Source organism: Acidithiobacillus sp. AC3, from assembly GCF_050261095.1.
Classification (GTDB): Bacteria; Pseudomonadota; Gammaproteobacteria; order Acidithiobacillales; family Acidithiobacillaceae; genus Igneacidithiobacillus; species Igneacidithiobacillus copahuensis.
Genome location: NZ_CP189838.1, coordinates 396,388 through 841,835, shown reverse-complemented (window position 1 = coordinate 841,835; position 445,448 = coordinate 396,388). Strand labels below are relative to the sequence as shown.

Sequence of the window (445,448 nt, the reverse complement as noted above, 5' to 3'; positions counted from 1 at the left end):
TGATGGCCCCCGAGGGCGACATGGGTATCGAGAAGGAGGTTCAAGATCGACCGCCCAGGAATAGGCGCTCGATTTCTTCATTATGGGCATCGATACTGTCGGGCACCTCGAACTTACCCTTGGCGACACCGATGCGCTTACCCGCCTGGACGGAATCCACGGGCACCAACTTGGCAGCCGGGCGGCCATTGCGGGCAATGATGATCTCGCGCTCCTTGCCCTGTTCGATAGCTTCCACGAGGCGGGATAGCGATGACTTGGCCTGCAACATGTTGAAAGATTGCATCATGTCCTCCGAATCACACAAAGTTAGTCTAGCCTGGCCAGCATCGGCAGTCCAGTTCGTGCAGGCGAATCACTCCCACTCGATGGTGGCTGGCGGCTTGGAGCTAACATCGTAGGTGACGCGGTTGATGCCGCGCACCTCATTGATGATGCGCGAGGACACCTTCTTGAGCAGAGCGTAGGGTAGTTCGGCCCAGTCGGCGGTCATGAAGTCGCTGGTCTGCACGGCGCGCAGGGCTACCACGTAGTCGTAGGTGCGACCATCGCCCATCACACCAACGCTTTTTACCGGCAGGAAGACAGCAAAGGCCTGACTGGTGAGGTCATACCAACTTTCGCCGCTTTCGGGGTCAATGCTGGCCCGTAGTTCTTCGATGAAGATGGCGTCCGCGCGACGCAGCAGGTCAGCGTATTCTTTTTTCACTTCACCAAGGATACGTACTCCCAGGCCGGGGCCCGGAAAGGGATGGCGATAGACCATTTCCCGCGGCAGGCCAAGGACCACGCCCAGCTCCCGGACCTCATCCTTGAATAGCTCGCGCAGGGGTTCGAGCAGTTGCAACCCGAGTTGCTCCGGCAAACCGCCAACATTATGGTGGCTCTTGATGGTGACGGCCTTCTTGCTCTTGGCGCCCCCCGATTCGATGACATCGGGGTAGATCGTCCCCTGCGCCAGAAAGCGGACGCCACGATGGCCGGGACGGGCGGCCTTGAGTTTCTCGGCCTCGGCCTTGAAGACATCGACAAAGAGACGGCCAATGATCTTGCGCTTCTGTTCCGGGTCGATAACGCCTGCGAGTTCGCGCAAAAAAAGCTCGCTGGCATCCACCCGTAATACCTTGGCGTGCAGCTTGCCCGCGAACATTTCCATGACCATGTCCGCTTCGTTTAGACGCAGCAGCCCGTGATCGACGAAAACGCAGGTAAGCTGGTCGCCGATGGCGCGGTGGATCAGGGCGGCGGCCACGCTGGAATCGACACCACCAGACAGGCCGAGGATGACCTCTTCCGCGCCGACCTGCTCGCGGATCCGTGTCACGGCCTCGGCCACATAGTCGCCCATCACCCAATCACCGGAGCAACCGCAAATTTCGTGCACAAAGCGGCGCAGCAGCGCCCTTCCCTGCAGCGTATGGGTGACTTCGGGGTGAAACTGTACCCCATAATAGCCGCGCTCCTCATCCGCCATTCCGGCAATGGGGCAACTGGCAGTGCTGGCCATCAGCTTGAATCCCGGCGGCAGCGCCGTGACTTGATCACCGTGACTCATCCAGACCTTGAGCATGCCGTAGCCTTCCGGCGTCTGAAAGTCTTCGATGCCTTGCAAAAGTCGGGTATGGCCGCGGGCGCGGACCTCCGCATAGCCGAACTCCTGATGGTCCGACCAGCTCACCGTGCCACCCAATTGCGCCGCCATGGTCTGCATGCCATAGCAGATACCCAGCACCGGCACCCCGATCTCCCAGACTGCCTGCGGGGCCCGCAATTCATGGTCTTCGTAGGTGCTGCCATGACTTCCGGAGAGGATGATGCCCTTGGGCGCAAAGTCACGCACAAAGTCGTCACTGACATCGCAGGGATGGATTTCGCAATAGACATGCACCTCGCGCACGCGCCGGGCGATGAGCTGGGTGACCTGGGAACCAAAATCCAGGATCAGGATACGTTCTTCACTCATGGAGGCGATCACTCCACCCGGTAGTTGGGAGCTTCTTTGGTGATGTGCACGTCGTGGACATGGCTTTCGCGCACGCCGGCCTGGGTGATCTTGATGAATTTCGCGTCGCGCGCGAGCTGTGCCAGATCGGCGGCACCGAGATAGCCCATGCTGGAGCGCAATCCCCCCAGAAGCTGGTGGATGACCTGGGCCGCGGGCCCCTTGTAAGGCACCCGTCCCTCGACGCCCTCGGGCACCAGCTTGGGGGCCTCGGGACTGCTGGTATCCTGAAAATAGCGATCGGCCGAGCCCTGCTGCATCGCACCCAGGGAGCCCATACCACGATACGCCTTGAAGCTGCGCCCCTGATAGAGCTCGATCTCGCCCGGGGCCTCATCGGTACCGGCCAGCAGGCCGCCGACCATGACCGTGTGCGCACCCGCCGCCAAGGCCTTGGCGAAATCGCCAGAAAAGCGCACGCCACCATCGGCCACCAAGGGTACGTCGGTGCCTGCCAGGGCTTCCGCGACATTACTGATGGCGGTGACCTGCGGCACGCCCACCCCGGCCACCATGCGCGTGGTGCAGATGGAACCCGGCCCGATGCCGACCTTGACACCGTCCGCGCCGGCATCGACCAGGGCCTTCGCCGCCTCCGCCGTGGCGATGTTGCCGCCAATCACCTCGACCGAGGGGAAATGTTTTTTTACCCAGGTGACCCGGTCGAGTACGCCCTGGCTATGGCCATGGGCAGTATCGACAATGATCAGATCCACCCCGGCCTCGACCAGACGCTCGACGCGCTCGTCGGTGCCCGCGCCGACCCCGACCGCCGCTCCCACCAGCAGGCGCCCCAGACTGTCGCGACAGGCATTGGGATGGGCGGTGGCTTTGCTGATATCCTTGACGGTGATCAGCCCGCGCAGCTCAAAGCGGTCATTGATCACGAGGATTTTTTCGATGCGGTGTTTGTGCAGAAGATCCTTGGTGGTGTCGAGACTGCTGCCCTCGGCTACCGTCACCAGGCGCTCGCGCGGGGTCATGACACTGCTGACCGGCGCTTCCATGCGCGTCTCAAAGCGCAGATCGCGGTTGGTGACGATTCCTTCCAAACGGCCGTCCTCGCCAACCACCGGAACTCCAGAGATGCCGTGTCCGGCCATCAACAGCAAAACCTCGCGGATTGTGGCACCGGGACCGGTAACGATGGGGTCTTTGATGACACCTGCCTCGAACTTCTTCACCCGCCGGACCTGCGCCGCCTGCGCCTCGGGGCTCATGTTTTTGTGAATGATGCCAATGCCACCCTCCTGAGCCATGCAGATGGCCATCGCCGCCTCGGTGACAGTATCCATGGCGGCAGACAGCAGAGGGATGTTGATCTGCAGATTGCGACTCAGGCGGGTGCGAGTCTGAACATCGCGTGGCAGCACGGTCGAATGGGCGGGGACGAGCAAAACATCGTCAAAAGTCAGGGCTTCGCCAATCAGTTGCATCGGAGCTCCTCAAAATGAAAAGGGCCGGGCATCGCTGCACACCCAGCCCCGTCAGGCATACGCAATCATAGCTGCGGGGCGAAAAAAATGCCAATTTGCGCGGCCTGCTTCCCGCCGCTGGCGGGTGTGGTATTGCCCTGTTAGATTTGACGGCTTTCCACCCGCATGGGAGCCACGCAGATGCACTCTCGCAATAACAAAATCCGGACGGCTCTGCGCTGGGGCATCCTGCTGATTGCCAGTCTGGCGCTATCCTGGCTGTTCCAGGCCCTCGGCATCCCTGCTGCACCTCTTTTTGCCGCCATGCTCGCCGGGATCCTGCTGAGCAGTTGGGCGAGTGTTCCCTATGCCCGGGCCTTTCCCCACCTAGGGCAAGTTTTGCTCGGATCGGAGATTGGTTTGCTGTTCAGCAAGCCGGCGATGGCAATCATCCTGCAGCATTGGGCGCCAATCCTGCTCATCAGCGCAGCCACCCTGCTTCTTAGCCTCGCGATCGGCGTCCTCTTCAGTCGCTGGCAAGAAGTGGACAGCAGCACTGGATTATTGGGGATGACCGCGGGCGGCGCAGCCGGCATCACTGCCATTGCCCACGAGCTCGGCGCAGAGACCGGCTTGGTGGCTATCCTGCAGTATCTGCGCGTGGCGCTCGTGATGCTCAGTCTGCCCGTGGTCGTGTTATTGATCTTTTCCCATCCCGTCCAGGAGGCCACTCGTTTGCACGCCGCTCCCGCGAGCTGGTCCGGCACCGTGCTCCTGCTGGTTGGTGCCGCCGCCGCCGTGTGGATTGCCAGACGCATCCATCTCACCACGCCATATCTGCTGGGGCCGCTCTTCGTCAGTCTGACGCTGACGGCAAGCCAGAACAGTCCTACCCCGGCATTGCCCCACAGTCTGTTGCTCCTTGCCTACCTGCTGATTGGCTGGCAGGCGGGGTTACAACTATCGCTTGCGCGCATCCGCACCTATTTGCGGCTTCTGCCGCACGCCCTGGCGCTGATCGTTGTCCTGAACCTGCTCTGCGCCCTGCTAGGAGTCCTTCTTGCCCAACTGGTGGGAGTGAGCGATCTCGATGGCTATCTGGCCACCGCACCGGGGGCGCTCTATGCCGCCGTTGCCGTCAGTATGGCAGCCCACGGCAATGTGCTCTTTGTGCTCGGCGCCCATCTCGCGCGCTTGCTCATGATGCTGATTATCATGCCGCCGTTGGCACAACGCCTGCGACGCGAGCGGACGGTCAAGTAAACTCGGGCGGCGCCCGCTGCTCATCATTTCGAATATTGCCGATTTTTCGTATACACTGTTCGCGCTATTCGCCGGAGGGCTGGAATCATACTTTGGTCTCCCTGAAAAACTTCATTGCGGCACAGTTAGCCGAAGACGCCGTGCCGCCGCCCGCTTCCGTCGCGCAGACGCCATCCTTGCCTGCCGGGGCGCAGGTCATTGCGCGAGAGAAACACAACATCTCCCGCCGCCAGATTAGTGATGCCGCCCTGCAGGTTTTGAATGGCCTGCATCGCGCTGGCTATCAGGCCTATCTGGTGGGTGGCAGCGTGCGCGACCTGCTGCTTGGCCGCGAGCCCAAGGATTTCGATGTCTGTACCGACGCCCGGCCAGAGGAAGTGCGCAAGCTCTTTCGCCGCAATGCCCGCCTCATCGGTCGGCGCTTCATCCTGGCACACGTACAATTCGGCCGGGAGATCATCGAGGTAGCCACCTTCCGCGGTGGTGACAGCGACGGGCAAACCGTGAGCGCCAGTGGACGGATTCTCGCCGACAATGTCTACGGTACTCTGGAAGAAGACGCACAGCGCCGCGACTTCACCGCTAACGCCCTGTATTACAATATCGCTGACCGCAGCATCATCGATTTCTGGGGCGCCTGGGCCGATATCGAGGCACAGCGCCTGCGCATGATCGGCGAAGCAGCACAGCGCTTCCACGAAGATCCGGTGCGCATGCTCCGGGCGGCGCGATTTGCCGCCAAACTTGGGTTTCAACTCGATCCCGCCATTGAGTCCGCCATACCCGCCTGCCGCGAGCTGCTGCGCGAGGTGCCCCCAGCCCGCCTGTACGAAGAAACTGGCAAGCTGTTTCTTGCCGGCTTTGCCCAACAAAGCCTGGCTGCCTTGCAGCGCTATGGGCTCTTCGCAGCCCTCTTTCCGCAACTCGCGGAACTGCTGGAGCGCGCCGAGGAAGGGATTGCCCGCGAACTGATCCAACTCTCTCTGCGCAACACCGATGCACGGGTGGCTGCCGGCAAATCCGTGCATCCCGCCTTTCTCTTTGCCGCGATGCTCTGGCCAGTGCTGGTGGCGGAACAAGAGCGACTGATGCAGGAGGACAAGCCTGAGGTAGTAGCCATGCAGCAGGCGGCCAGTGCGGTGCTGGAAGAAAATCGTGGACAGATTGCCATACCGCGCCGCTTTACCTTGACGATCCGAGAAATCTGGGACCTGCAGGCACGGTTTCATCGTCGCGGCGGGCGGCGGCCTTATGCCCTGCTCGCCCATGCGCGTTTCCGCGCGGCCTTCGACTTTTTGCAGCTTCGTTGCGAGGCCGGTGCCGATCTTGGCGCCCTGGCGCAATGGTGGCAGCAATTTCAGGATGCCGATAGCGAGGGCCGCAAAGAGCTCATCGAAGCGGCTCGCCAGGAGGACCGGGACAGCGAATCTCCGCTCGGTCCCCTGCCCGCCGGCGAGGCCAAGCGCGGCAAACGGCGGCGACGGCGGCGACGAAATCCCAAACAGGCATCGGAACCCGTAGCCGCGCCAGAAGGCGAATAGGTTCCGCGCAGTGGTCCTCGACAGCGACCACGGAGAACTTCTGCAACGCCTTCAGAATTTCTGGCCGGCTACGCGCTTGCAGCAGCTTCGCTTTCTGGGCGCACAGGCCCATACCCTCGGTTCCCGGCTTTATCTGGTGGGCGGCGTCGTCCGTGATCTTTTCCTGGGCCGCGCGAGCCAGGACTGGGATCTTGCCATAGACGGACCTCTCGAACCGCTGCTTGCGGTATTGCAGGATCTGGGTTTCCAGTTGGACAAGCGTTCGCGGTTCGCTACTGCCAGCCTCACAAGCCCCGAGGGACTGCGCTGGGATCTGGCTCGTTGTCGCGGAGAGCGTTACCCCCAGCCCGCTGCCTTGCCCGAGGTTTTTCCCGCCGACATCTATACCGATCTGCAGCGCCGCGATTTTCGTTGCAATGCCATCGCCCTGCAGCTCGCCCCGGACACTTTTGCCGAGATCCTCGACCCGTTTCACGGATGCGCGGATCTCCGCAGCAGCACCCTCGAGGTACTGCATTCCCGATCCTTTCAGGACGATCCCACACGGATCCTGCGCGGACTGCGTTTTGCTCGACGCTTCGGCTTTTCTCTGGGTCCGCAAGCCCGTCAGCAACTGCACGAGGTGCTGGCAGCCAATGGCTTTGCCCATCTGAGTGGTACCCGACTGTTCCGCGAACTATCCCTGCTGCTCCAGCTTCCTGATCTGCCCGGTAACCTGCGCACATTTTGCGACTGGGGACTTGGCCCACTCTTACCGCCATTGGCATCCGCACCGGCCGCGATCTGGTTAGCCTTGCAGCGGCTCGAACAGTCTCTCGCTGCATACCAACGGCAATTTCAAGACAACATCGACCGGCCGGCAACGGCCCTCCTTCTGCTTGCCTACTTCACTGCTACGGAATTGCGAACAAGGCATTGGCAATATTGGCAGTGGACTCCGGATAGGGCGTGGCTGCACGACCTTGCCGCCTTGCCCGCGCGCCTACCGGGGCCTACGCCGGCAATGCAGGCGCGCTACTGGCAGAGCTGGACGCCGGCAGGTATCCTGTGCGCTTTGGCCCTGCGGGAGGACCCGGAGCTGAGCCGCTCGGCCTGGCACTATCTGCAGGTACAGCGCTGGCAAAAGGTGCCGGTAGATGGTCGGGACCTCCAGAAATGGGGCATCCCCGCCGGCCCACAACTCGGCGATCTGCTTGCGCGTTTGCAGGATGCGACCTGGAACGGAGCCTTTGAAGACAAGGATGGAGCCCTGCGTTGGCTGAAACAAGAAAAGCTGCTGCCGTGATCGCCTGGGTAGGGATTGGCAGCAACCTGCAAGACCCCCTTGTGCAGGTGGCGCGGGCACGGGCGGCCTTGGCGGCGCTACCGCAATCGCGTTTGGACTGGGTTTCGCAAGACTACCTTTCGGAGCCCATCGGCGGAGTTGCGCAACCTCCCTTCGTCAATGCCGTGGCACGCCTGGAAACCTTTTTGTCGCCAAAAGACCTGCTCCAGGCCCTGCACAGCATCGAAGAGCAGGCCGGACGACAACGCACGCTGGAACTGGTCTGGGGCCCGCGGGTGCTGGATCTCGATCTCCTTGTCTATGGTGATCTGCGCAGCGAGGAGCCTGGTCTGCGCCTACCGCATCCGCAAATTGCTCACCGTGCCTTCGTACTGCAGCCCATGGCGGATTACGATCCCGGCCTGATGATCCCTGGCCTTGGCACCATCGCGCAACTGCTACCGGCGGTTGCCGACCAGCGCTTGGCGCCGGTGCTCTCGCCGACGGAGCCGGGCAGCGCGGAAGTCCGACGCTCATGCTGATTGTTGTCGAAGGCCCCATGGGGGCCGGAAAAACCAGTCTTACGCAGCTATTGGCCAGACATTTTGACGCGGAAACATGTCTGGAGACGCCGGGAGACAATCCCTTCCTGGCCGAGCTCTATGCCGATGGCCGCCACGCCCTGGCAACGGAACTGCATTTCTTGCTGCAGCGCTGTGCCCAGTGGCAGGCATTGCCAGACGGCCTGTGTTTCAGCGACCACGGCTCGGACAAGGATTTGTTGTTCACCACGCAGACCCTGTCAGCAGCGGAGCGCGATCTCTATCTGCAGATTCGTGCCCGACTGTTACCGCAGCCACCCCAGGTGGATCTGATGATCTTCCTCGATGCACCGTTGGAGGTCCTCTATGCGCGCGTGCGGGCGCGCGGTGATCAATGGGATGCGGCCATGCAACGCGAATACCTGGCCGGAGTCCAGGCGCGCTATGCGGATTTTTTTGCCGGCTATTCGGATGCGGTCCTCGACCTGCGCGGCGAGAATCTGGACTTCGTCGCACACAAAAAGGATGCTAAAATCTTGACTGATTTAGTCGGGAATAAATTACACGAGTTGGGGTGGCGGAGTTGAGCAAACGGATCGATACCTGGATCGCGGCCAAGGAACGCGGGGAAAAGCGCGTCTTAGTGACGGCTTACGATCATCCCTTCGCCAAGCTGGCGGAAGAGGCCGGCGTCGATGGCGTCCTGGTTGGCGATTCCCTGGGGATGGTCGTCCAGGGCCATCGCGACACCTTGCAGGTGACGCTGGAACAGATGGCCTATCACACCGAAATGGTGGCGCGCGCCTGTCAGCGCAGCCTGGTCTTTGCCGACCTCCCTTTGGGCAGCTACGAGGAAAGCCCGGCGCAGTGCTGGCGCTCCGCCAGCACCCTGCTGCGCGCAGGGGCCGAGGTGATCAAGTGGGAAGGCGGACTCGAATTCCGCGAGCACCTGGAATTTTCTGCGGCGCGCGGACTGAACGTCTGCGTACACCTTGGCCTGACCCCACAGCGCCTGCGCCAGTGGGGCGGCTTTCAGCGCCAGGCCACGACGCCCGAGGCGGCAGAACGCCTGGAGCAGGAGGCCCTGACTCTGGCGCAATCCGGCGCCCGTTTCCTGCTCCTGGAAGCGGTTCCCGCTGAGCTTGCCGCGCGTATCTCGGCGCAGAGCCCCATCCCCGTCATCGGTATTGGTGCCGGGCCGGATACCGATGCCCAGGTTCTCGTGCTGCACGATGTTCTCGGCTTCGGCAAGGCCCCTCCCTTTGCCCGCGCCTTTGTCGATGGTGCGGCCCTGCTGCGCGCCGGACTCGGCGACTATGTGCAGGCGGTGCGCGAGCAATCCTTTCCCGGCAAAGCGGGTAAACGCTGATGCCCATTCTGCGCAATCCCGACAGCCTGCGGAACTGGCGACAGCAGCAGCGTGGCAGTCTGGCGCTGGTCCCCACCATGGGCCATCTCCATGCTGGGCACCTCGCGCTGCTGCGCCTTGCCCAGGCGCGGGCGGAGCAGGTACTGGTGAGCATCTACGTCAATCCCTTGCAGTTTGGCCCGGAAGAGGACTTTGCAAGCTATCCGCGCACGCTGGAGAGCGACCTGCAGCAACTGGCGGAGCACGGCTGCACGACCGTCTTCGTGCCCAGCGACGACGATCTCTATCCCCGGGGCGCTGCCGAACAAACACAGGTTGTCCCGCCCGAGCGGCTCAGCAGTATCCTCTGCGGTACGCAGCGGCCCGGACATTTCACCGGCGTGGCCACCATCGTCCTCAAATTGCTGCACCTGGCCCAGCCAGACATCCTGGTCTTGGGGGAAAAGGATTATCAACAATACCGCATTGTCGGGCAGATGCTCGACGACCTGAATCTTCCCGTCCAGCTCCTTTGTGGACCGACCCAGCGCGATGGCGACGGCCTGGCCCGGAGTTCCCGCAACAGCCGCCTGACATCCGAACAGCGCATCCTGGCGCCACGCCTCGCGACCGAACTGCGACAGCTCTGCCAGCTTCCTGTGGGTAGCCTGGTACAGGCTCCAGCCCGGGACGCCAGAGAGCGTCTGCAGGCGGCGGGCTTTGCCGTGGACTATCTGGAACTGCGGAACAGTGAAAGTCTGGAACCCGTGAGCGAGATCCGGCCCGGGGCACGCTGGCTGGCTGCTGCCCGCCTGGGCGATGTGCGACTGATCGACAACATGGTGATTCCGTGAGCGAACGACGCGAAATTCCCTACAACTACACCTCCTTTTCCGACCGCGAGATCGTCTGCCGATTCCTTGGGGACGAAGCCTGGGAGACCCTGGAAACGCTGCGCGGGCAGCGGGTCACCGGGCGTTCGGCGCGGATGCTCTTCGAGGTACTGGGCGATCTCTGGGTGGTGGCGCGCAACCCCTATCTGCAGGAGGACCTCTCCTCCGACTCCAAGCGACGCCGTGCCCTCTGGCAGGCCCTGGAGCACCGCCTGGACGAGATTGCCCAGCGCGCCGAAGGCAATGCTCTGGTTTTGCAGCTCCTCGATCGCTGCCGCGGCGCCAAGCAACGTTTCATCGCGAACTTCGATGCCGAGCGCGAGCTGCGCAAGCGGGCGGGGCAGGCCCTGGCCAAGGTCAGCCCCAAAGATCATGTGGACTTCAGCCCCTATGCCCGGGTAGCACACGTCACCGATGCCTCGGATTGGCGCGTCGAGCTGCCGCTGGTGGTCCTCTACCCAGCAACGGAAGCAGAACTGGCTGAGCAGGTACGCGTCTGTCGCGAACTGCAGCTGGCCATCATCCCGCGCGGCGGCGGTACCGGCTATACCGGCGGGGCGATCCCCCTGACACCGCGCAGCGCCGTCATCAATACCGAAAAACTGGACTCCCTATCGGCGATACAGGAAGTCGCCCTGCCCGACTGCGATGCCCTGGTGCCCGTCGTCGAAGCCGGCGCGGGAGTAGTCACCAAGGTGGTTGCTGACCTGGCCGAAAGCGCCGGGCTGGTCTTTGCCGTCGACCCCACCTCTCTCGATGCCTCCACCATCGGCGGCAACATCGCCATGAATGCGGGCGGCAAAAAGGCGGTACTCTGGGGCACCACCCTGGATAACCTGGCCTCCTGGCGCATGGTCATGCCCGATGCCCGCTGGCTGGAGGTCGAACGCCTGGATCACAACCTGGGCAAGATCCACGACCAGGAGCAGGTGCGCTTTCGCATCACCCGCTACGAGGCGGATGGCAAAACCCCCGTAGCCGCACCCGAGATCCTCGAACTCCCCGGTGGCGGTTTTCGCAAGGCCGGATTGGGCAAGGATGTCACCGACAAGGCCCTGGGGGGCTTGCCGGGCATCCAGAAGGAAGGTTGCGACGGCATCATCACCTCCGGGCGCTTCATTCTGCACCGCATGCCTAAGCACCTGCGCACGGTCTGTCTGGAGTTTTACGGCAAGGACCTGGAGCCGGCGGTCGCTGCCATCGTCGAGCTCAAGAACTATGTAGAAGGTCGGGCGGAGGTGCTGCTGACCGGTCTGGAGCACCTCGACGAGCGGTACATCAAGGCGGTCAAGTACAGCAACAAGGCGCCGCGGCGCGAGCGCCCGCGCATGCTGCTGCTGGCCGACATTGCCAGCGACGATGCCGACGCCGTCGGCGCCTGTGCCTCGGCGCTGGTGCGCTTGGCCAATGCCCGCGGCGCCGAAGGCTTCATCGCCACCACCCCCGAGTCGCGACGTCGCTTCTGGGCCGACCGTAGCCGTACCGCAGCGATTGCTGCGCATACCAACGCCTTCAAGATCAATGAAGATGTCGTCATCCCCCTCGATCGGCTGGGCGAATATACCCGCGCCGTCGAGCGCCTAAATATCGAACAGTCGATTGCCAATAAACTGCGCATCATCGATGCTTTGCAAGGCTATCTGCAGGGAGAGATGCCGGAGCTGCGGCGGGTGAAGGATTTTGAGGACAGCGCCGAAGAGCGCGCCATCGTGGCGGGCAAACGAGAAGCGGCGCTTGCCCTCCTCCAGGAAGTCCACGGTCGCTGGGAGCATTATCTTGCCCATCTTGACCAGCCCGCCGAGGAGTTACTCCCCAGCGTACCCGCGGAAGAGCAAGGGCAGATCGATCCCCAGCAGAGCCTCTTGCAGTTGCTCTTGCGGCGCGATCTGCGCATCAGTTACCGCCAGGACATCGGCAAGCCCCTGGAAGAGCTCTTCGCGGGGGAGCGCTTCACCGGGGTACTGGGCGAGATCCGGCGCATCCACGAGAGGGTCCGGCGTACGCGCATCTTTGTCGCCCTGCACATGCACGCTGGCGACGGCAACATTCACACCAACCTACCCGTGCTCTCTTCCGACCGCGAGATGCTGCAGGAGGCCGACCGGGTCGTCGACCGCATCATGGAGGTCGCTAAGGAGTTGGGCGGCGTCATCTCCGGTGAGCACGGCATCGGCATCACCAAGATGCGCTGGCTGGAGCCAGAAAAGATGGCAGCCTTCCAGCAATACAAGGCGCAGGTCGATCCGGATGGGGTCTTTAATCCGGGTAAACTGCTGCCCGGTTCGGGACTGGAAAGCGCCTATACCCCGTCACTGCAACTGGTGGAGCAGGAGGCGCTGATTCTCGAGGCGAGCGAGCTCGACAGCCTCAACCGCGAGATCAAGGACTGCCTGCGTTGCGGTAAGTGCAAGCCAGTCTGCATGACCCATGTGCCACGCGCCAATCTGCTCTATTCGCCGCGCAACAAGATCCTGGCGACAGGGCTTTTGATCGAGGCCTTTCTCTACGAAGAGCAGACCCGGCGCGGGGTATCGCAGCAGCATTTTCAGGCCCTGGAAGATGTTGCCGACCATTGCACCACCTGCCACAAGTGCATGACCCCCTGTCCGGTGGATATCGATTTTGGCGAGGTCTCGGTGCACATTCGCAATCTTCTGCGCGCGCGCGGCGAAAAGACCTTCAGCGCCGGTACCCGGCTGGCCATGAGCTATCTCAACGCCAGTGACCCGCAGACCGTACACTTCCTGCGCCGTGGCGTGCTGCAGCCCGCCTATCAGGCGCAGGCCCTGGCGCACCGCATCGTCCGGCCCCTGCTACCCAAGGGTGAGGCGCCGGCTACCACGGGCAAGGCCGATATCCGCGCCGAGGTCATTCACTTCTTGCGCAAGCCGCTGCCGACCGACATGGGGGCGCAGACCATGCGCCAGATTCTCGGCATCGTCGACCACGAAACCGTGCCCATTCTGCGCGATCCGCAGACCGCCCCGGACAGCGAGGCAGTATTCTACTTTCCCGGCTGTGGCAGCGAGCGCCTGTTCAGCCAGATTGGTCTGGCCACCCTCGCCATGCTCTATCGCGTGGGAGTACAGACGGTGCTGCCCCCCGGCTATCTTTGCTGCGGCTACCCGCAGACCGCTGCCGGTCAGGAAGACAAGGGGCAGGAAATCTCGGTGCGCAATCAAGTGCTCTTTCACCGCGTGGCCAACACCCTCAACTATCTGGATATCAAGACCGTCATCCTGTCTTGCGGCACCTGCATGGACCAGTTGCTCAAGTACCAGTTTGAGCAGATCTTTCCCGGCTGCCGCCTGCTCGACATCCATGAGTTTCTCATGGAGAAGGGGGTGCGCATGGAAGGCGTTGCCGGCGTGCAGTATCTCTACCATGACCCTTGTCATAGTCCGATGAAGACGCACAAGCCGCTGACCGTGGCGGAGACCCTGCTCGGCCAGCCGGTGCGCGGCTCCGAGCGCTGCTGCGGCGAAGCCGGTACCCTGGCCAGTAGTCGTCCGGATATCGCGACGCAACTGCGCGCGCGCAAGGAAGAAGTCCTGCACCAGGACATCCAGGCCCTCACCGGCGCGCCCAAGGCGCAGGGTGGCAACGTCAAGTTGCTGACTTCCTGCCCGGCCTGTCAGCAGGGTCTGGAACGCTACCGTCTGGATACCGGCCTCGATACCGACTATATCGTCGTCGAACTCGCCAAGGCACAGATGGGGGTCGATTGGGCGCGACAATTTGCCGAGGCCGCCCGCAATGGTGGCATCGAACGGGTCTTACTGTAGGGATGACGCACGCGTTTACCCGAGCCGACCTGCGCATCCAACTTCTTTCCGCCATCGCCGCCTCCGCCGACGTGACGGCATTCCTGCGCTTTCACGACGTTTTTACCTCGGCCATGACCGGCAATCTCGCCCTCCTCGGTCTGGCCTTGGGGCAAGGACACTTGGCCTTGGCTACCCACTCCCTCCTGGCCCTCATCGGTTTCATCATTGGCGCCGTAGCCGCCAGCGCTTTGGGAGCAACAGCTCTCGGACGCGGTGAACGCATCCTCTTTCTGGAGCTGCTGGGCCTGTGGATCTTTGCCGCGGGCTGGTGGCTCTGGGGCTTTCCCGCCGGCGGCGGGCCGCTGGCAATAATGATTCTCGGTTCTGCGGTGGCCATGGGGACGCAAAGCGTCCTCGCACGCCGAGTCAACGTGGCCGGCGTTCCCTCGGTAGTGTTCACCAACACCCTGACCAGCATCCTGATCAGCCTTACCCAGGCCCTGCAAAAGCGGGAAAAACCCGGCTGGGTGACGATGCAGCAGCTCGCCGCCCTGCTCGCCTACGCGGGCGGCGCGGTTTTCATCGCGGCACTGCTCTGGCTGAGCCCGGTGCTGGCGGTCAATCTGCCCTGGCTGGCGTTGCTCGGGGTGTGGTTTTTGGGACGGCATGAAGCAGCTGCATGAAGACCGTGCCGTGCCGATCCCCCTCGACGGCATCCTCGACCTGCACCAGTTTCGCCCAGCCGAAGTCAACGATCTGGTCCGCGAGTATCTGCGCGCCTGTCGCGCTGCGGGAGTCCTGCGAGTCCGCATCATCCATGGCAAAGGCAAGGGCGTTCTGCGCCGGCGGGTGCATACCATCCTGCGCCACGAAACAGCGGTACGGGCCTTCGGCCTTGCCCAGGACCGCAGCAGCTGGGGGGCCACCTGGGTCGATCTCTACCCCGCCGACGTCATTCCGCCCGCCAAGGCCGCCCCGGATGTCGAGAATGCAGTCAGCAAGCCGCCATTCTGGTATCGTATGCTGCAGTCAATTTTTCTCAAAAAGTAATCTATGGAAGAAGAAGGCGTCACCAAGTTCCAACTCCATTGGCAGGCGGGCGACGCTCCCGCCCCGGAGTTTATCCGCGAACTGGAGTTCTGGCGCAGCCGTCTGCGCGCCATCGGCGGCATTGGCGCAGACCCCAGGCGCTATGGGGGCATCGGTTTTGGCAATCTGAGCCGTCGCTGCACTGAAGGCTTCTGGATTACCGGCACGCAAACCGGGGAGCTGGCCAGCCTCGGTCCCCAGCACTACAGTCTCGTCGAAAACTGGGATATTGATGCCAATACCATCTGGGCACGCGGACCGGTGGCGCCCTCCTCCGAGTCCATGAGCCACGCGGCACTCTATGATCTGCGGCCAGACATCCACTGGGTATTTCACGCGCACCTGCCCGAACTGTGGAGGCGTGCGGCAGCACTGGATCTGCCACGCACCCCAGCCGATGTAGAGTACGGTACGCCGGCTATGGCCGCAGCGGTACGAGACATCGCCCGCCATGCCAGATTACCGGTGCTGCTCAGCATGACCGGCCATGAAGATGGCATTCTGGTGGCGGGCCAGCAGGCCGACGATTGCGGCGAGGCTTTGCTGCGCGCCATCGCCCGCGCCAGCTGAAGGGCGTTATTCCTGAATCACTTCCAGCGCTCCGGCCTCGAGCAGCGCTGCCTCGGCAATGGCCGCCGCCTGGGGATCAAAACCGCCATAGATGGCCGCAATAGCCGGTTTCTCTGCAAACTCCGCCGCTTCCATACGCGGATTTTCACGCAGCAGCAGTTGCAACGCCGACTGCAGTTCCATCGGCGCATCCTGCAGTTCGGCCAGCTGCTCGCGAACTTTGCTCAAGGCCACCTGCATCGCATCGGCACTGGGAAACAACACTTTAAGAAGAAACACGGATCCTCCAGGAGCGGGAAATATTATTGCCCATGATACGCGCGATGCTTGCGCTCGATCCACAATTACGGGCGATCCGTTTCAGGAGTTCATTCCTTCTCCATTCCCCGGCGGCGCCATTTTGCGTACACTGGGCACTTCGGAGGTGTGGCAGAGCGGTTGATTGCACCGGTCTTGAAAACCGGCAGGGGTTCACGCCCCTCGTGAGTTCGAATCTCACCGCCTCCGCCAAATCTCCCAGTTCTATTGGGTTCCCCGGACAGTTAAAGCGTAAAACCCGCCTAAAAACCAGCCTACGCAGCGGGCTCTGCGCGTGCCTTGCACCTGTCGCAAAATCGGTGCCCGGCGTGGGCGCTCCAGAACTCAACCCGGCAGACGATACAGCGGCGCACCTTCACGCGCGGGTCCTCCGGGCGGAACCAAGGCGGGACATGCCCGCCTGTCCCGCGTGGCGGCTCAAGCAACCGCTTCTTCGTCGTCATCGCCCGCGGCCTCCGCAATCGCCTGCCGGGAAAGGGCCAGCGCGATCTTCGACAAGGGGCTGGCCTTCGCGCGTTCAAACTCCCGGTTTGCCTCGGCTGCGCTCCGGTAAGCAAGCTGCACACCTTCGAGCTTCGCATGCATGCGCCCCCAGACATCGCCCAGCATCCGCTCCGCTAGGGCGGCTACGGAGAACGGGCGGCGTTCCTTCGGGCGACGGTCCACTACCGTGACAATGGCGGCAGCCAGCACTAGGTCATTGGTCATAATTGCGGCGCGGGCGGTGGTCTCCAGCTCAACCGGCCCGGCCCCTTCGAGCTGGAGCTGGTACTGGGTGCGCTTCGGGTCGCCCAAGGCAATCCGGCCCAGCATCGACACCGGCGACGCGTAGAGACTAGAGAGGGCTGCGGCTTCGTCCGCGTAGGTTTTCAGGCCGGTAAGCATAGCGGCCCGTTCCTCCGCGGAGCTGGCGAGCAATTGGCGGTACATATTCGCGGCCTTGTTTGCTGCCGATCTTCGGGACGCAGCAAGGATGGTGGCACGGTCTTCGACGGGAGTGCCACGGACAAAGTCTTGGGCCTCCCGGCTGTAGGCATCGCGGGCATTCGCCACCTGCGCTTGTAGCTTTTCGATCTTTCGGGAGAATGCGGTGGCCGTTTCGGTCGCGCGGTCGCTTAGGTACTGAATGCGCTCCTCGTTTACCGTCACGCCAGAGGGAACTGCGGAAAAGTCGATTGCTGTCATAAAAGTAGGCCTCCTATCTCGGGGAAGACCGACACGCGGGGCTCTTCCCACTAGCTCGGCAAGGGCGCCATTGCCCGTGCCCAGGCAAGCGGTAGCTCGCCTAGGCCTAAGAATACCGCCCCGGCGCAGTCGCGGTAAAGGGTTTTGTCTTTACTTTTCAATACGTTGGGTAGGTCACACAAGCACAATCCGGCGGTCCCGGCTGCTCCCCTCCGGCATGGGCACGAAACCGGACACCGCGACACGTCCCGCGGCGCTCCCGGCGATCAGATAGCTGGTGGCGTCGAGCATGTGGTCATTCGCGGAACTGTCCACGTCCTCCGGGTTGCGCGAATCGCGCGGAAGGGCAGGAACCGTCGCCAGCCAGTAGCGACAGCGCGAAGCGACGAAGAACTCACCATTAGCCATAAGCTGCTTCAGCAACTCGAATCGCGGCACCCGCGCGCCCTTCCGGGCGGGCGATACCCGCATCCCGGCCTCGCGGAACAAGTCAGCAATCGACGCCTCAGCCCGGCCTGCGGTGCGGGCTTCGGCGGCAGAGTCGATCACTCCAGCGGCGCGGGTGCCGTTCCGCAAGGCGATCTCGTGGAGAGAGGGCGCGATCTGCCCGGGTGTACGGCCCGTCCCCCGGCTCATGTTCTTCGGGTCGCACTCGAAATGCTCGTCATAGATTACCCAAGCCCCCTTGGGCATCACGCGATCATCGGACAAGCGCACGTCATAGGCGAGTTTCCCGCCCAAGACTACCGCGCAGGGCGCGGCGGAGCCCCAGTCAATCGACAAGCGCAATGACCCGAACGTATCCGGCGGGACTTCGTGATGGTCGAATACCGCGCGGGCGCGGTCCCAGCAGCCCCCGAAGTAATCGCCCACGATTGCCGACCAATCGCCGTGCCGGTGCGCCCGGTACAGCGCCGGGTCCGTATGGGCAAGGACGGAGAAGTTGCGCTTGTAGGCTTCCGGCAGGTGCGGGTTGTCGTCAACGGTTGAGGGCGCATACACCCAAGTCTGGTCAGCGAACCGGAAAGGTGTCCAAGGCTCGCGGCCCGTAACGTACCGCTCCGCGAGGGCGGAATGGTTCGCACCGCCCGGATTCCCCGCCAAGATCATGCGCAACGGGACGCCCGGCGCGCGTAGGGTCAGCGCAAGGGCGTCGATCACGGGCAGCTCCGGGCCTTCGCCAGCCTCGTCTACCGCGATCAGCGAGAAGGTCATGCCCTGTACCGTGTCTTGTAGGGCGGCGTTCGATTCGCAGTGCGTGAGCTGGACGGTCGCGCCGTTCGGAAGGCGAAATACGTTGTCGTTCAAGTTGTAGCTCAACCCGGAGCCATAGGCGGCGCGGAACAAGCCGCGCAGCTCCTCCGCGAACTGTAGCAGGGACTTCAACCGGCGGCGCGTCACAAGCACGCGGGCGCGGGCTCGGTACTGGTCGCAGTGGCGAAGGATAAGCAACTGCAAGGCAAAAGACTTCCCGCCACCACGGCCACCGCCCAAGAACACAAAGTGGTCCTCGGGGATGCTAAGAACGGTTGCTTGGAAGGGAGTCGGGCGAATCGTCTGGGCGGATTGGTTAGACCCGGTCACGGTTGACATCAATTATCCTCCCGTAGTCGTCCGGGGATAGCGCGGCGTTAATCTGGATCAGCACGCGGGGTGCGTCCTCTTGGCTGCCGTCCTCGCGCCCGATCTTATAGAGCCTGTCGCCCAGCCACTCGGCGGCGCGGGTGTCGCCTTCCAGCATCTTGGCCCTCATAAAGGCGATAACCTCCCCGGCTCCCTCTGCCCGACCTTCCTCTAGGGCTTGCGCCAGCGGCGATAGGTCGCCATCGGCGGTGTCCTTTTTAAGCGCGCGCCATTGCGGGTAGGTAAGCCCAAGTGCGCGCCTAATCGCGGGCTCCCGGCATCCTTCGGCGGCCATTTCCCGCACCACGTTCAACGAATCTTCGGGCAGTCCCTTGGTTTCCAGATCGCGGAGATGACCCTTGGTCAGTTTCGTATTACGGCTCACGCTTCGGCATCCTCCGCGGCGAGGGCGGCATCTGCGGCGGCTTCGGCGGCGGCCATTTCCCGTTTTATGCGACTGATGGCCGATATGCCTACGCGGGTGATTGTACGGATGCGGGACGGCTTCACCCCGGCCCGCAGTAGCGAAGCGATCTTGTCCTCAAGACCGCGGGATGTGCGCGGCGGCCCTATCCGCACGCCCTTGGCCCGCGCCTTACGGTGGCCCCGGCGCAGAGCCTCTACGCGCACCGCTCGGTCGAAAGCAACCACGGCGGACACCGCCTGAAGGAACTCAGCGCCGTCGGGAGTCAGCGTGTCCAGCTCAAGATCAGCGACGTATAGCCCAGCACCGGCAACGGCCAGCTCGCGCAGCAGTTCCTCTAGGTCGCCCACACTACGGGCCAGCCGGTCAAGGGAAACAATGGCGATTCCCTCCGCGCCGCCCCGCATCGCGTCGTAGATCGCGCGGTCACGCTTCGGGCGAGGGTCGCGTGCTGCCTTCGCCTCCACGTTCTCGTCAACGTACTCGTCCACCACCTCGTGCCCAGCAGCGGCGCAGCGCTCGCGGAGAATAGCGAACTGCTCTTCAGCGGAAGGGTCGGTGTCGAGGGACCGGCGGGCGTAAAGAACGAATCGTGCCATGGTCGTTTTGCTCCTGTCGAAAAGGAATATGAGCCCGATTCTACCGACCGGGACACGACAGATAAAGGTTTTAGGCGGGTGCGTAGGCGGGATTGTCACAAAAAAATGCTATAAAATCCAGATAATTGTGGAATATCGGCGGAGAACTTCTCCGCCTTGCTACCATCTTAGGATGTCTCGCGGTCCCAAAATTTGTGGAAAATTGGCAAATTTGGGTGGCGAAAGACCATTGCTGTACTTACCCTACAGCCCACCTAGCGCGGATGTCCCCTGCGCCGAATCTGCCCACATAGCGGCGGTGATTCCTGTTGTCCCTCGGCCCGGCCCAGCAGCCCCCGGCTATCTCGGCTCTGCCCAGCAGCGGGTCCGGGTAGGGTCCAGGTAGGGTCCGGGTTAGGTCCGGGTTGAAACCTGTCGAAAGCCCCAGTAAATACTGGCTGGGTCCGGGTAGTCCGGGTATATTTTAATTATAGGAATAATAAATACTAAATATACAGAGAAAAGAAAGAGGAAAAATACTATATATAAATAAACTTCCCGGCCTAGACCCAGACCCCCCGGACCCCCCCGCCGAAGCCCCAGCCCCGCTGGGCTCCGGCCGGTCCGGGCTCCCGATCTTGGGTGGGCCCCAGTCGGGACCCGGTCCGGGCTGGGCTCCCGATCGTGGCGACTCGTGGGCAGCGGGCGCACGAAAAATGCCCAGCGGCAACCCCGCCGGGCAATCTCTCTACCGCTCGGTCGCCTACCGCTGGGCGGCTCGGCCGCCTATACTTTGGGCAATCTCCAGCAGGGCGTCTCGTACTCCGTCCAGAGTCTCGCCCATCAGGGGGTGGTCGCTGCGCAATGGCTCGCGTAGTCCGTCGATAACTCCGGCCAGTGGTTCGGCAGCCTCCGCAAGTCCCCGCAGGCTCATGGCAATCTCGTCACCAGCCGCCGTAGTAACGTAAGATGCGATCAACGCGGCGCGGGCTTCCGGTGGGTAGTCAGCAAACCGCCTTTCAACAAATTCTGCGGCCTCTTGCATCCAGTCGTGCGCCGTATGTCCGGCCTGTCTCATCAAATCAGTTGCACTAAGCATACTCAACCTCCAATCAGGTTAGCTTGCCGGGCATTACAACGGGGTGCCCGGCACTCCCCGTGCTACTTCAGAACGGCATCGGGTCTCCCCCCTTCGGACATTTTAGGCGCAGTCCGGAGAACAGCATCATCCGCTCCTCGCCCCTGCGCCCTTTCTTGCTGCGAACCTTCGCACTTGTCGCGGCGTACAGCTGGGCAGAGAACGAGTTCAACGCGCCGGGCAGCGATCCGTTGCGATCGCACCATGACCGCCAGCGCCCGAACGCTTCCGCCTTCGGCACCTCCGCGTTTGGGTCTAGCTCGCACTCTTCGCGCAGGAACGTCGCCACCGGCGCGGCCAGTTCGACTAGCTCCTGCGTGGCTTCTATCGAAGAGGGCGGCAGGTCGAAGCGCCCGCGCTCGCGAAGACGCCGCCAGCCTTCGATCGCCCAGTTCAAGATGCCGGGAAGCTCGGCCAGTAGCTTGGTGGTCAGGTCCGGGTCTTCCTTCCCCAAGAAGCTCTGCTCCATCAGCAGCGGCACGAATCGGTTGGCCAGCGCCGGGCTGGCGTCGGAGAATCGCGGCATCAGGTTCGACAGCAGAAGGAATCGCACGGGCAGCACCCCCGTCCACGCGCTCTTGTGCTTGCGGTTAACCGTAACCGTGTCCTCGCCGCTTATGCGCAGCAAGGTTTCCGCGATCGCCGCGAGCCTCGCCGCACGGTCCAGGCGCACGTCGCTTAGGGTCGCAAGCTGTTTGCCCAGTAGGGGCTCCAGGCCGAAGTTCTCGCCGAAGTCGCCCAGCGACGGTGCGCAGACATTCGACGGCCCGACTAGCTCCTTCAGCACGCGCGCAATCGTTCCCTTGCCGGATCGGGTCGGCCCGACTATCAGGAAAATCTTCTGTAGGGACGTATCCGGGATTAGGACATAGCCGAAGATTTCCTGCAGCAGGTCGATGGCTTCCGGTTCTTCCGGCCAAAGCGATTTTAGGAAAGCCAGCCAGCGCTCCGGCGTGGGCGCGTGGGCGTCGTAGTCGAATGCCAGCGCACTGCGCGTAAAGAAGCGCGGCGAGGGCTCTAGCAGCTCGCCGGTCGGCAGGTGTAGCAGCCCGTTACGGCAGGCCATTACCTCCTCGGCGGGCGGCCCCTCGCCCTCCAGCCAGCACGGCGGCACGAAGGAGTCCCTTGGCCGGTGCGCGATGGCCCGCAGCCCGTCAATTACACCACTAACGGCTGCGGGGTTAGGGCGGAAGTCGTCGCCCACTAGCTGCCCGGCCTCCCTCTGCTTCTCGGTCGGCGGTCGCTTCGCCCGCTCTAGGAACTCGTACACGTACTTGCGCACCGTGTCGTCCTCCAGCTCGACGTAGGCGGCGCCGGAGTAATCCAGCCAATCGTCGTTGTAGAGCAAGAGATGGGGACGCTCGTGCTCCAAGAACGCGCGCGCGGACTCCAGCGGGGTGCTCGGGCTTAATAACAGCCCGCCGTGGGCAATCGCCTCGTGGGCCCGCTCGATCTGCCGCCGGGCATACTCCGCCGAGTCTCCTCGCTCAAGTACGCTCTCGGATATGCGGTTGTTCCGGTCGGTAATCGCCGAGAAGATCCCCGCGTCATCGACGCCCGCCCGGATCAGATCGCAGCAGACCCGAAACAGCGCCTCCGATCGGGACGGATACGGGCGGGAGTCGTCGGGATGTTGTCCGTTCGCTATAATAGCCAGCGTGGTGTCGGAGATTTTCTTTCCGTTCTCCGCTGCCCATTCTTCCAGTTCCTCCGTACCCATAGCTGAAGCTGTACTCCGCTCCACCCCCGCTCGGGCGCGTGCCGGCGCGCCAGCGGACGGTGGGCGGCTCCCCGCGGCGGGCGTGGGGAAGTCCTCTAGGCGGTAGCTCTCCGCCGTCTGGTAGACCACTTCGGCCTCCTGCGGCGTTCTTCCCTTCTTCGCCTTCTTTTGGCCCGGCCAGTTCCTCGTCCCCGGCAGGCGCGCTATTCGGTCGACGTTCTGGCAGTGGTCCCCGTCCAGTAGGCGGGCCAGCTCCCCGTTCATTTCCTCCGCTCGGGCGAAGTCGTCAACTCCCAAGGGCTCCGCGAGCCGCCAGAATCCCCAAAAGCCCCCGCCGGAGTCGATAATTAGGGACGGCTGCGGGATGCCCTTGGGTAGTCCGGTAGTCAGCAAGCGAAGGATTCGGGCGCGCTCCGCCTCGATCTCCTCCCCGGCGCGCGGGTCGATGTCCACATATAGCCATTCGACGCGCGCAATGTCCTCCTTCGACGGCTTCTTGCTCATCGGCTTCTCGGTCGGGTTTATGGAGAAATAGACGTTATCGGTCTGGTTCTGGTTCTCGGCCCACGACGCGGCTTGCGCCGCGTCGGTAAAGGTCTTTGCACGCAGCCTCCCGCCGTCGGGCGGAATCGCAGCCAGCAACCAAGGTCCGCCGGGTCGGAAGCGTTTGAGAAACTCCTCGATCATCGCACGCCCTCCTTGCTCAGAAGGTAGTCCTTCAAGGACTGTCCGAACACGAGACGGTGGGCTTCGTCTAGGCGCTTTAGATCATATTCTAGTACCGCCCTCCGCTTCGGGTCCGGGCGGCTAGAGTACTCCAGCGCCTCTAGGACCAGCTCCCTTTCCCGGCACAGTACTTTCTCAATAGCGCAGAAAAAGAGACGCACCAAGATTCCCTCGTCCTTATTGGCGTTGCTGTTTACCCGCAGGTATTCCATCAAGACGTACTCCGGGATGCCTGTTTCTTCGGCCAGCTCCAGCACCGATCCCCCGGACCTCAAGTAGCCCGACACTAGGTGTCTAGCGCTGTCTTGGCCCGTAAGGTCGCGGATATGCTTTGCCAGTTCGGTAAACAGCCCGGTCCGGCTCGTGGGCTCGCCTCGGTCGGCGGCCCACGCTTCCAGATCGGAGCGACGCCAGCCCCTGCCGCCGTCGTATCGGGCAGCCCACGCCGCAAGGTCCGCCTGCCGCCAGCGTGAAACGGCTCTGCCGTGCGGTGCCCAGCGGACGGGCTGGGGAAAGTCGGGGTCCTCCTTATTCCATTTCCATAGGGTCGACGGGGAGATGCCCAGGAAGGCGGCGGCCATTGCGGACGTAAGCAATGGCTCCTCGTCGGTCCGTTCGGACTTTTTAATGTTACGCTCTTGCATGTCTTGGCCCCCCTTACGATTCTTGAAGGGAGTCAACCCACGCGTCGATCTCGTTCAGGTCGTACGCGCTGGCGCTGGGTCCGATCTTGCGCCGCTTCGGAAAGTCGGCGCACTCTTGGCTCCATCGGTAGATTGTTGACACGTGGACGCCAAGATACTTGGCTACTTGGTCAGGCCGGGCATACCGGCGGCCCGTAGTGGTAACAGATTCGTTCGACATTACGCGATCCTCATTCCAAGGTTCGCGCTACCCCCGCAAAAATAAGACGCGGGGAAGCGCAAGCGACGCGCCCAAAGCTGCTGGGCGCTCCTCTTGTCACTTCCCCGCGTCACGCGGTTCTTCAGAAACCTAGGCGAGGATTTCGCATCACGCTGCGAAATTTTTCAGCTCCGCTCCTCGCCCCGGTGTTCCAGCGATCAATTAGGGCCTAATATACTCCCTTATTTTCTCGCGGTAAAGACCAGATAAAAAATACCTTGTCAAAGACCTTTTGTGATCATGATCTTAATTTACTTTTCCCGAATCTGTTTTATGCGTAACTAAGTGATTTCTGTCGCATATTTTATTGGCGGTTTACCTCTAATCGCTTAGACTCAACCGCCGCAATACCTCGCCCAATCGACCATCAGCGCGCGCCTCTTCTGAAGCAAGCTGCCGCGCGCATAGGCGGCTTCCGCCTTGTCGCGGAGCTGGTGGGCAAGGGCATGCTCGATAACCTCGCGCGGATGGTGCGTTGTCTCGCCAGCCCAGTCCCGGAAGGTCGAGCGGAAGCCGTGAACAGTGACGGTCCGGTTGTTTTGCTTTGGGTCGACGTAGTCGCCACCCATCCGCCGGATCACGGCGGTCAGCGTCATGTCCGACAACGCTCCCGCCCCTCGGGATGATGGGAACACGAAGCCGTTGTTCTCAAGGCGCGGGAGTCCAGCCAATAGCGATAACGCCTCCTCGGTCAGCGGCACCTTGTGTTCCTTGCGCATCTTCATACGCTCCGCAGGTATCGTCCAGACGCGCGCCTCAAAGTCGATCTCCTCCCATACCGCCCCCCGAACTTCACCGGACCGCGCAGCGGTCAGAATAGCGAACTCCAGCGCGCGGGCTCCGCTCCCGCCCAGTTTGCGAAGGTGCTTCATAAAGGCGGGGATACGTTCATAAGGCAGCGCCGGGTGGTTGCCGTTGCGCGCTACCTTCGCCGGTTTGGGCAGCATCGTGGCGAGATGCCCGGCCCAGCGCGCCGGATTCAGCCCCTCGCGGTACTTGCGCGCGGTCGCCCAGTCCAGCACGGTTTCGATTCGCCCGCGCAGGCGGCTGGCGGTCTCTGTCTTTTCGTTCCAGATCGGTTCAAGGACGGCCAGAATATGCGGCGTGTCGATGTCGCGCAGGTAGAGCTTGCCGAGAGCTGGGAAGGCATAGGTGGTCAACGTATTTAGCCACTGCTGGGCGTGCTTCGCGTTCTTCCACTCCGGGGATTTCGCCTCAATACACTGTCGCGCGGCCTGCTCAAAGGTTATTTCCGCGGCCTGTCGCGCCAGCAGTGCGGCCCGCGCGGCCCTCCGTTCCTCAACCGGGTCTATCCCTTGGGCGATCTTCTCGCGCAGCGCCCGCGCCTTGTCTCGGGCTTGCTTCAGTGTCACCGCCGGGTATCCCCCCAAGCCGATCTCGCGGCGGCGCTGCTTGCCGTCCGCCGTTTGTCCTACGGTTGCCCGCAGCAGCCACGTCTTCCCCCCGCCCGGTAACACTTGGAGATAGAGTCCGGGCACCCCGCCCACCGGGTGCGCTCCGGGCTCCGCGAGTCGGCGCACTTCTAGGTCAGTCAAGTCTTTGGCTCTTCTCGGCATATGCTACACCCTCCTAAAAACCCGCCTAAGTATAACGCGATTTAGAGAGATGTAGAAAGACCCGGCGAGAAGAAGATGAACACCAAGACGCTGTTTTTACTTGTTTATTCGTAGCTTTGTAAGACCTAGCGAGAACATATCAGAGAATAAAAAGGCGGACACCGCCTCCGCCACTACTCAATATCCCAGTTTTCGGCCGAGGATCAGCAGATCTCTTGTCTCGCCGTCGAGCCGAGCGACTTCCGGCAGGCTCCCCCATTCGGCAAACGCAAACTTCTTGAATAGCCGCACACTCGCCTGATTTTCCGCGAAGATGAATCCGAGCAATGTGGAAATGCCCAGTGCCGGGGCAGCATGGATCGCGTGTTCCATCAGGATGCTGGCCTGCCCTTTTCCTCGCTCCTCCTCCCGAACATAGATGGCAACCTCCACAGTAGCAGCATAGGCCGGGCGTCCGTAAAAATCGGATAGGCTTAGCCAGGCAGCGATTCCGGTATCACTCTGCAGTACCCAAATCGGACGTCGATTGGGGTCATGGGCCTGAAACCAAGGGATTCGACTCGCAACCGTTACCGGGTCGGTATCGGCCGTAACAATGCGAGAGGCAATAGTGGAGTTATAGATGGTAACGATCTCCGGCAAGTCCTCCAGAGTCGCCAAGCGTAGCCGACTTTCCATTACTTCCTAGCACTCCCGGGCCGGCGCACGCGCAGGGTCTGAAATTGTCGGTACAGGACGCGTCCCTGCCCTCCTTGCGGGTGGCGGTTTACGTGGCGCAGTTCGGTCCAGTCCACTTCCGCGCTCAGGGCCTGCGAATCGCTATGCTGCAAGGCAATTTCGGCTGCGGTGCGCAATACCTCGGGAGGGACGGTCTGCTGGGGATGAGAGCGGCGGATCAGCACATGACTGCCCTGCAGATCCTGCACGTGCAGCCACAGATCCTGCGACCGTCCCAATCGAAACGTCAGGTATTCGTTGGCGCGCGCGTTTTTTCCCCAGAGGATGGTAAAGCCCTCCACTACCCGCTCTTCGATGCCTTGCAAATGCGTTTGCGCCGGCTGCTTTTTGCCGGGAGTGGATACGCTGGGCGGGACAGGGAGCCGATTGGGCAAGGCGGCCAGCGCCTTTTCCACCGCGGCAATCTCTGCGCGGATGCGTTGCTCTGCGCGCTGCGCCCGCTGTGCACGCCGGAGGAGTTCGCGCGCGTGGTCGTGGAGGGATTTTCCCGCAGGGATATCCAATTCTATCTGGCCGACGCCATCGGGACGGTACTCGGGTGCCTGCAACACGCCGCCCGGATGTATACGATCGGGCAAGGTGAAGAGCGCGGTCGCCTCGCGGCGATCCTCCGCCGGCGTGCTCTGCCAACGCAACAGATCGGCCTGCAGCCGCTGCAGGCGACGCTGTAAGCGCCGCTCCTCCCGCTGCCGCGCCTGTTCTACCGCCGCGGCTTCCGGTGCGCGACTGGCAGCCTGTGGCTCCTGCCAATGCGTGGCCGCACGGACCGGCAGGGCGACTGCCACTGGCTCAACAGCAAGGGGATAGGGTTCCCACCCCGATGACTGCCACCAGTCGGCACAAGCGGGGCCGTGCAGGACATTATCGATCCGCGCCGGGCCATCACCACCGCTCAGAGCCTCGCGGCGGGCCGGATGCAGCAAAAAAACGGGATTTTCCATCGCGTCCCAGCGCGACGTTGCGGCAGGCGGCCGGTACCTAGCTTGCGGCAGAATCCGCCCTGCCCCCTGATCGAGAGAATCCCAGCGCGAAGCCCAGTGGATCTGCTCTCTTTCGTCCAGCAGGAGCAACGCACCCTGGCCACCAAAACACTCGGCCAGCAGCTGCCAATGGCGTTCCTGCCGATCGAGGCCGGTATGACGGAACTGCAGGCTCAGTATACGGTCGGCCCAGGGGACTTCGATGGCAAGCAGACGGAAACCGGCAAGCTTTTGCCCCAACAGGGCCGCCGGGCCGGCGGGTTTAGGAACTGCGGATGCTGCCTCGCTCCAGTACAGGCCCAGGGGCGACGCCTGGTAGGCCAGATGCAGGCGCTTGCGGGCAAAATACAGTACCGCCGTGCCACGCTCTGCGGCGATACCCCGCACGCTCTGCTGCGCGAAATCCTCCTGCAGACAGCGGGCCGCGGCAAAGAGCTGCAGGGTGTCCACCGGCTACGACCGTGTCTGTAACACGCCCGCCGTCTGCAGGTAGTACCAGAGAGCATCGAGGGCATCGACATCCTTGGCCTGACTGGTATCCAGACGCAGCTCCGGCGTCTCCGGTTCTTCGTAGGGGTCGCTCACCCCGGTAAACGCGGCAATTTCGCCACGCTGGGCGCGGGCATAGAGACCTTTGGGATCGCGTTGCGCGCAAACGGCAAGTGGCGTCGCCACATGCACCTCGACAAAGAGTCCGCCGGCCTCTTCCACCAGTCTGCGTGCCTCAGCACGGGCATGCCGATAGGGCGAGATGGCGGCAACCAGGGCGATACCGCCATGACGGGCGATGAGGCTCGCCACAAAGCCGATACGGTGGATGTTTTCGTCACGGTCTTCGCGGCTGAACCCCAGCCCCTTGGAGAGAAAACGGCGTACAACATCGCCATCGAGCAGGGTCACCGCGCGCGAATCGTGGCTTTCCAGACGGCGCGCCAGCATTCCCGCCAGAGTGCTTTTGCCGCTGGCGGAGAGCCCGGTAAACCAGACCACCAGTCCACGCCGGTCGGCACCGCGATAGGCCTGACGCAGGATACGGATGACCTCAGGGGGGGAAAACCATTCCGGGATTTCTTCATTGGCCGCCAGACGCCGCCGCAACTCCGTGCCCGACAACTCGGCCAGGCGCTCGCCATTAGCCTCGGCCCGTGGCACATAGGCGCGACGTTTGGCGGAGTAGGCGTACTCTGGCAGGAGGACGGGCACAATGCCCAGGTCGCTCCGATGCTCTTCCAGCAGCTCCTGCGCGGCAAAGGGGGGATACCAGCTCCCCTGCTCCGGGTGCCCCGGGTCGGCATGGGCGCGCCCGACAACGAAGTGGGTGGCGCCATGATTGCGACGGATCAGCGCATGCCAAAGCGCCTCGCGCGGGCCGGCCATGCGCATCGCCAAGGGTAGCGGGGAGAGCAACACCCGTTGCGCCGGATAATGGGGCAGCACGGCGCGATAGGCGCGCATGCGCGCCGCCGCATCCACATCGCCGGGCTTGGTCGGGCCGATGGCCGGATGCAGCAGCAGACGGGCCTCCTCCCCCAACTCCGCCAGCGCCGCCTGGGTGATGGCGATATGCGCACGGTGCAAGGGGTTTCTGGTCTGGAAGGCAAGCAGGGGGCGCCCCGTCGCCAGCTCGCGGATTTCTTCGGGATAGCGGTATTCCGGGGGGAACTCCACCGCTGCAGCGCGCCGCAGCGCGCCCTCTTCCCAGGGCTCCACGGTGCCAGCAACATTCCACGGAGGTAAATCGAGAATCTGCGCCACCCCGGGATGCCTGCGGTCGTCGCTGCCATAGACCAGCAACGCCTCCCGTCGGCGGTCGGGACGGTAACATTCGCTTACCCGCAATCGCGCCAGAGGCGTACCGTCTTCCCGGTCGAGGCGCAGTGTTGCTCCCGCTTCCAGACTCTGCGCTAGGTGATCGCTTAGTTCGAGGGTGATGGGAATGGGCCAGAGGCTGCCGTCGGGCAGGCGCATTTGCGTCAGCACCGACTCCCAGCTTGCCTGATCCATAAAGCCCCGCAGAGGTGCGAAGGCGCCATTGAGCAGCAACTCTACGTCGCAGCGCTGGCGCGCGCTCAATACCTGTACGGCTACGTCGCTACTCATGATGCGGTCTGCAAGGGAAAGAGAGGGAGATGCGCCAGCGACAGCAAGGGTTCCGCCAGTTGTGGTCGCTCCCCTTCGGTGCAGATCGTCGCCACGGCGGCAATCCGCGCCCGCGCCTCGACCATCAGAGCACGCATGGCCTCCAGCGTCGAACCGGTACTGATCACGTCGTCCACAAGTACCACTGACCGACCCGCAAGCAGCTTGCGGTCCTTGGCATCAAGATACAGGGTCTGCGGCTTGCCGGTGGTGATCGACAGGGTCGAAGCCTGTAACGCATCCCCCATATAGGACTTGTACGTCTTGCGCAACACCACGTAGGGCTTCTGCGTCCGTAAGGAAAGTGCGTAGGCCAACGGAATGCTCTTCGCCTCAGCAGTGACCAGAGCCACGTATTCGTGGGCGTCCAACTCTTTGCTCAGGGCATCGGCCGCGGCTTCGCAGAGTTCTGTGTCACCCAGGATGTTGAGTACGGCAATCGCTAGTTCCGGGCTGACGGCAAAGAGCGGGAGATCGCGCTGCACCGCGCCGATGCGCAAGCTGTGACTTTCCTGAGGGAGGGAATTCTGCATTGAGGGCCTATCCTGTTCGCTTTTGGAGAGCGCCAGTTTGCCACGACTGACCACACTGCCCAAGCATTCGCTTGTTTCCATCCATTTCTCCTCATGGCTATTGCACAACTCTCGTTCCAGGTATATCCTTCACTCATTCCATCGCCCCTGGCGATGTGGACGTAACGCTCCCTCCATCAGGAGGTTTGGGTACGACAGGTTTCCTGATCGTACCTTTTTTATTTCATCGTCCCGCGGACGACAGGCAGACAAGAGGTCACATGGGCGGTATCACAAGGGCTCTCATCAGCGTTTCCGACAAAACCGGCGTGGTAGAATTTGCGCGCGGCCTGGCCGCCCACGGGGTAGAACTCCTTTCTACCGGCGGCACTGCCCGCCTGCTGCGGGAAGCCGGCCTGACCGTCATCGAAGTTGCCGACTACACCGGTTTTCCGGAAATGCTCGAGGGCCGGCTGAAGACCTTGCACCCCAAAATTCATGGTGGCCTGCTGGCCCGCCGCGATGATCCGCAGCATCAGGAGGACATGCGCCGCGAGGGCATTCCGCCCATCGACCTGCTCTGCGTCAATCTCTATCCCTTCGAGGCGACCATCGCCCGGCCCGATGTCACCCTGGAGGAAGCCATCGAACAGATCGATATTGGCGGCCCCACCATGCTGCGTGCCGGCGCCAAGAATTGGGAAGGGGTGACTGTAGTGGTCGACCCTGCAGACTACCAAGCGGTGCTGCGGGAAATGGAACAGAGCCGCGGTGGCGTGGGGGCCAGTCTGCGCTTCCGTCTGGCGGTCAAGGTCTTTGCCCATACCGCCCGCTATGACGGCCTGATTGCCAGTCACCTCTCCCGCCATCTCGACGATCCCGAGGAAGCGGATGTGTTTCCGCGCATCCTGACCCTGCAGCTCGAACAGAAACAGGGACTGCGCTATGGCGAAAACCCCCACCAGCAGGCGGCTTTTTATGCCGATGCCAGCGGCTCCGGTCTGGCCCATGCCCAGCAGTTGCAGGGCAAGGAGCTCTCCTACAACAATCTGGGCGACAGCGACGCTGCGGTCAATCTGGTGCTCGAATTTGCCGAACCCGCCTGCGCCATCATCAAACATGGCAATCCTTGCGGTGCCGCCATCGGTCGGGATGCCGCCGACGCCTTCGCCCGCGCCTGGTCCGCCGACCCGGTATCCGCCTTTGGCAGCGTCATTGCCTGCAATCGCAGCATCGATGCAGTGCTTGCCCAGGCGATGACGGAGTCTTTTATTGAGGTCGTTCTCGCCTCGGAAGTCACGCCCGAGGCAGCAGACATCCTGGCGCGCAAGAAAAATCTCCGTGTGCTCGCCTTTGGCGATCCGCAGCAATGGCGCCAGGCCAATGCCTGGGACTTCAAACGGGTACGTGGCGGTTTATTGCTGCAGGACTTTGATGATCTCGTCGAGGACGAGGGTCAGTGGCGGGTGGTGACGGTACGCGAACCCAGCAGCGACGAATATCGCGATCTCCGCTTTGCCTGGAAAATTGCCAAACATGTGCGCTCCAATGCCATTGTCTACGCCAACGCTGGACGCACCCTGGGGGTGGGAGCCGGGCAGATGAGTCGTGTGGATGCTGCCCGCTGCGGTGCTGCCAAAGCGGAAGAACTGGGGTTTTCGCTGCAGGGAGCGGCTCTGGCCTCGGATGCCTTTTTCCCCTTCCGTGATGGAGTGGATGCCGCCGCTACGGCGGGCGTCAAGGCGATCATCCAGCCCGGCGGCTCGATTCGCGATGAAGAGGTCATCGCCAGTGCCAACGAACATGGCATAGCGATGGTCTTCACCAGCGTGCGCCACTTCCGGCATGGCTGAGAAGGAGATGGCAATGCAGAAGATCATGGTATTGGGGGGGGGCGGTCGTGAGCATGCCATCGCCTGGAAACTGGCACAGTCCGCCGAGGTGGCGGAAGTCATTTGCGTTCCTGGCAACCCGGGTACCGCAGAGGAGCCCAAGTGCCGTAATCTCGATCTATCGCCGGTAATCAGCGCCGATGTCGTGGCCGCAGCGCATGCGGCCGGCGTGTCATTGGTGGTGATCGGGCCGGAAGCCCCTCTGGTGGCCGGCGTGGCCGATGCCCTGCGGCGCAGCGGCATCGCGGTCTTTGGCCCCAACGCTGCAGCGGCGCGCCTGGAAGGAAGCAAGGCCTTCGCCAAAGAGTTCATGGAGCGCCACGGCATCCCCACCGCCGCCTATGGCCGCTTCACCGCCTTTGGCCCCGGACAGGAGTTTCTGCAGACCTGTGCCCTGCCCATTGTCGTCAAGGCCGATGGCCTGGCGAGCGGCAAGGGTGTTGTCATCGCCCAGACCCGCGCGGAGGCCGAGGAAGCGCTGCAGCGTTTCCTCGCCTGGGGTCCGGTCCTGCTGGAGGAATTTCTCGAGGGGGAGGAGGCCAGCTTCATTGCCATCCTCAGTGACGGGCAGGTACTGCCTCTGGCCGGCTCACAGGATCACAAGCGTCTGCGCGATGGCGATGAGGGACCGAACACCGGCGGCATGGGGGCCTACTCCCCTACCCCGGTCCTGGACACGGCAATGAGCGAACGGGTGCGCCGCGAGATCATGCAGCCCATGGCCCGCGCCCTGCAGCAGGAGGGTCTGAGTTACCGTGGCTTTCTCTATGCTGGTCTGATGATGACCGCAAGCGGCCCGAAGGTGCTGGAATTCAACTGCCGTCTCGGCGATCCGGAAACCCAACCCCTACTTTTTCGCCTGCGCTCGGATCTGTACCCGGTCCTGCAGGCTGCGGCCTCTGCCGATCCTCTCCCCGCCACTCTCGACTGGGACCCGCGCACCGCCCTCTGTGTGGTCCTTGCCGCGCCTGGCTATCCCGATGCGGTGCAAAGTGGTAGCGTCATCCTCGGGTTGCCACAGGCCGAGGCTGAGAATGGCAAGGTCTTCCACGCCGGCACACGCCGTCAGGATGGCGGCATCGTTACCGCTGGCGGACGGGTCCTGGGCGTAACCACCCTGGGCGACAGCGTTGCGCAGGCGCAGCAGCGCGCCTATGCCCTGGCGGCCAGGATTCGCTGGCCCGGCAAGCAATTGCGCCAGGACATCGGCTGGCGCGCGCGTAATCGCGCCTGACGCGGGATATGCTACCGCGCAGCCCACGCCGCCAGGATCTGCGCCGGGCCGTGGCCTGTCTGCGTAGCGGTGGGATACTCGCCTACCCTACCGAAGGGGTCTGGGGCCTCGGTTGCGATCCCCGGCAATTGCGCGCCTTCCGCAAGATTCTGCAAGCCAAGCGACGGCCGCAGAAAAAAGGGGTCCTGCTCATCACCGGGCAGGAACGGCACGCCCGCAAGTATTACCAGGATGGACTGCCGCTGGCCCTGAACCCAGCCAGCTATTGGCCAGGCACTACCCTGGTCCTGCCCGCCCGTGCCGATTGTCCGCGGTGGATTCGCGGCCGGCATAGCGGCATCGCTTTGCGCGTCAGCGCCCACCCTGGGGTGCAACGTCTCAGTGCGGCATTTGGCGGTGCGATTGTTTCCACCAGCGCCAATCCCGCAGGCAAGAAACCCGCGCGCTCCTTGCGCGCGGTGCAACGGTACTTTGGGCGCCGGATAACGGTGCTCCCTGCACGGCTCGGGGGCGCCCGTCGCCCCAGCCGCATTCTCGATGCCCGGAGTGGCAAAGTGCTCAGGAGTGGCTGATGACAACCCCGCAACTCGATGACTTGGAAAGATTTTTGCTGAACCTGCAGGAGGAGATCTGTACCCAGCTGGCGGCAGCGGATGGTGTCGCGCAGTTCCGCGAGGATCGTTGGGAGCGTGCCGAAGGCGGCGGTGGCCGTACCCGGGTGATCAGTGACGGCGATCTCTTCGAAAAAGGCGGGGTCAATTTTTCCCGCGTCTCTGGGGCACAGCTACCGCCATCGGCCACGGCCAATCGTCCCCAGATCGCCGGCAAGCCCTTCCATGCCCTGGGCGTATCCCTGGTGCTGCATCCGCGCAATCCCTATGTACCCATCGTGCACATGAATTACCGCTTCTTTCAGGCAGGAGATGTCTGGTGGTTTGGCGGTGGTGCCGATCTCACGCCCATCTATGGCTTTGCGGAAGATGCCGAGCATTTTCACCGTACCCTCAAAAGCGCCTGCGATCGGCACGATTCCACCTTTTACCCACGCTTCAAGGCATGGTGTGATGAGTACTTTACCATTCGCCACCGCAACGAAATGCGCGGGGTGGGCGGTATCTTTTTCGACGACCTGCAGGGGGACGGCGCTGCCTTACAGGCCTTTTGGGAAGATGTCGCGCGCAGCTTCCTGCCGAGTTACCTGCCGATTACCGCGCGCCGCCGGGACCTACCCTATGGCGGACGGGAGCGACAGTTTCAGTTGCTGCGCCGGGGGCGCTACGTGGAATTCAATCTGGTCTACGATCGCGGCACCCTCTTCGGCCTACAGTCGGGGGGGCGCACAGAAAGCATCCTGATGTCCCTGCCACCGCTCGCCGCCTGGGAATATGACTGGCAGGGCGAGCCGGGTAGCCCGGAAGCACGCCTCAAGGAGGAGTTTCTCACGCCGCAGGCCTGGGCATGATCGAGGCCCTGCTACGCAGCATCCTCTTTCAGCAGGACCCCGAACGGGCGCACGAGTGGACCTTGCGCGCCCTGGAGACCCTGGGCCGCATGCCGCGAACCCGCGCGCACCTCTGGCCGGCATCCGCCGTCAACGAAATGTTGCGCCAGACACTCTGGGGGCTCGACTTTGCCCATCCCCTTGGTCTCGCGGCGGGCTTCGACAAGGACGCCCGCGCCCTGCCCGCCCTGGCGGCCATGGGTTTTGCCTTTCTCGAAATTGGTACGGTCACACCGCTGCCGCAGGCAGGGAACCCTCGGCCCCGCCTCTTTCGCTACCCGCAGGAACAGGCAGTGATCAACCGCATGGGCTTTCCCAGCAGCGGCATGGAAGCGGTGGCTGAGAACATCCGCAGCGCCAAACCGCTGTCGGTGCCCCTCGGGATCAATCTGGGAAAAAACAAAGATACGGAACTGGAGAACGCGGTCGAGGATTACGCAAAGGTCCTCGGCTGCCTGGCACCCTACGCGGATTATCTAGTGCTCAATGTCAGCTCCCCCAACACTCCAGGTCTGCGTCAACTGCAACAACTGGAGTATCTGCGCCCCCTGCTCCAGCGCCTGCAGGAGCTTCGTCGCGAGGCGCCGGGCCCGCAGGCGCCAGCGCCCTTGCTGCTGAAGATTGCCCCGGATCTGGAGGACGAGAGTATCGCTGCGCTCGGCGCCCTGGCCCTGGCAGACGAGCCGCTGCTGGATGGCTTCATCGTTGGCAATACCACCCTGTCGCGCCCAGCCCAATGGCCTCATCCCGAGCAGGCCGGCGGATTGAGTGGCGCGCCTCTGCGCGATCTGGCGACGCAGGTGGTGGCGAAGATCTACCGGGCCAGTCGGGGCAGATTGCCGATCATTGGCGTGGGCGGGATCTTCTCGGCGGCGGACGCCTACGCCAAGATTCTCGCCGGGGCCACTCTAGTACAGAGCTATAGCGGCTGGATCTGGGGCGGTAGCCAAATGCTGCGCACCTTCCCCGAAGAACTCACGACGCTGTTGCGTCGTGACGGCTTTGCCAACATTTCTGCAGCAGTGGGTCAGGATTCGCAATGAGCAGAAATTTACTGTAGTGGGATCGTCTGCTGTTCTTGGGGAGCGGGGGCTGCTGGGGCCGGTGCCGCAGGTGGCGTGACCGATGCTGGCGCCTGCGCCGTGGGTTGCATGCCGAGCTGGCTGGCTAACGCTCGCTGGAAGTCCAGGGAGACCGTCTTGTCGCCAAAGGTGCCAACGCGGATATTGACCTTGCTCACATCGGTGGCCATGGAGGTGATATTCACCTTTACCCGTTGCGCCTTGGCATCACTGCCCTCGATCATGACTTCGCTAGGCGTTTTCTGGATCATCCCCTGGTACTGGATACCGACCTGGGAAAAGGCGGCCTGCGTCGCTTGGGAAGCCCGCGCCACAGACACCGGATAATAGGCGTAATAGTTCGCCACTCCGCCATTTTCCACGTAGGTAACCGCTCCCGCCCCGGCACCAGCGCCCAGCAGGGCAACACAGCCACTCAGGGGCACCGCAGCAGCGATGGTGGCCAGGGCCAGCCAACGATAAGGCATGATTTTTTGCACGATTCGGTCTCCGCAGACAACGATATGGGCACAAAAAAGCCCGGATAATCCGGGCTTTTTCTCAACATGGTACCGAGAGTCGGAGTCGAACCGACACGGTGTCACCACCACCGGATTTTGAGTCCGGCGCGTCTACCAATTCCGCCATCCCGGCTTACATAGTCAACGATAATAGCAAGACCAGGATGTTCCGTACAAGCACAGACAGACGCGTGGCAATTCAGGCATCATGATAGAGATCGCAACAGATGGGATAAGCGCCATGAAAGACGAAAGACTCTGCCTTGCGGACCTTGCGAATTTTCCCGACGAAGCCGCCAAGGTGCAGGAAGCGCTCGCTACCCTGCGGCAAGCTTACTCTGGCGATCAGGAAACAGAGCTGCGCCTGCAGCGCCTGCTTGTCGCCAGCCCCTTCGCCCGCCGCCTACTGGAGCACCAGCCCGTCCTGATGGCACAACTGGCCGCCCCACCCTCGTCCCTCGCCTGGTCGGCGGAGATGCCCGAAGACGAGTTCCTGGCGCTCCTGCGCCGGCACCGACAGCTGCGCATGTTGCAGATCCTCTGGCAGGACCTGCGCGGCCCCGACGCCCTCGACGAAACCCTGCTCGCCTTGAGCAATCTCGCAGAGGAGTCCCTGCAGGCTGCCCTCGCCTATGGGCAAGAGGCCCTGCAAAAACGCCATGGGAGTCCCCGTGATGAAGCCGGCGCCAGCGTCCCTTTCGTGATTTTTGGCATGGGCAAACTGGGCGGCAGGGAACTCAATCTCTCTTCTGACATCGACCTGCTCTTTGTCTATGGCGCGTCCGGCGCAAGCGACGGCCCCCTGCCCCTCGACAATCCCAGCTATTTTCAGCGTCTGGGGCAATGGGTGATTCGCGCCTTGGCAGAACTGCGGGCCGAGGGCTTTGTCTTTCGCGTGGACATGCGCCTGCGCCCCTTCGGCGATGCCGGCCCCCTCTGCGTGACGGGAGACGCCCTGGAGCAGTATTACCATCACCATGGCCGCAGCTGGGAGCGCTATGCCTTGCTCAAGGCCCGCCCAGTGGCCGGGGATCTGGCTTTTGGCGAGGAAATCCTGGAACGCCTGCAACCCTTTCTCTACCGACGCTATCTGGACTTTACCGCCCTCGCTGGCCTGCGCCGTGTCAAGGCCTTGATGGATGCAGAGCAGGGACAGGCCAGCCAGGACATCAAGAAGGGGCTCGGCGGCATCCGCGAAATCGAGTTCATCGTGCAGTCATTGCAGCTGATTCACGGCGGACGCCTCCCCGCCCTACGCGAACGCAATACCCTGCAAGGCCTCGAAAATCTTTGCGCTGCGGGTCTGTTAGAAAAGGATACGGTGGTAATTCTACGCAAGTATTATCGTCTCTGGCGCCGGGTGGAGCATGCCCTGCAAATGATCGAAGATCGTCAGACCCAACGGCTTCCGACAGAGGCCCTGGACTGGCAACGTCTCGCTTGTGCACTGGAATTCGCCCAACCCGAGAGCCTGCAAACAGAAATTACACACGGACGCCAGCAGGTGCACGAAATATTCGTGCAAACGCTACCCGACGCAGCAGCAAACGATGAGGAAGATCCGGCGCAGATCACCTGGCTCGCAGCCCGTCATGCCATTGACGAGACCATCCCGCTCGCTTGGAGCGCCCTTCTTCCGGCGGCAGAGGCCCAGGAGAGTTGGCTGGAGCTGCGCCGTTTTGCCCGCAGTCGGCGGGTCCTGCAGCTTTCCCAGCGCGGACAGGCGCGGCTCGACGCCCTGCTGCCGGCCATTCTGCGGCGTCTGGCCCAGGGCGCAGCGGCCGGTGAGCGGCTGCATCGCTACCTACAGCTTCTCGATGCACTCTTGGGACAGGCGCAATACCTCGCGCTCCTGGCAGAAAATCCCCATTGGCTGGAACGCCTCGAAGACTTTCTGGAAAGCCCTTGGCTGACCCAGGAACTGATCCGTTTTCCTTCTTTGTTGGAAGATGTACTGTGCGGGCGCTCCGCGGCGGCACGCGACTGGCCGAAGCTCTTCACACAGGATCTGGATCGTGATCTGGAAGAGGGGATGGATCTGCTGCGGCGTTTCAAGAATACCGAGATGTTGTTGATGGCGAGTGCCTTCTGGTCCGGCAAAACGGATGTTCTTGGGCTTTTGCCGGAGCTTAGCGAGCTGGCGACATTCTGTTTGCAGACCGCGCTGCCATGGGCAGTTGCAGCCATGCAGCAGCAACATGGGGGCCTTCCAGGCTATGCGGAGCCCCCTTTCGCGGTCATCGCCTACGGAAAGCTGGGCGGCAGAGAAATGGGTCTCGCCTCCGATCTCGATCTGGTGTTTCTCTACGATGCACCAGCAGAATTAGAAAGCGATGGACGGATTCCCCTCAACGCTGCCGCCTGGTTTGCCCGCCTCGGACAAAAGTTCATTCATATTCTCACGATCCTGACGCGCGCCGGCACCCTCTATGAAATCGACATGCGTCTGCGCCCGAGCGGGCAGTCCGGCCCCCTGGTGAGTTCCCTACCAGCTTTTCTCAAATACCAGCGCGAGTCGGCCTGGACCTGGGAGCATCAGGCCCTCACCCGTGCCCGCTTCCTGGCTGGGGATGCGCAACTGGGGCAGAAATTTACCGCGTTGCGCGAAGAGATTCTGCTGCGTCACCGAAATCCGCAGGTGCTGGCTGGGGAGATTCGCGATATGCGCCAGCGCATTGCGCGGGAAAAGCCGATTGGCAAAGATCATTTTCATCTGAAGCTGAGCCCCGGCGGCTTGCTGGATATCGAATTTCTCGTACAGTTTGCTATTCTTGCCAATTCTGCGGAGAATCCCGCTTTGCTGCTGCCAACCGGAACGCGCGAGGCCCTGCTGGCGCTGGGCAAGTCGGGACTTTGGGAAGCGAGAGCCGTGGAAGACTTGGTGGATGCGTGGTGTGTCCTGCGCGATGCAGAAAACCGCCGCCGGCTGCGTCTGCAGGCGCCCCTGCTGGCCCCTGGCGACCCGCAGCTGACCTCTTTGCGCAACACCGCACGGCAGGTGCAAGAATGGACGATACGACTGGGCTTGGGGCCCCTTGAGGAGTAAACGATGTCAATGGCAGATCGCGATGGTTTCATTTGGTTTGATGGCAAGCTCGTTCCCTGGCGCGAAGCCACGGTGCATGGCTTGACCCATTCCCTGCATTACGGGCTGGGTTGCTTTGAAGGGGAACGGGCCTATGCCACGGAGCGCGGGGCCGCAATCTTCCGTTTGCCAGAGCACACCAAACGTCTCTTCAACAGTGCGAAGATCCTGCAAATGGACGTCTCGTTTACCCCGGAAGAGATCAACGAGGCAACCAAGGAAGTCATCCGCGCCAATGGCCTGGAATCGGCCTATATCCGCCCGCTCTTTTTTTACGGCGCGGAAGGCATGGGACTGGCCGCCAAGGGCCTCAAGGTGCATGCCCTGATTGCCGCCTGGCCCTGGGGCAGTTACCTGGGACAGGAGGCACTGGAGCGGGGCATTCGCGTCAAGGTCAGTTCCTTCAGTCGCCATCATGTCAATATTCATCTGTGCAAGGCCAAGGCCAGCGGCAACTACATGAACTCCATGCTGGCCCATCGCGAGGCGCACAATGGCGGCTACGACGAGGCCCTGCTCCTCGACCGCGAGGGCTATGTGGCGGAAGGTTCCGGCGAGAACGTCTTCATGGTACGCGACGGGATCCTCTATACCCCTACCCTCACCAGCGCTCTGGAGGGCATCACCCGCGATACGATTCTCCGCTTTGCCAGCGATGCCGGCATCCCGATCATCGAGAAACAGCTCACCCGTGATGAATTCTACATTGCCGACGAGGCCTTCTTTACCGGTACTGCAGCAGAGGTGACCCCCATCCGCGAAATCGACGACCGCAAGATCGGCAACGGACGGCGTGGCCCGATCACGGAAGCCCTGCAGAGCCGCTACTTCGATACCGTAGCGGGACGTCGCAACGATCATCCTGAGTGGCTGCACTATGTCGACTGAAACCGGCCAGCGCGACTCCCAGGGAATCCACTGCTGCGCGCAGAGTTTCGTCGAGATCGATCCCAGTGAGCTGCCGCTGGCCTGCCCGCGTCCGCAGGGCGGGGCGTGGAACGGTCACCCGCGGGTCTTTCTCAAAATCGAGGAGACCGGCGAGGCACGTTGCCCGTACTGCGGCACGCTGTATTTGCTGAAAGGTGGCCCGCTCGCCAAGAGCGGGCACTAGCAGGCGCGAATTACTGGCTGGAAGGTCTATCCAGCCAGTGCAGAAAGGCATCTGGTCCCAAATAGCCTTCCTGCACCGCGGCCACCCGTCCGTTGCTGTCGATGTGAATGAAGGCGGGGGGCCCTGCCAGTTGATAGCGTTTCAGCAAGGCCTGGCTATCGGCATCGCTGGCCGTGACATCCACACGAATGAGCGTATAGCCACGCAACGCCTTTTCCACTGCCGGATCACGAAAGGCAATCTTGTCCATACGCGCGCATTCCACGCACCAACTCGCCCAATAGTCCACCAGCACCGGTTTGCCCCGAGCGGTCTGCAGGGCTGCCTGCAAGGCTGCAGGACTCTTGACCATCTGAAAGGATAATTCGGCAGCATGGTGACTGGTTGCCGGGCCAGAAGTCATTACCGCCAACGGATGCAGGGGGTCAGACTGCCCCTGCAACGCTCCCACGCCCATGACCAGTCCATAGGCCAGCAGGGCAACACCCAGAGCCTTGCGAAACAGACTCCAGCCCCCTGCCGGTGCCGGCTCAAGGGCGCGCAGGTAGACCCCGGAAAAAATGGCCAGCAAGGCCCAGAGCAGCAAGGTAACGCTGCCGGGAAGGATGCGGCTCAGGAACCAGATCGCCACCCCCAGCATCAAGACCCCAAAAATCGCCTTGATGCCATCCATCCAGGCGCCGGCCTTGGGCAAAAAATGCCCGGCAGAAGTGCCGATGACCAGCAGTGGTACCCCCATCCCCAGACTCAGCGCGAACAGGGCCAGGGCACCGAGCAACACATTTCCGGTTTGCGACACGAAGAGGAGACCGCCCGCCAGCGGTGCTGCCACACACGGGCCGACAATCAGCGCCGACAGAATCCCCATAACGAAGCTGCTGAAGAGATGTTCCCCCTTGCCAACGCGGGACAGCCGACTCTGGATGGCGTTCGGCATCTGTAGGTCATAAAAGCCGAACATCGACAATGCCAGCAGCAAGAAAATCAGGGCAAAGATACCGATCACCCAGGGACTTTGGAAAAAGGCCTGCAAATAGGCACCCGTCAAGGCCGCCGCAATGCCGGCAATGGTGTAGGTCAGGGCCATACCCAAAACATAGGCCAGCGACAGGGCAAAGGCGCGGGTGCGTCCCGGTCGCTCTTTTTGCCCGACAATGATGCCGGACAGGATCGGGATCATCGGAAACACGCAAGGCGTAAAGGCCAGACCCAGCCCCGATACAAAAAACAGGACCAGGGTCCAGCCAAAGCTTTCCCGCAAGGAACTGGCGAGGCTCTGGGCATTGCTCTGCGGGGCCTTTGCCGGATGCAGCAAGGATACGCTGGTCGCTGCACGACTGCTGGAAGAAGCCAACGGTGCACTCTCGGCAAGCAGTTTGGGGGCAAGAGAAACAGTGATGGTCTTTTTTTGCTGCGGATAGCAGATCCCAGCGTTGGCGCAACCCTGAAATTCGCTGGTGACCTGGATCTCCTTCGGAGCATTTCCGACAATGCTATAAGGCAAGAGGATACGATTATCCCCTTCCAGCACCTGCACCTTGCCAAAGGCCGGATCATCGAGCAGCTTGCCCGGCGGCAGTTGCAGTTTCCCCATCTGGACATTGCTGGGCGCCAGTTGCACTCGGACCCTGGAGCGATAGAGATGATAGCCAGGCGCTACCTGCCATTCGAGGGCCAAGCGTCCTGCACCAGCACTCTCGGCAGAAAAGCGGAAGGCCTGATCGGGCGAAAGAAATTGTCCCGCCCAGGCCGCGCTGCCCCAAAGCGCGCAGAAAAGCACCAGCAGGGCCAATACAGCCGCTCTCAGACGATCTCGATGCTCCCACCAGGATCTGTGCCATCCGCTTGATTTCCCAACTCTCATGCACCGCTCCCCAGTTTGATGAATCGTGTCATCCCTTATCCCTAGCAAGACTCAGACCGTACTCACCCACGCAGCACGTTATTTATCCAGTCACTATAGGAGGCCAGCGCCGCAGTTACGGGCAGTGCCAGGATTTCCGGGACGTCGTAGGGATGCAACGCTAACAGGCGCTGCTCCAGATCGGAGTAGTGGCTCGCGAGCGTCTTACAAAGCAGCAGCCTTTCTGCCGCGACTTGCACCTGCCCCGCCCAGAAAAATACCGACTGCATGGGCGCCAAGACCTGGACACAGGCCGCCAGTCTCTCCTCTATCAGAGTCCCGGCAAACCGCACGGCATCGGCCTCTTCCGGCAGCGAACAGAACACCACGATCATTTCTTCTGTCATACCCTGCTCCATCCAGATTGGCTGAGCTCAGTGCAGCATAGCAGAAGAGGAGCGGGCAAATCGCGACAGTATATGAATTGACGTTTCAGGGACTTTCACGAGATACTTATGCAACTAGGTTGCATGATTTCAGAGAAAGCCTCTTTATGCCGAGTCCCCGCCAATTGATCGCGCTACCACGCGTTTTCCCAACTATCGGCATCGCGAAGAAACCACCAGTACTTTTCCTCACAACTACTCTCTGCCTGACCGCCGGTAGCCTGGCACAGGCGGCTCCCGTCTCCCGCTCCATTCTCGAAGATCGGCACCTCCACTGGTGGAATGGTCTTTCTCTGGTCAATCACCTGGAGCTGGAGGGTGTTGCCAATCTCCGTGGCGGTCAGGCCCGGGGCAGCTCCGGCACCTTCCTGTGGAAGGGGGCATTGGCCCTGCATACGGACAAGGCTGGCTGGTGGCAGGGAGGTTTGTTTCTGGTGGAGGGCCTGGCGTCCAGCAGCGGCCACCCTAATACCGATTATGTCGGCGACCTGCAGGGCGTATCCAACCTGACCACCGCAGCGCACGTCGCTCGTCTCTACAAGGCCTATTACCGCCAAAATCTGGGGCCTTTCACGTTTCGTGTGGGTCTGATCAATCCCAACGACTACTTCAATGACACCGGAGTCGCTGCGAAGTTGTTTAACCCTTCTTTCGGCATCTATCCCGTCATTTCCGGCAACATTCCCTACACGCCCACCTATCCCTATTCGAGTCTGGGAGTCATGGCTGCCTATACGCTGGGGGAGACCACCCTGCAGGCGGGGGTCTTCAATGCCGATGGCTACACCGATCTGCGCACGCCTTGGGGGGGCGAAGGACAGATCTATTACGGCGAGATCGACGAGAATCTGGCACTGGCCTCCGGCAAGCTCACCCTCAAGGCCGGCGGATATTACGATCATGTCAGCAGCGACTACTTGCGTAATGCGATCGCCATTGGCCCTGCACCCAGTCAGGGAGGCTTTTACGGCACCGCCGAGTACCGTTGGAAAAGCGCTAATGGCGAGGACTGGGGCGCCTTCGTGCAGGCCGGTGCTGCGCCCAATTCCGCGAGCACCTCTCCCATCAACGCCTATGTGGGAGCAGGATTGCGATTGCGAGATTTTCTGCCCGCCTCACCCAAGAGCACCCTGAGCCTGGGCTTTGCCCGCGCCTGGCAGCGGCAAGCTGGCGCGGAAACCTCGGTGGAGGTCAATTGGTATCAGCCGGTCTTTCACCATTTTTATATCCAGCCCGACCTGCAATACGTGATCAATCCCGGCGCCAGTGCGCCGGGCAATACCCTAGCCAACGCCTTGGTCGGCATCCTGCGCGTCGGTTGGCGCGGAAGCCTCTGGGGATAACTACAGGGGTAAAAGCGGTACATACAGGCGGCTATAAATAGAAGCACGTTTCGCTTATACTTAGGCGATATGTCAAAGTTCTTCGCATGATCCAGCTTCGCACCTACGTTTACATCGATTCTCTGCAACCCCAGCTTGCCGCGTACATGGCCTCAGTCTCCCAGGGCTTTTTACCGGTGCCTGGGGACGCGGCGTTGTGGATCGAGGTATCGCCGGGCATGGCGGTGCATCGCCTCACCGACATCGCTCTCAAGGCAACCCGGGTGCATCTCTCGCAGCAGGTGGTGGAGCGCGAATTTGGTACCATGGTGGTACACCATCGCGATCAGAGCGATGTCCGCGAGGCAGGGCGCGTGGTGCTGCAGCGCATGGGCGCGCAACAGAGTGACCGTGCGGTCTGTCGCGTCACTTGGAACGAGATCATCCGTGGCATGATGCCGGACCATACCGTGCTCATCAATCGCCAGAATCGCCGCGGGTCGATGATCCTGCCCGAACAAAGTATGTTCATTCTGGAAACAGAACCTGCAGGCTATGTGATCTATGCCGCCAATCAGGCGGAAAAAGCAGCCAACATCACCCTCATCGATGTCCGTGCGGTCGGCGCCTACGGTCGTCTGACTATTGCTGGCCGCGAGGCCGACGTCGACGAGGCGGCGGCAGCGGCGGTCCATGCTGTCCAGAATCCCTCCTGGAGCTGATGGGGATGGATCGGCAGGAACTGCAGCACGCCTTATGTCACTACCGCTCGCGCTATCCTGAAGAAGCGGCGTATGCGCGCCAGGGTTGCGCCCTCCTGGCCAGCGAAGCGGACTGTTTTCTGCGCAGTGGGGCGGGGCTGCACATCACCGCGTCCTGCTGGGTACTCAATCCGGCAGGGGACCATACGTTATTGATGTTGCACCGCAAGCTGGGACGCTGGTTTCAGCCCGGCGGCCATAGCGATGGAGATGAAAATGTCCTGCGGGTTGCTCTCAAAGAGTGCAGCGAGGAAACCGGTCTTCCCGCCGAAGAGATCCACTTCCTTTCCCGGCAGATTTTCGACATCGACATTCACCGCATCCCGGCGCGGCGCGAAGAGCCGGAACATCGGCATCTGGATATCCGCTTTTTGATGGAAATCGACGACCGTCTGCCCTTGATCGGTAACAGCGAGTCCCATGAGTTACGCTGGGTGCCGCTGCACGAAGTACATAGCTACAACCGCGAGCTTTCCATTCACCGACTGCTGGTCAAAAGTCAGGAGTGGCTGCGGCAGCATCGCCGCTGAGTCTGGCGCCACGCTAGGGGGAGAGGATGGTCCCAGCAGCGTGGCACCATCCGCCCGAGGTCCATTTCAGAAGAAGGTCGTCACCGCTGCGTCGAGGGCATCACGCATGTCGGGATCATCGGTGATCGGACGGACTAACGCCACACTGCAGGCAGCCAGCGGCTCAATGCCCTTCTCAATCAAAGAACCTGCGTAAATCAGCATACGCGTTGACAGTCCTTCATCCAGGCCGTGGCCCTTGAGATTGCGCGAGCGCTCTGCAATCGATACCAGCTTGCCGGCCATCTCGGTGGAAACCCCCGATTCGTGAGCCACGATCTCGATTTCCAGATCGCGGTCGGGATAGGAAAAATCGAGGGCGCCGAAGCGCTGCTTGGTGGACTGCTTCAGGTCTTTCATCGACGACTGATAGCCAGGATTATAGGAAATCACCAGCAGGAAATCGGGATGGGCGTGCAGTAGTTCGCCCTTCTTGTCGAGGGGCAAGGTGCGGCGATGGTCGGTGAGCGGATGAATCACCACCGTGGTGTCCTGCCGTGCCTCTACCACTTCATCCAGATAGCAGATGGCGCCCATGCGCGCGGCGGTGGTCAAGGGGCCGTCCTGCCACTTGGTACCGTCCTTGTCGAGGAGAAAGCGCCCCACCAGATCCGAGGCCGTCATGTCTTCGTTACAGGCGACGCTGATCAGCGGCCGCTGCAGACGCCAGGCCATATATTCGATAAATCGCGATTTGCCGCAGCCGGTTGGCCCCTTCACCATCATCGGCAAACGTGCGGCGTAGGCCGCCTCGAAGAGGGAGATCTCGTCATGGACCTCCTTGTAGTAAGGCTCTTCGATAATTTGATACTGCTCTTGATCGATACTCACGAACATCTCCTTCTCAATTCTTGAACTTCACCAGGCGACTCACCTGAATGTCGGATACGAACATCACCCCCTGATGTTTTTCAAAGAAGGGCGTAAAGCCCTCCAGAATCGGCGCGAGCAAGTCTTCCGGCACGGCGACGATGATCATGATCAAAACATCATCTTCGTTGAACATCAAATGGCTCTCGTAGATGCCATGGCTGCCTTTGCCCGAAAGATTACCAACGATGCTATAGCCCTTGACCCCCGCGCGGTCGAGGAGATCGGTGGCAAAATCGCGGTGAGCGCCTTCGAGAATAATCTCGATCTTTTTCAATGGATGAAGATTGAGGGTGTTCATGCACTGGCCTCCAATAAGCTCTGCCGATATTGTCTACCCGATTCCGGGTGCACCTGAAATTCGCCTTCTTCCAGCACCAGACAACGGTAATCATCCTCGGGATCGATGACGATGACCCGCAGCCAGCCGCCCATGATCAGCGCCTTCACCTTGGGCAGACGGCCCACGGCAGCGAGGACGAAGCCCGCCGGCGCCTCGACCAAAGCAATGAGGCGAACCGGCTCGTGGTAGGGCTTTCCTTCCTGATACATCGACTGAATGGGCAAGCCGGTGCGCAGATCACTCTGATTTCCGGTCATTACCCCGAAACGGCCAGCGACATTGTGATACGCCTTGCTGCCGCTGCCGTAGTGATGCACGTCCGTCGTCGAAAAGTAATGCTCCAGATTGATCCACTCGCCCACCACCACTGGCGCTGAGAGGATGTTTTCCAGGAAACGGCCTTTCGGATCCAGGCGATAGTCATAGGATTGCAGGAAGGATCGCCCCTGCAGGTCCACCCCTTCGGTCAGGTGACGACCACCAATGATGCCATAGAGGTTGCGGGAAAGGCCCCACTCGGGGCGCACCTGCGACCAATCATGGGCATGGCGGCGCGCCAGGGCCGCTGCCGCGATGGGCTCGGCAGCCAGAGCCCGGCTAGCACCCAAGGTGGGCATGCGCTCCGCAGCCGTGCGCCGGGTTGCCGCAGTCAGGCCATTTTGCAAGCGCTCGAGATAGAGCAGATGGCGCGCCGGGAGGAGATCGAGATCATGCAAGGTGATTTCGTCCGTAGTCGTGTTATGCACGGCGGGCAGAAACCAGGTATCTTCTGGTATGGCAATACCTTTCTCCAGAAGGCGGCGACGCACTTCGGGCTTGTTGGCCATGGTGCATATAACCCGAGCATTGGGTAGTCCCCGACCACCACCACAGGCACCACAGTCCAGCGCTGACTCGTAGGGATTGTTCTGCGTCTGGCTTTCATGCCCCACCATCAGCACAAAGCGCGAGAAATTTTGGCTTAATCCGGTGGACAACAAGGCATTCGACACGTAACGCACCTGCTCGTCCAGAGTGAATCCGAGGCGAGCGATCCGTTCCATCTGCAGGCTTGTCTCATATCGATCGACGCGGTACACGCTGCGGAGTTTGTCGATAAACTCGGCCTCTGCCTCCGGAGTCAAAGCGAGACGATTCGCCAACGCACTTTTCCCACTCCGATTGCCCAGGGCAATTTCGCGGAGTTCACGGATTTCATCGTCGGTTACGTGTTCGCGGTCCATCCCCAGCTCCCGCTGCAGGGCGCGCACAATCATGGCCCGTTGCACTGCGCGGATGATGGAATCCGCCTGCTCAGCATTGAGCTTGTCGACCAGCAGACGCGTGACAGGTTTGGCGGCATGCAGATGCCCGTGCGTTTCGTGATAGAACACCGGAGCCACGGTTTTGCCGATCAAGCCCAGACTGAAGATCAGACCGACAGCCTCCACGGCCACAAAAGGTGACAAAACCGACGATTTGATATCGTGCAGCACGTGTTCAAGCGCCCCATAGAGTGGCTCCTCTTCCAGCTCCAGTTCCGCCGGGATTTCGACGATGAGGTTTTTGGGGGTCTGTACCGCTGGGCACAGATGCACCTCGCTGCCCTTGCCGTATTCCAGGAAGCCAATGGGCACACCAAAGAAGCCGGCAATACCAAAGGTTTGATAATCACCCAGCGCCTCGAGATGGCGGCGCATCGGCTCCGAGCGCACGTCGATACAGAAAAACGCCTGGGCAAAGGGACGTTTTTTCGGATGGTCTTCCGGCAGACGCACCTTGCGCACCAAATCCGTGATGTAATGCGACTCCATGGCGCGCAACCAAGCAAACCCTTCCGCTCGCTCCCAACGGCGCAGCACATTCACAAATTCTGCCACCTGTTCAGGGGTCAGAGACTGCAATGCGGATAGCGCATCGCTTCCCACCCGGCCCGCCAAAGCGCGTAAGGCGCGAGTTTTGCGCTCTGCCTCGTGCGTCCGTTTGTCCTGAATGTATTCTTTGGCCAGAGGCGCATAGCCGCGCCGAGAACGACGCGCAAGCGCATCATCCACGCGCTGCGCCCAGGCCGGCAGGATCGTCCCGGCATGGAGTTCACTGCGCAGATACGCGCCATACGGATCGTCGTGCACAAATTGCTGTAGAGCTTCCGCATCTCCCGGACAACCGTGATGACGGACGGCCTCTTGCACCAAAGACAGACCCAGCACCATCCGTACCGCAAGGTAATCCGCCAGATCTGCGGGATATTGCTGGGCCCAGTAATAATGCTTCGCCGAGCTGCGAAAGCGAATGAAACCCGCCCAGCCATGCAAGCGAGTGAGTTGGCGGGTGATGTATTTTTGCCAATGGTCTTCCGGTATCTTCAATAAATGCAAAATGTGCGCGATGCTACCCTCGGGACTCTCACTGGACGCCAACAGCTCTCGCAGGTGCAATCCAAGCAGGGTGAAGCGCAGATTGTGCTGGGCAACATCCTTCCAGGAGGCAAAAAAGCCTTTCTCCCGACTCGGGGCCTGCCATGCAGACTGTCCTTCGTCAAAAAAATCCAGACAGCTTTTTACCAACAACTCATCCAGGGTATCGCCAATTTTCGTCCCGAAAAGGCGGTCGATGTTGTCATACAGGGGACCATCACTGGCAATCTTGCGTCCTAACACGGTCCGCAAACGCTCCAGAAGCGCCGTTTCGTCGAGCTCGGCGGCTTGCCGTCCCTGCAAGGCAGCGGCCAAGACCTCACCATCCAACCAGTCACTGGCCTGGACCAGACGTTCGGAGCGGCATTCCGTCATGATCGTCCACAGCCAGGTCTCGAGATCGATGCCAGGAAGATCGACAGATTGCTCGCGCAAAAAACTCTGCAGATAGCGCCGCAAGGCGGCATCGTCGATCTTGCCTTCGGCTCGATATCTTTGATAATGCGAGCGGGGTAGGTATCCACGACCGTGGAACAGGTGGCTGCCCTCCTCCACCGCATCCGGAAAAGGCAGGTGTTCCAGACCGAAGAGTGGATTGTGATGGATGAAGGTACGCATGGGCCAGAAACGCGGGATCGGCTCGCCCGCAACGTAGATCATCGAGCGCACCTTGAGGCGATCGCCCAGGGTCAGTTTCCTATCCATAGGCCACTCCAGACTAGTCCAAACAATGCGAAAAGGAACAGCACTCCGGCACCCACACTGGTCACCGTGCTCCCGATATCCGTCAGCGGCTCCCCCTGGTAAATACCAAAGAGCAGATCCTGCAGGAATTTACCGATTGACCATCCCCAGATCATCAAGAGCAGCAACAACGGCCACAACCAAGACAAACTGAGTAAGTGAAATACCTGCAACATGGCAAAAAACCCGGGGAATACCGGTGTCGCCACTAGAGCCAAAGCAGAGATAGTGATCAGTCCACTCAAACGCGGTAGTTCCGTGGCGAGTCCGCCGCGCAACCCCAGGTAGGCACCCCCCATCCGCTGACTCAGCAGGCCCGCCCAGATCATGAGCAAGGCCGCCGGCACGGACCACGCCAGGGCAAAGAACTCCGTAAAATGCATGGCGCTGCCGCTCGCTACCAGAAACCAGGTCAGCGCCAATCCGGAACTCGCGCTAAGACGCGACCAGATGCTGATTTCCCGCGCACTCACGGCACGAAAGGCATAAAACACCGCGGTGAACAGTACCATCATCAACCAGATCCGTTGCCCGAGTACAGGCAAGGGCAAGAAGGGTCCGGTGTGATATAGCAGCAGAATCCCCAATTGTGGCAAGACCAGAATCGCCAATGCCCTACCCCAGGGTCCCGGTGCCGTCGCCACCAAGCGATTAAAAATCAAACTCAGCGGAAAAATGGGGAGCAGAACTGCGCTGATCAGAAGAACGATCCATTCCATGGGCTTAACTCCAGCGGAACCAGACGTTGAGACGACGGGACGCGGCAAACAGCACCTGTGTCATGCGCACATAAAAGTCATTCAGATAGAGTTCTCGAGTCAGCAGCGCATATAGTGCCACATAGGTGCCATGCCATTTTTCGCTGAGATGTTGTCCCCAATCCCGGGCGTCGGCAAAGAAAGTCAGTGCCCAGCCGCCAACAAAGAGCAGGGCTAAGATGATCACCAAGACATCATAGGAAAGCACTCCGATACTTGCCGAGGCGAAGAGCCGCTCACTGGCCCCGTGCTCCGGATAGAGAAAGCTCCCGAAGTAGTGACTGATCAGGGTATAACCAATCACCACGAGCACGAAAGAGCCCAGTATCCCACCCATGACCTGCCAGGGATTGCTGTGGGTCATCTTGTGCGCGGCAAATAGCGCCTGCGCGCCCGTAACCCAAGCAAAGAACAATAGAATGATGACCCCCTGCTCGAAGAACAGGTGCGAGGCCACAAAGAAGTGCGACAGACTCAGCACCAGCACTGGTACGAGAATGGTGAGTGCCGCAGCGGTAATCAATGGTAGACGGGAGGGTTTATTGGGCCGACGCTCCACCACCGAGACATAGACGGGGTCTGGGGGTACGCCGTCCTCGGTGCGGGCCTCACCAATGGCGTTGCCCGCTCCCAGAAAGAGCGATGCCTTGAAAAAACCGTGGGCGATGAGGTGGAATACTGCCAGCGGAAACGCACCCAGACCACATTCCATCACCATGAAACCCATCTGGCCCATGGTCGAATAACCAAGGGAGCGCTTGATATCGTTTTGAATCAGCATCAACGCTGATCCCAAGACCGCGGTGATCAGTCCCACCACAAAGGCGATGTGCAGAGCCAGACTGGTATACTCAAAGATCGGCGCAAAGCGGTTGAAGAGAAAACCACCGGCATTGACGATACCGGCGTGCATCAGCGCCGAGACAGGTGTCGGACCGTCCATCGTATAGGGGAGCCAGCCATGCAGCAGGAACTGCGCCGAGCGGGCAAAGGCGGAAATAGCGATGAGGATGCCGACCCAGGCCGGGACTGGCATGCCCCAGAGCTGCACGGCATTCGGTGCCGCCGCTACCTGCGCGAAGATGACTGGCAAGGACAGGCTATGGTAGGCCTTGAACAGAATGAACGCCGCCAGCCAGAGAGGCAGATCACCAAAGCGATAGGTGATCTGCGTCCAGAAGGCATAGCGCCCGGATGCCGAGCGATCGGTGTCGTGTCCGAGCAGAAAATAGAGAAACACCCCCACCAAAAACCAGGCCACCAACAGGGTGATCAAATCCGCTGCGGAAACCATGAAAAAGATGGTTGCCGTCATCAGATCGAGCAGGGCAAAGAAGCGCGGATAATTCGGCTCCTCAATCATATAGCGGACCGAATACATATGTACCAGGAGACTGATTCCCGATACGAAGGTCCACATGATCAAGGCCAGGGGATCCAGCCAGATACTCCCCCAGATCTGTCCGATCCATTCCACTCTCGCTACCTGCGAGGTGATGTAGTCACCCAATAAAGACAGCGACAGCAGAAAGGTCAGCAAAGTAGCCAGCACGCTGAGGCGTGCAGCTGCTCCCTTGCGGTTGCGCAAGAACAGAAAAATGATCGCTGCCGACAGGACGGGCACGAAAGGAATCACAATCGCAAGGGTGTCCATCAAAAACTCCTTGTTGCCGAGGCACAGGGGGGAATCCACTAGCTCCCGCTAGATGGGCTACCCTGCCAGTGTTACCAAAAGATTTCCTGTTAGGACTTGGTCATCGATACATAGAGCTGCGGCAATTTCAGCGGAAGACTATCGACATGATCCAGCACCAAGTAGTTGCGCTGGCCAAAAATACGGCTGACATACTCGTCGGCGTAGGGGTCGAGCGACAGGCAGAATGTGCGGATTCCCTTACGCGCCAGTTCCTCCACCGCTCGTTTGGTATCGAAGCGCAGATACTGCGGATCACGTACGTCATTGTCTGCCGGCTCGCCGTCGGTGAGTAGGATCAGCAACTTTTTCTGGCTCGGGTACTGCTCCATCAGATGCCCGGTGTGGCGCAATGCCGCACCCATGCGCGTGGAGAGTTTGCCGGTCATGCCGGCCAGGCGTCCTTTCACCTTCTCGTCATAAGGCGCAGCGAAGGATTTGAAGGTGTAAAACTCGACATCGTGGCGACCATTGGAGTCAAAGCCGCACAGCATAAAGGGATCGCCAATCCGGTCGAGAGCACCGGCGAGCAACACGGCAGCCTCGCGCGCCAGCTGCAACACCGTGACATCTCCCTCGCTACGCGAGCGCAGCTTGTCGTTGGTCGATTCCGAAAGATCGATGAGCAGGGTCACCGATAGATCACGAATGTGCAACCGGGTACGAATGCCGATGCGCGGATCGGGCTGCTGTCCCATGCGGATATCGGTCATCGCCAGAATCGCCGCATTGATGTCGATGTCATCGCCATCTTCCACCTTGCGCGTACGCACCACCCCTTGCGGCTGGATGGCCTCAATCATCTTGCCGATCTTCTGCACCAAAGGCTTGTGCTGCTCCAACAGAGCCTCGATTTCCGCTGGGTCTCCCATTTTCGGGCGTTTCTCGTAGACCGTAGTCCACATCGGGCGCTCCAGTTGTGTCTGGTAATCCCACTCGGAATAGCTCACCGGCTGCGCGACCGGCTCCTTCCCTTCCTTCTCGTTGAAGGTCTTGCCGTCGTCGTCATAGAGCTCGGTGGAGAGAATCCAGATCTCCTGGGCGTCATCACCCGCATACTCCACATCGAGAGTGTTGATCATCTCCATCAGACTCACATACTTGCGCACTTGGGGCTGGCCACCGTTGAGGATATCGACTGCGCTCGCGGGCGGGGTCCACAGATAGCGGTTGTCGTCACGGTAGGGGCTGGACGGCTGATCCTTTTGCGCGGAAAACTCCAGGCCCAGCTCCTTGCTGAGGTCGGCAAGTTCCTCGGCGGCGGAGAGAAGAACGCCATATCGATCTTCCTGCTCGTCCAGGAGCCGCGGAAACAGACCCCGGGCACGCGCCACCAACGGATGCTCGTCCTGATAATCGGGCTCGATGAGGGCATAGGCCGTCCGTTCGGCAAGTTCGCCCAGCCGCGCGTCGGTCTTTTTTTGCCGTACCGCCTCGGTTTGCCCGAGGCGCCGCCAAAGGGGCAGAAGCCCCGGGAAGCGCCGACCCTCCAGGGTCTCCACCCGCGCGTCTTCCAACACTCCAATCCAGAGCTTTTTCAGCGGGGTAGCGAGTTCCAGACGGGTATCGAACTGCGATTCGACGACATGCGCCGCGGCATGGGCGACCGCTGCCCGATAGACCTCCAGAGCCGGCACCTTGTCGTCGTTCGCAATCACCGCATCGTCATACGCATCGGGCACAAAAATGAAATAGTCCTCGATGTAGGGCTGATAACCCGTGCGGCTTTCGTAATCGCCGGAGGTCGGACGCAGAAAGAAATCCCGTCCCCACAAAGCGCGCAGGTACATATTCAGGCGTCGCTGCACGTCCACAAAGAGGATGCCGCGGTGCTCCTGCTGCAACACGGCAAGGGCCTGTGGCGTTTCCAGGCCAAAAAATTCCGCCTGCGCCGCAAAATCGTTGCGATAGGCGGAAATGCCCCAGTTGGCCCAGCGCCGCAGCCCGCCCAGGGTCATCTGTTCGAGGAGCACCTCGATTTTACCCAACATGGGACGCACGCCTCGCGGGGCCTGCGCCAGCAACTGATCGAGAAGCAGGAGATAGCCGCGGAAAAGGTCGATCTCTCCCAGACGCTGGGCAACAACGGGGGCAGTCGAAAAAAACAGGACCAAGACCTCGGAGCTGGTCTTGGAGAACATGCGGATGGCGGTGGACAGCATCTCGAAAACCGCCTGCTCACCAATTTCCCGCGCCACATGCGGGCCGGCCTCAATGAAACTGAGCACGAGCTCCGTCCCGCGCCCCAAGGATTTGAGGCTGCGCGCACCCTCCAGGTAGGCCTCCAGACCGCGCTGGGTAAAGATCCGCGCGGCCTCGTGCCAGTTCGCTTCGAGAACTGCCGATGCGTCGGGACCCAATTCTTCGAGAATGTCGGGGTAGTCGGTCAGCAGAATTGCCATAAGAAGCTGCTCAGCTCGCCCTCCGGTAAAGGGGGGCCGCGGCCCCCGGTCGTCGTCGCTGGTTTATAGCGCGCTGTTGTCTGGCGGATTCAGTCCGGCCAGATACGCTGTGGATTCAGCTCGCGTCCGCCGCCAGCATTGAGGTCCGCAACAGATTCTGCTTTGGATTTACTGCTCGGGGAAGCCTTCTTCGCGCTACCGATTGAAGATTCTTTCTCCTTGCTCGCTGCGGGCGCAGCAGTTTTGCTGGTACTACGCTGACGTGGACTCTGCATACTTGCGTTGAGCTTGTTTTCCAACTGGCTAGTCATTTGAGAACCTCCTCGATCAGTACCTCAATTTCTGCAACCGCAGCATCACCTCGTTTCCCCATCTGGTAAACGCTTTTGCCCTCGACTGCAGCGTTGCGATAGATTGCCCTTCTCGCGATCTGCCCGCGGAAAACCGGCAATCCCAACGTTGCTATCGCATGTTCGGCCGCCCGCGAGAGCGCACTCCGCCCCTCGACCTGATTCAGCACGAGTGCGGCGCGCAGCTTCTGATTCTTCTTTTGAATTTCTTCGATGGCTTCGACACTGCGTTGACTCGCCCAAAGGTCGAGAGGTGAAGGCAGTACCGGTAGCAGCACGATGTCAGCAAGATCCAGAGCCTTTCGCGTTTCCACTGCCTCCAAGGCCGGAGGACAATCGATGACACAGTACTGTGCTGAACCCATTCCCGAGCTTCTCAGCGCCTCCCGACCGGCAACCGTCATGCCATTGCCTTCTTCTTCGCTCCAGTCTGCCCAACGTTGGAGACTCCCTTGAGGGTCTGCGTCCAACAGCAAGGTACTGGCGCGCTGGGCCAGCCCGGCTGCCAGATTCCACGCCAGGGTCGTCTTGCCACAACCGCCCTTGGCGTTGAACAGAGCGATACGCAACGTGGCCATACCCTATTCCGCCGCAGCGTATGCCGCTTGTGCAGCGTGCGCATATTCCGCGAGTCGGGCGTCCATCTGATCGCCGTCAAATTGCACGGCAACCACGACATAATCGCGCGCAAAATTCAGGTTTGGATAGTAGTCGAACTCTTCGGACAGCTCCGTTAGCCGATCCAGAAAGCTGCGCGTAGCAGCATAATCCGGGAAACTGAAACGCCGAGTCCAGGACAGCGGCTTGCCGCGCTCCTCCCAGCCATCGGGACAACCAGCAGCGAACTCAGTGCCCATGGTGGGTCCCGAGAGAGCTGATGGTTTCCTGCAGATGCACTAGATGACCCTTTTCGTCTTCCAGCAACTGCGCGAACAGCGAAGCGGTGCGTTCATCGCGCATCCGCTGACTGAAATCAAGGGCCTCGGCGTAAAGCTCTACCGCCGACCACTCGATGGCCACGTCCTGATCGAGCATCTCCCGCAGATCTCTGCCCGGCCGCGACGGCCGCAAGGTGCCGGCACTGGGCGCAATGCCCATGCGCAATAGCTGATCGCTGAGCAGGCCCGCGTGCTCCAACTCCTCCCGAGATTCCCGGGCGAAGCTCTCGGCCCAGTCCTGCCAGCCCCAGAGCCGACACAGCCGGGACTGCACGAGGTACTGCTGCACTGCCAGAAACTCATGACTGAGCGCTTGCCCGAGAAAACCGGCAATACGAGGATGCAGTCGCAACACGAACGCCTCTACTTAGCTTTGCACCGCACTGACGTCGCCATCGCGGCCACTACCGTCTGCAGTAGGCGTCGTCGGCAGAATGTTCTCCACTTCCGAGTGGACACGCGCGATAATATGCGCCGCTACCAGGCCATCGCCGACCCGTTCGCAGGCATCGGCGCCAGCGCGAACCGCAGCATTCACCGCACCGGTCTCACCACGTACCAGGACCGTGACATAACCACCACCAACAAATTGACGACCGACCAGACGAACCTCAGCGGCCTTGGTCATGGCGTCGGCGGCTTCGATAGCCGGCACCAGGCCACGCGTCTCGATCATCCCCAAGGCAATGCCTGTTACTGTTGCCATGCTCTATCTCCCTCTAGAGTTTGCGAGGAGGAACACGACAAGCGCTAGGCTGTCGTGTCACATCCGCGAACTGGATTAGGCCGTCGGCGCCTTGGGCAGGATGTTTTCCACCTCGGAGTGCACACGGGCGATGATGTGGGCAGCCACCAAGCCATCGCCCACCCGCTCGCAAGCGTCGGCACCGGCACGCACCGCCGCATTGACCGCACCGGTTTCGCCACGCACCAGCACCGTCACATAGCCACCACCAACAAACTGACGACCGATCAGGCGCACCTCAGCGGCCTTGGTCATGGCATCGGCCGCTTCGATAGCCGGCACCAAACCACGCGTTTCGATCATACCCAGAGCAATACCCGTTACGTCTGCCATTGTAATCTCCTAACAAAAATCAAAAAATCTTTGGGAACCTGACCGACCTGGCCGCTTTACGCGGTCGGAGCCTTGGGCAGGATGTTTTCCACTTCCGAATGTACGCGCGCGATGATGTGCGCGGCCACCAGACCGTCGCCAACGCGCTCGCAGGCATCGGCGCCAGCGCGAACCGCAGCGTTCACGGCACCGGTCTCGCCACGCACCAGGACCGTCACATAGCCACCACCAACGAACTGACGTCCGATCAAGCGCACTTCTGCTGCCTTGGTCATGGCATCCGCCGCTTCAATTGCCGGCACCAAACCACGAGTTTCGATCATTCCCAGTGCAATACCTGTTACATCTGCCATTTTTCACCCCTCCTTACAGAGAAAAACCCGAACCCGTCAGGGTTCCCAAAAATCGATGATGCCACCAATGGTAAGGTCAGTGAGGACCTCGAAATCACCTTGCGCATAGCGCGCTGCCGAACCCGACACGGTAAACACCCACTTACCCTCGGGGACACCGACCGGATCCGTTGCCACCACCGTTTTCCCGGTACTATCGCGCAACACCCGTAGGGATGCCTGCTTCAAGCCGGGAATTCGGCGTGTCGTGACCAGATCGGACTGAACGCACATGATTTCCATCTCAGGCCGGCGTCCAGTTGTCGATGATGCCGATAATCGTAAGGTCCGACGGGTAATCCTTGGACCCAGCGGCCTCCCGTGCTGCCGAGGATCCGACGCAGATGACCCAGTCACCGGGGATACAGCCGACCGCATCGACCGCGACCGAGCGCGTACCCCCTTCCTTTTCCTGCACCACGAGCAAAGGGCGATGCCCCATCTCGGCGATGCGATTGGTAGAGACCAGTGTCTTTTCCACCCGCATGATTCTCATGCCAAATCGACCTCCTCCAACGCGCTTCCCAGAGGCAGATCCTGAACGCTGCCATGCAGATACAGCCAGCCATTACGATCGAGCTGCGCATAGCGCTGACGGATTGCATCTGCCACCCGCTGCAGCTTGCCAACCACTCGTTCACGATTCCCGGGAACCCGCGAGTCATAGCGATAGTGCAGCGCCATGGGTATCGGCAACTGCCGTTCGACATTGAGATGCTTGAAGATCTTGATGCCTACATCGAGATCCGCAGCGCCCTCTTCTACTGTGTCGAGACGCGCGTAATAGGCGACATTGCGCATCTGCAATTCCTGAAAACCATCACCAACACTGATGAAACGCTCGCCATGCCCCGCATCTGGGTACCATCCACCCACCCGATCCGCCACATATTCGATCTGGCTCAGATTATTGATCAACAAAGTGGCAATGAGACGACGCATACCGTCATGGGGCATGCCTTTCCCCTGTCCCCAGCCGGATGACTCGGCAGCGACACGAATCGCTTCGTAGACAGCGAGACGGGCGCGATCCGCATCCATGTCCAGCGTTTGCCGATACACTTGTGCGTTGTCTACGTAACGATAGGCGCTGAGGTTGCCCTTGGCATCCGGCACATGGATGCGAATGGCATCGGTATCCGTATCCAACCCAATCAGTAAAATGTCAGTGCTGGCACCGCAACAGAACTCGTTTTCGATGGCTTCACGGAACGCCTGCAGCCGCTGCAGCGCCATTTCCAGCGCCAAGCTCTCATTGCTGCCATGCGCCGCACATCCCTGATGCGTCGGGTCGAGGGAGCTACCGTGATATACCGCAACCTTCAGGTACCGGGTCGGCACATCTGCGGTGGTCGGGAAGCCTTCGCGATAGCGCCGCAGTTCCGTCGCCTGCCAGTCCTCGACGTCCCTCTCCACATCGAAAAGCGTGCCCGCGAAAGCACTGCGACGCAGCAGGTGTCCTGCTGGCAAACGCAGCACGTAGGGTAAAAAACCCTTCAGACGACCGTCGGCGCAGAGCGAAAGGTTCATCGCGTGAAATCCACAGTCCACCAACATCGCATCGACGTTCTCACCGGCCTGCAATTCCTCACGCAGACGCTGAGAAAAACGCGTCACACCCAGTTCCAGTGCAGCAAACGTGGCACTGGCGAACAGGGCACGCATATCAAAACCCCGGACCCAGGCGTTTTCGAGCAGCTTGTCCGGCAAGGAAAAACCCAGACGCTCCTGCGCCAGGCGTTGCGCATTTTCCGCGTACCCACCACCCAGGCCGCGCGCAGCCACTTCCTGCAATACGGGCAGGATCGCATCAAAGCGACCTTTGACGCCGTCCTCACAGTGACCGAGCCGATCATTCTCCACCACATTCGTCAACGGATGACGACAGGACCGGTGCGGCAGCGCGGTGCAAGCGGGATGCTCAGCCGGCATACCATTTGCGGCAAGAGGCACTTGCACCTCGGAAGAGTAGCGTTGTGCCATCGACATCGCTGGCGCCGAAGACGAAGCACTCTGGCGAAGGTGCCGCATTTTTCTTCGCGTATCCATGCCTACGCCTTATCCCCTTGCGCCACCAGAGTAAGTGACTGCCGCACCTTTGCGGGCGCTGCCACTGCTGCCAGTGACCTTGGAATCGCTCACCGGGGCAGCGAGAGCCTGATTGCGGTTGCCCCCGGCACTCATCACGCAGCTACGAACCGCGCCGCGCTGGGTAGGATTACGTCCCTGCGCCCAGGCGCCTTCGGTGCCGGTAACCCGATCATTGCGGCTCCAGTCATCGCCGGTAATCTGCCACGCACCCCGTTCTGGTGCGGCGACCTCAGGCGCTGCTAGCATCTCCGTTGCCGGCGGCAGGGCGCTGACCGATTGCGGCTCACGACTGCGAAACTCTGGAGTGCCGGTAATCAAACCACGCGCCAGATTGACCGGTCCCGTGATGCGACCGCTCTGCTCAAACGCGTTACCCGTGATTCGGCTGCGCCCCTGCCGGGCAGGAGGGACAATACTGAAGTCCTGAGCGGGTACAGGCGTGCTGGCGACCGGCGCTGATGCGGCTGGTGCGGGCACAAAGCGTTGACTGCCTGCCGTGCCACCCTGCTGCATGGCATCCCACGCCATAGCCTTCTGCTTGTAGGAACAGCCATCACAAGCACAGGTGCCAGCCGGTGCCGTGGCAACGGTATCCATTTCCTCGCCCTGGTACGGCGTGCCGGAAACCGCGAGATCCTCACCCACTTCGTTACCGGTGACATTCTCTGCCGGCTCCATAGCGGGTCCGCTAACCCACTGACCTTTTGCCGTACGACTAACGGCAACCTTTGCTGCTTCTGCCTGCGGGGTGCTTGCGCAGTGGGCAAATTGCTCTTGCCCATGATATTCGGTTCCGGTGACGGGCCAGCACCCTCCCTGCTCGTCACCTGTCATTTTTGGGCGATGATCCATCCCCGTTCCGGTAATGGTCGAGCCGGCCAGACTGGTCATACTCTGAACTTTATCAACGCCACCCCCGCACAGAATAGGGCTGTTGTAACCAGTACCCGTGACCCGCTGACAAGAGCCCGGCTCGTTGCCTGTAACCTTCTCGGAACGATCCACGAGATTGCCAGTGACCCGCTGCCCCTTCTCCGTGGCAACCGTCCCGACTTTGGCCGGTGCCGGCGCCGGCTTGGTGTTGCAAAGGCTCTGGTAGCTTTCCAGACTCAAGTATTCAGTGCCCGTCAACTGCCGACACTCTCCGGGTTCCAACCCAGTGATACGCTGGCTGTTGTCAACGGCGGTTCCCGAGACCGTACGACCGGCAAAGGTGTGAGTTTCCGCCACCTTGCTCGGCGCGCCATTGATGGTCATTTTAGCCACCCCGGCGTCCCAATACTGCGAACCCGTAATACTCCGCTGCGCCCCGGCCTCATAGCCAGTCACGCGATTGGTACGCGATTCATCACTGCCCGTTACCGGGAGCGCATTCTTCTGCGTGCTGCCCGTGACCACCTTTGCTGGACGCTCTGGGAGATTGGCATTACAGAAGCTCTGGAAGCTTTCGCTGCTGAGGTATTCCGAGCCCGTCACATTGCGACATGCGCCGGACTCATCACCGGTGACCGATGCGGAACGTCCGACCTGCGTACCAGAGACCTGTTGCCGACCGGAGGTACTGGTCACCGCCACTTTGGCCGGACGGGCCGCAGGACGCTCGCCACAGAACTGATTGAATTGCTCAGCGCCAATATATTCGGTGCCCGTAATGGGCCGACAAGTGCCCATCTCGTTGCCGGTAACCGCGTCGCTGCGCTCCACTTGCGTACCGGTAACCATAGAGCCAGCCAAAGTCGTGCCTTCCTCGACCTTGCGAAACTTCTTTGCACGTCGTTTACCGGCGGCATCAGCGCCACCCTTGGCAAACCCGCGTCCCCGCTGCGCCTGTTCCTCGCGCCGCAGTTTGGCGAACTCCCGCGCGCTACCATTCTCCAGGTAACGCAAACGAGCGGCCGCGGAGCTCAGACCGCGTAAAACGGTGAGTGCGGCCTTGCCCCGCTGCGCCAGGGTCTGCCGCCGTGCGCGACAGAGCTGCCGCACCGGGCGTTCGCGCCAACCAAAGCGTTCGGGGCTTTGCTCGACGAGTTCACAGACGGAATCCAGGAATTCCTCTTCTACTCCGGGAATCAAAGCAGGTGCCGCCTCTTCGCTGACTGCCGGCGATACCGTCGCAGATACTACTGCGGGCCTTTGACCACGATGACGCACTTGGCGCTGCTGCGGATCGGCCCAGCATTGCGCCCCAGCGCAGCGCATGGCGCGATGGGCCAAGGCTGCTTCACGCCCGCTGCCACGGCTCGCCATCTTCTCGGAATGGACCTCGAGAGCGGGAGCGACCCGCGTTTCCTGATTGTTCCCAGACTTTGGCGCGGAAGGCGCAACGACCGGCTTGGCCGCGCCGCCACCCTGCCTACGCATCGCCTGCTGGCGCCGCTTCTCCTGCGCCAAAGCCCGGCCTCGCATTGGACCGGATGCTGATGAATCCGACATACGTCCCCCTTAGCTTGGCACCCGACATGCTTGTCAGGTGCCAATGATCGATCTATTCGGCTTACTAACCGCGATACACTACGAAGGCCAGACCCTGACTCTGGGTATAGTTATCGTAGCCGATCAAACGAACGAGATGCTTGGGGTACTCGCGGCGGCAAGCCTCGAGCTCGGCAAGAACGGTATCAACGTTCCGCTCACCGAACATGGGCAGCTTCCACATGTACCAATAGTGGTTGAAGGAACGCTCCGGCTCCACGTGCTCCACCGCCGGATTCCAGCCCTGGGCGATGATGTACTGCACCTGCGCGCGGATCTGTTCCGCCGACATTGGGGGGAGATACGAGAAGGTCTCGTAGCGCCGTACCTGCTTGTAATCTTGAACTTCAGCCATGATGGACTCCTTCCTGAAGCGAATGCATTAGCCAGAAAATCAACGGTTCTGTACGTCGAGCTTGTCGACGGTATCGAACTCGAATTTGATTTCCTTCCAGGTCTCCAGAGCGATCTTCAGCTCCGGCGAGTGACGGGCGGCGTTGGTCAGGATTTCCTTACCTTCGCGCTCCAGCTCGACACCGCGATTGCGCGCCTCGACACAGGCTTCCAACGCTACCCGGTTGGCGGCTGCGCCCGCGGCATTACCCCAGGGGTGACCCAAGGTTCCACCACCAAACTGCAACACCGAGTCATCACCGAAGATGTTGACCAAGGCGGGCATATGCCAAACGTGAATACCGCCAGAGGCCACTGCAAAAGCGCCAGGCATCGCGCCCCAATCCTGGTCAAAGAAGATACCGCGGCTGCGGTCTTCGGGAACATAGGATTCGCGCAAGAGGTCAATCCAGCCAAGGGTAGAGGCACGGTCGCCTTCCAGCTTACCGACCACGGTACCGGTGTGCAGGTGATCACCACCCGACAGACGCAGAGCCTTGGTCAAGACCCGGAAATGGATACCATGATGCGGGTTACGGTCGATCACGGCGTGCATGGCGCGATGGATATGCAGCAGCACACCATTCTTCCGACACCAACGAGCCAGACCCGTGTTGGCGCAGAAGCCGCCGGTCAGGAAGTCGTGCATGATGATCGGCATGCCCAGCTCTTTGGCAAACTCGGCACGCTCGTACATCTCTTCCGGTGAAGGGGCGGTAACGTTCAGATAGTGGCCCTTGCGTTCACCCGTCTGCGCTTCGGCGTTGTGGATGGCATCGGCAACGAAGAGGAAGCGGTCACGCCAGCGCATGAAGGGCTGGGAGTTGACGTTTTCGTCATCCTTGGTGAAGTCGAGACCGCCGCGCAGGGCTTCGTACACCGCACGGCCATAATTCTTGGCCGACAGACCCAGCTTGGGCTTGATGGTACAACCGAGCATCGGACGACCATACTTGTCGAGTTTGTCGCGCTCTACCTGAATACCGTGGGAGGGACCGTTGCAGGTCATCACGTAAGCCAGAGGGAAACGGACATCTTCCAGACGCAGGGAGCGCACGGCCTTGAAGCCGAACACGTTACCTACCAAGGAAGTGAATACATTGACGACCGAACCTTCCTCGAAGAGATCGATGGGGTAGGCAATGAAGGCGTAGAATGCCGTATCGTCGCCTGGTACGTCTTCGATCCGATAGGCACGACCCTTGTAGTAGTCCATATCGGTCAGCAAGTCAGTCCACACCGTGGTCCAGGTACCGGTAGAAGATTCCGCCGCCACCGCAGCAGCTGCCTCTTCCCGATCCACGCCCGCCTGCGGCACGATCTTGAAGCACGCCAACAAATCCGAGTCCAACGGCACGTAGTCAGGAGCCCAGTACGTCTGGCGGTACTCCTTCACGCCGGCTTCATATTTACCAGCCATAGATCCCTCCTAGAGAATGTTCCAATCCAATTTGACCTGCAGATAGCCTTCCAGCCGCGAATGTACAGAAGCATTACCGTAAGGTAAAGTAAAATATAATTAACGTTACCATATGGAGAAGTAAAACCTTGTCCGTTCGTCAGGTCACTCTACACCAACTGCGTATTTTTACGGTACTGGCTCGGCATCTTAGCATGAGCAAGGCAGCTGCGGAATTGCACCAGACGCCCTCGGCATTATCATTACAGATCAAACAATTATCAGAAAACCTCGGGGTTTCCCTCTATGAGCAGGTCGGAAAAAAACTGTTTCTGACCAGCGCCGGCGAGATTGTCGCCGCGGCCAGCGACGAGTTGCAGCGGCATCTGGAATCCCTACTCGATGAGCTGGCAGCGGAGCAACAACTCGAACGCGGGAGACTGCGGCTATGTATCACTTCCACCGCGGAATACTTTGCCCCTCGCCTGCTCGGTGCGTTCTGTGCAGCGCACCCGGGAATCGAGGCGCATCTGGAAATCGTCAATCGCAACAGTATCCTCGAGCGCCTGCGCGAGAACCTCGATGACGTCTATATCATGGGCCAGGTGCCCGAAGAGATCGACGGGATTGCGCAACCCTTTCTGGATAATCCCATCGTCGTCATCGCCGCGGCCGCGCATCCGCTGGCGGCAGAGAGAGCGATTCCCCTGGCGCGCCTGGGAAAGGAGCCCTTCATCCTGCGCGAAGCCGGGTCAGGGACACGGCTCACGGCGGAGAATTACCTTGCGGAGCAGGGTATCAAGCTCAAACCCCGCATGACCCTGAGCAGCAACGAAGCAGTCAAACAACTCGTTGCTGGCGGCCTCGGCCTCGGCATCCTGGCACGCCACACCATCAGCTCCGAACTCGCCTCGGGAGCCCTGTGCATCCTCGACGTCGACGGCTTTCCCATTCTGCGCAAGTGGCACGCAGTGCAACGCAAGGGCAAGAATCCCTCAGCGGTTACCCAGAGTTTTCTCGAGTTTTTGCTGCACAGTGGGCGCAATGACCGTGCTAGCGACTGATTCGGCCGGCAAGGCGAGAAGGTCGCTTCCCCAATGGTTGGCGCGACAAATACACACCGGGTTTTCTGCCATGGCCAGCATCTCGCGATCGCCGCGACTGTTGCCGTAGGCGTAGGCCAGTTTGTTGACACCCAATTCTTCCCGCAAACGTCGGGCCTTTTCCGGTCCCCAACAGTTGGCGCCCTGCAAACGACCGGTAAAACGCCCGGATTCGTCCGTGGCCAGACGGGTAGCGATGACCGCATCAAATCCGACCTGCTCTGCCCAGGGGCGGGCGTAGAGTTCCAACGTTGCCGTCACCAGCACCAGACGCTGCCCCAGATCGCGGTGCTGGGCCAGACGATCCCATACGGAATCGCGCAGAAGCCGGGGCAGCACGCGATCTATGAATTCCACCGTTCCCTGCTCGAGTTCTTGGGGATGCCGACCCGCAAGGCTGCGTTGCAGTACCCACTCCTTGGTCTCACCATTGCTGCGCCAGCCCAACGCGTAGGCTCCAAGCATCGGCAACGAGCGCAGCAGGAGGCGGAGGGCTCGGCCCTCACCCAACACCGTGCGGTAGAAGGAGACGATGGTCTCGCCGCGGGTAAGCGTGCCATCCAGATCAAAGGCGACCCAGTCCGTCATCCGAGCTCCAGCACTGCATCCTGCTGCCAGCTCTGCAAGGCAAGCAGCATCCGGCGTAGCGCCACCGCAGCGGACTCAGACGGCCGCGCCGAACCGAGCAGGCGCCGCCAGGCCTTGGCCCCCGGAAGACCAGCATAAAGACCATGTAAATGACGCAGCAGACGTGGCGCCGGCAGGCGCTCGCCCCAAGCATCTACATAAGGTAAGAGCCCTTTCAGTATCGCTCGCGGATGCGGCAGATCCTGACGACGCCCCAGGGCCTGTTCGATCTGGGCGAGCAGCAGGGGCGAGTGATATGCCGCCCGCCCCAGCATGACGCCATCGACACTGGGCCAGAGGGCGAGAACCTGCTCTACATCGCGCAACCCACCATTGAGTTCGATGCGAAAGTCCGGAAAGTCCTGCTTTAATCGCTGCACCCAATTCCAGCGCAGGGGCGGTATCTCGCGATTTTCCGCCGGATTGAGACCCTTCAACCAGGCATTACGCGCATGGACGATAAAATGTTTGCAGTGCCCCTGACCAATGCTGCGCACGAAATCGGCAAGGCCCTCATATTCCTCCTCTCGGTCCAGGCCGAGGCGGTGCTTGACGCTCACCGGCAGACCACTGCTCGCCATGGCATCGAGGAGCTCCCGAACGAGGGGCGGATCGCGCATCAGGCAGGCGCCAAAACGTCCTTTCTGAACGCGTGGTGAGGGACAGCCGACATTGAGATTGAGCCCGGCATAGCCATACTCATCGCGCGCGATGCGGGCGGCACGTGCCATGGCCTCGGGGTCATCGCCCCCCAACTGTAAGATCAAAGGAGATTCTTGCCGATCAAAATCCAGGTAGCGGGCCGGATCCTTGCCGCGCAGGATGGCAGGGGTAGTAACCATCTCGGTAAAGAGCACGCAGCTGGGGCAGACTTGTCGCAGAAAAAAGCGACAATGCCGGTCCGTCCAATCCATCATGGGGGCGACGGACAATGTACCAGAAGAAGGGAAGACGGCGGTCATTGCCGCGCCCCACTGAGAAGCCAAAGCAGGCGCAGCATACCCAAACCGACCAGAAACAGGAGCAAAAGAAACACGCGATAACGCCAAACATGCGTGGCACATTCACCCTGTCGAATGTCGTACAAGGTGGCAAAAAGACCCCAAGAACCCAGAGACAGCAACACTACGGCAAAACCGATAAAGAGGGTGTTGGTCCCGGTCAAGCGATGGAGCAAAGGAATCGGTTGGTGCAAGAGCAAAGAGAATTTACGTAAAAAGAAATCAAATTTTGCCAGAACGAAGGCGAGCGCGAGACTACTCAGGGCGGTGCGGGTCCAGGACAGGAATGTCCTTTCGGCCGAGAAATGGACCCGGGGATCCAACATCTCTTTCGCACTCACGCTTGGCCCCAGCGATAACGAACGCAGATCGCGCCAGAAAATAGGGATGATCAAAAAGATCCCGGCAACGGATGGAATTGTCAGCAAATGATAAAGATCGAGAAAAAAAGGGCGGAGACGCTGGTCATGAAAAAATACCAAGGCCATGGCTGCCTTGCGTGCCAGGAGTCCAGCACCAAAGGCTACGATAATGAATTTGAGCAGCGCCAGATAACTGCGCTCCATACTGAGATAGAGACGTGGCTCGCGAACGGCAAGCAACTTTTTCCGGAGCAGCATGGCGCAATCCCACCGATCCCATTACATCGGGATCGGTATTCTCCATTCGTTGGGGTCAGAGATCCTTGGCGTGTTCCGCCAGATAACTGGCAACCCCGGCAGAATCCGCCTTCATTCCGGATTTGCCTTTCTCCCACTGCGCGGGGCAGACCTCGCCGTGCTCTTCAAAGAACTGTAGCGCATCGACCATACGAATCATTTCGTCGATATTGCGGCCCAAGGGCAGGTCATTAACAACTTGATGACGCACCAGGCCGTCCCGGTCGATCAAAAACGACCCACGCAGCGCGACCGATTCGTCGAAGAGCACGTCGTAATCGCGGGCGATCTGCTTGGTCAGGTCAGCAACCATGGGCAACTGAATGTTGCCGATACCGCCCTTGTTCTCGGGGGTATTTTTCCACGCCAGGTGGGTGAAATGGGAGTCGATGCTGCAGGAGATGACCTCGGTCTTGCGCGCATGGAACTCCGAAAGACGATGATTGAAGGCGATGATCTCGGAGGGGCAGACGAAGGTGAAGTCAAGCGGATAGAAAAACAGTACCGCATACTTGCCCTTGATATACTGCGACAAATGGAATTTTTCATTGATACTGTTGTCCGGCATCACCGCGGGAGCGACAAAATCCGGGGCTTTCTTACCAACGAGTACGGCCATGACATACCTCCTGATCCGGTTGAAATTGCGCTTCTAAGCATAGCTCAGACACCTGCGACTGTCTCTACTTCATCAGAATCTGGAATTGTACTAAACTGCCATCCTCTTACTGATGACGGAGCAAACACCCATGGCACATTTTTTTGTCAACATCACCCACGCTGGCAATGACCTCGACCGCGCCACCGTTGGTCTGGTACTCGCCAAGAACGCCCTCACGGAAGGACACGAAGTCACCCTTTTCCTATCGCTGGATGGTGTTCATCTTGCGCGCTCGGACAACTATCTGCATGGCATGCAGGAACCGACCTTTCCCCCGCTGCTGGAATTGCGCGACTTTCTGGTGCAAAACGGTGCCAAATTCTGGATTTGCGCTGGCTGCTACAAGAAGCGTGGTCTGGAAGAGGCGCACTTCATTCCGGAAGCGACGATGGCCGGTGCCGCACAGGCCATCCAGACCATGGCTTCGGGTGTCGTACCAGTCTACTACTGATCGGTAACCGTGCCGCATCGGGGTGGGGAGGCCCTTCCTTGCGGCATCGACGCCACTTCTCAGCGCTCGCGCCCTTCCGCATGGTGCTTGCCGCCCCAGACGCGAAGCCCTAGAGTATAGGCCATGGATTGCGACCTGCTCATCCTGGGTGATGGACCCATTGCCCACAGTCTCGTGCTGGCCCTCCAGGGGTCGGGGCTTCACATTCGTGTCATCGATACCACTCCCCCTTCAGCGCTTACTAACAATCGTGCTGGCCAGGATGCGTCCGCGCCGGAGCGCAGTGTCGCCCTCGCTCTCGCCTCCATACGTATGCTGCAGGGCTTCGGGATAGTGATTTCAGATGCCGTCAGTGGACGGATTCAACAAGTACAGATTTCCCAAGCCCGCAGTCCGAACCGAGTGACCCTATCCAGCGAGTTGCTGCAGGCGCAGGAAGGCGTTCTCGGCCGACTTGTCCCGCTCACTACTCTGCAGGAGGCGCTGGTCGCGCAGTTGCCCGCAGATTCCGACAACTTCCAGCGCCTGTGCTGGGGACCGGTAGCGGATTTTTCCTGGCTTCCCGACCGCGTGACTCTGGCTTGGGCCGACGGCAACAGGCTGTCTGCGCGACTATTGGTGCTGGCCGATGGCGGCCATGGCAAACTGCAACCGTTGCTCGGTCTGCAACGCCGCGGCTGGGATCACAACCGCTATGCCTGCACCGCCCGCGTTGGACCGCTCTCCGGCCCCACCGGTACGGCGTACGAGCATTTCCTTGAAAGTGGTCCTCTCGCCTTCCTGCCGCGCGCGGACGGGATCTTTTCTCTGGTCTGGAGTCTGTTGCCGAGCGCCGCGAGCCGCCTGATGAATGGCAGCGACGCAGCATTTTTACAGGAGCTCCATCGGCACCTGCCGCCCGGTCTTTCCGGCTTCTCTCAGGTGGCCGGGCGCGCCCTCTACCCACTGCACTTTCAGCAACTCTCTGCCCCAACAAGCAGTCGAATCCTGCCTTTGGGTAACGCCGCCCAGACCCTGCATCCGCTGGCCGGGCAGGGGTACAATCTGGGCCTACGGGATGCCGTAACGCTGGCGGCGCTGTTGCGCGAGGCCGCAACACAGGGAGCCGATCCGGGTTCCGAGACTTTGCTGCGAGATTTTCAGCGCATTCGCCGGCGGGATCGCGCAGAAACGATCGCCTTCACGGAAGGGATGAACCAGCTCTTCGCCCTGCCCCCCCTGCCCTGGCGACTGGGACGCGAGATTGCACTGTCGGCCCTGGAACACAACCGATGGCTGAAAAAACGCCTGGCGGCACGTCTGGCCGGAGTCGAACTGCCTGCCGCCAGCAGCATTCCCGCCCTGGAGGTAACCCGTTTTGGCCGATGATTTCGATGTCCTGATCTCCGGCGCTGGCATGGTCGGTGGCGCCCTGGGTCTGGCTCTGCAACGCCAAGGTTTACGAACCGCCATAGCCGAGCGCCGCAGCGCGACGCAAGCCGAGGCCACAGATCCCCTGCAGCGTTGCAGCCTCATCAATGCGGGAGCAACTGCCTTCCTGGCGCAACAGGAAATCGATATCGCCTCCCTCGGTACAGCGGTGCGGGGAATGCGCGTCTGGGATAACGAACATGCTGGCAGTATTCAGCTCGACGCCGCAGACGTCGGCGAGACGGTTCTTGGCTATATCTGCGAGAACCAAAAACTGGAACATGCTCTGCGCACTGCATTCTGCCGTGCCGGCGGTAGCCTGTTGTACGACTGCCAGTGGCAGATGGCGTATAGCGATGCCGAAGGAATCGAGCTGGAGGATCAGGAGGGCACCGGCTATCGCGGGCGTCTGCTGGCGATTGCCGAGGGGCGGCAGTCCAGATTGCGGCAACAGATCTTTCAGTCCAGCATCTATCGCGCGGACTATCAGCAGGAAGCGATCGTTGCCACGGTGCAGATCGAGCGACCGCATGGCGGCATCGCCTATCAGCGTTTTTTGCCAAGCGGGCCACTCGCCCTCCTCCCCTTTGCCGACAACGCCCAGGGTCAGGCCCAGGCCAGCCTGGTTTGGAGTGTGCGCAACCTTAGCGCACGACAACTCTTTGCTATGGACGACGCAGAATTCCTGCGTCGCTTGCAAGATGCCTTTGGACCACAGCTCGGAAGGCTCCTCGGCATCGGCAAACGGGGGAAATTCCCGTTGAGCGCCCTGCATGTCAATCGCTACGTGCAGGATCGCGTCGTCTTGCTCGGTGACAGCGCGCATGGTGTCCATCCCTTGGCAGGGCTTGGCGTGAATCTCGGCTTTCGCGATGTCGCCGCGCTCGCTCAGGTTATTGGCGACAAGATCGAGAAACGCGAGGATTTCGGTCGGCGCGAAGCCCTGGCGTTGTACCAACGGCAGCGGCGCCCCGACAATCTGCTGACGGTCTTTGCCTGCGGTGGCCTGAATCATCTATTCTCGAATCGCAGTGGCGCCTTGGTGCGGCTGCGTGATCTGGGGCTCTGGGGTACCAGTATGACGCCTCCTCTCAAACGTTTTTTCATCCGCCAAGCCATGGGTCTGTAAGGAGAACACGATGCAACACCGAATTGCCGACGATATTGCCGCCGCCATCGGCGACGCGGTGGCCCGCTTCGGGTCAGTCAAGGAAGACCTAGATAAGCAGCTGAAGACCATCATCAGCAACGCCCTGGATCGTCTCGATCTGGTGACCCGCGAGGAATTCGAGATCCAGCAAGAGCTGAATACCCGCCTCGCGGCACGGGTCGCGGCCCTTGAGGCCCGTCTCGATAAAATGGCGGGGCCAGAGCAGAGCGAAGACTGACCTCCATGGCCTTGGCGCTGGTGCGCAGCCGCGCGCCTATGGGCATCCAGGCCGCGGAGGTCATGGTCGAATGCGACCTGGGGCCGGGCTTGCCCACCTTTGCCATCGTTGGCCTGCCGGAAGCGGCGGTGCGCGAATCCCGCGATCGGGTACGCGCCGCCATCCAGAACAGCGGCCTGGACTTTCCGGCGCGGCGCATCATTGTCAACCTTGCACCCGCCGATCTGCCCAAAGAAGGCGGACGATTCGACCTGCCCATCGCCCTCGGCATTCTTCGTGCGAGTGGGCAGTTGCCCCAGTCTGCCCTGGAAGATCTCGAATGCATCGGGGAACTTGCATTGGACGGCAGCCTGCGCAAGGTCCCCGGAATCCTTGCCTGTGCCCTCGCTGCACAGGAGGCCGGTCATCACCTAGCCCTCCCCTGGGATACCGTAAGTGAGGCAAGCCTGGCAGGGAAGTGCCGGCTTCTGCCAGCGCAGAGCCTGGCACAACTAGTGGCGATTTTACGCGGTGAGCAAGCGATTCCCGACGTGCCGCCGCCTGCGCTCGCATCTGATCGGCCGATCGATGGCGGAGATCTTGCGGACGTTCGTGGTCAGGAGCAGGCCAAACGGGCTCTGATCATTGCCGCCACGGGCGGGCACCATCTGTTGTTTTCCGGTCCACCCGGCACCGGCAAAAGCATGCTGGCCGCCCGCCTACCCAGCCTGCTTTCACCTTTGCGCGACGAGGAAGCACTGGAAGTCGCGTCCATCCACAGTTTGCATGGGCTCTTCGATCCGGCCACCTGGCGACGCCGCCCCTATCGCAGCCCACATCACAGCGTATCTGCGGCGGCCCTCGTGGGTGGCGGTTCGCAGCCGCGTCCCGGCGAGATCAGCCTCGCCCATCGTGGCGTCTTGTTTTTGGACGAGTTACCTTCCTTACAATATTCACCCCAATAATGCCCATAATCCTTCTAGTAATACTATCATACTGTTTACAAAGATAGTTTCATCCTCAGACCGCATCCATGACCTGCATTAGATGCAGTTCTCCTGCATCTCGTTCAGGAATATTGGAAAATCCACTTTCAAGACAGAACCAAAGCGGATCAACAGCTTATCCATCCCTCGCATCTGCAGACTGATTTTCATAGAGAATGCATTTTTGATGTGTTTTATGCAGTAATACCTCGTCTTGCAATCCTTTTGCCCATCTGATACAGTATCAATATTGGTGTTTCCACCGTGCAGTTTTTTGCAGTTCCCGGCAGGGATGAAGAGGATCATGGCTCGGCTCAGTCCAATCAACACCGTCTTGCCTCCAGTGGAGGAACGGCAGCAATCACCGGTAGATGCGCTACCGGAACTGGACGCACGCCTCTTTCGGGAAATGCTGAGCGCCTACATGACCCGGCGTCTCGGTGCCCAGCGACACCATCAGAAGAGCGTTGATCGGGATCAGCGGGTCCTGCTGGACTTTCTGGGCTTCGCCAAGGTGGCACCCTGGTACTGGACAGAGGAATCCTTCGAGCAGTGGAGTTATGAGATTGGGGTCCACCGGAAACTGGCGGTGAGTTCGCAACGGCGTTATCAAGGGGCCATTCGGAGTTTTCTCGCGTATCTGATCGACAATGTAAAATTCCGCAACGACGTCCGCCGACAGTACGGCATTGATCTCGTCCAGATCTGCCATGCGGAAAACTGCATTCCGCATATTCAGGATCGGGAATTGGCGCAGGAGCGCCCGAGCTTTAGCCATGCGGAGATCGACCAGCTATTTGCTGGCTACGATCAGGCCATTGCTGAAGCCCATCGCTTTGGCAGCAAGGATTTCCGTCCCCTGCAGCGCGACAAAACAATGTTTTACCTCACCTACGTCGGAGGGCTGCGCGCTTCGGAAGTCCTCGCTCTCAATACGACCTCCTTTTGTCCCAACCCGGACCTGCCGGAACTCGGGGATTTTGGCTTCATATCGGTTTGGGGTAAGGGCAGCCGAGGGAGCGGGCCGCGTCATCGCATGGTGCCCGTCACAGAGCCCGCGCTACCGGAGTTACTGTGCTGGTATCTGCGGGATATTCGCCCGAATTTCCTGCAACAGGCCGACGCCAATGAACCCGCGCTGTTTCTTTCCGAGCGGGGGAAGCGGCTCGCCTTATCCAGTCTGGAAAACCGATTCCAGCACGGCCTCGACCTTGCGGGGCTTGACGCTCGCGGGTTCACCCCGCATTGCCTGCGGCATTCTTCCGTCACCCACGAAAGCCAGCGTTTCAGCACAGAGATGGTGCGGCGCAAGCACGGACACACCTATCAGGCTACGACGCAGGGCTACATGCATGTTCCCGATGATTTTGTGAATGCGGAAATCACCCGCAGCGTCGGAGCACAATTGGATCGCATTTTTGGACCCAGCACAGAAGGAGAGTCTCAACCGTGAAAAATGAACTGGAATGGCGTGTTCGTGTGGTGATGGCGGAACGAAGAATCAAAACGATTACTGAACTCCGCCAGAGGTTGACAGAGATCGGCGTGGACATCTCCACCACACAGTTGGGCCGGGTCCTCGATAATCTCCCCAACCGGCTCTCAATGGACCTGTTGGCGGGACTTACCACGGTGCTGCATTGTCAGGTGGGAGACCTGCTCTGGATATCCCCCTCTTCCGGCCCGTCCGGCACCATGCCGACAGGAACACCCCGGCATGCTGATCCGGAGCAGGAGACACCACGACGGTTACCGCCACAGCAGCACAACAAAGCCACCCGGCGCACTGCTGCGGCATCCCGCCCCGCCGCAGATACGGCAGTCTCCGTCACCGGGCCGAAAGTCACCTCTCTGCCGCTGCCCCAGGCGGGGCCACGGCGCACCTGATTTGTACCGGGCACCAATATGAGCAAAGCGGGCGTCTCCCATACCACCTGCGGCTGCTGTGGGCGCAGCATGGCCAAGGCAACGGCGGTGGCGGATGGCGTGGCCTACTGCAATACCTGTTATGTACGGGAATTTCACGCCGTACCCTGCACAGGCTGTGGTAAAGCTACACGGACGCTGGGTGGCAAGACACCGGCATACTGCCGCTCCTGCCAAACACAGAATCGTCGTTGCGTGCGTTGTGGAAAGCCCGTGCCGCGAGCGGGGCTGCTGGTACCCGAGGGAGCCGTATGCGCGTCCTGTGCCCGCTACTATCAGGAGCCGCGCCCCTGTCCCGTCTGTGGGCAACAGAGCCTGCGACTGGCTCGCGATTTTGCGGCGGGATTTACCGAGCCCGTCTGCGAGCGCTGCCGGCGGAAAAGCTTCATCACCTGCCCAGGCTGTGGCAAGCACCGCAAACCTGCTGGAGAAGACAAGCAGGGGCGGATCGTGTGCAAATCCTGCCTGACACGCCCGGAGCCCTTTATTTGCCCCCGTTGTGGCCAGGAAGGGCGACCGCACAGTCATACCCGCTGCGAGGGCTGTTACTGGCAGGAGACTTTACAGCAACGGGTTCGGCAATCGGTAGCGCTGCTGTCCCGCGAGTGGGTAAAGGCCGCATTTCGCCAATTCTTTGTTGATCTGCCAGAACGAATCGGCGCTCACGCCGCAGCACTGCGCCTGCAGCGGTATTTTTGTTACTTCGCCAAGCTGGACGCGCAATTTGCTTCCCCCGCTGCCATTACTGCCGAGGCCTTGATTGGCACCCTGGGGACGGAGGGGTTGCGTCGTTATGCCGTTCCCCATGGGGCATTGATCCGCCAGGGGCTCATCCCCGCATGGTCGGACGAGACACTGGAGCGCATCCGGGAGGACAAGGCACAGTCGCTGATTCTGGAGACCAGCAAGGATCAGTGGTTCGGTCCATTGCTGCTCCGCTTTCAGGAGCACTTGGGTGAGCTGAATCAGCGCTATCGCCAACGCGGCTGGGTTGGAAAACAGCGCCGGTTTGTACCCCGGAGCATCACCAGCGCCCTGCGTGCGGCACACCGGTTTCTGGAGGATATTTCCAGAGAAAATCCCTTGCCCAGCATTCAGAGCGTCCAGCAAATGCAACTGGACCGCTTTCTGGCAGAACATCCCGGCTACCGCGATGGGATCCGCGCCTTTGTGCGCTTCCTGAACCACAAGGAGAAACTGTTTCGCAAGCTGCGTGTCGAGTCGGTCACTCGGAACCTGCCTCCCGACATTTTTTTGGATCATGGGCGATACACGGCCCTTTTGCGCGCCTGGCTGACCCCGCAGGAGGCCGAGATCAAACCGGCCCTGATTGCTTCCCTGATGCTGCTCTATGCACAGTCTCCGGATCGTATTGTTCGCATGCGGCTTTCTGACCTTTCCTATCGGCAGGACGAGGGCTATCGGTCGATCTTTGGCCGCACGGAGATCTTGTTGGACCGTCGTGTCAGCGGCCTCGTTGACCGCTATCTGCAACAGCGGCGGGCTCTCGCTACACTGGAAGCGACGGAAGAGACCGATTGGCTCTTCCCAGGACGCCGCCACGGCGGGCATATGCATGCGGCCACCATCGGCCATTACCTCAAAAAGCAGGACGTGACGGCGAAACAGCTCTTTGCCACCGCTGTGTACTACGCCTATATGGGCGGGCTCCGCCACCCCAAGGTACTCGTCCGGGCCTTTGGCATCACAGACCAGACGGCGGTGAAATATCTGGAAATGCTGGATCCTCGCCTTAGCGCCGAAGTGAGGCAACGTGTCGGCCAATCCTAAGCCCTGGTTCCTCTATCTGTTGCTCTGTCGTGGTGGCGGGATCTATACGGGCATCACGCTGGATGTCGAGCGACGCTTTCGCCAACATTGCACGGGTAAAGGTGCCCGCTATACCCGCCTCAACCCGCCAGAACGGTTACTTGTTTGTCGGGAGTACCCAGATCACCAGAGTGCTGCCCAGGCAGAGGTCGCCTTCAAGCGTCTCCCGGCTACCGAGAAATGGCGCTGGGTCGCCCACTGGACGGGCGAGGCAGATGCCCCGCTTTCACATCACCCACTCCTGCAGACGCTTTGACGCCCCCTCCTGGCGTACATTCAACAGATGCGCCACACCCTCAAGCTCTGCAGCATAGGGCTGATAGGCTTTTGGGATCGCTTCCGTAAAGACGATACAACGCCCAGGCTCCAGAAATCCGGATTCCAGAGCGCGCTGAAAGCTGAGGTAAGCGTCATTGACCTTCTGTTGGATCAGGCGGCGCGAGCCATGGAAGGCAATATTCTTGCAGGCGACCCGCGGGGCTTCGGTTACAGCGTACGGAAACGTGGTAATGAAATGCCCGCCCTCCGGGCGGATAAACTCCAGTTCCAGATCACGCGCAAAGCCCTTGCGGTACATCAGTTCCGACGATTGCAGGACATCCTCGATCCATTCCGCAAAGGGCTTGTCTGGGGGGCGACCCGGCATTCCCAAAAGACGGGTTTCCAGATCCCAGAGCACCCGCTCCCAATCGTCCTCTGCCGACCAGTCCTCAAGATAAGGGGGTGTGACCATGATTTGCCGATCCAACGCAGCGACCCGATCCAGTTCCTGATTCACAGTATCCCCGCCATCGTTGCCCACGTTTCCCGAACACAGGAGATCCTGCAGCCACCGCACCCATTCCGCGAACACCCAATGCCATTCTGACTGCTTTGGCGCAACCGCCCTATAATAGGCCAGATCCAGAGGCTTTCCTTTGCGCAGACCCAAGGCGCGCAGTTGATATTCGCCGTCGATGCGCACCACCAGGGCAAAGTTTTTCCCCTCCTGCCGCTGCGGGGACTCACGGTACTGCAGAATCCGGTATTCCACGATCATACTGGGATACCGAAGGCCTGCGCGTGGGCACGATAGATTGCGAACAGTTTGCTTTGACGCCGAATCAACGCGCCTGCAAGATCCTCCTGCCACGCCTCTGACACCCCGCGAAAGGGCTTGCCCAGGACACAGCACTCCCGAATCAAGACATCGGAAAGTGCCTGAATGCGATCAAAGGCCGCACCCAGGGGGATTTTGCGCACTCTCCCGTAGAAGGGATGGCTCTGGACCAGCAAACGCCCTTCCCGGAGGGCGCGGATACTGTCTTCAGGGGTTTTGTCGGCACCCAGCAGGGCGTGGCTGTGATCAAATCCGGCAAAGAGCTGAATATGGGCGGTAGCCAACACAGCCTTGAGATTGCGGGCACGATCCCCATTGCCGATCCACAAATCAAAGGCGAGCAGGGATGCTGCCTGCTGAGGATAACGCTGCGCCACGGCGTCCAGTTGGCTGTTCAGGACATCCGGCAGACTGATCCCAGGAGAATGCAGCAAAAGGCTGGCGTAGGTTGGGCCATCTCCCGTCGTAACCAAGACGCCATCCGCAATGGGCATGCGCAGCGTCTGCGCCAAGCGGAGAGCGACTATCTCATTATAGACGCAGTGAGGTGCCTCATTACCGTCAAACTTCAGCAGCGCATCCAACGTCCCGACTGCGGGTTGGGTGATGCCAGAAGAACCGGAACGGCGCGAAATGCGGCGGATTTTGTAGGTTTCCATGGCTGGGTTCTGATAAGCCTCTTGGCCTGATCCTACGGCGAGATGTTGCCCGGCGGCAAGCGCCTGCACGTCGGCGGTGGTATAGCGACGCGGAAAGGGCTTGCTGGGCTGACCACGCCGGTCCCGGATCTGCCCGCCAGCGCGAAATTGCGAGATCAGACGGGTCACCTGCGCGCGAGACAAGCCGGTCACCTTCTCCAAGTAGCGACGCATCCATCCTCGGGCAACTTTGCCCAAGTGCGCGTACTGGAAGCGGCGCAACTCGCCGGCAATCCAATCATACGCCTCCTCTCGAGCTGGAGCGGCAAAATCGAGGCCTTGAGCGCCTTCCACAAAGGCGCGGATTTGGTCGAGGGTCTGTAGTCCCTGGGTCTTGAGTGTCACGATCATCCTCCGATGATCCCAAACTCAGACCGCTCAGGCTCATCTCACCTTGGAATCACGCTCTCCCTTCAGGCTCATCTGTCATTGGAAGAGGCTGTAACTTGCAGAGCCACGACACAAAATGTACTCTTTGCACCTTGGGCCACAGCCCATCTTTTACTAATCTACTGGTTCCCCTGCCCCCAGGCAAACGCCAAAACCGGGCAAGATGAAAGACCTTACGGTAACGGGCGATGGCGACAGGGAGAGGGCGGCGTCAACAGCAGGGTGGGATCGATGCGCGAGTAGCGGTTCGGATTCTCAATGAGAGGTATTCCTCGTATAGGAACAGAGATGCTCACTGAAGATAAAGCACGAAACCTGGCGGTTCAATGGATCCAAGCGTGGAATTCCCACGACCTGGATAAAATCATTTTGCACTACGGAGAAGATGTCGTCCTGGTATCACCCGTTGCGGCAAAAATTCTCAACGACCCATCGGGTGCGGTGAAAGGCAAGGAAGCTCTGCGAGCGTACTTCAAGAAAGGGCTTGAAGTGTACCCAGACCTCAAGTTTGAGCTTCTTGACACGATGTGGGGGCTTTCCAGCGTTGTTCTTTACTACGCGAACCAGAAGGGCACAACGACCGGCGAATTCATGGAAATTGATTCGAAAGGCAAAATCATGCGCGTGGTTGCGAATTACAATGACTGAGTTAAGGCATAACCTAGCGTTCGAGGACGACGCGGTGAGACGGCGCACCGTATTCTTTTATGTCCGTGCCCCGCTCGGCGCAGCGCGGCGTTAAGTATACAAGTCAACATCGCATGAAAATTGACAGCCTTGATCACTTGGTACTGACCGTCAAAGACATCGACGCCACCGCCTCTTTCTATTCCAAAGTGTTGGGAATGGACGTCATTATTTTCGGGGATAGTCGAAAAGCTCTTTCTTTTGGCGCGCAGAAGATCAACCTGCATCAATACAGAAAAGAGTTCGAACCAAAAGCGCAAAAACCCACGCCCGGCTCGGCTGATTTATGCTTTATCACGTCAATCCCAATACCCGAAGTGGTAAGGCACATCTCTTCGTGTGACGTTGCTGTAATAGAGGGACCGGTTCAGCGCACTGGAGCAACAGACCCGATTCTTTCTGTTTATTTCCGCGATCCAGACATGAATTTGATTGAAGTTTCAAATCGTGTGCATGCCTAAGGGAGTCTCTGATCTAGGGCTCTGGTATACTGATTGGCGTCAGGGATGCGGAGGAAAGTGACATGTCGGGGCAGATGACCTTTGCGGAACAGCAGGATCTCTCCCGTCGCCGGAAGCAGACCAAGCGGGAGCGCTTTCTGGCGGAGATGTATGCCGTCGTCCCCTGGGCGCGGTTGGTGGCGCCATAGACCCGCCGCATCTGATTGAGGCTGTCCGTCGTCCCTTGCGCGCGGTTGGTGGCCCTGATTAAGCCGCACTATCCTCGTGGTGGCCGAGGGCGCAAACCGATGCCATTGGAGCGGATGCTGCGCATTCACTTCCTACAGCAATGGTACGCCTATTCCGATCCCGGCATGGAGGAAGCTCTCTATGAAATCCCGCTGCTGCGACAATTTGTAGGCATCGATCTGGGCCGAGACTGGGTTCCCGATGAAACGACCATTCTCAAATTCCGGCGCCTGCTGGAACGCCAGGATCTGGCTTCGGCCATCTTCGCCGAGGTGCAGGCGGTCCTGCGAAAGAAAGGTCTGCTGCTTGCCGAAGGCAAGATGGTAGACGCCACCCTCATCCATGCGCCGAGTTCCACCCAAAATCGGGACCAGAACCGGGATCCGGAGATGAGCTCGACGAAGAAGGGTAGCCAGTGGTACTTCAGATTTGCCCTGCCACGAACCCAGATATAAACCAAACTACTAGCCCCCGAAGCTGGACCCCCGCCTAGATTTCCGGTATAACGGGCGGCATGGAATCGACAAAACCTTTCAATCCATTGCTCGCGGATATTCGGGTACGCCGGGTCGAGCGCCACGAGGAAGCACGTTATCAGGCACTGATGGCGGAGCATCATTATCTGGGGGCACTGCCCAAGATCGGCGAGACGCTGTGGTACGTCGCCACCTGGCAGGATCAGTGGGTGGCGCTGATCAGCATGTCCGGGGCCGCATTGAAATGCGGGGTCCGTGATCGCTGGATCGGCTGGGACTTCCGTTCCCAGTACGGGCGTCTCCGGCTCATCGCCAATAACAGCCGCTTTCTGATTTTGCCTAACTGGCATCGTCCCAATGTTGGATCGCGCGTCTTGTCTCTGGTCGAGCGGCGTATCGCCGACGACTGGCAGACCCACTTCGGGCATCCCTTGTTCCTGCTGGAAACCTTTGTCGACCCTCAGCGCTTTTACGGAGGGGTGTACCGGGCGGCCAACTGGGTGGAGCTGGGATTGACCCAAGGCTATCGCCGCACTCCAGGTGGTTACAGCGCTACCGCAGCCTCCCCCAAACGGATCTTTATCCGGCCTCTAGTACGCGACCCACAGGTCCGTCTGACCCACCCGGACTATACCTGCCTGCAACTCACCGGAGACCCCAATCGCATGCTCAACGCCGAAGAAATGCGTTCGTTACCGCTCTACTTCGCGGACATAAAAGATCCCCGTCGGCCGCAAGGGAGGCGGCATCGTTTACCCGTCGTGCTGGGGATTGCGGCAGGAGCCACCCTCTGCGGCATGTCCGGCTACAAGGCCATGGCGGACTGGGCCCAGGGACTCGGGCAAGCCGCCCGGGAGCGTTTCGGCTGCCGGCGCGAGAATAAACACTATGTCGTGCCCAGTGAATTTGTGATCCGCGATTGCCTGGTGCGGGTTGAACCGGGAACACTGGACCGGGCGCTCAGCCTCTGGAATCAGTCCCAGGGACAGCTAGAGGATACGCCCCTGGCCATGGATACCCGATGCTCGATGACTGGCGGGTGATATGGAACAGGTGGATGACAATCTCCTGTTCCGCTGGTTCGTGGGCTTGGGAATGGATGACCAGATTTGGGTGCCCACGGTGTTCACCAAGAACCGGGATCGCTTGCTGGACAAGGGAACGGTACAACGCTTTTTTCAGACGGTCTTGGAGCAGGCAAGGCATCAGGGGCTGCTTTCCGAGGAGCACTTTTCTGTGGATAGCACCTTGCTGGAGGCCTGGGCTTCTCAGCAATCCTTTCAGCCCAAAGACCCCGAGGATCGGCAGGGCGACGGCTCTGATTTCCGTGGACAGAAGCGAAACAATGACCCCCATGCCTCGGTAACGGACCCCGATTGGCGCCTCTACAAGAAGGCGCCGGAGGATGCTGCGCGGCTGGCTTATCTGGGGCATGTGCTCATGGATAACCGGCACGGCTTGATCGCTGGAGAGCAGGTCACCACCGCAGATGGAACGGCAGAGGGGGATGCCGCCGTGCAGCTCATCGATGACCTGGGCGGCGCGGAGCGCATTACCCTGGGAGCCGACAAGGGCTATGATCGGCACGAATTTGTGCGGAATCTTTCTGATCGCAACGTCACCCCCCATGTGGCTCGCAAATGCCAGGGATCAGCGGTTGATGGCCGGACCACCCGTCACGTCGGGTACAGCATCAGCATTCGCGTGCGCAAGCGGATCGAATCGATCTTCGGCTGGATGAAGACCGTGGGCGGGATGCGCAAAACGCGATTCCGTGGATTGGATCGTGTGGGTCTGCACTTCACCTTGGTGTCCACCGCCTACAATTTGGTGCGTATGGCACGACTGGGGGTGGCGTGATGGGATTACTGCGGACAGAGCTCGGGAAATCGAGCAAAGTGACTGGAAAAGCCGCACAAAGGCCGTCTAGAAGTGCCTTCAGACCGCGTTTTTCGAGAAAATCAGGGTGCCTCGCAGATTTTATCGCAGGGTTTTTCCGCAGCCTGTTAGAGGAAGATCGACATGAAGAAACAAATGGCAGGTCCGCGTATAGAACGATCCATCTCGAGAAAGAGGTTGGGTCAATATATGACGCCAAATCATGTAGCGGACTTTATTGCGAACCAACTTCCCGTGGCTGTTGAGGCGGTAGTGGATTTGGCAGCTGGGGATTGCGCGCTACTAACAGCTGTCTATAAAAGGAACCCGGATACCATTCTTTGTGGATTCGAGATTGATTCGGGAGTTTTTTCGGTATCTTCAAAGACGCTCCCCGTTGCGCGCCTAATCAATGCAGATGGACTAAGCACCGCTATTGAAAAATTTAATTTGCCATTGACAAATGTTGCGGTAGTCGGCAACCCCCCCTTCACGGAGATGGAGCCAACAACAGTTGCCCTAGAACTGATAGCCAAGGCATTTCCTAGTGTAACAAGCAAGCTGGGTATCAAGCGATCAGAATTGTATTTCTTGGCACGATCGCTGCTAGTAGCAAAGGCGCTGAAAGGTGTTGTTGCTGTCGTGATGCCAATCGGCTTTGTGGATGGGGACATCTATACTCAATATCGTAAAGCACTAATGACGGAGTATGCCGTAAAATCTGTCACAGAAATTCCAGCACAAACGTTCAGTTTTACTGAGGCGAGAACAGCCCTTTTGGTGATTGATACAGCCATTAATGGATCTACAGAAGTAGATATCTGTCGTTACAGTGCGTGCGGTAATGAAACGCTGATAATATACCGAGGTCCTATTGACCCAGGGGAGCGTCTTGATGCTCGTTACCACGAAGGAAGGCTTCAGATTCCGACAAATGTTCCCACAATAGGCGAAATGGGCGTGACTATTACGCGCGGAAGAGTTTCCAGAAGAGAAGCGGCAACATTACATCTCGACGTTATTCACACATCAAGTCTGCGGCAGGCAAGGCACGGAGGTCTCCATCTTTCAACATTCAGCCCCGCTGCCGACATTGTCTCTAGGCCGGGAGCACCTATCCTCGCGGAGCCAGGAGATATTTTGTTGCCACGAACTGGGACCAGGGTCAATTGGACACCGGTGATTGTGCGCTCCGGGTCTGGGGAGATCACCGATCATATCTTCAGAATTCGAGTTCCAAAGCGGTGCAGGCGCGAAGTCATAGCCTCGTTCAGGCACCCCGGCTTCTCTAGCTGGCTTGAATCAATTTCTAAAGGCGTATGCGCAACAGTGCTAACAAAAAGGGAGTTGTTGTTAATGCCTTTATTTTCAGCTCCAAATACAGTAAACAATATTAACTAAATGCTGGGATAGTGACATCATAAAGATGCCATCTCCTAACATGCTTCGGACATATCGAGGGCGAGATTCATTGGCATTTTCCACATGACCAACCAGCGCAAAAAAGGGGGTTACGCGGATATGATCACCATGCAGGATATTTTGCACATACCGCTCTTCGCTTCCAAACTCAAATCGATCTAGTCACCATGTGCGGAGGATAAGTCAATATGGTAGAGATGCCAGCGACGCACCTCTGATGACCGCCCTTCTGACCTCTCAGGATGATCATATAGCAGCGAGGATGCCTGATAGTTTGAGTTTTCAACTAAGAACATTGCCGTCGCGATAGCATGCGGCTTGGTGCCAAATGGAGCGATGACAGTATGGGGGTTCTCGCGACGGCCATCAGCGTGGATCAAGTTTAGCAGGTCAAAAGCACCACTCACGCTAGAAGCGGAACAGTAACGGATGCTATCAAACTTGTGGCGCTCAAGTGCATCTATGTTGTTCGCAATCGCATTCATCTCCCAACCTGGCGCGTAGCTTGGTACGCCAAAAACAGCATATTTCTTCCAACCAACTAAGGCATCTTCTTGCTCACAGGCAGCGGCCAGACGAGAAGCCTCATACCCAAGGAATACCACTAGACGCGCATCTTGGTTGGAAAGTTCACTTAGTTTGCAAGCAAACCCACGCACGCCTTCGAGCCGACGGTTTTCGCTTAAGGAAAATTCGCGTGACCAAAATGAGTCTAAGTAGATATCCTTCGCGTAGTCGCGCGGTTCTACATAGATACAGTCTACCGATCGGAGGTCGGCGGCCTTTGCAGCCCGCAAAAGAAACAATACTTCGACAGTGCCTAGAGATGTTGTCTCGAATACCACACGCTGCTTGCTGCGCATCTGATCAACTAAGGCTCGGCGTTGTGCCCATTGATTGCCATTAATCAGCAAGCGGTCTGGCTGTTCAGCACAGAACTGTGCCTCAACAGATTCGCTGGCCTTGGACGTGATAATACCCACCGCATTTTTACTGCGGTCATCAATCCCTGCACCGTGGAAAGCGATATCCCATCGCATGCTGTCGAAGCCATATAACTCCTCCGAGGACGGCGAGGAGATGGTTTTCACTCTCACTGCGAATCCGCCTCAAACAGAGACATCTGGTCCGGGTCCCCAAGGCGCCAGTTCTTCTGATACTCTTTGACAAGTTCGCCCATCTCATCGCGGGTCCCGGTCAATAACTCCTTGGCTTGCTCCGCGTTAATCTCGAGCTTGCGTCCCTTATTATATGAGATCCCAAAATACGGAGCATAGATGGGATTGAAGATATATTCCTCAGATTCCAGTCGAGTTTCCTTGACCTTGGTCTCCGGCACGACAAACAACACTGACCACTTTACACATTCCGACAGTAATATCCCTGAATTTTCGTCTAAATCGCCGCGAGTAATAGCGAGGTGGGTGCGCTCAGCTTCGCTTTGAGACGGCCGAGATTGGGAGAGCCGAAAGATTTTACCGAGAGTATTTACTATATAGAACAACCTATTACCATAGTCTCCGGACGCTTGAGTCTCCTTCACAAATAGTGCGCTCGCTGCTAGCGCCGCTTTCGCCTGGTCTTCCGGTGGGACAGGATTTATATCGCCGTCTGAAGTCACTGCCATGCCCATCATTGACAGGTGGCAGAGCTCAAGGAAATGCCGGACATTGCCCTTTGCCAGACTAAGAAAGGATTCAAATCCTGCGTAGAGGATGCAAGGTCGCTGTACCGGCAGGAATAAGTAGAATATACTGCCAAAAAAATAATGGTGCACCCATTCTTTCGTCTTAAACTTCGAAGACTGACCGGCAGCAGCCTTATCGAGTTCCTCCAGTACCGCCTCCGGGTTCTTTCCTTGATGAAGTAACGCAGGAACGCAAATCGACTCCATCGCCGCCTCGCACCGGATAAACCGATCTGGATTCAATTTCGAGCCCGATAGACTCAGCGCTGCCTCCAGATTCTTCTGGAGACGGTTGCGTAGCGTCTTATCTTCTAAAACATACAGTGCGGCTCGTGGTCCCTTGATCTCTGGTAACGTGTTACGGGCCGCCTCAAGGGTAACGCACCGATACTTCTCGTCAGTACGGCGCACCCCAAGCCCCTCAATAGAGCACAGTAAGCCCTCGTTTATCAATTCAGATCCGATACGGATTCCTTTCTTTCGGAGTCTAAAACAGAACAACTCAGCAGCAAAAAGGGGGAAATCACTCTCTAAATGTTTTTCGACATCGAACCTGCGAAAATCATCGCGTTCTTGCAGGCGTTCAGTACTGAGTGTTTCTCTCGTCGCCATGCCGTTGCGCTTAGTCGCAATGTGAAAGATTAGCGGTGCCTCCGAGTGCTTTATGTGTGTATTAATTATCCGCATCTGATAATCTAGTAAATTCTCATATTCATCGATAAAAACGAAGAACACTATTTCTGTCAGGTAAGGGACCTGCCTTTGGACAGCACCGATCAGTTCTAGAATTACCCGCTTCATGGGTAAAAATTGTGGCTTTCCCTCGTCTTCAGGATTATTCAGCCACATGGCAAATCTGTTTTGTAGCAACCGAATATGACGTGTCAATCCCTCTAGATCGCTGGGCGCCGTGCTATCGAAATCTCCCCACGCCGACATGTCAAGGTTATGGAGTTCTTCAAAGAACACACGACGGGGCCCGCTGTTAAGCAGTTTCAAGGCGCCGAGAAACTCCGAGACTATGGAGAGGCATAGATCATGTTCAAAGGCCTTTTCCCACTGGGAGTTAGTGAGCGTGTCTCCCCGGAAAGTGCGCATATATTGAGTGTCTGCTCGCAAATACAGGCCTATCTGTTTTGGCAACGACTCGGGTTTTAGTTCCCGCTTTTCGCTCAACTGAGTCGCATAAGAAAGGTAGCGCAGCAAGGTCGTTTTACCGCAACCACGACCACCTTCGAAAACGATCGGCTTACGTACCTCGTCGAGTGATAGTTGATTGAAGTACAGTGGCATAACAAATTCATTCCATAGATCGAAACCTAGCTCCTCGGCCCGATTTTTTGCGAATGCGTGTGCTACTACCGTCGTCCTGTCGCTCATCGATCCACCAAAGAGCTCCACTGCTCGTTTTGATACCAATAAATCGGTAAGGTATTATTTGGCGTACCATGCTCGAAGGCATAGGAAAGGGCTTGCCCATCGAAACCCATCGGACCAATTCGGCGACCACCAAGATCGACTTCTCTAGCGATTTTATCGTAGTCTGTTTTCAATCGTTCATTGACCAGATCTACCTTAATTCGTTTGATTACATTGCCATCGAAAAAATGGTGTTCATTATTAAGTACCTCTCCAGCAATAATCTCGATCTTCGGATATAGTTCTTTAATCCTTGCCATTCCCTTCTCGTGAGCAGCAACAGTTACATAAGCGATGCGGCAGTCTGAGCGACTATTCATAAACTCCAAAAATCCCGTTTTTTTAACAAACTCGGAGAACTGCTCACCAGTGCCACAAAAATCGTCCACCAAGATAATCATATTGACGGAGACAGGCTCATCACAAAGGCGTTGCGGCCAAGACATCCAGCCTTCATTTAGATGTAAAGACTTTGCTAATCTACGCAAAATATAAGGGCCGCTTTTAGTTGGCGGCTGATCTAGTCGAATTACAGGACTAAGGCGGACATGTGGATCCTTTCGACCTCGGAGCGCAACAACTATCTCATCATCAGTCTGAGCCTTTGGCCCAATCAGTTCCGAGCTAGTCATCGCTGCCTTGATTAGCGATTCGACCTGTTCGCGACTACGAAAAATGAGGTTATCAAGCAAGCACGCTCCGAGCAGCTCACAATCCCGGCTTTCAAACTGTTCGAACCAAGATCGAAACCGAGCTTGATCTATGCCCTGCCAGACCTTTTGCCTAATTAGCTGCTCCACTCTTCTCTTGGCGCCTTCAATAAAAAGCCGTTCGTCTTGCTCCATACCTATTCTCAATCTTCGCCAAGACCTACTGCATGCCTGTTGTCAAATCATTCATTATCTGTCACGTGCTTCAAAGATAGATTGTCGACAATTAAAGTGGGTATCCCTTGATTTGATTGCCCAGCATAATAGGTCATGGTCATGAAGTTTTCGTGGGCGCGTAATTGCAAGCGTTGCGGACATTTTTTTGCAGCCTTAAAAGTGGTCGTATCGCCGTGCCTAGCCAGAATGCTTGCAGGCGGCGTAACATACTAAATCCCGCGACAACTTTTGGCCCGACCTAGGCCTTCGGTGGTCACATCAGACTACTGTTCCTTCTTTGCTAAGTCCATTAGATGTGTGAAGATGCATCCATGATCGCGATACTTCGGCAGTCGACGTCTTACAAACCATACGTAGATTCGCTAAAATCGCTAATGCTGTCAAGCGCGCAGTATGACCCAAATCCCGCGATTGCTTTTGGCGCCCCAGGGAATTGGTGGCTTGCTGGGCGGATTTCTTGGCCTGCTACGGGGTGTCGCGTCGGTTGTGTTGGATCAGAGCGCATTCGGACTCTGGTTGAGCTCTGCTGGCGATGGATTTTGGCGATTTTTCCGGGTGCTGGGCAGTCGACTCCTGCACCGATGGGATTCGGCGCGCTGATTGCCGGTTTGCCCCAAGATTACGAGGAGGGATCCAGGGCTGTTGTGGCGCTGTGCGCCCGGACTGCGGTAAAGAACTCATGGCAGAAAGTGCTGATTTTCAGCACCCAGGTGCCGGCATTGCGGATCATGCGCGCCGGGGTTTGAAAAAAACGCCAACGAACCGTGGCAACGCGGTGCCGCAGGGATTGCCCATTACTGAGCGCCCGCCGCACAGATCCCGGCGGGCGCGATTCGCGCACTGGGCTTCCACCTTGGGTGTTTGGCGACAAAGCGTGCCGGGCCACGGGTGAAGAACGTGCGGCTCTGGTAGCCACGCATCAGCAATTTGTGCCATCCGCTCCCATCGCGTCAGGTCTTGCTGGCTTCGCCGCCGAAGCGTGCGCCGCCAGAGGCCGACGATATGATGCCGAAAGGCGCTCAGGCTCCGGCTATTGGTCGGCACCGCATGGTAGGCAAAGAATCCAGTCACCACTTGCCGTAACCATCGCCCTTGCTGTGGAATCGACTGGTGCATCCTCTTTTGTAGCTCCATCGAAAGCGCTTAGCCAACCCACCTACCCAAGGGGTAGGCGGTCACGTTACGCCGGGTTTTTCCCAGTGGAAGGGCAGGAGTTTGTGCAGACAGCGGTTCGGCCAGTTGGGAACTTTTCCAGCACATCGCAGAGGTAGGCGAATGGTTCTATCCCGTTGAACTTGCAGATCTCGATCAGGGTATAGACGGACGCTGCCCGTTTGCGGCCAGCGTCATCACCGGAAGCCTTCGCTCGGTGGCATTCCCACCTATGATATGAGCCCATGGTGCTCAGCCATGGTGCACCTCGCGAAACAACCACGGCATCTCTTGTTGGCGTTGCGCTTCGTAATCGCGAATGGCAGCGGCGTGTGCCAATGTCATCTGAATATCATCAAGGCCATGCAGGAGTTTGTGTTTAGCCCCTGGCGCAATCGTAAAAGCGTAGTACTGCCCATCGTCGCTGCGTAGCTCCTGCGCCGCAAGGTCGATATGTACCCGCAAAGGTGTCCGCTGCGTAGCCGCAAAAAGGGCGTCGATCTGGGCCTGCTCCAGGCTAATGAGCAGGATCCCATTTTGTACGCAATTATTGGCGAAGATGTCGGCAAAACTCGGCGCAATCACCGCGCGAATCCCATAGTCCGCCAACGCCCAAGGCGCATGCTCGCGGCTTGAGCCACAGCCAAAATTCTGCTGTGCCAGAAGAACCTGGGCACCCTGCAACTGGGGGTCATTCAGGACAAAATCGGGGTTCGGATCGAGGAGGTCGCCATTGTGGTAGCGCCAGTCGAAAAAAAGAAACTTGCCCAAACCCTGGCGCTCGATGGTCTTCAGGAATTGCTTGGGGATGATGGCATCGGTATCGACGTTGGCCCGATCAAGGGGGATCAAGAGCGAATCGACCACAGTAAAAGCTTGCATCTCAGGATTTCTCCAAACGCTTGAGAACGACATACTCGACGGCAGCGACTTCATTGGCGGCGGCCCGCGTCGCAGCAAGGGCACCCAATTCCGTCAGCCCACAACTGAAGAGCAGCAAGGCTGCTCGCAACAGGAGGAGGCGGGTATTCACGCGTCCCACTGCCGTACGTCAACAAAATGCCCCGCCACGGCGGCCGCGGCGGCCATGGCCGGACTGACCAGATGGGTGCGCCCACCCGCTCCCTGGCGGCCCTCGAAATTGCGGTTGGACGTCGCCGCACAGCGCTCCCCCGGCTCCAGGCGATCGGCGTTCATGGCCAAGCACATGGAGCAGCCCGGTTCCCGCCACTCACAGCCCGCAGCGAGAAAGACTTGATCCAGCCCTTCGGCCTCGGCCTGTTGTTTCACCAGGCCCGAACCCGGGACCACCAATACTGCCTTGACGGAGTCTGCCTTGTGCTTGCCGCGCAACACCGCCGCGGCTGCCCGCAGGTCCTCGATGCGCGCATTGGTGCAGGAGCCAATGAACACCTTGTCGATCGGGATCTCGCTGATGGCCGTGCCGGGACGCAGATCCATATAGGCCAAGGCCCGAGTCCAGGCCTCCTGACGCACGGGATCGGGGGCATTGGCCGGATCGGGAACACGGGCATCAATCCCGAGCACCATCTCTGGGCTGGTGCCCCAGCTCACCTGCGGCACGAGGGTACGGGCATCGATACGCAGCTCGCGGTCAAAAACCGCGTCGGCATCCGTGTGCAGGGTACGCCAGAAGGCTACGGCACGCTGCCAATCTTCGCCCTCTGGGGCATAAGGCCGGCCCTGCAGGTAGGCGAAAGTCACCTCGTCAGGGGCGACCATTCCCGACCGTGCGCCGGCCTCAATGGCCATGTTGCAGACGGTCATCCGCCCTTCGACACTAAGCGCCTCGACCGCCGGACCAGCAAACTCGATGGCATGGCCCGTGCCTCCGGCAGTGCCCATCTTGCCGATAATGGCCAGCACCAGATCCTTGGCGCTGACCCCCACGGGCAACGTTCCATCAACCCAGATCCGCATGTTCTTCGACTTGCGCGCCCACAGGCACTGGGTGGCGAGCACATGCTCGACCTCGGTGGTACCGATACCAAAGGCCAGCGCCCCCAGAGCACCGTGGGTAGCGGTATGGGAATCCCCACACACCACGGTCATACCGGGCAAGGTCAAACCCTGCTCCGGCGCAATCACGTGGACGATCCCCTGGCGTCGATCGAGCATGCCAAATTCTTCGATTCCGAACTCCGCGCAATTGCGATCCAGGGTCTCGACCTGCAGACGGGAGGTTTCATCGGCGATTCCAGCCGCCCGGTCCGTAGTCGGCACGTTATGGTCGGCAGTGGCGATGTTCGCGTCCACGCGCCAGACCTTGCGCCCCGCCGCGCGCAGGCCAGCAAAGGCCTGTGGACTGGTGACTTCGTGCAGCAGCTGCCGATCGATGTAGAGCAAGGTACGCCCATCCTCTTCACTAAGGATGCGGTGCTGTTCCCAGAGCTTGTCGTAGAGGGTTTGTCCTGCCATATTTTTCCCCTTGATGGCGTTTAGGAGATCAGTGATTTCCGCCGTAACACACAGTCAACGTATTCCATTACTCTTTTTTAAGGGGCTATTTGCAAACTAGGGTTGGAATGCGACCATAAATCGGCGAGGATCCAGGTGCCCGTCCTGTGCAATATCTGGTTGACATAAGGCTTTCGCAGTGGCTCTGATTCGTGCAGACTATGGTTGGATTGAGGCGGCGGTGAGTGACAGGTTTGCAGCGGAAGCAGTCGTTCATATTTTTAAAGAACCACAAGTTCCGACCGGAGACAAAATGGTCAATTACCTCTTATCGTAACCCTACCTCCAGAAGTTTACGGCGGTCTAGGACAGTGATGGTTTTATCTCGCATATCGATAGCTCCAGCTTCTTTCAGCCTGCGTAGAACACGAGAGAGGGTTTCTGGTGTTACCCCCAATCGGGCAGCGACACTGACTTTTTTTGCCGGTAGCTGGAATCGGTCGGTTTTTTCTGAGGCATCCGACAATTCCAGTAAATAATTGCATATTCTTGTATCGGCAGACTCGATGCTGCGCATGCGAATCTCTTTGACCAGAAAATGAAGCCGCATGCTCAATTGCCCAAGGATGCGTCGCATGAGACGCGGGTCGCCCTCAAGAATACCGACAAATGGCGAAAATGGGATCTGTAACACTCTGGTTTTCCCCTGGCATCTGGCCGTGACCGGGTATCTTCCCCCCATGAACGCTACAGCTTCCGCAAAGAGGTCGCCCGCTTGCATGATCTCGACCACCTTTTCCTTGCCTTCAGCGCTCGTACTCAGCAACTCGACAACTCCGGCATCCAAAAAGTAAAACTGTTCCGCTGGATCCTTTTCGATGAACAGCAACTCTGCGTTCTCGCACGCATGGAGCCGACATTCGCCGAGCAACGCCTCCAACTGGGGCGGCGACCAGACTGCGAAAAGCGCCTGCTGTCGCAGTCGGGCAGCATAGGGCAAAAGGTCTTCCGTCATGCTTCCGCTCCCGACACTCGGCACCTGCCTTGGAGTACCTTCGGATACGACGAAAAATCTTGACCAAGATCAAGGAAGCCACCGATACGAAGCCAGATACTCACAGTCGCCAATTGGGCAAGATGCATTCGGGAGACTCCAAAATGACCATCAACATCGATTTGATCAAGCAAAGCGGCAAGGCAGCACAGGATTTGGGAGTACAGGTTGCGCAGCACTTTTACGATACCATGTTCAGCCATTATCCCGAAGTCCGGAAGATGTTCCCAGGGGATATGAGCGAGCAGCGGGTGCGACTCTTCAACTCGGTGATTCTGATCGCCAGCAATATCGATAACACGGAGATGCTGGTTCCTTATCTGAAAGAACTGGGGATCGGCCATATAAAATACGATACTCGGCCAGAACACTATCCCATCGTGGGGAAAAGCCTGTTGCTGACCCTGAAGCATTTTCTGGGGCCGGCCTGGACCCAGGAAATGGCGGAGTCGTGGATCGAGGCCTACAACCTGGCGGCAAGCATCTGTATTCAGGCCGCCGCCGAAGCGATGGCACCGGAACGCTATGTTCCTCTCGTTCTGGACGACGTATCTCCTGCAGTTGCCTGAAATCTTGCGGTCGCCAACTCGCTTGGCGACCGCACTTTTGATGATTCCTGGAAGGTAGGACAGCACATGATCGAACACGAAATAGTCCTCGAGCCCTCCGGAACTCGTTTCCGGATCCGAGAAGACCAAAGCATCGTCGAGGCCGCACTGGAGCAGGGAATCGCCATTCATCACGGTTGCGGCAATGGTTCCTGCGGCGATTGCAAAGGAACAATTCTGGAGGGAGAAATCACCCAGCTTCCTTTCATGCCTTTATTATTGACGCCGGAAGAGCGCGCGTCCGGTAAAGCGATTTTGTGTAAAGCGCAGCCACGTAGCTCCTTACGCATCGCAGCAATGATAGATACTGCAGAGCAATGGCAGGGACGAGTCGAGAGTCTTTGTCTGTTGGGGGAAACCGTCATGGAACTCATAATCCAATGCGATCGCCCCTATCCCTACCGGGCAGGACAATACGCGAGATTGAAGATTCCAGGAGAAACAAATGGTTGGCGTTCCTACTCCATGGCGAATGCGCCGCGCGAGGATCAACGCCTGCACTTTCATATCCGCAGGGTACCGGGCGGAAAATTCTCCGAGTGGCTCTTTACCCGCGCCCAGATCGGCGATGAAATTGTTCTCTCTGGCGCGCAAGGAGATTTTTACCTACGGACGGAGAATGAGCGACCGTTACTGTGCATTGCCGCCGGGACGGGCCTTGCTCCCATCGAAGCCATTCTCGAGGAAAGCCGCAAACTCGGCTGGAAACGGTCAACATCACTGTTTTTCGGGGTGCGCAGCCGGCGCGATCTCTACCACTTGGATGTACTCGAAGAATTGCGGCAGGAGCGGAGCGAACTGCGTTTGTCGGTATCCTGTTCCGATCCGGAACTTCTGCGCTGGTCGGGTCCTCGGCGTCTTTTGCCGGCGGTGGCTGCGGAAGGCCATTGGCAAGAACATGAAGTTTATCTCTGCGGCAGCCCGGGGATGGTGGAAGCCGTCACGGATCTCTTGCTCTCCCACGGAGTCCCTCATGAACAGATCCACTTCGATAGCTTCAGCCCCAGCGCCTGACCTGGCCCGCGCGCAAGGCAGAAGCCTGGCGCTTCAGGCGTCCAGTAGTCGCAGAACTTCTGTCAGAGGTTGCGCGCCAACCGTTTTCAACTGGTTGTCGATGACCACGGCCGGGACGGTCTTGATACGCAGTCGACTTACAACTTCCCGACCTGCTTTATCGGCCACATCTAGGATTTCCAAGTCCATTGGTCGTTTCTGCGCCGCCTCCTGCCAGATTTTCTCGGCCTGGGGACAAGTGGGACACCATTTGGATACCAGAAGCTGTACCTTCACGAGAATTGCACTCTGTTTGCCTATCCACGTTGGAAAGAATACCCTAAACGGACTCGCATATCCAGTAAGCAGTTTCCATTCACAAGGAGAAATGGACTATGAACGAAGACATTGCAGAGGTCATGCAATCGGATCATGAACGCCTGGACAAACTTTTAGAGAGGAGCGCCCAGGCCGTGAGTGAAGGACGATGGTCAGATGCGGCTGCGGAGCTGGAAACATTTCGCAAAGGCATCGTTGATGGTCATATGAGCGTGGAGGAAGAGTTCCTTTTTCCTGCCTTCGAAAACTGGGAAAGTGGAGAGGAGCATGCTTTGACGGCTTTGCTGCGCAAAGGTCATAGTGACCTAAAAATGTTCTTTCTGGAAATGGCCGAAGCCATCGATCAACAGAATGCCGAGGATTTTGGCGATTTGCTTAGCACCGTGCAAACCATACTCAAACAGCATGATGCAAAAGAGGAATCGGAGTTGTATCCACATCTTGCCGAGGCGTTATCTGACCATGGAGCAGACGCCATACAGCGATTGCGAACATTGCAGGAGACACATTCATGAGCGAATTTCGTGGCTGTGAGCTGCCGGAAGAACTCTTTTATGATTTGGATTATGTCTGGGTACGCCCTGAAGGCGAAGGTATTTTTACTGTTGGCGTCACTGATCCCGCGCAAACCATGTCCGGGCGTTTGCAGAAAGCGCGAATCAAAAAAGTTGGTACCCAAATTGCTGCAGGCCGTCATGTAGCAACCCTCGAAAGTGGCAAATGGGCTGGTGGTGTGCCAGTCCCCTTTGCTGGGGAAGTGTTCGAGCGAAATGAGATCCTGATCGACGATCCGCACCTCATCAATATCGACCCCTATGGAGATGCCTGGATCGCCAAGATACGCGCCGATGATCCAGAACACGCTTTGGACACCTTGCATACGGGGCTCGACGCCATCGAGGCACTGCAAGCTTGGATTCAGCGCTATGACGTGCAATGCATGCGCTGTTCCGATTGATAGTGGGCCCGTGGGTTCTTCTCCTCGACCAATACGGCGCTTGCAAACACAGCGCATATGACAGCCGATGACGGATTTCTCCCTACCAGCATCCGCAGCTTTTCGCCTCGACCTGACGATATGGGCCTTGCGCCGTCAGGAGCGCAACCAAATGGATCTGTGGGAAGAACACAGTTACCGACGTTGCTTTACCTACCAGGGCAAACCCCTGGCCATTCAGCTTCGGCAGCAGGGAAAGGGAAGAACGCCTGTGCTGGTGGGGAGAATTCTTGCCGGTCCCGATAGCCCAGAAGCCATCGAATGGCTGCGCAATCAACTGGCCTGGATACTGGGTTTTGATCAAGACCTCCGGCAGTTTTATCAACATGCCTTGCAGGATCCCGTGTTGGGGCCAGTTGCGATTCGCTATGAAGGATTCCGACCGCCGCGCTTTGCCTCTCTCTTCGAAGGGCTCGTAAACGCCATTGCCTGTCAGCAGGTGAGTTTGCTGGTGGGCATCACTCTGCTCAACCGTCTGTGCCAGCTGTGCGATACCAAAGCCCCAGAAGGGCCGCTTGCCTTCCCCAGTCCACAACAAATACTCCTGCAAGAGCCGGCCGCCCTGCGGACATTGGGCTTCAGCCGCCAGAAGATCCGGGCGATTTATCAGGTTGCCGAACGGGCAGCCGCTGGTGAATTGGTCGAACGGGAATGGCGTGGCCTGCCGTTGGAAAATATCCGGGAACGCCTGTTGAACATTCCCGGAATCGGCCGATGGTCGGCGGAATATGCGATGTTGCGCGCGCTGGGGCGCCTGGAGATCTTCCCTGCCGATGACGTAGGCGCGCGTAAGGGCCTGCTTGCCTGGCTGGGTGAGGACAATGCCCAGGCAGGCTATGCCGAGATTCTGCAGCGGGTGCGCCGCTGGCATCCCTATGAGGGATTGCTATATCTGCTCATGCTGCTACGACGACTGGATCGAGAGGGGCATTTTGCGAACGACTCGTCCTCCCGGTAGCGCGGGCGGTCTACTCGCTTTCTTGCAACTGTAGCTCGAGCCGTTGTTGTCGGCGGTCGATTCGGATCAACAATCGTGCTGTTTCCTGCAGTTCGTTCTCCGGATCTGGGTCCCCAGGGCAGGCGCAGCCCGGGATTGCACTGCGATAGAGCACTTGCAGCTGGAGCGTGAAGGCGTCTGCGTCCTCCCATCGGCGCAACTCAAGAAAATGCAGGTCGTCCAGCAAAGCCACACTCCCTTGCGTGAGCGCCTGTTGCAGAGCTGCGAACAAGAGATCGCCAGCCAACAATTCCTTCGTCAATCGGGGATAAAATTCGCCGGTTCCCCATGCTTCCAGGAGATCCGAACGCACCAGCACGTGCCTACCTGTGTCCAAGCATCACCCCCGTATCGAGCGACGTGCCGCCATGGCGGCTCCCAGCTCGGCGGCAGTCTGCGGATCCAGGAGCCGCTCCGCCAGGGGATAAATATCGTCATTTTCGATCTGCACATGGCGACGGTTCAAGGAAACGAAGGGCTCCCAGCGTAAATTGGAGTATCTTCGGGTTGCGACGAGTTGACGCAAGTCCGTGGCAAGATCGTGCCAGGCCTTTTCCAGTTGTCGATGTTCCTTGCTCAGCTCGTGCAAGACTTCCTGCACATCCTTTGCACAGGCAGGCTGTGACCGCAGCCAAGGAAACAGTTGTTGCTCTTCATCGGCGTGATGTGCCGGACCTGCCTCGTCAAAGTACCGCAAGATTCTGGTCGCCGCTTCGACCGCCTGCGCGTCGACACCAACGGAAGCCAGATGTGCAGGAATTCGTTCCAAGGTATCACAATGGCGCAGAATACGTTGGTGACAAGCACGTAGCAGCGCGAGAGGTTCGCGAAAAGAAGGGGTACTTTCGCCAATTTTCAGCATGTTCACTTCTCCCCGGAAGCGGAGGATTGCAACTGCTCCAGAAACTCCTGGAGCACGAGAGCACCGTTGTGTTCTGGGTCGTGGGCGGCATAGAGCAGGAGTAAAGGACTTTGTTGCGCCGCGACAAGAAGCTGGACGGCTGCCTCCTGATGCCCCGACAACTCACTCCAGTAGCGACGGCGAAAATCCTCCCAGCGCGCCGGGTCATGCCCAAACCACTGGCGCAATTCCGTGCTGGGCGCAAGATCCTTGGGCCAGGCGTCGAGCGCCAGGTCACTCTTGCGCACGCCTCGTGGCCACAAGCGTTCCGCCAGCACCCGATATCCAGGAGGGAATGGCCGATCATAGACACGCCAGGCCAATATGTGTATGGAATTCTGCATGCAATCCTCCTCGCTCAGGCATTCTGCGCAATAATCTTGCTGGCCAGCGTTTGGGCCTCTGACATCTCCCTCCCGTAGAGCATAGTCTGGTAGCCCTGGATGGGAGTTTGGGTGACCGGTTGGAGTACGCCTTTTCCATGCCGGGCGATGTCGATCTGCACCAGCATGGACAAGCCCGGGCGCAGGGGATGCTCGGCGAGTTCCTTGACGGGTAGAGCGATGCGTATCGGTACCCGCTCAACAATATGGATATAATTTCCGGTGGCATTTTCCGGCGGCAGAATGGCAAAGGCACTGCCGGCACCCGGCAGCAGCCCTTGCACCACACCATGATAGACGACGCCAGAACCATAGTAATAGCTGGTCAGGCGCACCGGTTGACCAGGTCGCACCCTCGCCATTTCTGTTTCTTTGATGTTGGCGACCACCCAGAGTTGATTCAGGGGAACCACGGTAAAGAGACATTCGCCGGAATGGACCATGAGGCCGGGGTAAGCGGCGCGTTGGGCAACAAAGCCGCTGACCGGCGCGCGCAGATTCCGCCGTGCCCAGGCGATATAGGCTTGCTCCAGATGCGCCACCGCCGCCTGTACTTTGGGATTGCTCTGCAAGGTAGTCCCGCCCACGACCGCCGCAGCAGCCGCCAGTTGTGCCTTGGTTGCCCCCATCTGCGCCTGAAGGGCGCGAATATCGGCCTGGGTGTTGCTGATCTGGATGCTGGCTACGGCGTCTCCCTTGGCCGCTTTCTGGTAACGTGCCAAATCTCCCTGGAGTTTTTGCAACTGAGCGCCTTGCGCCTGCAAGGTCTGCTGCACCTTGTCCACCTCAGAAAAACTCTGGCGCAGGCGGCGTACGGTTTTTCCTAAGGTTGCTTCGGCTTGGCGTAGTGCCAGGTAACTGCGATCTCCCTGCACCGTCGCCAGCAGCTGTCCGGCATGCACATACTCGGTATTTTCTGCCAATACCTGCCGGATAGTGCCCGCGGTTTGCGCCTGGACGGGGATGATGTTGCCCTGCACATAGGCATCATTGCTACTGATGCGCCGGCTGCCGATCAACAGCCACCACAGCCCCCACAAGCCCGCGACCAGTAACAACACCAGAAAAAAGATCAGAAAATTCCGCTTTCTTCGAGCGGCTGCGGGAGAATAATTTTGGTTTTCTTCAGTCATGCGGATGCACTTTTGTGGTAGCGGAATACCCTCCACCCAAGGCGGACTCCAGGAGTGCCCAGTTTTGCCAAGCTGCGGTCTGGAGAGTGATTTCCTGCTCTTCCAACTGGATCAGACGGATCCGCACTGGGATCCGCGTGCCGCCATCTTGTAAACCGCTTTGCCAAGCTGTCTCCTGCACATGCCATTGGGCACGCTGCGCCCGCTCGGCATGCGCCAGGGCAGATTCTTGGCGCAGCAGAGCTCGGCGGGTACTCAACAGGTCGGCGACCTGTCGCAAGGCCTGGAGGATGCGATTTTGGTACTGGTCCTGCGCCGCCAGATAGACCGCATTCTGCGCCCGCAGGGCAGCACGCAAGGTGCCGCCTTCGAAGATGGGTAGGGTAATGGCCGGCCCCAAGGCATGGGCAAAGTTGGCCGGGTCGAAAAGATCTGCCAGATGGATGCTGTTCCAGCCCGCCAGGAGATGCAGATTGATATTGGGATAGAAGGCCGCCTTTGCCGCTCCCACCCGTGCTGCCGCTGCCTCCACCGCCCAGCGCGCCGCGACGATGTCCGGGCGATGCCCGAGCAGATTCAAGGGAAGATTCCTAGGCACGCCGGCAAGGGGCAGCGAAGCTTGCGCCGACGAAGGCGCGGCGGAAATTTGCACGCCTGGACCTTGACCGCAGAGGGCGGCGATGGCGTGGCGTTCGGCAGCGACGGCGGCCTGCAATTGCGCGATGCGCTCGGCTGACTGGGCCAAACTGGTGCTCGCCTCGTGCAGCGGTGTTGCCGACTGCAAACCACTCGTGAACCCGGCCTGCGCCACGCTTAGTGCGCGTTTTTGCCAGGCCCGTAGGCGCAACTCCGCACGCAACAGGCTTTCGTCTCCCCGCAGGGCAAAGTAATGGACAGCCACGGCAGAACTCACGAGCAGGCGCGCGTCCGCCTCTTCCGCCTGGCTCATCGCCAGATCGCCGCGCGCGGCACGCACCAGATCCCGATCTCGCCCCCACAAATCGACGTGGTACTGCAGGAGCAAGGGATTGAACTCGGCAAAAGTATTGCTCGTGCCATTGGCCTGCAAGTGCAAGCCCTGCACCGAAAAATACTGCTGGGTGAGCTGAAAACCCGCTGCAAAGTGGGGTAGAAGACGGGAGTGGGCGCGGGTCACTTGGGCCTCGGCGTAGAGCACCCTGGCCCCGGCCGCGTGCAGTTCGGGATTCTGCTGCAAGGCGGCGGCCACCAGTTCGTCCAATTGGCGACTCTTTGCGGCTTTCCACCAATCTGCTTGCGGCCAAGAGCCCGCCGACGACATTTCGCGCTGCGAAAACACGAGGCTTTGGGGAGAAAAGGCCGGGTTCTGCGGTAGATGCTTCGGTATGCGCGCGCAGGCAGCGAGGGCTGAAAACACCAAGGTCATACCCAGAAGCAAGAGCTGCTTTCTCATGGCTCTGCCAACCCGACCGCCGTCATAGTCTCGGCCTGCGACTCACCGCTGGGCTGCGGGCGCCGGGCAAGAAGGCCCAAGAACGCCAAGGCGAGGAAGACCCAACCGGCCAGAAAAAACATCTCATTGAACGCTAGCATGGCGGCCTGCTCATGCACCCGTGCGGCGAATATCTTCTCGGCACCGAGACTGCCCAGGCGATTGCTGAGTAGGCTGAGCTGCCTGCTCCAAGCCTGCAGATTGCTGCCCTGTACCTCCACCAGGAAGTGGCGGTGCAGTGACAAACGCCTTCCCCACAGTCCAATGATGATGGGAATGCCCATGGCTTGTCCCAGCGCCTGCAGAGAGCTCAGCATCCTCATCATGCCTTCTGCAGGTGTGGCACTCAGGCCCCAAGCACCTATCCGCGTCCAACCGGCAAAGCTTCCACCCAATGCCAGTCCCGCAAGAGCGAGGGGCTGGTCCAGGCTTTGGGGAGTGGTTGGAAGGTTATAGGAAGACAACCAGAAGGCGGAGACTGCCAGCAAAGACATCGAGATCCCCACCCAAAAACGCGGGTCAATTCTACCGCGCAGGCAGTGGCCCAGGACGACACTGAAAAAGGCAGGAACAGCCATGCTCAGGAATATCTCTCCAACGGCGCGCGCGCTGTACTGGAAGCTCAATTGATAATGAATGATGAAAAGCGCCATCAGCCCTTGGAAGACGACCGCCGATACGAGTAGCCCAAGAGCAGCCACACCCGCGTTGCTTTGCTGAATGCTAGGAAAATTTTGTAACGCCCCAGAACGATTCGGGATTTTGCGCAGGATCCACACGAAAAAGATGATCACCCCCGCAATGGCCAGCGCACGAATCGAAGAGGAACGCCACCAATCATCCTTGCTGCCAAGATTGAGAGCCATCTCCCAGAAAAGGAGAGCAGATGACAAAAGGGCAGAAGACCACCAGTCCATTTGCCTTTTTTCCACTTTTGCCACCGGACGCTGCCACAGCAAAATACCGAGAAAGCAGAACAGGAGAATCGGGAGATCTAGCAAAAACAGCCAGCGCCATCCCCAACGGTCGTCTATCCACCCGCCAAGGAATGGACCAAGAACGAACGGCGTAACGGCGAGGAGACCCCAGATCAGCAAGGCATAATGGCGGGTACGTTGTCGATAGCCTCGCAACAGGAGAGGCAAAGACAGCGGAATACTCAACCCTCCAGCAAGGCCGGAAACGATTCTTGCGGCTAGGAATACTGTATAATTTTGCGTCCAGGAATTGAGCGCAGATGCAAGAAAAAATATCGCATAACAAAAAAGCAAAGCCTTTCGTGCATCATAATGCTGTCGCATCCAGGGCGCGACGAGAAAAGCACTGGCCACAGCAAAAAAATACAGATCCTGTGTCCACACGCCATAAACGATATTGCGGCCAAAACTGGCGATGATACGCGGCACCATGGGCAAGTAGGCACCACCGTTCAGGAGAACCAGAAAATATCCCGTCAGAACGGCTGCATTGACGCCCAAGAAGGCATCCGGATGGCCTCGACAACAATTGCGAAGCACCCGCAGGTACACTCTTCGAAATTCCATAGGCCTTTGCAGTCTAGCACCCCGCGAAGACCAAGAACAATGATGCGTCCAAATCCAGCTCTGCGACGACAAAAATTCTGCAATGCCCAGCTTGGATTGGGAGGCAGAAGTCATGGCTCTACCAACTCCACCGCTGCCATTTTTTCGGCCCGCGACTCACCGCTCGGCCGCGGGCGACGGACGAGAAGGCTCCAACAAGCAAGCCCCAGAAAAATCCATCCCGCCCAGAAAAAAATCTCGTTGAATGCCAACATGGCGGCCTGCTGTTGTAGCTGTCCGGCCAGGTGTTGCAGACCTCCCAGCGGCCCCAGATCCAGACGCAAGCGGGTACGCGCCTCCTGCCAAAGAGTGAGATTGTTGCCACGATCCTCCACGAGAAAATGACGGTGCAGATCGCTGCGACGCTCCCAAAATCCGGCGACCAAGGGAATGCCCATGGCTTGGCCAGTGCTGCGCAGCAGATTCAGCAGCGTTGCCGCCCGTTGTTCCTCCTGACCGGAGAGGCCCCAAACCCCCATACGCGCCCAGGAGCCGAAGACTCCGCCCAAGCCCAGGCCCACCAGGGCAGGAGGCCCCATCAGGCTAGACGGAGACGCCGGAAGATCGTAGGAGGAGAGCCAAAAAGAACCAGCGGCAAGCAGGATCATGCTGAGCAGCGCCCAGGGACGGGGATCGAAACGCGCCAGATACCAATGGCTCAGCGCAACACTCAGGGGTGCAAAAATGGCCAGACTCAGAAGGATCTTGCCAATGGCGTCGGCGCTGTAGCCGAAGGCCAATTGATACTGCACGATGAGCAGGGCCAGAGTGCCCTGAAAAACGAGGGCAGTGCTGAAAATGCCGGCAGCAGCCAAGGCAACGCTCAGATGACGAAAAGGGCGCAGGTCCACGGCCGCTTGCTCGTGACTACGCGACCAAAGTATTGCCGCTGAGAGCAGGACCAAGGCTCCCAGAAAAAGCAAGCGAAACTCTCCTGAACGCCACCAATCGTCCCTACTGCCTAGGTTGAACGCCATTTCAGCGCTGAGCAAGGCGGCGCAAAACAACAGGTAACCGAACCAATCGAAACGCGCAGGAGCTCGGGAAGAGGCTTCCTCCCAGAACAGCACCCCCAAAAAGCTCGCCAGCAGGATGGGCAGATTGAGCAGAAACAGCCAACGCCAACCCCAGGCATCGGCAATCCAACCGCCAACGAACGGACCCAGGGCGAAAGGGGTTACGGCAGCGAAGCCCCAGAGCAATAAGCCGATGCTGCGGTGTTTGGCATGGTAATGACGCAGGAGGATGTTGAGGGACAATGGAATGCTCAGCCCACCGGCAAAGCCTGCCGCCATCCGCGCCAACAGGAATGCCGTATAGTCATCGGTCACGGCATTCAGCAGCGCGGCCACAAACAAGACCAGGAGGCAGGCAAGAAGGCCATCGCGATCGCCCCAACGACGACTCACCCAAGGTGCAAGCGGAAGTGAAAGCCCAAGGGCAAGGAAGTACAGGTCCTGCGTCCAATCGCCGTAGAGCGGTGCACGACCCAAACTCCCACTGATTCGCGGGATCATGGGCAGGTAGGCTCCAGCGTTGAACAGCACCAAATAGTGGGCAATGCCGATACTGATGTTCGCCGCCAGAAAACGATCGATCTGACGATGGATGCTCAGTTGGCGCAAGAGATGCAAGGTTGCTTTCCGGGAGGCTGGGAGGATATTGGAGCGCTAGCCTAAACAGCTCCTTCCCATTGATCAAAGCGGTAATTCCTATATAAGCTATCGGCTATGACGATAACGCAAATTCCCTTTGATTTGCTGGAGACTTTTCTTATCGTTGCCGAGCAGGGCAGCGTCAGCAAAGCCGCCAAACTCCTGCACCGCAGCCAGCCTACCATCAGCGAACGCCTGCAGCGTCTCACGGAACTTACCGGAGAAGCACTGTACACCCCCGTTGGCCGTGGCGTTCGCTTGACCCCTGCGGGAGAGGCCTATCTTGGGCCGAGCAAGAAGCTGCGTGCTTTGCGAAAGGAAGTGGATGACATGCAGCAGCGCCGCCATACACTGCAGGAAGGCATTCTGCGCATTGCCGCAACCAATACCGTTGCCAATTATTTCCTTCCCCCATACCTGGTGCGTTTCCGTGAGGATCATCCGGAGGTAGAGTTGGTCCTACGGGGCGGGGTCAACGACTGGTCGCAGTACTCGCTGATGGATTGGGATCTTTTCTTTCTGGAGGAAGGCGCCCCAGTAGATTCTCTACCGCCCCAGTATCAGTCGACGCCGTGGATAGAAGACGAAATTCTCGCGATCTTCCCCGCGCAGCATCCCCTAGCACAGAAAGCTTCCCTTACCCTAGCCGATCTGGTGGAGGAGCCCCTGATTTGGCGCGAAGCGCAGTCGGGGGTTCGTCAGCGGGTGTTGCAGGAATTTCGCAAGCAGGGCCTGGAGCCTGCGATTCGCATCGAGGTCATGGGGGTGGAAGCCATGGGCACCGCGGTAGCAGCGGGCCTAGGCATCGGCTTCATCACCAGCGCCGCCCTGCGCCACCGACCCGACTGGCAGGTTTTGTCGCGCCGAATCGGCGAAACGATTCACTGGACCCTCTACCTCGTTGCACCAACTGCATCCTATCGTTCCCTCACCCTCGCCCGCTTTTTGCGGTATCTGCAAGTTCCCCAATGAACAGTCCCCTATCGCACAGTCACCGATTGTTGCACCGCCAGTCTTGCATGCTTCTTGCCTGTTCCAATCCGACAATGGCGTCCTCGCTTCTGCCTTCGCAGGGGCGAGGTTTTCTCTTTTGAGCTGTGGAGGATCGCGGGATGAGTAATGACGCCGAAATTTCCCCGAGTTATGTCGCCCTTATCGATGGTGCTACACTGATCGTCGCTCGGGAGCTACTAGGGTTGTTCGCTCGGTGATCTGAGGGCTATAGACATGAACCAGAAACTGCGTACTGATATTCCCGGCTTGGCCGCATGGTATGCCACCCACTCCGTGAGCGACATGGTGCAGAAGCTGGAGTCTGCCCTAACTGAGGCCGGATTTACTCTGTTTGCACGCTTTGACCACAGCCTTGCCGCCGGAAATGTGGGGCTCGCGTTAATGCCGACGGTGGTCATCGTCTTCGGCAATCCCAGTCGGGGTACTGCACTCATGCAAGCCGTACCAACCATAGCAATCGATCTACCCAGCAGAATTCTTGTACGTCAAAGCAACACGGACAATTCCGAGGTTTTTTTCAACTTGCTTGGGTATGTCGCCGATCGGCATCGTCTAGCGCTTGCTGAAACGGGAAATACTATAGATGGATTTGACAAAAAAGTGGCAGACATCATCGAAAACTGTTTGGCATGACCGAATACCTAAGACGCTGAAAAAGCCCATGATATAATTGGTTGAACTGAGGAAGCCGGAGGCCGAGGGCAAGCGCGATGCCAAGATATAGACGCAGACGGTATTCAGTCATCTCCCGCCGGAACAGCAGGTTTCGGCGGATCATTCTCTGCGGGCCATTCTAGAGATCGTGGACTGCTCCCTAACGGGGCTCGAGGGGCATTTCCACCGCATCTATCCGGACCTTGGCCGGCCTTCGGTTCCCCCGGAGAAGCCTCTCGGCTGGCCTATTCGGGGCGTGTACTCATGGATAACCGCCATGGACGGATTGCCAAGGGCGGAAAAATCCAGCAAAAATGAGGGAAATGGGCATTCAACAGACGTAAACCCATCGTTTTTATGAGACGATCGGTTATACTGACCGGCTTTTTGAATGCCCGTATTGATGTTTATTATCACTAAGCCATCTCGCCAGATGCATACAAACATAAGCATCGAATGACCGCTTCTGGTCTGTTGCTGTCCAACAGGCTTTGACCGCGGCAGGGCGTCAAATGGCGACAAGGAGTGCTTCATGCATAGAGCAACCGCCCCCGTGGCTCTGGTATGGAGCGCCCCAGATCCGTTGCCGTCTCGACCCATTCACCAATCACCCGTTCCGCATTGGCTACCGCCTCTTGATAAGTGGCGCCATCGGCCATGCAGCCAGCGAGCTCAGGAACTTCCACGATAAAAGCGTTGTCTTCGTTACTCCAATAAATGACCAGTTCATACTTACTCATCGTTATTAATCCCCAGGTGATACTTGGTGAGTATGCCGCGCACTTGCTTCACTTGGTAGGGCTTCGCCATGCGTCCTATGGGTTGGAGATTGATGATCTCGGCCACCCCTTCTTTGGTAAGGATATGATGGTCTCCCTTCACGCGAAGCATAAATCCAAGCCCATCTAACAAAGACAAAAGGTCAGCAAAAGCTATGTTGGCATCGCTCCGACCGCTGAGAACGGCGGTCTGGATCTTTTCGTGTTTACCCAAGAATTACACCAGGCCTGAACGCTTCATTCGTTTGATTCATGGCTTGGTCTCCTTCTGGAGTAAACGATTCTCGCTTTGTAAGCCTAACCCAATCAAACGACTGCTTCCAGTCTGCTGCCGTCCATCGGGGATCAACGGCGGCAGGGCAGCGTTTCCTGTCCTTCCCAACCAGGTGGTGTCCAGAACAGACCGCACACCCGCGCTACATTCCAACCACGGCGGACCCAGAACACAGATCTCAACGGCAGTGTCATTCAACCCCAGTTTGCACATAGCCTTTTAAGGAGATCCGCTGGTGGACGTGGCGAACTCGGCCGTAAAGACATCGAGGAGAAATGAACAATCCGCTTGGGTTTGGAAATGCTCACGCACCTCACTCGGAGCCTCGCGGAATACCCTGCAAACCGCAGCCGCGCGATCTGGCGCAGTACCAAGTCGATCAATCCATTGCTGGAAATCGATGGGCTGTTTCCACGTCTCGGCAGAATTCATCCCAACCCCCTGCGACCGGGAAATTTCACGCCATTCGCTCAAACGGTAGCTTCGCACATGGCTGGGATCTCTCAGCACCTCAACGGTCTGTAGGTAACTATCCAGCAGAGCGCTTTCAGGGGATATGCTGTCGGTAATGAGTAGATGCCCTCCGGGACGCAAAACCCGAACGCATTCTCCAAACCCAGTGACTAAATCTGGCCAATGATGTGCGCTATAACGCGTGATCACCAAGTCGAATTCGCCATTCCGGAATGGTAAATCCATGACGCTACCTTGGTGAATGACGATATTCTGTATCCCCCGGCGTTCCGCTTCGCCTTTGACCTCTTCAAGCATTTTTTCGCTGGGATCACAAGCGACGACTGTGCTTGCTCCCTGAGCGATGGCAAAGGCTGCGTGTCCTGCGCCGCAACCAACATCCAGCGCCTTTGAAGGCTTCAAAACTTTGGCACGATCAGAAAAAAACACCAAGTCTTTGCCAGCAGCGTGTGCCGTGCTGGCTCTGTATGCGCTGGCATGCGCACCAAATTGATGCGCGGTGAGATTTTGCTGCGTGACTGTACGATCATCCATGTCAGTATCTCTCTCGATCGGGCTATAACGTGCCCACCCAGGCACCATATCTAACCACATATCCTGTTACAAGTGACATGATATACTATTATAATTGCCAACAGGCTGGAGACTTTGTGTGGACAAGATGCGAAAAAAGGAAATGAGCGCCTTTCTTCGGGCACGTAGAGGGGCATTGCAACCGGAGGACGTCGGATTGCCTGCTGGTGGCCGTCGGCGCACTCCTGGCTTGCGCCGGGAAGAGGTAGCCCAACTCTGTAATATCAGCACTACTTGGTATACCTGGCTAGAGCAGGGTCGAGTGGACGGCGTGTCAGTTCTTGTGTTGAACGCCATCGCGAAGGCCTTGCTCATGGGACAGGCACAGCGTGAGTATTTATTTGATCTTGCGGGTCGCTCACCATCTGCGGAAGTTGCTCCAAAAGCAAACCTACCCAGCCCTCTGCAGCGAATGATTCAGACACTCCCCTATCCAGCCTATGTGCTGGCACCATACGGCGATGCGATCGAGTGGAATGAGCCTGCCGCCACGCTATTCGTCGGATGGCTTGGCGAAAAGGACCAGGACCGCAATCTGCTCCGCTATATGTTCCTGAATCCACAGGCACACCTTCTGGTTCCAGATTGGGAGGAACGAGCACGCCGAGTGGTGGCAGAGTTTCGGGCCGACTCCGCGCACGTAGATGATGATGGGCTGCTGGCTATTAACCAGGCCCTTAAATATCTAACATCGCGTAGCGTGCTGCGGGGTGGTGGAAATAGCGCGCGACTTTCTCGGGCAGTTTGCGTAGCCCGTTCATGAAAGTTTTTGCCTTCTCCAGCAAGCTTTGGGTATCCGTGCTCATGGGGCCGGTACGCAAAGCGGTTTTGAAATCGCGATTGAGATACTCGTCGGGGTTGGACTCTGGCGCATAGGGCGGCAGGAATATGAGCTCAATGCGGTCCTGCTTGTCGGCCAGCCACGCGGTGACCAGCTTGGCGTGATGTACCCGCAGGTTGTCCACTACCAGGAAGACCTTCTGCGGCGCGCCTGTGATCAGCTTCTCCAGAAAGGCGAGAAAACGCTCCGCATGGATGCTCCCCTCCACGATCTCGAAGGCGATCTCTCCGCGCGGGGAAATTGCCGAAATCATCGACAGGGTGGTCCAGCGTGCCGGATGTTCGAGGATCGGGGTCTGCCCCTTGGGGGCATATCCCCGGACCCAGTGGGCATCCTCTTTGACCGCAGTTTCGTCGCCCCAGTAAATGACCGCACCTTCCTGCAGGGCACGCGCCCGAAGCTTGGGGTACTCCACCTCCAGCCACTGCCGCACGGCTTCTGGGTTCTGTTCCAGCGCCCGTTTGACGGGACGTTGGGGAGTAAACCCCCAGCGCTTGAGATACTTGCCCACCAATCGCACCTGCAAATCGATCCCGAAATGGTCCCGAATGAGTTGCCGGATAGCCGGTCGCGTCCAAAGCGCAAAAGGCATCTGCAACTGCCGTGGATCCTTTTGCACGATCTGGTCCCGAATCCAAGCTTCCGCTGCTAGCGTCAACTTGCGACAGGCGCCAACCGGCCGCCCCCGCGGGCGTTCTTCAAGGCTCTTGGTTCCTTCTCGTTTGGCTCGCGCCAACCAGCCGCGAATCGTCGAGGGATGGGCACCAGACACCTTGGCCAAGTCCTCTACTCGCATGCCTGACTGTTGGCGCAATCGCAGCACCATCTGCCGAAGCATGTTCCGACCCTCTACCGTCAATTTACGCACATCTATCCGTTCCATGGCCCTCAGCATACCACATTACTATCGCATATTTAAGGGCCTGGTTAATAAAATGGTGGCCGATCTTGGCACACAAAGTTCCAACTTCGTTCGGCTATGGAACCTAACAGATGTCTCTTTGCGTGAGGGCGGATTACGGGAGTTTTCTCACCCCACGCTTGGGACCCTTTGCTTTGAACAGATCAGCTTCCGTCCCGGAGGATCGGGTGACTGGCGACTGACAATCCTCATTCCTGAGAGGAAAAGCGATGGATAAAAGGATAAGGTGACTACAGGAGACTTGAAGCTGCGCTCCGTACGTCTTGCCGTGTCGGCAGCGAAGGGGGTGCTTCTTGATGTTCAGCCTAGGGGATTGAAAGAACCCGACCAGCAATTGGTAGATGTATACTTGGCGATGATGCAGGAAGGCGTAGAAAGCGATGAGTTCCTGCATCGATGGGTGTCTCAGAGCTGGCATATTTTCATGGAGTACCAAGGGGCGTCGGGCGTCATGTGGCGATCAATAGGCTGGTTAAAATGGATGATGGTGTGATTTTGGACGTGTCTGGCCGGTCGTACTGGGTGCCGCTTCCTAAAGAAATATCGGCTGGAAGTAAACGATAAACGAAGGATACCGCATGCATCAGATCGTGACAGAGATTGACATTGCAGCATCACCGGAGCGCGTGTGGTCTATCCTCATGGACTTCCCCGCTTACCCGCAGTGAAATCCGTTTATTCGCGCGATTTCTGGGGTAGCTAAGCCGGGAGAAAGGCTGCGTGTGACCATTCAACCTGAGGAGCGTCGCGCGATGAGCTTTCGCCCGATGCTGCTGAAGGTCGCAAATCAACAAGAACTGCGCTGGCTGGGCCGATTGGGGCTCCCGGGCTTATTCGATGGACAGCATTACTTTCAGCTCACCGCGCTCAGCAATGGTGGCACACGGTTCACTCAGGGAGAGTAATTCTCAGGCATTTTGGTGGGCGTGTTCATACCCAGTATGGAAACGGCGACAAAAGCAGGTTTTAATGCGATGAACCAGACATTGCAGAATCGCGCGGAGGCAAATAACCATATTGGCTATGCGCATGATGACATCTCCAAGGAGTGGTGCTGACATGGATACCCGAAAACTGCTTCTCACCGCGCAGGAAATCAGCCAGATGAAGGGCGAGCGCAAGATTCATTTCCTCAACCCCGGCGCCGTTCGTATCAACAAATCTTTGGGCGATGCGGTAGGTCTTCGGCACATGGGTATACATCTCATCCAGATAGAGCCAGGTAAAGAGAGTACCGAGTACCACCTGCATCATTTTGAAGAAGAGGCCGTGTACGTGCTGTCTGGTAAGGGCTCGCTCATCATGGAGGGTGATCAGTATCCCATCGCCCCAGGTGACTTTGTCGGTTTTCCTTGCCATGATGCCGCCGCGCACAGCATCATCAATGACGGAACGGAAACACTCGTGTGCCTGGTCATCGGTCAGCGCCTTGATCAGGATGTCACGGATTACCCAAATCGGCATAAACGACTTTACCGTAATAGTGGGGAATGGAATTTGGTGGATATGGCAGATATCCGTGTGTTGCGCAGACCCACACAGGAATAGCAGGAACTCTATGAACCCCGAAAAATTCAATACCCAGCCGTCGTCGCACTTCCTGATGGAAAGCGCCACAGTAGACTATACGCATGCCGATATCCGCAGGTTGGCGTCCACACTGTCCTCTGACGATCCAACGGCAACCGCTAGGTATTGCTTCGAATGGGTACGCGATCACATTGCGCATAGCATGGATTTTCACCGGGAGGAAGTGACCTGCGCAGCCTCGGATGTGTTGCAGCAAGGCACTGGTCTATGCACCGCGAAGAGCCATCTGCTGGTGGCCTTATGGCGTGCTAACCAAATCCCTGCCGGATTTTGTTATCAACGACTGACGCTGGACGGTCCCAATCCGCCCTATTGCACACACGGCTTCACCGCCGTCTGGCTGGACGACTGGGGCTGGTATCGTTGTGATGCGCGCGGCAACAGCAAGCCCGGGATCCACTGCGAATTCACGCCCGGACAAGAAAACCTGGCCTATCCGACTATGTATAACGGCGAGCGGACTTATCCAGAAGTTTGGGCAGAGCCTTGGCCGGATTTGATCGCCGCCATGGAGAAGCTGCAAAACATATCGCAGTATCGGAGCCATCCCATTGACGCCTGCCCACCCGCCGCTGATTCGTGCGTAAGCGAGCCTACGGGAATGAACATACATAGCGCGGAGACCGGCCATGTACTGCCCTGAGTCGTTTGCAGAAACCCGCCCAGAAATCCTGCGGGCACTGATTCAGTGTTATCCCCTCGCGACATTGGTCAGTATGGGCGGTAATGGTCTGGAGGCGAATCATATTCCCTTGTACCTCGCACCCGGCGAAGGACCGCAACCGGTGCTGCAAGGCCATGTGGCACGCGCTAATCCGCTGTGGCGGGAGGCATCCCCGGACGGCGAGGTGCTGGTCATCTTTCAGGGACCGCAACATTACATCAGCCCCTCCTGGTATGCCACCAAGGCGGAAACCGGCAAGGTGGTGCCTACCTGGAACTATGCCGTCGTCCATGCCCACGGTCCGTTGCAGGTCAGAGACGATCCCGCTTGGGTACGGCAACAGATGGTCGCCCTGACCGCGCAGCAGGAGAATGGCTTTACCCTGCCCTGGCAGGTGGATGATGCGCCCCAGGATTTCACGGAGCGGCTCATCGGGCAGGTAGTGGGCATAGAAATCCCCATCTCCCGCTGGGTCGGTAAGTGGAAAGTCAGCCAGAACCAGCCGCTTTGCAACCGTGACAGTGTCGTCGCGCACCTGGAGCAGCAAAAACAGCCTGATTCTGAAGCCATGGCTGAATACGTTCTGACCAGCCTGAAAGAAGACAAAAAGGACCATGCCGGATGACGATTACTGTGGGTTTTCTGGTGTTTCCGGGCATTCAACTGCTGGATCTGGCGGGCCCCTATGAGATTTTTTCCGCTCTACCGGATGGCGATATCCATCTTTTCTGGAAAACACGGGAGCCGGTGGCCTGTTCAGCGGGTATGCGCTTTTACCCGACGACGACACTGGGTGAGGGGCCGCTGGTGGATGTGCTTTGCATTCCCGGTGGCGTCGGCATCAACCCTTTGCTGCTCGATAAAGAAGTACAGGCATGGGTGCAGCGCCAAGCGTCGGCGGTGCAGTTTGTCACCTCTGTCTGTACCGGCGCCCTGCTGCTTGGCGCTGCAGGATTACTCGCCGGGCGGCGCGCGACGACACATTGGCGTTATCATGACCTCCTCGCCGAATTCGGCGCCATACCCGTCAGGGAGCGTGTGGTTCGGGACGGCAATCTGATCACCGGTGGCGGTGTTGCCGCCGGGATGGACTTTGGCCTCGTGGTGGTCGCAGCCCTGCGTGGTCAAGCCGCAGCGGAAGAAATTCAGCTTGCCCTGGAATATGCGCCGGAGCCGCCTTTCCAGGCCGGCAGGCCGGAGGATGCCTCCAAGGATATCTTGGAGGTTGTCCGGCGCCATACCGAAGAATTGCGCGTCCAACGTGAGCGGATTTCTAGTCAATGGTTAACCAGTTCTTCAGCGTAGTGAATCAAGGGCAAGACGTGGGATGATTGTGGAGCATGGACCATTGCTACCCGATATGGTAATTCGTAACCGGTCGCCAAGCGGCGCTCTTCCTCCTTCATTGGCATGGGGCAGGGACAAGCCCTAGTCTGCGCAGAACTGTCGGGCAGAAAGGCCAGAGCTTTCCTGCGCCATCAGGCGTTGCTGCCAGATCTCCGCCCGGTCCTGGACCTTGCCGTTATCTTCTTGGGTGTTTTCCATGACGCCAATCCTTTACGAGAAAGATGGCGCCATGCTGGGCAATAATAGTTCGTCACAGGAGAAGAACGCCGGTCAGAGACCGCTTACTGTGTGCCAACCCGCTGCAGGACGTCCACGAGATAATCGTAGGGATCGACCCCCTGCAGGCGGCAGGTACTGAGCAGACTCTGGATGATACCAAGATGCTCTGCGCCGAGTTCGGTCCAACAGAAGAGCCAGTTTTTTCTCCCCAAGGGAATGGGTCGGATCTGGCACTCGATGTGGTTGGTGTCGATGGGCACGTCGGACTCTTCCAGGAAGACCTGCAGCGGTCCCTTGCGGCTGTGGACATAGGCCCAGGGCCTTGGAGGAGGGATTGCTGGGTAGGAAGGCGCTGTCCGTCAGCTGCTGTTCGACCCAAGTGAAGAACTGGGCGACCTGGGGGCGGCTATGGGTATAGCGATAGTGGCGCGGTGATCATGGTGAACCTACTCACCAGATCACAAGAAAATCATATACCTTACACACCGTGCCTATCCCGGCTATAATAGAACTCCACTATTGATGCGCGAGTAGCCCGGTATCAGGAGATCCATTCTGAACATGACCCTCCTACGTCTTCTCCTGCAATATTGTAAAATCCTGGTCAATATTAGAAGTTCCCAGCAAGAATTCAGCCGCTCCGTTCTCGAAGTACTGCGGGAACCTCTGGAAACCGGGGAAATCCACATCGCCCGTGCGCGGCAGCGCGCGCGCTTTCCCGCCCGCTTCCAGTTGATCGCAGCTATGAACCCCTGTCCCTGCGGCCACCTGGGCAATCCGTTGCAGGCCTGTCGCTGCAGCCCGGCACAAATCCAGCAATATCGCAGTCGCCTGTCGGGGCCTCTGCTGGACCGTATCGATCTGCAGGTGGAGGTGCCTGTGCTCGCGCCGGAATATCTGGAACAGGCGCCCCGCGGCGATAGCAGCGCGCTGTGGCGAGAACGCATCGGTCGCGCCGTCGAGCAGCAATGGCAACGCCAAGGTTGTCTCAATGCGCAGCTCCAAGGCGACGCCCTCGACCAGCACTGCGCCCTGGATGCGGATACCCGTGCCTTTCTGCGCCTGGCAGCAGAGCGCCTGCACTTTTCTGCGCGAGCTTATCATCGTATCCTGCGGGTCGCCCGCAGTATTGCCGATCTTGCGTTGGAAAGCGCCATACGCCAGGAGCATGTAGCGGAAGCGCTGCAGTATCGACGCCTCGCCCATACCCTGGCCAATCCATAGGATTTTTTGCCTTCATGATTTTGCTACGGCATCTACCTACCGCGCAGGAACCACGCCTGTATATGGCGTTGGAACGCACCTATCTGGGCTATTTCAAGCTGATTTTCTTTACCATTGGCACTGGCCTGCTCGCCTATCGTCTGGAAATTCTGTTTCTCGCCTTGGGAGAGAATCACTACGCGCGGCTGTTCCGCGAACTGCATCGTCTACTCATTTGGCCGCCCATGGGGCTCGTTTTTGTGGTCGGTTTCTGGTTTTTCGCCGACCTTCATCATATCGGAAAAGGAATTACCGTGTCGGAAAAAGAAATCATCGACCCGCGCATATATATGGCCGCAGAGCGCACTTTTCTCGCCTGGGTGCGTACGGGCATTGGTCTGATTGCCTTTGGTTTCGTGATCGAGAAATTCGATTTCTTCCTCGAACAGTTATCGGCAATGCTGCACACCAAACTCAGCGCCGGAGAAGGATTCTCCGGTATGGGAATCATTTTTATCGTCCTTGGTGTAAGCAATTTGGTGATCGGCGGCATCAATTTTGTGCGTACCGTCAAAAAAGTCGATCAAGGTCAATATCACATCCATAAATGGTTGTACGCTCTGTATGGACTGATTCTATTTACCGTGACCGCGGTACTTGCCTTTATGATCGTGAGGGTTTCCCCTTAGTGCGAATCGCGGCGGTGGCGGCGCCTCTGGCTGAGCTGCCAGAGGGTGCTGAGTACGCCAATCAGTACATAAACCAGCGAAATAACGAACAACACCAAGGGCGGGTGCACGGCAATGGCGGCGAGAATCAGAACCACGCTGATCGCCAGGGCAAAGGGCATGCGCCCGTGCAAATCGATGTCTTTGAAACTCCGATAGCGGATATTGCTCACCATCAGCAAGCCCAGCAAATACACCAAAGCCAGGGCTAGATACCGGGCGATTTCCGTAAGCCAAGGATATCCTTCGCCCACCGCTACCCAGACCAGACTGGCCAGGACCGTTGCCGCTGTCGGAATGGGCAGGCCCTGAAAATAGCGCTTGGAAGCGCTATGCGCCTGACTATTGAATCGAGCCAAACGTAACGCACCACAGGCCGTAAACACAAAGGCGCCAAGCCAACCAAACTTGCCGAAATTCTGTAATCCCCAGAGGAGCGCCAACAGAGAGGGCGCAATACCGAAGGCAATCACATCGGCCAGAGAGTCGTACTCCGCACCAAAGGCGCTTTGCGTACCGGTCATGCGCGCTACGCGCCCGTCCAGCCCATCCAGGATCATCGCAATGAAAATGACAATCGCCGCTACCCGAAAATGCCCGTGAATCGAGGCCACGATGGAATAAAATCCGGCAAACAGGCTGGCGGTGGTAAAGAGATTGGGGAGCAGATAGACCCCCCGACGCGGATAGCGTCTAGTCATCCGCAGGCTCCAGTTGCGCGATCCACTCCGCACCAGAGCGCACCCGTTGCCCCAGGAGGACCAATGCTTGCGCGTTGGGCGGCAAGTAGGTGTCCACCCGCGAGCCAAAACGAATGAAGCCAAAGCGTTGGCCGGTGCGGACCGGCTCGTCTGGACGCACGTAACAGAGGATGCGTCGTGCCACGAGCCCAGCTACCTGGACCACCGTCACGTCTTGCCCATTCTCCGTGCGCACCCACAGGGCATTACGTTCATTCTCTAGGGAGGCCTTGTCCAGCGCCGCATTGAAAAATTTCCCCGGAAAATACCAACGTTGCTGGACGACTCCGCCGATGGGCAAGCGATTGACATGCACATCAAAGACATTCATGAAAATGCTGATCTTCAAGGCCTTCCGCTGCAGGTAGGGATCCTCCACCGTTTCGATGGCGATGACGCGACCGTCGGCCGGGCAAAGGATTCCACCCGCCAGTGCTGCGGGTAGTGCGCGAGCAGGATCCCGAAAGAACTGCACACTGAAGAGAAACAGGAGAAGAAAGGGAACAGCTACCCACCAGGGCGCAAAAACTCCCGTCAGGATGGTAAGCAGAAGGAACAAGCCAAGGAACGGCCAACCTTCGCGCGCCAGCAAAGTATAGGGATAGTTAGAATTCGACATGGCGCAAGCCTAGCAAGTCGCCAAGGCTTGGGGAAGCGCTCCTGCCAAGGAGACTGCCCCAGTCATAAGGCAGTCCCAGCAGGGAACAATGGAAGTGCTCAGTTACGGGACCGGTCGACGATGCGGTTTTGCCCGATCCAGGTCATCATCGAGCGTAACTTCTGTCCGACGACTTCCAGCGGATGCTCAGCAGCCAGACGGCGCTTGGCCTGCATGGTCGCCTTACCCGCCTGATTCTCGAGGATGAATTCGCGAGCGAATTCGCCATTCTGAATCTCGGTCAGGATGCGGCGCATTTCTTCCTTGGTACGCGCATCGACTACCCGCGGACCACGGGTCAGATCACCATATTCGGCGGTGTTGGAGATGGAGTAGCGCATATTGGCGATTCCGCCTTCGTACATCAGGTCGACGATCAACTTGAGCTCATGCAGACACTCAAAATACGCCATTTCCGGGGCGTAGCCCGCCTCGGTCAGGGTCTCGAAGCCGGCCTGTACCAGCGCACTGACACCACCACAGAGCACCGCCTGTTCGCCAAAAAGATCCGTCTCGGTTTCTTCACGGAAGGTAGTTTCGATCACGCCGGCGCGCGCGCCGCCAATTGCCTTGGCGTAGGACAGGGCGAGGTTTTGCGCATTGCCCGAGGCATCCTGGTGGATAGCGATGAGACAAGGCACCCCGCCGCCCTGGGTATAGGTAGAACGGACGAGATGCCCCGGACCCTTGGGGGCAATCAGAAAGCAGTCGAGGTCGGCGCGCGGGTGAATCTGCCCAAAATGCACATTGAAGCCGTGGGCAAAGAGTAGCGCCGCTCCTTCCTTGATGTGCGGAGCGATTTCTTCCCGATAGAGCGCCGCCTGGCCCTCATCGGGCGTCAGGATCATGACCAGATCCGCATCCGCAACGGCCTTGCCCACGGTATTGACCGCCAATCCGGCATTCTTGGCCTTGTCCCAAGAAGCCGAGCCTTCGCGCAGGCCGACAACGACCTGAACCCCGGATTCCTTGAGATTGAGGGCATGGGCGTGACCCTGGGAGCCGTAGCCAATGATGGCGACCTTTTTCTTCTGGATGAGGGAGAGATCGGCGTCGTTATCGTAGTAAACTTTCATGAAATCCTCTAAGCACGTAAAAAATCAAATACTCTTTGCACCGCGGCTGATGGCACTGGCGCCGCTGCGTACCACTTCGATGACCATACCGGGATCGAGTGCGTGGAGAAAGGCGTCGAGCTTTTCACCAGTACCCGTCAACTCGATGGTATAACTCCGATCGGTCACATCGATGATGCGCCCCCGGAAGATATCGGCAAGACGTTTCACCTCTTCCCGATCCGACCCTACTGCATGCACCTTGATCAGCATCAGCTCGCGCTCAATGTGCGGTCCCTCACTCAGATCATGGACCCGGATGACCTCGACCAGCTTGTTCAGCTGCTTGAGCACCTGCTCCATGATCTCTTCCGAACCCTGGGTGAGGATGGTCATGCGCGAGACGCTGGCCTCGTGCGTAGGGGCAACGGTCATCGCCTCGATGTTATAGCCCCGCGCCGAGAATAGTCCTGCCACCCGCGACAAGGCGCCAGCTTCGTTTTCCAGCAGAACAGAAATGATATGTCGGTGCATGCGTTATACCAGAATCATGTCAGACAGCGCGGCTCCCGCCGGCACCATGGGATAGACATTCTCGGTGCGATCAACCAGAAAGTCCATGAAAACCATGCGGTCCTTGAGGCGCAGGGCCTCGCGAATCACGGGCTCGACGTCGGCGGGTTTTTCCGCACGCAGGCCAATGTGACCATAGGCCTCGGCCAATTTCACGAAATCCGGCAGCGCGTCCATATAACTGGAGGCATAACGCTCTTCGTAGAAAAACTCCTGCCACTGCCGCACCATGCCCAGATAGCCGTTATTGAGGCAGGCCACCTTGATGGGAAGCTTGTACTGCTGACAGGTGGAAAGCTCCTGAATGTTCATCTGGATGCTACCCTCCCCCGTCACACAAACGACCGTGCTCTGCGGCTCCGCCATCTGCGCACCCATTGCCGCCGGCAGGCCAAAGCCCATGGTGCCGAGGCCACCGCTGTTGATCCAGCGCCGCGGGCGGTCAAACCCATAGAACTGTGCCGCCCACATCTGATGCTGACCGACATCGGAGGTCACAATGGCATTGCCAGCAGTGAGTTCAAAGAGTTTTTGGACGACATACTGGGGCTTGATGATGGTATCCGTCTGGGTGTAGTGCAGGCAATCGCGCTGCCGCCACTCCGCAATTTGCGCCCACCAGCGCTCCAACGACCCGCCGCCGATGCCCATTTCCTCTGCCAGCTCGTTCATCTCACGCAACACCGAACGCAGATCGCCAACCACTGGCACATCGACCTTCACGTTCTTGGAGATAGACGCGGGATCAACATCGACATGAATGATCTTGGCATGCGGCGCGAAGTGACTGAGATTGCCGGTTACCCGGTCATCAAAACGGGCACCGAGAGCAACCAGGACGTCGCAGTGTTGCACGGCCATATTCGCTTCGTAGGTGCCATGCATACCGAGCATGCCCAGAAACTGGCGATCAGAGGCCGGATAACCACCCAGCCCCATCAACGTATTGGTAATGGGCGCATCACAACGGCGCACCAGTTGCGTTAGCTCCGCAGCACTATCGGACAGGATGATTCCGCCACCCGTATAGAACAGCGGACGTTCCGCAGCGGTAATGAGCTGCAGAGCCTTGCGCAGTTGTCCGGAATGCCCCTTCACTGTCGGCTTGTAGGAGCGTAACTGCACCTTATCCGGGTACTCGTAGCGGCAACGTTTGGCGGTGACATCCTTGGGGATGTCGATGAGTACCGGACCCGGTCGACCGGAAGCGGCCAGATAGAAAGCGGTCTTGATGGTCTGGGCAAGCTCGTTCACGTCGCGCACCAGAAAATTGTGCTTGGTACAGGGACGAGTGATCCCGACGGTATCCACTTCCTGAAAGGCATCGTTACCAATCAACGCCACGGGAACTTGCCCAGTGATAACAACCAAAGGAATGGAGTCCATGTACGCAGTCGCAATGCCAGTAACGGCATTGGTGGCACCCGGGCCACTAGTAACCAGGGCTACGCCAACCTTGCCGGTACTGCGCGAATAGGCGTCTGCCGCATGCACCGCCGCCTGCTCGTGACGGACCAGCACATGCTGAACGGCTTCCTGTTTATCCAACTCGTCGTAGATGTAGAGCACGGCGCCACCGGGATACCCAAATACCGTCTCCACGCCCTCATCCCGCAGGGCGCGCACAACAATTTCAGCGCCGGTAAGTTCTTCGGTTTCAGTGGAAGAACTCGTGCGTTCACGAGTCTGAGTAGGGGCAGACATGGTCAAGGCTCCTCATAAGATCAACATACTGCGCTCAACGCTATGCAGTTTTGACGACAGCGTCAAATAAAAATGCCTTGGCGAAACCGCGTGTTCCTCTATGCACCCTGATGCAGACGCGCAAGATAGCCGCGCGCTTCGCGCACCAATTCCACCGGCAGGCCGGACTTTTCGGCAATCAAGAGTCCGAGGGACTTTCCGGGAACGCCGATTTCGAGCTCGTAGGTAGGCTCGAGGCGCTCATGGTCGAAGCGCATGGAGGCATTTTGTAGGGCCGGATGCTCGGCGGCAAAGCTCTTGATGGGCGTCAGATGGGTCGTGACCATACCGCGCACGCCGCGCCGCGCCAGCTCGTCCAGTACTGCCATCGCCATCGCCGCACCCTCTTCGGGATCGGTGCCGGTGCCCAGTTCATCGAGCAGGATGAGGGTCGATGCGTCGGCTTCCGCCAAGAGTTTTTTCAGCATGTCGATATGACCCGAAAAGGTAGACAAAGCAAAGGCCATGCTCTGCGGATCACCCATGTCGACAAAAATCTTATGGAAATGCCCCACGACGGCGCGTCCGGAAACCGGCACATGCAAACCGCACCGCGCCATCACTGCGAGCAAGCCCACGGTCTTCAGCGAGACACTTTTGCCACCCGTGTTCGGGCCGGTCACCACCAGGATAGGATTTTCCGCGTCGATCCGAACCGAAAGAGGCTTGGGCTTGGGCCCACGATGATCCACGTGCGCCAGCCAGAGTTGCGGATGCACGGCACCCTCGAATTGCAAAATGGGCTCTTCCACCAGTTCGGCAGCCTGCGCCTGCAGATGCAGGGAGAGCTGCGCTCCGGCGATGGCGAGATCGAGCCAAGTCAGGGCGTCCACCAATTTCTGCAGCGCCGGCAGCAGCGCGCGCACCTCATCGGTCAGGGCCCGCAGCACACTCTGATTTTCCTGTTCGATCGTGCCGGAGATCTTTTCCAGGTGATTGTTGAGCGCCACCAGCTCCATTGGCTCGACCACGGTGCCGTGTCCTCCGGGCCCCGCTCCCCGGCGCACGCCACGGATCTCTTCTCGCGAGCCATCAGGCAAATGCACCGACAGGCGCTGTCCGGCCCAATGCGCCTTGCCTCCGCCACGCAGGTGCGGCTGAATCTGCCGCTGCACGGCCTCCCTCTCCTGCTTGAGTTCACTGTGCAGGCGGCGCAAGGTCTCGTTACCGTCTTCGCGAACGGAGCCATTGGGCAGCAGCATGGCATCGATGGCATCGATCAGGGAACCCGCCGCATCGAGGACCTCCGCCCCCAGCGGCAGCAGTGCCGGCCGCGCCTCGACAAAGGCACGCAACTCCTGCCCGACCCGCAGAATCCGATGCAGGTTGCGGAACGCTTGGCCGGATAGCGCTGCGCCTGGTGTCGCCGCCTGCCGCAGGGCCGGACGCGGATCCGGCAGCTCGGGCAATACGGGGCCGGCGCCCGATTCCAGGCCGAAGCGTGCCGCCGTGATCGCCTCCTGCAACTGTCGGGCGGCTGCTACCGAAGGTGCTGGGCCCAGATTCCGCGCGGCATCGGCACCCATGGGCGTGGCAGAGAGTTTTTCGAGCAGTCGACGAATTCCCTCAAAATCCAGCAACTTCCAGTCCCCTTCCATCATGCACCTCGCTGTCTGTCAAATAATTCTCGCCACCAACGCAGTCGCCCCTCGGGAATGATTACCGGGCCAGGCAGCCGTTCGGGCGGCATACGAGACAGGACCCAACCTGGTGGTATCTGTTTGCCACTGCTGCCACACGAGGCGCCGAGATTGTTGGGATCATAGATCTTGAGCAAACTGGGATGCTCGCGGTCATCCACATAAACAATCCCAAGGTAGCGCTCGCGATGATCGTGGTGCAGCAGCACATCGATCTCCGTCAGCACCCGGCAGAAGTTCTCGGCGGACAAGGGAGCCTGCGGTAGCTCCTGTCCGACAAAGTAGACATACCAGTCGTCGCCTGCCTCTGCCTGCAAGGTAGCTACCAAGGCATCCCACTGGGCCCAGTCGCGAATCGCCCAGAGCATGCCACCATATACGCTTGCGAAATCCTTCATTCTTCTCCCTCCCCCAAAAAACTGACCATGATTCGTCGCTGCTGCGGGCACTCGCGATGTTCCAGGAGATAGGCACCTTGCCAGGTCCCCAGGAGCAGACAACCAGCCCGCACGGGGATCTGCAGACTCTGCGTTCCGAGCAGGGTGCGAATGTGCGCCGACATATCGTCTGGCCCTTCGTTGCGATGGCGATAGAGCGGATCATCATCCCGGACCCAACGCGCGAGGAAGTCGAGGATATCTGCTTGCACGTCGCTGTCCGCGTTTTCTTGCAGAGCAAGGCTCGCGGAGGTATGCGGCAAAAACAGAAGCAGCCAGCCATGACCCGCCCGAATCTTCCTCAACCAAGCTCGCAGCGGATCGGAAATCTCATAAAAACGCCGGCCCTGCGTAGGCAGAATCCATTCTTCATCCCATTGTTGCATCGTCATAGTCTAGTCCGCCGCATGCGAAAAAACTCCTTAAGCAAGAGCGATGCCTCTTCCGCCAGCACCCCACCCTCCCACTGCAGACGATGATTGCTCGGTGCTGACTCGGGGAGCCGCAGATGACTCTCGATCACTCCCGCCTTGGGGTCGGCTGCGCCATACACCACCCGCGCGAGGCGCGCGTGCAGGATAGCGCCAAAACACATAACGCAGGGTTCCAAGGTGACATATAGCGTACAGCCCCCCAAACGGTAGTTTCCGAGGCGCTGCGCGGCCTGACGCAATACCTGGACTTCCGCGTGCGCCGTCGGATCCCGACTCGCGATGGGAGCATTGTGCGCACTCACCAAATGCGTACCCGCAGCATCGACCAGTACTGCGCCGACCGGGACTTCGCCCAACGCTGCCCCTGCACGCGCCGCAGTCAGCGCCGCTTGCATCCACATCTGGTCTTTTTCTTGCACGGACTCCCACCGTTTGCCCACTGGATCGGGGTTACCAGTCTAGCGAGATTGTCCGGCAGCACCAAACGCCAAGCGGACAAGCCGCGAAGATTTTTCCGAGTATGCCTTGACAGACTGCGGAATGCTGCTAATTTTCCGGGCAAGTTGCAAAAAGTAGACGCTCGCTTGCTTGGGAACAGCATAGCGATTCATTACGCACCAAGGTGAGGAAAACATGCTAGGCATGCCCCGTCCCCCGCTGCTCGGTCTCGATATTGGACTGGATGCAGTAAAACTTGTAGAGCTGTCTTCGACGCGGGGACAGTTTACCGTTACCCATGCCGACAGCGAGACGATACTAAGTGACCCGGGTGCAGAACCGGATGGACGAGATCTCGAGTCCAGCAGTAGCGCTATCCGCACAATTCTGCAGCGATCGCGCATCCGCACCAAAAAGACCGCAACGGCATTACCGTCCAACAACGCCATCGTCAAAATCATCTCTCTGCCATCAGGAATGCGCGATGACGTCATCGAGGACCAGATTCGCTACGAGGGTCAACAATACATTCCCTTTCCCATGGAGCAGGTCAATTTTGACTTCGCTGCGCTGGGGCCGGATTCAGAGCGGAAGGGATATCAGCAGATTCTCCTCGTTGCCAGCAAAAGAGATCATGTGGAAGACAATTCTGCCATCATCGAAGGTGCCGGCCTTAAACCAGCCATTCTCGATGTGCGGCAATTTTCCCTGTGGACGCTCATCAATCATCTGCAACCGCAGACCCGTAGCGAAAAAGGCGGCATCGTCCTGATTGAGATCGGCGGCAGCACGACCGGGGTGCACGTTTTCGAAAACTCCCAACCCATTTATTCTCGCGACCACAATTTTGGCACGGCGAAGCTGACCGAAAGGATCTCACAGCATTTTGGCCTGAGTCGTGACGATGCCATACGGATGCAGCGCTTCGGCGGCCTGCCCCAAGAATACGAGAAGGACGTACTCGCCCCGTTTGTCGCCGATCTCGGTCGGGAAATCCTGCGTGCTCTGGACTTCTTTCAAGCCAGCCTACCCGATGTCAATTTACGAAAAATCGCGCTTTTCGGCCCCGGAGCCAATCTCGCGGGCATTACCAAACAGCTCGCTTCCTTACCGGTCGAGACGCCCGACCCGTTTACCGGGATGAGCATCGGATCGGCCGTGAACGAGCGTTTTTTGCGCAGCGAAGGTTCTGCCATGGCGGTAGCCTGCGGACTTGCTCTTCGGAGGTTTGCTGAATGATCTTCATCAACTTACTTCCTCATCGCGAAACCAAGAGAAAACAACAGCAACAGATTTTTCTCGCGGGGCTGCTTCTTGTGCTGATTGTCGCAGCGGCTATTTATTATGGCATTTATCAGGTATTTGTTGGGCGCGTGCAGGCAGAACAGCAAAAAATCGTTTACCTGCAGGGGGTAACCCAGCAACTGGACCAAAAAATTGCTTCTATTGCCGATCTTCGTAAAAAACGCGATGCTTTGCTTGCCCGGGAAAAAATCATCAGCACCCTGCAGGGCCGACGCGATCTCAGCGTCAGGATTTTCAACTCGCTGGCGGCCATCACTCCGCAAGGGGTGTTTTTGACCAAGCTGCAGCAGCAGGGGAACAACGTCAGCCTTTCTGGCTATGCCGAGGGCAACGATCAAGTGGCCGAATTCATGCGAAAAATCGAAACCAGCGGGGTTTTCGACAAGCCCACGTTGGATATCATCAGCAAGGCCCAGTTAGGCGGTGCGGAGGTCAACCAGTTCACTCTCCAAATGCAAACCCGCCTGCCCAAGGCAAAGTCGGAGCAAACTCATGACCTGGGATGAAATCAACAATCTACAGCTTGATGATCTCATGCGCCTGCCACTCAAGGTCAAGGCCATCATTGTGGCTGTCATTATCCTCTTGCTGGGCATTTTTGCCTGGTTCTGGTTCATTTCCCCGGAAAACGACAAGTATCATAATCTTCATCTACAGGTAGAAAGCATGAAAGAACAGGTGCGCCAGAAGCAGCTCCTGGCCGCCGATCTGCCTGCGTATCAAACGCAGATCCAAGAAATGAAACTGCGCTTCCAGCGCTTTCTGAGCCAGCTGCCGGATCGCGCACAAATTCCTTCCCTGCTCGACGACGTCACCCTCGCCGGCAGGAGCCGCGGCCTGGAATTCTCGCTCTTTCAACCACTTCCAGAAGTAAACAAGAATTTTTACGCAGAAATCCCAGTAAAAATCAATGTAGTGGGAACCTATGGCGACATTGGCCGCTTCGCCGCGGCGGTGGCAGCGATGCCGCGGATCGTGACGATCAACGAGATCAACATCTCACCCTCGGCAGGCGCCAGTAGCCCCGTTCCGCCCGCCAAGGCGCTGGCGGCCCAGCAACTACAAATGTCCTGCGTGGCGACGACCTACCGCTATATCGAGGCCAAGACCGACCAGACAGGAGCACAAAAATGAAGGTGTCAGGCCGCATTGCCAGTCTCGTGACGCTAACCCTGCTCTTGAGCGCCTGCTCGCAAAACGACAATCTGGCAAAGCTGCAAGCCTTTGTCCAGGAAGGACCGCAGCTGCATCCCAAGGTTCAGCCACTGCCGCCAATACCGCAGTACGCCGCAACGGCATACAGTAACCCGCAAAATCGTGATCCATTCACCAGCTTCTCCACTCTGGCATTACGTGCAGAGGCGGCATCGGCAGGGACACAGAACGCTCCACAGCGGAAGGGACCACTCCAGCCCTTGGAAAAGTATGCGCTTGGTAGCCTTACCCTGACCGGAATCATGCAGGCGGATGGAAAATACTGGGCGGTATTTCTGACCCCGGACGACAAGGTCTATCGTGCGGACGTAGGTAGCGGCATCGGCGACAAGAATGGTCACATCGTGTCCATCGACGCTCAGCGTCATAAAGTCGTTGTCATTCAGTATCTGCCCAATGCTTTCGGCGGCTACGAAAAACAAAGCACGACTCTGCACTTTCAGAGCAATGCTTGAGTCAAGGATCTGAGCAAGGATGAAGCACATGAACCAGAATGATTCTTTCGCAGTGGTAGCGTCCCAGAGCAAGCGGCGGAAACGGCCTGCCACCCTGCGGTTTGCCCTGGTGACGGCAATGAGCTGCATGGCGGTCACCGGTACCAGCTGGGCCGCAAGCTTGATCCAGGGAATACAGGTGGAGGCCAATAACCAGGGAACGGTACTCAACATCCAGAGCGATTCGCGTCCGTCCTATGATGTGAATACCTTCAACCATGGCTACCGCGTGCAGATCGATTTTCAAGACGCCCATTTCCTCCCCCAGGCTAACAACGTCGCGGGTGGGGGGGTAATCGAAAACATTCTCAGCGAAAATGACGGACACAACGCCCGGCTGGACCTGCTGCTGCGCTCGCCACAGGCGGTGATGGTGGAACCCGCTCCCGGTGGTTACCGTTTGCGCTTCGTTGCCCTGCAGAAGAGGCCAGCAGCCACGCCTGCGGCCACAGCCACGCCTACTTCTAACCCCGAATCCAGCGCGCCCGTTACCGCGGCTCCGGAGACGTCAGTCGTACCTGCCACCCTCGGCACGAGCGTGGAAAACCTGGCTTTTCATCGGGAAAAGGATGGCGCTGGCATGCTCTCCCTCAGCATTCAGGGGATGCAGCCGCAAATGGACGTGAGTCGGGAGCCAGGGCGCCTGGTTGTTACCTTGCACAACACCCAGGTGTCCAGTAGCCTCACCCATCGCTTTGGGACGGATCAATTCGGTACCCCGGTACAGTACGTCGATGTCTATCCCTTGGGCACCAGTACTCGCCTCATCTTTCACATTGATGGGCCGTTTCAGTACTCTGCCTATCAGCTCGGCCAGCAGACCATGATCTCGGTGCGCCATGAGGATGCCAATGCCGCCGTAGAGAATCCCATGCAGAGTAAGCGCTTGAGCATGGACTTCCAGAACATCAGTGTACGGGATGCCTTACAGGTCATTGCTGACTTTACTCACCAGAATATCGTGGTTTCGAATAGTGTCTCCGGCACCCTTTCCATTCGCCTGAAGAATGAGCCTTGGGAAGAGGCCTTCAAGGTGATTCTGGAATCCCAGGGACTTGCGGTAAAGCACATCGGCAACATTCTCTGGGTTGCCCCGGCCAACCAGATTACCAGCCAGGAAGAGGCGGAATTGAAGGCCGATGCCAGCAAGCGCAAACTGGAACCGTTGGAGACTGAACTCATTCCCCTGCAATATGCCCGGGCAACCCAGATCGCGGATTTGCTGCGTGGCTTCTCCCAACAAATCAACAATAGCGATTCCGGGTCTGGCCTCGATGCTCAGCAAAGTCACGCCCTCGCCTCTGCCTTGGGAATTCCCTCGGAAAACCTCATCGGCAATTCTCTCTTGGGCGCGCGCGGTTCCGTCGCTGTGGTCACCCGCACCAATAGCCTCTTGGTACGCGATACCCCGCAAGACATCGACAATATCAAGAAGCTCATCGCCAAGATCGACAAGCCGGTTCCCCAGGTCTTGATCGAGGCGCGTATCGTCCAGATCACCACCAATGCCGCGCAATCTCTGGGCATTCAGTGGGGCGGCACCTACACCTCTGGTGGCGGTGGCGGCATTATCAATCTGTCGGGTACCGGCGCCTCGAATAGTACCAGCACCCAGGGTGGCAGCTATCCGATCAGCGGCTTCGGCAGCAGCAGTGGCACTGGCACCAGCACCGGCAGCACCAGTGGTGGCGTACCTGCGCTGGTGAACCTGCCGGCCTATGCGCCCAGCGGTAGTCCGCTGACCGGCCTGAATCCCGCCTCCCTTGGCTTTGCCCTGGGTAATGCCTCCGGCAGCCGGATTTTGAACCTGCAACTGCAGGCTCTGCAGGCGGCCAACAAGGCGAAGATCATCTCCAGCCCGAAAGTGCTGACCGAGGACAACGAAACCGCCACCATTGCCCAGGGTACGGAGATCCCCTACCAGCAGGCATCGAGCAGTGGCGCTACCGCGGTTTCCTTCAAGAAGGCTGAGCTGAGCCTCAAGGTCACCCCGCACATTGCCCCGAACGGCAAGGTCACCATGGACGTGGAGGCCACCAACAATCAGCCGAACTACGCCCAGGTAACTGCCGGCGGTGTTCCCATTAATACCCAGGAGGTCAAGACCAAACTGCTGGTCAACAATGGGCAGACGGTCGTCATCGGTGGTATCTACACGGAAACCAACAGCAGCTCTCAGTCGGGGGTTCCTTTGCTGAAGGATATTCCGCTGCTGGGTTGGCTGTTCAAGGCCAAGGAATATAATACGGCGCAGACGGAACTATTGGTCTTCATCACCCCCAAGGTGGTGGGTGGAGAGAACATGGGAGACGACGCTGGCTAGAATCATCCTCATTGGCCCCATGGGGTCAGGCAAGAGCACCATCGGCCGCCTTTTGGCGGCCCGTTTGCGTTGGCGCTTCGTCGATTCCGATGCGCGCATCGTGGCTGCTACTGGGGTGGATATTCCCACGATCTTTGCCATTGAGGGCGAGGCGGGTTTTCGCGAACGCGAGCATCGCGTGCTCTACGACATCGCGCAAGAGGATGAAGATATCGTACTGGCCACTGGTGGCGGCGCCGTACTCGATCCGCGCAATCGGGAACTGCTGCGCCGCATGGGCGAGGTGATCTACCTGGAAGTCAGTGTCAGCGAACAGCGCAAACGGCTCCGCCATGATCGTCAGCGTCCGCTGCTGCAGGTGGACAATTTGCGCCAGCGCCTGGACGAACTGGCTGCGGAGCGCACGCCCCTCTATCGGCAGACCGCCCACTGGCGGGTACGTGGCGATGCGCTACGTTCCGACCAGGTACTGCGGCAGATATTGCGCCATCTGCGCGACCTCTGTACGGACCAGTAGCGCGATAGCGAAAATACTTTGCAGTGCGGCACGAGCCCCCTACAATGGGGAGAACGACGCAGGAAGAGATTCCCGAAATGCCTAGTCTTCAAGTTCAGCTCGGTGCACGCTCCTATCCCATACAGATTGGTTCGGGGATTCTGCACGACGCACAACGCTTCCTCCCCCACCTGAGTGCGGGCGCCATTGCCATCCTGTCCGACGATCTGGTGGCCCCCCTGTACCTGCCGGCCCTGCGCGAGACCCTGGCGCACGCGCAGCGTCCGCTGGTGGAAATCATTGTGCCGCATGGCGAAGGCAGCAAATCCTTTGCCCGGGTAGAAGAGGTCTGCGGGCAGATGCTGGCGGCCGGACTCGGACGGGATAGCACCCTCTGCGCCCTGGGCGGTGGCGTGATTGGTGATCTCGGCGGCTTTGTCGCCGCCATCTATCAGCGCGGAATTCCCTTTCTGCAAATCCCGACGACCCTGCTGGCGATGGTGGACTCCTCGGTGGGCGGCAAAACCGGTATCAATCACCCCTTGGGCAAGAACATGATCGGCGCCTTCTACCAGCCGCGCGCGGTGATTGCCGATGTCGACACTCTGGACAGTCTGCCCGAGCGCGAATTTCGCTCCGGCTTGGCCGAGGTCATCAAGTACGGACTGATCAACGATCCGGGCTTTTTTGCTTGGTTGGAAGATCATCTGGACGCTATTCTCGCTGAGGATAGCGACGCCCTGGCGCGGATCATTCACGATTCCTGCGCTGATAAGGCGGAAGTCGTGGCACGCGATGAACTCGAGGGCGGCCTGCGCGCCATCCTCAATTATGGTCATACCTTTGGCCACGCCATCGAGGCCGCTACCGGTTACGGTACCTATCTGCACGGCGAGGCGGTTGCCATCGGCATGGTCATGGCCGCCGATCTCTCCCGTCGTCTCGATCTGTTACGCGAGAGCGAGCAGGCGCGCATCTTCCGCCTGATTCAGGCGGCCGGCCTACCGACGCACGCCCCACGTCTGCCGGCAGAGGAGTACCTGCGCTTCATGCGCATCGACAAAAAGGCTGCCGGCGGACAGATCCGCTTCATCCTCCTGCGCAGCATCGGCGAGTCAATCATCACCGGTGACGTGCCGGAAGCTGCCGTGCGGCAGACCCTCAACGCCTTCATGGAGTGAATCATGGCAGCACATAACAAGGCCACCAGCGAGCTGGAGGAAGAAATTGCCGAGCGCCTGCGCGTGCATCCTGACGCCTGCCTGCGCATCGGTAATTTCGGCTTCATCGAGCTCGAAGACAGCTGGGGCGATGAAGCCACCATCGTCAATACCGCCCGCATCAGTACCACCAACAATCGTTTGGCCAATGCCGAAGCCTTCAGCGAACGCGATCGCGCCCTGCTCTATCAGTTGCTTCGCGATCAGCATGGTACTCCCTTCGAAACGGTCTATTTTCGTTTCCGCTTCATCGCCCCCATCTTTGTTTTGCGCCAATGGGTCAAGCATCGGATATCGAGCTGGAACGAGTTTTCTATGCGCTACCGCAAGCCGATATCGGAGGCTTATGTGCCCGATCTCGCCGCCCGCAGCGTCGATGGCTATGCCGTTCTCGACGACGATGCCATGGCCGAATATGAATCGCTGATGAGCGAACTGTTCACCTGGTACGAGCGGCACTATGAAGCCGCCTGCGCGCGGATAGAGGCCGCACGTGCGGAGGGCATCCTGCCGGCCAAAAGTGGCGGTCGCGATCCCTACCGAGGCCGGGCACGGGAACTATTGCGTAACGTGATGCCGGTAGCGGCCTATTCCGACGTTTACTGGACCGTGAACTTCCGCAGCCTGATGAACTTTTTCCGCCTGCGGCGCAAGCCCGATGCCCAGTACGAAATCCGTCAGTACGCCGACGCCGCCTACTTGCTTTTCTCCCGCCGTCTGCCGCTACTGGCCCAGACCATGGAGCAGGTTCTGCAAGAGAGTCACGCATAAATGGAGCGAGGCCTCGCCAGTTACGCAGCGCAAACGGGGCAGAGCCGGGGGCGGCGTCATTTTGAGAGCGAGCCGACCGGGGGCCGCAGCGAATACCAGCGCGATCGGGATCGCGTCATTCACTCCACCGCCTTCCGCCGCCTGGAGTACAAAACCCAGGTCTTCGTCAATCACGAGGGCGATCTCTACCGCACCCGCCTCACCCATAGCCTGGAAGTGGGCCAGGTTGGACGCGCCATTGCCCGCCAGCTGGGTCTGGATGAAGACCTGGTGGAGGCCATCTCCCTTGCCCATGACTTGGGCCACACCCCCTTTGGCCATGCCGGACAGGATGCTCTGAACGCCTGCATGGCGGAGTATGGCGGCTTTGAACACAACATCCAGTCTCTGCGTGTCGTCGACGTGCTCGAGATGCGCTACGGAGACTTCCCAGGTCTCAACCTGACCTTCGAGACCCGCGAAGGGATACTCAAACACTGCAGCCGCAATCGCGCAGAGAAACTGGGAGATGTGGGCGAGCGCTTTCTCAAGGGCGAACAGCCCAGCCTCGAGGCACAGATCACCAACTTGGCGGATGAAATCGCGTATAACAACCACGACATCGATGACGGCTTGCGCGCCGGTCTGCTCAACCTTGATGCGCTCGTCGAAGAAACCATGTTTGGCCCCATCTACCGCGAAGTCGCGCAGCGATATCCCACGGCATCGCGCACGGTGTTGCGGCACGAAGCCGGTCGTCGCCTGATCAATCTGCTGATTACCGATCTGGTGGAACATACCTCCTCGCGGATCAGCGCCGCAGGAATTCAGAGTCCTGCGGACGTACGCCAATGCTCCGAGCCCCTCGCCGCCCACAGTCCAGACAGGGTCCGCGCCATTCGCTCCCTGAAAAGCTTCCTGATGCAGAATCTCTATCGCCATCCCCAGGTGCATCGGCAAGCCGAAAAGGCGAAGCGCACGGTACGACAGATTTTCGAGCTACTCTTTACCGATCCGCAGCTCCTGCCGCGCAAACAGCAAGGCTTTCTGCGGGAGCATCCTGGCGATCTGCGGCGCCGTGCCCGGGTAGTGGCAGATTACATTGCCGGCATGACCGATCGTTTTGCCATCGCCGAACATGAAAGACTCTTTAATCCTCGATCGGGAGCATAGATAGGTTCTGAGAATCTACTGATATTCTTTATCTTTCTGGCTTATTCCAAAATAAAAATCTGTTGTTGTCCCGCATTTCGGTTTCGCTATAGACTCAAGAAGTTTTATCAACAAGCGGGAAGAGGAGAATGATGATGATCAAAAATCTGTTGATGTCTGCCGTACTCGGTTCAGTCCTTGCAGCACCTGCCCTGGCTTTTGCGGCAGCCCCAGATTTCATGTCCCCGGAATGGGCAAACGAGCTATGCACTGCCTGGAATCAGAATGACACCCTGACCACCAAGCTGGCTGGTGCCTGGATCAAGAACAACGGTGGAAAGGGCTATAAAGTCATGGAGATTTCTGATTCGACGATGAAATCGACCCCGCCCGTGCAACTGGAAATTGCGCCCAAGGATGGCAAGGCCGAATGTATTTACGGCGGCGCAGTGAAGGTTACTGATCTCAACTATAACTACGACTATAAAATGTGGGCCACTACCCACGACTGGCATCACATGGGTTCCCCGATGATGGCGATGATGTTTGGACGTCTGAACTTCAAGGGACCGAAGATGGAGGCCATGGAAAACATGGGTCCGTTCTCGGAGTTCCTGAAACTGGTGAAGGAAGTTCCGGCTACGGTTCCGGCATCCTGATACCGGGCAGGAAAGCAAAACGTCCGGCAGCGTATGCCGGACGTTTTTTATTGTGCCTGCAAGCGCTCCCGCAGTAAGGCGTTTACCTGATCGGGATTGGCCTTTCCCTGGCTGGCCTTCATGACCTGCCCCACAAAAAATCCGAAGAGCTTTTCTTTTCCCGCGCGATAATCGGCAGCTTGCTGCGGATTTTTCTGGATGATCTCGTCGATCATGGCAACGATAGCAGAGCTATCGGTAATTTGGCGCAGGCCCCGCGCATCGATGATGGCATCCACCGAGCCCCCTTCAGCGAAGAGGATTTCGAAAATTTCCTTGGCAATTTTTCCAGAAATCGTCTGATCGGCGATGCGTGTTAGCAACTGCCGCAGCTCTTCTGCGACGACAGGACAGGATTCAATCTCCAGGCCTGCTTTGTTCAGTGCCCCCAGCAATTCTCCCATCACCCAGTTCGCCGCCAGCTTGGCATCCTGATCGGTAGCGACGATTTCATAATAATCCGCCAACTCCTGCGCGGCGGTCAGCACCGCGGCATCGTAGGTTGGTAAGCCATACTGTTCGATGAAGCGAGCCTTGCGAGCATCCGGCAGCTCCGGCAACGCAGCGCGAACCCGCTCGATACGCTCTTCCTCCAACTGCAAAGGGAGAAGATCAGGATCCGGGAAATAGCGGTAATCGTTTGCCTCTTCCTTGCTGCGCATGGAACGCGTTTCGCCTTGATTGGCATCGAAGAGACGGGTTTCTTGCACGACCTTACCGCCCGCCTCGAGGATGTCCTGCTGCCGCAGAATTTCGTAGCCAATCGCCTTTTCCAGAAAGCGAAAGGAGTTGAGATTCTTGATCTCGGCCCGGGTGCCGAAGGGCTCACCGGGACGCCGCAGGGACACGTTGGCATCACAACGAAAGGAACCTTCCTGCATATTGCCGTCAGAAATATCGAGATAGCGCACCAAGGCATGCAGCTTTTTCAAATAGGCGACGGCTTCCACTGCAGAGCGCATGTCCGGCTCCGAAACGATCTCCAGTAACGGGGTTCCGGCCCGGTTGAGATCGATGCCCGATTCGCCCGCGTAGGCCTCATGCAGAGACTTGCCGGCGTCTTCTTCGAGATGCGCTCGGGTAATGTTGATACGTTTTTCCATTCCATCCGGCAGCAGCACATCGAGATGTCCACGCCCGACAATGGGGATCTCGTACTGACTGATCTGATAGCCCTTCGGCAGATCCGGATAGAAGTAGTTTTTTCGCGCAAAGACACTGCGGTGGTTCAGCTCGGCACCTATGGCCAGGCCGAAGGCTATAGCTTTGTCGACAGCCGCCTCATTCAGTACTGGCAGTGCTCCGGGCATGGCCAGACAAACGGGACAGGTATGCGCGTTAGGCTCTGCGCCGAAAGCGGTAGAACAAGCGCAAAAGATCTTGGTGCGGGTGTTGAGCTGCACATGCACCTCAAGCCCGATAACAACTTCCCAGGCCATGCTCATTGCTCCTCCCAGCCTGGCACTTGCTGGTGCCAATCACTATCCCGCTGGTAGGCGTCCCCAAGCCCAAGAATCAACTCATCTGCAAAGTAATTTCCCATGATCTGCAGACCGATGGGCAACCCTGCCTTACTGAAGCCACAAGGCAAACTCAGGGCGGGAATACCCGCCAGATTCACCGCGATGGTGTAGATATCGGCAAGATACATGGCTACCGGATCGGCACTCTTGGCTCCCAAGGCAAAGGCGGGAGTTGGTGTGGTCGGGCCCATGATCACATCCACCTCGGCAAAGGCACGACGAAAATCCTCACGGATCAGGGCGCGAAGCTGCTGCGCCTTGCGATAGTAGGCATCGTAGTAGCCGGCGGAGAGCACGTAACTGCCGACCAGAATGCGCCGGCGCACCTCGGGGCCGAAACCTTCATAGCGCGACTGCAAGTAGAGCTCCTGCAAGTCGACAGACGAGCCGCTGCGATGGCTATAGCGGATCCCATCGAAACGGGACAAGTTGCTGGATGCCTCGGCCGGCGCCAGGACATAGTAGGTACTGACGGCATGGACATTGTTGGGCAGGTGCACCGGTCGAATTTCCGCACCCTGACGAGCGTACCACTGAATGGCTTCTTGCACGACCTGCGCCACCTCAGGATCCAATCCCTCTCCGAAAAATTCCTCCGGAACCCCAATACGTAGACCCTTCACGCTGCGTCCCAGGGCTGCCGAAAAGCGTCCGGCGGCCTGCGGATGGCTGGTAGAGTCAAGAGCATCGTGACCAGCCATGACGTCCATGAGCAGGGCACAGTCGGCAGCCGAACGCGCCATCGGCCCCCCTTGGTCAAGGCTCGAAGCAAAGGCAATCATCCCGTAGCGGGATACGCGCCCGTAGGTGGGCTTCAGGCCAGTCACCCCACAAAACGCCGCTGGTTGGCGGATGGAACCGCCCGTGTCGGTACCGGTAGCGGCAGGCAGCAAACGCGCCGCCAGCGCGGCCGCCGAACCGCCCGAAGAGCCACCTGGTACCCGAGTCAGGTCCCAGGGATTGCGCACTGCACCGAAGAAACTGGTTTCGTTGGACGAGCCCATGGCAAACTCGTCCATATTGAGTTTGCCCAGGCTCACCATACCCGCTTTCTGAAAACGCTGGACCACCGTGGCGTCGTACGGAGAGACAAACTCCGCCAGCATCTTCGATCCACAGGTCGTGCGTTGTCCGCGGGTACAAAAGATATCCTTGTGCGCCAAGGGAACCCCCAGTAGGGGCGCACTATCGCCTTGCGCGCGGCGTTGATCCGCGGCGCGGGCCTGCTCCAGCGCCGATTCTTCGCTAATGGTAATGCACGCATTGAGGTTGTCCTGCGCTTGCCGCAGGCGCTGCAACAGGGTGGAGCTGAGCTCCACCGCCGAGAAATCCTTGTTGCGCAATCCTGCCGAGAGCTCCGCAACGCCCATCTGGTGGAGTTCCATGACCAACCCTTATTCAATAACCTTCGGAACCAAAAACAGCCCGTCCTGCGCGCGTGGCGCCGAGGCCATCAACTCTTCTCGGGACAAACATTCCTGCCGCAATGCATCGGATCGCAACGGCTGCCGCAAATCCAGCGGGTGCGCCATCGGCTCAACGCCCTGCGTGGGCACGGCCTGCATCTCCGCCACCAGCGAAAAAATCCGCTCCAGTTGACTAACCATCTGCGGCAACTCGTTGTCTGGCAACGCAATACGACTCAAATGCGCGATGCGCTTGACCATTTCCGTATCCAAATTTTCTCCCTTTACGGTACGTTGGCAGCGGAAGCCGTCCCTGCGGTCGGCGGCAAATCCAAACCCTCCAACAACTGATTCTTGTTGACCTTGCCGCCATCGATCAGGAACTGTTCATGCTGCTCCCAGGCATTGCGGGCAAAGACATACGGGTTGACGGCATCCTCCACCATCTTCACCTGTGGCGCATCCACATGACCGGTGTTGATCACACCCATCCCGCCCCAGGCCCATTGCGCATTGCTGCTCGGAAAATAATACGGGGGCGCAACAAAAATCGCCAGAGCCATACCGGGCAGGTTGCGCAGCGAACTGGGACCATAAAACGGCAAGACCAGATACGGTCCCTGTGGCACTCCCCATACCCCCAGCGTCACGCCAAAGCCATTATCCTGCTTGGGAAGATCGAGCTTATTGGCGACATCAAAAATGCCGCCCAAGCCGAAAATGGTATTGACCAGAAAACGGCTCAGGCCTTCCATTCCCGGCTGTACCCGTCCTTGCAGGAAATCGTTGAGGAAGATATAGGGCATGTCGGCATTGGCGAAGACATTGCTGACACTGGTGCGGAAAAACTTGGGGGTAACGGCTTCATAGCCCTGATTTACAGGGCCGAGAACATTGCGGAACAGCCAAAGATTGGCATTGAAGATGGGCTTGTTGACCGGCTCGAGGGGATCAGTTGCCCCAGAAGAAGCACTCGAGGGACCATGCATGGTCGCGCAGCCGCTCAAGCCAAGGGACGCAACGAGACCGAGCAGAAGAGCTAGACGGCGGACGATCACGATTTAGTACCGGATGCGTAGGCCTGGATTTCCTTCCGCAGATGCGCAAGCAGTGCCGGGAAACCCTTGCTCTTGATCATTGTCGTATATTCCGAACGCTTCATCGATAGATCGCTGACACCATCCGCGACCACGTTTATGATTTTCCAATCTTTTCCATCAGCCTGCTCAAGCAGGTAGTCAAAGCGATGCACCCGGCCGTTTTTCATCGTGAAGGTCGTAAAAACCCCCATGGTGCCTGGGCGTAACTGCTGCGCCTCGACAACGGCAAAGTGCTCGCCATTGTAACCATCAAAACGGCCAGCGTAGGTAGCGGCGGTATACTCGCCAAGTACTTTCACAAACTGCTTTTGCTGATCCGCATTGAGCTTGCCCCAATCCGTTCCCAACGCCAGCTCGCCAATCCGCTGAAAATCAAAGGTCTTCTCCACCACAGGGGCGATAATCTTGTACCGCCCCTGATAACCGGCATCTTTGCCGGCCTTCATGGTGGCGATGAGGGCATTATCCAGATTCTCGATCGTCGCCTTGGGACTGCTTACTGCCGCCGTCTGACCGCTGGCCGCATCTGCCCAGGCAACAGAACTGCCCGCGGAGACCAAGCCTAGAGCCAAGACTGGCAGGATCAACCGGATGCTACGAAACATAAAAATCTCCTTTGCAAGCACTTCAGCGAATCAGCGCTCTACCCGTAATGGAAACACAGGTCTTTCCGATCCCGGGTTCGGAGGGCTGGAAGGCATGTCTGGCGCCATCGGACCCCGAGTCTTCGGCCCAAACAAAGACACCCGCAGTGCTTTGAGTGGATGCGCAAAGGTATCGTTCACCGCCGTTGGCTCAAAACCCGAGTGCACCTGACACTGGTCGCACTTGCTGTTGTTTCCCACCCCGTAACGCTCCCATGGAGTATCCTCCATCAGCGCACGAAAACTAGGGGCATAGCCTTCGCTGACGAGGAGATAACAGGGCTTCTGCCAGCCGAAAATGTTGCGCGTCGGATTTCCCCAAGGCGTGCATTGATAGGTCTGATTACCGGCAAGGAAATCCAGAAACAGGCTGGACTGATTGAACTTCCACTTGGCCTTGCGCTCCTTGCCAATACGGAAGATGTCGCGAAAGAGCTGCCGTGACGCCTGCCGCTTGATGAAGACTTCCTGCTGCGGCGCACGCTCATAATTGAAGCCGGGAGAGATCGTCACCCCCTCCACGCCAAGCGCTTTACAGTCATCCAGGAAGTTTGCGACCTCCTCCGCACCCTCGCCCTGAAACAGGGTGCAGTTGACCGTCACCCGGAAACCCTTTTCCACCGCCTCACGAATGGCTGCCGCCGCTCGCTTGTAGGTTCCCGGCTGACAGACGGAATCATCATGACGATGCTCATTGCCGTCCAAGTGTACCGAGAAGGTCAGGTAGGGCGACGGTTGATAGTCTTCCATACGCTTCTTCAGCAGCAGGGCATTGGTACACAGGTACACAAAGCGTTTACGTTGCACGAGGCCGGCAACGATCTCGGGCATATCCTTGTGGATGAGCGGCTCCCCGCCGGCGATGGAGACGATGGGCGCACCGCACTCCTCCGCCGCACCGATACATTCTTCCACGGAAAGTCTCTTATCCAGAATCTCATCGGGGTAATCGATCTTGCCGCAACCGGAACAGGCCAGATTACAACGAAACAGTGGCTCCAGCATGAGCACCAAGGGATAACGGCGGTTACCACGCAACTTCTGCCCGATGATATACCGGCCTACGCGATAACTCTGAACAAGTGGCACTGCCATTTTCAGCCTACTCCTTTCCTCGGGGGTTCTATGCCCGGGCAATCGAATTCATGTGTTAAGTATAACATACCGTAGCGTATGTTACCCAAGCACCTTTTCGTTACGCCGCTTTTCTGCGCGATAGAAAGAAAAACAGAAAGTTGGCGATACGCGGAGCCAGCTTGGGGCGCAGCAAACGCGCGTCATACGGGGCAAAGCGTCGCTCGTTTTCGCTGCGGCAGAGGGCAAGGAGCTTGGTGAGACTCATGTCCTGACTGACTTGCTCATGCCCAGTCATCGTAAAGTTTTCCTCTCCCCCATTATCCATCCCGCGCGCCGTCTGGATGCGTGCCCAGGCCTGCAGAGCGATCACTTGGAGGCGTCGATATTCCAGCTGAATCTTTTTCCACCAGGGAAGTTGCTGACGGTACCAATGTAACCAATTGATAAAGAAAATGATATGCCGCGCTTCCTCTTGCATGATCGGGTCAAAAATCTTTACCAACGCCTCCGGAAAAAAGCCCGAATCGCGCGCCGCCGCAAAGAGACCAAAGGCGAAATACGAGTCGAGACATTCCCCATAACCGGTAAAGAGGAATTCCCAATACGGATCACGAATGGGTGGTGGCGTCGGCATGGGAGGAATCGCAATGCCGTAGTGATTCACCAACGCTTGCAAGAGCTCGGCGTGCCGGCGCTCCTCAAAACCGTCCAGGGCAATTGCTGCCTTGACCAGAGGATCCGCCTCGGCATCGGCCATGTGCTGCACCATTCGCGCAGTCACACTCTCCGTGGCCACGGCTTCTCCCCAAAACGGCAGGGACTTCAAGCGCTGCTCCGCCGCAGGATCCAGATCAGGCCAGTCGATCCGGGCCGGATCGAAGTCGATATGGGTGGCGTGAAAAAACTCACAAAACAGTTCCCGATGGCCCTGCGCGGTCATCCCCCCCACTACTGCTGCGCTCATACGCCCTCCTCTTGAGACCATTGTCTTCCTAACCATTTTTTTCGCAAGCCTTGGCCCTCCCAAAGATACCAGGAAAGCAACAAGGGGATTCCCAGTGCCAGTTCGCGAAAACGGCGCAGGAGCGAATAGGCCAGGGCCAGCTCCGGTCCAACGCCGATGATCGCGCCAAACAGGACGAACCCCCCTTCCTGCACGCCCAGCGCTGCAGGCATGAAGAATGCCACACTTCTCAGGGCTTGCCCCAAACTCTCCAGAAGTACGGCAGCAGACACGGGAATAGGGTGTTGCAGGAGCAAGAAACTCAGCCAGAGTTCACCAGCACCGGCAAAAAGCCCCGCCAATTGCCAGAAGTTTGCCCAGAGCAATGTCCAGCGCCGCCGATAAATGTGCAGAATCTCTGCGTCTAGTTGCCGCGGTTCGCCAATCAGGACCGAAAAATCTCGGCCGCCACTTACGCGACCCAACATTGTATGTAACATATGAAAGAGGCCGACGCGACCCTGGAACCAGAACAACAAAGCCAAGACCGGCAAGACCGCGAGCAGAGCAAAAAAGATATCCCTACGGATCTGCAGATCAACGGCCCAGTGCAGCAAAAGGAAGAAACCAAGGACAGCGAAGAAAAACTGACTGAGCAAGGTCAGACTGACCTCTACCACCACGCTGGCCGCTGCCTGCACCAGCGAAACACCCATACGTGCCAGTAGGCGGATACCGACAAATTCGCCGCCCACACGGGCAACGGGCAGTAGGCCATTGACAGCCTCGCGCAGCAGGGCCAGCCAGGTCAACCTAGACAAGGCCGGGCGCCCGGGCACCGAGGCGAGGAGCCAGCGCCAACTCATCGCATCCAAACCGATCACCAAGGCATGGGCGGGCAACAGCAACCAGACCAGCCAGGAGCTTTGCTGCAATATGGAAAATATTCCCCGTGCCCCCTCGTGCCAGACCAGCCAGACGGAGAACAGGAGCCCGAGGGAAAGCAGCGCGGCGCTGCCTATGCCCCGGTGAGAGAAAGAAGAAAGATTAGCTGCCCTCATCCTGGGCAATTCCTTCCTCACGCGGTGAGGGGGTAAAGAGGAGCAGCAGTGCTGGCAGCACGACCAGAATGCAGAGCAGGACCACCGCGAGAGCGATACTCAGGGCGTCCCCCAAGCTCGCCATGCCCGGGTCGACGGACAGCGCCATACTGCCAAAGGCACTGAGGGTAGTGAGGCCACTGAAAAATACCGCCATGGGCGTTGACGTTTGCAATAGATGGGCAGCATCGACCCCACTACGCCAACGCAACACGATGTAGATACCAAATGCCACCCCGAGACCAATGAGGAGCGGCAAGACGATGATATTGCCGAGATTGAAACTGACGCCCAATAGTGACATTGCAGCCACTGTAAACAGCGCTGCCAACAGCAAAGGCAAAACGATCAGCAACATGTCGCGGTAACGGCGCAGCGACAGCAAAAGCAGTAGCGCGATACCCACAATGGCGATGTAGGTCGCCTCCTGAAAGGCGCCCAATACCGCCTCTCCACCTTGCACCAACATCACCGGCGCGCCAACGGCACGCGGCTCCGCCTGCAGTACCGTGGAGACAAATTGCAGCATCTTCTGATTATTGGTCAGATCCGCCTTGGGAAAGACTTCTACCCGCGCCTGCCCATCAGCGGCAAGGTAGCGACTGCGTAAGTCCGTCGGCAAATTGTCGATGCTTACCCGCGAGGCCAGGAGCGCCTCGCCCAACTGATGCAGTTCGTCTGGCAAAGTGCCAAGTAAAGAACTCTGCAGCGACGCCAGCGCCTGAGGATTCTGCGCATTTGCGGCCAGGAATCGCCCCAGAGCGTTCGCCAGGTTGCCGGCCGCCCGTCCTTGCGTGCCCTTGTCCTTAGCTGCCAGCTCCTGCAAATTCTTCTGTAGCTTCTCCATCTTTTGGGTCGTATCCGGCGCTGGCGGCGTCAAACTGGCAGGCATCAATAGCGAGAATGGTGGTACGAGGATCTGCAGGTTATTGAGTATAGCGAGTTTTGGGCCCTGGTCTTGCGGGACATAGTCGGCAATGGTCAACGCCCGGGCAACCGTCGGTACCTTTTCTAGTCGCTTGGCGATGGCTTTTGCCTCGTCCAGATTTTTTGCAAGGACCTCGATGCGATAGGGTGCCGTATCCGGATTGGCAAGCAATTCCTCAAAAACCTTTACCCCCTCCGCATGCTGATCGATCATGTGTAGCGGATTGAAGTCAAAACGAACCTGTAGCGCGGCTGGTATCGCCGCGACCGCAAGCACGGCAACCACTGCCAGTATCATCCAGGCGTAGCGGTGAATGGGATGCCGCGCCAGGGTAGGCACCCGATGAAAGTGGGGAAAATCTACGTGTTTCCGCGCCGTTGCCGAGAGCCGCCAGATGGTGAGAAAGGCCGGCAGCAGGGTAAGGGTGAGGAATAGTCCAATCAACATGCTGGCGCCGGAAACCAGCCCCAGATCGACAATGCCGGCATAACTGGTGGGCACAAAGGCGAAAAAACTGATAGCTGCCGCGACTGCTGCAAGTGACAGGGCTGCGCCCAGACCACGGGAAACGCGCTTCATCGCCTCTTCGTGGCTTGCACCGTTGAAGAGTTCCTCGCGAAAACGCAGGCTGAACTGGATACCAAAATCGACACCCAAGCCAATGAATAAGATGGCAAAAGACACAGAAATCAGGTTGAACGGCCCAATCACCAGCAATGCCCAGGCGGTAGTGAGAACGATACCCGCGATGAGATTGACGAGCACGCCAACGACCAGACGGGCGCTGCGCAACGCAATGATGAGAAGCAAGATCTCCAGACCGAAAGTGATGGCCAGCGAGGTAAACGCCCCTTCGCTGACCGTTTTCAGTTGCTCTGCATCCAGTACTGCCTGGCCGGTGATCCCCACCTTCAGCCCATGCGCCGCGTTGATGTGCAAGGTCTCCAGACCCTTGCGTAAGAACTGGATAGAGGCCTCGGCTGGCTGCAGACTGCCATAATTCAGAGTTGGCTCGATAATGACAAAGCGCTGCTGGGGTCCCAGATGTCCCAAACCGCCACCCATCAACTTGGCCCAATCGATCTGCCGCGGATGTCCGGTCAGCTGCGCATCGATACTTTGCGCAAAGGCATCGTATACGGGTACGAGACCTTGAACATCGACGTTGCCGTGCAGACTCTGCTGCGCTGCCTCTGTAAGCAGATCACTCATACCTGCCAGACTGGGGTTGGCAGAAAGACTGGCAATCAATGGCTGCGCCACCGTGATCCGCTGCGCAAACTCCCGCACCTGCTGCTCGGAGAGATAGAGCAAGCCATTCTGGGCGAAGAATTTGCCACCGCCCGGCACATAAACACTGCGGAAATATTTGGGATGCGCCTCCAGCCAGCTTTGTAGACGCCCGACAGCGTTCGCCGTCGCGCTCGCGTCCTTTCCCTGCAGAACGACGACGATACTGTCGCGGTCCTGGGGAAAGACCTTTTTGTAGGCGATTTCGCGTTTCTGAAACGGCAGATCATGAGACAACACATCGCTAGTGTTGGTATTCATCGCGAAATGGGTGGCAATGTAGGCGAGCGCCACCAGGAGCAGGAGGACAAAAAAGAGAAAAACCGCTTTGGCATGGCGCACCGAGAAGGCCATGAGCATACAAATGTGGCGCATGTACCACTCGCCAATGCGCGCGAGAAAGCGCTCAGCCGCAGGCGAAATCATGATAGGTTCCGGTACGAATACCCTGGGCGCGTAGATTTGCCGCGAGTTCCGGCGCACAGAGCGCCCGCCACTCTGCCGCGGGCCGATAGTCTGGCATCAGTTGCCGCAGTTGCGTAGTCTGTTCCTGCGCGGGGTGAAAATACAGCTCCGTTACCTGCCCTGCCGGGACCACGGCGAGGGCACGCTGCAGTCGGTCAGCGTCCATCTGTCCGGTGGACTGCAGACCCAGCAAGAGATCGTTGCAGAAGAGCCCTTGCGAGCGGATGACGTGCCGCATGCGCGCAACCCAGGGCAGTAATAAGCGCGCGCCCAATGCAGCGCTACCCGTCACTGGCGCCAGCTGCCGCGCCAGTGCCAACGGCTCCCGCGGAATGCGTACCGCACGCAAGGCAAAGCGCTTGCCAATTTCGATGAGTAGGTGCAACACGGTAGGATGGGCGTGCAAGTGCTTGTGCGCGTTCACATGATCGAGATGCAGACCGCTGTCGGCAAAGGCCGCGTATTGAGCGGCGATTTCGGCTGCAAGCTGGCGCCGCACCCGCGGCAGAAAAAAATAGCGCACGCCGCGACGCCAAAGGTCAGCGGCAAAACGCCCATGGGCATCGACCAGATCAGGAACCTGCGCCGCAGGCAATACCGGATAACCATCCACCAGGGTCAAATGCAAACCAACTCCAAGATCAGGCAGATTCCGCGCAAGCTGAATGGCCTCAGAAGCCGCCGCGGCCGAGACCATCAGACTTGCGCTATTGAGCACCCCGTATTGATGCGCAGACGCAACTGCAGCATTTACGGAAGCATCCAGGCCGAAATCATCTGCATTGAAAATGACTTTTCGTTCGTTCGCCACACTCAGCCATGCCGCTGACGAAGAAAGCGCACAAACTCCACCCCCTCCCGCAGACGGCGTTTCATCATTTGTGAACTGCGCAGCATCTCTCCGGTGATTTCCGCGATCTTGCCGGCGCGGAAGTAGAACTTCTTGTACATCACCTCGACGGAATCAAAAATTTCGGTGTGATTGAGGTGAGGGTAACTCATGGGGCTGATCTGCACCCCTCGATCATTGACCATATGCGCCTCATCCTCTTCGGTAAGCCAGCCCTGTTCCTTGGCCTGGTTGTAGAGGTAGGTGCCGGGGTACGGCGCCGCCAGGGAAACCTGAATGGTATGCGGATTGATTTCCTTGGCGAACTGGATGGTTTGCTGAATCGTCTCTTTGGTTTCGCCAGGCAATCCCAAAATGAAGGTGCCATGGATGGCGATGCCGAGCTTGTGGCAGTCGGCGGTGAACTTACGCGCCGCCTCTACCTTCAGGCCTTTCTTGATGTTGTTGAGAATCTGCTGGTTGCCCGACTCGTAGCCGACCAGCAGCAGGCGCAGGCCATTATCGCGCAGCACCTTGAGAGTCTCGTAGGGGACGTTGGCCTTGGCGTTGCAGGACCAGGTGACGCCGAGCTTGCCGAGGCCACGGGCGATCTCCTCCGCACGCGGACGATCGTCGGTAAAGGTATCATCATCGAAAAAGACTTCCTGCACCTGCGGGAAGGCCTTCTGGATATACTTCACTTCCTCGATGACACTGGCGGCACTGCGGGTGCGGTAGCGATGACCACCGACCGTCTGCGGCCAGAGGCAGAAGGTGCACTGGGAGCGACAGCCACGCCCGGTGTAAAAAGAGATGTAGGGGTGCTTCAGGTAGCCGATGAAGTAGTCCTCGATGTGCAAGTCGCGCTTGTATACTTCTGAAACGAAGGGCAAGGCATCCATATCCTCGATCATGGCGCGATCGGGAGTGCGCACCAGTAATCCATTGCTGTCGCGGTAGTTGATACCGTCCACTTCCGCCAGCGGACGCCCCTCGGCGACCTCCTTCAGCGTATAATCGAACTCTTCCCGCGCCACGAAATCGATGGCTGGCGATGCCTGCAGGGACTCCTCGGGCTCCACGGCAACCTTGGCACCCACCAGGCCGATCATCATCTTGGGATAATGCGCCTTGAGCATTTCCGCCATGCGGACGTCGGAAGGAAAGGAAGGAGTACTGGTGTGCATGATGCACAACTCATAGCCGGCAGCAATGCGCAGGGTTTCTTCCACAGTGATATCGGCCGGCGGGGCGTCGAGTAAACGACTGCCGGGAATCATGGCCGCCGGCTGGGCCAACCAGGTGGGAAACCAGAAAGAGCGAATTTCGCGCTTGGCCTGGTAGCGGGAGCCCGCTCCCCCATCAAACCCTTCAAAGGAAGGCGCCTGCAGGAACAAGGTTTTCATGGTCATCACTGTACTCCGTCATGCATTTGCCCGTGGGCATCGATGGAAAAATTGCGACCTCGCCAGCGTACCTTTCCGGCGATTTGCGCATGCGCCCAAATCCACAGACCCAGGATGTCCGCCAGCATCACCGCCGTCGCCGACAATGGCGATCGCAATTTTCGTCCAATCCGCCAATGGTACACGAGGCGCAGGCACGCGACCAGCGCCACCGCACTCCAGGCCCATCCCTGCCAAAATGCCGCAGCCATCAGTACCAGAGGAAGCGGATAGGTCAAAAACGAAAAGGCATGTCCCCAGGGTTGCACGGCGCGGGTAGTGCGCGCCCAGCGCAGGGCGTGGGCGTAGAAGGCCAGGAATCCGTCTTCTGCCACCAGCGTCTCGACCACGTAGTTGCTCAGCGCGCTGCGGTAACCCAAGGCGCGTATCCGGGCTCCCAGAGCATAGTCATCAGCCAGTTCATTGGCGAGGGCGGCACAGCCACCGAGCGCATCGAACGACTCGCGGCGCACGGCAATCGTTGCGCCACCGCAATAAATATTGGGCCCGAGCGCTGCGGCAAGGCGCACCGACGGCAAAAAATGCTCTTGAATCTGCACCGCCAAGAGCTGCGCGGAAAAACCGGAAATGGGGCGCGCCCGATAGAGACAGCTGATCACCCCCACCTGGGGCAGGTTCAGCTCGCGCACCAGACACGCCAAATAGCCCGGTCCGACGCGAATGTCCGCGTCGGCCAGTACCAAAACCGGATAACTCGCCTGGGCAATGATACCCGCCAGATTGTTGACCTTGGGGTTACTGCCCAGGGTCGTTGTGTGTTGCACGACCCGCAGCTCCGGTTGTCTCCGGAATCCATCAAGGAGCGGCAAAACAGGATCGACAGAATCCTGAACCCCGCAAATCATCTCGAAACGAGGATAGTGCTGCGTCAGAAAACTCTGCAGGTTGGCGGAAAGCTCCGGCTCCACACCGTGCAAGGGCTTGATGATACTGACCCCAAATGCGTCCGGCGATGAAAGCGGCCCTGCGTCCTCGGGTAACTGCGGACGCCAAGTTTCCATCTGCCACCAGGCGAGGGCCCAGTAGATGCAGGAAACGCCAGCGATTGCAGCAAAAAAGTACGCAGCGATCAGCACGAGGTCAGAAGTAGCGATGCTCGGCAAACCAGGCCACGGCATCGCGCAAGGCCTCCTCCGCCGGGCGATGGGTATAGCCAAGCTGCTGTTCGGCTTTGCGCGAGTCGAAATACATGCGATGTGCGGCCATACGCAACTCATCCGTACTGACCAGCGGCAAGCCGCGGCCACGCCAGCGCACCCAGGCCTCGGAGCCCCAGGCTATCGGGTACAACAGGCGACGCGGCAGACGCAGGCGCGGCGAGGGTCGCCCCGTCAAGCCGCTGATGCGGGTGAGGATGGCCTGCAGCGACAGATTGTCACCCCCGAGAATATAGCGTTCGCCCGGCTTCCCCTGCTGCAAGGCAAGCCAATGCCCCAGCGCTACATCATCCACATGCACGACGTTGAGGCCGGTATCGACATAAGCGGGCATACGCCCGGCTGCCGCCTCGAGCACCATGCGCCCGGTCGGCGTCGGCTTGCGATCCTCGGGACCAATGGGGGTGGAGGGATTGACGATGACGATCGGCGCGCCCTCCTCACGACACAAGGCGCGCACCCGCTCCTCAGCCAGAAACTTGCTGCGTTTGTAATGACCGATCATGTCGGCGAGAGTGGATGGAGTGTCTTCATCGCTCGCTTGCCCATCGTCGCGCAGGCCCAGCACCGCGACGCTGCTGGTGTAGACGATACGTTCCACGCCGGCATCCAGGGCGGCGCGCAGCAACGCCTCGGTCCCAGCGACATTGGCCTGATACATGGGTTCGGGATCCGGTACCCAGAGGCGATAATCCGCGGCTACATGGAAGACCCAACGGCAGCCCGCCACCGCCCGCTGCAGGCTGGCCGGATCACAGAGATCGCCCTCCACCCGTTCGACGTCCGGCAAAGTTTTCCACGCGCTGTCATCCGCGCCGGCGCGCGCCAGCACGCGCACCGGGACTCCCTCCAGGGTCAAGCGCCGCAATACTGCTGCACCCACAAAACCAGAGGCGCCGGTAATCAGTGCCCGCATCGCAATTCTCCACTTTCCCATTCGCTGCGCAGTTGCCGCAGGGTGGCAGCGGCCCGCTGCATTTGTCCGCCGAGCCTGAGCAGCCGCGGCAGATCTTGCGGACGACGCAGCAATTGCCAAAGAAACCCGGGTAAACGCGGGGTACCGACGGCATCGACGCCGAAGCGCACGGCGTCCGGCACGACGGCATCGACACTGTCAACGATAACGCGCAAGGCAAGAAAGGGAACCCCCTCGGCCTTTGCCAATGCGGCTAGCGCGCCACTCTCCATATCCACGGCGAGCGCCTGTTGCGCATAGGCCGTTTTGCTTTGCCGATCGACCAGCATCTGGGCAAGCGACAGCAAGTCCTCCCGCCGTGCCTGCGGATGCTGGGCGAGAAAATGACTTGCCAAAGCTTCATCCGCAGAGTACGCGGCCTCCCGCCAGAGAATCTTCCGGGGAATACAAAGATCGCCCGCTTGCAAGTCCCCCCGCAAGGCGCCGGCGGTGCCTACACTCAGCAGGGCCTCGGCCCCCGCTGCCAGAAGCGCGCGACCCGCCTCTGCTGCGGCCTCGGGGCCCATCCCGGAAAGAACGGCAAGATGCCCACCCGTGCAGGAGTGCACCTTACCCATGGGCGAGGCTGGCAGACCCAATGCCTTGGCCTCGACCGCCAGGGCAACGACCAGACCTAGACGCCGGCCTGCAGGTTTTGATAGCGGCTGAGAGCCCATAAAGGGAAATACAGTTTGTACCCGTGGTAGGTAATGTAGAAAACTCGCGGGAAGCCAGGGGCGTTGAACCAGGGATCGTGCCATTCGCCATCTTCACTCTGCTGTTCCTGCAGCCACTGGATGCCGCGCCGCAGGGCCTCGCTGTTGCTGTCACCCGCCGCCATCAGGGCCAGACAGGCCCAGGCCGTGTGGGCCGCCGTCGACGCTTGCCCCTGACCGGCGAGCCCAGGATCGAGATAGGAGTCGTTGCTCTCGCCCCAACCTCCGTCCGCCTGCTGCACACTCCGCAGCCAATCCGCGGCCCGTCGCATCGCGGGCTGCAGGGCGCTGTCCCCCAACTCGGAAAACGCCAGGAGCACCGACCAGGTACCATAGATGTAATTGGTGCCCCAGCGACCAAACCAGGAGCCATTGGCCTCCTGTTGCGCCAACAGGTAGTGCACGAGCCGTTCGATGGCCGGTCGGTCCTGGGGACGCGCGAGGGCAGCAAGAAAGGTCAATACCCGCCCACTGACATCGGCCGTCGGCGGGTCCAGCAGCGCTTTGTGATCGGCAAAAGGAATCTCATTCAGATAGTAGTGGGTATTATCGACATCATAGGCGCCAAAACCGCCATTGCGTGACTGCATACCCACCAGCCAGTCTGCGGCCCGTTCCAGCGCTGGTCGGTCTTCCGTCCGACCAGCCAGGAGCAAAGTCCAGGCCACCGCTGCCGTATCATCCAGGTCCGGATAATAAGAATTTTCGTACTGAAAAGCCCAGCCACCACCTGGCAGATCTGGGCGACTAAACTGCCAGTCTCCCGGAGCATCGGTGATCTGCCGGTCGAGGAGCCAACGCATGGCAGCCAAAGCATTTTCGTCAGGCTCGGGCGCAATCTCGAGCAGGGCGCGCAGCCCCCAGCAGGTGTCCCAGACCGGGGAGACGCAGGGCTGGCAATAGGCCTCATGGACGCCTTCGACGAGCAGATTACGCAAGGCCTGCCCCGTCTGTTGTCGGTACGGGTGGTCTTCCGCATATCCCAGCAGGGCGAGGGCCTCGTGGGCGTTGACCATGGCGGGAAATATGCCATTCACCCCATGCACTCCATTCAGACGTGCGGTAAACCAGGCCTCGGCGCGACGGATGGCAGCTCGTCGCAGAACGCCGGGAATGAATGGCTCGAGTGCCCGCCCAAGACGATCTCCGGCGAGAAACACCCGCGCAACAATACCTTTGCGTGCACAGACAAAATAGTCACGGATTGCGAATGGCTTCTCGCGAAAGAGTTCTTCGATACCGATACCCGTGGGATTCTTCGCCTGCGCCTTGAGACTGCAAAGGATGAAGAGAGGCACCATGACCGTGCGCGACCACGATGCCACCTTGTAGATGTGCATCGGAAACCAGCGGGGAAAGAGCAGGATTTCCACGGGGATGAAGGGGACGGCGCGCCAAGGTACCTGGCGGAACAAAGCCAGGGTGATGCGGGTGAAGACATTGGCGTGCTCTGCTCCCCCGTGCGCGAGAATGGCCGCCCGCGCCCGACGCATATGCGTTGCCTCGGGGGCGTCTCCGGCAAGCTTGAGGGCATAGTAGGCCTTTACCGAGGCACTCATGTCGAAGTCGCCACCATAATAGAGAGGCCAACCACCATGCTCTGCCTGGTGCCGCCGCAGATACACCGCAATCTTGCGCTGCAAGGGGACGTCGATTTCGTCCATGTAGTGCATCATCAGGATATATTCGGCGGGAATGGTGCAGTCCGCTTCAAACTCAAAGCACCAGTGTCCATCTTCCGCCTGCCGCCTGCGGAGTGCGGCGCGTGCCGCTGCAATCGCTCTTTCCAGGGGCGCATGCAACTGCCGCGCCACTCCGTAGCGGGCGCTGGGCATCAACATATCTGCCCCTGCGGCAGACGCTTGACGGCCACCCGAAAGGTCAGATCCAGCAAGGGATCGAAGCGATGCAGCAGACGCGACAGCAAGACGACATTGCGCACCGTATCCCGGCTGATCTTGACCTCGTCGGCACTACAAAAGCTGGGGTTTTCCGCAATGCGACGCAAGGTCAACACGGCCATGGCGATGGCCCAGAGACAAAAATCCCGCATCCCAGTCTGCTCGGCAGGGATCTGTAGCGTAAAGGTCAGGGCGTTGCGCAGGTGCTGCGCTGCCAACGCGATCATCTCCGTCAACAAGGCTGTGAACCCGGGATGGCTCATACCCGGGTGCAATTGCCCCGGCGCCAGACCGTGGGCGCGGAGGCGATCCTGGGGCAACCAGAGCACTCCCCGTCCCCAATCCGTCCACAGGTCTTTCAGAATATTGGTCATCTGCAGGCCCTGGCCAAACGATACCGCGAGCCCCGGTAGATCCGCGCCGCCGGCGAGCATCCGCGGCTCCTCCTCCACGAACAGGGTGGTGAGCATCTCGCCGACGACACCGGCAACCACATAGCAATAGTGGTCCATGTCGGCCTGATCCCGCAAACCGTCACGCGAGGCCCGACGTTGGAATTCCGCCATCCCCTCACCCATGATTTCGACACAGCGAATGAGAGCACTTTGCTGCACGGAGTTGAAGGAGTGGGTCAACGACACGACCGAGGGAGTATTGGCAATCAGGTCATGTTCGCCTTCGGGCATCTCTGCTGCCATCTCCCGGGCAAAACCGCTAGCAAACTCCTCTGCCGGCGTCTCCCTGCGCAAGACCGCAAGGAAAACCTTTTGCCAGCGCGCCTTAGCCTCCCAGTCAAGCCGCGGATCATCCTCGATGGTGTCGGCGATACGGCAGAGCAGGTAGCCGTTGCCTACCGTCTCCTGCAATCCAGCCGGCAGACGCGGAATGGTCAGGGCAAAGGTTCGCGAAACGCGCTGCAGGCTCGCTGTCTGATAGCGCAGGGCGGCTTCCCGATCGATGATTCCTGGGGCCAGCGCTGGGGCAATATTATCGGTCATTCTACGTCCATGCCGAAGGAATTAAGGCGGGACTGTAAACGCCCGGAGCCGCCCGCGCAAGTTTCCACAGTCGAAACAGCTCAGAGCTCCTCATTCGCCAGGCCATACTTGCGGATACGGTAGCGTAGCGTCTCGCGCGTGGTACCCAGAATACGTGCCGCCTGGGTGACGTTGTGATCGGTGGACTGCAACACCCGGGCGAGGATCTCCCGCTCCATGCTGTCGAGATCCATGCTGCCATCGATGGGCAGGATGATCTGCTGCCGATCATCCAAGGGGCAGCTACCCGGTGCCGGACAATGTCCTGCAGCGCTCATTCCCGGCAGTTGCAGCCATTCCAGAGGTAGATCCTCTCCTTCTGAAAACAGTACGCCACGTTCAACCACATTGCGCAGCTCGCGGACGTTGCCCGGCCAGTCGTAGCCCTCCAGGGCCGCCCAGACCGCCGGGCTGATGTGACGTACCCGCTTGCCGGCATGCGCGTTGAACTCCGCCACGAAATGCGGCACGAGCTCCTGCAGATCTTCCTTGCGATCGCGCAGGACAGGCAAAGCGAGGCGGACGACACTGAGACGATGGTAGAGATCGGCACGGAAACGTCCCTCCGCCACCAGCGCATCGAGATCTCGGTTACTGGCGGCCAGAAAACGGACATCCACCTGAATGCTGCGATCGGCGCCCAGACGCCGCAAACTGCGGTCCTCGATCACCTTGAGCAGTTTGGCCTGCAGATCGAGATCCATCTCGGAAATTTCATCGAGAAACAGGCTTCCACCATTCGCCTGCTCCACCAAGCCGCGATGACGGGAGGTAGCGCCGGTGAATGCCCCAGCCTCATAGCCAAAGAGTTCGGATTCGAGAAGTTCGCGCGGCAAGGCAGCGCAGTTGATCTCTACCATCGGCCCTTCGCGTCGTAATCCACTGTAGTGCAGGATGCGTGCTGCCAGGCCCTTGCCGGTACCCGTTTCCCCCGAAATGATCAGACCACTGTAGGGAACCTGCGCCAGACGCTGGAGAATTTCGCGCACCCGCTGCGCCGCCATGCTCGTTCCCAGAAAGGCGGAAGGACCATAGCGGCGGCTATGCTGGCTGGTGTCGTCCGCCACCCGCCGCTGCGCCCGAGCGGCGCGCCCGGCAGAACGCACCACCATGGCCAGACGTTCCATCTCGCAGGGTTTCTCGAGAAAGTCATAGGCCCCGAGCCGGAGGGCACGCACGGAATCCGGAACGCTGCCGTAGGCGGTCAAAAAGATCCACTCGCCCTGCAGACCCTTCTCGCGGGAGCGGTCGAGCAAATCCAGACTGTTGCCGTCCGGCAGGTTGAGGTCGGCCAGGGTGACCATGGGATTGAGGTCGTCATTGAGCAACTGTTCGGCATCTGCCAAACGCTCCGCCCAGAATACCTGCCAGCCCTCCTTCTCAAAGTAGCGGCGCATTTCCCGCCCCAGAAAGATCTCGTCTTCGATGATCAGCAGGGGATCAGCCATGGGAATTCTCCTCTACTTGAGCGGGGCAAGGGATCAGCAGGGTAACCTCAGCGCCACCCTGGGGTCGATTGGCAAGCTGCACCTCTCCTCCCAGGCTGCGCACGAATCGCCGCACCATGGCCAGTCCCAGGCCGGTGCCATGCTCGCGGGCACTGGCAAAGGGACGGATACCATCGCGCAGAAGATTGGCCGGTAACCCCGGTCCATCGTCGCCCACTACCAAACGAATACGGCCGCCCTCGGCGCGCGACAGCGCCACCGTGATTTCCCCAGCCTGGGCATCGAGGGCCTGCCGGGCATTGAGCACCAGATTGAGTAATGCTTGCCGGAACTGGTCCACCGGCAGCAGGCACCCCCCCAGATCCGGCGCGACGTCAAGCCGTAAGCGGATTTGCAGCGGTAACTGGTACTGCAGGAGATTCAACAGTGCCTCCACAACCTCGCCGGGCTGCACCCATTGCGCAGACTCGCCTGCCTGCCGGGCACCGCGCAGCTGTTGATCGAGGAGGCGGCTGACCCGCCGCAGTTCCTCTTCCATCAGCGCCAGCCTGGCATCCAGCTCGGGATCGAGGATTTCCCGACGAATGTTGGCGCAGCCAACCTGCAGTCCAGCCAGTGGATTGCGTAGTTCATGGGCAAAAGCGGCGGCTGCCTCGCCCACCGCTGCCATGCGCTCGGAACGGGTCATTGCCGCCTGCTGTGCCATCAGGGTGCTGGCTGCCTCGTGCACCTCCTGTTGCAGATCTTGCAGATAGCGGCGGCGTTGCCGTTCCAGCTCTTCCAGGCGTCCCACCATCTGGTTATAGAAGTGCAGCAAAGGAACAATGCCTGGGTCCGCGTGCCCTTCTCCTACCCGTTGGAAGCCGCCCAACTCCAGGGAACCCATGGCCGCCTGCAAACGTCGCAACGGACTCAAGATGCGCGTACGGAAAAAGATCAGGGTGACGATGACGAAGATCATGAAGGCGATCAGGGCAATCACCGAACCGATCAGGGTGTAGCGCGAGTCATGACCGGCGGCAAGCACCAGGCCCCGCCCGTGCAGGTGGGCGGCGAGATTCCAGGCACTGAGATTGGCAAAGACCTGGGGCAAATCGACAGGGTCTCCGCGCGCCGACAATGCCTGCAACTGTTGCAGTTGCGCTTCGCCACCCTCGGCGGCAAAGCCAGGGGGCAAATCCTGCAATTCACGGGCCAGTACCTGCATGGCTGCCTGGGCACCGTGTTGGCGCCATGCCAAACTGCAATCACGGTTGATTTCGCCAATGCGGATCATGTTCGCCGTGTAGATTTTCAGTTTTGCCAGATCCTGATTGGTGTGCACCAGCAACACCCCCAGCAGCAACAACGCAAAGACCACGAATTGGACCAGCAGAATGCCAATGGTGCGGAAGGGCGCAAAAGGGATCCGTCGTTGCAGATCCGAACCGCCAGGCAAGCGCAACATGGCCAATTTCAGTTGGCCTCACCCTGCCCACGTTGCATCAGGGCACGGGAAGCCTCCGCGGCGGAGCGACCCGCGTGGAGGACACGATAGACTTCGGTGACGATGGGCATCTCGATTCCCCGCGCCAGCGCCAGATGATACAGAGCATGACTGCTGCGCCATCCTTCTACCTCTTCGCCGAGCTCCTGCAGCACCCGCGCGGGTGATTTTCCGGCACCAATACCTAGCCCCAGCCGCCGATTCCGGGAAAGGTCACTGCTCGCCGTAAGAATCAGATCCCCCGCGCCAGCCAGCCCAAAAAAGGTATCGGCCTGACCGCCCAGCGCCACTCCCAGGCGCAGCAATTCCGCCAGACCACGGGTAATCAATGCGGCACGGGCGCTGTCACCATTCCCCAGCCCATCGGAAATTCCGGCGGCAATGGCGAGGACATTTTTGATGGCACCAGCCAGACAGACACCAGCAACATCCGAGCTCGGGTAGATGCGCAACTGCTCGGAACGCCATGCAGGAGCCCAGGTATCCAAATAGCGAGGGGAATCGCTAGCCAGGGTGATGGCGAGCGGTCTTCCACAAGCGAGATCACTGGCAAAACTGGGGCCGGAGAGAACTCCCCAGGACCATTCTGGAATTTCCTGAGCGAAAACCTCATCCAGCCGGGCTTGACTGTCGCGCTCCAATCCCTTGCTTGCCAGCGTCAGCGCGACATCCCTTGGCAGCGAAGGGCGTAGTTTGCGCAAGGCATCACGTACAGCATGGCTGGGGAGCGCAATCACCAGCTCCCGACTAGCCTGCAGGGCCTTCTGCCAATCGTGGGTAAGGAGCAGATTCTCAGGGCGAGAAAGCTGCGGAAAATGGGGCAGGCTCGCGGGGCCGGAAGCCGAAGCATCCAGTGATCGACCCCATAGGCGCACCTGGTCACCGCGACGGGCCAGGGTAACGGCGAGGGCCGTGCCCCAATGACCGGCCCCAAGCACCGTTCGTACTACCATAATTACTGGGTGGTGTGCTGACTTTGTTCGAGCTGCGCCTGCTGATAGAGCGCCTCGAAATTCACCGGGTGCAGATGCAGCGGCTGGAACCCCCCGCGTCCAACTAAGTCTGCCACCGCCTCACGAGCATAGGGAAAGAGGATGGTCGGGCAATGTACGGCAAGGAGGATGGGTTGATGCTCCGCCGGGATGTTCTGCATGCGGAACAGTCCGCCCTGCTGAACCTCGACAGCAAAATAGGTGCTGTCCGCGCTCTTGGCATTCACCGTGACCGTCAACACCACTTCGACCAGATCTGGCGATCCGGGCACTTCATGGGTTTCCGTGTTCAGGCCGACATCCACGGAAGGCGCCTCCGCCATGGTAAAGCTTTGCGGCGCGTTCGGTGACTCAAAAGAAAGGTCCTTCACGTAAATCCGCTCGATCATGAATACTGGTTCTTGCTCTGCCATATTTGCCGCCATGGGTATTGCCCTTTGTGATTCAGAAAAACAATGGCGCCAGTGTACCTACTCCGACAGCAAATCGCCACGTCGCCGCGAGGGCAGCAAATGTTTACTACACTCAAGGAAACAGCAGGGATGCGAAGATCTTTCCATGCCCTCGCCCGCAACGGAGGATCGCAGCCATGCAAAGACCCGAAAACGCTATGCAATGGACGGTTCTGATCCGTTCTGTCGCCGGCAGCGAGAGCAACCCGGTACTGCACGCCTTGCGCACCGCTATTGCCGCCCTTGCCGACGACATTCAAGTCAAAGTTTTCTTCCTGGAGGCGGCGGTTGAGGTCTTGCGTTCGGGGGCTCAGACTGCGCATGCAGTGCATCACGATCTGCTGGCAGAGATTCGCGAGCTCGGCGGCGAAATCCATGTCATTGTCTTGCCCAACGACGCGGGGGACCCCTTCCTGCCGGGCGTAAAGATTGGCAATATGGCGACTCTCGTGCGCAGCATGAAAAGCAGCGATCAGGTGATCAGTTTTTGAGTAACGATTTTGTCGACACCCCAAACGGGACCTATGCAATCGGCGATGTGCAGGGCTGTTTTTCTGCATTGGAGCAGCTATTGTCGCAGGTTGGTAGTTATGACTTTCTGTGGCTCGCTGGCGATCTCCTCAATCGCGGCCCGCAGAGCCACGCGACCCTCGCTTGGGCCTATGCGCAGCAGAACGGGATCCGCCTGGTCCTGGGCAACCACGACCTCTATGCCATCAGTCGCTGGGCTGGAATCGGCAAAGCCAAAAAGAGCGACACCCTGGCCGCCCTCCTCAGCGACCGCAGGGCTGACGACTATTTTCATTGGCTCCGCCAGCAGCCGCTCTTCTATAGCGATGGTAAACTGCCCTGGAATCTGGTTCACGCCGCTGTCGATGCCGAATGGAGCCTAGCCGACGCGGCTGGCCATGCCGAGGAAGTCCAGCGTGCCCTCAGCGGCAAGAACTGGAAGCGCTTTCTGAGAGGACTTTGGGAAAGCGAGGCGCCGCGGCGCTGGGCTGACTGCCGCAGCGAGGCGGATGCCCAGCGCTTTCGTGTCGCCGTCCTCACCCGAGCGCGCTGGGTGCGTGAAGATGGTCTTTATTCCTGGACCAATGAGGCGCCGGATACCAGTTACCTTCCCTGGCACGAGCGCTACTTTGCGCAACAGCCTGCGGGAAAATTCGTCTGCGGGCACTGGGCCACCCAAGGTTTACTGGTCCAGGAGCGTCTGCTGGCCCTGGACAGTGGCTGCGTGTGGGGGCGCCAGCTTAGCGCGGCGCGCATCGATCGAGATCCCGCCACCATCGTCCAAATCCAGTGTAACGACCTTTCCACGATCCCAGTCCCATCCATCAGCGTAGAACTGGAGACTATTCGCCATGCCTGAAGCTCTCTTTAGTGCCACTCGAGTGGGGGTGGGTCAAGTGTTTTCCGGTGCCGGTAAGATCCTGCGCACCCACTTCTGGGGGCTCTCTCTCAATCTCCTGCTCCTCGGCCTGATTGCACTGTTCGGTTTTGTACTCCTCGGCATTGCTGCGCAGCAGGCCGCCGCCCTGCGCATCCTTTGGACAATCCTCGAGAGCCTGTGGACGAATGTGCTGCTGATCGGCTTTTTTCGTGCCATCGCCCTGGCCAGTGCCGGCCGCCCCTATGAAGCGCTGGCACCCTTCTGGAGTCTACGCGAGCGCGATGCCTGGCTTCTTGCCCTGCCACCTGCCATCATCAACGTGCTGTTGTTACAGTCTTCGGGCTATCTTGCGCTGCAGGGACACAACGATCCGGCAATGGCCCTCACCATCCTGCAACGCCCGGCATTCTGGGTCACGCTGGTGGTTTCCTTTCTCGTTGGCACGTTCTTTCAGTATACCTATGCGCTCTACGCAGCCTACGGTCTGGGTACGCGTGATGCCTTACGCAGCGCGAGCCGCTTGCTTGGGGATCGTCTCGGCTGGCTGTTTTTTCCGCTACTGGTGGGATTAGTGTTAGCGGCTATCGCCCTATTCCTTGCCATGATTTTCTCGGCCCTAGCGGGGCTGCTCATCGGCACGAGCATTCTCCACAATCCCGCCCTTGCCGACACCCTCACCCTGATTTTCCTGCTATTTCTCTTCCCCGCTCTCATCTGGGCCAGCAGTTGCACCCTGCTCGCCGCTGCCAATCTCGTCCGTGGTATCCGTGATACCCAGTTCGTCCCCTGATCTCGCCCTGGCGCAAGCGCAGAAAATCCTGCGCGAGGCCTTTGGTCACCGGGAGTTCCGTCCCCCACAGGACGCCATCGTAACGCGCCTGATTGGCGGCGGTGATGCCCTGGTATTGATGCCCACCGGAGGCGGCAAATCGCTTTGCTACCAAATACCGGCGCTGGCGCGACCAGGGACCGCCATCGTCATCTCGCCCCTCATTGCCCTGATGGATGATCAGGTCCAGGCCCTGCAACGGCGGGGCATTGCGGCAGCCGCCTTACACTCGGCAGCAAACGCTCCGGACGCCATAGAACACCGACTCCGCGCCGGGGCACTGCGCATCCTCTACTGTGCCCCGGAGCGACTGCTGCAGGAACGCATGCTGCGGCTCCTCCGCGAACTATCCATCAGCCTCTTCGCCATCGATGAGGCGCATTGCGTGGCCCAGTGGGGCCACCATTTCCGCCCAGAATATCGCCAATTGGGGCGCCTGCGTGCCTTGTTTCCCGGCGTACCTCGCATTGCCCTGACGGCCAGCGCCGACCTCGCCAGCCGTGCTGAAATCCAGCAGTCCCTTGCGCTCAGCGACGCCCAGGTATTTGTGCAATCCTTCGACCGCCCCAATATCCGCTACCGCATCGAGCAGGGTAGCGGCGCCCGCGAAGCCCTCGGCGAGTTTTTGCGGCGGCAACGGGGTGCCGGCATCGTGTATTGCCTGTCCCGCCGTAAGGTCGAGGAAACGGCAAGCTGGTTACAGAGCACGGGCTATCGCGCGCAACCCTATCACGCTGGCTTGCCCGCCGAACAGCGCAGTGCCCATCAAACCGCCTTCCTCAGCGGCAAGACCCAGATCATGGTCGCCACCATTGCCTTCGGCATGGGTATCGATAAGGCCGATGTGCGCTTCGTCGCCCATCTCAATCTGCCGAAGAGCATCGAGGCCTACTACCAAGAGACCGGGCGCGCTGGCCGCGATGGCAAACCGGCGGAAGCTTGGTTGCACTATAGCCTGCAGGATCTGTTGCTGCTGCGGCAGATGATTCAGCAATCGGGGGCCAGCAGCGAGCAACGACGGGCCGAAGAAGAGCGGCTGCAAGCCATGTTGGATCTGACCGAAGAAGTCGGCTGCCGGCGTCAGAAACTACTCGGCTATTTTGGCGAGAAACTCGACCAACCCTGTGGCAATTGTGACAACTGCCTGCAGGCGCCGCCCCTGTGGGATGCCAGCGAGGCAGCGCAGATGGCCCTCTCGGCGGCGTACCGCAGTGGCCAGCGCTGCGGCGTGCAACATCTCATCGATATTCTCATTGGCCGCGACACGCCGCGGGTCCGTCAGGCCCAGCATCATCGCTTGCAGGTCTTTGGCATTGGGCGACGTTTGCCGCCGCGCGACTGGCAACAAGTCTTCCGCCATCTGCTGGCGCGCGGCCACCTGCAGCCGCATCCGGAGGGCAGCGGACTCATTCTGCATGCCAGCAGTCGCCCCATTCTGCGCAAGGAACAGCGCATCTGGCTACGTTCGGGAACCGCAAACACTTGCTCCCCAGAGCCGGGCAGGCGATCATGGCGCGAAAGGAGATCACGATGACCCAGAGTTTTGCTGCAGCCGTAGAGGAATGTTTACAAGGGCTTCTCGAGCAAATCGAGGCGCAGGCCCCGGAAGTCGAGGCCGATCTCATCGATAGCGTGCTCTCCCTGCGGCTGCCCGATGACAGCGAAATCATCCTTAATCGGCAAGAAGCCGTCGAACAGATCTGGCTGGCCTGCAGTGACGGCCCGGCGCGCTTCGACCGGAACGCTGCCGGCAGCTGGGTGGATTCCCGCTCGGGGCAGACCCTCCCCGCCTATCTCGGCAGGATTCTCCAGCAACGGCTGGGTCAGCCCGTGGCGCTGGAGTCCTAGCCAATGGCCTACTGGTTGATGAAAACCGAGCCGGAAGCCTTTTCTCTGGATGATTTGGCCGCGCGCGGCAAAGAACCTTGGGACGGCATTCGCAATTATCAGGCACGCAACTTTCTCCGCTCCATGCAGGTTGGCGATGGCATTTTCCTGTATCACTCCCGGGTTCCGGTGCCGGGAATCGTGGGCCTAGCAGAAGTGCGCAGCAGTGCCCATCCCGACCCTACCCAATTTGACCCACGCAGCAAATATTTCGACCCAAACTCCCGCCCCGAGCAGCCACGCTGGGATCTGGTGGATGTTGGCTTTCGTGCCCGCTTTGCCAAGGTAATCTCCCTGGAAGAACTGCGCCAGTGGCCGGTATTTGCCGACAGCCCCCTGGTACGAAAAGGCAACCGACTGTCCATTCTGCCCATCAGCGAAACGCAATGGGCTGCCGTTCTGGAGCACGCCGAACTTGTCTGAACCCGTACTGTATTTTCATTGGTCCGACCCTCAGGCACTCCGCCTGCGCCTATTGCTTGGCGCCAAGGATTGCAGCTACCAGGCAGAAGCCCGCCCCCTGCAAGATCTGGCAATCGCCTTCGATCTCGGTTTTGCACGATTACCCGTCCTGCAAATTGGCGAGCGGTGCTGGACTGGGGAGCTCAGCGAACTCCCCGCTCTCGATGCTGCCCTCGCGGGCGAGTCCCTGTATACGGGTATACTCCAAGCGGCGGAGTGGCAGGCTTTTTGTCAGTGGCGTCAGGACCTCGATGCGCTGCTGCAGCGCTTGTTGGTCCCTGTACAACCAGCCTTTGCCGAGATCTCGGATGATCCCGAAGACTTGGAGTATTTTCGCCAGGAAAGCGAACGTCGTTTTGCCCAAAGCCTGGAAGCCCTGGCGAATGACCGCTATGGCGGCTACCAGCAACTTGCGCAGCGGGGACGCCTTCCGGCGTTAGCCAAACTGCTTGCCAAACAACGTTTTTATGTGGGCCGCCTATCCCTGATCGACCTGGTTCTCTGCGCCGATTTGCAGTTGCTTCGCCTGCTCGACGGCGTCACCTTACCTTTGGATTTACAGTATTATTTTCAGCGCGTTGCGGAAAGCTGTCGAGTCTCGCTCAACAGTGGCATGCGCCCAACCTGATAGGAGTGTACCGATGACCTATGCCGAACTGATGGAATTCCTTGATAGCCATGTGAGCTTTTCTCTACTGCACGGCCAAGACCCGGGCAACGCCTTCCAGGCCGCAGAAGCCGGCAGCTTGTCTGACCCGCTGGCGAGCGAGGTCCTGACGGGTATCTATCACGCCAACGCCTGCAGCGCTCCGGACAGCGAGGTAACCCGCGCAGACAGCTTTTCCGGCCTTGCCGCCTTGCGTCTGCGCAGCCAGGCCGATGACGCGGATGCGCAGCTTTTTCGTCAGGTATTGCAGTTGTCGCAAACCCTGGATCGGGCTTTCGACGAAGAAACTCTGCGCCAGAAAAAAGGTGCGTGAAGAACGGTAATACTCTGCGTCATGCCGCGCCTGACAGGTCTGGAATGGCGTGAAAATATCGATCCAGTTCGCTCTGTAGCGAGGCCAGTTCATCCATTTCATAGTGAATCCGGGCCTCGCGCAGACGTAGATCTTCAATCCTCTGCTGAATACTCGCCGACGATTCGGCGGTTGCGGTAAGCGCCGTCAGTTTTTCCTGCGCCTGCGAACTGCAACGCTGCAGATGCGAATTCATCAGGTCAAAGGTTTCTTCCACCCACTCCAGAAGATCACTGCGCGTTTCCAGCACAAAGGTACGCACCTGCTTTGCGAGATTGAAAAAAGCCTTGCGCACTACCATACCCTGCGGATACGCAGCAATTTCCAGACGCTTGCCGAAGCGTTCATAGTAATCTGACAGGGCAAGCAGTTCGGCTCTTCTCGGCAACAGGATATAAGGCAAGGTATCCAGTTTTGGCAGCGCATAAATCTGCTCTAACGAGCGATAGGCATTCGTCATTTTCTCCGATAGCCGATTTGCCCGCGCCAAGGCCTCATCGAATCCTGCAATCGTATCCGCAAAGAACTTTCCAAAACTTTCGTAAATACCATACGTTGTCCAAACCGCAAGCATATCGTGCTTGGCACGCTCGACAATTTCTTCCAGCCCATCCAGAGATAGTGATTCCAGCAGCTTCCCTTTTTCTTGCGTGTTCACCTCACCTTGCATCCGCAAAAACTGGTCTCGGTCGACCGCCAGGTTATCAATGATCTTTTTTTGCCGGTCGATCAAGGCAAGTACCTGTTCTCCCGCTTGCGCTTCCAGCCGTCGCATACTCTCCATGTCCGCCGCAACGGCTTGCAGCTGTTCCTCCAAAACGTAACGCTGATCGATGATCACGCGCTGCAGAATACCTTTGGTGGAGTTAGCGATCTCCTTGCGCTTCTCCGGGATGAGGATATTGCCGATGGCATTCTCCAGATCTCCGATACCGCTGGCCCGGACTCGCTCCTCCTGATTGCGCAAGCGCCCCAGTAGTGCCTCACGAGCAGAAATGGCCACCACCTGTTCCCCATGGAGCTGCAGGCGCTGCGCCGCGGCATCACACTGCTCCCGAATCTTTTCCAAAAACGACGTATTTGGCTCTATCTCATCGACGAGGAGGTCACACTTATTGATCACCACCAGTTGTCGCCGGCGGCTGTGAATGGACAGCGATTGTTCCCAGATTTGCAGGTCGCTTTGCGTCACTCCGGTATCCGCGCCCAAAACAAAAATCGATGCATCCGCGCCGCGAGTTGCATCGAGGCCCATATCCGCCTCGCTGCCCAGCGAATTCAATCCGGGCGTATCAATGACAATCAAGCCCGCAGCCAATACGGGATGCGGCACACGCAACAGCGCATAGCGCCAGCGGGAAATTTTCACTCTGCCTTCGCCACAAGAAGGACAATGGGTAAGTTGTGGCCGCGCACTATCCAGTGGCGGGCAAAGTCCGAAGCGCCGCGCCTCCGCGAGAGGGACGCACTGCGTTTCCTGAATCTGGTGCAGCACTGCTTGCGTTTTTTCCATATCGGCAAGCGCCAGAGGCATGCGCCGCCATTGCTCTGGCACTTTCTTGAGATCTTGAATATTGTGATGCATGCTGCTTGCCTGCATCGGTAGGAAATCAATGCTGGCATCGCTTGCCGCACAGATTTCCACTGGACACATGGTGGTTTGCCCCACCCCAGAGGGGAGAAAGCGATATTGTTGGTCATAAAAAAACAAGGCATTGATCAGCTCGGATTTTCCCCGTGCAAACTCCCCGTAAAAAGAAAGAATAATCCGTTCTTCGCGAATTTCTCGCGCCAGCATTTCCAAGCGCGGCATGGTTCCGCTGGGAAGCAAATCAAGACGATGCGAAAAAGCAGATACCTGTTCGACCAACGCCGCCAACTCACCGCGCCAACCGGCAAACTCCTGCAAAGCACTGACGAGCGCTGACTCATTCACAGTACTGCTCCTAGATCAGGAATACTGTAGGGTAGTTTGCTGCAACAATAATGGCCAGAGCAAGCATGATACCCGTCGCCGCTTTCGTTCAGCCGTGACGTCTGAACAGAAACCAGGCCAGCGCCGCATAGAGCGCCATCGGTGAGAGTGTGGCAAGCGACGGCGGAATGCCGCCGGCAACGCTGATGAATCCCGACATCTGGGTCAGGAAATGAAATGAGATTCCCAGCGCCAGGCCCGCGGCAATCCAATAATACGCCCCTCCCGCCCGCGGATTGCGCACGACCATGGGCACCACCAGCAGAATCATGATCAGCCCCACCCAGGGGTAGGTGATTCGTTGCCAGAAGGCCAGGGCAAAGCGGTTCATAGCCAGTACACCACCCTGCAGATCGCGGTCGTTGCGCCACAGCGTCTGCAGGGTCATGGTGCGGGTGCGGTGGGCAAAACTGCGCAGGGTTTCCGGCTGCAACTGCACGGACCAATCCCGACGTGCCGCGCTAAGAACCTGCACAGACCGCTCTTCCAAGCGGTATTCCCGCACGCCCTGCAAGGTCCAGTGTCCATTCTGGTAGCTGGCAGCCTCGGCATCCACTTGTTTGTCGATACCCACCATGCCACTTTGCGGATAATAGATGCGAATCTGTCGCAGCTGCGTCCCGTTACCACCGACCAGCTGGATGCGGATGAGCGTCCGCCCCTGGCGCAGCCACAGACCACCATCTCCAAGCGCCTGAAAATTATGAGTTCCGGCATTGGCCCAAAGCAGCTCAGAAGACAGAGCGCTGTACGGCACGATCCACTGACCCAGGGCAAACATCAATATGGTTCCCAGCAGACCCACAACCAGTAGCGGCCGCTGCAAACGTGCGAGAGACCATCCGGCCATGCGTAAGGCCGTGATCTCGGAATGGCTGTTCAGCATACTGATCCAGATCAGCGCGCCGATGAGCAGGGCTAGTGGAATGACTGTGTACGCCGTCTCTGGCATCTGTAGGGCCACGTAGCGGAACAACAGGCCGGTACTCCAATGTCCATGTCCCGGCCCGGAGGCCTTGGCGATCAGTTGTGCGACAAAGACCATGGCAAGCAATATGATCAGGACCAGACCGCTGTAGAACAACATACCGCGGAACAACAGCGCATCGGCGCGCTTCATGATGCTACCCCACGCATCCAGGCCGGCAGTAAGGGTAAGTCGGCCTGCCGCCGGTAAAACAGATAGGTGGCAAGTCCAGCCAGCAGAATCCAGGTCCAGAACAGACCCGGGAAGGGAGGAATCTTTCCCTGGATCAAATTTTCCTTCAAGGCCACCAGGAGATTGTTCGCGCCAAGCAGGAGCAGGATCCCCAGCAAGACCCCCCCCGCCCGGCCAGGGTGGCGCGGCTCGGCATAGGCAAGAGGAACGGCCAGCAGCACCACGATGGGCAGGAACAATGGCCAGAAGATCCGCCATTCGAGTTCTGCCAGGGCATGGGCGTGTTGGTCCGGGCGCCCCAGCCGCGCAAACAGATCTGGCAAGGACAAGGCTGTCCAGGAAGTTGCGGAGCCCTCCGACCGCGGCGCTGCCAAATCGACGCGATATCGGGCAAAGCTCCAGATCTTGTAGCCTGCCTGCCCGGGTTGCCCCAGATATCGCCGGCCATCGATCAGCAGCAACGAGACGCCCCCGTGATGGTTGATTTGTATTTCACCAAAGGCGGCGGTCGCATAATCCGGCGCACCAACTTGCGACAGATCGATAAAGATTTCCTGGTAGCGGTCCTTGGCCCCGGCTCCCTGGCCGACGTAGATCACTCGACCGTCCGGGAGATGCGCAAAACTACCGGGATGAATCAAAGCCTGCGCGGCCGCCGCTGCCAGGCGTGCGCTCTCGTCCTGTAAACGCTGCTGCGAAGATGGCGCCCACCATAGGGCAAGGCCCGCCTCCAGTAGTACGAGGAGAAAAACGCTTGGCAGCAATCCCCAGAACAATTTCTGCAAGCCGATGCCGGCACCATGGATTGCCATCATCTCGTTGTGACGATAAAGGTTGGAAAAGACCAGATAGACAGCAAAGAAGAGCGCCAAAGGGAGAACGGTTACCAGGAGAGTAGGTACACTCAGACCCAGCAACTGCAAAACGACTTGCAGTGGCAACTGACCGGAGGCCACTTGTTGCAGGATCTGCGTCAACTGCCCAATGGCCAGCAAAGCCAAAACAACGACACAGGCAATCAGAAAATAACTCAGCACCGAGCGCAAAACATGCGCTGCGATCCGTTCGCGCGGCCAGAGGGATAGCCTGGATAAGGTCATGGTTGCCGCCGTGCCGTTGGCTTGCGGATGTTACCCTGGTGTACCCTATAGAGATTGATCAATCGTGTACCCGCCGGAGGCAAACCGTGGAAATTTCTTTGCAGCAGAACGTCACCCTATCGGAGCCTTGCGCTTGCCTGGTGCTTGCCTGTCACGAAAATGACCAGCTCGGAGCAAACGCCCAAAAAATCGATGAACAGAGCGACGGCTTTCTCAGTCGCTTCCTCGCCAGCGGCGATTTTACGGCGGAGCCGGGACAATGTCAGCTGCTTTATGGCGTACCTAATGTTGGTGCCGAGCGCGTCCTGCTGGTCGGTGTTGGTGGCGGCGAAAAACTGGCCGAAGGAAAATTACAGAAGGCTGCCCGCAGCCTGGGGCAAGTGGTCGCCCGTGCGCAACTGACGGAGTTGTGTCTCGCGCTGGGGGATGTCGCCGTCGCGCGTCGCAGTCCTGCCGCGGCAATGGAACTCTGGCTGCGCGGTATTCTCGATGCCCAGTATCGCTTCGATCAGCACAAGGAACCGGCGAGACATCCTCGTCGCAATCTGGAAAACATCCGCGTTCTGGTCGCGGGGAAATTGGACGCCGAGGCCGAGAGGGAAATGCAGCAGGCGCTGGCGGTAGCCCATGCGATTTCCCGCGCCAGTGATTGGGCGCGCGATCTGGCCAACCAGCCTGGCAACATCTGCACCCCAAGTTGGCTCGCGGAACAGGCACAAGAGATGGCAAGCAGCCGCGGCATCGAGGCGGAAATCCTGGGGCCAGCGGAGATGCAGGAGCTCGGCATGCATCTTCTGCTCGGGGTAGCCCAAGGCTCGCGTCAGGAACCGCGGCTGATCGTGTTGCACTACCGCGGTGGTGCCGAAGATGCCGCGCCCATCGTCCTCGTGGGCAAAGGGCTCACTTTTGATGCTGGCGGCATCTCCCTCAAGCCTGCCGACAAGATGGACGAGATGAAGTACGATATGTGTGGTGGCGCCGCTGCCCTGGCGGCCATCCAGGCGGCTGCAGACCTCAAACTGCCGCTCAATATCACGGTCATCGTGCCCGCATCGGAAAACCTGCCAGACGGACAGGCCACCAAGCCGGGTGATATCCATCGCAGCATGGCCGGCCTCACCGTGGAAATCATCAACACCGATGCCGAGGGGCGGCTGATTCTGGCAGATGCCCTCACCTATGCCAAGCGCTTCCATCCCGATGTCGTCATCGACATGGCCACCCTGACCGGGGCCTGTATCATTGCTCTCGGACACCAGACGGCGGCGGTGCTGGGCAATCACGAAGGTCTGGTGGCAGAATTGCTGCATGCCGGTCGCAGCAGCCAGGACCGCGCCTGGGAGTTGCCGCTCTTTGACGAATATCAAGAGCAGCTCAAGAGCCCCTTTGCCGACCTCAGCAACGTGGGAGGACGCCCGGCCGGTACCATCACCGCCGCCTGTTTCCTGTCGCGCTTTACCGAAGACTATCGTTGGGCACACCTGGATATTGCCGGAGTGGCTTGGCAGAGTGGCGAGCATAAGGGCGCAACCGGGCGTCCGGTGCCGTTGTTGGTGCATTTTTTGCGTCAGCGCGCGCTGGCGTAAGGCACCGCGATGACCGGCACCGCCAATTTCTACCAGCTTCCCGTGGTTCCGCTGACCCTGGTAGAAAGTCGGCGCGCGATCTGTCGGGTCATCGCCAAGGCTTGGCAGGTGCTGGGAAAAGTGGACGTACTGGCGGCAGATGCGGAGGTCCTTGGCGTTTATGACGATCTGCTCTGGACCTTTCACGCGGGCGTTTTCCTGCCCCATGGGCAGGCCGCCAATGAGCCGGTCTACCTCTTTGCCGACTCCCAGCAAGGGCGTAGCGACGCCCACGCCCTGGTCCTCCTGGAGTGGCCACGAGAGCTGCCGACACTTGACAGCACACGGCGTCTCATCGACTTTATTCCTGGCGCTGAGGAAGAGCGCGCTGCGGCGCGCGCGCGCTATCGGCAATGCAAACGGGCAGGGTTCAGTATCCAGTTGTTCCCACTGGAAGTGTGAGGGAGAAAATCCATGACCATACATGATCGTCGCGAGCCGGTACTGGAGGACGAAGAGCTCCCCGAGGGGACGGAACCGCTACTGTTGCAGGATCTGCTACGGGAGGGTTTGCCACCCCCCTTGTGGCGGCGAAGTACACAACACCCGGAACCGACCTTGCACGAGGAAATCCCCGCCCCGGCTTGGGAAAAGCCGACGGTGACGGAAGACGTGGCGGCCCCGCTGCCAACCGAACCCGATACTGCGCATCAGCAGACGGAGCTGGCGGAGAGCATGGAGGAGACGGAGCTGGCGAAAGCACTGGAGAAGATTCGCCATATGTCCTTCCGCTATCCTGCGCAACCCGCTCCAGAAAGCTCGGCGCCGGAGCCGGTGGCGGAGTTTGCGGTTGAGGCGGCTGAGTCATCGCTGGAAACGACGGTTCCCCCCAGCGCAGAGATCCCTCCTCCTCCCGCCGCGGACACCGGATCGTTTGCGGCTCCTCCTGACGATATAGCCGCCATGGAGAATCACGATCTGAGTGCCGTTGCTCCAGTCCCGGCAAGCAGTGCGCACTACACCGAGCTTACCGGGGCTTCCGAGGTAAACAGCCAAACCGCAACGCCTCCCTCCGAAAAGACCGAGGCTGGCGTGGCAAAAAATTCCACGGCAACTCCAGGCCCATCGCTCTTCGATGGCGACTTCCTGCGTCAGTTCGAGACGCTCCTGTTTCAGGAGGTGGAGCGCCGGGTGGTGGCGGAGCTGGAAGAAAAGATCACCCAGCATCTGCAGAAGACCTGGAAGGAGCAGGTGAGTTTGGCGATCATGCGCAGCCTTGCCCTGGAGGGCATTCGTCTACGCGAGACGGTGGCGCAGGAAATTCACGGCGTACTGCCCGAAATTTTGCAGCGTGTTCTGCATGAAGGGCTGGATGAAGCCCTCACCCCGACCCTGGGCGAAGACGTCCATCCATCCACAGACTCCTGAGGAAGTTCCATGAGCGATTCCCTCGACCGCCCGTTTGCGCCGGCCGACATCGAAAGTGCCTGTTATCAACTCTGGGAGGAGCAGCAGGTGTTCCGCCCACGCGGCGATGGCGCCCCCTACTGCATCATGCTGCCGCCGCCCAATGTTACCGGCACCCTGCATATGGGTCATGCCTTTCAGGACACCCTGATGGACATCCTCATCCGCCGGGCACGGATGCAAGGGAAGCGCACGCTCTGGCAGCCCGGCACCGACCACGCCGGCATCGCCACCCAAATGCTGGTGGAACGCCGTCTGGAGGCGCAGGGGGAAAAGCGACATCAACTCGGACGCAGCGCCTTTCTGGAGAAGGTTTGGCAGTGGAAGGAAGAATCCGGCGGCAATATCAGCCGGCAGATGCGCCGCCTCGGCGCCTCCTGCGACTGGTCGCGGGAGCGCTTCACCCTGGACGAGGGACTCTCCCATGCCGTGACCGAGGTCTTCGTGCGGCTACACGAGGAGGGGCTGATCTATCGTGGCAAGCGCTTGGTCAATTGGGACCCGGTCTTGCAGACCGCGGTATCCGATCTCGAAGTCATCAGCAGCGAAGAGGCCGGTAAACTGTGGCACATCCGCTATTCTCTCAGTGACGGCTCCGGCAGCCTGGTGGTCGCCACCACCCGTCCCGAGACCCTGCTCGGCGATGTGGCGGTGGCCGTACACCCGGAAGATGAGCGCTATCGGGAGCTGATCGGCAAGACCCTGCGCCTGCCGATTACCGGGCGGGAAATCCCCATCATCGCCGACGACTATGTCGAGGCGGAGTTTGGCTCCGGCTGTGTCAAGATCACCCCAGCACACGATTTCAATGACTATCAGGTCGGCCAACGTCACCATCTGCCGCTCCTCAACATCTTCACGCCCGACGCCCGCATCCGGGAAGAGATCGAAGTGGTCACTGGTCACATCGATAACACGGCAATCCCCGCCGAGCTGCGTGGTCTCGACCGCTACGTCGCGCGCAAACGCCTTCTTGCCCTGCTCGCGGCAGAGGGAAGCCTGGTGCAGATCGAGGAGCACCGCCTCATGATTCCCCGCGGTGACCGCTCCCAGGCGGTCATCGAGCCCTATCTGACCGATCAGTGGTATGTGCGCGTCGGACCCCTGGCCGAAGCGGCGACGGAGGTAGTGCGCGACGGCCGCATCCGCTTTGTGCCAGAAAACTGGTCCCGCACCTATTTCGACTGGATGGAGCGCATCGAAGACTGGTGCATTTCCCGGCAACTGTGGTGGGGGCACCAGATCCCTGCCTGGTACGGTCCGGACGGCAAGATCTTCGTCGCGCGTAGCGCCGAGGAAGCCCAGCGCAGCGCCGCCCAACACTATGGTATGCCGGTGCCCCTGGAACGCGATCCGGATGTGCTCGATACCTGGTTCAGCTCAGCCCTGTGGCCTTTCACCACCCTCGGCTGGCCCGAGCAAACGGCAGATCTGCAGGAATTCTATCCCACCTCGGTACTGGTGACTGGCTTCGACATCATCTTCTTCTGGGTCGCCCGCATGATCATGATGGGCCAGCACTTCACTGGACAGGTTCCCTTCCACGAAGTTTATGTCCATGGTCTGATCCTCGACGGTGAAGGGCAAAAGATGAGCAAGTCGAAGGGCAACGTCCTCGACCCCATCGACCTCATCGATGGCATCGACGCCGAAGCCCTGGTGGCCAAGCGCACCCAAGGGCTGATGCAACCGCAAATGGCCGACAAGATCGCCAAGACGACGCGCAAGGACTTCCCCGACGGTATCCCCGCCTTCGGTACCGATGCGCTGCGCTTCAGTTTTGCCAGCATCGCCACCCAGGGGCGTGATCTACGCTTCGATCTCAAACGCGTAGAAGGTAATCGCAACTTCTGCAACAAGATCTGGAACGCCACCCGCTTTGCCCTGCTGCAGGTTCCCGACGATGCCGATCTGCAGGGCGAACGCGAGTTGCTCGCACCGGAGCGCTGGATCATCGGTCGCCTGCAGGAGGCCGAGGCCAGCGTCAATGACGCCATCGAACAGTATCGGTTTGCCGATGCCGCGCATGTCCTCTACCAGTTCTTCTGGAATGACTACTGTGACTGGTACATCGAACTCAGCAAGACCGTCCTGCGGCCGGAATCGGGCTTTTCAACAGCCCAAATCCGTGGCAGCCGCTATACCTTGCTCGCGGTTCTCGAAGCCGCTCTACGTCTGGCTCATCCCTTCCTGCCCTTCCTGACGGAAACCCTCTGGCAACGGGTGGCAAAACGTCTGGGCAAGGAAGGAAACACGATCGCCCTGGCACCGTATCCAAAGGCAGACCTGCAGCGGGTAGATACGCAAGCCGATCAGGATCTCGACTGGCTAATGGGTTTCGTGGGGAGCCTACGCTCGATTCGTGGCGAGATGGATATCGCCCCCAGCCGCGAGCTACCGGTGCTTCTGCAAGCCGGCACGGACTGCGACCGTAAGCGTCTGCAGGACCTGCTGCCGTGGCTGCGGCAGCTGGCCCGTTGCACGGAGCCGCAGTGGCTGGCGCAGGGAACCGAGGCACCGCCGGCAGCCCTGCAATTGCTCGGCGACTTGCGGATTTATGTACCGTTGGCGGGCCTCATCGATGTCGATGCGGAATATCAACGCCTGAGCAAGGAGGAAGCCCGGCTCCGGGCAGAGCGGGAAAAGGTGCAAGGTCGCCTGGCGCAACCGAGCTTTCGGGAACGTGCACCCACCGAGGTGGTTGCCAAGGAAGAGTTGCGGGTGCAGGAAATCAGCGCCGCGCTGCAGGAGCTGGCGGAACAACGCCAGCGACTGGACGCCTTGCGCTAGAAGAGCGTCGGAATTTCGGCCATGCAGTCTGAGCGTCCTCAAAAAAGCTTCCCCCAGGAACGTCCGTACCCTCTGGAAATCCTCTTCGGCAAGGTGCTGACGCCTTTTGAGCAATTCCTTCGCCGCGCGACCGCCGGCGGCATAGTTCTTGTCGGCGTCACCGTACTGACCTTGATCCTCAGTAATTCCGCCCTGCATGATGCCTACCACCATTTCTGGCATCAGCATTTCAGTCTGCATTTTGGCGCTTGGAGCCTCGATCATGACCTGCAGGACTGGGTCAATGACGCACTGATGGCGGTTTTTTTCTTCGTAGTCGGCTTGGAGCTCAAGCGTGAATTGCTGGTGGGCGAACTGGCCAAAATCAGTGATGCCATCCTGCCCATCGTGGCGGCCGCTAGTGGCATGCTGGTTCCCGCCCTGCTCTACTCCCTTCTGAATGCCTCTGGCCCAGCCCATGCCGGTTGGGGTATCCCCATGGCGACGGATATCGCCTTTGCTATCGGCATTCTGGTGCTGCTGGCCTGGCGCGTGCCGCGCAATCTCATTATCTTCCTGACGGCCCTCGCCATTGCCGATGATCTGGGCGCGGTGCTCGTCATCGCCATATTCTATACCTCCCATATCGACGGCTGGGCGCTAGCCGTATCTGGGGGAATTTTCCTCGTTCTCCTGCTGCTCAACCAAGGGGGTATTCGCCGTCCCCTTCCCTACCTCTTGCTGGGAACTTTGCTTTGGTATTTTTTGCTGGTATCTGGCGTACACGCTTCGGTCGCTGGCATCCTGCTGGCAATGACCCTGCCAGCACGCGGCAAGGTGAGCCCTACGCAACTGCGCGATACCCTGCACGAGCAGGAGGAGAATCTGGGCCGGCTGCTGCGCGAGGAAGAGACCTTCGACCCCCTGATCAACCCCAAGCTCAGCCGACTCGCGGAAGAACTACGCCAGCAAAGCCGAGAAATGATTTCCCCGCAGCAACGCCTGGAGCACAATATCGGTCCCTGGGTAACCTTTGGGGTGCTACCCATCTTTGCCCTTGCCAATGCCGGGGTCGATTTTTCTCAAGTGAGCGGGGAAATGCTGTGGAGCACGGTGACTCTGGGCATCGTTCTTGGTTTGGTGCTGGGCAAATTCGTCGGCATCTCGCTTGTCAGTTGGCTCGCCGTGCGCCTGCGGATTGCTAAGCTCCCGCAAGGTGTTGCCTGGCGGCATCTGTTGGGAGCTGCCTGGCTGGCTGGTATCGGCTTCACGATGTCACTGTTCATCAGTCAGTTGGCCTTTACCCAGACAGAACTGCGGGAGGAGGCCAAGGTCGGAATTCTGGCGGCCTCGTTACTGGCAGGGATCATCGGTCTTCTCTGGCTATGGGTAGCGAGCACAAGGAGAGAAAATGCTTCCGGCTGACATCACAGAATCCGTACAGCGCGCTTTGGCGGAAGATCTGGGCAGCGGCGACTTGAGCGCGGCACTCGTCGATCCACGGCAAGAATTACAGGCGCGGGTCATCAGTCGGGAGGCTGGGGTGCTTTGTGGCCAGCCCTATTTCGAAGCAGTCTGCATCCAGCTCAGTGCCGATCTGCGGGTGAACTGGAATGTGTCGGAGGGGGCCGAAATTGTCCCGAATCAGCCGCTCTGCGACATCCATGGTCCCGCCGCCGCACTCCTCAGTGCTGAGCGTAGTGCCCTGAATTTTTTGCAACTATTGTCAGCCACAGCAACCCAGACCCGCGCCTTTGTGGAGCGTCTGCGGGGCAGCTCAACGCGTCTGCTGGATACTCGCAAAACGCTACCCGGCCTGCGTTTGGCACAAAAATATGCGGTGCGTGTGGGTGGCGGGTACAACCACCGCCTGGGACTCTTCGACGGCATCCTCATCAAAGAAAATCATCTGGCGGCCATCGGCGGTATTGCCCCGGCCATCGCCCGCGCGCGCGCCTTGGCACCGGTGCTCACCCGCATCGAAGTCGAGGTCGAGACCCTCGAGCAACTGGACGAGGCAGTCGCTGCCGGTGCCGACATGGTGCTTCTCGACAATTTTTCCGTACCCGCCCTGCGCGAAGCCGTGGCGCGCGTGGCTGGACGGATTCCCCTCGAGGCCTCGGGCAACATCTCCCTGGACACGGTGGCGGCTGTCGCCGCCACCGGTGTCGATTATCTGTCCGTGGGAAGCATCACCCGCAACGTGCAAAGCCTGGATCTTTCGCTGCGCTATCTTTAGCCGCCGGTATACAAGTTGCTGTCGACTTGGTTATAGTTTGAAAGCTTCCACCACAACAGGAGTAGCTAGCTATGAGTACGGAGACCCCCAAAATGAACCGCCGCGATTGGTTGCGCAAAAGTGCCTTGTTTGTTGGCGCGGCTACGGTCGCCCCACTGATCTTTACCAGCCCCGCTATGGCCGCCGACAAAATGGCCAAGGCGGCAGTGAACTATCGCGACAAGCCCAAAGGCTCGGAAATGTGCAGCAACTGTAAGCTATTCATTCCCGGTTCAACCCCAACTGCCATGGGTGAATGCAAGGCCGTGGCCGGCAAAATCGATCCCAAGGGCTGGTGCGACATCTACGTCCCCAAGGCCTGATCTGGTCGGGGCCGCCTCGCCGGCCCCCGTTGTTCCCTGAGCAATGCCTCAGTGTTCCATTCGGTCCATCCCAAAGCCCCCTCCAGCCGCGTGCTAGGCGTCATTCTCTTCCTCAAGTCCCGCAGAGTAGAAACACCCATCTGATTTTTATGAACTTTTTGTCTACGCGCTGATTCCGCCAGGAATTCCACTCCTTACGGCATACATATTGCTACAATGTTTATGTAACAATATTTGGAGTCTCTATGAAGCGAATCGCCGCAGCTGTTTCCGCACTTGGTTTCTTTACTGTTTTTTCCGTAGCGCAGGTCTGCGCTGCTCCACTCTATGTGGAGAAGGTCGATCTCCCCGTTCACAGCACAATGGCCGAAATCTACAGCAATCTCCATGCTGCCGGTTACAAGATTGTCCTCAAGCTCAACATTCTCAAGCTCATCGAAGGCCAACAGAAGACCCTCAAGATTCCCGACTTTGATGCCGTTCATTTTACCGACGTGCGCGCCATCGTGTTTTGCAATCCCTATGATTTCAGTAAGTTGCTCAACACCTATTGGCCGAGTGCTGCTGCCTGCCCCCTCAATCTGACGGTGTTTGGACGCGGACAGAACAGTTACATCGTCTATGGCGAGCGTAGCGCCTACGCCAGCGACTCCAGCGCCAACAAAAAGGTCACGGAGGCGGTCGACAAGGGTGTCATCAAGGCTCTGCAGCAGATCCCCATGTCCCGCGAATTGCACAAGATCCCGGGCTGGGTTGCACCCGCGGCGTGATGCGGACTGAGAAAACGCATTCGCTGACCTAACCCAGCGGTTTTGCCAAATACAGAAGAGGAGTTTTGCAAGATGAATATCAGCCGCAGAGATTTCATGGCCATCATGGGCATTGCCGGAGCGAGCGGTTTTCTCGCACCTTCGGCGTTGGCTTCGAGCTGGGGGAGCGGAAACGATCCCTACGACATTCCCAAGTACGGCAATGTCACCCTGCTCCATATCACCGACACCCATGGCCAGCTACTTCCCGTCTGGTGGCGCGAACCGGGCACCAATATCGGCACTCGCAAGCAGCATGAATGGGGAGTGACGCCCCATCTGGTGGGCAATCACAAACTGGACTACTACGGCATCAAGGCAGGGACTCCAGAAGGGTACGCGCTGTCGTGTCTGGACTTTGATGCCTTGGCCCATAAGTACGGGAAGATCGGCGGTTACTCCCATATCGCCACCCTGGTGAAGCGCTACCGCGAGCAGGTAGGTGCCGATCGCACCCTGCTCTTTGATGGCGGCGATGCCTGGCAGGGCTCGGCAACCAGCCTGTGGACGCGCGGCGAGGATATGGTCGGGGCGCAGAATTTACTGAAAGAAGACTATTTCGTTGGTCACTGGGAATTCACCTACGGTGCTGAACGAGTTGAGTATCTCTTAAAAAACAAACTCAAGGCCAAATTTCTCTCTCAGAATGTGTTCACCATTCCCTGGGATGAGCTGGTTTTTGACCCCTATGACATCCGTGAAGTCAATGGCGTAAAGGTGGCAGTAATCGGTCAATCATTCCCCTTCACACCGATCGCCAATCCTGCGTACTTCATTCCGAAATGGTCCTTCGGCATCCATCCTGAGCACATGCAGAAAATGGTCAATGAATGTCGAGAACAACACCACGCGGACGTTGTAGTGGTACTTTCTCACAATGGTGCTGATGTAGACAAAAAGATGGCTTCCCAGGTCAATGGGATCGATATCATTCTGGGTGGACATACTCATGAAATCATGGGACCAAAGCCGGTAATGGTCAACAAGACGATTGTCATCAATACCAGCACCAATGGTAAATTCCTGGCACGCTTTGACCTCGATGTCGGCAAGGGAAAACTGAAAGGTTGGCGCTTCCATTATTTACCCATTCTTTCGAACATGATTCCTGCAGACAAGGAAATGGACGAATATATCACCAAGGTCCGCGCACCCTATGCAAAGAAACTGGCGGAACCGATGGCGGTGAGCGAGAGCCTGCTCTACCGTCGCGACAATTTCAACGGCACCTTCGATCAGTTGATCTGTAATGCGCTGCGCGAAGAAATGGATTGCGAGGCCGCTTTCTCTCCGGGCTTCCGCTGGGGCTATACCAAGCTCCCAGGCGAAACCATCACCATGGAAGATGTCATGGGGCAAACCGCCATCACCTATCCGCAAGTGACCGTCACGGAATATACGGGAGCCGAACTGAAGAACGTCATGGAACAGGTGGCGGACAACCTTTTCAATCCCGATCCCTATTACATTCAGGGTGGCGATATGATTCGGGTGGGAAATATTCAATATACCTTTGATCCCTCGGAAACCATCAACAAGCGAATCTCCGATCTCCGTGTTGGCGGTAAGCTGGTGCACGCCAGCAAAAAATACAAAGTCGCTGGCTGGGCGGCTATGCAAAAGGTCGAGGGGACGCCGGTCTGGGATATTTTTGCGAAATGGCTGAAGGATCAGAAAACCGTCCGCGTCGACCATCGCGACCTGCCCGTGCTGACCAAAAATATGCGTGGAAATCCCGGTATTGCCTTTCCCAAGGAATATGAACTCTGAGGACATTCCCAATGAAACTCCTGCCCGATCTGCCTTTCATCGAAAAGCTGCTATATACGGGGTTCATCTTTCTGGTCGGCCTTGGCCTCCTGTCAGCGGAGGCCTATACCTACTTCGTGATCCACGGTGCAGATGGCAAGCCCGGCATTTCGATGCAGGATCTGGTCGTCCACTACTATGGCGACCGCAGCTCCAGCAAATTGCAGACCATGTTGCCAGCGATGATGTCCATGGCCCAGGTCCCCGCTGCGGAAAAACCGAAAATGCTGTCAGCGGTCAATCACTGGATCGCCAATGGCGAAAGTCGCACGGATTACGAAAAGAATGTGCGCCCATTGATCAACGCCTCGTGTCTGAAATGCCACAGCATTGGCATGCCGGACATTGGCACTTTCGATTTGCTGAAAAAACAGGCCAAGGTCGATATGGGCATGCCCTACTCTGCCATGCTGATGAATGGCATGATTCATTTGACCACCCTGGGCGTGATCTTCTGGATTGCTGGCTGGATCTTTGCACGCACACGAAGCCCTAAGGGGGTAAAAGTTTTTTTCATCGCCATTCCCTTCCTGGCATTTTTCATCGACTTTGCCGGCTGGTTCCTGACCAAACAAAGCCCGGATTTCGTCTGGTTGGTATTGCTCGGCGGCATTTTTTCCTGTCCCGTGGTTCTCATCGGGATGGCCGTCAGCCTCTACCAAATCTGGCTACTGAAGGGTTCCGATCATGGCGATCGAGCACAGCCCCTCGCTTCCTGAGCCACTCGCTCGACGCCATTGGAGCGCCAGCGCCCGCCTTATCTGGCAGGCGCTGGTTTCCATGCGTCTGGCGGTTCATCTGCTGCTCTTCGTTGCCATTGCCTCGATCATTGGTACCATTCTTGCGCAACAGGTGAGCTACCATCAGTACGTCGCACAATTTGGTCCCTTCTGGTATCGCGTCTTTTCCGACCTTGATCTGTACGATGTCTATCGCTGCGGTTGGTATATCGGTCTGGTCGCATTCCTGGTGTTGTCGACAGCATCCTGCATCACCCGCAATACGCCCAGCATGCTGCGCGATATGGCGCTTCCCAAGCGCCTATCCAGTCAGAAATTTCTGGCTAGCCGCGCGGAACAGGCAGAAATCAGTGTAGCGTCCGGCAGTGGCTCCCTTGCACAATGGGGAGGCATCTTGCGGGAAAGAGGATATCGCACCCATACCCTTGCAGGGCCGAATGGACAGCGAATCATCCTGGCGCAGAAAGGCAGATTCTATCGCCTCGGTTATATTTTTACTCATTTTGCCATCATTATGTTCTGTGCCGGTGCACTATATAATGCCAATTTACCCCTGAAAATACGGGAGTGGTTTGGCGCCATTTCGCCACTAAGCAATTTTGCATTACCGCTAGCGACAATTCCCCAAAAGGACTGGCTTCCTGCCAATGACAGCGCCTTCCGCGGCATCATCAGCATTCCCGTGGGACAGAGCGTGAACGCCATGTTTGAACTGATTGGTGATGGATTTCTGGTACAACGCCTCCCTTTTACCGTCCATCTCGATCATTTTACCATCACCCATTACCGCAATGGTATTGCCAAGAGCTTCATTTCCCGTATTTCTTTATACAACGCGCACGGAAAATTGCTACATACCGGCATCGCCTATCCTAATCACCCGCTGACCTACGACGGTGTCAGCATCTATCAAACTTCGTATAACGATAGCCGCTCGGTGCTACAATTTCAGAGTCATTCCCTGCTTGATCCTGAACTACCGGCGAACACCTTTGGTGTACGCGTTGGCCAGAAGCTGCGTGCCGGTTCCGGTAACTACGAGCTGGCAGTCGAGAAACTGAAAATCAACAATACCATTCCGCGCAAGGATCTGGGACTGGCAGAACGTCCAGGACACAGCATGATCAACGTGGGCCCCATCGTCCGTTACCAGGTGACCGACCGTAAGACGGGGGAAAGCTGGATCTACAAGAGTTATTTGCGGCCGCTGGAGCGACACGGGGAGCATTTCTTACTGCTTGCCTATCATCAGCAGGGTAATGGGATAGAACACTATCTGGCGATTCCCGAAGGAGCGCAGGGCGGAATCGGGTTATTCGTGCATTACCTGGGCGCTCTGGAAAATGCCGCCGCCCAGGGCGCGAACGCGAGTTCTACGGTTTTCCGGCAGACCCTACGACAGGTCGCGGAAGCACAGAATGTGCAACTGACGCCGCAGGAACGCTCCAATTTTCTGCGGGCCAGTCTGATCGCGTTGCGTGGCCTGCATGACTATCCCTTACCCTTTCTGGTCACCCTACATCATCTTCACTTGCAGTGGTCAGCAGGACTCGAGATGACGAAATACCCCGGAATGCAGATTGTCTATGGTGCGTGTTTTCTGCTGGTTGGCGGAATATTCATCCTCTTCTACGTGCCGCGTAAGCGTCTGTGGATTCGTCTGACGGCTGCCCATCAATTACGCGTCAGTGGCGACAGTTCGCGCAATCCGGAGGATTTTCACCAGGAATTCCTCGAAATCACCGAGGAGCTCCAATCCTAAATCACAGCAAAAGGAGAACATCATGTTTCATCAAAGCTCTCGCATCCTGCTCTTGCTCAGCGCTATCGCCCTGCCCGCTGCCGCAGTCGCCGCTCCCAGCGCTGCCGATATTGCCGCAGGCAAATCCATTGCCTTCAATCGTGCCGAAGGCAATTGTCTAGCCTGCCACGTATTGCCAGGAGGGACCATGGCGGGTGACGTGGGACCGGATCTGACCCATTTTCCCTTCAAGATTGTTTTTCACAACCGGCAAAAGCTGGTGCATTTTCTCTACGATCCGGAAAAAACCATACCCCACATCAACATGCCACAGTTCGGAAAAAACAAGGTATTGACTCATCATCAACTCGAACTGGTTGCGGATTATCTTTGGTCCCTTCAAAAGTAATCCTTTCACACCGGGAGAAACGCCATGAAATACGCAAAACGAATTCTTTCCGTAAGCTTGGGCTTGGCACTCGGTTGTGCTGTCCTCTCTGCCAACGCCATCGATTGGTGGCAACTAGGCAATACCAAGGTTGGCCCGCAAAAGACGCTGCAAGACTTTCATCAATACTTCAAGGAACAATTCCCCAAGATGAGTCTCGAACAATACGCGCTCGGGAGTTATGCCTTCAATAAACAGGACTATGAACAATATCAACAGGCGATACAATTCAATCCCGGCGATCTTACCCTGAGCCAAGGGAAAAAGCTTTGGGAGACCAAGTTTCCGGATGGAAAAACCTACGCATCCTGCTTTCCTGGTGGCGGTAAGGGTGTTGCCGCTGGCTATCCCTATTACAGTGACAAGACCCATCAAGTCGTCACCGCTGCTATGCGCATCAATGCCTGCAGGGTAGACAACCATCTGGCGCCACTAAAATACGGCAGCAGCGATCTGATTGCTCTGGAGACCTATTTTGGCTCTCTGTCCAATGGAATGCCTACCGATGTCAAGGTAGAGGGCCCTGGAGCCGTGCGCGCCTTTGAGGAAGGAAAGGCCTATTACTTCATGCATCGTGGACAACTTAATTTTAGCTGCGCGAGTTGCCACGTAGCTTATGCCGGAAAATACCTGCGCGGGCAAATCATCTCGCCGGTGCTCGGACAAAGCGCGCACTACCCGACCTATCGCGCCTCCTGGAGCGCCGTCAATACCTTTGAAAAGCGTTTCCAGGGCTGCGACAAAAAGGTGGGCGCTGCACCGCAAAAACTGGGTAGTCCAGAGTATCGTGATCTGGACTATTTCATGAGTTACCTCAGCAACGGGATCAAGATGAATGTCCCGGGCTATCGACCCTGAGGAGGATTGACGATGTCAGTTGATGTCAGTGAGCTTCGTCAATGGTTCGCCTTTCCGCAGGGGGCACGGGAACAACGCCTCTGGCAACGCCTTTGGGCGGTGGCGTTGACCGCTGGTGCCTTTGCCGTCTGGGCGATTTTTCGCGCCGATTTCTGGATGTGGCAGTACATCACCCTAGGGATCTGGTACGCCGGACTCCTCTGGTTTGGTTGGCACTGGCCGGCGTTCCGCCGCCTGTTTTTCGCCATTCTCGTCGTCGCGGCTCCCGGCGTTGGTCTCTACATGGCTGGTTATACTGCCGCCAACAGCCTTCTGCTGCGCTATGTTTTCCAAAGCACAGCAATGTTCTACTGGATGAGCGGTGCCATTCTCGTCAGCGCGGTCAGCTATTACTGGTATCTCTATGCCGGCTCCCAGAGTGCTGGCGACCGCGGCCATCGCTTTGCCTGGCTGGCAACCGTGCTCGGCTTTGCCGGACTCACCATCCGCTGGAAAGAAACCTACGTAGGGCATCCATCCTGGGGCCACATACCGGTCACCAACATGTATGATGCCATGGTGCTGCTCTGCACCGTTACTGCCCTGTTCTATCTGTACTACGAAGCGCAGGGCAAGCGTCGTGGCCTGGGCGCCTTTGCCATGCCGATGATTCTGGCGGCAGATATCTTTCTGATTTGGGTCGGAATCGCCTATCACCAGAACCAGATCCAGCCCATCGTGCCTGCCTTGAACAGCTTCTGGATCAAGCTGCATGTGCCCTGCGAATTCGTTGCCTATGCCAATTTCTATCTGGCGGCGATGGTTGGCCTTGCCTATCTGCTGCGCCAGCGGGCGGAACGCCTGGGCAGTCGTTTGGTGGAGCGCTTACCTGATCTCAACAAACTGGAACGCATCATGGCGGCCATGGTGACTTTTGGTTTTCTGTTCTTTACCGCCGGCACCATTCTCGGTGCCGTATGGGCAGCCAAGGCCTGGGGCGGCTTCTGGTCCTGGGATCCCAAGGAAACCTGGGCACTGATCGTGTGGCTCAACTACGCCGCCTACTTGCATTTACGGGGCCGTAGCCCACAGCATCGGCCGACGGGAAAAACCCTGGCTTGGTGGTCGGTCATCAGTCTGCTGACCGTCACCTTCTGCTTCATCGGTGTGGATCTTTTCTTGGGAGGATTGCACTCCTACGCGAAGCTTTAAAGGCGGGCAGGCGCCTGCAGCACGAGGCGCCGTCCACCAGCTTTACTTCCCGCCCCCGGCGGAAATGCCCACCGACGACTTCCATTGCTGCATCTGCGCTATCAGCGGCGATTTAGCGCAATCCGCTGCCGAGAGGCTACTACAGGCACTGGCCCACTGGCCGGTAGTCTGGAAAAACTTTTGCGCTGCACCTGCCTGTTCTGCCTGCGCGCCGGTCAAAATCTTCGCTGCCGATCCATAGCTTGCCGCCCGGGCATGCGCCCAATTGGAGACGCTCTGCCAGCAAGTCGAGCGTTGTGCACCACTCTCGCCAATGCAAGAAGTGCTCTGCTGCCGGGCACTGGCAAGGTCCTGGGTCCAGCTCTGCGCAAAATCGCTGCTGTTGATGTTCGCCGCGCTGTTCACGATGGGAGCCACCACTTTCGCTTCGGGGACCACCACTGCCGAAGCACTGGCCTGAGACGACAGGGCCTGGGTCGGCAAGTTCTCCTCGCGGATCGAGGCTGCGGGGATCTTGGCTGTCTGCGGCAACTTCACCTGCGGCACTACTACCGGCGCAGCAGTTGACGGTGCCGGCTGGGAGACGGACTGAGGCAGTGGCGGCATTACCGGTCCAGAGGGCAACAGGCCATTGTTGGTTGCTGAGCCACATCCTGCCAAGGTTGCGGCCACGGCAAGGAGCCCAAGGGTAGGAAACAATTTCATGACGCTGTCCTTTCTTGACGATTCAAGTCCATAGATAAAAGCTATCTCGCAGTTTTCTCTCGTGCTTCGCCCGTCGGATATGCGCTGGCAGGATGACGCCGCTGCGCCGCTGCTGCTACCTCCGCACCAAACAAAACCGCCAACCAGGTCATATACAACCAGAGTAGAAATACGGGCAATAGTCCGAGTGCCCCATAGAGCGTCTCGGTGATCGAATAGCGGATGTATTGCGCCAGCAAGTATTTGGCGACGTTGAGCAGAATAGCCGCAATCAGTGCACCAAAAAATGCGTCGAGGAAGGTCACTCGTGCTGCCGGCAATATCCGATATAACGCCAGAAAAATCACCATCTCTACGACAAATGCAATAGCATAGCTGAATTGTGCCGGTAACGCTGGCATGGCACCGAAGTGGAGTAACCAGTGTTGCACGGGTTCCAAAGAAAGAACCAACGCAGCGCTGGCAATGGGGCCAAGGACAATCAGGAGAATGTAGCGCAAGGGTCGCAGCCAGTGCGTAGTGATCTTTTCATTCCAAATAGCGTTGAAATGGCGTTCAATTTCGTGAAGCAGCAAAAGCGCCGTTATCAACAAACCAATCACACCATACCAGCCCAAACCCGCGCCGCGGGCCGCCAGAACATTGAGCCAATGAATGACCGCTTCTCCTACTTCCGGCACAAAACTCTGAAATACATAGCGATCGATGAGTTGCCGTTTTTCTTCAGTGAATCCAATGAGATTCCATAGGCTAAAAATGACCGCCAGCAGAGGCACAATAGCCAGTAGAGTGGTGTAGGCAAGCAGAGAAGCTCGATCCACACAGTCGTCCCACCAGAAGTCCATTCCCGCGCGAATAAAGCGCAATAGGATGCGTCGCCACCAAGGTGTGCCTGCGTGCGGATACCAACGCCCGCGCCCGGAATTCTCCTTGGGTGCCTTGTCCAACAAGTCAGACATTTGCCTGTTCTCGAAATATTCGCCATTGGGTAACACTGGGCGTAGCCTGACGTTGCCAGAGCCAGGCCTGAAAGGCCTCGACCAAACTGGTCAGGGTGCTGAGATTACGCGTTTCGCTGCGCAACAGATGGCGCCGCAAAGGCTCGGCAAAAGGCGGACCGAAACGTGTGGAGATCTGCAGCAACAATGCGTCGAGCTGCTGGTCCTGCGGACGTTTCAGATAATAACTGGTAAGGGCGGTCAAACGACTTTCCCAGTCGGCAAGCAGCCAGCGCGGCCGCGGGGCAATGCAACTGACCAGCCAGGGTAAGCCTCTATCCAGACGATAATTGAAGAGACAAAAAAGTTCTTCCTCACGTGCCAGGCTACCTGCCCAGGCATCGATGTTATCCAGACAGAGGAATGGCGCCGCACAGAGGTCGAGAACGCCGTCGCCAGCGCCTGGCAGCGCCCGACAATCGACGTAGGGAGCCCACGAGCCGTCAGCAAAGGCGGCCCATAGCAGCAGGTGCGTCTTACCTACCCCTGTATCCCCGTAGAGACAGAGCGCAGTCGACGCCTCACGCAGCTGACGGATTGCCGCCAGGGCTTCTTCATGCAGGCCCGGAAGGTTGGTCATTCCCGCAAGTTGCCGCGGCTGCAACGGCAGAAGTTGCTGACCTGGTACGGAAGACAACGCCATCGTTACAAGGCATTCACTCAGCTGACTGTGTACCAGTGTAACAGTGTTCGCCGGGAGCCGGAATCAAGAGACTGGGCAAGGAGCCGGGCAACGGACCCGATCGTCGTTTGCAGACGACAGGGCTCGCCGACTACAATTTGTAGATAGATGCAGTTCCCACCCAGCGACAGGAGAGCAGGAATGTCTGAATATACAGTACGGGAAGAACTCAAGCCCAGCGGTCTGGAGGGTATCAGTGATGATCAGATCAACGACCATTGGGGGCTTTACAAGGGCTATGTGGCGCAGAGCAATGCCCTGCGCAAGGAACTCGACGAGCTGCGCGCGGCGGGCAAGGGTGCTTCCCTGGGTTATGCGGATCGGCGCCGGCGTTTTGGTTTTGAATACAACGGCATGGTGCTGCACGAGTACTATTTCGCGCAGCTCAAGCCCGGTAGCAACATCGATCAGGCCCCAGGCTTCAAGGCAGCGGTGACGGAGCAGTTCGGCAGCGCCGAAGCCTGGCACGACGACCTGATGGCGGCAGCAAAGAGCCGCGGCATCGGTTGGGCAATCTGCTATTACGACGCCACGACCGGGCAAATCAACAACCACTTCGTGCAGCTGCATGAGGACGGCAACATCGGTGGCTTTAGCCCGCTGGTGGTGGTCGACGTCTTCGAACACGCCTACATGGTTGACTGGAAGGCCCTGGGCCGCGGCGATTACCTCGCTGCCCTGCACAAAAACATGAACTGGGCGCTGGTAGAAGCACGCTTCCAGGCCGCCAAGAGCGGACAGGTATTCAAGCGCTTCTGAGCGCCAGATATCGTCCGGCACGAAACCCGCAGCCTGCTGCGGGTTTTTTTTGGCTTGCCGCGAACGCAGTGGCTTCGTACCATCCTACCATTCGTCTCCAGGAGCCTGACGTGAACCCCAAAGACCCCCTGACCTATCAGCAAGCTGGCGTGGATATCGATGCCGGCAACCGTTTGGTGGACCGCATCAAACCGCTCGCCAACGCCACCCAACGTCCCGAGGTGCTGGGTGGCCTGGGCGGCTTTGGTGGCCTTTTCGCGCTCCCCCCTGGCTATCGGCAGCCGGTTCTGGTCTCCGGTACCGACGGCGTTGGTACCAAGTTGCTCTTGGCCCTGGAGGCGAAGCAGCACGACGGCATCGGCATCGATCTGGTGGCCATGTGTGTCAACGACATTCTCGTCTCGGGTGCCGAACCGCTCTGGTTCCTGGACTATTACGCGTGTAGCAAACTCGATGTCGAAGTCGCCGAGCAGGTCATTGCCGGCATTGCCGAGGGTTGTCGACAGGCCGGATGTGCTTTGCTAGGCGGCGAGACTGCGGAAATGCCGGGCATGTATCCCAACGATCACTATGATCTGGCGGGCTTTGCCGTGGGTATCGTCGAACGCGATGCCATTCTCGATGGCAGTCGCTGTCGCGCCGGCGATGCACTGGTGGGGATCGCCTCTTCCGGACCCCACAGCAATGGCTACTCCCTCGTCCGCAAGATTCTGGTGCGGGCAGGTGCCCACCAGCATCTGCAGCTGGGCGGTGAGCCGCTCATCGACCAGCTTCTGCGTCCAACGCAAATCTATGTGCGGGCCATTCAGTCCTTGCGCAGCGTGGTCGAGATTCACGCTTTGGCGCATATTACCGGCGGTGGCTTGACTGAAAATCTACCGCGCTCCCTGCCCAAAGAACTGGCCGCAGTCATCGATCCCAAGAGCTGGCCGCAACCCGCCATCTTCACTTGGCTGCAGGAACAAGGCGAGGTAGACACCACAGAAATGCGCCGTGTTTTCAATCTCGGCATTGGCATGGTCGCCAGCGTTCCCTGGGAACAGCGCGACGCGGCCATCGAGAACCTTGTTGCCAGCGGGCACGCGGCCTACTGCATCGGTCGTCTGGAGGCGCGAAAGTCCAGCGGAGTCGTCTATCTTGACTGAACAACGCCTGGTGCTGCTGATTTCCGGGCGCGGCAGCAACCTGCGGGCCATTCAGCAGGCCTGTGTCAGTGGCCAGATCCCAGCCCGGATCGGTGCCGTCATCAGCAATCGGGCGGATGCCGCAGGGCTGGCATGGTCTCGCGATGCCGGCCTCGCTACGGAAGTCATTGCCCACAAAAATTTTTCTACGCGCGCGGATTTCGACCGCGCCCTTGCCGCAGCCATCGACATCCACCATCCGGACTGGGTCGTCCTGGCGGGCTTCATGCGTCAACTGACCGATGCTTTCGTGCAGCGCTATCTGGGACGCCTGATCAATATCCACCCCTCCCTGCTGCCCGCCTTTCCGGGCTTGCACACCCATCAGCAGGCCTTACAGGCCGGGGTTCGCTGGCATGGAGCAACCGTACACTTCGTCACGCCAGAACTGGACGCCGGGCCCATCATCGCTCAGGGCGTCCTGCCCGTGCGCAGCGACGACACCCCGGAAAGCCTGTCCGCGCGCGTGCTGGCGCTGGAGCACCAGCTCTACCCGCAGGCCCTGGGGCATCTGCTGCGTGGTGACTGCGTCCTGCAGCAGGGGCAGACGCTCTGGCGGCAGGCCTACCAGAGCCCGGACCTTGCCGGCATCAATCCACAGAGGCAAACATGACAACGCGTCTGGGTATCATCATCGTCGGCTCGGAGATTCTGCTCGGCAAGCGGGAGGATCGCCACTTTGCCCGTAGTCGCGAGCAGGCGCTGGATCGCGGCTATGAACTGGCCTGGAGCCTCTTACTGGCAGACCGCTGGGAGGATCTGATCAGCCAATATCGCTGGGCCTTTGCACAGGAATGCCCCTTTTTCTCCTTCGGTGGCCTGGGCGCCACTCCTGATGACCTGACGCGGGCGGCCGCCGCGGCAGCGTTGGATCTGCCCGTGGAGCGACACCCCGAAGCCGCGCACCTGATTCGCGAGCGGTTTGGCGTCGGGGCCGAGCCCATCCGCATCCGCATGGCAGACTTGCCCAAAGGCGCCAGCATCATCCCCAACCCCGTCAATCAGATCCCTGGCTTTCAGCTGCGTCAGGGCTATTTTTTCCCCGGCTTTCCGCAGATGGCAGAGCCCATGACGCAATGGGTTCTGGAACGCGATTTCCCGCTGCGCGCCCCGGCCTTACAATTGCGGATCCTCCTGCGGGAGCAAAAAGAAAGCGACTGGGTCGACTTCATGGAACGCTTCTGCGCAGAACACGCGCAAGTGGAATTTTCCAGCCTGCCCAGCTTCGCGGCAACGGGTACGCAAATCGAACTCGGTCTGCGCGGCGAGGCCGCAGCGCTGCGCGCCGCCTGGCAGATGCTGGCGAGCGAGCTCGAACGACGCGGCGTGCCTTGGGAATGGCTACAAGAGCCGCAATTGCCATGAAGGTAGTCATCTGACATCGCTATGGACGTGGGACAGAAGAGTGAATGGCATTTCTGGCACCCCGAACACGGCGCTTTTGGTGAAGGCCCCCTACTCGCTCTCTTGGGTGCCATTATCGGCGTGTTGACCGGGGTTGGTGACATCGTTTTTCACTACCTCGTTGCCTTCATTCACAATGTCGCCATCCTGAATATTTTCGATTTCCACGACCGAGCACACCTGCACACTCCACAGTCCCCCTGGGGCTGGGCCTTGCCCCTGGTTCCCACCCTGGGCGGTCTACTGGTAATTTTTCTGGCCCGTAAATACGGAACGGCCGTCCAGGGCGCTGGTGTCAGCCAAGTGATCGAGGCGGCCTACACACGCGAGGGCCGAATGGCGCGCAGCATCGCATTGTTGCGCCCTCTGGCGACGGCCATCACGGTCGGGACTGGCGGTTCGGCAGGACGCGAAGGGCCAGCCATGCAGTTTGGCGCCGCCATTACCGCATGGCTGGACGCCGTCTTCACCATGCCTGCGCACCGCCGCATTCATCTTCTTGGTTGTGGCGTGGGGGCCGGTATCGCCGCGGTCTTCAATGCCCCCCTGGGTGGCTGGTTTCTGGCCATGGAAATCATCGTTCCAGACTGGCGCCCATGGACGATTCTCTCGACGCTGGTCGCAACCATTGGCGCAAGCCAAATCACCGAGCTGGTCTTCGGAAACTTCCATCTCCTCCCGGCGGTGACCAGTACCCTCGTCAACAAGGCCGCGGATCTTCCCCTCTTCGTTATCCTCGGCGCCATCAACGCGCTTGCGGCGATTCTCTTCATCGCCAGCCTGACGGCGATCACGCAGTACAGCGAGATGTTCCTGCGCAACCCCTATCTCCGCCATGCCTTGGGAATGTTCCTGGTTGGCCTTTTGCTATTGCTCTGTTTTGCCTGGACCGGTCACTACTACCTGATTGGTGGTAGCTACGCGGGTATCGGCGATATTCTGCGCGGAGAGATCAGTGCCTGGGGCATCCTGTTGCTCCTGCTATTGCTCAAGCTGCTGGCGACCAGTCTGACCATTGGTTCGGGAGGATCTGGTGGCATCTTCTCGCCTTCGCTCTTCATCGGTGCGGGCACGGGTGCCTTGTACGGCCTACTCCTGCTGCATTGGCAGATCCTACCCGCCAAGCTCGTCGGCCTACTCGCACTCTGCGGCATGGCCGGCATGGTAGCCGCGAGCACCGGCGCGTTATTGAGCGCCCCGGTCATGGCCGTCGAACTGACGGGCAGTTACGAAGCCCTGCTGCCAGCCATGCTGACCTCGGTTACCGCTTTTGCCATTCGCCGCATGCTGCTGGGCGCCAGCATCTACACCCTGCCCTTGCGCCGGCACGGGCTGGATGTACCGGAGAACCACTATGTCGTCGAGGGAACGGGAAAGCAGGAAAAGGGCTGATTTTTGCGGCCCCCGGGCGAGATGCGGTATATTTCTGGCACACGCATAATCCACATTCCGTAGGAGTCGCAATGTCCGTAAAATCCGCTCTCGACCGCCGCGAAAAGCGCGCTGTCTTCTCCTTGGCTGGCATTTTTGGACTTCGATTGCTGGGCTTGTTTCTGGTGTTACCCGTATTTTCGGTGTACGCACACGGTCTGCGCGGTGCGGCAAATCATCCCGCGCTGATCGGCATCGCGCTGGGCGCCTACGGCCTCACCCAGGCCATTCTGCAAATTCCTTTTGGCAAACTCTCGGATCGCATCGGCCGCAAACCCATCATCGCCATTGGTCTCCTGATTTTTGCCATCGGCAGTGTGGTTGCGGCCTTGGCCAGCAGCATCGACGGCCTGCTCATTGGCCGAATCATTCAGGGAGCGGGCGCGGTGGCGGCGGCAATCATTGCCCTCACCGCGGATCTCGTACGCGAGGAGCGCTGGACCAAGGCAATGGCGGTCATTGGCATCACCATCGGGATCAGTTTCAGCATCTCCCTGGTCCTGTCAGCGCCTCTGGCCCATTTCATCGGCGTTTCCGGAATTTTTTGGCTGACTGCAGTCCTAGCGCTCGTTGCCATTGCCGTCCTGTATCTCGTCATTCCCAGCAGCCCTGCAAAATTCCACCGGGATGCCGAACTGAATCCGGCCATGTTGCGGACCGTGCTGCGGGATCGGAATCTATTGCGTCTCGACTTTGGCATTTTTGCATTGCACTCCGGCTTGACCGCGATCTTTGTCGTCTTGCCTTTGGTACTGGTCGATCCACGCCACCCTTTGCTGTCGCTCTCGGATCAATGGACCCTGTATCTGCCGGTCATGCTGCTCTCTTTTCTGTTCATGGTGCCGCTGATTGCCGTCGGTGAGGCCAAGCGCAAATTGAAGGAGATCTTCCTTTTCGCCATCGGCTTGCTGATCGTTGCGGGGATTCTGATGGCAGTTTCCTACCACAGCCTAATCATGATCGCTATCGCCCTCTTCCTCTTTTTTGTCGGCTTCAATGTCCTCGAGGCCAGTCTGCCTTCTCTGATTGCCAAGTTCAGCCACGCCGGCGCGAAAGGAACGGCAACCGGGGTCTACACCTCCTCCGAGTTTCTCGGCGCATTCTGTGGTGGCCTCCTTGGCGGCCTGCTCTATGCTCCGGAGGCTCGCAATTACAGCGTCATCTTTTGGGTGGTGACCGGCATTTTTGTCCTATGGCTGCTGATCGCCCTGGGCATGCAGCGTCCGCGCTATCTCGCCACCCGCATCTTTACCCTGCCAGCAAATCCCGATGGGGGATTGGAGCAGAGACTTCTCGCCCTCCCCGGGGTTGCGGAGGTAGCCGTCTTCCCCGACGAGGGCGCCATCTATTGCAAGGTCGACAGTAAAATTTTCGCTGAGGACCAGGCTCTCTCCCTTCTTGGGGCACAACCGGCGTGAGTGAGCTTGCCGTAGAGTCCGGTGCCGCTCCCATGGAGGAAGGGAGCAACAGCGACACCGGAGCCCTCCGCAGTCGCTGGCGCAAAGTGCGTCGCAATCCCTTTTTTCATTTCCTGTTGGCCATTTTTGTCGGCGTCATCGCTGGCCTCGGCGCAGTCGTCTTTCGTCGCCTTATTGGCCTGATGCACAACCTTTTTTTCTATGGTCGAGCAAGTTTCGCATTCAACGCGTTGCAGCATGCGGAGCCGAGCAGCTGGGGAGCCGGGATCATTCTCGCACCTGTCGTTGGCGGGCTGATTGTCGTCTGGCTGGTACGCAGCTTCGCGCCGGAGGCCAAGGGACATGGGGTCCCCGAAGTGATGGATGCCATCTATTACAAAGCGGGGGTCATCCGCCCGGCGGTGGTCATCGTCAAGGCCCTGGCATCCGCCATCACCATCGGGAGTGGCGGCTCGGTGGGACGCGAGGGGCCCATCATCCAAATCGGTGCCGCCTTTGGCTCGAGTCTCTCGGGCTGGCTGCACCTGCCGGAGTGGCAGCGCCTGGGCCTGATCGCCGCCGGCGCGGGGGCTGGTATCGCTGCCACCTTCAACACCCCGGTTGGCGGCGTTCTCTTTGCCGTAGAGCTGATGCTGGTGGAAATCAGCGCCCGTACCCTGGTTCCAGTCATGATTGCCACGGGCACCGCGACCCTGATCTCGCGCCTGCTGCTGGGCAACTTCCCATCTTTCATCATTCCACCGGATATCATTGCCAAAACTGCGCACATGGATATCCGCAACTATCTGGTCTTTGCGCTGCTGGGGATCATTGTCGGTGGGATTGGCCTGTTCTTTACCCGCATGCTCTACTGGACCGAGGACTTCCTTGAGCACATTCTGCCCAATGCCTATCTGCGCGCCGTGGTCGGAATGGCGGCTGTTGGTGTCACCATCTGGCTCATCTTCCTTTTCAGCGGCAAATACTATGTGGAAGGCGTTGGCTACGCCTCCATCCAGGACGTGCTCGACGGTGTCCTGCTCAATCCTGGATTCCTGCTCCTGTTGGTCCTGCTGAAGATTGTGAGTTTCAGCACCACCCTCGCTGCCGGTGGCTCTGGCGGCGTATTTTCTCCCTCTCTCTTTGTCGGGGCATTGCTGGGTACCGCCTGTATTTTGGCACTCAACTCGCTCTTCCCCGGTCTGCACATGCATATCGCTACCGGCGCGGCGCTGGGAATGGCGGGAATGGTCGCGTCCTCTACCGGAGCGGCAGTGACTGGGGCGGTCATGATCTTTGAAATGACCAATGACTATCACATCATCATCCCCCTGATTCTGGTGGCGTCCATTGCCTTCGGTATTCGTCGCATGGTCACCCGGGACAGCATCTATACCCTGAAGCTGCTGCGGCGTGGGCACTACATCCCGGAAGCACGGCACAGCAACCTGTACCTGATGCGTTCGGCGAGCAGTCTGGTCGAAACCCCGCTGTTACGTCTGCACGACCATCGCTTGCTCAAGGATCTCCATCGTCTGCTGCGGCGCTATCCGCGCCTGCCGCACATCCTCTTGGTTCGAGATGGGAAACCGGTAGCTGCCATCGCCTCGCACCGAGTGCATGAAATCCTCGGGCGGCGCAACCTGCCCGAAGAAACCCCCCTGCTGGAGCTCGCCAGTACCGACTGGATCCTGCTCCGCCGTGACGTGCAGCTTTACGAACTGGTGGCTGCGTTTCGCAGCAGTGGCGCGGAGATTGCCTTACTCAGTGAGGATGGAGAAACCCCGCAACATCATTCCAGTGTTTCGGCAATGGTTACCAGCGAAGACATCCTCGCCGACACCAGCCTTCCCGTGTTGCTTCTGCACCCGGAAATGAAGCCCTAACGACATGGCAAAAAAGAAAGCAGGCGGTTGGGGTATCGGCATTGTGGCTGCGGCTCTGGCCGTGGGGGCGTTTCTCTACCTGACAGCGCAACCGCAAAAAAGCGAGAAAATAGCGCCGCAGAGCAGTACCGCAAAACCGGTACGTTTTCATACGCAGACCGTCGCCCTCGGCAGCTATGGCTCCGCCGTGCGTCGCAACGGTCGGGAACTGGCGTTGCAGATTCATCCCCTGGCAGAGCTGGAGGGTCCACCTGGAGAATCGCCTCCTTCTCTTGACGGCCCGGCAGAGCAGGAAATCATTGGCAATATTTTTCTGCGCTTTCCGCAGCTGGCAGCACTGCCAAAGGACTCTGCGGCGCAGGAGCGCCTCGCCGAGCAGATTCGCACCCAACTCGACGCGCAGTTACGGGCCAGACACTCCGCCTGGAAGCTGCGCAGCCTGCAGCTACGTCCGAGTCTCGGACCCATCCCCAGCGGTGAAGGATAAACCGGCATCTTCCTGAGCCAGCCAAGCGACTACCCCTATTTGCCCTGTGCCAAATTCCTCAGCTTTTGCGCTGCATGACAATGCCCAGGCCCAACCCCAGGAATGCCAGGATCAGAGTCAGGACGACACCATAGAGCCAAGGCTGATGCTCGGCGTAATCGGCAATCCACTCTTCCAGACCGACCTGCTGCACATCGATTTTCTGCTCGCTTTGCGCAAGAAGTTTACCGTGATCCACCAGATACACGTCGAGTTCGTAGGTTCCCAAAGGAAGCGAAGCGGGCAGATGCAGATGGGTGGAAAATAGCCGACCATCCTGAATCGTCACGCTCTCTGAACGTACTCGAAACGTTCCTTGCCGCTCCTTAGCCGCGATGACCGCGGACTCCCAGGCATTTTTATCAAGGGGTTCTGGTTCGTACTTTGCCTTTTCCAGAATTCCACGCGGATCGAGTCCCAATGCGTCCCGCTCGGCCGCAGGAAGAATTTTGTCCAACGGCGCCGAAGAGTCGATGAGCAAGACTCCAGGGAACTCGCTCACGGTCACCTTCTTCCCGGTTATCCAGATGGGTCCCATCTGCGCCTTGCGGGTCACTGCGACCGCACTGTCCGGCGAGCGGAGCACTGCAATCACCGCACCTGGATGAGAAAGGGCACCGAATACGAGGATGTCGCGACCACGGAAGCGACTGGTGACATCCACCTTGTCCGTACCCGTACCGAGGACCACATTGGGTGCATGCACGGATGCCTGGGCGGCCACTGGTACCGCCAGCGGCAGCAGCAATGGGCAGGCAAACAAACAAATCTGTAAGAACTTTTTCTGCATCAGAGCACCTGGGTTACCTGGAAGATATGCTCTGGGGGAATGACCAGACCCAGCCCCATCTTTACCGCCACGGCCACCACCACCAAGGCGAGGACGAGGCGGAGCTGCTCACCGGGCATACGCGCGCCCAGACGGGCGCCGAACTGGGTACCAAAAATCGAGCCAATGACCAGCGCCAACGCAAGGTAGGGGTCAACCGCATGATTCATGCCGGCTTGCAAGATCCCAACCTCTGCGGTGGTGAAGAGCAGCTGGAACAAGGACGTACCGACTACAACCTTGGTCGGCATCTTGAGCACGTACAACATGATCGGAACCATGACGAAGCCACCGCCCACACCCATCAGCGCCGTGAGCACACCCACGGCAACCCCCAAGACTAGAGGCAGCAGAATAGTGGTACGTAAGCCGGAGACGGGAAAATCCATCTGCCATGGCAGACGATCCACCCAGGATGACTTCTTCTCCTGTACCGGTTTGGTCTTTTTCTTGCCGCGCACGGCCATCAGCGCCTCGATCAGCATGGAAATACCGATGAAGCCCAGGAGTCCCACGTAGAGGAAGGAAACCACCAGTCCAAAATGTCCGCTCTGTTCGAGAATTTTTGCGACATGCACACCCAGCAGACCACCCGTCCAACTCCCAATCAGCAGGACGATGGCCATGCGCATATCGACATTTCCCAGTCGCCAGTGGGCATAACTGCCCACCGCCGAGGCACCAACGATCTGCGCTGCGCCGGTACCCACCGCAATCAGTGGCGGCACGCCAACAAAAATCAACAGTGGGGTAATCAGAAATCCACCGCCCACTCCTGTGAGGCCGGAGAGGAAGCCAACGATCAAGCCAAAGCCCACGATCATGGCGATGTTGATATCCATGTGGGCAATGGGCAGGTAGAGATCCACGTTCAGGCCTCCTCGTCGCGAACTTCAGATCGCAGTTTCTCGATGCCCGGGCAGATCTGCCACTCTGGAGCGTCGGCGGGCACCGTGAGCACCGGCACCTTCAGACTCAAACTGAGCTTGGCGCCAAGATTTCCCAAAGCATGTGGGAGCCCACGCGGCTTGCCCTCGGTGCCGAAGCCCTGGCGGCCGACAACCACCATGATCACGCCCTCGTTGGCTGCGACAATTTTCGGGATCTCGACTTCGGGGGCACCGACTGCGATGAAATATTCCGGCATCCCCAGCCCACAGGCCTCATGAATGCGTTCGGCAACTCCCTGCAGATTCTTTTCCGCCTCGGCGCGCGCTTCCTCCAGCAATCGATCCCGAAGCCCCCCCGAAAACACGCCACTGCCAAAGCCCATTGGCGCCCGAGGCACCTGCAGGACCGTCACCAGTCCCAGGTGTCCGGAAAGCAGGCTCGCAAAGCGTGCCGCCGCGCCCGCAGCCACCAGAGCATTTTGCGAGCCATCTACGGCCGCCAGTATCAAATGTTCTGCCATCTGTGCCCCCACCGAAAGATTTTGCGCCGAATCATACCGAAACCATGGAGCAACTGTCGACCTTGCGCCTCTTCCCGCCCTTCCCTCACCACAGAACTTCTTGCAAAATCAGGAGTATTTTCATCAGGCTCCGGAGTCTTCCGCACCGGGGTGTCCAAGTTCAGCAAGGTTTCCATCTTCTCCGGTCTCATCTGTGGTTATTCCGAGGCGGATCTGGACGAGGCAGGTCGGCCTCTGAATCGAGCCGAGGTACAACGCTGGTACAATCGGGGGGTCTATTCTCTGGTCATGGCCACGAAGTGTTTGCGAACCCTGTCTGCGACCTGCTGGCGATCTGGCAAGGACAAATGCCCAAGCGCCTCTGCCTTATCCTGATCGATCGTCGCGATTTTTGCCGTACGTATCACGGAGGGTGCCGGCAATCCTGCGCTCTCGAGATCAGAAATACTGACATCACCAGCCCATCCCCGATTTTCCGCACTGGTAATCATGAGCACCCATAACAGATGGGGCGAGTTGCTGCCATAGATGGCCGCAACAACCAAGGCCGGACGATATAGTTGCACCGGGCGGTTGGTGTAAGGAAAAGGCACCTTCACCACATCCCAGGCTTTACAGCTGTCCATATGCCCGCCTGTCTGCGTCACTATCCCATTCCGAGAACAGCGCGAAGGGATCCTCATCCACCGCAGACCTTGCCTTCGTCAAGATTACTCGACCGTCCTGGATATGATAGGCAATTTCATCGCCCTCCTGGACGTGTAATGCCAATCGAACCGCCTGCGGGATGGTAGTTTGTGCTTTGCTGGTCAACTTGCTCGTGATCATATTTGCCCGAAACCTCGTCAAACTCTCTTACGACTACATAGTAAGGATTATCCTTACTATGCGCAACGAACTGTATTGCCACGTCGTTAGTCCAAATTCCGCGATTACGGCACTACGACGCCCGCCCACGGGAAACCACTCGCTGCAGGAACGCTTCCCACTGGGGTAGGATGCGTTCGGGCAGGTAGCGTTCGCTATGGTGAATTCCCTCGGCGCGCAGGGCCTCCCGTCGCGCCTCCGCCTCACTCCCATAAAGCAACGGGCGCAGGGCAGCGACTAAGCTGGCGGTGTCATAGGGATCGAAGTACTCCGTGGCCTCGCCATAGACTTCGCGGTGCACTGGGATGTCGGACGCCACCGTCACGCCACCACAGCGCATGGCCTCGATGCCGGAAAAATCAAATCCCTCGCCCACGCTCGGGCAGACCGTTACCAGGGCTTGGCGAAAGAGCAGGCGCAAGTTGTCGCTCGGTACATTTTGCAGAAGAAAAAGGCTTCCCTCCTCCACCCAGGGCAGCATGGCGTCCAGCGCCTGCTCGTAGTCCCAGCCAATATGCCCCACCAGAATCAGGCGCAGCTCCGGATCTTCGGCATGCAGCGCCTCCCAGGCCGCCAGCAAGCGTGCGTGATTCTTACGCGGCTCGATGGTGGACACCATCAGCAGAAACCGTGCACCGGACCCCAGGGTGCGCTGCAGAAACTCCGCCCGCGCCTCCTCCGAGCCAAAACGACGATGCAACACCCAGCTTTTTAGCGGCTTTTTCCCTGAAACCCCAGACGAAGGCGCCTTGCTTTTACCCACAAACTCGACATGACTGTAGCGGCGGACGATACCGGGGATTCGCTCAGGCTCCGGCTCGGTTGGCCGATAATGCGACGGGATCATATTATATAGGGTAGCAGAGCGCTCCTCGGCGGCGGGAAAGAGGCGCAAGAGATCCTGCCGGGTAGTTTCGGACACACAGGCAAACCACGCCCCATCTCTCACGTTGGCCGCCAGCGCATGGTAGTGGCTGGCCTGATGGAAGGCACGGTCGGAGATGGTATGGGGCATAAGCACCGGGATGGCGTCGTGATAATGCACCACCAGCTCCGTTCCGCGCCTTACCCGTCCGGGAAAAGGCGTTTGTGCAATGAGCACGTTTGCCCCACGGGTATCAACGCGCGGATAGCGAGAGCGGCCCAGCACCTGTGCCCGCTCGATTCCAGCCAGATGCATCCAGCGCCAGGGCTCAGCACAGACACGATAGCGACTGTGCCGTAGCACCCGCTCACGCTCGGAGGCCGGCAAGCTCCGGCCAAATAACTCCTGCCATAGATAATCCGCAAAGGGTCCGCCATCAAACTGCCCCACGGCAATGTGGCCACTCAACCAGGTCCGCCAGCGCAGGCGCAGGTCCGCGCCCTGCTCCTGCAGCCACTCGGCAACGGTGCTTTTCCAGTCGAAGGCGGTTTGCCCCTTGAGTGACACCAGCACCTGCGAAGAGCGCTGAATCTGATCACCCGTATCGCCCGCAGAACGACCATACACACCACCGCGCAGGCGACGCTTGGACAACTGCAGAAAGCCGACCAAATCTAAATGATCCAGGCCTGCAAGCGCGCTAAACAGCAAACGGGTTTCCTGGGGAATGCCGTAAAAGCCGTCCAGAGCGGGACGCAATTCCATCCAAACAGCGAGAGGAGAAGAGTCGTTCAAATGATCACCTGCTTAGACGGCAAATTGTGAGCTGATGATAACGGTATGTCAGCTATCATGACCAATGAGCAAAGCAAATCCCTCAAGCCGAACCGCTAATATGCCCCGGCCACTCCGGGGCGGTGTGCAGCACCCAGGACTCGCCGTCCTCCTCCGGTGCAAACTGGCGTTCCAGAAACTGGCGCGCAGTGGCATTGCGACCCGTATCCTGCCAATTGGCCCACAGCGACTCAGGGCTGGCCTTCTCGGTCAATAGGTACGCCAGAAAGGCATCCTCCAATCCCAGGCCAAAGACCCGGCAGGAAAGTACCATCTGCCGCAAGCGTCCTGACTGCAACAACGCGACGCCAACAATGCCATGTTCGGCAAAACGATCTGCCGCGCGCAAGATCCACAGCCGTCCACCCGCTTCCTGAAATTGCCGCAGCTCCGCAGCGGTCCATCGCTGCCCAGTGGTGTTGAACTGATTGGTCCGATTGATGAGTTCCAGGGCACGATCAAAAGACTTGTCATCGACAGTAATCGAGCGAATCTCCGCCCGGAGTTGCAAGTCCCGCAGGTAGCCCTCGCGATCCGTTGCCGTGGCCGCCATCTGCTCACGTTGGACTTTTGCCTGTAACAACTCGGTGCGCCGCGCCGCCTCTTCGCTCAGCCGGGGAACCTGCGTGGGAACGCCGTATATCAGCTCCATGCGCCATCGGTGTGGATCACCGCTCAGGGTACGCATCTGGGGAAAGGCGCGCTGCACCTCGGCAATCTCCAACGGATTGTCGTCAATGAACAGGGCATGCTCGGGCAGGATGTTGAGTTCCGCCAGAATCTCGCGGATGTTCTCCGACTTGGGCCGCCAGTTGATGCGGATACTGGCAAAATCATCCAGCCGCAGCCGCCCATACCAGACCTTGTCGAAATTGACGCGGGTTTGCGCGTCATCGTTCTTGGAACAGATGGCCAGCACAATGCCTCGCCGCTTGCAGGTCAGCAGTGCTTCGGCATAGCCAATTGGCCAGCCCTCGGTATGATCTCCAGGGACGACCTCATCCATCTCCGCCAGCACCCCTTTCCACAGGGTATTGTCCAGATCGGTGATGATTGCCTTGACGGGCTGCTGTCGATCCGTTGCCAATGCCTCCAGCATCAATTCGATACGTGCAAATAGTGCAGAGTAAAAAGCGCTTTTTTTCGTGTGGCGCAGGCCGGCGTGGGCAAAGCAAAGATCATAGCCATCGTAAATCCGCAGATCTCCGTGGCGACGCAAAAGATCGTTGGTTTCCAGATAGAAAACCCCATTCTGGTCAGTCGCAGTCGCGGCCAAGTGATCGTTCAGATCACGTGCCATGCGATAGAGACTTTGGGGACCGCGAGCCTGAAAGAGGCCGGTTTCGCTCGGCGGTGGCTCAACAAAAGAGGGCAGCAAAACCGGGAAGCGACCATCTACACCTTCCGAGACATTTTGCAGGAGCTCCTGCAATATTTCCTTGGCAACCGGCAAAGACTCCTCTGCTGGCAAAGAACGCAAGGCCAGCAGATCCGCGTCATGGAAACCCAACAGGCGTTGCGCCGCCTGCCCCATCACCGTGCGAAACGAAAGCGCGAGGATCAGCGCATCATAGGACTTCCCGACGGGGATTTGTGGACGCTCATGTAAACCCGACTGATAGAGAACGTGCTCCACCTGCCAATCCGGGAGCGCTCCGCGGGCCAGCGCTTCCGCGATGCAGCCTCCCCAAAGGAGTAAAGAAAAAGCTCGGCTCGGCTTGTCACCTTGCTCCAGGGCAGCGAGAAAGGCTTGATGGCTTGTGGAAGTCTTGGATTGGCCACGAAGACCCACAGCCGTCCAGGAAACGCTGGGCAAGAAACGCTTCATTCTTCCCGTTTCGCCTCGGCAAGGCCATCGCCGCGACGAAAGCGCTCGAAGAGCCAGGTACTCCCAAAACGCCGCAGCGAATGAATGAAGATCACCTCCCGGCTCATTTATGTCCCAGTGTCAGAATTGTTAGGCCTAATGGTAGCAAGAGCCAAGCATCGAGCATAGAAAGTACTGCGAAGTTCTTGCAGAATGTAGGAGTTTTCTCCTCAGGCTCCGGAGTCTTCCGCACATGAGCGCCCGCAGCCAACTGCCCATCGGCATCCAGACCTTCGCCAAGCTCCGCGAGGAAGACTGCTACTACGTCGACAACCCCCCCTGGATTGCACAGCTGGCCAAAGGCGACGCCGCCCTCCAGGCACACTTCGCGCGTCTGTTTGCCTCCATCCCGCACGATTGGTACCGCAACAATCCCATCGCCCGCTACGAGGGCTACTTTGCCAGTGTCTGCTATAGCCACCTGGCCAGCCTAGGGGTGGAAATCATCGCCGAGGATGTCATGAACGAAGGCCAGTGCGATCTGACCGTCAAACATGGCGGCACCGCCTGGGTCTTCGAATTCAAGGTGGTCGATGACACCCACGAAGCCAGTCAGGGCACCAACAGCGCGCTGGCACAACTCCAGGCCAGGGACTACGCCGCCAAGTATCGCGGCACTCCGGGCATCGAGCAGGTCATCGAAGTCGGCGTGGAGTTCTCGCACAAAGCGCGCCGGATCGTCAGCTGGCAGACGAAGTCATCCACGTTCAGCTCAAGTCAAAGCCACAAAGTGTGAACGTGGCAACATCCAGCGACCGGGCTGGCCGGGCAACTCGACAAAGCCGAAGTGCTGGTAGAACGCCGCCGCCTGCGCGGATTTCGCATCCACCACAATGGCTGCGACCGCCAGCGTTTGGCTGGCGGCAACAACGCGCTTGCAAGCATCCACCAGAAGGATCGACCCCAGACCCTGCCGCTGGTACTGTCGGCTCACGGCCAATCGGCCGATCAACGCAACCGGCACCGGATAACGCGGGAGCTTCTTGCGCCAATCCTCAGGCAGTGTGTTTGCCGCAACGCCGGCGGCACTCAGGGTGTAAAAGCCGGCGAGCACCCGCGACGCCTCCAGCGATGAGGCCACAAAAACACGCGCCACGCCGCGCTTGATATCCTGACGGGCATAGTGCCGCAGATATTCATCGAGCGCCGCTTCCCCACAGGCAAATCCGCTGGTGTCCGCCTCGTCATCCAGCGGACGAATCCCGTAGTCCATCAGCGCACATGCTTGGCGTGGCGCACAAACGCGCGCTGCAAGGCCGAATTGGGAGTGGCCGGTACATCCAATGCGTCCAGAAAAGCTGCGAAATCTTCCCGAGACAGGGGGATGGACTCGAACGTCTGCACCACCGATCGTGCCTGTTCGACGGCGTTGCGAAGCACGAATTCGGACACACTCATATGACTGTAGGCCGCTGCTTTGTCGAGCAGTCGTCGAACCTCCTGATCGCAGCGGATGTGCAAGCGGGTATCCTTAACAATGGTTGGCATAGCAGGCTCCTGATGATTGCCCGTAGCATTGTGCGCCATTTGTGCGTACACAGGCAAGTTGTGCTCAGCGCCTTATGGACGATTGACTATTTTTCCAACCAATTCTCTACATTGAGGCCACGAATGCGGCTGAATTCGCGCGTGATGTCCGTCACTAGCGTGAGGCCGAGCGCATAGGCATGCGCGGCGAACTTGTATATACATACCTGCAGCGTGTCAATTGTAAGCGTACAGCCTGTGATAGGTTTTCCTGTTACGCCCAGTTCTCTATTTTTAACTCGGCTACACGGGAGAATTCTTTGGTATTATTGGTAACCAGAATAGCGCCAAGCGCCAGAGCGTGTGCCGCAATCATCATGTCCAATGCCCCAATGGGCTGCCCCTGCCGCTCAAGATCTGACCGTACCTGAGCGTATTGCCACACAACAGATTCATCGAACGGCAAAATCTCCAAAGGGGCCATGAACATCTGGAGCGCACGGTGATTACGCTCGGACTGGCTTTTGGCTACCCCAAAGGCCAATTCGCAGGCTGTAACCGTGGATATAGCGACTGTTCCTGAAGGATGCTCGCGAAATTTCGCGAGCACTTGTGGTGGACGGACGTTGATGATGTAGATACAGATATTGGTGTCGAGCAAATGCATCAGGAACCCGCAATCAGCGTTCTGTCCTGATTAGATGGTTGTGCACGATCCATAACAAAATCCGGTTCAAACTCTGCCAATCCGGCTTCAAGCATATCCCAGGAGCGGTCAAGCGGCAGCAGCAGTACGCCAGCACCGAAGTGGCGGACGATGACCTCCTTCCCTGCGAACCGATAGCTTTTCGGTAGGCGCACTGCCTGGCTTCGACCAGATTGAAATATGCGAGCGGTGTCCATCTAGTACCCCATCCTATCTGCGATGAATATCAATGGTAGATACCAAACCGCAAGAAATCAATGGTGCGTCCACCATCTTTGCCACATAACCGTCCAAACGAGCGAGCAGTTACGGCTGTACTGATCGATGAACAGGAGGCCAGCGGCCTTAGCCAGAAGGTATTTTGTGCCCGAGCCAGTATCGCGGTGGCACCTCGTCCGGCAGATTTCTGACGTTGAAACCAATATAAGAATATTGCTATCACTACACAACGCGGCAAGCGGGTCGCGGCAGTTGTACCTCATTAGCGAATGGACTAGCATTAGTCCGATAGTTTTTGGGAGATTCCTCGAATGACTACTGTCAACATCCATGAAGCAAAAACGCAGTTCTCCCGCTATGTGGACCAGGCTGCATCGGGGGAGGAGATCATCATCGCGCGGGCTGGAAAGCCAGTGGCACGACTGGTGCCACTTGCCGCTTCCTTGCAACCCCGAAAGTTGGGATTGGGAAAAGGTCGTTTCCCCATGCCAGAGCAGTTTGATCACTTTGCGCAAACCGAGATCGAGGCGATGTTTCCAGGTCCAGAGGATTGATGGCAACCTCGCGCATCCTGCTCGACACGAATGTCCTGCTAGCGGGTCTCTTTGCTCCGGAGCGCCTCCCAAGCACTACACAACAGGTTCTGGCAGATCCTTCGAACGAGGTGTTTTTCAGCGCCGCAAGCCTGTGGGAGATTGCCATTAAATGCTCGCTGGGGCGTCCTGACTTTACCATTCCACCACGGGATGTTTGTCTCCTGGCCCAGGAAACTGGTTTTACGGAGCTCCTTATCGAAAGTGCCCATACTTTCGTGTTACCAACATTGCTCTGGCACCACAAGGATCCTTTTGATCGCCTCCTCGTCGCGCAAGCCATGGGCTTGCCTGCGCAACTGCTTACCACGGACAAAGCACTGGCAGCCTACAGCCCTCTGGTGTGCGTTATCCCCTGGGACACTTAAGCCACCATTGCTGGCAAGTCGTCAGAGGTTTTCCCTCCGTAACCACTCGCTGAGCGGCGTTCTTCCGTGTTGAAGGCGCTTATCCGAACATGACCGCTCTGTCGTTGCATTGGGGTAACGCGACAACAATGGGAGTCTACGCCCAAAAGGCGCGGCGACAAACTTCACCACCGATCGGCGGCGGTGGATGCCAAGGCCTCCAGGGGAAACCCTGGGGGCCTTCGTGCTTCAATGGGCTTGAGCCTTCTCAAGACGTTCCGCGATCCACACTTTAATGATTGACTGGCGAGTCACGCCCAAACGCTTGGCCTCTTTGTCCATCGCTTCAATCATCCACTCCGGAAAATCCACATTCATACGACGTGGCTGCAATCCTGGCTGTCGGGCTTTGGAGTAGACATCCCACGCCACCAAATGACACAATGGTTCTGTGATGATTTGAGTATTCAAAACCCGCTACTTCCAGCGATGGATACGCAATACGGGGCTCAGCGATGCCATCCTTTGAAACTGTTCCCGAATCGGCCAGCGATCTGCATCGCCCCGGATTCATCGACAAGCGCAAGATGCAGAAATATGACGCACTGTGCCTAGAGCCATTCCTTGCGGCAACCCCGCTATACTTGGATCTCGACCATGCCCGTTAACATCGACGGCCTGAGTTTCGAAGAACTGCTGGAGCTCAACCAGCGCGTGGTGGCGCGTCTGAAAATGCTCGAATCGATGCAGGCACACATGGAGATGATGCGATTTACTCCCGGCCAGCGCGTCAGCTTTGCCTACCAGGGCGGGCGCCTGCTGGGCACGGTGGTCAAATACAACCGCAAGACCGTCACCGTGATCACCGACAACGGCCGGAGCTGGAATGTTCCACCCCATCTCCTCTCGCCGGTGAAGGACGCCGGATCCGTCCAGCCCCAACAGCCGGTCGCCGACAAAAAACGACTCAAATAACCGGGACTTGGGCAATAGCGGTCTGGTTTGAACGGTTACGGCAAATAGAGAAAAAACGGTTCAGAATTTTCGGCTCGTTTCCGCAAGGCGGTCTGCGTAGCGTAGAGCCATCTCTCGCGCTTGCTGTGCATTGCGCCGCAATGCCGCAATAGTAGGACGCCGCCGGGGGAGATGGCGCTCGCGTTGCTGGGCGGCCTGCTGCAACACCTCTTCAGAAACTCCGCACTCCAGAAACAACTGCTCAACCCGCTGTTCTATCCGCCGAAACTTCTCCCGTTCGGCTTTATCCAGAAAAATCACCGGCGATCGTGCAGAGGAAAGATCCACACCCTCGATCCCCGCCTGCTGCAGTACTGTGGCGGCAGTTTCGGCATATTCGCGATCCTCGCTCAGGCGGTCGAGGTTGATGTCGATTGTGCAGAGGGGATGGTTCTGCATCAGGCTATACAACCAAAGGGCATAGAACACGAGATAGCGCTGCTCCCAACCCAGCGACACCCGGCGCATTTGCTCATACCCCGCCGCAAAGTCCTCACTCTCCAAGGCCGACACACCGATCTCCTGCCGCAGGCGCAGCAACACCTCGGGGGGATTACGGGCCTGCAGCACCAGCAGACTCACAATGTCGAAATAATCATTGATCTGATAGGAAAACCACTGACTCGCTGCATCGCGCCACAAATGGATATGCACGCCGCCATGGGTCTGCCGGAGGTAGGCTACCCGGCCAAAGGATCGGCAGCATTGCAATACGGGCATCTTGGGTGCGGCATCAATCAGGGTCTGCACATAGTCCTGCAAGCCCGGACAAACGCTTGGGTCGAAGAAAGACGCATAGCTCATGCAGGGCGCGAACTTACCGTGCAGGGCATCCCGCAGGGCATGGAATTCCCAGAAATATGGTCGGGTCAATGCCGGATGGCGTAGGGAGCGGGCAGTTTCGTCGGCAAAACCGAGCAGAGCATCAGGATCACCGTTCAACTGCACCAGCGCCTCATGAAAGGGTTCCTGATAACACCAGTAGGCATCCCCGGCGCGACGGAAGCGGTCAAAGAGCCAAGTGCTCCCCGAGCGCCACAGCGAATGAATGAAGATCGCCTCCCGGCTCATGTATGTTTCAGTGTCGGAAGTATTAGTCCCAATGGTAACACGAGCCACGCATCATCCTTCTTGCCAAGGGTTGAACACGTCGATATTGGCATGCGCGAAATCATGGACGTTGCGCGTCACCAGTATGCAGTCGCATGCACGTGCTGAGGCCGCGATGATCGAATCGAAGGCGGCCATGGATTTGCCTTGTGCCTCGGCCAGCACGACCATTTGCGCCCAGACTTCCGAAGTCTGCTGGTCAAACGACAAGATTCGGTCTTCGAAGCCGGCTTCCAGCTGCTGCAGCCAAACTGTCAATTCCGACCGGCGCTTGGATTGGGGCAGTCTGACGACACCCCGTTGCAATTCACCCCAGGTCATCGAGCTGATGAGCAGTTCATGGGGTTTGCGCGCCTGGAACCACTGAATCACCTTGGCGTCTGGCGCGCTTTTGATCATCTCCGAGAGCACGCAGGTGTCCAACAAATACCTCATAGAACGAGGTCCCGAATCGACTCTCGTGAACGGTCAATCACCAGAGGTTCGCCGCGCGGCGCATTGAGTAGGCAATCCATCAAGTTCGTCGTTTGCCCGCTTAGACGACGGTAATCGTTGGCCGCCAAGATGACGACAGCCTCTTTACCGCGTCGGGTGACGAGTTGTGGCCCCTCTTTCAGCGTGAGGTCCACGACCTCGCTGAACCGGCTCTTCGCTTCTTGTAGTTGCCATGTGTGCATGATGACCTCCCTATCTAGCCAGACTGGTCAGAAGAATCCGTCGTCTGACTTGAGTTGTCAATGGACGGGTATCCACTTAACAACCCCAGACAACCAAGTAGGTTGGCTGCACGCTTACAGCTAAAGAACGCTCACTCCACCCCAAGCATCCAGCGCAGAGTCTCGTGCAGAGGAATTTGCGGTGCCAGGCCCGTATGCTGGCGCAGCAACGCATTCGATCCCAGCAGGCGCGGCACTTCGTTGGAGCGCACAAAGGCCGGGTTGACCCGCACCTCCATGGAATGCCCGCTGATGTCCTCCACCATCTGCAATATCTCGCGCAGGGAATACGCCTGCCCCGAACAGATATTGAAGGTCTTTCCCACTGCGTCGGGCGCATCGAGCAGCAAGGCCGTGTAGATGGCGGCTACATCGCGCACATCCGAAAAATCCCGGCTCACATCCAGATTGCCCAGCTCGATGAAGGGCGCCTTACGCAGCGCATGGCTGACAATTTTGGGAATCAGGAAGCGCCCGCTCTGTCCCCTCCCGGAATAGTTGAATGGCCGGGTGATAACCAAGGGCAAGCGGCTGGCATAGTTACGCGCCATCAGCTCCATAGCCAGTTTGCTGATGGCGTAATGATTGACCGGCGCCGGGCAAATGGATTCGTCAATCACCTCGATGTTGGGCGTACCGTAGATGTTGGCCGAACCCGCCAGGAGAATCCGTTGCGGTGGTGTTGGCAGTGTGGATAGGGCTTCAAGGAGATCCAGCGTACCCAGCAGATTGACGTCATAGATGCCCCGCACGTCCTCGTGACCCACAAAGGAAAATGCCGCGAGGTGTGCCACATGCGTGGGCTGCAGGGCATGGACGGCGGCGCGCACGGCTTGGGCGTCCGTCAGGTCGCAGGAAACTTCCCCGGTCGTACCCGGCTGCACCAGCCCAACGACCCGCACACCCCGCGCGCGCAAGCGCTCCGCCAGATAGCACCCGGTGAAGCCGTGCAGTCCCGTAATCAATACAGTCGGCTGCTCTGCTTCCATAGAAACCCCCGTCAAAAAGAAACGCCCAACTGAACCCGTTGCAAATCCGCTTCAATCATCATCGCGCAGAGTTCTTCTAGCGTAGTCTTCGCCTCCCAGCCAAGTTTGGCCTTGGCCCTGGCTGGATTGCCGATGAGCAAATCGACCTCCGCAGGGCGGTAGAACTTGGGGTTGACGCGGACGATGGTTTTCCCCGAGGCAGCATCGATGCCAGTCTCCTCCTCCCCCGTGCCATGCCACTCAATCTGCATATCGACCGCCTTGGCCGCCATGGTCACAAAGTCGCGCACGGTTTCGGTACGGTTGGTGGCAAGCACGAAGGTATCGGGCTCGTCGGCCTGCAGCATGCGCCACATGCCTTCGACATACTCCTTGGCAAAGCCCCAGTCGCGCTTGGCGTCCATGTTGCCCAGTTCCAGCACGTCGAGCCTGCCGAGTTTGATTTTGGCGATGCCGTCGGTGATTTTGCGGGTGACAAACTCCAGCCCACGCAGCGGCGACTCATGATTGAACAAAATCCCGCTGGCGCCAAAGATGCCGTAACTCTCGCGGTAGTTCACGGTGATCCAGTGCGCATACAGCTTGGCCACCCCATAGGGGCTGCGGGGATGAAAAAAGGTTTCCTCATCCTGCGGAATGGCATGCACCTTGCCGAACATCTCCGAGGTACTCGCCTGGTAGTAACGAATCTTCGGGTTGACCACACGAATGGCTTCGAGCAGGTTAAGCGCACCGATGCCGGTGATCTGCGCCGTGGTGTGCGGCTGGTCGAAGCTCACTCCCACAAAGCTCTGGGCGGCGAGGTTATAAACTTCCGTCGCGCCGCTTTTTTCCAGTAGCCGAATTGCAGACCCCATATCTGTCAGGTCGAATTCGACCAAATGCAGATTGGCGTGTTCTCGAACTCCAAGATCTTCCAGGCGCCAGAAGTTGACGGAACTCGTGCGGCGATAGGTGCCATAAACAGTGTAGCCCTTATCGAGAAGTAATTGCGCCAGATAGGCGCCGTCCTGGCCGGTGATGCCGGTAATAATGGCGATTGCATCCTTCATGATCCCACCCTAAGAGTACAGAGAATTAATGGCAGTTGGTATGCTGGAAAGGGTATTTTTCCAAAATACAGTCTCACGCATGACAACTTCGTCAGCTGAAATATTCAAATGGGATTTTGGCTCTGATAGTGCGTTGCACACAGCGGAAACGAAACAATCTAAGTCATCATCAGGGCATACGAAAAAGTCTGATAACTCTTTTATGAAATCGGCATCAAAACCTCGGCACGCAGTCTTTGTAGCTACCACAGGCCTGCATGAAGCTATTGCCTCGGCCGTCTTGAGATTAGAACCGCCTCCAGATGTGATGGGCAATATAATTACTGAAGATGCGCGAATAAGTCGATTAAGTTGGTATTCAGCTATTTTTCCAAAACATGCAATCTTGCTTTTATTGTGCTGAAAGCGAATGCCAGAATCAATTTCGCCATAGGGCATGATTATATCTGAGACTCCACCAGCTATTACGATTAATTCGTCCTGTTTCAAAAAAGACAACGAGTGACCAAACATGCGCCAAAATCCCATCGCGTTGGGCGGATATGCCGAACCAACAAAAAGTGCAAATTTTCTACCTAATAGGGCTTTCTCGAGCAAGAAATCCGTAGCTTCGCCTATTTCCAAAGGCCGCACACCGTTAGCAGCTACAATGACTTGATTCGATCCAAGCAACCTCAACTCGTGAACATCGCCAATTGATACCGCTAAGGCTAAGTCACAATTTTTGCATAAATCACTCTCCAGCTCATAAATTTCCGAAATAACTTTGGCGTCGTCTATTCCATGACTCCTGAATATACTTTCTTTCGTTTGATACTCAATATTATGCGACGAATAAACAATTTTTACATCCTTTTTCCCGTGACTCTGCGTTAGATATTTTTTAACTGCAGGCCAAAGCCAAGGCTGTTCTAGCATTATTATATCAGCACCTGAGTTATTAATTTTTCTTTCAATAAAATTATAATAGTCGCCGGTTTGGCATAACAGTGCTGTAGCCAAGTCTCCACAAAAAGGAGTTTGCACTACAGAGTCAATATCTTCTTTCGAAATGATTAAATCGTCTTCTGTGTACCCTTCGTGGCCACTTTCAGATATTGAGCAATGATATACAATGTTCCCGAACGATTGTAATTGTTCTTTTATTGCGTTAACCCTAATCTGACCTCCATGGCTGGGGTGCGCTACTGGATATGTTGTTAACTGAATGATTTTTTTCATTTTTCAACACCACCAACAGAAATTTTGATGAGTTCTTCGGAAAAGCTTTCCCATGTTCGATGTGCGTATCGCTCTCGTGCAATTTCTTTTAACGATTGGATATAATCGTCATCGATAGTCATTTTTTCTATTGTATTTAGCCATTGCTCTTGATCGTTGGGGTCACAATATGGCATTAAATGCTGCGTTGCCTCTAATAGGGCTGGCGTCGACGATGTGATGCACGGCAATGAATACGTAAGTGATTCAGATGCTCCAAGTCCCCAACCTTCATTGTGAGATGGAAAAACGGCAAAACGTGCATTTTTATAAAACCATTTCAATTCATCATTGTTGACATCATCGAAGAATTTCACAAATCTTTTTAACTCCTCATTCGATTGATATTCATTCTTGACATCATCTACTCCCCAACCCCACATGCCTATACAAATTAGCATCGGGGTATTTGCGCCTAATTTTTTATGCAATTCTTTCCAGACTTGCAGCAAAAGAATATGGTTTTTACGTTTTTCAATAGTGCTTACGTAAATGACAAAAGGCCTGCGTATATTTCTCTTGATATGACTTATTGACTGATCATTTGTTAACTCTGGATCGCCAAGTCGAATGTAATTAATATTTTTTGTGCCATGAATTTTTTCCTTTTTTAATATCTCGAGGTATTCTTTTTTTGATTTATCAGATATTGTGAAGATTTTATCAGAAAGCTCCGAAAGCTTACAGAAATAATCAAAAAACATGCCACAAAAATTTTTGTTTGGCAAGTATTCGGGGTTCGATATTGGAATGCCGTCATAGAATGCCCCAATGAATTTGAAGCCGTGAATCTGTTTTAGTCCATGGAGGAGTTCGTAATTCGAGTTTTCCCAGTCGAGGCCAATGGATATGACTATATCTGATTCGTGGAATGGGCAAAATATACTTTTTGCAAGTAGTCTAGATGGATTAAATAATGGGCTTAGGGCATCGTGTTCATACGGAGCAATCAACATTGGATGAATCTTTTCATTTGAAGTGAAGTTTAATGTGGCTTTTGCCATATCAAACACCTTTTTCCCAAATGTATCATTTGGCGTTGAGTTTTCTAGTACGTAGAGCAAGCTTTCGACTAAATCCCGTTCTACTAATTTTAGACGATCTCGTGTATTGTTAAATGTATAGTACTCGACTTGTTCTGCTGTTTGCCTTAAGGAGTATTGTACAAGCTCAAATAATGTCCTGACAATGCCTACGGGCGGCCTTGTCCATTTCAATAAAGTTGTGATGTCAATAAATATTATTTTTGAACTATTTATTTTTGATAGTTGTCCCTTCAACTTTTTTCTTAGTAGGTATAGATCACTACTAGCGGCTTCGTGATAGACTGTTTTGTCATCAAAATCGTTAATTTCTTCTTGTCTATTTGTTTCTTTTAAACTGATGTATTTGTTTGGATCAGAATTTAGTTCCTTAAATATATTTATCAGTTCTGCGTTTGTCGACTGCAATGATTCAGAAATTTTTCCTAGAACGGCATTGTTCCTCTCTAAAATGCTTTCTATTCTTGATTTTTTACCAAAAACCCTAAAAAGCCAGCTGCGAGACCTCTTATCATCATCAAGTAGTTTTTTAAGCCCTTTAATTTCGTTTAATCGATTGCATTCAACTGATCTCGCAATTTGTGCTATGACGACAGACTTCCCATGTCCCTGAGCAAGGCGACCTAGGTAATATGCAAGGCCATGTTCATCGGGTTCGCGATTCAACAGGTTGAGATAAGCTTCTCTTATAAAAACGCGCCCATCAAGGGCGAGAAGTTCTGTAATGTTTTGAATGGGCATGTTGGATGTTACCTCTTCCGATAAAGACAAGTGGAAAGATTTATCTTTGATACTCGGCGTTTTCGGAGCTATCATCAAGAGTGGTGTACCAGGAGTTGCTGACATGGTTCAGGAGGCGTCCTGTTGGGGATCCGGTTGGGTTTGATTGGCCGGTACCCCATCGACAAAGATCACCCCGGCAAAGGGGCGTTCAAGCAAGGTCACAGTATCGATCGATTCAGGTGGCATAACAGGCGAGTCCTATGATGGTTTTGAATTATCCAAAGACGAAAGGTTCTGATATCTTTCAATAGCCTCTTCCACACTCTCTGCGATCTTCAGCTCGCCCCCTTCCAGCAGCGCTGCATGGTCACAGTGGGCGCGGATCACGTCGGGACTGTGGGAGACGATGATCATGGCGCGGTCTGCGCGTTTCTCGAAGAGATCTTTATTGCATTTTTCGGTAAAGCGATGGTCCCCTACCGCCATGACCTCATCGATCAGGTAACAGTCAAACTCGATGGCCATGGAAATGGCAAAGGCCAGCCGCGCCTGCATACCATGGGAGTAATTGCTGACGGGTTCCCCCAGATAGTCGCCCAGCTCGGCAAAGTCTTCCACATAGGCCAGCATTCTGCGGTAATCCACCCCATAGACCCGGGCAATGAGGCGTACATTGTCCTTACCCGTAAGACTGCCCACAAAGGCGCCACCAAAGGCCAGTGGCCAGGAAAGCGACATTCCGCGGATGATTTCGCCGCTGTTGGCCGACTCCGATCCGCTGATAACCCGCACCAGGGTGGACTTGCCCGCGCCATTACGTCCCAGGATGCCCCATTTTTCTCCGGGTCTTATGGTCAGGTTGACGCTATCCAAAATCATCCGCTTGGAACGCCCGTGGTGGATGGGGTAGTACTTGGTCAGGTTGCGCACTTGCAGCATCTGTTACGCCCCTCCATGCACCTTGACCCGCTTGATGGCCAATTCCGTCAGGGTATAGCCAAAGAGCGTCATGGCCAGCAAGGCAACAACGGTATAAGGGATGTGGTAATAGGTCGACATCTGGCTGCCAAAATAGCCGTGATGAAAATACTCCACACAGTCGATCAGCGGGAAATACAGCAGATAATGACGGTAGGGCTCGGGCACCAGATACATCGGAAGAAAAACGCCCGAAAACGGCAGCATCAGGTATAGAATAATGTGCGAGGTCTTTTCGATGGTTTCCGACAGTTCGGCAAGGGCCGCCATGATCAGGACAAAGCCGAAGGAGAACCAGATGACCAGCAGATACCCCATACCAAAGGCATACCAATGGGCGGGCAGATGGGTAATCCCAATAAAGGTGAAGATGGGATAGAGCGCCATGAAGGCTGCTGCGCCGCTGGCAAAGGTCAGAATGATACGGGCGTAGATGATGTCCATCGGGCGGATGAGCTGATGGTGCAGTAAGGAGCGGTTGACTTCCAGCGCCTTGGTTACTCGACCCGTTCCATTGCGCCAGAAAAGCAAGGTGGGATAACTCATGGCCATATACTCCGCCACGGTAACGCCATTGGCATAGGCTGCCTCAATATACGAAAAGATGATCATCACGCCAATGACAAACATCGCCGGCTCGGCAATGATCCAGAGCACCCCCAGGCCCTCGCGTCCGTACATAGTGATGCTCTCGCGCATCACGAGCGCCCAGATGACCCGGCGCTGGATAGCGAATTGCCGCCAGAGGCTTTCCCTGGGCAGGCTAGCGCTCATGGTGCTCTTTGATGCCTCCCACCACCACCACCAGCACACCCCAGATCATCAGGCTGATGACCAGGGTCGCCAGAATGCCCTCGATGCGGCGCGGCAACTGCGGTGCGTCGGGCAGGTTGGGGCTGCTGATGGTTTCCAGAAAGAGTTCCTGCTTTTGCGCGGTAATACGCGCCTGCTGCAAGGCGGTGACGGCTGCCACCAGGAGCTTCTCGGCGATCTGCTGATTCACCTGCAAGGTTTCGTACTCTGTATCCTTGCTGGCCAGAGATTGGTGATCGCCGGTGATCTGCGCCTTGGCGCTAGCGATCTGGCTTTCCAGGGCCTGCACGCCCGAACGCAAAACGGAAATATTGGGGTTTTGCGGCGCGTGCTGTTCGATGGCCTGCAACTGGGTCTTTTCCTGAATGAGCTGATCCTGCAGCTTGGCCACCAGAGCCAGTTGCAATTGCGATTGCTGCAGGGGGCTGATGACCCGCTGCCCGTTACGGTAATCGGCCAAGGCGATGGTGCTTTGCCGCAGTGCTTGCCGTGCCTGTTGCACGTCGGTCTCGGCAAAGCGTACCGCCTCGGCATGGGCGCCGGCGTTGAGCTGGTTGACGATATCCTGCCCCTTGGCGAGCAAAAAGGCGTTGATCTTTTGCGCCATGGCCGGGCTGTAGGCACGCACCTTGAGGGTGCTGATGCCATTGCTGGCGTCGATGCTGTCGTCGGTCATCGACTGGTAGTAGCGCCACAGGCGCACATCATTGGTGAAGGGATGGAATATCCCACCATAACGATCGAGAAAATCGACGCCGTGGGTGTACTGCCGCTGCAGATCGACGGCCTGGTTGAGGGCCATCATGGCGTCCCAGGAACTGATGTAAGCCGAAATGGTCTGCGAGGCACTGGACGAGTAGTTGCCGCCAATGCTGCCGATCAGGCTGGCCAGCCCGCCCGTGCTACTGAAGCGCTCGCCGGGGCTGTAGACGACAAAGTTGGCCTCGCTGATATAGACGGGAGAGGCGATGATGCCAAAATACAAGATCGACAGTCCGGTGGGGACCAGAACCACGAAAATGAACATCTTGCTGAGATTGCGCAGCCAGTTCCAGAACGCAGCGAACAAAGGGACTCCAGTGGTTTTCAGAATCAGGCGGGAACTTCGGTGCGACCGTAGATGTCTTCAAAGCGGACGATATCGTCTTCGCCCAGATAGGCGCCGCTCTGTACCTCGATCAGCACCAGGGGGATGACGCCGGGGTTTTCCAGACGGTGGGCGGTACCGGCCGGGATGAAGGTGGATTCGTTGGTCATCACCAGCCGTTCTTCCTTGCCCACCACGACCTTGGCGGTACCGGAAACGACAATCCAGTGCTCGCTGCGGTGGTGGTGCATTTGCAGGGAGAGCTTTTCCTTGGGCTTGACGACGATCCGCTTCATCTTGAAGTGGTCGCCTTCTTCCAGCACCGTGTAGGTGCCCCAGGGACGATGTGCGGTGACATGGGTGTCTACCAGCGGATTGCCCGAGCGCTTGAGACGATCGACGATCTTTTTCACGTCCTGATCGCGATCCTTGCGGGCAATGAGCAGGGCATCGGGGGTATCGACCACCAGCAGGTCGCCCACCCCCAGCAGGGCGGTGAGGCGATCGCTGCCATACACCACGCAGTCCTGACTCTGCTCCAGCAACACCTCACCATGGGCGCGGTTGCCCGAGGAATCTTCTGGTAACAGTTGTCCCATGGCACCCCACGCACCGAGGTCGTTCCAGTCGAAACTGGCGGGCACCACGGCGATGTTCTCGGCGTGTTCCATGATGGCGTAATCGATGGAGATGTCCGGGCTCTGGGCAAATTCGGCACCCAGCCACCAGGTGTCGCCATTCACCTGGGCCTCCTCATAGGCCATCTGGGTGGGCACAAGCACTTCCGGGGCGTGGGCAGCCATGCCCTGCAACAGGGTCTTGGCGGAAAAGCAGAAGATGCCGGCGTTCCAGTAGTGGCGGCCATCGGCGACATAACTTTCTGCCTGGGCGCGGGCGGGTTTTTCGAGAAAGCGCTGCACCTGGTAGCCGCCCGTCAGAGGCTCGCCCACGGCGATGTAGCCGTAGCCGGTTTCCGGCGCGCTGGGGCGGATGCCAAAGGTGACGAGATAGCCCTGAGTAGCCAAGTCCATGGCCCGCGATACCGCCTCGGCAAAACTGGCATGATCGCTGATGAGGTGGTCGCTGGGCAGCACCAGCAGCACGGCGTCCTCGCCCACCTGCTCCTGGGCCCAGAGGGCGGCAGCGGCAATGGCCGGGGCCGTGTTGCGCGCCTGGGGTTCGAGGAGATAGGAGACCTCGGAGCTGGCGCCCGGCGCGATCTCCATCAGCGTATCGCGTGATAGAAAATAGTAATCTCGATTGGTGACCATCAACACGCGACCGGCGTGCCTCAGGTTCTGTACCCGGCGGTAGGTCTTGCGCAGCAGGTTTTCGCCATCGGGCAGGGGAATGAAGGGCTTGGGCTGCTGCTTACGGGACAGGGGCCAGAGCCGGCTGCCAGTGCCCCCGGAGAGAATGACGGGAACGAGAGGTAGTGCCGTCTGTTTTGCGAGTTCTTCGGCAGCATGCTTCATGATCGGCTCCAACCAGTCTCGGCTTTTAAACGGTTGTAAACTACCATCTGCCATAAACCGGGTCAATCGCAAGGAAGCTCCCCGCCACCGTCAAGGGGGTGTCACCCCAGTTCCGGGGAAGCGAGTTGCACTTTGCACATCCTTAACGCAAAATTTTCCCATGAAAAGCCACTGGAATGTCGCAGAGATGTCCTCATGACCCAGGTCAGCTCAGAGTGGTTGAAGCCCCTGGCCGGCAAGTATATCTGGTGGAAAACGCCAGAGGATGCTGTGCTCACACCAGAGAGAGTAATGGCGCAGGTGATGAATATGGGGGACTACGCTGACGTTCAGGTGCTGGCCGGACAGGTGGGCGATGCGGTACTTCGCGAGGTCTTGACGCACGCCGAAGCTGGTCAGTTCAACGCGCGCTCTTGGGCGTATTGGCACTACCGGCTTGGCTTGGCGGCTGTGGATCAAGTTCCACCTTTACCTACGCGGAAATTTTCATGACCAGCAAATTCAAACCTTGCCTGGACATTTTGCCGCGGGCGGAGGCTAAGGATTATCGGGATATAGCCGCAATGATCCACGCCGGTGTAAGCCTCTCCCGCGGACTCGCGTCTGCGCGACAACTGTACGGGCCAAACTTTCAACCGAGTGAGAGCTTGAAGGCACTGGTCTATTTTCAGGACGGCGATTTGCAAAGCTTGGGCGCGGATGAGAAGAAGACACTGATCAATGCCGTAAGCGCTGTGCGCGATCTTCCTCCTGTCGCGTTGGCCGCCAAAGTCTTGCGCGTGCCAAGTGCGTAGCCCTGCTCGGAGTAATGCTCGCTAACGCACCCCAATAACCCGCCGCAGGATGGCGCGGTAGGGCTCCTGCCACCACGGTTTGCGCCCCTGACTGCGCTCTTTCCAGTCGGTCAGCAGGGCAACCGCATCTTCCGCAGGGATGAGGCCTTGAGGGCCAAAATACAAGGGATAGTGAATCAGCGCGGCGGCGACCAGCTCGTCGAGACCTAGGCGTCGGGTACGGCGTGGCAAAGGGCAGTGATCGACGGTGAGCCCCCAGCCGGAGTAGAACGGTTGCCCGTAGCAATGCACGGTCTTGCCCCGCAGCAGGGCCTCGAAGCCGGTCAGCGAGGTGAGGGTGTGGACCTCATCCACCTGCTCCAGGAGTCTTTCCATGGGGACATCCTCGAGCCAGACGTCACAATGTTCGCGCGCCCGCGCCTCACCCTTGCCCTGCGCCCGCAACCGCGCCACTACGTCGGGGTGGGGCTTGTAGAGCAACAGGGCTTGCGGGTTGGCTTCGCGTACCCGGCGCAGCAGCTCCAGATTGCTGCGCAGGCAGGGGCTACCGTGGGCCAGGGCGGCATCGCTCTCTACCTGGCCAGGCACCAGAATCACCCGCTGCGCCTGGGAGGGGCGCTGCCAAGTTTTGGCCCCCACGTTGTATTTGCTGATGCCGTGGCGAAGAATCTGCTCGCGCAGGCGGGCCGCTCGCTCGCGGTCTTGTGGCGAGAAGTCGTGCTGCGTCAGGAGCCACTCCAGATCCGAAGGACTCCGCGCGTCGTAGTACATGCCGCGGCTGTCGAGCACCCAGGACAGCGGGCGGGTGAGTTCCGCCCCCAGGCCCACCGAGCGCAAAAAGCCGTCTTCCATGCGCAATACTGGGAGGGGGACACGCAGATCGGGGACGGGACTGCTGCCCCAGAGGAGTAATGCCGCGGGACCGGGAAGGGATGTTTCCTGCTCAACGAAGTGCAGGCGTTTCCCGGGAAAGCAGCGCCGCAGAAAGCGCCATTTCCAGCGCGGAAAACGCCAGACCAGGAGATCATCGGGCAGGGCCTGCAGGCGCTTGGGGATGGGCGCTGGCGCCAATTTTTGCTCAGTCACGCAGTCGTGCCAGGAAGGGATCGACCAGGGCGAAGTGATCCTCCCAACGCCAGGCGCGAAATTGGCGCAGGCGGGCACGCTGGGCGTGGTAGCGGGGCCCGCCGTCGCGATAGTCGCGCAAGGCGCTGAGCCAGGCTGGTCCATCCAGGGGGTCGAGATACTCGGGGATACTGCCAGCGGCTTCGCGGAAGGCCGGCAGGTCAGTGGCGATGACCGGCGTACCCACACTCAGCGCCTCCACCACCGGCAGGCCGAATCCTTCGGCAAAGGACGGAAAGAGCAAGGCGCGGGCGTGCGCCAGCCAGTTGCTGAGTTCCTGATCGGCGCAGCCATGCAGCTCCACTACCTGCCCGGCCAAAGCGGGGCAACGCTCCAGCAGGTCGATGACCTGCTCGCACTCCCAACCCCGCCGCCCCAGGAGTACCAGCTTGGGGACGACCTCGCCCAGACTCAGCCAGTGTCGCCAGAGCTGCAACAGAAGCAGATGGTTTTTCCGTGCTTCGATGGTGCCCAGCACCAGAAAATAGGGATCGGCGAAGGGCCGCTCCCGACAGGGCCGGGGCAAGGGTTCGGCGCCCAGGGGGGCGATGAGCTCGGGCATCTGGGGAGTAACCCCTTGCTGACGACGGTGTTCCCAACAGCTTTGCCAGGTGGCGGTAGAGTTGAAAATCAGACCGCGCCCGGTGCTGGCCATGGTACCCAGGCGCCGGCGATGGCGCTGGTCTTCACCGGGGCGGGCATATTCAGGATGGGTCATGGGGATGAGGTCATGAACGAAATAGACCGGATGCAGGTCCAGCTCGCCCAGCCAGCGGGCGTAGATGGGGTCTTCCAGGCCGCTGTGACTGAGATGAAAGAGCACACTGCCGGCCTTGGGCCGCAAGTTGGCCAGATGGGTAGCCGCCACACTCAACTGGATGTCGCGGCGGGGGTTGGCGGACTCGCCCAGCAGGGCGGCAAAAAGTCGGTCGGAGGCCCGATGGGATAGACGCAATAAGCGTCCGCCGTGGCGCACCAGGGCCTGGGCGCGGGCGCGGTAGTGACGCAGATAGGCGAGCGTCACCCGATCCACACCGGTGGGCTGCAGTCCCTCCAGATGGCGGCTGCAAAGGCGGGTCAGGTCGATGAGCAGATCCCGGTCACGCATCTTGGGCATCTTCCTGATCCTCCTCCCGCACACTGAGCTGGCCAACGCTATGGGTTGCCAGACGCTGGCAGGTTTCGATAACCGCCTCGCTGAGGCCCGGCTCCTGGAAGAATACCCCACGCACCTGCACCGTGGCAGCCAGGGCGGCAAAAAAATCTTCCCGTAGCTGCGGATCGGGCTCCCGGCCTTCGGTCCAGAACCGGTCCAAGCCACCCTGATGGCTGAGGCCAGGTATGTCGAAGACGGCACTGCCCAGCACCTGCAGCGGGCGATGCAATTGCAACACCCGCAGAGCGGTACTGCTGTTGACCAGCACCACCCCGCGGGCCTTCTGAATGAGCTGATTGAGCTGCCCGCCGCGCAGATAGCGGATACGATCCGCAAGGCCCAGTTCCCGGGCACGGCGGCGCACGTAGCGCTCCCAGTTGGGCAAGGCCGGGTCCCAGGGGTGTTCCTTGACCACCAACAGAGACTCCGGCGGGGCATGGCGGGCAAAGGAGGCAAAGACCCGCTCCAGGGCGTCCTCCATCTGCGGAAAGGGTGAGTAGGCAATGATCTGAAAATCGAAATTGAGCTGGATCGGAAAGAGATAGTAGGGCTGGGATCCGCCACTGATCTCTTCTGCCAGGCGGGTAACGCGCTGCTGTCGCAGCCGGTTGCCGAGCAAGCGCCAGCCACTGGCGATGGTATAGGGGATGGCCGGGGGACGGCGATCACTGCGCCGATAGCGGGGAAAGCCCAGTGCCCAGGTCAGCAGGTTGCTGAAATTGTAGCTGAGATCGCCCACGGCCATCTGCAGGGCGTTGTCGGTAAAGCGCGCGCCCCAATCGAGGACCACTGCCTGCCGCGCCAGGGCGTGGATCTCCTGCGGATCCTTGGGAAAATGAGAGGCGCCGCTCATGCCGTCGCGCTCCAGGGTGATCCAGTCCGGGCGCAGATAGCCAAAGTCGGTAACCGTAACGCGAATGCCGAGTTCCTGGGCAATCGCCACCGCCTCGCGGTGGTAGTAGCGTTGTTCGCCCAGAAGCATCAGGTCGCTGACTTGCTCGCGCTGGAAGAACGCACGGATATAGTCCGACCAGCCGGCGTAACTGCCCCGATAGGAGAGGCTGTACTGGTCGTGCCAGAAGAGCCAGTCGCCCGGGCAGAGATTGATGCGGGTCACCCGCCAGCCCCGCTGGGCGAGACAGTGCCCTACGCGCCGAAAGAAGGGCGAAGGCATTCCCTGCAAAAAGACGATATGCGGCGTCATGTGGCCGGGGGCGTCTCCAGCCCCAGCGCCACTCGCAGGCTCTGGGCATAAGGGATTCGTCCCAGAGGGGCGCCGGCAGCTTGCAGTTTTTCGATGGAATGGCCGCAGGTCCGGCCAAAGATCTGCACCAGCAGGGGGTGCAGCAAGGGCTCAGCGCGTAGGTGCAGCCAGCCGTACGGGGCGGCCATGACCTGGGCGGCGGGCATGGCCAGCGCGTGGGGCAGATTCAGCAGTAATCCGTGTCCCCGCAGGCTCTGGCGCAGGTCCTGCAGAAATTGCCGCCAGGAGACTGAGATCGGGTCCCGCACATTGTAGGTCTCCCCTTGCGTAGTGGGGTTGCGGGCGGCCCAGTGGGCGACATCGACCAGGTTCTGCACATCCAGATAGCCACAATCCACCTGTCCACCGTCGACCTTGAGCATCAGGCCGTTGCGAATTTCTCTGCCGATGCGCTCGATGAACGGACTGCCGGGCCCCATGACATTCGTTGGACGCAGGATGGTCCAGGGTAGGTTCATTTCTGTGGCCCGGCGGCACAGCAGCGCCTCGGCTGCCTGCTTGCTGTCGCCATAGCCAAAACCCGTGGACTGCAGGACGCTGCTTTCCACTGCTGGCTCCTTTGGGAAGCCGTAGACATCGACACTGGAGAAGTGCACGAAGCGCTCGGGCAGTTCCGTGGTTTGGGCAATGGCATCGAGCAGATGGCCAAGGCCGTGCACGTTGACCTGCCAATAGGATTCCCGACGATCCCAGGTGTGGACGTTGGCTGCGCAGTGAAAGACCAATCCCACCCCACGCACGGCAGCAGGCAGGCTGTCTGGCTGGGTGAGATCCCCCACGTAGATCTGCGCGCCCTGTTGAAGTTCTGCCGAAAGGCGCTGCGGATCGCGGACCAGCAGGCGCACGGGGAGGCCCTCCCCCAGCAGGCGTTGGGCCAGATGTCCGCCAATGAAGCCCGTGGCGCCGGTAACCAGAACGGGCTTCATCGTTTGCCCTCCTCCTCTTTGAAGACCTGCCGGGCAGCGGGCCGTGGCACCTGGTTGAGCATTCGGTAGCCCCAGCCCACGAAGGGATTCATCCAGGCCCAGCGCGAGCGCAGGGCCATGGCGATGGGAAAGGCGGTGGCGCCGAGGTCGAGTTTGACGTCGTAGGTGGTCAACCCCAGTTCCAGTCGCTCGGCACCCAGCTCGATGGCGGTATCGACCACGGTGGCGGCCACATGCAGGTAGAGGCCATCGTTTTGTGCAGCATTTCGCCCCACGTACAGCCAGCGCAGCAAGGTTCCGTCGCGTAGCAGCAGGGCATGCGCCACCAATTCGTCACCGCAATAAAAGAGCAGGACCAGGGAATCGTCGCCCATTCCCTCCGCAAAGCTCCGGTAGAACTGGGGGGTGAGGATCTCGCGTTGAAACTCCTTGGCGGCATCGTGAACGATCTGCCATTGCGCGCTGAGGACTTCTGCCAGATCGGCAAAATCCTTCCGCAGTTCATGGCGCACCCCCAGGGCCTCATTGGCGCGACGGTGTTTTTTCAGCTTGCTGCGATAGTAGCTGCGCATGGCCTGATGGTACTCCGCCGGGCGGCGCCAGGGGAGATCCAGATAGGTATTGGGTAGACCCTCGATCCAGTGGAAACCATGGCGGGCGAAGTCCTCTCGATACGCCTCCGCCTCGGGCTCAAAGTCTCGCACGACCAGCAAGAGATGGCCTTCGGCACGGGCGAGGCGGCGCATCTCAGCTGCCAAGCGATCGACCAGCTGCTGCCGCGGCAAGTCCTCCGCCTGCGCGATGGGGGGGCTGACGATGGTGATGGGCGTGCCACACTCCAGCATCGTCCATTTCAAAAAGCCCGGCCAGCGGCGGCGAATGGGGGCGAGAATGCGCTTGAGGAAGGGCGGAGCAAAGATCGCAATATCCGTGACAACCGAATAGAGCCCAAGAAAGGCCAGGGGCTCACCCCGTTCGTCCTGCAGCACCAGATAACGATAGGAAAAGCCTGCCAGTTGCGACGCCTCCAAGACCCTCCAGAAGCGCGGGTCCAAGGCTGTGGAATAACCGCTGCCAAGACGCTGCCAGATGGATTCTGGTACTTCGTCGATGGTGGAGTAGAGTGTGCTTTGCAGGATTTGTTCCCCTTATCATAAGCAAAATCTATTATCTGGTTGAGCGCGGGGAAGTCTAGCACCGTTACAGGTTCCCGTCAGGTCTTGACAGTTTCTTCTCCGTGCCGCTGGATAGCACCCCATCATGGCGAAGATTCTGATTGCCGCCAAGGGCGGCTTTGGCGACGTGCTACCCCTGCTCGCGGTGCTCCTGGCCCTGCGCGATCGCGGGCATCATCTGCTGCTGGCCGGGGACCGCCAGCACGCTGTCCTGGCGCGCGACGCCGGCGTGCCCTTCCAGGCCCTCGATGGCGTCAGCGAACCCTTTGCGCCGCCTTCCGAGGAAGGAATGACGGTGCTGCGGAATCTTGTTGACCGAGCCGACCTACTGCTGGCCAACCCTTTGGTACCCGCCGCGATCCTGCTTGCCAGAAAACTGGAGAAGCCCTGGATCTATGCCTCGGCATCGCCATTGGCCTTTGCTACCCGCGCCGATCCCCCCTGGTGGCCAGTGCTGGCTCGACTGCAGCGCTCTTTGCCGGATTCTTCTGCCATGCAGCAAGTTGCCTTCAGACTGGCACGGTCACGGGCCGCCTGGCAGTTCCGCCGCCTGACCAGCCTCGCGCGCCGCCTGGGGGTCCAGGTGTCTGGGCATATTTGTTTCGAGGGACTGCATTCCCCTTGGCTGAACCTTCTGCTGGCATCGCCACGACTCGTGGAGGCTGACGCCCTGCCTCCCCAAGTGCTGCTAACCGGCTTTTGCCCCCAGCTTCCACCCAGCCTGGAGAATGTGGCGGCCTTACAGCGCCTGCAAGAATTTCTGGCGGCCGGAGCGCCGCCCGTAGTGCTGGCGCCCGGTGGCGCAGATCGTCGCGACCCAAGTGAGTTTGTGGCGGTGACCCAACGCGCCTGCCAGATCGCCGGCCAGCGCGCGCTATTTGCGCTGCGCCCCAGCCATCATGGGCTGGTAGGGGAAAAGCAAGACTTTCTTGCCCTTCCCTATCTGCCCTATTCGCAGCTCTTCGCCGGGGCCGCGTCCGTCGTTCACTCCGGCGGCATCGGTGCATTGAGCTGGGCAGTAGGCTTGGGGGTGCCCTCGGTCTTGCTACCCTCGGTCTGGGATCAGTTCGATAACACCCGCCGCGCCCTGCAGCGCGGCTTTGGGCAATGGCCACGGCGCCGTCCCGAAGCCATTGCCCAAGCTCTTACGCAGAGCATGGAACGAGCCTGGCCAGCTCTGACCAGGGTCGCGCCCGCGCTGGCAGCCGAGGATGGCGCGGCGGTGGCCGCCACAGCCATCGAGGCGCTCCTGGCACGATTGGCGCTTCGGCACATCGACTTGTCAGTCGTTGGCAGGGGCGGTAGCATTGCTCATAAATTGGCTGAATATCCTTAGCGGCACCGTCCAAAGCTCAGACAGGATCCCATAATTTGCGCCCTTTCTCTTACGCCGCCGCACTGCTGTTGCCTGCCCTGCTCGGGGGCTGCAGCGCCTACCTACCCTATGCTGGTCCACGCGCTGGTCCTGTCAATGACGTCGAGCATAACAAGGCTCTACAGGGCATCCGTCTGGTAGACGTGAACTACGCCCTAGCCCGGGTGTTTCACCAGGAAATCTACCAGCCGGACCTCGCCCTCCTCGACCAATTCCGCAATCCGGCGCCGAGCCTCTATACCGTGGGCCCTGGTGATGTCTTGGAAGTGCACATCTGGGAAGCACCCCCGGCCATGCTGTTTTCGCCCAGCATTGCCTCGACGACGACACCGTCGGGCTCCATCATGACCACCATTCCGCCGCAGATGGTCAACGCCGGCGGGCAAATTTTCATGCCCTTTGCCGGCGAGATCCCCTGCGCCGACAAGACCACGCAGCAGATCGCCGCAGAAATTCGGGCCGGCCTGCAGGGCAAGGCCCACGATCCACAGGTAGTGGTGAGCCTAGTGCGCAATCGCGCGCAAAGCATCTCGGTGGTGGGTAATGTGAAAGACAGCAAACAGGTGCCCATGGAACCCGGTGGGGTCAGTGTGCTGCAGGCCCTGGCGGCTGCTGGTGGGGTGGTACAACCCGTCAGCAAGGTCACTATCCAGCTTTCCCGCAGTGGTCAGGTCCTGCGCCTGCCCCTGGAAGACATCATCGCCAATCCTAGGGAGAACATCTCTTTGCGCTCGGGGGATGTCCTGACTGCGCTCTATCAGCCCCTGCATGTCACCATCATGGGGGCGACCCAGCAAAGCAAGGAAGTGGACTTCGAGGCATCCGGTATCAGCCTGGCGCAGGCCCTGGTTCGTGCCGGCGGCATCAATGGCAACGAGGCCGATGCCAAGGCGGTTTTTGTGTTTCGCCTGGAATCTCCCAAACTCGTACCGGGCTTGGCCAAGGGGCCGCTGGTCGATGGCAAGGTACCGGTGGTATTCCGCTTTGACTTCAGCAATCCGGCGACCCTCTTTGTGGCCCAAGAATTCCCCATTCAAAACAAGGATCTGATCTACGTGGCGAGTGCTCCAGTCACCGACCTGCAGAAATTTCTGGGTCTCATCGTGCAGATTGTCTATCCCATTCAGGGTCTGACCACGGCCGGCGTCATCAAGTAAGTATGGCCAAGAATGCCGTCGCTATCATTGGCCAGGCGACACGGCTGCCGCAGCGGGCCGACACCCGCTTTTGGCAGGCCCTGGTCGCTGGAGAGTCACTGCTGACTCGGGTGGCCCCCGACCGCTGGGGGCAATCGGCCTTTTTGCATGCGCTGCGCGGACATCCCGGTACTTCCGTCACTTTTGCCGCGGGGAGCTTGGGCGATGTCGCTGGTTTTGACGCCGGCTTCTTTCGCGTTTCACCGCGCGAGGCGGCGGCCATGGACCCACAACAGCGGCTGTTGCTAGAGATGACTTGGGAGGCTCTGGTCCAGGCAGGGCAACCCCTCCGGCGCCTGCGCGGCAGCCCCACGGGCGTGTTTCTGGGTCTGGCGAGCACCGATTATGGCTACCGCTTTGCCGACGACCTGGCTGCCCTGGGACCAAATTCGGCCACTGGGGTCACTGCCAGCATTGCCGCCAATCGGCTCTCCTATGTCTTCGACTGGCGTGGCCCCAGCCTGGTCATCGACACCGCCTGTTCCTCGGGGCTGGTGGCCTTTCACCGGGCCTGTGAGTCTCTGCTGCGCGGGGAGTGTGAGCTAGCCCTTAGTGGGGCCATCAATCTGCACTTGCATCCCTTCGGTTTCCTCATTTTTTCCAAGGCCTCGATGCTCTCGGCCAGTGGTCGTAGCCGACCCTTTCAGGAAGGCGCCGACGGGTACGTGCGCGCCGAGGGCGGCGGGATCTTTTTGCTGAAGACCCTGGAGCGGGCGCGGCGGGACGGTGATCCAATCCTGGCGGTAGTGCTGGGCACTGGCAACAATACCGACGGGTATAAATCCGGCCTGACGGTGCCCAGCGCGGCGGCCCAGGCGTCCCTGCTGACCCAGGTATACAACCAAGCGGGCATTGATCCACGCCAGTTGGACTATGTAGAGGCGCATGGGACAGGTACGGCGGTGGGCGATCCCATCGAGCTGGAAGCCATTGGCGCCGCTCTCACCCCAGAACGCAGCGATCCTTTGCTGGTCGGCTCCGTCAAGAGCAATCTGGGGCATCTGGAAACGGCATCGGCGGTACCCGGACTGCTCAAGGTCATCCATAGTCTGCATGCGCGCCAGGTCCCTCCCACCATCGGCGTGGAATCCATCAATCCGCGTCTGCCCCTGGACCGCTATCCCCTGGAGATCGTTCGCGAACTGCGCCCTCTGCCTGCCCAAGGTACCCTGACCATGGGCGTCAACTCTTTTGGTTTTGGGGGGGCCAACGCCCATGCCATCCTGCAAAGTCCACCGCGTTGGCGCGCAACACGGCGGAAAGACGCTCCGACCCAGATCTCTCCCCGTCGCCCTCTCCTGCTCACCGCCGCTACGGAAGCCGCACTTCAGGCATCGGCTAGCGACCTGCTGGACTTTCTCGCGCCCCTGTCGCGGCGGGACTGGGAACGAGCCCTCTATCAACTGAACTTCCGGCATCCAGAACTCGATCAGGGCGTCATCCTTTGGTTCACTACGCGCGAGGAACTCCAAGGACAACTCCGCGGGCTAGCCGACGGTAACGGCCCCTCCCCCGAGACAACCTTGCGTCATTGGTACCAGCCCGAGGAAGCCTTGCCGGTGGCTTTTGTCTACTCAGGTAACGGCTGCCAGTGGGTAGGCATGGGTCGCGATCTGCTGGAGGTCCCTGAGGTCGCCGCCGCCATAGACGAAATCGACCGGACCTTTGCGCCGCTGGCGGGCTATCGCCTACGCGATGAGTTGCGGGAGGAACAGGCGGCAGACCGCTACGACAGCACGATGCATGCGCAGCCCGCCCTGTTTGCCCTGCAAGTGGCGCAAACTGTCTGGTTGCGTGCCCAGGGGATCGAGCCAGCAGCGGTGATTGGGCACAGCGTTGGCGAAGTGGCGGCTGCCTGGGCCTGTGGCGCACTATCGCTGGCCAACGCCACCCGCGTCATTCACGCCCGAAGTCAGGCGCAGGAAGGCACCCGGGGTCTAGGGCAAATGACTGCCGTTGGCTGCGCGGCCGAGTCGATGGCCGCGCGACTCGCCGATACTGGCCTGGAAGATAGACTGTGGCTGGCCGCCGACAACAGTCCCAAGGGGTGCACCGTGGTCGGTGATCCGGAGTCCCTGAAGAAGTTGGAAGAGCAGCTGCGTTCCGAGCAGATCCCCTGCAAGCGTTTACCGGTCGACTATCCGTTCCATGGTCCCGCCATGGATGCTTTACGGGACGATCTTCTCGTTTCCCTGGCGAAGTTGACCCCCAAGACCGGTGACATCCCTTTCTTTTCTACCGTGACCGGAACCCGTCTGCTCGGCTCCGAATTGGGGCCGGAGTATTGGTGGCAGAATGTACGTCAGCCCGTGCGCTTCCGCGAAGCCACCATTGCCCTGACAGAGCACTGTGAACTACTGGTGGAGCTCGGCGGCCACCCCGTATTACGCAACTACTTGCGAGAGATTTTCGAGGCACAAGGTCGCAGTGGCAGGGCTCTGGCAACGCTGCACCGCAATGTGGCAGAACAACGGACAGCCCTGCAAAAAACCCTCGACAGCCTGTGGCTGAGCGGCCTGCCGCGCCAGTGGGATCGCTTTTATCCGCGCGTTCTCCCCCCCCTGGAACTTCCGAACTACCCTTGGCAACGGGAACGCCACTGGCAAGAGGCTACAGCAGAATCTTGTGCTTTGCTGTACCGCTACGAACGTCATCCCCTGCTCGGTCATCCGGTGGCTGGTCATCCTGGCCTTTGGGAGCAGCGTCTGGATACCACCCTGCAGCCCTGGTTGGCTGACCATCAGGTGGGTGGCGATGTGCTTTTCCCCGGCGCGGGCTTCGTGGAACTGGTCCTGGCACTGGGCCATCAACAGTTTCCCGAAGCACCAGCCCTGTGCATTGAGGACCTGGAGATTCTGGCGCCCCTGGTATTGGAAGCCGAGCAGAGCCGAATCATCCGTACCCAGTGGCTGGAGGGTCGCCTGCGCGTGCAATCGCGCAAGGAGATGCACGAGTCCTGGACCGAGCATCTGCGGGCGCGTCTGCGGCCACTGAACGGTCCGGCACCCGCAGCCATGGACCCGCTGGCGAGCCAATCCCCACAGGAGCTCATGCCTGCAGCCCACTACCAAATGGCGAGCCGGCTTGGGCTGCAATATGGGCCCAGTTTCCAGACCGTCCAGAGCGGTCTCTGCACACCCGTGGGAGTGGACGCCGAGCTGCGCAGCACGCTCCCGGAGGATCTGCATTCCCAACTGTTCCTGGATCCCGGCATGCTGGACGGGGCCCTGCAACTGTTCATCGACCTGCTGGCAGGCGAACCCCGGCAGGGAACGTCCGCCTTTGTGCCGGTGCGCATCGAGCACCTGGAGTACTGGCCCCACCGGGAGACCAGTGCCAGCGCCCGGGTACGGCTGCACCGACGCTCCCCCCATTCGCTGCTGGCCCGGCTTCAGCTTATCGGCGCCAGTGGGCAAGTACGCGTGGATGCCCGCGGTGTGCGGCTGCAGGAACTGCGCCTGCCAGGTAAACAGCAAGTGGTGCCGCGCTATTTCACCCGCAATCTGGTGGCCCTGGACCGCGCCGAAAGCAGCACCCCTTTACAATTGCCAGTCATCGCCGCGTGCTGCCGGGAGCTGCTGGAAAGCAGTCCCATCCTCACCCGGCGGCGCGAAGAGTTCCTGCCACTGCTCAACAGCTACCTGCAGATGTACGAGGGGGAGCAGACAGGGGCATTGTGGCAGACCCTCCTGCAGGACTACCCAGAAAGCCTGCCCTGGACGGTAGCAGCAGGCCGTTGGAAACTGCGACAGCAGGGTCTTGGTGAAGGCGACGATCCCCTCCTCGCGGGGGATTGGTGGCGATGGGACCTGCAGGCCTATTTGCCGGATCTGACAGAGACCCTTGCCAACTGGTTGATTGGCGAGACCCAGTCGCAGCGGGTCTGCAGTGTTGCCGAATATAGCGATGCTGGCTGGGAGTTGCTGCCCCGGCTGGAAACCCAGGATGGCCGGTTTCGGCGCTGCGGATTGCGCCCAGCGATACTGGAAGACGAGCGCGCGGGCTGGCCCGTTCACACCTTGACGCAACTGCCGGAGCCTCTGCGGGGCTTCGATGCACTTCTGGCGCATGTCGGCTCGCTACAAGCCAACGCCTGGGACGACCTCCTGCAGCGGGCGCGCGGCTTGCTCCGGCCACGAGGAATCTTGCTGCTGGCGGGAACCTCTCCGTTGCGCAGCGACTTGTCCGATGGCTTTCCTTTGCCACCCGCAGAACTGGAGGAAGCGGCCCGGTTGCAGGGTTGGGAGACAAGTCTGCTGCGCCCCCATGCCGAAGAACCCGCCTGGATTCTGCTGCTGCAAACCCCTCCACCGCACCAGCCGGAGGCGCAAAAGTCCATCGCATTGCTGGGCGCTATACCGGAGGCGTTACCCACAACCCTGCAGAAGCTTTACGCGCCGTACCGGCGGTGGTTACCCGATGAATTCACCGCTGCATCCCTGCACGACAAGGCTCCCGCCGTTCTGGTCTTCGCGCCGGAGCTACACGCTGCCAACCATGCTTCCCCAAGTGCAGCCATCGCTACTGCCGTCCTGAACCTCGGCGAGCTGCTGAGGATTTGTCGGGAGCACTCGCAAGCGATATGCGTCGACTTGATTCTGCCCGGTGCCCTCCAGTCCCGCGGGCAGGCAACGGACGTGATCGCTGCGGCGTTAGCCGCTTTCGTCCGAACCCTTGCCAACGAGTGGCCTAGCCTGCGACTGCGGATATTGGACGGTCTGCCGGATACCCCGCAGGCAGCCGAGGCCCTGGCCCACGAGATTCTCGACGCCGATAACGAAAGCGAAATTTTTCTCGATGCCGATGGCCGCCGCCAGGTTTTGCGGGTGCAAGAATGGCACGACGTGGCTGCCGTTCCTAGCGGACAAATCCAGTATCTGAACAATGCCCGCGCCGGACAGTTGCGCTACCTTGCCTGGGAAACGCGATCTTCCCCCGCGGAATTACCTGGGAATTCCGTAGAGGTCGAGACCATGGCAGCAGGGCTCAACTTTCGCGATGTGATGTATGCCTTGGGACTGGTGGGCGACGAGGCGCTGGAGGCGGGCTTTGCTGGCCCAGGACTGGGGCTCGAGTTTGCCGGCACGGTGCGGCGCGTCGGCCAAGAGGTATCGCGTTGGCAGGTGGGCGACCGAGTGTTGGGTTTTGCCCCTCGCAGCCTGGCCAATCGGGTTCTGACCCCAGAACATGCCTTGGCCGCGATCCCGGAAGGGCTCGACTGGGTTGCGGCAGCCGGTCTGCCCACCGCCTTCTTCACCGCCTGGTATGCCCTGATCGAGCTGGGACGCATGGCCCGCGGTGAGCGGGTGCTCATCCATGGTGCTGCCGGCGCCGTCGGCCTCGCGGCCATCCAGATCGCCCAGTTTCATGGTGCAGAAGTCTTTGCCACTGCCGGCTCTGCCGCCAAACGCGATTTTCTGCGCCTACTGGGCGTGCAACGGCTCTATGACTCGCGCAGCCTGGATTTCGCCGATGCGATTCTGGCCGATACCCAGGGCGAGGGCGTGGATTTGGTGCTCAACAGCCTCGCCGGCGAGGCCATGGATCGCAGCCTACGCCTGCTCAAGCCCTTTGGACGCTTTCTGGAACTGGGCAAGCGGGATTTTTACAACGATACCCTTCTGGGGCTGCGCCCCATGCGCAATAACCTGAGCTACTTCGGCATCGACGCGGACCAGCTGTTGGCCCTCCATCCGCAGCGGACGCAAGCGATCTTTACGCAATTGTTGGAAGCCTTCGTGCGGCAAGAACTCGTGCCACTACCCAGCACCATATTTGCCAGCCATGCAGCCCCAGACGCCTTCCGTTACATGCAGCAATCCCGGCAGATCGGCAAGATCGTTATCGACACCCGCGGACCTTTCCTGCCGCATCCGACGCCAGCGCCGCTTGTCCCCACGCCTCTGCAGCTCGACCCCGAGGGCGTGTATGTGATCAGTGGCGGAAGCTCAGGCCTGGGCTTGGCAACGGCGCAACGCCTCCTGCTTCGTGGTGCGCGCAAGCTTGCGCTACTCTCTCGTCAAGGCAGTCTGGGTCCGGAAGCCGAAACAGCTTTGCAGCCGTACGGGTCAGCTGCGGAAATTCGCATACGCGCTGTGGATGTGCGCGACCGCGCTGCCGTCGCCACGCTCTTCACCGAACTCGCCGCATGGGGACCGCTGCGCGGCATCATCCATGCCGCTGCAGTCATCGAGGACGCCTTGGCGGACCAGCTGCAGCCCGACGGACTGGTGCGAGTTCTCGAACCGAAGGTGGATGGCGCCTGGCATCTACACGAACTGAGCAAGGGTCAGCCGCTGGACTTTTTTGTGCTCTACTCTTCCATTGCCAACTTGCTGGGCAATGTAGGACAGGGCGCGTATGTGGCCGCGAACGCCGCCCTGGAAGCCTTGGCGCGTCACCGACACGCGCTGGGGGTACCGGCCACTACCCTGCAGTTTGGACCCATTGCCGATGTCGGCTATTTGACCCGGCACCGAGAAACCCAAGAACTTTTGCAGCGCCGGCTGGGCGGCCGCGCCATTTCTGGCAACCAGGCACTGGACGCCATGGAGTGGGCCATTGCCCAGAACCTTCCCGAGCTGGCGGTGGCCGATCTTCACTGGCAGGTGCTGCGCACGTCCTTGCCTTGGGTGCAAGGATGCTCTTACGAAGAGCTCGACCAAGAGCCCGCTGGCAGCAAGGTTGCGACCAGTCAGCACGACTGGCGTACCGAGCTTATCTCTCTGTCCAGAGAGGAGGCATTGGTGCATTTGCAGGGCTGGATTGCTGCGGAGGTAGCGCAGATCCTGCGTCTGTCTACCGAACAGATCGATCCACGCAAGAAACTGACGGATCTAGGATTTGATTCCTTGATGGGCATGGAGCTCGTCATGGCGCTGGAGGAGCGAACGGGTTTGAAGATCCCCGCCTTTATCATGAGTGAGGAGCCCACGGTTTTTGCTCTGTCTCAGCGCTTGCTGGCTGAATGGTGCGAAGAGCAGAGCGCTCCCAGCGGCAAAGAGCAGGTTTTGGACATGGCACGCCGGCATGGCGTGGCCGGGGAATATGCCGCCCGGCCGGCGGCAAGCGAGGTCTGATCTGTGCGTCGTCTGAGTGCCGAAGAAAAGGCTGAACTGCTGCGGGAATCCTCTACTCCGCAACAGATCAACGCAGAGCTGCCCCGTCCGGATCAGAGCGACAGGCGTACGGACCTGCGCAGCACTCCGGGCTATCAGCAGGTTTCCTTGATGCGCCAGGGCGCCGCGCAGTTCGGGGTCGTCAGCCCGTTCTTTCGTTTGCGCGAGGGAAGTTCCGCCGCGCATAGCCATATTGCAGACCGGGAACTGATCAATTTTTCCAGCTACAACTACCTTGGGCTGGCGGGCCACCCGGAAGTCAGCGCGGCGGCCAAAGCGGCCATCGACGACTATGGAACTTCGGTATCTGCCAGTCGCATCGTCTCCGGCGAACGGCCCTTTCATCAGGCACTGGAGCGCGCGCTGGCAGATTTTTACGAGGTGGACGATGCCCTGGCTCTGGTTAGCGGCCATGCTACCAACGTCAGCGTGATCGGGCAGCTCTTGGGGCCCAGGGATCTGATCCTGCACGACGAGTATGCCCACAACAGTATCGTTTTGGGGGCAAAGCTCTCGGGAGCCCAGCGTCTTCCCTTTCCCCACAACGACTGGCAATCCCTGACGGAGCTGCTCCGCACCCACCGGCGGCAGGCGGAGCACTGCCTGATCGCGGTAGAGGGTATTTACAGTATGGACGGCGATTACCCCGACCTACCCCGCCTGCTGGAAATCAAACAGCGCTTTGCCTCTTGGCTGATGGTGGATGAAGCGCATAGTCTTGGGGTACTGGGGCCCAGTGGTGGCGGCATCGCCAGCCATCTCTCCGTGGATAGCCGAGAAGTCGACATTTGGATGGGCACCTTGAGCAAGACCCTGGCGAGCTGCGGCGGCTTCGTTGCCGGCAGTCAGGAGCTCATCGATCAGTTACGCTACCTGGCGCCAGGATTTTTGTACAGCGTTGGGCTGTCACCCGCCGATGGCGCCGCCGCCTTGCAAGCGCTGAAAATCCTGCAGCTGGAGCCCGAGCGGGTGAGCCGGCTGCAAAACAGCGGACAGCGCTTGCTGGAAGGTTTCCGAGAGATCGGTATCGACCCCGGCACCAGCCAGGGCTTCGCCATCGTTCCCTGGATCGTTGGCAGCTCTCTGCGTGCCGTGCAGCTTTCAGAGCAATTGCTGCAGGCGGGCATTGACGTGCAGCCTATCCTCTATCCCGCGGTTCCCGAGCGTCGCGCCCGTTTGCGCTTTTTTGTCAGCAGTGAACACAGCGCCTACGACATTGAGGAAACCCTGACCCAGGTCGCAGCCTTGGTCTAGCCCTCTCGGAACCCTGCACAAAGGCTGAGTTTGTTGGCAAAAAGGGGTACACTGAGGCAAACACTTCGAGGGACTTTCGAGGGGCTTATGAAAGAATTCGACATCGTCATCATTGGTAGCGGACCGGGCGGATACCGTGCCGCCGTGCTGGGCGCATTGCGGGGCAAGAAGGTCGCCATCATCGAAAAAGGTACCTGGGGTGGCACCTGTCTCAATCGCGGTTGCGTGCCCAAAAAAGACTGGCATGAAACTGCCAAGTGGATCGAAAACAGCCGTCATTTTGCCGGGCGCGGAATCGTCGGGGAGACGCTGCGCGGCGATATGGCGCAAGCCTGGCAGCATCAACATAAGGTCGTCGAGACCGTGCGCGAGAGCTACACGGATTACCTCAAGCGCTTGGGCGTGCAGTTGTATCAAGGCCTTGGCAGTTACCGTAGTGCACACGAAATCGCTATCCAGACGGATGCTGGCGAAGAATTGATTCATGCGCAGAATAGTGTGATCGCCACCGGATCCGTACCGCATCTGCCCGAGGGTGCCCAGTTGCAGGCCGGCAAGATTCTGCACAGCGACATGCTCTTTGATAATGGCGTACCCGCGGGAGACCGGGTCATCATTGTTGGCGGCGGCGTGATTGGCACGGAGTTCGCCTATATTTTCACCCAACTGGGTAAGGAAGTACGCTGGCTGGTCAATTCTGCTCCCTTGCACCACCTGCGCTACTCGCCACAGGCCAAGGATGCGCTCATGGACGCCCTCAAGGAACTCCAGATCGAAGCGCGGCAAGACTTTGCAGTGGCCGACTCCGGCGTCGATGATGGCAAGGCCTGGGTTGCCAATGCCGCAGGCGAGCGGGAGTCGGGGGATTGGGTGCTCTTTGCCACCGGGCGTTCCGCCCATACCGCCGGGCTCGGCCTGGAAAACACCCAGGTTGCTACCCACGCGCGAGGTTTTGTGGAGACGGACGCGCACCTGGAAACCGCAGAAAGCGGTATTTACGCCATTGGCGATGTGGTCGGCCCGTATATGAATGCCAATCAGGCCCTGGCCGACGCCACCCTGGTGATCGACAATATCCTGGCGGAAAATTGCCGCGAGCGCAGCCCGCTCTGGGTACCAGAACTGGTGTATTCAGCGGTGGAACTCGCCCGCATTGGCATGGACGAGGATGCCGCGGAAGACGAAGGCTTCGAGCCAGCAGTGGGCTTTGCTGCCTTTGAAACCTCACCGCGCGCCCTGGGGCAGGACGATACTCGCGGCTTCGCCCGCATCCTCGCCGACATGGATAGCGGAGAGTTACTGGGCGGCGAGATCGTCGGGCGCGATGCCGGGGAACTGATTCATCTGCTCTCCCAGGGCAGTGACCGCGAGGAGATCCTGCGACGCATTGCCAACTCGCCCGTCAATCATCCCGCCCGTGCCGAAGAGTTGCTCAACGCCACCGAGACCCTGGCCGCACGCTGGGGGCTTGGGGAATTCATCTTCGCAGAGTGATCAGGTCGGCTGGACGGCGCTGGCTGCGAGAAACTCCCGCGCTGCTGCGATTTCTTCAGGAACGATGCTGTGCCCCATCGGGAAATCCCGGCGGGTGACGGCATAGCCTTGGCGCTGCAGGATCTCCTCGCCCCACTGCGCATACTCTAGCGGTAACACCTCATCGCGGGTACCGTGGCCCCAGAAAATGGGCGCCGCGTTGCCAAAAGCCGGCGGCGTATTCTGACGTAAAGGCAGATAGCCGCTGAACACCAGGACGGCACGGGCAGCGAAGCCTGCATGTAGATGCAGATACAGGGATAAAGCTGCACCTTGGGAGAATCCCCCCAAGAGCAACTCCCTACCGCGCAACATCGGTGCCAGTGCATCGTGCAAGGACTGGGCGATTACTTGCATCCCGGCGTCGTCTTCCACCGAATTCGGGCCGAAGCCGAGAAGATCATACCAGGCTGGCATCACATACCCACGATTCAGGGTCACCGCTTGCCGTGGTGCATTCAGGGTCAACAGATGATAGCGCCGCTGCGGATCAAGCAGCTCCGCCACCGCCTGCATGTCCTCCTGACTGGCACCGAGACCATGCAGCAACAACAAAACCGGCGCATGTCTCTGCGTTCCAAGTCGTTGCCAGGAACCCGGCGCCCAGTCGAGGGGGGGCGAAGAATCATTAGCCATGATCAGAATCTCTTTTCTCGCCGGGACCATCGATCGCCTCCAGTTTACGGTAGAGAGTGCGTTCGCTGAGCCCCAACGAGTGCGCTAGACTGCGGCGATCCCCGGTGTGGTTGAGCCGCGCCCAGCGAAGATAACGAGCTTCCATTTCCGCCAGGGGAAGCACTGCCGAAAAATCGACGGACTTGGGCGCCTCATGCACAGGAAACGATTGCCGTAAATTGGCAGGCAGATGCTCAGGCAGGATCCACACATCATCGGACAACAATGCTGCCCGATTCAAAATGTTACGTAGCTCGCGGACATTACCTGGGAAGTCGTACTCGAGAAGAATCTGCAGCGCCTCTGCGCTCAGGCGCAGGCGCGGATACCCCAGGTTGTGGAGCAGGGACTCCGCCAGTTGCGGAATATCTTCACGCCGCTCACGTAAGGGCGGCAGAGTGATGGGAAAGGTGCTGATGCGGTAGTAGAGATCCTGGCGAAACGTGCCTTCGCGCACCATCCGTTCGAGATCGCGATGGGTGGCCGAGATCAATCGGAATCTGGAACGGATCGGCTCGATGCCGCCAACCCGCCGAAACGTCCCGCTCTCCAACAAGCGCAACAGTTTGACCTGCAGGGGCAGAGGGATGTCTCCGACCTCGTCGAGAAACAAGGTACCGCCATTCGCTGCCTCCGCAAGGCCGATTTTCCGACTGTGGGCACCAGTAAAGGCACCTTTCTCATGGCCAAAGAGCTCGCTCTCAAAGAGTGTCTCGGAAAGCCCTGAGCAATCCAGCACCACGAAAGGCCCCTGCACCCGCTGACTTGCCCGATGTACCAAGCCAGCGGCAAGCTCCTTGCCCGTTCCGGATTCACCGAGCAGAAGCACTGGCACATCACTCGGGGCGGCCCGATGCAATGCGCGGGAAAGTTCCTGCATCCGCGCTCCCTGCCCCACCAGCCCATCGGTAGAGGCACCCTGCTCCGTCAGCGGAGTGAGAAGCTCAAGGAAGTAGGCGGGTTTGCCATCGGCGTTCCGAATTGGGAATAAGTCCACCTGCAGGGCGCGACCATCATGCATCCGCAGCGCATGCGCCGCCTCGTTACTCTGCTGGCAGCGCGCCATCGGACATTCATTGCCCGCATCATCACAGGGCATCCCAGCGCCACGCAGGATCTCGTCGCAGTGTCGCCCCTGCAACGGCTTACCATCGCCAAACTGTTTGCGATACGCCTGGTTGGCGGCAAGCACCGTATGATCTGCCTCGAGCAAAACGGCAGGCAATGCAAAACAGTCGAGCAGCGAGGTCAGTTCTGGACGCAATTGTTTGAGCATCGACGATCCCCCCAGGCGGCAACGGTCTGCCAATTGTAGCAGATCTGCCAGACAATTCTGCCATTTTTGGCAGTCTTTTTCCACCATCGCCCTTACCAATCGAGGTCCGTCCGGTCCACGCCAAAGTATATCAGCCATTCCTGGGGATCAACCAGAAAATTCCGACATTGGCATAGTATTTGCTGAATATGCCTGCAACGGTTACGAGGTTCGTCTCATGATTTTTCGTCAGATCTGCTCCGAGAAAGAGGGTTCTCTCGCCTACATCTTGGGCGATCCGATCACCCGTGAGGCGGTGGTGATCGATGTTGCCGAGCCCCATCTACCGACGGTCGAGGAATTTTTGCGCAGCCGGGGCTTACAACTGCGCCTCATCCTGGTCACCCACTGGAACGTCAGCCACGAGAAAGCTGCCGAGACCCTGCGCGAAAACTGGGGGGCCAGACTTGCCGCCCACGAGAGCATTGTTGCGGCCAGTGTCGATATGCGTATTCGTGATGAGGACGTGCTGTATTTTGGTGAGGAGTCCCTGCGGGTATTTCATACTCCCGGTCTCAGTCCATGCGCCTTGACGTATGCCTGGAATGATCGCCTCTTCACCGGAGAAACGATCCTGGTACGCGGTCTGCATCCAAAGCTGCGGGGTCAGGCCAAAGTTCGCTTGCTTGCCAGACTGCACGCCCTGCTAGAGCGCTTTCCAGAAGAAACTCTCCTTTATCCGGGAGCAGAGAATCAGGGCCGCCGCCTGAGCAGCATCGAAGAGTTTCGCCGCCGCAGCCAGCTTGGCAACGGCGGGGATTCTGCAGGTTTCCTGCAACGATACAGTCATTTGTTGCCAAACAAAAATGTCGCAAAGCAAGGGGAAAAAGTGCGGGCAGAAAAAGATCTGCACCGTTATGGGCCGGGACAGGACGTACCGGCGTCTTTGTAGGAGGTAGTTCATGGATATGCTGATCAATCCGACGGTCGTCGAGCTGTCACGCCTGCAGTTTGCGTTGACAGCGCTCTACCACTTTCTCTTCGTACCCCTGACTCTGGGGCTCACCTTCATTCTCGCCACCATGGAAACGGTGTACGTGGTGACTGGGAAACAAATCTACAAGGAGATGACCCAGTTCTGGGGCAAGCTCTTTGCCATCAACTTTGCGCTCGGTGTCGCTACCGGCCTGACCATGGAGTTCGAGTTTGGCACCAACTGGTCCATGTACTCGCATTTCGTGGGCGATATCTTCGGCACCCCCCTGGCGATTGAAGGGCTCATGGCCTTTTTCATGGAGTCGACCTTCGTCGGCGTCATGTTCTTCGGCTGGGACCGCATGTCGCCCAAGGCGCACCTGGTAGTCACCTATTTGGTCGCCCTGGGTTCCAACCTCTCGGCTTTGTGGATTCTGATCGCCAACGGCTTCATGCAGGACCCGCAGGGCGGCACTTTTGACCCCAATACCATGCGCATGCAGTTCACCAGCTTCGTGGGACTGATCTTCAATCCGGATGCCCAAGCGAAATTTGTGCACACCTCCATCGCCGGCTTTGTGACCGGTGCGATGTTCGTTATGGCGGTATCGGCATACTACCTGCTGACCAAAAAACGGCGCGATATCGCCCTGCGTTCCTTCCGACTGGCAGCCATCTTCGGCGTGATCTCCACCGTCGGTGTCATCACCCTCGGTGATGCCTTGGGCTACCTGGTGGCGCATACCCAGCCGACCAAGCTGGCGGCCATGGAAGCCATCTGGGAAACCGATCCGAATCCGGTCTCGGCGCCGTGGAATCTGATCGCCCTACCCAACCGGGAGGCCCAGAAGAATGACTTTGAACTGGGGATTCCCTATGTGCTCACGCCACTCCTGACGCACACGGAGGACACTGTCATCCCCGGCATCAAGAACCTGGAGCAGGATGCCAAGCCACGCATCGAAAATGGCATCAAGGCGATGATTGCCCTCAAGGCCTACAATGCCGATCACAACGACACAGCGGCGTTGGCAACCTTCAAGCAGTATGAGAACGACATGGGCTATGGCTTCCTGGCCAAGGAATTTGCGCCGGATCAGGATCTTGCCAAGGTCGATGCCAGCAATCTGCCGAGCGTACTCGACAAGACGGCCAAGGCGACCATTCCCAACGTCTGGGTCGAGTTCTGGGCCTTCCGCCTGATGGTGGCAGCGGGCTTCTTCATGCTGGTGCTCTTTGCCTTCGCGGCCTACTACAGCCTCAAGAACGAGATCGAGAAACACCCGTTGTTCCTCAAGATCGCCTTGTGGAGTGTGCCGTTGCCCTGGATCGCCTGTGAATTCGGCTGGATTACGGCGGAAAATGGCCGTCAACCCTGGACCGTCTATGGTTGGCTCCCGACCTTCGTATCGGCCTCCAGCCACAGCGTCAGCTATATGATCTTCTCTCTCATCGGCTTTGTACTGCTCTACAGTACCTTCATCGCGGCAGAGCTCTACTTGATGTTCAAGTATGCGCGTCTGGGGCCGCAGGAAAGCCATCATCATGGAGAGGAACCGGCAGCGGGTGGCGGCATGGCAGGCAAGCCGGCCTTTGCCAAGTCGAGCATGAACCGGTCCTGAGCAGCATTGGCGAGGCTCCGCGCCTCGCCATACAAGGAGCATACAAATGGATGCATATGTTTTTCTGAAAGTCTTGTGGTGGTTACTCCTGGGCGTTCTGCTCATGGGCTTGGCCATCATGGTGGGGATGGATATGGGTGTCGGCGCGCTGATGCGCTTTGTCGGCAAAACCGATGGCGAGCGGCGTGAGGCCCTGAACATCGTCGGGCCGCACTGGGACGGCAATCAGGTATGGTTCATCCTGGGTGGCGGCGCCATCTTTGCGGCCTTCCCAAGCCTCTATGCCACTTCCTTTTCGGTCTTTTACATCGTCATGATCCTGCTGCTGTTCAGCATGATCATGCGCCCGGTGGCCTTTGAGTATCGCTCCAAGGTTCCCACCGAGAAATGGCGCAACACCTGGGACTGGGTCTTCCTGATTTCTGGTGCCCTGCCCATGATCATCTACGGCGCGGCCATCGGGAATATCCTCGAGGGCGTCGGATTCCACTTTGGCTGGGATGGCCAGTACTACCAGACCGAGTCCTTCATCTGGTACCTGCTCAATCCCTTCGCAATCCTCTGTGGCGTACTGGCTCTGAGCATGGCCCTCTACCAGGGCTCAGCCATGCTGATGATTCGTGGTGTCGACCCGATCTACAGCCGTGCCAAGAACATCGGCTCGGTGGCGGGCGTGTTGAGTGCCATCCTCTTCGTCGTCGGCGGCATCTGGATCGCTGCCAAGACTGGCTATGTGCTGCATGATGCGGACCCGAGCATGCCTGCCAATATCTCGGCGGCGCAGAACGTGACCCGCGAGGCAGGGGCCTGGCTCCACAATTATCAGAGCGCACCGATCCTGTGGCTCGTCCCCCTGGTCGGTATCCTGACCATGCTGGCTGGCTCTTTTGCCATGCGGGCGAAGAAGGCGGGCTTGGCCTGGTGGTTGGGTGCCTTGTCCTGGATCAGCATCCTGGGTACGGTGGGCATCTCGATGTTCCCCTTCCTCATGCCCTCCAGCGACAACCCGGCGCAGAGCATTACCGTCTGGAACGGTACGGGTAGTCAGTACAACCTGATCTGGATGACGATCTTTACTGCGATCTTCGTTCCCACGATCCTGGCGTACACCACCTGGTGCTTCAATGTCATGCGCGGCAAGGTCAAGACACCAGCCGCCAGCGACGACCACGCGTACTGATAGGAGGCCAATATGAAAGGCTTGCTGACGTTTATCACCGGTTCCGTAATTCTCGCCTTTGCCTTGTTTCTGGCGGTGATTACCGGCGACTATGGCCCCTGGTACTTTGCCTGGCTGGTAGGTACCACGATGATCGTTCTCGTTTCTGCCGCTGGCGCGGCGATGTTCGACCGCCAGGATGACGAGCTGAATCAGAAGGGCATCTCTTCACGCTAGGAGGCAACCATGCATTACACCGATCTGGAAGATCTCATCTTCTTTTTGCCATTGGTCTACCTGAGCATTGCCGGGATCATGTATCTCTATACCCGCAAGCGCTTCAAGTAGTCACGAGTTCCATCGGTAGCGTATCCTTGGGGGCCTTCGGGCCCCTTTTTTTATTGGAGGAAATCATGCCCCAATTTGCCATCTGGCAGTTTTTCCATCTGATTGCGCTGTTCTACTGGGTTGGCGGGCTGGTGTTTCTCGGCTTTTATCTGCTGCCGCGCTGGCTGCGCCTGGAGCATACGCCGCAGTCCTGGTACTCGCTGCAGCAAGCCATCCAGGCCTTCTCTTTTGGCGGCATCCTTGCCGCCTTGCTCCTGCTGCTGAGCGGTTACGCCATGGTGGGCAGCATCGGCGGCTTTGGCCACCTGGGCGTGGCGGTCTGGATCATGGTGGTGTTGGGGACGATTGCCGCTCTCGGCGCTTTTCACCTCGCCTTTGCGCCGATGAAGCGTCTGCGCCGCGCCCTGGATGGGCAGGACTGGGCGACAGCGGAGAAGGCACTGGGAGGCTACGCCCGTTTTGCCCAGTTCCTTGCCGCCCTCGCGCTCGTGCTGACTTTTGTTGGAGTGCTCAGCGTCTATCTCTGAGCCAAGGCTCAGGATTTAAGATAGATGTTCTTACCGAGGCGCTGGAAGTCCGCAGATTTCTCGCGCATCCCCTGCTCCGCGTACTCCTGTAGATCCTGGGTGATCTTCATCGAACAGAAGTGTGGGCCGCACATGGAGCAGAAATGGGCGAGTTTGGCGCCTTCCTGGGGCAGGGTCTCGTCGTGATAGGCCTGCGCCTTTTCTGGATCGAGTCCCAGATGAAACTGGTCGGCCCAGCGGAATTCAAAGCGCGCCTTGGACAAGGCATTGTCGCGCACCTGCGCACCGGGATAGCCCTTCGCCAGATCTGCGGCATGGGCAGCGAGCTTATAGGCCATCACCCCTTCGCGCACATCCTCTTTGTCCGGCAGGCCCAGATGCTCCTTGGGCGTGACATAGCAAAGCATGGCGGTACCATACCAACCGATCTGCGCGGCGCCAATGGCGCTGGTGATGTGATCGTAGCCCGGCGCAATATCCGTCGTCAGCGGCCCCAAGGTATAAAAAGGTGCTTCGTAGCAGTGCTGTAGCTCCTCTTCCATATTGGCGCGAATACGCTGCATGGGTACATGCCCCGGTCCCTCGATCATCACCTGTACGTCGCGCTGCCAGGCAATCTGGGTAAGCTCGCCGAGGGTGTGCAGTTCGGCAAACTGGGCCTCGTCATTGGCGTCGGCAATGGATCCGGGGCGCAGACCGTCGCCCAGCGAGAAACTGACATCATAGGCCTGCATGATCTCGCAGATCTCGGCAAAATGGGTATAGAGAAAATTCTCCTGATGGTGTGCCAGACACCACTTGGCCATGATCGAACCACCGCGGGAAACGATGCCGGTCAGGCGATTGGCCGTCAGCGGCACATAGCGCAGCAGCACACCGGCATGGATGGTGAAATAGTCCACCCCCTGCTCTGCCTGTTCGATGAGGGTATCGCGGAACAGTTCCCAGGTCAGCTCTTCGGCTTTGCCATCGACCTTTTCCAGCGCCTGATAGATCGGCACCGTCCCAATGGGCACCGGAGAGTTGCGCAGAATCCATTCCCGCGTTTCGTGGATGTGCTTGCCGGTGGAGAGATCCATGACCGTATCCGCGCCCCAGCGGATGGCCCAGACCATCTTTTCCACCTCTTCGGCAATGGAGCTGCTGACCGCCGAATTGCCGATATTGGCATTGATCTTGACGCGAAAATTGCGGCCAATGGCCATGGGTTCGAGTTCGGGATGATTGATGTTGGCGGGGATGATCGCCCGCCCTGCGGCAATCTCGTCGCGCACAAATTCCGGCGTGTAGCGTTCCGGCAATTTTGCCCCAAAGTTTTCGCCGGGATGGCTGCGGAATAGCGCCGGATGGGTCGCGCGCAACTGCTCCAGGTTCTCGTTTTCGCGGATGGCGACATACTCCATCTCGGGAGTGATGATGCCAAGCCGCGCCGCATGCATCTGCGACACATTCCCGCCCGGTGCCGCACGGCGGATCTCGGCGCGGCGCTGAAAACGGATGGCGGCGGTCTTGGGATCTTCCTGGCGCTGGCGGCCATAAGCAGATGAGGGCTCGATGCTGTGCACCAGCGTATCCGGGAAGACCCAGGACCAGCGCCAACGCTGCGGCGCCAGACCAGCGCGGATATCGATGCTCGCCGCCGGATCGGTGTAGGGTCCACTCACGTCGTAAACCGGAATGGCCGGGTTCTCCACCAGCGAGTCATCCCGCTGCCGGGTTGGGCTTTGCTTGATCTCGCGATGCGGCACGCGCAGTTCCGGAAAAAGCGTGCCAGAGGAGTAGCACTTGCTCGATCCAAGAATGGGGCCGGTAGTGACTTCGCTGTCACTGGGAAGAGAATTAATGTCCTGCGGACGGGTTGCCATGGCGTTGCTCCTTGCAAAATCCACGAACGCCAAGACGTGGCCGCTTCCCTACGCCGGTCTGAACCGGATCAGGTTCCAAGGGTACTTCTCAGCCCCGGTCGGGACGCCCCTAGCGTTCTGTGAGCCTTCAGAGTATCGGAAAAGGGCAAGAAAAAGCAAGAACTGAGAGACCTTCGAGATCATTGGTGTTTCGATGCCTTCCTGGTTGTGATGGGTAGAGAAAACTGGAGGCGGTCATTTCTGTGGGCTCACCAGTGTGCGGCAGCCGGCGAAGCCGCTAGGCGAACGGCAGGTACCGGGACGGGTTAGCCAAGATACTTCTCAAGCATGTGAGCAATGAATGATGACCACACTTCATTTGGCTGCCACACGCCGTACATAAGCTCAAAAGCGCGATCAATCGACCAGCCCTGCCGGATAACGCGGTACAAACCCAGAAAGGCAGTAACTCGCATATTCGCCGCGCAGTGCACCCACAATTTCTCCCGCTGGTGCGCCTCCATCGCCGAGAAAAACTCCAGAAGATCTTGTTCTGTTGGCGCCATGAACTGAACGGGAATGTGAATGTACGCAAGGCCCAGAGACTCGACGGCACTCGACTCATCCGGCAACGAGTAACGCGGATCATCGTGCAGCGCGAGGTTGATGATGGTCTTGTAGCCTGCGGCGGCGATGTGCCCGAGTTGATCAACCGTGGGTTGACCTGAGGTGCACAAGACGGCATCTACGGCGCGGTACCTGTAAATGACTGAGAGGTCTGAATCGTCCATTACTCGATTGGCTCATGTATTTTCGGCTGACCTACCGGTGCCGAGCAATATCCCTCGATGCAGCAGAACATCCGGGGTCATCATTCCCTGCAAGTTGCATTCCCATTTGATGATACTTCCTTCAGATATGGATAGGAACTTCCGCTTCCGTTGCCCTACTGCCGTTGAATCCTGATGGACGGCAGCAGACTGAAATTGGACATTTACTATGACCTGGAATTTATTGAAGCCGGGAAATAAGCTTCGCGATCTATATCCGCTAGCAAAACTGGATGGGACGGTCGCCATCGAAGCCGTTCCTGGGTAAGTTTACTAGAGGCTGGGTTGTCATAGGCGACGAACGGAGCGAGCCAACTGAACCGCCGCGCCGCCTCGTTGGGCGTCATGCTGACCGTAGGCAGGCTCAGTCGCCGCCCAATCACCTCGGCGATCTCCCGAAACGGGATACCCTCTTCAGCGACGCCGTGATAACGCGCACCAGGCTGTCCCTCTTCCAGCGCCAAGCGCAATAGGACCGCTGCATCGAGACGATGGACAGCGCTCCACCGGTTCGCGCCGTCGCCGACATAGCCCGCACTCCTGTGCTTCTGCGCGGCGGCGATAAGCCTGGGAACGAGACCGTGATCACCATCGCCGTGCACCGAGGGCGCAAGACGAACCACCGACGCCCGAACCCCGCGTTCGGCCCAAGCCTTGACGGCCGCTTCGGCCTGCGAGCGCATCCAACCTGGAGAACGCGGGTCGGGCTCGTCGTCTTCCGTTGCTGTTCGTCCCTCGGGCATACCCATGGTGCCAAACACGGTTACCAAGGGCCTACCCGATCCCTCCAACGCCAGGGCCATGGCGTCGATCGCGCGGCGGTCGGCAGTGGTGATCGAAGCACCGAATCGGCTGACGATCCCAAGCGGCGAACCGCCGAGGATGACACCAAGCCGTCGCCCGAGCGGGATGTCGCCCGGACCATGGATGAAGGTAATGGGATGAACGTCTCCTTCCCCCAGCCGTGGTCAGATGCCACGATGGAGGCCTATTGAACAAGGAGGTTCATCCCATGAAAGAGATTACGACCATCGGTATTGATCTAGCAAAGAACATATTTCAGATCCACGGTGTGGATAGGCAGGGCAAGGCTGTGCTCAGGAAGACTGTTACCCGGGGAAAGCTCTTGGAGACGCTCGTCAACTTGTCACCCTGCCTCGTGGGGATGGAAGCGTGCGGAGGCGCACACCATTGGGCTCGCAAGATTGCGGAGATGGGACACACCGTGCGCCTGATGGCCCCCCAATTTGTGGCACCCTACCGCAAGAGCGGAAAAAACGATGCCAACGATGCTGAAGCCATCTGTGAGGCCGTGACTCGCCCCAATATGCGTTTCGTAGCAATCAAAACACCCGAACAACAGGCAGTGCTGACCCTGCACCGAGTGCGGGAGTCCATCAAGGGAGACCGCACTGCGCTGATCAACCGAATCCGAGGCCTCTTACAAGAGTTCGGTATTGTTCTCCCCCAAGGGGCGGCCAGATTCCCGCAAAGATTGCTGGAAGCGATTACTGATGCTGACATGCCTTTGGATGCCATTGGCATCTTCGCCGCCTTGCGTGGGGACTTGATGCGGTTGGACGAGCGCCTGGCGGAGTGCGACCAAAGGATCGCGCACTTGGCTACAGAAGAGACAGCCCAGCGCCTGGTCACTATTCCTGGGGTAGGACCTGTTACTGCCACCGCGATAGTGGCGACTGTTGGGGATGCCAGGCTCTTTCGCAATGGTCGAGAACTCGCTGCTTGGGTGGGGTTGGTACCCCGACAATCGAGTTCTGGGGGGAAGACCCGGTTGGGAAGGATCACCAAAAATGGAGATAGCTATCTGCGTACCCTGTTTGTACAGGGAGCGATGGCTGTCATCCACCATATGGGTGACAAAGAGGGTCCACGCTTTGAGTGGATTCGAGCGTTGGTGGCACGACGCGGCATCCAGAAGGCGGCTGTCGCCCTCGCTGCAAAAATGGTACGCACGGCATGGGTGCTGATGGCTCGTGGAGAGAGCTATCGAATGGCCGTAGCCGCGTAATGGAGAACAAGTGGTTATAGGTAAAAGGAGGTCAACAGTTTCTCGATTTGCTTGATGACGAATGATGGCGGATAGGTCGGACCGGCACTAACTGAACCTGAATACACCAGAGGCTGTTTGAAGCCGTGAAAGTGATGAGGAGTCGGTGCGCGGATAGTCCATCGGGGCCAGGGCGGCACGCCCATAAACAGGCCGAATACATGTTTGCAGTCGATCCCATCCAATATCTACGACATCTTGTAAAGCCGGAGACGTTCATACACGAGGTGTATGACTCCATCGGCACCTGCGGCCCCGGCACTGAGGGTTTCAGGCTCGTGAAGGGATCCTGTATGTGCTTTCGCGCCAAGCTTTGCCAGCCTCTGGGCGGCACTGACCGAGCGCGCCAAGCCTGTGACCTGATGGCCGGCGCCAATCAGTTCTTTGACAACCGCCTGACCTATAAAACCACTTGCTCCGGTGACAAAAACTCGCATGTCGATCTCCCAATAGCCTTCGGCAAAGGTACCGGCAATAGCTGAGACGGTCTATAATCTAAAATCCATATTTGATCATCGAGCGTCCAATTGGATCCATTGTCCCACGTTATCAGCCTGCTGCGGCCTCGTGAGTTGAGCTGGCGCATGATCGCGGTACAAAAGCCCTGGGCCATCCGCTTTCCCGCCGCAGAAGCGGTGGTATTCGGACAAATGATTGAGGGAACATGCACATTAGAACGAGGCGAAATCCAGTCGGAGCTCCAGCCAGGTGACTTCATGATGATGGCCCGTCCGCCGGAGTGGACTATGCGGTCGAGTCCGGAGGTCGAGCCAATCGGATTGAAGGTGCTGTTCTCCGATCCGAAAGCACTCCAAGGTGATGACCCAAGTAAGCCCACAGCTCGGTTCCTTGCGGGCCATTTCCTGTTTGCCGAGCCCAATGCGGATCTGATTGCTGGGCTTCTCTCGCCCATCGTGCATATCCGAGCCGTCGATGTGGCTGCTCAGCGTATGGGAAGGCTACTCGGTCTATTGGATGACGAGGCAACCGCGGACCGGCCGGGCCGTTCTTTGGCATTGGATCGCCTATTGGAGCTGATCCTCCTAGAGTCTCTGCGCTACCGCAGCAATCAAGTGGAAAGCATGCGACCGGGCCTGTTAGCGGGGCTAACCGACCCGCGCGTCAGCCGCGCCCTGCGGTCGCTTCACATGGAGCCGTCACGCAACTGGACCGTTGCCGAACTTGCGCGGGCTGCAAACATGTCGCGTGCTGGATTCGCTGCCCGGTTCGCCGAAATCGTCGGTGACTCGCCCATCGGGTATCTGTCGGCTTGGCGCATGGCGCTGGCCAAAGCTGCCTTGGTGTCGACCAAATGTCCTATGATCGAAGTAGCCAAGGTTGCAGGCTATGGATCAGTCAGCGCTTTCAGCACTGCGTTCAACCGCGTCACAGGGATGTCGCCAACGGCTTATCGCCGGTGGGTGCAATTTGAAATGAGGTAGCCTAGATCTTGTATTCCGTCCAGCAAGCTCAACTGGCGGGCACCGCGACTTGCCGCCTGGATTTGGATGAGGCCGCTCACTGAAACTCCCAGCAGGCGCACGGACGCTCCCTGGGGAACTGCCCGATTCAGCAATTCTGGTAGCCATACCATGATGATTTCCGTATTCGCGATGACCTCGGTCGCCGTATACGCTCGGGTGACCGTAGCAAAATCAGGAAAACGTGCTTTGACGTTCACGGTGTAGCCCACCAAGGCGAGTGCCTGGAGACGGGCAGCAACCTGCCCGGCCATCTGCTGCAAGGTAGCCAGCATGATGCTTCGATCCTCCAGATTTACTGAGAAGGTCCGCTCGGTACCCACCGACTTCCGTTGGCGAGTCGGCTGCAAGGGTCGTCTATCGATCCCTCGCGCCACTTCGTAAAACCAGGCTCCAGCCTTACCGAAACCCGCAATCAACTGCCCCGGCGCCATCGTTCGCAGATCCGAGATGGTCTCGACACCCATTGCGGATAGTTTCTTTACCGTGGCCGGGCCCACACCATGCAGTTTGCCAACGGGTAGCGGCGCCAGGAAGTCGAGCCCGCGTTCAGGCGGAATGACGAACAACCCATGAGGCTTCCGCCAGTCGGAGGCCAACTTGGCCAGCAACTTGTTGTAAGAGACCCCTGCCGATGCGGCCAACCCCGTTTCTCGCTGAATGCGGTCTAGGATCTCACGAGCGATCTCGACCGCCAGGGTGCCACCGGCGGTCGCAGCGGCCACGTCCAAAAAGGCCTCATCCAACGACAGGGGCTCCACCAGCGCTGTATAGCTGCGCAGGATTCCCATCACCTGCCTCGAAGCCTCTCGATAGGCTTCCATACGGGGGCGGATAAATATCGCCTGCGGGCAGAGGGACCGTGCCCGCGCTGCTGACATGGCAGAATGAATCCCAAAACGTCTAGCTTCGTAGCTGCAGGTGGCAACGACTCCCCGGCCATTTGGGTCGCCGCCGACGATCACCGGCTGACCATAAAGCTCTCGCCGATCGCGTTGCTCTACGGCCGCAAAGAAGGCGTCCATGTCCACATGAATGATCTTGCGGAGATCAGGGTTACTCTCTAGCACGGGGTCTGGCAATCGATGACCTCCTCGTCTGTCCAGTATACCCGAGCGCGCGCGACGACAGGCGATGAAGGCCAGGGCTCTCCATGTGACGCGGCAATCGTTGTCGGCCGTGTTGGAAGGCCGGGCTGGCATCAGTGCAGGTATGGCACTCCGCCTAGAGGTGCAGCACGAGGAGTGCGCTATATCGCCGCATGAATTGTCAGTTTGAGGCTGGAAGCAGTCTTTCAGCAGCAAGAAGCGGATGGCATCATCCGAACCATAGGAGCTAGTTGCGAATCGGTTATACCTTCTGGATAGCTAGGCAGGCAAGGTAGAAGATTCCAGAAAACATCGCTTTAATTTTCATTTGCATGTAAGATTTCCGTAACACGTAACCTTGAACCAAGTTAAGCCGAGACGCAACATGTGGCTATGTCCTTGGATGGGCAACACAGGTTGTGCCACATTTTTTATCGGCCCATCATCTTAGTCCACCCTTTTCGGCGATAGCCTCACACCGTAAATCCTTGCGGAGTTCTTCCCAAAAAATTATCCTCACTTCAATCGCGGAAATAGGAGGCCAGAATGCTTTCGGATTCAGGAATGAGTAACAAAGACTATAAACAATCAATAGCAGAACATTTCAACTCCAGAAGCCAATATGGCGTGGGTACCCCACATTCGGGTCTGGTGGAACGGTTAATTGAGCTATATCCACCGCAACCTAATGATCGGGTTTTGGATATTGCTACCGGAACGGGATTTGTCGCTATCATCGTTGCCAATATAATTGGCCCGCTGGGTGGCGTTGTGGGGATCGATATCTCTCCCTTTATGGTGGAGCAGGCCAAGGCGGCCGCTGCACAATATGATCTTTCCAGAAGAATCCATTTTATGCTTGCTGATGCTGAAAATTTACCGACGGATCTTGGCCAATTTGACAGGATCTACTGTGCCAACGCAATTCCCTATCTGCAGGATGTCCGTGGCACGCTAGGAAAATGGCGGAATCTTCTAAAACCGTCAGGCTTCATCGCCTTTAACTGCTGGCAAGAAAACTCTTACGCCACTGGCCGCCGCCTCCGACAGATTGCTGCCACCCACGGAATCGCCATGGCCAAGGTCGGTGTAGAAACAGGTACACCTGAGCGCATTGAAAGTCTATTACGGTCTGCTGGGTATGACCAAATCATCGTTAAAATAGAACCAACAAACTTGTATGTCCAGCCAAAACAGCTGGAAAACTTTACGGAAATGACGCTGAGCAATCCACTGTACGGCATTTCACCTGCTGAACGTGCTTCCCTACTGGCTCTTGTTCCCGAGTATCAAACCGCACTTTTTTCCGATGAGGTCCAGGAGGACTTTAGAGCAGAAAGAGGGGCTTACTTTGTTTCAGCGCGCGCAGGCTCCCCGGACACGACATTCTGAGGAGGGTATCATTCAAGGCCGATAGCGAAGTGCTTCCACGATCACCGATAGCGCCCGCGAGTGTTGTCTCCGGCTGGCGTAATAGAGATGGTAACCGGGAAAACTTGGGCACCAGTCCGCTAGCACACGTCGTAGCTGTCCGGAAAGTATATGGCCGGTGACCATGTCCTCTGGCAAGTAAGCCAAGCCGATACCGTCCAAGGTCGCCATGAGCATGTGTGAGCTGAGATTGAAAGTGCATGGCCCTTGCACATGGACGCGAACAGCTCGACCGTCACGCTCAAACTCCCAGGGTAGGAGACTCCCATTGGGTAGGCGGAGATTGATGCAGGCGTGGCGTGAAAGGTCGTGAGGGAAAGATGGCGGAGCATGCAACGCAAAATAACTGGGCGCAGCGACTACCGCCATTCTGATGTCGGGGCCAATGGGCACGGCAATCATATCGCGCTCGAGGCTCTCCCCCAGGCGAACCCCGGCGTCGAATCGCTGGGCAACGATATCGATAAATTGATAATCAATGCTGATCTCCATCTGCAGTTTCGAATGCTGCTCCAGAACAGGCCGAAGTTTGGGCCAGAGGATGTACTCTGCGGCATGACCTGCAGCGGTGATGCGAATCGTGCCGGCGGGCTGATTTTGACGATCGCGCAAGGATTCGATTTCTGTTTCGATTTCCGACAAGTGGGGAAGTAGTGTCTCCAGCAATGCCGCACCAGCCTCTGTAGGCGCTACGCTGCGAGTTGTGCGGTTGAGTAATCGCAGTTCGAGATTGCTTTCCAGTGCCCGGAGCCGGTGGCTCAGTGCCGATGGTGACACACCAAGCTGCTTTGCCGCTCGGCTGAAGCTTTTTTCCCGGGCTACCGCAACGAAAGCGGCAAGATCATTCCAATTGGTCATTGCTGAATTTTTCTCACAAAGGCATGCAGATTTTCCTATCTTATCGCAACTGTTTTACGGGTGTAGCATTCATCAGTGCAACAGAAGGAGCCGCTGATGAGCAACGACACAGCGTCCACCCGCGGTAAGCCGGCTTGGAGCGCACTCGCTCCGAAACTTGCCGAGCTCACCCACGAAGTTCTTTTTGCGGATATCTGGAAGCGCCCCACCCTATCTACACGCGACCGCAGTCTGGTTACCTGTGCTGCCCTGGTGGCCCTGGGGAAGACCGAGCAGATGAGTTTTCACTTTCCCCGGGCGCTGGAGAACGGTGTCAGTCTGGAAGAACTCATAGAGGCCATCACCCACTTGGCCTTTTATGCCGGCTGGCCCAACGCGGTGTCTGCTATCAGTCGTCTGCAAGAATTGATAGCTGCAGGCGCTGTGAAGGAATGAGGAGAATACCATGGAATATCATCGACTGGGTCGCAGTGGACTGCGAGTCTCACCGCTGTGCATGGGGACAATGATGTTCGGCGGTGCAACGCCGGAAGATGAATCTCGCAACATCATTGCGCAGGCCCGCGACGTGGGAGTGAATTTTCTCGATACTGCGGATACCTACAACCAAGGGGAGTCGGAGCGAATTATTGGGCGTACTGTTCACAGCGAACGAGATCGCTGGATCATCGCCACGAAAGGAGGGTATCCCGCCGGTCTGGATATTCCCACCGGCGCCGATCTCTCCCGCAAATACCTAATGACAGCGGTAGAGCATAGCCTTCGCCGTCTGGATACCGACTACATCGATCTCTACTACCTGCATCACGATGAGGAGAATAGGGATCTTGCGGAGACCATGCGAGCCCTCGCCGATCTCGTGCACCAGGGCAAGATTCGCTATGTGGGAATCTCCAATTTCCGCGCTTGGCGGGTCGCGGAGCTTGTGCGCCTGGCGGACGCCCTGGGAATGGATCGACCCGCCGCCTGCCAGCCCCTATACAATGCCATGAACCGCATGGCGGAGAGTGAACTTCTCCCTGCTTGCCATTTCCATGGGGTGGGAGTCGTGCCCTACAGTCCGTTGGCCCGAGGCGTACTTACGGGAAAATATGTGAACCCGTCCCAGCCACCCGAGGGCAGTCGCGCTGCCCGGCAAGATCGACGCATCCTACAAACGGAACTAAGGCCAGAATCCATCCAACTGGCGCAGGAGATCCAGGCCCACGCAGAGACAAAGGGGGGGACTGCAGCGCATTTTGCCCTCCGATGGGTACTCAACAATGCCTGGGTCGATTCGGTGATTGTCGGGCCGCGAACTGAGGAGCAATGGAGGGATTACCTCAGAGCCTTGCATTACCCCTATGGTGTCGACGATGAGGAACTCATAGATCGCTTGGTCGTCCCGGGCCACCCGTCGACGCCAGGATTTACCGACCCCCAATATCCCGTCACTGGGCGTTTCGCCCGAACGGGACCAGCCAATCTTCGCGGAGAGATCTAATGGAACGCAATGTAATCCAAGGTAAAGTTGTGGTGATTACCGGGGCGAGCAGTGGCTTGGGAGAAGCGACGGCGCGGCACCTGGTTGACTTGGGTGCGACAGTAGTGCTCGGCGCCCGTCGTACAGAGCGCCTCCAAACTTTGGTCGACGCCTTTCGGCAGCAACGCAAGAATGCGCTGGCGGTGGAAACGGACGTGACCCAGAGGGCACAGGTACAGCATCTGGTGGACAGTGCCGTACAGAACTTTGGCCGCATTGACGTCATGATCAACAACGCGGGGCTCATGCCCAGTTCGCCCCTGGAAAGACTCAAGATAGAAGATTGGGATCGCATGATCGACGTGAACATCAAGGGCGTGCTCTATGGTATCGCGGCGGCGCTTCCGTATATGCAAAAGCAAAAGGCGGGGCATTTTATCAATGTCTCCTCTGTTGCCGGACACAAGATCCGCCCCGGTGGCGCCGTCTATGCGGCTACCAAACATGCCGTTCGTGCCCTCTCTGAAGGTCTTCGTCAGGAGGTAAAACCCTATAATATCCGCACGACGGTCATTTCCCCCGGCGCCGTGGCAACCGAACTGCCCGACAGCGTCACCGAGCCGGACATCGCCGAGGCCATTCACAAGGTCTACGAAATGGCGATTCCTGCCGAGGCCTTCGCGCGCGCGGTAGCCTACGCGATGAGCCAGCCAGAAGATGTCGATATCAACGAGATACTGTTCCGGCCCACGCGCCAGGAATTCTAAACATGGCTGTCTTCACGACGGCAAGGAGCTTTGAGTAATGGAAACGAGAATGTTGGGGAAGAGTGGGCTGGCGGTCTCCGCCCTCGGATTTGGTTGCATAGGTTTTAGCTTTGGCTATGGCACAGGCATCGCTAAGCCTGAAGGGATCTCGCTGATCCAGGCTGCCTATGAACGCGGAGTGACCTTTTTTTGAAACCGCGGAGGCTTACGGCGCCGCTAACGAGGAGCAGGGACGCCGGTGATGGCGCTGATGGATCTGGGCCGACTTGCGGGTTTTGGCCTTCCACAGTCCATCGGTCATCATCCACTGCCGTAGGGTCTCTGCCGAGAGCTGGTACCCGTGGCGCTCGCTGAGCTTCTCAACCGCCAGCGTGGGGCCGAAATCGGCATAATGATTGCGGATCAACCCCAACACCTCCTGCCGTACCGCTCCCGATAGCGCATTGCCGGGACGCTGCCCGAGGTGCCGGGACACCAGTCCTGCCGCCCCGTCCTCTCGAAATCGGATCAGCAGTCGCCTGACCTGCCGCACGCTCAGACCGAGTTGCTATGCCGCCTCTTGCTGCCGTGCCGTCCGACTGACCACCTGCTGCATCACCTCCAGCCGGTCCACCGCCTTCTGCGTCATCGTAATGGTCTCCTCTGTCACCGCCACTCCAAAAACCAAAAGGGGACATTTACAATTGGACAAAGAGGACACTACGCCTTTGGGCTAACATACGTGTGACAAGCGTCGCGCGATAGATTACGATCTGCTCATGATCAAATCGTTCCGTCACAAGGGGCTCGAGGCGTTCTATCGCAGCGGCAGTAAGGCGGGAGTTCAGCCGGATCACGCGACCAAGTTGCGGATCTTGTTGACCACCTTGGATGCAGCAGAATCTGCGGAACAGATGAATGCGCCGGGATGGCGATTACACCGACTGACGGGTACTTACGAAGAATACTGGTCAGTGCGTGTGAATGGAAATTGGCGAGTGATCTTTCGGTTCGAGGGGATTCATGCAGATCTGGTGGATTATGTGGACTACCACTGAGGAGGTGCTATGAGCAAAATGCACAACCCTGCACATCCGGGTGAAGTGCTTCGAGAATATTTGCCCGAGGGGATGAGCGTCACCGATGCTGCCAAGGCTCTCCATGTGACCAGGCAATCGTTGTCAGCCGTGTTGAATGGCCGGGCTGGAATCAGTGCAGGTATGGCGCTCCGCCTAGAGGCTGCCTTGGGGATAGAGGCAGGGTTCTGGCTGCGTATGCAAATGGCGTTCGATCTGTGGCAAGCGCGGCAAAGAGGTGTAGCACGAGGGGTCCGCCATATCGCCGCGTGAATTGTCAGTTTGAGACTGGTATCAGCCATCCACGATTGCGTTAAGCGGCTTCGAGGACGCCGTCCATCTTCGATAGGACAACTGCGCTACACTGACAAGACATCATGTCTGCCTCATCAACGGAAACATCATGCAGGTGCTGATCGTCCCCGACCATTTCAAGGGTAGTCTGACGGCGGGCGAGGCCGCTGCTGCCATGCAAGCGGGTTTTTGTGCCATATTCCCCGACTGGCAGTATCAGCGCTTGCCCCTTGCCGATGGTGGCGAGGGAACCCTGGACCTGCTTTTGCAGGTGCTTTCGGCATCACGGGTCGCGACCGTGGTGCACGATCCCCTGGGTCGCGAGATCCAGGCTGACATAGGCATCGTTGATGGAGGGCACACCGCCGTCATCGAGATGGCCCAGGCCAGCGGTCTACTGCTTTTGGATGCGAGGGAGAAAGATCCGCTGCGCACCGCGAGCACGGGTACTGGGGAGATGATTCGTGCCGCCCTGGACCGAGGTTGTCGAAAAATCGTGATGGGCATTGGAGGAAGCGCAAGCAATGATGGCGGCATGGGCCTTCTCTCGGCCTTGGGGATACGCTTTTTCGATGGTCGGGGTCAACTCCTGTCCCCTTCCGGCGCCGCCCTGGCGCAGGTGCGTTCCATTGACGCTGGCCATCTCGACGACCGTTTGCAGAACTGCGGTGTAGAGATCATCTACGACGTCGACAACCCCCTGCTCGGAGACTCCGGCGCGACGCGGATGTTCGGTCCACAAAAGGGAGCCGACCGGGTTGCGATTGAAACGCTGGAGAACGGTATGAAAAATTATGCGGACTGCATCGAGCGCAGTATCGGCCGGGACATCCGTCAGATCCCGGGCAGTGGTGCCGCCGGTGGAGTGGGTGCGGCCTGCCTCGCCTTTCTCGGTGCCCGACTGCGCCCTGGCATTGACAGCATTGCCGATCTCATCGATCTTGACGAAAAGATCCGCGCCGCCGACTTGGTACTCACCGGGGAAGGCCGCATCGATGCCCAGACCAGTCACGGCAAGACGATTGCGGGTATCGCCAAACGCTGTCAACGCCTGGGGAAGCCGCTGATTGTTCTGGCCGGATCGCGCTCCGGCGAGACCGATGTGTTCCGGGAGCTGGGGGTGGATGTGATTCTCACCAGTACCCCTCGCCTGGGAGAAGAAGCGGAGATATTGGCTGGTGGCGCCGAGCAACTGCGCGAAACGGCACGGAATGCGGCGGTACTGCTACGCTTGGGCGGACGACTGCCGCTCGCCAGCGCCCAAGGTTTCGGGTAAGGCGTCGGCCAAGAGTTCCAGCCAGTGTCGAACGGGTACATCTGCCTCTTGCTGTAGGTGCAGCTGACAACCCACATTGGCGGTGGCAATGCAATCGGGCGCTTTTGCTTCCAGGCAAGATAACTTGCGCTCGCGCAACTCCCTCGCGAGCTCCGGCTGCAGCAAGGAGTAACTGCCTGCCGAACCACAACAGAGGTGAGCATCCGCCACCGGTACCAGATCATAGCCGACGTGCTGCAACAGGGTTTCGATTTTTCCGGAGAGCCTCTGGGCATGCTGTAGCGAGCAGGGAGAATGGAAGGCCACCTTCCTCTGGGCGGGAACAATGCTGGGAAATTCAAACCCTCCCTCGAGCAGCCACTCGCCCGGATCGCGAGCCAATTCGGCAACGCGCCGGGCCTTTTCGGCGTAGGCGGGATCATGCTGCAAGGCTTGGCCATATTCCTTGACCATTGCCCCGCAGCCACTGGCACTCACGAGAATGGCCTGCGCACCCTGCTCTATCCGGGGCCACCAAGCGTCGATATTGCGCCGCATGAAGCCGAGTGCCTCCTCTTCCGCACTCAAATGCTGGCTCAGGGCACCACAGCAGCCAGCCGTGACGGGAACCCGCCAAGGAGTTTGTAGGTAATCGAGAATCTTCTGCAATGCAAGATTGGTGGCGGGCGTACTGACACTCTGCACACAGCCTGCCAGCAAGAGCACCCGAGGCTGCTCGGAACCCTCGAGCTCCGTTGCGGCGGTCGGCGTAGGGCAGTCGGGAATCTGCCGTGCCCAGTCCTCTCGCAGTACCTCCTTGACCCGTCGCGCGATCTGCAAGAGTGGGCGCAGGCGTTGTGGATACGGGATGATGCTGCGCAACAACGCGCGCTGCAGACGCTCGCGTGCCGGTCGACCGAGATGCGGCTCCAGATTGCGGCGGCCAATCTCCACCAACCGTGCGTAGCGCACACCGGAGGGACAAGTCGTTTCGCAGGCGCGGCAGAGCAAACAGCGGTCCAGATGCGTCAAGCTTTCACTGCTCGTCGGCGCCCCTGCCAGAAACTCCTTGATGAGATAGATGCGCCCGCGCGGCCCATCGAGCTCGTCGCCCACGATCTGATAGGTGGGACAGGTAGCCGTGCAGAAACCGCAATGTACGCAGCTGCGCAGGATGGCCTCGGCCTCGGCCATGTCCTCGTCATGGTAGAAATTGGAGGCAATCTCACATTGCATTTTCCACCTCACAAATCCGCATAGAGGCGACCGGGATTGAGAATGTGCCGGGGATCCATGGCGCTTTTGACGCGCCCATGTAGGGTGCGGAGCAGATCGCTGAGTGGCGGAAAGGGCTGCGGGCTCTGTGCGGCCCGATACTGGATGGCATGGCCATTTCGGCTGACCGCCTGCGCGCGGATCTCTTCTGCACCGGCATCGCTGTGTAGCCAACGGATACTGCCGCCCCACTCCAACACTTGCGGCGACTCCTGCAATATGGGCGGGGTACCGGATGGCAGCGCAAGGCGCCACAGGAGGGGTAGCCCTGGAGCAAAAAAAGGAAGTTGCTGATCCCGCAACTGCGCCCAGAACCTTGTTGCTTCGTCGGGCAGGAGAAGATCTCCGCCCACGCGCGCGCGGAGACCGGCAAGGGCAGACTCCGCGCCAGAAAAACGCAGATAGAGTTGCCCGTCCATCCAGGCAGAAGCGCTCAAGGGAACCGGCTGGGCCTCCCAACGCTGCATTTCTTTGATTGCCGCGACCATCTGCCGCTCCTGCACGAAGGTCATGTGCCGCGCCGGGAGGGGTAAGACCTTGAGACTGAGTTCGAGCAATACGCCAAGGCTTCCCTGGGCGCCCACCATCAGCCGCGAAAGGTCGTAACCCGCCACATTCTTCATCACGTGCCCGCCAAAATGCAGATCTTGCCCGCGTCCATCCAGGATTCGCACTCCCAGCAGGTGGTCGCGCGCGGAACCGGCGTACGGTCGGGCCGGACCGGAAAAACCGCAGGCGACAACCCCCCCAATGGTTGATTCTGCGCCATGACAGGGCGGCTCAAAGGCCAAGGTCTGTCCTTGCTTGGCAAGAGTATCCTGCAGGTCGTGCAGCCGGGTTCCGGCACGCACCGTCACATAAAGCTCCGCCGCTTGGTAATCGACAATGCCGCTATGTTCGCGCAGATCGAGTTCGGCGTCGGCGTCTACCAAACGACCATAAAAAGACTTGCTGGTACCTGCACGAATGCGCAGTGGGCGCTGAGCGGCATAGGCATCCTGGACCTGCTCCTGCAAGCGCCCCGTGATATCCATCTCAAAAGCGCTCCAGTTCGGGAAATGGCAGGGCACCCCCATGCACATGCATGGCCCCCAACTCGGCACACCGGTGCAGGGTCGGTATGGCCTTTCCCGGATTCAGGCGCCCTTCGGGATCAAAGGCCGCCTTGATCCGATGCATGGTCTCCAGCTCTGCAGCGGAGAACTGTACACACATACTATCCAATTTCTCCACTCCGACCCCGTGTTCTCCGGTGATGCTGCCGCCCACCTCCACACACAGGGCAAGGATCCGCTGACCAAAAGACTCCGCAGCAGCAATCTGCCCCGGTGCGTTGGCATCATAGAGAATCAGAGGATGCAGATTGCCATCACCGGCATGGAAGACGTTCGCTACCGCGAGCCCAAATTCCTCCGACCAGCGGGCGATCTGCTCCAGGACTTCAGCCAGGCGCCCGCGCGGGATGGTGCCGTCCATACAGTAATAATCCGGCGCCATTCGGCCCACGGCGGGGAAGGCCGCCTTGCGTCCTTTCCAGAGCAGGGCTCGGGTATCCGGATCTCGGGCGACGCGGATACTGTCCGCTCCCTGGCGGCGCAGAATCTCCTCGACCAGAGCAACGCGTTCCGCCAGCTCTGCATCGCTGCCGTCGAGCTCACAGAGTAAAATGGCAGCGGCATCACGTGGGTAGCCGGCATGCACGAAATCCTCGGCCGCCTGGATGGCCAAGCGATCCATCATCTCCAATCCAGCGGGAATGATACCAGCGGCGATAATGGCACTGACGGCATCCGCGGCAAGCCTGAGTTCGGCAAAGGCAGCCAGCAGGACCACAGTGTTCTCGGGGACAGGCAGCAGCCGTACCGTCACCTCCACCACGATGCCCAGCAGCCCTTCGGAACCGATGAACAAGGCGAGGAGATCATAGCCGGGCACATCCGGCGTCAATCCACCGAAATGCAGGATTTCGCCATCGGCAGTGAGTACCTCCACGGCGAGGACGTTATGTACCGTCAGCCCATACTTGAGACAATGCACGCCACCCGAGTTTTCTGCGACATTTCCACCAATGCTGCAGGCAATCTGCGAGGACGGATCGGGGGCATAATAAAAGCCAAAGGGTCGCACCGCCTCGCTGATAGCCAGATTGCGCACCCCCGGCTGGACCCGAGCCGTCCGATTTTCCAGATCGATATCCAGGATGCGATTCATCCGCGCCAAGGACAAAAGCACCGCGCCCGCCACCGGTCGCGCACCCCCGGAGAGTCCGGTACCGGCTCCGCGCGGAACGACCGGAATCTGATATTGCCGGCACAGGCGCAGAAGCGCCTGTACCTCTTCGCGATCCTGCGGCAGCACCACGCAAAGGGGCAGTTCCCGTAATACCGAAAGCCCATCACACTCGTAGGCCTGCAAGGACTCTCGGCCACTGCGCACCCGCTCGGCAGGCAAGGCCGCGGCCAGCGCCTGCAGAAAATCCTGCTCTGCCGGAGTATGCGCGCCCTCTTCCATGGTCAGGCCCCTCCGTGCAGGCGGCGACGCGCCAGCACAAGGGAGTCTGCATCGCCGACATTTCCCGGGAAAATCACCACAGGCAGCTCCGGAAACTGCGGATGCTCCGGAGAGCACTGGAGCACCGAACACCCCGGCAGGATCTGCCCGAGGACCCTTGCCTGACGCAACGCCAACCCCTGGCTCAGCACATCATTGGAGGTAATGCCGCCCTTGCTGATCAAAAATCCCAGATCGGTAGGCATGGCCTGTAAGGCACGCATCAGGAATGCGGATACCGCCACCCCAAAGGCAAAGCGCGTATCTTGATCCGGAAACTGGCGTTCGACGCGGCTAGTGTAGAGGACAATGTCCTTGCCACTGACGTGGATGGCTTCTGCCCGTTGCCGGATTTCCGCGAGCTGCGCATCCCCCGCTGTGCCCTGACAGGCATCGACATCCACCTCGACCCCTTGCAGCCCAGGCTCCGCCAAGAGACGTTCCAGTTGTTCCGTCGTCTTGCGGACGTGCGAACCGACCAGGATCAGACCAGGACGGTTACCGCGCACCCAGCGGTACATTTCCTCTGCCGGAACCGGCTGCGGGGGCAAGTCAGCGAGCGCCGTCAACAGACTGGCAGCACTGCGAAAGAGAAAGTGTTTTCCTTGCGTTACGGCCTCTTTGACGTCGCGGGCGAAGGCCGCCAGATCCTCCGGCTTTTCGGCATCTACGACCACGCAGGCATTGCCCTGCAAAGCCAGCAGGCGCGGCAAACAACCTGCATGCAGTTCCGCCAAGGATATCCGCTGAACGCTGGGGGCGGGAATCCGGCCTTGGGTCTTTTCCGCGACGTAATCGGGTAGGTAACTGTGTTGGTAGGCAAAGACCGAATCGCGGGCGAACTCGGTCTCATGCGCGGGGATCTCCTGCCCGTTCTGTCGTACGTAGTGTGTGCCGTCGCGGGTAATCCGCCCGCCCTCAAAGAATGCGGGCACCAGAAAATGCGCATCAAAGGGTCCGAGGACCTCGGCCAGGACGTCCGTTTCCAGGGGATAATGACCGCGCAGGGTGGAGTCCGAACGGCTGACCAGAATCGGCGGCGGATCCTGGGCATCGCTTTGCGCCAGCACCGTACGCAGATTTTCGGCGATTTCCCGCGTCACCCGCGATGCCTCCGCCGCCGTCATCCCCCGGCTGTTGCTGAGAATAAAGCAGAGCGGTGATGGGTCCGCCAGCCCCTCGACCAAGGTCTGCACGTCCCAGCGCAGGAGCAGGGGACAGGAGTGCACCGTCTGCGAGCCGGTCGGGTCGTCATCGATAACGATGATTTTGCTGCTCGCCTCGTCCATTGCCGCCACTCCGCTTCAGGCCGACAAGGCCTGCACTTTCGCCACGATGGCCGCGCTGGTCAGGCCATTGAACGCCATGAGTTCGCCCGCACTCGCCGTGGTTTCCCCACGCCGCCATGCCAGGGTATCGCGCTGCTGGGCGCGGCTGCGCAGGAAGACCGGCTCCAGCGGCGCCGATCCGCCGCCGCTGATACCCAACAGAATCTCGCCAGCAAACAACGCATGAAATTCGGTATCCGGCAGGAAATCGCGATCCGGTTCCGCCACGGTATCGACTGCCACATCACTCTCCCGGTAGAGCTGACGCGGATTGAGAACGCTGACGATGCGCACCCCATAGCCCTGCGCCACCAGCTCGTCGCGTGCGGCAAACACCGGCTGCAGGACCATATCTCCGGTGACCGCCAGGGTTACCGTTGCGCGCGTGCCCGTGCTTTCGTGCAGCAGCGCCGCACCCCGACGGATCGCCGTGCGGGCGGTCGCCATATCCAGGTGGACGGGCAACGGGCTCTTGGAAGCAATGATCACCATCACCTTGTTCTGGCTCTCTACCGCGTATTCGTAGGCCGCCTGCGCCGCATTGGCATCGCAGGGATAGAGCAGGAAGACACTGCCATTGCGCATCTGCGCGGCGAAGTAGTTCTCGATCTCGGGACGCTGATGCGTCCAGCCGTTCCGCCCCTGCTCCAGGGCACCTGCGGTGAACATGCAGACCACCGAAGGCGTCGGCCGCCGTAGTTCCGCCATCGCCTGTCCCACGGTCTGCACGATGGGCCAGCCGTTGATGGCAAAGGATTCGTACGACAACCAGAGGGAGCGACCGCCAAACAAGGCCAAGCCCGCGGCAAGACCGGCGCAGGCGTCCTCATTAAGCGGCTCATAGACCTGACCGTTGGGCATCTGGTTGTAGAGCGGGTCTTCCGTGGGGTGGCGAATCTTCAGGGCATCGTTGATATTTTTCATCGCCGAGGCCTCGTTGCCGTCGGCATTGCTCACCACAAAACGCCGGTCCTGTTGGCCGAGCCAAGCCACCAGCGCGCCAAAGGCAGTGGCCGGCACCACTTGCTCGCCCACAGCGAAATCTTGCACCGGGAAGGAGCCCAAGGGCGCCAGGTCGAGAACCTGTTCCGTGACCACCGTCTGCCCGGCGGGGCCACCACCGGCGCGGCGGGCGTTTTCGCGCACCAGAGCCCAGGCCTTTGGCGCCAGCGCCAAGCGCTCCAAAGCGGCATGGATCTCGGGGGAATCCGGGGTATCCTTGGGGTACAAATTGTGCGACTTGGCTCCCGTGACATGCACGCCAGCACCCTTGAGCTGCTTGAGAATGACGGCGGTGTGGCGCCCCTGCAAGGCCGAGTCCGCCGCCTTGGCCGTTGCCGCGAGCACTGCCTTCATGAAAGCGAGGCGCTGCGCGAAGGAAAACTTGGACGAATCCACATAGGGCCCAGGCTGATTGGCGTTGTCAAAATCCTTGGCATCGATCAGGATGACTTCATCGAAGTCATGCGCCTTCCAGTAGGCAATCATCTCGGCATTGCTCATGCGCGAGACCATGGAATGATGCTCCTGACTGAAGCCGTTCCATATCAGGATCGGCAGATAGTTGGTGACATTCGGATAGGCAAAATGGAAGTGCTTCATGCTGCTCAGCACATAGGGTTCACCGAAGCCGCCATCGCCGATGGTAACCGGAAACAGCGTGCCCGGATGCAGGAAAGCACCGGCCATGGCGAAATGTTGCCCTTGCCCAAGGGGGCCTGCCGGTGCCAGCAGACCGGGAATGGCCCCGGAAAGATGCCCCAGCAGACCGTGGCGCTCGCGAAAGCGTGCCATGAAATCGCTCATGTTCTGGATCTGCATGGCCTCCAGAGAGCCATCGAGAAACATCGCGCTGTAGAATCCCGGCGCATGATGCCCTACTTCCGTCACGATATTGGTGTGTCCAAGCATGACCAAAGCCGCATAAATGTCGGCGCTGGAGGCAAATCCCCCAGGGTGTCCGGACGACTTGGCGGCACAGACCTGCAGGGTGCAGTAACGCAGGGCATCAGCAAGCAACAGGGTCTGATAGACGGCGCTTTCATCGGCGGGATCAGCAATCGCCCGCGCCCCTTCCTGGATAACCGCCGCGATTCCCAAACGGTCAAATTCTGGCCAAGCCTCGCCATAGCAAAGCATGCCAGCGCAGAAATCAGGGGCGTGGAGGGGCAATGAGGGTACTTGCGTCATGGTGTCTAGGTCCGGTCGTCGAAAGTTTTGCATACAGTAGAAGAGATATAGAGGTTCCGCAACACAGGAGAATGCTGTGCCACTACTGGCAAATTACCTTTCCCAGATCAGCCCGTCATACGCTGGGGCAATGTTCTCCGGCAGAACGGAACAAAGTTTTTGGTAATCGAGATCATGGGTCATATGGGTAAGGAGGGTCTGCCGGGCGCCAATCCGTGCCGCAAGCGCCAAAGACTCGGCAAGATTCACATGGGTCGGATGTTCTTCCTCACGCAGGCAATCGAGGATGAGCAGATCCAGGTCGTGCAGCAGTGCGTAGCTTTCTTCCGGGATGGTTTTCAGATCCGTCAGATAGGCGGCTTTGCCGAAGCGATACCCATAAATGGGTAGCTGACCATGCAAAACCGGTATGGGCAGGACCGTGATTGCACCTATCTGCCGTGCGGACTCAACGACCGTCATCGACAGGGACGGCTTTGCCCAGCCGGGGTCGGGGGGAAGAAAACAATAGCGAAAGCGCTCTTCCAGCTCGCGGGCCGTACGCGCATCGGCAAAACAGGGAAGCACCCGCTTGGCGAGAAAATTGAAGGCACGCAGATCATCGATCCCGTTGATGTGATCGGCATGGAAATGGGTATAAAAAACGGCATCCAAGTGCCGAACATCGGCGCGCAACATTTGCATACGCAAATCCGGGCCAGTGTCGATGAGAATCCGGGTGTCCTGCTCTTCAACCAGAATGCTCGCCCGACTGCGTTGATTCCGGCTATCCGCACTGCGACACACGGCGCAATCGCAGCCAATCTGCGGCGTCCCGGCGCTGGAGCCCGTACCTAGGAAGCGAATGCGCATTCCCGCTCCGGTAACTTGAACAAATGACGGAAATTCTGCGAAGTCACCGCCGCCAGGCTATCGAGATCTTCTCCGCGCAACTCCGCAAGAAAACGCGCGACATGCGCAACAAAAGCAGGCTCGTTGCGTTTGCCGCGCATCGGCACAGGCGCCAAATACGGGGCATCCGTCTCGATCAACAGCCGATCCTGCGGGAGGAATTTGGCCACTTCCTGCAAATCTTTGGCGTTCTTGAAGGTGACGATGCCGGAAAATGAAATATAGAAATCCAGGTCCATTGCCTGACGGGCAAAATCGAGGGTTTCGGTAAAACAATGGATGATCCCGCCGCAGTCGCGGGCACCCTCGCTGCGCAATAAGGCGAGGGTATCGGCAGCCGCCTCGCGAGTATGAATGATCAGGGGCTTGCCGGTTTCCCGCCCGGCGGCAATATGCCGCGCCAAGCGCTCTTGCTGCCAGGCAAGGTCCCCCTCGGAGCGAAAATAATCCAGACCCGTTTCGCCGACGGCGACGATCTTTTCGTGGTCCAGGGCAGCGACAAGATCTTCATAACGCGGAGTCTCTGTAACCGGCTCATTCGGATGCACTCCGGCCGCACCCCAGATCTCCGCTTCCGATTCCGCCAAGGCGCGCACCCGTCCCCAATCCGGCTGGCGCACCGCCGCAATCAGGATCGACGCGACTCCCGCCTGCCGCGCGCGTAGCAACACTTCCGAGCGGTCAGCGGCAAACTCGTCAAAATCGAGATGACAGTGGGAATCGACAACGCTTGGAGTCATGGGCTCTCCTGTACAGGGGCCCCATTCTAGCGCGAATGCCGCGTCGATGCCTCCCCACTTCGTTGCCGCTTGGCCTCAAAGAGTACCACCGCGGTCGCGACCGAGACATTCAGGCTCTCGATCTGGCCGGCCATGGGAATACGCAGCAGATAATCGCAATGCTCCCGAACCAGGCGACGGACACCCTTCTCCTCGTTCCCCATGACCAGTACCAGAGAGCCGCGCAGATCCACTTCGTAGATGCTTTGTGCTGCCTCTCCGGCAAGGCCAGCCACCCAAAAATTGCGTTGCTGCAGCTCCTCGAGCGTGCGGGACAGATTGGTCAGAAAAAACACCGGCACGCGGGAAGCGGCACCGGCAGCCACCTTGCGTACCGTAGCGGTAATGCCGCAGGCATTGTCCTTGGGCAACAGCACGGCATCTACTCCCGCCGCCTCGGCACTGCGCAAGCAGGCACCGAGGTTATGCGGGTCCGTCACCCCATCGAGCATCAATAGAAAGGCATGCTCCGGGAGATGCTTTGCGAAGGCTTTCCAATCCCGGGCGGGAAGCGGCAAAGCGCGGGCCAGCACCCCCTGGTGCTGATCCGCATGGCAACGCCGTTGCAGGGCCTGCATTGGCTCCAGCACTAGCGGAAGGCCATGGGCCTCGGCCGCTTGGCGGATGGACGAGATTCTGGCATCACCGGCCCTCTCCGCCGCCAGCCATAGGCGCTCCACCTCCCCCGCCGCGATCGCCGCCTCGACGGCATGGATGCCATAGATCCATTCTTCTGCCACAGTTCGCTCCAAGAAAAACGGCGGCCAAAGCGACCGCCGTCTGCTTCTGCTTGCCGGAAAGACAATCAGAACATATTGAAGATGTCGTCGACGATGTTATCCGCGACGGCAAAACCAGCACCCAAGCCCAAACCGGTCATCACATTGCCCATGAAACCGCTTCCCATGCCACCCTGCGCCGGCGCGTTCCAGGGACGTTGTGCCATGTTCGGATTCATCCCAGGCTGCCCGCCCATCTGCTGCATCTGCATCTCCAGCTGTTGAATGCGCTGGCCCATCTGCTGCAACAGCATATTCACGTTCTGCTGCTGACTCTGCAGATTCATCGCCATATTACGCAGATCGAGGATCAACTCCCGCGCCTGGGTAGCATCGGGAATCGCCGACTGCACCTTCTGCGCTACCTGCTGCAAACCCTGCACGTTGTTCTGAGTCGCCTGAGCAATTTGATTGTACTGCTGATCAAACATCTGATAATCCATTCCGCACCTCCAGGAGTTCAAAACTTGGACTGCGCTGCACCAGCCCCGGTTCCACGCTCGAGCAGCACCCGCCGCTCCCACGCCAGCCACACACCACGCGCCAACAATACCAATATGGGGCCGATGATCAACCCTATCAAGCCAAAGGCAGCCGCGCCACCCAGGATACTGAAAAAAACCAGGAAAAAGGGCGCCTGACTTTGCGACCCCGTAAGCAGGGGACGAATCAGCAAGTCCGCCAGGGTAATGACAAAGAACCCCCAACCCAGAACCACAAAACCGGCAAGCCAATGCCCGCCGAAAATCAGCCACAGGGTGGCGGCGGCAACCACCACCGTTGCGCCAAAAGGGATCGGCGAAAGAAGTGCCGTGACTACCATCCATAAGGGCCAGGTGTTGAGGCCAGCCACGGCGTAAGCAATACCGATGAGCAAGCCTTCGATGACGCCGACGCCAATCAGCCCGATGAGCACGGAACGTGTCGCCTCCCGCGCCGCCAACAAGAAGCGATCCCCCCGCTCCGCGCCCCAAAGCTCAGCCGCCGTCAGATGCAGGACCTCACTCAAGCGTCTTCCATGCAGACTTATGGCAAAAACCGTCAACGCCACAAAAAAGGTATGCAAAACAAAAAACCAGAGCTGCCCGAGGGAACTCGTGATAACCGCCGCATGTTCCGAAAAAAAGTGCGACAGGTGTGCGCCATTCAACACCCGCAGATGCGCCGCGAGCCATTTTCCAAAATAGGGAACCTGCTGCAGCTCCCGCGGCACCCCGAGCAAGGGGGCCCCACTCTGCCAACGCGCCACTACCTGCAGCAATTGCGGCAGGATCGATTCGACCACCAGGACGGCCGGAATGATGATAATCGCCATCCACGCCAACGCATGGAAAAACGAAGCGAGCCAACGCGGCAAATGAAAAGAACGCTCGGCGCGCAGTTGCCACGGCCAACCCACGGTGGCGAGAACAGCGCCCATAAGCAGGGGGCCGGCGTAGGGGCTTAAGGTATACAGCGCCCCGAGATACACCAAAACGAGGACGACCGTCCCCCAGTTGGCAAAGCGGATTTTTTCCCGCAATTGGGACATGGGAATGCTGTCAGTGGACTGGTAAAAGGGGGAAAGGATGCCCGAGGCACTCCCAGACCGGCTGCACCCCAACGGGCAGAGGCGCCAATTGCCCAATCTCGGCGTGACCAATTTCCGGGCCATGAAAATCCGAACCGAGGGAGGCAGCAAGATTCAATTGCCGCGCCAACTTACCCAGATGCTCTCGATCAGCTGCTGCCTGCGAACCGGAAGAGACCTCGATGGCGCCGCCGCCAGCATCACGGAACTCTACGAACAGCTCGCGCAGGCGCTCCGCACTCAGTCTGTAACGCCCTGGGTGCGCAACCACGGCAACACCCCCCGCCTGACGAATCCAGGAGACGGCCTCGACCATGGGAATCCAGTCACTCGGCACATAGGCCACCTGACCCCGCCCCAGCCAGCGCTGAAAGGCCTCTCCATTATCGCGGCAGTGGCCGGAATCCTTCAGCCAACGGGCGAAGTGGGTCCGCCCCACCATGCGGCTACCGGCCAGTTCCCGCGCGCCGGCCTCGGCATCAGGAATTCCAGCAGTGGCAAGCAAGCGGCCGATTTCCGCCGCGCGCCAGTCGCGAAACTCCATGATCCGGTCGAGGCCGGCCTGAAGTTCCGGATCTTGGATCTCGATACCCAGGCCAACGATGTGAATGCCGATGCCATTCCATTCGCTGGATACCTCCACCCCAGGCAAAAAATCGATACCCAGGCGGCCCGCCTCCGCTGCGGCCGTCGCAATTCCGACAGTGTTGTCATGATCGGTCAGCGCCATCAGACGCACGCCGCGCGCGGCAACCCGCGCGACCAGATCTTCCACCCGCATGCTGCCATCGGAATGCAGTGAATGCATGTGGAGATCGACTGCGGAACGAGGAGGAGTGGACTGTGGCATAGAGAAGCTCCCGACACACTGCGTCAGCAAAGTTTTCATGGTATCATCAAAGGCGAATTTTGGCACTTTGAGGAACCCGCCTTGCCTTCTCTCGCCGACATCGCCAGCGCCAAGGCTCGCTTCGAACAACAGGTCCAACCCCTCCTCGCCCGCTTCGCCGAGAGCAAGATCGCCACCGGCGAACAGGTCACGCCGCCACAAGTGGTAGATGCCTTGCGGCAGCTCTTTCTCGTGCTGGAGAAAGACACTGCCGACTGGGATCCGTCGCTGCCCGAAGACGAAGCAGAGCGGATTGGCGATCTCAGCATCGGCCTGCTCATGGATCTGGCGACCTGGGCAGACCGCCTCGGAGAGCGCAAGAGTAAAGCAGCACTCGAGGTAGTCAGTGTCAGCATCGCTGCCTGGCTGGTACAGGAGCGGCAGCCGATTCATACCCTCGACCCGGTGGTGAACGGCCTGGCGGTATTGGCCAACGGCGAGCGGGACCCGGCGGCACTTGCCAGCCTGGCGCGCCTGATGGGGGCGGTAGTGGCAGCTGCGGAAGCCGATTATGCCGCCGACCTGGAAAGCAACGATCCGCAGCGCCCCTGGCGTATCCTGCTGTTCAACTGGGGGATCACTGCCACCCGCGCGCAAGCCCCGGAGCTGATGCGCGAGGCCTTTGCGGCCTTACAGAAATTCCTCCCGGCCGACGCCCAGCTATTTTTTCAGGAGGGCAAACAGCAGATCTTGCAAGGCGACTACAGCCCGGAGGTACAGCAGGTCATGCTCGACGCGGTAGAGGGGAGTGGCCATAGTTTACATTGAACCTCTCCCTGGACTTGGTCACTGCCGGGCTTTCCGGAACGGAATCTGATCATGCCGCAACGCTGGCTTCCCTGGCTGATTCTTGCGTTTCTTTTGTGGCTGCTCTATCGGCTCGGCCCCATCCTCTCTCCGTTTCTGATTGCCGGGGTACTCGCCTACCTCGGTAACCCACTGGTAACGCTTCTGCAACGTTGGCGCATCGGCCGTACCCTCGGGACCACCCTGGTGTTCCTGCTCGCACTGTTGCTGACTGCTGCGGTAATCATGGCCCTGCTGCCCAGTGTACGCGCGCAAACCCTGATCGCCATTAGCTACATCCAGCAATACGCGAGCCTGCTCCAGACGCAGCTGCTGCCACAAATATCTCAGCGCCTAGGGATCCCGATCGACAGTCACACGCTGACGACCTACGCCAGCAAAAATGCCAGCAAGCTCGCCCATTGGGCCAGCAACAGCCTCCAGGTCGCACTGGTTTCCGGCTCCGGCATCCTCTCGTTTCTGATGAACTTTCTGCTCATTCCGGTGATTACGTTTTATCTGTTACGGGACTGGCCGCCACTGTTGCAACGCTTAGACGAGCTCATCCCGCGTCGCCAGCTGACCCTTGTCCGGCAACTAGCCATCGATTCCGACCGGATGCTGATGGCCTTTCTGCGCGGGCAGCTCCTCGACATGCTCGCGCTGGGCGCCACCTATGCCATCGGGCTCAGCATCGTGGGTCTGAAAACCGCTCTCCTCATCGGCCTCCTCTCCGGACTCTTGAGTTTTGTGCCGTATCTGGGTTTTGCCAGCGGCATCATCCTGGCGAGTCTAGCGATGTATATCCAGGGCGGCGCCTTCCTTTCTCTTGTCGAAGTCTGGGTGGTATATGGAATCGGGCAAATTCTCGAGAGCACCCTGTTCATCCCAATACTGGTTGGGGATCGCATCGGACTACATCCGGTGCTGGTGATTTTTGCCGTCCTTGCTGGCGGACAGCTGCTCGGCTTTGTGGGCCTTCTCATCGCCCTCCCCGTCACCGCCATCCTGATTGCCCTGCTCCGGCACGCGCACCGCTGGTATCGCCAGAGCCGCGCATACGCTGCGGAACTGCCGCAAGAGGAATGAAGCATGGACGTACTGCCCTACCTCATTGTTGGTGCTGGAATCACTGGCCTCAGTCTGGCTTTGCGTCTACAGGAAGGAGAAAAAGAATTTCTGCTGCTCGAGGCGCGTGACGAGGCGGGCGGCAATATTCGCAGCCGTAGCGAAGAAGGCTTTACCTACGACCTTGGCCCCAACACCCTGCTGGTTCGCGACCCACTGGTGGCAGACCTGCTCCAGCGTCTTGCTCTCGATGGCATTTCCGCCAACCCCCTCGCCCGTCGCCGTTTTGTCCTCAATCAGCAAAAGCGGCTGGTTGCCCTCGGGCCCGGAGCCCTGCTGGGCGGCAAGCTCTTGTCTCCCGGTGCTCGCCTACGCCTCCTTGCTGAACCCTTCCGCGCCCGCGCGACGGCGGAAGAGTCCATCGCAACCTTCGTGCGCCGGCGCCTCGGTCGGGAAGTGCTGGACTGGATGGTCGACCCCTTTGTTTCCGGGGTTTTTGCTGGCGATCCTGAGCGCCTGTCCCTCGCTGCCAGTCTCCCTCGGCTGGCGCAGATGGAGCAGGAACATGGGTCGCTGTTGCTCGCAGGCCTGCGCCGTAAACGCCCGGCCATGCGCAGTCACCTGCTGTCTTTTGCCGGCGGCATGCAGGACCTGCCCCGCACCGCTGCCGCAAAACTAGGCTATAGATTGCGCTGCAACGAGCCGGTGGCCGCCATCCTTCCCGTCGATCAGGGCTGGAGAGTGGAAAGCAGAACCGGCACTCTCCTGGCAAAACAGTTGTTTCTCTGCCTCCCCACCGATGCGATCATTCGCCTTCTGCCTTCGGCAGCGAAGGGTTTGCGCGATCGGCTCGCGGAAATCGATTATCCCACGGTCGCGACACTTGCCTTGGGTTTTCCGCGCGCGCGGGTCAAACATCCCTTGGACGGCTTTGGCGTGCTCATTCCCCGGCGTTTGGGCATTCCTACCCTGGGGGCGCTGTTCTCTTCCACCCTCTTCCCCAAGCGTGCGCCCGACGGCCAAGTATTACTTACGGTGTTTCTGGGTGGCGCACAGGAAACGATCCCACAGGAAGAAGCTCTCCTCTTTCGCCAAGCACTGGACGACCTCTCCCCCATCCTGGGCATCCAGGGCGCACCCAGTTTCCAGCGGGCCCAACTTTGGCCTCGCGCTATTCCGCAATACAACCTGGGACACACCCAACGCATCGCCGCGATAGATCGTCTTCTACGCGACTGGCCGGGGCTGTCACTGCTGGGCAACTGGTGCGGCGGCGTAGCGCTGGGCGACTGTATCCGCAACGGCTGGGAAGCAGGGCAAATAGAAGGGTAGAAAATTTTTGCCGGCCGCTCCTTGACCATCAGCAATCAATGTCACGATAATCACAGAAAAGGCGTCCTGATAGAAGAGGCCTAAAAGGGTTCACCACAAGGGTTTGAGGAGAGGCATGGGCGACCAGACCATACCGGCACAAGCTTCCGTGCACACGATAGAGGAATGCGCTATCTTCGACGCCTTGCCAACCGCAGTCCTTATCTTCGCGTCTGACCTCATTCTCTACGCCAATACGGTTGCCCTCCAGATTTTCCAAGCCGACAGTAAAGATCAGGTTCTCGGAGAATCTGTACACAAATTCATCTATCCCCTCGATCAAGAGCGAGTAATTGCCCGCATCCGCCGCGCCGAAAAGAGCAATCTCATCAATCCTCCAACCGAGTTTCGCGTTTATACCTGCCTGCATCAGGTCAGGGTTATCGCTCTGACGAGTCGCACTTTGATGATTGACAGCCACATAGGCCTCGTTGCCACATTTCTCGATATGACCGAACGCTGTGCGATGGAAAAGCGTCTGCGGGACAGCGATGCGCAATTTCAACACCTCATGAACACCATGCAGGATGTTTTTTACCGCACGGATGCCGATGGCATCACCCGCTATGTGAGCGCATCGGTACGCAATGTTCTTGGCTATTCCCCCGACGAGATTATTGGCCTGCCAGCCGCCGTGTTCTATCCTGACCAGGATAATCGCAAGGAACTCGTGGAAGTCATCAAAAAACAGGGCTATGTTCGAGATTTTCCGGGACAGATGCGCTGCCAAGATGGAAGAATTATCGATATTTCCATCAGCAGTACCATTTTACTCGATGAAATGGGTCAGTATGCCGGGGTAGAAGGTATTTGGCGCGACATTACGGAGCGGCGTACCCTTGAGCGCAAGTTGGAACAACTAGCAAGCCGAGATGAACTCACAGGTATCGCCAACCGACGCTTCAGCCTGGAAGAGATGGGGAAAAGACTCTCGCGCTACAAACGCCATCAGCGCGATATGAGCGTATGCATCCTTGATCTAGATCATTTTAAGAGAATCAATGATCAGCATGGACATTTAGTGGGGGATCAGGTGCTCCTCGAATTCTCTGTAGTCGTTCAGAGTGAGTTGCGCAGTACCGATCACTTTGGACGCCTTGGCGGAGAAGAATTCCTCTTAATTTGCGAGGATTCTTCTATCGAAAATACCAGCTCGCTGGCGAGACGGATCCTACAAAAAGTCTGCGATCACCCGGTGGCTATCAGCTCGCAAACGAGCATACAGGTAACCGTAAGCATCGGCGCAACGGCGGTAGAATCAAGCGACAGCTCGATCTCCTCCATTTTATCTCGCGCCGATAATGCCCTTTACCAAGCCAAGTCCGAGGGCCGCAACCGCATTTGCTGGTTTACAGAAATGCTTCTTCGTAATGAGATCTGAAGAATCACTCGTTCTGCAACTTTTGAGGTGACTGTCCGCCGGCCGCGCTGCCGAATGTCAGTCCTCTATCCGCCACGTGATGGTATTGAAAAGCCAGACGCCCGCTTTGATTGATCTGCTCCGGATAACTCGCCACCTGTCCAATAATTTCTACAGGTGTGCCGGGTTGGACCATACTCGCAATGTCTTGTGCGTCGTGATTGGAGAGCGCCACACAGCCTGCCGTCCAGCGGCCTGGGAACACTCTGGCAGCACGATCGTACGAAAAACTTGGCCCCATGCCATGGATTCCGATGTACCCGCCCAAGGGCGTGTTCTGCGGCGGCACCTGCCCAGTATCGATGGCCGACACAATCGCGTGATACTGGCTCTGAGAGATGATCCCTTCACGTAAGCCCCATTCGGCGTCGTGCCGATTGGGATAGGTGAGAAGCATGAAGGGTCCGTATTGGGTTCCCCAGCGTACATACCCTATGTGATAGTGCCCGACGGGCGTCTTGTTATCACCGCGAATCCGGCGCGGAGCCGACCCGCCAAAGCCAATAGCGACCGGATAGCTGGCCAAGAGGGTCGAGCCGCGATATAGATACAGCTTGCGCTGATCGGTATTGACGATGATGTGCAAAGTCACATCTTGCGGCGCAACGGGCTGCACCGGGGCCGTGGAAATCGCAGGACTGACCGGAGGCGGAGGAATGCGCGCCGCGTAGTAGGCAACCGAGTGGACCGTGGTCGATGGGAGCTGCGAAGTACAGCCGCCCAGGAATACCATACCAACTACCGCCACAGACCAATGATACCAACGTCCCACGCGTAATTCCTCGCGCTAATATAAAATTTTTTGCAGAATACTCCAGCCCATCCCTGACTGTCTACCGGAGCATCTTCGCCAGCGCCTTTCCGTTAACTGCGGTCAGTAGTGGTAGCGTAACTGAACGATCAGAATCGAATCATTCATTGTCTTGTAGACGATCCGATGCTCATCGTTGATTCGCCGCGACCAATAGCCAGCTAGCGCGTGCTTCAACGATTCAGGCTTCCCTACCCCACTGTGCGGCGTCCTCGTGTTTTCTTTGATCAGGTCATTGATTCGTTTGACCAACTTCTTGTCAGTCTTCTGCCAGTAAAGATAGTCCTCCCATGCCTGTTCGGAAAAGACCAGCCTCACTCGGCAAGATTCCTGGCCTTGCCCCTCCCCGATTCCAGCGACGCAATGCTCTCCAGTAATCGCTTTGCGTTCTTCGGGCTCCTGAGCAAATAAGACGTCTCTTCAAGGGCCTTGAAGTCCTCAAGCGACATCATCACCACGGCTTGCTCCCCGTTGCGCGTAATGATGATGGGCTCGTGATCATCGCAGACACGATCCATGGTATCGGCTAACTTGGCTCGAGCGGTACTATAGGTGATGGCATCCATTGGCGCCTCCATTTGTACATTTATTTGTACAGATAGTGTCTCAGCATGTCAAGGATATTCCTCCCTCTTTTCAGCCTATTGCCGCATAGGCAGTGCCTGAACCCAACCAGCGCTGGACGAGCACATCGATCGCCTCCGGACAGTCCCGCTCCAGGCGTTCGGCAAGTCCTGGAAGAAGCGCCAAAAGCGCTTCATCGCGCAGCAGATCGGCGATACGCAACTGCCGCTCACCGCTCTGCCGCACTCCCAGAAACTCCCCCGGTCCCCGCATCTCCAAATCCTTGCGCGCAATGACAAAGCCATCCTGCGACGCACGCAGGATCTGCAGTCTTTCCCGCGCCTTGGCCGAAAGGGGTGCGTGATACATCAGGATACAGACACTGGCCTGCGCGCCCCGCCCCACTCTCCCGCGCAACTGATGCAATTGCGCCAATCCCAAACGCTCGGCGTGCTCGATCACCATCACCGATGCATTGGGAACATCCACCCCTACTTCGATCACCGTCGTCGCCACCAATATTCGCAGCTTCCCGTGCCGGAATGCCTCCATGATCTGCGCCTTCTCCTCGCTGCGCTGGCGCCCATGCAGCAAGCCAATGGAAATTTCCGGCAATACTGCCTGCAAATCGGCATAACTGGTCTCCGCTGCCTGCAATTGCAGGATCTCGGATTCCTCGATCAAAGGACAGACCCAATAGATCTGGCGCCCAGCGGCAAGCAGGTGATGCAGCCGCTGGATCAATTCCTCCCGCCGATCATCGGCCAGCACCAGCGTGTCGATGGGTTGCCGCCCCGGCGGCAATTCATCGATGCTGGAAATATCCAGATCGGCGTGCAGGGTCATGGCCAGAGTACGCGGGATCGGTGTTGCGGTCATTACCAGGAGATGGGGCAGGTCGCCCTTTTCCAGCAGTCGACGGCGTTGCTCGACGCCAAAGCGATGCTGCTCATCAATGATCACCAGCCCCAGACGGGCAAACTCCACATTCTCCTGGAATAACGCCTGCGTCCCACAAACGACGGACAGGCTACCTTCCTGCAAATCCGTCATGGTAGTGCGTCGCTGACGCAGTCCCTGGCTACCCAGCAAGAGCCCCACCGCCACGTCCAGCGAAGACAACCAGGACTGCAGACGCTCATACAGTTGCACTGCCAGAATTTCCGTCGGCGCCATGACGGCAACCTGTTTACCCGCTGCTACCACATGCAGGAGTATCGCAACCGCCACCAGGGTTTTCCCCGAACCGACGTCACCCTGCACCAGCCGCCGCATCGGCCGCTGGCTCGCCAGGTCGGCTACCGCCTCGGCAATCACCCGTTCCTGCGCAGACGTTGGCGAAAAAGACAAGGTCCTGCGCAGCCGCTGCCAAAGCCTGGGATCAGGCACAGATTCTGCCAGTTGCGCAGCGCTTTTCCGACGTTCCCGACGCAAAGCCAGATGATGCGCCAGGAGCTCCTCCAGGGCGACTCGTTGCCACTCCCGATCCGCGGCCATGGGCGCACGCTCCCCGCCCCGGTGCAGGTAGCGAATACTGTCGGCCATACTCGGCCAGTCCGGGAAATATGCCTGTAAGGGATCAGCGAGGCTGGGCAACAATTCCTGCGCGGCAGCAATGAAACGCCGCCACTGCTGTTGGTGGATGCCCTGGGTGCTGGGATAGAACGGTGTCAGATGCTCGGGAGGCCGAAAATCCCCTCGATCGGCGAGCTGCCACTCGGGATGCACCATCTCCAGCCCCTGCAGACCCGCGCGCAATTCGCCAAAGCACCAGAGTCTGCGTCCGCTGTGCCATTGCTGGCGCAAAGCCGGACTCAGGTGAAAGAATCGCAGGCGAAGGGCTGCCCCACTTGCATCCGCAAGACGCAGCAACCACTGCTCTCGCCGGCCGGTCTGGCGCTGCAGATCGACAATTTCCCCCAGTACCGCGCATTCCATCCCCGGCCGCAGAGAAGCAATCGGCAAGAGGCGCCGACGATCCTGAAACCGCAGGGGGAGATGAAAAAGCAGGTCCTCGATCCTCGTGAGACCCAGGCCCGCCATGCGTCCAGCAAGCGCCGGCCCGATGCCGGGCAACGCTGCCAAAGAATCCTGCAGACGCAGCGCTGGACGCGATACCGCCATACCTTCAGGCGTTGGCGTCTTGCGCGCGGCGCCTTTCCCAGTCCTGCAGCAACAACTCTAGATCGAGATGATGCATGGCAGCTACGCCAGCCAAGGTTTCTCGCTCGGCGACGAAACACTCATTGCAGTGGATTCCCTTTTCTTCCAGCAAGCCACGCAATTCCGGATAGCGTTGCAGAAGAACGCGAACCGGCTGCTGCAGATCAGCCGGTAGCATGATCCGCCTCAGCCAGGGCGACGATGCCGTCGATCTCCACCGCCGCGTTACGCGGTAAGGCGGCAACCTGTAATGCCGCACGCGCCGGATAGGGAGGGGTAAAAAATTTTTCCATGAGCGCATTCACCGTCGCAAAATTGCTCAGATCACTCAGATACACCTGTAATTTCACCGCCCGCCGTAGGTCGGTGCCCGCCGCCCCACAGACGGCTTGCAAATTATCCAGGACCTGTTGCATCTGCACAGCAAAGTCTCCCTGCACCAGCTCTCCCGTTTTCGGATCGATCGGGATCTGACCAGAGAGATACAGCAGATCGCCATGGATCATGGCCTGACTGTAGGCGCCTATGGCCTTTGGGGCCTCTGCACTGTGAACGGGTTTGGGCATGACAATCTCCTGACAATTCATCCTTTCACGCGCTGCACCCGCGACACCGAGGGCAGGGAGCGTAAATTCCGCACCACCTGGGCCAGGTGATCGCGGTCGCGCACCGTGATGGTAAAGGTAATACCGGTATACAGGCCATCCTGGGGTTCGATATCGACATGATCGATGTTGGCATCGGCCTGGGCGATATGGGTTGCCACCCGCGCCAGGACCCCGCGTCCACTCTCCGCCACAACCCGCACCAGGACCGGAAACTCGGCATGCACTTCGGGATCCCACTGCACGTCCACCCAGCGGTCACGACGCTTGCGCCATTCCCGAATGTTGTGGCAATCGTGGGTGTGCACCACAATCCCTTTGCCCGCCGTGATGAAGCCGAGGATCGGATCCCCGGGAATGGGACGACAACAGCGCGCCAGGGTAACTGGCATCCCCTCGGTACCGCGGATCAGCAATGGCTGGTTGTGTCCCGTCTCACGCCCAGGCCGCCCCGGTAGCAAGGAGCTTACCGCCTGCCCCAGTCGGCGCGCCGTTTGCGCCAGACGCCCACGCTCTTCCTCGGGTACGAGTTTTTGCGCCACCACCAGCGGAATGACCTGACCGATGCCGATCGACACCAACAAGGCGCTACGGTCTGCCACCTGAAAAGTGGGATAGACACGCTGAAAATCTTCTTCCGTCAATGCTTCGAGAGAGGTTCCCAGACTACGCAGGGCCTTGTCGAGCAGACTGGCACCCAGTTGTTCCGCGTCACCACGCTGAATGGTCTTGAGGTAAGAGCGGATATTGGCACGCGCCTTGGCGGTGACCACGACCTCCAGCCAGCCGGCCTGGGGATGTGCCGACTCGGCGGTGATGATCTCCACCTTGTCACCATTGTCGATGATGCTGCGCAACGGCACATAGATCTCATTGATTTTGGCGGCCACCGCGCGATTACCGATATCACTGTGCACGGCATAGGCAAAATCAATGGCCGTAGCACCCCGCGGTAGACCTAGAATTTTGCCCTTCGGGGTGAACACGTAGACCTCATCAGGGAAGAGATCCATCTTCAGGCTTTCGAGAAACTCTTGCGAATCCCCCCCCTGGGCCTGCAACTCCAGCAGACGCTGGATCCACGCGCGCGCCTGCGCCTCGGCATGAGCCCGCTGAATTCCGCTCTTGTAGAGCCAATGCGCGGCCACTCCGGCTTCCGCCACCCGATGCATATCCTCGGTCCGAATCTGGATCTCCACCGGATGTCCAAAAGGCCCTAGCAGGATGGTATGGAGAGACTGATAGCCATTCGATTTCGGGATGGCGATGTAATCTTTGAAACGCCCGGGAATGGGACGAAACAGACTATGGACGATGCCGAGCACTCGGTAGCAGGTATCGACATCATCGACAATGATGCGAAAAGCATGGAGATCGTGAATGGCGGAAAAAGGTAGTCCCTTGCGCTGCATCTTCCGGTAAATGCTGTAGACATGCTTTTCCCGCCCACTTACCTGGGCATGGATCGCTTCCTGCCGCAAACGCTCGGCAATCAGCTGTCCAATTTTCTGTACGCCCTCTTTACGATTACCCCGGGCTGCCTTGATCGCTTGATTCAGGGCATGCCAGCGTTTCGGATAGAGATGCGAAAAGGCGAGTTCTTCCAACTCGATACGAATGGCGTGGATACCCAGACGCTGGGCGATTGGCGCATAGATATCCAGGGTCTCGCGGGAAATGCGCCGGCGTTTGTCCGCCGCCATCACCCCCATGGTGCGCATGTTGTGTAACCGGTCGGCAAGTTTGATCAGCACGACGCGGATATCACGTGACATCGCCAGAAACATCTTGCGGAAGTTTTCCGCCTGCGCCTCTTCCCGGGTCTCGAAGCGCACTTGGCCGAGTTTGCTGACGCCATCTACCATCTCGGTGACCTCGGCGCCGAAGCGTTCCGTCAGCTCGTCTTTGCTGATGCCACAATCCTCGATGACATCATGCAAGAGCGCTGCCTGTATGGTGGCGACATCCAACTGAAGTTCTGCGAGGATACAGGCAACCGCCACCGGGTGATGAATGTAGGGTTCACCACTACGGCGCCGCTGCTCCCGATGCGCCAATGCCGCCAGCTCATAGGCATCGCGCACCTTCTGCACATCTTCTGGCGACAGATAGCGCTGTAGGAGAAGACGTAGCGGCGCACAAGGATCATCCAAAGCCGGGGTTACCGGCGAGAGCTGCAACACCTCGGCAGCCTCCGCCAGAAAAACGGAGTCTGCCGGGTTGCTGAGTTCAGTCGCCGCCGACATCCTCGATACCTGCGGATTCCCGCCGTGCAGCGCCGGGGAAACTGGCCAAAGGTGGCGGTGCCGGCTCGTCGAGGATGGCACGACTCACCTTACCGGCGGCAATTTCGCGTAGCGCCATCACGGTATTTTTATCTCTCCCGGCGGGAAGCAATGGCTGCGCACCACCAGCCAGCTGGCGGGCACGCCGGGCTGCCACCAAGGTCAGCTCAAAGCGGTTGTCCACCTTCGACAAACAGTCTTCTACAGTAATACGAGCCATGACGGCATTCCCTCACTATTTTACAAAATCACGCCAAAAGAGTACGCAGACGCGTGTGTTCCTCGTGCTGCTGGCGATTGCGCCGCAGATGCTCGGCACGCACGACACAACGCAAGTCCTCCAAAGCGCGCTGAAACTCCTCATTAACCACGAGATAATCAAACTCATCGTAATGTAGCAGCTCTTCCCGCGCTGCCGCCAGTCGTCGGGCAATCACCTCGTCGCTATCCTGGCCGCGACCCCGCAAGCGTTCAGCGAGAACGGCCAAGGAAGGTGGAAGGATGAAAACGCTGACGACATGCTCTGGCAAGCGCTCTCGCACCAGGCGCGCACCCTGCCAGTCGATTTCCAGCAAGCAGTCCACCCCGGAAAAGAGCTGCTTTTTCACCCACGATTCGCCGGTACCATACCGGTTGCCGTGTACCAACGCATGCTCCAGGAATTCTCCACGCTCTGCCATTCCGGCAAATTGCTCTGCCGAGATGAAGTGATAGTCCTGACCATCGATCTCTCCCGGACGCGGAGCGCGCGTGGTAAAAGACACCGACGTGCGCAGAGCCGTCGTTTCCTGCACCAGAGCACGAGACAGGCTGGTCTTGCCGGCGCCGCTGGGCGCCGAAATGATCCAGAGAATCCCTGCATGATGGGCGCGATCACTCATGATTATGGCTACTCCACATTCTGGATCTGCTCACGCAACTGTTCGATCAGCACCTTGAGCTCGATGGCGGCCCGACTGACCTGTGGATCGCCGGCCTTGGAGCCCAAGGTATTGGCCTCCCGATTGCACTCCTGCACCAGGAAATCCAGACGTCGTCCGACGGCCTCGTCACGTTGCAACACTTGGCGAATTTCTGCAAGGTGCGTTGTCAATCGTTCCATTTCCTCGGCCACATCCTGCCGGTGCAAATAAAAGACCAGCTCTTGCTCCCAACGGCCGGGTTCCACCTGTTGCCGCAAATCGCCCAGGCGTCGTTCCAGGCGTTCTGCCAGCCGCGCTTCAATGCCGGGAAGTTGCACGCGCAGGGATTGCAGTATCTCCTCCATGGCGCCCAGCTTTTGCAGGAAAATTTCTGCAAGAGCGCTGCCTTCCCGCAGACGCGATGCCTGCAGCTCCTGCAGGGCATCATCGAGATGCGCCAGCAACGCCTCAGGCTGAATTTCCTCTATTTCTCGGGCCTGCAGGACACCCGGCCAGCGCAACAGCTCGAGGGGATCGGGTTCCGGGAGCGGTGCGTCCCACAACTCTGCAATCTCACCTACGGCGCCACGCAGTTCCGCCAGCAATGCGGGGTTGATGCGAATACTCGGCTGCTCCTCCTGGGCAGAATGTCGCAGCCACAGTTCAACCCTGCCGCGCTTGACCACCTGCGCGACCCGCCGACGCAATTCTGCCTCGATGCCAAGGAGACTGTCGGGAAGGTGCAGGACGATCTCCAGGAAGCGATGATTTACCGCACGGACTTCCCAGGATCGTCCATCTTCCGCCCCGCCCGCCACCACCCGGGCATACCCCGTCATACTCCGAATCATTTGCGCCCCACCCGTAAAGGCGGGAGTCTAGCACGCAGACGTCCGCAGGACACGCCCTGTCTGGGCGAGATCAGGTCACCAGGGATACATCCAGCCAAAACGCGGACCAAACGGGCCGTAATAACCCGGCCAGCCCCAGCCCCATCCGCCACTCACGACGACAGTGCTCATGCGCGGCTCCGGCTCTGGCACGGGCCAGAGATAAACCTGACTGGCACTCAGACGCGGATAGGGATATTCGAACCCCCCCACCTTCTTGACCACAATCCCTTGTATGGTTCCGATAAAGGTCACCTCGCGTCCCGCGGCGTATAAGGTCGGATCGTAGAATCCGGGCGCACAGGCGAGAAAACGACCGACATCCGCAGCCTGACGACCAAGTACCGGGCGGCCCTCGGAGTTGAGGGGGAAACCCAGCACGGTGAAACAGGTCTGCTGGGCCTCGGGCTCGGCCTGAATCAACTCGCCGCCCCAGCGTACGAGTTTGCCATTCTCGGCCCCGCTTTGCGCCTGGTGGGGTGTGATAGGAGGAAAGTTCCCCGCCACCGGCGACATCGTGGCGCAAGCCGAAAGAGCTAGAGGGAGGAAGAGTGCGACCGCAAACCTTGCATAGGACATGACTAAATACCTCCATAGGATCAACGAGGTACAGTGTAGCACAATTTACTTGTCAGAGAGGAACGCGGGTGTCATAAAACTGTCACGAAAGATTCATACAACTGTAACATTTCTCTGATAGAGTTCCTCCCACATAAGGTCTGACCCACGCAGGTGAGACCTAGAGCCGCGGCAAAAGTGACTCATCATCGACAGGAGCGTATCAGAATGAACACGAAGAAATCCCTGGCGCTGTCCGTAGCGGCAGCCATTGGCGCTTTGGTACAGATCAATGCCCATGCCGATACCCAGTCTCTCGGTACGGTTACCGGAACTGCCAGCAGCGAGACCGGTTTTTTCGGTGCCGCCCCCAATCTGAACGTGGGCCAGACACCCAAGAGCGATATTCAGCGCGTGCAGAAGTTTGACAAGACCGCCACCCAGCAGGAGACCACCATCACCAAGGGGCAGTTTGAGATGATCAGCCCCACCGATTCCTACACCCAGGTACTCAACACCCTGCCCAACGCCATGGTCGTCAGCAGCGGTGACAGCATGGATGGCGATGACGTCTACATCAACGGCTTCAGCAAGTCGCTCATCAATTTCACCCTGGATGGCATCCCTCTCAACGACAACGACAGCTATACCTACTACACTAACGAGTTCATTCCTTCGGTACTGGTAGCCGGGGCCAAATATTATCCCGGCGCCGAATCGGCCGCCCTACCCGGCCTGGCCGCCTTCGGCGGCGCCTTCGCCACCTACAGTCTCAAGCCCTCGCCTTTCCCCATCGTGCGGCCCATTGTCGGTGGCGGCAGCTTTGGCAAGTACAACTATGGTGGTTTGATCAATACTGGGCTCTTTGCCAAGAACATCGCTCCCACCTCGGCCTGGATCTATGTCAATCAAACCCAGCGCGATGGCTACTTCCAGAACAACGGCGCTACGCAGACGCAGTTTCTCTTCAAATCACTTACCCACATCGGCCCCGGCAACCTGACCCTGTTCTTCACCCAGAACAACCAGCGCTTCAATTACTACAATGGCGCGACTGCGGCGCAGATTGCCGAATTTGGCCGGGATTACAACAGCTATACCAGCAACCTGCTGAATCCCAATGGCACGGTGAACTACCTGTATTCTGGTTTCAACTACAACAATTATATCAACTGGCTGGGCTACGCCAAGTACGAAGGACATCTCGGACGAGTTCACTTCTCGGATCAATTGTATTACTACTATGGCGATGGCTTTAGCGCTAGTGCTACCACTTACAGCCAGACGGTGCTGACGCCGACCGGGGCCATCGCAACGGTGCGGCCCAGCGCTGGACAGGTGTTGCTGCGCGACAGCGTCAACAATACCCATCGCTGGGGCAATATTGCCAAGCTGCTCGTGCCGCTAGGACCGGTGGATAGCGAGCTGGGCTTTTGGTTCAACCACAACAACACCTTGCACGATTCACGCTATCTCAGCATGAGCAATGTCTACCTGGGCTCCAGCTACTACGAGCCGGTAGTCACGAACACCTATCAGCCCTTCGTGGTGCTCAATTACAAGCCCGTCGATGCGCTCAAATTGACGGCCGGTTTCAAGTATTTGTACGTCAGCCGCAGCTTTATCGATGACGTGGCCCTGGCGCGTGGGCGCCCTGGCAAATTCGACGTCAATTTTAGCTCGGTGCTGCCCTCCGTGGGCGCCAACCTGCGCATCCTGCCCAATTGGCACGCCTATGTGAATTACAGCGAGAACAGTAATCCCCCAGCCTACAACCAGTTCTATACCGGCACCTACAATGCCAACCTGCAGCCCCAGCGTGCCAAGACCTACTCGGTGGGCACCAATTGGGAAATTGGTCCCTGGTCTTCGCAATTGCAGGCCTTCCGCGTGGATTTCAGCAATTACATCCTGAGCACCACCATCCTGGTAGGTTCCTTGAATCAGACGGTGCTGGCGAACGCCGGCAAGGCGATCAACCAGGGCATCAGTTGGCAGAACAATGTGGTGCTGAACGATATCTTCAGTGCCTACGCCAACGTCGGTATCCTCGACGCCCGTCTGACCTCCGCCGGGCAGCCCTTCCCCTATGCCCCGCACCACACCGAAGCGGTGGGCTTTATCGCTCGCTACCACGGCTTCCGTGGAACGATCTCGTTTAATGAGATGGGAAACTCCTACTACAGCCTTGGCAGCAGTTTCCTGCCCCTGGGTAGTCGCTTCTACAGCAACATGAGTCTGCGCTATACCTTCCACAATGCGCCCCTCAGCGATACCCTCGGCTTCAAGAAGGTGACTGCCTCGCTCAATCTCAACAATCTTTTCGATCGCAGCTACATCGTCAGTTATACCGGCAGCAGCAACAATCCTTATCAAAAGCTGAACCTGCCTTTCAACGTCTACGCCACCGTAGACGCCACTTTCTGAGCCAGATCTGGGCCGCTCTGGCGGCCCCTTCCTTTGAGGATTCCGTACCATGAATTTTACCGAGCTGTTCAAGATCGCCGCCGAGTCCGGCGGGATCCTTTTCATTATGCCCATCCTCTTGCTCATCGTCCTCTGGGTGAGCTTTGAGCGTTTTCTGTTTCTGAACCGCATGACCCATCTGGGCGAACAATCTGCGCAGAGTCTCGATCAATTGCCGGACCTGAACGCCCATAATCTGCGCCCTCTTGCCGAGAGCACGCCGGCGCCTTTCAAAGCCCTGCTGGAGGTGCCCTTGCGCTATCCGAATATCCGCGACAGCGGGCGCATGGCGGAGATTCTGCAGGAAGTGGTCATGCGCCAGGTTCCCACCCTCGATCGCGGTTTGTGGGTTCTTGACACCACTGTCACCTTGGCACCGCTGCTCGGTCTGTTGGGGACCATCGTCGGCATGTTCCATGCCTTTCAAGTACTCGACAGTGTCAGCAACCATCCCACCGCCATTACCGGCAATGTCGCCGAGGCCCTGTTGGCGACTGCCGCCGGTCTGGTCATTGCCATCATTGGTCTGATCACCTTCAACGGCCTGCACAATCGCATGCGCCTCGTGGTCCACCAGATGGAAACCCTGCGGACCATGCTCGTCAATCGCCTGGAAGGACTGGAGCAGCACGAACTCGGTACGAGTTCGGCAAAGCCGGTCTATTACGCGGCGCAGGAGGTCTGAGCGCCATGCAATACCTGGAGGTAAAGAAAGGCCGGGTAGAGATCATCCCAATGATCGATATCATGCTGTTTTTATTAATTTTCTTCATCATGATTACGATCCACATGATCCCTGACCAGGGACTGCCCGCAAATATGCCAGGCTCCAGTACGGCGCAAACACTGCCCAAGCCCAAGGTAGTGGTGAACCTGTACCCCGACGGTCACATCGAGGTAGAGGGCAAGACCATGACACTAAGCGCCCTGAGCGATTACCTGCACAACCATCAACCGAGCGAAACCCAGGTGACCATCGCCGCTGACAAAACAGCGGACATTCAGGCCCTGGTCAAGGTCATGGATGCCTGCCGCAGTGCCGGTGTGACGGCCATCGGCCTGGCGGCCAAAGCCGGAGGAGTGGGCGGCGCATGAGTACGGACCTGCGCGGCCTTGGTAATCTGATCCAGGCGCAAAGCCCGCGCCCCGCAGGGGGACGCGCTCTGCTGTTGGCGGCGGTGGCGGAAGCTATCCTCATCGGCGTAATTGTCTGGGAAACTGCGCAGCAGCGGACACCGCCACCGCCGGCTCTGCCGCCCATGCAACTGCAGCTGGTGAAAGAGGAGCCCCCCAAACCGACGCCGCCGGCACCGAAACCACCAGTATCAACGCCTCCGAAGCCCACGCCCAAGCCGACGCCGAAACCCCAGCCGCGTCCACTCCCGCACCCGGCACCTCGCCCGAAACCGGCACCGGCACCGGTTCGCGAGGTTCTGCCCCCCAGCCCTTTGCCCAGCCCGGTGCAGGCGCCCCCGGCGCCGCCGGTCACGCCTACGCCACCACCACCGGCACCCGCCAATCCAGCGGTCAAGGCGGATTATCTGGCCCAGGTCAAGGGTGCCATCCAAGCCGCCGTGCACTTTCCGGATGCAGCGCGGATGCTTGGTCAGGGCGGGCGGGTGCAAGTGGAGTTCACCCTGCAGGATGGCGTAATCACGGGTCTGCGCATATTGCGAAAAGGCAGTATGGATTCCTTCAATAGCGCTGCCCTGAGCGCCGTGCGCGAGGCACGCCTCCCCGCCCTTCCACCAGAACTCAAAGGCAAACGTTTTCAGCTGGAACTGTGGGTAGAGTTCGTCCTGCACAGCAACGACTGAACGATAGACAGAGGTAAACATGAAAAATCGGATGCAACGTCGCGATTTCCTGCGCAGCGGCCTCGTACTTGGTGGCGCCGGGATGCTTCCCATGCCGCTATGGGCCATGAATCTTCCGGCTTTGGCTACTCGTCTCCATGCCGGGCCGATGCTGGGCTATCCGGCCTATCGCTCGGCGACGGTCTGGGTACAGACCCTGGGACCCGCGCAAGTACAGATCCGTTACCAAGCGCAGGACGGCAAGGGAGCGGTGCAGCACAGCGAAACGGTACAGACCGACGCAGGGAATTTCTATAGCGTCAATATCGTTCTGGATGAGCTGCAGCCAGACACCCGCTACCAAACCCAGCTCCTCCTCAACAATCAGGTCTTACCGAGTCCCGGGCCCCTGCTGCGTACCCCAAGTCTATGGAAGTTCCGCGCCCCAGCGCCGGACTTCAAGGTCTTGACTGGGTCCTGCGCCTACATCAACGACCCCCGCTATGATCGTCCGGGGAAGCCCTATGGTGGTGGCTATGAAATCTACGAACCCATGCGACAGGAACAGGCCGACCTGATGATTTGGCTCGGTGATAATCTGTATTTTCGTGAAGCCGACTTCGCCAGTCCTGCGGGAATGGCCCTGCGCTACTGGTCTGATCGCGCTTTTGCCCCGCTGCAACGGTTTCTGAACAGCACTCCGCAGATCGCCATCTGGGACGACCACGACTATGGCCCTAATGACAGTGACAGCAGCTTTATTTTCAAGGAGACGGCACTGCGACTCTTCCAGTCCTATTGGCCCCAACCCCAGCTTTGGTTTACCCGGCACGCCCGGGGTATTCACCCAGCAATCGGTCTACGATGCCGACTTCTTCCTGCTCGACGATCGCTGGTATCGGGATGCCGATGCCGCTGCCGCATCCCGCGGCAAGGTCATGTTTGGCAAGACGCAACTGGATTGGCTCAAAAATGCGCTGTTGAGCTCCCATGCCCGTTTCAAATTCATCGCGGCGGGCGGACAGATGCTGAATGATGACGACGCGTATGAGGGCTGGAATCTCTACCCGGAAGAACGGCAGGACTTCCTCGACTGGCTGGCAAACAATCAAATTCGCGGGGTGATTTTCTTGTCGGGCGATCGTCACATTTCCGAACTCATGCGTCGCCCGCGCCCGCGCTATAGCGGCAAGCATGTCTACCCCCTCTGGGAAATCACCAGTTCCCCCCTCAATTCCGGGCCCGCCAAGGGCGATCACAATCCCTACCGCGTGCCCGGAACTCTGGTGCAGGAGCGCAATTACTGCTCTCTTGCCTTCCACGGTCAAGGCGCCGACCGCCAGGTCCTGGTGAGCTGCAAGGACGTCCATGGACGCACGCTGTGGCAACACCCCATCACCAGTCGGGATCTGGGCTACGACTCCGCCTGACCGGGGTCGAAACGGTAGCCGACTCCCCGTTCGGTAAGCAGGAAACGTGGCTGTTTGGGATTGTCCTCGATGATCTTACGCAGCCGCGTGACCCGCACATCGATACTCCGGTCAAAGCGGCCATCCTCCTCTCCCCCAAGAATTTGCAGCAAGGTATCGCGACTGAGAATTCGGCGGGGCCGCTGGGCAAAGACCAGTAGCAGTTCCATTTCGGCCGGATTGAGATCCAGTTCCTGCCCGTCGGCGAACAGGCGTCGGCTGGCCAAATCGAGTCGGAAACGCCCAAATGACAGGCTGGAGCTGGGTTCCTCGCGTCCCTGTCGGCGCAACAGGGAACGCAAACGAGCCACCAACTCCCGCGCATTGAAGGGTTTGGCGAGGTAGTCATCGACGCCGCTTTCCAGGCCACTGATGCGATCATCATCATCCCCTCGTGCGGAGAGCATCAGCACCGGCGGGGCGTTCTTGCCCCGCAGTTCCTTGACGAGGGCGATACCGTCTTTGCCGCCGGGGAGCATCCAGTCGAGGATGAGTACGTCGATCGCACCGTGGGAAAGCTGCTGCCACATCTCCGTGCCATTACCCGCCAGGAGTACACCAAAGCCCTCCTTCTCCAGAAAGCCTTTCAGCATCTGTGCCAAGCGCAAATCGTCGTCGACGATCAGAACCACAGCCATGAATCGCTCACTCTTCAGCCCCTCAGGAAATAATTCTGAAACAATTCCCTCGCAGAATCCAGGGCATTGAATGTAGATGCGATTCCGTATCTGCACTTCAGCGGTTGTTTTGCGGCTATTAGACGGGTACTTCGCCCGTCTTTTTTTATCCTAAGCGCCAGAGCTACCCCAGAATATTCCAGAGCACACCCGGAAATATTCTTGAAACATTACCCCGGCAATCTACCACTCAAGGAAGGCGATCTACCCAAGCCTCGGGAGTCGGAGCGTACGATTCAGGGCAAGCAGGCCAAGACCTGGCAGCCAAAAAGTTTGTAGCGGTTGTTTTGCGGCTATTAGACGGGCACCTCGCCCGTCTTTTTTTATCCTGAGCGCCAGAACTACCCCAGAATATTCCAGCGCACACCCAGAAATATTCTTGAAACATTACCCCGGCAATCTACCACCCAAGGAAGGCGATCTACCCAAGCCTCGGGAGTCGGAGCGTACGATTCAGGGCAAGCAGGCCAAGACCTGGCAGCCAAAAAGTTTGTAGCGGTTGTTTTGCGGCTATTAGACGGGCATCTCGCCCGTCTTTTTTTATCCGGGCTAGAGCATGGTACCATGCCGCAATGATCATGAGGAGAGCCAATGGACCCCAAGAGTCAGCGCCTAGTCTGGATCGACCTCGAGATGACTGGTCTACAGCCGCAGCAGGATCAGATCCTGGAAATCGCCAGTATCATCACCGACAACCAACTGCGCGTTATTTGCGAGGGTCCCGTGTTGGCAGTCCACCACGAGGAATCCGTGCTGCGCGCCATGGACGACTGGAATCAACGTACTCATGGGGCTTCTGGGCTGATTGATCGCGTGCGCGCAAGTCGCCTCGACCTGGCCGCTGTGGAAACGCAAACCCTGGATTTTCTCTCCGCCCACGTCACTCCCGGTACCTCCCCTCTCTGTGGCAATAGCGTCTGTCAGGATCGCCGTTTCCTCGCACAGCACATGCCACGCCTGGAGCGCTTTTTCCATTATCGTCTGATCGATGTCTCAACCTTGAAGGAATTGAGCGCCCGCTGGTACAACAAACTCCCCCGCTTTCAGAAGTCGGAACGCCATGAGGCCCTCAGCGATATCCGCGAATCCATCGAGGAGCTACGCTACTATCGCAAGACCATTCTGCGTGATCCGGATTGGGAAGAGGAGAACCCGGAGTTTGTCTGACGCCTATTTGACTGGGGTTGGCAGATTCTGGATCAGATCGACGCGCACGCGAATCTCCGTGTCGTCCTCCAGCACCCGACAACGGAGGTAATCGGCGCTTTCTTCCTCCTCCACGGCAAGGGGCAGAACAACCGTCATGTAGTGGGTCTGATCCTGCTCATCGACCCAGTGCAGTCGCATCTGCTCTGATGTTAGGATGGCAATTTCCAGACGCTCGGCGATCTGACGTGGCGTATGAGTTGACATGGAGTCTCCCGAATCATGCAGGTGGATCTCTTCTACGAACTGGCGGTACCCGCCCATCTTCCGCGTAGCGAGCTGCAAGTCTATCACGAAACCCTGGAGGAGCTCGCGTTGGCGGACGCGCTGGGCTTTCATGGCGCCTGGTTGGTAGAACACCACTTCATGCGCGAGTATTCGCATTCCAGCGCCCCCGAGGTCTTTCTGGCTGCCGCTAGTCAGCGTACCCAGCGCCTGCGTCTTGGCCACGCCGTCATCGCCCTACCCTACAACAACGCCGTGCGGGTGGCAGAACGCGTTGCGGCACTCGATCTTCTCTCCAATGGCCGCCTGGAGGTGGGAATCGGCCGCGGCTTCTCGCCGCGCGAATATGCCATCTTTGGCGCCGCAATGGGCGACAGCCGCGCCCATCTGCAAGAAGGCCTGGCGATTCTGCGTGCCGCGGGAGGGGGTCCGGTGCAGCACCAGGGCAAACTGTACCAGCTGGAAAACATCGATATTCTACCCAAACCGCTGCAACAACCCCATCCGCCGCTCTGGGTCGCCGCCGTCAGCCCGCAAACCTTTGCCTGGGCGGCGCAGGAAGGCATTGGCGTGCTCAGTGGTCCATTCAAACCATGGTTTCTCATCAAGCAGGACCTGAAAGCCTACCGCCGCGCCGTGCAAGCGAGTCCGTATGCCGCCACGCCCGGCTTCCATCCGCAGTTTGCCATGACCATTGGCTGCCTGTGTCTGGAAGATGGCGCAGAAGCGCGGCGCCTGGCCGAAGGCTTCACCTGGTATTATCAGCGTCTGCTTGATCAGACTCGGCCCGTGCTGGCGCAGTTACGGGAAAGTTACGAGTATTACCATCGCCTGGCATTTCTTGAACCGCTGCTGCGTAAAGGCCTGAGCCTGCGCCTGCTGGAGACCATGGGCATGGTCGTGGTGGGCACCCCCGAGCAGTGCCGCAAAGGGCTGGCGCGCTATGCCCGGGCAGGAGTGGATCGCCTGCTGCTGGCGGTGGGTGCGGGGATGGTTTCTTCCGACGTTACGCGGCGCTCCCTCGAACTCCTGGCCCACGAAGTCTTGCCAGCGCTGAACGACTCCCGCGCCGACGCGGCATGAGCCGCATACTGCTCACCGGGTCGGCTGGCCATACGGCAAGCGTCCTGCTACCGCGCCTGCTGGAACACCCAGACAGGCCGGAGATCATCGCCTTCGATCTTCTCCCCGCCACAATGCAGCACCCGCGCCTGCAATGGCGGCAGGGTGATTTGCGTGCTGTCGATTGGCAACCCATTCTGGCGGGCGTGGACAGCGTCATCCATCTGGCCTTTGTGGTACTCAGCCCGCGTCTGGGTCGACAGCGCCACTGGCGGGCAGAGATGGCCGAAATCAATCGCGAGGGTAGCGGGCGCTTGCTGCAGGCAGCGAGTAGCGCCGGGGTCGAGCGCTTCGTGTACAGTAGTAGCGTGGCGGTCTATGGCGCTTGGCCGGACAATCCCGAAGGCATCAGTGAGGACCAGCCGTTGCGTCCGCCGCCGGGCTTTGCCTACGCAGAAGACAAGACTTCCGTCGAAGCGCTGATGCAGGAATACAGTCTGCGTCATCCAGAATTGCGACTCAGCCGTCTGCGTCTGCATGCCATAGTCGGGCAACACGCCCAGCCTCTGGTGAATGCCATCGCCTGCTCAGCGATTGGCCTGCGCCTCCCCAATCCTGAGCTACCCATTCAATGTCTGCATGAGGAAGATGCCGCTGCCGCCATTCTGGCCGCCTGGGAGCGGGGCGCGCACGGGGCTTTCAACATCGCCGCGCCGGAGCCCGTGGCCTGGTCACAAATTCCGCGACGATGGCAAATCCCTGTCAGCCCACGGCAACTACACTGGCTGCACCAAAGACTGCGCCCCTTCACTCGGCGCCTGGGGGATCCGGGTTGGCTGCTGGGCTTGCAATACCCCTTAATTGTGAACTGTCGGCGCGCGGAAGAGGAATTGGGCTGGCAACCGCGCTATGCCGTGGGCGAAGCCTTGGCATCGCTCCCCTGTGGCAGGTCCGCATAGGTTTGCAGAGCCAGTTTGAGGTCTTCCCAGACCTTGCGTTTTTCAATGGGATTCCGCAGCAAATAGGCCGGGTGATAGGTAACGATGAGGGGAATATCGCCGTAGCGTTGCACGGACCCGCGTAGACTCGCAAGCGGCTCGGCGCTCTGCAGCAGACTCTGTGCCGCGAAGCGTCCCATGGCGACGATGATGCGCGGTTGCAGCAAAGCAATCTGGCGCTGCAGAAAGGGCAGGCAAGAGCGCACCTCGGGGCCGAGAGGGTCGCGATTCTGCGGCGGGCGGCATTTCAACACATTCGCAATATAGACCTGCTCCTGCCGACTGAGCCCCATCGCTCCGAGCATGGCATCGAGCAACTGTCCACCACGACCGACAAAGGCCTCACCGCGGCGATCTTCCTCGGCCCCAGGCGCTTCCCCCACAAAAAGCCAGGGACTCGGCCGAGTACCCGCGCCAACAACGGCATTCTTCCGGGTTTCGCCGAGACTGCAGGCGCGACAGGCATGGATACTCGCCTCGAGCACGGCCCAATCCATGCGCGCGATGCGTGCGATACGATCTTCTTCTGGAGCTGGCACAACATCTGTCGGTGTCGCGGTTTCAACTGCTGGGATTGCCGGCGGTTGCGGTCCTGCGCCAGCATCGGCCAAGGGGTCCTCCGCGGAAAGCTCTGGAATGTCCTCGATCACCCTCACGGGGGGTGTGGCGGGCATGTCTGGCAAGCGGGTAACGGGCACCAAACGGGCCTCCTGCTGCAGAGATGTGGGCTGTCCCTCCATGACCTCTGGAAGGGCCACCTCGAGCAACTGCAGATAGACGATTTGCGCTGGACTGAAAATCTTGCTGATCATGCCGGAATGATAGCCCCTCTCTGAATCACAAAGAAACCCGCTCGGAAAGTCGACGCGGTGAAGTAACGCCAGAGGATAGACAAGATTTTCCGGTAACATTATAATTTTCGAGAAATTACACAAGGGAGCGTCACATGTCGGAATCTACTACTGTTGTACCAGAAAATTCTAACGAAGATCGCAATATTGCCACGCTCGTTCATGCGGGTGGCATTCTCTTTGGTTTTCTTCCCTCGCTCATTGTCTACCTACTGAAAAAGCAGGAGGCCAACATTTGGCTGCTGGGGCAACTCAAAGAAGCCTTGAACTTCCAGATCACCATGCTGATTGGCTACGTGATTGCCACCATCCTCAGCTCTTTATTGATTGGTCTGTTTATTTTTCCGCTTCTCCTCATTGTCAACCTGGTGTTCTGTATTCTGGCGGCGGTAAAGACGAGTAGTGGTGAAGCCTACCGGTACCCAGCGACTCTGCGCCTGGTAAGCTGATCAGCGCCCGGCTCTTGTCGGGCAACACTGCCCTCCCCTAAGCTTAGCTGCTCATCTGGTTAAAGGGAGGGTAACGTCTTGCCCGTTCTGGAGTTGCATGATGCCCTCATCGAGTGGGGCGGCAGGGTACTACTGGATCACGCCGATCTGCGCGCCGAAGCTGGCGAGCGCATCGGTCTGATTGGCCGCAATGGTGAAGGCAAGTCTACCTTGCTTGCGGCACTCGCCGGGCAATATCTGCTGGACGGCGGCACTTTGTGGATTGACCCTGCCCTGCGACGCGCGTTTTTGCCGCAGGAGCCCGAGCTTCCGGAGCAGCAGACCGTTTTTGCGTACCTACTGGCCAGCCCCCAAGATAGCGCCAGCGGTGAGGCCCTTCACGACGACGCGCCAGAGCGATGGACCCTCACGGCGCGAGCCGAGGCGCTCTGCGACAGCCTGGATCTGCCGCGCGAGCGGCAAATCAACGGCCTGTCCGGCGGGCAGAAAAAACGCTTGGTCATTGCCAGCACCCTGATTCACGGGGCAGAACTACTGTTTTTAGACGAGCCCACCAATCACATGGATCTGGCGGGTATCGAGGCTCTGGAAAAAACCCTGTTGCGCTATCGCGGCACGCTGTTTTTCGTGACCCACGACCGTCGTTTTCTGGAGTCTCTGTCTACTCGCATCATTGAACTCGACCGCGGCAAGCTGCGCAGCTTCCCCGGCCAATTTTCCGTCTATCAGCAGCGCAAAGAGGAGCTGCTCGCCGCCGAAGAGGCGGATCTCGGCCGCCTCGAACAACAACTGGCCAGTGAAGAGGCGTGGCTGCGGCAGGGCGTCAAGGCTCGTGCCAAACGCAACCAGGGTCGGCTGCGCCGACTTGAACAACTGCGCGAGGAGCGCAAGCGCCGGCGCGGCCGGATCGGTGAAGCACAGATTCATATCCAGCAATCCGAACGCTCGGGCAATCTCGTCGCCGAGCTCGAGGGGGTTTCTCTACGGTTTGGCCAGCAGCAGATTTTGCGCGGCTTTTCCACCCGCATCGAACGCGGTGACCGGGTGGGAATCATCGGCCCCAATGGCGCCGGCAAAACCACCCTCCTGCGCCTGATCCTGGGGGAGCTGCAACCGGACAGTGGCAGTGTCCGTCTCGGCACGCGACAATCCATCGCGTACTTTGATCAGTTGCGCGAGCAGCTCGACCCGGAGACCCGGGTCGTCGACGTAATTGCCGATGGCAATGATTTCATCGATATCGATGGTGAGCGTCGACATGTACTCGGTTATCTGCAGGACTTTCTCTTTGCGCCAGATCGTGCCCGTGGTCTGGTCAAGGGCCTTTCCGGCGGGGAACGGGCGCGCCTGCTTCTCGCCCGCCTCTTTGCCAGACCTGCCAACATCCTGGTCCTGGACGAACCGACCAACGACCTCGATCTGGAAAGTCTGGAGGTTCTGGAGGATCGTCTATTGGCCTTTCCTGGCACGGTTCTGTTGGTCTCTCACGACCGGGATTTTCTCGATCATGTAGTCACCCAGAGCATCGTCAGCCTGGGCGAGGGTCGCTGGCTGAACACCGCTGGCGGGCATCAGGAATTTCTCGCCTGGCAGGCAACACAAGCTATCCCGAGCGACGCCGAAAAGGTCAAGGGCCAAGAGGGCACTAAGCCGCAGCGAGCAGCACGGCGTCCAAAATCTCTCAGCATGCGCGAGCGCAAGGAACTGGACGAGTTGCCGGCACGGATCGAGGCCCTGGAGCAAGAGCAGGCGAGTCTCGCCGAACTACTGGGCCAGCCCGAGACCTATCAGAGCAGCGAAAAAGCCATAGCCCTGCAGGCGGAAGCGGCGCGCATCAACGCCGAGCTGGAGGCTACTTATACGCGCTGGGAGGCGCTGGAGGCCAAGGAAGCAGGACTCAGTAATACCGGGTAATCAGGGCAGTCGCAACATTCGAATCAACAGATAATCGACAGCAGCGGGGACCAGCGTGGCGAGGACAGCAAGCCCCATCGCCAGCCATGGCGTAGGGATCTGCTGGGGACTGGGGACCCAACCATCCCACTGCCAAGGGGTTCCGGTAATGAGGTACGCCAGTAGCAGTCCGGGGATCAACAACAACACGTCCACCAGTAGCCCCAGCAGCACGGCGAGGAGCACCAGCACGACTTGCGCCAGGCCGCGCAGGATGGGCATCAACCGCGATAGACCCATAGCAACACATCATGACGCGGCAATCGGACACTTTTGCCCGAGGAAAAATACAGGGTTGCGATTGATGAAAAGGCGGCGTTGCTGGCCAAGGGTTTGACGCGATAGGCACCCGGCCAGTCCGGCGCAGCCTGCACCAGGACTCCAGCCTGCCGCAGAATTTGCGCGCCTTGGGCGTTGATTTCGAGGTGCGAGAGCGGCACGCGGGCGAAGAGAGCGACGAGCAGAATCCCGAGCAGAATCAGCGCCACGCCACCGGCCAGGATGCCTGCCACCCAACGGTCTACCCTATCCATGCTTTGTCTCAATTTCCGCCTCCTTCCGCCCAGATCTCTGCCTGCGCCTGCGTAATCTGGTTAGTGGCCGAGGTGCAAGGGTGCGTACCACACCAACGCGGTGCGATTCCCAGTTGCTGCAAGGCGTGGTGCATGGTCACGCGAAACACCGGTGCCGACTCCACACCACCAAAGTTCCAATACCGCGTGCTGCCGCGCAAGGATACCGCCATCACCAGATCGGGCGCAAAACCGGGGGCAAAACCGACAAAGGTAGCATTGGTCTTGTTCTTCTGGAAACCATCCTTGCCGTTGGCGAGGTTAGCGGTACCCGTCTTGCCCCCCACCGCGTAGCCGGGAATGGCGGCGAGAATACCGGTGCCATTGGCGCTACAGACACCCTCCAGCCAGTGGCGCAAGTGCCTGGCGATCCCCTCTGCCATGATGCGATCGCGACGGGCGGGTTGTCGGTCAATCAGGACCGGTTGCACATGTACGCCGCCATTGGCGATGGCGGCATAGCCCTCGGCCAGCTGCAGGGTCGTCACCGATACGCCGTAGCCCAGGGCGATGGTCGCATGGCGCGCCTTGTCCCAGGTGTTGGGCGGCGGCAGGACCCCACTGGTACCCCCGTCGAAGCCCAGGTCAGGGTCCTGCCCAAAGCCGGCCTTGCGGTACATGTCGTAGATAGCGTCCGGTGCGGTGCGCAAGGCGATCTTGGCCGCGCCAATGTCACTCGAATATTTGAGAATGTGAGCCACATCGAGTTCCTGGTGGACCACATCGTCACGCAAACAGAAACCCCCAATCGGCAGGCAATGCGATACGTTGAAGCTTTCGTCCGGCTGAATGCTGCCAGTAGCCAGTGCGGCAGCGACGACAAAGGGTTTCATCACCGACCCCGGCTCAAAGGCCTGATGCACTGCATTGTTCACGTAGTCGTCAGGACTGGCACAGCCATTTTGCATATTCGGATTGCAGGACGGCACGCTGACCATGGCGAGAATCTGGCCAGTGTGCACATTCATGACCACCGCCGAACCGTTCTCCGCGCCAAAGTGCTTCTGGGCGGCGCGCAAGGTCATATAGGCCCAGTACTGGATCTGCGGCTGAATGGTGAGGTGCAGGTCATGGCCGTTCTGCGCCGGCTGCGTCTGTAACACCCGCAGGATGTCACCCTTGCCATCCACCAGTACCTTTTCCCGCCCGGGCTTACCCTGCAACCAACTGTCAAAACCGCGTTCCAGTCCCGCCGCACCATGGTGATCCAGATGCACCAGACCGAGCAGCGGAGTGGTTACCGAGCCCAGAGGATAGTAGCTGCGGCTGGTTTTTTCGACGTAGATACCAGGTACATGCAGCTTTTCCAATTCCTGGCCGAGCTGCGGATGCACTTGGCGCAGCAGATAGACAAACTGCGCCGACCCCCGCTGGAGGCGGGCTTCCAGATCACTTTCCGGAATCTGCAGTGCCTGGGCGACGGCTGGCCACTCTTTGCGGTAGTGCTGAAAGATTCGCGGATCGGCCCAGATGGTGACGGCCGGGACATTGACCGCCAGGGCCTGGCCGTTGGCGGCATAAATGATGCCGCGCTGGGCAGGCAGGGGACGCTCCTGCACATAGCGCATCTCACCCTGCCCGCGTAGCAGGTGTTTTTGCAGGAACTGTAATTCGGTATCGCGGCCCAACACCAGGGCCAGGCCGCCAAGGATGAGCAAAATCAGGAGACCGGCACGCCAGCCGGGAAGAGCCCGAAAGCGCGAACTGGGTTCCCGGCTCATGGCTTGCGCGGGCAGAGCGGATCGTTACAGGGGATAGCTGATCGCGGCGGAAAATAGCGCGCACAGCGGCGGCATTGCTGCAGATCCTGCATCTCTGGCTGTCCTGGCTGCAGATGCCTTGCCCGGCGCCAGCGCCACACGCCATAGGCAGCAATGGCAATCAGGATGAGATATTTCCACATCCGACCGGCGGTCTCCCCTATAGAAAAAACGCCTGCTATGCAAGCAGGCGCTGTTGTTGGTCGGGGCGAGAGGATTCGAACCTCCGACATCCGCCTCCCGAAGGCGGCGCTCTACCAGGCTGAGCCACGCCCCGATGCGTTAGTGGTCACGATGGACCGCAAAATCTGCCAAAAACTGCAGAGCTTCCTTCTCGGAACACTCTGGAAAATCCTGCAGGCAATCGTGTGCCTGACGGGCGATTTTTTCAGCAGAGCGCAAAGTGTATGCAATGGCGTCGGTCTTGGCAATGATTTCGAGCACCTGGGGGAGATGCTGACGCGTTTCATCGGCCAGAGCTGCACGAAGTATGGCCTGTTCCGCCGGGCTCGCCTCACGCATGGCATGGATGAAAGGCAAGGTGGCCTTGCCATCGGCCAGATCGTCACCGCGATTTTTGCCCATGCGTTCGGCAGCGGCCTCATAGTCCAAGGCATCATCCATGAGCTGGAAAGCCGTTCCCAGGAGTCGACCATATTCGGCCAGGGCATTTTCCTGCTCGACGGACACCCGATTGACAATGGCTGCCAGACGCGCGGCGGCCTCAAAAAGCTTGGCGGTCTTGGCGGCGATTACGGCATAGTAACTCTCGGGATCGAGGTCGGCATCGTTGGCGTTTTCCAGCTGCGCCACCTCGCCTTGCGCGATGACACTGGTGGCCTCGGCCATGGTTGCCATGATCCGCATGTCGCCATCCTTGACCATCATCTCGAAGGAGCGGGCATAGAGAAAATCGCCGACAAGAATCGCCGCGGCATTGCCCCAGATCTGATTGGCGGTGGCATTGCTGCGCCGCAATTCGGAACCATCCACCACATCGTCGTGCAACAGGGTGGCGGTGTGAATGAACTCCACGACCGCTGCCAGGGGAATGGGTCGGTCACTGCGATCTCCTCCCAGACGCGCCGCAAGCAGAAGGATTATCGGGCGTAGACGCTTACCGCCGGCATTGACGAGATAGGCCCCCATGGCAGGGATGGTGGGCACGCCAGATTGCAACTGTTCCTGGATGACACGGTTCACTGCCAGCATGTCGGCCTGGACGAGCTCTTTTACGCCAGCAAAATCCATTCTGTGCTCTCTCCCGCTATGGCGCGAATCCTATGAACCGCGCAAATTCTGGCGATTGTCGGTAGCCGGGCGCTTCTTTGTCAAGGCGATTTCCATCTTCGTACCCTATACTTGTATGCAACGTTACCCGGGAAGGAGTGTAGCCGATGTCTCATGCACCATCGCCCAGCTGGCGCCACCCCGTCTGGGCCACTGCCCAGAAAAGTTGCGTTGGCGTTGCTCCCAATAACAGCCGCGTGTGGTTTACCGTAGGGCGGGGAATCCTGACGGAGGTTTTCTACCCCCGCATCGATATCCCGCAGATTCGCGATCTGGGCTTCATCATTGCCGACGATCAAGGCTTTTGGGTGGAGATCAAAACCCTGGCCAACGACGAATTTCAACTCGAAGATCCGCAAATTCCACTACCCCGAATCACCCACCATCATGAACGCTTCACCTTCTCCCTGCGCATCTGTCCCGATCCACGTCGCGACGTCCTGCTGCTGGAATACTCCCTGGAAGGTGACGAGAAACTCCGCCCGTATCTGCTCTGTGCCGCCCGCCTGGGAGGGGACGCCACCCAAAATCAAGCTTGGTGTGGCAGCTGGGAGGGTCGTGAGTTGCTTTGGGCCGAACAGGGCCCCTTTGGCCTGGCCCTGCTCTGCCAGAACCAAGAGGGGTTACCGGGCTATTTCCGTCGCTCCGTGGGTGAGGTCGGCGCGAGCGATCTCTGGCAGGACTTCCATCAGAATGGTCGTATGCTTTGGGAATACGACAGCGCCGGGCCCGGCGAGGTGGCATTATCCGGTGAATTGCCACGCCAGGGGCATCTGGCGCTAGGTCTCGGCAGCAGTAAAGAAGCGGCCGCCACCAATGCCTGGGCCTCGCTCGTCTGTGGCTTCGCGCAAATTGCCGAGGAATATCAGACGGCCTGGCGCAACTGGCATCGTCAGCATCCCCTACCGCGCAGCTTCGCTCGTAAGATTCCCGAGGATCTGCATACCCTTTATGCCCGCTCGGTCAATGTCCTCAAAGTACACGAGGATCACACCTTCCCCGGTGCCCGTGTGGCGAGTCTTTCCGTGCCCTGGGGCGAGGCCAGCGACAGCCGCGGCGGGTATCACTTGGTCTGGTCTCGCGATCTGGTGGAAAGTGCCGGCGCTTTGGTAGCCATCGGTGCCCTGGGCGAGGCTCGCCAGGTATTGGCCTACCTGATCAGCACCCAGCAGGCCGACGGGCATTGGCTGCAGAATCAGTGGCTAGGCGGCAAACCCTTCTGGCAAGGGATTCAGCTCGATGAGGCCGGCTTCCCCGTGTTGCTCGCCAGTCTGCTTCGGGAACGCGAGGCCTTGCAAGACATGGCGGTCACCGACATGATCCAGCGCGCCCTGCAATTCATCGTCTGCGAAGGGCCGGTTACCGGCCAGGATCGCTGGGAAGAAGATGGTGGCATCAATGCATTTACCCTCGCCGTCGCCATCGCTGCACTGGTCGAGGGGGCGTCCTTTCTGGAAGGCAAGGCGGCGGCGTGCGCCCTGATGCTCGCAGACTATTGGAATGTCCATCTGGAAGAATGGACCTTTGCGCGTGGTACCGATCTCGCCCGGCGTTTTCAGGTATCGGGGTACTTCATGCGCATGGCTCCAGCCGACGTCCTCACTCAGGACGGGGCCAAGGATGAATGGCTACTGATCAAGAACCGCGCTCAGGATCCGCACTGGTCCGCCGACGAACAGGTGGCAACGGACTTCTTACAATTGGTGCGCTATGGTTTACGTGCCGCCGACGATCCGCATATTCAGGATTCGGTCAAGGTCATGGATGGCCTGCTCAAGAGCGACACCCCCAGCGGTCCGGTCTGGCACCGCTACAACGGCGATGGCTACGGCGAGCACCGCGACGGCAGCCCTTTCGACGGTACCGGCATCGGGCGCGGCTGGCCGCTGCTCACCGGCGAGCGCGGCCATTATGCCCTCGCTGCCGGGGAAGATCCGCTGCCCTACCTGCGCGCCATGGCGGCCATGACCGGCGCGGGCGGTCTGTTACCGGAACAGATCTGGGAAAGTGATCCGATCCCCGAAAAGGGGCTGTTTCCCGGTAAGCCCAGCGGCTCCGCCATGCCCCTGTGCTGGACCCACGGCGAGTTTCTCAAGCTCTGCCACAGCACGATCAAAGGGCATGCCGTGGATCGTCCAGCGCAGACCTGGAAACGTTACGCGGGCAAAAAGCCGGAACTGGACTACCGCATCTGGCGCCTGCGCCATCGGCCACGCGAATTGCTGGCCGGGCAAGAGCTGCGAATTCTCCTGGCCGCGCCCTTCCAAATTCACTGGGGCATCGATGGCTGGCAGAAGGTACAGGATCTCGATGCCGAAGACTGGGGTCTGGGATACCTGGCCTGCCTGCCTACCCGCAAATTACGCCCCGGGCGGAGCCTACAGTTCGCCTTGTATTGGCCAGACAGCCAGAGTTGGCAAGGAGAAGACTTTTCCGTGCAGATTATTGGAGGTGCGACATGATCAGTATCGACCTGGCCGGTAGAACGGCCTTGGTGACGGGGGGCAGCGGCGGATTGGGGCGTGCCATGAGCGAGACCCTAGCTGCGGCCGGGGCAGAGGTGGCGGTGCACTACCGCAAAGGACAGGAAGAGGCCGAAGCCGTGGTACGCAACATCGAGAAAGCGGGGGGCAAGGCTCGGGCCTTTGCCGCCGATATTTCCGACCCGGAGGCAGTGGAACAGCTCCTGAGCAACGTCGAACGCGCGTTTGGCGGCTTGGATATCCTGATCAACAATGCGGGGATGGATGGCCCCCATGCCCTGGTAGGGGACGACGACCCGCAGGCATGGGAAAAAGTCATCGCGGTGGATTTGCTGGGTCCCTATTACTGTGCCCGCGCCGCCATCTCCCGAATGGAGAAGAAAAAACACGGCGTGATTGTCAACGTCACCTCGGTACATGAATTCATTCCCTGGGAGGGCTACAGCGCCTATACCAGTGCCAAGGCGGGCCTGTCGATGTTCACCAAGACCCTGGCCCAGGAAACTGCCGACAAGGGCATTCGGGTGGTCGCCCTCGCCCCCGGCGCCATCAAGACCCCTATCAATCAGTCGGTCTGGGACGATCCAGAATCCCTCAAAGACCTCGACAAAAAAATCTCCATGGGTCGCTTGGGCAAACCCGAAGAGGTTGCCGCAGTCGTGGCCTTTCTGGCGAGCGATCTGGCCAGTTACATCACCGGCACCACCCTCGCCGTGGATGGCGGCATGCTGATCTATCCCGATTTTCGCCACGGCGGCTGAACCCATGGACGCCGACGTCCTCATCGTCGGCAGCGGCGCTGGTGGCGGTACCCTCGCTCGCGCCCTGGCCGACAGCGGTTTGCGCATCCTGATTCTCGAGCGTGGTGATTACCTGCCGCGCGAATGGGGCAACTGGGACCCACAAACGGTCTTTGCAAGTTACCGCTACCATACCGAAGAAACCTGGGGGGATGGCAACGGCCAGCCTTTCCATCCGGTGACGGGCTACCACGTGGGTGGTAATACCAAATTTTACGGCGCGGCCATCCTGCGGCGGCGTCCCACGGATTTCCAGGAGCGTCGCCATGTCGACGGGGTGACACCGGCGTGGCCCATTCGGTACGAAGATCTGGCGCCTCATTACGATACTGCCGAGCACTGGTACTTCGCCCATGGCGCGGCCGGGAGCGACCCTACCGAGGGACCCCGTGGCCCCTATCCATTTCCCCCCATGCCCCACGAGGAAGACGTAGCGCTGGTCGATACGGCCTTACGCGCCCAAGGATATCATCCTTTCCCCCTACCGCTGGCGTTGCACCGCTTGGAAGACGACCCTGCGCAGAGTCCTTGTGTGCGCTGTCCCGCCTGTGACGGCTTTCCCTGTCTCGTTCATGCCAAGGGCGACGCCGAGCTCTGTGGGGTACGACCGGCTCTGCAACACGCCAATGTCACCCTGCTTCGCAACGAGCGAGTACGCAGGATCCTTCTTGCAGAGGACGGCAGACGGGTATCCGGGGTGGAGACCGATCAGCACCGCTACCATGCCCGTCTCGTAGTCCTGGCGGCGGGTGCGGTCAATAGCGCTGCCCTGCTCCTGGCCTCCCGCAGCGAGACTTTTCCCAACGGCATCGCCAACCGTAGTGATCAGGTTGGACGCAACTATATGTGTCACCTCAACAGCGCCTGCATGGCGATCAAGATCACCCGCGAGAACCGCAGTATCTTTCAAAAAACCCTGGCCCTGAATGATTTTTACGAAGACTCTGGCGATCCCGATTACCCCTATCCCCTTGGCCATATCCAGGGCCTTGGTAAGGTGACACCAGCCCTTCTGCATGCGCAACGTCCGCGCTGGCCAATTCCCATGACCGCCTGGGCGGCCAGTCATTCTGTCGACTGGTGGCTGACGACAGAGGATCTGCCAAGCCCCGAAAACCGCGTCACCCTGGATGAACGCGGCGGCATCCAGCTGCATTGGCAACCCAAAAATCGTGAGAGCCATCGTCGCCTCTGCGCAAAATGGCAAGACATTCTGCAGAAGATCGGCTTTTCCCTGGTGTTCTTTCAGTCCATGGATATCTCCGCTACCGCCCACCAGGTGGGAACCTGCCGCTTTGGCGATGATCCGCAGACGAGTGTTCTCGATCGTAACTGCAAGGCCCATGATCTCGACAATTTATATGTGGTTGATGCGAGCTTCATGCCTTCCATCAGCGCGGTGAACCCCTCTCTCACCATCATGGCCAACGCCATCCGCGTAGCCAGCGTTCTGCGCGAACGACTGCGGAGCAGCTGAGTGAAAAAGGGCACGACAGCGGTATTTGCGGCGGGGTTTCTGCAGGGTTCGGCCTTCGTCCTGATCCCGGCGCTGGGGAGTATCCTGCGCAGCGCGCCGTACAACATGAGCAATAGTACCTATGGCATGTTGTATTTTCCGGAGATCATTGGTGCCGTCATCGCCGCTCTCGCCGCCGGGAGCATCCATAGGCGCCTCGGTGCGCATGGACTCTTTCGCATTGGCATCTTGAGCAACACGATCGCCATGGGACTGCTGGTCCTTGCCTACTTCAGCGGGCATGGTTCCGTAGTTTTTCTGCTGCTCGCCGAAACACTGCTTCTTGGCGTCGGTTTTGGTCTGACCAACGCTGCCATCAACCGAGCTTCTACCCTGATCTTTGCCGGTAGCGCCACGGCGGCCGTCACCCTCCTGAATGCCGTGATTGGCGGCGCCACGGCAGTTTCTCCCATGCTCCTGCATCTGTCCTCCAGCTGGCTGACCTGGGTACTGTGGCCCGCGGTCATCCTCCTGCTCTGGCTGCTGGTCTTGCTCCTGCCCCAGGCCCAGGAAGAACAACAGGGGCAAGAGATCGGTGGCTTGCGCGCCTGGAAAAAGTCCATGATCCCCTTTGCTGCCGCAGTCCTCATCTACGCCATCTGCGAGGGTAGCTTTGGCAGTTGGGCGAATATTCTGGTCAGCGTCGATCATCATTTGCCGCGGGCAACGGGTGCTGCAGCCCTGTCCCTGTTCTGGGGCGGCGAGACCGTCGCGCGCTTTGTCCTCGGATCCATTCCCGACCGCTGGCTTTCGCGACGCTGGGTCTATCGTGCCGTACCCTTGGGAATGGCTGCCTGCTTTCTGATCATTCCGCAGTTGCAAAGCGGCGAATCTCTGCTCTTGTTCTTTACCTTGGCGGGAATAGCCTGTGGCGTCTATTACCCCTATAGCATGGCGTTTGGGGTTGCCCGTCATGGCGAGGAGGGAACACAAATGGCAGGGCTACTGGTGGGGGCATTGATGGTGGGTGAGGGCATTGGCTCGACCGGACTGGGGCCACTGCAATCCTTATTGTCTCTCAACCAGATTTATCAGTTCTCCGCTTTGTGGGCCATTCCCCTGCTCTGGCTGGCTTGGCGCAACAGCACGGGACAGAACCCAGCGCACTAGAAAAATCGAATTTTTGTGCCAATCGACAGTCAACGTATCTCCTTGGCGAAATAGCCCGCTGTGACTCTGCGCCATAGCTCCCAGAAAATACTGGCAAACCAGAAGAGTAACGCGAAAGATCCAGCCACAATCCCCAAGCAGTGGAACGCGGGGATCGAAAGGATGGATGCCGACTGCAGGCAACTCAGCGCGAATACCGATGTGGAGAACGTGGGAGGCCAGGCAACAGGATTGCGGAAGGCGCAGTCACGGAACAGAAAAATGGCGCTGCGAAAGGCTATTGGAAAGAACAGAACGATGGCGAGAATTTCCGCCAGTAGCATCAGCATGGCGAGCGCATGGTGTGCCACAGGGGTCAAATCCTGCCAGGCCCACGCATGCCCCAGAGCCAGGGCGGCGAATCCGGCACAGCCCATGGCGATCCACCAGGGGGCCTGCGGTACGCCATGCAAGCGAAAGCGACGGATGCGCAGGGCTGCCAGGAACGCGATGGCAACATATAGAATCCCACCCAGTAGGGCACCGGCAACGACGACAAGGTTCCAATCGCTTTGCGTCGATGCGAGGACATCTCCAGTAGCAACACCGGCTCCCAAGATCGCTGCCGGCACCAGAAACCATGCACCACTCACCCGTTCCAGCGAAATCCCGAAGCGGTATACAGCCAGGAAGAATGGTGCGGCGCAAAGAAGTACCAGCAGCCAACTGAGAGCGAGCAGGAATTCTGCCAAGCCCAGCAATGCAGTCATGCCTTCCACATGCGCAAAAAAAGCCATCCCCGAGCTTACTACCGCCAAGCCAAGGGGAATGGTGTGGGCGCCGACGTACTGATCAGCTGACCTGCCGGCAAAGTGGGGGATCTGTGGCATCGACAGGAATCGACGCCGGAGCCAAAACCAAGCTAATGGGATGTACACTGCCTGCAGGCAGGCAGGCCAAGGTGAGCAAGGTTGCGGCCAGCAGCCAATAATTAGCCGCTGCTGCTACGCTTGCCGTTCCGCCGGTGGCCATGACCACCGCGTAGGGCATTGCTGTCGGTTTGCAGTCGGCTTTTCTTTTCACAAAAAGTCTCGCAAATTCCGTAGCGTTGCATACAGCAGAAAAAGAGCGAACGCTCCGAAAACCGACTTCTTTCTCATCACCAATCCGTGGCACTACATCCATCAACGACTGATCCGCCCAGAAGAGGGGCGAACCAGTCTGGTAAACTACCTCATCTCCCCATTATTTTACCAGCTTTTTCCGCCACTGCCCTTGCTCCATCATCGGCGCGAAAATCTGGTAATAGGGGCCCTTGTCGAGGTGTGCCAATACACCATCGTTGTGAATCTGACGGCACTCATAGTCGAGCATCGCGTGGGCGATGCCCATGTGCGCCGCCTCTGGCGATTCCCACTCCATGTGCACTAGATATTGCACTGGAGTTTGCCCAGGAATTGGTGGCGTACTGGGGATCGCGCTGCCGCGATTGGTATTATATTTTGGCGGATTGGCTCCCAGGGTTGCCTTCAACATTCCTTGCGGATCGAGCTGGAAGGAACCAATGGCCGAAACACCGAATTGCTTTAGAATCATCCAACCAATCATTCCGGGGACGTTCTCTTTGAACCAGCTGAGCGTACGCTCTGCCCCCTCCTCAAACGCCGTTTCATGCCCATCCATGACCCAATGGTCACCAATCGCAATGGCCCGTTTGGCAGCCAGCGCTACCTTGGGAACAGCCTCTTGCTTGGCAAAGGCTCCGCCCAAGGCAGCGGGAACATCGGTCATGGCAATGATCGGTGGCAAATCCGAACGGACGATTTCATAGTATGGCTCCCACGGCCCCTCGATCACCATGTCCAGACAATCACCGCAAAGCTCATAAATTTCCTTGAAATTATCATGATGCATTTCTTCGTGGGATTTTACGTCTTTCCATACGGTGTACTGAAACATGCCAATAGGATTGAGCGTCTCGTGCATATCGATAGCACCGCCGCCGTAGCGCCCCGCCATGGGATGGATTCCCGTTTGCAGCAATTGTTCAAAGCCCAGGAATCCGGGGTGGGATGCCGTGGTAATGCAAACTTTCGGCCCAACTTTCATCATCGTCTGATAGCTTTCCGGACGATTGGCAACTTTTGACTGATTGATGGCAATAATAGGGTTATTACTCATTCCTCATCTTCTCCTTTTTCCGTTGCAAGACAAAAATTATGACCCATCAAATAAGACAAAGTTCAAATATTGTAGAAAAATCTAATTTGAGATAAATACATACAAATAAATGGACAAAAAATTGCAAAAAAAACTCGCCGATTACGCCATAGAAGAAAGTAAATTTCGCTGATATACACCCGCCAAAAAACTGCTGCCGCGTGATCACCGGCGCGCTCCACGGCGCAGCAGCGAAATCATGCGACCTACCCGACGCACGGCGCGCGGGGACATGGATTACCCCATAGCGCGCCCTCCCCCTTTTGCGTGACCCTGACTTTGCCTACACTGCACCATCTTTCTGTAGTCATGGATCGGGTATGCGCGCCAGTCAATTCTTTCTTCCCACCCTCAAGGAAACCCCAGCGGAAGCCGAGCTCATCAGCCATCAGCTGCTGCTGCGCGGCGGTTTCATCCGCCGCCTCGCTTCGGGCCTCTACACTTGGCTGCCGCTGGGCCTGCGCGTACTACGTAAGGTAGAGGGGGTAGTGCGTGAGGAGATGGAACGCGCTGGTGCTCAGGAAGTGCTGATGCCGGTAGTACAACCGGCAGAGCTGTGGCAGGAGTCGGGGCGCTGGGAGCTCTATGGCCCCGAGCTGTTGCGCCTGAAAGATCGCCATCAACGTGATTTCTGCCTGGGACCGACCCACGAGGAGGTGATCAGCGATCTGGCGCGGCGGGAGATCCGCTCCTATCGACAACTACCGCTGAACCTGTATCAAGTGCAGACAAAGTTCCGCGATGAGATTCGTCCGCGCTTTGGACTCATGCGTGCACGCGAGTTCATCATGAAAGATGCCTATTCGTTTCACATCGATCAGGATTCCCTGAGGGCCACCTATCAGGAGATGTACGACGCCTACCGCAACATCTTTACGCGCCTGGGCTTGGAATTTCGCGCCGTCGATGCCGATACCGGGGCCATCGGTGGCAAGGCCTCCCATGAATTCCATGTGTTGGCGGATTCCGGAGAAGATGCCATCGTGCATTGCTCGGCCTGCGACTACGCCGCCAATCAGGAGCTGGCCCGTAGCCGCCCGCTGCTGGACAGCAGCGATCCCCTTCTGCCTGCCGAGCAACGGGCTACTCCGGGGATTCGCACGGTAGAAGATCAGGCGAAGGTGCTCGGCATAAGTCCCGCTCAGGTGGTCAAGAGCCTTCTGGTCTTTGCCGATGACAAACCCACGCTGCTTCTGCTGCGGGGAGATGACGAGCTGAACCTGATCAAGGCGGCACGTGTGCTGGATGCGGACACCCTACGCCTAGCCAGCGCCGAAGAGACCCGGGAGCTGCTCGGCGTGCCCTTTGGCTTTCTCGGCCCCAAGGACTTGCCGGCCCCCCTGCCCATCGTCGCGGACCAGCGGGTTCTCGTCCTGCGCAATTTCAGTACGGGCGCCAACATTGGCGGACAGCACTGGCTGCATCTCAATTGGGAACGCGATCTGCCGCGCCCCCAAGCAGCGGATCTGCGTAACGTTCAGGTAGGGGATGCCTGTCCGCACTGTGCCACGGGTAGTCTAGGCATTCGCCGCGGCATTGAGGTGGGACACGTTTTTCAGCTGGGCACCCGCTACAGCGAGAAGCTGGGCGTGCGCGTCCTCAATGAGGCCGGGAAAGAGCAGGTCGTGCTCATGGGCTGCTATGGCATTGGTGTATCGCGCATCGTCGCTGCCGCTGTCGAGCAGAATTTTGACGAACGTGGCATCTGCTGGCCAGCCACCATGGCGCCCTTTGACGTTGGCATCGTCGCCATCCAGGCCAAGAAATCGCCGACAGTGCTGGCGGCCGCCGAAGCGATGATGGCGCGGCTCGAGGCAAAAGGACTGCAGGTCTTCCTCGATGACCGCGACGAACGTCCGGGGGTACAGTTTGCTACCATGGACCTGATTGGCCTGCCCCATCGCTTGGTCATCAGCGAAAAGACTCTGGCGCAGAATCTGTGGGAATATCGCGGCCGCCGCGACAGTGAAAATCACCTGATCAGCGAAGCAGAGGTGCTGAGCATCCTGCAAGGAGAACCCAGATGAGCTATCACAAAATCCTTGTCGCCGTCGATTTCAGCGGCATGGCCGGCACGGTCCTTGCGCACGCAGGCGAGGAGGCGCGCCTGCATCAGGCCGAGCTCACCTTGCTGCACATCCTTGATACCCAGATCATGGACCTGCAGCTTCCGGAGGAGCTGTTACCGAGTTCTCTGGAGATGATGCAGCGCCTGCGTTCGCTGGCGCAGGAACGACTGGATGCCCTGCAGAAATCTACCGTCGTTCCAAGCCATGGTGTACTTCTCGAGAAAGCGGGTGGCATTGGCAGGAATATCTGCGAATACGCGGCGGAAGGGACTCATGACCTGATCGTCATCGGCAGTCAGGAGCAAGGGGCGATTGGTCGCCTACTATTGGGTTCTGTGGCCAGTGCCGTGGTCCATCACGCGCACTGTCCGGTACTGGTGGTCAAGGCTCCTGCAGCCGCTTAGTCTGCGGCGAGACTGTGTTGCGCCGCCCAGTCGCCGATCTCCGCCACCAGCTCCTGAGCGGCCCGGTTCATGGCAGTGGCACCCGCAGCGGGTCCAGCACTCGGCAAGGGCGCCTGGACGGCAAAGCTTTTCTGCGCCAGAACGCGATAGCCCTGGGCGGCCAGCAGGGTCGCGGTACAGGAGATCTGCGCCGCGCCCGCCGTGGCATTGCTATAGTGCACCGTAAAATCTTGCAGCCCCAATTGCAGTAGCAAGACCGGACGGCCCGCCTGCGTCGGCCCCAGGACGGCGCGCCAGTCGCCCTGCTGTCGCAGACGTTGGCTCAGTAACACGGTCAGCATCTGGCCCGGCGCCGCCGCCCAGCGCGCATCGTTGTACGGCCGCAGGGCCTGGGGATTGGCATAGCGCAAGCGGTAGAGGTACTCCTCGCCCGCCAGCCAGCTCGGCGCCGTGACGGCTTCCAGACGCAACACGCCGGCCTGGTGTTGCCCCGCGGGCTGCGTATCCGGCGCAGCGGTCAAGGCATACGGCTGCTGCCACGCCGGCGCACTGGCACAGGCCGCCAGGGCCAAGCTTGCCGACGCCAGTGCAGTACCCACGAGAACGCGCCAGAAATTTGCCTTTCCCTTCATGGATTCCCCCCAGCAAAGCCCGACTGTCCCGGTCCGGGCGGCGGTGCTCCACGCCCATACAAGAGGGATTGCGGGTTTTGCCGCAATTCACGACTCAGGTTGCCCAGGTCCTGACTGCTTTGCAGTAGACTCTGCGTCAGGGCATTGAGCTGCGGGAGCGTCTGATCATTGAGGACGGCGACACTCTGCTGACCGGAACTCGCCAACTGGTGCAAGGCAACACTGGTGCCGTTGAGCTGTTGCAGAGGTGCCTTGGCGGCAAGTGCCAGATCATCCAGGTGACGCACGAGTTGCTGACTGGACTGCATGGTCGAACGTGTCGCGGCGATGGTCGACGGCAACTCCCGCAGAGCTGGCTGTAAAGCGGCCTCCAGCTCGGCCAGCTCAGCGCTGGCTTGGTCCAAGTGCCGCAAGGTCGCCGTAAAGTGCTTGCGGTTCTCCTCATCGAGGAGGTCGTTCATGCGAAAAGCCAATTCATTGCCCTGCTTGACCAAGGATTCGCCACTGCGGGACAGCACCTGAATGAAACTCGGATGCATCGGAATGTCGGGAGCCTGTCCTGGCGCATGCGCTAGCGGAGAAAAATCCGTGCCGGCATCGTTGAGCGACAAATAGCTCAGTCCCGTCACCCCCTGCGGTGCCAGCTCGGCAAAGGTCGCTTTGGTGATCGGAGTATTGGCGTCGATACTGACCTGCACCTGCACCATACGCGGATTGCGGGGATCGAAACCAATGGACTTCACCTCGCCCACGCGCACGCCTTTGAAACGCACCGGCGCTTGCACCGTAAGACCCGTCACACTGTACGGGGAGATGACATTGTAAAGCTTGCCGACCGGCGCCGAATGGTGCATCCAGAGTCCGGCCACCGCGAGTGCTACCCCCAACACGACAACGAAGACCAAGGCAATCAAAGCGTGCGCCCGACTTTCCAATGATCGACTCCCGGAAAAATTGACTTGCCCTAGGCGGCATGCCTAAATGTAGCAGGTATTTTGGATGATTCCCATGCACTTCGACAGCCTTCGCCAAACCATGATCGACACCCAGATTCGCACTTGGGATGTTCTCGACCCGGAAGTTCTGCAAGTTCTGCAACTCGTCAAGCGGGAACAGTTCGTGCCTGCGCAGCTGCAGGAGCTCGCCTTCGCCGACTTTGAAATCCCCTTGGGGCACGGCGAACGAATGTGGACACCAAAGATGGAAGCGCGGGTTTTGCAGGAGTTGGAAATTCGCCCGCAAGACCAGATCCTCGAAGTTGGCACCGGTAGCGGCTACTTTACCGCCCTGTTGGCCAGTATGGGCAAGATCGTCCATAGCGTTGATGATCGTGCCGATTTCATTCACGCCGCCGAAGGGCGTCTGCAAATGCAGGGCGTTACCAATGTTCATCTCCATGTGGGTGATGCTGCGGGCGGCTGGACCGTATCCGGCTCCTTCGACGTTATCGTCCTGACCGGTTCTCTCCCGCAGCTTCCCAAGGCCTTTCTCGAGCAGTTAAACCCCGGCGGGCGCCTGCTGGCCATCCTCGGGGAGTCTCCGCTTTGCAAGGTGCGCCGCTATCGCCGCGGCGCCGACGGCAGCCTGGGTAGCAAGGACCTGTTTGAAACGGACATCCCCGCGCTACGCCACCCCGCCAGCAAGAAATTCCAGTTCTGAAGATGCGGGTTCGGGCAGCACGCAGCCTCGTCCTGGCCATCGACCTGCAGGACAAGCTACTGGCCATGCTGGGGGACGAACGCAAGGAAACCCTCTTGCACAACGTCCGTCGCTTCCTGAATAGTGCCAAAGCCTTGGAACTTCCCATTCTGCTCTCGGCCCAATATCCCAAGGGGCTCGGTGCGATCGATCCCAGCCTCCACGATTTCGGTCCGACGTTCGAGAAAACCGAGTTCTCCTGTCATGCCAACCCCGCCTTACGCAATGCGCTGCGTTCCCGGGTGGATCGCCGGCAGATCTGCCTGCTGGGAGTAGAAACCCACATCTGCGTGCTGCAAACGGCCCTCGACCTGCAGGCCCAGGGCTGGCAGGTGCTTGTCGCCATCGATGCGGTAGCCAGTCGCGAGCTCCGGCAGAGCGAGTGGGCACTCGAACGTCTGCGCCATGCCGGTGTCATCCTCAGCAGCACCGAATCCATCTTCTATGAATGGATGGAGGACGCCGCCGATCCACGCTTTCGCCAACTGGCGCCCGCCTGGCGCTGAGGCATTCATGAATCTGCAATACCATATCCGTCTGCAAGAAAATGCCCACCTGATTCAGGTAGATCTGCACCTTGCCGAGCCCGACCCAGACGGTCAGATTCTTGCCCTGCCCGCCTGGGTGCCCGGCAGTTATACTATCCGTGATCTCGCCCGCCACATCGTCAGCATGCGGGCAACGGCAGGCGGACGGCAATTGCCGGTGGAAAAATTCCGCAAGGATCATTGGCGCTTGGCTCCCTGTATCGGCCCGGTAACCATTTCCTATCAGGTCTATGCCTTTGACCGATCGGTGCGCACTGCCTACCTTGATGACAGGGGCGGGTTCTTCAATGGCCCGGCAGTATTTCTGCGGGTACTTAGTCAGGAGCAGCAAGAACATATCTTGCAAATCAGTGGTCCTGCCGACTGGCAATTGGCCACCAGCATGGAAGCGATCTCTGACAGCGCGTGGTCCTGGGGCGAGTTTCGCGCCCCCGACTACCGCAGCTTCTGCAATCATCCCTTGCTCTTCGGCCCCCTGCATCGGGTGGACTTCTGTGCCGGAGAATTACCTCATCACCTCGCTCTGTTGGGCCACGGCAACCCAGAGTTACTCCGCCTGGGCGAGGATCTTGCCAGAATCTGTGCCTACCAGCAGCAGTTCTGGGGCGGTAGCCCCTTCTCGCGCTATCATTTTCTGTGCATGAGTGGGCAAAACGCCTATGGTGGCCTCGAACACCAGGCATCCTCTGCACTGTTGTGCAACCGTAGTGACCTCGACGGCACGGATCCCAAAGGCTACCGTCAGTTTCTTGGCCTCGCCAGCCACGAGTATTTTCATTCCTGGCTGGTCCAGGGTATCCGTCCGGCGGCATGGAGTGACAGCTTCTGGGAAACAGAGATGATCAGTCGCGATCTCTGGGTCTTCGAGGGTATCACTTCCTACTACGACAGCCTGCTTCTGTGTCGCGCAGGCCTATGGTCTCCGGCACAATACCTCGAAGAACTGGGACAGGAAATCACTCGCCTCGCCCGGCGTCCCGGGGAAAGCTATCAGAGCCTGGCGGAATCCAGTGCCGACGCCTGGACCAAGCTCTATCATCCGCATCCATCCGCGGCCAACTTCGAGATCAGCTATTACAACAAGGGCGCCCTTGCCGCCCTCTGTCTCGATGCGCGACTGCGGCAGCGTGGCGCCAGCCTCGACGCGTTTCTGCGCCGACTCTGGCAAGACTATGGACAGAGGCAGCGGCCTCTCCCAGAAGGCGAAATTTTTACCCTCCTCGAGCCTATTTTGGGAAATACGGGGGTCGACGAAGTGCGGCAGTGGGTTACCGAAACGCAGCCCCTACCCCTGCAAGAATGTCTGCAGATTCTGGGGGTCGATCTGCACTGGCGTGCTGCCCGCGACGAGCAGGACCGTGGCGGTGTGGAGATGGACGTTCGACGCGCGGATCTCGGTGCAAACTGGAAAAAGGCAGCAATCGGCGTCGAACTGACCTTCGTGCGTGCTGGCGGAGCGGCGGAACAGGCCGGTCTTTGTCCGGGGGACCGTCTGCTGGCCCTGGACGGAGAGGAAATCCTGGCCGAGACTCTGCAGTCCCAAATCGATCGACTGACTCCAGGAATCCCTCGGCACCTGCACTTTCTGCGCGATGGCCGGATGCACGAGTGCGATTGCGTTTTGCTTGTTCCCCCGCTGGATACTGCCTATCTACAGATCGGCGCTGGCGGAGACCAGCGCTGCAGCGACTGGCTCAGTGGGGCTTCAGTAGCTCAATCCGCGGGGTAGTCCCGACGAATCCGCTCCACCTGTACTGCCTTCCCCGTCTCGGTGTCGATTTCTGCCAGTAGACCACAGAGGCTCGCCACGCCATCGACCACCGGCGCTCTGGCAGGCATGGCGTCGATGAATCGGCGCTTGGCAATTTCCCGATCCACCCCGATGATCGAATCGTAACAACCGCACATGCCGGCGTCACTTTGATAAGCCATACCCCCGGGGAACACCCGCTCGTCCGCCGTAGGAACATGGGTATGGCTACCGACCGCCATGCTGACTCTGCCGTCCAGATGCCAGGCAAGGGCATATTTTTCGCTAGTGGCCTCCGCGTGCAAATCGACGAGGATCACATCACAGCCGGCTAGTTCGTCGCCCAGGGCGACGTCCGCGGCACGGAAGGGACAATCGTAGAGCGGATGCATGAACAAGCGCCCCATGAGGTTGAGCACGCCGAGGCGCCAGCCGTTTTTTTCGATCCGCAGCGCCCCGCGACCCGGCGTACCGGGAGGTGCGTTATAAGGACGAAGCAGCCGCGCCTCCTCCACAATAAAGCTGATCGTTTCTTTTTGATCCCAAACATGATTTCCTGCGGTAACTGCATCGATGCCGCAGGCGAAAAACTCGTCCAGGATCTTGCGCGTGATTCCCGCACCACCAGCGGCATTTTCGCCATTGACCACTACCGCATCCAACACTCTTTCCGCGCGCAGATCGGCGAGCCCTCGCTGCAGGGCACGGCGTCCAGGCGCTCCCATCACATCGCCCGCAAAGAAAATTCGTACGTTCATCGTCGAAAACTCCGGTACTCTCGTTCCGTGGCAATGGCATCCAGAGGAATATCCCATGGCTCCGTCGGCAATTCTCGCACCTCCTGAAAGGCGTGGGCTACCCCCACCAGACGGGGGCGACGCCAGTGACGGCGATGCCGCAATGCTGCCAGGCTGCGATCATAGAAGCCTCCTCCCATACCCAGACGTTGGCCAGTGGTATCGAAAGCGACCAACGGCAACAACAACAGGTCCAGCTCTGCGGCAGATTTCCAGTAACGACGCGGCACCTCGGGTTCGGGGATTCCCAGACGGTTTCTGCTGAGGATTGTACCTGCGGAAAACGGCGCAAAACGGAGCTCAGTCGCGTGCAAGCCAGCCAGAACGGGGAGAAAGAACCGTTGGCGATGCGACCAGGGCAGTTGCAGGATAGGCAGGGCACCAATTTCCCCGCGCATGGGCCAATATAAAGCAACGGTACCCGCCTTGCGGAGAATTGGGGAATTTCGTAATTGCCGAAGCAGGCCACCCTCCGCCTGGCGAAGATCAGCGGCACTCAAGGACGCGCGGCGTTGCCGCATGCTACGACGAATATCGATTTTGGATGCCGACAAAGAAAAACTCCCCGCTTGGGTCGTGGCGCCCGCTATCCCACGAACCTGATGACCAGGTCGGGAGCCCGGGAATCGTATCAGGCTACTCCGCAGGGGAGCGGCACACCAACGATATGGACCAAGGCCCCCTGGATAGACAATGTTGGTTCAGGAAATATCCCGGAACCACGAGCCCCGCAGGGAGTAGTCCCAAGCTACTCCGCGCCCTGCCCCATGTCAACCAGGTTCCGCAGTCGGGCAGTCACGGTCTCCAGAGTATTCTGCGCTTGTTGCAATTCACCCTGGCTACGCTGCAGGTCAGCAGCGAGATTCAACGCAACCATGAGCAGGGCGCGCTCCCTCTGGACGCCCACGCCCTGACGCACCTTGGCGGCCTGCAAACGCTCCTGCAGCGTGACAATAGCCTGCCCGAGCAGATTCCGTTCTTCGGGCGAGCAGGTGATTTGATAGGATTGATTGAGAAACTCTGCGGCGATCAGCTCGCGCGCATCGGCGGCATTGCCCTGACTCATCGCTGATACTCTTCCCTTTCCCAGATGGAGATTTGCTCCAGTAAGCGATCCAGACGCTCGCGAATGTCTTGCTGCTGCCGACGAAGCTGCAGATTTTCTGCTTCCAGGATCTCTTTTTCCCGACGTAGCCGCGCAAGTTCGGCAATCTGCCCCACTCCCCGCACCTGGCGGCGCAGAGCGTGATAATCGAGTATCATGGCTTCGACTTGACCCAGGAGAGATTCGACCCGAGATTCCCGCACGCTTACCCCCGGCTTCCGTGTGGCAAGGAGTGTACGAAGGGCAGCAGGCATTTGCAAATCGATAACCCCATGAAAAAGACCTCCACCCCTCTTATTTCCGGGCAGTATTTTCGTAACCGGCTCGGCCTTGCTGCCATCCTGGTGCTGCTGCTGTTGCTGGTCGTGCTCGCCCGCCTGCTCGACCTGCAGGTATTGCATTATCAAAAATTCCGGCAACTGGCCCATGACAACCATGTCGCCCTGGTTCCTGTCAACCCACCCCGTGGCTTGATCCTTGCCGATCATGGCCAAATTCTTGCACAAAATCAGCCAACCTACGCGGTGGAAGTCACACCAGATCAGACCAGCGACCTGGACAGCACCCTTGATCGCCTGCAGAAGCTGCTCGATCTTTCCGACGGTGACATGGCCCGTTTCGACAAAAGCATGGCAGCCAAGGCGAGCTTTGATCCCATCATCCTCAAAGCGAATCTCAGTCCCCAGCAAGTCGCCGCCCTGGCGGTGCGCAAGGCAGATTTTCCTGGAGTGCGCGTTACCGCCCTGATGCATCGCAACTATCCCTTCGGTGCCCTTTTTTCCCACGTCGTCGGCTATGTGGGGCCGATCACCGCTGCTGATCTCAAACGGCATCAGGCAGAGAATTACCGCGGGCGGGACTACATTGGCAAGACCGGACTGGAGGGCCACTATGAGCAACGGTTGCGCGGCCAGATGGGATATCAGATCAAACAGATCAATGCCGAAGGGCTGCAGGTCGGCACGCTGGAGGAGCAAGAGCCGCTGGCTGGCGACAACCTTATGACCCATTTACGGCTACGGGTGCAGGAAGCCGCGGCAAATGCCCTCGAGAGCAACCATTATCGGGGTGCCGTCGTCGCTCTTGATCCCAACGACGGTCATGTACTCGCCATGGTCAGCAGCCCCAGTTTCGATGCCAACTGGTTTGTGGATGGCATCAGTACGGCGCACTGGCGCAGCCTCCTCGACAATCCTGGCCATCCGCTTACCGACCGCGCCGACAATGGCCTCTACCCGCCCGGCTCCTGCGCTAAACCCTTCTTCTCCATCCAGGCCATTCAGTCGGGGGTAATAGGCCCGGATTTTCAGACCTATTGTCCGGGCAATTTTCAGCTTGGCGGACACACCTACTGGGACTGGAACCGCGGTGGTTTTGGCGAAACCAATCTCACCAAGGCGCTTGCTTGGTCTGTAGATGTCTTTTATTACAAGCTGGCGGTGAAGATGGGCATCCAGTTACAGGATCAAACCCTGTGGCGCTTTGGCTTTGGCAAATCTCCCGGTATCGATTTACCGGGCGGTTTGGCGGGCTTGGTTCCCACTCCACAGTGGAAGCGGGCGCACCTGCACGCCCCTTGGTACACCGGCGATTCAGTCATTTTGGGCATCGGTCAGGGCTATCTCCTGGTTACCCCCCTGCAACTCGCGCGCGCCGTATCCGCCATCGCCAATGGCGGCTATCTGGTGCAACCACAGGTCGCCAAGGAATGGGTCAATCCCAGTACTGGAGAACGCAGTCCGATCCCCAATGCGGCACCGGAAAACCTGCATATCGACCCAGTGGCATTGCACGCCGTACGCCAGGGAATGGAGGCCTGCGTCAATACCGGCACCTGTCATACCGTCAGCATCCCCGGAATCAGCATCGCCGGCAAAACGGGTACCGCACAAATTCCCGAGGGCTACGCCCATGGACGGACGATTTACAACAACGACTCCCTGTTCATCGGCTGGGCACCAGTAGATCATCCCAAAATCGCGGTAGCCGTAGTCGTCGAGAATGGCGGGCACAATGCCTGGCAAGCCTTGCCGGTGGCCCGTGCGACCATCGCCGCTTACTTGCAGCCGGACCGTGACCCCGGCCCGCCCCCGGCGCATTTGCACCTACAGCATTGAACTCGACGCAAACCCTCACGGCTTAGAGGCTGGGCGCTTGGACAACGGATGAGTGACTTCGGCATGGTGCTTGCGACCCAAGGCCCCGATCACTTTGAGGATGGTGTCGAAGCCGCCTTGACTTTGCTGGTGAAACTGCGCAGAATCCGTCTATCTGTCGCCCCAGTAAAGGGGTCTTTGCATGTATCAGGAGTGGTAGCGTGGCGAATTCGGCTCAGGCGCGCAAGCGCGCAATTCAGAATCAAAAGCGGCGACTGCACAACGACAGTCTGCATTCCCGTATGCGCACGTACGTGAAGCACGTGCTGCGCGCCGTCCGCGAGGGCAACCAGGAACAGGCTCGCAGTGCGTTGCACACGGCTGAGTCGATCATCGACAAGACCGCCAGCAAGGGCGTCATCCATCGTAACGCCGCAGCGCGCACCAAGAGCCGTCTGTCGGCACGGGTGAAAGCAATGGGAGAACAGGCTAGCGCCTGATCGTCTCCTGCAGCGAGCGAGACAAGAGGCCAGTCATCCGACTGGCCTTTCGCTTTTCAGCTGTCGAGCAGGGCGCGCAGGCGCGCGAAGGCGTCCTCGGTTTCCTCCGGGGCATCGGCGGTACTCGCACTACGCTGCCAATCCAGATGCTCGGCGGGGATCTCTTGCAAAAATCGTGATGGTTCGGGATTCAGCATTTCACCATAGCGTTTGCGCTTCTGGCAAAAACTGAGCTGCAAACGAAAGCGTGCCCTGGTCATTCCCACATAGAACAAACGACGCTCCTCGGCGATCTGCGCGGGCGTCTCGCTATTGCGATGCGGTAACAACTCCTCTTCCAGCCCTACCAGAAATACCTGCGGAAATTCCAGTCCCTTGGCCGCATGCAGGGTCGACAAGCGCACGACGTCACGATCGTCGTCCTCTTCCCTCTCCAGCATGGTGTAGAGCATGAGACGTTGCAGTAGCTCGCCGAGATCTTTGGGACCGTCCTCCTGCTCCAGCAACCGGCCCATCCAGTCCAGCAGTTCCTGCAGATTCTCCCAACGGCGACGGGCACCACGCTCATCGCCCTCATCCAGCAGATATTGCCAGTAGCCAATCTCTTCCGGAATGCTCTGCAGGACGGGAAGCAATTCCGCACTGCGCTGTGCTTCATCATTTTTCTGATTGATCCAGTTGGCGAAATCTTCCAGGGCGTTGCGGCTGCGCGCCGGCAACTCCAGCTCTTCGCTAAAGATGCTGGCGAAGAAAGACTGCCCTTGGGCCCGCGCATGTTGCCCCAGGTATTCCAGAGTTTGACTGCCGATTCCCCGGCGCGGCGTGTTCACGGCGCGCAGCAGCGCTGGATCGTCGTCGGGATTGTGGATCAAGCGACAGTAGGCGAGAAAATCCTTAATTTCCGCACGCTCGAAAAACGAGATTCCGCCGGAGACCTGATAGGGAATCCGCGCAGCGCGCAAGGCCGCTTCCAACGGGCGGGACTGATGATTGCTACGGTACAGCACCGCGTAGTCACGATACGCTCCATCCCGTTGAAAGCGGTCCCGCAGGATGGCGTTCGCCACCCTCTCGGCCTCATCGCTCTCCTCTGCACAGGCATGTACCTGTATGCGCTCGCCCTCCCCCAGATCCGACCATAATCGTTTTTCGAATAAATGCTCGTTCTGCGCGATAACGGCATTGGCAGCCCGTAGAATACGCGCAGTAGAACGATAATTTTGCTCCAGCTTGATCACTTTTAGGGTGGGGAAATCTTCCGCCAGACGATGCAGATTGTCCGCAGCGGCGCCACGCCAGGAGTAGATGCTCTGATCATCGTCTCCCACCGCCGTCAGGTTCTGGCGCTGCTGCAAGAGCACGCGCAGGAGACGATATTGCGCGCCATTGCTGTCTTGATATTCGTCCACCAACAGGTAGCGAAGGCGATCCTGCCAATAGGCACGCGCTGCCTCGTCGGTGCTGAGGATACGGGTGGGCAGCAGAATTAGATCGTCCAGATCCACCGCATTACAGGCGTGCAAGGACTTGTTGTACTCGGGGTAGAGCGCTTGCGCCAGGGCACCGATCTGATCATCGGCTACGACTTCTTCCGGCGCAAGACCATCGTTCTTGAAGCGCGAGATGCGCGACTGGATCGCCTCGGCAAGATCCGCTGCGCCGTTGCTCTCGCGCAGCAAGCCACGTACGACGGCCAGACTGTCGCCGGGATCAATGACGCTGAAGGCTGGCCCATAGCCCAGGCGTGGCAGCTCCCGGCGCAGAATCTGCAGGCCCAGACGATGAAAGGTCGAGACCAGCAAGCCCCGTCCGGTCCGGCCCTCCAGACGCTGGGAAATCCGCGCTTTCATCTCGCGTGCCGCTTTGTTGGTGAAGGTAACCGCGGCGATGTGCTGCGCTGCAACCTGCTCATTCTGAATCAGATGGATGATCTTTTGGGTGATCACCCGGGTCTTTCCCGAGCCCGCGCCGGCGAGTACCAGCAATGGCCCATGCACATGGCGCACCGCCTCCCATTGCGGCGCATTGAGATCAGGACAGTTACTCAGCCTGGGCCTCCAGCGCCGCCAAAGATTGCTCCTCCTGCTTGGCAAAGCCACCGCGATAGGCCCACCAGATGATGACCGGCCCGAGAATGATCATCGGAATGGAGAGGACTTGCCCCATGGTCAGGGGACCCAGGACAAAGCCCAACTGAATATCCGGTTGCCGCACGAATTCGACCAGAAAGCGGAACACGCCGTAGCCGAAGACAAAGAGTCCACCCACCGCACCGATGGGACGCGGACGCCGACTATAGATGGCGAGAATCAAAAAGAGTAGGACTCCTTCGAGAAGGAATTCATAAATCTGCGAGGGCTGGCGCGGCTGCGGTCCCCCGGCCGGAAAGACCATCGCCCAGGGCAGATGGCTCACCCGACCAAAGAGCTGATCGTTGATGAAGTTGGCAATGCGGCCGAGACCCAAACCGATGGGAACTGCCGGGGCGATAAAATCAAGAGTGGGCAAGAAGTCATGCTCCGGTTTGCCTTTCGCGAAAAGCCAGCAGGCCAACACCACACCAAGCAGGCCGCCGTGGAAGGACATACCGCCATCCCAGATATACAGCATGTGCAAAGGATGCTGCACATAGTAGGGAAGATTGTACCAGAGCACATAACCCACGCGGCCGCCAAGGATGGCGCCAATCGCCACAAAAAACTCCAGATCGACCACCTCGGATTTTTTCCAGGGCGTATGGCTGCGGCGTCCGCGGCGAATGAGCCACAGAGTAGCGATGACAAAGCTGATGATTTCCAGCAGGCCATACCAATGGATGGTAATCGGCCCCAACTGGAAACCCATGGGATTGATATTGGGATAGTGCAGCATGAAACTCCCCCTAGCGATGGTCCACGATGGCCACCCGGTAGCATTCTGTCAAGGCAGCCCCTCAGGCAGGAATCTGCATGGTCACACAATGCAGACTGCCATGCTGGCGCGCCAGCTCCAGACAGGGAAGCAGGACGATTTCCCGGTCCGGAAATGCGGCCGCCAGCCGCTCCGCAGCTACCGCATCGGCGGGATCATCATAGCCTGGCAACAAGACAGCACCATTGATGATCAGAAAATTGGCATAGCTCAGGGGCAGTCGCTCACCCTCTTCATCATAGCGGGCCGCTGGCCAAGGCAACGGAATCAGGTGATAGGGGCGGCCGTCGATTTGCGGGAATCCTGCCAGTTCCGCCGCCATCTGCTGCAGGGGGGCAAAATGATCGTCCAGGGGGTCGTCGCAGGACTGATAGGCAATGACCCCCGCGCTGCAGAAGCGCGCCAGGGTGTCCACATGGGCATCGGTATCATCGCCCTGCAGGTAACCGGACTGCAGCCAGAATACGCGCTCGACACCAAGGAGGACACAGAGCTGGCTGCTGATTTCTTCTCGGGACCATTGCGGATTGCGATTGGGCGACAGCAGACAGGCGTCCGTAGTCAGCAGGGTACCCTGGCCGTCGCTATCGATGCTGCCGCCCTCCAGGACCATGCCCAGGGTCTGCAAAGGCAGATCACCATAGGCTCCCGCAGCATGCAGGCGGCGTGTCAATTGATTATCGAGATCGGCGGCAAATTTCAGTCCCCAGGCATTGAAGGCAAAGTCCAGCAGTCGACGGCGCCCATCCGGGTGCCGCAGGGTAATGGGGCCATGATCTCGCGCCCAGGAATCGTTGCTGGGACCCCGATGAAAATGGCAACGCGCCAGATCAGCGCCGGCGGCGCGCAACTGTCGTTCACATTCCCGCTGGCTGGCCTCATCGTGCAGCGCTATCAGTAGATCTTCCCGCTGGCTGATGGCCGCACCGATAGCGGCAAAGACTGGCAAGACTTGCTGCAGCCGTGACGCCCAATCCGTTGCCGGATGCGGCCAGGTCAATTGCACCGCCTGCTGTGCTGCCCACTCTGCGGGCAAGGTAAAGCCCTCAGCCATGATCGCTCCCCAGTGATACGTCAGTCCGCATTGTAAGTCCTGGCAACGCTTCCGTCACCGCCTTCGGGCGGCTACACTCTACCGATGACTGCCAGACAAGAGCGCCTTGACCACCTTCTTTCCCGGCTCGGCTACTGCAGCCGCTCGGAGGTACGCGACTGGCTACGCGAGGATCGCATCCAGGTCGCCGGTGTAGCGGATAAACTGCGATCAGGCAGCAAGGTCAATCCCGACCAGGTCCGCGTCGATGGCGAGGCCATCGATCCGGCAGGCCCTCTCTATCTGCTCTACCACAAGGATCTGGGCACGGTCTGTGCCCACGATGATCCGCGCAGCATCTATGATGACCTGCCGATGCGTTGGCGCTATCGCCGCCCGGTCCTGAGCAGTGCCGGGCGCCTCGATCGCGACACCAGTGGCTTGCTGCTACTGAGTGACGACGGACAATGGCTGCACCGCTGGAGTCACGCGCGCCACGCGATTCCCCGTCACTACCAGGTGCAGTTGGCGGAGCCATTGCAGGACGATGCCGAGCAGATTCTTGCCAGCGGCAAGCTGCTTCTGGAGGGCGAAAGCGTACCTTGCAAAGCGGCGCAGGTACAGAGACTGGGCGAGCGGGAAATCCGCCTGACCCTACAGGAAGGGCGCTACCACGAGGTGCGCCGCATGATGGCTGCTTTGGGCAATCACGTACAAACATTGCACCGCGAGGGCTTTGGCCCCTTCACTCTGGGCGATCTGCCGCCTGGTACCTGGCGCTTCTTGCAGGAAGCCGAAATCCAGCAGGAAGCTGCCGCATGAGATGGAGCCCGCATGTCACCGTTGCCGCCGTCACCTGTGATGCCCACGGGCGTTTCCTTCTCGTCGAAGAGCTCATCGATGGCCAGCCCTGCCTCAATCAGCCTGCCGGCCACTGGGAAAAAGGGGAAAGTCTGACCGAGGCGGTCATCCGTGAAACCCTCGAAGAGACTGGTTATGATTTTGTCCCGGAAGCCATTTTGGGCATTTACCACTGGCAACATCCGCGCAAAGACCTTACCTATCTCCGCATTGCCTTCGTCGGCCACGCCAGCGGGCATAATCCACTGGCTCCTCTGGATGTCGGCATCATTGGCCCGCGTTGGTTGCGGCCAGAGGAGCTCTCGGCGGCACGGCTCCGTACGGTAATGGTAGAGCAATGCATTCACGATTTTCTTGCTGGACAACGCTTTTCCCTCGACCTCCTGCACTCGCTGTAAAATGCAAATTTGCCGCCCGCAAGCGCCCATGACCTCTACCCAGAATTTTGTTACAGTGAGATAAATTCTGTAGAGAGACACAGCGATGATCGACGCAGACGGCTATCGCCCCAACGTGGGCATGATCATTTGCAACCAAGACAATCAAGTACTCTGGGCGAAAAGAGTGGGTGAAAATGCCTGGCAGTTTCCCCAGGGCGGTATCGATGGCACCGAAAGCCCCGAACAGGCGGTATTCCGTGAGCTCCTGGAAGAGGTCGGCACCAACAAGGTGTGTATTTTGGGTCGCACCCGGGGCTGGCTACGCTACGACGTGCCCAATGCGCGGAACCGCAACCGGCAACGGCGCTATCGCGGACAAAAACAGATTTGGTTTTTATTGCGCTTTGAGGGCAGCGAAGCGGAAATCAACCTGCAGACCGCGCACCCAGAATTTGAAGACTGGCAGTGGGTGGATTATTGGCGTCCGGCAGCAGAAATCATCGCCTTCAAGCGCCGCGTTTACTGCCTGGCCCTGCAGGAGCTGGCGCCACTGATCGGCGCGCCACCGGCGCCCTTCCCCGTTCCAGAACGGGGCAATCCGCTGCCACATCGCGGAAACCGTTACCCACAACGTCGTCGACACTCCAGTAGCGCAACGTAAAAAGGCTGGCCGCGCTGCGGCCAGCCCTTCTTTTCTGCACGAACCTGGATTACTTCTTCTTCAGGCAGCTGCTCATGAAGGACTTGCGCTGCTCGCCTTTCATACCCTTCGCACGGGCATTGCAGGTCTTCATCTTTTCCTGCTGTGCGGTAAGCTTGCGTGGAGCTTTGTGCTGCTCTACCTTCTTCTCCATCTTCATCGGCGCGGCCGGTGCAGCGGTTTCCGCAAAAGCGGCGCCAGATAGCAGGAATGACACGGCAACACAGGACGCCAATACTTTTTTCAACATGGTGTTCTCCTTTGGTTTGAGTACAGCAGTGACTACAACAACCCTTTCAAACTTTGCAGGGCTTGATCCAGACCTCCTGCATCCGGAGCCTCACCCCCCGGCGTCAAACGATCGATGATCCCTGGGAGGGCTTGACTCAATCCCTGCGTGAGGGCTTGCGGATCCATACCGATTGTGCTAGCGATGTTTTGAATCCGATCACTGCCAATAGCGGATTCAATCTGATCCGCGCTGATCGGCTGATTCTGTCCATTGGATATCCACGAATCGACAACGGAACCCAGTCCGTTATCGCGCAGCTGTTGCAGCGTGCCGCTCACACCGCCGGGCTGACTCTGCAAAAAGCGAACTGCAGAGCCCAAAAAACCACCTTGATCGGCGCCAAAAGCCGCCATGCCACTGGATACCACATCATCAAATAGGCCCATGTTTCCCCTCCCGTTTTCGCATGTCCGAACCGGAAAATACCTCAGGATATCAGGCTATTCAAGGATCAGCGTGGAATACTGCGCCGCTTACGCACTTCCACGGTGACGGATCGTGTACTCGAACGCGAACTTGGCTGAGTAGTGGCCGGACGCGCCGACTCCTCCGGGATAGGCAGATCTTTTGGGTACCAGAACTGCGGTCTACCCGTCTGATCGATATTTTCGGCGGGCACAGGCTCAATGGAGCGCCGAGGAACGCGCTGTTCCGTTCCAGTTTCCTGCTCCCGCGCACGCTTGCGCTCTGGGGTGATACCATACTGCGGTGCAACGATGGGCATAACGCTCCCTGCTCGGTCATTTCTGACATACTTGCTCAACGAGGGGACCTTCCGAGTCACCCTCTACCAGGATGACTCTAGCATAGTTTGCTGGAAAGAAAAAGAAATATCAGGCAGTTCCGGAGGCAAAGAGGAGACGACCCGCCCGACTCCGGCGGGTCAAGACGCAGGAAAATCTCTTAATAAGATAATGTTAATGTAATAATACGTAAATTTAACCACTAACTTTCAATAAGAAAGGTTATAGGATAATCAGAAAAATAAAAAAATAATAGTTGCTTTGCGATTTCTATTTGACTATAAAACAGATGAAAGAATGCTTTTTATCATTCTTTCAAATTTTCGGGACAGGAATAAAGGAGGTCCACCTATGAATACACAAACACTCGGGCGGGAAGATCGTATGACCCTATTCTCCTGGCAACTGCTTTTTGCCCGGGGTGTCGCCGCACTAGCTTTCGTCATCGCCGCGTTGCTGGATTTCGGTGCCACCATGACTCTGCTCATCTGGTTTTTTGCTATCTATGTCTTCTTTGATGGCGGCTACTCCGCAATCCGCTGTCAAGGCACATTAGAAATGTCCGGTGTTGGGCAAGATAGAGATGTCCGGTTTCCTGGGTGTTGGTTTCTTTCAAGGACAATCTGAGGTGGGGTAACGACGCCAAGGGTGGTCGGCAGCAGGTCGGGATTTTTCGGACCAGCGGCGGGACGCCAGGATCGTGTCGACACGTGCGTTGAGGCCTTTGTCATCGACAGGACGAGGGATTTCCTGGGCGGGATCGAAGACCTTGTAGGGCAAGACTGCCTGGGCGGCTACTAGTTCTACTTGCCCGTTGGCATGGACCACGACATCGACTTTCCGTCCGCGCAGTGCATAACGTGGGGCACCACCGGTCTGGATGATGTAGCGTTGTCTCTGGAAAGACAGCACCAAGTCTTTGGATAGGGTACGGCGGTGGTGGATGGCGCAGATCCGGGCGAGAGTTTCTGGACTTCCATCATAGGGTTGGTGGGCGTCCTCGTCGTCGCATGCCGCCACGGCAAAGCGCGCATTGTGTTGCTGCAGGTACTGGGGGAGCCAAGCGTTGGCGGTATCCTGATCGCTGATACCCTTCAGGCGCAAGGCCTTGACCAGGCGATCCTGAAGCGTTTGGAACAGGCGTTCTACCCGACCTTTGGCCTGTGGGCTCAAGGCCTGGATGGTGGCAATTCCCAAGGCTTCGGTGGCACGCTGAAACTGCGTGGGTTCGTTGTCTTCTGGGTTGTGTTTGGTGAAGATGCTGTGCCGATCGCTGTAGAGCGCCACGGGGCAGCCATGAGTCGTGACGTAGGTCTGTAGGGCGGACAGGTAGGCCTGACTGCTTTCTACCGGCGCAAAACGGGCATACAAGACCCGACTGGTGGCATCGTCAATGAAGGCGATCAGGGTGCAGCGCGGCCCACGGCCTTCGAACCAATCGTGGGGACTGCCATCGATCTGGATCAATTCCCCCAGTCGCGCTCGGCGCGGCCTGGGTGGGTGCAGGCGCGTGCGCCGCTTGCGCTGGGCTTGCCACAGGCCCGCAGCGATCATCCAGCGACGCAGCGTCTCCTTCGATACGGTATAGCCATCTGCGCGCAGATATTCCGCTGCCAAGGTGGGGCCAAAGTCCGCATAGCGTGCCCGCACCTGCGCCAGGATGCCCTCCCGGACCGTCGTCTCTACCCTTCGGTTGGAGGGTCTGCCACGGCGTCGACTGATCAATGCCCGTGCCCCTTCCCGCTCAACCCCGCGCTGCAAGCGCCGAATCTGCCGCTCCGACAAGCCTAATGCCAGCGCTGCCTGCCCCTGACTTCGGCTCCCATCGATCACCTGCTGCAGCACCGCAAACCGCTTGAGCTCCCGCTCGCTCATCTCTATCCGCTCCTGCGTCATTCGTCCTTGCCTCTCTACTCTTCCAGGCGGACATTTCTAACGTGCCGAAAGCGGACATTACTAATTTGCTGCTACACTACTCCGCAATCCGCCTGGCACAAAAAGGCTCTGGTACCTGCCCGCGGGTACTGATTGCCTTGAAGGCCATCGTTGGCGTCGCTGCCGGCATCGCCGTTATCATTCTGGCCACGCAGGGCAACATGGTATTTACGCTGTTGACCGTATTTGCCTGGGTCGCCATTGTGGGCGTGCTGGAAGGAATCTGGGTGATCCGCAACGTCCAGAACAAGGAAATGGTCTTGATCATTGGATCTTCCGCCTATCTCGCCCTGGCCATTTGTCTGCAGGTAATTTTTGCCGTCGCTCCACAGGCAGGCTCGGGCATCTACAACTGGATCGTCATCGGCTTCTCAGCGGCTTTTTCGGCAGCCATGCTGGGCATGAGCTGGGCGATGCGCCGTAATGCCCTGCGCACCAGTGGAAGTAAGCCTTCCACCGTTGTCGCCCATTAGATTCATTACCAAGATTTCCTGTTCCATCGGCGTGAGGAAGTGCTGAGGCGCTTCCTCCTTGTTAACGGCCACCCAACGACCGACTACAAATGTTCAACAAAAATACCGAATGTGCCCTCCGCTGTTTGCTGTTCCTTGCGGAGCAGGGAATCGGAGTACCGATTCTCTGTCGCGACATTGCGCACGCCGTAGGGGTTTCGGAGCCCTGCGTGGCAAGCGTATTGCGGATTTTAGCCAAACGCGGCGTATTGGAATCTCTCAAGGGCAAGGGAGGCGGCTTTGCGTTGCGGCCTGAGGCTGCAAGCCTGAGCGCCTATGACATTCTGCAAGCGGTAAGCACCGCCCCAGAAAAACAGGTGCACTGCATTCTTGGACAAAAAGTGTGTTCTGACCTCCACCCCTGCCCGCTGCACACTGCGTGGATGGAACTGCAGGAACAACAGAACAATCTGCTCAGGGGATTCTGCTTGGCCAGTCTGATTCCGTCCTGATGGACAACAGAAGTGTCACACATTGAATAGAAAGTTCATCACGTCACCGTCGTGCACGACATAGTCCTTGCCTTCGGCGCGCAGTTTACCAGACTCTTTGGCGCCCGCCTCACCGCGATAGCGAATGTAATCTTCGTAAGAGATCGTCTGCGCCCGAATAAAACCGCGCTCGAAGTCGCTGTGAATGACCCCTGCCGCCTGGGGCGCAGTGGCCCCTACCGGGATCGTCCAGGCACGCACTTCCTTTTCGCCGGCGGTGAAATAGGTCTGCAGACCCAGAAGCTGATAGGCAGCGCGGATGATCCGGTTGAGTCCTGGCTCGTGTAACCCGAGGTCTTGCAAAAATGCGAGCTGTTCTTCCGGCTCCAACTCCGCCAGCTCGGCCTCGATAGCGGCACAAACTGGTACCACCCGCGCGCCCCGTTCCCCCGCCCATGCCTCCAAAGGTGCGCGCCACGGGCCGTCTTCGAGCTCGTTCTCCGCCACATTGGCGATGACCATCAAGGGCTTCAGGGTGAGCAGAAAGAGTCCGCGCAGCACTTGGCGTTCCTCTACCGTCAGCGGCGCGCTTTGTGCCGGCTTGCCGGCGTTCAGGTGCGGCTGCAGCTTGTTCATGGCAGCAAGCTCGGCAAGCGCCTCTTTATTCCCGCCCTTGGCTTGCCGCGTCACGCGCGCCTGTGCCTTTTCCAGGCTAGCCAAGTCCGCCAGGATCAGCTCCGTCATGACGGTTTCCAGGTCAGCAACGGGATCGACCTGTCCATTCACATGCACCACATTCGGATCGACAAAACACCGGGTCACCAGGGCGATGGCGTCGGTCTCGCGAATGTGGGCGAGAAATTGATTACCGAGACCCTCTCCCTGGGCGGCACCAGCCACCAACCCGGCGATATCGACAAACTCCATCACCGCCGGCACGACCTTCTGCGGATGAACGATTTCCGCCAGGGCCAGCAAGCGCGGATCCGGAACACTGACCAGCCCCACATTGGGTTCAATGGTACAGAAGGGATAGTTTTCTGCCGCAATCCCCGCCTTGGTGATGGCGTTGAAAAGGGTGGATTTACCAACGTTGGGCAGGCCAACAATGCCGCAAGCCAAACTCATGGAGGGCTCCTATTCGCTGTGCAGGGTCTTCATGGCGGCATCCGCCCGCCCGGCGAGAAAATCATCCAGAACACCCAGACTGCGGTCGATGGCGGCATGGATTTCCGCTTCTTCCGTAGCTCCAGGGCGTGCTAGCACGTATCCCACGACCCGATCCTTGTGGCCGGGATGCCCAATGCCAATGCGCAGGCGCCAGTAGTCCCGCGTCCCCAGGGCGCGATCGAGATCACGCAGGCCATTGTGCCCACCGTGGCCACCAGACCATTTGAAACGGGCCACACCGGGAGGAAGGTCGAGTTCGTCGTGCACCACGAGGATACGCGCAGGCGGAATCTTAAAGAAGGCGGCAGCAGCCTGCACCGGCGCTCCGGAACGATTCATGAAGTCCTGCGGCTGCAACACGAGTAGATCATAGCCGCCGATCGCGAACCGGGCAAGCTCCGTCTTCCAGGCCTTTTCCAGGCGCCAAGAAGCTTGGTGACGCTGGGCCAGCTCCTGCACAAAGCAAAAACCCGCGTTGTGGCGGGTTTTTGCATAGTCCGGACCGGGATTACCCAGACCGGCGATCAACCAGTCCATGAAGCGGGTTACTCCGCCGCAGCGCCTTCTTCTTCACTGGCCGCCCCATGGGGGGCATGGATCGACACCACTTCCTTGTCATCCCCATGCTTGAGCGCAACCAGCACGACATTGGCCGGCACTTTGAGGTTGGACAAATGGATACTTTCGCCCACTTGCAGCTCGCGCACATCCACTTCAATGGCCTCTGGCAGCTTGCCGACCGGGGCCTGAATCTCGACTTCCGTCAGCGCACGATGCAGCAGACCGCCTCCCATCTTCACTCCTACGGCGTTTTGTTCGTTGAGCAGGTGCACAGGCACATTCAAGGTCACCAGCTCACCTTGGTGCACACGCATGAAGTCCACATGAAGGATCTCATCCTTGTAGGGGTGCATTTGCAGGTCGCGAATCAGCACGCTTTCCTTGCGGACACCCAGGTCCAGGGTAACGACGTTGCTGTACACCTGCTCATTGCCAAGAAACTTATAGGCGGCAAAGACGTCCAGGCTAATGGATTCCGCCGGCTTGCCGTCGCCATAAACGACCGCCGGGATCCGGCCCGCGCGGCGCAAGCGTCGACTGTTACGACGGCCTTCTTCCTTGCGTGGCTCGGCAGCAAGGACAAAATTTGCTTCGGTCATTGATGATTACTCCTTCTATTGCGTTATCACGAGCGGGGCGAGGGACGACCGTGCCTTTCTCCCCTGAATGAGGCGCAAACTATACGAGGATCAAGACCCTGGCGCAAGGCGGGGATACGCCCTCTCCCCGGGGCGGAATCAGTCACTCCAGGCCGGGGGGAGGACCCGTGACGGAATCCCGGGGATATGCCTTGCCCGTACCGAGGGCCTCGGCACGGCCGGCCGGCACACCGACCTCTCGCGCCGCCTGGGTCATCAGGCGCCGATAATAATACCGTGCCAGTACCGGATTTTTGCTGACGCCCAGCCCCTTTTCATAGGCCAGGCCGAGGTCGAAATCGGCCTTCGCCACCCCCAGGTCGGAGGCGATGCGATACCAATGCAGGGCCTGGTCCCAGCTCTTGGACACCGTGCGTTCCTGTTTGCAAATGGGTGGCGCGTAGAGCGTACCCAAAAAAAACGCCGCCTCGGCATGGCCGTTGCGTGCCGCTCGCTGCAGTTGCGCCAGGGCCTGCGAGTCCTGCTCCGCCTGATTACGCAGGGCTTCCCAATCCTGCGCGAAGGCTGGCAGCGCAAGAAAGGCGGCAACCAGGGCAAGGGCACGGAGGGGCAATCTCATGCGCCGGCATGCTCGCGAGTGGCATGGAAGATGATCTCTGGCCAGCGCTCCTGGGTAAGTTCCAGATTCACCCGTGACGGCGCAAGATAGGCAAGACGATTGCCGGCGTCTTCCGCCAGATGTTCTTCCAGCTTGCGGCTGAATTCCGCCAGACGCTTGGCATCCGCGCATTCCACCCAACGCGCGGTCTGCACGTTCACCGGTTCAAAGCTGGCCTCGACGGCATATTCGCTTTTCAGCCGCTCCGCCACCACATCAAACTGCAAGACCCCGACCGCGCCGAGGATGAGATCCCCACCCTGCAATGGACGAAAAACCTGGGTTGCGCCCTCCTCCGCCAACTGCTGCAGACCTTTCTGCAACTGTTTGGCCTTGAGGGGGTTGCGCAAACGCACGCGGCGGAACAGTTCCGGGGCAAAGTACGGGATGCCGGTAAATTGCAGGTCTTCGCCCATGCTGAAGCTGTCACCGATCTGGATGCTGCCGTGGTTGTGCAGACCGATGATATCCCCGGCATAGGCGTCTTCCACCAGTTCACGCTCACGCGCCAGGAAGGTGATGGGATTGTGAATCTGGATCTCTCGCCCCAGGCGCAGGTGACGCACGCGCATGCCGCGCTGAAAGTGCCCGGAACAGATGCGCAGAAACGCGACCCGATCGCGATGCTGCGGGTCCATATTGGCCTGGATCTTGAAGACGAAACCCGAGAACTTTTCTTCATCGGGCTCGACACAGCGGCTCGTGGCGGGCCTGGGAAGCGGTCCCGGAGCCCAGTCGATGAGTGCCTGCAACAATTCGCGCACGCCAAAGTTATTGATTGCTGAGCCAAAAAAGACCGGCGTTTGCTTGCCCGCAAGAAACGCATCCAGGTCGAAGGGATTGGCGGCGGCACGCAACAGCTCGATCTCGTCACGCAAGTCCGCCATTTCCTCGGGAAAACGACGGTCCACTTCCGGATTATCGAGACCGGAGATGATCTCCAATTCCTGCTCGCGACTCTCCTGTCCTGGGGTAAAGACCAGCATCTCGTCGCGCAACAGGTGATAGACGCCACGAAAGCGCTTACCCATACCCACCGGCCAGGTGACCGGCGCGCAGGCAATGCCGAGCACCGATTCGACTTCATCCATCAGCTCGGTGGGGTCGCGGCTTTCGCGATCGAATTTATTCATGAAGGTGATGATGGGGGTATCCCGCAGACGGCAGACCTCCAGCAGCTTGATGGTCTGCGCCTCGACGCCGTTGGCGGCGTCGATGACCATCAGTGCCGAATCCACTGCCGTCAACACCCGATAGGTATCTTCGGAGAAGTCCTGGTGACCTGGCGTGTCGAGCAGATTGATCACGTGATCGGCATACTCGAACTGCATCACCGAACTGGCCACCGAGATGCCACGGCTCTTCTCAATCGCCATCCAGTCGCTAGTGGCGTGACGACTGCTTTTACGCGCCTTTACCGTCCCTGCCATCTGGATGGCCCCACCAAAGAGCAGTAGCTTCTCCGTCAGGGTCGTCTTACCGGCATCCGGGTGCGAAATAATGGCAAAGGTGCGGCGGCGACGAATCTCGTCCAAGCTGTGGGGGCGCGACAGCGCCTCGGCATTTTCCGACATTTCATTCAACTCTCAGACAACGTGGGGAGGGCATTGATCAAGGAGCGAGACAACACCAAGGCATCCTCGCGACCCTCTTTGTTTCGATAATACTGCAAACGCACGCCAATTTCATGAAAGCCCGCTTGATGGTAGAGCTCCTGCGCGGCATGGTTGGAAACCCGCACCTCAAGAAACGCTCGTTCGGCGCCCAGTTGTTTGGCGCGACCGAGTAACTGATGGAGCATTTCCCGGCCATGGCCACGGCGTCGATAGAGCGGGTGGACTCCCAAATTCAACACATGCGCCTCCGCCGCCCCCACCGAGAGGACGCCAAAACTGAGCAACTGGTCACCTGCCATCCCCACCCAGGCATCGTAACCGGCAAGCAGACAGTCCCGAAAAATCCCCCGCGTCCAGGGACCAGGTGATATTTGCTCTTCCAAAGCCGCCACGGCATCGAGATCATCGCTGGTCATGATCCGCAGCGCCACTACTTGCCCTCCTCGGCCTGGGAAGGACGGATGTAGTGCGGTTCCAGTGCTTCGGGGGGGACTCCCGGGTCGCCCGCCGTGGCGCGCCGCCGCGCGATTTGCAAGACCTGCGCCGCTTGGGGATAGGCGTCAGCACGCCAGCAACGAACGGCAGACCAGTGCTGTGCATACTGGTTCCAGCCTGTACCCAGGCCCCGCCAAGGCCCGGGTGTCGGCGGCCAGACGAGATCTTCCGGGCGGCAGACCCGTTCTGCGCCAATGAGCTCGGGAATACCCGCATCATCCGAGCGGAAGGCCGCCGCGTACACTTCTCCCTTGCGGGCGTCGAAGGCGACCAGCGTTGGCTCACCCGGCGCCGCCACGGCAAGGGCCTGGAGGCTCGAGACTGGATAGATCGATTGTCCGCTTGCGATGGCCAGGCCCTGTATCGTGCTGATTCCAAGGCGCACAGCGGTGAATCCGCCCGGCCCCACGCCACAGGCGAAGGCATCGATCTGCGCCAGCTGCAACCCAGCGTGCGCCAGGAGGCCATCAATCATCGGCAAGAGCAGATCGCTGTGGCGGTTGGGGGCGACAACCACGTCCTGCCATAGATTCTGGCCATCCGAAATGGCTACTGAACAGGCCTCAGTTGCGGTCTCGATGGCTAACCAGGTTTTCTTCACGCGCTTTCCCGCCAAAAGTCCTGCACCTCTGCAAGCTCGCTACTCTGCCGCATGGGCGGCAGACTCTGCAAGAAGATGCGTCCATAGCCCTTGCTGCGCAAGCGCGGATCACAGAGCATCAACACCCCGCGATCCTGCTCCGAGCGAATCAAGCGGCCAGCCCCCTGGCAGAGGGCGATGACCGCCTGCGGGATCTGCAGGTCACGAAAGGGGTCGCCGCCCCGCTCCCGAATCCGTTGCAGGCGCGCTTGCAGCACCGGATCCCCGGGACTGGCAAAGGGAAGTTTATCGATGATCACCGTCGATAGCGCCTCCCCCTGCACATCGACCCCCTCCCAAAAGCTTGCCGCGCCAAGCAAGACGGCATCGCCGGCGGTTCGGAAGCGTTCGAGCAGGCGCGAGCGCGGTGCTTGCCCCTGCACCAGTAAGGGATAGCGCAGGCGACTGGAAAGAATCGCCGCCGCCTCCTGGAGGGCGCGATGGCTGGTAAAGAGAAAAAATGCCCGGCCGCCACTGGCCTCCAGCACCGGCAATGCTGCCTCCAGACAGGCACGGGTGTAACCGGGACTGCTCGGCTCGGGAAGCCCGTCGGGCAGGTAGAGCAAGGCTTGGCGTGCGTAGTCGAAAGGTGCTGCTGCCAGAAAATCCTTGCTTTCCGGCAAGCCAAAGAGCTTGCGCGTTTGCGCGAAATCTCCGCCAATACGCAAGGTAGCACTGGTGAGCAGGACCGCATCGAATTGCGAAAACAGGTGTTTTTGCAGGGTTTCGGCGGGATCCAGGGGGGTGGCGTGCAATAACAGCCCACGTCCTCGTCGCTCACACCAGCGAACTTCCTGCTCCTCCAGACCAGGTGCGGCGAAATGCGCCAACACACTTTGCAGCTCTTCGCCGCGCCGGGCGCACTGCTCCAGGCCCTTGCCACGCACCGCTGCGGCGCGCACCTGCCCATGCAAAGGCTCAAAACAGCGCAACAGTGCACGGAACTGCTGGGCGACGCCCGCATCGTCATCCGGGCACCACTCCTGTCGCCCCTCCCCGGCACTCTCCAGCCAGCGTTGCACGGCATGTTCCCAATCCTGCGCCGCCGCACGCAAGTCGCCATCGTCGGCGGCCTCTGCCAGCGCTGCAACCCGGATATCCCGCCCCCATTCGGCCAGCCGATGGGCACTCAAATGCTGGCCAAAAAACTGTGCCGTCAGCTCCGGCAACTGATGCGCCTCATCCACAATCAGCGCATCCGCACTCGGCAACAGGTCGCCCTTACCCTCCGCCTTCAGTGCGAGGTCGGATAGCAAAAGATGATGATTGACGACGATCAGTTCCGCTTCCTGCGCCTGACGTCGCGCCTCCAGAACCGGGCAGGAGGACTGTGCGGGACAGTCCGCACCAAGGCAGTTGTCCCGGGTAGAGGTCACCAGCGGCCAGATCGCAGAATCCTCGGCCACACTGCGTAACTCTGCAATGTCGCCCTCCCGGGTGGCAGCGGCCCAATCCGCAACCCGCAGCAGATCACGCTGCAGGGTAGCCGTCACGCCGTCCCGCAGCGCTTCCTGCAAACGATAGGGGCAGAGATAATTGCTGCGGCCCTTGAGCCGCAGACTACGCAGCGACTGCGGCCACGCCGCGCGCAAGATCGGGAGGTCCTTTTCGATGAGCTGGTCCTGCAAGGCACGGCTGCCAGTAGAGACAATGACCTGCCGACCAGACAAAAGCGCGGGCAGGAGGTAGGCGAAACTTTTGCCCGTTCCCGTACCCGCCTCTATCAGCGCCACCCCACCGTCGCCCAAAACTGCGGCGACCCGCGCGGCCATTTCCTGCTGTTGGACCCGCACGTGGAATCCCGGCAACAACGCGGCAAGGGGACTCGTCGCCCCCAGCATTTCCTCCCAATCGACCAGGCTCTCCGCCGCACTCATGGGCTGGTCCAACGGGCAACTCGACAAAAAAAATCGAGCGGTTTACCCTGCCGCGCATGTATAAACGTCGCGCTCATATCGTCTTTTTGCACGAACAATACCCGGAAACCGCCAAGCGTGCGGTCGCGCTGGCCGAGCAGTCTGGCGGAAAATGGCTGGAAGCGCGACATGAACACCTGGATCGAGACTGGCCTGATTTGTTGATCCTATTGGATGGACGAGACCCAGACAAGTTGGAACTCGCCAGCCACACCCGCGGGAAGTCCTGGCCACTAGGGCCAGACTGGGAGGCAGAACTACAGCAGCGTATTGGCGGCATGATTGGCGGCTTCCGCCTGCTGGCCCGCCTGGATGACAGCAGCGCGCCAAATCCCTAGCACGTTTTCCGGGTCTGTCCCAGCCCGGGCAGTTTTTTTCCGGGAATTGTGCAGTACGGTCCAGCCGGGAATCGACTGTGCACTACAAATCGCGATCCCCCTGAACCTGATCGTGCGGCCCCAGAATTGCTACACTTCGACAGCAAAACAGCAAAATCAGGGAGGCAACCGCATCATGTCTGTTCAAATCGAACAGCAGTACACCCGTTTTGACAAACCGTTCCCAAGCGGTCTCAAACAAAATCTCGCCTGGACGGCCTTTCTCACTGTCGGCGCCGTTGGCATCTGGGTAGTTTTTCAGGCACAGTTCTGGATGTGGCAGTACATCATCCTCGCTCTGTGGTACGCCGGCCTACTGTGGTTTGGCCTGAAATGGCCGCACTTTCGTTTGTTCACTCTGGCGGTGTTGGCGATTGCCGGTGTTGGCGTAGGACTCTACGGCCTCGGCTACCGCGATGGAGATAGCCTGCTTCTGCGCTACTTCCTCCACAGCAATGCCATGTTTGACTGGATGAGCGTTGCCATTCTCTGCAGTGCCATTGGCTACTACGCCTACCTCTTTCGGGGCAGCGAGACTGGCGGACGCTGGGGTCAACGCTTTGCCTGGGCGGCATCGGCATTAGGCTTCGCCGGGCTCGCCATTCGCTGGCGGGAAACCTACATCGGCCATCCCAGTTGGGGGCACATTCCCGTCAGCGACATCTACGACGTCATGGCATTGTTCTGTGCCATGACCATCCTGTTCTACCTGTACTACGAAGAAGAGAGCCAGAGCCGTGGTCTCGGGGCGTTTGTTCTGCCCTTGGTGCTGATTGCCGACATCTTCATGTTCTGGGTGGGCGCGGCCTATCACCTCGACCGCATTGCGCCATTGATTCCCGCACTGCAAAGCTTCTGGATGAAGATTCACGTACCATCGATGTTTGTCGCCTACGCAAACTTCTACATCTCTGCCATGGCCGGCCTTGCTTATCTGCTCAAGGACCGCGCAGTCAAACAGGGTGGTTTTTTGCGTGATCGCCTACCCAGTCTGGAAATCTTAGAGCGCAGCTACTCGGGGACTATCGCTTTCGGATTCCTGTTTTTTACTGTCGGCACCATTCTCGGAGCGGTCTGGGCGGCGAAAGCCTGGGGTGGTTTCTGGTCTTGGGACCCCAAAGAGACCTGGGCTCTGATCGTCTGGCTGAATTACGCCGGTTTTCTGCATGCGCGCAGCCAGAAAAGCTGGCATGGACGCCCGATGGCCTGGTGGGCGCTGATCAGCCTCATCGTCGTCACCATCTGTTTCATTGGCGTCAATCTTTTCTTGGGCGGTCTCCACTCCTACGGGAAACTCTGAATCACAGAGCCCAGGCGAGGCCGCAAGCCTCGCCTATCATTACGCGAAGATCAGGAAAGGCTGACCCCGTGCGGCAGCCGACGGGCACCGTCAAAACGCGCGGCCCAGTAGGGATCGCTGAGACTGGCTACCTGCACGCCCGTAGCTGGCGTTTGCGCACTCACAAACTTGCCTTTACCGATGTAGATGCCAACATGGGAAAATGCGCGATGCATGGTGTTGAAAAAGACCAGATCACCCGGCTTCAGGTCCCGGCGGGGGATTGCCGGCAGGGCGGCCGCCTGCGCGTAGGACGTACGCGGAACGAAGATGTCAAACTTGGCGAAGATGTACTTCACAAACCCACTGCAGTCGAAGCCTGTACGCGGACTGGTCCCACCCCACACATAAGGCGCACCGATAAAACGCAAAGCTGCTGAAACCAGACCATGAGGTGAAAGCCAGCTACCATTGTCGGGGACCGCTTCTGCCGTCGCGTCCTGCGCCGCCAAAGCCACATCGTTGCGCAGTTCAGAGCGGGCGTTGTCTCCAGCAGCAAAGTCCCCTTCCTGCTGCAGCGCCTCCAGGGGATGACTCGCCCAGTAGTAGGCCTGACTGGCAAGCATCTGCAGGGCAACCCCCAGCGTTCCACTCGGGCGCGATGACACGGTATTTTCTGTGGCTGGTGTCACGGCCACGGCCTCACTCGCCTTGACTGCCGGAGCGGCAGCCACAGGCGCGTTATCCGCCACTTTGTCAAGGATCAGAGCCGCATTGATGAAATGTGCCGAATCCACGGGATGCACTTCATCAGGGATGGGGCGCGAGAAGGAATAATGTGGCAAGGGATTGGCCTGCGGTGCAGCGCCTACCCCCGCAAAGGGCACAGGGGAAAGATGCATCAATTGCAGCGCGCTGGGGGCGAGGCTATCGAAACTGGCCGGCTGGGTATCGAGAGTGTCGCGGTAAACAGATGACTCGACGACGTGGCGCTGTCGGTGCAGCACGGGCCTGGCCTTGTGATGATAGGTGACGGCGTGCGTACGCTTACCCACTTCGTGATGGCGCGGTTTGGTATGCGCCTGCGCCATGACCGTCCCTGAAAAAAATACCGCCAGCGTTACCGCCACCCCCAACAAGCTTCTACGCATCGCGTTCCTCCAAACGCCCTGGAAGCGTCGCTGCATGGGTTCTATCGCGAGAACCACAGGCAGAGACACGCCCCGACCCAACGCCGCCTCAGACCACGACGGCAGATCGCCTCCCTACACTTGATGCACTGTATTAGCCATAACTAACACGAATGCCCCATAACACCTGTTTGGGAATCTAGGCGAAAACGTTCCATCGCGCAAGCATTTGTCAGTCGCTTGAAACAGGGTGATAACTTTCTGCTGGCGCAAATTCTGCATACTCCCAGAGAAGGCGGTCTAGCGGAGGTGCATTGTGGCTACGAGCAAAGTTTTCTGGTCCAGATTTTGGAGAAATTTCCTCGGACTTACAAACGGTTACAAAAATATCCGGCTAGGTTTCGCCCTCGCGCTCCTGCTTCTGCCTCTTATCCCTGGCGCGGCATTTGCGCGAGTTGGCGCAGTCCCGGCCAAAGTATGGTCGCAGTTGGGACAGAGCCACTGGATTGCGCAGGGTAATGGGGCGCGCGTGCTCTACGTGATCTTCGATCCCAACTGTCCTTACTGCCATGTGCTCATCGACGAGCTGCAACCCCTGATCAAACCCATGCATCTGCAGGTACGCTATCTGCTGGTCGGGTTTCTGGATCCGGGCAGCAGCCAGGAAAAAGCCGCCTACATCTTGCAGGCGAAAGATCCCCTTGCGGCCATCCTGGAAAACGAGAAGAAGTTCAACATGGAGCACTTCGGGGGAGTGCCCGAGGTACTCCCCGATGCCCGCAGTGAAAAAATCCTCAAGGACAACCTTGCGTTATTGACCAGCATTGGACAGAAAATCGTACCCACCATGATCTACCCGGAAAAGGACGGAAGCTATCAGGTTGTGCAGAAGGCCCTGGGGCCAAACAGCCTACGTGACGTTCTGAAGGGCATCCCAGAGCAGGCCAAGAACTTGCCAGCTCAGTAGCCCCCAAGTATCCTTCGCCACAGGAAAATCGCGGAGGAATCATGCAAGTACGAGTAGCTGCCATACAAATGGCAATTTCGGAAGATCGCTCCGCCAACCTGGCCAAGGCCGAGCACTGGGTGCGCCAAGCGGCTGCGTCCGGTGCGCAGATCATCCTTCTGCAAGAGCTGTTCAGTACCCCGTACTTTTGCAAGGACCAGAACATCGATTTTTTTGCCCTTGCCCGCCCCCGCACAGAGGATCCTGCCCTGCTCCGCATGCAGACCCTGGCGGCCGAACTTGGCGTCGTACTGCCCGTGAGCTTCTTTGAGCGCGCTGGCAATGCCTATTTCAACAGCCTCGTCACCTATGATGCCGATGGCCGAGATCTGGGACTCTATCGCAAGGCGCATATTCCCGATGGCCCCGGCTATCAGGAAAAATTTTACTTCAGCCCCGGTGACACTGGCTTTCGGGTCTTTCCCACTCGTTTTGGCCGGCTTGGCGTCGCCATTTGCTGGGATCAGTGGTTTCCCGAAACGGCCCGCGTCCTCGCCCTGCAAGGGGCAGAGATGTTGCTCTACCCCACTGCCATCGGTTCCGAGCCTACGGCACCCGAGATCCACAGCCGCGACCATTGGACCCGCACCATGCAGGGCCACGCCGCCGCCAATGTCCTGCCCGTCATTGCTGCCAACCGCATTGGGAAAGAGGATGGGGAGAGCGCCAGCATCACCTTCTATGGTGGCTCCTTCATTACCGATGGTACAGGTGCGCTTATGGCCCAGGCCGATCTGGAAGAAGGATTCATACACGCCGATCTGGATCTTGCCGCCATCGCTCGCCAACGTATCGATTGGGGCCTGTTCCGTGACCGGCGCCCCGATCTATACGCCCCTATTTGTAGCTTTGACGGTAACATTCAAAATTAATTTTTTCACCAAGGAGAGTAACATGCGTATGATCGATGCCTATACCCATGCGATCTTCCACAATTATGCGCGCTTCGATGGGCGTATGTCCCGCGCCGAATACTGGTGGTTTGCCCTTTTTAACTTTCTGATCTTCATTGGTATCGTCATACTCGGCGGCATACTCGGCGCATATTCTGCGGGGGAGAAATCGACATCTGGCGTTCTGGTGATTGGACTTTATGGGATATATCTTCTCGCCACCTTTCTTCCAAATCTCGCGACGCAAGCGCGCCGTCTGCACGACGTTGGGCTTTCCGCCTGGCTGTTGCTGCTTTATTTCGTTCCCTATATCGGATCCCTTGCGCTCTTGATCATTACCATCTTCCCCGCGCGACCAGCCGGCGAACGCTTCGGCCCTTACTACGATAGCGTGCCCGTCTGAAGATCGCTTTACCCGGTTGTCTGCCGGCGATTCTGGAACCACGCCAGGAACGCCGGAAACAAGGAAATCAGGATGATCAAAAGCAGGAATGGGGTGAGGTAGGCCTTCACCCAGGGCAAGCGACCCAGGAAGAATCCTGCGAGCAGGAGGCCGACAATCCACAGCACAGCGCCGACCACATTGAAGGAGGTAAAGCGTGCCCAGGGCAAGCGCGCAATGCCGGCAACAAAAGGCACAAAGGTGCGAATGATCGGCAAAAAGCGGCCAATGATGATGGCTTTACCCCCGTGCTTGCGATAAAAAGCCTCGGTCTTCGCCAGGTGATCGGGCTGCAGACGCCAGCGACCCGAAAACAGATGTGGCCCGAAACGTCGGCCCAGACTGTAATTGAGTGCATCTCCCAGCACCGCCGCGGACACCAGCAAAGGAATCAGAATCGCCAGCGACATATGGCCAGCGCCGGCTAGCGTACCGCAGACAAAAAGCATGGAATCTCCAGGCAGGATGGGCATGATCACCAGCCCCGTCTCGGCAAAGAGGATGAGAAAGAGGCCGAGATACACCCATGCTCCGTATTCCTGCAGGAACAGAGCCAACCACTGATCGAAATGCAGGGCCACCTGCAGCAGGTGTAACATCAAGGTTCGTCGCGATAACGCTCGTAATGGCGTAGAAATAGGCTTTCCAACTCAGTGATTGCCTCTGCTGCGGGCAGGCCACCGACCGCATGCTTGGACATCACCGAGGCGGTGTCGTTGAGCATCACCTTGGCGTCGAGCATGTGGTAGGCCTCGCGCAGGCGCTTGATGGCCCCGACCACCGTCTCCCCCTCCCGCGCCGGAATCTGCAAGGGTTCGAGAACGGCAGCGTCGGCATTGGCGGCCGCATCCTTTCTGCGACTGACAAGAAACTCGGCAAAGGTCAGCAGTTGATCGCGCTGGGCATCATCCAGCTTGCGGCTCACGCGCAGTAAGCGGCGCTCATACGCATTCATGATTTATCTGCCGGAGCCAAATTGAGGGAAAAAACGCGTGGCTTACGCTTCTCGGACATCAAGGAAAGTTCCTGCACCAAGGCCACCAGTACCAGATCCGTGGTCTTCTGCATCTCGGGCCAGAGCTCGCGCGCCTGCGCCAGCAAGTCCCCAATATTGTCCGGCGTTTCCCGATCCTCTTCCATGAGAATATCTTCAATCAGGCCCGGCTTCATTTCCGGGCGAAAGAGCAAGGCCATGGCGCTACCGTCATTCGGTCGGAAGGCGATCCAGCGACCTTCATCGTCTACGACCAAGGGCTCGATGGCGTCCGGCAGTTGGGCGGTACCCGCTGCCCAAACCATGACCTGGCGTCCGTCAACTGCCTGCGCCAAGGGATCGTTGCGCCCCGCCTCCGTCGCATGGGCGGTGGTAAAATAGGCATTGTGGTAGGGCTCCAGCGACAACTCCGCACCCTCTTGCTGAGCAATCAGCAATGCTCCCAGTCCCAAACCCACAATGGGCCGTCCGGCCTTGCGAAAGGCAGCAATGGTCTGCAGCTCCTGTTCCAGCCAGGGATATTTGTCCTGCTCCAGAGGAGACATTGGGCCACCGAGCAGGAACAATGCGTCGAAAGTCAGCGCGCTACTCGGCAACTCCTGATTGAGAAAAACACGAAAATAACTGAACCCGATGTCTCGTTTTTCCAGCTGACTCTCGATAATGCCCAAAAACTCGGAATAACTGTGCTGAACGACGGCAAAATGCTTCATGAACGGATCACCCCGCGTTGTTTTGGCAAGGTGAGAAAATCCTTGGCGCAACGCTCTTTGGAAAATTCGAGGAACTCGTCCATCACCAGACTGCGGAACTTCTGTTTCTGGTAAACGAAAAAGTAAGGCCGCGCCAGGGGTGGGTTGAGCGGGCGAGCGACAATGGAACCCAGGGCGAGCTCTTTGAGGACCGTTGCCTCGGAAACAACCGCAACCCCCAAGCCACCCTCCACTGCCCCCTTGACGGCCTCCGGGCTGCCCAGTTCCATGGTGATATGCAGATCTTGGGGATCGACACCTTCCTGACTGAGGTATTCCATGGTGACTTCCCGGGTACCAGAGCCCTCTTCTCGCGATACGAAGGGGAAGTCGAGCAGTTCTCGAGCGGAAACCGTCTGATGTTCCGACAACGCATGATCCGCAGGCGCGATAACGATCATGTTGTCCATGCAGCACTTCAGCGTGGCCAGGCTCTTGTTGGTCACCACTCCTTCGACCAGGCCCAGATCGATACTGTTATCTTCGATCATGTGCACGATCTTGTCGGTGTTGCCGACGTGCAGGCGCACCTGGACATCCGGGTACTTCATTTTGAAATCGCCGAGGACCCGCGGCAGCATGTATTCGGCGATCGTCGTACTGGCGCCGATCAGCAGATGGCCGCGCAGATCTCCGGTCATCTCGCCGACACGGTTGGACATTTCTGAATACAACGACAGAATCCGTTCTGAGTATTCGTACACCACCATACCCGCCTCCGTGAGGCTGATGCGGTTATGGGTACGATCAAAGAGGCGGGTGTTGAACTGCTCTTCCAGTTGCTTGACCTGAAAGGTCACCGCCGGTTGTGTCATGTGCAGGGTCTCTGCCGCCTTGGTGAAGCTCAACAAACGCGCCACCGTGTGAAAGACCTGCAATCGTCTGTCTGCCATATTTTTCCCGTCGCCCGCGACTTTGCCAGAGTTTAGGGGTAATATCAGAGCGGTTCAACACATTATTCCGGGAGATCACTTGTGCCGAAGGCCTGGGAGAAGCTCGACCTCAAGGGCGAGGGGCTGCAGAGCGTGCAGATTCGCCTGCAGCAACTGCAAAAAAAAACCACTACCGCATACCTAACCTGGCTAGGCTTCCTCCTTGGCCTACACCGGTTTTATCTACAGCGCCCACTGGCCTGGGCATATCCTGTCGCCAGCTTGGTGGTGGTCATCCTCGCATTGACACTGCCATGGCCGTTTCCCTTGGGCCTGGGGGTATTGATACTGGTCGCCGCGCTGATCGACTTGCGCCACTTGGGCAACTGGGTGAGCCAACACAACCGTGAGCAACGCAAGGCGGCCTGGTTTGCGCAGCAGACGCCAGCGGCGCCCAAAGATTTTCAGGGGCGTCCAGAAAATCTCGATGCCGGCCAGCAGTGGGAGAAGGAATTACGGGAATACCGGAACGTCAAGGAAAGCGAACGCGCTGGACATCCGGCCGAGCCTGCTGCGACCAAAAAAGGCTTCACGGCCGGCAGTCGCCGCATGTCCTTTGCCGAACAGGAGCGTCTCCTCGCCGAGATCAGCAAAAAGAAAAAGGAAAGCGACGCCGAGCGGCCGTAGGAAACGTCTTTTCTGCTCAGTAAGGAGAATATAGACCCTACTTCTCCTTCTCGAACATGGCCAGGAAGCGCTCTTTCTCCAGAGGCGCCTGCTGGGCAACGGCGAGAAAATCAGCCAGGTGCAGGGGGTTGCTCATACCCACCAGGGTTACCGCAATTCCGGGCGTCGAGCGGACAAATTGCGTAGCGCGCTGCGCAGCATTGGCCAGCTCGGGCATGGCTTCTTGCAATGATGGCACCTCTTCCCGCCCCAGCAGCCCCTTACCCAACGGATGACTGGCCAGGACGGTCAGCTTGAGCTGATAGGCCGCCTGAATGGTGGAGGCGATATTCCCTTGGCCAGTCACCTGACTGAAGCGCGTATAGGCCTCGGGCATCAGGGCGTTGAAGGGAAGTTCGACGATGCGCAGATGGTGCCGTTTGCCCTCCCCCGCCGCCTTCTCCGCCAAGCCCAGCAGGCTAGTCATCGACTGAAACAAAGGATTATCGGTCTCCACCCGACAGGCGTTGAAGGTGGAAATCCCGTAGTAGCGCAGTTTGCCCGCCGCCACCGCACCCTCCAACGCGGCGAAGACATCGATCAACTTTCGGTAGACCTGCTCCTTGCCGATAACGGGGATTTGCACCTCGGGCTGATCCACCAGGAAGGCGTCCAGGGTTGCCAGGCCCGTCTGCGCGCGCAGTTCATCGAGTTGCCAAAGGAGATATTCCGGGCTGAGGCAGTGGATACCATGGGCAAGATCTTCTTTTTTACCGCGTCCTTTGGCCTCGACCTCCTCGGCAAAGAAGGTTTCGAGATTCTCTGGTTTCCCATTGGCAAAGGTGAGAAATCCCCCCTTACCCAGCACGAAGAACTCCTCCCGCTGTATACCCATCTGCAGGGCCTTGGCAATCCCGGCACCTACCGCGCGGCTTGCTCTTCCATAGCGGTAATTGGCACCGGTATCGATCACATTGATCCCCGATTGCAGGGCTTGCGCCACAATGGCGGCAACTGCCACATCGGTTACCTCGTCGATAGCGCCGGGGAAGGTGCCCACGCCAAGGGAAGAGAGCTTGATACGGGTGTTGAGAAAATCACTGTAATGTCCCTCGGGCAGACCCGCCGCAACAAAGCGCTCGGCATACTTTTTGGTCGCCAGACTGTTGGCGGCACCAGGGACTAGATCAGGGGTGTCACTCATACCTGGACTCTCCTATCGCGGAAAAGGGGGTGCTCCTGGAAAAGGGCTCTTAGCCGCTCGCCGATCTCCGCCCGTATCGGGCCTTCACAAGGCAGGTCATCGAGGCGTTCGAACTGCCGCGAATAATCCGGAGCGTCTTCATCATCGAGCTCCCAGTCCACCGCTGCAAGCAGCGCGCGGCCGGGCGCAGGCAGGGTAGCGGGCAACTCCCGGCCGGAGAGAATCGCCCAAAGACCGGTCCAGCAGCGCGCCAGGGCGATGGGATGATAGCCGCCCCCGCCCAATACCAGAAGGCGCGGGCTGTCGGCCACGATGCGCCGTGCCATCTCCCAAAAAAAGACGTTACTGATGCGAAACTTGCTGAGTGGATCTGGGGCAAGGATGTCGGTACCTGCCTGCAATACCACCACCTCTGGCGCAAAGCTTTCCATCACCCGCGGCCAAAGCGCGGTAAATATCTGCCGGTACTCCGTGTCGTTGACCTCCGGCGGCAGTGGCAGGTTCAGCGCCCCACCGGCCTGGTCAGCGAGGCCGCCGCCATGAAAGGGATAGGCATAGGCGGTATCCATGTGGATGGAAACCGTCTGCACCAAGGGATCATCGACGAAGGCAGCCTCCACCCCATCGCCATGATGTGCGTCCAGATCCCAATACAATACCCGCAGACCCGCACGACGCAGCCGCTGAATGGCCAGTACCGGATCGTTCAGATAACAGAACCCGCGCGCCTGATGCGGCGCTGCATGATGCATCCCCCCCGCTGGACTGAAGGCCGTCTGCCCCTGCAACACCAGTTCGGCCGCCTGGATACTCGACCCGGTTGCCAGATTAGGGGTGTCAAAAAAACCCGGGAAATAGGGGTTCTCCAAGGTGCCAAGCTGGTAGACGCGGCGATCCTGATCGGTGACGCGACCCCGAAACTGCGCCTTCTCAAACGCCTGAATGTACTCGCGGGTGTGAAAGCCCCAGAGCTCGATATGGCTGGCAGGGCGGCCCAGGCGATACTCCCCTGCACCCATCGCCCCGTAGCTGTTGATAAGATCGAGGGTCAAAGAGACGCGCGGAATGGCCAGGGGATGGTTTTTGCCGTAGCTGTTCCGGCGATAGCGCGCCGCCCCCACGAAGAGCGCCGGAGACGTTGCTGGAATCCGCTCCTGCAGGAGCGCGGCCTCGTTCATCCATGCCCTCGCAGGCGCAGGTAGATTTCCGGAAGTCGCTGCGGCAAATGGTCGATCTGGGGCAGGACCAGATAGTGCCCCTGCCCAAAGACCAGGGGCAGATAATCGCCGCCGCGCGGATCGAGACTGATACAGAAGGCATGTACCCCGAGATCCCGCGCTTCGCGCACCGCCATGCGCGTGTCTTCCTGCAGATAGCGGGGATCACCGCCATCGTCGTAATCAGCCGGCCGCCCATCCGAAAGAATCAACAGCAAGCGCCGTTGCGCGGGGCTGCGCAACAACTGCCGGGTACTGTGACGAATTGCTGCACCCATGCGCGTTGCCAGGCGTCCGCTCAGGCCACCGAGCATCGCCCGTGCCCGCGCGTCGAAGCGCTCGTCGAAGCGCTTGATTGGGTAGAGCAGGACCTCTTGATGATACTTGCTGGCAAAGCCATAGAGAGCAAAGGGATCGCCCACCTCGACCAGGGCCTCGCCAAAGAGCAACATGGCCGCGCGGAGGCGGTCGACCACACGAATGCCGGTGTCTGCCGCCTCGGCCATGATCGAAGTGGAGAGATCGGCCAGCAGGAGTACGGCAGTATCGCGTTGCAAGGGTCGGCGTTGGCGGTAGATATTGGCCTTGGGGCTCTGCCCGGCGCGACGCTCGACGACAAACTGCACGGCAGCATCGATATCCGGCTCTTCACCTTCCTTTTGTCGCCGCAATGGTGCCATGCGCGTTGGCTTTTGTGCTTGCAGGGCCTTCTTCAGGCGGCGCATGGTGCCGTCATACTCGGCGGCGATCTCCACTGCCCGTGCCTCGTCCTGCTCGCGCAGTTTGCGCTCGTGCACCCGTGCCCAGTTGTCTTTGTACTTTTCCTGGCGGTAGTCCCATTCCTTGTAGGGCCAACCGCCTTTCGGCCCCTGCACCCCGCGGCCACTGCCATGCACCTTGGCCGGCATAGGAATCCCCACCCCTACCCGGCCACCGGTACCTTGAATGTCCTCGGGCGGGATCTCCATGTCTGGATCGTTGCCTTCCGCTTGCTGCGGCGCTTCGCGCGGCTTTTCTTTGTGGCCGGCAGCACCGAGTTGCCCCCCAGCATCCATCTCCACCACCTCAGTCTGGCCATGTTTGCGGGGGTAGACGGGCCGCGCGGCATTGGGGGAGTGTCCGGGCAGGAATGCTGCCGCTCGTTCCGCCAGAGTGATGGCGGGAAGCCCGGTGTGCGCGTAGCGTGCCAAGGCCAGACGGAAGGCGTCGAGGATGCTAGCGGTGGGAGAAGCAAGAGAGGCCAATTCGCTGGGGAGCTGCCCGGATACAGCGGAACGAGTAAGCTGCAGGGCCTCGCGCCAATAGGCCCCGGCCGCACCAGGGGGCACCGACCGCTGCTCCGCGACGCGCAGCAGCCGCGGCAGATAACCTGGCATTTCGCGTTCCATGGCGAGATCGACGCGTAGGTCTTCCAGAATGTCGAAGATCAGCTGAAAGCGCAGCAGATCCTGACCAAACTGGGCAAAAAGCGGCCGCCAGGTGATGCGCTGATCGGCGTCGAGCGGCGGATGTTCCGTACCGATTTCGCGGAAGAGCGCATGGATAGCGTCTTCATCGTAGCTGCCAAAGGCGAGATGTGCACCAGTGTGGTAGAAGGCGAGGATGGCCTCCTCCCGATCGGGCATCACCGCCGGCACGAAGAGGCTGCGGCCATCGGTTTCGAGAAAGCTGCGCCCGCCCTCTACACTCCAGTCGCCGTCCTCAAAGGGCAGATGCAGTCCCGTCCAGGCCTGCAAGAGCAGGGCAAAGAGCCGTTTGTGCGGACCGATGCGGAAGCCCGGCAAGACCTCCAGCAAAAAAGCACGGGCCTCGTCGCTTTCGAGTTTGTACCAGGCCTCGCCGCGAATGCGGCCGGCGGCAAGAATGTCGCGACCGCGCAAGGCCCAGTCCTGTACCCCATCCAATCCACAGATGGCGCGCACCTTGATTGCACCCTCGAGGTAACTGGCCAGCCCCAGACGTCCTTTGGCCAGCTCCCGTGCCGGCGCCAGCAGGGTGCGCAGGTCCTCGGCACCATAGCTGCCAAAGAGCCGGGCGATGGGCGTGCGAAAATACGCCGCGGCGCTATCGACATGACGACCGATCCAGTCCGCGCCTTCTTCGTACCAGATCTTCTCTCCGGCCACGCCGTATTCCTCGCGAGCCTGGGCGGCTTGCTCGAAATACCCTACCGCTGCACGAAAGGTGCCGCGCTGGGTCAGGAAGATGCGCGCCTGTTCGAGCCAGGGGTCGAGACCGCCAAAGGCGCGCACCAGAGTCTCGGTTGCATGGAAAAAGGCCTTGCCCGCCTCGCGGTCATAAAAAAAGAGATCGCGGCCTGTCTCCAGATACCGCAAGACGGCTGCCTCGCCGAGCGCTTCAACGGCGGGCACGGCCGCCCGAGCATCGCGTCCGGCGACAAAACTGACCGCTTCCAGATGCTCGAGGATCTCCTCGCTGGCGGCAGACACGTCGGCCTCAGGCGCCGAAGAAGGTGGTAAAGATTTCCGTCAGCGCCGCGGCGAGTTCGGGATCGTCTGTCTGCGGGCTGATGATGGCGGCCTCGATTGCTTCGAGGGGGGCCAGCCCCGCCGCCATCAGGGTACCGGCATAGACCAGAGCACGGGTAGAGGTGACCTCTTGCAGACCCTGATCCTTGAGATTGCGAGCCTTGGCCGCTCCCTGCACCAGCTTGCTGGAGCGCTCGGCATCCAGCCCCGACTCCCGCATCACGATCTGCGCTTCCAGCTCTGCGGGGGGGTAGGTGAAGTTCATTCCGACAAAACGCTGCTTGGTGGAAGGTTTGAGATCCTTCAGCACCGTCTGGTAACCGGGATTGTAGGAAATCACCAACAAAAAATCGGGATGCGCGCTGAGTTCCGTCCCCAGTTTATCGATGGGCAGATGACGGCGATGGTCGGTCAGGGGATGGATGACGACGGTGGTGTCGGTGCGCGCCTCGACGACTTCATCCAGATAACAGATGGCGCCCTCACGCACCGCGCGGGTGAGAGGACCGTCCTGCCAAACGGTTTCGTCACCTTCGATCAGAAAACGTCCCACCAGGTCCGAGCTGGTCAGATCCTCATGACAGGCTACGGTGATCAGCGGGCGCTTGAGGCGCCATGCCATGTGCTCGAGAAAACGGGTCTTGCCACAGCCCGTCGGCCCCTTGAGCATGACCGGCAGGCGCCGCCCCCAGGCCGCCATGAAGATCCCCAGCTCATTTCCCACCGGCTGGTAAAACGGTTCTTCGCTGATATAGCGCAGGGCATTGTCGCCGTGGCTGCTCCGACTCATGATGTCTCCTCTTGCGATTGTTCGGCATGGCTGCGGGCATATAGATATAAATGGCGCAGGGTGTGTAACAGCATTTTTTGCGGTTGCGGCGGCAAGGCATCTACGCGATCCATTGCCAGACAATTCTGGTAATACACCAGTTCGCGGCAATTATCGCGGATGGTATTCCAGTGCGGTTGCCCCTTCACCAGGGTTTTCCAGAGCGCGAGCAGATCCGCATCCGGATCGGATTCTTTGCCTTCGGATGCCAGCAACGCCTGCAATATGTCGCTCGCAATCGCCATGCCTTCCTGCAGATTTGCAGAAAACTCGTGATTTGCAGCATTGCGCCCAAGCGCCTCGATACGAGCTTGCGCCGCGTCCAGACGCGCCAGCGTCAGGGTTTTGTCGTACATGAGAACTCCTCTCGCCTTGCTTTAAGCTACCTTTTTTCCTCTGCTTCGTCTAGGATAAGCGTGTTTTACCTATCGACATCCATAATGGATTTTATGCACGGAAAAGGGGCTTTCATGAGCAAGACACTCGTCAAGATGGTCAAACTGAACAACCTGCAGTACAACACCAATCGTGACCCGCAGGTCTATCGTCGCGTGGTGGGTCATCCCTTTCGCATCCAAGCCATGCTCGACGGGCAAGGCAGCGCCAAGGTGAGCCTGACCTGCGAAGGCAAGACCCTGAAAGAGAGCAATGTAGAGTTGCCCGGCATGTTCTCCTACGAGCTGACCTTCAAGGATGCGGGCGTGCGGGTTGCCACCCTGACGGTTTCCAGCGACGGACAGAGCGAAAGCCACGAGCTGCTCCTCGACACCGAGGCGCACGCCAAGGTTGGCTGATCGACTGCGGTGCCCGCCTAGTGACGGGCACTGACTGCGTTACCAGGAAAATTGGCGCACGAATTCCGGCAGTTTCTGTAGGATTTCATCCTGATTGAAGAAGCGGTCGGCCCGCGCCGAGCGGGCAGCCAGCCGGTCTTCTTCGCTGCCCCCATAGCAGAAAATGGGGATATTCAGCTGGTGTTCACGACGGATTTCGTCGATCACCGCGTGATCGATCGCCGGGTCTCCCAAATCCAACACCAGAAAACGATGCAGCAGGATCTCCTGCCAATCGTCAAAATCTTCCACCGCCAGAGCTGCAGTCAGCGACCACTCTGCTGGCAGACTGTCACGCGCGAGATCAAGCATTTCCTCATCGCTCGTCATCCATATCAGACGTTTACGTAAACGATCTTCGATACTCGGCATCCCATTCTCCTGTTCTTCATTGATCGGACCAGACGGAAAGTTCTTCCAGTCGTTGCTGCCACAGCCTGGCGCTGCTACCCAGATAGCCATCCAAGAGGCTGGCCAGCAAGGGAGACCGAGCAGCAACGCCAGCCAGGGCCCAACTGAGCTCCGGCGGCCAGGCATCGCTCTCCACTTCCCGATAGCAACCGTCTTCCGTCCAGACACGCAGCCAGGCATCCGGCCAGTGTTGTTCGGTGAGGAATGCCCCAGCGCGCAGCTTGATACCATTGCGTACCCGCCGGCGGCCCTGGCTCTGCCAATCCATAGGCTCCCATTCTACCTGCTGCCATGCGGCACGCTCGCTGGCGTGGAGCTCCTCCTCAAAAATCTGCCAGCCCTGGGCCAGCAGTTGCGCCTTCCACGTACTCTGCAGATCGGCATGGCTGGGCATTAACTTGAGCCCTAGCTCAGTTTCCCAGCTGGTGAGGGAGGCGGACAGGGCGCGCGCCAGGGTATTGCGGAACCCGGGTGACGGCGCGGCGACACTGGCAACAAAGGGATGCCAGTCAGTCTGCAGCAGAAAACTCCCGGCCAGCACCAGACTCTTACCGATGGTAGCAGCACCAGTACTGCCAATGCGTCGCCCGCGACAGCGAAACTCCTGCCCCGCCGCGAGCTTCACTGGCAAACCATACTGCGCATGAACGGCTTGAATGGAGGGCGCCAGCCGCGCCAGCAAGTCCTCCGGACGCCGACACTGCACATCTGGGGTAGCCAGGAGAAAGTAATTCAGATGTGCCGGCTCCACCCAGACCAACCCACCGCCGAGAGGCCGCTGCAGGACAGCTATGGATGCGCAAGCAGCCTCATTCAGCTCCGCGGAGGCAGCCTGAGCAGCACCGAGGCTCAGATGCGCATCGGCCGTCGCCAGCACAAGGAACGCAGGATCATCGGCACGGCGCGCCTCTGCCAGGGCCTGATAGGACTGATGCAGCTCCTCGGCAGTCAAATGCCCGAGATCCAGCCAGCGCAGTTTCCTTTGCTCTGCGAGCACGATGCTCGACTCTACTCGGCGCGCTCCTTAGGCCGGTAAAACGAGGAAAAGTAGAAATCGCGCTCGTTGAGCTCCTCGTGCCAGCGGGCGCGATCCTGCACGCCCTGCTGCATGATGGCAGCAATGGCCATCGCCTGCTCGCCATCGAGGATCAAGATGGCATCGATCAAGTCTTCATCGAGTTCGATGAAATGGGCGGCCAACCCCTGCGGCTCCTGTATATGTACCAAATAAGACTTACACGCAGGATCTTCGGGGTCGAGAGGCGTCATGATCAGGCGTCCCAGATAGCCCATACGCGCCAGCTGGTTGAAACGGGGAATTTCGAGCTTCTTACCCTTCTTGTATTTGTTGAGTTCGTTCTTAAGGGTACTGACATCGGCAATCGGTATGGTCTTCATAGGCTCCTCGTGTATCCACTGCTGCCTAGTGTCTGGCCTGCCGGCCCTCGATGCAAGCCCGTAGAACGCAAAAAGGGGGAGACTTGCGTCTCCCCCGTACCCTTGAGGAGGGGTAAGAGTCTTAGAAGTCGTAGCCGACCTGGACGCCGTAGGAATTCTCGGCCAGGGTCGAGGACGCAGCAGCCTGCTGATCGCCATAGTACGCAAAGGGGGCCGATCCAGGCGCGCCGGTCATGGTATTGGCAAACTCGTGCATGTACGCTTCCGTCAGCTTCCAGCCCATCCCCAGTTTCTGCGTGGCACCAAAGGTGATGGCATTCTGGACAACAGCCGGGAAGATGGTGTTGGCAGCAATCGCGTTACTGTTGTTCGGCACCGGGTTGGATCCCCAGGCATAACCAGCACGGACCTGCAGCCAGTCGTTTACATCATACTGGGTACCAAAGTTGGCAACCCACTGGTTACGCCAGTTCAGAGGCAACGCTTCTACATTTGTGCCTTGCCATGGGCCATAGATATTGAAAGTATTGAGGGTGTTGTGCCAGTTGATCCATTGTCCCTCTACACTAATCAGCCATTGACGAATGGGCCGAATCGCCATGCCCAGAGCGATCTGCTGGGGATAGTTCAAATGACCACTGTACTGACCTGGGTTACCGGGAGTACCGTTGGGAGCGACTTGTGCCCCGCCCTGAAAAGTCATTGGAGTAAAAATCATGGGCGACTTGTACGTCGCGCCCAAGGTGACCATATCGTTAACCTTGTACAAGGCCCCGATGGTAAGACCGACTCCATAGGCCCAAGAAGGAGTAGAAAGATTAACACCCGACGTGACGGGAACTACAGTACTGATCGGACCAACACCAGGCTGCATCACCGTAGCAGGTGCAAACTGGGTCAATGTTTGTTGGAAAGACCCCTGCTCTGCCGCGATATTCAGAGAAGCACCAACTGCCAAATGGGAATTCACCTTCATAGCAAGCGAGGGAGCCATCTGAATGAACGTGATGCTGCTGTAAGCCTGCGCGTATCCACCATAAGGGAGGCCTTGCGGATTAGGAGCAACGTTTTGCAGATAATTCACACCCAAGCCAGATGTACCGTAGACACCGCCACCGAATACGATCCCGTCGCCAAAAGCCGGAGCCACCCAACCGATCGCAGGGATGCCATAAACATTACTGTGGCTACCAATTTCCCCAAAACCCATATTGGTCTTGCGGGTCGGATTGAATACCTCGGCAGAGAAGGCCGCCTGCGGCCGCATCAGGGCCAGACCTGCCGGATTACTGATGGCAGCAGACAGAGGATCATCAGGAGCGGCGACAACCGCACCACCCATACCTACCGCATACTGCCCCACACCGATCAACTGATAGCCGTTGGTGGCGAAAGCATTGCTGGAAAAACCCGCAGCAGCGATGGCCGCGGCAACTGCATAGCCCAAAATTTTCGTCTTCTTCACTTCCTCGCCCTCTGTTGTCAAAACGTGTTTTGATTGTGGCGGATAGAACAAAGTGTTGCAAGAACCGTCACAATCAAAGTTTTTTCGCTTCGATCAAAAGAGAAAATACTGTGATTTGATGATATTTCTTATCATAACATTCTAATGAAACGAAAAAGGGGCCACTCGGGCCCCTTTCGCAGAGATCCAGATCAACCGGGGAACTGCAGGTCCTTCAGGCGCATCTGACGCCGCACGATCTCCACATCCTGCTTGTTGAGGACGAAGGGGAAGGAGCGGATGTCGGACGGCGAAGAGTCCCCATAGGGACGATTGCAGGCGCTCACCTCTTCGTCATCCTTACCCGGGCAACCGGAAGTCTGGAAGGGCTTGCCCGAGTCGATAATGTCCTCGAGTTCCGCCTGCGGGAAGCCAAAGTCTGCCACCCGACCATACTCATCAAAGCTCATGTCTTCAAAACGACCACCAGCATAATCAATGAGAAAGCGACCCAACTGCACCCGCCGCCACTGGTCCTGCGGTACCGGATCCCAATCTTCCATCATCGAGCCCTTTTCCGGGAAGAAGGCAAACATGTGGTTGTGCCCGCCCATATCCTTCATCCGCTGGCAAACCTGCAGGATTTCCTGCTCGGTCTCGCCCATGCCACAGATCAGATGAGCACCAAACTTCTCCGGCCCGTAGATCTCGGCAGCCCACTCGATCGCCTGCCAATACTTGTCCCAGGAATGGGGGCTTTGCACGGTCTTGCCGCGGGTGCGTTCGAAGATTTCCGGGGTGACCGCATCGAGAGCCACGGTGAAGATATCCGCACCCAGCTCTTTCAGGGTGATGAGGTCCTGTTTCTCCATGGTCGTGGGGTTGGACAGGATCGACACCGGAATATGCGGCGCCGCCTCCATCCACCGCTTGAGCACCACTTGGGTATCGTAGTCGGAATCGGGGTGGGTGATCATGCTGATGCACATGCGCTCGAACTGTCCCTTGTCACTGTTGGCGGCAATCCGCTCCAGCATCTCGTCCACCCGAACCGTCGGCCAGTCGACACGGATGAAGTTACGGTCGGCGTAGTCGCGGCTTTCCTCCCGATGCCGGGCCAGACCGCAGTAGGTGCAGTTGGCGCGACAACCTTCGGGATAGGTCATCAACAGATTCAGGCAATGGGTGCAGCTGGTGCGGTGCATCACCCCGGGAATGAGTCCCAGGGTGATGGCTGCCGCCGTGCTCAACTGCACATAGTCGGGAGACCGCATGGCCGGCGTCTTGACGAAGTAATCGGGCCGATAGAAGTTCAGGGGTTGATTGGTTTCCGGGGCTACCGCACTCATGGGACATCCTCCTCGACAATCCGCCCTCAGGCGGCAAAATATTCCTCAAAAGCAATCCATCCAGACCGCATCACGCGATCCTCCTGTGCCGCCGGCTTGCGCCAGACGGCTTCCAGTTCGCGCCGCCGCTGTACGGCGCGCTGGAGCGCCGGACCGAATTGGTCCGTCATATCCTCTGCGTACTCTTCGAGGGCATCCGTATCACCTGCCAGCCAAGCGACGGTCGCCCGCCCGGCGGCTTCGCCGCTGATGACTGCCGCCGGGATGCCGGCGCCGGTAATGGGATGCGTCAGACCTGCAGCATCTCCCAGCAACAGGGCCCGCGCATGTACCATGGGGCGGATTCCCCCCACCGGAATCGCACCTCCGGTGCGCCCAAGGATCTCTGCTCCAACGATACCGCGCTCCTGCATCTGCTGGTGCAGAGTCTCCAGAGGTACCTTGAGGTTGCTCTCGAAACGACGATCCGCCCCCAGCCCCAAATTCGCCACCGCGCCACGGGGAAAGAGCCAAGCATAGCCACCGGGAAAGGCATCGGAGAGGAAGATGTCGGTATCAAAGTATTCCTGCAGGAGTGGCACGGTGTATTGGCGGGTGAAGACCACCGCCTGATCCTCCAGACCGAGAGCTACCGCTACGGCACTATGGGGCCCGTCAGCGCCAAGAAGAAAACGTGGGCGTAGGGCGATGCTCTCGCCGTCGCGCTGCACTACGGCAAGCTCACCATCCCAGGAGCGGAATTGGGTGCGTCGCCAGATCGTTGCCCCCGCGGCTTCGGCGAGCTCTGCCAGGCCTTGATCAAAGCGCGCGCGGTCGATCATCAGGCCGGGAAACGCCGAATGCTCCGCGGCTCCAGAGGGCAGGACGGTGAGCATGCCGCTCACCTCCTGCACCCGCGACAGCGTCTCATGTACCGTGCGCATAAGCGGATTGGGAACAAACTCGGCACACTGCACTGGAACGCCAATCTCACTGCGCTTGTCGACGGCAATGGTATGCAAACCTGCGGCAGCGGCGACCCGGGCCGCTGCCGCGCCCCCCGGTCCCATGCCCACCACGAGTACGTCGCAGTCGATCACGCGCATGGCAACGCCTCGCGTACGACCTGGACGAAATCGCTTGGCTGCAGACCCAATGCATCGACAGGGGTCTCGTGATACCAACGCTCAACGATCTGCGGTAAGTCTTCGATATGACTGTTGCGCAGGGCGGCCTCCAAATCCAGAACCGCGCGCCGCGGTTGGACAAAGAAATCGCCGCTGAAGGCGATTTGCCGAATCCGTTTGCCGCGCTCGTCCCAGAGCAGCTCACTACGCAAGGTGCCACCGTTACCCCGGTGCACGGCCTGCAAGAGAGCTTGCTCACTGCGCGGGCGATCCTGCAGTTGCAGCCATTCCGGGTCGCGCACGATAGCCAAGGCCTCGGGGAGGTATGTCGCCAGCACTTCGGGCATCGGCGTCTCGCGCATGTCCCAAGCGAAGTGGGCGCGGAAACCCTCGACCAATGCCTCTTTGACCTCTGACTTACTGGGTAGCCGCCCCAGCAAGGCACGCAGACTCGTGACGCGGTCCGCGACCGACTGTATCGCGTGGGCATCGAGCTTTTCGAGCGGCACGCGCAGGATGCGCAGCATCCGCGGGATATCCAGATCGATCAGGACGGTGCCCTGAAAGAGCACCACCTGACCATCGATGATGCCGCCGGTGCCGGAGATCTTCCGCCCCTCTACTTCGATATCGTTGCGCGGACGAAACTGCGCATCAATACCGAGCTGGCGCAGACCCAGGGCCGCCGCTTCGCAGATTTCTTGCGCCAAGAAGCTCATGTCCCCAGCAGGCAGGTCTTCCCGCCGACACACCAACTCCCAACCCAGCTGGGTTTCATCGAAGATGATGGCCCCGCCGCCGGTCAGGCGGCGTTGCACCTGCACACTCTCCCGGGCGCAAAAGTCGAGATCGAGTTCCTGTCGAGGGGACTGATGATGCCCGAGTAGGGCGCAGTCACGAAAATGCAGGAAGCGGAAGCTAGCACCTTGCCTGCCGTCGGCTACGGCGGCCATCAGGGCGTGGTCGAGGGCCATATTCTCGTCCGCATCGCGCAGGCCGGTATCGATCACCGCCCATTGCGCCTGGTCGCGCTGCCGCTCTGTCTCTCGCTCAGTCATGATCCTTCGCTTCCAGCACTCAGGCGGTCACGACAATGGGGATATCGCGCAGTGCTGGACGCCGCTTGGGTGCGGCCGGGATATGATCCAATGGAATAGCCCCACTTTCCTCGCCGAGGGCAAGAACCTCTTCGCCGACGATCATCGAACAGCAGGAGGGGGTAACGAAAACGTCGCGATCCAAATGCTTGGCCAATGCCAGCATGCCATCGGAGGGGAAAGCAATGCCGTTCAGCCCCGCCATCACCGCATAGCTATCGGTTTCCATGCGATGCACACCACTGGGTCGCGCACAGCCGAGCAACACTGGGGTGTCCGGGAGGCTCGCACGCGCGTCCATGAAGTATTTACCAACCTCATTGCTCGGTGGGGTGGCAAAGGGCCGACTCTGGCTGGCGTACTGCGACATGATCACCACCAGCACCAGAGCGCTGGGCAGATGCCGCTGCACGATTTCGAGGGAGTTCCATTCGCCCAGCATCTCGCCATAATGGAGCCCAATGACAATATGCGGCACCACCTTCATCTTGGTGGCGACCAACGCCTCCAGCGCCGCTTCAAAATCATCGACACTGCGGCGCAAGTGGTAGACCTGGGAAATGGTATCCTGGGCGCCAATGACGTCCATCATGGCGACGTCAACTCCGGCATCCTCCATACCACGGGCGAATTCTGGCGTGGCGATGCCCGTGTGCATAGCAATCTGCAGATTGGGGTAGCGCGCCTTGATCTTGCTGACCGTCGGAAAATACGGTTCATAATGAACGACGTTCTGATGATCAGAACCACCCGACAACAATAATCCGCGTCCGCCATCCAGAACAATCTGATCGACAAGACGATCGAGCTCCTCGGGAGAGCGCACGGGGATCATCGGTTCGAGAATTTTGGCCTTGCAATGGTCACATTGCAGCTTGCAATCACCACCAGTGATGGAAATGGCCGGGAAAGCATTTTTGCCGCAGCTCGTGGTGGACAGTTCGGAAGTTTCATGATGCCGAAACGATGGAGTATAGAAGTTCATCCGTCCGACCTGACTGCCCGAGAGTCCCTGCCAACGCTCGCGCATCGACGCAACCAGATTGGTATCGAGTTGCAAGTCTTCAAGGGCCTCTACCTGGGAAACAGCGTCCAACCATGGATTCATGAGTTCGTCCGTCCTGCGTCAGTAAAAAGACTTCAGCGGCCACCGAGGCGGCCGCTGAGCGAAAGCAAGAGAAATCTTAGCAGCCGCCGAAGCCGTCAGCGTTCATCTTCTCTTCGAATGCCGCCAGGGCATCTGCTCCGGTCTTGAGCTCACCAGAGTCGCCAGCGAAATCCGCCGGATTCAGCTTGGCAATCCAGCCGCTGCCGTACGGATCCTTGTTGATCAGACCCGGGTCCTTGGCGACCTCATCATTGCTCGCGGTGACCGTACCGCTGACCGGGCTCTTCAACGGACCTACCCATTTTCCAGATTCTACGGTGGCGGCCGACTTGTCTTTTTTGATGTCCTTGCCCGCAGCCTTCGGGGTGTAGGAAACAATCTGGCCGGCCAGGGCGCAGGCATAGGCGGTCATGCCGATGGTCACACTGCCATCGTCTTCCTTGCGCAGCCACACGTTATTTTCGACGTTGTACATCAGATCTTCAGGAATTTCACAACCACGAACGGTACCCATAATGCCCTCCTTAGGGTGTACGGAAAAATCCAGTTAGAGATAAATCCCTCAAAAAAATAACAAGCGATCGACCGACAGAATGAGGTCGGCCAGATCCCCGGCTGAAGCTACGTGGTCGACCTCATCGATCAGGCCCGTCTCTTCCATGGCATATCCGGGCAACGCGGGGCGACATACATAGAGCTCCGCTCCGGCATTTTTCGCATCCCGAATGAATTCGATGATGCGTTTGCCACCTTCCATGGCTGCCATGTTCTCGGCAACACCTTTCTCCATGAGCTTGACCGCCTCCATGGTGCAAAAAATCTTAACCTCTGCATCCATAGATGACAACAAGGACCCCAGATAAAACGGCGTCGCACAACGATGCGCCGTGCTCGGGCCGCTGGTCATGACAATGACCACGGTCTTCTCTTCGTCATCTTCCAGATAGTGACTGCTCATCGCATTCCCCGCTCACAGTGGATGTCGTCCCGCAGACAGCGCGCCTTGTACATCTCGAAGGCGGCATCGCCGGTTACCATGTCCTTCAACGCGACCTCCAGACTCGCCACCGGACGCACACGGGCAATCCAGGCTTCGTAGGGTTCGATATTGAGGAGGTTAGGGTCTTCCAGCACATCCTCGTTGGCAAGTTCGATCACACAGTCGAAGACATTGGGAACCGGACCGGCCCATTTCCCACTTTCAATGGTGGCAACTGGCTTGCCGATGGGTCGCCGCGTACCGGGGCGGCGCACGCGCACATGCAGAATCTTGCCGGCGATGGATTGGGAAATGTCGGTCATGCCCACGGTGAGCGTGCCATCATCCTCACGTCGCGCCCAGACCTGACTTTCCTTGTCATAGTAGAGCTCGGCGCGAAATTCACACCCGTTACATTCCATGGCCTGTTCCTCGTTATATGCTGCGACGAAAAAAAACGCCCCCGATCAGGGGGCGCATTTCGCAACTCGGTCAGACAATCCCTTTAGCAGCAAGGAGATCCATGGAGTCACTGACGTTGTCGGGGATACCGACTTTTCGCGGTGAGAGTCCCATGGCCAAGCCCAGCAGCTGGGTGAAGTAGATGACCTTGACGTTCGATTTAATGCCAAACTCCACTTCCGCGCGCACCTGATGCATTTCCAGACCGGAATGACAGGTCGGACACTCGGTGGCAATAACTTCGGCCCCGGCATCTTCCGCAGCTTGCAGGATGTTCAGCACCAGCTGCGTGGAGGTGTCAGAGTCGGACAAAGTATGCGCACCACCACAGCAGGCAGTCTTCAACGGAAAATCGACCGCCACGGCACCAGCAGCATTGAGCAGATCATCCATGAAATGCGGTGCGTAGGAAGATTCCGAACCGGGGCCCTGATCCTTTTCCGGGAAGATCTGCCGCGGCCGGGTGTACATGCAGCCGTAGTAGTTGGCGATTTTCAGCCCATTGAGGCTCTTCTTCACCCGGCTCTTGATACCCTCCGGTCCGACTTCCTCCATGAACCACTCCAGCGCGTGCAAGCTGCGCACGTCGCCATCATAGACCGGATCGCCAGACTTTTCGGCGAGGTCCTGAACCGTCTTCATGGTCTCGTCCGAGGTTGCGCACTCGTATTCGGTCTGCTTCAGATTGCGATAACAACCATTGCAGGGGGCCATAACGGTGTCGCAACCCTGGAGCTTGCTGGCGATCGCCAAGTTACGCGCAGACATGTAGGTCTGCAGCATGGGGTGGATATTCTTGACCTCCATGGCCCCACAGCAGTTGTAATCTTCGAGATTTTCCATCTCCAGACCCAACTCTTTCACCAATACGCGAGTGGATTTGTCGTAGGGTCCGCCAGAGCCCTCCAGGGCACAACCGGGGTAATAAGCAACCTTAGCCATGATGAGCGGCCTCCTTCTGCGTCTTGACGTACTCGGCAAGCACCTCGCCGGTGCGACCCCAAGATTTGGTCTTGGGACGAAACACGACGTTCAGGCCCATCTTGGCCAACTGACCCAGAGGCATATGCTTGCTGAGATTCTTACCGAAATTGATGATCCAGGTCTGCACGAGTGGCTGGCCGGAACGCTTGAAGAAGCCCATCATGACTTCCGTATCCTCAATGCGACCGAACTCCAGGCACTGATGAGTGAATTCCTCATCGAAGTGGGTAGATAAGGTCTTGGGGGTATACCCATTCTCTTCCAGCCAGTGCGCGGTGGCTTTCATCACGCCTTCGGGACGGACATCTTTGGGGCAGATGTTGGTGCACTTGTTGCAGGACACGCATTGCCAGATGATGTCTTTATCCTTCATCAGCTCCGCCTTCAGACCCAGGCGAATCAGGTAAATCCAGTAGCGCGGGTTGAAGTCCACATTCTGTGCGTACATAGTGCAGGAATTGGTGCAGGAACCGCACTGCCAACAACGATGCACATTCTCACCGCCGCCGTAGCTCTGAATGATCTTTTCGAAATCCGGCTCGTAATCCACCAGGGTACGAGGGGAGATCATGGTATTCCAAGATCCCGACACATCCACACCATCCACGACCAAATGATCGTGTTGGAGAATGCGATCAGGATCGATCAGTGTCTTCTCATGAATAGCCATAACCAAGAACTCCTAAATTTGGAAAACTAATGAACATCTTTGCCTTTGATCCGTGAGCCGCCCATGCGCCGCTGGGTTTCGACTCCCAGCAACTTGTGGATTTGCTCGATGAAATCCGATTGCCCGCCGAAATCCGAGCGCAGGAACCCTTCTGCCATGGCCCGCAAATATTGTGAGTATTGGTATGCCAACAACACATCGATGAGATAGGGCAGATCGCGATACACACCAAGTTCGGACAGCCCTTGGCGCATCCACTCCCGCACACCCTCAAACATCTCCGGGCTCTCCCCTAAGGGAAAGTCGGTGATGTAGTCACCGCCACGCACAAACTCGCGTACCGCTCCGGAACTCGTACCTTGGTCCCAGACCCAGCGGGTCATGAGCGGGTACACTTCCGGGTTAGAGAAGTGCAATAGCTCCGCCGCCAGATCCCGTAGAGCCCTCTGCGCCTTGCCTTCTGCAGGAATTGCCTCTTGAAAGCGCTGCATACGTTGCGGCAAATCTCCGTGGCCGCTGAGCAGGTCAGCGATCGCAGAGCGCAAAGCCGGCGCTCCATAGGCTTCCAGAGTCGGCCAGAGCTTGCGCCGCGCAGTGAACATCCGTTCTACCAACGTGCGCATCCCGTCAGCATCTAATTCCTTGTCAATACGGGAGAGAATGGACTGGAATACCGCGCCCTTCTCCTCCAGCATAGCAATCAGATCAGATAAACCCTGCTGCCCCTCGAGGGCCTCCTCAAGCTCGTAGAACGATTTCTTGAGCAGGCCGACATCGAGATCGATAGGCAACTTGGCCGGCGTTACAGACTCTTGCATCAGACTCAAACGGCCACTTTCTGCGCCGAGAACAGATCCGCCACCGCACGCGAGCCAGCGGACTGACCCTGGGCGATAGACGTATCGATGTCTTCAGGACCGGTAGAAGCACCGCAGGTATAAATACCCTTACGTGTGGTCCCTTGACTGTTGGTGTACTGCTCGGCCTTGTCAATGAAACCGTGCTTTTCCAAACCGATACCAAAGGTTTTGGCGATTTCGGGATTCAGGGCATTCGGATCCATGCCAATGGCATGTACAACGATATCCATGGGGATGACGATCGGACGTTTGACCAGAGTATCTTCACCTTTCACCAGCAGGCGTCCATCCGGAGATTTGGTCACCTCGGCAATACGCGCCTTGACAAACTTGGTCTTGAACTCTTCCTGGCTCTTCCAGTAGAACTTGTCCTCATACAGGCCAAAGGTGCGGATGTCCATGTAGTAAATGAACACGTCGGTGCTTGGAGAAATCTCTTTGATCTCCATGGCCAGATTTGCAGAAACCGTGCAGCAGATCTTGGAGCACCACTCACGCCCAATCTGGCGGTCACGGGAACCGACGCAGAGCAGGATGGCGACGCGCTCCGGCACACGACCGTCCGACGGACACTGAATCTTACCAGTAGCGACCATCTGCTCCATCTGGGAGGTGGTCAACACGTCTTCGTAGGTACCAAAACCCCATTCCGGCTTGTTGATGGAATCGAAGTGGGTGAAGCCCGTAGCAAGCACGATGCTGCCAGCTTCGACCTTGCTGCCGTTGCTCAAGGTTGCGGTGAAATTACCGGCCTCACCATCCAACTGGCTGACCTTGGTAGACTTGTGAATGCTGACGTTGCCGTCCCCTTCGACCCGACTCACCATGCGGCCGATAGCATCCTTGGCCCACTCACCCGAAGGAACCAGCTTGGCATACCCCGAGATGATCGGTGCACCACCAAGAACGTCTTCCTTTTCGACGATAACTGCTTTCTTGCCCATGGCTGCCACGGTGGCTGCCGCCGAAAGGCCCGCCGGGCCCGCACCTACTACTAGAACTGTATCTTGTGCACTCACTGATCGTTCTCCTCAAGCACCCGTCTTCATATTGATGTTCTGATTGGTAGCGAGTTCGGGGTTGTAGAGGTACTCCACATTCCCTTGCTCGACCTGCTTCAGATATTCCTGGAAATCGGCCTTGGCCTTGTCCCAGCTGATGCCCATCTTCTCCACCAGATCCTCACAGGGGGAAGCATGCCACTGCAGCTGCACGATCTTGAACGGATCGGCACCACAGGCCAGCGCGGCCAACTGCACGTCGGCAATGATCGGCACCGAGTAATTCATATCGTGTGCCTTGCCAATCCACTGGTTCTTATCCATGGTGGTGATGCAGCCGGTGTCGATGCCGATCATCACGTCCGCCTTCGCCTCTTCCCGCGCGACCTTGATCTTGCGGTTCATGGTGAAGCTGCGGGTAAACTCGCGCTCGGAAATGATGTGGCGGAAGCCAAAGCCACAGCAGTCATACCAGGTGGAGTAGTCGATGACCTGCGCGCCCAGGGCCTGGGCCATGGAGGTGCCGACCGCGGTGCGGTTGCCGCCGAGAACGGTGTTGTCATAGACCGCATCCTCGGCCACCATCTTGTAGTAGTGGCAGGCGGCATGCACGGTCACCCGGATGTTGCTCATGTCGATGGTCTGCAGGTCGCTGGCAATGCGGTTGCGCATCACGTGCAGCCACTCACTGTAGTGCACCACTTCTTCGGGGATGACGATCTTGCCATCGACCAGACGCCCAAGCTTGCCGAGGATCTTCTTGACCTTCTCGCGCAGCTCGGCGGATTCGATCAGGTACTTGCGGATTTCCTTGTAGTTACCGAAGGAGGTGCCGCAATGCACCAGGGGATAGAAGTGGCCATTCTCGAAGCCGTGCTGCTTGCCGGAGACGTAGGCTTGGTGGAAGTTGCGCAGGAACACCGCCGCCAGGGATTCGACGTTGCCAATGCCGGAGCCATGATAGTTCCAAGCGGTGCAGGAGGTCTGGTCGGTCTCGTCGAGGTAGTCGATACCGAACTTGTTCATGAACCACATGAGGCTGGTGGGATAGCCGGGGATGTTGCCGCACTGCCCACAGCTCTTGTGATGCCAGAGCTGGTTGGTGGGTACCCGCTTCTTCCAGCCGAAAAGGGTGTCGACCTCGATGGGCTTATGGTCATCGCTGATGCGATGGACGATGATCTCGCCTTCCTTCTCGAGCTCCCACATGTGCTCGCGGATGTCGTCCATACGCTCGCCCAGATCCACCGAACGCCGGTCGACATGGTTACGCACCCATGCCGTCGCCGCTTCGGCTTCGTTGGCGTTGAGATTGGTATCCTGGAAAAAGGCGCCGTGACCGGCTACCCCTTGCTGCGTCGTGTTTTCACTCATTTTCGTCACCCCTTACTCGTCGCCATGGCTTTCGAGCCAGTCTTCGTAGTCTTCGCGCTTTTCATCGATGAAGTCCTCGATCACGTCGAAGAGATTTTCATCCATGGTTTCCAGGGACTTCAGCACGCCTGTCATTTCCCAGATGGTGTACATTTCCACGGAGGTCTTCAGCGAAACTTCCCAGGCAGTTTCCACAGTCTGCAGGGTGCGCACCGGGATCGCCTTGCGCAACACACGAAGGTCGCCTTCGACCTTTTGAATGTTTGGACCCCAGTCGGGGAAGTGATCCGGCTGAATCATGTCAGGAGACAACTGGTTGCCGGTAGTGATGAGCTTGAGCATAACGCGCCCGAAGGGCCGCAGTACGTCTTTCGCAGACTGCATGCCATGGCGAATGGAAACCTCGCGCATGATCATTACCAGGCCACCAGGAGAATTCTTGAAGGGGCAACGTGCCGCACAGGTCATACACTGCGCACAAGCCCAGATTTTCTCCTGCATGGCGTCATAAATCTGCTCCACGTTTTCCGTCCACAAAAGCTGGACGATCTCCCGCGGGCTGTAATCGTAAAACTGTGCCGACGGACAGGTGGCGGTGCAGATACCGCAGTTAAGACAACCATTGAGTTCGTGATCGTACCGGAAGTCGGCACGAATCTCGTCGAACATCTCTTTCATTTCAGCGTAAGTCGCCATTTACTTGCTCCTCACTAGCAGTAGTAAGCCGATATCTGTCTGACCGCCACACCTCTGATCCGTTCCGATCAGATGAACAAGGTAATGTCGGACTCGCCCGCAAATTCAAAGAAAGCGGCCGCACCACCCAACTCGATGCCGTCGATGAAATCGGCCGTATCAAACTCGAACAGGTCTACCGTCATCTGGCAGGCAATCATGCGCACTTCCGCCTCGACACACAGTTCACGCAACTCTTCGAGACTCGCCACGCCCTTGGCCTTCATCTTGCTCTTCATCATGGAAGTTGCCATACCTTCCATTCCCGGCAAGACCATCATTAAGGTCGGCATAGGCACCGGCATAGGCATGGCCGGGTTCCCGAGCGGGCTGACTCGCAGATGCCCAAGATCTTTCTTCAGCAACTGCAGGCCATAGAAGGTGAAGAAGATTTCCACGCTATAACCAAGGGCCGCAGCGGTAGAGGCCAGGATGAAGGGCGGATAACCCCAGTCCAACGTACCTTTAGTGGCGACAATCGCCAGTTTCTTTTCATCCATAATTCACTCCTCGAAGGCGCCAGAGATCTATCCTCTGGCGCCACAGGCTCATCAGGCCTTCTGAATGAAGAATACGAACTCGCCACCAGCTTCCGCCTGGTCGAGCAGAGGGTTCTTGGTCTGCTTGGAGAACGCCTCAAAGTCCTTCACTGCACCGGGATCGGTAGCAACGATTTTCAGGACTTGTCCGGCATTCATCTCTCCCAGGGCCTTCTTGGTGCGCAGGATGGGCAGCGGGCAGTTCAGTCCACGGGCATCCAGCAGCTTGTCTTCTTGTACCATTGCAACCTCCACTCTCAAGTCAAACAACAGCGTACGAATGTATCAGGATTTGCCTGCCAAGCAAGGCAAAGATTTTAATTTGTTGATTAGTTCGGCATATTTCAGCATATTCTTATACGCCATGCTAGACGATGGGGAAAGAGCGGTTAGCCCAGCCCGAAATCCCACCTCGCAGGTTGTATACCTCCGAGAAGCCTTGTGCGGCCGCGAACGCGCAGGCCTGCGAGGAACGTCCACCGCTCAGACAATAGAATACCAAGGGCTTCTCCTTGTCGATTTCGGCCATACTCATTGGCAACAGATGCAGGGGAATGTGCTTAGCGCCGCTGATCATCCCGCGGGCAACCTCAGCCGGTGAACGCACGTCAATCAGAGTGAAGGCCTGCGCCTTCTCCTGCATCTCCTTCAACTGCTCCGCGGTAACTTCTTTGAAACCATACATGATCTTCGATCCACCCCACAAATAGCATTCGCTTATGGTAACATCCCTGCGGCATAGAATTCTAATTTATTTCAGCCCCCAAGACGCATCATAAATATTTTTGAAGAGCGTTTGCGATCCTGATCGAAGACATGGCGCTCGGGTTTGTCTTGCCAGATACCCTGTGCGATCGCCTTGCCAAGTTCGACCATACCCATGCCCGAACGAAGCAGGGGACGCAACTCCATACCCGCCTCCTGACCAAGGCAAAAGACGAGACGACCGGTTGCCGTCAGACGTACCCGATTGCAAGTCGCACAAAAGTTGTCACTGATGGGGGTGATGAAACCGATGCTGCCGTATCCGCCCGGCAAGGTGTATCGTCTTGCCGGACCCTGATCGCGACTGTTCGCAAGCGGCAAAAGTGACCCGAAAGCTCTCTCGATTATCCCCCGCGCCTCACTCGCGGAGAGGTAATCCTGCTCCTGACTGCCGCTACCTGCACTACCCAGAGGCATGGTTTCGATGAAGCGAATCTCCAAGCCACGCGCGACCGCGTAATCGACCAGAGAAGCTAGTTCCGACCCGTTGATACTGCGCAATAGGACCGTATTGATCTTGATACGGGGTATCCCAGCCGCACGCGCGGCATCAATGCCGCGTAGTACGCGCGGTAACGTCCCCCCCCGGGTTACCTGTCGAAACTTGTCGGGGTCGAGGGTATCCAAGCTGATATTGAGACTGTTGAGGCCCGCCTGGGCAAGAGATTCAGCCAAGCGATCGAGCAGATAGCCGTTGCTACTCAGGCTGATTTTACCGATACCAAGTTCATTGGCGTAGCGGACGTGCGCCAACAAGTGGGGATGGATGAGAGGCTCGCCGCCGGTAAAGCGCAAATGTTGCAGACCTAGGGCCTGAAAACTGCGTAGGACGAGGTGAACTTCGTCAGGACGCAGATGTTCCTCACGCTCAAAGTACGGCGTGCCTTCCGCCGGACTGCAGTACTGGCAGCGAAAGTTGCAGTGTTCAGTGAGGGATAGGCGCAGGTAAGTGATGCGTCTGCCATACTGATCCCAAAGCTCCCCCGTCTTGGGCAGGCTGCTTACCTGCCCAGAGGAATTGCCGTAGCTGTGCTTGTCAGCAGCGCTGACGACCATGATACAGGTTCACCACATGCTGTGCCTCAACAAAAAACAGCCAGCGCTCCACACCCAGCCCAAATACAATGGATACCGCGGCAATGACCGCCGCAACGGCGGACTGATCCGCCACGGCAAAGGCCAGAGCAATGATCGGCACGATGACCGCGAAGAAATACATCATCAACTTGATGCCGCGTGCCTTGTCGCGCGCCAAGGTATGGCCGAACTCCTCGGTGAGGAAGGTGCCGAAGGTATGCCCCTGGTCCAGAATGCGAACGGTGGAGCGATTGAAACCCGTTGCCGTGCGAATCGTCGGTCCGGAGGGACGGGCGATCCAGAAGTAGTAAATGGCCTTCATCACCGCCACGGCAGCAATCAGGGCAATGGCAATGCCTACAAAAACTCCGGCACTCTCGCCCGTGACAATGCGCACGGCAGCAAGGAGCGTGGCGCCGATGGCGAAACCCATGGCGTAAAAATTGGCCGGCACCAGAGCCGTATTCCATTGGCGAATGGTCCGCAGCACGGCATAGATCATGCCTTGGCAGAAGATGGTGATGAGTCCGATCACCCCTGCCAGACTGGCGAGGATCAGACCGACCGTGGCTTCGGGGGCGCCCGTGACAAAGGTCCAGACCAGGTAGGCAAAAGCAAAGGGATAATACGCAACCGCAAAGATACCTTCGCGGGCCAACCACGAGGTACGCCAGCGAGTGAAGGCCCGCCACGCATTTTTGGGATTGGCAAGATGCGCCGTCGAAGACAGCATGCCGATCGTGACAAAGATCAGCGACAAAATCACCGCAGCCAAGGTCTGCACGGGACTCAGTCCACCATCAATATGGAGATCGTTGACAATGGCAACGAGGGCTATCAGGCCAAATCCGCCGCCAGAAAACAGGGTGAGAAAAATAACTGCCAGTGCCGCGTGCATAACGTCTCCTTAGCGCTCCACCACACGATTGACCCACTCCTTCACCTTTGCGCCGGCCTTCTTTTTCAGGCCTTCGGTGGGGATGGGAGCGTGCACGCGCGGCGGCAGATAATGGTTGCTCGGGTCATAGTTCAACTCGGGCATGAGCTGATAGCCACCGCGCTCGCGCACCGCCCGACTGACCGGACTCTCTGGATCGTCGAAGTCACCGAACATACGCGCATGCGCCGGACAGGTCAGTACGCAGGCCGGCTGACGCTCTTCTTCGGGGATTTCCATGTCGTAAATGCGGTCGATGCAGAGGGTGCACTTCTTCATCGTGCCGGAGACCCGATCCAGCTCGCGGGCGCCATAAGGGCAGGCCCAGGAGCAGTAATTGCAGCCCATGCACTTGCTTTGATCGACAAGAACGATGCCATCTTCTGGGCGTTTGTGGCTCGCCCCAGTGGGGCAGACGGTGACGCACTCCGCATTTTCACAATGCATGCAGGACATCGGGAAATTGACCGTCTTGTTGTAGGGATACTCCCCGATTTCATAGTGCCGGATACGGTTGAACCAGACCCCGGATGGCTTGGCACCATACGGATTATAGTCCGTCAGCGGCGCCGTGGTGCCGCTGGTATTCCATTCCTTACAGGCTACCGCACAGGCATGACAGCCTACGCAGGTATCCAGATCGATGACTAATCCAAGTCTCATGTCGCGCTCCTTGCCTACTCAGGACTTGAGATTGACGGGCTTATGGGTGTGATACCGCAGCACGTCCGGTGCCGGAGTATCGCCGGGCAGCGGCTTCATGGTCGGGAAGGTGGGCCAGGTGCCCTCCTCACCCGGCGCCGCCGGATAAATCTTGACCATCAAGTCATACCAAGCCGCCTGCCCGGTAATTGGATCGGAGTTGGTCAAGCGCCGCTCGCCTTGTTTAGGCGGCAGCAATTCCGAAATTAGGTGATTCATCAGGAACCCGCGAGTGGCCTCCGCGGCGTCGGGTTTCAGACCCCAGGCGCCGGATTGCTTGCCGATGGCGTTCCAGGTCCACACCGTGTCTTCCTGGCAACCTTCGATCAGCTTCACCTGTACGCGGATCTTGCCATTGTGGCTCTCGACCCAGACCCAGCTCTTGTCCTGGATCCCCATCTGCTCGCCGCGCTGCCGATTCATATACAAATAATTCTGCGCGATGATCTGGCGCAACCAGGCGTTCTGGCTATCCCAAGAGTGATACATCATCATGGGGCGCTGATTGACGGCAAAGAACGGATACTCCTTCTTGTCGATACGCTGCTGCTCCAAAGGCTCGTAGAAGTCTGGCAACGGGTCGAAATAGGTAGCCAGACGCTCGCGGTCGACCGGATCCTTGGGCATCGGACCATCATAGAGGCCCTGACCCGCCAAGCGGAAGCGCTGGAAGGCTTCGGAATACAACTCGATGATGATGGGGTCGGCCGTAGGATTGAATCCCACCCGCTGCGCCAGCTCCAGATATTCTTTGTTCGCAAAGCGGTAAAAGCGTTGGGACTTGGGCAGGTGATACTGGAAGAAGCCCTGATTCTCGATGTAGCGATCCCACTGATTGGGATTCGGTTCACCGCGCAGGTGCGTCTCGCCATCCTTACCCCGCCAACCGGCCAGAAAGCCGATCCCTGGAGCACGCTCGAAATTGGCAATGAAATCCTTATAACCGCTGTACTTGGGGGTGCCATCCTCCTTGGTGAAGGCAGGCAGTTTCAAACGCCCCCCCAGCTCCACCATCACGTCCTGCCAGGGGCGCACATTGCGGTCCGGCTTGAGGATCGGGTGGCGGATGGAGTCACAGATGGCATCCGGCTCGGAAATGGGTCGATCCAAGAGCGAGATGGAATCATAGCGCTCCAGGTAGGTGGTATCGGGCAGGATCAGGTCGCCAAAATTCACCATCTCCGAATGGAAGGCGTCGATGACCACCAAAAACGGGATCTTGTACTCGCCATTTTCGTCCTTGGCCTTCAGCATCTCCTGCACGTTGGCGGTATTCATGGTGGAGTTCCAACTCATGTTCGCCATAAAGAAGATCAGGGTGTCGATGCCGTAGGGATCCTTGTTGACGGCATTGGTGATCACCATGTGCATCAGGCCATGGTTGGCAATTGGCGCCTCCCAGGAATAGGCCTTATCGATGCGCTTTGGATTACCATTCTCGTCGATGACGAGGTCTTCCGGCGCGGTCGGGAAACCGAGCGGCAAGGACTTCAGCGGGGTGTTGGGAGCGCTGTGCTGCGCCGGCTTGTTTGGCGGCGGTACGGGCTTGGGGTATGGCGCCTTGGCGCGGAAGCCACCGGGACAGTCGATGGTGCCCAAAAGAATCTGCACCAGGTGAATGGCACGCGCTGCCTGCATGCCGTTGGAATGTGCCGAGATACCGCGCATGGCGTGCATGGACACTGGCCGCCCGATGAACTTGTCGTGCTTGCGGCCGGCCCAATCGGTCCATTCGACTTCAATCTCGATGCTTTCCTTGAACGCGACGTGGGCCATTTCCAAGGCCAGTCGCTCGATGGTTTCCGCTGGAATGCCGGTGATTTTGCTGGCGTTGGCCGGGCTGTAGCGGTCGTCCAGATAGCGCTCGGCGAGAATGGACATGATGGTGCGCACGGGCCGACCATCGGGGGTCTGGAATTCGCCAAAGAGGGCTGCCTTTACGCCAGGCTGCATGCCGTTGACGTAGGCCTGCTGTTCGAGATCCCAGACCAGAGGGTGCCCCTCGGCATCGCGCCAGATCAAACCGTCGCCCTTCTGACCGGGGGTATTCACCACCAGGAAGGGGGCGTTGGTGTAGCGCAGTAGAAAATCCCAATCGAACTGCTCATTCTGCAGAAGCACATGCACCATGGACAAGGCGAACATACCATCAGTGCCCGGACGGATAGGCACCCACTCGTCGGCAATGGCCTGATAGCCGGTGCGCGCCGGATTGACGCCGACAAACTTGCCACCGTTACGCTTGAGCTTCTCCAGACCAATCTTCATCGGATTGGAGGAGTGATCTTCGGCGACACCCCAGAGCATGAAGTACTTGGTGCGATCCCAGTCCGGGTCACCAAATTCCCAGAAGGCGTGGCCGAGCATGTAGAGGCCGGCAGTGGCCATATTGACGGAGCAGAAGCCGCCATGCGCAGACCAGTTGAGGGTGCCAAATTGCTGCGCCCAGAGCCCGGTGAGCGCCTGCATCTGGTCACGACCGGTAAAATAGGCCAATTTGTCCGGATCCGTAGCACGAATGTGCTCGAGGCGCTTGGTCAGGGTGTCGAGGGCTTCGTCCCAGGAAATCTCTTCGAACTCGCCGGCGCCACGCTCGGTGCCTGGCTTGCGCCGCAAAGGATTCCGCAATTTGCCCGGGGAGTACTGCTTCATGATCCCCGCCGAGCCCTTGGCGCAGAGCACCCCCTGGTTGATCGGATGATTGCGGTTACCCTGGATGAAACGCACCTTGTTGTCTTCTACGGTGACCTTGATACCGCAGCGACAGGCGCACATGTAGCAGGTGCTGTACTTGATTTCCTGCTTCTTGTGATCCTCGAACTCCATGACCGTAGCCATCGCCTGACCTCACTGAAATTTGAACGGACCCACCGGAAAGGTAGGGAGATGATGGTCGCCGAGCCATAGCGATAAAGCAACTCAGCTTTTTTGATTTTGTAATAAGGGCGGCTTATTTGCCTGGACAGCCCAAAGTGGATAAGTTCATCCTATCCTGAAACGTGTGGAGACCAGAGATGAATCGTAACGATTTCAAAGAACATACCCGGATTACCGTCACCTGGAAAGACAAGGAAGGTAAGCTGCGCCCCGGTAACTTCTATGTCTATGCCTTGTTGAAGGACGCTATGATCGTCCGCGCCACCGACAAGGACGGCCTGCTACGCAAACTGCCCTTCTCCGATGTGCTGCGGATCGTCAAGTGCCAGGATGTAGCGCCGCAGGATCGTTACATGATCCCGGATGAAATTTTGAAAGAGAGCAATTGGAAAGATCGCGACGTGATGGTGCGTTACAGCTCCTCTCCGCACCGCGGCAAATAATAGCAAGCAACCACAGCGGGGAGCGCCACGACTACGCCTCTCCCCGCTTCATTGCCCAGCGCCTGGCTTGCGTTCCCAGACGCCAGATTTGCCTCCCTCCTTCCGCAACAGACAAATCCCGGTCAGTGTCATACCCCGATCGATAGCCTTGCACATGTCGTAAATGGTCAGCAAGGCGACGCTCACTGCGGTGAGCGCTTCCATTTCCACGCCGGTCTGTCCCTGGCAGCGCGCCTCGGCTTCGCAGCGTACTTCGCTCGAATCGGCATCGAGCGCAAAGCGGATTTCTACGCCAGTCAAGAACAATGGGTGTGCCAAAGGGATCAACTCGGCCGTGCGTTTACTGGCCTGGATCGCGGCAATTCGCGCCACCGCCAGCACATCTCCCTTGTGCATGTCTCCGGCACGAATCCGTGCAAGGGTTGCCGGAGCCATGCGAATGGCACCGCCGGCTAGGGCGCGCCGCAAGGTAACCGGCTTGGCGCCCACCTCCACCATCTGCGCCTCGCCCTGCTGCGTGAAATGCGTTAGAGATTTTTCCTGCATTGGATATTGGCACTCCTTTTGCTTAGTCTAGGCGATCGCTCGGCCATCGGTTTCCCATGCGTTTACGACTTTTCCTACTGGGTATCTGCCTCAACCTGCTGCTCTGGCCCCTGCAAGGCCTGGCCGAGCTACGCTTTCTGCTGCCACCGGTCAGCAGCCCTTCCGTCATGTTCGCGGCCTTTGAGCCTCTCGCGACACACTTGCAAAAATCCCTTGGCGAGCCCATTCAGCTCAGCTTCAGTGCAGATCTTCACCAATTCTACCTGAAGGCGAGAGAAAAACGAGCGCAAATCGTTTTGCTCTGCCCGATTGCGTATCTGAAGATCGCCCATAGCAAACCATATATTCCTCTCGCTGGCCTGGTGCCCCCCCCTGGCGGTAATGAGAGCGTGATCGTCGTCCGCAGCGATAGTCCGATCCACACGGTCCTGCAGTTACGTGGAAAATCCTTCATTTTGGGGAATCCCGCCTGTGCGGCATCGGCCCTGGTGCCCCTGTCTCTGTTGGATGCTGCCGGCATCAAACGACAAGATCTCAGCGAATTGGGACAAGGCGGAAGCGATAGCAATGCATTGATGGATGTGGCGGCGCGCTTCTATGATGCGACTGCCGTTGCCGAAAACATTGCCGAACCCTATCTGCGTGCAGGCACCCTGCGCGTGATTGCGCGCAGTACCGTCGGGCCCGGCGATCTCATCGCCGCATCCGAGAGCGTACCCGCAGCGCAGCAGGCGGCAATCCGCCAGACATTGCTCAATCTGTCCCAGCAGGACCCCAGTGCGATGGCGGCAATCCATGCCCTGGCGACCCGTTTCACTTCTGTCACTCCAGGGACCTATGGACCACTACGCAGCCTCTATTCCGACCTGTATGGCGAAGAGCTGACACCGCGCTTGCAACGCCCACGTTGGCGCCTGGGCATTCCGCCGGCGTTTTCTCCCTTGACCGCAGCGCGCCTGTTTCAACCCTTGCGACTGGCCCTGGAAAAGGCGACAGGTAAGGCCATCGAAATTTCGCTGCCGCGCGACGAACGGCAATACCTGCAGCAAGTCCGGGCGGGACGCTACCAGTTTGCGCTCTTGAGTCCACTGATGACGAAAGCGGCGCAGGGCGACGTTCGTCGCCTGGCCACGCTGATTCCGAATGCTGGATCTTCAGGTCTGGCGCTGGTGCGCATCGCTGGCGTCCAGACAGCATCAGCGCAACTACGGATTGCGTATGGCAGTCCCTATTGCAGCGCCAAGGATCTGATCGCCGATAAGGTTGCCGGCTTTGCTGCCGGAAAACCGGTTTCCTGGTGGCCGGTGGATTCGGAACGCGCAGTGTTCACCGCGCTTGGCAGTGGCCAGGCAAATTTGGGGGTTGTGCGCAGCGCGACGGTGGACAGTCTCGCTGCCGCCATGCCGCATACTTGGGAAATCGTCGCCCGCACCGGTCCCGCGCCGGCCTGGGACCTCGTCGCCAGCCCGGCAATTTCGCGCGACCAGAACGCGCAGGTTCGCGACATTTTGGCTACACTCCCGAAACAGGCCTTGACGGCCGCAGGCTTTCAGGAGATCGCTGCACAGCCATGAAGTTCACGAACACCAACAGTCTTTCCCACACACTGTGACGCCGTCAGTTCCCCACCTCTGGCAACGCCTGACCTGGCGCAGCAAGAGCATGGCCTTGGTTGTGCTTCTCATCGCCATGATTTATCTGTTGATCGCCACCTTTCTTTATACCTCCGTGCGCGCCGACCTGACCAGTCAGGTACAGACGGAAATCCGCCATCTCACCGACAGCATCGCTAGCTCGGCAGCCAACCCTCTACTCCTGAAAGATGCGGGCCATCTTGCGCAACTCGCCAACAGCGGGAACTCTCTCGTATCTGCGGTACTGATCGTCGATCGCTCCAACACCGTGGTTGCCAGCACGGATCTTGCGCAGGTAGGCACGCAGATACCCTCCACGGCAAGCCGAATGCTGCCCCACAAATACGCCTACTCCGCCGCCATCACCGCCGGCAATCAGCGCCTGGGTACGGTATGGCTGCGCAGCGCCACTCCAGAAATCGATCGTCTCATCGCCCAAAAACTGGAGCACACCACCAGTCGTCTACTGATCCTCGGCATTAGCACCGCCATCATCGGCCTCATTGGTGCTTATCTGGTCAGTCTTGCCATCACGCGCCCCATATCGCGACTCATGCATGAAATGGAAGCCATGCAGCGGCAGTTCGGTATCCGCGAGGAAGCGCAAGCAGAAGAGACAGACGAATATCGGGATGAACTGCATCGCCTCGAACTCGCCTTTCGCTCCCTCGCGACGCGGCTGCGCGAACACCTGCTGGAGTTGCGCAAACTCAATCAGCGGCAGCAGGCCATGCAGTGTATGGTGACCATCGGGCAGATGTCGTCGCAGGTCGCCCACGAGATTCGCAATGCCTTGTCCTCGGTACGCGGGGCGGCACGGTATCTGGTGCACTACGATGATCGCGACAACCGGGAAGAGTTTTTACAGATCATTGAAGAAGAGGTACAGCGTCTGTACGACATGACCCAGGGATTTTTGGATTTTGGCCGAAGCTATGACACCCACGTCGAGCCACACGAACTCTGCCCATTCCTGCAGCGCTGCGTGCAACGGCACGTGACGGACTTCGACACCCGCGCAATTGGCGTGACCCTGGAATGTAATCCTGGTCTGCAGGCGAGCTTCGATGCCTCTTTGCTGGGACAGGCGATCAGCAACCTCTTGCTCAACGCCTGTGATGCCGTTCCTGGCCAAGAAGGTCGCATTCTGCTGCGGGCCGCAGCCCTCACGGACAGTGTCGAGATCAGTGTACAAGACAATGGACCGGGCATTCCCGAGGCGCAATGGACGGAAGTTTTCAAACCTTACGTTACGAGCAAAACCAAGGGGAGTGGACTTGGTCTAGCGATTGTCGCCAAAATCATGATGGTCCACGACGGTAGCGTAGAGTTGCGCCGGGTGCAGGGATACGGGGCCTGTTTCGTGCTCACGCTACCACTCGCGCGCAGCAACCGGGCAGAGCTCATTAACGAAGGCTGAGGAGCAGTATGGATACCCAAATTCTGATCGTGGAGGATGAGCGCAATCTGCGTCGCGTCCTGGCCGCCATCTTGGGCGCTGAGGGCTTCGTAGTGCTCGAGGCAGAGTCGGGAGAGGAAGCCCTCGAACTGCTACAGCAACAAAGTCCCACCCTGATCCTTACGGATCAGCGCTTGCCGGGGATGCCTGGCATGGAACTTCTGCGTCGGGTGAAGACCCTGTATCCCTTGATTCCCGTCATCGTCAGCACGGCCTATGGCGAGATCGAGCAGGCAGTGGAGGCGATCAAGGAAGGGGCGGAGCATTACTTGACGAAACCCGTGGACGAGGGCGAACTGCTGGCGCTGATTCGGCAAATCCTCGAACGCGGTGGCCGGAGCGTCCCGCCTCTGCGACAAGCCCCGAAACGACATGGTCTGATCGGGGTAAGTCGGGCGATCGCCCAACTTCTTGAAACCATAGACCTGGTTGCACCCGCACCTTCCAATGTCCTGATCAGTGGCGAATCCGGCACGGGCAAGGAACTGGTGGCGCGTGCTCTGCACTACGCCTCTGCACGGGCCAACGAGCCGTTTGTTGCCTTCAATTGTGGTGCCATTCCGCTGGAGTTGGTGGAAAGCGAAATTTTTGGCTATGAACGTGGCGCCTTTACCGGCGCAGTGCGCAGTCAAGCCGGAAAGCTGGAAACGGCAGCCGGCGGCACATTGTTCCTCGACGAAGTTGGCGACATGCCTTTACCGATGCAGGTCAAGCTCTTGCGCGCCCTACAAGAACGGGAATTCACGCGCCTGGGCACCCACCAGCCGATCCGCTTGCAAGCGCGGATTGTCGCCGCCACCCACGTCGATCTAAAACAGGCCATTCAGGAAGGACGTTTTCGGGAAGATCTGTACTATCGTCTAAACGTCATTCCACTGCATATCCCTCCGCTGCGGGAACGCCGCGCCGATATTACCCCGTTGGTAAACCATTTTCTGGAAAAAATCTGTCACGAAATCGGCCGCCCACGCATAGAAATCGACAGCGATGCCCTCTCTGCCCTGGAAAGTTACTCCTGGCCGGGCAACATCCGTCAATTGGAGAATCTTCTGGAGCGCTGCGTGGTGCTCACCCGGCAAAACAGTATTGGTCGGCGTGATCTGCCAGCAGAAATTCGCGAGCAGGAATCCAACAGTGAAGGGAATCCGTCCAGCCCCTTCGATCTACCCGCCATCGAGCGGCAAACGGTACTCAGCGCCCTGGAAAAGACCCGTTTCAACCAAAGCCAGGCAGCCGTGCTGCTGGGCATCAGCCGGAAACAATTGCGCACCAAGATGAAGAATATGGGGTTACTGGCCGACCAGGCGGACGAGGAAGAGGGGTTCGATAGAGACTAGCCGTTTCTGTGCCTTTCGGCACAGTAAAGCCCCGGCGCTGGTCCGGGGCTTTTTGTTTGTTCCTGCGAACTACCCCGCTATCAGACCGTGGCTCGGACAAGAAGTTGCGGGATAACAAACTGATTTTCCAATGCGTAACAGGATTTCTCGCGCCCCGTCCATCCGGAGCTAACGCCCCCCAATACAGCTGGCACGAAATCTGCTGAGTAATGGCGCACCGGGGAAGAAACCGGGCAGCACCACAGGAGTCATCATGAACGCTCACAGACGCACACGCGCGGGGATTCTTACTGGACTGGCTGGCGCCCTATTATTGGTCGCTACGGCTGCCAGTGCTGCCCCGGCGGTCAATAACATTGAAGCTGGTCGCGCCTTGGCTTTTGACCGCGCCAAGGGAAACTGCCTGGCCTGCCACGCCCTTCCCGGCGGCACGCAAGCAGGTGATGTAGGCCCGGCCCTACCGATGAAAGGCGTGACCTTTCAACAGATGTTTCAGACCAAGGAAAAATTGGTCGCCTTTCTGTCTGATCCGGAAAAACTTTTCCCCTACGCCAACATGCCAGAGTTTGGAAAAAACAAGGTTCTGACTCATCAAGAACTGGAACAAGTTGCTGATTATCTCTGGTCGTTGAAATAAATCATCCGTTGAGGAGTATATACATGAAGCAAATGCAACGTAGACAATTCCTCGGTACCGGCGTCACCGCCGCTGCCGTAGCTGCCGTCGCCGGTACCGGTCTTTTGCGCGCAGGCAACGCTTTCGCCGACAACGTCGCGGGCTGGCCAGCCAAGGCCTTCGACGCCAAGGTGCTCGATCAGGCCATGAGCGACTCGGTCGGCAAGACCAGCGTACCCGTTTCTTCCAAGGTTTCGCTCAAGGCCCCAACGATCGCCGAAAATGGCGGCGCTGTGCCGGTCACGATCGAAATCGACTCCCCCATGACGGCGGACGACTACATCACCACAGTCTGGCTCTTCGTCGATCATAACCCAACCCCTTTGGCCAGCCAGTTCAATTTCACTCCAGCCTGCGGCAAGGCCTATATTCAGGAACGCATCAAGATGGCGAAAACCGACAATGTTCGGGTCGTCGCCAAAACCAACAAAGGGGAACTGATGGCCTCGGCACCCCGTGAAGTCAAAGTCACCATTGGCGGCTGCGGCGGCTGATTTTTTTCGATTTTCGTAAGGAGCTACATACCATGGCAGAAGCACTTGGCAACCCGATGATCCGCATGCCCGGTAGCGCGAAAAAGGGAGAGATCGTGGAGATTCGCTCCCTGATCATGAACCCGATGACTACCGGTCTCCAGAAAGACAAAAAAACGGGAAAATTGATCCCAGCACATTTTATTCAGACGGTAACGATCACTTTCAACGACAAGCCGCTGTTGGACATCGACTGGAGTACTGCGGTCAGCTCCAACCCCTATCTGGCGTTCAAAATGCGTGCGGAAGAAAGTGGTACCTTAAAAATGGTATGGAAAGACAATACCAATGGTAGCTGGAGCGCAGACTCCAAAATTACCGTGAGTTAGCAGTACTCTACAGCGCAGTGCATAACGCACTGCGCCGATTTCCATAAAAAGGGAGGGAAATCGCAATGAAAAAATGGCTCGTACCCATTGCTGTCGTGGCGCTTGCCGGTAACAGCATCGCAGCCAATGCGGTGAATTGGTGGGACCTGGGAAACACCAAGGTGGGACCGGAACAGACCCTGCAACAATTTCATGAATATTTCAAACAGCAATTTCCCAACATGCCGTTGGAGAAGTATTCGCTAGGTGCCTATGCCTTCAGTCCGCAGCTCTACGCGCAGTATCAGGAGGCAATGCAATTCAACCCAGGAGATTTGACTCTCTCCGAAGGGCAGAAGCTCTGGGACAACAAGTTCAAAAATGGAAAGACCTACGCCAGTTGCTATCCGGATGGCGGTAAAGGGGTGGCTGCGCATTATCCGATGTTTGATGGCAAGACCAAGCAAGTCGTTACCATTGGTATGAGCATCAATGCCTGTCGCAAAGCCAACGGCGAGGCACCGCTGCCATACGGCAGTCAGGACATGATCGCCCTGCAGACCTATCTTGGGTCGCTGTCCAACGGTATGCCTGTCGATGTACAGGTCAAAGGGCCGGGCGCGGTGAAGGCATTCGAGGAGGGCAAGGCCTACTTCTTCATGAAGCGCGGGCAACTGAACTTCTCCTGCGCTTCCTGTCATGTTGCCTATGCCGGGAAATATCTGCGCGATCAGATTATCTCCCCGGTCGTTGGGCAGAGCGCCCACTTCCCCACCTATCGGGCGGCTTGGTCGGCAGTAAATACCCTGCAAAAACGTATGGAAGGCTGCGATAAGAAGGTGGGTGCGCAACCCGAAAAATTGGAGAGCGTCGACTATCGCAACCTGGAATATTTCATGAGTTATCTCAGCAATGGCATCAAGATGAACGTTCCGGGCTACCGGCCGTAAGGCGACGAGCTCTCTGCTGATCACATCTGTCGTACCAGAGGAGTTGTCCATGTTTCGTATCGCACCCCTTGCGGCAAGACTCAGCGTTGCCTTGGCCAGCGCTGGCTTCGCCTGTATCGCCCACGCTGCACTCGTTGCGGCGCCGGTTTCCGGCATGCCCAAAATCAATACGGATTCCCCGTTGTATATCGTAGCTGTCGACCAAGGGGTGACGCCCGCCCAGATCAAACTCGGCATCAGCAGCGGTGCCGAGGCGGAAAACATGAATGTCGTCGGCACGCTGGACGTGCAGCAGGGTTTGCAGGAGCGCGGCATCAAAAGCAATACACCCTACGTGATTTATGAGGTGTGTAATCTCGTACTGGGCGCGAAGATTTTACAGAGCACTCCGGAGTTTGGTGCTTTCGCTCCGTGCAAGATCGTCATGTATGAAAGTCATGGTCAGTTGAAACTCCTGACCTATTTGCCCACCTATGCACTGCGGTATTTTCCAAAAAATGCCGAGGCGGAAAAGGTGGCACAAGAATTAGACAAGCAAATCATTACAGTAATGAAACAGGCTAAATCCGGCGGCCTGTAAACAATAATTGGGGAGGTATCATCGTCATGCAATTGGGTAGAAGAGATTTTTTGCAACTTTTGGGCGTCGCTGGGGCAAGCGGCTTTTTTGCGCCCGGCGCCATCCAGGCCGCCTGGGGAAGCGACAAAGACCCCTACGATATTCCGGCCTACGGTAATGTGACACTACTGCATATGACCGATTCCCATGCCCAGCTTTTGCCGGTCTGGTGGCGTGAACCCGATACCAACATCGGTGTCGGCCCGGTTCTGAATCAGACTCCACACCTCTGCGGCAAGTGGATGCTCGATTATTATGGCCTGGCCCACAGCGGACGCGACGAATACACCTACTCCTGCCTGGATTACGATACCCTCGCCAAGCACTACGGCAAAATTGGTGGCTATGCGCATATTGCGACGCTGGTAAAACGCTATCGCGAACAGCTCGGCAATCGCGCCCTGCTGCTCGATGGTGGAGATACTTGGCAGGGTTCCGCGACCGCACTCTGGACCAAGGGTGAGGATATGGTTGGCGCACAGAATCTGCTCGGCGTCGATGACTTCGTCGGTCACTGGGAGTTCACCTATGGACAGAAGCAGGTCGAATACTTGGTGAAGAACAAGTTGAAGGCCAAGTTTCTGGCGCAGAACGTCTTCAGCAACACCTGGCAGGAGCCCGTCTTTCAGCCCTATCAGATCCACGAAATCAGCGGTCGTCGCATTGCCGTGATCGGCCAGGCATTCCCGTTCACCCCCATCGCGAACCCTGGCTACATGATTCCTGACTGGGGCTTTGGCATTCATACCGAGCACATGCAGAAGATGGTAGACGAGTGTCGCAATGACAAAAAAGCTGACCTGGTGGTCGTCCTGTCGCACAATGGTGCTGACGTGGATAAAAAAATGGCCTCTTTGGTCAAGGGGATCGACATCATTCTCGGGGGGCACACCCACGACATCATGGGTCCCAAGCCTTTCCAGGTGAACCAGACCTTGATCATCAATACCAGCACCAATGGCAAGATCCTCGCACGCTTCGATCTCGATGTCGGCAAAGGCAAGCTCAATGGCTGGCGCTTCCATTATCTGCCGGTATTCTCCAATCTGATCCCCGCCGATGCCCCCATGAGCGAGTACATCAACGGGGTACGCAAGCCGTATCTGGAAAAATTGCAGCAGCCCCTGGCGACCACCGGCAGCCTGCTCTATCGACGTGACAACTTCAATGGCACTTTCGACCAGCTCCTCTGCGATGCCTTGCGCGCCGAGATGGATTGCGAGGCATCGTTCTCGCCTGGCTTCCGCTGGGGTTACTGCAAGCTGCCCGGAGAAACCATCACCATGGAAGATGTCATGGGACAGACGGCGATCACCTATCCCCAGGTCACGGTCAATAACTACACCGGCGAACAGATCAAGAACATCATGGAGCAGGTGGCGGATAACATCTTCAATCCGAATCCCTACTACCAGCAGGGCGGAGATATGATCCGTGTCGGGAATATCCAGTATGACTTCAACCCCGACGAGAAGATCTATCATCGCATCAGCAACCTGCGTATCGGTGGCAAACTGGCCAGCGCCAGCAAAAAGTACAAGGTCGCCGGCTGGGCGGCCATGCAGCCGGTGGAAGGCAAGCCGGTCTGGGAGGTCTTCGCCAGCTGGCTGCAGAGCCAGAAGCATGTGGAAGTGAAGAAGGTCGATCTACCCGTCCTGAATGCGGACATGCGCACCAATAAGGGCATCGCCTTCCCCAAAAGCTATGAATTGTAACAGGGCAACCTGGTAACGAGCGGACTTGGCCGGCCATTTGTGCCGGCTTTTTTGTAGCCAAATTGACACAGTTTCAGTCGCTTACCGGTTCTTGGGCTTTGCCATGGCTTCTGCTAGACTGGCCAGACATTTTTTGGGCCGCTACCTTACAACGGCGCGGACAAGCAACAGACACGGCTTCTGAAATCCCTAATGCAGGATCACAACTAAATGATATTCAAGCGCTTTCTTGGACTGTTTTCGAGCGATCTGGCAGTAGACCTCGGCACGGCGAATACCCTGATCTATGTACGCGGTAAAGGCATCGTCCTTTCTGAACCTTCGGTAGTGGCCATCCGTATGGGCCGCCATGGCGCTGACCGGCGCACGCAGGCCGTTGGCGAAGAGGCCAAACGCATGTTGGGGCGCACACCGGCCAATATCATTGCCATCCGTCCATTGAAGGATGGCGTCATCGCCGACTTTCAGATTACCGAAGCGATGCTCAAGCACTTCATCAAACGCGTCCATCCCCAGCGCTTTCTGAGCCCGAGTCCGCGCATCATCGTCTGCGTTCCCTATGGCGCAACCCAAGTCGAACGGCGCGCCATTCGGGAGTCCGCCCAGAGCGCCGGTGCTCGGGAAGTGCACCTCATCGAGGAGCCAATGGCCGCGGCCATTGGCGCGGGCTTGCCTGTTGCCGAACCCACCGCCTCGATGGTAGTGGATATTGGCGGTGGCACCACCGAAGTCGGCGTGATTGCCCTCGGCGGTGTCGTCTACTCGCAGAGCGTGCGCGTCGGCGGCGACAAGATGGACGAAGCCATCGTCAACTATATCCGCCGCAACTATGGCATGTTGATTGGCGAAAGCACTGCCGAAGAAATCAAGAAAACCATTGGCTGCGCCTACCCCTTGAGCGACACGCTGAGCATGGAGGTGCGCGGACGCAACCTTGCCGAGGGGGTGCCACGCACCTTCAGTATCTCCAGCAACGAAATCCTCGAGGCCATGCAGGAGCCCCTCGGCGCGATCGTCGGCGCCATCAAGCTGGCCCTGGAGCAGACCCCCCCAGAACTCGCCGGTGACATCGCCGAGCGCGGCATGGTGCTGACGGGCGGCGGTGCCCTGGTGCGCGACCTCGATCGTTTAATCATGGAAGAAACTGGCTTGCCAGTAATCGTTGCCGAGGACCCTCTCACCTGTGTGGCTCGCGGTGGCGGTCGCGCGCTCGAAGAGTTGGAGCGTCTGGGCGAGGTATTTGCGGAAGAGTGAAGCGTAGACGCCAATGCCTGGCATGTCGCTGAGTCGTCCGCTTCCATCGCTATTGCGCCTTGTTCTGCTGGGCGCAGTCAGCGCGGCACTGAGCTTTTACAGTGTTGGACACCCCAACCTGCAACAATTCGGTCTGAGTCTGGCGCGCCCGATCCTCTGGCTCAATGGTCAGGTGCGTGATGTGTGGTTGGCTGGTAACCAGTACCTACAGGGACAGGCGGCGCTGCAGAGCGAAAACACGGACCTTCGGCAACGCCTGCATGCCTTGGAAATGCAGAACCTTGCGCTCCCCGTATTACGTGCGGAGAATCGCCAGCTTCTTGCTTTGCTGGATAGTTTTCCCACTGCCCCAGGCCGGGTGACGGTGGCGCAGATCGAGGCGCAGAGTCTGCTCGCCGGAAGTCAACAAATCACCATCAATGCGGGCTCGGCGGAAGGTGTCTATGTCGGTCAGCCGGCCCTCGCACCCGGCGGCGTAATTGGGCAGGTGGTCACCGTCAGCCGCGACAACGCCAGAATCAGTCTCCTGTCGGACCTATCCAGTTCCATTCCTGCGCAACCTCTGGGAGGTGATGAACCAATACTGGTGGATGGGCAGGGGAACCTGCGGGCATTGTCCGTTCCCTTTCAGTCACGTGACACAAAACTTGTACCGGGGACGGAGCTGGTCACTTCCGGACTGGGTGGCCGCTTCCCGCCAGGTCTGCCATTGGGCGTGGTGGAAGGCGTTGAACGCAAGAACGGCGGTCCTTTTGCCCAGATTACTGTGCGCCCGAGCGCTAATCTGGCGGCACTGAACACCATCCTACTGCTTTGGCCGCAGACCCGCCATTCGTCGGATCGATGAAGGCGGGGGCTCTGTTCGTCGGCTTTCTCCTGGCCTTTCTCTTGGAATCGCTGCCGTTTGGCCCCCTCTACGCGCAGTTGCACCCCGACTTTGTCGCGCTGCTCATTCTGTACTGGGCTCTGAGCAGCGAACAGGCACTGAGCTATGTCCTTATCTGGCTAATCGGTTTGCTTCAGGATCTGCTCCTCGGCGATCTTCTCGGCGCTCAGGCAATCTCCCTCGTACTCATGCTGGTCTTGCTCTATACCTGGATGAACCGGGTACGACGGCTCCCACCATGGGAACAGCTCTTCTTTATCTTCTTTTTGCTTCTCGCCCAGCAGCTCGCTGCCTGGCTCTGGCCGCTTTTGCTGCGGCCGATTGCCTGGCACAACGCTCTCCTCATTGGACCAGCGCTGGGCGCCGCTCTTTGGCCGCTGTTGACGTATCTTCTCGATCTAATGCAGCGCCACTGGCCGCAACTGAGGAGATGAGCAGATGAACCCCAGCAACTGGCCACAACGTCTCGCCCGCATTCTCAGCCATATCGATCCCGCGTTGATGACCGGCATCTTGCTACTTATGGGAATCAGCTTGGCAGTGCTCTACAGTGCCAGCCAACAGAATCTTCACGTAGTATGGGCACAACTCCTGCGTTTCACCATCGGCATTGGCGTCATGATCGCTATCGCCAATACGCCGCCCGAGCGCCTGCGGGCCTGGGCCCCGCCCCTGTATGCCGTGGGTATCGTGCTTCTGCTGCTGACCTTGGTCATTGGCGAAACCAGCATGGGGGCCAAACGCTGGCTGGGCGTTGGACCCCTGAGTTTTCAGCCTTCCGAGCTGGTCAAACTCGCCCTACCGCTGATGCTCGCGTATTACTATTCGCAAGTGGACGATGTGCGCCTGTGGCGACCCACGGTCATTGGCTTTGTGTTGATTGGGGTGCCCTTTCTCCTCATCGCCAAGGAACCTGACCTCGGTACTGCCGTGCAAATCGCGGCAGCGGGGCTCTTTGCCATGTGGCTGGCGGGCGTGCGACGACGCTGGTTCATTGCCCTGATTCTGCTTGCCGCCATCAGCGGTCCGGTGCTTTGGCACTTTTTACATGGCTACCAAAAGGAACGCATCCTCACCTTTCTCGACCCGCAACGCGATCCGCTCGGTGCCGGCTATCATATCATCCAGAGTATGATCGCCATCGGTTCGGGCGGCATCTTTGGCAAGGGCTGGTTTCATGGCACCCAGGTCAACCTGGATTTCCTGCCCGAGGCGCAGACCGATTTCGTCTTTGCCGGCTTCGCCGAGGAGTTTGGCCTGGTCGGAGTACTGCTGCTGATGGCAGTGTACCTCCTCATCGTTCTGCGCGGCCTGGTCATTGCGTTCGAGAGCCGCTCCCGCTTTGGGAAATTGCTCGCCGGCACCCTCAGTCTTACTTTTTTCCTCTATGTTTTCATCAATATGGGAATGACCAGCGGGATTCTCCCCGTGGTGGGTGTACCCTTGCCACTCATCAGTTACGGTGGCACGGCGATGCTGACCTTTCTCGTTGGTTTGGGTATTCTCATGTCCATTCACTCGCACCCCCGACTCCACGACTAACCCACCTTTTCAGCAGGATGTTCATGGCTTCTATGCGTACTTTCTTCAACAGTGTACTGGCTACCTTACTTTTTGCTTTCTCCACTTTGGCAATGGCCGTTACCCCAACGCCGCAGTTGCCGATTCCACCGGCGCCCTCCTTGCCGAATGTGGCGAGCTACGTTCTGATGGATTCTCAAACTGGGCAGATCATTGCGGCGAAAGTTCCGGATCTGCGCCGCGCACCCGCCAGCCTGACCAAACTGATGACGGCCTATCTCACCTACCAGGCGATTGCCGATGGCAGCCTGCATCTGCAGGAATCCATCCCGGTCTCGGACGCGGCATGGAAAACCGGTGGTTCCCGCATGTTTTTACAACCGCGCCTGCCGGTGACGGTAGACCAGCTACTGCACGGGCTCTTGATCGACTCTGGCAATGACGCGGCGGTGGCCCTTGCCGAGGCCATCGGGGGAAGCCAAGAGGCTTTCGTCACCTTGATGAACCATGCCGCAGCAAAGCTGCAACTGCATTCAACACGCTACAGTAATGTGGACGGCTTACCCGACGACAACCTGTATACGACCGCTTACGATGTCGCCGTTTTATCGCGTCATCTGATCCAACAATATCCGCAAGTTCTGCAGATCACCAAGCTCAAATCCTATACGTACAATAAGATCACGCAGCGCAGCTGGAATCCGGTATTGTTTCGCGACCCCAGTGTCGACGGCTTGAAGACCGGACTTACCGATGCCTCTGGGCACTGTATCGATGCCACCGCCGAGCGCAATGGTAGGCGCCTGATTGCCGTGGAGATGGGTGCGCCTAGCTGGTCTTCCGGTACGGACGCTATCGAAGCCCTTCTGAATTATGGGTATCGTTTCTACGAAAATCAGGAACTGGCGGTGGCGGGCAAGCAGGTGGGGGTAGCGTCCCACAGTGATTGGTCACCCATGCAAGTGCCCGTCACCGTCGCCGAGCCATTGATTGTCACCATTCCGCGTGGTCACGCCACCGATCTGCAAACCCACTTGCTATGGGATCCAAAGGTGCAGGCACCCTTCACCAAGGGGACAGTGTTGGGACAACTGCAGGTGACTCTGGATGGCAAGGTCGTGCGCAGCGTGCCGGTCCTCGCCAGCACTGCAGTGAGCAAGGCATCCTGGCTCGGCCAGCTGTGGCACCGCGTCCGCAGCGCCATCTAAGGCCTGGGACTTCACCTGATGCCGTGGAAGCACTACCATGCAGTGGTAGATGCCACGGACGAGACGAGGCGCGACGAGGAGCAGGCATGGAAACGCCAGGCGAGGGGCCGGACGATTTTCCCCATATCCATCACGTGAAGGCCATTGGTCAGCACGACGATCTGCTCGGCGCCGTGCAGGCAGCCATCGCCGTGCATGTGCCAGATATACCGCAACAGGCGTTCAGCGTGCGCGCTAGTGGTGGTGGCAAGTATAGCGCCGTCACTTGCTCAGTAACGGTAACCAGTGCCACACAGCTGCAGGCCATCTATGCGGCAGTGCAGGAAATCGAGGGGGTGATGCTATGCCTGTAGAGCTCTCCGACGAAGCCATTTCTGTGCGCTGCTGGCCGGGTCTTCTGCCCTACTTCACTGTGCTCGACGCCATGCGCGAATTCACTCGCCAACGTGACGAAACGACTCCTGATCAGATCTGGTTGTTGCAACATCCCCCGGTCTTCACCCTGGGGCGCAATGCCGACGCAGCGGACGTTCTCGACCCCGGTCCCATTCCCGTCATCCGCAGCGATCGCGGCGGAAAGGTGACCTATCACGGTCCCGGCCAATGGGTAGCCTACCTCCTTATTGATCTCGCGCGCTGCGGCTGGAATGTGCGGCAGTTGACGCAGGCCATGGAAAATGCCGTCATCCACCTGCTTGCGCAACACGGCATCAGCGCCCAAGCACGCCGCGACGCCCCGGGGGTCTATGTACAGGGAGCCAAAATTGCCTCCCTGGGACTGCGCATTCAAAAGGGCCGCAGTTATCACGGATTGAGCCTGAACACCGACATGGATCTCAGCCCTTTTCAGCGCATTCACCCTTGTGGTAGCCCCGGCCTGGAAGTCACACAAGTGCGCAGCCTCTGCCCAGATCTGCCCTCGGAAACCGTGGCCCAGGAGCTACTCGACAGTCTCTCCATTGCCCTTGGACGGCCCTTGCACAAAGGGGGTAGCTGATGGCAAACGCCGAACGGGGTGAGGAAAAGGTCCGTCGCAATCCCGTGCCCATTCCCGTCGTTGCCGAGCCGTCGCCGCGTCAGCGCAAGCCCGACTGGCTGCGAGTGCGCTCGCCATTGAACCCACGTGTGGACGAATTGAAGACGATTCTCAGACAGGCAAACCTGCATACGGTCTGCGAAGAGGCTTCCTGTCCCAATCTGGGAGAGTGCTTTGGTGGCGGTACGGCGACCTTCATGATCCTCGGCGATCTATGCACTCGACGCTGTCCCTTCTGTGACGTTGCCCATGGCCGACCAACGGCTCCTGATCCGGAGGAACCTGCGCACTTGGCACAGACCGTTGCGCAGATGGGGTTACGATTTGTTGTGGTGACCTCCGTCGACCGCGACGACCTGCGCGATGGTGGTGCCGGACACTTTGCTGCGGTCATCGACGCATTGCGTCGGCAATGTCCGGAGCTGCAGATCGAAATCCTCGTTCCAGACTTTCGCGGACGTCTGGACAAGGCCCTCGATGCGCTGGCCGAATGCCCCCCCGATGTGCTCAATCATAATCTGGAAACCGTACCCAGGCTCTATGCCCAGGCGCGGCCAGGCGCAGACTACGCGCATTCTTTGGAGCTTCTGCGCCGCTATGGGGAGCGCCATGCAGATGTCCCGACCAAGTCAGGCCTCATGCTGGGTCTAGGGGAGGAAATCGGGGAGATCATCGAAGTGATGCGCGATATGCGCGCTGTCGGTTGTTCGCTGCTCACCCTCGGACAGTATCTGGCGCCCTCGCGCCATCATTACCCCGTGCAACGCTATGTGGCGCCCGATGAGTTTGCGCAACTGGAGCACATCGGCCGGGAGATGGGATTTCGTCACGTGGCAGCCGGCCCCTTGGTACGCTCCTCCTACCATGCCGAACATAGTTTCCGCGAATGGTCTGATCCACTGTAGCGCGTGACGCCGATCTATCTTCTCAGCCTCGGCTCCGCCTTGGTCCAGCCGCCAGGTATTTTTTTGAGTTTGGCTGGCGTTGGTGTCCTGGTGAGCGCCCTACTGGGTTGGCATTCCCTGGGTAGACTCCTGATCGTAGTCGCCCTACTGGGAATCTATTTTGCAGCTACTCCGCTTGGTGCGCGTCTCCTGCTGCAGCCTCTAGAAGATCGCTATCCACCGCTTTTGCATCCCCTGCATGGAGACTCGGCACCGCAAGCGATCGTTGTGCTGGGTGGTGGCGAGATCGTCAATCCAGATCGGCCGGTGCCCGAAATGGCCAATGCCCGAACATTGATGCGCTTACAGGCGGCCGCCGCGCTGGCACAACAAGTCGATCTACCCGTGGTACCCAGTGGCGGTGCGCCGAGTTTTGGTGCGCCCAGCGAGGCAGCGACCATGGCGGCGTTACTCCGGGACAGTTTTCATATCGACAACCCCATCTGGTTGGAAGGGAAGTCGTACAACACCGCAGCGAATGCGAAGGACAGCGCCGCGTTGTTGCGCCAGCATGACATTCGCCGTATCTACTTGGTGACTTCGGCGGTCCACATGCCACGGGCCATGGCCTGGTTCCGCCATTATGGTCTCCTGCCAACGCCCGTACCCTGCGACTACCGGATGGGACAGGCGACGCCTCTCTCCTGGCAGTCGTGGTTGCCACGCGCAATTTATGAAGAAATCAGCAGTGAGGCCATGCACGAGTATGCTGGCCTCCTCTGGTATCGTTGGCGCACCGGGCAGTTTTAACTCGGCTTCTGTCCGGGCAGATAGACCTTGACGTTGATTTGATCCTGGTTGGCTGCGCTCGCAAGCGGAAGTGGCGGAGGAACGGCAGCACCATTGGCAGCGGGTCCATATGGCGCGTACGCATAAGGCTTGGCGGGCAACGCCTGGGCCAGGGTGGCGTAGGTAGGTGTGCCCACCCCGATCGGCAGGGCCACGGTGTTGTGCTCGGCAACCATGCGCCGTACCCGCGCCCAGTCGATCTCCTCGTGCAAATGATTGGCCGCCATAAACTGCTTGATGGCAACTACTGCGCGTTGGAGATCTGTTGGTCCGTCTTTGTGATACGCATGCAACGGTTTGTAGCACTGCAGGTAGATCTGTCCGTTGCGTTCGCCCACCATGTTGGGCTCATCGATGATACGCACAGAAGTGCCTACCGGCACCATGGGGAAGAGCTGCGCGACATTCTCCGGATACATCTGGAAACAGCCCTGACTGGAGCGCATACCGATGCCCCACGGATGGTAGGTGCCATGAATGAAGATTCCCGAGAGCCCCGTCTCCATGGCCAACTCCCCCATGGGATTTTCCGCACCTGGCGGCCAATACCACGGAATATCCATATGAAACTTCTTTTCAAACCAAGCATGGATGTTTTTTGGGACATTCCAGGCTGGCATCTTGAATTTCTGGATGATGCTGGTGGTGGTCAGGCTCTCCTTCCAGCCCGGCAGGAACACCCCGACCGGGTAGGTGAATACCACCCCCCGCCCCTCCGGGAAGAAATAGATGCGCCGGGCGGGAATGTTGACAACGATTCCGCTCCAGGGTCCGGAGGGAAGCACGTACTCGTTGGGAATGACAACCTTGCTGGCCTGTCCTGGCAGCCAGGGATTCACCCCGGGATTGGCGCCAACCTCCTGGTTATAGCCGATGTCGTAGAACCGACCGATATCGAGCAGCGTGTCATCGCGATGGCTGGTGACGGCTTGCAGGTTCCCGACCATGTTGCCCTGCTCGGGCAGGGGGAACACCGTCGCAAGTGCGGCGAGCGGGGCCAGAGCGATACAGCCGACAAGAAAAATTTTTCGTAGCGTGTTTTGCAGCATTGCAACCTCACTCGGGAGGCTGGCAGAATCCTTAATTCTATTCTGCGCGGCCAGTTGATCCTGTTATAACGTTGCGATTTTACCGAAAATGGAGCAAAAAGTGGAATCACCCTTTCTTCTCGAGCTACGGCGCCATCTGCAAGAGGAAACGCCCAGGACGGAGGCCCTGCGTGCAGCCTTCGTTCCTCTGGATCATCTCCTCGCCGACATCGCCACAGACCAGCAGATCCTCTACGACGGACCCGGCGTTGGGCTGGGTATACAACCCAACCTGCATCGTCTGCGCATCGCCCAACACCATTGGACGGGTAGCGAGCGCGCTTGGGGGCTGGCGGTATGCAGCTACGCCGGACAGGGAGAGCCGCGCAGCGAATGGCGCATTGCGCGCGCCAGTCGCGAACGACTACCGGTGATCCTGCGCGCCTTGCCCGAGTTTTTCCATGGCTACGCCGAAATGGCACTGAGAGAACACCCAAGCCGCGGCAGCAGCAGACGTCTACAGGAAATCGCACGTCTACTCGGGCGTTGACAGGTCGACAAAAGCATCTATCTACCTCCTCGAAGTCCATTGCGGATCATCCAGGAGCCTCGAGTCACAAGCCATGCACCTCCCCACGACGAGTCTGATACTGATCGGTGCAGCCGTGTTTTTGGTGGCAGCAGCGATCCTCTGGAAGTTATGGGGGCGCAAAGCCACGGGTACCCGAAAGGCATCTGAAAACCCGGTGGCGGCTGCCATACCGGCTCCTCAACCGCCACTGCCGGCAGTAACCAACCCTCCGATAGCAGTGGCCGAAATCGAAGAAGTCGGCATCTTGGATGAGGTCGAGATCTATCTTGCTTACGGGCACATTGATCAGGCAACCACGGCTCTTCGCTGGTATGCCGAACATCACCCGCAGGACTTGGAGCAAAGAAGCCGGCTCCGGAATCTTTATAACGAGGCAGGAGATTATCAGCATCTCGCGGAAATATTGGAGGAGGACCTCGACCGGCAAGTTCTGGACCTTCACGCAGTCCAGAGTCTGATCCTGCAATGCCTGCAGAAGGACCCACAAAACCTGCCACTGCGCGTGTTGGCCGAAACCCGACTGCATCTCAGTCTGGAAAATATCGAACAGGAACTGGGCCGTCAGCAACCCCTCCACAAGGAGAACCTTCTGGCGCGCGAGCAGGAACAGCTGGAGCTAGGTTCTCTTCATCGCGACCTGCAACAGGCAATTGTGCATCCCGAGCCGCTCGAACTAAACGATATTCCCCTGCACGCATTTCAAAGGCATGCAGTGGAGCAGGAGCGAAAAGAGGAGATGCCCGCAGACGCCTTGCTCTATGGTTCAGAGCCGCTATCTCCGCTCGATGAGGAAGAGATTCTTGTCGTCAGCACCCTTGTCGGCACGACCCATGCCGTCCAGTTATTGAGGGAAACGAGTCAGAACGCCGCCGCCGTAAATCTCCTGCAGCGACAGGCGGTTTTACACCCGAAGCGACTGCGCCTCCATGTATTGCTTTTGCAGATTCTTTATGAACAAGAGAACAAGCAGGACTTTGCCCGCGCCTTGCTGCGTTTGCACATCATCCTCTGGGGTCTGGGAAAGGCCTTACGCCAGCGCTTGCTCAACGTAGGAAGGCAGCTGGGACAAGACCGTCTATATAATGACCTGGAAAATAGTGAAGGGAGAGAAAATCAGGTGCTGCCGAGTCTCGCAGAAAAATATCAATTGTATGTCCCCACCAGCACGATCCCGGTGAGCAGCGCGCAACTGGTGGAAGAGCGCCTACGGCGCGACCGGGAGATTGCTGAAGTAGATGCCGATGATCCAATTCTACGCGATTTCAACATGCTCCTCGATTATGGCCAGGTAGAGGAAGCCGTCGATTTGCTGGAGCAGTCAGCCCTTGCCTCGCCGCGAAAGTCCGGTTATTTCCTCCCGTTACTGGAAATGTATGAACGTATGCAAGCACGCGATCGTTTTGCTCGATTCAGCAGAAAGATCATCCATAGTGACCCACAACCTGACGAGGCCATCCTGCGCCAGCTGTATCACCTGTCTGAGCGCCTACAGCGAGACATCAGCGCTACCGCCTGAGGAGAAAAACCATGACTGACAAGGCACAGATTGCGGGAACTCCTTCGACTCTGGTACGCGGGATTGGCCTCGATACCCGAAAAGAGGCCGTATTTCGCATGGCCTTTCGCATGAACCGTAAGGCAAATTATAGATTTCTCGAAGCGGACGACCGCCAAGCTCCAGACGTGGCGATTGCCGATCTGGATTCCCCCGACGGGCTGGCGGAAGCCGACAAATTTCGTAAGGAAAACCCCGAGATTCCGCTGCTTGCCACGACGGTAGTCCCCAACAACTTTCCCCAGTTCGTGACGCTGACCAAACCAATTCGCATGGAAACTCTGTTCCCCGCGCTGGAGCAGTTGCTGCAGCCATCGCCAACGACCCGTGAATCGCCTGTGCAGCAGCCCTCTGAACCGGTAGGGCAGGTCCTAAATTCTGCAGCAGCGACTCCAGAGAAAATCTCCACGAGTGTGCAGCAGCCCGCGCCGGTGCTGGAGAGAGAGAAACCCAGTTTTGATCCGAATCAAATCGATTACTTCGATCCAGAGCAGGGCCTTCTCGCGCTGGTTCAGCGGGCCATCCGCGATCAAATTTCCGTAGGAATCGTCGATCGACGTAATGGAAGATTGCTCTGGCGGATTATCCCAGAGCAGGAAAAGGTTGACGCCAGTGTCAGCATGGAAGAGGCACAAGCAATCTTTCGGGAAGGAGAAGAGAACCTAATTCTCCGAGATGGCGCCTCTTTCACCGATAACGACTCCGTTCATTCGCTGACGCTTACGGAATACCTTTGGCAGATTCACGCAATCGCTGCGGATGGTCGTCTGAGCAAGAAAATTCCATTGAATCGTCCGGTAAAATTGCGCCGGTGGCCCAATCTCACGCGTTTGTACCCACTACCCGAGGCATTACGTTTGGCGGCCTTTCTCGCCCGCTCACCGGCATCCCCGGCATTGACCATACGCATGTTGCAGGTACATTCTCAGGCGCTCTTCAACTTTCTTGCCGCGGCTGATGCCTTGCAGTTATTGGAATATAGCCCCGTATCCGGGATGGCGTCAGAGCCAGCGATCCCCTCGAGCACACTGGCGGAAGCGCAACGGCCGAGCCCCGCGAAACGCGGTTTTCTTGGCCGTCTGCTGTCAAAAATTGCAGGGCTATAGTGATGGAAATGTACAATAACCGGGAGATTTATTTATGAGAGAGGACAATAAAATCGTTTTCACTGGCCCGGTTGGCGCAGGCAAAACTTCAGCGATATCTGCCATCTCTGATGTACCCATCATCTCTACAGACGCCAGAGCGTCAGACATGACCATAAACCGTAAAGGCCACACCACCGTGGCTATGGACTATGGGATTCTGCATCTTGGCGACAAGAGCAAGGTACATTTATATGGCACCCCCGGACAGGAGCGCTTTGATTTCATGTGGGATATCCTGACTACCGGCGGTCTCGGTCTGATATTGATGCTGGACAACACCCGCCCCAATCCGCAAAAAGACATGCATTTCTTCCTGCATGCATTCAAGGACTACATTGCCGATGTTCCGGTGGTCCTGGGCATCAGCAAGACCGATCTCAACTCCCGCCCGGACACCGCAGACTACGCAAAGATGCTCGCGGAGGTCGGTCAGGATCTGCACATGCTCAATCCTGTTCCACCAATCTTTGAGGTTGATGGACGCAACAAAGAAGACGTGAAGAACCTGGTCATGGCACTACTTTTCTCCATCGATCCTGGTCTGGGAATGCTCCCATGAGCATCGAACTCGTCACTGCTGAGCGCCCTCTGTATGCGGAGTTGACGCCAGCGGGTGCATTCTACGTCAGCTCCGGCCCGGAACTGGAAGGTAACCGATCGATTCTGTTCCACATTCTTCGCGAGGGATCGCGCGCGCCCTTCGGCCGCGAAACTGCCTGCCGCTGGACCCGACTGGACGCACCGGATGACGCCTTGCGCAGTATTTTCCGCCTGCAACGTCTGGGTTTGATCCGCGGAAATCCCGAGCCACGCCACCCCCCCGAGCAGCGTCTGGAAGACATCCTCCCTGGCTTGCTGGCGCAGCTATCGGACGGGCAACGCGCTCTACTTGCCGATGAAAACGGTTTTTACCTGTCCACATCGGGCTTCTTACATGAATCCGCGGAGGAGCTTGCCGGACTTTCCGCTGATTTGCTCAGCCTGCAGGGCCGACACGGGAGGTTATTGCGCAACAATCTCCGCATCCACAGTGAAACTTGGGCACTGGTCGACCCCGCGGGACAGTCCGAGCTCGGATTCTGGCCGCTCTTTATTGGTCCACAGCGTTTTATGCTGATCATCGGCGGCACTCCTCTACTTCAGAGCCAGCCCTTCGTCACCCTTGTGCAAATACTCGATCAACGGTATCGCTAAATGTCTTCGTCCTTATTTTATTGGGAGTTTTAACGCCATGCGTGAAGAAATGCTTAAATCCATCCTCAGTGACCTCAACGGCTCTTCCGCCGACATCGAGGCGTCTGCAGTCATATCCACCGATGGATTGACCATCGCCTCCCTGCTGGCCGGCAACATGGACGAGGATCGCGTCGGTGCCATGGCTGCCGCGATGCTGTCCCTGGGCGACCGAACGGCAGCGGAGCTGGCCCGCGGTGAGCTGGAACAAGTAATGATCAAGGGAGATTCCGGATACGTCCTGCTCATTCATGCCGGACACGATGCCGTTCTCACCGTAATTGCCAGAAAGGAAGCAAAACTCGGCTTGATTTTTCTGGATGCGAAGCGCGCCGCCCAAGGTATTGCGGAACTTCTGTGAGCCCAGACTTTCCTGATACCGGACGTTCGGCCATAATTGGCGTCCTCGTGCAGCGGGGTCGCCATGACTTTTCAGGAAATCATCCAAGAGTTACAACAGTTCTGGAGTGAACAGGGTTGTGTGGTGTTGCAACCCATGGACATGCCCGTGGGTGCAGGCACTTTTCACCCAGCAACCTTTTTACGGGCAATCGGTCCGGAACCCTGGCGTGCTGCCTACGTACAACCCTCACGCCGTCCCACCGATGGCCGCTATGGCGACAACCCCAACCGGCTACAGCACTATTACCAGTTTCAGGCGGTACTCAAACCCAATCCCAGTAACCTGCAGGAGCTCTATCTGGAATCCCTGCGCCGCCTCGGCATCGACATTGCGTTGCAGGATATTCGTTTCGTAGAGGACGACTGGGAATCACCCACCCTGGGCGCCTGGGGTCTGGGCTGGGAAGTCTGGCTGAACGGCATGGAAGTGACGCAGTTCACCTATTTTCAGCAGGTTGGGGGCCTGGACTGTCGCCCGGTAATGGGCGAAATCACCTATGGCCTGGAGCGCTTGGCCATGTATCTGCAAGGCGTTGAAAGTGTCTATGATCTGATCTGGACACCGGGCGTAAGCTACGGCGACGTGTATCACCAGAACGAAGTGGAGCAGTCCCGCTACAATTTCGAGCTGGCTCCCGTAGACGATCTAAGGCAACGCTTTGACCGCGCCGAAGCCGATTGTCAGAGTCTCATCGCCGCCAAGCTGCCCCTGCCCGCCTATGAACGGGTGCTCGACTGCTCCCACACCTTCAACCTGCTCGATGCCCGCCATGCCATCGCCGTCAACGAGCGGGCACGCTTCATCGGCCGGGTACGGAATATGGCGCGTGCGGTAGCGGAAATCTATGCCGAGGCTCGCGCCGAGCTTGGCCACCCCTTGTTGCAGGGAGGTGACGCATGAAGCCCCATCCCCTGTTACTGGAAATCGGTTGCGAGGAACTACCGGCAGCGGAACAACAGCAGCTGCAGCAAAGCGCCGTAGAGATCATGGCCCGCCTGCTGGACGAAAGCGGCATCGAGTATGGCGAGATCCTCCCCTACGTTTCTCCGCGTCGAATTGCGCTACTCATTCACGAGCTCGCCAGTGCCACACGGGCCGAGGAAGAACTCCGCCGCGGACCGGCGCTCGAACGGGCTTTTGTCAACGGCAAGGCAACACCGGCGGCTGAGGGGTTCGCCCGCTCTTGCGGTGTCGCCGTCAGCGATCTTCAACGCTTGGAAACCGAAAAAGGCGTTGTGCTGGCGTGGCGTATCCAGCATCCGTCCCGTCCCGTAACGGCGCTCTTGCCGGATCTGGCCACGCGCTGGGTGGAGTCCTTACCTTTGCGCAAGCGAATGCGTTGGGGCAAGCGCGAAGAAAGTTTCTCCCGTCCCATTCGTTGGTTGCTGCTCCGCTTCGCTGACCAGTGCTTATCCTGGCAGGCCTTTGGCCTGCAAAGTGAGGCTCATAGTTTCGGTCATCGCGTCCATCATTCTGGCCCCGTGCCAGTCGTCCAGCCCCAGACCTATGCGCAAGCCTTGCTGCAAGCACAGGTCCGCGCCCATTGGCAGGAGCGCCGCGCCTATATCGCCAGGGAACTACAACGCCTGGCGCACGAGCTGGATTGTACACCCGTGCTTGGCGATGCCCTCCTTGATGAAGTCACCGGGCTCTGCGAATGGCCCGTTGCCCTGGCGGGCGGCTTTGCCGAAGAATATCTACGCATCCCGGAGGAAGTGCTGATCACGGTGATGATTCAGCACCAGCGCTATGTCCCTCTGCGCGATCGGCAAGGGAAGCTGGCAGCACGGTATCTCTTTATTGCCAACCTCGAAAGCCGCGATGCGCAGGTCGTCATTCATGGCAACAATCGAGTACTGCGCGCGCGCCTGGCTGATGCGGCCTTTTTCTGGGACCAGGACCGCAAAAGCAGCCTGGTCGCCTGGATTTCCGATCTGGACCAGGTCTCCTTCCAGGACGGTCTGGGCAGCATAGGCGACAAGGTACGGCGCCTGCAAAATCTAGCCCCCAGGGTGGCGGCGATGCTTAGCGCCGATCCCGAGGATTGCCGGCGTGCCGCGCAACTCTGCAAAAGTGATCTGCTCAGCGGCATGGTCGGAGAGTTTCCGGAACTACAGGGCATCATGGGCGCCTACTATGCCGGCCATGACGGCGAATCGGCGGCGGTGGCCCAGGCCATCGGCGAACAGTATCGGCCGGTAGGGCGCGATGACGCCATCCCGGCTTCGCCTGCCGGGCAGGCGTTGGCTCTGGCGGATCGTATCGACACCCTCTATGGATTTTTTGCGCTGGGAAAAATCCCGACCGGCGACCGCGATCCCTTTGCCCTGCGTCGTGCCGCCCTGGGCATTCTGCGCATTGCACTGGAAGGAGAACACTCTTTCTCCCTGGCTGCGCTCACGCAGATGGGTCGCGGTGCCTATGCCGCGACACTACTTCTTGGCGCGGAACCCAGTGCGAAGCTCGGCGAGTTCTTCCAGGACCGGCTGCGCGTGATCTTTCGCGAAGAGGGCTTCGCCGCCGACCAAATTGCGGCGATTCTGGCGGTGGCCGGTGATGATCCCCTCGACGCCCAACATCGCCTGGAGAGTCTCAGCACCTTCCTCGCCAGCGATCCGCGCGCCGATGATTTGGCCGCGCTGATCAAGCGTGTCAGTAATCTCTTGCGTAAGGAAGGAAGCCAGGAAACTCCGGACCTGCGTCCCGACTTGTTGCTGGAGGCCGCGGAAAAGGCGTTGTGGAACGCCTGGACGGCCATTGCGAAAACCGTTGAAGATGACCTCAAGGACAGGAACTATCATCACGCACTGGTGACCCTTGCCAGCCTGCGCGATCCGGTGGACCGCTTCTTTGCGGAAGTGATGGTACTCTGCGAGGATCGTGCGCTCCGGGGACAACGTCTGGCGCTATTACAGGCGCTGCAAGGCGCGTTTTTGCAGATCGCCGATTTTTCCCAGCTGCAGGGCCGCGGATGACGCATCTGCTCATCCTCGATCGCGACGGCGTCATCAACGAAGACAGCGATGCCTACATCAAGTCGGCTGCCGAATGGCGGCCGATTCCGGGTAGTCTGGAGGCTATTGCTCGCTTCAATCGCGCCGGCTATACCGTCGTGGTAGCCAGCAACCAATCGGGTATTGGCCGGCGCCTGTTCAGCCTGCGCGCCTTGGGCTCCATCCATGCCCGCATGCGGCGGGAATTGGCGGAGACGGGGGGACGGATCGATGCCATTTTTTTCTGTCCCCATCACCCGGAAGCCGGTTGCACCTGCCGCAAACCCCAGGCCGGGATGTTTCGCGAGATTGGCGAACGCTTTCAGGTCGATCTGCAAGGAGTGCCGGCCGTCGGCGACAGCCACCGCGATCTGCTGGCGGCCCGGAGCGCCGGTGCCAGCCCCATCCTGGTACTGACGGGGAAAGGCAAGAAAGCGGCAGATACTGCGCGCGCCGAGGGCGTTCCCGTCTTCGCCAATCTGGCCGCCGTCGCCGACGCCCTGCTTGGCCACTGAGTCATGCTCCGTGCCCTGCGCAGCATGCTGTTTTATGCGTCATTCACGTTGTGGACCCTGATCTGGGCGTTGCTGCTTTTGCCCTTCCCTCTCTTACCCCAATCCTGGCGCTACTGGGGCTGCGGTACTTGGGCGCGCGTCGCGAGCTACCTCTTTTCTTGGAGTATTGGTGTGCGTTATCGCGTACAGGGGCTAGAGAATATACCGGCCGGTCCCTGCGTTATTCTCAGCAATCATCAGTCCTCCCTCGAAACCCTGCTGCTATGGCGTTACTTCCCGCGTCTGTCCTTTGTCCTCAAGGCCGAGCTGTTGCGTTTTCCCATCATCGGCTGGTATCTACCCCTAGGCCAACCCATCGCCATCAATCGTCAAGCGGGACGTCAGGCCCTCAAACAGGTTCTGGAGGAAGGAGAAAAACGCCTGCGGGCAGGCATTCCCGTTCTCATTTTTCCGGAGGGCACGCGGCAAGGCTGCGGTGAATTGGGCGCCTTTCACCAGACCGGCGTTGCCCTCGCGCAGCGCGCTGGCGTACCCATTACCCCCCTCGCTCTCAACAGTGGCTGCTTCTGGTCACGCCACGACTGGCGCATGCGATCGGGCGAACTACACCTGCATTTTGGCCCGGCTGATAACGGCGAAGGGCGCAGCAACCAGGTGACCGACCGACTACGCGAGTGGATTGCCGCGGAAATCAGGCAGATGCCTGCACACGACGACTAAGAGCGAAGTCCACGATCTTTCCCGCAATATCAATGCCACTCACGCGCTCGACGCCCTCCAGGCTGGGGACGGGATTGACCTCCAGGATGACAGGAGCGCCTCGCTCATCGAGCATCAGATCCACCCCGGCAAAATCCAGGTCCAAGGCTGCCGTTGCGGCAAGCGCCAACTTTCCCAAGCGCGCCAGCACTTCCGCGTCCTCCACGCGCTCTGCCGTCCCGGCCCGATGTAAATTGCTGCGGAACTCTCCCGGCCCCGCCCGTCGCCGCATGGCCGCCAGCGCCTCGCTGCCAAGGACGATCACCCGATAGTCCTCTCCTGCGGGCAAAAAGCGTTGCAAGAGGGCTTCGTGTTGCAACTGCAGCAGGGTATCCACCAGCGCCCGTGCGCCCGCGCGGCTCTCTGCCAGGTTGACGCCGACCCCCTGGGAGCCGCTGAGCAGTTTGCTGACCAGTGGTGCTCCCAATTGCGCGAGCGCCGTTTCCGTCGCCGATGCATCGGCAAGATACCAAGTCTCCGGCACAGGCAAGGACGCGCCGGCGAGGATTTGCAGGGACAGAAATTTGTCGCGCGCGTGCAGGATGGCATCACCGCCATTGAGGCAATAGCTACCCTGCGCCGCCAGCTGCCGTAGCAGGCGCACGCCGAGTTGGGTCAGGGGACTGCCAAAGCGTGGCAGTACCCGTTCGGGAGGCGGCAGGATCTGGCCTTCGTAATATAGATAGAATTTTCCTTGCTGGACATGCAGGGCGCAGCGCTCGGGCTGCAGGACGCGCCCATCTACCCCCCTTGCGCGTAGCGCCTCCTGCAAACGGCAGGTGGAATAGAGCTCCGGATAGCGCGACAGGATCGCGACAGAGGTCAAGAGTCGCTCTGATAGGTTAGCAGCGGCAATTCTCCGTGCGCAATGGAGCGCTCGATAAAACCTGCACGACCCGGGTGCCGTTGTTCCAGGGCAGGCCGGCACGTCGCCTCTACCCCGACAATCGCCGCCAGTAGCACCTCCAGTTCTTCCCCATCGACGCGCAGGCTCCCGTAAGGATTTTGTGAATTTTCCGGACGCCAGAAGAGATTGCTCCGCCAACCCTTGGCGCGTACGGCGGGGTTCTCGAACAATGTGCGACAGCGCTGTCCAATATCGGTTTTTGCCTCCATCTTCACTCCCATTTGACTACCTGCAACAAAATCCTTGACTTGGCTTTGGAAATATAGAAGAGCATAATAGTCAACTATAAAGAGATCCAAAACGGACACGGCAACGGATCATAGTCTGGGCCCACAGGGCCGACAAGGAGTTTACAATGAGTGAAAACACGACGCAGCAAGGGGTAGCCGGTCACGGCGCCTTTTTCCAGGATACCAATCTCAACGCCAACGAAGCCGAAGCGGCGACGGCATGGGTGCGTAACCATGTCGACCGGCGCTCGGTGGATCTGGGCGAGCGCATGGACGACATCCGCGAGCACATGTGGGAGCTCGAGAAGGAAGGCGAGATCATCGTCCATCGCATCAGCGATGATCACAAGCCCATTGAGGTCGACACCCTCTTCGGCTGGAAGAAGCGGGTACCCACCAACCAGCTCTGGCATCACAAGAGCTGCGGGCAGTGCGGTAACATCCCCGGCTATCCCACCAGCCTCATGTGGTTCATGAACAAGTTCGGCATCGACTACCTCGACGAGACCGACCAGACCTCCTGCACCGCCTGGAATTATCATGGCTCCGGCATTGGCAACGTCGAATCCCTGGCAGCGGTATTCCTGCGCAACTTCCACCAAGCCTACGTCTCCGGCAAGCAGCACGGCTTCGAGAACGGCCACTTCTATCCCCTGGTGCACTGCGGCACCTCCTTCGGTAACTACAAGGAAATCCGCAAGTACCTGATCGAATCCGCCGAGCTGCGCGAGAAGGTCAAGAAGATCCTCGGCAAACTGGGCCGTCTAGTCGATGGCAAGATCGTCATCCCCGAAGAAGTGGTGCACTATAGTGAGTGGCTGCACGTGATGCGCAACCGCATTGCCAGCGACCTGCAGACCATCGACATGAGCAACATCCGGGTGACCGTGCATGCCGCCTGCCACTACTACAAGATGGTGGCCGAGGATGCGGTCTATGACAACACCGTTCTCGGCGGCAACCGCACCGCGGTCGGCACCTCCATGGCCCAGGCCCTGGGCGCGCAGGTCATCGACTACTCCACCTGGTATGACTGCTGTGGCTTTGGCTTCCGCCACATCATTTCCGAGCGCGAGTTTACCCGCAGCTTCACCATGAACCGCAAGATCAAGGTCGCGCGGGAAGAGGCGAAGGCGGACGTGATGATCGGCATCGACACCGGCTGCATCACCACCATGGATAAGAACCAGTGGATTGGCAAGGCACATGATATGAACTACTCGGTGCCGATCATTGCCGACGTGCAGTTGGCCGCGCTGGCCTGTGGCGCCGATCCGTTCAAGATCGTGCAGCTGCAGTGGCATGCCTCTCCCTGTGAGGATCTGGTGGAGAAGATGGGCATCAGCTGGGACAAGGCCAAGGCCGATTTCCAGGAATATCTGAAGCAGGTCGAGCAAGGGAATGTGGAATACCTCTACAACCCCGAACTCGCTACCAATCAGAACATCAACATGAAACAGGCCTGATCGGTACCCGCCTGATGAAAGCAGCCCCGCCAATGGCGGGGCTTTTTTCGTTGCGCGCGCCGGTCTTCTATCCCTCCATGCAAAGCTTCAATGGCTGGAATCATACAAAAAGACTCCCGCATCGGCGCAGTTTCGCGTATCCTCTAAGGCCGATCATTCAACCGATCCGTATATCTGCTTACGACAGGAGGAGTATCGTGGACAACCAGGCTCTCAACGCCCGCTGTGTAGAACTGTTTCAAAACGCCAACGTAAAGCTGCGCATGTGGAACGCGCGCATGTTCTGGCAAGTGGGTGACCTTTTCAACGTCCCAACGGATAAGCTTACGCAACCCAAGGTAGACCTCTGCGAGCTGGAAGTGATGCTCTCCACCGCCGCTCTGACGGATTCCCAGTGTGCTGCCGAGCTCGACAAAAAGGAGCCCGGCCGCGCTGCTTTCATTCAGCGTCAGGTGCGTGAGGGAATGCGCCCCCTCTTGCGCCCAGCAAGCCACTGATGCAGTGACGAGGGAGCGGGGCGCAGCCCCGCTCAGGTCAGTAACTGCTCCACCGCACGCACGCAGATCACGTCGTTCTCGGTAACACCACCGACAGCGTGGGTGCTGAAGCGCACCAGACAGGTATTGTAGGAAACCTGCAAGTCTGGGTGATGATCTTCGCGGTGGGCAATCCAGGCCAAGGCGTTGACGAAGGCCATGGTCTCGTAAAAATTGCGGAAGTGAAATCTCCGTTCCAATCCTTGGTCTTGCAGGCTCCATTGGGACAATTCCGCCAGGGCGGCGCGTATCTCCGCCTCAGCCAACAACGCCACGCCACCCTCACAGGCCCGGCAGCTACCCGGTCGCAAATCACTCGGCATTGCACATCCTCCAGAGCAAAAACTGTTATCATGCAGTGTAATTGAAGCCCTGGAGCATTGTCATGGCAAAAAAAGCCCCGGCCCCATTACGCACCCCCGACGGCAGCGAGCATGTCTTGTTGCATTCCTGCTGCGCGCCCTGCGCGGGCCCTATCATGGCCGACATGCAGAGCGCCGGCATTGCGCTGACCATTCTGTTCTATAATCCGAACATTCATCCTCTGGCGGAATATGAACTGCGCAAAGAAGAAAACATCCGCTACGCCGAAAAGCTGGGCCTTCCCTTCATCGATCTGGACTACGACAAGGACAACTGGTTCGAGCGGGTCAAAGGTCTGGAATGGGAGCCCGAGCGTGGCGCGCGCTGCACGGCCTGTTTCGATATGCGCTTCGAGCGTTCGGCCTTATATGCCGTAGAGCACGGTTTTACCTTATTTACCAGTACATTAGGGATCTCGCGCTGGAAAGACATGGCGCAGATCAATGGTTGCGGTCAGCGCGCCGCCGCCCGCTATCCGCAGTTACAGTATTGGGACTATAACTGGCGCAAAGGTGGCGGTAGCCAACGCATGATCGAGATTGCTAAAGAGGAACAGTTTTACCAGCAGGAGTATTGCGGCTGCGTTTACTCCCTACGCGATAACAATCTGCACCGTATCGCCCAGGGACGAGAAAAGATTGTACGCGGGGTGAAGTTTTACGGGCGCGACGAGGTCGACAAAGGCATCCAGAGCCGGTAACGGTCCCCCGGACCCAAGAGTTCCACTAACGGATATCGTGGCGTGATGCCGTTGCGTTTGCACCAGGAATGCAGGGCCGCGTAGCCTTTCCAGCTGGCAATAGCACTATTGGCTTGCAGGTCAACCGCCGCCACGCGTTGGCTCGTCCACTGCCCTTCCTGCCATCCCTTCGGCAGTGTGCTTGGCGAGGCCGTCAGCAGCACGCCCAGGCGCGCCTCTACCCGGTTATCTTTGCCCTGCATCCCGCTTTCTTTCTCGATCAGAGTGAGAGAAGAGCCCTGCCGCCAGTCGGCGGGCAGCTCCTTGATCCATTTTTCGCGTTGCCGATCGAGGCCAGCATAGCTGCCATCATACTGCCGGTAGACATAGTGCAATGCCGGACTGGTAATTTCCTGCACAGAAGCGCTGGTAAAGACGCCCAACCACCAGAGGGTGAACAGCACAAAAGCCAAAAAAACCAAAAACGGGCCGCCCCAGCCCCGACGCCAATCTCGTTTGGGACGAATTCGCTCGCTCGTTTCCATCACGACAACCCTTGCCACAGCCGTGGCCAGTCAAAATGCGGACCAGGATCCCATTTTCGTCCCGGCGCAATATCGGCGTGGCCGGTAATGGCGCGTCGATCCAGTCGTGGGAAATAGCGCCAAAGATCGGGAATCAAAGCCTGCAAGGCCAAATACTGGGCGTCGGCAAAAGGCTGCGTCTCGCTCCCCTCGATCTCGATCCCCACACTGAAATCATTGCAACGCTCTCTGCCTTGCCAGGCCGAAACACCGGCATGCCAAGCCCGGCGATCGACGGGGACATGCTGCCAGATCTGCCCGTCGCGCTCCAAAAAAAAATGCGCGGAAACCCGAAGTTCGCGTAGCTGCTCATAATAAGGATGGGCGGAAAAATCCAGTTTGCCCTGAAAAAACCGGGGCACCTCACCGCTGCCAAAGGCCCCGGGCGGCAGGCTGATAGCATGTAACACCAACAGATCCACGCTGACGCCTGCGGGGCGTTCGTCCTGGAAGGGCGATGGCGCTCGCCTTGCGCGCCGCAGCCAGGGGCCATGCCACGGAGAACTCACGGTGCTTCCTCTGGCGCCAGATCGGCATGCGCCGCGAGCCAAGGATCGAAAGCCGCCAGACGCGCCTCGACCTGCATCGGGCGCTGATAGCGACCATCGCGAAAGACAAAGAGCGCAGGCAGATGATAGACCTCAAATTCCTGTGCCAGCCCCATCTCGATGCCGGCATCCGCCTCCCAGACTTTGAGGTCGTCGCGCCGACTCTCCCATTCCGCCAAGAGGCGACGCCAGATCTTGCAACTATGGCAGCCCGCAGAACTGAAAAAGAGGATGATCCAGCCGCGCTCCTGCGCCACACGCTGCCAGAATCCCAATTCTGAGACGCGCTCCACGTTCAGAACACCGACAAGAAAGGGACTGGGTATGGACGATGCATAGGCACAGTATAACAGCTGCGCCTCCCCGGGTCAGACGCCCATGATAACGAAGGAAAACGTCCGCACTCAGCCGCGGCGCAGGGCACGTTCCAGCTCTCGACGATTGGGCAGATGGGCATCGAGCAAGTCGTAGAAGCGGGCATTGTGGCCACGCTCGCGCAAATGGGCGCACTCGTGGGCAACGACATAGTCGATGCAGTCCAGCGGTTGCTCCACCAGGGCCAGACGAAACCAGAGCCGCCGAGCGACGGTATTGCAGGTACCCCAACGGGTACGCATCTGGCGAATCCGCCACTCGGCAACCTCGACCCCCAAGCGCGATTCCCAGCGGGCAATCAGATCGGGCAACAAGCGCTGCAGCTCCCGGCGTTGCCAGCGTTCCAGGAGTCGGTCTTCCTCCGTCGGCGTCGCATGTTCTGGCAGATACAGACATAGCGTCTGATCCTCCTCCAGTACTACCCGTGCCCTGCCCGCATGGATCCGACGCTCTACACGATACGTCAACCCCAAGTGCTGCAGCATATGCCGATGCGTCTGCCGAGACGCAAGAACCTCTTCGCGACGCCGATGGATCCACGACAACCTCTCTTCCACCGCGCGACGCAGGAAGAATTCTGGGAGATACCAAGGGCAAGCAATCCAGACATCACCACGCTCATCAACCAGAATGCGCAGCGTTTTACGCCGCTGGCGTTGGTAAAAACAGGAAAGCCCAGCCACCTGAATGGACTGGGCCTTCTGTTGCCGCTGTTCAGGCATGACGACCTTAGAGTTGCGGGTGAAAGCCGCTGGGGACCTGAATCCGATTCAGGGCCGAGACATAGGCCTTGGCACTGGCGACGACGATGTCGGTATCCGCACCCAAGCCATTGACCACCCGGCCATCGGCGGCCTGCAGGCGAACCGTTACCTCTCCCTGGGCGTCCGTTCCCGTAGTGATCGCATTCACCGAATAAAGCAGGAGCTTGGCACCACTGCCGACGATCTCCTCGATCGCTTGGAAGGTGGCGTCCACCGGCCCACCGCGGGTAACCGCGGCGGTCTTGGCGACCCCGTCCACCCAGAGCTCGACCTTTGCCTCCGGATGCGTCCCCATTTCCGAGCAGACCCGCAAATAGCCCAGGCGGTAGCGGTCCTCGCTCCCCTGTTGGGCATCTTCGTTGACCAGGGCTTGCAAGTCTTCGTCAAAGATCTCCGCCTTGCGGTCGGCAAGATCCTTGAAGCGCGCAAAGACCTGATTCAAGGCATCGCCATCGAGGGAGATACCCAGGCTTTCCAGTCGCGCCCGCACCGCCGCCCTCCCCGACAACTTACCCAGAGTCATACGGTTGGCCGCCCAGCCGACATCTTCGGCACGCATGATTTCGTAAGTCTCGCGGTGCTTAAGGACGCCATCCTGGTGAATGCCCGACTCGTGCGCAAAGGCATTGGCCCCCACGATGGCCTTGTTGGGCTGCACCGGAAAACCGGTAATGGTCGACACCAGCTTGCTGGTCGCGACGATTTGCTGCGTATCGATGCGAGTCTCGCAGGGAAAGACATCAGAGCGGGTGCGCACCGCCATGACGATCTCTTCCAATGCAGCGTTCCCCGCCCGCTCGCCCAAGCCGTTGATGGTGCACTCCACCTGGCGCGCGCCCTGGGTGACTGCGGCCAGGGAATTGGCAACGGCCAAGCCAAGGTCGTTGTGACAGTGCACGGAAAACACTGCCTGATCGCTGTTGGGAATCCGCGCCCGCAAGGTCCCGATCAACTGCCCGAAGCGCTCGGGCAAGTTATAGCCGACGGTATCGGGGATGTTGATGGTCCGCGCGCCGGCCGCGATCGCCGCCTCGATAACCCGACAGAGAAAATCCTCTTCGGAGCGCCCCGCATCTTCCGGGGAGAATTCCACATCGTCACAGAGGCTGCGCGCCAATTTGACTGCCGCGACCGCACGTTCCAGCACCTCATCGGGACGCATACGCAACTTGGCCTGCATGTGAATGGGACTGGTGGCAATGAAGGTGTGAATGCGCCCTGCAGCAGCGGGTTGCAGAGCCTCTCCAGCGCGGCGAATGTCTTCCTCCCGCGCTCGCGCCAGGCCGCAGATGCGACTTTCGCGGACCGTTTCGGCAATGGCGCGCACCGCCGCGAAGTCGCCGGGACTGGCGGCGGGAAAGCCCGCCTCGATGACATCTACCCGCAGCCGCTCCAACGCCTTGGCAATGCGGATTTTTTCGTCGCGGGTCATGGCCGCGCCTGGAGACTGCTCGCCATCACGCAAGGTGGTGTCGAAAATGATCAAATGCTCTTTCTGCTGCATAGTAAGCCCTTCCTGTTGCAGGAATCTTTCAGTAGTTTCGAATTGGGAACGCGAGACCGAAATGGTCGGAAGGAATGATTTTTAGCCCCAGCGGGGCAGCAGCAGACGCAGACCTGCTGGAGAGGCCGCGCAAAAGAGAAATGGAATCTGCTGACTGTTCATGCGCAAAAGGATAGACAAAAAGCACCAGAGGTGCAACTCTCTACAAAGGATAAAAACCTTAGGAGCCCCGATGCGTCTTCTCCTCGCGATCCTCGTCCCCTGGCTGCAGTTCTTTACCATCGGTCGGCCTTTTGCCGGGATCATCTGCCTGATCTTGCAGCTCACCGTGATTGGCTGGGTGCCAGCAGCTATCTGGTCGGTCTACGCCCTCAGTCAGTACGAAACCGACAGAAAGATCCGCCGCATGACTAGTGGCTGAGGGCTGGCGCGCCCCTGAGAGCTGCCTTTCAGCTTTGATGAAGCCAGCGGTACACCGTGCGCTCACTAACGCCCAAATGTTCCGCAACCTGGCGACGATTACCCTGAAAGGTACTGAGGAGTTCCGGCAAATTGGTTGGCCGCCCTCGCCGTCCGGAGAACGATATCGGACGCGTGGGGGCTGCTATGTTCTCCTCTGGGTGATGCGACGATTGCAGAAAGTGGACATGCTCTGGCAAGATCAATGGCCCATCCGCCAGTGCTACCGCCTTTTGCAAAATATTCCGTAACTCCCGCACGTTACCGGGGAAATTATAGGCGCAAAGCCGACGCTCGGCCTCCGTTGACAACTGCCACTGCCCTCCCCACTCCCGCCCAATGCGTTCGAGAAGCACGCAAGCAATCCCTGGAATATCCTCTCGGCGCTCACGCAGAGGGGGGAGATCGATGTTGATCGCCGCAAGACGATAGTAAAGATCTTCACGGAACGTCCGCTCGGCGACCATCTCCCGCAGGTTGCGGTTGCTCGCCGCGATGATGCGCACATTGGCATGCAACAAATCCGCGCCCCCCAAGCGACGAAAAGCCCCGGTTTCGAGCACACGCAGGAGCTTGGCCTGCACCGGTAATGGCAATTCACCGACTTCATCCAAAAATAGTGTGCCACCATCGGCACTTTCGAACAGGCCAATCTTCCGCCCTATACACCCAGTATAAGCGCCCCGCTCGTGACCAAGAAATTCACTTTCGAAGAGGTGCTCGGGCAACGTAGTACAGTCGACCGTGATCAGCGGCTTGTCCGCACGTGCAGAAAATTGATGCAAGGCACTCGCTGCCAGCTCTTTGCCCACACCACTTTCGCCCCAGAGGAGAATGCTGGCGTCGGTTCGCGCGGCCATCTCGATGTGGTGCAAACACCGCAAAAAGGCTGGCGAGCGACCGACCATGCGCATGTCAGTACAAGTAATCTCACTCTGTTCCCGCGGCAAATGGATGATTTCTTCGGCCAAAAACCGCTGTCCTCGCAGATCGCGCAGAACGTGTCCACGAATGCGCACATGCTCCGCATTACCGACCGGATCATAGTGGACATGACGAACCTCGTGGGGTTCTCCATTGCGGAAAACCGTTTGATGCGGGCAGTCTTCACCATTTTCATGGCAGGGGACGTCGGAATGGTGGGAGACCTGATGGCAACGGCGTCCCACCAAGTCCTCCTCACTCACGCCATAACATTCCCGATAGGCCCGATTGGCGGCCACAATACGATATTCCGCATCGATGACCACCATCGGATGCTGCTGCAAATCCATGGCAGACTGCACATCCAGTGCTTCTAAACTGTGAACTGGCGCGGGCTTATCCAATGGACTTCTCCACATTAATGAGACAACAAGATTCAGAAATTCTTCTTATCTATAAATAACCAATGATTATATTACGATTCCTTTGGGTAAAATGCCAAGCAGTAGCCTTCCGGACTGACTTTTCCGGCAACGACTTGACAGCTGCCGATTGCCTTGGGCGTGGCACCAGGAATGAAGTGCTGACACAGCGAACAATGATCCTGTTTGTAGGGGTGATCTTGGTATTGTACCGAGGCCTTGCTCTCCTTACTCCCTTCGCCAGCAAAGGCGAATTGCGTACCCAGTATGGGAAGCGCAGCTGTAGCGGCAGCCATGGCGGCCATTTCCTTCATCCACTGACGACGACTTTTTCGTTCCTGCATGGTTACATCTCCCGTCATTTAGGTCTCGTAACTAGCTACGAAGGTGTGAGACTTTTGGATGCAAAAAACCCGGATCGCCTAATTTAACGATCCGGGCTACCAAAAAGGTAAGGAGGAGAAGATAAATCAGCGTATTGTTATATTTTTACTTTACATCATTACCCTAGTGGACCTGTGGCGGTCACAATTTGCGGTTCCATTGGAGCCAACAGCGATAACAGGTAGTTCTGCGCACCGATGGGAATTCGGTGGGCATCCATCGCGTTGATCATGTCCTGCGACAAGTAGTTGAATGCCGCAGTGGTGATCTGCATGCCGCGGTGGGCATCCGTCATGTTCGGGCCGGTGTATTTGCAAGGACCGCCAACGGCCATGCAAACCTGATTCACCAGAGCAAACTTGAGAGCAGGGATGTTGGCATGAGCAAAGTAGTAGTTGATATGTGGATCATTGGCCACGTTCCCCACAAAGGTATTGATCAAGGCCGTGATACCAGCCTTGCCACCAAATTGCTGATAGTAATCACTGGCATTGGCAGTGCCCCAGGCACCAAAGGTCAGAGCACCAACGCTCACCCCGATAATTGCGCTCTTGCGCAGCGAAGCCGATAACTTGCTGTTCATAAAAACCTCCTACAATTGGTTCAGAAGCTGGTGGTCAAAGAGAGGTATAGACCGCTCTGGCTTTTCTCGGTGGCGATGGTGCCAAGATTCACGTACGCCGCCGTCAGAGACAACTGCTTATACGGGAACCAGGCGACATAGACATCCTTCCATGCGCTGGTTTTGGAGACTGCGTTGCCCAGCGTGCTGAAGTTTCCGGCGCCACTAGAGGGAGCAATCAACTGATTCTGCGGCATAGCCCGATACTCTCCGCCGAGCACCACATGACGGTTCAGGAATACACCAACAGCTGCGGCCGGCAGAACCTTGTAGCCCATGCCGTTCACCCCACCAAAACCCAGTAGACCTTGCTGATTTGCATTTGTCACCTGAATGTTTACATCCGCGAGAGTCGTCAGACCGAATATGCCATGCAGCCAAACCTTGGTCGCAGACAAGTAATAGCTCATGGCATTTCGCGTCACGTGCAGAGTTTCCGCGAGATTTTTCGGCATTTCGCTGTGGTGATAGTCGACACCAACAGACACTTGCGGCTCCCACCAGTTTTGATCGTAGATGATGTTGCCAAACAGTCGCACTTTCAGACCAACAATGTCTTGGTTGAGCTGATAGTTGGTACCAAAGAAAGTCGGGCCGCTCAAACCGAGAGCGGTGGATGTATGCGTACCATACGCGGGCGGGTTACCTCCTGTTGCAACATCGAGAATGCGATGATCAAGGGTGGCGCCAGTATTTCCCAAACTAAAACTCTGCCGTGCGAAAGACAATTCGATGCGATTGAACAGCCCAACGGAAGCACCATAGGCGTCCATATTGTAGTTATTGAGCAGCACATGAGAATAAAAGGCGGTAGCCCCGATTTGCTGGTTGGTTCCATAACCAGAAATGACAGCCCATGGGTTGATACCACCACCGGCAGCGCCATCCACCGCGGTAACGGCGCCAGTGCCCAAGAGACGACCCATTCCAAAGAGATTGGCTTGACCGATAGCTGCCGAGGCCAGCAGCGGGCTTGCGACCAGCACCATGCCGGCTATACAGGCAACTATCCGTTTACGATACGGTGACGAGTTTTTCATTTGTACTTCTCCTGTTTCAGTCGTGTTACAGCACACACTCGTTAGCATAATGAATGCCAAACATTATCTATCCATTTACCTTTGTCTAAGATTTTGTTATTCAATGAGTAAATTTATTTATGCCTCCAGATAGGAGTCCGAAAGAGCAGACATGTCATGACATTCACTGACAATTATTGTCATGAACGGCTGGATGACTTATGACATGACATAAACATGACATTGTCATGACAGTACGCGGTGAGACTCTCGAAAAACAAGCTGAAATAGACGTCATGAAGTAATGTTATTCATACCAATCAAATAGTTAAAATAAAATCAGAATTGCTATATATTCTAACTTTTATGTGGCATAAGAACTGCTGTAAATGTCTCGGTAACTGAAATACAGGAGTTTTTATGGCGGGAATGTTCATTATTTGTCTCAACGGTGACCGAGAGCATTTACAATTTGCGGCCATGGCGGCATCGGTGGCTGCAGTTACCGGGATTGATGTCCATGTGTTCTTATCCATGAATGCCTTTCCCCACTTTATCAAGGGACACAGTAAAGAGGCGCCTGCTTCTGGCGTGTTGGGCAAGAAAATGGAGGAACACAAGGTTCCCGAATTTTTTACGATTTTCGAACAGGCCGTAGAGCTGGGCGATGCCAAGATCTGGGCCTGCTCCATGGCCATGGATGTCATGGGGGTTACAGAAGAAGACCTGGAACCGATTGTCGCGGGCGCCATGGGGCTGACCAAGTTTTTCAGTGACGCTGAAGGGGCACAAATTCTGACCTTCTGAAGCGTAATCACAATAGGATCGGGCTTGCCGGTCCAGCGGAGACGAGAGAGTAAGGAGAAAACCAATGGCAGAACGTACAGTGGATGCACGCGGCAGCTTTTGTCCGGGGCCGCTCATGGAGCTCATCAGCAATATGAAGAGCATGCAGGTGGGGGACACCCTCGAGCTGCTCTCCACCGATGCTGGCTCCGCCAAGGACGTGCCCGAATGGGTACACAAAGTCGGTCATGAAATGGTCGATACCAATCAGGATAGTGAAGGAACCTTCCACATCAAGGTCCGTAAAGCCAAGTAACGCACTAACGCAAAAGGAGTGACATCATGAGAATTCTGGTCGTAGGCGGTGGTATGGGGGGAACCATTTTTGCCAATCATCTGGCGCGGCGAATCCATCACGAGATGAAAACGGGCAAGGCGCGCATCACCATGCTCTCGGCAAGTCATGAGCATGTGTACCAGCCGGGCTGGCTCTATGTGGCGATGGGGCGTGCCACTCCCGACGAGTTAGTGCGGGAGCAGGAGAGCCTTCTGGAGCCCGGGATCGAGTTTCATGTCGATCCCGTCGAAGAATTTCATCTCGCGCACAATCATGTGAAATGCAAGAGTGGCAAGGTACATGAGTATGACCTGATCGTGATTTCTACCGGATCGCGGGCCATGCCGGAAAACATTCCTGGCCTCAAGGAAAATTCCGTGAATTGCTACACCGCGGATAACGCTGTGGAGTATTACAAGCAGCTTTCGGAATTCAAGGGTGGACGCATCGTTATCACCGTGGGTCTGCCGCACAAGTGCCCGATGATTCCGCTGGAAGTCACTTTCGCCATGCACGACTTCATCAAGGATCGGGGTCTGCTCGACAAGACCGAATTCTACTACACCTACCCCATCGGCCGGGTGCACAGTCTGGAAAATGTGGCCAAGTGGGCGGCACCGGAGTTTGACGCCAAGGGCATCAAGTACGAGACCTTGTTCAACATGAAAGAGGTGGACGGCAAGAATGCCAAGGTCCTCAGCGAAGAGGGCAGCGAAGTGGCCTATGACCTGCTGGTGGCGGTACCGCCACACAAGGGTCAGGAAGTCATCGAAAAGAATGGCTTGGGGGAGAACGGCTGGATTCCCACCAACCGGCATTCCCTGCACATGGAAGGCGAGCATGGCAAGAATGTGATCGTCCTTGGCGACACCACCAATTTGCCCATCTCCAAGGCGGGATCGACGGCCCACTTCGAGGCAGAAACCGCGGCAGAAAATGTGGCGGCAGTGGTCAAGATGGGACGTCCGGTAAAGAGCTACGACGGCAAGGTCTTCTGCTTTATCGAGGCCGGCAAGGACCGCGCCACCTATGCCATGTTCAACTACCAGAACCCGCCACAGCCCAAGGCCCCGACCGGCTCGGTGCATGCCTTCAAGATGGCATACAACAAGCTCTACTGGGCGACCGCGCGCGGCCTGCTCTGAGGAGGTGACCTATGGTAGCCGTACTCGACAGTAGCCAAGAGGACGAATTGCAGCAGGCGCAGTCGGCTTTGCTGCACTTGGTCCACAACGGTGATTTGGAGCGCATCGTGCATCTGGCCCGCCTTATGGGGGCCGCCGCCGACTCCATGTCCGACGAGATGGTGGGACGGATGGCGGAAATCGCCACCGGCGGTCTGGACCTGGTGGACCGGGTGGAGCGCGCCGATCTGACGCGGGCCCTACCCGCCATCTCTGCCCTGGTGCACAACGGTGATCTCGACCGCATCGTTCATCTGGCGCGATTGGTAGGTGCCGCCAGCGACTCGATGAGTGACGAGATGGTGGGTCGCCTGGCGGAAATTGCCACTGGCGGCCTGGATCTCCTCGACCGCGTGGAGCGGGCGGACTTGACGAAAGCTCTGCCCGCCATCTCTGCCCTGGTGCATAACGGTGATCTCGACCGCATCGTGCAGATCGCGCGGACGCTAGGCGCCATGGGCGATTCCATGAGCGACGAGATGGTCACCCGCCTCGCCACTCTGGCCGCCGATGCCATGTGCCTGCTGGATCGGGCCGTGCGTACCGGGGTAATGGATCGGGTGTTGCGGGTAGTCGAACAGATGGATGCGCAGCACATCCTCACCGACTTTCTCAGTTGCCTGGCAGGCGCCACCGAGGAAGCGGCCAAAGAACCTGCCCCCAAGGGCGGCCTGTTCGGACTCCTGGATATTATGAAAAAGCCCGAGACCCAAGAAACCATCCAGTTCCTCATGCTGGTCGGCAAGCATTTCCGCTCCTGCCGTCTCAAACACTAACGTTTCACTCGCCCCGCTTGAGGCTCCAGTACGGGGCCTTTTTTATTTCGAGGATGCTCGACTTCACTAAAAGACGATGGAAATATCCCGGAAACAATCACGTGTTTAGTCTTGCAATCATCAGACCTCAACCCACTCAACACAACGGTGTAGGAGATCGCGTGTTTATCCGACGTTATATTTTGGCCCTACTGTGGGCGGGATCTGCAGGACTATCGAACGCCTGTCTCGCCGATGACCCAATGCGAGGCAATTCACCTGGGTCATACACGGACCCTTCTCCCATTACCTCTAAACTCTTCCCCGTTGCCGATGGTTGGCTTTTGTCTGGTTACGGCCACATCCGGAATCTTCACTATTGGGGAGCAGCCTATACCTGGGGAATAGGATCTCATTCTATCTTACCAACCTCACCAGGTTCTTCGGCACCCTTTATCTCACTCTCCGTCTGCCCAACCATGCGTGAATGCAAAGGTCATGCAGACACAGTCAATTCCGAGATGCGCGACGAGGCACGTCGTTGCCACCACCGATCTACGGTCACACAGTTGGCAGGCAATGGACCTGCGAGCCTAGGTATTACCTACGAAGTGGATAATGTCAGCTGTACAGATGATTGGGATAATCCCCACACCGCCTGTGTGCCGAGCGCCGCATACCCAGAAGCCACGAGGAACCCGGCCAATGAGTTTTACGAGTTTGTCTATGAGAAGAATGGTATACCTGCGGGATTTCCCCGCAACAAGTTCAGTGAGCTCCGCGCTTGGCTTCTACAGCATGGCTGGACCAGTGCGAGCAGCATGGACCCAAAGGCACGATACCGAGCGAACGTCACCAGTAACGATGGTTTTGTAAGTAATGGGATGCTTGACAGTGCAAGTTGGATATTTGCCCACATACCATCGCCTCCTAACGGTAACATGTGCTTTCTTGGTGTGTCTCTTCTGCGTACAGAGTTTACTACACCGTTTTCGCAAGCCACATTCACGAGCTGCTGTGGACCCTTGGGCAAGAGTGAAAACGACAAGAGCGCCTGCGGTTACGCAGTGAAGAAAAACTGAGATATTTTTAGGCTTTTCTTTTCTGGTAGTTCTTGCGCCGAAAGAGATCGGTTTTGCGGGACACCAGGCGGTCTAAAAACAAGAGGCCATCGAGGTGGTCCATCTCGTGCTGCACCGCGCGGGCCTCGAAGCCCTCGCACTCGTAGACCCGGTCCCGTCCATCGGGATCCTGCGCCTGCACCTGGATCCGCTCGGCCCGAATGACATTGCCGGTAAAATCCGGCACCGACATACAGCCTTCGCGGCCCACCGCCATTCCTTCCCAGGCTAGCAGCTCCGGGTTGATAAGGACCATCAGGCCATGGCAGTCCTCACCCAGTTTGGGACGCACGTCGACAATGACGATGCGCTGCAGACGATCCACCTGCGGCGCGGCAATCCCCACCCCCCCAGGGCCCGCATACATGGTCTCGGTAAGGTCCGCAACGAAAGTACGCAACTCGTCGTCAAATTCGGCCACCGGCTCCGATGGACGCGCCAAGCGCGGGTCAGGATAGGTGAGGATGGGCAGAACAGCCATCAGAGCAGCGCCGTATCGATAGCGTGAACACTGATTTCGACCCCCTGCTCCGCTTTCAGCGGTTCCAGGGTCAGGCGCACCTGCTCCAGACCTTGCGGAGCCGACCCCTGGATGATCATGACGTAAATCGGTCGCTCCGGATTGCCCGATTTCTCGCTTTCCAGATCGATAATGTTAAAGCCGATCTTCGCCAGCGCCTCGGTCACCCCCGCAACAATGCCCGGGTGATCGGCGCCATATACTGTTACCCGGACGTTGGCGACATCCTCTTGCGCGGGGACGCTGGAGATCGGATCGAGGTGCACGCGCAGATTCAGACGCTTCACCGCCGGGTCGAGAGCGGCCTCCACCGCACCGAAATCGCGGCTGTAGTCGATCACCTGCATGATGGTGAAATAACCACCCAGGCGCATCATGGAGGCGTCACCAATGGCACAGTCGGCGGCGTAGAGGGCCTGGGTGACGGCAGCAACGATTCCCGGTCGATCTTCTCCGATGACCGTCAGTAGGGCTTGACTCATGACTCTCCTCCCAGGCCGTGTAAACGGGCCAATGATAGATACCGAAAACAATATTCGAAAAGTTCCAGATGATGCCGGGCGGCGTCAAAATCCCTGCCCCAGGCGGTCATGCCGTGCTCGTGAATCAGGGCCCCGGGCACACGCGGCAGACGCTGGAGAAATGCGGCATCCATGTCGGCGGCAATCTGCGCTACCTCGACATGATTGGCAAAGACCGGAAGATCGACCGCGGGTTCCGCCTCGGGAATTCCGAGCCCCTTGAGCATTTCCAGTGGCGGCAGGCGCAACTGCCCCGCCTTGGCGAAATGCCCACAGAGATTGGCCTCCACCGAGTGCACATGAAAGATTACCTGCGCCTCGGGAAAATGCCGATAGATGACCTGATGGATGCTGGTTTCCGCCGAAGGACGCCGCCCCGCCGTCGCTTCCTGCACCCGTCCTGCCAGATCGACGGCAACGAAGTCTTCCTCGCTGAGGGCATCCTTGGGCCGGCCACTGGCGGTGATCCAGAAGCTGTCGGCAGTGCGCCGGGCGGACAGATTGCCTGCCGTCCCCAGCATCCAGCCGCGTTGATAGAAATCGCGCGCCGCCGCCGCCAGTTTCGCGCGTGGATCCGTCATCGATGCTTCTCCAGGGCAGTCAGGACATCGTGAAAATCATCAAAGGGTGTGAAGGCGCGATTCTCGGCACGCAGGTAGTCCTGCAAGCCGTTCCGGGCAAAGACCCGCGGGCACTCTCTGGCCAAGCGCAGGTCGGTCACGGAATCGCCGATGCAGACGGCCGCCGCCGGCTGATATTGGGCATAGATGGCCCGCTTGACCACCAGCTCCTCGTCATCTTCCCAAGGCGAAAAGACCCGCAGGGTGGGACCGCTGAGGTCCACCTCCAACCCATGGATGGCCCGGATCTGCCCGCGCAAGGGTGCCAGCACAAGTTCGGCCATGCGCGTGAAGCCTCCCGTCACCACCAGCAGCTCCCAGCCCAGGCCCAGCAGGGCGGCGAGAAACTCCTCGAAACCCGCGAGAAGATGACTGTTGTCGAGAACGAAACTCTCCATCTCCGGCCATTTTTGACTGGGGATGGTAGAGAGGATCTCGATGAGCCCTTGGCGCAGGGATTTGCGCAGGGCGAGAATCTCGGGGAGGACGCGCGCCGAGATTTCCGGTGCATAGGAGCGCATCAGGTCGCGAAAGATTTCCTCCACCAGGATGGTGCCGTCAAAATCGCAGAAGATCAGGCGCTCAGCCATGTCCATTTCCCCACTTGTCGATAGCAGCGTGTAAGGGTCCCTCGGGGAGCTCTTCCAGAGAGAAGCTCTCTTGCGCCCGATAGCGTTCCCAGGCCTCGAAGAAGGCCAGGACACCGGCAGCCGGCCCTTGCGGATGGTCCATGATGCCGGTGCCGGCATTGAGAATCACCTCGCTGCCATAGTCGGCGAGGATTTGCGGCAGGATGCCTGGCTGCACCCCGGCCGAAGGCACCGCGGCCACGCCGCGCGCACGCAGGGCATCGCGAATGGCGGATTCCTCGGCGGCTGGGAAGGACAGACTGCCATAGTGCGCGGGGTAGAGGACCGCATCGGCACCGGCATGGGTCATCAGGGTGCCCAGGGTCAGGGCGTAGGACAGGCCATGCTCCGGCGCCGCAGAAAAGGCCCCGGCGAGGGCCGGGTGGGCGAAGATCGGCACAGCGATTTCGGGGTCGCTAGCCAGGGCCTCGAGGACCGGATAGCCATAGGCCAAGACATTGAGCAACAGGGCATTGGCGCCCTCGGCGACGAGCTGGCGGGCGAGGGTTTGCAGTTCCTGGGCATTGCCGGACAGGTTCACCGCGTAGAGCAGATCGCGCCCCAGACGGTCACGCCGTGCTTCGAGGATGGGCGCGCAGGCGCGCCAGCGTTCGCGGGTGGGTGCGCCAGCCAGATTGGGCAGGATTTCATCGTCCTTGATGATATCGAGGCCTGCCAGGGCCACCTCGGCGAGGATGCCGGCATGGTCCTCGGCGCTCAGCCCCAGGGCGGGCTTGAAAATGGCCATGAAGAGCGGGCGATCGCTCACCCCCAGACGCGCGCGAATACCCGCCATGCCGTAGCGCCCGCGTACTCCGTAGTCTTCCGGCAGGCGCAGGCCGACGACCTTGGCCGTCCCGCCCAGGGAATACTTGCCAAAGATCATGGTCAGCAGACTGCCGATCCCGCCATCGACGTTGGCGAGGGGAAAGGCAATCGTCGCCTGCTGGCTCCCATCCTCGTTTTCCTGAATCTGCAACACCTCACCCAAATGCGCGCGCAGGACATCGTCCCGATACCGGAAACGCGCATCCCAGGAGCCCGCTGTCTGCCCTACGGCAAGGATCTGCGCCTGCTTTTCCGCATCGCTCCCGACCGGAAAGCGGTAATCGACCTCAATACGCTGGGGATTCATGGACGGGGAAATTCCTGCATGCTCCGCTCCTGATAGACCGGCACCCAGCCGCCGCGCGCACTGAAGTAACGCACCGCCTTGATACGCTGCAGTCCGTTGAGGCGGAACCAGTGTTCCACGCCCGCGGGGATGTCGATGTAGTCACCGGCGCTGATCGTCACTTCCAGCTGTCTGCCGTCGGGCAGAACGAAGCCGAAGACCCCTTCGCCATCGACGATGTAACGGACCTCTTCGTCCTCGTGGATATGGATGCGGCAAAACTTGGCATCGAGCTCCGCGAGCAGGGGGTGCTCGGGGTAGAGAATCACCAGATCACGGTCCTGGTATCCGCGCTCACGTTGCAGTTCCTGGAAGACGCCATCGAGGGCGGACAACAGCCGCTCCTGCTCGCTGGCATCGAGCTGCGCTGGCGCGAGCCACGGTGCCGCGGCGCTAGCCACGGGATACGCACGCAGACGCACGCCCAGAGGCGCGAGCTGCGCCGCAAGCTGTGCGCCGTCCGTGGACAACTCCGCTGCATTTCCCCATTGCCAGGATTTCATGCTTCCTCCCGCCAGATCAACGACGCCGTGCGCCCAGATTGTCCATCCCGACGATAGGAGAAGAAGAGCTGCTCCTCGCTATGCGTGCAGTGCTCTCCCCCCCAGATCGCCGTCACCCCAAGTGCTGCCAGGCGCTGCCGTGCCAACAGATAGAGATCGGCAAGGTAGCCATCTCCCTGGGGCCGAAAGGCCAGCGCTGCCTGCGGCGAATGCGCCAGAAAAGCGGCACGAACCTCGGCGCCGACCACATAGCGCTGTGCCCCGATTGCCGGGCCCAAGTATAGCAAAATTTCGTCGGGTGCCACCCGCATGGCGCGGATTCCCGCCTCCAGGATTCCTGTCGCGAGACCCCGCCAACCGGCATGGAAGGCGGCGATCACCTGGCCATCGCGGGAGACAGCCAATACCGGCAGGCAGTCGGCGGTGAGGATGGAGAGCACGGCCCCCGGACTGCTTGCGATGGCGCCATCCGCCTGCGGCGCCCGCCCAAAGCCAGCCTCAACCTCCCACTGCGCAATCTCCGTCCCATGCACCTGCTGCAACCACAGCGGTTCGCGGGGCAGGTCCAGGCATTGGCGCAGCAGCTGGCGGTTGGCAGCGACGGCAGCGCTGTCGTCTCCGACATGGTCGGCAAGATTGAAGGAATTCCAGGGCACTCGACTGGAGCCGCCCTGACGGGTGCTGATGGCAGCGCGGACCCCCCCCGGCAACGGCCAATCGAGGGAAAGGAAGGTGGGCTCAGGAGGCAAGGCGGCGCAGCATCGTCAGCAATTCCTCCATATCGCTGGGCAGGGGACTCTCCCAGGCACAGAGTTCACCATCGCGCGGGTGTTCCAGCTCCAGACGCCAGGCATGCAAGGCTTGCCGGCGGAAGGCACGCCAAGTATCCAAAGCTGCGGCATCGAGTCCTGGCGGGACGATACTGCGTCCGCCATACACCGGATCGCCGACCAGGGGATGGCCGATGTGGCGCATGTGCAGACGAATCTGGTGCGTGCGGCCAGTGGCCAGACGCAGACGCAAGAGGGTGTGGCGTGGAAAGCGTTCGAGCAGACGGTAGTCGGTGCGGGCAAAGCGACCGTCGCTGCGCACGGCCATGCGCAGCCGGTCGTGACTGTGGCGGCCAATCGGTGCCTCCACCCGCCCACCGCCGGTCATGGCGCCCTGCACCAGCGCGATATATTCCCGATGCATACTGCGCTCGGCCAGTTGTTCCGTGAGATCCTGACGGGCGTGTTCGGTCTTGGCCACCAACAGCAAACCGCTGGTGTCTTTGTCGAGGCGGTGCACGATACCGGCGCGCGGGAGTTTGCTGTTGTCCGGGCAATGGGCAAGCACGGCGTTGGCGAGGGTCCCGCCCGGGTGCCCGGCGCCCGGATGGGTGAGCATGCCCGCGACCTTGTCGAGTACGAGGATCTCCTCGTCTTCATGGACGACTTGCAACGGCAGATTTTCTGCCGCCCAGTGCTCAGGTTCCCGCGGCGGCAGGCGCAGTTGCACCGCCTCGCCACCATGTACCCGGTGACTGGGACGCAGATTCTCGCCGTTGACGACAATCTCCCCTGCCCCCAGTAATTCCTGGATACGACTGCGGCTGAGATCCGGCAACAGTTCCGCGAGTAGACTATCAAGGCGCTCCCCCGCCCGCTCCTCTGGCAAAACCAGTGCAATTTCCGTAGTATCGCTGCTCATGGCCCGTCACTATAGATCATTGTTCGACATGCGCAAGCGCTCCCTCGCCGTTATGGCAATCCTGACCCTAGCCGCCGCTGGCTGTGCCTCGGACAAACCCAAAGACCATCTACTGGATTCCCATGCGGCAGCCGCTGTCATGTATCAGAAGGGCAAAAGCGCCCAGGATCGGGGCGATTACGGTACGGCAGTCCGCGATTACCAGGACCTGGAGGCCATGTACCCCTATGGTCCCTACGCGGAACAGGCGCAGTTGAATACCGCCTATAGCTATTATCAGCAGGGCGAGTCCAAGGCGGCGGCGGCAGCAGCCGAGCGCTTCATCAAGCTGCACCCGGTCAATCCCCACGTGGACTATGCCTGGTACCTGAAAGGCATCTCTCAGTATCAGGAAATCGAAGGGGCCAACTGGAACCCGGTACCACTGCATCAGGCCTTCGACACCTTCGAGACCCTGGTCAAACGCTGGCCGAAGAGCGCTTACGCCGCCGATGCCCGCCTGCGCATGGAGAAGATCATCGACCTGCTCGGCAAGCGCAACCTCGACATCTGCAAGTTCTATTACGTGCGCGACGCCTATGTGGCGTCCGCCAACCGCTGCCAAGAAGTAGTGACCAAATACCAGTTGAGCCCCGCCCGCGAAGAGGCGCTCTACTATCTCTATCTATCCTACAAGCGCCTTGACTTGGCAAAGCAGGCACAGAATACTGCGGCCATCCTGCGCTACAACTATCCCCAGGGAAAATATACGAAAAAGCTTGGCTGAGCCGCGCGGCTCAGACGGCCTCGTCGCCCTCTTCCCCGGTACGGATGCGGATGATGCGCGAGACTTCACTGACGAAGACCTTGCCATCACCGATCTTGCCCGTGCGTGCTGCCTCGACGATGGCATCGACGGCGCGGTCGACCAAGGCATCGGGGACCACCACCTCCATCTTCAGTTTGGGCAGAAAATCGACCACATACTCGGCACCGCGGTAGAGTTCGGTGTGCCCCTTCTGCCGGCCAAAGCCCTTGACCTCAGTCACCGTCATGCCGGCAATCCCCATTTCTTGCAGGGCATCCCGCACATCATCCAACTTGAAAGGCTTGACGATCGCTTCAATCTTTTTCATCTTTTCTCCTGTAGACAATCCGGGTCCCAAGGATGGAAGCCGTTGCTGATAGGGTAGCGGCGGTCCTTGCCAAATGCCAGAGGGCTGATGCGCACCCCCGGTGCCGCCTGGCGCCTCTTGTATTCGGCACGATCGATCAGGCGCAGGGTGCGCTCCACCGTGGCGGCGGGAAATCCGCGCGCGATGATCTCCGTACGCCCCTCCCCCCGCTCGATATAGGCGTGGATGATTGCGTCGAGGACGTCGTAGGGCGGCAGGCTGTCCTGGTCGGTTTGGTCTGGCGCCAGTTCGGCTGAGGGCGCTCGTTCGAGAACACGTGGCGGGATTACCTCGCCTTGCCCATTTCGATAGCGTGCCAGCTCATAGACCAGGGTCTTGGGACAATCCTTGATCAGGGCAAAGCCGCCGGCCATGTCGCCATAGAGGGTGGCATAGCCCACCGCCATTTCGCTCTTGTTGCCGGTGCTGAGCAAGAGCTGACCGAATTTGTTGGAATAGGCCATGAGCAGGGCGCCGCGAATGCGCGCCTGGAGATTTTCCTCGGTCACATCGGCGGCGCGCCCGGCAAAGACCGGTGCCAAGGTTTCGAGATAGGCATCGAAGAGCCCGTCGATGGGGATGATGTCGTAGCCCACCCCGAGCTTCCTGGCCTCTGCCTCGGCATCTTCGATACTCATTGCAGCGGTGTAGCGGGATGGCAAAATCAGGGCATGTACCCGTTCCGCGCCCAGGGCATCGGCGGCGAGCGCCAACGTCAGGGCGCTGTCGATACCGCCGGACAGCCCCAGTACCACACCGGAAAAACCATTTTTCTGCACATAGTCGCGCAGCCCGGTCTGCAGCGCCGTATAGACCTCGGCAACGGGAGAGAGCTCCGGCGCCATGGGTCCACCCCACCACTGTTTGCGCGCGACGTCGACCTCGAGCATGAGGAGTTCGCTGGCAAAGGCAGGGGCGCGGGCGATCACCTGGCCGCGCGCATCGACGGCAAAGGAAGCGCCATCAAAGACCAGCTCATCCTGCCCACCCACCAGATTCGCATAGAGAACAGCGGCACCGGCTTCCCGCGCGCGCCGCGCGGCGACCCTCTGCCGCTCTGCCTGTTTGGCGCGATGAAAGGGCGACGCATTGAGCACTATTACAGCATCGGCAGTGCCAGGCTCGGAGAGCAACGGCAGCTCGTCACACCAAAGGTCTTCACAGATGCGCAGGACCAGGCGCAGCCCCTCCAGGGTAAAGATCAGCTCGTCGCCGCCGGGATGGAAATAGCGCTTTTCATCGAACACCTGATAGTTGGGCAGACAATGTTTGGCGTAACTGCCCTCGATCCGCCCGCCGCGCAAGAGGCTTGCCGCGTTGTACAAGCGTCCGTCCCGGCGCAACGGATGACCGACGAGCAGCGGCAGGGGACAATCCCCTGCGAGCGTCTCCAGGGCCTGGGCGCAACAGTCGAGAAAGTCATTGCGCAGTAATAAATCTTCTGGGGGATAGCCGGAGAGTACCAGCTCCGGCGCAACCATTAGCGCTGCCCCCTGCGCTTTTGCTTCTCGGGCTAGTTGCAGGAGCAGCGCCGCATTGCCCGCCACGTCCCCAACGCGGGGATTGCATTGGGCCAGGGCAATACGCATGCTTCAGGCGCCGAGCAGGGCTGCGGCCTGGTTTCCCAGCTCCGCTGGCGAGGACACGCAGTGCACCCCGGCGGCGCGCAGAATCTCGTACTTTGCGGCTGCCGTGCCCGCGCCGCCATCGATGATGGCACCGGCGTGTCCCATGCGTTTCCCCTTGGGCGCCGTCGAGCCGGCGATAAAGGCCACTACCGGCTTCGTCATGTTCTGGCGAATGAACTCCGCCGCCTCTTCTTCCAGACGTCCGCCGATCTCTCCCACCATGATCACCAATTCCGTCTGCGCATCCGCCTCAAAGAGACGCAGCACCTCGACAAAATCCATACCGATAATGGGATCGCCACCGATTCCCACACAGCTGCTCTGTCCCAGGCCCAGGCGCGTGGTCTGCTCCACCGCCTCGTAGGTCAGGGTACCGGAGCGCGACACGATGCCCACCCGCCCGGGGAGATGGATCGAGCCGGGCATGATGCCGGTCTTGGCCTGCCCCGGGGTGATGACCCCCGGGCAATTCGGGCCGATCAGACGAACATGGGGATGCTTGGCGAGATACTGCTTGACGAGCAGCATGTCATGCACCGGAATGCCCTCGGTGATGCAGACGATCAGTTCGATCCCGGCTGCCGCTGCTTCGATGATGGCATCGGCGGCGAAGGGCGAAGGTACATAAATCACCGTCGCCTCGGCCCCGGTCGCGGCTGCCGCCTGTGCCACGGTGTCAAAGACCGGCAGACCCAGGTGCTCGCTGCCCCCCTTGCCCGGCGTCACGCCGCCTACCATGCGCGTACCGTAGGCGATGGCCTGTTCCGAGTGGAAGGTTCCCTGCTTACCAGTAAAGCCCTGGCAGATGACGCGGGTGTCGTGACGGAGAAGAATGCTCATGAGTGAATCCCGAAATAGAGTAGCAAGGCGATGATGATCAACTCGCCGATAACCAGAAAGAGGAGCAGGGGTCCGCGCCGAGGCAGCCCACGCTGCTCGATGAGCGCCCGCAATTCTGCAACTTCGCGACGTAGGGCATGCAGATCATCGGCCTGGGCCAGATCCTTGAGGCGCTCTTCAAGGACCTGATCGACGATGACCGCCGTTCCTGCCAGGTTTTCTGCCGTCTTGCGATCCGCGCCGCGTTTGACATAGGTTTCCGCCAGACGCGAGATCAGCGGCCCGGAGTGCCGCAGCAGGGGCCAGAGCTTCTGCAACCAGACGACATTGATGTCCACATCAAGTCCGGGCGGCCTCTACCGCCTTGCACGCCGCATCGGTCAAGCCCTCGGCGACGATCATGCGCAGTCCGCTCTCCCTCAGCATCGCCATCCCCTCCTCCTTCTTGGTGCCTTCCAGACGCACCACCACCGGCAAGTGGATACCCACCTCGCTGGCGGCCTGGATGATACCCTGGGCGAGAAGATCGCAGCGAGTGATGCCGCCAAAAATATTGACCAGGATGGCCTTTACCCGCTGGTCGGAGAGGATGAGTTTGAATGCCTGGGTCACCTTGTCGGCGGCCGCCCCCCCACCAACATCGAGGAAATTGGCCGGTTCCCCACCATGCAGCTTGATCAGGTCCATGGTAGCCATGGCCAGCCCTGCGCCATTGACCATGCAACCGATATTGCCATCGAGGGAGATGTAATTCAGGCCAAACTGCCGCGCCGTGATCTCTCGCGGGTCCTGCTGGGTGGAATCAAAAAGTTCGTCGGACTCGGGGTGGCGATACAGGGCGTTATCGTCCATCACCACCTTGGCATCCAACGCGAGAACCTTGCCCTCTTGCGTCAAGGCCAGGGGGTTGACCTCCACCATCTGCGCATCCAGCCGCCGCGCCAGTTGGTACATGCCCTGCATGACCTTGACCAATTGCTGCACCGCCGCCGCCGGCAAACCCCAGGCAAAGCCCAGGTCCCGCGCCTGGTAGGGCAGGAAGCCGATGCCGGGATCGAGGACGATGCGCTGGATTGCCTCGGGGCGCGTTGCCGCCAGCGTCTCGATTTCCATGCCTCCCTCGGCCGAGGCGATGAAGGTCAGGCGCGCTGCCGCCCGATCCACTAACAAGGCAAGATAAAACTCACGCGCAATCTGACTGGGTTCCTCGATGAGCAGGGCGGCGACATGCTGCCCTTCCGGGCCGGTCTGGGCGGTCACCAGGCGTTTTCCCAGCAGGGACTGGGCCGCCGCCTCCACCTCCGCGATGCTGTGTACCCGCTGCACACCACCGGCCTTGCCCCGGCCACCGGCATGCACCTGGGCCTTCAGTACCCAGTCACCGCCCCCCAGGGCGCGGGCCTGATTGACGGCCTCCTTGACGGAAAACGCCGGTATCCCCTTGGGTACCGGCACCCCTTCTTCGGCCAGCAGACGCTTGGCCTGATATTCATGCAGATTCAATGGGTCATGCCTCGATACGACGATAGAGCGCCGCGGTGAATTCGCTGGTGGACAGCCCCGCCTGGCCCTGCAGACTGGCGAGGTCGCCGGTCACTTCTCCTGCGGCAATACAGCCTTCCATTGCCGCCGTGATGACTTGCGCCGCCTCCGTCCAGCCGAGATGCTCCAGGAGCATCACCCCGGAAAGAATCAGCGAGCTGGGATTGGCCTTGCCCTGCCCGGCAATGTCCGGTGCGGTACCGTGGGTGGCCTCGAAGATGGCGTGGGTATCAGAGAGATTGGCCCCGGGCGCCATGCCAATGCCCCCCACCTCCGCTGCCAGGGCATCGGAGATATAGTCGCCGTTGAGGTTCAGAGTGGCAACCACATCATAGTCCTGCGGGCGCAGGAGGATCTGCTGCAGGAAGTTATCGGCGATGACATCCTTGATGACCAGCTTGCCGGCTGCCAGCGCGGCTCGTTCCGCAGCCACGGCGGCTTCCTTGCCCTCGGCCTTGGCGATAGCCGCTTTCTGCCTGCCGGTGAATACTTGGTCGGCAAACTCCCGCTCGGCCAGGGCATATCCCCAATCGCGGAAGCCACCTTCGGTGAACTTCATGATGTTGCCCTTGTGCACCAGGGTCACCGACTTGCGCCCATGCTGCAGGGCATAGGCAATGGCGCGGCGAATGAGGCGCTCCGATCCCGCCTGCGATACCGGCTTGATGCCAATGGCCGAACTGTCGGGGAAACGGATCTTCTTGACCCCCATCTCGTTTTGCAGAAAGGCAATGACCTTGGCCACTTCGGAGCTTCCCGCGGCCCACTCGATACCGGCGTAGATGTCTTCCGAGTTTTCCCGGAAGATCACCATGTCGACATCTTCCGGACGCTTCATTGGGCTCGGCGTGCCGGCAAAATAGCGCACCGGTCGCTGACAGACATAGAGATCGAGATCCTGCCGCAGGGCGACGTTGAGACTGCGGATGCCACCGCCCACCGGCGTCTCCAACGGGCCCTTGATGGCCACATGGTAGCGCTGAATGGCGGCCATGGTTTCCTCGGGCAGATACACGCCCGCGCCAAATTTGGCGACGGCCTTCTGCCCCGCATAGAGCTCCTGCCAGTCGATACGACGTGCAGCGCCATATACCTTGGCAACGGCAGCGTCGAGCACCTGGCGCATGGCCGGCGTGACATCGACGCCTATCCCATCCCCCTCGATGAAGGGAATGACCGGTTCGTTGGGAACCACGATGTTTCCCTTTTCGTAACGGATCGCCGTACCACTCATGCCGTCTTCTCCAATTGCTCACTGGCCCAGGACAAGGCGCCACCCTTGCGAATCAGTTCCAGGTCGCGTTCGCTGGCCAACTGCGGCTGTACAGCAATCTCGATGCCCTGACTGAGGTCCTGCAGCAGTAATGTCTTGCCCAGGCCCAAGCCTCGGATGTCCAATGCCAGTTCGTCACCGGCCTGCATCTTCTCATAGTCGGCGGCGTTGACGAAGGTCAGCGGCAGAATGCCGAAGTTGATCAGGTTGGCGAGGTGGATGCGCGCAAAGGACTGCACCAGCACCGCTTTCACCCCCAGATAGCGGGGCGCCAGGGCCGCATGTTCGCGGCTGGAACCCTGACCATAGTTGTGCCCAGCAACGATGAAGCCACCGCCGGAACTCTTGGCCCGACTGGGGAAGCTTTCATCGACCACATGGAAGACATACTCCGAAATGGCTGGCAGGTTGGAACGCAGGGGCAGGACCTTGGCCCCCGCCGGCATGATGTGATCGGTGGTGATGTCATCCCCCAGGCGAATGAGGACGGAACCGCGAATTTCGTCGGGTGCCGCATGATTCACCGGCAGCTTGGCAATGTTGGGGCCACGCAGCACCTCCACCTTCTCTGGCTCGCCCGCGGGCGCCACGATCATGCGGTCGTCCACCAGGAACTGCCCAGGCAAATCCACCTGGATAGGCGCCATACCCAGATCGCGCGGGTCGGTGATCACCCCCGTCAAGGCGCAGGCAGCGCAGGTCTCGGGACTGGCGAGATACACCGCGGCATTCTTGGTGCCCGAACGACCGTAAAAATTGCGGTTGAAGGAGCGGATGGAGACCCCTTCGCTGGGCGGCGCGAAGCCCATGCCAATGCAGGGACCGCAAGCCGATTCCAGGATGCGCGCACCAGCGCCAATAAAATTGAGCAGGCCGCCATCCTGGGTGACCATCTCCATGACCTGCCGGGAACCCGGCGAGATTCCCAGACTCACCCCTTCCGCAACCACCTTGCCCTTGAGCATGGCAGACACCGTCATCAGATCGGTATAAGACGAGTTGGTACAGGAACCAATCGCCACCTGCGCCACCGGCGTACCGGCAACCTCCCGCACGGTCTTCACGTTGTCCGGGCTATGCGGACAGGCAATCAGTGGCTCCAGGGTATCGAGATCGATCTCCAGGACCTCGTCATAGCTGGCGCCAGCATCCGCCACCCACTCCGACCAATCGGCCTCCCGGCCCTGCGCCTTGAGATAGGCGCGGGTGACCGCATCGCTGGGAAAGACGCTGGTGGTAGCCCCCAGTTCGGCGCCCATATTGGTAATGGTGGAACGTGCCGGCACCGACAGACTGGCGACGCCCGGGCCAAAATACTCGAAGACCTTGCCCACGCCACCCTTGACGGTCTTGCGGCGCAGCACTTCGAGGATGATGTCCTTGGCGCTGACGAAAGGCTGCAGGCGGCCAGTCAATTTGACGCCGATTACCTGCGGCATGTTGAGATTGAAGGCCAGACCGCCCATGGCCAGGGCAATGTCGAGCCCACCGGCGCCAATGGCGAGCATGCCGGCGCCGCCGGAGGTAGGAGTGTGCGAGTCGGAACCGAGCAGGGTACGCCCCGGCTTGGAGAAGCGTTCCAGGTGCACCTGATGGCAGATCCCATTGCCGGGACGGGAGAAATGAATCCCATACTTGGCAGCGAAACTCTGCAGGAAGCGGTGGTCATCGGCGTTCTCGAAGCCAGACTGCAGCATATTGTGATCGACATAGGAGACCGACAGCTCGGTGCGCACCTTGGGCAATCCCAACGCCTCGAACTGCAGATACGCCATGGTACCCGTAGCGTCCTGGGTCAGGGTCTGGTCGATGCGGATCGAGATGGGACTGCCGGCCTGCAACTCACCACTGACGAGGTGAGCGGCAATGATTTTCTGCGTGACGTTGTGGGCCATAGCGAAACTCCTTTTCAAGGCGGCAATCCATAAGAAACGATAATGACAAAAGCAGCCGTCTACGCCAAGGGGCAATCACACCCAATCCTGCGCCCGCCGCAGGCGCCGCAAGGTCTCTTCTCGCCCCAGCACCGCCAAGGTCTGATCGAGGGGCGGGGAGACGGCGCAGCCCGCAACCGCCACTCGCAGCGGTTGCGCCACCTTGCCCAACTTGCCTTCTGCATGCTCTTGCGCCAATGCCTGCAACACCGTATGCACGGCGCCAGCCGTCCAGTCCGTGACCTGCTCCAAGGCGTGCCACGCCGCCTGCAACAACGCCCCCTGCCCAGCGAGATGTTTGCTGCGATCCTTTTCCTCTGCCGTTTCCGGTGCCACATAAAACATCTTTGCGGCAGCGGCCATATCCACCAGGGTCTTCGCACGCTCCTGCAGCAGAGGGACGACTTTCTCTACCGCAGGACCAGCGGCGATTGCCGCGTCGTCCAATCCCACCAAATAGGGACGCAGCTGCCGCGCCAGCTCCTCGGCCGACAGAGTCTGCAGATGCTGGGCATTGAGCCATAGCAGCTTTTCGGGATTGAAGGCGGAGGCGGCCTTGTGTACCTCCCCGATACGGAAATGCTCGATCATCTCCGCGCGACTGAAGACTTCCTGATCGCCATGGGACCATCCCAGCCGCACCAGGAAGTTCAGCAGGGCATCCGGGAGAAAACCCTGCTCGCGATATTCCAGCACGCTGACCGCGCCATGGCGCTTGGACAGCTTCTGTTTGTCCGGCCCAAGAATCATCGGCACATGGGCATACTGCGGGACACTGGCGCCCAGGGCCTGCAGGATCTGCATCTGCCGCGGGGTATTGTTGAGGTGATCATCACCGCGGATGACCTGGGTGATACCCATATCCCAGTCGTCCACGACCACACAGAAATTGTAGGTGGGGGTACCGTCCGAGCGGGCAATGATCAGATCGTCGAGCTCGCTGTTTTGGAACACCACCCGTCCGTGCACCAGATCCTCGACCACGGTTTCGCCGCTGTCGGGGCTGCGAAAGCGGATGACGGGAGAGACGCCCGGACGAGCCTCCGGTCGCTGCCGGCAGCGACCGTCGTAGCGAGGTTTCTCGCCCCGCGTCCGCTGCTCTTCCCGCATGAGATCCAGTTCTTCCTTGCTGCAATAGCAATGGTAGGCGGTACCAGCCGCCAGCATCTGTGCCAGCACCTCGCGATAACGCTCCATCCGCTGCGTCTGATAGAAGGGGCCCTCGTCCCAATCCAGACCCAACCACTGCATCCCCTCCAGGATGGCGGCGGTGGCTTCGGGCGTCGAGCGTTCGAGGTCCGTATCCTCGATGCGCAGGATGAATTGGCCCTGCTGTTGACGCGCATGCAACCAAGAGAAGAGCGCGGTTCGCACTCCACCAATATGCAGGTAACCAGTGGGACTGGGGGCAAAACGGGTACGCACGGTCATCGACTCTGAATCCTTATCTTGCTTCTGTACGAGTAGCGGGGCCCATCATATCAGGCTTGCACCCTGCGCCACACTGCGCGTCGGGATTGCCGCATTTTGCCGGGCATCGATAGGAAATTTTGATAGTCCATAATTAGGATTGACGAGCATCGATGGACCCCCTAGTATCAGCCGGATGGTCCTCGTGGGGATCGTCCCAGCGTTTTGTTTATATTTGCGAAAAGTCTGCAGATTTGGTCAGGGTGCACAATCGGGGCCTCCTCACCAAAGAAGGAGTAGTATGCGAAAGTCGGTCATCGTCCTATCCACGAGCTGCGCGCTGCTGGCGTCACCACTCGCTTGGGCCAGCAACAGCGCCGCCACCTCACCCAGCACCAATGATCAGCAAGAATCTCTCTCCCAGTTGATCGCCAAACTGCAACCCAGTAGTCCAGCCCTGCAAGACCCCAACACGGATGCGCAGGGAGCCGTTCCGGAGGCGGCCAGTGACAGCTCGCAGCTCTTGCAGGAATTCCGCAGCCTGCAGCGCAGCGACGTGGCGCTGCAAAGCACGCAGGAGAGCATCTGGGCCGATCTGATAGATGGTTTTCGCATCAGCGATGTCTCCCGACCGCGGGTAGCCAAGTGGCGCAGTTGGTTCCTGCAGCACCAGGGCAAGCTGGAGGAGATCCTCCACAACTCCAGCCCCTTCTTGTACTACGTTGCCAATGCGGTGCACGAACGGGGCCTGCCCATGGAGCTGGCGTTGCTGCCTGCCATCGAGAGCGGCTACAACCCCAAGGCGTATTCTCCGGCAGCCGCGGCGGGGCTTTGGCAGTTCATTCCCGGCACTGCCAGAAATTTCGGTCTACAGAATACCCGCTGGGGCGACCCCCGCCTCAGCCTTACGGCCTCCACCAATGCCGCCCTCGATTATCTCTCCTATCTCTACAATTACTTTGGCGGCAACTGGCTCCTTGCCATCGCCGCCTATAATGCCGGTCAGGGTACCGTCTCGGCGGCCATACAGCAGAATGTTGCCGCGGGGGAACCCACCGACTTCTGGGATCTGAACCTGCCGAATCAGACGGAAAACTACGTTGCCGAGTTACTCGGGCTGGCACAAGTGATTCAGAATGCCCAAGCTTACCACATTGCCCTGCCAAGCATCCCCAACACCGCGCATATTGCCTTGGTGAATACACCGCGGCGGGTCAATTTGCAGGTTGCGGCGCAGTTGATGAACGTTTCCGTGACCGAGCTACAACACCTGAATGCCGGGCTGAGTTACGGGGTGGCGCCAGCCGGTTACTCGCTGGTGGTCCCCAAGGACAAGGCGAAAACCCTGCGCACCGCCCTGCTGCAGATGCCGGAACCGGAAACGCCCGCTCCGACAGCGAGTCCAGTGCCAGCCGTCGCCGTACAGACCACACGGCCTACTCCCGCCGTGCATTACACCTCTGTACGATCTGGCGAAACCCTGTCCCAGCTTGCCCTTCGGACTGGCGTTTCCGTGCGTGATCTCGAGCGCTGGAATCATTTGCGCTCGGGCCGCCTCCTGCAGGTAGGGCAACGACTCACCATCTATGGCGGCAAGCCTATGGCCGTCGCCAGCGGGTACGCGCCACACAGTATCACCGTGCGTCCCGGCGAGAGTCTCTGGCAGCTGGCACAACGCGCCGGAGTCAGCGTGAACGCCCTGGCCAGCGCCAACGATATGAGTACGCGCAGTGTCATTCACCCCGGACAGAAACTGCAGTTGCCTGGCAACCACTTGCAAGAGGCTACCTATACCGTCGCCCAAAGCGGCGGCAGCATTCGCGTGCGACCCGGTGAAACCCTCTGGCAGATTGCCCAACGCGCCGGTGTGAGCGTATCCGCTATCGCGTCCTACAACGGTTTGCATAGCAAGAGCATGTTGCATCCCGGACAGGTATTGCGCCTCCCCGCCCGCGGGACGGAGGTGGCTGCGTTGAGTCCGCAGCAAGAACGGCTGGCCAGTGCCCCGCATGCTACTACCTACGTCGTCCGCCCCGGCGACACTGTCTGGCAGATTGCGCAGCAATTTCACGTCTCACCCCACGCCCTAGTGCAGTGGAATCGCCTGGCTTCGGCGAGTGACCTGCAGCCCGGCAAACATCTCACCATTTTCCTGCGTTGACAGGGATTCTCGGAGCATTCACAGACCATGGGTTTTTTACAGAATAAACAGGCTTTGGTAGTCGGCGTTGCCAACGAACGTTCCATTTGCTGGGGTATTGCCCAGGCGCTGGCACGGGAGGGAGCGGAAGTCCTGTTGACCTATCAGAGCGAGCGCACCAAAAGCCGGGTGGAAGACCTAGCGGCGCAGATTCAGGCGCCGGCCCCCTTGGCCCTGGATCTGATGGACGAGGCGCAGGTACGTGCTATCGTCGACGACCTGCAGCAACGTTGGGGAGGCGTGGATATCGCCATCCATGGTGCGGCCTTTGCACCTAAGGACGAGCTGTCTGGAAACTACGCGGACGTTACTACCCGAGAGGGTTTCCGCATCGCCCACGAAGTGTCGTCCTACAGCTTTACCGCCATGGCCCAGGCTCTGCGCCCACTGATGCAGGGACGCCATGGCGCCCTCCTCTCGCTCAGCTATCTGGGCGCCGAACGGGCGATGGCCAATTACAATGTCATGGGACTGGCCAAGGCCAGTCTGGAGGCAGGTGTACGCTACTTGGCCCACTCCCTGGGGCCCGAAGGGATCCGGGTAAACGCTATTTCTGCCGGTCCCATCCGCACCCTGGCGGCCAGCGGCATCAGCGAGTTTCGCAGCATCCTCGACCACTATGCCGCGCATGCCCCGCTGCGGCGCAACGTGACACAAGAGGAAGTCGGTAATGTCGCCGCCTTCCTCTGCTCGGATCTCGCCTCGGGCATCACCGGCGAAATCACCTACGTCGACGCCGGCTACAACATCGTCGGCTTCTAGGCGCGGCGCTTTTCCACCTCGGCCAGCATCGCCTCGAAGGCAGTAGAGAAGGCCTCCAAGCCCTCCTCCTGTAACTGGGGGGCGACCTGGCCATCGAGGTCGACCCCAAGAGACGCGAGATCAGCCAGGGTCTGCTCCGCCGCATCGAGGTCCTGCGCGATGGTCTGGCCTAACTTTCCATGTTCTCGCAGCTTGGCCAGGGTGGCATCGGGCAGGGTGTTGATGGTCTCTGGCCCCATCAGGGGCTCGACATAGAGCAGATCGGAATAGGCAGGATTTTTGGTGCTGGTGCTGGCCCAAAGCAGATACTGTGGCCGCCCGCCGGCTGCCTTGAGGCGAGAAAAGCCCTGACCGTGGAAGGTCTCCCGATACAGCGCATAGGCTTTCTTGGCCAGCGCCACCGCGGTCTTGCCCCGCAATCGCAATGCCTCTTCCGTACCGATTTTTTCCAGCTGCTGATCCACCAGCGTATCGACGCGCGACAGGAAAAGGCTGGCGACGGCCTTCACCCGTCCAGGCTCGCCGCCGGCATCGATCCATGCCGTCAGACCTTCCTGGTAGGCAGCGAATACCTCGCGCACGTGCTGCAGACCAAACATCAGCGTCACATTGACAGAAATGCCGCGACTGATGAGGGTGCGCAGCGCAGCAATGCCAGCGGCGGTGGCCGGCACCTTGATCAGGAGATTTTCGCGCTGGACGATGCTGCGTAAACGCTCCGCCTCGGCAACGGTGGCAGCCTCGTCCATCGCCAGCCGGGGGGACTCCTCCCAACTCACCCAACCATCATCCCCTTGGGTAGCCACATGGGTAGCATGCAGCAGATCGCAGGCCATTTGCAGATCAACCTTGACCATCTCTTCATAAAGGCGCTCCGCCGACTCCGCCGGACGCGCCAAATCTTCTTGATAGTATGGGCTCTCGTGAATGGCCTTCTGGAAAATACTGGGATTGGAGGTCACCCCGGAAACACCATCCTCGGCAATGTAGCGGGCAAGAATGTCGTCGTGAATCAGAGTACGAGAGAGATTGTCGAGCCACAGACTCTGCCCCAAGCGTGCATGTACTTCGCGTAAATCAGCCATTACCTTTCTCCTTGCGGACCACTCTGCCTACCAGTCTAGTGCAGAAATCCGTTTGATAGCGGATTATGGATGACACTGAACTGCCGCGCGGCCACCCTCGGCGACAAGCTCCGGCAGGCCTTCCCACTGCTCGCGCCGCGACAGGGCACGCAACAACATCGGTAGATTCAGCCCATAAATCACCCGTGCCCAGGGGTTAGCCCAAGTCTTGGGCAGGGCGTTGGCGGGGCTGGCACCGAGAATATCACAGAGAATCAGCAGCGGACGCTCCGGCCCGGCGGCATCGATCAGCTCCTGCAGGCGAGCACGCAGGGGCGCGAGATCATCGCCAGCAGGGGACAGGGAAAGCAAGGCAGCGGGGCGATCGCCATAGATGTGTTCGACCACTGCCAGCAGCGCCTCGCCAAGACCGGCATGGGTAAGCACAACCACCTGCACCAAGGTCAAGAATAGCGCTCCTGAATATCGAGCTCGCGATGCTCGACCAAGATCTCCTGCCCATCTCGCGCCAGGGATCGCGCCAAGGATTCGACCATGTAGACGCTACGATGTTTGCCACCGGTGCAGCCCAGGGAAATGGTGACATAGTTTCGGTGGTCGCGAGCAAAAGGGGGTAGCCACTCCTGCAGAAAGGCCTCCAGACTGCTCCTGGCCACCTGTACGGCATCCTGATGGTCAAGGAATTCCCGCACAGGGCCATCGCGCCCGGTCAAAGACCGTAGTTCGGGCTCGTAATGGGGATTGGGCAAGGCGCGCAGGTCGAAGACAAAATCGGAATCGGCAGGTACCCCGTTGCGAAAAGCGAAAGACTGCAATAGCAAGATCAGGCCCTGGACCCGCGCCACCTGCGCCCAGGCCTGCACACGCAGGCGCAGAGAGTGGCTGCGGACCTGCGAGGTATCCAACACACGATCGGCCAGGCGCGCCAAGGGAGCCAGAAGGGTGCGCTCGCGCGACAAGACCTGATGCAGCGCGGCTCCTGGGGCTGCCTCCTGATCGCTGAGGGGGTGGCGGCGCCGGGTCTCGCTGTACCGGCGTAACAGCGTTTCTTCATCCGCATCGAGAAAGAGTATACGCGGTTGCAGACCGCATTCCTGCGGTATCTTCTGTAATGCCTCCGGCAATGCGTCGAGAAAGGTGCGATTGCGCACATCGATACTCACGGCAACCCGCAGGGGAGCCAATTGGTGGTGCGCCAATTCCTGCAACAAGGAATCCAGGAGGGTAGCGGGCAGATTGTCTACACAAAAATAGCCAAGGTCTTCGAGTGCCTGCAAGACGGTCGTCTTGCCAGAACCGGACAGCCCCGTAATGATGACAAAATCACCAGCGGCGCTCACAGCTTGTGGCCCACCGCACGAGTTTGTTGATCGAAAAGCGCCAACATATCCACACCGGCTTCACGCAGGTACTGCGCTCGTGCTGCCGCCTCCACGAGTACCGCCAGATTGCGTGCAGCACTGACGGGCAGGCGCAGGCGTGGAAAGGGCACTCCGAGAATGTCCCAATGGTCCACCTGGCCCTGCAAACGATCGACATCGGCCAGTTCCATTTCCGCCATATCACGAATCTCGACCACCAAGCGTAGTCGCTTGGAATCGATCACGGAAGAGGCACCGAAAAGATGGCGAATATTGATGATCCCCAGCCCACGCACCTCCATGAAATCCTGCAGGGCCGCGGGGCAATGGCCAGTGACCACTCCCGGCGCTTCGCGAATGCACAGCACGCTGTCGTCGGCGATGAGACGGTGATGGCGACTCACCAACTCCAGGGCCAGCTCGGACTTGCCGATGCCGGCCTCCCCCTGAATGAGGATTCCCACCCCGAGCACGTCCACCAAAACCCCATGCAGCAGGCAGCGCGGCGCCAGCTCGCGTTGCAGATATTGCTGCACGCGCACCAAAATCCGCCGGGCGGGAAGCGCCGAGACAAGGATACTCACCCCTTCGTCCATCAAGCTCGCCAGCCAATCGGAAGCTGGCTGTACCCCTTCCGCCAGAACAAGGATGCGCAATCGCTGCACGTGATAGATCTGCTCGGGGTGACTATGCAGGTAATCCAGCTCTGCCTGCCCCAAGATCTGCACTGGGTGCGAGCGAATGAAACTGAGAAATCCCACCAGCGCCGCACCATCACTGCTGTGCTGCGGGTCGACACGAAGCATCGTTTGCGCAGACGCGTGCAAGATCTTCCAGTCAAGTTCAGCTTCCAGGTCGGAAGCCATCTGGGAAAAACTGACGCTGCGATCCATTCCGTCCAACCCTATGCAAACGGCGCGAACATCGCCACCGAAAACGGGTACGCCTCAGGCAACTAGCAGAGCGCGAAAGGCATCCACATCCTCGACCTGAGCAAGCTGCTGCCGCACGTTTTCCTGCGCCAGACGCGCGGCGATGTGGGACAGTAGCTCCAGGTGCTCCATAGCTTCTCCGGCGGGTACCAGCACGGCCACAAAGATGTGCACGCCTTCCGCATCGGGCGCGGCAAATCCCACTGCCGTACGAGTGCGCAACGCGGCGACCGCAGCGCTGGCAAGATCCGGCAAACGCGTATGTGGCACCGCCACTCCGAAGCCCAGTGCCGTGGAACCCTGCATTTCGCGAGTCATCAGAGCGTCATAAATTTTTTGCTGCGCGATTCCCGTGCTCTCACTGAGCCTCTCGGCCAGGGCCTGCAAGACCCCCGTCATACTGACGGCCGGACTGTCGAGAAGAATCGCCTTTGCGGGGAGCGGCAAAGCAGCCATGGTCATTCGCTTTCGGTGGCAAGGACTGCAGCTACCGGACTGCTCCGATGGCGCTGCAGTTTTTCCTTGTATTGACGCACCTGACCGTCAATCTTGTCGGCCAGTTGGTCGATGGCGGCGTACATGTCGGCATCACGCGCCTCGGCGTGAAAATCGTGTCCGGGAGCGCTGACAGTGATCTCCACCACGTTGGAAAGTTTCTCGTGGGGAAGGAACTTCAACACGACGCGCCCATCGATGACGCGATCGAAGTAGTGATCAAGGCGCCCGAGTTTTTCGTGCACTCGGTTCTTGATGGCCTCGGTGAGGTCCAGGTGTTGGCCGGTGATGTGTAATTGCATGGCAAGCTCCTAGCTTTCGTTTATGGGAGTCCATCACTGCTTTACCGCTCCGCTCTCAGTGTAGCGCCTTGGCCGCCTTTGCAAAAGCCAAGGAGCGGGAGACATTGGCTACAAGCGGCGACGCTGGCTGGCGGGCGGAATATTGGCCGCCTCACGATACTTGGCGACGGTACGGCGGGCAATCTGGATGCCCTGCTCGGCGAGTACCTTGGCGATTTCGGCGTCGCTCAATGGATGCTGGCTGTCTTCTGCCTGAACCATCTTGAGAATCACGGCACGAATAGCGGTGGCAGACGCCGCCCCCCCTTGGTCCGTACCCACATGACTGGAGAAGAAATACTTAAATTCAAACAAACCGCGGGGGGTGGTCATGAACTTTTGGTTGGTGACTCGGGAGATCGTCGATTCGTGCATCTCCACGGCCTCGGCGATGTCGCGCAGGACCATGGGACGCATCGCCTCCGGCCCGTGCATAAAAAAATCCTTTTGCTGTTCAACAATCGCCGTCGCTACCTTGAGGATGGTTTCCTGCCGACTCTGTAGGCTCTTGATGAACCAGCGCGCCTCATTGAGCTGATCCTGGATGTACCGGTGCGCGGCATCCTTGCCGCCGGACAGGCCCGCGTAATGACGATTGATACGCAGCCGCGGCATCGCCTCGGCGTTCAGTTCTACCCGCAGCCGTTTGCCTACCCAACGCACGATGACATCGGGAATGACGTATTCCGAGGCTCCAGCACCAATTTCGCTGCCGGGTTTGGGATTGAGGGCAGCAATCAGGGCAACAGCAGCGCGCAACTTCTCCTCGCGCGCATCCAGGGCCTGCGCCAGGCGGACATAGTCATGTTTGGCCAAAAGCTCGAGCTGCTCGTCGACGATACGGCGGGCGAGGAGCAGGGCATCATCTTCTTCCTCGATCTGCTGCAACTGCAAGGAAAGGCATTCCGCCAGACTGCGGGCAGCGACCCCTGGCGGGTCAAATTCCTGAATCTGCCGCAAGATCGCTTCCAGCTCCGCCAGCGGTCGACCAGAGGTCTCCACCAGCTCGCTAAGCTCCGCGCCCAGATAGCCGGTATCGTCGATGGCATCGATGATCAACTCCGCCAGATTGCGATCATCGCTCTCGAAAAAGGTGAGGTTAGCCTGCCAGCGGAGGTAGTCCTGCAGGCTTTGTTCGCGGCTGTTGCGCGCCTCGAAATCGGGCAGATCCTCATCATTGGCCGTTGCGCTTCCTGCGGCGCTGCTGCCCATGTCGAACACATCTTCCCACTGGCTGTCGACGGGCAGCTCTTCGGGCAGGCTGGTTTCCGCCGCAAGATCGAGCTGGCGCTCCTCCGGTGCGGGGGATGGACCATCACTCGCCGCCAGCTCCACGCCTTCTTCCTCATCGAGGAGTGGATTACTGTCGAGCATCATCTGCACTTCCTGCTGCAGGTCGAGGGTCGACAACTGCAGAAGGCGGATCGCCTGCTGCAATTGTGGGGTCATGGCCAGATGCTGACCGAGTTTGAGTTCGAGTCCTTGCTTCATGATTCAGATCTTGAACTGCTCTCCCAGATAGACTTCGCGCACGGCGGGATTGTCGATGAGGTCTTGCGGGCCGCCCGCAGCCAGCACCTGACCATCATGCAGGATATATGCGCGCTGGCAAATACCCAAGGTTTCACGCACGTTGTGATCGGTGATGAGAACGCCGATGCCGCGCGCACTCAGGCCGGAAATCAACTGCTGAATCTCGATCACAGAGATCGGATCAATACCGGCGAAGGGTTCATCGAGCAGAACGAAGCGCGGGCTCATGGCCAGGGTGCGGGCAATTTCCACCCGCCGCCGCTCCCCCCCCGAGAGGCTTTGTCCGCGGGTGTTGCGCAGATTTTGCAGATGCAATTCGGCGAGCAGCTGCTCCAGACGCTCCTGCCGTTCTTCGCTGCCCAGAGGCAACTGTTCGAGCACTGCCAGGACATTGTCGGCGGCACTGAGCTGACGGAATACCGAGGGTTCCTGGGGAAGATAACCAAGCCCCATGCGCGCGCGCTGATGCATGGGGAGTTTGCCGATATCCTGGTCATTGAGGTAGATCCGACCGCTATCGGGTCGAATCAGGCCTACCATCATATAAAACGTCGTGGTCTTGCCGGCGCCGTTCGGTCCTAGCAGCCCCACCACCTCGCCGGCCTTCACTTCCACCGACACCCCGCGCACCACGGTGCGTCGGCGAAAGCGTTTGACCAGGGATTCCGCGCGCAGCTGGGACGTCATGGCTTGGCACTACCACCCTTGGCCGGATAGAAGACCGAGCGTACCCGCTGGCCAGGGCTTGCCGTCACGGCCGTCTGTTGGCTCTGCAAAAGATAGGTGACCTGATTCCCGCTGACCTCGTTTTTCCCCTGCCAAAGGTGGGCGTCGCCGCTGAGGATGATACGGCCGCTGCCGGGTTCATAGGTCAGCTGCTGGCCATAGCCATGGCGCTCGGCACTGGACATGGTGAAACTCACCGGGCTGCCCGTGGCTACCGCTTTCTCTACCTTACCAGCGGCGGCGTGGATGGTGAGCTGCGCAGCGTGGATGATGAGATCCCCCTGCTGCATAACGACATCACCGCTATAGATGGCCTCCTGCACGGGTTTGTTCTGGCCCTGCAGCTGGTCAGCGGAAATGTGGATGGGCCCCTTGCCGAGTCCCGCATCCGGCGCGTTTGCCGCGCTGACCGAAAGCGGAACCAGACAAGACAAAAGAACGAAGCAACACTTACGGTACATAAGTTCCTCGCACCTGATGCAACAAGCGGAACTGCTCTGTTTTTACCGACGCCCACAACCCAACCCCCTGCAGGGTACTGCGCCCATGGGTCAGAAAGACCGGATCCTGAGTCTCGATCACGCCGCTCTTGGGGTCATAACGCAATCTTTCCGTACGCAGGGTACTGTCAGACCCCAACGTCGCAAGCACCTGCCCCCAGGCGAGGAGCTCCTGATCGCCGTTACGCAGAAGACCATGCTCGGCCTGCAGGGCAAGGTTCCCCTGACGGCGGAAGCGTTCCAGCGAAAGACCGTTGAGAAAGGTCTGATTGCCCTCGGGCAGATGGTAGGCATCCTGTGCATGGGCGAGTAATTGTAGTTGTCCCTGCGCGTCATACTCGCGCAGGACGACATCGCTGGCGGCCTGATCACCGCGCCGAATGCCACCATGCCAATCCACGGCAACGAAGGGTATGGGTTGTTTTGGCCAAGTCAGCCACAACAGTCCTGCGCCCAGTAGAGCAAAGAACAGGAGTCCAGGCAGACGCAGGTTCATACCTGACCCAGGGCGCGCGCCATGATACCGCCCCAATGCCCCTGGACACGCAAGATTTCCTCGCTCAGTTCGCGCACTGCGCCCATACCACCCGGGCGTTGCGCGATCCAGTGCGCACGCGCCAGGACTTCGGGGTGCGCATCAGCGGGCGCCGCGGCGAGCCCCACGCGGCCGAGAATACCGAGATCGATCAGATCATCCCCCATGTAGGCGACTTCCTCTTCCCGCCGCTGGGTGGCGAAGAGTAATTCGGTGTAGGCGACGATCTTGTCGACACTGCCCTGATACACACGCTGGATGCCGAGATCACGGGCCCGATGAGCGAGGGCCTGGGAATAGCGCGCGGTGATCAGCGCCACCTCGATGCCACAATCCTGCAGGAGGCGGATGCCATGCCCATCGCGCACATGAAAACTCTTGCTTTCCCGCCCTTCTGCATCGAAGAGCAGGCGGCCATCGGTGAGCACCCCATCAACGTCCAGGACCAACAGGCGTATCCGCGCACAGCGCTCGCTGCAATCCGTCATGCGACCCCCGCATGTAATAGATCGTGCATACTGATAGCGCCCGCCAGGCGATCCTCGTCATCGACGATCAGCAATACCGCCACCCGTTCGGCATCCATCCGCGCCATCGCTTCTGCTGCCAAGGCGTCGGCGCTGATACACAACGGCTTGGGACGATAGAAATCGGCCATAGGACGCCCCCAGAGATCCTGTTGCTCGGCGAAGGCTCGGCGTAAGTCGCCATCGGTGAAGATGCCCAAAAGGTGATCGTCGTCATCGACCACTGTCGTCATGCCCATGCCTTTGCCACTCATCTCCAGGATCGCCTCGTGCACCGGGGTCGAAAGCCGCACCCGCGGCAACTGCTCAACCCGGCGCATCAGGTCTTCCACCCGCAGCAATAAACGCTTTCCCAGAGCGCCACCGGGATGGGAGAGAGCAAAATCATCCGCGGAAAAACCCCGGGCACTGAGTAGGGCCATGGCTAGGGCATCCCCCATGGCGAGGCTGGCAGTGGTCGAGGCGGTGGGCGCCAGATTCAGCGGGCAGGCCTCGCGCGCCACGGCACAATCCAGATGCACGTCTGCCCGTCGCGCCAGAGTAGAGTCCGCCTTGCCGGTGAGGGCGATCAGGGGGACGCCGATGCGTTTTACCACCGGCAGAATGGCAAGCAGCTCCGCGGTTTCGCCGGAATTGGACAGGGCCAGGAGCAGATCGGACGCCGTGAGCATGCCAAGATCGCCATGACTGCCCTCGGCAGGATGGAGAAAAAGGGCGGGACTCCCCGTACTGGCCAGAGTCGCGGCGATCTTCTTACCGATGATCCCGGATTTTCCCATGCCGCTGACGACAATGCGGCCCGGACAGGCGAGCAGCAATCGACACGCGGCGACGAAGGCGTCGTCGAGTCGCGCCTCGAGGGCCTCCAGCGCTTCCCGCTCCAGACGCAGGGTTTCCCGGCCGGTACGCAGCAGGAGTTCACTATTGGCGGAAGCTTCAGTCATTGCTGCGACTCGCCTCATAGGCAATGCGACACTCGGGATGCGCCGCCATCACCTTGTCGACGTCAGCAAAGCTGCTCTGTTGCAAGAGTTCCCAACATTTCAGATTAAGCGCTGCCAGCTCATGCGGGTGCTGACGATACCAGGCCACCGATCCACTCTCCGGGCGACCACTGAGGATCTGCGGGCGATCGGCCCAGAACAGCAGAACGAACAGGGCGACTGCCCCTAGAAAAATGAGCCCATAAATGATCTTCATCGACGCACAAACCCGCGAACCACATCTCTCACTCGATCTCTTCCCCATACTGTGTATTCAGAAGCGCTACCAGCCGCTCCTCACGTTTCTGGAGATCGGCAAGCAAATTTTCGGCCAGATTATCCCACAAGCCGCGCAAAGGCACGAGTGCCGCCCCAGCCTCCATCTCTTGCAGGAGCTCCGCGACCTTGTCGAGACTCTCCCGCAACTGCAGACCGCTACTCAGGCAATTCTTGATCCGTTCGCGCGGGTGCGGAATCCACGAACGATCCGCACTGTAGGAGCGCAATTTTTCTCCACACTCCAGAATACGCCGCCGCAGCTTGCCCAGGGCGCCGATCTTGCTGCTCTTCAGTTCGCCCCACAGCGCCAGATCCATCACCGCCAACCAGTGCTCGCGCCACTCCTGTACCTGGGCAGCACTTGGCTGCACCCAGATGGTCACTTCCGCTTCATCAAAGGCCACTACGTTCCTCCATAGTGCAGGCGGGCGGCCTGCAAACGCTCCGGCGTACCCACGTCACACCAATACCCTTGCTGAAGATAAGCACGGAGAAGACCTTTCGCCACCCATTGCCGCAGCCAGGGTGCCAGGGGCGCGGGGCCGTCGGGAAAATTCGCCAGCCAGGCAGCGTCCAGAAGGGCAAGGCCAGAATAGGTGTAGGTCGACAAGCCCGGAGCTGGCATTGCCAGCCAACCTTCCCGTACGGCGAAATCGCCTTCGGGATGGTGCGCGGGGTTATCCACCAGAACCAGGCCGGGAGCGCTGGCCAACAACTGCGCCAGGGGATACTCCGTGCAGATATCGCCATTGAGCAGAAGAAAGGGGGCATTTTCCAGACGCTCGCGCAGGGCTACGAGTGCGCCGCCGGTCTCCAGACGCTGCGTCCTTTCGTCGCTATACTCCAGCGACATCCCCTGCCACTGCCGGCCCAGGAAGCGGGGCAAAAGGGCTCCCAAATGCGAGAGATTGATGAAGACCCGCTCCACTCCGGCGGCGGCCAGATGGTCCAGGTGGCGGACGATGAGCGGACGCCCGGCAACGCTCAACAGCGGCTTGGGGAGAAAGTCGGTGCGCGGACGCAGGCGCTCGCCCCGCCCGGCTGCGAGGATCACCGCCTGTCGCATGGCGACCAGCCCCGGAACAAGGGCACGAAGCGTCGCCAGGCCTCCTGCCCGGCCAGCAGGTCCTCGACGTAGGCCCAAAAGCGCGGCAGCAATTCGAGATATCCGCTCTTGCCATCGCGGTACGCCAAACGGCAAAAAATACCGAGGATTTTCAGATTACGTTGTAGCGCCATGACCTCTGTCTGCACGCGAAATGCTTCGGCGCCCGGGACGGCCAATCCGTGCCGCTGCAGCAGACAGCGATACTGCTCGATCCAGCCATCGCGCCGCGCCCGTCCCCAGTCCCAGTAACGATCCCAGAGCAGGGAGGCGAGATCGTAGGTCCACGGCCCGAGCACGGCGTCCTGAAAGTCGATCAGTACCGGCGTGCCGTCGGGCCGTAGCAGGAGATTACGGGCATGGAAATCGCGGTGTACCCAGATGCTGGGCTGCTGGCGCGCTCCGTCCAGCAAGGCGGAAAACAGCATACCGATCTGATCCTGCTCAGCACTCGACAAGGTAACGCCGAGATGCCGCCGGAGATACCAGTCGGGGAAGAGCGACAGCTCCTGCTGCAGCCGTTGTGCATCATAGGGCGGAAAGGGCGGGCGGAGAACCCTACCTTGCGCTGCCGCCGCCAAGCCCAGCAGCAGGGGGAATACCCTGGCCATAATGGCATCCGGCGACTCACCCGCATCCAGCGCGCTCTTGAGGTCACGGGAACCCACATCCTCCTGCAGGAGCAGACGATACCGCAGAGAAACCACAAGGATGCGCGGCACGGGCAGGCCCGCCTCGGCAAAGCGATGCTGCACGCGCAGGAAGGGTAAAAGCTCGTCGGCGTGCGGCACTTGTGCCAGGACGCTTTCACCAGGTGCCCGCCAATAGCGGCGTGCGCTGGCATCGCCAGGAATCGGCTGCAGAACGGTCGGCTCCACGCCATGGGCGCGCAAGAAGCGTTCGGCGGCGGCACTGAGCTGGGGAAGGGGGCTGAGAGATTGCGACATACGCACATTCTGTGCGATTTTACGCGCCTATGCCTAGCCCTGGGACATGCTCGATGGCCGTCGGCCGGTTACGCCCGCCGCGCTGGTCCCTGACCTGCGCGGCAGCGGTCTTCTGCACTTTTGCCGCGCCAGCCTGGGCGCAAGATGGGCCGGTGACCCTCTACGCCGACCAGATCCAGGGCCTCGGCAGCGGCCAATGGACGGCCTCGGGTAATGTGGAGGTGCTCTACGGCGATCGTCGCCTCTATGCCCATCAGGCCCATTACGACGAGAAGAAGGACGAGATCATCGCCAAGGGGCAGGTACACCTGGTCAGCCCCGGAATCGTCACCAATGCGCCGGAGGCAACCCTGAAGATCCACAGCAATCAGGGTATCGTTCTCCATCCGCGTTTCCTGCTGCCGAGTCAGGATGGCCATGGACAGGCGAGCAGCGGGCGGGAGCTTGGCAAGAATCACTACCGCCTCAACGAAGCCTGCTACACCACTTGCCACGGGCAGGTCCCGGCCTGGCAGATCTACAGTCAACAGCTGGATCTCAACCAGAACGACCAATACATTAGCACCTACAACAGCACCCTGAATGTCTATGGCCTGCCGGTCCTCTGGCTGCCCTATTTCAGTTTTCCGCTGCAGCGCCATTCCGGATTTCTGCCACCGACCATTGGCAGTTCCACCATCAATGGCTTTACCTTGGGTATCCCCTACTATTTCGACATCGCTAGCAATCTGGATGACACTCTCACCGTAGAGGGACTGACCAAGCGCGGCGTATTACTACAAAACCAGTTCCGCTATCTGGAGCCCAACTATAGTGGACAACTGCTCCTTGCCTTGCTGCCCCACGACAAGCTCACCGGCAGCAATGTCTGGGCGGTATCCTGGCAGCACCAGCAGAATCTGGGTGATGGTTTTGCGCTCTCGGTCAACTACAATCGTGTCAGCTATCGGAATTTCCTCGCTGATCTCTCCGGGGTTACCGGCTTCAACGGCGGCTATATCGGCGGGGTCGGCAATGCGCCGTATCTGACCTCCACCGGCGCCATCAGCTATGGCAATCGCCATCTGCAGGCGGGTGTCATGCTGCAGGGCTATCAGGAACTGCTCCAAGGAGAAGCTGCGCCCTATGCGCAACTTCCCTATGTCTACGCCAATGGTTATTGGCGCCTCGGCAAGACCGGCTATTTCGACTGGCGCAGCAACTTCAATTATTTCTATGCCAGCACCGGCCCCATCGGTCAGCGCCTCGATCTCACTCCCACCATCGGTTGGAAATGGAGTCGCGCCTGGGGCTACCTGGAACCGCAGGGGCGGCTCTATTTCAGCCATTACCAGATCCAGCGCAATGGCCCTTACGACCGGGTCAGCAACCGCAGTCTGCCCGCCCTGAGCCTGCGCGGCGGTCTCAACTTTGTTCGCGATGCCCAGGATGGCAGCAGTATCGTCCTGCATCCCATGTTCAAATACCTGTTTATTCCTCTGCAGGCACAGAACCAGATCCCGAATTTCGATTCCAGCACACCTTTCCAGAACTACAATTCCATCTTTACCGACAACTCGCTATTTGACGGCAGCGATCGGATCAACGCGGCCAATCAGTTGGCCTATGGCCTGGAGGGGTCGGGCTACAACCCTAATGGCCGGGAAGTCTGGAGCGCCGCCATCGGCCAGATCCAGTATTTCAACCGG

The 445,448-nt window shown here is 59.0% G+C and carries 470 protein-coding genes, 3 tRNA genes, 1 other RNA gene, 6 pseudogenes and 1 riboswitch (1 of these 481 running past the window's edge); of the genes and pseudogenes, 203 read left to right on the top strand and 277 right to left on the bottom strand.

Annotated features, from left to right (window positions below):
• Positions 1-40 precede the first annotated feature (40 nt).
• The 3 genes from ACQAYK_RS04330 to guaB all read right to left on the bottom strand — a co-directional run bounded on the left by ACQAYK_RS04330 (position 41) and on the right by guaB (position 3,438).
• Positions 41-289: a type II toxin-antitoxin system Phd/YefM family antitoxin gene (locus tag ACQAYK_RS04330; protein WP_226830672.1), complete on the bottom strand. Its 249-nt coding sequence runs from the start codon at positions 287-289 to the stop codon at positions 41-43.
• Between the two features lie 66 nt (positions 290-355).
• Entirely contained in the window at positions 356-1,963 is a 1,608-nt protein-coding gene (gene guaA, locus ACQAYK_RS04325; RefSeq protein WP_215872473.1) for a glutamine-hydrolyzing GMP synthase, read from the bottom strand.
• 8 nt (positions 1,964-1,971) lie between these two features.
• Positions 1,972-3,438 (bottom strand): IMP dehydrogenase, encoded by a 1,467-nt coding sequence (gene guaB, locus ACQAYK_RS04320; protein ID WP_215872474.1) that lies wholly within the window; start codon positions 3,436-3,438, stop codon positions 1,972-1,974.
• Between the two features lie 180 nt (positions 3,439-3,618).
• On the opposite strand from guaB, the gene ACQAYK_RS04315 reads away from it, so the two are divergent.
• The 11 genes from ACQAYK_RS04315 (at position 3,619) to ACQAYK_RS04265 (ending at position 15,694) form a co-directional block, all read left to right on the top strand.
• Positions 3,619-4,680, top strand: a complete 1,062-nt coding sequence (locus tag ACQAYK_RS04315; RefSeq protein ID WP_215872475.1) for an AbrB family transcriptional regulator — start codon at positions 3,619-3,621, stop codon at positions 4,678-4,680.
• A 92-nt stretch (positions 4,681-4,772) separates the two neighbouring features.
• Positions 4,773-6,221: a polynucleotide adenylyltransferase PcnB gene (gene pcnB / locus ACQAYK_RS04310; protein WP_215872476.1), complete on the top strand. Its 1,449-nt coding sequence runs from the start codon at positions 4,773-4,775 to the stop codon at positions 6,219-6,221.
• A 10-nt stretch (positions 6,222-6,231) separates the two neighbouring features.
• Entirely contained in the window at positions 6,232-7,506 is a 1,275-nt protein-coding gene (locus tag ACQAYK_RS04305) for a tRNA nucleotidyltransferase/poly(A) polymerase family protein (RefSeq protein ID WP_483167948.1), read from the top strand.
• A complete protein-coding gene (folK, locus tag ACQAYK_RS04300; protein WP_483167947.1) occupies positions 7,476-8,027 on the top strand; it encodes a 2-amino-4-hydroxy-6-hydroxymethyldihydropteridine diphosphokinase in 552 nt (183 codons plus the stop codon). The genes ACQAYK_RS04305 and folK overlap by 31 nt, the downstream gene beginning before the upstream one ends.
• Complete coding sequence (locus tag ACQAYK_RS04295) at positions 8,021-8,614, top strand: deoxynucleoside kinase (RefSeq protein ID WP_483167946.1); 594 nt, start codon at positions 8,021-8,023, stop codon at positions 8,612-8,614. The genes folK and ACQAYK_RS04295 overlap by 7 nt, the downstream gene beginning before the upstream one ends.
• Entirely contained in the window at positions 8,611-9,396 is a 786-nt protein-coding gene (gene panB, locus ACQAYK_RS04290; RefSeq protein ID WP_483167945.1) for a 3-methyl-2-oxobutanoate hydroxymethyltransferase, read from the top strand. Before ACQAYK_RS04295 ends, panB begins: the two co-directional genes overlap by 4 nt.
• Positions 9,396-10,229 carry a pantoate--beta-alanine ligase gene (gene panC, locus ACQAYK_RS04285; RefSeq protein ID WP_215872479.1) on the top strand — a complete coding sequence of 278 codons (834 nt, stop codon included), beginning with the start codon at positions 9,396-9,398 and terminating at the stop codon, positions 10,227-10,229. The genes panB and panC overlap by 1 nt, the downstream gene beginning before the upstream one ends.
• On the top strand, positions 10,226-14,053 hold the full coding sequence (locus tag ACQAYK_RS04280) for a DUF3683 domain-containing protein (protein WP_215872480.1): 3,828 nt from the start codon (positions 10,226-10,228) through the stop codon (positions 14,051-14,053). The genes panC and ACQAYK_RS04280 overlap by 4 nt, the downstream gene beginning before the upstream one ends.
• 2 nt (positions 14,054-14,055) lie before the next feature.
• A complete protein-coding gene (locus ACQAYK_RS04275) occupies positions 14,056-14,718 on the top strand; it encodes a YoaK family protein (RefSeq protein ID WP_215872481.1) in 663 nt (220 codons plus the stop codon).
• Positions 14,702-15,085: a Smr/MutS family protein gene (locus ACQAYK_RS04270; RefSeq protein ID WP_215872482.1), complete on the top strand. Its 384-nt coding sequence runs from the start codon at positions 14,702-14,704 to the stop codon at positions 15,083-15,085. The genes ACQAYK_RS04275 and ACQAYK_RS04270 overlap by 17 nt, the downstream gene beginning before the upstream one ends.
• A 3-nt stretch (positions 15,086-15,088) precedes the next feature.
• Complete coding sequence (locus tag ACQAYK_RS04265; RefSeq protein ID WP_215872483.1) at positions 15,089-15,694, top strand: class II aldolase/adducin family protein; 606 nt, start codon at positions 15,089-15,091, stop codon at positions 15,692-15,694.
• Between the two features lie 6 nt (positions 15,695-15,700).
• Here the strand turns inward: ACQAYK_RS04265 and ACQAYK_RS04260 are convergent, their stop codons facing one another.
• Complete coding sequence (locus ACQAYK_RS04260) at positions 15,701-15,973, bottom strand: hypothetical protein (protein WP_215872484.1); 273 nt, start codon at positions 15,971-15,973, stop codon at positions 15,701-15,703.
• A gap of 141 nt (positions 15,974-16,114) precedes the next feature.
• On the opposite strand from ACQAYK_RS04260, the gene ACQAYK_RS04255 reads away from it, so the two are divergent.
• Positions 16,115-16,204 (top strand) — tRNA-Ser (locus ACQAYK_RS04255).
• A 225-nt stretch (positions 16,205-16,429) separates the two neighbouring features.
• Here the strand turns inward: ACQAYK_RS04255 and ACQAYK_RS04250 are convergent.
• From ACQAYK_RS04250 to ACQAYK_RS04190, 13 genes are all read right to left on the bottom strand, one after another.
• Positions 16,430-17,197, bottom strand: coding sequence for a hypothetical protein (locus ACQAYK_RS04250; protein WP_255790158.1), 768 nt, complete (start codon positions 17,195-17,197; stop codon positions 16,430-16,432).
• A 174-nt stretch (positions 17,198-17,371) separates the two neighbouring features.
• Complete coding sequence (locus ACQAYK_RS04245; protein ID WP_255790156.1) at positions 17,372-18,790, bottom strand: PBSX family phage terminase large subunit; 1,419 nt, start codon at positions 18,788-18,790, stop codon at positions 17,372-17,374.
• Positions 18,768-19,205 carry a hypothetical protein gene (locus tag ACQAYK_RS04240; RefSeq protein ID WP_255790154.1) on the bottom strand — a complete coding sequence of 146 codons (438 nt, stop codon included), beginning with the start codon at positions 19,203-19,205 and terminating at the stop codon, positions 18,768-18,770. Before ACQAYK_RS04240 ends, ACQAYK_RS04245 begins: the two co-directional genes overlap by 23 nt.
• The gene (locus tag ACQAYK_RS04235; RefSeq protein WP_255790152.1) at positions 19,202-19,843 is read right to left on the bottom strand and encodes a recombinase family protein; all 642 of its coding nucleotides are present in this window, start codon (positions 19,841-19,843) and stop codon (positions 19,202-19,204) included. Before ACQAYK_RS04235 ends, ACQAYK_RS04240 begins: the two co-directional genes overlap by 4 nt.
• Before the next feature lie 742 nt (positions 19,844-20,585).
• Positions 20,586-20,921, bottom strand: coding sequence for a hypothetical protein (locus ACQAYK_RS04230; protein WP_255790150.1), 336 nt, complete (start codon positions 20,919-20,921; stop codon positions 20,586-20,588).
• Between the two features lie 67 nt (positions 20,922-20,988).
• On the bottom strand, positions 20,989-23,367 hold the full coding sequence (locus tag ACQAYK_RS04225; RefSeq protein WP_255790148.1) for a DNA primase family protein: 2,379 nt from the start codon (positions 23,365-23,367) through the stop codon (positions 20,989-20,991).
• Positions 23,364-24,050, bottom strand: coding sequence for a helix-turn-helix transcriptional regulator (locus ACQAYK_RS04220; protein WP_255790146.1), 687 nt, complete (start codon positions 24,048-24,050; stop codon positions 23,364-23,366). Before ACQAYK_RS04220 ends, ACQAYK_RS04225 begins: the two co-directional genes overlap by 4 nt.
• A gap of 13 nt (positions 24,051-24,063) precedes the next feature.
• The gene (locus tag ACQAYK_RS04215) at positions 24,064-24,270 is read right to left on the bottom strand and encodes a helix-turn-helix transcriptional regulator (protein WP_480082240.1); all 207 of its coding nucleotides are present in this window, start codon (positions 24,268-24,270) and stop codon (positions 24,064-24,066) included.
• A gap of 374 nt (positions 24,271-24,644) precedes the next feature.
• Positions 24,645-25,865 carry a tyrosine-type recombinase/integrase gene (locus tag ACQAYK_RS04210; protein ID WP_480082239.1) on the bottom strand — a complete coding sequence of 407 codons (1,221 nt, stop codon included), beginning with the start codon at positions 25,863-25,865 and terminating at the stop codon, positions 24,645-24,647.
• Positions 25,866-26,063: 198 nt separating this feature from the next.
• Entirely contained in the window at positions 26,064-26,564 is a 501-nt protein-coding gene (locus ACQAYK_RS04205; protein WP_215871725.1) for a GNAT family N-acetyltransferase, read from the bottom strand.
• Positions 26,564-28,054 carry an NFACT RNA binding domain-containing protein gene (locus tag ACQAYK_RS04200; RefSeq protein WP_215871724.1) on the bottom strand — a complete coding sequence of 497 codons (1,491 nt, stop codon included), beginning with the start codon at positions 28,052-28,054 and terminating at the stop codon, positions 26,564-26,566. Before ACQAYK_RS04200 ends, ACQAYK_RS04205 begins: the two co-directional genes overlap by 1 nt.
• A 3-nt stretch (positions 28,055-28,057) precedes the next feature.
• Positions 28,058-29,704 (bottom strand): sulfate adenylyltransferase, encoded by a 1,647-nt coding sequence (gene sat / locus ACQAYK_RS04195; protein WP_215871723.1) that lies wholly within the window; start codon positions 29,702-29,704, stop codon positions 28,058-28,060.
• Positions 29,701-30,357, bottom strand: coding sequence for a phosphoribosyltransferase family protein (locus ACQAYK_RS04190; protein ID WP_226826945.1), 657 nt, complete (start codon positions 30,355-30,357; stop codon positions 29,701-29,703). Before ACQAYK_RS04190 ends, sat begins: the two co-directional genes overlap by 4 nt.
• Before the next feature lie 179 nt (positions 30,358-30,536).
• On the opposite strand from ACQAYK_RS04190, the gene purH reads away from it, so the two are divergent.
• The 5 genes from purH to ACQAYK_RS04165 are packed head-to-tail and all read left to right on the top strand — an operon-like array spanning position 30,537 to position 35,925.
• Positions 30,537-32,108, top strand: coding sequence for a bifunctional phosphoribosylaminoimidazolecarboxamide formyltransferase/IMP cyclohydrolase (gene purH / locus ACQAYK_RS04185; protein ID WP_215871722.1), 1,572 nt, complete (start codon positions 30,537-30,539; stop codon positions 32,106-32,108).
• A gap of 13 nt (positions 32,109-32,121) precedes the next feature.
• Positions 32,122-33,381: a phosphoribosylamine--glycine ligase gene (gene purD / locus ACQAYK_RS04180; RefSeq protein ID WP_215871721.1), complete on the top strand. Its 1,260-nt coding sequence runs from the start codon at positions 32,122-32,124 to the stop codon at positions 33,379-33,381.
• Positions 33,382-33,389: 8 nt separating this feature from the next.
• Positions 33,390-33,953: an L-threonylcarbamoyladenylate synthase gene (locus tag ACQAYK_RS04175; protein WP_215871720.1), complete on the top strand. Its 564-nt coding sequence runs from the start codon at positions 33,390-33,392 to the stop codon at positions 33,951-33,953.
• Entirely contained in the window at positions 33,953-34,843 is an 891-nt protein-coding gene (gene hemF, locus ACQAYK_RS04170) for an oxygen-dependent coproporphyrinogen oxidase (RefSeq protein ID WP_215871719.1), read from the top strand. The genes ACQAYK_RS04175 and hemF overlap by 1 nt, the downstream gene beginning before the upstream one ends.
• Positions 34,840-35,925, top strand: coding sequence for a quinone-dependent dihydroorotate dehydrogenase (locus ACQAYK_RS04165; protein WP_215871718.1), 1,086 nt, complete (start codon positions 34,840-34,842; stop codon positions 35,923-35,925). Before hemF ends, ACQAYK_RS04165 begins: the two co-directional genes overlap by 4 nt.
• Positions 35,926-35,933: 8 nt before the next feature.
• Here ACQAYK_RS04165 and ACQAYK_RS04160 read toward each other — a convergent pair whose 3' ends face one another.
• Both ACQAYK_RS04160 and ACQAYK_RS04155 read right to left on the bottom strand, forming a co-directional pair.
• Complete coding sequence (locus ACQAYK_RS04160) at positions 35,934-36,443, bottom strand: DUF3568 family protein (RefSeq protein ID WP_255790141.1); 510 nt, start codon at positions 36,441-36,443, stop codon at positions 35,934-35,936.
• 67 nt (positions 36,444-36,510) lie between these two features.
• Positions 36,511-36,597, bottom strand: a tRNA-Leu gene (locus ACQAYK_RS04155).
• A 108-nt stretch (positions 36,598-36,705) separates the two neighbouring features.
• Here ACQAYK_RS04155 and glnE point away from each other — a divergent pair.
• The 3 genes from glnE to ACQAYK_RS04140 are packed head-to-tail and all read left to right on the top strand — an operon-like array spanning position 36,706 to position 40,660.
• Positions 36,706-39,510, top strand: a complete 2,805-nt coding sequence (gene glnE / locus ACQAYK_RS04150; RefSeq protein WP_215871717.1) for a bifunctional [glutamate--ammonia ligase]-adenylyl-L-tyrosine phosphorylase/[glutamate--ammonia-ligase] adenylyltransferase — start codon at positions 36,706-36,708, stop codon at positions 39,508-39,510.
• A gap of 3 nt (positions 39,511-39,513) precedes the next feature.
• Positions 39,514-40,437 (top strand): branched-chain amino acid transaminase, encoded by a 924-nt coding sequence (locus ACQAYK_RS04145; protein WP_215871716.1) that lies wholly within the window; start codon positions 39,514-39,516, stop codon positions 40,435-40,437.
• Positions 40,427-40,660 carry a zinc-finger domain-containing protein gene (locus tag ACQAYK_RS04140; protein ID WP_215871715.1) on the top strand — a complete coding sequence of 78 codons (234 nt, stop codon included), beginning with the start codon at positions 40,427-40,429 and terminating at the stop codon, positions 40,658-40,660. The genes ACQAYK_RS04145 and ACQAYK_RS04140 overlap by 11 nt, the downstream gene beginning before the upstream one ends.
• Positions 40,661-40,670: 10 nt before the next feature.
• On the opposite strand, the gene dsbD is transcribed toward ACQAYK_RS04140, so the two are convergent.
• Positions 40,671-42,452: a protein-disulfide reductase DsbD gene (gene dsbD, locus ACQAYK_RS04135; protein ID WP_226826947.1), complete on the bottom strand. Its 1,782-nt coding sequence runs from the start codon at positions 42,450-42,452 to the stop codon at positions 40,671-40,673.
• Positions 42,453-42,586: 134 nt separating this feature from the next.
• Positions 42,587-42,910, bottom strand: a complete 324-nt coding sequence (cutA, locus tag ACQAYK_RS04130) for a divalent-cation tolerance protein CutA (protein WP_215871713.1) — start codon at positions 42,908-42,910, stop codon at positions 42,587-42,589.
• A 146-nt stretch (positions 42,911-43,056) separates the two neighbouring features.
• Between cutA and ACQAYK_RS04125 the strand changes: the two genes are divergently transcribed.
• The 3 genes from ACQAYK_RS04125 (at position 43,057) to ACQAYK_RS04115 (ending at position 45,562) form a co-directional block, all read left to right on the top strand.
• Positions 43,057-44,292 carry a carbohydrate porin gene (locus tag ACQAYK_RS04125; RefSeq protein WP_483167944.1) on the top strand — a complete coding sequence of 412 codons (1,236 nt, stop codon included), beginning with the start codon at positions 43,057-43,059 and terminating at the stop codon, positions 44,290-44,292.
• Positions 44,293-44,378: 86 nt separating this feature from the next.
• Positions 44,379-44,993 carry a BMC domain-containing protein gene (locus ACQAYK_RS04120; protein ID WP_215871711.1) on the top strand — a complete coding sequence of 205 codons (615 nt, stop codon included), beginning with the start codon at positions 44,379-44,381 and terminating at the stop codon, positions 44,991-44,993.
• A gap of 5 nt (positions 44,994-44,998) precedes the next feature.
• Positions 44,999-45,562 carry an NUDIX hydrolase gene (locus ACQAYK_RS04115; RefSeq protein ID WP_215871710.1) on the top strand — a complete coding sequence of 188 codons (564 nt, stop codon included), beginning with the start codon at positions 44,999-45,001 and terminating at the stop codon, positions 45,560-45,562.
• A 66-nt stretch (positions 45,563-45,628) separates the two neighbouring features.
• On the opposite strand, the gene ACQAYK_RS04110 is transcribed toward ACQAYK_RS04115, so the two are convergent.
• From ACQAYK_RS04110 to ACQAYK_RS04020, 19 genes are all read right to left on the bottom strand, one after another.
• The gene (locus tag ACQAYK_RS04110; protein ID WP_319643735.1) at positions 45,629-46,432 is read right to left on the bottom strand and encodes a CbbQ/NirQ/NorQ/GpvN family protein; all 804 of its coding nucleotides are present in this window, start codon (positions 46,430-46,432) and stop codon (positions 45,629-45,631) included.
• 13 nt (positions 46,433-46,445) lie between these two features.
• On the bottom strand, positions 46,446-46,772 hold the full coding sequence (locus tag ACQAYK_RS04105) for a P-II family nitrogen regulator (protein ID WP_215871708.1): 327 nt from the start codon (positions 46,770-46,772) through the stop codon (positions 46,446-46,448).
• Positions 46,769-49,915, bottom strand: a complete 3,147-nt coding sequence (locus ACQAYK_RS04100; RefSeq protein ID WP_215871707.1) for a DUF2309 domain-containing protein — start codon at positions 49,913-49,915, stop codon at positions 46,769-46,771. Before ACQAYK_RS04100 ends, ACQAYK_RS04105 begins: the two co-directional genes overlap by 4 nt.
• A complete protein-coding gene (locus ACQAYK_RS04095; protein WP_483167943.1) occupies positions 49,900-50,673 on the bottom strand; it encodes a hypothetical protein in 774 nt (257 codons plus the stop codon). The genes ACQAYK_RS04100 and ACQAYK_RS04095 overlap by 16 nt, the downstream gene beginning before the upstream one ends.
• Positions 50,674-50,677: 4 nt before the next feature.
• Positions 50,678-52,366, bottom strand: coding sequence for an NADH-quinone oxidoreductase subunit 5 family protein (locus tag ACQAYK_RS04090; RefSeq protein WP_215871705.1), 1,689 nt, complete (start codon positions 52,364-52,366; stop codon positions 50,678-50,680).
• 89 nt (positions 52,367-52,455) lie between these two features.
• Entirely contained in the window at positions 52,456-54,807 is a 2,352-nt protein-coding gene (locus ACQAYK_RS04085) for a nitric oxide reductase activation protein NorD (protein WP_483167942.1), read from the bottom strand.
• Between the two features lie 89 nt (positions 54,808-54,896).
• Positions 54,897-55,118, bottom strand: coding sequence for a hypothetical protein (locus tag ACQAYK_RS04080; protein WP_215871703.1), 222 nt, complete (start codon positions 55,116-55,118; stop codon positions 54,897-54,899).
• Entirely contained in the window at positions 55,115-55,735 is a 621-nt protein-coding gene (gene parA, locus ACQAYK_RS04075) for a ParA family partition ATPase (RefSeq protein ID WP_483167941.1), read from the bottom strand. Before parA ends, ACQAYK_RS04080 begins: the two co-directional genes overlap by 4 nt.
• A gap of 3 nt (positions 55,736-55,738) precedes the next feature.
• Positions 55,739-56,014, bottom strand: a complete 276-nt coding sequence (locus tag ACQAYK_RS04070; protein ID WP_483167940.1) for a hypothetical protein — start codon at positions 56,012-56,014, stop codon at positions 55,739-55,741.
• Complete coding sequence (locus ACQAYK_RS04065) at positions 56,004-56,450, bottom strand: ferritin-like domain-containing protein (RefSeq protein WP_483167939.1); 447 nt, start codon at positions 56,448-56,450, stop codon at positions 56,004-56,006. Before ACQAYK_RS04065 ends, ACQAYK_RS04070 begins: the two co-directional genes overlap by 11 nt.
• Before the next feature lie 12 nt (positions 56,451-56,462).
• On the bottom strand, positions 56,463-56,801 hold the full coding sequence (gene csoS1, locus ACQAYK_RS04060) for an alpha-carboxysome major shell protein CsoS1 (protein WP_483165769.1): 339 nt from the start codon (positions 56,799-56,801) through the stop codon (positions 56,463-56,465).
• A 75-nt stretch (positions 56,802-56,876) separates the two neighbouring features.
• Complete coding sequence (gene csoS1, locus ACQAYK_RS04055) at positions 56,877-57,173, bottom strand: alpha-carboxysome major shell protein CsoS1 (protein WP_004871256.1); 297 nt, start codon at positions 57,171-57,173, stop codon at positions 56,877-56,879.
• Positions 57,174-57,229: 56 nt separating this feature from the next.
• Positions 57,230-57,526: an alpha-carboxysome major shell protein CsoS1 gene (gene csoS1 / locus ACQAYK_RS04050; protein ID WP_004871256.1), complete on the bottom strand. Its 297-nt coding sequence runs from the start codon at positions 57,524-57,526 to the stop codon at positions 57,230-57,232.
• A gap of 36 nt (positions 57,527-57,562) precedes the next feature.
• The gene (locus ACQAYK_RS04045) at positions 57,563-57,799 is read right to left on the bottom strand and encodes a carboxysome peptide B (RefSeq protein ID WP_226826949.1); all 237 of its coding nucleotides are present in this window, start codon (positions 57,797-57,799) and stop codon (positions 57,563-57,565) included.
• Between the two features lie 10 nt (positions 57,800-57,809).
• Complete coding sequence (csoS4, locus tag ACQAYK_RS04040; RefSeq protein WP_483165772.1) at positions 57,810-58,061, bottom strand: alpha-carboxysome shell vertex protein CsoS4; 252 nt, start codon at positions 58,059-58,061, stop codon at positions 57,810-57,812.
• Entirely contained in the window at positions 58,058-59,614 is a 1,557-nt protein-coding gene (locus tag ACQAYK_RS04035; protein WP_483167938.1) for a carboxysome shell carbonic anhydrase, read from the bottom strand. Before ACQAYK_RS04035 ends, csoS4 begins: the two co-directional genes overlap by 4 nt.
• Positions 59,615-59,623: 9 nt before the next feature.
• Positions 59,624-62,062, bottom strand: a complete 2,439-nt coding sequence (locus tag ACQAYK_RS04030) for an alpha-carboxysome scaffolding protein CsoS2 (protein ID WP_483167937.1) — start codon at positions 62,060-62,062, stop codon at positions 59,624-59,626.
• Positions 62,063-62,153: 91 nt separating this feature from the next.
• Positions 62,154-62,483, bottom strand: coding sequence for a ribulose bisphosphate carboxylase small subunit (locus tag ACQAYK_RS04025; RefSeq protein ID WP_215871695.1), 330 nt, complete (start codon positions 62,481-62,483; stop codon positions 62,154-62,156).
• 39 nt (positions 62,484-62,522) lie between these two features.
• On the bottom strand, positions 62,523-63,941 hold the full coding sequence (locus ACQAYK_RS04020; RefSeq protein ID WP_215871694.1) for a form I ribulose bisphosphate carboxylase large subunit: 1,419 nt from the start codon (positions 63,939-63,941) through the stop codon (positions 62,523-62,525).
• A gap of 128 nt (positions 63,942-64,069) precedes the next feature.
• On the opposite strand from ACQAYK_RS04020, the gene ACQAYK_RS04015 reads away from it, so the two are divergent.
• Positions 64,070-64,984, top strand: a complete 915-nt coding sequence (locus ACQAYK_RS04015) for a LysR substrate-binding domain-containing protein (RefSeq protein WP_483167936.1) — start codon at positions 64,070-64,072, stop codon at positions 64,982-64,984.
• On the opposite strand, the gene ACQAYK_RS04010 is transcribed toward ACQAYK_RS04015, so the two are convergent.
• From ACQAYK_RS04010 to ACQAYK_RS03995, 4 genes are read right to left on the bottom strand one after another with little or no spacing between them, the layout of a single operon-like run.
• Positions 64,916-65,611 (bottom strand): HAD family hydrolase, encoded by a 696-nt coding sequence (locus ACQAYK_RS04010; RefSeq protein ID WP_483167935.1) that lies wholly within the window; start codon positions 65,609-65,611, stop codon positions 64,916-64,918. The two genes, ACQAYK_RS04015 and ACQAYK_RS04010, sit on opposite strands and share 69 nt — an antisense overlap.
• Positions 65,608-66,612 carry a tRNA dihydrouridine(20/20a) synthase DusA gene (dusA, locus tag ACQAYK_RS04005; RefSeq protein ID WP_483167934.1) on the bottom strand — a complete coding sequence of 335 codons (1,005 nt, stop codon included), beginning with the start codon at positions 66,610-66,612 and terminating at the stop codon, positions 65,608-65,610. Before dusA ends, ACQAYK_RS04010 begins: the two co-directional genes overlap by 4 nt.
• Entirely contained in the window at positions 66,609-67,271 is a 663-nt protein-coding gene (locus ACQAYK_RS04000) for a YidH family protein (RefSeq protein ID WP_483167933.1), read from the bottom strand. Before ACQAYK_RS04000 ends, dusA begins: the two co-directional genes overlap by 4 nt.
• Positions 67,272-67,326: 55 nt before the next feature.
• Positions 67,327-67,929, bottom strand: a complete 603-nt coding sequence (locus ACQAYK_RS03995) for a peroxiredoxin (protein WP_215871689.1) — start codon at positions 67,927-67,929, stop codon at positions 67,327-67,329.
• A 130-nt stretch (positions 67,930-68,059) separates the two neighbouring features.
• Between ACQAYK_RS03995 and ACQAYK_RS03990 the strand changes: the two genes are divergently transcribed.
• The 5 genes from ACQAYK_RS03990 (at position 68,060) to ACQAYK_RS03970 (ending at position 72,164) form a co-directional block, all read left to right on the top strand.
• The gene (locus ACQAYK_RS03990) at positions 68,060-68,422 is read left to right on the top strand and encodes a DsrE family protein (protein ID WP_215871688.1); all 363 of its coding nucleotides are present in this window, start codon (positions 68,060-68,062) and stop codon (positions 68,420-68,422) included.
• Between the two features lie 123 nt (positions 68,423-68,545).
• Positions 68,546-69,790: an FAD-dependent monooxygenase gene (locus tag ACQAYK_RS03985; protein ID WP_483167932.1), complete on the top strand. Its 1,245-nt coding sequence runs from the start codon at positions 68,546-68,548 to the stop codon at positions 69,788-69,790.
• Entirely contained in the window at positions 69,780-70,961 is a 1,182-nt protein-coding gene (locus tag ACQAYK_RS03980; RefSeq protein WP_483167931.1) for an FAD-dependent monooxygenase, read from the top strand. Before ACQAYK_RS03985 ends, ACQAYK_RS03980 begins: the two co-directional genes overlap by 11 nt.
• Positions 70,962-70,971: 10 nt before the next feature.
• On the top strand, positions 70,972-71,220 hold the full coding sequence (locus tag ACQAYK_RS03975; protein WP_483167930.1) for an accessory factor UbiK family protein: 249 nt from the start codon (positions 70,972-70,974) through the stop codon (positions 71,218-71,220).
• Between the two features lie 5 nt (positions 71,221-71,225).
• Positions 71,226-72,164, top strand: a complete 939-nt coding sequence (locus tag ACQAYK_RS03970) for a YifB family Mg chelatase-like AAA ATPase (protein WP_483167929.1) — start codon at positions 71,226-71,228, stop codon at positions 72,162-72,164.
• Positions 72,165-72,242: 78 nt separating this feature from the next.
• Here ACQAYK_RS03970 and ACQAYK_RS03965 read toward each other — a convergent pair whose 3' ends face one another.
• Positions 72,243-72,491, bottom strand: coding sequence for a hypothetical protein (locus ACQAYK_RS03965; protein ID WP_483167928.1), 249 nt, complete (start codon positions 72,489-72,491; stop codon positions 72,243-72,245).
• On the opposite strand from ACQAYK_RS03965, the gene ACQAYK_RS03960 reads away from it, so the two are divergent.
• Genes ACQAYK_RS03960 through ACQAYK_RS03945 form a run of 4 tightly spaced genes read left to right on the top strand, consistent with a single transcriptional unit; the run spans position 72,490 to position 76,197 of the window.
• Positions 72,490-73,638 carry a tyrosine-type recombinase/integrase gene (locus tag ACQAYK_RS03960; protein ID WP_483167927.1) on the top strand — a complete coding sequence of 383 codons (1,149 nt, stop codon included), beginning with the start codon at positions 72,490-72,492 and terminating at the stop codon, positions 73,636-73,638. The two genes, ACQAYK_RS03965 and ACQAYK_RS03960, sit on opposite strands and share 2 nt — an antisense overlap.
• On the top strand, positions 73,635-74,072 hold the full coding sequence (locus ACQAYK_RS03955) for a helix-turn-helix domain-containing protein (RefSeq protein WP_483167926.1): 438 nt from the start codon (positions 73,635-73,637) through the stop codon (positions 74,070-74,072). The genes ACQAYK_RS03960 and ACQAYK_RS03955 overlap by 4 nt, the downstream gene beginning before the upstream one ends.
• A gap of 18 nt (positions 74,073-74,090) precedes the next feature.
• Positions 74,091-75,902 carry a hypothetical protein gene (locus tag ACQAYK_RS03950; RefSeq protein WP_483167925.1) on the top strand — a complete coding sequence of 604 codons (1,812 nt, stop codon included), beginning with the start codon at positions 74,091-74,093 and terminating at the stop codon, positions 75,900-75,902.
• Complete coding sequence (locus ACQAYK_RS03945; protein WP_483167924.1) at positions 75,886-76,197, top strand: GIY-YIG nuclease family protein; 312 nt, start codon at positions 75,886-75,888, stop codon at positions 76,195-76,197. The genes ACQAYK_RS03950 and ACQAYK_RS03945 overlap by 17 nt, the downstream gene beginning before the upstream one ends.
• Here the strand turns inward: ACQAYK_RS03945 and ACQAYK_RS03940 are convergent.
• Entirely contained in the window at positions 76,168-76,980 is an 813-nt protein-coding gene (locus ACQAYK_RS03940) for a hypothetical protein (protein WP_483167923.1), read from the bottom strand. The two genes, ACQAYK_RS03945 and ACQAYK_RS03940, sit on opposite strands and share 30 nt — an antisense overlap.
• Positions 76,977-78,089, bottom strand: coding sequence for a hypothetical protein (locus ACQAYK_RS03935; protein ID WP_483167922.1), 1,113 nt, complete (start codon positions 78,087-78,089; stop codon positions 76,977-76,979). Before ACQAYK_RS03935 ends, ACQAYK_RS03940 begins: the two co-directional genes overlap by 4 nt.
• A 327-nt stretch (positions 78,090-78,416) precedes the next feature.
• On the opposite strand from ACQAYK_RS03935, the gene ACQAYK_RS03930 reads away from it, so the two are divergent.
• The 6 genes and pseudogenes from ACQAYK_RS03930 to ACQAYK_RS03905 all read left to right on the top strand — a co-directional run bounded on the left by ACQAYK_RS03930 (position 78,417) and on the right by ACQAYK_RS03905 (position 83,259).
• Positions 78,417-78,776 carry a nuclear transport factor 2 family protein gene (locus ACQAYK_RS03930; RefSeq protein WP_483167921.1) on the top strand — a complete coding sequence of 120 codons (360 nt, stop codon included), beginning with the start codon at positions 78,417-78,419 and terminating at the stop codon, positions 78,774-78,776.
• A gap of 113 nt (positions 78,777-78,889) precedes the next feature.
• The gene (locus ACQAYK_RS03925) at positions 78,890-79,276 is read left to right on the top strand and encodes a VOC family protein (RefSeq protein WP_483167920.1); all 387 of its coding nucleotides are present in this window, start codon (positions 78,890-78,892) and stop codon (positions 79,274-79,276) included.
• 62 nt (positions 79,277-79,338) lie between these two features.
• Positions 79,339-79,929, top strand: a pseudogene (locus tag ACQAYK_RS03920) (IS5 family transposase); the annotation flags it as partial.
• 89 nt (positions 79,930-80,018) lie between these two features.
• Positions 80,019-81,023 carry a Druantia anti-phage system protein DruA gene (locus ACQAYK_RS03915; protein WP_483167919.1) on the top strand — a complete coding sequence of 335 codons (1,005 nt, stop codon included), beginning with the start codon at positions 80,019-80,021 and terminating at the stop codon, positions 81,021-81,023.
• Position 81,024: 1 nt separating this feature from the next.
• Positions 81,025-81,840 (top strand): annotated as a pseudogene (locus ACQAYK_RS03910) (IS5 family transposase); the annotation flags it as partial.
• A gap of 162 nt (positions 81,841-82,002) precedes the next feature.
• Positions 82,003-83,259 carry an N-6 DNA methylase gene (locus ACQAYK_RS03905; protein WP_483167918.1) on the top strand — a complete coding sequence of 419 codons (1,257 nt, stop codon included), beginning with the start codon at positions 82,003-82,005 and terminating at the stop codon, positions 83,257-83,259.
• A gap of 179 nt (positions 83,260-83,438) precedes the next feature.
• Here ACQAYK_RS03905 and ACQAYK_RS03900 read toward each other — a convergent pair whose 3' ends face one another.
• The 9 genes and pseudogenes from ACQAYK_RS03900 to ACQAYK_RS03860 form a co-directional block, all read right to left on the bottom strand.
• Positions 83,439-84,371, bottom strand: a complete 933-nt coding sequence (locus ACQAYK_RS03900) for a hypothetical protein (protein ID WP_483167917.1) — start codon at positions 84,369-84,371, stop codon at positions 83,439-83,441.
• A gap of 2 nt (positions 84,372-84,373) precedes the next feature.
• Complete coding sequence (locus ACQAYK_RS03895; RefSeq protein WP_483167916.1) at positions 84,374-86,347, bottom strand: ORC-CDC6 family AAA ATPase; 1,974 nt, start codon at positions 86,345-86,347, stop codon at positions 84,374-84,376.
• On the bottom strand, positions 86,344-87,231 hold the full coding sequence (locus ACQAYK_RS03890) for a phosphoribosyltransferase-like protein (RefSeq protein WP_483167915.1): 888 nt from the start codon (positions 87,229-87,231) through the stop codon (positions 86,344-86,346). Before ACQAYK_RS03890 ends, ACQAYK_RS03895 begins: the two co-directional genes overlap by 4 nt.
• Before the next feature lie 661 nt (positions 87,232-87,892).
• Positions 87,893-88,114: a hypothetical protein gene (locus ACQAYK_RS03885; protein WP_483167914.1), complete on the bottom strand. Its 222-nt coding sequence runs from the start codon at positions 88,112-88,114 to the stop codon at positions 87,893-87,895.
• A gap of 334 nt (positions 88,115-88,448) precedes the next feature.
• Positions 88,449-88,627: pseudogene (locus ACQAYK_RS03880) on the bottom strand (transposase domain-containing protein); the annotation flags it as partial.
• A 50-nt stretch (positions 88,628-88,677) separates the two neighbouring features.
• A complete protein-coding gene (leuD, locus tag ACQAYK_RS03875; RefSeq protein ID WP_483167913.1) occupies positions 88,678-89,307 on the bottom strand; it encodes a 3-isopropylmalate dehydratase small subunit in 630 nt (209 codons plus the stop codon).
• Position 89,308: 1 nt separating this feature from the next.
• Positions 89,309-89,458, bottom strand: coding sequence for a hypothetical protein (locus ACQAYK_RS03870; protein WP_348550546.1), 150 nt, complete (start codon positions 89,456-89,458; stop codon positions 89,309-89,311).
• Positions 89,455-90,864 carry a 3-isopropylmalate dehydratase large subunit gene (gene leuC / locus ACQAYK_RS03865; protein WP_483167912.1) on the bottom strand — a complete coding sequence of 470 codons (1,410 nt, stop codon included), beginning with the start codon at positions 90,862-90,864 and terminating at the stop codon, positions 89,455-89,457. The genes ACQAYK_RS03870 and leuC overlap by 4 nt, the downstream gene beginning before the upstream one ends.
• Before the next feature lie 307 nt (positions 90,865-91,171).
• Positions 91,172-91,858, bottom strand: a complete 687-nt coding sequence (locus ACQAYK_RS03860; protein WP_483167911.1) for a Crp/Fnr family transcriptional regulator — start codon at positions 91,856-91,858, stop codon at positions 91,172-91,174.
• A 143-nt stretch (positions 91,859-92,001) separates the two neighbouring features.
• Between ACQAYK_RS03860 and ACQAYK_RS03855 the strand changes: the two genes are divergently transcribed.
• Positions 92,002-92,466: a globin domain-containing protein gene (locus ACQAYK_RS03855; RefSeq protein WP_483167910.1), complete on the top strand. Its 465-nt coding sequence runs from the start codon at positions 92,002-92,004 to the stop codon at positions 92,464-92,466.
• A 66-nt stretch (positions 92,467-92,532) separates the two neighbouring features.
• Complete coding sequence (locus ACQAYK_RS03850; RefSeq protein WP_483167909.1) at positions 92,533-93,519, top strand: 2Fe-2S iron-sulfur cluster-binding protein; 987 nt, start codon at positions 92,533-92,535, stop codon at positions 93,517-93,519.
• 33 nt (positions 93,520-93,552) lie between these two features.
• Here ACQAYK_RS03850 and ACQAYK_RS03845 read toward each other — a convergent pair whose 3' ends face one another.
• Entirely contained in the window at positions 93,553-93,795 is a 243-nt protein-coding gene (locus ACQAYK_RS03845) for a thioredoxin family protein (protein WP_483167908.1), read from the bottom strand.
• A gap of 98 nt (positions 93,796-93,893) precedes the next feature.
• Between ACQAYK_RS03845 and ACQAYK_RS03840 the strand changes: the two genes are divergently transcribed.
• The 3 genes from ACQAYK_RS03840 (at position 93,894) to ACQAYK_RS03830 (ending at position 95,792) form a co-directional block, all read left to right on the top strand.
• Complete coding sequence (locus tag ACQAYK_RS03840) at positions 93,894-94,352, top strand: hemerythrin domain-containing protein (protein ID WP_483167907.1); 459 nt, start codon at positions 93,894-93,896, stop codon at positions 94,350-94,352.
• Positions 94,349-94,795, top strand: a complete 447-nt coding sequence (locus ACQAYK_RS03835) for a biotin/lipoyl attachment domain-containing protein (protein ID WP_483167906.1) — start codon at positions 94,349-94,351, stop codon at positions 94,793-94,795. The genes ACQAYK_RS03840 and ACQAYK_RS03835 overlap by 4 nt, the downstream gene beginning before the upstream one ends.
• A gap of 151 nt (positions 94,796-94,946) precedes the next feature.
• A complete protein-coding gene (locus ACQAYK_RS03830) occupies positions 94,947-95,792 on the top strand; it encodes a DNA-3-methyladenine glycosylase 2 (RefSeq protein WP_483167905.1) in 846 nt (281 codons plus the stop codon).
• Between the two features lie 10 nt (positions 95,793-95,802).
• Here the strand turns inward: ACQAYK_RS03830 and ACQAYK_RS03825 are convergent, their stop codons facing one another.
• The 7 genes from ACQAYK_RS03825 to ACQAYK_RS03795 form a co-directional block, all read right to left on the bottom strand.
• Positions 95,803-96,150 (bottom strand): hypothetical protein, encoded by a 348-nt coding sequence (locus ACQAYK_RS03825; RefSeq protein ID WP_483167904.1) that lies wholly within the window; start codon positions 96,148-96,150, stop codon positions 95,803-95,805.
• A gap of 21 nt (positions 96,151-96,171) precedes the next feature.
• A complete protein-coding gene (locus ACQAYK_RS03820; protein ID WP_483167903.1) occupies positions 96,172-96,693 on the bottom strand; it encodes a hemerythrin domain-containing protein in 522 nt (173 codons plus the stop codon).
• Between the two features lie 2 nt (positions 96,694-96,695).
• Positions 96,696-97,076: a DUF488 domain-containing protein gene (locus ACQAYK_RS03815; RefSeq protein WP_483167902.1), complete on the bottom strand. Its 381-nt coding sequence runs from the start codon at positions 97,074-97,076 to the stop codon at positions 96,696-96,698.
• A 14-nt stretch (positions 97,077-97,090) separates the two neighbouring features.
• On the bottom strand, positions 97,091-98,248 hold the full coding sequence (locus ACQAYK_RS03810) for an HlyD family secretion protein (protein WP_483167901.1): 1,158 nt from the start codon (positions 98,246-98,248) through the stop codon (positions 97,091-97,093).
• A complete protein-coding gene (locus ACQAYK_RS03805) occupies positions 98,241-99,680 on the bottom strand; it encodes an efflux transporter outer membrane subunit (RefSeq protein ID WP_483167900.1) in 1,440 nt (479 codons plus the stop codon). The genes ACQAYK_RS03810 and ACQAYK_RS03805 overlap by 8 nt, the downstream gene beginning before the upstream one ends.
• The gene (locus tag ACQAYK_RS03800; protein WP_483167899.1) at positions 99,677-101,263 is read right to left on the bottom strand and encodes an MFS transporter; all 1,587 of its coding nucleotides are present in this window, start codon (positions 101,261-101,263) and stop codon (positions 99,677-99,679) included. Before ACQAYK_RS03800 ends, ACQAYK_RS03805 begins: the two co-directional genes overlap by 4 nt.
• Positions 101,264-101,373: 110 nt before the next feature.
• Positions 101,374-102,936 carry an MFS transporter gene (locus ACQAYK_RS03795; RefSeq protein ID WP_483167898.1) on the bottom strand — a complete coding sequence of 521 codons (1,563 nt, stop codon included), beginning with the start codon at positions 102,934-102,936 and terminating at the stop codon, positions 101,374-101,376.
• Positions 102,937-103,032: 96 nt separating this feature from the next.
• On the opposite strand from ACQAYK_RS03795, the gene ACQAYK_RS03790 reads away from it, so the two are divergent.
• Positions 103,033-103,929: a LysR family transcriptional regulator gene (locus ACQAYK_RS03790; protein WP_483167897.1), complete on the top strand. Its 897-nt coding sequence runs from the start codon at positions 103,033-103,035 to the stop codon at positions 103,927-103,929.
• Between the two features lie 255 nt (positions 103,930-104,184).
• A complete protein-coding gene (locus tag ACQAYK_RS03785) occupies positions 104,185-104,604 on the top strand; it encodes a DUF302 domain-containing protein (RefSeq protein WP_483167896.1) in 420 nt (139 codons plus the stop codon).
• A gap of 551 nt (positions 104,605-105,155) precedes the next feature.
• On the opposite strand, the gene ACQAYK_RS03780 is transcribed toward ACQAYK_RS03785, so the two are convergent.
• From ACQAYK_RS03780 to ACQAYK_RS03770, 3 genes are all read right to left on the bottom strand, one after another.
• Positions 105,156-105,365: a type II toxin-antitoxin system HicB family antitoxin gene (locus ACQAYK_RS03780; protein ID WP_483167895.1), complete on the bottom strand. Its 210-nt coding sequence runs from the start codon at positions 105,363-105,365 to the stop codon at positions 105,156-105,158.
• Entirely contained in the window at positions 105,358-105,618 is a 261-nt protein-coding gene (locus tag ACQAYK_RS03775) for a hypothetical protein (protein ID WP_215860275.1), read from the bottom strand. The genes ACQAYK_RS03780 and ACQAYK_RS03775 overlap by 8 nt, the downstream gene beginning before the upstream one ends.
• 279 nt (positions 105,619-105,897) lie before the next feature.
• Complete coding sequence (locus ACQAYK_RS03770; protein WP_483167894.1) at positions 105,898-106,686, bottom strand: class I SAM-dependent methyltransferase; 789 nt, start codon at positions 106,684-106,686, stop codon at positions 105,898-105,900.
• Between the two features lie 127 nt (positions 106,687-106,813).
• Between ACQAYK_RS03770 and ACQAYK_RS03765 the strand changes: the two genes are divergently transcribed.
• Positions 106,814-107,488, top strand: coding sequence for a helix-turn-helix transcriptional regulator (locus tag ACQAYK_RS03765; RefSeq protein ID WP_483168021.1), 675 nt, complete (start codon positions 106,814-106,816; stop codon positions 107,486-107,488).
• Here ACQAYK_RS03765 and ACQAYK_RS03760 read toward each other — a convergent pair.
• Positions 107,403-108,449 (bottom strand): IS630 family transposase, encoded by a 1,047-nt coding sequence (locus tag ACQAYK_RS03760; RefSeq protein ID WP_483167621.1) that lies wholly within the window; start codon positions 108,447-108,449, stop codon positions 107,403-107,405. The two genes, ACQAYK_RS03765 and ACQAYK_RS03760, sit on opposite strands and share 86 nt — an antisense overlap.
• Here ACQAYK_RS03760 and ACQAYK_RS03755 point away from each other — a divergent pair.
• The 7 genes and pseudogenes from ACQAYK_RS03755 (at position 108,361) to ACQAYK_RS03725 (ending at position 112,047) form a co-directional block, all read left to right on the top strand.
• Positions 108,361-108,705 (top strand): MmyB family transcriptional regulator, encoded by a 345-nt coding sequence (locus ACQAYK_RS03755; RefSeq protein ID WP_483167893.1) that lies wholly within the window; start codon positions 108,361-108,363, stop codon positions 108,703-108,705. The two genes, ACQAYK_RS03760 and ACQAYK_RS03755, sit on opposite strands and share 89 nt — an antisense overlap.
• Before the next feature lie 24 nt (positions 108,706-108,729).
• A complete protein-coding gene (locus ACQAYK_RS03750; RefSeq protein ID WP_483167892.1) occupies positions 108,730-108,981 on the top strand; it encodes a hypothetical protein in 252 nt (83 codons plus the stop codon).
• Positions 108,982-109,066: 85 nt separating this feature from the next.
• Positions 109,067-109,546 (top strand): annotated as a pseudogene (locus ACQAYK_RS03745) (SRPBCC family protein).
• Between the two features lies 1 nt (position 109,547).
• Positions 109,548-110,036: a cupin domain-containing protein gene (locus ACQAYK_RS03740; protein ID WP_483167891.1), complete on the top strand. Its 489-nt coding sequence runs from the start codon at positions 109,548-109,550 to the stop codon at positions 110,034-110,036.
• A 10-nt stretch (positions 110,037-110,046) separates the two neighbouring features.
• A complete protein-coding gene (locus tag ACQAYK_RS03735) occupies positions 110,047-110,721 on the top strand; it encodes a transglutaminase-like domain-containing protein (protein WP_483167890.1) in 675 nt (224 codons plus the stop codon).
• On the top strand, positions 110,708-111,367 hold the full coding sequence (locus tag ACQAYK_RS03730) for an FMN-binding negative transcriptional regulator (protein ID WP_483167889.1): 660 nt from the start codon (positions 110,708-110,710) through the stop codon (positions 111,365-111,367). Before ACQAYK_RS03735 ends, ACQAYK_RS03730 begins: the two co-directional genes overlap by 14 nt.
• Positions 111,364-112,047 carry a DJ-1/PfpI family protein gene (locus ACQAYK_RS03725; protein ID WP_483167888.1) on the top strand — a complete coding sequence of 228 codons (684 nt, stop codon included), beginning with the start codon at positions 111,364-111,366 and terminating at the stop codon, positions 112,045-112,047. The genes ACQAYK_RS03730 and ACQAYK_RS03725 overlap by 4 nt, the downstream gene beginning before the upstream one ends.
• 335 nt (positions 112,048-112,382) lie before the next feature.
• Here ACQAYK_RS03725 and ACQAYK_RS03720 read toward each other — a convergent pair.
• Positions 112,383-112,737, bottom strand: a pseudogene (locus ACQAYK_RS03720) (IS66 family transposase); the annotation flags it as partial.
• A gap of 132 nt (positions 112,738-112,869) precedes the next feature.
• On the opposite strand from ACQAYK_RS03720, the gene ACQAYK_RS03715 reads away from it, so the two are divergent.
• Positions 112,870-113,532, top strand: coding sequence for an ATP-binding protein (locus ACQAYK_RS03715; protein ID WP_483167887.1), 663 nt, complete (start codon positions 112,870-112,872; stop codon positions 113,530-113,532).
• Between the two features lie 14 nt (positions 113,533-113,546).
• Positions 113,547-114,200, top strand: coding sequence for a YidH family protein (locus ACQAYK_RS03710; protein ID WP_215871683.1), 654 nt, complete (start codon positions 113,547-113,549; stop codon positions 114,198-114,200).
• On the opposite strand, the gene pssA is transcribed toward ACQAYK_RS03710, so the two are convergent.
• The 9 genes from pssA to tadA form a co-directional block, all read right to left on the bottom strand.
• A complete protein-coding gene (gene pssA, locus ACQAYK_RS03705) occupies positions 114,197-114,940 on the bottom strand; it encodes a CDP-diacylglycerol--serine O-phosphatidyltransferase (protein WP_480082237.1) in 744 nt (247 codons plus the stop codon). The genes ACQAYK_RS03710 and pssA overlap by 4 nt on opposite strands.
• Positions 114,933-115,598, bottom strand: a complete 666-nt coding sequence (locus ACQAYK_RS03700; protein ID WP_480082236.1) for a phosphatidylserine decarboxylase — start codon at positions 115,596-115,598, stop codon at positions 114,933-114,935. The genes pssA and ACQAYK_RS03700 overlap by 8 nt, the downstream gene beginning before the upstream one ends.
• A gap of 98 nt (positions 115,599-115,696) precedes the next feature.
• Complete coding sequence (ilvC, locus tag ACQAYK_RS03695) at positions 115,697-116,713, bottom strand: ketol-acid reductoisomerase (RefSeq protein ID WP_215871680.1); 1,017 nt, start codon at positions 116,711-116,713, stop codon at positions 115,697-115,699.
• 24 nt (positions 116,714-116,737) lie between these two features.
• The gene (gene ilvN / locus ACQAYK_RS03690; protein ID WP_215871679.1) at positions 116,738-117,226 is read right to left on the bottom strand and encodes an acetolactate synthase small subunit; all 489 of its coding nucleotides are present in this window, start codon (positions 117,224-117,226) and stop codon (positions 116,738-116,740) included.
• Positions 117,227-117,229: 3 nt separating this feature from the next.
• Positions 117,230-118,969, bottom strand: coding sequence for a biosynthetic-type acetolactate synthase large subunit (gene ilvB, locus ACQAYK_RS03685; RefSeq protein ID WP_480082235.1), 1,740 nt, complete (start codon positions 118,967-118,969; stop codon positions 117,230-117,232).
• Positions 118,970-119,067: 98 nt separating this feature from the next.
• Entirely contained in the window at positions 119,068-120,606 is a 1,539-nt protein-coding gene (locus ACQAYK_RS03680; RefSeq protein WP_480082325.1) for an endonuclease MutS2, read from the bottom strand.
• A complete protein-coding gene (locus ACQAYK_RS03675; protein ID WP_480082234.1) occupies positions 120,606-121,046 on the bottom strand; it encodes a hypothetical protein in 441 nt (146 codons plus the stop codon). The genes ACQAYK_RS03680 and ACQAYK_RS03675 overlap by 1 nt, the downstream gene beginning before the upstream one ends.
• Positions 121,043-121,477 (bottom strand): secondary thiamine-phosphate synthase enzyme YjbQ, encoded by a 435-nt coding sequence (locus ACQAYK_RS03670; protein WP_226826955.1) that lies wholly within the window; start codon positions 121,475-121,477, stop codon positions 121,043-121,045. Before ACQAYK_RS03670 ends, ACQAYK_RS03675 begins: the two co-directional genes overlap by 4 nt.
• Positions 121,474-121,938 carry a tRNA adenosine(34) deaminase TadA gene (gene tadA, locus ACQAYK_RS03665; RefSeq protein ID WP_255790134.1) on the bottom strand — a complete coding sequence of 155 codons (465 nt, stop codon included), beginning with the start codon at positions 121,936-121,938 and terminating at the stop codon, positions 121,474-121,476. Before tadA ends, ACQAYK_RS03670 begins: the two co-directional genes overlap by 4 nt.
• Before the next feature lie 223 nt (positions 121,939-122,161).
• Between tadA and pilM the strand changes: the two genes are divergently transcribed.
• The 10 genes from pilM (at position 122,162) to ACQAYK_RS03615 (ending at position 131,571) form a co-directional block, all read left to right on the top strand.
• The gene (pilM, locus tag ACQAYK_RS03660; protein WP_226826957.1) at positions 122,162-123,196 is read left to right on the top strand and encodes a type IV pilus assembly protein PilM; all 1,035 of its coding nucleotides are present in this window, start codon (positions 122,162-122,164) and stop codon (positions 123,194-123,196) included.
• Entirely contained in the window at positions 123,193-123,768 is a 576-nt protein-coding gene (locus tag ACQAYK_RS03655; RefSeq protein ID WP_215872427.1) for a PilN domain-containing protein, read from the top strand. The genes pilM and ACQAYK_RS03655 overlap by 4 nt, the downstream gene beginning before the upstream one ends.
• A complete protein-coding gene (locus ACQAYK_RS03650) occupies positions 123,755-124,396 on the top strand; it encodes a type IV pilus inner membrane component PilO (protein WP_215872421.1) in 642 nt (213 codons plus the stop codon). The genes ACQAYK_RS03655 and ACQAYK_RS03650 overlap by 14 nt, the downstream gene beginning before the upstream one ends.
• Positions 124,393-124,932: a pilus assembly protein PilP gene (locus tag ACQAYK_RS03645; RefSeq protein ID WP_215872420.1), complete on the top strand. Its 540-nt coding sequence runs from the start codon at positions 124,393-124,395 to the stop codon at positions 124,930-124,932. The genes ACQAYK_RS03650 and ACQAYK_RS03645 overlap by 4 nt, the downstream gene beginning before the upstream one ends.
• Positions 124,933-124,960: 28 nt before the next feature.
• Entirely contained in the window at positions 124,961-127,294 is a 2,334-nt protein-coding gene (locus ACQAYK_RS03640) for a type IV pilus secretin PilQ (RefSeq protein WP_480082233.1), read from the top strand.
• Positions 127,263-127,811, top strand: a complete 549-nt coding sequence (locus tag ACQAYK_RS03635; protein ID WP_480082232.1) for a shikimate kinase — start codon at positions 127,263-127,265, stop codon at positions 127,809-127,811. Before ACQAYK_RS03640 ends, ACQAYK_RS03635 begins: the two co-directional genes overlap by 32 nt.
• Positions 127,812-127,888: 77 nt before the next feature.
• Positions 127,889-128,971, top strand: coding sequence for a 3-dehydroquinate synthase (gene aroB / locus ACQAYK_RS03630; protein ID WP_215872418.1), 1,083 nt, complete (start codon positions 127,889-127,891; stop codon positions 128,969-128,971).
• A gap of 3 nt (positions 128,972-128,974) precedes the next feature.
• Entirely contained in the window at positions 128,975-129,781 is an 807-nt protein-coding gene (gene thyX, locus ACQAYK_RS03625) for an FAD-dependent thymidylate synthase (protein ID WP_215872417.1), read from the top strand.
• A complete protein-coding gene (locus ACQAYK_RS03620; RefSeq protein WP_215872416.1) occupies positions 129,782-130,933 on the top strand; it encodes a deoxyguanosinetriphosphate triphosphohydrolase in 1,152 nt (383 codons plus the stop codon).
• A 128-nt stretch (positions 130,934-131,061) separates the two neighbouring features.
• Positions 131,062-131,571 (top strand): SCP2 sterol-binding domain-containing protein, encoded by a 510-nt coding sequence (locus ACQAYK_RS03615; RefSeq protein WP_226826959.1) that lies wholly within the window; start codon positions 131,062-131,064, stop codon positions 131,569-131,571.
• 47 nt (positions 131,572-131,618) lie between these two features.
• On the opposite strand, the gene gatB is transcribed toward ACQAYK_RS03615, so the two are convergent.
• From gatB to secB, 20 genes are all read right to left on the bottom strand, one after another.
• Positions 131,619-133,049, bottom strand: a complete 1,431-nt coding sequence (gene gatB, locus ACQAYK_RS03610; protein WP_215872415.1) for an Asp-tRNA(Asn)/Glu-tRNA(Gln) amidotransferase subunit GatB — start codon at positions 133,047-133,049, stop codon at positions 131,619-131,621.
• Between the two features lie 2 nt (positions 133,050-133,051).
• Positions 133,052-134,518 (bottom strand): Asp-tRNA(Asn)/Glu-tRNA(Gln) amidotransferase subunit GatA, encoded by a 1,467-nt coding sequence (gatA, locus tag ACQAYK_RS03605; RefSeq protein WP_483167886.1) that lies wholly within the window; start codon positions 134,516-134,518, stop codon positions 133,052-133,054.
• 9 nt (positions 134,519-134,527) lie between these two features.
• Positions 134,528-134,812 carry an Asp-tRNA(Asn)/Glu-tRNA(Gln) amidotransferase subunit GatC gene (gene gatC, locus ACQAYK_RS03600; protein WP_226826963.1) on the bottom strand — a complete coding sequence of 95 codons (285 nt, stop codon included), beginning with the start codon at positions 134,810-134,812 and terminating at the stop codon, positions 134,528-134,530.
• Positions 134,813-134,823: 11 nt separating this feature from the next.
• Positions 134,824-135,597: an MlaA family lipoprotein gene (locus ACQAYK_RS03595; protein ID WP_319643724.1), complete on the bottom strand. Its 774-nt coding sequence runs from the start codon at positions 135,595-135,597 to the stop codon at positions 134,824-134,826.
• On the bottom strand, positions 135,594-136,244 hold the full coding sequence (locus tag ACQAYK_RS03590; protein ID WP_215872413.1) for an ABC transporter substrate-binding protein: 651 nt from the start codon (positions 136,242-136,244) through the stop codon (positions 135,594-135,596). Before ACQAYK_RS03590 ends, ACQAYK_RS03595 begins: the two co-directional genes overlap by 4 nt.
• Before the next feature lie 30 nt (positions 136,245-136,274).
• Entirely contained in the window at positions 136,275-137,378 is a 1,104-nt protein-coding gene (hpnH, locus tag ACQAYK_RS03585; RefSeq protein ID WP_215872412.1) for an adenosyl-hopene transferase HpnH, read from the bottom strand.
• Positions 137,379-137,478: 100 nt separating this feature from the next.
• Positions 137,479-138,324 (bottom strand): ferritin-like domain-containing protein, encoded by an 846-nt coding sequence (locus ACQAYK_RS03580; RefSeq protein ID WP_215872411.1) that lies wholly within the window; start codon positions 138,322-138,324, stop codon positions 137,479-137,481.
• Complete coding sequence (locus ACQAYK_RS03575; RefSeq protein ID WP_215872410.1) at positions 138,321-139,364, bottom strand: lysylphosphatidylglycerol synthase domain-containing protein; 1,044 nt, start codon at positions 139,362-139,364, stop codon at positions 138,321-138,323. The genes ACQAYK_RS03580 and ACQAYK_RS03575 overlap by 4 nt, the downstream gene beginning before the upstream one ends.
• Entirely contained in the window at positions 139,351-142,047 is a 2,697-nt protein-coding gene (locus ACQAYK_RS03570) for an MMPL family transporter (RefSeq protein WP_215872409.1), read from the bottom strand. Before ACQAYK_RS03570 ends, ACQAYK_RS03575 begins: the two co-directional genes overlap by 14 nt.
• Positions 142,028-142,897, bottom strand: a complete 870-nt coding sequence (gene hpnK, locus ACQAYK_RS03565) for a hopanoid biosynthesis-associated protein HpnK (RefSeq protein WP_255790127.1) — start codon at positions 142,895-142,897, stop codon at positions 142,028-142,030. The genes ACQAYK_RS03570 and hpnK overlap by 20 nt, the downstream gene beginning before the upstream one ends.
• A 2-nt stretch (positions 142,898-142,899) precedes the next feature.
• Positions 142,900-144,327 (bottom strand): hopanoid biosynthesis associated radical SAM protein HpnJ, encoded by a 1,428-nt coding sequence (gene hpnJ, locus ACQAYK_RS03560; protein WP_215872408.1) that lies wholly within the window; start codon positions 144,325-144,327, stop codon positions 142,900-142,902.
• Positions 144,327-145,499, bottom strand: a complete 1,173-nt coding sequence (hpnI, locus tag ACQAYK_RS03555; RefSeq protein WP_215872407.1) for a bacteriohopanetetrol glucosamine biosynthesis glycosyltransferase HpnI — start codon at positions 145,497-145,499, stop codon at positions 144,327-144,329. Before hpnI ends, hpnJ begins: the two co-directional genes overlap by 1 nt.
• The gene (gene hpnA / locus ACQAYK_RS03550) at positions 145,462-146,454 is read right to left on the bottom strand and encodes a hopanoid-associated sugar epimerase (protein WP_215872406.1); all 993 of its coding nucleotides are present in this window, start codon (positions 146,452-146,454) and stop codon (positions 145,462-145,464) included. Before hpnA ends, hpnI begins: the two co-directional genes overlap by 38 nt.
• Complete coding sequence (locus ACQAYK_RS03545) at positions 146,442-147,170, bottom strand: phosphorylase family protein (RefSeq protein WP_215872405.1); 729 nt, start codon at positions 147,168-147,170, stop codon at positions 146,442-146,444. The genes hpnA and ACQAYK_RS03545 overlap by 13 nt, the downstream gene beginning before the upstream one ends.
• Positions 147,128-149,050, bottom strand: a complete 1,923-nt coding sequence (gene shc / locus ACQAYK_RS03540; RefSeq protein WP_215872404.1) for a squalene--hopene cyclase — start codon at positions 149,048-149,050, stop codon at positions 147,128-147,130. Before shc ends, ACQAYK_RS03545 begins: the two co-directional genes overlap by 43 nt.
• The gene (locus ACQAYK_RS03535; RefSeq protein ID WP_215872403.1) at positions 149,044-150,108 is read right to left on the bottom strand and encodes a phytoene/squalene synthase family protein; all 1,065 of its coding nucleotides are present in this window, start codon (positions 150,106-150,108) and stop codon (positions 149,044-149,046) included. The genes shc and ACQAYK_RS03535 overlap by 7 nt, the downstream gene beginning before the upstream one ends.
• An 80-nt stretch (positions 150,109-150,188) precedes the next feature.
• The gene (locus tag ACQAYK_RS03530) at positions 150,189-151,595 is read right to left on the bottom strand and encodes a sigma-54-dependent transcriptional regulator (protein ID WP_215872402.1); all 1,407 of its coding nucleotides are present in this window, start codon (positions 151,593-151,595) and stop codon (positions 150,189-150,191) included.
• Positions 151,588-153,042, bottom strand: coding sequence for a sensor histidine kinase (locus ACQAYK_RS03525; RefSeq protein ID WP_226826965.1), 1,455 nt, complete (start codon positions 153,040-153,042; stop codon positions 151,588-151,590). Before ACQAYK_RS03525 ends, ACQAYK_RS03530 begins: the two co-directional genes overlap by 8 nt.
• Before the next feature lie 8 nt (positions 153,043-153,050).
• Positions 153,051-154,034, bottom strand: a complete 984-nt coding sequence (locus ACQAYK_RS03520) for an NAD(P)H-dependent glycerol-3-phosphate dehydrogenase (RefSeq protein WP_215872400.1) — start codon at positions 154,032-154,034, stop codon at positions 153,051-153,053.
• Positions 154,035-154,036: 2 nt separating this feature from the next.
• Entirely contained in the window at positions 154,037-154,486 is a 450-nt protein-coding gene (gene secB, locus ACQAYK_RS03515; protein ID WP_215872399.1) for a protein-export chaperone SecB, read from the bottom strand.
• Positions 154,487-154,662: 176 nt separating this feature from the next.
• On the opposite strand from secB, the gene ACQAYK_RS03510 reads away from it, so the two are divergent.
• The 8 genes from ACQAYK_RS03510 to ACQAYK_RS03475 are packed head-to-tail and all read left to right on the top strand — an operon-like array spanning position 154,663 to position 160,073.
• Positions 154,663-155,016, top strand: coding sequence for a DsrE family protein (locus tag ACQAYK_RS03510; RefSeq protein ID WP_226826967.1), 354 nt, complete (start codon positions 154,663-154,665; stop codon positions 155,014-155,016).
• Positions 155,013-155,894 (top strand): symmetrical bis(5'-nucleosyl)-tetraphosphatase, encoded by an 882-nt coding sequence (locus ACQAYK_RS03505; protein ID WP_215871007.1) that lies wholly within the window; start codon positions 155,013-155,015, stop codon positions 155,892-155,894. The genes ACQAYK_RS03510 and ACQAYK_RS03505 overlap by 4 nt, the downstream gene beginning before the upstream one ends.
• Entirely contained in the window at positions 155,887-156,705 is an 819-nt protein-coding gene (locus ACQAYK_RS03500) for a hypothetical protein (protein ID WP_215871006.1), read from the top strand. Before ACQAYK_RS03505 ends, ACQAYK_RS03500 begins: the two co-directional genes overlap by 8 nt.
• Positions 156,683-158,278: a DNA helicase RecQ gene (gene recQ / locus ACQAYK_RS03495; protein ID WP_483167885.1), complete on the top strand. Its 1,596-nt coding sequence runs from the start codon at positions 156,683-156,685 to the stop codon at positions 158,276-158,278. Before ACQAYK_RS03500 ends, recQ begins: the two co-directional genes overlap by 23 nt.
• A complete protein-coding gene (cyaY, locus tag ACQAYK_RS03490; RefSeq protein ID WP_215871005.1) occupies positions 158,275-158,592 on the top strand; it encodes an iron donor protein CyaY in 318 nt (105 codons plus the stop codon). Before recQ ends, cyaY begins: the two co-directional genes overlap by 4 nt.
• A 3-nt stretch (positions 158,593-158,595) precedes the next feature.
• Positions 158,596-159,054 carry an EVE domain-containing protein gene (locus ACQAYK_RS03485; protein ID WP_215871004.1) on the top strand — a complete coding sequence of 153 codons (459 nt, stop codon included), beginning with the start codon at positions 158,596-158,598 and terminating at the stop codon, positions 159,052-159,054.
• Positions 159,047-159,721, top strand: coding sequence for a glutathione S-transferase family protein (locus ACQAYK_RS03480; protein ID WP_215871003.1), 675 nt, complete (start codon positions 159,047-159,049; stop codon positions 159,719-159,721). The genes ACQAYK_RS03485 and ACQAYK_RS03480 overlap by 8 nt, the downstream gene beginning before the upstream one ends.
• A 13-nt stretch (positions 159,722-159,734) precedes the next feature.
• On the top strand, positions 159,735-160,073 hold the full coding sequence (locus tag ACQAYK_RS03475; protein ID WP_483167884.1) for a hypothetical protein: 339 nt from the start codon (positions 159,735-159,737) through the stop codon (positions 160,071-160,073).
• Positions 160,074-160,092: 19 nt separating this feature from the next.
• Here ACQAYK_RS03475 and ACQAYK_RS03470 read toward each other — a convergent pair whose 3' ends face one another.
• From ACQAYK_RS03470 to lptF, 3 genes are all read right to left on the bottom strand, one after another.
• On the bottom strand, positions 160,093-162,048 hold the full coding sequence (locus ACQAYK_RS03470; protein ID WP_483167883.1) for a dynamin family protein: 1,956 nt from the start codon (positions 162,046-162,048) through the stop codon (positions 160,093-160,095).
• Between the two features lie 88 nt (positions 162,049-162,136).
• Positions 162,137-163,207, bottom strand: a complete 1,071-nt coding sequence (gene lptG, locus ACQAYK_RS03465; protein WP_215871000.1) for an LPS export ABC transporter permease LptG — start codon at positions 163,205-163,207, stop codon at positions 162,137-162,139.
• Complete coding sequence (gene lptF / locus ACQAYK_RS03460; protein ID WP_215870999.1) at positions 163,204-164,346, bottom strand: LPS export ABC transporter permease LptF; 1,143 nt, start codon at positions 164,344-164,346, stop codon at positions 163,204-163,206. Before lptF ends, lptG begins: the two co-directional genes overlap by 4 nt.
• Positions 164,347-164,432: 86 nt before the next feature.
• Here lptF and ACQAYK_RS03455 point away from each other — a divergent pair, with 86 nt between their 5' ends.
• The 14 genes from ACQAYK_RS03455 to ccsB (ACQAYK_RS03390) all read left to right on the top strand — a co-directional run bounded on the left by ACQAYK_RS03455 (position 164,433) and on the right by ccsB (ACQAYK_RS03390) (position 180,344).
• Complete coding sequence (locus ACQAYK_RS03455; RefSeq protein WP_215870998.1) at positions 164,433-165,932, top strand: leucyl aminopeptidase; 1,500 nt, start codon at positions 164,433-164,435, stop codon at positions 165,930-165,932.
• Between the two features lie 9 nt (positions 165,933-165,941).
• Positions 165,942-166,373, top strand: a complete 432-nt coding sequence (locus tag ACQAYK_RS03450; protein ID WP_215870997.1) for a DNA polymerase III subunit chi — start codon at positions 165,942-165,944, stop codon at positions 166,371-166,373.
• A 12-nt stretch (positions 166,374-166,385) separates the two neighbouring features.
• Positions 166,386-167,339 (top strand): hypothetical protein, encoded by a 954-nt coding sequence (locus ACQAYK_RS03445; RefSeq protein WP_215870996.1) that lies wholly within the window; start codon positions 166,386-166,388, stop codon positions 167,337-167,339.
• Positions 167,340-167,348: 9 nt separating this feature from the next.
• A complete protein-coding gene (locus tag ACQAYK_RS03440) occupies positions 167,349-170,168 on the top strand; it encodes a valine--tRNA ligase (protein WP_215870995.1) in 2,820 nt (939 codons plus the stop codon).
• A gap of 21 nt (positions 170,169-170,189) precedes the next feature.
• Positions 170,190-171,572, top strand: a complete 1,383-nt coding sequence (nhaA, locus tag ACQAYK_RS03435) for a Na+/H+ antiporter NhaA (protein WP_215870994.1) — start codon at positions 170,190-170,192, stop codon at positions 171,570-171,572.
• Positions 171,559-172,386: a carboxylating nicotinate-nucleotide diphosphorylase gene (gene nadC / locus ACQAYK_RS03430; RefSeq protein ID WP_215870993.1), complete on the top strand. Its 828-nt coding sequence runs from the start codon at positions 171,559-171,561 to the stop codon at positions 172,384-172,386. The genes nhaA and nadC overlap by 14 nt, the downstream gene beginning before the upstream one ends.
• 71 nt (positions 172,387-172,457) lie before the next feature.
• Positions 172,458-172,748 carry a high-potential iron-sulfur protein gene (locus ACQAYK_RS03425; protein ID WP_215870992.1) on the top strand — a complete coding sequence of 97 codons (291 nt, stop codon included), beginning with the start codon at positions 172,458-172,460 and terminating at the stop codon, positions 172,746-172,748.
• Between the two features lie 245 nt (positions 172,749-172,993).
• Entirely contained in the window at positions 172,994-173,518 is a 525-nt protein-coding gene (locus ACQAYK_RS03420; protein ID WP_215870991.1) for a DUF302 domain-containing protein, read from the top strand.
• 72 nt (positions 173,519-173,590) lie between these two features.
• On the top strand, positions 173,591-175,327 hold the full coding sequence (gene soxB / locus ACQAYK_RS03415; RefSeq protein WP_215870990.1) for a thiosulfohydrolase SoxB: 1,737 nt from the start codon (positions 173,591-173,593) through the stop codon (positions 175,325-175,327).
• An 11-nt stretch (positions 175,328-175,338) separates the two neighbouring features.
• The gene (locus tag ACQAYK_RS03410) at positions 175,339-176,085 is read left to right on the top strand and encodes a hypothetical protein (RefSeq protein WP_215870989.1); all 747 of its coding nucleotides are present in this window, start codon (positions 175,339-175,341) and stop codon (positions 176,083-176,085) included.
• Positions 176,054-177,868 (top strand): cytochrome c biogenesis protein ResB, encoded by a 1,815-nt coding sequence (locus ACQAYK_RS03405; RefSeq protein ID WP_215870988.1) that lies wholly within the window; start codon positions 176,054-176,056, stop codon positions 177,866-177,868. Before ACQAYK_RS03410 ends, ACQAYK_RS03405 begins: the two co-directional genes overlap by 32 nt.
• 22 nt (positions 177,869-177,890) lie before the next feature.
• Positions 177,891-178,256 carry a sulfur oxidation c-type cytochrome SoxX gene (gene soxX, locus ACQAYK_RS03400; protein ID WP_215870987.1) on the top strand — a complete coding sequence of 122 codons (366 nt, stop codon included), beginning with the start codon at positions 177,891-177,893 and terminating at the stop codon, positions 178,254-178,256.
• 24 nt (positions 178,257-178,280) lie between these two features.
• Positions 178,281-179,153 carry a sulfur oxidation c-type cytochrome SoxA gene (soxA, locus tag ACQAYK_RS03395; protein ID WP_215870986.1) on the top strand — a complete coding sequence of 291 codons (873 nt, stop codon included), beginning with the start codon at positions 178,281-178,283 and terminating at the stop codon, positions 179,151-179,153.
• Positions 179,154-179,165: 12 nt separating this feature from the next.
• On the top strand, positions 179,166-180,344 hold the full coding sequence (gene ccsB, locus ACQAYK_RS03390; protein ID WP_215870985.1) for a c-type cytochrome biogenesis protein CcsB: 1,179 nt from the start codon (positions 179,166-179,168) through the stop codon (positions 180,342-180,344).
• Between the two features lie 42 nt (positions 180,345-180,386).
• On the opposite strand, the gene ACQAYK_RS03385 is transcribed toward ccsB (ACQAYK_RS03390), so the two are convergent.
• From ACQAYK_RS03385 to ACQAYK_RS03375, 3 genes are read right to left on the bottom strand one after another with little or no spacing between them, the layout of a single operon-like run.
• A complete protein-coding gene (locus ACQAYK_RS03385) occupies positions 180,387-181,049 on the bottom strand; it encodes a hypothetical protein (protein WP_215870984.1) in 663 nt (220 codons plus the stop codon).
• A 41-nt stretch (positions 181,050-181,090) separates the two neighbouring features.
• A complete protein-coding gene (locus tag ACQAYK_RS03380; RefSeq protein ID WP_226826969.1) occupies positions 181,091-182,008 on the bottom strand; it encodes a YihY/virulence factor BrkB family protein in 918 nt (305 codons plus the stop codon).
• Positions 182,001-182,690, bottom strand: a complete 690-nt coding sequence (locus ACQAYK_RS03375) for a hypothetical protein (protein WP_215870983.1) — start codon at positions 182,688-182,690, stop codon at positions 182,001-182,003. The genes ACQAYK_RS03380 and ACQAYK_RS03375 overlap by 8 nt, the downstream gene beginning before the upstream one ends.
• 180 nt (positions 182,691-182,870) lie before the next feature.
• Between ACQAYK_RS03375 and ACQAYK_RS03370 the strand changes: the two genes are divergently transcribed.
• From ACQAYK_RS03370 to ACQAYK_RS03335, 8 genes are all read left to right on the top strand, one after another.
• Positions 182,871-183,488: a superoxide dismutase gene (locus tag ACQAYK_RS03370; protein ID WP_215870982.1), complete on the top strand. Its 618-nt coding sequence runs from the start codon at positions 182,871-182,873 to the stop codon at positions 183,486-183,488.
• A gap of 110 nt (positions 183,489-183,598) precedes the next feature.
• A complete protein-coding gene (gene purM / locus ACQAYK_RS03365) occupies positions 183,599-184,633 on the top strand; it encodes a phosphoribosylformylglycinamidine cyclo-ligase (RefSeq protein WP_483167882.1) in 1,035 nt (344 codons plus the stop codon).
• Positions 184,626-185,285: a phosphoribosylglycinamide formyltransferase gene (purN, locus tag ACQAYK_RS03360; RefSeq protein ID WP_483167881.1), complete on the top strand. Its 660-nt coding sequence runs from the start codon at positions 184,626-184,628 to the stop codon at positions 185,283-185,285. The genes purM and purN overlap by 8 nt, the downstream gene beginning before the upstream one ends.
• The gene (locus ACQAYK_RS03355; protein WP_483167880.1) at positions 185,282-186,037 is read left to right on the top strand and encodes a competence/damage-inducible protein A; all 756 of its coding nucleotides are present in this window, start codon (positions 185,282-185,284) and stop codon (positions 186,035-186,037) included. The genes purN and ACQAYK_RS03355 overlap by 4 nt, the downstream gene beginning before the upstream one ends.
• A gap of 21 nt (positions 186,038-186,058) precedes the next feature.
• Positions 186,059-187,468: a chloride channel protein gene (locus ACQAYK_RS03350; protein ID WP_483167879.1), complete on the top strand. Its 1,410-nt coding sequence runs from the start codon at positions 186,059-186,061 to the stop codon at positions 187,466-187,468.
• 71 nt (positions 187,469-187,539) lie between these two features.
• Positions 187,540-188,925, top strand: a complete 1,386-nt coding sequence (locus tag ACQAYK_RS03345; RefSeq protein WP_483167878.1) for an MFS transporter — start codon at positions 187,540-187,542, stop codon at positions 188,923-188,925.
• Positions 188,922-190,790, top strand: coding sequence for a chloride channel protein (locus ACQAYK_RS03340; protein ID WP_483167877.1), 1,869 nt, complete (start codon positions 188,922-188,924; stop codon positions 190,788-190,790). Before ACQAYK_RS03345 ends, ACQAYK_RS03340 begins: the two co-directional genes overlap by 4 nt.
• 4 nt (positions 190,791-190,794) lie before the next feature.
• Positions 190,795-191,277: a hypothetical protein gene (locus tag ACQAYK_RS03335; RefSeq protein WP_483167876.1), complete on the top strand. Its 483-nt coding sequence runs from the start codon at positions 190,795-190,797 to the stop codon at positions 191,275-191,277.
• Between the two features lie 58 nt (positions 191,278-191,335).
• On the opposite strand, the gene ACQAYK_RS03330 is transcribed toward ACQAYK_RS03335, so the two are convergent.
• From ACQAYK_RS03330 to ACQAYK_RS03300, 7 genes are all read right to left on the bottom strand, one after another.
• Positions 191,336-192,106 carry a TIGR02186 family protein gene (locus ACQAYK_RS03330; RefSeq protein WP_483167875.1) on the bottom strand — a complete coding sequence of 257 codons (771 nt, stop codon included), beginning with the start codon at positions 192,104-192,106 and terminating at the stop codon, positions 191,336-191,338.
• On the bottom strand, positions 192,106-193,014 hold the full coding sequence (locus tag ACQAYK_RS03325; protein WP_483167874.1) for a sulfite exporter TauE/SafE family protein: 909 nt from the start codon (positions 193,012-193,014) through the stop codon (positions 192,106-192,108). Before ACQAYK_RS03325 ends, ACQAYK_RS03330 begins: the two co-directional genes overlap by 1 nt.
• A 2-nt stretch (positions 193,015-193,016) precedes the next feature.
• Positions 193,017-193,556 carry a universal stress protein gene (locus ACQAYK_RS03320; RefSeq protein WP_483167873.1) on the bottom strand — a complete coding sequence of 180 codons (540 nt, stop codon included), beginning with the start codon at positions 193,554-193,556 and terminating at the stop codon, positions 193,017-193,019.
• Between the two features lie 275 nt (positions 193,557-193,831).
• Positions 193,832-194,182: a type II toxin-antitoxin system PemK/MazF family toxin gene (locus ACQAYK_RS03315; RefSeq protein WP_483167872.1), complete on the bottom strand. Its 351-nt coding sequence runs from the start codon at positions 194,180-194,182 to the stop codon at positions 193,832-193,834.
• On the bottom strand, positions 194,169-194,384 hold the full coding sequence (locus tag ACQAYK_RS03310) for an AbrB/MazE/SpoVT family DNA-binding domain-containing protein (RefSeq protein WP_483167871.1): 216 nt from the start codon (positions 194,382-194,384) through the stop codon (positions 194,169-194,171). Before ACQAYK_RS03310 ends, ACQAYK_RS03315 begins: the two co-directional genes overlap by 14 nt.
• Before the next feature lie 112 nt (positions 194,385-194,496).
• Positions 194,497-196,053, bottom strand: coding sequence for a glycosyltransferase family 4 protein (locus ACQAYK_RS03305; protein WP_483167870.1), 1,557 nt, complete (start codon positions 196,051-196,053; stop codon positions 194,497-194,499).
• 112 nt (positions 196,054-196,165) lie between these two features.
• On the bottom strand, positions 196,166-197,950 hold the full coding sequence (locus ACQAYK_RS03300; RefSeq protein ID WP_483167869.1) for an HAD-IIIC family phosphatase: 1,785 nt from the start codon (positions 197,948-197,950) through the stop codon (positions 196,166-196,168).
• 232 nt (positions 197,951-198,182) lie between these two features.
• Between ACQAYK_RS03300 and ACQAYK_RS03295 the strand changes: the two genes are divergently transcribed.
• The gene (locus ACQAYK_RS03295) at positions 198,183-198,725 is read left to right on the top strand and encodes a PD-(D/E)XK nuclease domain-containing protein (RefSeq protein WP_483167868.1); all 543 of its coding nucleotides are present in this window, start codon (positions 198,183-198,185) and stop codon (positions 198,723-198,725) included.
• Here ACQAYK_RS03295 and ACQAYK_RS03290 read toward each other — a convergent pair.
• The 4 genes from ACQAYK_RS03290 to ACQAYK_RS03275 form a co-directional block, all read right to left on the bottom strand.
• Positions 198,702-199,202 (bottom strand): GNAT family N-acetyltransferase, encoded by a 501-nt coding sequence (locus tag ACQAYK_RS03290; RefSeq protein ID WP_483167867.1) that lies wholly within the window; start codon positions 199,200-199,202, stop codon positions 198,702-198,704. The two genes, ACQAYK_RS03295 and ACQAYK_RS03290, sit on opposite strands and share 24 nt — an antisense overlap.
• A complete protein-coding gene (locus ACQAYK_RS03285; protein WP_483167866.1) occupies positions 199,202-199,477 on the bottom strand; it encodes a type II toxin-antitoxin system TacA family antitoxin in 276 nt (91 codons plus the stop codon). The genes ACQAYK_RS03290 and ACQAYK_RS03285 overlap by 1 nt, the downstream gene beginning before the upstream one ends.
• A gap of 253 nt (positions 199,478-199,730) precedes the next feature.
• Positions 199,731-200,123 (bottom strand): type II toxin-antitoxin system tRNA(fMet)-specific endonuclease VapC, encoded by a 393-nt coding sequence (gene vapC / locus ACQAYK_RS03280; RefSeq protein WP_483167865.1) that lies wholly within the window; start codon positions 200,121-200,123, stop codon positions 199,731-199,733.
• The gene (locus ACQAYK_RS03275) at positions 200,123-200,359 is read right to left on the bottom strand and encodes an antitoxin (RefSeq protein ID WP_483167864.1); all 237 of its coding nucleotides are present in this window, start codon (positions 200,357-200,359) and stop codon (positions 200,123-200,125) included. The genes vapC and ACQAYK_RS03275 overlap by 1 nt, the downstream gene beginning before the upstream one ends.
• Before the next feature lie 333 nt (positions 200,360-200,692).
• Between ACQAYK_RS03275 and ACQAYK_RS03270 the strand changes: the two genes are divergently transcribed.
• Together ACQAYK_RS03270 and ACQAYK_RS03265 are read left to right on the top strand one after the other, a co-directional pair.
• Positions 200,693-200,935 carry a type II toxin-antitoxin system Phd/YefM family antitoxin gene (locus tag ACQAYK_RS03270; protein ID WP_483167863.1) on the top strand — a complete coding sequence of 81 codons (243 nt, stop codon included), beginning with the start codon at positions 200,693-200,695 and terminating at the stop codon, positions 200,933-200,935.
• Positions 200,935-201,342 carry a type II toxin-antitoxin system VapC family toxin gene (locus ACQAYK_RS03265; RefSeq protein ID WP_483167862.1) on the top strand — a complete coding sequence of 136 codons (408 nt, stop codon included), beginning with the start codon at positions 200,935-200,937 and terminating at the stop codon, positions 201,340-201,342. The genes ACQAYK_RS03270 and ACQAYK_RS03265 overlap by 1 nt, the downstream gene beginning before the upstream one ends.
• 228 nt (positions 201,343-201,570) lie before the next feature.
• Here ACQAYK_RS03265 and brnA read toward each other — a convergent pair whose 3' ends face one another.
• The gene (brnA, locus tag ACQAYK_RS03260) at positions 201,571-201,792 is read right to left on the bottom strand and encodes a type II toxin-antitoxin system BrnA family antitoxin (RefSeq protein ID WP_483167861.1); all 222 of its coding nucleotides are present in this window, start codon (positions 201,790-201,792) and stop codon (positions 201,571-201,573) included.
• A gap of 44 nt (positions 201,793-201,836) precedes the next feature.
• Between brnA and ACQAYK_RS03255 the strand changes: the two genes are divergently transcribed.
• Positions 201,837-201,989, top strand: a complete 153-nt coding sequence (locus tag ACQAYK_RS03255; protein ID WP_483167860.1) for a hypothetical protein — start codon at positions 201,837-201,839, stop codon at positions 201,987-201,989.
• Positions 201,979-202,296: a hypothetical protein gene (locus ACQAYK_RS03250; protein ID WP_483167859.1), complete on the top strand. Its 318-nt coding sequence runs from the start codon at positions 201,979-201,981 to the stop codon at positions 202,294-202,296. The genes ACQAYK_RS03255 and ACQAYK_RS03250 overlap by 11 nt, the downstream gene beginning before the upstream one ends.
• Positions 202,297-202,356: 60 nt before the next feature.
• Here the strand turns inward: ACQAYK_RS03250 and ACQAYK_RS03245 are convergent, their stop codons facing one another.
• The 11 genes from ACQAYK_RS03245 to ACQAYK_RS03195 all read right to left on the bottom strand — a co-directional run bounded on the left by ACQAYK_RS03245 (position 202,357) and on the right by ACQAYK_RS03195 (position 213,581).
• A complete protein-coding gene (locus ACQAYK_RS03245; protein ID WP_483167858.1) occupies positions 202,357-203,406 on the bottom strand; it encodes a hypothetical protein in 1,050 nt (349 codons plus the stop codon).
• Between the two features lie 51 nt (positions 203,407-203,457).
• A complete protein-coding gene (locus ACQAYK_RS03240; protein ID WP_483167857.1) occupies positions 203,458-203,880 on the bottom strand; it encodes a PIN domain-containing protein in 423 nt (140 codons plus the stop codon).
• A complete protein-coding gene (locus tag ACQAYK_RS03235; protein WP_483167856.1) occupies positions 203,877-204,122 on the bottom strand; it encodes a type II toxin-antitoxin system Phd/YefM family antitoxin in 246 nt (81 codons plus the stop codon). Before ACQAYK_RS03235 ends, ACQAYK_RS03240 begins: the two co-directional genes overlap by 4 nt.
• 131 nt (positions 204,123-204,253) lie before the next feature.
• Complete coding sequence (locus ACQAYK_RS03230) at positions 204,254-205,150, bottom strand: GDP-mannose 4,6-dehydratase (RefSeq protein ID WP_483167855.1); 897 nt, start codon at positions 205,148-205,150, stop codon at positions 204,254-204,256.
• Between the two features lie 11 nt (positions 205,151-205,161).
• Positions 205,162-206,202: a GDP-mannose 4,6-dehydratase gene (gene gmd / locus ACQAYK_RS03225; protein WP_483167854.1), complete on the bottom strand. Its 1,041-nt coding sequence runs from the start codon at positions 206,200-206,202 to the stop codon at positions 205,162-205,164.
• Between the two features lie 9 nt (positions 206,203-206,211).
• On the bottom strand, positions 206,212-207,423 hold the full coding sequence (locus ACQAYK_RS03220) for a glycosyltransferase (RefSeq protein ID WP_483167853.1): 1,212 nt from the start codon (positions 207,421-207,423) through the stop codon (positions 206,212-206,214).
• The gene (locus ACQAYK_RS03215) at positions 207,420-209,351 is read right to left on the bottom strand and encodes a glycosyltransferase (protein WP_483167852.1); all 1,932 of its coding nucleotides are present in this window, start codon (positions 209,349-209,351) and stop codon (positions 207,420-207,422) included. The genes ACQAYK_RS03220 and ACQAYK_RS03215 overlap by 4 nt, the downstream gene beginning before the upstream one ends.
• A 135-nt stretch (positions 209,352-209,486) precedes the next feature.
• A complete protein-coding gene (locus ACQAYK_RS03210; RefSeq protein ID WP_483167851.1) occupies positions 209,487-210,167 on the bottom strand; it encodes an ABC transporter ATP-binding protein in 681 nt (226 codons plus the stop codon).
• Between the two features lie 3 nt (positions 210,168-210,170).
• Positions 210,171-210,980, bottom strand: a complete 810-nt coding sequence (locus ACQAYK_RS03205; RefSeq protein ID WP_483167850.1) for an ABC transporter permease — start codon at positions 210,978-210,980, stop codon at positions 210,171-210,173.
• Positions 210,970-212,088 carry a KpsE/RkpR family capsule polysaccharide export protein gene (locus tag ACQAYK_RS03200; RefSeq protein ID WP_483167849.1) on the bottom strand — a complete coding sequence of 373 codons (1,119 nt, stop codon included), beginning with the start codon at positions 212,086-212,088 and terminating at the stop codon, positions 210,970-210,972. Before ACQAYK_RS03200 ends, ACQAYK_RS03205 begins: the two co-directional genes overlap by 11 nt.
• Before the next feature lie 23 nt (positions 212,089-212,111).
• Entirely contained in the window at positions 212,112-213,581 is a 1,470-nt protein-coding gene (locus ACQAYK_RS03195) for a mannose-1-phosphate guanylyltransferase/mannose-6-phosphate isomerase (protein WP_483167848.1), read from the bottom strand.
• A gap of 195 nt (positions 213,582-213,776) precedes the next feature.
• Here ACQAYK_RS03195 and ACQAYK_RS03190 point away from each other — a divergent pair, with 195 nt between their 5' ends.
• On the top strand, positions 213,777-214,073 hold the full coding sequence (locus ACQAYK_RS03190; protein ID WP_483167847.1) for a hypothetical protein: 297 nt from the start codon (positions 213,777-213,779) through the stop codon (positions 214,071-214,073).
• Positions 214,070-214,375, top strand: a complete 306-nt coding sequence (locus tag ACQAYK_RS03185) for a hypothetical protein (RefSeq protein WP_483167846.1) — start codon at positions 214,070-214,072, stop codon at positions 214,373-214,375. The genes ACQAYK_RS03190 and ACQAYK_RS03185 overlap by 4 nt, the downstream gene beginning before the upstream one ends.
• Before the next feature lie 21 nt (positions 214,376-214,396).
• Here the strand turns inward: ACQAYK_RS03185 and ACQAYK_RS03180 are convergent, their stop codons facing one another.
• From ACQAYK_RS03180 to ACQAYK_RS03160, 5 genes are read right to left on the bottom strand one after another with little or no spacing between them, the layout of a single operon-like run.
• Positions 214,397-215,461 (bottom strand): capsular polysaccharide export protein, LipB/KpsS family, encoded by a 1,065-nt coding sequence (locus ACQAYK_RS03180; protein WP_483167845.1) that lies wholly within the window; start codon positions 215,459-215,461, stop codon positions 214,397-214,399.
• Positions 215,454-216,617: a glycosyltransferase family 4 protein gene (locus ACQAYK_RS03175; RefSeq protein WP_483167844.1), complete on the bottom strand. Its 1,164-nt coding sequence runs from the start codon at positions 216,615-216,617 to the stop codon at positions 215,454-215,456. Before ACQAYK_RS03175 ends, ACQAYK_RS03180 begins: the two co-directional genes overlap by 8 nt.
• On the bottom strand, positions 216,601-217,860 hold the full coding sequence (locus ACQAYK_RS03170) for a capsule biosynthesis protein (protein WP_483167843.1): 1,260 nt from the start codon (positions 217,858-217,860) through the stop codon (positions 216,601-216,603). The genes ACQAYK_RS03175 and ACQAYK_RS03170 overlap by 17 nt, the downstream gene beginning before the upstream one ends.
• Positions 217,857-218,846, bottom strand: coding sequence for an NAD-dependent epimerase/dehydratase family protein (locus ACQAYK_RS03165; RefSeq protein ID WP_483167842.1), 990 nt, complete (start codon positions 218,844-218,846; stop codon positions 217,857-217,859). The genes ACQAYK_RS03170 and ACQAYK_RS03165 overlap by 4 nt, the downstream gene beginning before the upstream one ends.
• A complete protein-coding gene (locus tag ACQAYK_RS03160; RefSeq protein ID WP_483168020.1) occupies positions 218,843-219,958 on the bottom strand; it encodes a GNAT family N-acetyltransferase in 1,116 nt (371 codons plus the stop codon). The genes ACQAYK_RS03165 and ACQAYK_RS03160 overlap by 4 nt, the downstream gene beginning before the upstream one ends.
• Before the next feature lie 148 nt (positions 219,959-220,106).
• Here ACQAYK_RS03160 and ACQAYK_RS03155 point away from each other — a divergent pair, with 148 nt between their 5' ends.
• The 5 genes from ACQAYK_RS03155 to ACQAYK_RS03135 all read left to right on the top strand — a co-directional run bounded on the left by ACQAYK_RS03155 (position 220,107) and on the right by ACQAYK_RS03135 (position 232,458).
• The gene (locus ACQAYK_RS03155) at positions 220,107-221,357 is read left to right on the top strand and encodes a nucleotide disphospho-sugar-binding domain-containing protein (protein ID WP_483167841.1); all 1,251 of its coding nucleotides are present in this window, start codon (positions 220,107-220,109) and stop codon (positions 221,355-221,357) included.
• A 35-nt stretch (positions 221,358-221,392) separates the two neighbouring features.
• Positions 221,393-222,553 (top strand): polysaccharide biosynthesis/export family protein, encoded by a 1,161-nt coding sequence (locus ACQAYK_RS03150; RefSeq protein WP_483167840.1) that lies wholly within the window; start codon positions 221,393-221,395, stop codon positions 222,551-222,553.
• A 2-nt stretch (positions 222,554-222,555) separates the two neighbouring features.
• Entirely contained in the window at positions 222,556-229,671 is a 7,116-nt protein-coding gene (locus ACQAYK_RS03145) for a type I polyketide synthase (protein WP_483167839.1), read from the top strand.
• A 3-nt stretch (positions 229,672-229,674) separates the two neighbouring features.
• Positions 229,675-230,964: an aminotransferase class I/II-fold pyridoxal phosphate-dependent enzyme gene (locus ACQAYK_RS03140; RefSeq protein WP_483167838.1), complete on the top strand. Its 1,290-nt coding sequence runs from the start codon at positions 229,675-229,677 to the stop codon at positions 230,962-230,964.
• A gap of 87 nt (positions 230,965-231,051) precedes the next feature.
• On the top strand, positions 231,052-232,458 hold the full coding sequence (locus ACQAYK_RS03135) for a dihydrolipoyl dehydrogenase family protein (protein WP_483167837.1): 1,407 nt from the start codon (positions 231,052-231,054) through the stop codon (positions 232,456-232,458).
• Here the strand turns inward: ACQAYK_RS03135 and ACQAYK_RS03130 are convergent, their stop codons facing one another.
• Both ACQAYK_RS03130 and ACQAYK_RS03125 read right to left on the bottom strand, forming a co-directional pair.
• Positions 232,459-233,133, bottom strand: a complete 675-nt coding sequence (locus ACQAYK_RS03130) for an alpha/beta hydrolase (RefSeq protein ID WP_483167836.1) — start codon at positions 233,131-233,133, stop codon at positions 232,459-232,461.
• Positions 233,126-234,448 carry a sigma-54 interaction domain-containing protein gene (locus ACQAYK_RS03125; RefSeq protein ID WP_483167835.1) on the bottom strand — a complete coding sequence of 441 codons (1,323 nt, stop codon included), beginning with the start codon at positions 234,446-234,448 and terminating at the stop codon, positions 233,126-233,128. Before ACQAYK_RS03125 ends, ACQAYK_RS03130 begins: the two co-directional genes overlap by 8 nt.
• 217 nt (positions 234,449-234,665) lie before the next feature.
• Between ACQAYK_RS03125 and ACQAYK_RS03120 the strand changes: the two genes are divergently transcribed.
• From ACQAYK_RS03120 to ACQAYK_RS03100, 5 genes are all read left to right on the top strand, one after another.
• Positions 234,666-235,379, top strand: a complete 714-nt coding sequence (locus ACQAYK_RS03120; RefSeq protein WP_483167834.1) for an MBL fold metallo-hydrolase — start codon at positions 234,666-234,668, stop codon at positions 235,377-235,379.
• A gap of 10 nt (positions 235,380-235,389) precedes the next feature.
• Positions 235,390-237,024: a cytochrome ubiquinol oxidase subunit I gene (locus tag ACQAYK_RS03115; protein ID WP_483167833.1), complete on the top strand. Its 1,635-nt coding sequence runs from the start codon at positions 235,390-235,392 to the stop codon at positions 237,022-237,024.
• A 46-nt stretch (positions 237,025-237,070) separates the two neighbouring features.
• The gene (cydB, locus tag ACQAYK_RS03110) at positions 237,071-238,204 is read left to right on the top strand and encodes a cytochrome d ubiquinol oxidase subunit II (RefSeq protein ID WP_483167832.1); all 1,134 of its coding nucleotides are present in this window, start codon (positions 237,071-237,073) and stop codon (positions 238,202-238,204) included.
• Positions 238,205-238,216: 12 nt separating this feature from the next.
• Entirely contained in the window at positions 238,217-238,420 is a 204-nt protein-coding gene (locus ACQAYK_RS03105) for a hypothetical protein (RefSeq protein WP_483167831.1), read from the top strand.
• Between the two features lie 176 nt (positions 238,421-238,596).
• On the top strand, positions 238,597-239,058 hold the full coding sequence (locus ACQAYK_RS03100) for a hypothetical protein (protein ID WP_483167830.1): 462 nt from the start codon (positions 238,597-238,599) through the stop codon (positions 239,056-239,058).
• An 8-nt stretch (positions 239,059-239,066) separates the two neighbouring features.
• Here ACQAYK_RS03100 and thiC read toward each other — a convergent pair whose 3' ends face one another.
• From thiC to ACQAYK_RS03085, 3 genes are all read right to left on the bottom strand, one after another.
• On the bottom strand, positions 239,067-240,923 hold the full coding sequence (gene thiC / locus ACQAYK_RS03095) for a phosphomethylpyrimidine synthase ThiC (protein WP_483167829.1): 1,857 nt from the start codon (positions 240,921-240,923) through the stop codon (positions 239,067-239,069).
• A gap of 28 nt (positions 240,924-240,951) precedes the next feature.
• Positions 240,952-241,044: riboswitch (TPP riboswitch) on the bottom strand.
• A gap of 184 nt (positions 241,045-241,228) precedes the next feature.
• Complete coding sequence (locus ACQAYK_RS03090) at positions 241,229-241,693, bottom strand: protein tyrosine phosphatase family protein (RefSeq protein WP_483167828.1); 465 nt, start codon at positions 241,691-241,693, stop codon at positions 241,229-241,231.
• Positions 241,694-241,899: 206 nt separating this feature from the next.
• Positions 241,900-242,523, bottom strand: a complete 624-nt coding sequence (locus ACQAYK_RS03085) for an NAD-dependent epimerase/dehydratase family protein (protein WP_483167827.1) — start codon at positions 242,521-242,523, stop codon at positions 241,900-241,902.
• Positions 242,524-242,744: 221 nt separating this feature from the next.
• Here ACQAYK_RS03085 and ACQAYK_RS03080 point away from each other — a divergent pair, with 221 nt between their 5' ends.
• Positions 242,745-243,761: an IS110 family RNA-guided transposase gene (locus ACQAYK_RS03080; RefSeq protein ID WP_483167372.1), complete on the top strand. Its 1,017-nt coding sequence runs from the start codon at positions 242,745-242,747 to the stop codon at positions 243,759-243,761.
• 227 nt (positions 243,762-243,988) lie between these two features.
• Here ACQAYK_RS03080 and ACQAYK_RS03075 read toward each other — a convergent pair whose 3' ends face one another.
• On the bottom strand, positions 243,989-244,237 hold the full coding sequence (locus ACQAYK_RS03075; protein ID WP_483167826.1) for an NAD-dependent epimerase/dehydratase family protein: 249 nt from the start codon (positions 244,235-244,237) through the stop codon (positions 243,989-243,991).
• Positions 244,238-244,327: 90 nt separating this feature from the next.
• Between ACQAYK_RS03075 and ACQAYK_RS03070 the strand changes: the two genes are divergently transcribed.
• Positions 244,328-245,242, top strand: a complete 915-nt coding sequence (locus tag ACQAYK_RS03070) for a cupin domain-containing protein (protein ID WP_483167825.1) — start codon at positions 244,328-244,330, stop codon at positions 245,240-245,242.
• On the opposite strand, the gene dinB is transcribed toward ACQAYK_RS03070, so the two are convergent.
• Positions 245,209-246,363, bottom strand: a complete 1,155-nt coding sequence (gene dinB, locus ACQAYK_RS03065) for a DNA polymerase IV (RefSeq protein WP_483167824.1) — start codon at positions 246,361-246,363, stop codon at positions 245,209-245,211. The genes ACQAYK_RS03070 and dinB overlap by 34 nt on opposite strands.
• A gap of 570 nt (positions 246,364-246,933) precedes the next feature.
• On the opposite strand from dinB, the gene ACQAYK_RS03060 reads away from it, so the two are divergent.
• Positions 246,934-247,761 (top strand): class I SAM-dependent methyltransferase, encoded by an 828-nt coding sequence (locus ACQAYK_RS03060; RefSeq protein WP_483167823.1) that lies wholly within the window; start codon positions 246,934-246,936, stop codon positions 247,759-247,761.
• Positions 247,762-247,773: 12 nt separating this feature from the next.
• Here the strand turns inward: ACQAYK_RS03060 and ACQAYK_RS03055 are convergent, their stop codons facing one another.
• The gene (locus ACQAYK_RS03055) at positions 247,774-248,658 is read right to left on the bottom strand and encodes a LysR family transcriptional regulator (protein ID WP_483167822.1); all 885 of its coding nucleotides are present in this window, start codon (positions 248,656-248,658) and stop codon (positions 247,774-247,776) included.
• 96 nt (positions 248,659-248,754) lie between these two features.
• Between ACQAYK_RS03055 and ACQAYK_RS03050 the strand changes: the two genes are divergently transcribed.
• Genes ACQAYK_RS03050 through ACQAYK_RS03035 form a run of 4 tightly spaced genes read left to right on the top strand, consistent with a single transcriptional unit; the run spans position 248,755 to position 251,080 of the window.
• Positions 248,755-249,093 (top strand): carboxymuconolactone decarboxylase family protein, encoded by a 339-nt coding sequence (locus tag ACQAYK_RS03050; RefSeq protein ID WP_483167821.1) that lies wholly within the window; start codon positions 248,755-248,757, stop codon positions 249,091-249,093.
• 10 nt (positions 249,094-249,103) lie between these two features.
• The gene (locus tag ACQAYK_RS03045) at positions 249,104-250,141 is read left to right on the top strand and encodes an aldo/keto reductase (protein WP_483167820.1); all 1,038 of its coding nucleotides are present in this window, start codon (positions 249,104-249,106) and stop codon (positions 250,139-250,141) included.
• Entirely contained in the window at positions 250,141-250,887 is a 747-nt protein-coding gene (locus ACQAYK_RS03040) for an SDR family oxidoreductase (RefSeq protein ID WP_483167819.1), read from the top strand. The genes ACQAYK_RS03045 and ACQAYK_RS03040 overlap by 1 nt, the downstream gene beginning before the upstream one ends.
• Before the next feature lie 37 nt (positions 250,888-250,924).
• The gene (locus ACQAYK_RS03035; protein WP_483167818.1) at positions 250,925-251,080 is read left to right on the top strand and encodes a hypothetical protein; all 156 of its coding nucleotides are present in this window, start codon (positions 250,925-250,927) and stop codon (positions 251,078-251,080) included.
• Positions 251,081-251,092: 12 nt separating this feature from the next.
• On the opposite strand, the gene ACQAYK_RS03030 is transcribed toward ACQAYK_RS03035, so the two are convergent.
• Positions 251,093-251,419, bottom strand: a complete 327-nt coding sequence (locus tag ACQAYK_RS03030) for a helix-turn-helix domain-containing protein (protein WP_483167817.1) — start codon at positions 251,417-251,419, stop codon at positions 251,093-251,095.
• A 226-nt stretch (positions 251,420-251,645) separates the two neighbouring features.
• Here ACQAYK_RS03030 and ACQAYK_RS03025 point away from each other — a divergent pair, with 226 nt between their 5' ends.
• The 3 genes from ACQAYK_RS03025 (at position 251,646) to ACQAYK_RS03015 (ending at position 253,512) form a co-directional block, all read left to right on the top strand.
• The gene (locus ACQAYK_RS03025) at positions 251,646-251,924 is read left to right on the top strand and encodes a type II toxin-antitoxin system RelE/ParE family toxin (RefSeq protein WP_483167816.1); all 279 of its coding nucleotides are present in this window, start codon (positions 251,646-251,648) and stop codon (positions 251,922-251,924) included.
• Positions 251,925-251,933: 9 nt separating this feature from the next.
• A complete protein-coding gene (locus ACQAYK_RS03020; protein ID WP_483167815.1) occupies positions 251,934-252,215 on the top strand; it encodes a HigA family addiction module antitoxin in 282 nt (93 codons plus the stop codon).
• A gap of 130 nt (positions 252,216-252,345) precedes the next feature.
• The gene (locus tag ACQAYK_RS03015; protein ID WP_483167814.1) at positions 252,346-253,512 is read left to right on the top strand and encodes a glycerate kinase; all 1,167 of its coding nucleotides are present in this window, start codon (positions 252,346-252,348) and stop codon (positions 253,510-253,512) included.
• On the opposite strand, the gene glcF is transcribed toward ACQAYK_RS03015, so the two are convergent.
• From glcF to ACQAYK_RS02960, 11 genes are all read right to left on the bottom strand, one after another.
• Entirely contained in the window at positions 253,462-254,727 is a 1,266-nt protein-coding gene (gene glcF, locus ACQAYK_RS03010; RefSeq protein WP_483167813.1) for a glycolate oxidase subunit GlcF, read from the bottom strand. The genes ACQAYK_RS03015 and glcF overlap by 51 nt on opposite strands.
• 8 nt (positions 254,728-254,735) lie before the next feature.
• Positions 254,736-255,800, bottom strand: coding sequence for a glycolate oxidase subunit GlcE (gene glcE, locus ACQAYK_RS03005; protein ID WP_483167812.1), 1,065 nt, complete (start codon positions 255,798-255,800; stop codon positions 254,736-254,738).
• 1 nt (position 255,801) lies between these two features.
• Entirely contained in the window at positions 255,802-257,277 is a 1,476-nt protein-coding gene (locus ACQAYK_RS03000) for an FAD-linked oxidase C-terminal domain-containing protein (RefSeq protein ID WP_483167811.1), read from the bottom strand.
• A gap of 2 nt (positions 257,278-257,279) precedes the next feature.
• A complete protein-coding gene (locus ACQAYK_RS02995) occupies positions 257,280-258,605 on the bottom strand; it encodes a four-carbon acid sugar kinase family protein (protein WP_483167810.1) in 1,326 nt (441 codons plus the stop codon).
• A 15-nt stretch (positions 258,606-258,620) separates the two neighbouring features.
• Positions 258,621-260,834, bottom strand: coding sequence for a phosphoketolase family protein (locus ACQAYK_RS02990; RefSeq protein ID WP_483167809.1), 2,214 nt, complete (start codon positions 260,832-260,834; stop codon positions 258,621-258,623).
• Positions 260,835-260,927: 93 nt separating this feature from the next.
• Positions 260,928-261,686, bottom strand: coding sequence for an MBL fold metallo-hydrolase (locus ACQAYK_RS02985; RefSeq protein WP_483167808.1), 759 nt, complete (start codon positions 261,684-261,686; stop codon positions 260,928-260,930).
• Positions 261,668-262,465, bottom strand: a complete 798-nt coding sequence (locus ACQAYK_RS02980) for a TatD family hydrolase (protein WP_483167807.1) — start codon at positions 262,463-262,465, stop codon at positions 261,668-261,670. The genes ACQAYK_RS02985 and ACQAYK_RS02980 overlap by 19 nt, the downstream gene beginning before the upstream one ends.
• A 26-nt stretch (positions 262,466-262,491) precedes the next feature.
• The gene (gene rlmB / locus ACQAYK_RS02975) at positions 262,492-263,244 is read right to left on the bottom strand and encodes a 23S rRNA (guanosine(2251)-2'-O)-methyltransferase RlmB (RefSeq protein WP_483167806.1); all 753 of its coding nucleotides are present in this window, start codon (positions 263,242-263,244) and stop codon (positions 262,492-262,494) included.
• Positions 263,245-263,309: 65 nt separating this feature from the next.
• On the bottom strand, positions 263,310-263,726 hold the full coding sequence (locus ACQAYK_RS02970) for a hypothetical protein (protein ID WP_483167805.1): 417 nt from the start codon (positions 263,724-263,726) through the stop codon (positions 263,310-263,312).
• Between the two features lie 17 nt (positions 263,727-263,743).
• Complete coding sequence (locus ACQAYK_RS02965; RefSeq protein WP_483167804.1) at positions 263,744-264,814, bottom strand: AI-2E family transporter; 1,071 nt, start codon at positions 264,812-264,814, stop codon at positions 263,744-263,746.
• Positions 264,815-264,824: 10 nt separating this feature from the next.
• Positions 264,825-265,661 carry a PHP domain-containing protein gene (locus ACQAYK_RS02960; RefSeq protein ID WP_483167803.1) on the bottom strand — a complete coding sequence of 279 codons (837 nt, stop codon included), beginning with the start codon at positions 265,659-265,661 and terminating at the stop codon, positions 264,825-264,827.
• 123 nt (positions 265,662-265,784) lie between these two features.
• On the opposite strand from ACQAYK_RS02960, the gene ACQAYK_RS02955 reads away from it, so the two are divergent.
• The 4 genes from ACQAYK_RS02955 to ACQAYK_RS02940 all read left to right on the top strand — a co-directional run bounded on the left by ACQAYK_RS02955 (position 265,785) and on the right by ACQAYK_RS02940 (position 270,348).
• The gene (locus ACQAYK_RS02955) at positions 265,785-266,510 is read left to right on the top strand and encodes a hypothetical protein (RefSeq protein ID WP_483167802.1); all 726 of its coding nucleotides are present in this window, start codon (positions 265,785-265,787) and stop codon (positions 266,508-266,510) included.
• Between the two features lie 51 nt (positions 266,511-266,561).
• A complete protein-coding gene (locus tag ACQAYK_RS02950; protein WP_483167801.1) occupies positions 266,562-267,617 on the top strand; it encodes an AI-2E family transporter in 1,056 nt (351 codons plus the stop codon).
• A 3-nt stretch (positions 267,618-267,620) separates the two neighbouring features.
• Complete coding sequence (gene hemG, locus ACQAYK_RS02945) at positions 267,621-268,928, top strand: protoporphyrinogen oxidase (RefSeq protein ID WP_483167800.1); 1,308 nt, start codon at positions 267,621-267,623, stop codon at positions 268,926-268,928.
• A gap of 115 nt (positions 268,929-269,043) precedes the next feature.
• Positions 269,044-270,348, top strand: coding sequence for a sensor domain-containing diguanylate cyclase (locus ACQAYK_RS02940; RefSeq protein WP_483167799.1), 1,305 nt, complete (start codon positions 269,044-269,046; stop codon positions 270,346-270,348).
• 4 nt (positions 270,349-270,352) lie between these two features.
• Here ACQAYK_RS02940 and ACQAYK_RS02935 read toward each other — a convergent pair whose 3' ends face one another.
• The 11 genes from ACQAYK_RS02935 to ACQAYK_RS02885 all read right to left on the bottom strand — a co-directional run bounded on the left by ACQAYK_RS02935 (position 270,353) and on the right by ACQAYK_RS02885 (position 279,186).
• Positions 270,353-271,159, bottom strand: a complete 807-nt coding sequence (locus ACQAYK_RS02935; RefSeq protein WP_255790099.1) for a L,D-transpeptidase family protein — start codon at positions 271,157-271,159, stop codon at positions 270,353-270,355.
• Between the two features lie 102 nt (positions 271,160-271,261).
• Positions 271,262-271,516 (bottom strand): Txe/YoeB family addiction module toxin, encoded by a 255-nt coding sequence (locus ACQAYK_RS02930; RefSeq protein ID WP_215870924.1) that lies wholly within the window; start codon positions 271,514-271,516, stop codon positions 271,262-271,264.
• A complete protein-coding gene (locus ACQAYK_RS02925; protein ID WP_215870923.1) occupies positions 271,513-271,764 on the bottom strand; it encodes a type II toxin-antitoxin system Phd/YefM family antitoxin in 252 nt (83 codons plus the stop codon). The genes ACQAYK_RS02930 and ACQAYK_RS02925 overlap by 4 nt, the downstream gene beginning before the upstream one ends.
• 70 nt (positions 271,765-271,834) lie before the next feature.
• The gene (gene recG / locus ACQAYK_RS02920; protein ID WP_215870922.1) at positions 271,835-273,886 is read right to left on the bottom strand and encodes an ATP-dependent DNA helicase RecG; all 2,052 of its coding nucleotides are present in this window, start codon (positions 273,884-273,886) and stop codon (positions 271,835-271,837) included.
• Between the two features lie 4 nt (positions 273,887-273,890).
• Complete coding sequence (locus ACQAYK_RS02915; protein WP_215870921.1) at positions 273,891-274,103, bottom strand: DUF1858 domain-containing protein; 213 nt, start codon at positions 274,101-274,103, stop codon at positions 273,891-273,893.
• On the bottom strand, positions 274,090-274,491 hold the full coding sequence (locus ACQAYK_RS02910; RefSeq protein ID WP_215870920.1) for a RidA family protein: 402 nt from the start codon (positions 274,489-274,491) through the stop codon (positions 274,090-274,092). Before ACQAYK_RS02910 ends, ACQAYK_RS02915 begins: the two co-directional genes overlap by 14 nt.
• 17 nt (positions 274,492-274,508) lie before the next feature.
• On the bottom strand, positions 274,509-276,776 hold the full coding sequence (locus ACQAYK_RS02905; RefSeq protein ID WP_215870919.1) for a RelA/SpoT family protein: 2,268 nt from the start codon (positions 276,774-276,776) through the stop codon (positions 274,509-274,511).
• The gene (rpoZ, locus tag ACQAYK_RS02900) at positions 276,760-277,035 is read right to left on the bottom strand and encodes a DNA-directed RNA polymerase subunit omega (RefSeq protein WP_215870918.1); all 276 of its coding nucleotides are present in this window, start codon (positions 277,033-277,035) and stop codon (positions 276,760-276,762) included. Before rpoZ ends, ACQAYK_RS02905 begins: the two co-directional genes overlap by 17 nt.
• A gap of 28 nt (positions 277,036-277,063) precedes the next feature.
• Complete coding sequence (gene gmk, locus ACQAYK_RS02895; RefSeq protein WP_215870917.1) at positions 277,064-277,696, bottom strand: guanylate kinase; 633 nt, start codon at positions 277,694-277,696, stop codon at positions 277,064-277,066.
• 8 nt (positions 277,697-277,704) lie between these two features.
• Entirely contained in the window at positions 277,705-278,568 is an 864-nt protein-coding gene (locus ACQAYK_RS02890) for a YicC/YloC family endoribonuclease (protein WP_215870916.1), read from the bottom strand.
• Between the two features lie 75 nt (positions 278,569-278,643).
• Positions 278,644-279,186 (bottom strand): Slp family lipoprotein, encoded by a 543-nt coding sequence (locus tag ACQAYK_RS02885; protein ID WP_215870915.1) that lies wholly within the window; start codon positions 279,184-279,186, stop codon positions 278,644-278,646.
• A 207-nt stretch (positions 279,187-279,393) separates the two neighbouring features.
• Between ACQAYK_RS02885 and ACQAYK_RS02880 the strand changes: the two genes are divergently transcribed.
• The 6 genes and pseudogenes from ACQAYK_RS02880 to ACQAYK_RS02855 all read left to right on the top strand — a co-directional run bounded on the left by ACQAYK_RS02880 (position 279,394) and on the right by ACQAYK_RS02855 (position 284,857).
• Positions 279,394-281,592, top strand: a complete 2,199-nt coding sequence (locus ACQAYK_RS02880; RefSeq protein WP_215870914.1) for a TonB-dependent receptor — start codon at positions 279,394-279,396, stop codon at positions 281,590-281,592.
• A gap of 49 nt (positions 281,593-281,641) precedes the next feature.
• Positions 281,642-282,316, top strand: a complete 675-nt coding sequence (locus ACQAYK_RS02875; protein WP_215870913.1) for a MotA/TolQ/ExbB proton channel family protein — start codon at positions 281,642-281,644, stop codon at positions 282,314-282,316.
• Between the two features lie 5 nt (positions 282,317-282,321).
• A complete protein-coding gene (locus ACQAYK_RS02870; protein ID WP_215870912.1) occupies positions 282,322-282,726 on the top strand; it encodes an ExbD/TolR family protein in 405 nt (134 codons plus the stop codon).
• Positions 282,723-283,448 carry an energy transducer TonB gene (locus ACQAYK_RS02865; RefSeq protein ID WP_215870911.1) on the top strand — a complete coding sequence of 242 codons (726 nt, stop codon included), beginning with the start codon at positions 282,723-282,725 and terminating at the stop codon, positions 283,446-283,448. Before ACQAYK_RS02870 ends, ACQAYK_RS02865 begins: the two co-directional genes overlap by 4 nt.
• A 19-nt stretch (positions 283,449-283,467) precedes the next feature.
• A pseudogene (locus ACQAYK_RS02860) lies at positions 283,468-283,773 on the top strand (DUF7800 domain-containing protein); the annotation flags it as partial.
• 385 nt (positions 283,774-284,158) lie between these two features.
• Positions 284,159-284,857 (top strand): alkaline phosphatase D family protein, encoded by a 699-nt coding sequence (locus ACQAYK_RS02855; RefSeq protein WP_483167798.1) that lies wholly within the window; start codon positions 284,159-284,161, stop codon positions 284,855-284,857.
• On the opposite strand, the gene ACQAYK_RS02850 is transcribed toward ACQAYK_RS02855, so the two are convergent.
• Positions 284,842-285,534 carry a response regulator gene (locus ACQAYK_RS02850; protein ID WP_215870910.1) on the bottom strand — a complete coding sequence of 231 codons (693 nt, stop codon included), beginning with the start codon at positions 285,532-285,534 and terminating at the stop codon, positions 284,842-284,844. The genes ACQAYK_RS02855 and ACQAYK_RS02850 overlap by 16 nt on opposite strands.
• Positions 285,535-286,164: 630 nt before the next feature.
• Between ACQAYK_RS02850 and orn the strand changes: the two genes are divergently transcribed.
• Complete coding sequence (gene orn, locus ACQAYK_RS02845) at positions 286,165-286,740, top strand: oligoribonuclease (protein ID WP_215870909.1); 576 nt, start codon at positions 286,165-286,167, stop codon at positions 286,738-286,740.
• A 3-nt stretch (positions 286,741-286,743) separates the two neighbouring features.
• Here the strand turns inward: orn and ACQAYK_RS02840 are convergent, their stop codons facing one another.
• Positions 286,744-286,986 (bottom strand): hypothetical protein, encoded by a 243-nt coding sequence (locus ACQAYK_RS02840; RefSeq protein WP_215870908.1) that lies wholly within the window; start codon positions 286,984-286,986, stop codon positions 286,744-286,746.
• 15 nt (positions 286,987-287,001) lie between these two features.
• Between ACQAYK_RS02840 and ACQAYK_RS02835 the strand changes: the two genes are divergently transcribed.
• Together ACQAYK_RS02835 and ACQAYK_RS02830 are read left to right on the top strand one after the other, a co-directional pair.
• Complete coding sequence (locus tag ACQAYK_RS02835) at positions 287,002-288,087, top strand: LLM class flavin-dependent oxidoreductase (RefSeq protein WP_215870907.1); 1,086 nt, start codon at positions 287,002-287,004, stop codon at positions 288,085-288,087.
• Positions 288,084-289,025, top strand: a complete 942-nt coding sequence (locus ACQAYK_RS02830) for an NAD-dependent epimerase/dehydratase family protein (RefSeq protein ID WP_215870906.1) — start codon at positions 288,084-288,086, stop codon at positions 289,023-289,025. The genes ACQAYK_RS02835 and ACQAYK_RS02830 overlap by 4 nt, the downstream gene beginning before the upstream one ends.
• Here ACQAYK_RS02830 and ACQAYK_RS02825 read toward each other — a convergent pair.
• The gene (locus tag ACQAYK_RS02825; RefSeq protein WP_215870905.1) at positions 288,974-289,876 is read right to left on the bottom strand and encodes a uracil-DNA glycosylase; all 903 of its coding nucleotides are present in this window, start codon (positions 289,874-289,876) and stop codon (positions 288,974-288,976) included. The genes ACQAYK_RS02830 and ACQAYK_RS02825 overlap by 52 nt on opposite strands.
• A 134-nt stretch (positions 289,877-290,010) precedes the next feature.
• On the opposite strand from ACQAYK_RS02825, the gene ACQAYK_RS02820 reads away from it, so the two are divergent.
• Both ACQAYK_RS02820 and ACQAYK_RS02815 read left to right on the top strand, forming a co-directional pair.
• Positions 290,011-290,364: a DUF4870 domain-containing protein gene (locus tag ACQAYK_RS02820; protein ID WP_215870904.1), complete on the top strand. Its 354-nt coding sequence runs from the start codon at positions 290,011-290,013 to the stop codon at positions 290,362-290,364.
• 78 nt (positions 290,365-290,442) lie between these two features.
• Positions 290,443-292,278, top strand: coding sequence for an ABC-F family ATP-binding cassette domain-containing protein (locus ACQAYK_RS02815; protein ID WP_215870903.1), 1,836 nt, complete (start codon positions 290,443-290,445; stop codon positions 292,276-292,278).
• On the opposite strand, the gene ACQAYK_RS02810 is transcribed toward ACQAYK_RS02815, so the two are convergent.
• The 6 genes from ACQAYK_RS02810 to ACQAYK_RS02785 form a co-directional block, all read right to left on the bottom strand.
• Positions 292,279-292,557 carry a hypothetical protein gene (locus tag ACQAYK_RS02810; RefSeq protein ID WP_215870902.1) on the bottom strand — a complete coding sequence of 93 codons (279 nt, stop codon included), beginning with the start codon at positions 292,555-292,557 and terminating at the stop codon, positions 292,279-292,281. It lies immediately after the preceding gene.
• On the bottom strand, positions 292,539-292,850 hold the full coding sequence (locus ACQAYK_RS02805) for a hypothetical protein (protein ID WP_215870901.1): 312 nt from the start codon (positions 292,848-292,850) through the stop codon (positions 292,539-292,541). Before ACQAYK_RS02805 ends, ACQAYK_RS02810 begins: the two co-directional genes overlap by 19 nt.
• 8 nt (positions 292,851-292,858) lie before the next feature.
• The gene (locus tag ACQAYK_RS02800) at positions 292,859-294,610 is read right to left on the bottom strand and encodes a peptidoglycan D,D-transpeptidase FtsI family protein (protein WP_215870900.1); all 1,752 of its coding nucleotides are present in this window, start codon (positions 294,608-294,610) and stop codon (positions 292,859-292,861) included.
• Positions 294,607-294,792, bottom strand: a complete 186-nt coding sequence (locus ACQAYK_RS02795; RefSeq protein ID WP_215870899.1) for a hypothetical protein — start codon at positions 294,790-294,792, stop codon at positions 294,607-294,609. Before ACQAYK_RS02795 ends, ACQAYK_RS02800 begins: the two co-directional genes overlap by 4 nt.
• Before the next feature lie 57 nt (positions 294,793-294,849).
• Positions 294,850-294,926, bottom strand: a tRNA-Pro gene (locus ACQAYK_RS02790).
• A gap of 5 nt (positions 294,927-294,931) precedes the next feature.
• Positions 294,932-295,900: a polyprenyl synthetase family protein gene (locus ACQAYK_RS02785; RefSeq protein ID WP_215870898.1), complete on the bottom strand. Its 969-nt coding sequence runs from the start codon at positions 295,898-295,900 to the stop codon at positions 294,932-294,934.
• Between the two features lie 146 nt (positions 295,901-296,046).
• On the opposite strand from ACQAYK_RS02785, the gene ACQAYK_RS02780 reads away from it, so the two are divergent.
• The 4 genes from ACQAYK_RS02780 to ACQAYK_RS02765 are packed head-to-tail and all read left to right on the top strand — an operon-like array spanning position 296,047 to position 301,848.
• Positions 296,047-298,401: a glycoside hydrolase family 15 protein gene (locus tag ACQAYK_RS02780; RefSeq protein WP_215870897.1), complete on the top strand. Its 2,355-nt coding sequence runs from the start codon at positions 296,047-296,049 to the stop codon at positions 298,399-298,401.
• Positions 298,398-299,183, top strand: coding sequence for a 3-oxoacyl-ACP reductase FabG (fabG, locus tag ACQAYK_RS02775; RefSeq protein ID WP_215870896.1), 786 nt, complete (start codon positions 298,398-298,400; stop codon positions 299,181-299,183). Before ACQAYK_RS02780 ends, fabG begins: the two co-directional genes overlap by 4 nt.
• Positions 299,184-299,187: 4 nt before the next feature.
• The gene (locus ACQAYK_RS02770; protein WP_215870895.1) at positions 299,188-300,699 is read left to right on the top strand and encodes a GMC family oxidoreductase; all 1,512 of its coding nucleotides are present in this window, start codon (positions 299,188-299,190) and stop codon (positions 300,697-300,699) included.
• A complete protein-coding gene (locus ACQAYK_RS02765) occupies positions 300,700-301,848 on the top strand; it encodes an MFS transporter (protein ID WP_215870894.1) in 1,149 nt (382 codons plus the stop codon).
• A gap of 29 nt (positions 301,849-301,877) precedes the next feature.
• On the opposite strand, the gene ACQAYK_RS02760 is transcribed toward ACQAYK_RS02765, so the two are convergent.
• The 3 genes from ACQAYK_RS02760 to ACQAYK_RS02750 are packed head-to-tail and all read right to left on the bottom strand — an operon-like array spanning position 301,878 to position 304,008.
• Positions 301,878-302,717: an SLAC1 family transporter gene (locus tag ACQAYK_RS02760; protein WP_483167797.1), complete on the bottom strand. Its 840-nt coding sequence runs from the start codon at positions 302,715-302,717 to the stop codon at positions 301,878-301,880.
• Positions 302,680-303,015, bottom strand: a complete 336-nt coding sequence (locus tag ACQAYK_RS02755) for a hypothetical protein (RefSeq protein ID WP_483167796.1) — start codon at positions 303,013-303,015, stop codon at positions 302,680-302,682. Before ACQAYK_RS02755 ends, ACQAYK_RS02760 begins: the two co-directional genes overlap by 38 nt.
• Positions 303,016-303,072: 57 nt before the next feature.
• Positions 303,073-304,008 (bottom strand): sulfur oxygenase reductase family protein, encoded by a 936-nt coding sequence (locus tag ACQAYK_RS02750; protein ID WP_215870892.1) that lies wholly within the window; start codon positions 304,006-304,008, stop codon positions 303,073-303,075.
• Positions 304,009-304,367: 359 nt separating this feature from the next.
• Between ACQAYK_RS02750 and ACQAYK_RS02745 the strand changes: the two genes are divergently transcribed.
• Both ACQAYK_RS02745 and ACQAYK_RS02740 read left to right on the top strand, forming a co-directional pair.
• Positions 304,368-306,074 (top strand): proline--tRNA ligase, encoded by a 1,707-nt coding sequence (locus tag ACQAYK_RS02745; RefSeq protein WP_215870891.1) that lies wholly within the window; start codon positions 304,368-304,370, stop codon positions 306,072-306,074.
• A complete protein-coding gene (locus ACQAYK_RS02740) occupies positions 306,071-306,520 on the top strand; it encodes a universal stress protein (protein ID WP_215870890.1) in 450 nt (149 codons plus the stop codon). Before ACQAYK_RS02745 ends, ACQAYK_RS02740 begins: the two co-directional genes overlap by 4 nt.
• On the opposite strand, the gene ACQAYK_RS02735 is transcribed toward ACQAYK_RS02740, so the two are convergent.
• Positions 306,517-307,152 (bottom strand): ABC-type transport auxiliary lipoprotein family protein, encoded by a 636-nt coding sequence (locus tag ACQAYK_RS02735; RefSeq protein ID WP_483167795.1) that lies wholly within the window; start codon positions 307,150-307,152, stop codon positions 306,517-306,519. The genes ACQAYK_RS02740 and ACQAYK_RS02735 overlap by 4 nt on opposite strands.
• A complete protein-coding gene (locus tag ACQAYK_RS02730; protein ID WP_483167794.1) occupies positions 307,149-308,087 on the bottom strand; it encodes an MlaD family protein in 939 nt (312 codons plus the stop codon). The genes ACQAYK_RS02735 and ACQAYK_RS02730 overlap by 4 nt, the downstream gene beginning before the upstream one ends.
• A 64-nt stretch (positions 308,088-308,151) precedes the next feature.
• Here ACQAYK_RS02730 and ACQAYK_RS02725 point away from each other — a divergent pair, with 64 nt between their 5' ends.
• From ACQAYK_RS02725 to ACQAYK_RS02715, 3 genes are read left to right on the top strand one after another with little or no spacing between them, the layout of a single operon-like run.
• Complete coding sequence (locus tag ACQAYK_RS02725) at positions 308,152-308,811, top strand: protein-L-isoaspartate O-methyltransferase family protein (RefSeq protein ID WP_483167793.1); 660 nt, start codon at positions 308,152-308,154, stop codon at positions 308,809-308,811.
• A 2-nt stretch (positions 308,812-308,813) separates the two neighbouring features.
• On the top strand, positions 308,814-309,356 hold the full coding sequence (locus ACQAYK_RS02720) for an isochorismatase family protein (protein ID WP_215870887.1): 543 nt from the start codon (positions 308,814-308,816) through the stop codon (positions 309,354-309,356).
• Between the two features lie 7 nt (positions 309,357-309,363).
• Positions 309,364-311,127, top strand: a complete 1,764-nt coding sequence (locus ACQAYK_RS02715; protein WP_215870886.1) for a M61 family metallopeptidase — start codon at positions 309,364-309,366, stop codon at positions 311,125-311,127.
• Here the strand turns inward: ACQAYK_RS02715 and ACQAYK_RS02710 are convergent.
• The 5 genes from ACQAYK_RS02710 to ACQAYK_RS02690 all read right to left on the bottom strand — a co-directional run bounded on the left by ACQAYK_RS02710 (position 311,112) and on the right by ACQAYK_RS02690 (position 313,253).
• On the bottom strand, positions 311,112-311,906 hold the full coding sequence (locus ACQAYK_RS02710; RefSeq protein WP_215870885.1) for a TIGR00282 family metallophosphoesterase: 795 nt from the start codon (positions 311,904-311,906) through the stop codon (positions 311,112-311,114). The genes ACQAYK_RS02715 and ACQAYK_RS02710 overlap by 16 nt on opposite strands.
• Positions 311,903-312,499, bottom strand: a complete 597-nt coding sequence (locus ACQAYK_RS02705; protein ID WP_226826993.1) for a 5-formyltetrahydrofolate cyclo-ligase — start codon at positions 312,497-312,499, stop codon at positions 311,903-311,905. The genes ACQAYK_RS02710 and ACQAYK_RS02705 overlap by 4 nt, the downstream gene beginning before the upstream one ends.
• 4 nt (positions 312,500-312,503) lie before the next feature.
• Positions 312,504-312,685, bottom strand: a non-coding RNA gene (gene ssrS / locus ACQAYK_RS02700) — 6S RNA.
• A gap of 8 nt (positions 312,686-312,693) precedes the next feature.
• Positions 312,694-313,011 (bottom strand): cell division protein ZapA, encoded by a 318-nt coding sequence (locus ACQAYK_RS02695; RefSeq protein ID WP_215870884.1) that lies wholly within the window; start codon positions 313,009-313,011, stop codon positions 312,694-312,696.
• On the bottom strand, positions 313,008-313,253 hold the full coding sequence (locus ACQAYK_RS02690; RefSeq protein WP_215870883.1) for a hypothetical protein: 246 nt from the start codon (positions 313,251-313,253) through the stop codon (positions 313,008-313,010). Before ACQAYK_RS02690 ends, ACQAYK_RS02695 begins: the two co-directional genes overlap by 4 nt.
• Before the next feature lie 69 nt (positions 313,254-313,322).
• Between ACQAYK_RS02690 and mrdA the strand changes: the two genes are divergently transcribed.
• Entirely contained in the window at positions 313,323-315,167 is a 1,845-nt protein-coding gene (mrdA, locus tag ACQAYK_RS02685) for a penicillin-binding protein 2 (protein WP_215870882.1), read from the top strand.
• Between the two features lie 200 nt (positions 315,168-315,367).
• Complete coding sequence (gene rpsT / locus ACQAYK_RS02680; RefSeq protein ID WP_215870881.1) at positions 315,368-315,646, top strand: 30S ribosomal protein S20; 279 nt, start codon at positions 315,368-315,370, stop codon at positions 315,644-315,646.
• A 56-nt stretch (positions 315,647-315,702) separates the two neighbouring features.
• On the opposite strand, the gene ACQAYK_RS02675 is transcribed toward rpsT, so the two are convergent.
• From ACQAYK_RS02675 to ACQAYK_RS02665, 3 genes are all read right to left on the bottom strand, one after another.
• Complete coding sequence (locus ACQAYK_RS02675; protein ID WP_438266999.1) at positions 315,703-317,652, bottom strand: UvrD-helicase domain-containing protein; 1,950 nt, start codon at positions 317,650-317,652, stop codon at positions 315,703-315,705.
• Between the two features lie 34 nt (positions 317,653-317,686).
• Positions 317,687-318,517 (bottom strand): prolipoprotein diacylglyceryl transferase, encoded by an 831-nt coding sequence (gene lgt / locus ACQAYK_RS02670; protein WP_215870880.1) that lies wholly within the window; start codon positions 318,515-318,517, stop codon positions 317,687-317,689.
• A gap of 61 nt (positions 318,518-318,578) precedes the next feature.
• The gene (locus ACQAYK_RS02665; protein WP_215870879.1) at positions 318,579-319,610 is read right to left on the bottom strand and encodes an agmatine deiminase family protein; all 1,032 of its coding nucleotides are present in this window, start codon (positions 319,608-319,610) and stop codon (positions 318,579-318,581) included.
• 84 nt (positions 319,611-319,694) lie between these two features.
• Between ACQAYK_RS02665 and ACQAYK_RS02660 the strand changes: the two genes are divergently transcribed.
• The 3 genes from ACQAYK_RS02660 (at position 319,695) to ACQAYK_RS02650 (ending at position 321,491) form a co-directional block, all read left to right on the top strand.
• Positions 319,695-320,411: a pseudouridine synthase gene (locus ACQAYK_RS02660; protein WP_215885759.1), complete on the top strand. Its 717-nt coding sequence runs from the start codon at positions 319,695-319,697 to the stop codon at positions 320,409-320,411.
• Positions 320,408-320,848 (top strand): NUDIX hydrolase, encoded by a 441-nt coding sequence (locus ACQAYK_RS02655; RefSeq protein ID WP_215872302.1) that lies wholly within the window; start codon positions 320,408-320,410, stop codon positions 320,846-320,848. The genes ACQAYK_RS02660 and ACQAYK_RS02655 overlap by 4 nt, the downstream gene beginning before the upstream one ends.
• Before the next feature lie 85 nt (positions 320,849-320,933).
• On the top strand, positions 320,934-321,491 hold the full coding sequence (locus ACQAYK_RS02650) for an RNA pyrophosphohydrolase (protein ID WP_215872303.1): 558 nt from the start codon (positions 320,934-320,936) through the stop codon (positions 321,489-321,491).
• A gap of 49 nt (positions 321,492-321,540) precedes the next feature.
• Here ACQAYK_RS02650 and ACQAYK_RS02645 read toward each other — a convergent pair whose 3' ends face one another.
• The 3 genes from ACQAYK_RS02645 to ACQAYK_RS02635 are packed head-to-tail and all read right to left on the bottom strand — an operon-like array spanning position 321,541 to position 322,546.
• Complete coding sequence (locus ACQAYK_RS02645; RefSeq protein ID WP_215872304.1) at positions 321,541-321,780, bottom strand: PsiF family protein; 240 nt, start codon at positions 321,778-321,780, stop codon at positions 321,541-321,543.
• A 32-nt stretch (positions 321,781-321,812) separates the two neighbouring features.
• On the bottom strand, positions 321,813-322,253 hold the full coding sequence (locus ACQAYK_RS02640; protein ID WP_438267000.1) for a YidB family protein: 441 nt from the start codon (positions 322,251-322,253) through the stop codon (positions 321,813-321,815).
• 20 nt (positions 322,254-322,273) lie between these two features.
• Positions 322,274-322,546 (bottom strand): hypothetical protein, encoded by a 273-nt coding sequence (locus ACQAYK_RS02635; RefSeq protein WP_215872306.1) that lies wholly within the window; start codon positions 322,544-322,546, stop codon positions 322,274-322,276.
• 370 nt (positions 322,547-322,916) lie between these two features.
• Here ACQAYK_RS02635 and ACQAYK_RS02630 point away from each other — a divergent pair, with 370 nt between their 5' ends.
• Positions 322,917-323,192 carry a hypothetical protein gene (locus ACQAYK_RS02630; RefSeq protein WP_483167792.1) on the top strand — a complete coding sequence of 92 codons (276 nt, stop codon included), beginning with the start codon at positions 322,917-322,919 and terminating at the stop codon, positions 323,190-323,192.
• Here the strand turns inward: ACQAYK_RS02630 and ACQAYK_RS02625 are convergent.
• On the bottom strand, positions 323,178-324,440 hold the full coding sequence (locus tag ACQAYK_RS02625) for an ISNCY family transposase (protein WP_483167386.1): 1,263 nt from the start codon (positions 324,438-324,440) through the stop codon (positions 323,178-323,180). The genes ACQAYK_RS02630 and ACQAYK_RS02625 overlap by 15 nt on opposite strands.
• Positions 324,441-324,502: 62 nt before the next feature.
• On the opposite strand from ACQAYK_RS02625, the gene ACQAYK_RS02620 reads away from it, so the two are divergent.
• Positions 324,503-324,973 carry a hypothetical protein gene (locus ACQAYK_RS02620; RefSeq protein WP_483167791.1) on the top strand — a complete coding sequence of 157 codons (471 nt, stop codon included), beginning with the start codon at positions 324,503-324,505 and terminating at the stop codon, positions 324,971-324,973.
• 89 nt (positions 324,974-325,062) lie between these two features.
• Positions 325,063-325,464 carry an RrF2 family transcriptional regulator gene (locus ACQAYK_RS02615; protein ID WP_215872308.1) on the top strand — a complete coding sequence of 134 codons (402 nt, stop codon included), beginning with the start codon at positions 325,063-325,065 and terminating at the stop codon, positions 325,462-325,464.
• 15 nt (positions 325,465-325,479) lie between these two features.
• Here the strand turns inward: ACQAYK_RS02615 and ychF are convergent, their stop codons facing one another.
• From ychF to yoaA, 8 genes are all read right to left on the bottom strand, one after another.
• Complete coding sequence (gene ychF / locus ACQAYK_RS02610; RefSeq protein WP_215872309.1) at positions 325,480-326,571, bottom strand: redox-regulated ATPase YchF; 1,092 nt, start codon at positions 326,569-326,571, stop codon at positions 325,480-325,482.
• 9 nt (positions 326,572-326,580) lie between these two features.
• Positions 326,581-327,150, bottom strand: a complete 570-nt coding sequence (gene pth, locus ACQAYK_RS02605; RefSeq protein ID WP_215872310.1) for an aminoacyl-tRNA hydrolase — start codon at positions 327,148-327,150, stop codon at positions 326,581-326,583.
• 8 nt (positions 327,151-327,158) lie between these two features.
• Positions 327,159-327,773: a 50S ribosomal protein L25/general stress protein Ctc gene (locus ACQAYK_RS02600; protein WP_215872311.1), complete on the bottom strand. Its 615-nt coding sequence runs from the start codon at positions 327,771-327,773 to the stop codon at positions 327,159-327,161.
• A gap of 142 nt (positions 327,774-327,915) precedes the next feature.
• Positions 327,916-328,392: a tetratricopeptide repeat protein gene (locus ACQAYK_RS02595; protein ID WP_483167790.1), complete on the bottom strand. Its 477-nt coding sequence runs from the start codon at positions 328,390-328,392 to the stop codon at positions 327,916-327,918.
• On the bottom strand, positions 328,389-330,005 hold the full coding sequence (locus ACQAYK_RS02590) for a peptide chain release factor 3 (protein WP_215872313.1): 1,617 nt from the start codon (positions 330,003-330,005) through the stop codon (positions 328,389-328,391). Before ACQAYK_RS02590 ends, ACQAYK_RS02595 begins: the two co-directional genes overlap by 4 nt.
• Before the next feature lie 5 nt (positions 330,006-330,010).
• Positions 330,011-330,478, bottom strand: a complete 468-nt coding sequence (gene rimI / locus ACQAYK_RS02585) for a ribosomal protein S18-alanine N-acetyltransferase (RefSeq protein ID WP_215872314.1) — start codon at positions 330,476-330,478, stop codon at positions 330,011-330,013.
• Positions 330,478-331,143, bottom strand: a complete 666-nt coding sequence (gene tsaB / locus ACQAYK_RS02580) for a tRNA (adenosine(37)-N6)-threonylcarbamoyltransferase complex dimerization subunit type 1 TsaB (protein ID WP_215872315.1) — start codon at positions 331,141-331,143, stop codon at positions 330,478-330,480. Before tsaB ends, rimI begins: the two co-directional genes overlap by 1 nt.
• A complete protein-coding gene (gene yoaA / locus ACQAYK_RS02575; RefSeq protein ID WP_215872316.1) occupies positions 331,140-333,059 on the bottom strand; it encodes a DNA repair helicase YoaA in 1,920 nt (639 codons plus the stop codon). Before yoaA ends, tsaB begins: the two co-directional genes overlap by 4 nt.
• Before the next feature lie 56 nt (positions 333,060-333,115).
• Here yoaA and ACQAYK_RS02570 point away from each other — a divergent pair, with 56 nt between their 5' ends.
• Together ACQAYK_RS02570 and ccsB (ACQAYK_RS02565) are read left to right on the top strand one after the other, a co-directional pair.
• Positions 333,116-333,436, top strand: coding sequence for a hypothetical protein (locus ACQAYK_RS02570; RefSeq protein WP_215872317.1), 321 nt, complete (start codon positions 333,116-333,118; stop codon positions 333,434-333,436).
• Between the two features lie 175 nt (positions 333,437-333,611).
• Positions 333,612-334,775, top strand: coding sequence for a c-type cytochrome biogenesis protein CcsB (gene ccsB / locus ACQAYK_RS02565; RefSeq protein ID WP_215872318.1), 1,164 nt, complete (start codon positions 333,612-333,614; stop codon positions 334,773-334,775).
• 50 nt (positions 334,776-334,825) lie between these two features.
• Here the strand turns inward: ccsB (ACQAYK_RS02565) and ACQAYK_RS02560 are convergent, their stop codons facing one another.
• On the bottom strand, positions 334,826-335,905 hold the full coding sequence (locus ACQAYK_RS02560) for a C40 family peptidase (protein WP_483167789.1): 1,080 nt from the start codon (positions 335,903-335,905) through the stop codon (positions 334,826-334,828).
• A gap of 295 nt (positions 335,906-336,200) precedes the next feature.
• Here ACQAYK_RS02560 and ACQAYK_RS02555 point away from each other — a divergent pair, with 295 nt between their 5' ends.
• The 3 genes from ACQAYK_RS02555 to ACQAYK_RS02545 are packed head-to-tail and all read left to right on the top strand — an operon-like array spanning position 336,201 to position 338,186.
• Positions 336,201-336,851 (top strand): thioredoxin fold domain-containing protein, encoded by a 651-nt coding sequence (locus ACQAYK_RS02555; RefSeq protein ID WP_483167788.1) that lies wholly within the window; start codon positions 336,201-336,203, stop codon positions 336,849-336,851.
• Between the two features lie 41 nt (positions 336,852-336,892).
• Entirely contained in the window at positions 336,893-337,762 is an 870-nt protein-coding gene (aguB, locus tag ACQAYK_RS02550) for an N-carbamoylputrescine amidase (RefSeq protein WP_483167787.1), read from the top strand.
• Positions 337,763-337,784: 22 nt separating this feature from the next.
• Positions 337,785-338,186, top strand: a complete 402-nt coding sequence (locus ACQAYK_RS02545) for a DUF805 domain-containing protein (protein ID WP_215885757.1) — start codon at positions 337,785-337,787, stop codon at positions 338,184-338,186.
• Between the two features lie 8 nt (positions 338,187-338,194).
• Here the strand turns inward: ACQAYK_RS02545 and ACQAYK_RS02540 are convergent, their stop codons facing one another.
• The 4 genes from ACQAYK_RS02540 to ACQAYK_RS02525 are packed head-to-tail and all read right to left on the bottom strand — an operon-like array spanning position 338,195 to position 340,864.
• Complete coding sequence (locus tag ACQAYK_RS02540) at positions 338,195-338,824, bottom strand: VTT domain-containing protein (protein WP_483167786.1); 630 nt, start codon at positions 338,822-338,824, stop codon at positions 338,195-338,197.
• Entirely contained in the window at positions 338,824-339,180 is a 357-nt protein-coding gene (locus tag ACQAYK_RS02535; protein WP_483167785.1) for a hypothetical protein, read from the bottom strand. The genes ACQAYK_RS02540 and ACQAYK_RS02535 overlap by 1 nt, the downstream gene beginning before the upstream one ends.
• Positions 339,177-339,932, bottom strand: coding sequence for a type 1 glutamine amidotransferase (locus tag ACQAYK_RS02530; protein WP_215885756.1), 756 nt, complete (start codon positions 339,930-339,932; stop codon positions 339,177-339,179). Before ACQAYK_RS02530 ends, ACQAYK_RS02535 begins: the two co-directional genes overlap by 4 nt.
• On the bottom strand, positions 339,929-340,864 hold the full coding sequence (locus tag ACQAYK_RS02525) for a selenium metabolism-associated LysR family transcriptional regulator (RefSeq protein WP_215872325.1): 936 nt from the start codon (positions 340,862-340,864) through the stop codon (positions 339,929-339,931). Before ACQAYK_RS02525 ends, ACQAYK_RS02530 begins: the two co-directional genes overlap by 4 nt.
• Before the next feature lie 81 nt (positions 340,865-340,945).
• Here ACQAYK_RS02525 and ACQAYK_RS02520 point away from each other — a divergent pair, with 81 nt between their 5' ends.
• The gene (locus ACQAYK_RS02520; RefSeq protein WP_483167784.1) at positions 340,946-341,530 is read left to right on the top strand and encodes a TM2 domain-containing protein; all 585 of its coding nucleotides are present in this window, start codon (positions 340,946-340,948) and stop codon (positions 341,528-341,530) included.
• A 37-nt stretch (positions 341,531-341,567) separates the two neighbouring features.
• Here the strand turns inward: ACQAYK_RS02520 and ACQAYK_RS02515 are convergent, their stop codons facing one another.
• Genes ACQAYK_RS02515 through ACQAYK_RS02495 form a run of 5 tightly spaced genes read right to left on the bottom strand, consistent with a single transcriptional unit; the run spans position 341,568 to position 347,604 of the window.
• Positions 341,568-342,713: an aldo/keto reductase gene (locus tag ACQAYK_RS02515; protein ID WP_483167783.1), complete on the bottom strand. Its 1,146-nt coding sequence runs from the start codon at positions 342,711-342,713 to the stop codon at positions 341,568-341,570.
• Complete coding sequence (locus ACQAYK_RS02510) at positions 342,710-343,891, bottom strand: acetoin utilization protein AcuC (protein ID WP_483167782.1); 1,182 nt, start codon at positions 343,889-343,891, stop codon at positions 342,710-342,712. The genes ACQAYK_RS02515 and ACQAYK_RS02510 overlap by 4 nt, the downstream gene beginning before the upstream one ends.
• Positions 343,888-346,380, bottom strand: coding sequence for a nitric oxide reductase activation protein NorD (locus tag ACQAYK_RS02505; protein WP_483167781.1), 2,493 nt, complete (start codon positions 346,378-346,380; stop codon positions 343,888-343,890). Before ACQAYK_RS02505 ends, ACQAYK_RS02510 begins: the two co-directional genes overlap by 4 nt.
• Before the next feature lie 7 nt (positions 346,381-346,387).
• On the bottom strand, positions 346,388-347,209 hold the full coding sequence (locus ACQAYK_RS02500; protein ID WP_215872330.1) for a CbbQ/NirQ/NorQ/GpvN family protein: 822 nt from the start codon (positions 347,207-347,209) through the stop codon (positions 346,388-346,390).
• Positions 347,206-347,604 (bottom strand): hypothetical protein, encoded by a 399-nt coding sequence (locus tag ACQAYK_RS02495; RefSeq protein ID WP_215872331.1) that lies wholly within the window; start codon positions 347,602-347,604, stop codon positions 347,206-347,208. Before ACQAYK_RS02495 ends, ACQAYK_RS02500 begins: the two co-directional genes overlap by 4 nt.
• A gap of 114 nt (positions 347,605-347,718) precedes the next feature.
• Between ACQAYK_RS02495 and ACQAYK_RS02490 the strand changes: the two genes are divergently transcribed.
• On the top strand, positions 347,719-348,042 hold the full coding sequence (locus ACQAYK_RS02490) for a hypothetical protein (protein WP_215872332.1): 324 nt from the start codon (positions 347,719-347,721) through the stop codon (positions 348,040-348,042).
• Positions 348,043-348,081: 39 nt separating this feature from the next.
• Here ACQAYK_RS02490 and ACQAYK_RS02485 read toward each other — a convergent pair whose 3' ends face one another.
• The 24 genes from ACQAYK_RS02485 to ACQAYK_RS02370 form a co-directional block, all read right to left on the bottom strand.
• Positions 348,082-348,453, bottom strand: coding sequence for a hypothetical protein (locus tag ACQAYK_RS02485; RefSeq protein WP_215872333.1), 372 nt, complete (start codon positions 348,451-348,453; stop codon positions 348,082-348,084).
• A 16-nt stretch (positions 348,454-348,469) separates the two neighbouring features.
• On the bottom strand, positions 348,470-349,489 hold the full coding sequence (locus ACQAYK_RS02480; RefSeq protein WP_255790085.1) for a lipoyl protein ligase domain-containing protein: 1,020 nt from the start codon (positions 349,487-349,489) through the stop codon (positions 348,470-348,472).
• Between the two features lie 11 nt (positions 349,490-349,500).
• Positions 349,501-349,890, bottom strand: coding sequence for a hypothetical protein (locus ACQAYK_RS02475; protein WP_215872334.1), 390 nt, complete (start codon positions 349,888-349,890; stop codon positions 349,501-349,503).
• Positions 349,891-350,011: 121 nt separating this feature from the next.
• Complete coding sequence (locus ACQAYK_RS02470; protein WP_483167780.1) at positions 350,012-351,406, bottom strand: OmpP1/FadL family transporter; 1,395 nt, start codon at positions 351,404-351,406, stop codon at positions 350,012-350,014.
• Positions 351,407-351,546: 140 nt separating this feature from the next.
• The gene (locus tag ACQAYK_RS02465) at positions 351,547-352,683 is read right to left on the bottom strand and encodes a radical SAM protein (RefSeq protein ID WP_215872336.1); all 1,137 of its coding nucleotides are present in this window, start codon (positions 352,681-352,683) and stop codon (positions 351,547-351,549) included.
• 26 nt (positions 352,684-352,709) lie between these two features.
• Positions 352,710-353,768, bottom strand: coding sequence for a geranylgeranyl reductase family protein (locus ACQAYK_RS02460; protein ID WP_215872337.1), 1,059 nt, complete (start codon positions 353,766-353,768; stop codon positions 352,710-352,712).
• Entirely contained in the window at positions 353,759-354,847 is a 1,089-nt protein-coding gene (locus tag ACQAYK_RS02455; protein WP_215872338.1) for a lipoate--protein ligase family protein, read from the bottom strand. Before ACQAYK_RS02455 ends, ACQAYK_RS02460 begins: the two co-directional genes overlap by 10 nt.
• Positions 354,848-354,866: 19 nt before the next feature.
• Positions 354,867-355,994, bottom strand: coding sequence for a radical SAM protein (locus ACQAYK_RS02450; protein WP_215872339.1), 1,128 nt, complete (start codon positions 355,992-355,994; stop codon positions 354,867-354,869).
• Positions 355,995-356,070: 76 nt separating this feature from the next.
• Complete coding sequence (locus ACQAYK_RS02445) at positions 356,071-356,508, bottom strand: glycine cleavage system protein H (RefSeq protein ID WP_215872340.1); 438 nt, start codon at positions 356,506-356,508, stop codon at positions 356,071-356,073.
• A 48-nt stretch (positions 356,509-356,556) separates the two neighbouring features.
• Complete coding sequence (locus ACQAYK_RS02440) at positions 356,557-356,952, bottom strand: DsrE family protein (RefSeq protein ID WP_215872341.1); 396 nt, start codon at positions 356,950-356,952, stop codon at positions 356,557-356,559.
• Positions 356,949-357,395: a biotin/lipoyl attachment domain-containing protein gene (locus ACQAYK_RS02435; RefSeq protein ID WP_215872342.1), complete on the bottom strand. Its 447-nt coding sequence runs from the start codon at positions 357,393-357,395 to the stop codon at positions 356,949-356,951. Before ACQAYK_RS02435 ends, ACQAYK_RS02440 begins: the two co-directional genes overlap by 4 nt.
• Before the next feature lie 70 nt (positions 357,396-357,465).
• A complete protein-coding gene (locus ACQAYK_RS02430) occupies positions 357,466-358,377 on the bottom strand; it encodes a CoB--CoM heterodisulfide reductase iron-sulfur subunit B family protein (protein ID WP_215872343.1) in 912 nt (303 codons plus the stop codon).
• Positions 358,370-359,089 (bottom strand): 4Fe-4S dicluster domain-containing protein, encoded by a 720-nt coding sequence (locus tag ACQAYK_RS02425; protein ID WP_215872344.1) that lies wholly within the window; start codon positions 359,087-359,089, stop codon positions 358,370-358,372. The genes ACQAYK_RS02430 and ACQAYK_RS02425 overlap by 8 nt, the downstream gene beginning before the upstream one ends.
• 26 nt (positions 359,090-359,115) lie before the next feature.
• Positions 359,116-359,907 (bottom strand): hypothetical protein, encoded by a 792-nt coding sequence (locus ACQAYK_RS02420; RefSeq protein WP_215872345.1) that lies wholly within the window; start codon positions 359,905-359,907, stop codon positions 359,116-359,118.
• A 5-nt stretch (positions 359,908-359,912) separates the two neighbouring features.
• Positions 359,913-360,968: a CoB--CoM heterodisulfide reductase iron-sulfur subunit A family protein gene (locus ACQAYK_RS02415; RefSeq protein ID WP_215872346.1), complete on the bottom strand. Its 1,056-nt coding sequence runs from the start codon at positions 360,966-360,968 to the stop codon at positions 359,913-359,915.
• A 12-nt stretch (positions 360,969-360,980) separates the two neighbouring features.
• On the bottom strand, positions 360,981-362,324 hold the full coding sequence (locus ACQAYK_RS02410; RefSeq protein WP_255790076.1) for a heterodisulfide reductase-related iron-sulfur binding cluster: 1,344 nt from the start codon (positions 362,322-362,324) through the stop codon (positions 360,981-360,983).
• A gap of 12 nt (positions 362,325-362,336) precedes the next feature.
• On the bottom strand, positions 362,337-363,020 hold the full coding sequence (locus ACQAYK_RS02405) for a 4Fe-4S dicluster domain-containing protein (protein ID WP_215872244.1): 684 nt from the start codon (positions 363,018-363,020) through the stop codon (positions 362,337-362,339).
• Positions 363,021-363,088: 68 nt separating this feature from the next.
• Entirely contained in the window at positions 363,089-363,559 is a 471-nt protein-coding gene (gene dsrE2, locus ACQAYK_RS02400; RefSeq protein WP_215872245.1) for a sulfur carrier protein DsrE2, read from the bottom strand.
• Positions 363,560-363,610: 51 nt separating this feature from the next.
• Positions 363,611-363,841, bottom strand: coding sequence for a sulfurtransferase TusA family protein (locus tag ACQAYK_RS02395; RefSeq protein WP_215872246.1), 231 nt, complete (start codon positions 363,839-363,841; stop codon positions 363,611-363,613).
• 124 nt (positions 363,842-363,965) lie between these two features.
• Positions 363,966-364,283 carry a rhodanese-like domain-containing protein gene (locus tag ACQAYK_RS02390; protein ID WP_215872247.1) on the bottom strand — a complete coding sequence of 106 codons (318 nt, stop codon included), beginning with the start codon at positions 364,281-364,283 and terminating at the stop codon, positions 363,966-363,968.
• Between the two features lie 71 nt (positions 364,284-364,354).
• Positions 364,355-365,419, bottom strand: coding sequence for a GTP 3',8-cyclase MoaA (moaA, locus tag ACQAYK_RS02385; protein ID WP_215872248.1), 1,065 nt, complete (start codon positions 365,417-365,419; stop codon positions 364,355-364,357).
• On the bottom strand, positions 365,400-366,338 hold the full coding sequence (locus ACQAYK_RS02380; RefSeq protein ID WP_215872249.1) for a dimethyl sulfoxide reductase anchor subunit family protein: 939 nt from the start codon (positions 366,336-366,338) through the stop codon (positions 365,400-365,402). Before ACQAYK_RS02380 ends, moaA begins: the two co-directional genes overlap by 20 nt.
• 9 nt (positions 366,339-366,347) lie before the next feature.
• The gene (locus ACQAYK_RS02375; RefSeq protein WP_215872250.1) at positions 366,348-367,040 is read right to left on the bottom strand and encodes a 4Fe-4S dicluster domain-containing protein; all 693 of its coding nucleotides are present in this window, start codon (positions 367,038-367,040) and stop codon (positions 366,348-366,350) included.
• Positions 367,041-367,058: 18 nt separating this feature from the next.
• Positions 367,059-369,917, bottom strand: a complete 2,859-nt coding sequence (locus ACQAYK_RS02370) for a molybdopterin oxidoreductase family protein (RefSeq protein ID WP_215872251.1) — start codon at positions 369,915-369,917, stop codon at positions 367,059-367,061.
• A gap of 176 nt (positions 369,918-370,093) precedes the next feature.
• Between ACQAYK_RS02370 and ACQAYK_RS02365 the strand changes: the two genes are divergently transcribed.
• A complete protein-coding gene (locus tag ACQAYK_RS02365) occupies positions 370,094-370,399 on the top strand; it encodes a hypothetical protein (protein WP_215872252.1) in 306 nt (101 codons plus the stop codon).
• A gap of 48 nt (positions 370,400-370,447) precedes the next feature.
• On the opposite strand, the gene moaC is transcribed toward ACQAYK_RS02365, so the two are convergent.
• Complete coding sequence (gene moaC, locus ACQAYK_RS02360) at positions 370,448-370,945, bottom strand: cyclic pyranopterin monophosphate synthase MoaC (RefSeq protein ID WP_215872253.1); 498 nt, start codon at positions 370,943-370,945, stop codon at positions 370,448-370,450.
• 56 nt (positions 370,946-371,001) lie between these two features.
• Between moaC and ACQAYK_RS02355 the strand changes: the two genes are divergently transcribed.
• From ACQAYK_RS02355 to ACQAYK_RS02270, 18 genes are all read left to right on the top strand, one after another.
• Positions 371,002-372,519, top strand: a complete 1,518-nt coding sequence (locus ACQAYK_RS02355) for a PhnD/SsuA/transferrin family substrate-binding protein (protein WP_215872254.1) — start codon at positions 371,002-371,004, stop codon at positions 372,517-372,519.
• A gap of 88 nt (positions 372,520-372,607) precedes the next feature.
• Positions 372,608-373,999 carry a sensor histidine kinase gene (locus ACQAYK_RS02350; RefSeq protein WP_215872255.1) on the top strand — a complete coding sequence of 464 codons (1,392 nt, stop codon included), beginning with the start codon at positions 372,608-372,610 and terminating at the stop codon, positions 373,997-373,999.
• An 8-nt stretch (positions 374,000-374,007) separates the two neighbouring features.
• Positions 374,008-375,375: a sigma-54-dependent transcriptional regulator gene (locus ACQAYK_RS02345; protein WP_215872256.1), complete on the top strand. Its 1,368-nt coding sequence runs from the start codon at positions 374,008-374,010 to the stop codon at positions 375,373-375,375.
• A gap of 253 nt (positions 375,376-375,628) precedes the next feature.
• Positions 375,629-376,012, top strand: coding sequence for a sulfur oxidation c-type cytochrome SoxX (gene soxX / locus ACQAYK_RS02340; RefSeq protein WP_483167779.1), 384 nt, complete (start codon positions 375,629-375,631; stop codon positions 376,010-376,012).
• A gap of 23 nt (positions 376,013-376,035) precedes the next feature.
• On the top strand, positions 376,036-376,545 hold the full coding sequence (gene soxY / locus ACQAYK_RS02335; RefSeq protein ID WP_483167778.1) for a thiosulfate oxidation carrier protein SoxY: 510 nt from the start codon (positions 376,036-376,038) through the stop codon (positions 376,543-376,545).
• A gap of 32 nt (positions 376,546-376,577) precedes the next feature.
• Positions 376,578-376,913, top strand: a complete 336-nt coding sequence (gene soxZ, locus ACQAYK_RS02330) for a thiosulfate oxidation carrier complex protein SoxZ (protein ID WP_215872259.1) — start codon at positions 376,578-376,580, stop codon at positions 376,911-376,913.
• A gap of 65 nt (positions 376,914-376,978) precedes the next feature.
• Entirely contained in the window at positions 376,979-377,842 is an 864-nt protein-coding gene (gene soxA, locus ACQAYK_RS02325; protein WP_483167777.1) for a sulfur oxidation c-type cytochrome SoxA, read from the top strand.
• A 49-nt stretch (positions 377,843-377,891) separates the two neighbouring features.
• On the top strand, positions 377,892-378,422 hold the full coding sequence (locus tag ACQAYK_RS02320; protein WP_483167776.1) for a DUF302 domain-containing protein: 531 nt from the start codon (positions 377,892-377,894) through the stop codon (positions 378,420-378,422).
• A gap of 26 nt (positions 378,423-378,448) precedes the next feature.
• Positions 378,449-380,176, top strand: coding sequence for a thiosulfohydrolase SoxB (gene soxB, locus ACQAYK_RS02315; RefSeq protein ID WP_483167775.1), 1,728 nt, complete (start codon positions 378,449-378,451; stop codon positions 380,174-380,176).
• 210 nt (positions 380,177-380,386) lie between these two features.
• Entirely contained in the window at positions 380,387-381,430 is a 1,044-nt protein-coding gene (locus ACQAYK_RS02310) for a rod shape-determining protein (RefSeq protein WP_483167774.1), read from the top strand.
• Positions 381,431-381,443: 13 nt separating this feature from the next.
• On the top strand, positions 381,444-382,277 hold the full coding sequence (gene mreC, locus ACQAYK_RS02305; protein ID WP_215872263.1) for a rod shape-determining protein MreC: 834 nt from the start codon (positions 381,444-381,446) through the stop codon (positions 382,275-382,277).
• The gene (gene mreD / locus ACQAYK_RS02300) at positions 382,274-382,750 is read left to right on the top strand and encodes a rod shape-determining protein MreD (RefSeq protein WP_215872264.1); all 477 of its coding nucleotides are present in this window, start codon (positions 382,274-382,276) and stop codon (positions 382,748-382,750) included. The genes mreC and mreD overlap by 4 nt, the downstream gene beginning before the upstream one ends.
• 4 nt (positions 382,751-382,754) lie before the next feature.
• Positions 382,755-383,858, top strand: a complete 1,104-nt coding sequence (gene rodA / locus ACQAYK_RS02295; RefSeq protein WP_226826854.1) for a rod shape-determining protein RodA — start codon at positions 382,755-382,757, stop codon at positions 383,856-383,858.
• 23 nt (positions 383,859-383,881) lie between these two features.
• Positions 383,882-385,045 carry a D-alanyl-D-alanine carboxypeptidase family protein gene (locus ACQAYK_RS02290; RefSeq protein ID WP_215872265.1) on the top strand — a complete coding sequence of 388 codons (1,164 nt, stop codon included), beginning with the start codon at positions 383,882-383,884 and terminating at the stop codon, positions 385,043-385,045.
• An 86-nt stretch (positions 385,046-385,131) separates the two neighbouring features.
• Positions 385,132-385,398: a DUF493 domain-containing protein gene (locus tag ACQAYK_RS02285; protein WP_215872266.1), complete on the top strand. Its 267-nt coding sequence runs from the start codon at positions 385,132-385,134 to the stop codon at positions 385,396-385,398.
• The gene (gene lipB, locus ACQAYK_RS02280) at positions 385,389-386,042 is read left to right on the top strand and encodes a lipoyl(octanoyl) transferase LipB (RefSeq protein ID WP_215872267.1); all 654 of its coding nucleotides are present in this window, start codon (positions 385,389-385,391) and stop codon (positions 386,040-386,042) included. Before ACQAYK_RS02285 ends, lipB begins: the two co-directional genes overlap by 10 nt.
• Positions 386,042-386,986, top strand: coding sequence for a lipoyl synthase (gene lipA, locus ACQAYK_RS02275; RefSeq protein WP_215872268.1), 945 nt, complete (start codon positions 386,042-386,044; stop codon positions 386,984-386,986). Before lipB ends, lipA begins: the two co-directional genes overlap by 1 nt.
• 63 nt (positions 386,987-387,049) lie before the next feature.
• Complete coding sequence (locus ACQAYK_RS02270; protein WP_226830634.1) at positions 387,050-387,775, top strand: YdcF family protein; 726 nt, start codon at positions 387,050-387,052, stop codon at positions 387,773-387,775.
• Here ACQAYK_RS02270 and ACQAYK_RS02265 read toward each other — a convergent pair.
• A complete protein-coding gene (locus ACQAYK_RS02265) occupies positions 387,772-388,863 on the bottom strand; it encodes a L,D-transpeptidase family protein (RefSeq protein WP_215872269.1) in 1,092 nt (363 codons plus the stop codon). The genes ACQAYK_RS02270 and ACQAYK_RS02265 overlap by 4 nt on opposite strands.
• 100 nt (positions 388,864-388,963) lie before the next feature.
• Here ACQAYK_RS02265 and ACQAYK_RS02260 point away from each other — a divergent pair, with 100 nt between their 5' ends.
• The 10 genes from ACQAYK_RS02260 (at position 388,964) to ACQAYK_RS02215 (ending at position 398,001) form a co-directional block, all read left to right on the top strand.
• On the top strand, positions 388,964-389,392 hold the full coding sequence (locus ACQAYK_RS02260; RefSeq protein ID WP_215872270.1) for a hypothetical protein: 429 nt from the start codon (positions 388,964-388,966) through the stop codon (positions 389,390-389,392).
• Between the two features lie 73 nt (positions 389,393-389,465).
• Positions 389,466-390,950 (top strand): type IV pilus assembly protein FimV, encoded by a 1,485-nt coding sequence (locus ACQAYK_RS02255; protein ID WP_215872271.1) that lies wholly within the window; start codon positions 389,466-389,468, stop codon positions 390,948-390,950.
• Positions 390,951-390,961: 11 nt separating this feature from the next.
• A complete protein-coding gene (locus ACQAYK_RS02250) occupies positions 390,962-392,095 on the top strand; it encodes a DNA-binding transcriptional response regulator (protein ID WP_215872272.1) in 1,134 nt (377 codons plus the stop codon).
• A 34-nt stretch (positions 392,096-392,129) separates the two neighbouring features.
• The gene (locus ACQAYK_RS02245; RefSeq protein WP_215872273.1) at positions 392,130-392,696 is read left to right on the top strand and encodes a GTP-binding protein; all 567 of its coding nucleotides are present in this window, start codon (positions 392,130-392,132) and stop codon (positions 392,694-392,696) included.
• Entirely contained in the window at positions 392,693-393,331 is a 639-nt protein-coding gene (locus ACQAYK_RS02240) for a roadblock/LC7 domain-containing protein (protein WP_215872274.1), read from the top strand. Before ACQAYK_RS02245 ends, ACQAYK_RS02240 begins: the two co-directional genes overlap by 4 nt.
• 37 nt (positions 393,332-393,368) lie before the next feature.
• The gene (locus ACQAYK_RS02235; RefSeq protein WP_215872275.1) at positions 393,369-393,731 is read left to right on the top strand and encodes a roadblock/LC7 domain-containing protein; all 363 of its coding nucleotides are present in this window, start codon (positions 393,369-393,371) and stop codon (positions 393,729-393,731) included.
• A gap of 63 nt (positions 393,732-393,794) precedes the next feature.
• Entirely contained in the window at positions 393,795-394,673 is an 879-nt protein-coding gene (gene glyQ, locus ACQAYK_RS02230; protein WP_215872276.1) for a glycine--tRNA ligase subunit alpha, read from the top strand.
• Positions 394,670-396,748 (top strand): glycine--tRNA ligase subunit beta, encoded by a 2,079-nt coding sequence (glyS, locus tag ACQAYK_RS02225; protein WP_215872277.1) that lies wholly within the window; start codon positions 394,670-394,672, stop codon positions 396,746-396,748. The genes glyQ and glyS overlap by 4 nt, the downstream gene beginning before the upstream one ends.
• Positions 396,745-397,281: a D-glycero-beta-D-manno-heptose 1,7-bisphosphate 7-phosphatase gene (gene gmhB / locus ACQAYK_RS02220; RefSeq protein ID WP_215872278.1), complete on the top strand. Its 537-nt coding sequence runs from the start codon at positions 396,745-396,747 to the stop codon at positions 397,279-397,281. Before glyS ends, gmhB begins: the two co-directional genes overlap by 4 nt.
• Positions 397,282-397,284: 3 nt before the next feature.
• Entirely contained in the window at positions 397,285-398,001 is a 717-nt protein-coding gene (locus tag ACQAYK_RS02215) for a lysophospholipid acyltransferase family protein (RefSeq protein ID WP_215872279.1), read from the top strand.
• Here ACQAYK_RS02215 and ACQAYK_RS02210 read toward each other — a convergent pair.
• Both ACQAYK_RS02210 and ACQAYK_RS02205 read right to left on the bottom strand, forming a co-directional pair.
• Positions 397,973-398,866: an ATP-grasp domain-containing protein gene (locus ACQAYK_RS02210; RefSeq protein ID WP_215872280.1), complete on the bottom strand. Its 894-nt coding sequence runs from the start codon at positions 398,864-398,866 to the stop codon at positions 397,973-397,975. The genes ACQAYK_RS02215 and ACQAYK_RS02210 overlap by 29 nt on opposite strands.
• Complete coding sequence (locus ACQAYK_RS02205) at positions 398,863-399,156, bottom strand: hypothetical protein (protein WP_226826852.1); 294 nt, start codon at positions 399,154-399,156, stop codon at positions 398,863-398,865. The genes ACQAYK_RS02210 and ACQAYK_RS02205 overlap by 4 nt, the downstream gene beginning before the upstream one ends.
• 146 nt (positions 399,157-399,302) lie before the next feature.
• Here ACQAYK_RS02205 and ACQAYK_RS02200 point away from each other — a divergent pair, with 146 nt between their 5' ends.
• Positions 399,303-400,643 carry a heterodisulfide reductase-related iron-sulfur binding cluster gene (locus ACQAYK_RS02200; protein WP_255790063.1) on the top strand — a complete coding sequence of 447 codons (1,341 nt, stop codon included), beginning with the start codon at positions 399,303-399,305 and terminating at the stop codon, positions 400,641-400,643.
• 197 nt (positions 400,644-400,840) lie between these two features.
• On the top strand, positions 400,841-401,140 hold the full coding sequence (locus tag ACQAYK_RS02195) for a hypothetical protein (protein WP_215870693.1): 300 nt from the start codon (positions 400,841-400,843) through the stop codon (positions 401,138-401,140).
• Positions 401,141-401,172: 32 nt separating this feature from the next.
• Here the strand turns inward: ACQAYK_RS02195 and ACQAYK_RS02190 are convergent, their stop codons facing one another.
• Positions 401,173-401,502: a 4a-hydroxytetrahydrobiopterin dehydratase gene (locus ACQAYK_RS02190; protein WP_215870692.1), complete on the bottom strand. Its 330-nt coding sequence runs from the start codon at positions 401,500-401,502 to the stop codon at positions 401,173-401,175.
• Positions 401,503-401,564: 62 nt separating this feature from the next.
• Between ACQAYK_RS02190 and ACQAYK_RS02185 the strand changes: the two genes are divergently transcribed.
• Positions 401,565-402,242 carry an epoxyqueuosine reductase QueH gene (locus tag ACQAYK_RS02185; protein ID WP_215870691.1) on the top strand — a complete coding sequence of 226 codons (678 nt, stop codon included), beginning with the start codon at positions 401,565-401,567 and terminating at the stop codon, positions 402,240-402,242.
• Here the strand turns inward: ACQAYK_RS02185 and ACQAYK_RS02180 are convergent.
• From ACQAYK_RS02180 to ACQAYK_RS02160, 5 genes are all read right to left on the bottom strand, one after another.
• Positions 402,200-402,766 carry a hypothetical protein gene (locus tag ACQAYK_RS02180; RefSeq protein WP_215870690.1) on the bottom strand — a complete coding sequence of 189 codons (567 nt, stop codon included), beginning with the start codon at positions 402,764-402,766 and terminating at the stop codon, positions 402,200-402,202. The two genes, ACQAYK_RS02185 and ACQAYK_RS02180, sit on opposite strands and share 43 nt — an antisense overlap.
• The gene (ampD, locus tag ACQAYK_RS02175; RefSeq protein ID WP_215870689.1) at positions 402,766-403,314 is read right to left on the bottom strand and encodes a 1,6-anhydro-N-acetylmuramyl-L-alanine amidase AmpD; all 549 of its coding nucleotides are present in this window, start codon (positions 403,312-403,314) and stop codon (positions 402,766-402,768) included. Before ampD ends, ACQAYK_RS02180 begins: the two co-directional genes overlap by 1 nt.
• Positions 403,311-403,646: a thioredoxin family protein gene (locus ACQAYK_RS02170; protein WP_215870688.1), complete on the bottom strand. Its 336-nt coding sequence runs from the start codon at positions 403,644-403,646 to the stop codon at positions 403,311-403,313. Before ACQAYK_RS02170 ends, ampD begins: the two co-directional genes overlap by 4 nt.
• A 111-nt stretch (positions 403,647-403,757) precedes the next feature.
• Positions 403,758-404,450, bottom strand: a complete 693-nt coding sequence (locus ACQAYK_RS02165) for a M48 family metallopeptidase (protein WP_215870687.1) — start codon at positions 404,448-404,450, stop codon at positions 403,758-403,760.
• A 7-nt stretch (positions 404,451-404,457) separates the two neighbouring features.
• Entirely contained in the window at positions 404,458-405,996 is a 1,539-nt protein-coding gene (locus tag ACQAYK_RS02160) for a 2-isopropylmalate synthase (RefSeq protein WP_215870686.1), read from the bottom strand.
• A gap of 232 nt (positions 405,997-406,228) precedes the next feature.
• Here ACQAYK_RS02160 and ACQAYK_RS02155 point away from each other — a divergent pair, with 232 nt between their 5' ends.
• Positions 406,229-406,417, top strand: a complete 189-nt coding sequence (locus tag ACQAYK_RS02155) for a YqaE/Pmp3 family membrane protein (RefSeq protein WP_215872963.1) — start codon at positions 406,229-406,231, stop codon at positions 406,415-406,417.
• 28 nt (positions 406,418-406,445) lie between these two features.
• Here ACQAYK_RS02155 and ACQAYK_RS02150 read toward each other — a convergent pair whose 3' ends face one another.
• From ACQAYK_RS02150 to ACQAYK_RS02135, 4 genes are all read right to left on the bottom strand, one after another.
• Positions 406,446-407,729: a sigma-54 interaction domain-containing protein gene (locus tag ACQAYK_RS02150; protein WP_226859023.1), complete on the bottom strand. Its 1,284-nt coding sequence runs from the start codon at positions 407,727-407,729 to the stop codon at positions 406,446-406,448.
• A gap of 125 nt (positions 407,730-407,854) precedes the next feature.
• Positions 407,855-408,145 carry a high-potential iron-sulfur protein gene (locus tag ACQAYK_RS02145; protein WP_215872961.1) on the bottom strand — a complete coding sequence of 97 codons (291 nt, stop codon included), beginning with the start codon at positions 408,143-408,145 and terminating at the stop codon, positions 407,855-407,857.
• A gap of 158 nt (positions 408,146-408,303) precedes the next feature.
• A complete protein-coding gene (locus ACQAYK_RS02140; protein WP_215872960.1) occupies positions 408,304-408,768 on the bottom strand; it encodes a group I truncated hemoglobin in 465 nt (154 codons plus the stop codon).
• 20 nt (positions 408,769-408,788) lie between these two features.
• Positions 408,789-409,847, bottom strand: coding sequence for a DUF3034 family protein (locus ACQAYK_RS02135; protein WP_215872959.1), 1,059 nt, complete (start codon positions 409,845-409,847; stop codon positions 408,789-408,791).
• A gap of 399 nt (positions 409,848-410,246) precedes the next feature.
• Between ACQAYK_RS02135 and ACQAYK_RS02130 the strand changes: the two genes are divergently transcribed.
• From ACQAYK_RS02130 to ACQAYK_RS02115, 4 genes are all read left to right on the top strand, one after another.
• Positions 410,247-410,633, top strand: coding sequence for a DsrE/DsrF/DrsH-like family protein (locus ACQAYK_RS02130; protein WP_215871489.1), 387 nt, complete (start codon positions 410,247-410,249; stop codon positions 410,631-410,633).
• Between the two features lie 64 nt (positions 410,634-410,697).
• Positions 410,698-410,928, top strand: coding sequence for a sulfurtransferase TusA family protein (locus ACQAYK_RS02125; RefSeq protein ID WP_215871490.1), 231 nt, complete (start codon positions 410,698-410,700; stop codon positions 410,926-410,928).
• A gap of 26 nt (positions 410,929-410,954) precedes the next feature.
• The gene (locus ACQAYK_RS02120; RefSeq protein ID WP_215871491.1) at positions 410,955-412,094 is read left to right on the top strand and encodes an NAD(P)/FAD-dependent oxidoreductase; all 1,140 of its coding nucleotides are present in this window, start codon (positions 410,955-410,957) and stop codon (positions 412,092-412,094) included.
• Between the two features lie 11 nt (positions 412,095-412,105).
• Entirely contained in the window at positions 412,106-412,909 is an 804-nt protein-coding gene (locus ACQAYK_RS02115; protein ID WP_215871492.1) for a helical membrane plugin domain-containing protein, read from the top strand.
• A gap of 1,068 nt (positions 412,910-413,977) precedes the next feature.
• On the opposite strand, the gene def is transcribed toward ACQAYK_RS02115, so the two are convergent.
• From def to rluD, 8 genes are read right to left on the bottom strand one after another with little or no spacing between them, the layout of a single operon-like run.
• Positions 413,978-414,490, bottom strand: a complete 513-nt coding sequence (def, locus tag ACQAYK_RS02110) for a peptide deformylase (RefSeq protein ID WP_215871493.1) — start codon at positions 414,488-414,490, stop codon at positions 413,978-413,980.
• Positions 414,490-415,011 carry a glycine cleavage system transcriptional repressor gene (locus ACQAYK_RS02105; protein WP_215871494.1) on the bottom strand — a complete coding sequence of 174 codons (522 nt, stop codon included), beginning with the start codon at positions 415,009-415,011 and terminating at the stop codon, positions 414,490-414,492. The genes def and ACQAYK_RS02105 overlap by 1 nt, the downstream gene beginning before the upstream one ends.
• Entirely contained in the window at positions 415,008-415,631 is a 624-nt protein-coding gene (mtnB, locus tag ACQAYK_RS02100; protein ID WP_215871495.1) for a methylthioribulose 1-phosphate dehydratase, read from the bottom strand. The genes ACQAYK_RS02105 and mtnB overlap by 4 nt, the downstream gene beginning before the upstream one ends.
• Entirely contained in the window at positions 415,628-416,260 is a 633-nt protein-coding gene (locus ACQAYK_RS02095) for a haloacid dehalogenase-like hydrolase (RefSeq protein WP_483167772.1), read from the bottom strand. The genes mtnB and ACQAYK_RS02095 overlap by 4 nt, the downstream gene beginning before the upstream one ends.
• Positions 416,253-417,434: a RuBisCO large subunit C-terminal-like domain-containing protein gene (locus tag ACQAYK_RS02090; protein WP_215871497.1), complete on the bottom strand. Its 1,182-nt coding sequence runs from the start codon at positions 417,432-417,434 to the stop codon at positions 416,253-416,255. Before ACQAYK_RS02090 ends, ACQAYK_RS02095 begins: the two co-directional genes overlap by 8 nt.
• A complete protein-coding gene (locus ACQAYK_RS02085; RefSeq protein WP_215871498.1) occupies positions 417,431-417,976 on the bottom strand; it encodes a cupin domain-containing protein in 546 nt (181 codons plus the stop codon). The genes ACQAYK_RS02090 and ACQAYK_RS02085 overlap by 4 nt, the downstream gene beginning before the upstream one ends.
• On the bottom strand, positions 417,973-418,725 hold the full coding sequence (gene pgeF, locus ACQAYK_RS02080) for a peptidoglycan editing factor PgeF (RefSeq protein WP_215871499.1): 753 nt from the start codon (positions 418,723-418,725) through the stop codon (positions 417,973-417,975). The genes ACQAYK_RS02085 and pgeF overlap by 4 nt, the downstream gene beginning before the upstream one ends.
• The gene (rluD, locus tag ACQAYK_RS02075) at positions 418,715-419,668 is read right to left on the bottom strand and encodes a 23S rRNA pseudouridine(1911/1915/1917) synthase RluD (protein WP_215871500.1); all 954 of its coding nucleotides are present in this window, start codon (positions 419,666-419,668) and stop codon (positions 418,715-418,717) included. Before rluD ends, pgeF begins: the two co-directional genes overlap by 11 nt.
• Before the next feature lie 28 nt (positions 419,669-419,696).
• Between rluD and ACQAYK_RS02070 the strand changes: the two genes are divergently transcribed.
• The gene (locus ACQAYK_RS02070; RefSeq protein ID WP_215871501.1) at positions 419,697-420,434 is read left to right on the top strand and encodes an outer membrane protein assembly factor BamD; all 738 of its coding nucleotides are present in this window, start codon (positions 419,697-419,699) and stop codon (positions 420,432-420,434) included.
• A gap of 10 nt (positions 420,435-420,444) precedes the next feature.
• Here the strand turns inward: ACQAYK_RS02070 and ACQAYK_RS02065 are convergent, their stop codons facing one another.
• From ACQAYK_RS02065 to gltX, 8 genes are all read right to left on the bottom strand, one after another.
• Entirely contained in the window at positions 420,445-420,783 is a 339-nt protein-coding gene (locus ACQAYK_RS02065) for a P-II family nitrogen regulator (protein WP_215871502.1), read from the bottom strand.
• Entirely contained in the window at positions 420,780-422,411 is a 1,632-nt protein-coding gene (locus ACQAYK_RS02060; protein ID WP_215871503.1) for an NAD+ synthase, read from the bottom strand. The genes ACQAYK_RS02065 and ACQAYK_RS02060 overlap by 4 nt, the downstream gene beginning before the upstream one ends.
• A gap of 3 nt (positions 422,412-422,414) precedes the next feature.
• On the bottom strand, positions 422,415-423,290 hold the full coding sequence (gene sucD / locus ACQAYK_RS02055) for a succinate--CoA ligase subunit alpha (RefSeq protein ID WP_215871504.1): 876 nt from the start codon (positions 423,288-423,290) through the stop codon (positions 422,415-422,417).
• Complete coding sequence (locus ACQAYK_RS02050) at positions 423,287-423,628, bottom strand: hypothetical protein (RefSeq protein ID WP_215871505.1); 342 nt, start codon at positions 423,626-423,628, stop codon at positions 423,287-423,289. The genes sucD and ACQAYK_RS02050 overlap by 4 nt, the downstream gene beginning before the upstream one ends.
• 1 nt (position 423,629) lies before the next feature.
• On the bottom strand, positions 423,630-424,793 hold the full coding sequence (gene sucC, locus ACQAYK_RS02045; protein WP_215871506.1) for an ADP-forming succinate--CoA ligase subunit beta: 1,164 nt from the start codon (positions 424,791-424,793) through the stop codon (positions 423,630-423,632).
• 4 nt (positions 424,794-424,797) lie between these two features.
• Complete coding sequence (icd, locus tag ACQAYK_RS02040; protein ID WP_215871507.1) at positions 424,798-426,066, bottom strand: NADP-dependent isocitrate dehydrogenase; 1,269 nt, start codon at positions 426,064-426,066, stop codon at positions 424,798-424,800.
• Positions 426,063-428,000 carry an aconitate hydratase gene (locus tag ACQAYK_RS02035; RefSeq protein ID WP_215871508.1) on the bottom strand — a complete coding sequence of 646 codons (1,938 nt, stop codon included), beginning with the start codon at positions 427,998-428,000 and terminating at the stop codon, positions 426,063-426,065. Before ACQAYK_RS02035 ends, icd begins: the two co-directional genes overlap by 4 nt.
• A gap of 75 nt (positions 428,001-428,075) precedes the next feature.
• On the bottom strand, positions 428,076-429,470 hold the full coding sequence (gltX, locus tag ACQAYK_RS02030; RefSeq protein WP_215871509.1) for a glutamate--tRNA ligase: 1,395 nt from the start codon (positions 429,468-429,470) through the stop codon (positions 428,076-428,078).
• 280 nt (positions 429,471-429,750) lie between these two features.
• Between gltX and ACQAYK_RS02025 the strand changes: the two genes are divergently transcribed.
• Entirely contained in the window at positions 429,751-431,610 is a 1,860-nt protein-coding gene (locus ACQAYK_RS02025) for a LysM peptidoglycan-binding domain-containing protein (RefSeq protein WP_215871510.1), read from the top strand.
• 27 nt (positions 431,611-431,637) lie between these two features.
• On the top strand, positions 431,638-432,411 hold the full coding sequence (locus tag ACQAYK_RS02020; RefSeq protein WP_215871511.1) for an enoyl-ACP reductase FabI: 774 nt from the start codon (positions 431,638-431,640) through the stop codon (positions 432,409-432,411).
• Here the strand turns inward: ACQAYK_RS02020 and tal are convergent.
• The 16 genes from tal to ACQAYK_RS01940 all read right to left on the bottom strand — a co-directional run bounded on the left by tal (position 432,408) and on the right by ACQAYK_RS01940 (position 443,760).
• A complete protein-coding gene (gene tal / locus ACQAYK_RS02015; protein WP_215871512.1) occupies positions 432,408-433,496 on the bottom strand; it encodes a transaldolase in 1,089 nt (362 codons plus the stop codon). The two genes, ACQAYK_RS02020 and tal, sit on opposite strands and share 4 nt — an antisense overlap.
• Before the next feature lie 63 nt (positions 433,497-433,559).
• Positions 433,560-433,934, bottom strand: a complete 375-nt coding sequence (locus tag ACQAYK_RS02010) for a PTS sugar transporter subunit IIA (RefSeq protein ID WP_255790325.1) — start codon at positions 433,932-433,934, stop codon at positions 433,560-433,562.
• A 5-nt stretch (positions 433,935-433,939) separates the two neighbouring features.
• On the bottom strand, positions 433,940-434,836 hold the full coding sequence (gene rapZ, locus ACQAYK_RS02005; RefSeq protein ID WP_215871514.1) for an RNase adapter RapZ: 897 nt from the start codon (positions 434,834-434,836) through the stop codon (positions 433,940-433,942).
• Positions 434,833-435,750, bottom strand: coding sequence for an HPr(Ser) kinase/phosphatase (gene hprK / locus ACQAYK_RS02000; RefSeq protein WP_215871515.1), 918 nt, complete (start codon positions 435,748-435,750; stop codon positions 434,833-434,835). The genes rapZ and hprK overlap by 4 nt, the downstream gene beginning before the upstream one ends.
• 54 nt (positions 435,751-435,804) lie before the next feature.
• Positions 435,805-436,245 (bottom strand): PTS sugar transporter subunit IIA, encoded by a 441-nt coding sequence (locus ACQAYK_RS01995; RefSeq protein ID WP_215871516.1) that lies wholly within the window; start codon positions 436,243-436,245, stop codon positions 435,805-435,807.
• A 2-nt stretch (positions 436,246-436,247) separates the two neighbouring features.
• Positions 436,248-436,586, bottom strand: a complete 339-nt coding sequence (hpf, locus tag ACQAYK_RS01990) for a ribosome hibernation-promoting factor, HPF/YfiA family (protein ID WP_215871517.1) — start codon at positions 436,584-436,586, stop codon at positions 436,248-436,250.
• Positions 436,587-436,694: 108 nt separating this feature from the next.
• Positions 436,695-438,116: an RNA polymerase factor sigma-54 gene (locus ACQAYK_RS01985; protein ID WP_215871518.1), complete on the bottom strand. Its 1,422-nt coding sequence runs from the start codon at positions 438,114-438,116 to the stop codon at positions 436,695-436,697.
• A 3-nt stretch (positions 438,117-438,119) separates the two neighbouring features.
• Positions 438,120-438,845 (bottom strand): LPS export ABC transporter ATP-binding protein, encoded by a 726-nt coding sequence (gene lptB / locus ACQAYK_RS01980; RefSeq protein ID WP_215871519.1) that lies wholly within the window; start codon positions 438,843-438,845, stop codon positions 438,120-438,122.
• Positions 438,842-439,345, bottom strand: a complete 504-nt coding sequence (lptA, locus tag ACQAYK_RS01975) for a lipopolysaccharide transport periplasmic protein LptA (RefSeq protein WP_215871520.1) — start codon at positions 439,343-439,345, stop codon at positions 438,842-438,844. The genes lptB and lptA overlap by 4 nt, the downstream gene beginning before the upstream one ends.
• The gene (gene lptC / locus ACQAYK_RS01970) at positions 439,335-439,880 is read right to left on the bottom strand and encodes an LPS export ABC transporter periplasmic protein LptC (protein ID WP_215871521.1); all 546 of its coding nucleotides are present in this window, start codon (positions 439,878-439,880) and stop codon (positions 439,335-439,337) included. Before lptC ends, lptA begins: the two co-directional genes overlap by 11 nt.
• Complete coding sequence (locus ACQAYK_RS01965) at positions 439,877-440,407, bottom strand: KdsC family phosphatase (RefSeq protein ID WP_215871522.1); 531 nt, start codon at positions 440,405-440,407, stop codon at positions 439,877-439,879. The genes lptC and ACQAYK_RS01965 overlap by 4 nt, the downstream gene beginning before the upstream one ends.
• Positions 440,404-441,390 carry a KpsF/GutQ family sugar-phosphate isomerase gene (locus tag ACQAYK_RS01960; protein WP_215871523.1) on the bottom strand — a complete coding sequence of 329 codons (987 nt, stop codon included), beginning with the start codon at positions 441,388-441,390 and terminating at the stop codon, positions 440,404-440,406. Before ACQAYK_RS01960 ends, ACQAYK_RS01965 begins: the two co-directional genes overlap by 4 nt.
• The gene (locus ACQAYK_RS01955) at positions 441,383-441,646 is read right to left on the bottom strand and encodes an EexN family lipoprotein (protein WP_215871524.1); all 264 of its coding nucleotides are present in this window, start codon (positions 441,644-441,646) and stop codon (positions 441,383-441,385) included. Before ACQAYK_RS01955 ends, ACQAYK_RS01960 begins: the two co-directional genes overlap by 8 nt.
• 28 nt (positions 441,647-441,674) lie before the next feature.
• A complete protein-coding gene (locus tag ACQAYK_RS01950; RefSeq protein ID WP_215871525.1) occupies positions 441,675-442,112 on the bottom strand; it encodes a hypothetical protein in 438 nt (145 codons plus the stop codon).
• On the bottom strand, positions 442,112-442,774 hold the full coding sequence (locus tag ACQAYK_RS01945) for a nucleotidyltransferase family protein (protein WP_215871526.1): 663 nt from the start codon (positions 442,772-442,774) through the stop codon (positions 442,112-442,114). The genes ACQAYK_RS01950 and ACQAYK_RS01945 overlap by 1 nt, the downstream gene beginning before the upstream one ends.
• Positions 442,759-443,760: an aminoglycoside phosphotransferase family protein gene (locus ACQAYK_RS01940; protein ID WP_215871527.1), complete on the bottom strand. Its 1,002-nt coding sequence runs from the start codon at positions 443,758-443,760 to the stop codon at positions 442,759-442,761. Before ACQAYK_RS01940 ends, ACQAYK_RS01945 begins: the two co-directional genes overlap by 16 nt.
• 53 nt (positions 443,761-443,813) lie before the next feature.
• Here ACQAYK_RS01940 and ACQAYK_RS01935 point away from each other — a divergent pair, with 53 nt between their 5' ends.
• Positions 443,814-445,448, top strand: the 5' portion of a protein-coding gene (locus ACQAYK_RS01935) for an LPS-assembly protein LptD (RefSeq protein WP_215871528.1). 507 nt of this gene lie beyond the right edge of the window; only the first 1,635 of its 2,142 coding nucleotides appear in the window; its start codon is at positions 443,814-443,816; the stop codon falls past the right edge of the window.

Bases quoted from the DNA above. Each gene is read 5' to 3' on its own strand.
- ACQAYK_RS04330 (WP_226830672.1), bottom strand. From the start codon at position 289: ATGATGCAATCTTTCAACATGTTGCAGGCCAAGTCATCGCTATCCCGC.
- guaA (WP_215872473.1), bottom strand. From the start codon at position 1,963: ATGAGTGAAGAACGTATCCTGATCCTGGATTTTGGTTCCCAGGTCACC.
- guaB (WP_215872474.1), bottom strand. From the start codon at position 3,438: ATGCAACTGATTGGCGAAGCCCTGACTTTTGACGATGTTTTGCTCGTC.
- ACQAYK_RS04315 (WP_215872475.1), top strand. From the start codon at position 3,619: ATGCACTCTCGCAATAACAAAATCCGGACGGCTCTGCGCTGGGGCATC.
- ACQAYK_RS04295 (WP_483167946.1), top strand. From the start codon at position 8,021: ATGCTGATTGTTGTCGAAGGCCCCATGGGGGCCGGAAAAACCAGTCTT.
- panC (WP_215872479.1), top strand. From the start codon at position 9,396: ATGCCCATTCTGCGCAATCCCGACAGCCTGCGGAACTGGCGACAGCAG.
- ACQAYK_RS04275 (WP_215872481.1), top strand. From the start codon at position 14,056: ATGACGCACGCGTTTACCCGAGCCGACCTGCGCATCCAACTTCTTTCC.
- ACQAYK_RS04270 (WP_215872482.1), top strand. From the start codon at position 14,702: ATGAAGCAGCTGCATGAAGACCGTGCCGTGCCGATCCCCCTCGACGGC.
- ACQAYK_RS04265 (WP_215872483.1), top strand. From the start codon at position 15,089: ATGGAAGAAGAAGGCGTCACCAAGTTCCAACTCCATTGGCAGGCGGGC.
- ACQAYK_RS04250 (WP_255790158.1), bottom strand. From the start codon at position 17,197: ATGACAGCAATCGACTTTTCCGCAGTTCCCTCTGGCGTGACGGTAAAC.
- ACQAYK_RS04245 (WP_255790156.1), bottom strand. From the start codon at position 18,790: ATGTCAACCGTGACCGGGTCTAACCAATCCGCCCAGACGATTCGCCCG.
- ACQAYK_RS04235 (WP_255790152.1), bottom strand. From the start codon at position 19,843: ATGGCACGATTCGTTCTTTACGCCCGCCGGTCCCTCGACACCGACCCT.
- ACQAYK_RS04230 (WP_255790150.1), bottom strand. From the start codon at position 20,921: ATGCTTAGTGCAACTGATTTGATGAGACAGGCCGGACATACGGCGCAC.
- ACQAYK_RS04225 (WP_255790148.1), bottom strand. From the start codon at position 23,367: ATGATCGAGGAGTTTCTCAAACGCTTCCGACCCGGCGGACCTTGGTTG.
- ACQAYK_RS04220 (WP_255790146.1), bottom strand. From the start codon at position 24,050: ATGCAAGAGCGTAACATTAAAAAGTCCGAACGGACCGACGAGGAGCCA.
- ACQAYK_RS04215 (WP_480082240.1), bottom strand. From the start codon at position 24,270: ATGTCGAACGAATCTGTTACCACTACGGGCCGCCGGTATGCCCGGCCT.
- ACQAYK_RS04205 (WP_215871725.1), bottom strand. From the start codon at position 26,564: ATGGAAAGTCGGCTACGCTTGGCGACTCTGGAGGACTTGCCGGAGATC.
- sat (WP_215871723.1), bottom strand. From the start codon at position 29,704: ATGAGTAGCGACGTAGCCGTACAGGTATTGAGCGCGCGCCAGCGCTGC.
- ACQAYK_RS04190 (WP_226826945.1), bottom strand. From the start codon at position 30,357: ATGGAAACAAGCGAATGCTTGGGCAGTGTGGTCAGTCGTGGCAAACTG.
- purH (WP_215871722.1), top strand. From the start codon at position 30,537: ATGGGCGGTATCACAAGGGCTCTCATCAGCGTTTCCGACAAAACCGGC.
- purD (WP_215871721.1), top strand. From the start codon at position 32,122: ATGCAGAAGATCATGGTATTGGGGGGGGGCGGTCGTGAGCATGCCATC.
- ACQAYK_RS04175 (WP_215871720.1), top strand. From the start codon at position 33,390: ATGCTACCGCGCAGCCCACGCCGCCAGGATCTGCGCCGGGCCGTGGCC.
- hemF (WP_215871719.1), top strand. From the start codon at position 33,953: ATGACAACCCCGCAACTCGATGACTTGGAAAGATTTTTGCTGAACCTG.
- ACQAYK_RS04165 (WP_215871718.1), top strand. From the start codon at position 34,840: ATGATCGAGGCCCTGCTACGCAGCATCCTCTTTCAGCAGGACCCCGAA.
- glnE (WP_215871717.1), top strand. From the start codon at position 36,706: ATGAAAGACGAAAGACTCTGCCTTGCGGACCTTGCGAATTTTCCCGAC.
- ACQAYK_RS04145 (WP_215871716.1), top strand. From the start codon at position 39,514: ATGTCAATGGCAGATCGCGATGGTTTCATTTGGTTTGATGGCAAGCTC.
- ACQAYK_RS04140 (WP_215871715.1), top strand. From the start codon at position 40,427: ATGTCGACTGAAACCGGCCAGCGCGACTCCCAGGGAATCCACTGCTGC.
- cutA (WP_215871713.1), bottom strand. From the start codon at position 42,910: ATGACAGAAGAAATGATCGTGGTGTTCTGTTCGCTGCCGGAAGAGGCC.
- ACQAYK_RS04125 (WP_483167944.1), top strand. From the start codon at position 43,057: ATGCCGAGTCCCCGCCAATTGATCGCGCTACCACGCGTTTTCCCAACT.
- ACQAYK_RS04120 (WP_215871711.1), top strand. From the start codon at position 44,379: ATGATCCAGCTTCGCACCTACGTTTACATCGATTCTCTGCAACCCCAG.
- ACQAYK_RS04115 (WP_215871710.1), top strand. From the start codon at position 44,999: ATGGATCGGCAGGAACTGCAGCACGCCTTATGTCACTACCGCTCGCGC.
- ACQAYK_RS04105 (WP_215871708.1), bottom strand. From the start codon at position 46,772: ATGAACACCCTCAATCTTCATCCATTGAAAAAGATCGAGATTATTCTC.
- ACQAYK_RS04100 (WP_215871707.1), bottom strand. From the start codon at position 49,915: ATGGATAGGAAACTGACCCTGGGCGATCGCCTCAAGGTGCGCTCGATG.
- ACQAYK_RS04095 (WP_483167943.1), bottom strand. From the start codon at position 50,673: ATGGAATGGATCGTTCTTCTGATCAGCGCAGTTCTGCTCCCCATTTTT.
- ACQAYK_RS04090 (WP_215871705.1), bottom strand. From the start codon at position 52,366: ATGGACACCCTTGCGATTGTGATTCCTTTCGTGCCCGTCCTGTCGGCA.
- ACQAYK_RS04085 (WP_483167942.1), bottom strand. From the start codon at position 54,807: ATGGCAATTCTGCTGACCGACTACCCCGACATTCTCGAAGAATTGGGT.
- ACQAYK_RS04080 (WP_215871703.1), bottom strand. From the start codon at position 55,118: ATGACTAGCCAGTTGGAAAACAAGCTCAACGCAAGTATGCAGAGTCCA.
- parA (WP_483167941.1), bottom strand. From the start codon at position 55,735: ATGGCCACGTTGCGTATCGCTCTGTTCAACGCCAAGGGCGGTTGTGGC.
- ACQAYK_RS04070 (WP_483167940.1), bottom strand. From the start codon at position 56,014: ATGGGCACTGAGTTCGCTGCTGGTTGTCCCGATGGCTGGGAGGAGCGC.
- csoS1 (WP_483165769.1), bottom strand. From the start codon at position 56,801: ATGGCAACAGTAACAGGCATTGCCTTGGGGATGATCGAGACGCGTGGC.
- csoS1 (WP_004871256.1), bottom strand. From the start codon at position 57,173: ATGGCAGACGTAACGGGTATTGCTCTGGGTATGATCGAAACGCGTGGT.
- csoS1 (WP_004871256.1), bottom strand. From the start codon at position 57,526: ATGGCAGATGTAACAGGTATTGCACTGGGAATGATCGAAACTCGTGGT.
- ACQAYK_RS04045 (WP_226826949.1), bottom strand. From the start codon at position 57,799: ATGTGCGTTCAGTCCGATCTGGTCACGACACGCCGAATTCCCGGCTTG.
- csoS4 (WP_483165772.1), bottom strand. From the start codon at position 58,061: ATGAGAATCATGCGGGTGGAAAAGACACTGGTCTCTACCAATCGCATC.
- ACQAYK_RS04035 (WP_483167938.1), bottom strand. From the start codon at position 59,614: ATGGATACGCGAAGAAAAATGCGGCACCTTCGCCAGAGTGCTTCGTCT.
- ACQAYK_RS04030 (WP_483167937.1), bottom strand. From the start codon at position 62,062: ATGCGAGGCCGGGCTTTGGCGCAGGAGAAGCGGCGCCAGCAGGCGATG.
- ACQAYK_RS04025 (WP_215871695.1), bottom strand. From the start codon at position 62,483: ATGGCTGAAGTTCAAGATTACAAGCAGGTACGGCGCTACGAGACCTTC.
- ACQAYK_RS04020 (WP_215871694.1), bottom strand. From the start codon at position 63,941: ATGGCTGGTAAATATGAAGCCGGCGTGAAGGAGTACCGCCAGACGTAC.
- ACQAYK_RS04010 (WP_483167935.1), bottom strand. From the start codon at position 65,611: ATGACGGACTGGGTCGCCTTTGATCTGGATGGCACGCTTACCCGCGGC.
- dusA (WP_483167934.1), bottom strand. From the start codon at position 66,612: ATGACCGCCGTCTTCCCTTCTTCTGGTACATTGTCCGTCGCCCCCATG.
- ACQAYK_RS04000 (WP_483167933.1), bottom strand. From the start codon at position 67,271: ATGCTGCTCCGGAAAAAGTTGCTTGCCGTTCGCGAGCCACGTCTCTAT.
- ACQAYK_RS03995 (WP_215871689.1), bottom strand. From the start codon at position 67,929: ATGGCCGTACTCGTTGGTAAGAAAGCCCCGGATTTTGTCGCTCCCGCG.
- ACQAYK_RS03990 (WP_215871688.1), top strand. From the start codon at position 68,060: ATGGCACATTTTTTTGTCAACATCACCCACGCTGGCAATGACCTCGAC.
- ACQAYK_RS03985 (WP_483167932.1), top strand. From the start codon at position 68,546: ATGGATTGCGACCTGCTCATCCTGGGTGATGGACCCATTGCCCACAGT.
- ACQAYK_RS03975 (WP_483167930.1), top strand. From the start codon at position 70,972: ATGCAACACCGAATTGCCGACGATATTGCCGCCGCCATCGGCGACGCG.
- ACQAYK_RS03970 (WP_483167929.1), top strand. From the start codon at position 71,226: ATGGCCTTGGCGCTGGTGCGCAGCCGCGCGCCTATGGGCATCCAGGCC.
- ACQAYK_RS03960 (WP_483167927.1), top strand. From the start codon at position 72,490: ATGGCTCGGCTCAGTCCAATCAACACCGTCTTGCCTCCAGTGGAGGAA.
- ACQAYK_RS03965 (WP_483167928.1), bottom strand. From the start codon at position 72,491: ATGATCCTCTTCATCCCTGCCGGGAACTGCAAAAAACTGCACGGTGGA.
- ACQAYK_RS03950 (WP_483167925.1), top strand. From the start codon at position 74,091: ATGAGCAAAGCGGGCGTCTCCCATACCACCTGCGGCTGCTGTGGGCGC.
- ACQAYK_RS03940 (WP_483167923.1), bottom strand. From the start codon at position 76,980: ATGATCGTGGAATACCGGATTCTGCAGTACCGTGAGTCCCCGCAGCGG.
- ACQAYK_RS03935 (WP_483167922.1), bottom strand. From the start codon at position 78,089: ATGATCGTGACACTCAAGACCCAGGGACTACAGACCCTCGACCAAATC.
- ACQAYK_RS03930 (WP_483167921.1), top strand. From the start codon at position 78,417: ATGCTCACTGAAGATAAAGCACGAAACCTGGCGGTTCAATGGATCCAA.
- ACQAYK_RS03925 (WP_483167920.1), top strand. From the start codon at position 78,890: ATGAAAATTGACAGCCTTGATCACTTGGTACTGACCGTCAAAGACATC.
- ACQAYK_RS03915 (WP_483167919.1), top strand. From the start codon at position 80,019: ATGGAATCGACAAAACCTTTCAATCCATTGCTCGCGGATATTCGGGTA.
- ACQAYK_RS03905 (WP_483167918.1), top strand. From the start codon at position 82,003: ATGAAGAAACAAATGGCAGGTCCGCGTATAGAACGATCCATCTCGAGA.
- ACQAYK_RS03895 (WP_483167916.1), bottom strand. From the start codon at position 86,347: ATGAGCGACAGGACGACGGTAGTAGCACACGCATTCGCAAAAAATCGG.
- ACQAYK_RS03890 (WP_483167915.1), bottom strand. From the start codon at position 87,231: ATGGAGCAAGACGAACGGCTTTTTATTGAAGGCGCCAAGAGAAGAGTG.
- leuD (WP_483167913.1), bottom strand. From the start codon at position 89,307: ATGCAAGCTTTTACTGTGGTCGATTCGCTCTTGATCCCCCTTGATCGG.
- leuC (WP_483167912.1), bottom strand. From the start codon at position 90,864: ATGGCAGGACAAACCCTCTACGACAAGCTCTGGGAACAGCACCGCATC.
- ACQAYK_RS03860 (WP_483167911.1), bottom strand. From the start codon at position 91,858: ATGACGGAAGACCTTTTGCCCTATGCTGCCCGACTGCGACAGCAGGCG.
- ACQAYK_RS03855 (WP_483167910.1), top strand. From the start codon at position 92,002: ATGACCATCAACATCGATTTGATCAAGCAAAGCGGCAAGGCAGCACAG.
- ACQAYK_RS03850 (WP_483167909.1), top strand. From the start codon at position 92,533: ATGATCGAACACGAAATAGTCCTCGAGCCCTCCGGAACTCGTTTCCGG.
- ACQAYK_RS03840 (WP_483167907.1), top strand. From the start codon at position 93,894: ATGAACGAAGACATTGCAGAGGTCATGCAATCGGATCATGAACGCCTG.
- ACQAYK_RS03835 (WP_483167906.1), top strand. From the start codon at position 94,349: ATGAGCGAATTTCGTGGCTGTGAGCTGCCGGAAGAACTCTTTTATGAT.
- ACQAYK_RS03830 (WP_483167905.1), top strand. From the start codon at position 94,947: ATGGATCTGTGGGAAGAACACAGTTACCGACGTTGCTTTACCTACCAG.
- ACQAYK_RS03820 (WP_483167903.1), bottom strand. From the start codon at position 96,693: ATGCTGAAAATTGGCGAAAGTACCCCTTCTTTTCGCGAACCTCTCGCG.
- ACQAYK_RS03815 (WP_483167902.1), bottom strand. From the start codon at position 97,076: ATGCAGAATTCCATACACATATTGGCCTGGCGTGTCTATGATCGGCCA.
- ACQAYK_RS03810 (WP_483167901.1), bottom strand. From the start codon at position 98,248: ATGACTGAAGAAAACCAAAATTATTCTCCCGCAGCCGCTCGAAGAAAG.
- ACQAYK_RS03805 (WP_483167900.1), bottom strand. From the start codon at position 99,680: ATGAGAAAGCAGCTCTTGCTTCTGGGTATGACCTTGGTGTTTTCAGCC.
- ACQAYK_RS03800 (WP_483167899.1), bottom strand. From the start codon at position 101,263: ATGGAATTTCGAAGAGTGTACCTGCGGGTGCTTCGCAATTGTTGTCGA.
- ACQAYK_RS03790 (WP_483167897.1), top strand. From the start codon at position 103,033: ATGACGATAACGCAAATTCCCTTTGATTTGCTGGAGACTTTTCTTATC.
- ACQAYK_RS03785 (WP_483167896.1), top strand. From the start codon at position 104,185: ATGAACCAGAAACTGCGTACTGATATTCCCGGCTTGGCCGCATGGTAT.
- ACQAYK_RS03780 (WP_483167895.1), bottom strand. From the start codon at position 105,365: ATGAGTAAGTATGAACTGGTCATTTATTGGAGTAACGAAGACAACGCT.
- ACQAYK_RS03770 (WP_483167894.1), bottom strand. From the start codon at position 106,686: ATGGATGATCGTACAGTCACGCAGCAAAATCTCACCGCGCATCAATTT.
- ACQAYK_RS03765 (WP_483168021.1), top strand. From the start codon at position 106,814: ATGCGAAAAAAGGAAATGAGCGCCTTTCTTCGGGCACGTAGAGGGGCA.
- ACQAYK_RS03755 (WP_483167893.1), top strand. From the start codon at position 108,361: ATGCCTGACTGTTGGCGCAATCGCAGCACCATCTGCCGAAGCATGTTC.
- ACQAYK_RS03760 (WP_483167621.1), bottom strand. From the start codon at position 108,449: ATGGAACGGATAGATGTGCGTAAATTGACGGTAGAGGGTCGGAACATG.
- ACQAYK_RS03740 (WP_483167891.1), top strand. From the start codon at position 109,548: ATGGATACCCGAAAACTGCTTCTCACCGCGCAGGAAATCAGCCAGATG.
- ACQAYK_RS03735 (WP_483167890.1), top strand. From the start codon at position 110,047: ATGAACCCCGAAAAATTCAATACCCAGCCGTCGTCGCACTTCCTGATG.
- ACQAYK_RS03730 (WP_483167889.1), top strand. From the start codon at position 110,708: ATGTACTGCCCTGAGTCGTTTGCAGAAACCCGCCCAGAAATCCTGCGG.
- ACQAYK_RS03725 (WP_483167888.1), top strand. From the start codon at position 111,364: ATGACGATTACTGTGGGTTTTCTGGTGTTTCCGGGCATTCAACTGCTG.
- ACQAYK_RS03715 (WP_483167887.1), top strand. From the start codon at position 112,870: ATGACCCTCCTACGTCTTCTCCTGCAATATTGTAAAATCCTGGTCAAT.
- ACQAYK_RS03710 (WP_215871683.1), top strand. From the start codon at position 113,547: ATGATTTTGCTACGGCATCTACCTACCGCGCAGGAACCACGCCTGTAT.
- pssA (WP_480082237.1), bottom strand. From the start codon at position 114,940: ATGACTAGACGCTATCCGCGTCGGGGGGTCTATCTGCTCCCCAATCTC.
- ACQAYK_RS03700 (WP_480082236.1), bottom strand. From the start codon at position 115,598: ATGTCGAATTCTAACTATCCCTATACTTTGCTGGCGCGCGAAGGTTGG.
- ilvC (WP_215871680.1), bottom strand. From the start codon at position 116,713: ATGAAAGTTTACTACGATAACGACGCCGATCTCTCCCTCATCCAGAAG.
- ilvN (WP_215871679.1), bottom strand. From the start codon at position 117,226: ATGCACCGACATATCATTTCTGTTCTGCTGGAAAACGAAGCTGGCGCC.
- ilvB (WP_480082235.1), bottom strand. From the start codon at position 118,969: ATGTCTGCCCCTACTCAGACTCGTGAACGCACGAGTTCTTCCACTGAA.
- ACQAYK_RS03680 (WP_480082325.1), bottom strand. From the start codon at position 120,606: ATGGAAGGGGACTGGAAGTTGCTGGATTTTGAGGGAATTCGTCGACTG.
- ACQAYK_RS03675 (WP_480082234.1), bottom strand. From the start codon at position 121,046: ATGAAGGATTTCGCAAGCGTATATGGTGGCATGCTCTGGGCGATTCGC.
- ACQAYK_RS03670 (WP_226826955.1), bottom strand. From the start codon at position 121,477: ATGACGATGCAACAATGGGATGAAGAATGGATTCTGCCTACGCAGGGC.
- pilM (WP_226826957.1), top strand. From the start codon at position 122,162: ATGCCCCGTCCCCCGCTGCTCGGTCTCGATATTGGACTGGATGCAGTA.
- ACQAYK_RS03655 (WP_215872427.1), top strand. From the start codon at position 123,193: ATGATCTTCATCAACTTACTTCCTCATCGCGAAACCAAGAGAAAACAA.
- ACQAYK_RS03650 (WP_215872421.1), top strand. From the start codon at position 123,755: ATGACCTGGGATGAAATCAACAATCTACAGCTTGATGATCTCATGCGC.
- ACQAYK_RS03645 (WP_215872420.1), top strand. From the start codon at position 124,393: ATGAAGGTGTCAGGCCGCATTGCCAGTCTCGTGACGCTAACCCTGCTC.
- ACQAYK_RS03640 (WP_480082233.1), top strand. From the start codon at position 124,961: ATGAACCAGAATGATTCTTTCGCAGTGGTAGCGTCCCAGAGCAAGCGG.
- aroB (WP_215872418.1), top strand. From the start codon at position 127,889: ATGCCTAGTCTTCAAGTTCAGCTCGGTGCACGCTCCTATCCCATACAG.
- thyX (WP_215872417.1), top strand. From the start codon at position 128,975: ATGGCAGCACATAACAAGGCCACCAGCGAGCTGGAGGAAGAAATTGCC.
- ACQAYK_RS03620 (WP_215872416.1), top strand. From the start codon at position 129,782: ATGGAGCGAGGCCTCGCCAGTTACGCAGCGCAAACGGGGCAGAGCCGG.
- ACQAYK_RS03615 (WP_226826959.1), top strand. From the start codon at position 131,062: ATGATGATGATCAAAAATCTGTTGATGTCTGCCGTACTCGGTTCAGTC.
- gatB (WP_215872415.1), bottom strand. From the start codon at position 133,049: ATGGCCTGGGAAGTTGTTATCGGGCTTGAGGTGCATGTGCAGCTCAAC.
- gatA (WP_483167886.1), bottom strand. From the start codon at position 134,518: ATGGAACTCCACCAGATGGGCGTTGCGGAGCTCTCGGCAGGATTGCGC.
- ACQAYK_RS03590 (WP_215872413.1), bottom strand. From the start codon at position 136,244: ATGTTTCGTAGCATCCGGTTGATCCTGCCAGTCTTGGCTCTAGGCTTG.
- hpnH (WP_215872412.1), bottom strand. From the start codon at position 137,378: ATGGCAGTGCCACTTGTTCAGAGTTATCGCGTAGGCCGGTATATCATC.
- ACQAYK_RS03580 (WP_215872411.1), bottom strand. From the start codon at position 138,324: ATGAGCGCAGCAGTAGTGGGGGGGATGACCGCGCAGGGCCATCGGGAA.
- ACQAYK_RS03575 (WP_215872410.1), bottom strand. From the start codon at position 139,364: ATGAGGGCAGCTAATCTTTCTTCTTTCTCTCACCGGGGCATAGGCAGC.
- ACQAYK_RS03570 (WP_215872409.1), bottom strand. From the start codon at position 142,047: ATGATTTCGCCTGCGGCTGAGCGCTTTCTCGCGCGCATTGGCGAGTGG.
- hpnJ (WP_215872408.1), bottom strand. From the start codon at position 144,327: ATGACCATGAAAACCTTGTTCCTGCAGGCGCCTTCCTTTGAAGGGTTT.
- hpnI (WP_215872407.1), bottom strand. From the start codon at position 145,499: ATGCCGTGGCCTGGTTTGCCGAGCATCGCTACTTCTGACCTCGTGCTG.
- hpnA (WP_215872406.1), bottom strand. From the start codon at position 146,454: ATGCGGGCACTGATTACCGGCGCCTCTGGTTTTGTGGGTGCAGCAGTA.
- ACQAYK_RS03545 (WP_215872405.1), bottom strand. From the start codon at position 147,170: ATGGGCTCTCAGCCGCTATCAAAACCTGCAGGCCGGCGTCTAGGTCTG.
- shc (WP_215872404.1), bottom strand. From the start codon at position 149,050: ATGTTGATGCCCAGCGCCCGCTACGGAGTGGCGCGGCAGTTGCATGCG.
- ACQAYK_RS03535 (WP_215872403.1), bottom strand. From the start codon at position 150,108: ATGACCGATAATATTGCCCCAGCGCTGGCCCCAGGAATCATCGATCGG.
- ACQAYK_RS03530 (WP_215872402.1), bottom strand. From the start codon at position 151,595: ATGGCTGATCCCCTGCTGATCATCGAAGACGAGATCTTTCTGGGGCGG.
- ACQAYK_RS03525 (WP_226826965.1), bottom strand. From the start codon at position 153,042: ATGTTGCGCTTGCCTGGCGGTTCGGATCTGCAACGACGGATCCCTTTT.
- ACQAYK_RS03520 (WP_215872400.1), bottom strand. From the start codon at position 154,034: ATGGTAGTACGAACGGTGCTTGGGGCCGGTCATTGGGGCACGGCCCTC.
- secB (WP_215872399.1), bottom strand. From the start codon at position 154,486: ATGGCAGAGCAAGAACCAGTATTCATGATCGAGCGGATTTACGTGAAG.
- ACQAYK_RS03510 (WP_226826967.1), top strand. From the start codon at position 154,663: ATGCAAAGACCCGAAAACGCTATGCAATGGACGGTTCTGATCCGTTCT.
- ACQAYK_RS03500 (WP_215871006.1), top strand. From the start codon at position 155,887: ATGCCTGAAGCTCTCTTTAGTGCCACTCGAGTGGGGGTGGGTCAAGTG.
- cyaY (WP_215871005.1), top strand. From the start codon at position 158,275: ATGACCCAGAGTTTTGCTGCAGCCGTAGAGGAATGTTTACAAGGGCTT.
- ACQAYK_RS03485 (WP_215871004.1), top strand. From the start codon at position 158,596: ATGGCCTACTGGTTGATGAAAACCGAGCCGGAAGCCTTTTCTCTGGAT.
- ACQAYK_RS03475 (WP_483167884.1), top strand. From the start codon at position 159,735: ATGACCTATGCCGAACTGATGGAATTCCTTGATAGCCATGTGAGCTTT.
- lptG (WP_215871000.1), bottom strand. From the start codon at position 163,207: ATGAAGCGCGCCGATGCGCTGTTGTTCCGCGGTATGTTGTTCTACAGC.
- lptF (WP_215870999.1), bottom strand. From the start codon at position 164,346: ATGACCTTATCCAGGCTATCCCTCTGGCCGCGCGAACGGATCGCAGCG.
- ACQAYK_RS03450 (WP_215870997.1), top strand. From the start codon at position 165,942: ATGACCGGCACCGCCAATTTCTACCAGCTTCCCGTGGTTCCGCTGACC.
- ACQAYK_RS03445 (WP_215870996.1), top strand. From the start codon at position 166,386: ATGACCATACATGATCGTCGCGAGCCGGTACTGGAGGACGAAGAGCTC.
- ACQAYK_RS03440 (WP_215870995.1), top strand. From the start codon at position 167,349: ATGAGCGATTCCCTCGACCGCCCGTTTGCGCCGGCCGACATCGAAAGT.
- nhaA (WP_215870994.1), top strand. From the start codon at position 170,190: ATGCAGTCTGAGCGTCCTCAAAAAAGCTTCCCCCAGGAACGTCCGTAC.
- nadC (WP_215870993.1), top strand. From the start codon at position 171,559: ATGCTTCCGGCTGACATCACAGAATCCGTACAGCGCGCTTTGGCGGAA.
- ACQAYK_RS03425 (WP_215870992.1), top strand. From the start codon at position 172,458: ATGAGTACGGAGACCCCCAAAATGAACCGCCGCGATTGGTTGCGCAAA.
- ACQAYK_RS03420 (WP_215870991.1), top strand. From the start codon at position 172,994: ATGAAGCGAATCGCCGCAGCTGTTTCCGCACTTGGTTTCTTTACTGTT.
- soxB (WP_215870990.1), top strand. From the start codon at position 173,591: ATGAATATCAGCCGCAGAGATTTCATGGCCATCATGGGCATTGCCGGA.
- ACQAYK_RS03410 (WP_215870989.1), top strand. From the start codon at position 175,339: ATGAAACTCCTGCCCGATCTGCCTTTCATCGAAAAGCTGCTATATACG.
- ACQAYK_RS03405 (WP_215870988.1), top strand. From the start codon at position 176,054: ATGGCGATCGAGCACAGCCCCTCGCTTCCTGAGCCACTCGCTCGACGC.
- soxX (WP_215870987.1), top strand. From the start codon at position 177,891: ATGTTTCATCAAAGCTCTCGCATCCTGCTCTTGCTCAGCGCTATCGCC.
- soxA (WP_215870986.1), top strand. From the start codon at position 178,281: ATGAAATACGCAAAACGAATTCTTTCCGTAAGCTTGGGCTTGGCACTC.
- ccsB (WP_215870985.1), top strand. From the start codon at position 179,166: ATGTCAGTTGATGTCAGTGAGCTTCGTCAATGGTTCGCCTTTCCGCAG.
- ACQAYK_RS03385 (WP_215870984.1), bottom strand. From the start codon at position 181,049: ATGAAATTGTTTCCTACCCTTGGGCTCCTTGCCGTGGCCGCAACCTTG.
- ACQAYK_RS03380 (WP_226826969.1), bottom strand. From the start codon at position 182,008: ATGTCTGACTTGTTGGACAAGGCACCCAAGGAGAATTCCGGGCGCGGG.
- ACQAYK_RS03375 (WP_215870983.1), bottom strand. From the start codon at position 182,690: ATGGCGTTGTCTTCCGTACCAGGTCAGCAACTTCTGCCGTTGCAGCCG.
- ACQAYK_RS03370 (WP_215870982.1), top strand. From the start codon at position 182,871: ATGTCTGAATATACAGTACGGGAAGAACTCAAGCCCAGCGGTCTGGAG.
- ACQAYK_RS03355 (WP_483167880.1), top strand. From the start codon at position 185,282: ATGACAACGCGTCTGGGTATCATCATCGTCGGCTCGGAGATTCTGCTC.
- ACQAYK_RS03350 (WP_483167879.1), top strand. From the start codon at position 186,059: ATGGACGTGGGACAGAAGAGTGAATGGCATTTCTGGCACCCCGAACAC.
- ACQAYK_RS03345 (WP_483167878.1), top strand. From the start codon at position 187,540: ATGTCCGTAAAATCCGCTCTCGACCGCCGCGAAAAGCGCGCTGTCTTC.
- ACQAYK_RS03335 (WP_483167876.1), top strand. From the start codon at position 190,795: ATGGCAAAAAAGAAAGCAGGCGGTTGGGGTATCGGCATTGTGGCTGCG.
- ACQAYK_RS03330 (WP_483167875.1), bottom strand. From the start codon at position 192,106: ATGCAGAAAAAGTTCTTACAGATTTGTTTGTTTGCCTGCCCATTGCTG.
- ACQAYK_RS03320 (WP_483167873.1), bottom strand. From the start codon at position 193,556: ATGGCAGAACATTTGATACTGGCGGCCGTAGATGGCTCGCAAAATGCT.
- ACQAYK_RS03315 (WP_483167872.1), bottom strand. From the start codon at position 194,182: ATGGACAGCTGTAAAGCCTGGGATGTGGTGAAGGTGCCTTTTCCTTAC.
- ACQAYK_RS03310 (WP_483167871.1), bottom strand. From the start codon at position 194,384: ATGATCACGAGCAAGTTGACCAGCAAAGCACAAACTACCATCCCGCAG.
- ACQAYK_RS03305 (WP_483167870.1), bottom strand. From the start codon at position 196,053: ATGGAATTGCGTCCCGCTCTGGACGGCTTTTACGGCATTCCCCAGGAA.
- ACQAYK_RS03300 (WP_483167869.1), bottom strand. From the start codon at position 197,950: ATGAAGCGTTTCTTGCCCAGCGTTTCCTGGACGGCTGTGGGTCTTCGT.
- ACQAYK_RS03295 (WP_483167868.1), top strand. From the start codon at position 198,183: ATGAGCGCCCGCAGCCAACTGCCCATCGGCATCCAGACCTTCGCCAAG.
- ACQAYK_RS03290 (WP_483167867.1), bottom strand. From the start codon at position 199,202: ATGGACTACGGGATTCGTCCGCTGGATGACGAGGCGGACACCAGCGGA.
- ACQAYK_RS03285 (WP_483167866.1), bottom strand. From the start codon at position 199,477: ATGCCAACCATTGTTAAGGATACCCGCTTGCACATCCGCTGCGATCAG.
- vapC (WP_483167865.1), bottom strand. From the start codon at position 200,123: ATGCATTTGCTCGACACCAATATCTGTATCTACATCATCAACGTCCGT.
- ACQAYK_RS03275 (WP_483167864.1), bottom strand. From the start codon at position 200,359: ATGGACACCGCTCGCATATTTCAATCTGGTCGAAGCCAGGCAGTGCGC.
- ACQAYK_RS03270 (WP_483167863.1), top strand. From the start codon at position 200,693: ATGACTACTGTCAACATCCATGAAGCAAAAACGCAGTTCTCCCGCTAT.
- ACQAYK_RS03265 (WP_483167862.1), top strand. From the start codon at position 200,935: ATGGCAACCTCGCGCATCCTGCTCGACACGAATGTCCTGCTAGCGGGT.
- ACQAYK_RS03255 (WP_483167860.1), top strand. From the start codon at position 201,837: ATGCCATCCTTTGAAACTGTTCCCGAATCGGCCAGCGATCTGCATCGC.
- ACQAYK_RS03250 (WP_483167859.1), top strand. From the start codon at position 201,979: ATGCCCGTTAACATCGACGGCCTGAGTTTCGAAGAACTGCTGGAGCTC.
- ACQAYK_RS03245 (WP_483167858.1), bottom strand. From the start codon at position 203,406: ATGAGCCGGGAGGCGATCTTCATTCATTCGCTGTGGCGCTCGGGGAGC.
- ACQAYK_RS03240 (WP_483167857.1), bottom strand. From the start codon at position 203,880: ATGAGGTATTTGTTGGACACCTGCGTGCTCTCGGAGATGATCAAAAGC.
- ACQAYK_RS03235 (WP_483167856.1), bottom strand. From the start codon at position 204,122: ATGCACACATGGCAACTACAAGAAGCGAAGAGCCGGTTCAGCGAGGTC.
- ACQAYK_RS03230 (WP_483167855.1), bottom strand. From the start codon at position 205,150: ATGGAAGCAGAGCAGCCGACTGTATTGATTACGGGACTGCACGGCTTC.
- gmd (WP_483167854.1), bottom strand. From the start codon at position 206,202: ATGAAGGATGCAATCGCCATTATTACCGGCATCACCGGCCAGGACGGC.
- ACQAYK_RS03220 (WP_483167853.1), bottom strand. From the start codon at position 207,423: ATGAAAAAAATCATTCAGTTAACAACATATCCAGTAGCGCACCCCAGC.
- ACQAYK_RS03215 (WP_483167852.1), bottom strand. From the start codon at position 209,351: ATGTCAGCAACTCCTGGTACACCACTCTTGATGATAGCTCCGAAAACG.
- ACQAYK_RS03210 (WP_483167851.1), bottom strand. From the start codon at position 210,167: ATGCTGCAAGTGCGCAACCTGACCAAGTACTACCCCATCCACCACGGG.
- ACQAYK_RS03205 (WP_483167850.1), bottom strand. From the start codon at position 210,980: ATGAGCGCTAGCCTGCCCAGGGAAAGCCTCTGGCGGCAATTCGCTATC.
- ACQAYK_RS03195 (WP_483167848.1), bottom strand. From the start codon at position 213,581: ATGAAGCATGCTGCCGAAGAACTCGCAAAACAGACGGCACTACCTCTC.
- ACQAYK_RS03190 (WP_483167847.1), top strand. From the start codon at position 213,777: ATGACCCAGGTCAGCTCAGAGTGGTTGAAGCCCCTGGCCGGCAAGTAT.
- ACQAYK_RS03185 (WP_483167846.1), top strand. From the start codon at position 214,070: ATGACCAGCAAATTCAAACCTTGCCTGGACATTTTGCCGCGGGCGGAG.
- ACQAYK_RS03175 (WP_483167844.1), bottom strand. From the start codon at position 216,617: ATGCCCAAGATGCGTGACCGGGATCTGCTCATCGACCTGACCCGCCTT.
- ACQAYK_RS03170 (WP_483167843.1), bottom strand. From the start codon at position 217,860: ATGACGCCGCATATCGTCTTTTTGCAGGGAATGCCTTCGCCCTTCTTT.
- ACQAYK_RS03165 (WP_483167842.1), bottom strand. From the start codon at position 218,846: ATGAAGCCCGTTCTGGTTACCGGCGCCACGGGCTTCATTGGCGGACAT.
- ACQAYK_RS03155 (WP_483167841.1), top strand. From the start codon at position 220,107: ATGGCGAAGATTCTGATTGCCGCCAAGGGCGGCTTTGGCGACGTGCTA.
- ACQAYK_RS03145 (WP_483167839.1), top strand. From the start codon at position 222,556: ATGGCCAAGAATGCCGTCGCTATCATTGGCCAGGCGACACGGCTGCCG.
- ACQAYK_RS03135 (WP_483167837.1), top strand. From the start codon at position 231,052: ATGAAAGAATTCGACATCGTCATCATTGGTAGCGGACCGGGCGGATAC.
- ACQAYK_RS03130 (WP_483167836.1), bottom strand. From the start codon at position 233,133: ATGGCTAATGATTCTTCGCCCCCCCTCGACTGGGCGCCGGGTTCCTGG.
- ACQAYK_RS03125 (WP_483167835.1), bottom strand. From the start codon at position 234,448: ATGCTCAAACAATTGCGTCCAGAACTGACCTCGCTGCTCGACTGTTTT.
- ACQAYK_RS03120 (WP_483167834.1), top strand. From the start codon at position 234,666: ATGATTTTTCGTCAGATCTGCTCCGAGAAAGAGGGTTCTCTCGCCTAC.
- ACQAYK_RS03115 (WP_483167833.1), top strand. From the start codon at position 235,390: ATGGATATGCTGATCAATCCGACGGTCGTCGAGCTGTCACGCCTGCAG.
- cydB (WP_483167832.1), top strand. From the start codon at position 237,071: ATGGATGCATATGTTTTTCTGAAAGTCTTGTGGTGGTTACTCCTGGGC.
- ACQAYK_RS03105 (WP_483167831.1), top strand. From the start codon at position 238,217: ATGAAAGGCTTGCTGACGTTTATCACCGGTTCCGTAATTCTCGCCTTT.
- ACQAYK_RS03100 (WP_483167830.1), top strand. From the start codon at position 238,597: ATGCCCCAATTTGCCATCTGGCAGTTTTTCCATCTGATTGCGCTGTTC.
- thiC (WP_483167829.1), bottom strand. From the start codon at position 240,923: ATGGCAACCCGTCCGCAGGACATTAATTCTCTTCCCAGTGACAGCGAA.
- ACQAYK_RS03090 (WP_483167828.1), bottom strand. From the start codon at position 241,693: ATGGACGATTCAGACCTCTCAGTCATTTACAGGTACCGCGCCGTAGAT.
- ACQAYK_RS03080 (WP_483167372.1), top strand. From the start codon at position 242,745: ATGAAAGAGATTACGACCATCGGTATTGATCTAGCAAAGAACATATTT.
- ACQAYK_RS03075 (WP_483167826.1), bottom strand. From the start codon at position 244,237: ATGCGAGTTTTTGTCACCGGAGCAAGTGGTTTTATAGGTCAGGCGGTT.
- ACQAYK_RS03060 (WP_483167823.1), top strand. From the start codon at position 246,934: ATGAGTAACAAAGACTATAAACAATCAATAGCAGAACATTTCAACTCC.
- ACQAYK_RS03055 (WP_483167822.1), bottom strand. From the start codon at position 248,658: ATGACCAATTGGAATGATCTTGCCGCTTTCGTTGCGGTAGCCCGGGAA.
- ACQAYK_RS03050 (WP_483167821.1), top strand. From the start codon at position 248,755: ATGAGCAACGACACAGCGTCCACCCGCGGTAAGCCGGCTTGGAGCGCA.
- ACQAYK_RS03045 (WP_483167820.1), top strand. From the start codon at position 249,104: ATGGAATATCATCGACTGGGTCGCAGTGGACTGCGAGTCTCACCGCTG.
- ACQAYK_RS03040 (WP_483167819.1), top strand. From the start codon at position 250,141: ATGGAACGCAATGTAATCCAAGGTAAAGTTGTGGTGATTACCGGGGCG.
- ACQAYK_RS03035 (WP_483167818.1), top strand. From the start codon at position 250,925: ATGGAAACGAGAATGTTGGGGAAGAGTGGGCTGGCGGTCTCCGCCCTC.
- ACQAYK_RS03025 (WP_483167816.1), top strand. From the start codon at position 251,646: ATGATCAAATCGTTCCGTCACAAGGGGCTCGAGGCGTTCTATCGCAGC.
- ACQAYK_RS03020 (WP_483167815.1), top strand. From the start codon at position 251,934: ATGAGCAAAATGCACAACCCTGCACATCCGGGTGAAGTGCTTCGAGAA.
- ACQAYK_RS03015 (WP_483167814.1), top strand. From the start codon at position 252,346: ATGCAGGTGCTGATCGTCCCCGACCATTTCAAGGGTAGTCTGACGGCG.
- glcF (WP_483167813.1), bottom strand. From the start codon at position 254,727: ATGCAATGTGAGATTGCCTCCAATTTCTACCATGACGAGGACATGGCC.
- glcE (WP_483167812.1), bottom strand. From the start codon at position 255,800: ATGGATATCACGGGGCGCTTGCAGGAGCAGGTCCAGGATGCCTATGCC.
- ACQAYK_RS03000 (WP_483167811.1), bottom strand. From the start codon at position 257,277: ATGGAAGAGGGCGCGCATACTCCGGCAGAGCAGGATTTTCTGCAGGCG.
- ACQAYK_RS02995 (WP_483167810.1), bottom strand. From the start codon at position 258,605: ATGGACGAGGCGAGCAGCAAAATCATCGTTATCGATGACGACCCGACC.
- ACQAYK_RS02990 (WP_483167809.1), bottom strand. From the start codon at position 260,834: ATGACGCAAGTACCCTCATTGCCCCTCCACGCCCCTGATTTCTGCGCT.
- ACQAYK_RS02985 (WP_483167808.1), bottom strand. From the start codon at position 261,686: ATGCGCATTCGCTTCCTAGGTACGGGCTCCAGCGCCGGGACGCCGCAG.
- ACQAYK_RS02980 (WP_483167807.1), bottom strand. From the start codon at position 262,465: ATGACTCCAAGCGTTGTCGATTCCCACTGTCATCTCGATTTTGACGAG.
- ACQAYK_RS02970 (WP_483167805.1), bottom strand. From the start codon at position 263,726: ATGGATTATCAGATGTTTGATCAGCAGTACAATCAAATTGCTCAGGCG.
- ACQAYK_RS02965 (WP_483167804.1), bottom strand. From the start codon at position 264,814: ATGTCCCAATTGCGGGAAAAAATCCGCTTTGCCAACTGGGGGACGGTC.
- ACQAYK_RS02960 (WP_483167803.1), bottom strand. From the start codon at position 265,661: ATGCATTCACTGCATTCCGATGGCAGCATGCGGGTGGAAGATCTGGTC.
- ACQAYK_RS02950 (WP_483167801.1), top strand. From the start codon at position 266,562: ATGCCGCAACGCTGGCTTCCCTGGCTGATTCTTGCGTTTCTTTTGTGG.
- hemG (WP_483167800.1), top strand. From the start codon at position 267,621: ATGGACGTACTGCCCTACCTCATTGTTGGTGCTGGAATCACTGGCCTC.
- ACQAYK_RS02940 (WP_483167799.1), top strand. From the start codon at position 269,044: ATGGGCGACCAGACCATACCGGCACAAGCTTCCGTGCACACGATAGAG.
- ACQAYK_RS02925 (WP_215870923.1), bottom strand. From the start codon at position 271,764: ATGGATGCCATCACCTATAGTACCGCTCGAGCCAAGTTAGCCGATACC.
- recG (WP_215870922.1), bottom strand. From the start codon at position 273,886: ATGGCGGTATCGCGTCCAGCGCTGCGTCTGCAGGATTCTTTGGCAGCG.
- ACQAYK_RS02915 (WP_215870921.1), bottom strand. From the start codon at position 274,103: ATGCTACCGGCTGATCTGCAGCAGCCGGTTCGCGTTCTTCTGCAACGC.
- ACQAYK_RS02910 (WP_215870920.1), bottom strand. From the start codon at position 274,491: ATGCCCAAACCCGTTCACAGTGCAGAGGCCCCAAAGGCCATAGGCGCC.
- ACQAYK_RS02905 (WP_215870919.1), bottom strand. From the start codon at position 276,776: ATGTCGGCGGCGACTGAACTCAGCAACCCGGCAGACTCCGTTTTTCTG.
- rpoZ (WP_215870918.1), bottom strand. From the start codon at position 277,035: ATGGCTCGTATTACTGTAGAAGACTGTTTGTCGAAGGTGGACAACCGC.
- gmk (WP_215870917.1), bottom strand. From the start codon at position 277,696: ATGAGTGATCGCGCCCATCATGCAGGGATTCTCTGGATCATTTCGGCG.
- ACQAYK_RS02890 (WP_215870916.1), bottom strand. From the start codon at position 278,568: ATGATTCGGAGTATGACGGGGTATGCCCGGGTGGTGGCGGGCGGGGCG.
- ACQAYK_RS02885 (WP_215870915.1), bottom strand. From the start codon at position 279,186: ATGTCCTATGCAAGGTTTGCGGTCGCACTCTTCCTCCCTCTAGCTCTT.
- ACQAYK_RS02880 (WP_215870914.1), top strand. From the start codon at position 279,394: ATGAACACGAAGAAATCCCTGGCGCTGTCCGTAGCGGCAGCCATTGGC.
- ACQAYK_RS02875 (WP_215870913.1), top strand. From the start codon at position 281,642: ATGAATTTTACCGAGCTGTTCAAGATCGCCGCCGAGTCCGGCGGGATC.
- ACQAYK_RS02870 (WP_215870912.1), top strand. From the start codon at position 282,322: ATGCAATACCTGGAGGTAAAGAAAGGCCGGGTAGAGATCATCCCAATG.
- ACQAYK_RS02865 (WP_215870911.1), top strand. From the start codon at position 282,723: ATGAGTACGGACCTGCGCGGCCTTGGTAATCTGATCCAGGCGCAAAGC.
- ACQAYK_RS02855 (WP_483167798.1), top strand. From the start codon at position 284,159: ATGGCCCTAATGACAGTGACAGCAGCTTTATTTTCAAGGAGACGGCAC.
- ACQAYK_RS02850 (WP_215870910.1), bottom strand. From the start codon at position 285,534: ATGGCTGTGGTTCTGATCGTCGACGACGATTTGCGCTTGGCACAGATG.
- orn (WP_215870909.1), top strand. From the start codon at position 286,165: ATGGACCCCAAGAGTCAGCGCCTAGTCTGGATCGACCTCGAGATGACT.
- ACQAYK_RS02840 (WP_215870908.1), bottom strand. From the start codon at position 286,986: ATGTCAACTCATACGCCACGTCAGATCGCCGAGCGTCTGGAAATTGCC.
- ACQAYK_RS02835 (WP_215870907.1), top strand. From the start codon at position 287,002: ATGCAGGTGGATCTCTTCTACGAACTGGCGGTACCCGCCCATCTTCCG.
- ACQAYK_RS02830 (WP_215870906.1), top strand. From the start codon at position 288,084: ATGAGCCGCATACTGCTCACCGGGTCGGCTGGCCATACGGCAAGCGTC.
- ACQAYK_RS02825 (WP_215870905.1), bottom strand. From the start codon at position 289,876: ATGATCAGCAAGATTTTCAGTCCAGCGCAAATCGTCTATCTGCAGTTG.
- ACQAYK_RS02820 (WP_215870904.1), top strand. From the start codon at position 290,011: ATGTCGGAATCTACTACTGTTGTACCAGAAAATTCTAACGAAGATCGC.
- ACQAYK_RS02810 (WP_215870902.1), bottom strand. From the start codon at position 292,557: ATGGGTCTATCGCGGTTGATGCCCATCCTGCGCGGCCTGGCGCAAGTC.
- ACQAYK_RS02805 (WP_215870901.1), bottom strand. From the start codon at position 292,850: ATGGATAGGGTAGACCGTTGGGTGGCAGGCATCCTGGCCGGTGGCGTG.
- ACQAYK_RS02800 (WP_215870900.1), bottom strand. From the start codon at position 294,610: ATGAGCCGGGAACCCAGTTCGCGCTTTCGGGCTCTTCCCGGCTGGCGT.
- ACQAYK_RS02795 (WP_215870899.1), bottom strand. From the start codon at position 294,792: ATGTGGAAATATCTCATCCTGATTGCCATTGCTGCCTATGGCGTGTGG.
- ACQAYK_RS02785 (WP_215870898.1), bottom strand. From the start codon at position 295,900: ATGGATTTTGCTGGCGTAAAAGAGCTCGTCCAGGCCGACATGCTGGCA.
- ACQAYK_RS02780 (WP_215870897.1), top strand. From the start codon at position 296,047: ATGTCTCATGCACCATCGCCCAGCTGGCGCCACCCCGTCTGGGCCACT.
- fabG (WP_215870896.1), top strand. From the start codon at position 298,398: ATGATCAGTATCGACCTGGCCGGTAGAACGGCCTTGGTGACGGGGGGC.
- ACQAYK_RS02770 (WP_215870895.1), top strand. From the start codon at position 299,188: ATGGACGCCGACGTCCTCATCGTCGGCAGCGGCGCTGGTGGCGGTACC.
- ACQAYK_RS02760 (WP_483167797.1), bottom strand. From the start codon at position 302,717: ATGCCACAGATCCCCCACTTTGCCGGCAGGTCAGCTGATCAGTACGTC.
- ACQAYK_RS02750 (WP_215870892.1), bottom strand. From the start codon at position 304,008: ATGAGTAATAACCCTATTATTGCCATCAATCAGTCAAAAGTTGCCAAT.
- ACQAYK_RS02745 (WP_215870891.1), top strand. From the start codon at position 304,368: ATGCGCGCCAGTCAATTCTTTCTTCCCACCCTCAAGGAAACCCCAGCG.
- ACQAYK_RS02740 (WP_215870890.1), top strand. From the start codon at position 306,071: ATGAGCTATCACAAAATCCTTGTCGCCGTCGATTTCAGCGGCATGGCC.
- ACQAYK_RS02735 (WP_483167795.1), bottom strand. From the start codon at position 307,152: ATGAAGGGAAAGGCAAATTTCTGGCGCGTTCTCGTGGGTACTGCACTG.
- ACQAYK_RS02725 (WP_483167793.1), top strand. From the start codon at position 308,152: ATGATTCCCATGCACTTCGACAGCCTTCGCCAAACCATGATCGACACC.
- ACQAYK_RS02720 (WP_215870887.1), top strand. From the start codon at position 308,814: ATGCGGGTTCGGGCAGCACGCAGCCTCGTCCTGGCCATCGACCTGCAG.
- ACQAYK_RS02715 (WP_215870886.1), top strand. From the start codon at position 309,364: ATGAATCTGCAATACCATATCCGTCTGCAAGAAAATGCCCACCTGATT.
- ACQAYK_RS02710 (WP_215870885.1), bottom strand. From the start codon at position 311,906: ATGAACGTACGAATTTTCTTTGCGGGCGATGTGATGGGAGCGCCTGGA.
- ACQAYK_RS02695 (WP_215870884.1), bottom strand. From the start codon at position 313,011: ATGAGTCAGGGCAATGCCGCCGATGCGCGCGAGCTGATCGCCGCAGAG.
- mrdA (WP_215870882.1), top strand. From the start codon at position 313,323: ATGAAAAAGACCTCCACCCCTCTTATTTCCGGGCAGTATTTTCGTAAC.
- lgt (WP_215870880.1), bottom strand. From the start codon at position 318,517: ATGCTGCACTATCCCAATATCAATCCCATGGGTTTCCAGTTGGGGCCG.
- ACQAYK_RS02665 (WP_215870879.1), bottom strand. From the start codon at position 319,610: ATGGCTGAGGGCTTTACCTTGCCCGCAGAGTGGGCAGCACAGCAGGCG.
- ACQAYK_RS02660 (WP_215885759.1), top strand. From the start codon at position 319,695: ATGACTGCCAGACAAGAGCGCCTTGACCACCTTCTTTCCCGGCTCGGC.
- ACQAYK_RS02655 (WP_215872302.1), top strand. From the start codon at position 320,408: ATGAGATGGAGCCCGCATGTCACCGTTGCCGCCGTCACCTGTGATGCC.
- ACQAYK_RS02650 (WP_215872303.1), top strand. From the start codon at position 320,934: ATGATCGACGCAGACGGCTATCGCCCCAACGTGGGCATGATCATTTGC.
- ACQAYK_RS02645 (WP_215872304.1), bottom strand. From the start codon at position 321,780: ATGTTGAAAAAAGTATTGGCGTCCTGTGTTGCCGTGTCATTCCTGCTA.
- ACQAYK_RS02635 (WP_215872306.1), bottom strand. From the start codon at position 322,546: ATGCCCATCGTTGCACCGCAGTATGGTATCACCCCAGAGCGCAAGCGT.
- ACQAYK_RS02630 (WP_483167792.1), top strand. From the start codon at position 322,917: ATGAATACACAAACACTCGGGCGGGAAGATCGTATGACCCTATTCTCC.
- ACQAYK_RS02625 (WP_483167386.1), bottom strand. From the start codon at position 324,440: ATGAGCGAGCGGGAGCTCAAGCGGTTTGCGGTGCTGCAGCAGGTGATC.
- ACQAYK_RS02615 (WP_215872308.1), top strand. From the start codon at position 325,063: ATGTTCAACAAAAATACCGAATGTGCCCTCCGCTGTTTGCTGTTCCTT.
- ychF (WP_215872309.1), bottom strand. From the start codon at position 326,571: ATGAGTTTGGCTTGCGGCATTGTTGGCCTGCCCAACGTTGGTAAATCC.
- pth (WP_215872310.1), bottom strand. From the start codon at position 327,150: ATGGACTGGTTGATCGCCGGTCTGGGTAATCCCGGTCCGGACTATGCA.
- ACQAYK_RS02600 (WP_215872311.1), bottom strand. From the start codon at position 327,773: ATGACCGAAGCAAATTTTGTCCTTGCTGCCGAGCCACGCAAGGAAGAA.
- ACQAYK_RS02595 (WP_483167790.1), bottom strand. From the start codon at position 328,392: ATGAGATTGCCCCTCCGTGCCCTTGCCCTGGTTGCCGCCTTTCTTGCG.
- ACQAYK_RS02590 (WP_215872313.1), bottom strand. From the start codon at position 330,005: ATGTCGGAAAATGCCGAGGCGCTGTCGCGCCCCCACAGCTTGGACGAG.
- yoaA (WP_215872316.1), bottom strand. From the start codon at position 333,059: ATGAGTGCGGCGGAGAGCCTGGTCGATTGGGAGGAAATGCTGGGGGCG.
- ACQAYK_RS02570 (WP_215872317.1), top strand. From the start codon at position 333,116: ATGTATAAACGTCGCGCTCATATCGTCTTTTTGCACGAACAATACCCG.
- ccsB (WP_215872318.1), top strand. From the start codon at position 333,612: ATGTCTGTTCAAATCGAACAGCAGTACACCCGTTTTGACAAACCGTTC.
- ACQAYK_RS02560 (WP_483167789.1), bottom strand. From the start codon at position 335,905: ATGCGTAGAAGCTTGTTGGGGGTGGCGGTAACGCTGGCGGTATTTTTT.
- aguB (WP_483167787.1), top strand. From the start codon at position 336,893: ATGCAAGTACGAGTAGCTGCCATACAAATGGCAATTTCGGAAGATCGC.
- ACQAYK_RS02545 (WP_215885757.1), top strand. From the start codon at position 337,785: ATGCGTATGATCGATGCCTATACCCATGCGATCTTCCACAATTATGCG.
- ACQAYK_RS02540 (WP_483167786.1), bottom strand. From the start codon at position 338,824: ATGTTACACCTGCTGCAGGTGGCCCTGCATTTCGATCAGTGGTTGGCT.
- ACQAYK_RS02535 (WP_483167785.1), bottom strand. From the start codon at position 339,180: ATGAATGCGTATGAGCGCCGCTTACTGCGCGTGAGCCGCAAGCTGGAT.
- ACQAYK_RS02530 (WP_215885756.1), bottom strand. From the start codon at position 339,932: ATGAAGCATTTTGCCGTCGTTCAGCACAGTTATTCCGAGTTTTTGGGC.
- ACQAYK_RS02525 (WP_215872325.1), bottom strand. From the start codon at position 340,864: ATGGCAGACAGACGATTGCAGGTCTTTCACACGGTGGCGCGTTTGTTG.
- ACQAYK_RS02515 (WP_483167783.1), bottom strand. From the start codon at position 342,713: ATGAGTGACACCCCTGATCTAGTCCCTGGTGCCGCCAACAGTCTGGCG.
- ACQAYK_RS02510 (WP_483167782.1), bottom strand. From the start codon at position 343,891: ATGAACGAGGCCGCGCTCCTGCAGGAGCGGATTCCAGCAACGTCTCCG.
- ACQAYK_RS02500 (WP_215872330.1), bottom strand. From the start codon at position 347,209: ATGAGTCGGAGCAGCCACGGCGACAATGCCCTGCGCTATATCAGCGAA.
- ACQAYK_RS02495 (WP_215872331.1), bottom strand. From the start codon at position 347,604: ATGTACGACAAAACCCTGACGCTGGCGCGTCTGGACGCGGCGCAAGCT.
- ACQAYK_RS02490 (WP_215872332.1), top strand. From the start codon at position 347,719: ATGAGCAAGACACTCGTCAAGATGGTCAAACTGAACAACCTGCAGTAC.
- ACQAYK_RS02485 (WP_215872333.1), bottom strand. From the start codon at position 348,453: ATGCCGAGTATCGAAGATCGTTTACGTAAACGTCTGATATGGATGACG.
- ACQAYK_RS02475 (WP_215872334.1), bottom strand. From the start codon at position 349,890: ATGAAGACCATACCGATTGCCGATGTCAGTACCCTTAAGAACGAACTC.
- ACQAYK_RS02465 (WP_215872336.1), bottom strand. From the start codon at position 352,683: ATGAGTGCGGTAGCCCCGGAAACCAATCAACCCCTGAACTTCTATCGG.
- ACQAYK_RS02460 (WP_215872337.1), bottom strand. From the start codon at position 353,768: ATGCGCGTGATCGACTGCGACGTACTCGTGGTGGGCATGGGACCGGGG.
- ACQAYK_RS02455 (WP_215872338.1), bottom strand. From the start codon at position 354,847: ATGACTGAGCGAGAGACAGAGCGGCAGCGCGACCAGGCGCAATGGGCG.
- ACQAYK_RS02450 (WP_215872339.1), bottom strand. From the start codon at position 355,994: ATGAATCCATGGTTGGACGCTGTTTCCCAGGTAGAGGCCCTTGAAGAC.
- ACQAYK_RS02445 (WP_215872340.1), bottom strand. From the start codon at position 356,508: ATGGGTACCGTTCGTGGTTGTGAAATTCCTGAAGATCTGATGTACAAC.
- ACQAYK_RS02440 (WP_215872341.1), bottom strand. From the start codon at position 356,952: ATGAGCAGTCACTATCTGGAAGATGACGAAGAGAAGACCGTGGTCATT.
- ACQAYK_RS02435 (WP_215872342.1), bottom strand. From the start codon at position 357,395: ATGGAATGTAACGGGTGTGAATTTCGCGCCGAGCTCTACTATGACAAG.
- ACQAYK_RS02430 (WP_215872343.1), bottom strand. From the start codon at position 358,377: ATGGCTAAGGTTGCTTATTACCCCGGTTGTGCCCTGGAGGGCTCTGGC.
- ACQAYK_RS02425 (WP_215872344.1), bottom strand. From the start codon at position 359,089: ATGGCTATTCATGAGAAGACACTGATCGATCCTGATCGCATTCTCCAA.
- ACQAYK_RS02420 (WP_215872345.1), bottom strand. From the start codon at position 359,907: ATGCAAGAGTCTGTAACGCCGGCCAAGTTGCCTATCGATCTCGATGTC.
- ACQAYK_RS02410 (WP_255790076.1), bottom strand. From the start codon at position 362,324: ATGAGTGAAAACACGACGCAGCAAGGGGTAGCCGGTCACGGCGCCTTT.
- ACQAYK_RS02405 (WP_215872244.1), bottom strand. From the start codon at position 363,020: ATGGCGACTTACGCTGAAATGAAAGAGATGTTCGACGAGATTCGTGCC.
- dsrE2 (WP_215872245.1), bottom strand. From the start codon at position 363,559: ATGGATGAAAAGAAACTGGCGATTGTCGCCACTAAAGGTACGTTGGAC.
- ACQAYK_RS02395 (WP_215872246.1), bottom strand. From the start codon at position 363,841: ATGGTACAAGAAGACAAGCTGCTGGATGCCCGTGGACTGAACTGCCCG.
- ACQAYK_RS02390 (WP_215872247.1), bottom strand. From the start codon at position 364,283: ATGTATGGTTTCAAAGAAGTTACCGCGGAGCAGTTGAAGGAGATGCAG.
- moaA (WP_215872248.1), bottom strand. From the start codon at position 365,419: ATGGTCGTCAGCGCTGCTGACAAGCACAGCTACGGCAATTCCTCTGGG.
- ACQAYK_RS02380 (WP_215872249.1), bottom strand. From the start codon at position 366,338: ATGCACGCGGCACTGGCAGTTATTTTTCTCACCCTGTTTTCTGGCGGC.
- ACQAYK_RS02375 (WP_215872250.1), bottom strand. From the start codon at position 367,040: ATGAGACTTGGATTAGTCATCGATCTGGATACCTGCGTAGGCTGTCAT.
- ACQAYK_RS02370 (WP_215872251.1), bottom strand. From the start codon at position 369,917: ATGGCTACGGTCATGGAGTTCGAGGATCACAAGAAGCAGGAAATCAAG.
- ACQAYK_RS02365 (WP_215872252.1), top strand. From the start codon at position 370,094: ATGAATCGTAACGATTTCAAAGAACATACCCGGATTACCGTCACCTGG.
- moaC (WP_215872253.1), bottom strand. From the start codon at position 370,945: ATGCAGGAAAAATCTCTAACGCATTTCACGCAGCAGGGCGAGGCGCAG.
- ACQAYK_RS02355 (WP_215872254.1), top strand. From the start codon at position 371,002: ATGCGTTTACGACTTTTCCTACTGGGTATCTGCCTCAACCTGCTGCTC.
- ACQAYK_RS02350 (WP_215872255.1), top strand. From the start codon at position 372,608: ATGGCCTTGGTTGTGCTTCTCATCGCCATGATTTATCTGTTGATCGCC.
- ACQAYK_RS02345 (WP_215872256.1), top strand. From the start codon at position 374,008: ATGGATACCCAAATTCTGATCGTGGAGGATGAGCGCAATCTGCGTCGC.
- soxX (WP_483167779.1), top strand. From the start codon at position 375,629: ATGAACGCTCACAGACGCACACGCGCGGGGATTCTTACTGGACTGGCT.
- soxY (WP_483167778.1), top strand. From the start codon at position 376,036: ATGAAGCAAATGCAACGTAGACAATTCCTCGGTACCGGCGTCACCGCC.
- soxZ (WP_215872259.1), top strand. From the start codon at position 376,578: ATGGCAGAAGCACTTGGCAACCCGATGATCCGCATGCCCGGTAGCGCG.
- soxA (WP_483167777.1), top strand. From the start codon at position 376,979: ATGAAAAAATGGCTCGTACCCATTGCTGTCGTGGCGCTTGCCGGTAAC.
- ACQAYK_RS02320 (WP_483167776.1), top strand. From the start codon at position 377,892: ATGTTTCGTATCGCACCCCTTGCGGCAAGACTCAGCGTTGCCTTGGCC.
- soxB (WP_483167775.1), top strand. From the start codon at position 378,449: ATGCAATTGGGTAGAAGAGATTTTTTGCAACTTTTGGGCGTCGCTGGG.
- ACQAYK_RS02310 (WP_483167774.1), top strand. From the start codon at position 380,387: ATGATATTCAAGCGCTTTCTTGGACTGTTTTCGAGCGATCTGGCAGTA.
- mreC (WP_215872263.1), top strand. From the start codon at position 381,444: ATGCCTGGCATGTCGCTGAGTCGTCCGCTTCCATCGCTATTGCGCCTT.
- mreD (WP_215872264.1), top strand. From the start codon at position 382,274: ATGAAGGCGGGGGCTCTGTTCGTCGGCTTTCTCCTGGCCTTTCTCTTG.
- rodA (WP_226826854.1), top strand. From the start codon at position 382,755: ATGAACCCCAGCAACTGGCCACAACGTCTCGCCCGCATTCTCAGCCAT.
- ACQAYK_RS02290 (WP_215872265.1), top strand. From the start codon at position 383,882: ATGGCTTCTATGCGTACTTTCTTCAACAGTGTACTGGCTACCTTACTT.
- ACQAYK_RS02285 (WP_215872266.1), top strand. From the start codon at position 385,132: ATGGAAACGCCAGGCGAGGGGCCGGACGATTTTCCCCATATCCATCAC.
- lipB (WP_215872267.1), top strand. From the start codon at position 385,389: ATGCCTGTAGAGCTCTCCGACGAAGCCATTTCTGTGCGCTGCTGGCCG.
- lipA (WP_215872268.1), top strand. From the start codon at position 386,042: ATGGCAAACGCCGAACGGGGTGAGGAAAAGGTCCGTCGCAATCCCGTG.
- ACQAYK_RS02265 (WP_215872269.1), bottom strand. From the start codon at position 388,863: ATGCTGCAAAACACGCTACGAAAAATTTTTCTTGTCGGCTGTATCGCT.
- ACQAYK_RS02255 (WP_215872271.1), top strand. From the start codon at position 389,466: ATGCACCTCCCCACGACGAGTCTGATACTGATCGGTGCAGCCGTGTTT.
- ACQAYK_RS02250 (WP_215872272.1), top strand. From the start codon at position 390,962: ATGACTGACAAGGCACAGATTGCGGGAACTCCTTCGACTCTGGTACGC.
- ACQAYK_RS02245 (WP_215872273.1), top strand. From the start codon at position 392,130: ATGAGAGAGGACAATAAAATCGTTTTCACTGGCCCGGTTGGCGCAGGC.
- ACQAYK_RS02240 (WP_215872274.1), top strand. From the start codon at position 392,693: ATGAGCATCGAACTCGTCACTGCTGAGCGCCCTCTGTATGCGGAGTTG.
- ACQAYK_RS02235 (WP_215872275.1), top strand. From the start codon at position 393,369: ATGCGTGAAGAAATGCTTAAATCCATCCTCAGTGACCTCAACGGCTCT.
- glyQ (WP_215872276.1), top strand. From the start codon at position 393,795: ATGACTTTTCAGGAAATCATCCAAGAGTTACAACAGTTCTGGAGTGAA.
- glyS (WP_215872277.1), top strand. From the start codon at position 394,670: ATGAAGCCCCATCCCCTGTTACTGGAAATCGGTTGCGAGGAACTACCG.
- gmhB (WP_215872278.1), top strand. From the start codon at position 396,745: ATGACGCATCTGCTCATCCTCGATCGCGACGGCGTCATCAACGAAGAC.
- ACQAYK_RS02215 (WP_215872279.1), top strand. From the start codon at position 397,285: ATGCTCCGTGCCCTGCGCAGCATGCTGTTTTATGCGTCATTCACGTTG.
- ACQAYK_RS02205 (WP_226826852.1), bottom strand. From the start codon at position 399,156: ATGGAGGCAAAAACCGATATTGGACAGCGCTGTCGCACATTGTTCGAG.
- ACQAYK_RS02200 (WP_255790063.1), top strand. From the start codon at position 399,303: ATGAGTGAAAACACGACGCAGCAAGGGGTAGCCGGTCACGGCGCCTTT.
- ACQAYK_RS02190 (WP_215870692.1), bottom strand. From the start codon at position 401,502: ATGCCGAGTGATTTGCGACCGGGTAGCTGCCGGGCCTGTGAGGGTGGC.
- ACQAYK_RS02185 (WP_215870691.1), top strand. From the start codon at position 401,565: ATGGCAAAAAAAGCCCCGGCCCCATTACGCACCCCCGACGGCAGCGAG.
- ACQAYK_RS02180 (WP_215870690.1), bottom strand. From the start codon at position 402,766: ATGGAAACGAGCGAGCGAATTCGTCCCAAACGAGATTGGCGTCGGGGC.
- ACQAYK_RS02165 (WP_215870687.1), bottom strand. From the start codon at position 404,450: ATGCCTGAACAGCGGCAACAGAAGGCCCAGTCCATTCAGGTGGCTGGG.
- ACQAYK_RS02160 (WP_215870686.1), bottom strand. From the start codon at position 405,996: ATGCAGCAGAAAGAGCATTTGATCATTTTCGACACCACCTTGCGTGAT.
- ACQAYK_RS02155 (WP_215872963.1), top strand. From the start codon at position 406,229: ATGCGTCTTCTCCTCGCGATCCTCGTCCCCTGGCTGCAGTTCTTTACC.
- ACQAYK_RS02150 (WP_226859023.1), bottom strand. From the start codon at position 407,729: ATGGATTTGCAGCAGCATCCGATGGTGGTCATCGATGCGGAATATCGT.
- ACQAYK_RS02145 (WP_215872961.1), bottom strand. From the start codon at position 408,145: ATGCAGGAACGAAAAAGTCGTCGTCAGTGGATGAAGGAAATGGCCGCC.
- ACQAYK_RS02140 (WP_215872960.1), bottom strand. From the start codon at position 408,768: ATGAACAGCAAGTTATCGGCTTCGCTGCGCAAGAGCGCAATTATCGGG.
- ACQAYK_RS02135 (WP_215872959.1), bottom strand. From the start codon at position 409,847: ATGAAAAACTCGTCACCGTATCGTAAACGGATAGTTGCCTGTATAGCC.
- ACQAYK_RS02130 (WP_215871489.1), top strand. From the start codon at position 410,247: ATGGCGGGAATGTTCATTATTTGTCTCAACGGTGACCGAGAGCATTTA.
- ACQAYK_RS02125 (WP_215871490.1), top strand. From the start codon at position 410,698: ATGGCAGAACGTACAGTGGATGCACGCGGCAGCTTTTGTCCGGGGCCG.
- ACQAYK_RS02120 (WP_215871491.1), top strand. From the start codon at position 410,955: ATGAGAATTCTGGTCGTAGGCGGTGGTATGGGGGGAACCATTTTTGCC.
- ACQAYK_RS02115 (WP_215871492.1), top strand. From the start codon at position 412,106: ATGGTAGCCGTACTCGACAGTAGCCAAGAGGACGAATTGCAGCAGGCG.
- def (WP_215871493.1), bottom strand. From the start codon at position 414,490: ATGGCTGTTCTGCCCATCCTCACCTATCCTGACCCGCGCTTGGCGCGT.
- ACQAYK_RS02105 (WP_215871494.1), bottom strand. From the start codon at position 415,011: ATGAGTCAAGCCCTACTGACGGTCATCGGAGAAGATCGACCGGGAATC.
- mtnB (WP_215871495.1), bottom strand. From the start codon at position 415,631: ATGACGGATCCACGCGCGAAACTGGCGGCGGCGGCGCGCGATTTCTAT.
- ACQAYK_RS02095 (WP_483167772.1), bottom strand. From the start codon at position 416,260: ATGGCTGAGCGCCTGATCTTCTGCGATTTTGACGGCACCATCCTGGTG.
- ACQAYK_RS02090 (WP_215871497.1), bottom strand. From the start codon at position 417,434: ATGAATCCCCAGCGTATTGAGGTCGATTACCGCTTTCCGGTCGGGAGC.
- ACQAYK_RS02085 (WP_215871498.1), bottom strand. From the start codon at position 417,976: ATGAAATCCTGGCAATGGGGAAATGCAGCGGAGTTGTCCACGGACGGC.
- rluD (WP_215871500.1), bottom strand. From the start codon at position 419,668: ATGAGCAGCGATACTACGGAAATTGCACTGGTTTTGCCAGAGGAGCGG.
- ACQAYK_RS02070 (WP_215871501.1), top strand. From the start codon at position 419,697: ATGCGCAAGCGCTCCCTCGCCGTTATGGCAATCCTGACCCTAGCCGCC.
- ACQAYK_RS02065 (WP_215871502.1), bottom strand. From the start codon at position 420,783: ATGAAAAAGATTGAAGCGATCGTCAAGCCTTTCAAGTTGGATGATGTG.
- ACQAYK_RS02060 (WP_215871503.1), bottom strand. From the start codon at position 422,411: ATGCGTATTGCCCTGGCCCAATGCAATCCCCGCGTTGGGGACGTGGCG.
- sucD (WP_215871504.1), bottom strand. From the start codon at position 423,290: ATGAGCATTCTTCTCCGTCACGACACCCGCGTCATCTGCCAGGGCTTT.
- icd (WP_215871507.1), bottom strand. From the start codon at position 426,066: ATGAGTGGTACGGCGATCCGTTACGAAAAGGGAAACATCGTGGTTCCC.
- ACQAYK_RS02035 (WP_215871508.1), bottom strand. From the start codon at position 428,000: ATGGCCCACAACGTCACGCAGAAAATCATTGCCGCTCACCTCGTCAGT.
- gltX (WP_215871509.1), bottom strand. From the start codon at position 429,470: ATGACCGTGCGTACCCGTTTTGCCCCCAGTCCCACTGGTTACCTGCAT.
- ACQAYK_RS02025 (WP_215871510.1), top strand. From the start codon at position 429,751: ATGCGAAAGTCGGTCATCGTCCTATCCACGAGCTGCGCGCTGCTGGCG.
- ACQAYK_RS02020 (WP_215871511.1), top strand. From the start codon at position 431,638: ATGGGTTTTTTACAGAATAAACAGGCTTTGGTAGTCGGCGTTGCCAAC.
- tal (WP_215871512.1), bottom strand. From the start codon at position 433,496: ATGGCTGATTTACGCGAAGTACATGCACGCTTGGGGCAGAGTCTGTGG.
- hprK (WP_215871515.1), bottom strand. From the start codon at position 435,750: ATGGATCGCAGCGTCAGTTTTTCCCAGATGGCTTCCGACCTGGAAGCT.
- ACQAYK_RS01995 (WP_215871516.1), bottom strand. From the start codon at position 436,245: ATGGCTGCTTTGCCGCTCCCCGCAAAGGCGATTCTTCTCGACAGTCCG.
- hpf (WP_215871517.1), bottom strand. From the start codon at position 436,586: ATGCAATTACACATCACCGGCCAACACCTGGACCTCACCGAGGCCATC.
- ACQAYK_RS01985 (WP_215871518.1), bottom strand. From the start codon at position 438,116: ATGAAGCAAGGACTCGAACTCAAACTCGGTCAGCATCTGGCCATGACC.
- lptB (WP_215871519.1), bottom strand. From the start codon at position 438,845: ATGACGTCCCAGCTGCGCGCGGAATCCCTGGTCAAACGCTTTCGCCGA.
- lptA (WP_215871520.1), bottom strand. From the start codon at position 439,345: ATGTACCGTAAGTGTTGCTTCGTTCTTTTGTCTTGTCTGGTTCCGCTT.
- lptC (WP_215871521.1), bottom strand. From the start codon at position 439,880: ATGAACCTGCGTCTGCCTGGACTCCTGTTCTTTGCTCTACTGGGCGCA.
- ACQAYK_RS01965 (WP_215871522.1), bottom strand. From the start codon at position 440,407: ATGACGGATTGCAGCGAGCGCTGTGCGCGGATACGCCTGTTGGTCCTG.
- ACQAYK_RS01960 (WP_215871523.1), bottom strand. From the start codon at position 441,390: ATGACTGAAGCTTCCGCCAATAGTGAACTCCTGCTGCGTACCGGCCGG.
- ACQAYK_RS01955 (WP_215871524.1), bottom strand. From the start codon at position 441,646: ATGAAGATCATTTATGGGCTCATTTTTCTAGGGGCAGTCGCCCTGTTC.
- ACQAYK_RS01945 (WP_215871526.1), bottom strand. From the start codon at position 442,774: ATGCGACAGGCGGTGATCCTCGCAGCCGGGCGGGGCGAGCGCCTGCGT.
- ACQAYK_RS01940 (WP_215871527.1), bottom strand. From the start codon at position 443,760: ATGTCGCAATCTCTCAGCCCCCTTCCCCAGCTCAGTGCCGCCGCCGAA.